General features: G+C 70.8%; 413 protein-coding genes, 15 tRNA genes, 7 pseudogenes and 1 riboswitch (2 of these 436 running past the window's edge). Of the genes and pseudogenes, 299 read left to right on the top strand and 136 right to left on the bottom strand.

The annotated features are described in order from the left end of the window. A protein-coding gene (locus BN1187_RS10685) for an alpha/beta fold hydrolase (protein WP_082034653.1) crosses the window boundary here: on the bottom strand, positions 1-464 show its 5' portion. 175 nt of this gene lie to the left of the window's left edge; 464 of the gene's 639 nt are visible here — the first part of the coding sequence; it begins with the start codon at positions 462-464; the stop codon falls past the left edge of the window. Positions 465-569: 105 nt separating this feature from the next. On the opposite strand from BN1187_RS10685, the gene BN1187_RS10680 reads away from it, so the two are divergent. Then, entirely contained in the window at positions 570-986 is a 417-nt protein-coding gene (locus BN1187_RS10680; protein ID WP_235750655.1) for a GtrA family protein, read from the top strand. 60 nt (positions 987-1046) lie between these two features. On the opposite strand, the gene BN1187_RS10675 is transcribed toward BN1187_RS10680, so the two are convergent. Continuing rightward, positions 1047-1766 (bottom strand): Type 1 glutamine amidotransferase-like domain-containing protein, encoded by a 720-nt coding sequence (locus BN1187_RS10675; RefSeq protein ID WP_040161561.1) that lies wholly within the window; start codon positions 1764-1766, stop codon positions 1047-1049. A gap of 56 nt (positions 1767-1822) precedes the next feature. Between BN1187_RS10675 and BN1187_RS10670 the strand changes: the two genes are divergently transcribed. Further along, a complete protein-coding gene (locus BN1187_RS10670; RefSeq protein ID WP_040161559.1) occupies positions 1823-3022 on the top strand; it encodes a 5-(carboxyamino)imidazole ribonucleotide synthase in 1200 nt (399 codons plus the stop codon). Further along, positions 3015-3533 (top strand): 5-(carboxyamino)imidazole ribonucleotide mutase, encoded by a 519-nt coding sequence (gene purE / locus BN1187_RS10665; RefSeq protein ID WP_040161557.1) that lies wholly within the window; start codon positions 3015-3017, stop codon positions 3531-3533. Before BN1187_RS10670 ends, purE begins: the two co-directional genes overlap by 8 nt. A gap of 16 nt (positions 3534-3549) precedes the next feature. Here purE and BN1187_RS10660 read toward each other — a convergent pair whose 3' ends face one another. Further along, positions 3550-4410 carry a serine hydrolase gene (locus BN1187_RS10660; protein ID WP_040161555.1) on the bottom strand — a complete coding sequence of 287 codons (861 nt, stop codon included), beginning with the start codon at positions 4408-4410 and terminating at the stop codon, positions 3550-3552. A 68-nt stretch (positions 4411-4478) separates the two neighbouring features. Between BN1187_RS10660 and BN1187_RS10655 the strand changes: the two genes are divergently transcribed. Continuing rightward, positions 4479-5501 carry a glycosyltransferase family 2 protein gene (locus BN1187_RS10655; RefSeq protein ID WP_040161553.1) on the top strand — a complete coding sequence of 341 codons (1023 nt, stop codon included), beginning with the start codon at positions 4479-4481 and terminating at the stop codon, positions 5499-5501. Positions 5502-5504: 3 nt separating this feature from the next. On the opposite strand, the gene BN1187_RS10650 is transcribed toward BN1187_RS10655, so the two are convergent. After that, positions 5505-6200, bottom strand: coding sequence for a TIGR03089 family protein (locus BN1187_RS10650; protein WP_040161551.1), 696 nt, complete (start codon positions 6198-6200; stop codon positions 5505-5507). A gap of 42 nt (positions 6201-6242) precedes the next feature. Between BN1187_RS10650 and BN1187_RS10645 the strand changes: the two genes are divergently transcribed. The 5 genes from BN1187_RS10645 (at position 6243) to BN1187_RS10625 (ending at position 13022) form a co-directional block, all read left to right on the top strand. Continuing rightward, positions 6243-7319, top strand: coding sequence for a mannose-1-phosphate guanylyltransferase (locus tag BN1187_RS10645; protein ID WP_040161548.1), 1077 nt, complete (start codon positions 6243-6245; stop codon positions 7317-7319). A 9-nt stretch (positions 7320-7328) separates the two neighbouring features. Continuing rightward, complete coding sequence (locus tag BN1187_RS10640; protein WP_040161545.1) at positions 7329-8165, top strand: hypothetical protein; 837 nt, start codon at positions 7329-7331, stop codon at positions 8163-8165. 93 nt (positions 8166-8258) lie between these two features. Continuing rightward, positions 8259-8519 carry a WhiB family transcriptional regulator gene (locus tag BN1187_RS10635; RefSeq protein ID WP_052462605.1) on the top strand — a complete coding sequence of 87 codons (261 nt, stop codon included), beginning with the start codon at positions 8259-8261 and terminating at the stop codon, positions 8517-8519. A gap of 76 nt (positions 8520-8595) precedes the next feature. Beyond that, positions 8596-11673 carry a glycosyltransferase family A protein gene (locus BN1187_RS14455; protein WP_147675110.1) on the top strand — a complete coding sequence of 1026 codons (3078 nt, stop codon included), beginning with the start codon at positions 8596-8598 and terminating at the stop codon, positions 11671-11673. Continuing rightward, positions 11670-13022, top strand: coding sequence for a DUF5719 family protein (locus tag BN1187_RS10625; RefSeq protein WP_052462604.1), 1353 nt, complete (start codon positions 11670-11672; stop codon positions 13020-13022). Before BN1187_RS14455 ends, BN1187_RS10625 begins: the two co-directional genes overlap by 4 nt. A gap of 32 nt (positions 13023-13054) precedes the next feature. On the opposite strand, the gene BN1187_RS10620 is transcribed toward BN1187_RS10625, so the two are convergent. Then, positions 13055-13498: a metallopeptidase family protein gene (locus tag BN1187_RS10620; protein ID WP_040161539.1), complete on the bottom strand. Its 444-nt coding sequence runs from the start codon at positions 13496-13498 to the stop codon at positions 13055-13057. Positions 13499-13604: 106 nt separating this feature from the next. Here BN1187_RS10620 and BN1187_RS10615 point away from each other — a divergent pair, with 106 nt between their 5' ends. The 4 genes from BN1187_RS10615 (at position 13605) to ahcY (ending at position 16662) form a co-directional block, all read left to right on the top strand. Then, positions 13605-13973, top strand: coding sequence for a DUF3499 domain-containing protein (locus BN1187_RS10615; RefSeq protein ID WP_040161535.1), 369 nt, complete (start codon positions 13605-13607; stop codon positions 13971-13973). Positions 13974-13999: 26 nt separating this feature from the next. Beyond that, the gene (locus BN1187_RS10610; RefSeq protein WP_218184640.1) at positions 14000-14185 is read left to right on the top strand and encodes a Trm112 family protein; all 186 of its coding nucleotides are present in this window, start codon (positions 14000-14002) and stop codon (positions 14183-14185) included. Continuing rightward, positions 14178-15185: an SIS domain-containing protein gene (locus BN1187_RS10605; RefSeq protein WP_040161532.1), complete on the top strand. Its 1008-nt coding sequence runs from the start codon at positions 14178-14180 to the stop codon at positions 15183-15185. Before BN1187_RS10610 ends, BN1187_RS10605 begins: the two co-directional genes overlap by 8 nt. A gap of 61 nt (positions 15186-15246) precedes the next feature. After that, the gene (gene ahcY, locus BN1187_RS10600) at positions 15247-16662 is read left to right on the top strand and encodes an adenosylhomocysteinase (RefSeq protein ID WP_040161529.1); all 1416 of its coding nucleotides are present in this window, start codon (positions 15247-15249) and stop codon (positions 16660-16662) included. A gap of 1 nt (position 16663) precedes the next feature. Here ahcY and BN1187_RS10595 read toward each other — a convergent pair whose 3' ends face one another. From BN1187_RS10595 to BN1187_RS10585, 3 genes are all read right to left on the bottom strand, one after another. Then, positions 16664-17284, bottom strand: a complete 621-nt coding sequence (locus tag BN1187_RS10595; protein ID WP_040161526.1) for a glycoside hydrolase family 15 protein — start codon at positions 17282-17284, stop codon at positions 16664-16666. Positions 17285-17312: 28 nt separating this feature from the next. Then, positions 17313-17810: a SixA phosphatase family protein gene (locus tag BN1187_RS10590; protein ID WP_040161524.1), complete on the bottom strand. Its 498-nt coding sequence runs from the start codon at positions 17808-17810 to the stop codon at positions 17313-17315. Positions 17811-17871: 61 nt separating this feature from the next. Next, complete coding sequence (locus BN1187_RS10585) at positions 17872-18138, bottom strand: DUF3039 domain-containing protein (protein ID WP_235750654.1); 267 nt, start codon at positions 18136-18138, stop codon at positions 17872-17874. A 41-nt stretch (positions 18139-18179) separates the two neighbouring features. On the opposite strand from BN1187_RS10585, the gene BN1187_RS10580 reads away from it, so the two are divergent. From BN1187_RS10580 to BN1187_RS10565, 4 genes are all read left to right on the top strand, one after another. Further along, positions 18180-19547, top strand: a complete 1368-nt coding sequence (locus BN1187_RS10580; RefSeq protein WP_052462603.1) for an MFS transporter — start codon at positions 18180-18182, stop codon at positions 19545-19547. Between the two features lie 121 nt (positions 19548-19668). Next, on the top strand, positions 19669-20217 hold the full coding sequence (locus BN1187_RS10575) for a MarR family winged helix-turn-helix transcriptional regulator (protein WP_072042055.1): 549 nt from the start codon (positions 19669-19671) through the stop codon (positions 20215-20217). A gap of 35 nt (positions 20218-20252) precedes the next feature. Then, positions 20253-22400, top strand: a complete 2148-nt coding sequence (gene malQ, locus BN1187_RS10570; protein ID WP_040161518.1) for a 4-alpha-glucanotransferase — start codon at positions 20253-20255, stop codon at positions 22398-22400. A gap of 22 nt (positions 22401-22422) precedes the next feature. Beyond that, on the top strand, positions 22423-23286 hold the full coding sequence (locus BN1187_RS10565) for an alpha/beta fold hydrolase (RefSeq protein WP_097677329.1): 864 nt from the start codon (positions 22423-22425) through the stop codon (positions 23284-23286). 19 nt (positions 23287-23305) lie between these two features. Here the strand turns inward: BN1187_RS10565 and BN1187_RS10560 are convergent, their stop codons facing one another. Together BN1187_RS10560 and BN1187_RS10555 are read right to left on the bottom strand one after the other, a co-directional pair. Next, on the bottom strand, positions 23306-23878 hold the full coding sequence (locus BN1187_RS10560; protein ID WP_040161516.1) for an isochorismatase family protein: 573 nt from the start codon (positions 23876-23878) through the stop codon (positions 23306-23308). Further along, on the bottom strand, positions 23875-25191 hold the full coding sequence (locus BN1187_RS10555; RefSeq protein WP_040161513.1) for a nicotinate phosphoribosyltransferase: 1317 nt from the start codon (positions 25189-25191) through the stop codon (positions 23875-23877). Before BN1187_RS10555 ends, BN1187_RS10560 begins: the two co-directional genes overlap by 4 nt. Positions 25192-25231: 40 nt before the next feature. Between BN1187_RS10555 and clpS the strand changes: the two genes are divergently transcribed. Together clpS and BN1187_RS10545 are read left to right on the top strand one after the other, a co-directional pair. Next, positions 25232-25537, top strand: coding sequence for an ATP-dependent Clp protease adapter ClpS (gene clpS / locus BN1187_RS10550; RefSeq protein ID WP_040161511.1), 306 nt, complete (start codon positions 25232-25234; stop codon positions 25535-25537). Beyond that, positions 25534-26091, top strand: coding sequence for a DUF2017 domain-containing protein (locus BN1187_RS10545; RefSeq protein WP_040161508.1), 558 nt, complete (start codon positions 25534-25536; stop codon positions 26089-26091). Before clpS ends, BN1187_RS10545 begins: the two co-directional genes overlap by 4 nt. Before the next feature lie 84 nt (positions 26092-26175). Here the strand turns inward: BN1187_RS10545 and glpK are convergent, their stop codons facing one another. Beyond that, the gene (gene glpK / locus BN1187_RS10540; RefSeq protein ID WP_040161505.1) at positions 26176-27696 is read right to left on the bottom strand and encodes a glycerol kinase GlpK; all 1521 of its coding nucleotides are present in this window, start codon (positions 27694-27696) and stop codon (positions 26176-26178) included. A 263-nt stretch (positions 27697-27959) separates the two neighbouring features. Here glpK and BN1187_RS10535 point away from each other — a divergent pair, with 263 nt between their 5' ends. The 13 genes from BN1187_RS10535 (at position 27960) to BN1187_RS10475 (ending at position 40974) form a co-directional block, all read left to right on the top strand. Next, positions 27960-28910 carry a sugar-binding transcriptional regulator gene (locus BN1187_RS10535; RefSeq protein WP_040161502.1) on the top strand — a complete coding sequence of 317 codons (951 nt, stop codon included), beginning with the start codon at positions 27960-27962 and terminating at the stop codon, positions 28908-28910. A 135-nt stretch (positions 28911-29045) separates the two neighbouring features. Then, positions 29046-30620, top strand: coding sequence for an anaerobic glycerol-3-phosphate dehydrogenase subunit GlpA (glpA, locus tag BN1187_RS10530; protein ID WP_040161499.1), 1575 nt, complete (start codon positions 29046-29048; stop codon positions 30618-30620). Then, complete coding sequence (gene glpB / locus BN1187_RS10525) at positions 30617-31867, top strand: glycerol-3-phosphate dehydrogenase subunit GlpB (protein WP_040161496.1); 1251 nt, start codon at positions 30617-30619, stop codon at positions 31865-31867. Before glpA ends, glpB begins: the two co-directional genes overlap by 4 nt. Before the next feature lie 12 nt (positions 31868-31879). Continuing rightward, positions 31880-33139: an anaerobic glycerol-3-phosphate dehydrogenase subunit C gene (locus tag BN1187_RS10520; protein ID WP_052462773.1), complete on the top strand. Its 1260-nt coding sequence runs from the start codon at positions 31880-31882 to the stop codon at positions 33137-33139. A gap of 120 nt (positions 33140-33259) precedes the next feature. Further along, a complete protein-coding gene (locus BN1187_RS10515; protein WP_072042054.1) occupies positions 33260-33490 on the top strand; it encodes a FeoA family protein in 231 nt (76 codons plus the stop codon). Continuing rightward, positions 33487-35451, top strand: coding sequence for a ferrous iron transport protein B (gene feoB, locus BN1187_RS10510; protein WP_040161491.1), 1965 nt, complete (start codon positions 33487-33489; stop codon positions 35449-35451). Before BN1187_RS10515 ends, feoB begins: the two co-directional genes overlap by 4 nt. Beyond that, on the top strand, positions 35448-35738 hold the full coding sequence (locus tag BN1187_RS10505) for a FeoC-like transcriptional regulator (protein WP_052462602.1): 291 nt from the start codon (positions 35448-35450) through the stop codon (positions 35736-35738). The genes feoB and BN1187_RS10505 overlap by 4 nt, the downstream gene beginning before the upstream one ends. A gap of 42 nt (positions 35739-35780) precedes the next feature. Further along, the gene (gene murI / locus BN1187_RS10500; protein ID WP_040161488.1) at positions 35781-36602 is read left to right on the top strand and encodes a glutamate racemase; all 822 of its coding nucleotides are present in this window, start codon (positions 35781-35783) and stop codon (positions 36600-36602) included. 53 nt (positions 36603-36655) lie between these two features. Further along, complete coding sequence (locus tag BN1187_RS10495; RefSeq protein ID WP_052462600.1) at positions 36656-38284, top strand: glycoside hydrolase family 3 protein; 1629 nt, start codon at positions 36656-36658, stop codon at positions 38282-38284. Between the two features lie 10 nt (positions 38285-38294). After that, the gene (gene rph / locus BN1187_RS10490) at positions 38295-39014 is read left to right on the top strand and encodes a ribonuclease PH (protein ID WP_040161485.1); all 720 of its coding nucleotides are present in this window, start codon (positions 38295-38297) and stop codon (positions 39012-39014) included. Next, positions 39011-39640 carry an RdgB/HAM1 family non-canonical purine NTP pyrophosphatase gene (gene rdgB, locus BN1187_RS10485; RefSeq protein WP_040161482.1) on the top strand — a complete coding sequence of 210 codons (630 nt, stop codon included), beginning with the start codon at positions 39011-39013 and terminating at the stop codon, positions 39638-39640. The genes rph and rdgB overlap by 4 nt, the downstream gene beginning before the upstream one ends. Next, complete coding sequence (locus BN1187_RS10480) at positions 39637-40446, top strand: thymidylate synthase (protein WP_040161478.1); 810 nt, start codon at positions 39637-39639, stop codon at positions 40444-40446. Before rdgB ends, BN1187_RS10480 begins: the two co-directional genes overlap by 4 nt. Before the next feature lie 30 nt (positions 40447-40476). Further along, on the top strand, positions 40477-40974 hold the full coding sequence (locus BN1187_RS10475) for a dihydrofolate reductase (protein ID WP_040161475.1): 498 nt from the start codon (positions 40477-40479) through the stop codon (positions 40972-40974). Here the strand turns inward: BN1187_RS10475 and BN1187_RS10470 are convergent. Further along, the gene (locus tag BN1187_RS10470; protein ID WP_040161472.1) at positions 40947-41519 is read right to left on the bottom strand and encodes a CDP-alcohol phosphatidyltransferase family protein; all 573 of its coding nucleotides are present in this window, start codon (positions 41517-41519) and stop codon (positions 40947-40949) included. The two genes, BN1187_RS10475 and BN1187_RS10470, sit on opposite strands and share 28 nt — an antisense overlap. Positions 41520-41563: 44 nt before the next feature. Here BN1187_RS10470 and BN1187_RS10465 point away from each other — a divergent pair, with 44 nt between their 5' ends. Both BN1187_RS10465 and BN1187_RS10460 read left to right on the top strand, forming a co-directional pair. Continuing rightward, positions 41564-42784 (top strand): saccharopine dehydrogenase family protein, encoded by a 1221-nt coding sequence (locus tag BN1187_RS10465; protein WP_040161470.1) that lies wholly within the window; start codon positions 41564-41566, stop codon positions 42782-42784. A gap of 31 nt (positions 42785-42815) precedes the next feature. Further along, a complete protein-coding gene (locus BN1187_RS10460) occupies positions 42816-44201 on the top strand; it encodes a DNA polymerase IV (RefSeq protein ID WP_315969074.1) in 1386 nt (461 codons plus the stop codon). A gap of 188 nt (positions 44202-44389) precedes the next feature. On the opposite strand, the gene hrpB is transcribed toward BN1187_RS10460, so the two are convergent. Further along, complete coding sequence (hrpB, locus tag BN1187_RS10455; RefSeq protein WP_218184639.1) at positions 44390-46933, bottom strand: ATP-dependent helicase HrpB; 2544 nt, start codon at positions 46931-46933, stop codon at positions 44390-44392. Between the two features lie 115 nt (positions 46934-47048). Continuing rightward, positions 47049-47531, bottom strand: coding sequence for an Hsp20/alpha crystallin family protein (locus tag BN1187_RS10450; RefSeq protein WP_052462599.1), 483 nt, complete (start codon positions 47529-47531; stop codon positions 47049-47051). A 131-nt stretch (positions 47532-47662) separates the two neighbouring features. On the opposite strand from BN1187_RS10450, the gene BN1187_RS10445 reads away from it, so the two are divergent. From BN1187_RS10445 to BN1187_RS10435, 3 genes are all read left to right on the top strand, one after another. Further along, complete coding sequence (locus BN1187_RS10445; protein ID WP_040161467.1) at positions 47663-48340, top strand: SDR family oxidoreductase; 678 nt, start codon at positions 47663-47665, stop codon at positions 48338-48340. A 99-nt stretch (positions 48341-48439) separates the two neighbouring features. Then, positions 48440-49000: a protein-L-isoaspartate O-methyltransferase family protein gene (locus BN1187_RS10440; RefSeq protein WP_040161463.1), complete on the top strand. Its 561-nt coding sequence runs from the start codon at positions 48440-48442 to the stop codon at positions 48998-49000. A 55-nt stretch (positions 49001-49055) separates the two neighbouring features. Next, positions 49056-49138: transfer RNA gene (locus tag BN1187_RS10435), tRNA-Leu, on the top strand. On the opposite strand, the gene BN1187_RS10430 is transcribed toward BN1187_RS10435, so the two are convergent. After that, positions 49120-49992 carry a helix-turn-helix transcriptional regulator gene (locus tag BN1187_RS10430; RefSeq protein WP_218184638.1) on the bottom strand — a complete coding sequence of 291 codons (873 nt, stop codon included), beginning with the start codon at positions 49990-49992 and terminating at the stop codon, positions 49120-49122. The genes BN1187_RS10435 and BN1187_RS10430 overlap by 19 nt on opposite strands. An 18-nt stretch (positions 49993-50010) precedes the next feature. Between BN1187_RS10430 and BN1187_RS10425 the strand changes: the two genes are divergently transcribed. The 5 genes from BN1187_RS10425 to BN1187_RS10405 all read left to right on the top strand — a co-directional run bounded on the left by BN1187_RS10425 (position 50011) and on the right by BN1187_RS10405 (position 53498). Beyond that, the gene (locus tag BN1187_RS10425) at positions 50011-50394 is read left to right on the top strand and encodes a VOC family protein (protein ID WP_040161457.1); all 384 of its coding nucleotides are present in this window, start codon (positions 50011-50013) and stop codon (positions 50392-50394) included. Positions 50395-50493: 99 nt separating this feature from the next. Next, positions 50494-51078: a TIGR03086 family metal-binding protein gene (locus BN1187_RS10420; protein ID WP_040161454.1), complete on the top strand. Its 585-nt coding sequence runs from the start codon at positions 50494-50496 to the stop codon at positions 51076-51078. A 103-nt stretch (positions 51079-51181) separates the two neighbouring features. Then, positions 51182-51652, top strand: coding sequence for a hypothetical protein (locus BN1187_RS10415; RefSeq protein ID WP_040161451.1), 471 nt, complete (start codon positions 51182-51184; stop codon positions 51650-51652). Continuing rightward, positions 51649-51984 (top strand): transcriptional regulator, encoded by a 336-nt coding sequence (locus tag BN1187_RS10410; RefSeq protein WP_072042053.1) that lies wholly within the window; start codon positions 51649-51651, stop codon positions 51982-51984. The genes BN1187_RS10415 and BN1187_RS10410 overlap by 4 nt, the downstream gene beginning before the upstream one ends. Positions 51985-52085: 101 nt before the next feature. Then, positions 52086-53498 (top strand): MFS transporter, encoded by a 1413-nt coding sequence (locus tag BN1187_RS10405; protein ID WP_235750653.1) that lies wholly within the window; start codon positions 52086-52088, stop codon positions 53496-53498. 54 nt (positions 53499-53552) lie between these two features. On the opposite strand, the gene prpB is transcribed toward BN1187_RS10405, so the two are convergent. The 6 genes from prpB to BN1187_RS10380 all read right to left on the bottom strand — a co-directional run bounded on the left by prpB (position 53553) and on the right by BN1187_RS10380 (position 59726). Then, positions 53553-54452, bottom strand: coding sequence for a methylisocitrate lyase (prpB, locus tag BN1187_RS10400; RefSeq protein ID WP_040161448.1), 900 nt, complete (start codon positions 54450-54452; stop codon positions 53553-53555). A gap of 11 nt (positions 54453-54463) precedes the next feature. Continuing rightward, positions 54464-55975 carry an MmgE/PrpD family protein gene (locus BN1187_RS10395; protein WP_040161445.1) on the bottom strand — a complete coding sequence of 504 codons (1512 nt, stop codon included), beginning with the start codon at positions 55973-55975 and terminating at the stop codon, positions 54464-54466. A gap of 42 nt (positions 55976-56017) precedes the next feature. Further along, the gene (locus tag BN1187_RS15010; protein ID WP_261795304.1) at positions 56018-56152 is read right to left on the bottom strand and encodes a hypothetical protein; all 135 of its coding nucleotides are present in this window, start codon (positions 56150-56152) and stop codon (positions 56018-56020) included. Positions 56153-56283: 131 nt separating this feature from the next. Then, positions 56284-57630, bottom strand: a complete 1347-nt coding sequence (locus BN1187_RS10390; RefSeq protein ID WP_040161442.1) for a sn-glycerol-1-phosphate dehydrogenase — start codon at positions 57628-57630, stop codon at positions 56284-56286. Then, complete coding sequence (locus BN1187_RS10385; RefSeq protein WP_052462598.1) at positions 57627-59216, bottom strand: FGGY-family carbohydrate kinase; 1590 nt, start codon at positions 59214-59216, stop codon at positions 57627-57629. The genes BN1187_RS10390 and BN1187_RS10385 overlap by 4 nt, the downstream gene beginning before the upstream one ends. A 42-nt stretch (positions 59217-59258) precedes the next feature. Next, positions 59259-59726 carry an OsmC family protein gene (locus BN1187_RS10380; protein ID WP_040161439.1) on the bottom strand — a complete coding sequence of 156 codons (468 nt, stop codon included), beginning with the start codon at positions 59724-59726 and terminating at the stop codon, positions 59259-59261. Between the two features lie 238 nt (positions 59727-59964). On the opposite strand from BN1187_RS10380, the gene BN1187_RS10375 reads away from it, so the two are divergent. After that, the gene (locus tag BN1187_RS10375) at positions 59965-61146 is read left to right on the top strand and encodes a hypothetical protein (protein ID WP_040161436.1); all 1182 of its coding nucleotides are present in this window, start codon (positions 59965-59967) and stop codon (positions 61144-61146) included. A gap of 83 nt (positions 61147-61229) precedes the next feature. On the opposite strand, the gene BN1187_RS10370 is transcribed toward BN1187_RS10375, so the two are convergent. Further along, positions 61230-62027 (bottom strand): DUF4261 domain-containing protein, encoded by a 798-nt coding sequence (locus BN1187_RS10370; RefSeq protein WP_040161433.1) that lies wholly within the window; start codon positions 62025-62027, stop codon positions 61230-61232. Then, a complete protein-coding gene (bcp, locus tag BN1187_RS10365) occupies positions 62027-62503 on the bottom strand; it encodes a thioredoxin-dependent thiol peroxidase (RefSeq protein WP_040161431.1) in 477 nt (158 codons plus the stop codon). Before bcp ends, BN1187_RS10370 begins: the two co-directional genes overlap by 1 nt. Before the next feature lie 67 nt (positions 62504-62570). On the opposite strand from bcp, the gene BN1187_RS10360 reads away from it, so the two are divergent. The 5 genes from BN1187_RS10360 to BN1187_RS10340 all read left to right on the top strand — a co-directional run bounded on the left by BN1187_RS10360 (position 62571) and on the right by BN1187_RS10340 (position 66761). Continuing rightward, on the top strand, positions 62571-62858 hold the full coding sequence (locus BN1187_RS10360) for a DUF3618 domain-containing protein (protein ID WP_040161428.1): 288 nt from the start codon (positions 62571-62573) through the stop codon (positions 62856-62858). A 32-nt stretch (positions 62859-62890) separates the two neighbouring features. Continuing rightward, positions 62891-63187, top strand: coding sequence for a GroES family chaperonin (locus tag BN1187_RS10355; protein ID WP_052462771.1), 297 nt, complete (start codon positions 62891-62893; stop codon positions 63185-63187). Positions 63188-63361: 174 nt separating this feature from the next. Then, positions 63362-64663 carry an ABC transporter substrate-binding protein gene (locus BN1187_RS10350; RefSeq protein ID WP_040161422.1) on the top strand — a complete coding sequence of 434 codons (1302 nt, stop codon included), beginning with the start codon at positions 63362-63364 and terminating at the stop codon, positions 64661-64663. A 65-nt stretch (positions 64664-64728) separates the two neighbouring features. Further along, positions 64729-65823, top strand: coding sequence for a carbohydrate ABC transporter permease (locus BN1187_RS10345; protein ID WP_082034644.1), 1095 nt, complete (start codon positions 64729-64731; stop codon positions 65821-65823). Then, positions 65820-66761, top strand: coding sequence for a carbohydrate ABC transporter permease (locus tag BN1187_RS10340; protein ID WP_235750652.1), 942 nt, complete (start codon positions 65820-65822; stop codon positions 66759-66761). The genes BN1187_RS10345 and BN1187_RS10340 overlap by 4 nt, the downstream gene beginning before the upstream one ends. Before the next feature lie 195 nt (positions 66762-66956). Here the strand turns inward: BN1187_RS10340 and BN1187_RS10335 are convergent. From BN1187_RS10335 to BN1187_RS10325, 3 genes are all read right to left on the bottom strand, one after another. Then, positions 66957-67029 (bottom strand) — tRNA-Lys (locus tag BN1187_RS10335). Between the two features lie 73 nt (positions 67030-67102). Further along, entirely contained in the window at positions 67103-67915 is an 813-nt protein-coding gene (locus BN1187_RS10330; RefSeq protein WP_082034643.1) for a type 1 glutamine amidotransferase, read from the bottom strand. After that, complete coding sequence (locus BN1187_RS10325; RefSeq protein WP_040162974.1) at positions 67912-69075, bottom strand: DUF1727 domain-containing protein; 1164 nt, start codon at positions 69073-69075, stop codon at positions 67912-67914. Before BN1187_RS10325 ends, BN1187_RS10330 begins: the two co-directional genes overlap by 4 nt. Before the next feature lie 263 nt (positions 69076-69338). Here BN1187_RS10325 and BN1187_RS10320 point away from each other — a divergent pair, with 263 nt between their 5' ends. Continuing rightward, positions 69339-69737 (top strand): GntR family transcriptional regulator, encoded by a 399-nt coding sequence (locus BN1187_RS10320; RefSeq protein WP_072042051.1) that lies wholly within the window; start codon positions 69339-69341, stop codon positions 69735-69737. Then, a complete protein-coding gene (locus tag BN1187_RS15130; RefSeq protein ID WP_082034641.1) occupies positions 69700-70347 on the top strand; it encodes an ATP-binding cassette domain-containing protein in 648 nt (215 codons plus the stop codon). The genes BN1187_RS10320 and BN1187_RS15130 overlap by 38 nt, the downstream gene beginning before the upstream one ends. Here the strand turns inward: BN1187_RS15130 and BN1187_RS15005 are convergent. Together BN1187_RS15005 and BN1187_RS10305 are read right to left on the bottom strand one after the other, a co-directional pair. Continuing rightward, positions 70245-70502 (bottom strand): annotated as a pseudogene (locus BN1187_RS15005) (CPBP family glutamic-type intramembrane protease); the annotation flags it as partial. The gene BN1187_RS15130 and the pseudogene BN1187_RS15005 sit on opposite strands and share 103 nt — an antisense overlap. 49 nt (positions 70503-70551) lie before the next feature. Further along, positions 70552-70627: transfer RNA gene (locus BN1187_RS10305), tRNA-His, on the bottom strand. 326 nt (positions 70628-70953) lie between these two features. Between BN1187_RS10305 and efeU the strand changes: the two genes are divergently transcribed. From efeU to efeB, 3 genes are read left to right on the top strand one after another with little or no spacing between them, the layout of a single operon-like run. Beyond that, entirely contained in the window at positions 70954-71928 is a 975-nt protein-coding gene (gene efeU, locus BN1187_RS10300) for an iron uptake transporter permease EfeU (protein WP_072042049.1), read from the top strand. A gap of 13 nt (positions 71929-71941) precedes the next feature. Further along, positions 71942-73153, top strand: coding sequence for an iron uptake system protein EfeO (gene efeO / locus BN1187_RS10295; protein WP_052462596.1), 1212 nt, complete (start codon positions 71942-71944; stop codon positions 73151-73153). Further along, entirely contained in the window at positions 73150-74496 is a 1347-nt protein-coding gene (gene efeB / locus BN1187_RS10290; protein ID WP_082034640.1) for an iron uptake transporter deferrochelatase/peroxidase subunit, read from the top strand. The genes efeO and efeB overlap by 4 nt, the downstream gene beginning before the upstream one ends. Positions 74497-74548: 52 nt before the next feature. Here the strand turns inward: efeB and BN1187_RS10285 are convergent, their stop codons facing one another. Further along, entirely contained in the window at positions 74549-75580 is a 1032-nt protein-coding gene (locus BN1187_RS10285; RefSeq protein WP_040161414.1) for a zinc-binding dehydrogenase, read from the bottom strand. A gap of 162 nt (positions 75581-75742) precedes the next feature. Here BN1187_RS10285 and BN1187_RS10280 point away from each other — a divergent pair, with 162 nt between their 5' ends. Further along, complete coding sequence (locus BN1187_RS10280; protein ID WP_040161411.1) at positions 75743-77455, top strand: dihydroxyacetone kinase family protein; 1713 nt, start codon at positions 75743-75745, stop codon at positions 77453-77455. Positions 77456-77527: 72 nt separating this feature from the next. Here the strand turns inward: BN1187_RS10280 and orn are convergent, their stop codons facing one another. After that, entirely contained in the window at positions 77528-78184 is a 657-nt protein-coding gene (gene orn / locus BN1187_RS10275; RefSeq protein WP_072042100.1) for an oligoribonuclease, read from the bottom strand. A 253-nt stretch (positions 78185-78437) separates the two neighbouring features. On the opposite strand from orn, the gene ppk2 reads away from it, so the two are divergent. Both ppk2 and BN1187_RS10265 read left to right on the top strand, forming a co-directional pair. Continuing rightward, positions 78438-79316 (top strand): polyphosphate kinase 2, encoded by an 879-nt coding sequence (gene ppk2 / locus BN1187_RS10270; RefSeq protein ID WP_218184684.1) that lies wholly within the window; start codon positions 78438-78440, stop codon positions 79314-79316. Positions 79317-79378: 62 nt separating this feature from the next. Continuing rightward, positions 79379-79451: transfer RNA gene (locus BN1187_RS10265), tRNA-Arg, on the top strand. Positions 79452-79558: 107 nt separating this feature from the next. On the opposite strand, the gene BN1187_RS10260 is transcribed toward BN1187_RS10265, so the two are convergent. From BN1187_RS10260 to BN1187_RS10250, 3 genes are all read right to left on the bottom strand, one after another. Next, positions 79559-80590: a nitronate monooxygenase gene (locus BN1187_RS10260; RefSeq protein ID WP_040161409.1), complete on the bottom strand. Its 1032-nt coding sequence runs from the start codon at positions 80588-80590 to the stop codon at positions 79559-79561. A 2-nt stretch (positions 80591-80592) separates the two neighbouring features. After that, complete coding sequence (gene xylB / locus BN1187_RS10255; protein ID WP_040161406.1) at positions 80593-82026, bottom strand: xylulokinase; 1434 nt, start codon at positions 82024-82026, stop codon at positions 80593-80595. A 92-nt stretch (positions 82027-82118) separates the two neighbouring features. Beyond that, a complete protein-coding gene (locus BN1187_RS10250; protein ID WP_040161404.1) occupies positions 82119-82847 on the bottom strand; it encodes a DUF72 domain-containing protein in 729 nt (242 codons plus the stop codon). 68 nt (positions 82848-82915) lie between these two features. Here BN1187_RS10250 and BN1187_RS10245 point away from each other — a divergent pair, with 68 nt between their 5' ends. The 4 genes and pseudogenes from BN1187_RS10245 (at position 82916) to BN1187_RS10230 (ending at position 88901) form a co-directional block, all read left to right on the top strand. Beyond that, the gene (locus BN1187_RS10245) at positions 82916-84361 is read left to right on the top strand and encodes a PrsW family intramembrane metalloprotease (protein WP_052462595.1); all 1446 of its coding nucleotides are present in this window, start codon (positions 82916-82918) and stop codon (positions 84359-84361) included. A gap of 9 nt (positions 84362-84370) precedes the next feature. After that, positions 84371-86128 (top strand): annotated as a pseudogene (locus tag BN1187_RS10240) (dynamin family protein); the annotation flags it as partial. A gap of 490 nt (positions 86129-86618) precedes the next feature. Continuing rightward, positions 86619-88325, top strand: a complete 1707-nt coding sequence (locus BN1187_RS10235; RefSeq protein WP_040161402.1) for a GTPase — start codon at positions 86619-86621, stop codon at positions 88323-88325. Positions 88326-88430: 105 nt separating this feature from the next. Next, on the top strand, positions 88431-88901 hold the full coding sequence (locus BN1187_RS10230; protein WP_052462594.1) for a single-stranded DNA-binding protein: 471 nt from the start codon (positions 88431-88433) through the stop codon (positions 88899-88901). Positions 88902-88992: 91 nt separating this feature from the next. Here the strand turns inward: BN1187_RS10230 and BN1187_RS10225 are convergent, their stop codons facing one another. Both BN1187_RS10225 and ettA read right to left on the bottom strand, forming a co-directional pair. Next, the gene (locus tag BN1187_RS10225) at positions 88993-90630 is read right to left on the bottom strand and encodes an MFS transporter (protein ID WP_040161399.1); all 1638 of its coding nucleotides are present in this window, start codon (positions 90628-90630) and stop codon (positions 88993-88995) included. Between the two features lie 40 nt (positions 90631-90670). Then, entirely contained in the window at positions 90671-92353 is a 1683-nt protein-coding gene (ettA, locus tag BN1187_RS10220; RefSeq protein ID WP_040161397.1) for an energy-dependent translational throttle protein EttA, read from the bottom strand. A 162-nt stretch (positions 92354-92515) separates the two neighbouring features. On the opposite strand from ettA, the gene BN1187_RS10215 reads away from it, so the two are divergent. Further along, positions 92516-93040, top strand: a complete 525-nt coding sequence (locus BN1187_RS10215; RefSeq protein WP_040161395.1) for a DUF308 domain-containing protein — start codon at positions 92516-92518, stop codon at positions 93038-93040. Positions 93041-93103: 63 nt separating this feature from the next. After that, a complete protein-coding gene (locus BN1187_RS10210) occupies positions 93104-94177 on the top strand; it encodes a hypothetical protein (RefSeq protein ID WP_040161392.1) in 1074 nt (357 codons plus the stop codon). Between the two features lie 179 nt (positions 94178-94356). Here the strand turns inward: BN1187_RS10210 and BN1187_RS10205 are convergent, their stop codons facing one another. Beyond that, positions 94357-97332 carry an FAD-binding and (Fe-S)-binding domain-containing protein gene (locus BN1187_RS10205; protein ID WP_082034639.1) on the bottom strand — a complete coding sequence of 992 codons (2976 nt, stop codon included), beginning with the start codon at positions 97330-97332 and terminating at the stop codon, positions 94357-94359. Then, entirely contained in the window at positions 97277-97735 is a 459-nt protein-coding gene (locus BN1187_RS10200) for a MarR family winged helix-turn-helix transcriptional regulator (protein WP_040161387.1), read from the bottom strand. The genes BN1187_RS10205 and BN1187_RS10200 overlap by 56 nt, the downstream gene beginning before the upstream one ends. A gap of 103 nt (positions 97736-97838) precedes the next feature. Here BN1187_RS10200 and BN1187_RS10195 point away from each other — a divergent pair, with 103 nt between their 5' ends. Beyond that, a complete protein-coding gene (locus tag BN1187_RS10195; protein WP_040161384.1) occupies positions 97839-99671 on the top strand; it encodes an AMP-dependent synthetase/ligase in 1833 nt (610 codons plus the stop codon). Beyond that, positions 99668-100537, top strand: a complete 870-nt coding sequence (locus tag BN1187_RS10190; RefSeq protein WP_052462593.1) for an acyl-CoA thioesterase — start codon at positions 99668-99670, stop codon at positions 100535-100537. The genes BN1187_RS10195 and BN1187_RS10190 overlap by 4 nt, the downstream gene beginning before the upstream one ends. A 48-nt stretch (positions 100538-100585) precedes the next feature. Here the strand turns inward: BN1187_RS10190 and BN1187_RS10185 are convergent, their stop codons facing one another. The 4 genes from BN1187_RS10185 to BN1187_RS10170 are packed head-to-tail and all read right to left on the bottom strand — an operon-like array spanning position 100586 to position 106237. Next, complete coding sequence (locus BN1187_RS10185) at positions 100586-101521, bottom strand: PfkB family carbohydrate kinase (RefSeq protein WP_082034638.1); 936 nt, start codon at positions 101519-101521, stop codon at positions 100586-100588. Further along, complete coding sequence (locus BN1187_RS10180) at positions 101514-103010, bottom strand: purine-cytosine permease family protein (RefSeq protein ID WP_052462592.1); 1497 nt, start codon at positions 103008-103010, stop codon at positions 101514-101516. Before BN1187_RS10180 ends, BN1187_RS10185 begins: the two co-directional genes overlap by 8 nt. After that, a complete protein-coding gene (locus BN1187_RS10175; RefSeq protein ID WP_040161377.1) occupies positions 103007-104038 on the bottom strand; it encodes an ADP-ribosylglycohydrolase family protein in 1032 nt (343 codons plus the stop codon). Before BN1187_RS10175 ends, BN1187_RS10180 begins: the two co-directional genes overlap by 4 nt. 27 nt (positions 104039-104065) lie before the next feature. Beyond that, positions 104066-106237, bottom strand: a complete 2172-nt coding sequence (locus BN1187_RS10170; RefSeq protein ID WP_218184637.1) for a S8 family peptidase — start codon at positions 106235-106237, stop codon at positions 104066-104068. Positions 106238-106527: 290 nt separating this feature from the next. Between BN1187_RS10170 and BN1187_RS10165 the strand changes: the two genes are divergently transcribed. Further along, on the top strand, positions 106528-107355 hold the full coding sequence (locus BN1187_RS10165) for a shikimate dehydrogenase family protein (RefSeq protein WP_040161376.1): 828 nt from the start codon (positions 106528-106530) through the stop codon (positions 107353-107355). 69 nt (positions 107356-107424) lie between these two features. Here the strand turns inward: BN1187_RS10165 and gndA are convergent, their stop codons facing one another. Beyond that, positions 107425-108873 (bottom strand): NADP-dependent phosphogluconate dehydrogenase, encoded by a 1449-nt coding sequence (gene gndA / locus BN1187_RS10160; RefSeq protein ID WP_040161374.1) that lies wholly within the window; start codon positions 108871-108873, stop codon positions 107425-107427. Beyond that, positions 108866-109285: a glycoside hydrolase family 2 TIM barrel-domain containing protein gene (locus BN1187_RS10155; protein WP_147675109.1), complete on the bottom strand. Its 420-nt coding sequence runs from the start codon at positions 109283-109285 to the stop codon at positions 108866-108868. The genes gndA and BN1187_RS10155 overlap by 8 nt, the downstream gene beginning before the upstream one ends. Positions 109286-109452: 167 nt before the next feature. Between BN1187_RS10155 and uxaC the strand changes: the two genes are divergently transcribed. Both uxaC and BN1187_RS10145 read left to right on the top strand, forming a co-directional pair. After that, a complete protein-coding gene (uxaC, locus tag BN1187_RS10150; protein WP_390620220.1) occupies positions 109453-110883 on the top strand; it encodes a glucuronate isomerase in 1431 nt (476 codons plus the stop codon). 155 nt (positions 110884-111038) lie between these two features. Then, the gene (locus BN1187_RS10145; protein WP_040161372.1) at positions 111039-112049 is read left to right on the top strand and encodes a LacI family DNA-binding transcriptional regulator; all 1011 of its coding nucleotides are present in this window, start codon (positions 111039-111041) and stop codon (positions 112047-112049) included. A 77-nt stretch (positions 112050-112126) separates the two neighbouring features. Here the strand turns inward: BN1187_RS10145 and BN1187_RS10140 are convergent, their stop codons facing one another. After that, positions 112127-113413, bottom strand: coding sequence for a lactate racemase domain-containing protein (locus tag BN1187_RS10140; RefSeq protein ID WP_040161365.1), 1287 nt, complete (start codon positions 113411-113413; stop codon positions 112127-112129). Positions 113414-113650: 237 nt separating this feature from the next. On the opposite strand from BN1187_RS10140, the gene BN1187_RS10135 reads away from it, so the two are divergent. Then, the gene (locus BN1187_RS10135; RefSeq protein ID WP_040161364.1) at positions 113651-115012 is read left to right on the top strand and encodes a mannitol dehydrogenase family protein; all 1362 of its coding nucleotides are present in this window, start codon (positions 113651-113653) and stop codon (positions 115010-115012) included. A gap of 40 nt (positions 115013-115052) precedes the next feature. Here the strand turns inward: BN1187_RS10135 and BN1187_RS10130 are convergent, their stop codons facing one another. From BN1187_RS10130 to pyrR, 4 genes are read right to left on the bottom strand one after another with little or no spacing between them, the layout of a single operon-like run. Then, positions 115053-115748 (bottom strand): phosphatase PAP2 family protein, encoded by a 696-nt coding sequence (locus BN1187_RS10130; protein ID WP_157754769.1) that lies wholly within the window; start codon positions 115746-115748, stop codon positions 115053-115055. A 17-nt stretch (positions 115749-115765) separates the two neighbouring features. Beyond that, complete coding sequence (locus BN1187_RS10125) at positions 115766-117034, bottom strand: dihydroorotase (protein ID WP_040161363.1); 1269 nt, start codon at positions 117032-117034, stop codon at positions 115766-115768. After that, the gene (locus tag BN1187_RS10120) at positions 117031-117966 is read right to left on the bottom strand and encodes an aspartate carbamoyltransferase catalytic subunit (protein ID WP_040161361.1); all 936 of its coding nucleotides are present in this window, start codon (positions 117964-117966) and stop codon (positions 117031-117033) included. The genes BN1187_RS10125 and BN1187_RS10120 overlap by 4 nt, the downstream gene beginning before the upstream one ends. Then, positions 117966-118523: a bifunctional pyr operon transcriptional regulator/uracil phosphoribosyltransferase PyrR gene (gene pyrR, locus BN1187_RS10115; protein WP_072042046.1), complete on the bottom strand. Its 558-nt coding sequence runs from the start codon at positions 118521-118523 to the stop codon at positions 117966-117968. Before pyrR ends, BN1187_RS10120 begins: the two co-directional genes overlap by 1 nt. A gap of 90 nt (positions 118524-118613) precedes the next feature. On the opposite strand from pyrR, the gene BN1187_RS10110 reads away from it, so the two are divergent. Further along, entirely contained in the window at positions 118614-118919 is a 306-nt protein-coding gene (locus BN1187_RS10110; RefSeq protein ID WP_040161358.1) for a hypothetical protein, read from the top strand. 113 nt (positions 118920-119032) lie between these two features. Here BN1187_RS10110 and BN1187_RS10105 read toward each other — a convergent pair whose 3' ends face one another. Together BN1187_RS10105 and pepN are read right to left on the bottom strand one after the other, a co-directional pair. Next, positions 119033-120169 (bottom strand): Nif3-like dinuclear metal center hexameric protein, encoded by a 1137-nt coding sequence (locus tag BN1187_RS10105; RefSeq protein WP_040161356.1) that lies wholly within the window; start codon positions 120167-120169, stop codon positions 119033-119035. A 57-nt stretch (positions 120170-120226) separates the two neighbouring features. Beyond that, positions 120227-122854 carry an aminopeptidase N gene (gene pepN, locus BN1187_RS10100; RefSeq protein WP_040161350.1) on the bottom strand — a complete coding sequence of 876 codons (2628 nt, stop codon included), beginning with the start codon at positions 122852-122854 and terminating at the stop codon, positions 120227-120229. Between the two features lie 143 nt (positions 122855-122997). Here pepN and BN1187_RS10095 point away from each other — a divergent pair, with 143 nt between their 5' ends. From BN1187_RS10095 to BN1187_RS15125, 8 genes are all read left to right on the top strand, one after another. Further along, on the top strand, positions 122998-123600 hold the full coding sequence (locus tag BN1187_RS10095) for a mycothiol-dependent nitroreductase Rv2466c family protein (RefSeq protein ID WP_040161348.1): 603 nt from the start codon (positions 122998-123000) through the stop codon (positions 123598-123600). 75 nt (positions 123601-123675) lie between these two features. Next, positions 123676-124146 (top strand): ribose-5-phosphate isomerase, encoded by a 471-nt coding sequence (locus BN1187_RS10090; protein ID WP_040161346.1) that lies wholly within the window; start codon positions 123676-123678, stop codon positions 124144-124146. A 106-nt stretch (positions 124147-124252) separates the two neighbouring features. Continuing rightward, a complete protein-coding gene (locus tag BN1187_RS10085) occupies positions 124253-125083 on the top strand; it encodes an Fpg/Nei family DNA glycosylase (RefSeq protein ID WP_040161344.1) in 831 nt (276 codons plus the stop codon). Next, positions 125038-126525: a hypothetical protein gene (locus BN1187_RS10080; RefSeq protein ID WP_147675108.1), complete on the top strand. Its 1488-nt coding sequence runs from the start codon at positions 125038-125040 to the stop codon at positions 126523-126525. Before BN1187_RS10085 ends, BN1187_RS10080 begins: the two co-directional genes overlap by 46 nt. A 29-nt stretch (positions 126526-126554) precedes the next feature. After that, positions 126555-126630: transfer RNA gene (locus BN1187_RS10075), tRNA-Pro, on the top strand. Between the two features lie 70 nt (positions 126631-126700). Next, on the top strand, positions 126701-127285 hold the full coding sequence (locus tag BN1187_RS10070; RefSeq protein WP_040161342.1) for an O-methyltransferase: 585 nt from the start codon (positions 126701-126703) through the stop codon (positions 127283-127285). Between the two features lie 75 nt (positions 127286-127360). Then, positions 127361-129097 carry a DNA-3-methyladenine glycosylase 2 family protein gene (locus tag BN1187_RS10065; protein WP_315969073.1) on the top strand — a complete coding sequence of 579 codons (1737 nt, stop codon included), beginning with the start codon at positions 127361-127363 and terminating at the stop codon, positions 129095-129097. Further along, positions 129094-129600: a methylated-DNA--[protein]-cysteine S-methyltransferase gene (locus BN1187_RS15125; RefSeq protein WP_040161341.1), complete on the top strand. Its 507-nt coding sequence runs from the start codon at positions 129094-129096 to the stop codon at positions 129598-129600. The genes BN1187_RS10065 and BN1187_RS15125 overlap by 4 nt, the downstream gene beginning before the upstream one ends. 125 nt (positions 129601-129725) lie before the next feature. Here the strand turns inward: BN1187_RS15125 and BN1187_RS10055 are convergent, their stop codons facing one another. Continuing rightward, on the bottom strand, positions 129726-130760 hold the full coding sequence (locus tag BN1187_RS10055; RefSeq protein ID WP_040162930.1) for a LacI family DNA-binding transcriptional regulator: 1035 nt from the start codon (positions 130758-130760) through the stop codon (positions 129726-129728). Positions 130761-131072: 312 nt separating this feature from the next. Here BN1187_RS10055 and BN1187_RS10050 point away from each other — a divergent pair, with 312 nt between their 5' ends. Both BN1187_RS10050 and BN1187_RS10045 read left to right on the top strand, forming a co-directional pair. Then, complete coding sequence (locus tag BN1187_RS10050) at positions 131073-132107, top strand: hypothetical protein (protein WP_040161339.1); 1035 nt, start codon at positions 131073-131075, stop codon at positions 132105-132107. Between the two features lie 21 nt (positions 132108-132128). Further along, a complete protein-coding gene (locus BN1187_RS10045; RefSeq protein WP_235750651.1) occupies positions 132129-132515 on the top strand; it encodes a VOC family protein in 387 nt (128 codons plus the stop codon). A 432-nt stretch (positions 132516-132947) separates the two neighbouring features. Here the strand turns inward: BN1187_RS10045 and BN1187_RS10040 are convergent, their stop codons facing one another. After that, positions 132948-135776 carry an FAD-binding and (Fe-S)-binding domain-containing protein gene (locus BN1187_RS10040; RefSeq protein ID WP_040161336.1) on the bottom strand — a complete coding sequence of 943 codons (2829 nt, stop codon included), beginning with the start codon at positions 135774-135776 and terminating at the stop codon, positions 132948-132950. A gap of 713 nt (positions 135777-136489) precedes the next feature. Between BN1187_RS10040 and BN1187_RS10035 the strand changes: the two genes are divergently transcribed. From BN1187_RS10035 to BN1187_RS10005, 7 genes are all read left to right on the top strand, one after another. Further along, positions 136490-137107 (top strand): helix-turn-helix domain-containing protein, encoded by a 618-nt coding sequence (locus BN1187_RS10035; RefSeq protein ID WP_040161334.1) that lies wholly within the window; start codon positions 136490-136492, stop codon positions 137105-137107. Positions 137108-137285: 178 nt separating this feature from the next. Further along, positions 137286-137359 (top strand) — tRNA-Gly (locus BN1187_RS10030). Positions 137360-137395: 36 nt separating this feature from the next. Further along, entirely contained in the window at positions 137396-139015 is a 1620-nt protein-coding gene (gene tig, locus BN1187_RS10025) for a trigger factor (protein WP_040161331.1), read from the top strand. A 176-nt stretch (positions 139016-139191) separates the two neighbouring features. Next, positions 139192-139773: an ATP-dependent Clp protease proteolytic subunit gene (locus BN1187_RS10020; RefSeq protein ID WP_052462765.1), complete on the top strand. Its 582-nt coding sequence runs from the start codon at positions 139192-139194 to the stop codon at positions 139771-139773. 11 nt (positions 139774-139784) lie between these two features. Continuing rightward, positions 139785-140435, top strand: a complete 651-nt coding sequence (locus BN1187_RS10015) for an ATP-dependent Clp protease proteolytic subunit (RefSeq protein ID WP_040161326.1) — start codon at positions 139785-139787, stop codon at positions 140433-140435. A 32-nt stretch (positions 140436-140467) separates the two neighbouring features. Beyond that, on the top strand, positions 140468-141757 hold the full coding sequence (clpX, locus tag BN1187_RS10010) for an ATP-dependent Clp protease ATP-binding subunit ClpX (protein ID WP_040161323.1): 1290 nt from the start codon (positions 140468-140470) through the stop codon (positions 141755-141757). A 273-nt stretch (positions 141758-142030) separates the two neighbouring features. Next, positions 142031-144100 (top strand): cytidylate kinase family protein, encoded by a 2070-nt coding sequence (locus BN1187_RS10005; RefSeq protein ID WP_218184636.1) that lies wholly within the window; start codon positions 142031-142033, stop codon positions 144098-144100. Positions 144101-144181: 81 nt separating this feature from the next. On the opposite strand, the gene valS is transcribed toward BN1187_RS10005, so the two are convergent. From valS to BN1187_RS09990, 3 genes and pseudogenes are all read right to left on the bottom strand, one after another. Further along, positions 144182-146800, bottom strand: coding sequence for a valine--tRNA ligase (gene valS / locus BN1187_RS10000; protein ID WP_040162925.1), 2619 nt, complete (start codon positions 146798-146800; stop codon positions 144182-144184). Positions 146801-146928: 128 nt separating this feature from the next. Continuing rightward, a complete protein-coding gene (locus BN1187_RS09995) occupies positions 146929-147702 on the bottom strand; it encodes a DsbA family protein (protein WP_040161320.1) in 774 nt (257 codons plus the stop codon). 97 nt (positions 147703-147799) lie between these two features. Next, positions 147800-148270 (bottom strand): annotated as a pseudogene (locus BN1187_RS09990) (MauE/DoxX family redox-associated membrane protein); the annotation flags it as partial. A 125-nt stretch (positions 148271-148395) separates the two neighbouring features. Here BN1187_RS09990 and BN1187_RS09985 point away from each other — a divergent pair. The 12 genes and pseudogenes from BN1187_RS09985 to BN1187_RS09930 all read left to right on the top strand — a co-directional run bounded on the left by BN1187_RS09985 (position 148396) and on the right by BN1187_RS09930 (position 160859). Then, the gene (locus tag BN1187_RS09985) at positions 148396-149766 is read left to right on the top strand and encodes a bifunctional folylpolyglutamate synthase/dihydrofolate synthase (RefSeq protein ID WP_040161318.1); all 1371 of its coding nucleotides are present in this window, start codon (positions 148396-148398) and stop codon (positions 149764-149766) included. Next, positions 149766-150101: a DUF4233 domain-containing protein gene (locus BN1187_RS09980; RefSeq protein WP_040161314.1), complete on the top strand. Its 336-nt coding sequence runs from the start codon at positions 149766-149768 to the stop codon at positions 150099-150101. Before BN1187_RS09985 ends, BN1187_RS09980 begins: the two co-directional genes overlap by 1 nt. Before the next feature lie 73 nt (positions 150102-150174). After that, positions 150175-150597, top strand: a complete 423-nt coding sequence (gene ndk, locus BN1187_RS09975) for a nucleoside-diphosphate kinase (protein WP_040161312.1) — start codon at positions 150175-150177, stop codon at positions 150595-150597. Next, positions 150594-151772, top strand: a complete 1179-nt coding sequence (locus BN1187_RS09970) for a CPBP family intramembrane glutamic endopeptidase (protein WP_040161309.1) — start codon at positions 150594-150596, stop codon at positions 151770-151772. Before ndk ends, BN1187_RS09970 begins: the two co-directional genes overlap by 4 nt. Positions 151773-151839: 67 nt before the next feature. Then, a complete protein-coding gene (locus BN1187_RS09965; RefSeq protein WP_040161306.1) occupies positions 151840-154776 on the top strand; it encodes a Na+/H+ antiporter subunit A in 2937 nt (978 codons plus the stop codon). After that, a complete protein-coding gene (locus BN1187_RS09960; RefSeq protein ID WP_040161303.1) occupies positions 154773-155201 on the top strand; it encodes a Na(+)/H(+) antiporter subunit C in 429 nt (142 codons plus the stop codon). The genes BN1187_RS09965 and BN1187_RS09960 overlap by 4 nt, the downstream gene beginning before the upstream one ends. After that, positions 155198-156727: a Na+/H+ antiporter subunit D gene (locus BN1187_RS09955; protein WP_040161301.1), complete on the top strand. Its 1530-nt coding sequence runs from the start codon at positions 155198-155200 to the stop codon at positions 156725-156727. Before BN1187_RS09960 ends, BN1187_RS09955 begins: the two co-directional genes overlap by 4 nt. Beyond that, complete coding sequence (locus BN1187_RS09950; protein WP_052462587.1) at positions 156724-157320, top strand: Na+/H+ antiporter subunit E; 597 nt, start codon at positions 156724-156726, stop codon at positions 157318-157320. The genes BN1187_RS09955 and BN1187_RS09950 overlap by 4 nt, the downstream gene beginning before the upstream one ends. Continuing rightward, complete coding sequence (locus tag BN1187_RS09945; RefSeq protein ID WP_052462586.1) at positions 157317-157655, top strand: MrpF/PhaF family protein; 339 nt, start codon at positions 157317-157319, stop codon at positions 157653-157655. Before BN1187_RS09950 ends, BN1187_RS09945 begins: the two co-directional genes overlap by 4 nt. After that, on the top strand, positions 157655-158155 hold the full coding sequence (gene mnhG / locus BN1187_RS09940; protein WP_072042044.1) for a monovalent cation/H(+) antiporter subunit G: 501 nt from the start codon (positions 157655-157657) through the stop codon (positions 158153-158155). Before BN1187_RS09945 ends, mnhG begins: the two co-directional genes overlap by 1 nt. Positions 158156-158176: 21 nt before the next feature. Next, positions 158177-160118 (top strand): annotated as a pseudogene (locus BN1187_RS09935) (TIGR03960 family B12-binding radical SAM protein). 147 nt (positions 160119-160265) lie between these two features. Next, complete coding sequence (locus BN1187_RS09930; RefSeq protein ID WP_052462585.1) at positions 160266-160859, top strand: hypothetical protein; 594 nt, start codon at positions 160266-160268, stop codon at positions 160857-160859. Between the two features lie 33 nt (positions 160860-160892). On the opposite strand, the gene BN1187_RS09925 is transcribed toward BN1187_RS09930, so the two are convergent. Beyond that, positions 160893-162167, bottom strand: coding sequence for a GNAT family N-acetyltransferase (locus BN1187_RS09925; RefSeq protein ID WP_162182379.1), 1275 nt, complete (start codon positions 162165-162167; stop codon positions 160893-160895). 66 nt (positions 162168-162233) lie between these two features. Between BN1187_RS09925 and BN1187_RS09920 the strand changes: the two genes are divergently transcribed. Next, positions 162234-162953 (top strand): TIGR03936 family radical SAM-associated protein, encoded by a 720-nt coding sequence (locus BN1187_RS09920; RefSeq protein WP_072042043.1) that lies wholly within the window; start codon positions 162234-162236, stop codon positions 162951-162953. A 7-nt stretch (positions 162954-162960) separates the two neighbouring features. On the opposite strand, the gene BN1187_RS09915 is transcribed toward BN1187_RS09920, so the two are convergent. After that, a complete protein-coding gene (locus tag BN1187_RS09915) occupies positions 162961-164442 on the bottom strand; it encodes an alanine/glycine:cation symporter family protein (RefSeq protein ID WP_218184635.1) in 1482 nt (493 codons plus the stop codon). Between the two features lie 497 nt (positions 164443-164939). Between BN1187_RS09915 and BN1187_RS09910 the strand changes: the two genes are divergently transcribed. The 3 genes from BN1187_RS09910 to BN1187_RS09900 are packed head-to-tail and all read left to right on the top strand — an operon-like array spanning position 164940 to position 169975. Continuing rightward, positions 164940-167945 (top strand): Rne/Rng family ribonuclease, encoded by a 3006-nt coding sequence (locus BN1187_RS09910; RefSeq protein WP_082034632.1) that lies wholly within the window; start codon positions 164940-164942, stop codon positions 167943-167945. A 56-nt stretch (positions 167946-168001) separates the two neighbouring features. Further along, positions 168002-168955, top strand: coding sequence for an aminoglycoside phosphotransferase family protein (locus BN1187_RS09905; RefSeq protein ID WP_052462582.1), 954 nt, complete (start codon positions 168002-168004; stop codon positions 168953-168955). Positions 168956-168988: 33 nt separating this feature from the next. Beyond that, complete coding sequence (locus tag BN1187_RS09900) at positions 168989-169975, top strand: aminoglycoside phosphotransferase family protein (protein ID WP_052462581.1); 987 nt, start codon at positions 168989-168991, stop codon at positions 169973-169975. Between the two features lie 57 nt (positions 169976-170032). Here the strand turns inward: BN1187_RS09900 and BN1187_RS09895 are convergent, their stop codons facing one another. The 4 genes from BN1187_RS09895 to BN1187_RS09880 all read right to left on the bottom strand — a co-directional run bounded on the left by BN1187_RS09895 (position 170033) and on the right by BN1187_RS09880 (position 174977). Further along, complete coding sequence (locus BN1187_RS09895; RefSeq protein ID WP_040162901.1) at positions 170033-171289, bottom strand: DUF445 domain-containing protein; 1257 nt, start codon at positions 171287-171289, stop codon at positions 170033-170035. 106 nt (positions 171290-171395) lie between these two features. Continuing rightward, positions 171396-172262 (bottom strand): transglutaminase-like domain-containing protein, encoded by an 867-nt coding sequence (locus tag BN1187_RS09890; protein WP_040161298.1) that lies wholly within the window; start codon positions 172260-172262, stop codon positions 171396-171398. Between the two features lie 43 nt (positions 172263-172305). Next, positions 172306-174342: an NAD(+) synthase gene (locus tag BN1187_RS09885; RefSeq protein WP_040161296.1), complete on the bottom strand. Its 2037-nt coding sequence runs from the start codon at positions 174340-174342 to the stop codon at positions 172306-172308. Between the two features lie 35 nt (positions 174343-174377). Further along, positions 174378-174977: an HAD family hydrolase gene (locus BN1187_RS09880; RefSeq protein ID WP_040161292.1), complete on the bottom strand. Its 600-nt coding sequence runs from the start codon at positions 174975-174977 to the stop codon at positions 174378-174380. A 104-nt stretch (positions 174978-175081) separates the two neighbouring features. On the opposite strand from BN1187_RS09880, the gene BN1187_RS09875 reads away from it, so the two are divergent. From BN1187_RS09875 to BN1187_RS09855, 5 genes are all read left to right on the top strand, one after another. Then, complete coding sequence (locus tag BN1187_RS09875) at positions 175082-175771, top strand: alpha/beta hydrolase family protein (protein ID WP_052462580.1); 690 nt, start codon at positions 175082-175084, stop codon at positions 175769-175771. A gap of 241 nt (positions 175772-176012) precedes the next feature. Then, entirely contained in the window at positions 176013-176321 is a 309-nt protein-coding gene (gene rplU, locus BN1187_RS09870; protein ID WP_040161289.1) for a 50S ribosomal protein L21, read from the top strand. 12 nt (positions 176322-176333) lie between these two features. Then, positions 176334-176594 (top strand): 50S ribosomal protein L27, encoded by a 261-nt coding sequence (gene rpmA, locus BN1187_RS09865; RefSeq protein ID WP_040161287.1) that lies wholly within the window; start codon positions 176334-176336, stop codon positions 176592-176594. Positions 176595-176725: 131 nt separating this feature from the next. Beyond that, positions 176726-177502: a glycoside hydrolase family 3 protein gene (locus tag BN1187_RS09860; protein WP_040161286.1), complete on the top strand. Its 777-nt coding sequence runs from the start codon at positions 176726-176728 to the stop codon at positions 177500-177502. Positions 177503-177509: 7 nt separating this feature from the next. Next, positions 177510-177881 carry an RNA-binding S4 domain-containing protein gene (locus BN1187_RS09855; RefSeq protein ID WP_040161284.1) on the top strand — a complete coding sequence of 124 codons (372 nt, stop codon included), beginning with the start codon at positions 177510-177512 and terminating at the stop codon, positions 177879-177881. A 16-nt stretch (positions 177882-177897) separates the two neighbouring features. Here BN1187_RS09855 and BN1187_RS09850 read toward each other — a convergent pair whose 3' ends face one another. Then, on the bottom strand, positions 177898-179340 hold the full coding sequence (locus BN1187_RS09850) for a purine-cytosine permease family protein (protein ID WP_040161282.1): 1443 nt from the start codon (positions 179338-179340) through the stop codon (positions 177898-177900). Between the two features lie 48 nt (positions 179341-179388). Further along, positions 179389-179480, bottom strand: a riboswitch (TPP riboswitch). 77 nt (positions 179481-179557) lie between these two features. Here BN1187_RS09850 and obgE point away from each other — a divergent pair. From obgE to BN1187_RS09810, 9 genes and pseudogenes are all read left to right on the top strand, one after another. After that, positions 179558-181057, top strand: coding sequence for a GTPase ObgE (gene obgE / locus BN1187_RS09845; protein ID WP_040161279.1), 1500 nt, complete (start codon positions 179558-179560; stop codon positions 181055-181057). Then, a complete protein-coding gene (proB, locus tag BN1187_RS09840) occupies positions 181054-182205 on the top strand; it encodes a glutamate 5-kinase (protein ID WP_072042041.1) in 1152 nt (383 codons plus the stop codon). The genes obgE and proB overlap by 4 nt, the downstream gene beginning before the upstream one ends. 9 nt (positions 182206-182214) lie before the next feature. Further along, entirely contained in the window at positions 182215-183456 is a 1242-nt protein-coding gene (locus BN1187_RS09835) for a glutamate-5-semialdehyde dehydrogenase (RefSeq protein ID WP_040161276.1), read from the top strand. A 28-nt stretch (positions 183457-183484) separates the two neighbouring features. After that, positions 183485-183622, top strand: a complete 138-nt coding sequence (locus BN1187_RS14340; RefSeq protein WP_157754768.1) for a hypothetical protein — start codon at positions 183485-183487, stop codon at positions 183620-183622. A gap of 1 nt (position 183623) precedes the next feature. Beyond that, on the top strand, positions 183624-184307 hold the full coding sequence (nadD, locus tag BN1187_RS09830) for a nicotinate-nucleotide adenylyltransferase (protein ID WP_052462578.1): 684 nt from the start codon (positions 183624-183626) through the stop codon (positions 184305-184307). Further along, a pseudogene (rsfS, locus tag BN1187_RS09825) lies at positions 184294-184653 on the top strand (ribosome silencing factor); the annotation flags it as partial. The gene nadD and the pseudogene rsfS, both read left to right, overlap by 14 nt. Before the next feature lie 234 nt (positions 184654-184887). Beyond that, positions 184888-185568, top strand: coding sequence for a histidine phosphatase family protein (locus BN1187_RS09820; RefSeq protein ID WP_052462577.1), 681 nt, complete (start codon positions 184888-184890; stop codon positions 185566-185568). Beyond that, a complete protein-coding gene (locus BN1187_RS09815) occupies positions 185565-186206 on the top strand; it encodes a histidine phosphatase family protein (protein ID WP_040161274.1) in 642 nt (213 codons plus the stop codon). The genes BN1187_RS09820 and BN1187_RS09815 overlap by 4 nt, the downstream gene beginning before the upstream one ends. Before the next feature lie 78 nt (positions 186207-186284). After that, positions 186285-186360: transfer RNA gene (locus BN1187_RS09810), tRNA-Ala, on the top strand. 128 nt (positions 186361-186488) lie between these two features. Here BN1187_RS09810 and BN1187_RS09805 read toward each other — a convergent pair. Then, positions 186489-187745 (bottom strand): FAD-dependent monooxygenase, encoded by a 1257-nt coding sequence (locus BN1187_RS09805; protein ID WP_097677327.1) that lies wholly within the window; start codon positions 187743-187745, stop codon positions 186489-186491. Between the two features lie 138 nt (positions 187746-187883). On the opposite strand from BN1187_RS09805, the gene BN1187_RS09800 reads away from it, so the two are divergent. Next, positions 187884-188417 (top strand): TetR/AcrR family transcriptional regulator, encoded by a 534-nt coding sequence (locus tag BN1187_RS09800; RefSeq protein WP_162182378.1) that lies wholly within the window; start codon positions 187884-187886, stop codon positions 188415-188417. A 184-nt stretch (positions 188418-188601) separates the two neighbouring features. Here BN1187_RS09800 and BN1187_RS13895 read toward each other — a convergent pair whose 3' ends face one another. Continuing rightward, positions 188602-189312 carry a hypothetical protein gene (locus BN1187_RS13895; RefSeq protein ID WP_175576990.1) on the bottom strand — a complete coding sequence of 237 codons (711 nt, stop codon included), beginning with the start codon at positions 189310-189312 and terminating at the stop codon, positions 188602-188604. Positions 189313-189557: 245 nt separating this feature from the next. On the opposite strand from BN1187_RS13895, the gene BN1187_RS09780 reads away from it, so the two are divergent. Then, positions 189558-190442, top strand: a complete 885-nt coding sequence (locus tag BN1187_RS09780; protein WP_040161270.1) for a MurR/RpiR family transcriptional regulator — start codon at positions 189558-189560, stop codon at positions 190440-190442. Positions 190443-190502: 60 nt separating this feature from the next. On the opposite strand, the gene BN1187_RS09775 is transcribed toward BN1187_RS09780, so the two are convergent. Further along, the gene (locus BN1187_RS09775) at positions 190503-191462 is read right to left on the bottom strand and encodes a YeiH family protein (RefSeq protein ID WP_390620229.1); all 960 of its coding nucleotides are present in this window, start codon (positions 191460-191462) and stop codon (positions 190503-190505) included. Positions 191463-191712: 250 nt separating this feature from the next. Between BN1187_RS09775 and BN1187_RS09770 the strand changes: the two genes are divergently transcribed. Then, entirely contained in the window at positions 191713-192636 is a 924-nt protein-coding gene (locus BN1187_RS09770) for a LysR family transcriptional regulator (protein ID WP_040161265.1), read from the top strand. Between the two features lie 39 nt (positions 192637-192675). Here BN1187_RS09770 and BN1187_RS09765 read toward each other — a convergent pair whose 3' ends face one another. Further along, positions 192676-193227 (bottom strand): YetF domain-containing protein, encoded by a 552-nt coding sequence (locus BN1187_RS09765; protein WP_218184634.1) that lies wholly within the window; start codon positions 193225-193227, stop codon positions 192676-192678. Between the two features lie 129 nt (positions 193228-193356). Between BN1187_RS09765 and cobF the strand changes: the two genes are divergently transcribed. Both cobF and BN1187_RS09755 read left to right on the top strand, forming a co-directional pair. Further along, on the top strand, positions 193357-194172 hold the full coding sequence (gene cobF / locus BN1187_RS09760) for a precorrin-6A synthase (deacetylating) (protein WP_052462575.1): 816 nt from the start codon (positions 193357-193359) through the stop codon (positions 194170-194172). Between the two features lie 204 nt (positions 194173-194376). Next, entirely contained in the window at positions 194377-194961 is a 585-nt protein-coding gene (locus BN1187_RS09755) for a TetR/AcrR family transcriptional regulator (RefSeq protein ID WP_040161259.1), read from the top strand. Between the two features lie 96 nt (positions 194962-195057). Here BN1187_RS09755 and BN1187_RS09750 read toward each other — a convergent pair whose 3' ends face one another. Beyond that, positions 195058-195873: a transglutaminase-like domain-containing protein gene (locus BN1187_RS09750; protein WP_040161255.1), complete on the bottom strand. Its 816-nt coding sequence runs from the start codon at positions 195871-195873 to the stop codon at positions 195058-195060. Positions 195874-195968: 95 nt separating this feature from the next. On the opposite strand from BN1187_RS09750, the gene BN1187_RS09745 reads away from it, so the two are divergent. Both BN1187_RS09745 and BN1187_RS09740 read left to right on the top strand, forming a co-directional pair. Next, complete coding sequence (locus tag BN1187_RS09745) at positions 195969-196904, top strand: hypothetical protein (RefSeq protein ID WP_147675107.1); 936 nt, start codon at positions 195969-195971, stop codon at positions 196902-196904. Positions 196905-196940: 36 nt separating this feature from the next. Beyond that, on the top strand, positions 196941-198251 hold the full coding sequence (locus BN1187_RS09740) for a glycosyltransferase (RefSeq protein ID WP_052462574.1): 1311 nt from the start codon (positions 196941-196943) through the stop codon (positions 198249-198251). Here BN1187_RS09740 and BN1187_RS09735 read toward each other — a convergent pair. Continuing rightward, on the bottom strand, positions 198241-198696 hold the full coding sequence (locus tag BN1187_RS09735; RefSeq protein WP_040161247.1) for a hypothetical protein: 456 nt from the start codon (positions 198694-198696) through the stop codon (positions 198241-198243). The two genes, BN1187_RS09740 and BN1187_RS09735, sit on opposite strands and share 11 nt — an antisense overlap. 397 nt (positions 198697-199093) lie before the next feature. Here BN1187_RS09735 and BN1187_RS09730 point away from each other — a divergent pair, with 397 nt between their 5' ends. Further along, positions 199094-200056: a DUF4192 domain-containing protein gene (locus BN1187_RS09730; protein ID WP_040161245.1), complete on the top strand. Its 963-nt coding sequence runs from the start codon at positions 199094-199096 to the stop codon at positions 200054-200056. Positions 200057-200236: 180 nt separating this feature from the next. Further along, positions 200237-202741 (top strand): leucine--tRNA ligase, encoded by a 2505-nt coding sequence (gene leuS / locus BN1187_RS09725; protein WP_040161244.1) that lies wholly within the window; start codon positions 200237-200239, stop codon positions 202739-202741. An 89-nt stretch (positions 202742-202830) separates the two neighbouring features. On the opposite strand, the gene BN1187_RS09720 is transcribed toward leuS, so the two are convergent. Further along, a complete protein-coding gene (locus tag BN1187_RS09720; protein WP_040161243.1) occupies positions 202831-203745 on the bottom strand; it encodes an endonuclease/exonuclease/phosphatase family protein in 915 nt (304 codons plus the stop codon). Between the two features lie 428 nt (positions 203746-204173). Between BN1187_RS09720 and BN1187_RS09715 the strand changes: the two genes are divergently transcribed. The 8 genes from BN1187_RS09715 to BN1187_RS09680 all read left to right on the top strand — a co-directional run bounded on the left by BN1187_RS09715 (position 204174) and on the right by BN1187_RS09680 (position 213153). Beyond that, the gene (locus tag BN1187_RS09715) at positions 204174-204983 is read left to right on the top strand and encodes a ComEA family DNA-binding protein (protein ID WP_052462573.1); all 810 of its coding nucleotides are present in this window, start codon (positions 204174-204176) and stop codon (positions 204981-204983) included. After that, complete coding sequence (locus tag BN1187_RS09710; RefSeq protein ID WP_072042037.1) at positions 204980-207298, top strand: ComEC/Rec2 family competence protein; 2319 nt, start codon at positions 204980-204982, stop codon at positions 207296-207298. Before BN1187_RS09715 ends, BN1187_RS09710 begins: the two co-directional genes overlap by 4 nt. A 188-nt stretch (positions 207299-207486) precedes the next feature. Beyond that, positions 207487-208275: an electron transfer flavoprotein subunit beta/FixA family protein gene (locus BN1187_RS09705; RefSeq protein WP_040161236.1), complete on the top strand. Its 789-nt coding sequence runs from the start codon at positions 207487-207489 to the stop codon at positions 208273-208275. Then, entirely contained in the window at positions 208272-209330 is a 1059-nt protein-coding gene (locus tag BN1187_RS09700; RefSeq protein ID WP_040161234.1) for an electron transfer flavoprotein subunit alpha/FixB family protein, read from the top strand. Before BN1187_RS09705 ends, BN1187_RS09700 begins: the two co-directional genes overlap by 4 nt. A 304-nt stretch (positions 209331-209634) precedes the next feature. Then, complete coding sequence (gene gdhA / locus BN1187_RS09695) at positions 209635-210972, top strand: NADP-specific glutamate dehydrogenase (RefSeq protein WP_218184683.1); 1338 nt, start codon at positions 209635-209637, stop codon at positions 210970-210972. A gap of 207 nt (positions 210973-211179) precedes the next feature. Further along, positions 211180-211740: a DUF4334 domain-containing protein gene (locus BN1187_RS09690; protein ID WP_040161230.1), complete on the top strand. Its 561-nt coding sequence runs from the start codon at positions 211180-211182 to the stop codon at positions 211738-211740. After that, positions 211737-212519 carry an SDR family NAD(P)-dependent oxidoreductase gene (locus tag BN1187_RS09685; protein WP_082034624.1) on the top strand — a complete coding sequence of 261 codons (783 nt, stop codon included), beginning with the start codon at positions 211737-211739 and terminating at the stop codon, positions 212517-212519. Before BN1187_RS09690 ends, BN1187_RS09685 begins: the two co-directional genes overlap by 4 nt. Before the next feature lie 10 nt (positions 212520-212529). Continuing rightward, on the top strand, positions 212530-213153 hold the full coding sequence (locus tag BN1187_RS09680) for a TetR/AcrR family transcriptional regulator (RefSeq protein ID WP_162182377.1): 624 nt from the start codon (positions 212530-212532) through the stop codon (positions 213151-213153). A gap of 13 nt (positions 213154-213166) precedes the next feature. Here the strand turns inward: BN1187_RS09680 and BN1187_RS09675 are convergent, their stop codons facing one another. Continuing rightward, positions 213167-214639, bottom strand: a complete 1473-nt coding sequence (locus BN1187_RS09675; protein ID WP_052462571.1) for an amino acid permease — start codon at positions 214637-214639, stop codon at positions 213167-213169. Between the two features lie 171 nt (positions 214640-214810). Here BN1187_RS09675 and holA point away from each other — a divergent pair, with 171 nt between their 5' ends. From holA to lepA, 3 genes are all read left to right on the top strand, one after another. Further along, complete coding sequence (gene holA, locus BN1187_RS09670) at positions 214811-215806, top strand: DNA polymerase III subunit delta (RefSeq protein ID WP_235750649.1); 996 nt, start codon at positions 214811-214813, stop codon at positions 215804-215806. A 104-nt stretch (positions 215807-215910) separates the two neighbouring features. Beyond that, entirely contained in the window at positions 215911-216171 is a 261-nt protein-coding gene (gene rpsT / locus BN1187_RS09665; RefSeq protein ID WP_040161226.1) for a 30S ribosomal protein S20, read from the top strand. A gap of 181 nt (positions 216172-216352) precedes the next feature. Next, positions 216353-218185 (top strand): translation elongation factor 4, encoded by a 1833-nt coding sequence (lepA, locus tag BN1187_RS09660; RefSeq protein ID WP_040161224.1) that lies wholly within the window; start codon positions 216353-216355, stop codon positions 218183-218185. Positions 218186-218231: 46 nt separating this feature from the next. On the opposite strand, the gene BN1187_RS09655 is transcribed toward lepA, so the two are convergent. The 4 genes from BN1187_RS09655 to BN1187_RS09640 all read right to left on the bottom strand — a co-directional run bounded on the left by BN1187_RS09655 (position 218232) and on the right by BN1187_RS09640 (position 223726). After that, positions 218232-219380, bottom strand: coding sequence for a glycerate kinase (locus tag BN1187_RS09655; protein ID WP_040161222.1), 1149 nt, complete (start codon positions 219378-219380; stop codon positions 218232-218234). A 125-nt stretch (positions 219381-219505) separates the two neighbouring features. Beyond that, positions 219506-221782 carry a glycoside hydrolase family 3 N-terminal domain-containing protein gene (locus BN1187_RS09650; RefSeq protein ID WP_040161219.1) on the bottom strand — a complete coding sequence of 759 codons (2277 nt, stop codon included), beginning with the start codon at positions 221780-221782 and terminating at the stop codon, positions 219506-219508. Between the two features lie 83 nt (positions 221783-221865). Then, the gene (deoC, locus tag BN1187_RS09645) at positions 221866-222525 is read right to left on the bottom strand and encodes a deoxyribose-phosphate aldolase (protein ID WP_040161216.1); all 660 of its coding nucleotides are present in this window, start codon (positions 222523-222525) and stop codon (positions 221866-221868) included. Positions 222526-222667: 142 nt separating this feature from the next. Further along, the gene (locus BN1187_RS09640) at positions 222668-223726 is read right to left on the bottom strand and encodes a patatin-like phospholipase family protein (RefSeq protein ID WP_040161214.1); all 1059 of its coding nucleotides are present in this window, start codon (positions 223724-223726) and stop codon (positions 222668-222670) included. Between the two features lie 179 nt (positions 223727-223905). On the opposite strand from BN1187_RS09640, the gene BN1187_RS09635 reads away from it, so the two are divergent. Continuing rightward, complete coding sequence (locus BN1187_RS09635; protein WP_052462570.1) at positions 223906-225324, top strand: amino acid permease; 1419 nt, start codon at positions 223906-223908, stop codon at positions 225322-225324. A 29-nt stretch (positions 225325-225353) separates the two neighbouring features. Here the strand turns inward: BN1187_RS09635 and BN1187_RS09630 are convergent, their stop codons facing one another. Next, complete coding sequence (locus BN1187_RS09630) at positions 225354-225887, bottom strand: rhomboid family intramembrane serine protease (RefSeq protein WP_052462760.1); 534 nt, start codon at positions 225885-225887, stop codon at positions 225354-225356. Positions 225888-226064: 177 nt separating this feature from the next. On the opposite strand from BN1187_RS09630, the gene BN1187_RS09625 reads away from it, so the two are divergent. The 5 genes from BN1187_RS09625 (at position 226065) to BN1187_RS09605 (ending at position 230163) form a co-directional block, all read left to right on the top strand. Continuing rightward, a complete protein-coding gene (locus tag BN1187_RS09625; RefSeq protein WP_040161212.1) occupies positions 226065-226868 on the top strand; it encodes an S-methyl-5'-thioadenosine phosphorylase in 804 nt (267 codons plus the stop codon). After that, positions 226868-228091, top strand: coding sequence for a radical SAM family heme chaperone HemW (gene hemW / locus BN1187_RS09620; protein ID WP_040161209.1), 1224 nt, complete (start codon positions 226868-226870; stop codon positions 228089-228091). The genes BN1187_RS09625 and hemW overlap by 1 nt, the downstream gene beginning before the upstream one ends. A gap of 103 nt (positions 228092-228194) precedes the next feature. After that, positions 228195-229055 carry a DUF3097 domain-containing protein gene (locus BN1187_RS09615; RefSeq protein WP_040161206.1) on the top strand — a complete coding sequence of 287 codons (861 nt, stop codon included), beginning with the start codon at positions 228195-228197 and terminating at the stop codon, positions 229053-229055. Continuing rightward, positions 229055-229855, top strand: a complete 801-nt coding sequence (locus BN1187_RS09610; RefSeq protein ID WP_052462569.1) for an inositol monophosphatase family protein — start codon at positions 229055-229057, stop codon at positions 229853-229855. The genes BN1187_RS09615 and BN1187_RS09610 overlap by 1 nt, the downstream gene beginning before the upstream one ends. Then, a complete protein-coding gene (locus tag BN1187_RS09605) occupies positions 229852-230163 on the top strand; it encodes a hypothetical protein (RefSeq protein ID WP_040161203.1) in 312 nt (103 codons plus the stop codon). Before BN1187_RS09610 ends, BN1187_RS09605 begins: the two co-directional genes overlap by 4 nt. A gap of 41 nt (positions 230164-230204) precedes the next feature. Here the strand turns inward: BN1187_RS09605 and BN1187_RS09600 are convergent, their stop codons facing one another. Beyond that, a complete protein-coding gene (locus BN1187_RS09600; protein ID WP_052462568.1) occupies positions 230205-231056 on the bottom strand; it encodes an MBL fold metallo-hydrolase in 852 nt (283 codons plus the stop codon). 37 nt (positions 231057-231093) lie between these two features. On the opposite strand from BN1187_RS09600, the gene BN1187_RS09595 reads away from it, so the two are divergent. The 8 genes from BN1187_RS09595 (at position 231094) to BN1187_RS09560 (ending at position 238597) form a co-directional block, all read left to right on the top strand. Then, the gene (locus BN1187_RS09595; protein ID WP_040161201.1) at positions 231094-231492 is read left to right on the top strand and encodes a phage holin family protein; all 399 of its coding nucleotides are present in this window, start codon (positions 231094-231096) and stop codon (positions 231490-231492) included. Positions 231493-231617: 125 nt separating this feature from the next. Then, positions 231618-232631: a heat-inducible transcriptional repressor HrcA gene (gene hrcA / locus BN1187_RS09590; protein WP_040161197.1), complete on the top strand. Its 1014-nt coding sequence runs from the start codon at positions 231618-231620 to the stop codon at positions 232629-232631. A 4-nt stretch (positions 232632-232635) separates the two neighbouring features. Beyond that, positions 232636-233805 carry a molecular chaperone DnaJ gene (dnaJ, locus tag BN1187_RS09585; RefSeq protein ID WP_040161194.1) on the top strand — a complete coding sequence of 390 codons (1170 nt, stop codon included), beginning with the start codon at positions 232636-232638 and terminating at the stop codon, positions 233803-233805. Position 233806: 1 nt separating this feature from the next. Further along, positions 233807-234544 (top strand): 16S rRNA (uracil(1498)-N(3))-methyltransferase, encoded by a 738-nt coding sequence (locus tag BN1187_RS09580; protein ID WP_040161191.1) that lies wholly within the window; start codon positions 233807-233809, stop codon positions 234542-234544. Next, entirely contained in the window at positions 234541-235779 is a 1239-nt protein-coding gene (gene tgt / locus BN1187_RS09575; RefSeq protein ID WP_040161189.1) for a tRNA guanosine(34) transglycosylase Tgt, read from the top strand. The genes BN1187_RS09580 and tgt overlap by 4 nt, the downstream gene beginning before the upstream one ends. Positions 235780-235836: 57 nt before the next feature. Continuing rightward, positions 235837-236592 carry a PP2C family protein-serine/threonine phosphatase gene (locus tag BN1187_RS09570; protein ID WP_040161187.1) on the top strand — a complete coding sequence of 252 codons (756 nt, stop codon included), beginning with the start codon at positions 235837-235839 and terminating at the stop codon, positions 236590-236592. Then, complete coding sequence (locus tag BN1187_RS09565) at positions 236589-237890, top strand: serine/threonine-protein kinase (RefSeq protein WP_052462567.1); 1302 nt, start codon at positions 236589-236591, stop codon at positions 237888-237890. Before BN1187_RS09570 ends, BN1187_RS09565 begins: the two co-directional genes overlap by 4 nt. Then, positions 237887-238597: an FHA domain-containing protein gene (locus tag BN1187_RS09560; protein ID WP_040162861.1), complete on the top strand. Its 711-nt coding sequence runs from the start codon at positions 237887-237889 to the stop codon at positions 238595-238597. Before BN1187_RS09565 ends, BN1187_RS09560 begins: the two co-directional genes overlap by 4 nt. On the opposite strand, the gene BN1187_RS09555 is transcribed toward BN1187_RS09560, so the two are convergent. Then, complete coding sequence (locus BN1187_RS09555) at positions 238579-239322, bottom strand: queuosine precursor transporter (RefSeq protein ID WP_040161183.1); 744 nt, start codon at positions 239320-239322, stop codon at positions 238579-238581. The two genes, BN1187_RS09560 and BN1187_RS09555, sit on opposite strands and share 19 nt — an antisense overlap. 265 nt (positions 239323-239587) lie before the next feature. Here BN1187_RS09555 and BN1187_RS09550 point away from each other — a divergent pair, with 265 nt between their 5' ends. From BN1187_RS09550 to ybeY, 4 genes are all read left to right on the top strand, one after another. Beyond that, positions 239588-240037, top strand: a complete 450-nt coding sequence (locus tag BN1187_RS09550) for a DUF5709 domain-containing protein (RefSeq protein ID WP_040161180.1) — start codon at positions 239588-239590, stop codon at positions 240035-240037. Continuing rightward, positions 240034-241038, top strand: coding sequence for a prolyl aminopeptidase (pip, locus tag BN1187_RS09545; RefSeq protein WP_390620219.1), 1005 nt, complete (start codon positions 240034-240036; stop codon positions 241036-241038). Before BN1187_RS09550 ends, pip begins: the two co-directional genes overlap by 4 nt. 108 nt (positions 241039-241146) lie before the next feature. Further along, positions 241147-242100 (top strand): PhoH family protein, encoded by a 954-nt coding sequence (locus BN1187_RS09540; protein ID WP_072042035.1) that lies wholly within the window; start codon positions 241147-241149, stop codon positions 242098-242100. Beyond that, positions 242097-242549, top strand: a complete 453-nt coding sequence (gene ybeY, locus BN1187_RS09535) for an rRNA maturation RNase YbeY (RefSeq protein WP_040161175.1) — start codon at positions 242097-242099, stop codon at positions 242547-242549. The genes BN1187_RS09540 and ybeY overlap by 4 nt, the downstream gene beginning before the upstream one ends. 21 nt (positions 242550-242570) lie before the next feature. On the opposite strand, the gene BN1187_RS14335 is transcribed toward ybeY, so the two are convergent. After that, entirely contained in the window at positions 242571-243245 is a 675-nt protein-coding gene (locus tag BN1187_RS14335) for a hypothetical protein (protein WP_157754767.1), read from the bottom strand. Positions 243246-243363: 118 nt separating this feature from the next. On the opposite strand from BN1187_RS14335, the gene BN1187_RS09520 reads away from it, so the two are divergent. The 5 genes from BN1187_RS09520 to BN1187_RS09500 all read left to right on the top strand — a co-directional run bounded on the left by BN1187_RS09520 (position 243364) and on the right by BN1187_RS09500 (position 251550). Then, entirely contained in the window at positions 243364-244740 is a 1377-nt protein-coding gene (locus BN1187_RS09520) for a hemolysin family protein (RefSeq protein WP_052462759.1), read from the top strand. After that, positions 244737-245678 (top strand): GTPase Era, encoded by a 942-nt coding sequence (era, locus tag BN1187_RS09515; protein ID WP_040161166.1) that lies wholly within the window; start codon positions 244737-244739, stop codon positions 245676-245678. The genes BN1187_RS09520 and era overlap by 4 nt, the downstream gene beginning before the upstream one ends. Further along, the gene (locus tag BN1187_RS09510) at positions 245678-246928 is read left to right on the top strand and encodes an FUSC family protein (RefSeq protein ID WP_040161163.1); all 1251 of its coding nucleotides are present in this window, start codon (positions 245678-245680) and stop codon (positions 246926-246928) included. Before era ends, BN1187_RS09510 begins: the two co-directional genes overlap by 1 nt. A 206-nt stretch (positions 246929-247134) precedes the next feature. Further along, positions 247135-248904, top strand: coding sequence for a 2-isopropylmalate synthase (gene leuA, locus BN1187_RS09505; RefSeq protein ID WP_040161159.1), 1770 nt, complete (start codon positions 247135-247137; stop codon positions 248902-248904). A 117-nt stretch (positions 248905-249021) separates the two neighbouring features. Further along, complete coding sequence (locus BN1187_RS09500; protein WP_218184632.1) at positions 249022-251550, top strand: PEP/pyruvate-binding domain-containing protein; 2529 nt, start codon at positions 249022-249024, stop codon at positions 251548-251550. Positions 251551-251594: 44 nt separating this feature from the next. On the opposite strand, the gene BN1187_RS09495 is transcribed toward BN1187_RS09500, so the two are convergent. Further along, entirely contained in the window at positions 251595-252716 is a 1122-nt protein-coding gene (locus BN1187_RS09495) for an FUSC family protein (protein ID WP_052462566.1), read from the bottom strand. A 131-nt stretch (positions 252717-252847) separates the two neighbouring features. Here BN1187_RS09495 and argG point away from each other — a divergent pair, with 131 nt between their 5' ends. Next, positions 252848-254269 carry an argininosuccinate synthase gene (gene argG / locus BN1187_RS09490; protein WP_040161154.1) on the top strand — a complete coding sequence of 474 codons (1422 nt, stop codon included), beginning with the start codon at positions 252848-252850 and terminating at the stop codon, positions 254267-254269. An 11-nt stretch (positions 254270-254280) separates the two neighbouring features. Then, positions 254281-255714, top strand: coding sequence for an MFS transporter (locus tag BN1187_RS09485; RefSeq protein WP_040161152.1), 1434 nt, complete (start codon positions 254281-254283; stop codon positions 255712-255714). A 1-nt stretch (position 255715) separates the two neighbouring features. On the opposite strand, the gene mshB is transcribed toward BN1187_RS09485, so the two are convergent. Then, on the bottom strand, positions 255716-256615 hold the full coding sequence (gene mshB, locus BN1187_RS09480) for an N-acetyl-1-D-myo-inositol-2-amino-2-deoxy-alpha-D-glucopyranoside deacetylase (protein ID WP_040161149.1): 900 nt from the start codon (positions 256613-256615) through the stop codon (positions 255716-255718). A 151-nt stretch (positions 256616-256766) separates the two neighbouring features. Between mshB and BN1187_RS09475 the strand changes: the two genes are divergently transcribed. Further along, positions 256767-258431, top strand: a complete 1665-nt coding sequence (locus BN1187_RS09475) for an MFS transporter (RefSeq protein ID WP_040161146.1) — start codon at positions 256767-256769, stop codon at positions 258429-258431. A 12-nt stretch (positions 258432-258443) separates the two neighbouring features. Here BN1187_RS09475 and BN1187_RS09470 read toward each other — a convergent pair whose 3' ends face one another. Further along, the gene (locus BN1187_RS09470) at positions 258444-259238 is read right to left on the bottom strand and encodes an isoprenyl transferase (protein ID WP_040161143.1); all 795 of its coding nucleotides are present in this window, start codon (positions 259236-259238) and stop codon (positions 258444-258446) included. A gap of 74 nt (positions 259239-259312) precedes the next feature. Between BN1187_RS09470 and larC the strand changes: the two genes are divergently transcribed. From larC to BN1187_RS14670, 6 genes are all read left to right on the top strand, one after another. After that, positions 259313-260779: a nickel pincer cofactor biosynthesis protein LarC gene (gene larC / locus BN1187_RS09465; protein ID WP_040161141.1), complete on the top strand. Its 1467-nt coding sequence runs from the start codon at positions 259313-259315 to the stop codon at positions 260777-260779. 117 nt (positions 260780-260896) lie between these two features. Further along, positions 260897-261757: an ATP-dependent sacrificial sulfur transferase LarE gene (gene larE / locus BN1187_RS09460; protein WP_040161138.1), complete on the top strand. Its 861-nt coding sequence runs from the start codon at positions 260897-260899 to the stop codon at positions 261755-261757. After that, on the top strand, positions 261750-262427 hold the full coding sequence (larB, locus tag BN1187_RS09455) for a nickel pincer cofactor biosynthesis protein LarB (protein ID WP_040161134.1): 678 nt from the start codon (positions 261750-261752) through the stop codon (positions 262425-262427). The genes larE and larB overlap by 8 nt, the downstream gene beginning before the upstream one ends. Positions 262428-262935: 508 nt before the next feature. Beyond that, a complete protein-coding gene (locus BN1187_RS14680; protein ID WP_052462564.1) occupies positions 262936-263451 on the top strand; it encodes a glycoside hydrolase family 3 N-terminal domain-containing protein in 516 nt (171 codons plus the stop codon). 34 nt (positions 263452-263485) lie between these two features. Next, positions 263486-263842: a hypothetical protein gene (locus tag BN1187_RS14675; protein ID WP_218184631.1), complete on the top strand. Its 357-nt coding sequence runs from the start codon at positions 263486-263488 to the stop codon at positions 263840-263842. After that, entirely contained in the window at positions 263815-264174 is a 360-nt protein-coding gene (locus tag BN1187_RS14670; RefSeq protein ID WP_052462562.1) for a glycoside hydrolase family 3 C-terminal domain-containing protein, read from the top strand. Before BN1187_RS14675 ends, BN1187_RS14670 begins: the two co-directional genes overlap by 28 nt. 82 nt (positions 264175-264256) lie before the next feature. On the opposite strand, the gene recO is transcribed toward BN1187_RS14670, so the two are convergent. Both recO and BN1187_RS09430 read right to left on the bottom strand, forming a co-directional pair. Next, positions 264257-264997, bottom strand: coding sequence for a DNA repair protein RecO (recO, locus tag BN1187_RS09435; protein WP_040161131.1), 741 nt, complete (start codon positions 264995-264997; stop codon positions 264257-264259). 52 nt (positions 264998-265049) lie between these two features. Further along, positions 265050-265493 (bottom strand): Fur family transcriptional regulator, encoded by a 444-nt coding sequence (locus BN1187_RS09430; protein ID WP_040161128.1) that lies wholly within the window; start codon positions 265491-265493, stop codon positions 265050-265052. A gap of 74 nt (positions 265494-265567) precedes the next feature. Between BN1187_RS09430 and BN1187_RS09425 the strand changes: the two genes are divergently transcribed. Next, positions 265568-265879 carry an antibiotic biosynthesis monooxygenase family protein gene (locus BN1187_RS09425; RefSeq protein ID WP_040161126.1) on the top strand — a complete coding sequence of 104 codons (312 nt, stop codon included), beginning with the start codon at positions 265568-265570 and terminating at the stop codon, positions 265877-265879. Positions 265880-265927: 48 nt separating this feature from the next. On the opposite strand, the gene BN1187_RS14065 is transcribed toward BN1187_RS09425, so the two are convergent. Further along, positions 265928-266707: a DUF2510 domain-containing protein gene (locus BN1187_RS14065; RefSeq protein ID WP_040161124.1), complete on the bottom strand. Its 780-nt coding sequence runs from the start codon at positions 266705-266707 to the stop codon at positions 265928-265930. A gap of 91 nt (positions 266708-266798) precedes the next feature. Between BN1187_RS14065 and dusB the strand changes: the two genes are divergently transcribed. Continuing rightward, the gene (gene dusB / locus BN1187_RS09415; RefSeq protein ID WP_052462561.1) at positions 266799-267941 is read left to right on the top strand and encodes a tRNA dihydrouridine synthase DusB; all 1143 of its coding nucleotides are present in this window, start codon (positions 266799-266801) and stop codon (positions 267939-267941) included. A gap of 42 nt (positions 267942-267983) precedes the next feature. Here the strand turns inward: dusB and BN1187_RS09410 are convergent, their stop codons facing one another. Next, complete coding sequence (locus tag BN1187_RS09410) at positions 267984-268910, bottom strand: DUF308 domain-containing protein (protein WP_052462560.1); 927 nt, start codon at positions 268908-268910, stop codon at positions 267984-267986. Positions 268911-269059: 149 nt separating this feature from the next. Here BN1187_RS09410 and BN1187_RS09405 point away from each other — a divergent pair, with 149 nt between their 5' ends. Next, positions 269060-270133: an HD domain-containing protein gene (locus tag BN1187_RS09405; RefSeq protein WP_052462757.1), complete on the top strand. Its 1074-nt coding sequence runs from the start codon at positions 269060-269062 to the stop codon at positions 270131-270133. A 71-nt stretch (positions 270134-270204) separates the two neighbouring features. Beyond that, positions 270205-271035 carry a MerR family DNA-binding transcriptional regulator gene (locus BN1187_RS09400; protein WP_052462559.1) on the top strand — a complete coding sequence of 277 codons (831 nt, stop codon included), beginning with the start codon at positions 270205-270207 and terminating at the stop codon, positions 271033-271035. 17 nt (positions 271036-271052) lie between these two features. Here the strand turns inward: BN1187_RS09400 and BN1187_RS09395 are convergent, their stop codons facing one another. Beyond that, on the bottom strand, positions 271053-271775 hold the full coding sequence (locus BN1187_RS09395; protein ID WP_040162841.1) for an ABC transporter permease: 723 nt from the start codon (positions 271773-271775) through the stop codon (positions 271053-271055). Between the two features lie 235 nt (positions 271776-272010). Between BN1187_RS09395 and BN1187_RS09390 the strand changes: the two genes are divergently transcribed. Further along, positions 272011-272991, top strand: a complete 981-nt coding sequence (locus BN1187_RS09390) for a hypothetical protein (protein ID WP_040161118.1) — start codon at positions 272011-272013, stop codon at positions 272989-272991. Positions 272992-273011: 20 nt separating this feature from the next. On the opposite strand, the gene BN1187_RS09385 is transcribed toward BN1187_RS09390, so the two are convergent. Both BN1187_RS09385 and BN1187_RS09380 read right to left on the bottom strand, forming a co-directional pair. Next, positions 273012-274172 (bottom strand): flavin-containing monooxygenase, encoded by a 1161-nt coding sequence (locus tag BN1187_RS09385; RefSeq protein ID WP_040161115.1) that lies wholly within the window; start codon positions 274170-274172, stop codon positions 273012-273014. A 64-nt stretch (positions 274173-274236) separates the two neighbouring features. Continuing rightward, a complete protein-coding gene (locus BN1187_RS09380; RefSeq protein ID WP_052462558.1) occupies positions 274237-275613 on the bottom strand; it encodes an AAA family ATPase in 1377 nt (458 codons plus the stop codon). Between BN1187_RS09380 and dnaG the strand changes: the two genes are divergently transcribed. From dnaG to BN1187_RS14665, 5 genes are all read left to right on the top strand, one after another. Next, positions 275612-277495: a DNA primase gene (gene dnaG / locus BN1187_RS09375; RefSeq protein ID WP_173424976.1), complete on the top strand. Its 1884-nt coding sequence runs from the start codon at positions 275612-275614 to the stop codon at positions 277493-277495. The genes BN1187_RS09380 and dnaG overlap by 2 nt on opposite strands. A gap of 111 nt (positions 277496-277606) precedes the next feature. Further along, entirely contained in the window at positions 277607-278461 is an 855-nt protein-coding gene (locus tag BN1187_RS09370; RefSeq protein WP_040161111.1) for a sigma-70 family RNA polymerase sigma factor, read from the top strand. Then, positions 278458-278982: a hypothetical protein gene (locus BN1187_RS09365; protein WP_040161108.1), complete on the top strand. Its 525-nt coding sequence runs from the start codon at positions 278458-278460 to the stop codon at positions 278980-278982. The genes BN1187_RS09370 and BN1187_RS09365 overlap by 4 nt, the downstream gene beginning before the upstream one ends. A gap of 53 nt (positions 278983-279035) precedes the next feature. Next, a tRNA-Asn gene (locus tag BN1187_RS09360) sits at positions 279036-279111 on the top strand. Positions 279112-279495: 384 nt separating this feature from the next. Then, complete coding sequence (locus tag BN1187_RS14665) at positions 279496-279840, top strand: AEC family transporter (RefSeq protein WP_261795330.1); 345 nt, start codon at positions 279496-279498, stop codon at positions 279838-279840. Positions 279841-279858: 18 nt separating this feature from the next. On the opposite strand, the gene BN1187_RS09350 is transcribed toward BN1187_RS14665, so the two are convergent. Together BN1187_RS09350 and BN1187_RS09345 are read right to left on the bottom strand one after the other, a co-directional pair. Further along, positions 279859-281559: an FAD-binding oxidoreductase gene (locus tag BN1187_RS09350; protein ID WP_040161102.1), complete on the bottom strand. Its 1701-nt coding sequence runs from the start codon at positions 281557-281559 to the stop codon at positions 279859-279861. A gap of 83 nt (positions 281560-281642) precedes the next feature. Continuing rightward, positions 281643-282416 (bottom strand): SDR family NAD(P)-dependent oxidoreductase, encoded by a 774-nt coding sequence (locus tag BN1187_RS09345; protein WP_040162834.1) that lies wholly within the window; start codon positions 282414-282416, stop codon positions 281643-281645. A gap of 91 nt (positions 282417-282507) precedes the next feature. Between BN1187_RS09345 and BN1187_RS09340 the strand changes: the two genes are divergently transcribed. The 5 genes from BN1187_RS09340 to BN1187_RS09320 all read left to right on the top strand — a co-directional run bounded on the left by BN1187_RS09340 (position 282508) and on the right by BN1187_RS09320 (position 287627). After that, complete coding sequence (locus tag BN1187_RS09340) at positions 282508-284793, top strand: SDR family oxidoreductase (RefSeq protein ID WP_040161100.1); 2286 nt, start codon at positions 282508-282510, stop codon at positions 284791-284793. Between the two features lie 221 nt (positions 284794-285014). Beyond that, the gene (locus tag BN1187_RS09335) at positions 285015-285233 is read left to right on the top strand and encodes a type II toxin-antitoxin system Y4mF family antitoxin (RefSeq protein WP_218184630.1); all 219 of its coding nucleotides are present in this window, start codon (positions 285015-285017) and stop codon (positions 285231-285233) included. Beyond that, complete coding sequence (locus tag BN1187_RS09330) at positions 285230-286474, top strand: type II toxin-antitoxin system HipA family toxin (RefSeq protein WP_052462556.1); 1245 nt, start codon at positions 285230-285232, stop codon at positions 286472-286474. The genes BN1187_RS09335 and BN1187_RS09330 overlap by 4 nt, the downstream gene beginning before the upstream one ends. Before the next feature lie 122 nt (positions 286475-286596). After that, positions 286597-286670, top strand: a tRNA-Ile gene (locus BN1187_RS09325). A gap of 273 nt (positions 286671-286943) precedes the next feature. Next, positions 286944-287627 (top strand): hypothetical protein, encoded by a 684-nt coding sequence (locus tag BN1187_RS09320; protein WP_147675105.1) that lies wholly within the window; start codon positions 286944-286946, stop codon positions 287625-287627. Between the two features lie 1022 nt (positions 287628-288649). Here the strand turns inward: BN1187_RS09320 and BN1187_RS09315 are convergent. Beyond that, a complete protein-coding gene (locus BN1187_RS09315) occupies positions 288650-289534 on the bottom strand; it encodes a DUF7916 family protein (protein ID WP_040161095.1) in 885 nt (294 codons plus the stop codon). 132 nt (positions 289535-289666) lie between these two features. On the opposite strand from BN1187_RS09315, the gene BN1187_RS09310 reads away from it, so the two are divergent. From BN1187_RS09310 to BN1187_RS09300, 3 genes are all read left to right on the top strand, one after another. Then, positions 289667-290422, top strand: a complete 756-nt coding sequence (locus BN1187_RS09310; RefSeq protein WP_040161093.1) for a YggS family pyridoxal phosphate-dependent enzyme — start codon at positions 289667-289669, stop codon at positions 290420-290422. Positions 290423-290501: 79 nt separating this feature from the next. Next, positions 290502-290861: a DUF3072 domain-containing protein gene (locus BN1187_RS09305; protein ID WP_082034736.1), complete on the top strand. Its 360-nt coding sequence runs from the start codon at positions 290502-290504 to the stop codon at positions 290859-290861. A 25-nt stretch (positions 290862-290886) separates the two neighbouring features. Further along, complete coding sequence (locus BN1187_RS09300) at positions 290887-291240, top strand: metallopeptidase family protein (RefSeq protein ID WP_040161091.1); 354 nt, start codon at positions 290887-290889, stop codon at positions 291238-291240. Here the strand turns inward: BN1187_RS09300 and BN1187_RS14330 are convergent. Further along, on the bottom strand, positions 291231-292067 hold the full coding sequence (locus BN1187_RS14330; protein WP_052462555.1) for an HAD family hydrolase: 837 nt from the start codon (positions 292065-292067) through the stop codon (positions 291231-291233). The two genes, BN1187_RS09300 and BN1187_RS14330, sit on opposite strands and share 10 nt — an antisense overlap. Further along, a complete protein-coding gene (locus BN1187_RS14325; RefSeq protein WP_052462554.1) occupies positions 292064-292894 on the bottom strand; it encodes a hypothetical protein in 831 nt (276 codons plus the stop codon). Before BN1187_RS14325 ends, BN1187_RS14330 begins: the two co-directional genes overlap by 4 nt. Positions 292895-292966: 72 nt before the next feature. Here BN1187_RS14325 and BN1187_RS09285 point away from each other — a divergent pair. The 4 genes and pseudogenes from BN1187_RS09285 to BN1187_RS09270 form a co-directional block, all read left to right on the top strand. Beyond that, a pseudogene (locus BN1187_RS09285) lies at positions 292967-294121 on the top strand (AAA family ATPase); the annotation flags it as partial. Positions 294122-294545: 424 nt separating this feature from the next. Then, positions 294546-295547 carry a DUF58 domain-containing protein gene (locus BN1187_RS09280; RefSeq protein WP_040162818.1) on the top strand — a complete coding sequence of 334 codons (1002 nt, stop codon included), beginning with the start codon at positions 294546-294548 and terminating at the stop codon, positions 295545-295547. Beyond that, the gene (locus BN1187_RS09275; RefSeq protein WP_040161088.1) at positions 295544-296509 is read left to right on the top strand and encodes a VWA domain-containing protein; all 966 of its coding nucleotides are present in this window, start codon (positions 295544-295546) and stop codon (positions 296507-296509) included. Before BN1187_RS09280 ends, BN1187_RS09275 begins: the two co-directional genes overlap by 4 nt. Further along, positions 296509-297471: a VWA domain-containing protein gene (locus tag BN1187_RS09270; protein WP_040162813.1), complete on the top strand. Its 963-nt coding sequence runs from the start codon at positions 296509-296511 to the stop codon at positions 297469-297471. The genes BN1187_RS09275 and BN1187_RS09270 overlap by 1 nt, the downstream gene beginning before the upstream one ends. 34 nt (positions 297472-297505) lie before the next feature. Here BN1187_RS09270 and BN1187_RS09265 read toward each other — a convergent pair whose 3' ends face one another. The 6 genes from BN1187_RS09265 to BN1187_RS09240 all read right to left on the bottom strand — a co-directional run bounded on the left by BN1187_RS09265 (position 297506) and on the right by BN1187_RS09240 (position 305285). Continuing rightward, positions 297506-298453 carry a GNAT family N-acetyltransferase gene (locus BN1187_RS09265; RefSeq protein WP_052462553.1) on the bottom strand — a complete coding sequence of 316 codons (948 nt, stop codon included), beginning with the start codon at positions 298451-298453 and terminating at the stop codon, positions 297506-297508. 62 nt (positions 298454-298515) lie between these two features. Continuing rightward, positions 298516-301026: an excinuclease ABC subunit UvrA gene (locus BN1187_RS09260; RefSeq protein WP_097677351.1), complete on the bottom strand. Its 2511-nt coding sequence runs from the start codon at positions 301024-301026 to the stop codon at positions 298516-298518. A 26-nt stretch (positions 301027-301052) separates the two neighbouring features. Beyond that, on the bottom strand, positions 301053-301733 hold the full coding sequence (locus tag BN1187_RS09255; RefSeq protein WP_052462552.1) for an exonuclease domain-containing protein: 681 nt from the start codon (positions 301731-301733) through the stop codon (positions 301053-301055). Continuing rightward, positions 301733-303595: a DUF294 nucleotidyltransferase-like domain-containing protein gene (locus BN1187_RS09250; protein ID WP_040161081.1), complete on the bottom strand. Its 1863-nt coding sequence runs from the start codon at positions 303593-303595 to the stop codon at positions 301733-301735. Before BN1187_RS09250 ends, BN1187_RS09255 begins: the two co-directional genes overlap by 1 nt. A gap of 38 nt (positions 303596-303633) precedes the next feature. Then, the gene (locus BN1187_RS09245; RefSeq protein WP_040161079.1) at positions 303634-304083 is read right to left on the bottom strand and encodes a hypothetical protein; all 450 of its coding nucleotides are present in this window, start codon (positions 304081-304083) and stop codon (positions 303634-303636) included. Positions 304084-304127: 44 nt separating this feature from the next. Next, positions 304128-305285 (bottom strand): glucose-1-phosphate adenylyltransferase family protein, encoded by a 1158-nt coding sequence (locus tag BN1187_RS09240; RefSeq protein ID WP_040161077.1) that lies wholly within the window; start codon positions 305283-305285, stop codon positions 304128-304130. A 126-nt stretch (positions 305286-305411) separates the two neighbouring features. Between BN1187_RS09240 and BN1187_RS09235 the strand changes: the two genes are divergently transcribed. The 5 genes from BN1187_RS09235 to BN1187_RS09215 all read left to right on the top strand — a co-directional run bounded on the left by BN1187_RS09235 (position 305412) and on the right by BN1187_RS09215 (position 310861). Beyond that, a complete protein-coding gene (locus BN1187_RS09235; protein WP_040161074.1) occupies positions 305412-307073 on the top strand; it encodes a CTP synthase in 1662 nt (553 codons plus the stop codon). Next, the gene (locus tag BN1187_RS09230) at positions 307073-307771 is read left to right on the top strand and encodes an NUDIX domain-containing protein (protein WP_040161070.1); all 699 of its coding nucleotides are present in this window, start codon (positions 307073-307075) and stop codon (positions 307769-307771) included. The genes BN1187_RS09235 and BN1187_RS09230 overlap by 1 nt, the downstream gene beginning before the upstream one ends. A 77-nt stretch (positions 307772-307848) precedes the next feature. Then, complete coding sequence (locus BN1187_RS09225) at positions 307849-308781, top strand: site-specific tyrosine recombinase XerD (RefSeq protein WP_040161067.1); 933 nt, start codon at positions 307849-307851, stop codon at positions 308779-308781. 638 nt (positions 308782-309419) lie between these two features. Then, a complete protein-coding gene (locus BN1187_RS09220; protein ID WP_147675104.1) occupies positions 309420-309833 on the top strand; it encodes a hypothetical protein in 414 nt (137 codons plus the stop codon). 569 nt (positions 309834-310402) lie between these two features. Then, positions 310403-310861, top strand: coding sequence for a hypothetical protein (locus BN1187_RS09215; RefSeq protein ID WP_052462551.1), 459 nt, complete (start codon positions 310403-310405; stop codon positions 310859-310861). Positions 310862-310895: 34 nt separating this feature from the next. On the opposite strand, the gene BN1187_RS09210 is transcribed toward BN1187_RS09215, so the two are convergent. The 5 genes from BN1187_RS09210 to BN1187_RS09190 all read right to left on the bottom strand — a co-directional run bounded on the left by BN1187_RS09210 (position 310896) and on the right by BN1187_RS09190 (position 316532). Continuing rightward, a complete protein-coding gene (locus tag BN1187_RS09210) occupies positions 310896-311678 on the bottom strand; it encodes an endonuclease domain-containing protein (RefSeq protein WP_040161060.1) in 783 nt (260 codons plus the stop codon). 451 nt (positions 311679-312129) lie between these two features. Further along, positions 312130-313383: an ABC transporter ATP-binding protein gene (locus BN1187_RS09205; RefSeq protein WP_040161057.1), complete on the bottom strand. Its 1254-nt coding sequence runs from the start codon at positions 313381-313383 to the stop codon at positions 312130-312132. Positions 313384-313415: 32 nt separating this feature from the next. Next, positions 313416-314258, bottom strand: a complete 843-nt coding sequence (locus BN1187_RS09200) for a carbohydrate ABC transporter permease (RefSeq protein ID WP_040161054.1) — start codon at positions 314256-314258, stop codon at positions 313416-313418. A 1-nt stretch (position 314259) separates the two neighbouring features. Beyond that, positions 314260-315225: a carbohydrate ABC transporter permease gene (locus BN1187_RS09195; protein WP_040161051.1), complete on the bottom strand. Its 966-nt coding sequence runs from the start codon at positions 315223-315225 to the stop codon at positions 314260-314262. Beyond that, positions 315222-316532, bottom strand: coding sequence for an extracellular solute-binding protein (locus BN1187_RS09190; protein WP_040161048.1), 1311 nt, complete (start codon positions 316530-316532; stop codon positions 315222-315224). Before BN1187_RS09190 ends, BN1187_RS09195 begins: the two co-directional genes overlap by 4 nt. Positions 316533-316845: 313 nt before the next feature. Between BN1187_RS09190 and BN1187_RS09185 the strand changes: the two genes are divergently transcribed. From BN1187_RS09185 to BN1187_RS09145, 9 genes are read left to right on the top strand one after another with little or no spacing between them, the layout of a single operon-like run. Then, positions 316846-317766 carry a ParA family protein gene (locus BN1187_RS09185; protein WP_040161045.1) on the top strand — a complete coding sequence of 307 codons (921 nt, stop codon included), beginning with the start codon at positions 316846-316848 and terminating at the stop codon, positions 317764-317766. Next, positions 317751-318104 carry a hypothetical protein gene (locus tag BN1187_RS09180; RefSeq protein WP_040161042.1) on the top strand — a complete coding sequence of 118 codons (354 nt, stop codon included), beginning with the start codon at positions 317751-317753 and terminating at the stop codon, positions 318102-318104. The genes BN1187_RS09185 and BN1187_RS09180 overlap by 16 nt, the downstream gene beginning before the upstream one ends. A gap of 22 nt (positions 318105-318126) precedes the next feature. Beyond that, positions 318127-319002 (top strand): segregation and condensation protein A, encoded by an 876-nt coding sequence (locus tag BN1187_RS09175; protein WP_235750648.1) that lies wholly within the window; start codon positions 318127-318129, stop codon positions 319000-319002. Beyond that, positions 318999-319817 (top strand): SMC-Scp complex subunit ScpB, encoded by an 819-nt coding sequence (scpB, locus tag BN1187_RS09170; protein WP_072042031.1) that lies wholly within the window; start codon positions 318999-319001, stop codon positions 319815-319817. Before BN1187_RS09175 ends, scpB begins: the two co-directional genes overlap by 4 nt. Next, positions 319814-320557 (top strand): pseudouridine synthase, encoded by a 744-nt coding sequence (locus BN1187_RS09165; RefSeq protein ID WP_040161039.1) that lies wholly within the window; start codon positions 319814-319816, stop codon positions 320555-320557. Before scpB ends, BN1187_RS09165 begins: the two co-directional genes overlap by 4 nt. After that, entirely contained in the window at positions 320557-321969 is a 1413-nt protein-coding gene (locus BN1187_RS09160) for a proteasome accessory factor PafA2 family protein (protein ID WP_052462548.1), read from the top strand. The genes BN1187_RS09165 and BN1187_RS09160 overlap by 1 nt, the downstream gene beginning before the upstream one ends. Positions 321970-322026: 57 nt before the next feature. Further along, entirely contained in the window at positions 322027-323070 is a 1044-nt protein-coding gene (locus BN1187_RS09155) for an FKBP-type peptidyl-prolyl cis-trans isomerase (protein WP_235750647.1), read from the top strand. 30 nt (positions 323071-323100) lie between these two features. Further along, entirely contained in the window at positions 323101-323487 is a 387-nt protein-coding gene (locus BN1187_RS09150) for a DUF6394 family protein (protein ID WP_040161035.1), read from the top strand. Between the two features lie 6 nt (positions 323488-323493). Further along, positions 323494-325239 (top strand): potassium channel family protein, encoded by a 1746-nt coding sequence (locus BN1187_RS09145; RefSeq protein ID WP_040161032.1) that lies wholly within the window; start codon positions 323494-323496, stop codon positions 325237-325239. 3 nt (positions 325240-325242) lie between these two features. On the opposite strand, the gene gluQRS is transcribed toward BN1187_RS09145, so the two are convergent. Beyond that, the gene (gluQRS, locus tag BN1187_RS09140; protein ID WP_218184629.1) at positions 325243-326205 is read right to left on the bottom strand and encodes a tRNA glutamyl-Q(34) synthetase GluQRS; all 963 of its coding nucleotides are present in this window, start codon (positions 326203-326205) and stop codon (positions 325243-325245) included. On the opposite strand from gluQRS, the gene BN1187_RS09135 reads away from it, so the two are divergent. The 9 genes and pseudogenes from BN1187_RS09135 to BN1187_RS09095 all read left to right on the top strand — a co-directional run bounded on the left by BN1187_RS09135 (position 326204) and on the right by BN1187_RS09095 (position 335168). Next, positions 326204-327007 (top strand): transglutaminase-like domain-containing protein, encoded by an 804-nt coding sequence (locus BN1187_RS09135; protein ID WP_040161027.1) that lies wholly within the window; start codon positions 326204-326206, stop codon positions 327005-327007. The two genes, gluQRS and BN1187_RS09135, sit on opposite strands and share 2 nt — an antisense overlap. Before the next feature lie 98 nt (positions 327008-327105). After that, the gene (locus BN1187_RS09130) at positions 327106-328032 is read left to right on the top strand and encodes a helix-turn-helix transcriptional regulator (RefSeq protein ID WP_040161025.1); all 927 of its coding nucleotides are present in this window, start codon (positions 327106-327108) and stop codon (positions 328030-328032) included. Next, positions 328023-328997 (top strand): helix-turn-helix transcriptional regulator, encoded by a 975-nt coding sequence (locus BN1187_RS09125; protein WP_052462547.1) that lies wholly within the window; start codon positions 328023-328025, stop codon positions 328995-328997. The genes BN1187_RS09130 and BN1187_RS09125 overlap by 10 nt, the downstream gene beginning before the upstream one ends. Positions 328998-329088: 91 nt before the next feature. Next, a pseudogene (gene tatA / locus BN1187_RS14885) lies at positions 329089-329283 on the top strand (twin-arginine translocase TatA/TatE family subunit); the annotation flags it as partial. 100 nt (positions 329284-329383) lie between these two features. After that, the gene (tatC, locus tag BN1187_RS09115) at positions 329384-330217 is read left to right on the top strand and encodes a twin-arginine translocase subunit TatC (RefSeq protein ID WP_040161024.1); all 834 of its coding nucleotides are present in this window, start codon (positions 329384-329386) and stop codon (positions 330215-330217) included. Then, positions 330214-331137 carry a diacylglycerol/lipid kinase family protein gene (locus tag BN1187_RS09110; RefSeq protein WP_235750646.1) on the top strand — a complete coding sequence of 308 codons (924 nt, stop codon included), beginning with the start codon at positions 330214-330216 and terminating at the stop codon, positions 331135-331137. Before tatC ends, BN1187_RS09110 begins: the two co-directional genes overlap by 4 nt. A 9-nt stretch (positions 331138-331146) precedes the next feature. Next, on the top strand, positions 331147-334065 hold the full coding sequence (locus BN1187_RS09105) for a DEAD/DEAH box helicase (RefSeq protein ID WP_235750645.1): 2919 nt from the start codon (positions 331147-331149) through the stop codon (positions 334063-334065). Between the two features lie 10 nt (positions 334066-334075). Further along, on the top strand, positions 334076-334402 hold the full coding sequence (locus tag BN1187_RS09100) for a putative quinol monooxygenase (RefSeq protein WP_040161021.1): 327 nt from the start codon (positions 334076-334078) through the stop codon (positions 334400-334402). 124 nt (positions 334403-334526) lie between these two features. Then, on the top strand, positions 334527-335168 hold the full coding sequence (locus BN1187_RS09095) for a HEAT repeat domain-containing protein (RefSeq protein ID WP_040161019.1): 642 nt from the start codon (positions 334527-334529) through the stop codon (positions 335166-335168). Between the two features lie 133 nt (positions 335169-335301). Here the strand turns inward: BN1187_RS09095 and BN1187_RS09090 are convergent, their stop codons facing one another. Continuing rightward, positions 335302-337236 (bottom strand): solute carrier family 23 protein, encoded by a 1935-nt coding sequence (locus BN1187_RS09090; protein ID WP_040161017.1) that lies wholly within the window; start codon positions 337234-337236, stop codon positions 335302-335304. Between the two features lie 48 nt (positions 337237-337284). Further along, complete coding sequence (locus BN1187_RS13865) at positions 337285-338112, bottom strand: DUF559 domain-containing protein (protein WP_157754766.1); 828 nt, start codon at positions 338110-338112, stop codon at positions 337285-337287. Positions 338113-338550: 438 nt separating this feature from the next. Between BN1187_RS13865 and hisF the strand changes: the two genes are divergently transcribed. Together hisF and BN1187_RS09075 are read left to right on the top strand one after the other, a co-directional pair. Continuing rightward, on the top strand, positions 338551-339312 hold the full coding sequence (gene hisF / locus BN1187_RS09080; protein ID WP_040161013.1) for an imidazole glycerol phosphate synthase subunit HisF: 762 nt from the start codon (positions 338551-338553) through the stop codon (positions 339310-339312). A 43-nt stretch (positions 339313-339355) separates the two neighbouring features. Beyond that, complete coding sequence (locus BN1187_RS09075; protein WP_040161011.1) at positions 339356-339754, top strand: HIT family protein; 399 nt, start codon at positions 339356-339358, stop codon at positions 339752-339754. 21 nt (positions 339755-339775) lie between these two features. On the opposite strand, the gene BN1187_RS09070 is transcribed toward BN1187_RS09075, so the two are convergent. Continuing rightward, positions 339776-341659, bottom strand: a complete 1884-nt coding sequence (locus BN1187_RS09070; RefSeq protein WP_052462546.1) for a SpoIID/LytB domain-containing protein — start codon at positions 341657-341659, stop codon at positions 339776-339778. Between the two features lie 521 nt (positions 341660-342180). Between BN1187_RS09070 and BN1187_RS09065 the strand changes: the two genes are divergently transcribed. Genes BN1187_RS09065 through ilvC form a run of 3 tightly spaced genes read left to right on the top strand, consistent with a single transcriptional unit; the run spans position 342181 to position 345604 of the window. Beyond that, entirely contained in the window at positions 342181-344007 is a 1827-nt protein-coding gene (locus BN1187_RS09065; RefSeq protein ID WP_261795329.1) for an acetolactate synthase large subunit, read from the top strand. Further along, complete coding sequence (ilvN, locus tag BN1187_RS09060; protein WP_040161007.1) at positions 344004-344537, top strand: acetolactate synthase small subunit; 534 nt, start codon at positions 344004-344006, stop codon at positions 344535-344537. Before BN1187_RS09065 ends, ilvN begins: the two co-directional genes overlap by 4 nt. A 35-nt stretch (positions 344538-344572) precedes the next feature. Then, a complete protein-coding gene (ilvC, locus tag BN1187_RS09055; protein ID WP_040161005.1) occupies positions 344573-345604 on the top strand; it encodes a ketol-acid reductoisomerase in 1032 nt (343 codons plus the stop codon). 208 nt (positions 345605-345812) lie between these two features. Here the strand turns inward: ilvC and BN1187_RS15120 are convergent, their stop codons facing one another. Together BN1187_RS15120 and BN1187_RS09045 are read right to left on the bottom strand one after the other, a co-directional pair. Continuing rightward, positions 345813-346433: a LysM peptidoglycan-binding domain-containing protein gene (locus tag BN1187_RS15120; protein ID WP_040161003.1), complete on the bottom strand. Its 621-nt coding sequence runs from the start codon at positions 346431-346433 to the stop codon at positions 345813-345815. A gap of 501 nt (positions 346434-346934) precedes the next feature. Further along, complete coding sequence (locus tag BN1187_RS09045; RefSeq protein ID WP_052462545.1) at positions 346935-348014, bottom strand: 3-isopropylmalate dehydrogenase; 1080 nt, start codon at positions 348012-348014, stop codon at positions 346935-346937. A gap of 99 nt (positions 348015-348113) precedes the next feature. Between BN1187_RS09045 and BN1187_RS09040 the strand changes: the two genes are divergently transcribed. After that, complete coding sequence (locus BN1187_RS09040; RefSeq protein ID WP_040162779.1) at positions 348114-349199, top strand: branched-chain amino acid aminotransferase; 1086 nt, start codon at positions 348114-348116, stop codon at positions 349197-349199. A gap of 35 nt (positions 349200-349234) precedes the next feature. Continuing rightward, on the top strand, positions 349235-349852 hold the full coding sequence (locus tag BN1187_RS09035; protein WP_040161001.1) for a hypothetical protein: 618 nt from the start codon (positions 349235-349237) through the stop codon (positions 349850-349852). A gap of 25 nt (positions 349853-349877) precedes the next feature. Here BN1187_RS09035 and BN1187_RS09030 read toward each other — a convergent pair whose 3' ends face one another. Beyond that, positions 349878-350993 carry a hypothetical protein gene (locus BN1187_RS09030; RefSeq protein ID WP_147675103.1) on the bottom strand — a complete coding sequence of 372 codons (1116 nt, stop codon included), beginning with the start codon at positions 350991-350993 and terminating at the stop codon, positions 349878-349880. Positions 350994-351248: 255 nt separating this feature from the next. Then, the gene (gene tpx / locus BN1187_RS09025; RefSeq protein ID WP_040160997.1) at positions 351249-351746 is read right to left on the bottom strand and encodes a thiol peroxidase; all 498 of its coding nucleotides are present in this window, start codon (positions 351744-351746) and stop codon (positions 351249-351251) included. A 178-nt stretch (positions 351747-351924) separates the two neighbouring features. On the opposite strand from tpx, the gene cimA reads away from it, so the two are divergent. The 3 genes from cimA (at position 351925) to BN1187_RS09010 (ending at position 354915) form a co-directional block, all read left to right on the top strand. Continuing rightward, the gene (gene cimA / locus BN1187_RS09020) at positions 351925-353502 is read left to right on the top strand and encodes a citramalate synthase (protein WP_040160995.1); all 1578 of its coding nucleotides are present in this window, start codon (positions 351925-351927) and stop codon (positions 353500-353502) included. Between the two features lie 36 nt (positions 353503-353538). Further along, positions 353539-354207 (top strand): DUF1707 SHOCT-like domain-containing protein, encoded by a 669-nt coding sequence (locus BN1187_RS09015; protein WP_040160993.1) that lies wholly within the window; start codon positions 353539-353541, stop codon positions 354205-354207. A gap of 105 nt (positions 354208-354312) precedes the next feature. After that, positions 354313-354915, top strand: a complete 603-nt coding sequence (locus BN1187_RS09010; protein ID WP_040160991.1) for a DUF1707 SHOCT-like domain-containing protein — start codon at positions 354313-354315, stop codon at positions 354913-354915. Between the two features lie 22 nt (positions 354916-354937). Here BN1187_RS09010 and BN1187_RS09005 read toward each other — a convergent pair whose 3' ends face one another. Then, complete coding sequence (locus BN1187_RS09005) at positions 354938-356215, bottom strand: thymidine phosphorylase (RefSeq protein WP_040160989.1); 1278 nt, start codon at positions 356213-356215, stop codon at positions 354938-354940. Positions 356216-356287: 72 nt separating this feature from the next. Here BN1187_RS09005 and BN1187_RS09000 point away from each other — a divergent pair, with 72 nt between their 5' ends. From BN1187_RS09000 to BN1187_RS08980, 5 genes are all read left to right on the top strand, one after another. Next, on the top strand, positions 356288-357103 hold the full coding sequence (locus BN1187_RS09000; protein WP_040160987.1) for a fumarylacetoacetate hydrolase family protein: 816 nt from the start codon (positions 356288-356290) through the stop codon (positions 357101-357103). Positions 357104-357105: 2 nt separating this feature from the next. Next, a complete protein-coding gene (locus tag BN1187_RS08995) occupies positions 357106-358056 on the top strand; it encodes a CPBP family intramembrane glutamic endopeptidase (RefSeq protein ID WP_052462544.1) in 951 nt (316 codons plus the stop codon). Between the two features lie 120 nt (positions 358057-358176). Next, a tRNA-Gln gene (locus tag BN1187_RS08990) sits at positions 358177-358248 on the top strand. Positions 358249-358314: 66 nt separating this feature from the next. Continuing rightward, positions 358315-358390: transfer RNA gene (locus tag BN1187_RS08985), tRNA-Glu, on the top strand. A 127-nt stretch (positions 358391-358517) separates the two neighbouring features. Next, the gene (locus tag BN1187_RS08980) at positions 358518-358979 is read left to right on the top strand and encodes a lamin tail domain-containing protein (protein ID WP_040160985.1); all 462 of its coding nucleotides are present in this window, start codon (positions 358518-358520) and stop codon (positions 358977-358979) included. Positions 358980-359065: 86 nt separating this feature from the next. On the opposite strand, the gene BN1187_RS08975 is transcribed toward BN1187_RS08980, so the two are convergent. Beyond that, positions 359066-359791 carry an IclR family transcriptional regulator gene (locus tag BN1187_RS08975; RefSeq protein ID WP_040160983.1) on the bottom strand — a complete coding sequence of 242 codons (726 nt, stop codon included), beginning with the start codon at positions 359789-359791 and terminating at the stop codon, positions 359066-359068. 110 nt (positions 359792-359901) lie between these two features. Between BN1187_RS08975 and leuC the strand changes: the two genes are divergently transcribed. The 3 genes from leuC to BN1187_RS08960 all read left to right on the top strand — a co-directional run bounded on the left by leuC (position 359902) and on the right by BN1187_RS08960 (position 362620). Next, positions 359902-361308, top strand: a complete 1407-nt coding sequence (gene leuC / locus BN1187_RS08970) for a 3-isopropylmalate dehydratase large subunit (protein WP_040162776.1) — start codon at positions 359902-359904, stop codon at positions 361306-361308. Positions 361309-361310: 2 nt separating this feature from the next. Next, a complete protein-coding gene (gene leuD, locus BN1187_RS08965) occupies positions 361311-361916 on the top strand; it encodes a 3-isopropylmalate dehydratase small subunit (protein WP_040160982.1) in 606 nt (201 codons plus the stop codon). Between the two features lie 137 nt (positions 361917-362053). Then, on the top strand, positions 362054-362620 hold the full coding sequence (locus BN1187_RS08960) for a MaoC family dehydratase (protein WP_040160980.1): 567 nt from the start codon (positions 362054-362056) through the stop codon (positions 362618-362620). Positions 362621-362674: 54 nt separating this feature from the next. Here BN1187_RS08960 and BN1187_RS08955 read toward each other — a convergent pair whose 3' ends face one another. Further along, positions 362675-362866, bottom strand: a complete 192-nt coding sequence (locus tag BN1187_RS08955; RefSeq protein ID WP_040160978.1) for a hypothetical protein — start codon at positions 362864-362866, stop codon at positions 362675-362677. A 105-nt stretch (positions 362867-362971) separates the two neighbouring features. Between BN1187_RS08955 and BN1187_RS08950 the strand changes: the two genes are divergently transcribed. From BN1187_RS08950 to BN1187_RS08935, 4 genes are all read left to right on the top strand, one after another. Further along, positions 362972-364099 carry a D-alanine--D-alanine ligase family protein gene (locus tag BN1187_RS08950; protein ID WP_040160976.1) on the top strand — a complete coding sequence of 376 codons (1128 nt, stop codon included), beginning with the start codon at positions 362972-362974 and terminating at the stop codon, positions 364097-364099. Further along, positions 364099-365046: a thiamine-phosphate kinase gene (locus BN1187_RS08945; RefSeq protein ID WP_040160974.1), complete on the top strand. Its 948-nt coding sequence runs from the start codon at positions 364099-364101 to the stop codon at positions 365044-365046. Before BN1187_RS08950 ends, BN1187_RS08945 begins: the two co-directional genes overlap by 1 nt. A gap of 70 nt (positions 365047-365116) precedes the next feature. Beyond that, the gene (locus BN1187_RS08940) at positions 365117-367597 is read left to right on the top strand and encodes an FtsK/SpoIIIE family DNA translocase (protein ID WP_173424975.1); all 2481 of its coding nucleotides are present in this window, start codon (positions 365117-365119) and stop codon (positions 367595-367597) included. Positions 367598-367676: 79 nt separating this feature from the next. Beyond that, on the top strand, positions 367677-368945 hold the full coding sequence (locus tag BN1187_RS08935) for an acyltransferase family protein (RefSeq protein WP_040160972.1): 1269 nt from the start codon (positions 367677-367679) through the stop codon (positions 368943-368945). On the opposite strand, the gene BN1187_RS08930 is transcribed toward BN1187_RS08935, so the two are convergent. Next, complete coding sequence (locus tag BN1187_RS08930) at positions 368885-369823, bottom strand: alpha/beta hydrolase (protein ID WP_052462543.1); 939 nt, start codon at positions 369821-369823, stop codon at positions 368885-368887. The genes BN1187_RS08935 and BN1187_RS08930 overlap by 61 nt on opposite strands. Before the next feature lie 28 nt (positions 369824-369851). Then, the gene (locus BN1187_RS08925) at positions 369852-371066 is read right to left on the bottom strand and encodes a pyridoxal phosphate-dependent aminotransferase (protein ID WP_040160970.1); all 1215 of its coding nucleotides are present in this window, start codon (positions 371064-371066) and stop codon (positions 369852-369854) included. Between the two features lie 59 nt (positions 371067-371125). Here BN1187_RS08925 and rimO point away from each other — a divergent pair, with 59 nt between their 5' ends. The 8 genes from rimO to miaB all read left to right on the top strand — a co-directional run bounded on the left by rimO (position 371126) and on the right by miaB (position 377618). Further along, positions 371126-372577: a 30S ribosomal protein S12 methylthiotransferase RimO gene (gene rimO / locus BN1187_RS08920; protein WP_390620227.1), complete on the top strand. Its 1452-nt coding sequence runs from the start codon at positions 371126-371128 to the stop codon at positions 372575-372577. Next, positions 372574-373179: a CDP-diacylglycerol--glycerol-3-phosphate 3-phosphatidyltransferase gene (pgsA, locus tag BN1187_RS08915; RefSeq protein ID WP_040160968.1), complete on the top strand. Its 606-nt coding sequence runs from the start codon at positions 372574-372576 to the stop codon at positions 373177-373179. The genes rimO and pgsA overlap by 4 nt, the downstream gene beginning before the upstream one ends. Continuing rightward, on the top strand, positions 373176-373685 hold the full coding sequence (locus tag BN1187_RS08910; RefSeq protein WP_040160966.1) for a CinA family protein: 510 nt from the start codon (positions 373176-373178) through the stop codon (positions 373683-373685). The genes pgsA and BN1187_RS08910 overlap by 4 nt, the downstream gene beginning before the upstream one ends. 120 nt (positions 373686-373805) lie before the next feature. Then, positions 373806-374087 carry a helix-turn-helix domain-containing protein gene (locus tag BN1187_RS08905; protein WP_315969075.1) on the top strand — a complete coding sequence of 94 codons (282 nt, stop codon included), beginning with the start codon at positions 373806-373808 and terminating at the stop codon, positions 374085-374087. A 4-nt stretch (positions 374088-374091) separates the two neighbouring features. Then, positions 374092-374286 (top strand): DUF3046 domain-containing protein, encoded by a 195-nt coding sequence (locus BN1187_RS08900; RefSeq protein WP_040160962.1) that lies wholly within the window; start codon positions 374092-374094, stop codon positions 374284-374286. A gap of 195 nt (positions 374287-374481) precedes the next feature. After that, positions 374482-375552 carry a recombinase RecA gene (gene recA / locus BN1187_RS08895; protein WP_040160960.1) on the top strand — a complete coding sequence of 357 codons (1071 nt, stop codon included), beginning with the start codon at positions 374482-374484 and terminating at the stop codon, positions 375550-375552. A gap of 3 nt (positions 375553-375555) precedes the next feature. Then, positions 375556-376098, top strand: coding sequence for a regulatory protein RecX (locus BN1187_RS08890; protein ID WP_040160957.1), 543 nt, complete (start codon positions 375556-375558; stop codon positions 376096-376098). Between the two features lie 38 nt (positions 376099-376136). Then, positions 376137-377618 (top strand): tRNA (N6-isopentenyl adenosine(37)-C2)-methylthiotransferase MiaB, encoded by a 1482-nt coding sequence (gene miaB / locus BN1187_RS08885; protein ID WP_052462541.1) that lies wholly within the window; start codon positions 376137-376139, stop codon positions 377616-377618. A gap of 109 nt (positions 377619-377727) precedes the next feature. On the opposite strand, the gene BN1187_RS13860 is transcribed toward miaB, so the two are convergent. Further along, complete coding sequence (locus BN1187_RS13860; RefSeq protein WP_040160955.1) at positions 377728-377919, bottom strand: antitoxin; 192 nt, start codon at positions 377917-377919, stop codon at positions 377728-377730. A 102-nt stretch (positions 377920-378021) separates the two neighbouring features. On the opposite strand from BN1187_RS13860, the gene miaA reads away from it, so the two are divergent. The 5 genes from miaA (at position 378022) to BN1187_RS08860 (ending at position 383779) form a co-directional block, all read left to right on the top strand. Further along, positions 378022-378954: a tRNA (adenosine(37)-N6)-dimethylallyltransferase MiaA gene (gene miaA / locus BN1187_RS08880; RefSeq protein ID WP_040160953.1), complete on the top strand. Its 933-nt coding sequence runs from the start codon at positions 378022-378024 to the stop codon at positions 378952-378954. A 95-nt stretch (positions 378955-379049) separates the two neighbouring features. After that, positions 379050-379883, top strand: coding sequence for a diaminopimelate epimerase (gene dapF / locus BN1187_RS08875; protein ID WP_040160950.1), 834 nt, complete (start codon positions 379050-379052; stop codon positions 379881-379883). A 9-nt stretch (positions 379884-379892) separates the two neighbouring features. Next, positions 379893-381332, top strand: a complete 1440-nt coding sequence (gene hflX / locus BN1187_RS08870) for a GTPase HflX (protein ID WP_040160948.1) — start codon at positions 379893-379895, stop codon at positions 381330-381332. After that, complete coding sequence (locus BN1187_RS08865) at positions 381329-381751, top strand: DUF952 domain-containing protein (protein ID WP_218184628.1); 423 nt, start codon at positions 381329-381331, stop codon at positions 381749-381751. Before hflX ends, BN1187_RS08865 begins: the two co-directional genes overlap by 4 nt. Positions 381752-381832: 81 nt before the next feature. Next, positions 381833-383779 (top strand): ATP-dependent DNA helicase, encoded by a 1947-nt coding sequence (locus tag BN1187_RS08860; RefSeq protein WP_082034731.1) that lies wholly within the window; start codon positions 381833-381835, stop codon positions 383777-383779. 51 nt (positions 383780-383830) lie between these two features. Here BN1187_RS08860 and lexA read toward each other — a convergent pair whose 3' ends face one another. After that, positions 383831-384505, bottom strand: coding sequence for a transcriptional repressor LexA (lexA, locus tag BN1187_RS08855; protein ID WP_407667738.1), 675 nt, complete (start codon positions 384503-384505; stop codon positions 383831-383833). Between the two features lie 472 nt (positions 384506-384977). Between lexA and BN1187_RS08850 the strand changes: the two genes are divergently transcribed. The 6 genes from BN1187_RS08850 to BN1187_RS15230 all read left to right on the top strand — a co-directional run bounded on the left by BN1187_RS08850 (position 384978) and on the right by BN1187_RS15230 (position 392201). Beyond that, positions 384978-385379, top strand: coding sequence for a hypothetical protein (locus BN1187_RS08850; RefSeq protein ID WP_040160944.1), 402 nt, complete (start codon positions 384978-384980; stop codon positions 385377-385379). 313 nt (positions 385380-385692) lie between these two features. Then, complete coding sequence (gene nrdR / locus BN1187_RS08845) at positions 385693-386208, top strand: transcriptional regulator NrdR (RefSeq protein WP_052462540.1); 516 nt, start codon at positions 385693-385695, stop codon at positions 386206-386208. A 48-nt stretch (positions 386209-386256) separates the two neighbouring features. Then, positions 386257-389118, top strand: coding sequence for a vitamin B12-dependent ribonucleotide reductase (locus BN1187_RS08840; protein ID WP_040160942.1), 2862 nt, complete (start codon positions 386257-386259; stop codon positions 389116-389118). A 124-nt stretch (positions 389119-389242) separates the two neighbouring features. Then, the gene (locus BN1187_RS08835; protein WP_040160940.1) at positions 389243-389962 is read left to right on the top strand and encodes a B3/B4 domain-containing protein; all 720 of its coding nucleotides are present in this window, start codon (positions 389243-389245) and stop codon (positions 389960-389962) included. A 116-nt stretch (positions 389963-390078) separates the two neighbouring features. Continuing rightward, a complete protein-coding gene (locus BN1187_RS08830) occupies positions 390079-391449 on the top strand; it encodes an MFS transporter (protein WP_052462539.1) in 1371 nt (456 codons plus the stop codon). Between the two features lie 398 nt (positions 391450-391847). After that, on the top strand, positions 391848-392201 hold the full coding sequence (locus BN1187_RS15230; RefSeq protein ID WP_072042029.1) for an ArsR/SmtB family transcription factor: 354 nt from the start codon (positions 391848-391850) through the stop codon (positions 392199-392201). Positions 392202-392354: 153 nt separating this feature from the next. Here BN1187_RS15230 and BN1187_RS08820 read toward each other — a convergent pair whose 3' ends face one another. Next, complete coding sequence (locus BN1187_RS08820) at positions 392355-393629, bottom strand: acyltransferase family protein (protein ID WP_040160936.1); 1275 nt, start codon at positions 393627-393629, stop codon at positions 392355-392357. A 37-nt stretch (positions 393630-393666) separates the two neighbouring features. Between BN1187_RS08820 and BN1187_RS08815 the strand changes: the two genes are divergently transcribed. From BN1187_RS08815 to BN1187_RS08775, 9 genes are all read left to right on the top strand, one after another. Next, the gene (locus tag BN1187_RS08815) at positions 393667-394596 is read left to right on the top strand and encodes an AEC family transporter (RefSeq protein ID WP_040160934.1); all 930 of its coding nucleotides are present in this window, start codon (positions 393667-393669) and stop codon (positions 394594-394596) included. A 32-nt stretch (positions 394597-394628) separates the two neighbouring features. Further along, positions 394629-395576 (top strand): T3SS (YopN, CesT) and YbjN peptide-binding chaperone 1, encoded by a 948-nt coding sequence (locus BN1187_RS08810; protein WP_052462538.1) that lies wholly within the window; start codon positions 394629-394631, stop codon positions 395574-395576. Next, entirely contained in the window at positions 395573-395971 is a 399-nt protein-coding gene (locus BN1187_RS08805) for a pyridoxamine 5'-phosphate oxidase family protein (RefSeq protein WP_040160932.1), read from the top strand. Before BN1187_RS08810 ends, BN1187_RS08805 begins: the two co-directional genes overlap by 4 nt. A gap of 10 nt (positions 395972-395981) precedes the next feature. Further along, the gene (locus tag BN1187_RS14870) at positions 395982-398243 is read left to right on the top strand and encodes a prolyl oligopeptidase family serine peptidase (protein WP_040160930.1); all 2262 of its coding nucleotides are present in this window, start codon (positions 395982-395984) and stop codon (positions 398241-398243) included. A gap of 22 nt (positions 398244-398265) precedes the next feature. Continuing rightward, positions 398266-399123, top strand: a complete 858-nt coding sequence (locus BN1187_RS08795; protein ID WP_040160928.1) for an aldo/keto reductase — start codon at positions 398266-398268, stop codon at positions 399121-399123. 130 nt (positions 399124-399253) lie between these two features. After that, complete coding sequence (gene hrpA / locus BN1187_RS08790; RefSeq protein WP_040160926.1) at positions 399254-403165, top strand: ATP-dependent RNA helicase HrpA; 3912 nt, start codon at positions 399254-399256, stop codon at positions 403163-403165. Positions 403166-403253: 88 nt separating this feature from the next. Next, a complete protein-coding gene (locus BN1187_RS08785) occupies positions 403254-403994 on the top strand; it encodes a VIT1/CCC1 transporter family protein (protein ID WP_040160924.1) in 741 nt (246 codons plus the stop codon). Between the two features lie 215 nt (positions 403995-404209). Beyond that, positions 404210-405097, top strand: coding sequence for a PAC2 family protein (locus tag BN1187_RS08780; RefSeq protein WP_040160922.1), 888 nt, complete (start codon positions 404210-404212; stop codon positions 405095-405097). A gap of 3 nt (positions 405098-405100) precedes the next feature. Next, positions 405101-405973, top strand: a complete 873-nt coding sequence (locus BN1187_RS08775) for an acyl-CoA thioesterase (protein ID WP_040160920.1) — start codon at positions 405101-405103, stop codon at positions 405971-405973. A 12-nt stretch (positions 405974-405985) separates the two neighbouring features. Here BN1187_RS08775 and BN1187_RS08770 read toward each other — a convergent pair whose 3' ends face one another. Next, complete coding sequence (locus BN1187_RS08770) at positions 405986-406942, bottom strand: sigma-70 family RNA polymerase sigma factor (RefSeq protein ID WP_390620218.1); 957 nt, start codon at positions 406940-406942, stop codon at positions 405986-405988. Between the two features lie 159 nt (positions 406943-407101). Further along, entirely contained in the window at positions 407102-409243 is a 2142-nt protein-coding gene (locus BN1187_RS08765; RefSeq protein WP_040160917.1) for a S9 family peptidase, read from the bottom strand. Positions 409244-409461: 218 nt separating this feature from the next. Between BN1187_RS08765 and BN1187_RS08760 the strand changes: the two genes are divergently transcribed. Together BN1187_RS08760 and BN1187_RS14865 are read left to right on the top strand one after the other, a co-directional pair. Then, on the top strand, positions 409462-410775 hold the full coding sequence (locus BN1187_RS08760; protein WP_052462537.1) for an RNA polymerase sigma factor: 1314 nt from the start codon (positions 409462-409464) through the stop codon (positions 410773-410775). Then, on the top strand, positions 410775-411263 hold the full coding sequence (locus BN1187_RS14865) for a GNAT family N-acetyltransferase (RefSeq protein ID WP_040160915.1): 489 nt from the start codon (positions 410775-410777) through the stop codon (positions 411261-411263). Before BN1187_RS08760 ends, BN1187_RS14865 begins: the two co-directional genes overlap by 1 nt. Before the next feature lie 8 nt (positions 411264-411271). Here the strand turns inward: BN1187_RS14865 and BN1187_RS08750 are convergent, their stop codons facing one another. Then, on the bottom strand, positions 411272-411787 hold the full coding sequence (locus BN1187_RS08750) for an O-acetyl-ADP-ribose deacetylase (RefSeq protein WP_097677350.1): 516 nt from the start codon (positions 411785-411787) through the stop codon (positions 411272-411274). Between the two features lie 85 nt (positions 411788-411872). Beyond that, entirely contained in the window at positions 411873-412064 is a 192-nt protein-coding gene (locus tag BN1187_RS08745) for a DUF7455 domain-containing protein (RefSeq protein ID WP_040160911.1), read from the bottom strand. 251 nt (positions 412065-412315) lie between these two features. On the opposite strand from BN1187_RS08745, the gene BN1187_RS08740 reads away from it, so the two are divergent. The 6 genes from BN1187_RS08740 (at position 412316) to BN1187_RS14645 (ending at position 419230) form a co-directional block, all read left to right on the top strand. After that, the gene (locus BN1187_RS08740) at positions 412316-414406 is read left to right on the top strand and encodes a DNA gyrase/topoisomerase IV subunit B (RefSeq protein ID WP_040160909.1); all 2091 of its coding nucleotides are present in this window, start codon (positions 412316-412318) and stop codon (positions 414404-414406) included. Positions 414407-414485: 79 nt separating this feature from the next. Further along, entirely contained in the window at positions 414486-416072 is a 1587-nt protein-coding gene (locus BN1187_RS14510) for a carbonic anhydrase (protein ID WP_072042028.1), read from the top strand. Positions 416073-416229: 157 nt separating this feature from the next. Next, positions 416230-416928, top strand: coding sequence for a helix-turn-helix transcriptional regulator (locus tag BN1187_RS08730; protein WP_147675102.1), 699 nt, complete (start codon positions 416230-416232; stop codon positions 416926-416928). Positions 416929-417113: 185 nt separating this feature from the next. Then, a complete protein-coding gene (locus BN1187_RS14650) occupies positions 417114-417551 on the top strand; it encodes a hypothetical protein (protein ID WP_218184625.1) in 438 nt (145 codons plus the stop codon). Beyond that, positions 417482-419044: a glycoside hydrolase family 3 protein gene (locus tag BN1187_RS08725; protein WP_235750643.1), complete on the top strand. Its 1563-nt coding sequence runs from the start codon at positions 417482-417484 to the stop codon at positions 419042-419044. Before BN1187_RS14650 ends, BN1187_RS08725 begins: the two co-directional genes overlap by 70 nt. Positions 419045-419047: 3 nt before the next feature. Next, complete coding sequence (locus BN1187_RS14645) at positions 419048-419230, top strand: fibronectin type III-like domain-contianing protein (protein ID WP_218184681.1); 183 nt, start codon at positions 419048-419050, stop codon at positions 419228-419230. Between the two features lie 76 nt (positions 419231-419306). Here the strand turns inward: BN1187_RS14645 and BN1187_RS08720 are convergent, their stop codons facing one another. Together BN1187_RS08720 and BN1187_RS08715 are read right to left on the bottom strand one after the other, a co-directional pair. Further along, positions 419307-421739, bottom strand: coding sequence for a DNA gyrase/topoisomerase IV subunit A (locus BN1187_RS08720; RefSeq protein WP_040160904.1), 2433 nt, complete (start codon positions 421737-421739; stop codon positions 419307-419309). A gap of 124 nt (positions 421740-421863) precedes the next feature. Beyond that, a complete protein-coding gene (locus tag BN1187_RS08715) occupies positions 421864-422907 on the bottom strand; it encodes an App1 family protein (protein WP_040160902.1) in 1044 nt (347 codons plus the stop codon). A 93-nt stretch (positions 422908-423000) separates the two neighbouring features. Here BN1187_RS08715 and BN1187_RS08710 point away from each other — a divergent pair, with 93 nt between their 5' ends. From BN1187_RS08710 to BN1187_RS08700, 3 genes are read left to right on the top strand one after another with little or no spacing between them, the layout of a single operon-like run. Beyond that, positions 423001-423579 carry a DUF5998 family protein gene (locus tag BN1187_RS08710; RefSeq protein ID WP_040160900.1) on the top strand — a complete coding sequence of 193 codons (579 nt, stop codon included), beginning with the start codon at positions 423001-423003 and terminating at the stop codon, positions 423577-423579. Beyond that, positions 423576-424688, top strand: coding sequence for an alkaline phosphatase family protein (locus BN1187_RS08705; protein WP_052462536.1), 1113 nt, complete (start codon positions 423576-423578; stop codon positions 424686-424688). The genes BN1187_RS08710 and BN1187_RS08705 overlap by 4 nt, the downstream gene beginning before the upstream one ends. Next, complete coding sequence (locus tag BN1187_RS08700; RefSeq protein ID WP_040160898.1) at positions 424688-425353, top strand: thymidine kinase; 666 nt, start codon at positions 424688-424690, stop codon at positions 425351-425353. The genes BN1187_RS08705 and BN1187_RS08700 overlap by 1 nt, the downstream gene beginning before the upstream one ends. Positions 425354-425459: 106 nt before the next feature. On the opposite strand, the gene sepH is transcribed toward BN1187_RS08700, so the two are convergent. Further along, a complete protein-coding gene (gene sepH / locus BN1187_RS08695; RefSeq protein ID WP_147675101.1) occupies positions 425460-427190 on the bottom strand; it encodes a septation protein SepH in 1731 nt (576 codons plus the stop codon). A 196-nt stretch (positions 427191-427386) separates the two neighbouring features. On the opposite strand from sepH, the gene BN1187_RS08690 reads away from it, so the two are divergent. Then, the gene (locus BN1187_RS08690) at positions 427387-427683 is read left to right on the top strand and encodes a DUF4193 domain-containing protein (RefSeq protein WP_040160896.1); all 297 of its coding nucleotides are present in this window, start codon (positions 427387-427389) and stop codon (positions 427681-427683) included. 85 nt (positions 427684-427768) lie between these two features. On the opposite strand, the gene BN1187_RS08685 is transcribed toward BN1187_RS08690, so the two are convergent. Then, entirely contained in the window at positions 427769-428059 is a 291-nt protein-coding gene (locus BN1187_RS08685; RefSeq protein ID WP_040160894.1) for a DUF4235 domain-containing protein, read from the bottom strand. An 87-nt stretch (positions 428060-428146) separates the two neighbouring features. Here BN1187_RS08685 and BN1187_RS08680 point away from each other — a divergent pair, with 87 nt between their 5' ends. From BN1187_RS08680 to BN1187_RS08665, 4 genes are read left to right on the top strand one after another with little or no spacing between them, the layout of a single operon-like run. Then, positions 428147-428617, top strand: coding sequence for a DUF3093 domain-containing protein (locus BN1187_RS08680; RefSeq protein WP_072042026.1), 471 nt, complete (start codon positions 428147-428149; stop codon positions 428615-428617). Further along, positions 428614-429099 carry a dUTP diphosphatase gene (gene dut / locus BN1187_RS08675; RefSeq protein WP_040160891.1) on the top strand — a complete coding sequence of 162 codons (486 nt, stop codon included), beginning with the start codon at positions 428614-428616 and terminating at the stop codon, positions 429097-429099. Before BN1187_RS08680 ends, dut begins: the two co-directional genes overlap by 4 nt. 11 nt (positions 429100-429110) lie before the next feature. After that, positions 429111-429806, top strand: coding sequence for a DUF3710 domain-containing protein (locus tag BN1187_RS08670; RefSeq protein WP_052462533.1), 696 nt, complete (start codon positions 429111-429113; stop codon positions 429804-429806). Between the two features lie 19 nt (positions 429807-429825). After that, positions 429826-430179, top strand: coding sequence for a single stranded DNA-binding domain-containing protein (locus tag BN1187_RS08665; protein ID WP_040160890.1), 354 nt, complete (start codon positions 429826-429828; stop codon positions 430177-430179). Between the two features lie 12 nt (positions 430180-430191). On the opposite strand, the gene BN1187_RS08660 is transcribed toward BN1187_RS08665, so the two are convergent. Together BN1187_RS08660 and BN1187_RS08655 are read right to left on the bottom strand one after the other, a co-directional pair. Then, positions 430192-430899, bottom strand: a complete 708-nt coding sequence (locus BN1187_RS08660) for a potassium channel family protein (RefSeq protein WP_052462532.1) — start codon at positions 430897-430899, stop codon at positions 430192-430194. 25 nt (positions 430900-430924) lie between these two features. Next, on the bottom strand, positions 430925-431572 hold the full coding sequence (locus BN1187_RS08655; protein ID WP_082034728.1) for a potassium channel family protein: 648 nt from the start codon (positions 431570-431572) through the stop codon (positions 430925-430927). An 81-nt stretch (positions 431573-431653) separates the two neighbouring features. On the opposite strand from BN1187_RS08655, the gene BN1187_RS08650 reads away from it, so the two are divergent. From BN1187_RS08650 to dxs, 7 genes are all read left to right on the top strand, one after another. Then, on the top strand, positions 431654-433687 hold the full coding sequence (locus BN1187_RS08650; RefSeq protein WP_040160886.1) for an APC family permease: 2034 nt from the start codon (positions 431654-431656) through the stop codon (positions 433685-433687). Further along, entirely contained in the window at positions 433680-434816 is a 1137-nt protein-coding gene (locus tag BN1187_RS08645; RefSeq protein WP_040160883.1) for a class I SAM-dependent RNA methyltransferase, read from the top strand. The genes BN1187_RS08650 and BN1187_RS08645 overlap by 8 nt, the downstream gene beginning before the upstream one ends. 13 nt (positions 434817-434829) lie before the next feature. Beyond that, the gene (locus BN1187_RS08640; RefSeq protein WP_040160881.1) at positions 434830-435012 is read left to right on the top strand and encodes a DUF6767 domain-containing protein; all 183 of its coding nucleotides are present in this window, start codon (positions 434830-434832) and stop codon (positions 435010-435012) included. Positions 435013-435117: 105 nt separating this feature from the next. Then, complete coding sequence (locus BN1187_RS08635; RefSeq protein ID WP_040160879.1) at positions 435118-437937, top strand: aconitate hydratase; 2820 nt, start codon at positions 435118-435120, stop codon at positions 437935-437937. A gap of 18 nt (positions 437938-437955) precedes the next feature. Then, positions 437956-438420 carry a hypothetical protein gene (locus tag BN1187_RS08630; RefSeq protein ID WP_040160877.1) on the top strand — a complete coding sequence of 155 codons (465 nt, stop codon included), beginning with the start codon at positions 437956-437958 and terminating at the stop codon, positions 438418-438420. Between the two features lie 71 nt (positions 438421-438491). Then, a complete protein-coding gene (locus tag BN1187_RS08625; protein WP_052462530.1) occupies positions 438492-438902 on the top strand; it encodes a hypothetical protein in 411 nt (136 codons plus the stop codon). A 47-nt stretch (positions 438903-438949) separates the two neighbouring features. Beyond that, positions 438950-440872 (top strand): 1-deoxy-D-xylulose-5-phosphate synthase, encoded by a 1923-nt coding sequence (gene dxs / locus BN1187_RS08620; protein ID WP_040160875.1) that lies wholly within the window; start codon positions 438950-438952, stop codon positions 440870-440872. A gap of 13 nt (positions 440873-440885) precedes the next feature. Here dxs and BN1187_RS08615 read toward each other — a convergent pair whose 3' ends face one another. Together BN1187_RS08615 and BN1187_RS08610 are read right to left on the bottom strand one after the other, a co-directional pair. Further along, positions 440886-442169: an HRDC domain-containing protein gene (locus tag BN1187_RS08615; RefSeq protein WP_052462529.1), complete on the bottom strand. Its 1284-nt coding sequence runs from the start codon at positions 442167-442169 to the stop codon at positions 440886-440888. Beyond that, on the bottom strand, positions 442166-442744 hold the full coding sequence (locus tag BN1187_RS08610; RefSeq protein WP_040162736.1) for a DUF3000 domain-containing protein: 579 nt from the start codon (positions 442742-442744) through the stop codon (positions 442166-442168). The genes BN1187_RS08615 and BN1187_RS08610 overlap by 4 nt, the downstream gene beginning before the upstream one ends. 247 nt (positions 442745-442991) lie before the next feature. On the opposite strand from BN1187_RS08610, the gene BN1187_RS08605 reads away from it, so the two are divergent. From BN1187_RS08605 to BN1187_RS08590, 4 genes are read left to right on the top strand one after another with little or no spacing between them, the layout of a single operon-like run. Beyond that, positions 442992-444236 (top strand): inorganic phosphate transporter, encoded by a 1245-nt coding sequence (locus tag BN1187_RS08605; protein WP_040160873.1) that lies wholly within the window; start codon positions 442992-442994, stop codon positions 444234-444236. Then, positions 444233-444523, top strand: coding sequence for a hypothetical protein (locus BN1187_RS08600; protein ID WP_040160871.1), 291 nt, complete (start codon positions 444233-444235; stop codon positions 444521-444523). The genes BN1187_RS08605 and BN1187_RS08600 overlap by 4 nt, the downstream gene beginning before the upstream one ends. Position 444524: 1 nt before the next feature. After that, positions 444525-444845: a DUF3349 domain-containing protein gene (locus tag BN1187_RS08595; RefSeq protein ID WP_040160869.1), complete on the top strand. Its 321-nt coding sequence runs from the start codon at positions 444525-444527 to the stop codon at positions 444843-444845. A 26-nt stretch (positions 444846-444871) separates the two neighbouring features. Continuing rightward, positions 444872-445192, top strand: coding sequence for a DUF3349 domain-containing protein (locus BN1187_RS08590; protein ID WP_040160867.1), 321 nt, complete (start codon positions 444872-444874; stop codon positions 445190-445192). 134 nt (positions 445193-445326) lie between these two features. Here BN1187_RS08590 and msrB read toward each other — a convergent pair whose 3' ends face one another. Then, positions 445327-445746 carry a peptide-methionine (R)-S-oxide reductase MsrB gene (gene msrB / locus BN1187_RS08585; RefSeq protein ID WP_040160866.1) on the bottom strand — a complete coding sequence of 140 codons (420 nt, stop codon included), beginning with the start codon at positions 445744-445746 and terminating at the stop codon, positions 445327-445329. Positions 445747-445814: 68 nt separating this feature from the next. Here msrB and BN1187_RS08580 point away from each other — a divergent pair, with 68 nt between their 5' ends. Together BN1187_RS08580 and BN1187_RS08575 are read left to right on the top strand one after the other, a co-directional pair. Beyond that, the gene (locus BN1187_RS08580) at positions 445815-446828 is read left to right on the top strand and encodes a DNA polymerase domain-containing protein (RefSeq protein WP_040160864.1); all 1014 of its coding nucleotides are present in this window, start codon (positions 445815-445817) and stop codon (positions 446826-446828) included. Between the two features lie 69 nt (positions 446829-446897). Next, positions 446898-447869: a PPK2 family polyphosphate kinase gene (locus tag BN1187_RS08575; RefSeq protein ID WP_082034611.1), complete on the top strand. Its 972-nt coding sequence runs from the start codon at positions 446898-446900 to the stop codon at positions 447867-447869. A 66-nt stretch (positions 447870-447935) separates the two neighbouring features. On the opposite strand, the gene BN1187_RS08570 is transcribed toward BN1187_RS08575, so the two are convergent. Further along, positions 447936-448736: a sirohydrochlorin chelatase gene (locus tag BN1187_RS08570; protein ID WP_052462528.1), complete on the bottom strand. Its 801-nt coding sequence runs from the start codon at positions 448734-448736 to the stop codon at positions 447936-447938. A gap of 273 nt (positions 448737-449009) precedes the next feature. On the opposite strand from BN1187_RS08570, the gene BN1187_RS08565 reads away from it, so the two are divergent. Continuing rightward, positions 449010-449459, top strand: a complete 450-nt coding sequence (locus BN1187_RS08565) for a fluoride efflux transporter FluC (protein WP_173424974.1) — start codon at positions 449010-449012, stop codon at positions 449457-449459. Next, positions 449456-449833 (top strand): fluoride efflux transporter FluC, encoded by a 378-nt coding sequence (locus BN1187_RS08560; RefSeq protein ID WP_040160862.1) that lies wholly within the window; start codon positions 449456-449458, stop codon positions 449831-449833. The genes BN1187_RS08565 and BN1187_RS08560 overlap by 4 nt, the downstream gene beginning before the upstream one ends. 94 nt (positions 449834-449927) lie before the next feature. Here the strand turns inward: BN1187_RS08560 and BN1187_RS08555 are convergent. Continuing rightward, positions 449928-449999: transfer RNA gene (locus BN1187_RS08555), tRNA-Val, on the bottom strand. A gap of 147 nt (positions 450000-450146) precedes the next feature. On the opposite strand from BN1187_RS08555, the gene BN1187_RS08550 reads away from it, so the two are divergent. From BN1187_RS08550 to BN1187_RS08540, 3 genes are all read left to right on the top strand, one after another. Then, positions 450147-450219: transfer RNA gene (locus BN1187_RS08550), tRNA-Gly, on the top strand. Between the two features lie 41 nt (positions 450220-450260). Next, positions 450261-450331, top strand: a tRNA-Cys gene (locus BN1187_RS08545). Position 450332: 1 nt separating this feature from the next. Further along, positions 450333-450407 (top strand) — tRNA-Val (locus BN1187_RS08540). A gap of 47 nt (positions 450408-450454) precedes the next feature. Here BN1187_RS08540 and BN1187_RS08535 read toward each other — a convergent pair. After that, the gene (locus BN1187_RS08535; RefSeq protein ID WP_040160860.1) at positions 450455-452131 is read right to left on the bottom strand and encodes an alpha-amylase family protein; all 1677 of its coding nucleotides are present in this window, start codon (positions 452129-452131) and stop codon (positions 450455-450457) included. A 119-nt stretch (positions 452132-452250) separates the two neighbouring features. On the opposite strand from BN1187_RS08535, the gene thrS reads away from it, so the two are divergent. After that, complete coding sequence (thrS, locus tag BN1187_RS08530) at positions 452251-454284, top strand: threonine--tRNA ligase (RefSeq protein WP_040160857.1); 2034 nt, start codon at positions 452251-452253, stop codon at positions 454282-454284. Next, positions 454281-454382, top strand: partial view of an HIT family protein gene (locus BN1187_RS08525; RefSeq protein WP_218184623.1) — the 5' portion only. 459 nt of this gene lie beyond the right edge of the window; 102 of the gene's 561 nt are visible here — the first part of the coding sequence; its start codon is at positions 454281-454283; its stop codon lies off the right edge, out of view. Before thrS ends, BN1187_RS08525 begins: the two co-directional genes overlap by 4 nt.

The raw sequence follows: 454382 nt of genomic DNA, 5'->3' as shown, positions 1-454382 counted from the left end.
CGCGCGGTGACGGTGTCGAGGCCCGCGTCGATGTCGAGCTCCTCGAGGTGGGCGAGCGTGTCCATCGTGCGCTGCTTGTCGATGCCGCGGCTGCGCAGCATCCGGGTGGGCGTGAACCGCAGGGCGAGGCGCTGCGCGCGCAAGGCGGACGCCGACGGCGTCACGATCTGCGTGCCGGTCAGCACCAGGTGCGACACGGCCTCGGGCGAGCGCGTCGCCGCCCGCAGCGCCACCGCCGCGCCGGCCGAGATCCCGCACAGCGCCATGGTCTCGACGCCCTGTTGGTTGAGGATGCCCAGCACGTCGTCGGCCGCGGCGTCCAGGTCGAAGGGCTCGGGGCGTCCGGGACGCGTGCCGCGCAGCCACGGCGCGACAGCGCGGAAGTCACCCGGCATGGCGCTCACCTGGTCCTGCCAGACCTGGGGCATCTGCCCGACACCATGCAGAAAGACGAGAAGGCGCATGAGCAGACGGTACCGGTTCCCGGCACTCGCGCGGCCGAGGCGCCTCGCGGGCAACACCGCGGGCCGAATCCGGTCGCTCTCCCGGCCTGTGGGACCATGGCAGGCGTGACCCAACCGCCGACCGAGCCCCTGCCGCTGCGCACCCAGCTGACGCGGTTCATCATCACGGGCGGACTCTCGGCGGTCGTCGACTACGGGCTGCTCGTGCTGGGCATGGCGCTGGGACTCGGGCACTCGCCCGCCAAGGCGCTGTCGTGGGTCGCGGGCACCGTGACGGCCTACGCGATCAACAGCCGCTGGACGTTCAAGGCGGAGCCGTCCACCAAGCGGCTCGCGGCGGTCGCGGCGCTCTATCTCGCGACGTTCGTGCTGCAGGTCGGCACCTTCAGCCTGATCTACGACCCGCTCGACGCGGCGTGGGGCCGGGCCGCGGCGCAGTTCGTCGGCTTCGTCATCGCCCAGGGCGTCGCCACGACCGTCAACTTCATCGTGCAGCGCACGGTGATCTTCAAGACCGCCTGACGGGCTGGGCTCAGGTCGCCGCGGCGCCCACCGGGGGCCGCCGCGGCGATGGGGGACGGATCAGAGAACCTCGACGCGCTGCGGCTCGGACAGGACGCCCGAGGACGACGGGGAGTCGCTCGGGTCGATGCGGAAGACCCGCTGGGAAGACGTCTCGGCGATGCACTTGACGACCTTGCCGTCGGTGAACTGGATGCCGGCGCCGTCGTCCGCGGCGTAGCCGCCGGGCAGCGTGCCGTCGGCGACCGCCTCGGTGTAGACGGGGACGCGGCCGTCCTCGCCGTCGAGGTGGCAGCAGAAGCTCCCCTCCACGAGACCCAGACCGCCGCGGACCGCCCGGAACTGCTGGCCGAACGAGTCGGTGACGAAGCCCTGGAAGACCGCGTTGCCGCCGGCGGAGACGCCGCCGATCACGAAGTCGTCGCCCGCGGCGTAGCGGCGGCGCAGCGCCTCGTCCACCCCGTGCGCCTTCCACAGCGCCAGCAGGTTCACCGTCGCGCCGTTGCCCACGACCACGAGGTCGGCCTCGGCGAGGCGATCGACGGAGCGGGCCGCGTCCTGCCAGAGGGTCAGCACCATGACGCGGACGCCGAGGGTGCCGTAGGCGACCAGGAACTTGTTGATGTACTGCGGGTCATCGGCGGACGCGGTGGGCGCGAAGCACACCAGCGGGCTCCGCTTTCCGGTCAGTTCGACCATGTATCGGTCGATGTTGGTGGGCGCTCCGAGGGGGGATGCGCCGAATCCGCCGCCGCCGACGGCCACGATGTGCGCTGTCATGGGGCCATCTTGACACGTTTCCCGCGCCGCGGGGCCGCCCCCTAACATGACCTTCCGTGACGTGTGTCCGAACGGTTGGAGTGATCGGCAGCGGGCAGCTGGCCCGCATGATGGCCGAGGCGGCCACCCCGCTGGGGTTGCGCGTCCGGCTGCTCGCGGAGGCGGCCGACGGCTCCGCCGCCCAGGTCGTCCCGCTCACCGAGGTCGGCGACTACACCGACCAGGAGACGGTGACGTCCTTCGCGGCGCAGTGCGACGCGATCACCTTCGACCACGAACACGTCCCCACCGCCATCCTGCGCGCGCTCGAGGACGCCGGCGTCGCCGTGCGCCCCGGCCCGGACGCCCTCGTCCACGCCCAGGACAAGGCCGCCATGCGCGAGCGGCTCACCGCCCTCGGCATCCCCGCGCCCAACTGGCGGGTGACCCGGACGCCGGAGGAGTTCATCGCGTTCGGCGACGAGATCGGCTGGCCCGTCATCGCGAAGACCTCGCGCGGCGGCTACGACGGCAAGGGGGTGTGGAAGGTCGCCGGGCCCGAGCAGGTTGCCGAGCCGTTCGCGGCGCTCGGCCGCGCGCTCGGACCCACCGACCGCGTGGACGCCGGCGTGGAACCCGCGGACGCGCCGGAGGTCGTTATCCTCGCCGAGGAGTTCGTCCCGTTCAGCCGCGAGCTGTCGGTGCTGGTCGTGCGGCGCCAGGGCGGGGAATCGGTGGTCTACCCGATCAGCGAGACCGTTCAGCGCGACGGCATCTGCCACGAGACCACGACGCCGGCGCCCGGTCTGGACCCGGCACAGGCCGCCGACATCCAGGCGTTCGCGACCCGCATCGCCGACGAGCTGGCGGTCGTCGGCGTCCTGGCCGTCGAGCTGATGCAGCGCGCGAGCGGGGAGGTCGTCGTCAACGAGCTCGCCATGCGGCCCCACAACACCGGGCACTGGTCGATCGAGGGCGCCGTCACCAGCCAGTTCGAGAACCACCTGCGCGCCGTCGCGGACCTGCCGCTCGGCTCGACAGCACCCCGCGCGCCCGTCGCCGTGATGAGCAACGTGCTCGGCGGTGCCAACCCCGACCTCGTCGGTTCGCTCCCGGTGGTGCTGGCCGACCCGAGCCTGCGCGTCCACCTGTACGGCAAGGCGGTGAAGCCCGGCCGCAAGGTCGGCCACGTCACCGTCCTCGGCGACGAGGTCGCCGCCACCCAGGACGCCGCGCGCCGGGCGTCCGCCCACCTGGAAGGAACCGACCATGAATGAGCAGCCCCTCGTCGGCATCGTGATGGGGTCCGACTCCGACTGGCCGACCATGTCCGCGGCCGCCGCGGCGCTGGACGAGTTCGGCGTCGCCTACGAGGCGGACGTCGTCAGCGCCCACCGGATGCCGGAGGACATGGTCCGCTACGGCCGCGACGCGCACACCCGCGGGCTGCGCGCGATCATCGCCGGGGCCGGGGGAGCCGCGCACCTGCCGGGCATGCTGGCCGCCCTGACGCCGCTGCCCGTGATCGGCGTCCCCGTCCCGCTGAAGTACCTGGACGGCCTCGACTCGCTGCTCTCGATCGTGCAGATGCCGGCGGGCGTCCCGGTGGCGACCGTGGCGGTCGGAAACGCCCGCAACGCCGGGCTGCTGGCCGTCCGCATGCTGGCCGCCGGCGACGAGGGGCTCACCGCGAAGATGCTCGCCTTCCAGGACGACCTGCGGGCCTCAGCCCAGGCCAAGGGCGAGGTCGTGCGGCGCTACGCCGCCGACGCCAACGAGGCCGGCTGAGCGGGCGTCCGCCTCACTACAGCGTGCCGGAGCCCATCACGCGGAAGACGTCCGCGCCCACGTCGTTCAGGAAGGCCTTGCCCTGCTGGAACGTCGGCACCCGGCTCATCATGGCCAGCAGGTAGTCGCGCCCGTCGCCCTCCACGCGGCCCATCGAGTTGACGGCCCACATGCCGTCGGTGCTCTGGAACTGCACCCAGCCGTTCTTCATCCACACCCGCACGACCGGGTGGGCCGTGGCGCTCGTCTTCGGCGCGCCGACGCCCCAGGTCTGATCCGCTTCCGTCTTGGCCATGAGGTCGAGCAGGTAGAAGCGCTCCTGCTCGGTCAGGGCGGGCGTCCCGTGCACGATCTTGTCGATCAGCAGGCGCTGGTCGGACGGCGTCGTCCACGTCCAACTCCAGAACTCGTTCTTGGGGTCGCGGCGGGTGTGCGTCATCTGCAGCTCGTTGGCCAGGGCCTGGTAGGCGTCCGGGCCGCCCGCGTACGCCCACAGCGCGTCCGCCGAGTCGTTGTCGGACTCGATGATGGCCTTGCTCGCCTGGGTCATCCGGTCGAACGGCAGCGGGCCGCCGTCCTTGCGGGCCTGCCGAAGCGCCATCGCGACGATCATCACCTTGGCCATGGAGGCGCTCTGGCTGGTGTAGTCGCCGCGGAACTCGTAGTCGCGCCCACTGCGCAGGTCGCGCAGCGCGAGGCCGAACTGCTCGGTGTTGCGGCCGTAGGCGTCCATCAGCTGGGCGAGTTGCTCGCGGACGGGGCCGGTGGGGGACGCCGTCGGCGTCTGCACCACCACCGGGGGGCGCGCGCAGCCGGCGAAGACGGCAGCCGCCGATGCGCCGAAGAGGAGGGTGCGCCTCGACACGCCCGAGCCCATGAGCACTCCTTCAGTCGAAAGGGACCGTGCCATCATGACAGACGTCCCCTTCCGAAAGGACACGCGACGTGCCCACCGCCGACACATCAGCCGCGCCCGCGGTGAGCGTCGTGATGCCGGTGCTCAACGAGGAGCGCTACCTCGCGGAGGCCGTCGAACACGTCCTCGCCCAGCGCTACCCCGGCGAGCTCGAGATCGTCATGGCGATCGGACCCAGCAAGGACCTCACGCACGAGGTCGCCGAGCGGCTCGCGACCGAGCACCCCGAGGTCACCGTCGTCGACAACCCGACGGGTAAGACGCCGGCCGGGCTCAACCTCGCCATCGCGGCGGCCCGGCACGACATCATCGTCCGCGTGGACGCCCACGGCGACCTGACCCCGGGCTACATCGCGACCGCCGTCGAGACGATGAACCGCACGGGCGCCGCCAACGTCGGCGGCCTGATGGACGCCCGGGGCCGCACGCCCTTCGAGCGCGCCGTCGCCGCCGCGTACAACTCGCCCTACGGGCTCGGCTCCTCCACGTTCCACCTGGCCCGCTCGCCCGAGGGGCCGGCCGACACGGTTTTCCTCGGCACGTTCCGCCGCGACGCTCTGCGCCGCGTCGGCGGGTTCGACGAGACGCTGTTCCGCGCGCAGGACTGGGACCTCAACCGCCGGCTGCGCGAGGCCGGCGAGACGGTCTGGTTCACCCCGGCGATGAAGGTCACCTACCGGCCGCGCTCGACGGTGAAGGCGCTGGCCACGCAGTTCTTCGCGACGGGGCAGTGGCGCCGCGAGGTCGTGCGGCGCAACCCCGAGACGGCCAGCCTCCGCTATCTCGTGCCGCCGGCGACCGTGGCGGGCCTCGCCGCGGGCACCGTCGCCGGCGTGGCCGGCCTGGCGTCCGGACGCCGCTGGCTCCGCCTCGGCTTCGCGGCACCGGCCGCCTACGCGGCGTTCCTGGCCGTGGCCACCGCGCGGATGCCGAAACTCGACCCGCAGGCGAGGCTGCGCCTGCCCGGGGTGCTCGCGGTCATGCAGCTCACCTGGGGCGCGGGCTTCCTGCGCGGGCTGCCGGCGGGGCTGCGGCGCGACCAGGGGCGCTGAGGGTCAGCGGGCGGCCCGTTCGGCGTCCGCGAGCCTGGCCAGCGTCGCCTCGTCCGCGTCGCCCTCGACGAGCACCAGCGAGCCGTCGCCGCTGAGCGCGGTCCACAGCCCCGAGACGGCCGTCCACGGGTCGTCGGTGTGGAGGAGGACCCGCTCGCCGGAGCCGGGCAGCGCGGCGAGTTCCGCGAACGTCACCTCGCGCTCGGCGTCGGCCCAGGCGATCGCGTCGGGGTCGGCGGGCTGCCCGGTGTGGACGTCCGGCTCGGCCAGCGCCGCGGAGCTGAAGTCGGTGACGCCCTCGGGCAGCGCGGGCAGCCCCAGCCCCCACGGGTGCATGGAGCAGGCCAGGGTGTCCGGCGCGACGGCGGCGAGGTCGGCCGGCCCGATGACCGCGACGTCCGCCGAGGACGCCTCGTCGCGTCCGGTCACCCGGCAGCCGACGCCGCGCTGCCAGCACGCCGGCGGCAGCAGCAGCCCCATCCAGCCGGCCGGCCGCTCCAACAGCACCGGCAGCGCGACCTCACTGTCGGCGTCCACGCCCAGGGCGTCCAACAGGTTGGCGGTCTTGTCCAGCCAGTTCGCCAGGCTGCGGGCGTTGAGCTCGACGCGCTCCCCGGCGGCGGGGTGGTAGTGGGTGAGCAGCGGCGACCCGGGGTCGCGACGGGCCCGCGCGGCGGCGCGTTCGGACAGCGGCGGCATGGGAGTCACCCGTTCATCGTAGGGGGCGGATACCCTGCACCCATGCGCTACGTGGTGATCATGGCGGGAGGCTCGGGCACACGGTTGTGGCCGCTCTCGCGACAGGGCACGCCCAAGCAGCTCCTGCCCATCGTGCACGGAAGGAGCCTGCTGCGGTTGGCCTTCGACCGCGCCACGCGCGTCGTGCCCCCCGAGCAGGTGCTCGTGGTGACCGGGGCGGGGTATCTCGACAAGGTGCGCGCCGAGATCCCCGAGCTCGCGCCCGAGAACTTCCTCGGCGAGCCCGTCGGCCGCGACTCGCTGAACGCCTGCGCCTGGCCGGCGGCCGTCCTGGCGCGCCGCGACCCCGACGCGGTGATCGCCCAGGTGACCGCCGACCACATCATCGAGCCCGTGGACGCCTTCGCCGCCGCGCTCGACCGCGCTTTCGCCCTGGCCGAGGACGACGCCGACGCGCTGGTGACGCTCGGGGTCGTCCCGACGTCGCCGCACACCGGCTACGGCTACCTCAGGCGCGGCGAGGCCGTCGAGGGCAACGAGGACGCCTGCCGCGTCGAGCGCTTCGTCGAGAAGCCCGACCGCGCCACCGCCCAGCAATACCTCGCGTCGGGCGACTACTGGTGGAACTCCGGCATGTTCGTCTGGCGCGCCGACACGCTGCTGGCCCAGCTCGCCGTCCTCGAGCCCGCCACCCACGCCGGCATCGAGATGCTGGCCGCGCACCCCGACCGGCTCGAGGAGGTCTTCGGGTCACTGAAGAAGGTCTCGGTCGACTACGCGGTGATGGAACCGGTCTCCCAGGGCCGGACGTCCGCGCACATCCTCGCGGTCGAGCTGCCCATCGAGTGGCGCGACGTCGGGGGCTTCGCCAGCCTGGCCGAGGTGCTCGGCACCGACGAGGACGGCAACGCGATCGAGGGTCTCGCCGTGACCCTGGACGCGTCCGGCAACCTCGTCCTCAACACGGCCGGCTCGGGCCATGTGGTCGCCGTCGCCGGCGTCACCGGCATGGTGGTCGTCCACACACCCCAGGCGACCCTCGTCACGACGTTCGACCAGGCCGAGAAGGTCAAATCGCTCGTCGGCCTCATCGCCCAGTCCCACCCGACCTTCGCCTAGGAGTCCTCCGTGGTCGAGAACGTCAAGCGCTTCCGCGAGCCCGCGGCCTGGATCGTGCTGGCCATCGTGGTCGCCGGCATGGTGCTCAGCGCCGTCCGGCTGGCCAACGCGCTCACCCGCGAGCATGTCCCCGCGTCCGAGGCCTTCCAGGATGCGGCGAACTCGGGGCTGAACCTCACCGCCTTGGTGCTGCTCGTCGCCGCCGTGTGCGTGTGCCACTACGTGGGGACGCCGTCGCCGAACGCCCGCCGGCTCGCGCTGTGGTCGGCGGTCACCGTCACCGTCGGCGTGGTGCTGACGATCATCGCGACGGGGGCCGGTCTGTCGGCGTCCGCCGGGACGCTCGGCGTGGTCCTTGAGGCGCTCGGCGGCCTGCTGTCGATCGTGCTGAAGGCGCTGGCCGCCGCGGTGCTGTGGATCGTGTACCGGGCGTCCGGGCGCCCTCGCGTGGAGGCGGAGCCCCCGGCGGCGATCGAGGGGGCGGCGGAGCCGGAAGAGGACGAGCAGCGTCCGGCGGCGGTCTGGCGGCCCAGCGAGGCGTCCGGCAGCGTCTGGACGACGGCGGCGCAGGCCGCGTCCGGGACGGCGCCGAGCGCCATGGGCACCGCGCACGCCGGGTGGCACGCGGCCTCGGCGGAACCGGCCGACCCGGCCGAGGCCGAGCCCAGCGGACTCTGGGCACAGGGGAGCGACGAGAATCAGGACGCCGCAGCGCGACAAGAAGATCTGTCGTCCCCGCCGCGCTTGCGCCCGACGGCGGGGCGCCAGGGCGCTGCCGAGGCCATCGGCTGGCGTCGGGCGACACCAGAAGATGGCGACACGCCGACGAATCTTGACAAATCCTGATCCGAAGCGGCCTTCAGCTTGACGAGCCTGGAATGACAGGCATGTAATTCAGTCATCCCATTTTTTGTGCCGGGCGGCGCGGAGGAGGAACTGATGCACGAGCTGCTGGTCGTCGAGTCCATTTCGGACGACGGACCCCTGGGGTGGCAAGAGAGCGCCCTGTGTGCCCAGACCGACCCGGAGGCGTTCTTCCCCGAGAAGGGCGGTTCGACCCGGGAGGCCAAGCGCGTCTGCCACTCCTGTGACGTGCGCGCCGACTGCCTCGAATACGCGCTGGCCCACGACGAGCGCTTCGGCATCTGGGGCGGGCTGAGCGAGCGCGAGCGGCGCAAGCTCAAGAAGCGCGCTGTTTAGCGACAGCTAGTCTCGTACCTTCTGCGGGACGAGTCTGCCCACATGGCCCTCGGCGCGGCGTCTAACCTTGTCCGATGTGAGCCACCCCGTACGTGAGGCAGGCGCCGACCCCTGGGCCTGGGCGCGAGCCGACGAGACCGCCGACGACGCGGCTTCCGGTCAGGACGCCGCCGTCACGGCCGTCGTGGTGACCCACAACGGGGCCCGCTGGCTAGAGGATCTGCTCGCGTCCCTGGCCGAGCAGACCCTGCCGCCGTCCCGCATCGTCGCCGTGGACACCGGCTCCACCGACCGCACCGCGGCTCTGCTCGAGCAGGCGCTCGCCGACGACCTCCTCGACGCCGTCGTCCGCGTCCCCGAGGGCAGCACCGTCGGCGCCGCGGCGCGAGCGGGCCTGGAGCTGCCCGGTGAGCCCGGCGAGTTCGTCTGGCTGCTGCACGACGACGTCGAGGCCGCCCCGGACGCCCTCGAGCGCCTCGTCTCCCGGCTGCGCCACAGGCCGGACGCCGATGCCGCCACGCCCCTCCTGGTGCAGCCGCACCGACGCGGCGCCCCGGCCCACGTCTCCGAGCTCGGCCAGACCGTCACCCGCTCCGGCGTCGTGCGGCCGGTCGTCGGGTCCGGCACGATCGACCAGGGCCAGCTCGACTCCGACGACGTCCTCGGCGCGAACGCCTGCGGCCTGCTGGTGCGGCGCTCCTCCTGGGACGCCCTCGGCGGGCTCAACGCCGACGTCGCGAGCGCCGCTCAGGGCGTCGAGTTCGGATGGCTGGCCGGGCTCGCCGGCGGGGGCGTCGTCACCGAGCCGGCGGCGCGGCTGGTGCACTGGGAGGCGTCCACGCGCGGGATCCGGGCCGGGGCCGCGGGCGACCCGCTCGTCGACCGCCGCCGCTGGGGCATGGCGCTGCACGAGGCCTTCCGCGGCCGCCCAGCCGGGCCGCTGCGCGTCGGGACCGGGAGTTCCGCGCTCGGGCGGGCGGGCGCCCGTCTGCTCGGCAAGGACCCCGCGACCGCGGCTCTCGAGCTCCGCGCGCTGGCCGCCCGCCGCCGCGCCGACGTGGCCGTGCTGCGCCACCGCTACGAACAGCTGGACAGCACGCCGGGGGACGTCGGCGCGCTGCGTCCGACGCGTCGGCAGGAACTGGGCCGCGCGTCCGACGACCTGTTCGGCCGCGTCGCCTCCTGGGGCGCCGGCTTCGCCGACGGGCCGCGCGGCGCGTCTCTCGACACCCTCACCGGCGACGAGTACGCCGGAGGCGGGGCCGAAGACCGGCGCACCCCGCGCTGGGTGGTCGTCACCGGGTTGCTGGTCGTCGCGGCGTTCGTGGCCGCGTGGCGGCTGTACTCGCCCGGCCCGCTGCAGGGTCCGCAGCTCCTCCCCGCGCACGATTCCATGGGGGCGATGCTCGGCGACGTCCTCGACCCGATCGCCGGGGTGGGCACGTCGTCCGGGCCACCGTGGCTGGGGCTGACGTGGCTGGCGTCCTGGCTGACGCTGGGGCACCCGGACGCGCTCGTCTCGCTCGTGCTGCTCGGCTGCGTCCCCCTGGCGTTCCTGCTCGCCCGCCGGACGCTGCGGCGGCTCGTCGCCGACCGCGGTGTCGCGCTGAGCGGGGCGCTCGCCTACGCGCTCGCGCCGATCCTGACGGGTGCCGTCGGCTCGGGGCAGTGGGGCGCGGTGCTGTGGACGCTGCTGTTACCCGTGGCCGCGCACCAGCTGATCGACTGGTGGGACGCGCGGCCGTCCTGGTCGACCGTGGGGGCGTTCGCTCTGACCGCGACGCTGATGACCGCGGTCGAGCCGCTGAGCTGGCCGTTGCTCGCGCTGTCCGTGCTGACGGTCTGTCTCGCGGGCCGGCGGGGCTGGCTGCCGGCGCTGGTCGCCGTGGCCTCTCCCGCGCTCGTGGCGGTCTCGCCGTGGGCGGCCATGGTGGCGGAGCGTCCCGGCCGGCTGTTGACCGGCACCGATCCGGTGTTGGCGCCGCTGCGGGCGCCCGACCCGTGGCAGCTGTTCTTGGCCCGGCCGGCGGTCGAGGGGCTCGCGCCCCTGGCGGTGAGCGCGGTCGCCGTGGGGGCGCTGTGGCTGGCCGCACTGATCGGCGTCGGACGCCGCCCCGCCCGGGCGTCCTGGGGGCTGGCCCTCGCCGGGCTGGGGCTGGCCGCGGCGGTCGTCCTCACCCGGTTCGTCGTCCCCGTGCCGCCGGACGGATTCGCCCGGCCGCAGGGCACGGTCTGGCTCGTGCTCTTCCTCGCGGGGCTCGTCGTCGCCGCCACCACGGGGCTGGACGGCCTGGCCGCGGGCATCAAGCAGCGGTCCTTCGGCGGTGCGCACGTCGCGCTCTACCTGCTGCGGGCGCTCCTGGCCGTGGGCGTCCTGGCGGCGGGCGCCTGGTGGGTCATCGGCGGGTTGGCCCCGCTGTCGCGCGGCGCCGGCGTCCCCGTGGCGCCCTACCTGCAGCGCGAGACGGAATCAGGCCTCAACCGCACCCTGGCCCTGCGCGACGACGGCGGCGACGTGCGATGGTCGCTGCGCGAGGGCGCGGGGCCCCGCCTCGGCCAGCCCGAGCGTGGGGTCGCCCTCGGCGGCCACGGCCCGGCCCGCGAGCTGGCCGGGTCCGTGGCGCAGCGGCTGGCGACGGGGTCGGCGGACGACCAACTGCTCGCCGACCTGCGCGCTCTCGGCGTCGGCCACGTCTGGCTGGAGGGCGGCGACCCCGAGCTGCGGACGGGCATCGCGAACGTCCCCGGGTTGGGCTCCGGCTCCGCGGACGCCACCACCGTGACCTGGACGGTGCCCGGCTCCGGGCGCGCCGTCGTCGTCGTCGGCCAGACCCGCACGCCGGTCGCGCCCGGCGCCCTCCTCGAGGCGGGCCCTGGCGGCCGCACCCTGACCCTCGCCGAGGTGCCGGACGACCGCTGGTGGGCGGCTGTCGGCGGCCGGCGTCTGCCACGGGCCCAGGCCGCGGACGGATCCGTCTCGTTCCAGCTGCCGGCGTCCGGCGGCGTCCTCGAGGTCGGCTTCGACAGCGCGGCGCCCTGGTGGGCGTGGGTGCAGCTCGCCGGCCTGGCGGGGCTGGCCGTCCTCGCGCTGCCCGCGCTCGCGCCCCAGTCGCACCGACCCGCACCGCGCCGGCTCAGGAGGGCCGCTCGATGAACCGGATCGCCGGACCCCTCGCCGCCGTGGCCGCGTTCGTCGTGGCGGCCGCGGTCGGTCTCGCCCGCCCGGCCGACCCCGTCCCGGTGCCGCCGCCGGCGACCGCCGGGCACACGAGCGTCGTGTGCCCGGTCACCACCGGCGCCTCGTCGGTCGCGGTCGCCGGCGCGACCGCCGACCTCCGTCAGAGCGGGCTGAGCGATCCCGGCCACGCCGCCGCCTTGCCGGACGCCGCCGTGCTGCCCGCCTCCGGCGACCCGCTGCGGATCGCGGGCCGGCGCGGCGCGGTCTTCGGGGCCAGCTCCGCCGCCGTCGGCGACCCGTCGGCGCCGGGGCTGGGCGCCATCTCATGCCCGCTGGCCCAGACGCAGGCGTGGTTCGTCGGCGTCCACACCGGCCCGGACGCGCGCGCCCACCTCGTCTTGATGAACCCGGACGCGGTCCCCGCCGAGGTCAACCTCACCGCCTACGGCGCGCGCGGCCAGCTCGCCGCCCCCGGCGCACGCGGTCTGGTCGTCGGCCCGAACAGCCAGCGCGTCGTCGACCTCGGCCCGCTGATGACGTCCTCGACCCCGCTGGCCGTGCACCTGGAGACGTCCTCGGGGCGCGTCGCCGCGACCGTTCAGCAGCAGTTGTTCGCGGGCACCCAGAGCCTCGGTACGGATTGGATCGCGCCGTCCTCGCCGCCCGCCGGAACAGCCGTGGTGCCGGGGGTCCCGGCCGGCGCCGGCTCGCGCGACCTGATCGTCGCCAACCCCGGCGACCGGGTGGCGCGGGTGCGGGTGGACGTCCTCGGTCCCCAGGGCGCCCTCACCCCGGCCGGTGCGGATTCCGTCGACGTGCCCGCGGCGTCCACGGCCGTCGTCTCGCTGACCACGGGGCTGCGCGGCGCCGGCGGCGCGGTGCGCGTCAGCAGCGACCAGCGGATCACCGCGGCGGTCGAGGCCCGCACGCCCGGCGCGGCCGCCAGCGTCGACTGGACCGGAGTCCCCGCCGTCGGAGCCGCCGCGGACGCGCTCGTCCCGCTGGGGACGCCGGCGTCCGTCCGGGGCACGCTCACGCTGGCCAACGGCGGGACGGCGCCCGTCACGTCGCGCGTCGAGGTCACCCAGGGCGGACGCCGCACGCTCGCCCGCGAGGTGACGGTGCGTGGCGGGGGATCGGTGAGCGTGGCGCTGCCCTCCGGTGCGCAGCCCGTCGTCCGGCTCTCCGGCGGACGCGTCGCCGCGGCCGTCGCGCTGAGCGGACGCGTCGGGTCGATCAACGGGGTGGGGACGGTCGCCGCGCTCGGAGCGGGTCAGGCCGCCCGGGAGGTCGCGGTGGTCAACGACCCGCGCGTCGGGAGCTGAGCGGCGGCGGGTGGGCCCGGGCCGCGTCCGGGTCACTCCCAGTCGTCGTCGCGGCCGCCGCTGGGGTCGATCTCGTCGGTGGGGATCGCGGTGATGTTCGCCAGTTGCTCCACGATCGTGCGGTAGACGAGGATGCGGATGCCGCGCCGAGTCGCGGCGCGCCGCTCGATGGGCCGCCGGTAGACCACGACCTGCCCGTTCTTGGTGGGCGTCGCCGTCACCGCGGCGGCCAGCGGCACCCGACTGGGCGCCCACGCGGCGTTGATGGTGGGAACGTCCTCGATGCCGACATCGACACCCACCAGCGCGCGGGGGCACGATTCGGCGATCTGAGCGAGCGCATCGCTGACACAGCGGGTGAAGAAGACCTGCGGCGACTGGCGCGCGCGCAGCGGCACGACCCCGTTGGTGTGCGGGTTGGGCCACGCGGCCGGGCCGCGCCGCCCGCGTCCGTGTCGATCGCGTCGCTTGAGCATGCCCGCCACCCTAGTGCGACCGCGCGGGCGTCGATCGACGGCCCGGTGTCCGACATCGCGGCGTCGGTGCGGCGCGCGGTGGGCGCGGCGAGGTACGGTCGGCGGCGTGAGTTCTCGTCGTTGCTCGAAGACCGGCTGCTCCGGCGCCGCGGTCGCCACCCTGACCTACGTCTACAAGGATTCGACGGCCGTGGTCGGCCCCCTCGCCCTGCGTGACGAGCCCGGCAGCTACGACCTGTGCGCGGTGCACTGCGAGACCCTGATCAGCCCGCGCGGCTGGGAGTTGATCCGGCTGCCGTTGGACGCCGACCCGGCCGATGGCCTCGGCCGGTCCAGCGACGACCTACTGGCCCTGGCCGACGCCGTCCGCGAGGTCGGCCTCGGCTACGAGGAGCCGAGGGTCGAGCCCCGCGCCGTCGGGCGCCGTCGTGGTCACCTGGCCGTCGTGGCGGATCTGCCCGACGACCCTCGGTAGGCTGACCCTGAGTCGAGGAAGGCGCAATGATGAACGACATCGTCCCGAACGTCTTGGAGCTGCTGGTCTGCCCGCGGTGCCACCAGCAACTGACCTGGGCCTACGAGGCCAGCGAGTTGGTGTGCACCGGCCCCGCGTGCGGATTGGCCTATCCCGTCCGCGGCGGCATCCCGATCCTCGTCGAGGACGAGGCGCGCGCCGCCCGTGCCTGAGTTCGACGACGGGCTCCTCGACGACCCCCAGGCGCTCGAGGCCGCAGACGGCGTGATCCGCCCGCTCGCCGAGGCCGGCGCCCGGTTGCGCCGCGAGGCCGCGGCGGCTGCCGCCGTGCTGGCCGGCGTCGAGGACGAGGGACGTCCCCGCGCCGTCGTGGCCGTGGGGCCCGAGGCGCGGCTGCTGCGCGCGGTGCTCGAGCCGTCCTGCCCGGTCCCGTTCGTGGCGTGGCCGAGCCTCGGCCTCCCCGGTTGGGTCGGCCCACTCGACCTGGTCGTCGTGCTCGGCGGGGCCGGACGTGAAGCCGCTGCGGCCGTCCACGAGGCCACCCGCCGCGGCTCGCGACTCATCGTGACGGCTCCGCCGGACTCTCCGGTCGCGCAGGAGGCCGGCCGCTCCGCGACGCTGCTGCCGAGCCAGACGTCCGACCCGCTGTGCGGGGCGATCACCGTGCTGATGGCGCTGCACCGGCTCGGCCTGGGCCCGGTGACCGACCCGTCCGCCATCGCCGACGTCCTCGACGACACCGCCCGCGCGTGCTCCTACGCGCTCGACATCGCGGCCAACCCGGCCAAGTCGCTCGCGCTCGAGCTGGCCGACGCGCTCCCGCTGGTGTGGGGCGGGTCGGTGCTGGCGGCCCGGGCGTCCCGGCGCATCGCCGAGGCGCTGAGGGCGGCCTCGGGGCGCGTGGCGCTCGCGGCCGATTTCTCCGAGCTGAACCCGATCCTGGCCGAGGCACGGCCGCGGGACCCGTTCGACGACCCGTTCGACGGCGCGGCGCGGGACGCGCGCCCGGCGCTGGTGATCGTGGACGATGGGGCGGGCGACCCCGCGGCGGCCGAGCATCGCGAGGTGCTGGAGGCGAACGCGCAGGTCGCGGACGCCCGAGTGTGCGTCCTGGAACACCTGCAGGACTCGTCGATGGAGCGCTACGCGGGCGTCCTGCAGCGGGGACTGTTCGCCGCCGCCTACCTGCAGGTGGGGATGGGCCGGGCCTGAGGCTGTCCGGCGATCACGCGCGGGGGCCCGGTTCCTCGCACCTGACGATAGGGTCGGGCATGTGGATTACCGTGTCGCAGACCTGAACCTCGCCGATTTCGGCCGCAAGCAGATCACCCTCGCCGAGCACGAGATGCCCGGCCTGATGGCGATGCGCGAGCGTTACGCCGACTCTCAGCCGCTCAAGGGCGCCCGCATCGCCGGCTCGCTGCACATGACGGTGCAGACGGCGGTGCTCATCGAGACGCTGACCGCGCTGGGCGCCGAGGTGCGCTGGGCCTCGTGCAACATCTTCTCGACCCAGGACGAGGCGGCCGCCGCCATCGTGGTGGGCAAGGACGGCACCCCCGATGACCCGCGCGGCGTCCCGGTGTTCGCGTGGAAGGGTGAGTCGCTCGAGGAGTACTGGGCCTGCACCGAGCAGATCTTCGACTGGGACGGGCGGCACGCCAACATGATCCTGGACGACGGCGGCGACGCCTCGCTGCTCGTGCACAAGGGCGTCGAGTTCGCCAAGGCCGGCGCGGTGCCCGAGGCCGGCGAGGGCGACAGCCACGAGTTCGCCGTCCTGCTCAACACGCTCCGCAACTCCACGCTCGACTGGGTCGCGATCGCCAACGCCATCCAGGGCGTGACCGAGGAGACCACCACCGGCGTCCACCGCCTCTACGAGATGGCCCGCGCGCAGGCGCTGCTGTTCCCCGCGATCAACGTCAACGACTCGGTCACCAAGAGCAAGTTCGACAACAAGTACGGCATCCGGCACAGCCTCATCGACGGCATCAACCGCGCCTCCGACGTGCTCATCGGCGGCAAGACCGCGCTGGTGTGCGGCTACGGCGATGTCGGCAAGGGGTGCGCGGAGGCACTGGCCGGGCAGGGCGCCCGCGTCATCGTCACCGAGATCGACCCGATCTGCGCGTTGCAGGCCGCGATGGACGGCTACCAGGTCGCCCGCATCGAGGACGTCGTCGGGGACGTCGACATCTTCGTCACCGCCACCGGCTGCGTGAACGTCATCACGTCCGAGCACATGTCCCAGATGAAGGACCTGGCGATCGTGGGCAACATCGGCCACTTCGACAACGAGATCGACATGGCGGGCCTCGAGAGCTGGCCCGGCGTGCGCCGGATGAACCTCAAGCCTCAGGTCGACGTCTGGACGTTCGAGGACGGCCACTCGATCATCGTCCTCAGCGAGGGGCGCCTGCTGAACCTCGGCAACGCCACGGGCCACCCGAGCTTCGTGATGAGCAACAGCTTCACCAACCAGGTGCTCGCGCAGATCGAGCTGTACACGAAGCCCGAGGACTATCCGATCGGCGTCTACACGCTGCCCAAGGAGCTCGACGAGGAGGTCGCCCGCCTGCATCTGGACGCCCTCGGCGTCCGGCTGAGTGAGCTGACGACCGAGCAGGCCGAGTACCTGGGCATCCCGGTGGAGGGTCCGTACAAGGCCGACCTGTACCGCTACTGAGTCAGCGGGACGGCTCGCCATCGAGGGTCAGCATGAACCGGCTCCCGTCGGGGCGGAAGCCCGCCGACTCGAGGTAGGTGCGGTGCTCCGCGGTGGTCGCCTCGGCCACCAGCCGGCGGACGCCGCGGGCGGTGAACACGTCGCGCCCGGGGCCGAACAGCCAGCGCGCCACGCGCGAGTCCCGGTAGGCCGGCGTGACGTAGTCGAGCGTGACCTGGAGCTCGTCGCCGAGCGGCCTGGCCAGGAAGACGCCGGCCGGCAGCCCGTCGCGGGTGAGCAGACGGGCGAAGGGGTAGTGACCCTCGATGTCGAACCGCGGCTGGGAACGGTGGATCTCGGGCAGGTTGGCCGCCAGGAAGTCGCGCAGGAACGGGGCGTCCGGCTCGATCGGGACGGCGTTGATCGTGCTCGCGGCCGGGGCGAGCTCGCGGCGCAGGTGCCAGATGTTCAGCAGGACGGCCGCACCGTTGGCGATCATGACGGGGATCGCGCCGATCAGCGCGCCGTAGATCACGAAGGTGAGCGAGCCGACGAGCGACACCACGCGCAACCGGACGAGCGAGCGCATCGCCAGGGAGATGACGATGAGCGCCGAGGCCAGGTAACCGATCAACTCCACCATGCCCGCATGGTAGAGGCTGCCGGACGGATCAGCCGCGCGGAACCTCCACGGCCCGCAGGACGGCGTCGCCGTAGGCGAGTTCCTCCCAGCTGCCGTCGAAGGTGAGGACGGCGATCGCAGACGTCGGGAACTTCTCCGCCACCCGCCCGCTGAGCGGGGAAGCGGCGACGAGGTTGACGATCAGCTCGCCCATGGCCGGCTGGTGGCCGATCACCAGGGCCGTCCGGGTGGCGCTCGGCAGCTCGCGGATCTCGTCGAGGATCTGCTCGGGCCACGCGGCGTAGAGGGAGTCGCGCATCTTGACGCTGCTCGCACTCGCGCCGCCCATCAGCGCGCACTGCCAGGTCTGCTGGGCCCGCGACGCGGTGGAGCAGAGCAGGACGTCGATGTCGAAGTCCGCGAGGGTCTCGCCGGCGACGACGGCATCGCGGGTTCCTCGGCCCGACAGGGGCCGAGTGGCGTCGGCTTCGTTGGTCTTCCAGGACGACTTGGCGTGGCGCATCAGGAGCAGGGTCTTGCCGGCCATGCCTGGAGTCTAGGCGGACGGCCGCGCCACGGGGGAGTGGTCGGGTGGGCGAGATCGGTCGCTACTCGCCGGAGTCGTCGCCGCCCTGGCCGGGGTTGAGGGAGGACCAGATCTCCTTGCACTCGGGACAGACCGGGTAGCGGTCGGGGTTGCGGCTCGGAACCCACACCTTGCCGCACAGCGCGACGACGGGGGTGCCCATCACCATGGCCTCGGTGAGCTTGTCCTTGGCGACGTAGTGGGAGAACCGCTCGTGATCGCCCTCGTCGGGACGCAGATCGGTGCGTTCGTCGAGGACGGTCTGGGAACCGGGAGCGAGATCAGTCACGCGTTTCATCCTACTGGGGTGTTCATGGTGAGATAACCCCCGTGTCCTCCTCTCTCCGCGGTCTGGTCGTCGGCCTGTTGATGCTGGTGACCGCGATCGCCTTCGAGGCGCAGGCGGTCACGACGGCCATGCCCGCGGCCGCGGCCGACCTGGCCGGCGTCGCGCTGTACGCGTGGGCGTTCACAGCGTTCTCGATCGCACAGATCCTCGCCATCGTGATCGCGGGACGCCTGTGCGACCGCAGCGGTCCGGTGCCCCCGCTGGTCGGCGGTCTCGCCCTGTTCGGCGCCGGGCTGGTGATCGCCGCGCTGGCACCGGCTATGCCCGTGCTGCTCGTCGGACGCTTCGTGCAGGGCCTGGGCGGCGGCTCGGTGAACCTGGCGCTGATGGTGACGGTCGGCAAGGTGTTCGACCCGGCCGATCAGGCGCGGGTCATGACGTGGTTCTCCGCCGCCTGGATGCTGCCGTCTTTCATCGGGCCAGCGGCGGCCGGCTGGCTGACCGAGACGCTGTCGTGGCACGCGGTGTTCTGGGGGATCGTCCCGTTCGTCCTGCTGGGCGCGGCGTTCCTGTTCCCGGCGCTGCGGCGCACCCCGATCCCCCTGCACCGTGAGGAGGACGGCCCGGCCCCGGTCGGTCTGGGGGCGGCCGTCCTCGTGTCCGTCGGCATCACGCTGCTGCAGGTCGCGGGGCAACAGTTGACGTGGTTGTCGGCGGTGCTGGCCGCGGCCGGACTGGGGCTGCTGGTGGTCGGCATGCCGCGGTTGATGCCGGCCGGCTACGGACCGCTGGCGCCCGGGATGGCCGCGGTGATCAATGTCCGGCTGCTCACGGGTGGCGCGTTCATGGCCGGCGAGTCGTTCCTGCCGCTGATGCTGGTGCAGCTGCGCGGGCTGAGCCTCGTGCAGGCCGGCATGGTGGTGACGATCGCGTCCGTGGGCTGGGTGGTCGGCTCGTGGGTGCAGGCGCGACCGTGGCTCCGGCTGCGCCGCGACGAGATCATCACCCTCGGAGCCGCGTGCGTCGCGGCCGGGATGGCGCTGATCGCCGCCGGCAGCTGGTGGCCGTCGCTGTGGCTCGGGGTCGTCGTCGGCGGCGCCACGATCGCCGGCGCCGGCATGGGCCTGCAGACCGCGAGTACGTCGCTCGCCGTGATGCTGCTCTCCGAGCCCGCCCAGCTGGGGCGAAACACGAGCTCCCTGCAGGTGGGCGAGGCGATCGGCATGTCCCTGCTCGGTGCTGTCGCAGGGACGCTGTTCGCCTTCTTCCACGGCCTCGGCCTGGACGTCCCCGCCTTCGGCGCCCCGATGAGCGTGCTCGTGGTGGTGATCGTCGCAGCCGTCGTCGTGAGCCGCCGCGTCGGGCCGGTGCAGAACCACACCGCGCAACAGCTCCTTCCGGACCCGTAACGGATGGTGCGGTGTGCATGGGTGCTCAGCGCGAACATGAACGAACGCACATGTGACCACCGTTCGTGGTGGTAGTGAGTTGACCGCTAGAGTCTCGACATCGAGAAGGAGTCACTCAAGCATGGACGAAGTCGACCGCATCCTCCAGGCCTGGCGCACCGAGGCGCCGCACCTCGATGCGAGCCCGCTGCGCGTCTTCTCCCGGGTCAGCCGGCTCGCCCGCCATCTCGACCTCGCGCGCAAGGAGGCGTTCGCCGGGCACGGACTCGAGGTGTGGGAGTTCGACGTGCTCGCGGCGCTGCGCCGCGAGGGGGCGCCGTACGAGCTGTCGCCCGGCGCGCTCATCCACCAGACACTCTCGACGTCCGGGACCATGACCAATCGCATCGATCGCCTCGCCGCGCGAGGCATGGTCGAGCGGCTGCCCGACCCGCGCGACCGGCGTGGCGTCCGGGTGCGGCTGACCGAGCCCGGGGCCAAGGTGGTGGACGCCGCGCTGGCCGACCTCATCTCGTTCGAACGCGACCTGCTGGGCGCGTTGACGTGCGAGCAGTCCGACGAGATCGCCGTGCTGCTGCGCAAGCTGCTGGCCGGTTTCGAGGCCGCCTGGCGCGGGGATGACCAGCCCGTCGACTCCTCCGGTGGGGGCGGCGTCGAGGCGGTAGGCTGACCGAGCTCCGGCCCTGTTCAGCAGAAAGTCACGCAATGGCGCACCTCAACCCCACGCTCGTCGAACTCGCCGACGCCTTCGGGATCGCGACCTCCTTCACCGATTGGAAGGGCAGGCCGACCGACATCGAGGACGACACGATCGTCGGCATCCTCGCGGGCATGGACGTGGACGCCTCGACGCCGGAGCGGGCGGAGGCGGCCCTCACAGAGTTGCAGCTGCGGTCCTGGCGTCGCCCACTGCCGCCGTGCGTCCCGGTGATCGAGGGCGACGGCACGCACGTGACCGTCCACGTGGACGCCGGGGCGCCCGCGGTGCTCACCGTCCAGCTCGAGGACGGCGGCTGGCGCGACACCTATCAGGTGGACGACTGGGAGCCCGACCGCTGGGTCGACGACCGCCTGGTCGGGCAGGCGACGTTCTGGATCCCGGCGGACCTGCCGACGGGCTACCACCGGTTGCGGCTGGAATCCGACGAGAAGGTGGCGGAGTCGACGCTGATCGTCAGCCCCCGCTTCCTCGGGTTCCCGGCCGGCATGGGATCGCGGCGCGTGTGGGGCTATTCCACGCAGCTGTACAGCGTCCGTTCGCTGGAGAGCTGGGGGATGGGCGACCTGGCCGACCTGGCCGACCTCGCCATCTGGTCGACGACGCAGCAGCAGGCGTCCTACGTGCTGACGAACCCGCTCCACGCGGCCGAGCCGATGCCGCCGATCGAGCCGTCGCCCTACCTGCCGAGCAGCCGTCGCTACGTCAGCCCTCTCTACATCCGGCCCGAGTCGATCGCCGAGTACGCGACGCTGCCGGAGAAGAAGCGCCAGCAGATCCAGGCGATCAAGGACGACCTGATGGCGCGCGTGGGCGAGCTCGACCGCATCGAACGCGATCCGATCTGGACCGCCAAGATGGACGCGCTGCGCATCGTCTACGACGACGGACGCTCCGCCGCCCGACAGATGAGCCGCGACGACTTCGTCGCCCGCGAGGGCCGCAGCCTGCAGCACTTCGCGATCTGGTGCGTCCTGGTGAGCCTGCACGGCATGAACTGGCGCGAGTGGCCCGAAGACCTGCGCGATCCCGAGTCGCCCGCCGTGGCCGCCCTGGCCAAGGAGCACGCGGACGACGTCGCCTTCAACATCTGGCTGCAGTGGGTCGCCGACGGCCAGCTGAGCCTGGCGCAGAACGCGGCCAAGGACGCCGGCATGTGCATCGGCGTCATGAACGACCTGGCGGTCGGGGTGAGTCAGGACTCCGCGGAGGTCTGGATGGACCGCGACGTGTTCGCCGGTGGGGTGAGCGTCGGCGCACCGCCGGACCACTTCAACCAGCTCGGCCAGGACTGGGGCCAGTCGCCTTGGCGACCCGACCGGCTGGAGGAGCTCGCCTACGAGCCGTTCCGGGCGATGGTCGCGGGCATCCTGCGTCACTCCGGCGGCATCCGCATCGACCACATCATGGGGTTGTTCCGCCTGTGGTGGGTGCCGGCTGGCATGCAGCCGACCAAGGGCAGCTATGTCCGTTACGCCCACGAGGCGATGGTCGGCATCGTGATCCTCGAGGCCACGCGAGCCGGCGCGCTGGTGGTGGGGGAGGACCTCGGCACCGTCGAGCCGTGGGTGCGCACCTACCTGCGCGAACGAGGCGTCCTGGGCACCTCCGTCGCCTGGTTCGAGCGCGACTCCGACGGCGTCCTGTTGCCGCCGGAGCGGTACCGCGAGTACTGCCTCGCGTCCGTCACCACGCACGACCTGCCGCCCACCACCGGCTACCTGGAGGGCAACCACCTGCGTCTGCAGGACCGCCTCGGCGTCCTGACCGAGAGTCTCGACCACGAGATGGAGGGCCTGCGCCGCGAGCTGGCCGAGTGGAAAGAGCTGCTGGCCTCCCGAGGCCTGCTGCGCGCCGGCGAGGGTGTCGACGAGGTCGAGCAGATGGTGCTGGCCATGCATCGCTTCCTCACCCGGACGCCGTCGCGCGTGCTCAACGCGGCTCTGACGGACGCCGTCGGCGACCAGCGCACGCAGAACCAGCCGGGCACGATCGACGAGTACCCGAACTGGCGCGTTCCGCTCAGCGGGCCCGACAAGCGGCCGCTGCTGCTCGAAGAGGTGTTCGTGAACCCGCGCGCCGCCAGGCTCGCCGCCGTGATGAACGGACAAGACGTCCCGCCGGCCACGCACTGACGGCGCTGGCGAGCGGACGGGCATGATCTTCGAGGGCTTCGCCCGGGCTCGGGTGGCTGTCGACGACGATGTCACACTGCGCGTCCGCTACGCCGGGGAGGGCCCCGCCGTGGTCCTCTTGCACGGACACCCGCGCACCCACACGACGTGGCACGCCGTCGCCCCCGTCCTCGTCAGGGCCGGGCTCGCGGTCGTCTGCCCGGACCTGCGCGGCTACGGGCAGTCGTCAACTCCCTCTCCCGACCCGGAGCACCACGCCTATTGCGATCGCGCGATGGCCGATGACATCGCGCGTCTGATGTCACAACTGGGTCATGAGCGGTTCGCCGTGGTCGGCCACGATCGTGGCAGCTACGTCGCCTACCGGTGCGCGCTCGACCACCCGGAGCGAGTGGCTCGCCTCGCCGTGCTGGACAGTGTTCCCATCCTCGAGGCCCTTGAGCGGGTCGACGCGCGCTTCGCCCAAGAGTGGTGGCACTGGTTCTTCTTCGCCTCCGATCAGGCCGAGCGCGTCATCACTGCGGACCCACTCGCCTGGTACCGGCCGGACCGGCGGCAGATGGGCGACGAGAACTATCAGGACATGGTCGCCGCGGTCACCAACCCAGCGACTGTCCGGGCGATGCTTGAGGACTACCGGGCCAGCCTGAGCATTGATCGAGCGAACGATGCTGCCGATCGGGCCGCTGGGCGCGTCATCGAGTGCCCGAGCTTGGTCGGATGGTCCAGCCGCGATGACATGGAGAGGCTGTACGGCGACCCCAGCGACATCTGGCGCGCCTGGTGCCGACAGGAACCCCAGCGAGTCGTCATCAATTCTGGACACCACATGGCCGAGGAGAACCCCGCCCAACTCGGCGCTGCACTGCGGAGCTTCCTTCTCTAGCGGGTCTTCGGCGGCGTCATTACGCCAGGTTGTTGCGGCGCACGCGGACGCCGGCGTCGGCGAACTCGGCGTAGACCTTCTTGATGCCGGCCGGGTCGACCGCGGCGGTCAGGTCGACGAGCACCGTCGTGGCGAAGCCCGCGCTCGCGGCGTCCAGCGCGGTGGCGCGGACGCAGTGGTCGGTGGCGATGCCGCACACCTCGACGGAGTCGACGCCGAGGCGGCGCAGGAAGTCGCCGAGCTTGGCGCGCGTCGAGGATTCCTTGCCGCTGAAGCCGGAGTAGCCGTCGTCGTACTGGCCCTTGTCGAACACGCCGTCGAACGTGCGGTAGCGCAGGTTCGGGTGGAAGTCGGCGCCGGGGCTGTCCGCGACGCAGTGCCGCGGCCAGCTCGTCACGAAGTCGGGGTCGTCGCTGAAGTGGGCGCCGGGATCGATGTGCCAGTCGCGGGTGGCGACGACCGCGGCGTAGTCCGGCTGCTGAGCCAGGTACGTGGAGATGTGGCTGGCGGTCGCCTCGCCGCCGTCGACGGCGAGGGCCCCTCCCTCACAGAAATCGTTCTGGACATCGACGATGATGAGCGCGGTGCTCATCGGGCGGCCTCCTCATCGAGGTAGATGGTCGGGATCGCGGGGTCGCCCTTGGACATCTTGCGGGCGGCGCGGGGGAGCTCGTCGCGGGCGGCGAGGTGGCGGTCGCGTGCGACGCTGAGCTCCTCGCGTCCGACGATCTCGCCGTTGGTGACCAGCGGGACCAGCAGGTCGCGGTCGTTGTTGTCGCCGTCGGCCGGGGCCCCGATGCCGACGACCTCCGCCTCCGCGCGGTCGAAGGAGTCGAGGCGGCGCAGCGCGAACTTGCGCCCGCCGACCGTGGCCTTGTTGAGCGACTTCTTGTAGACGGGCTCCATGGGGGAGTCCGCGGAGTCGCCGGTGGCGCGGCTGACGAGCTTGTAGACGAAGCCGCAGGTGGGGTGCCCGGAGCCGGTCACCAGCGACGTCCCGACGCCGTAGCCGTCCACGGGGGCCCCGCGCAGCGCGGCGATCTGCCACTCGTCGAGGTCGGACGTGACGATGATGCGGGTCTTGTCGGCGCCCAGGGAGTCGAGCAGCTTGCGGACGTCGACGGCCAGCTCGGCCAGGTCGCCGGAGTCGAGGCGGACGGCGCCGAGGCGTCCATCGGTCAACTCGACGCCCTTGATGACGGCCTCGCGGATGTCGTAGGTGTCGACCAGCAAGGTCGTGTTGTCGCCCAGGGAGGCGAGCTGGGCGCGGAAGGCCTCTTCTTCGGTGTCGTGGAGCAGCGTGAACGAGTGCGCGGCGGTGCCCGCGGTCGGCACCCCATAGGAGTGCCCCGCCTCGAGGTTGGACGTCGAAGCGAAGCCCGCGATGTAGGCGGCGCGCGCGGCCGCGACGGCGGCCCACTCGTTGGTGCGGCGCGAGCCCATCTCGATGCAGGGGCGGCTGCCTGCCATCAACGTCATGCGGGACGCCGCGGACGCGACCGCGGAGTCGTAGTTGTAGATCGACAACAGCAGCGTTTCGAGGACGCAGGCCTCGGCGAACGTGCCCTCCACCTGCAACAGCGGCGAGTTCGGGAAGTACAGCTCCCCCTCGGGGTAGCCCCAGATGTCGCCGGTGAAGCGGTACGTCGACAGCCACTGCGCGGTGGGGTCGTCCACGACACCGGTGCGGCGCAGGAAGTCGATGGTCGCGTCGTCGAAGGTGAAGTTCTCCAGCGCGTTCAGCATGCGCCCGACGCCGGCGACGACGCCGTAGCGGCGGCCCTCGGGCAGCCGGCGGGGGAACAATTCGAAGACCGACCGCCGGAAGGCCGTCCCTGAACCTATCGCCGCCTTGATCATGGTCAACTCGTAGTGATCGGTCAGCAGCGCCGTCGTGGTGATCATGAGGGTCAGCCTAACCACAGGGTCTGTCACAATGGTGGTTATGGCATTTCCGCAGACACCCGGCGCGCCCGCCGGTTCGACGGCGGTCGCCGAACGTCCGGCCGAGCAGGCGCTGACGCCCTGGGTGACCCTCGTCTGGGACGACCCCGTCAACCTCATGACCTATGTGACCCACGTGTTCGTCACCTACTTCCACTACCCGAAGGGGAAGGCCGAACGCCTCATGATGCAGGTGCACACGCAGGGCAAGGCGGTCGTGAACTCCGGGACGCGCGAGGAGATGGAGCGCGACGTCGCCGCGTTGCAGGGTTACGGCCTGTGGGCCACGCTGGAGCGCTCCGAGTGAAGGCGTTCGAACGGACGCCCGCCGGACTCAGCGCCGAGTTCGAGGAGTTTGAGGTCAGCCTGCTGGCCTCCCTCGTCGACCAGGTGGTCGAGGTGATGGGCGGACGCGAGGCTGTCCGCGACGTCGATCCCCTGGAGAAGCTGTTCAACGGATTCCCCGACGCCGACCGCCCCGAGCTCGACCGCACCGACCCCGTCGTCCAGCGACTCTTCCCGGACGCCTACCCCGACGATCCCGAGGCCGCGGCCGAGTTCCGCCGGTTCACCGATGAGGAGGCCATCCGTGGCCGGGTGGCCGACGCGGACATCGTCCTGGCCGACCTGGACACGATCAACGAGGAGCGGCTCGTCATCCCCGACGACCACGTCGGGCCGTGGATCAAGACGCTGAACGCCGTCCGGCTCGCGATGGCGGCCCGCCTGGGCATCGTCGACGAGCGCTCCCAGCGCAAGCTTTCCCGGCTGCCGTCCCGTGACCCCCGCCGCAACCTGATGCACCTGTACGAGTGGCTCGGCTACGTCCTGGAGACCCTGCTGGAGGCCGTCCACTCCTGACGAAGGCGGCGCGGCACCGCTACCTGCACAGCGGCCGGGCCGGGGCGTGTGCCCCGGCCCGGCCGACAGGTGATCGGTGATCGCTCACTTCACGTCGTCGTCGACCCAATCGAAGGTGCGCTCGATGGCCTTCTTCCACTGGCGGTAGAGGCGCTCGCGCTCGGCCTCGTCCATCGTCGGCTCCCAGCGCTTGTCCTCCTTCCAGTTGTCGATGACGTCCTGCTCGCCCTTCCAGTAGCCGACCGCGATGCCGGCGGCGTAGGCCGCACCGAGCGCGGTGGTCTCGGCGACGACGGGGCGAACGACGGGCACGCCCAGCATGTCGGCCTGGAACTGCATCAGGGTGTCGTTGGCGGTCATGCCGCCGTCCACCTTCAGCTCGGTCAGGTCGACCCCGGAGTCGGCGTTCATGGCGTCCAGCACCTCGCGCGTCTGGTAGGCCGTGGACTCCAGCGCCGCGCGGGCGATGTGGTTGCGGTTGATGTAGCGGGTCAGACCCACCAGGACGCCGCGGGCGTCCGAGCGCCAGTACGGGGCGAACAGGCCGGAGAACGCCGGGACGAAGTAGCACCCGCCGTTGTCCTCCACCTGCTTGGCGAGCTCTTCGACTTCGGGAGCGCTGCTGAACATCTTCATGTTGTCGCGCAGCCACTGCACGAGCGAGCCCGTGACGGCGATCGAACCCTCGAGCGCGTAGACCGGCTTGTTGTCGCCGATCTTGTAGCAGACGGTGGTCAGCAGGCCGTTCTCGCTGGGGACGATCTCCTCGCCCGTGTTGAGCAGCATGAAGTTGCCGGTGCCGTAGGTGTTCTTGGCCATGCCGACCTCGAAGCAGGCCTGGCCGAACGTGGCGGCCTGCTGGTCGCCCAGGATGCCGGCGATCGGGACGCCGGCGATCAGACCCTTCGGGCGGTTCGTGCCGTACACCTCGGAGGAGGAGCGGATCTCGGGCAGCATGCTCATGGGGATCGTCATGTCCTTGGCGATCTCTTCGTCCCAGGACAGGGTCTTCAGGTCCATCAGCATGGTGCGCGAGGCGTTGGTCACGTCGGTGACGTGGACGCCGCCGTCCACGCCGCCCGTCATGTTCCACAGCACCCAGGTGTCGATGGTGCCCATCATGAGCTTGCCGGCCTCCGCCCGCTCGCGGGCCCCGTCCACGTTGTCGAGGATCCACTTGACCTTCGGGCCGCAGAAGTAGGTCGCCAGAGGCAGGCCGACGCGATCCTTGTACTTGTTCTGGTCGCCGCCGCCCAACTCCTCGATGATCTTGCTGGTGCGGGTGTCCTGCCAGACGATCGCGTTGTAGACCGGCTTACCCGTCTCGCGGTCCCACACGACGGTGGTCTCGCGCTGGTTCGTGATGCCGACGGCTGCGATGTCGTGATTGTTCAGGCTGACATGGGCGAGAGCCTCGGCCACGACCGAACGGACGTTCGTCCAGATCTCCTGGGGATCGTGCTCGACCCAGCCGGCCCTCGGGAAGATCTGCTCGTGCTCCTTCTGCCCGGTCGAGACGATCTGGCCACTGTGGTCGAAGATGATCGCTCGGGTGCTCGTCGTGCCCTGGTCGATGGCCATGACGTACTGGTCTTGATGCGGCATGAAAATTCCTCCGTACGGACGTTGGACGGTACCTGCCAGAAAATACCGGGTGCGCGGCGCACGCGCGCCAGGCCCCCGGTGCACCCTCGGACGACTGTTCAGGTCCCGTCCGGCGCGCGCGCTTTCGTTCATCCTGAGGGCGGGCGAACCGCTCGCGTAGGGTTCGACAGGCCGAACCCTGTTCAGAAAGCCACCCCGGCTGCTACGCTACTGCACAAACGACAAGAGCTATCGCACGCATGTGCAAACCCCGGGAGAGGCCGATGAGCGATCGGTACGAGCAGATGTACGACGCGGCCATGCGCTACTACATCCAGGGCGAGACGATGGACACCATCGCCCGCGGCCTGGGTGTGTCCCGCTCGTCGGTCTCGCGCCTGTTGAGCCAGGCGCGCGCCCGCGGACTCGTACGGATCGAGCTCGCCGAACACAGCGGCTCGCGCTCTCCCGTCGCGCTCAAGCTCAGCGAGCACTTCGGCATCGAGGTGCACCTGGTCAACGTGGGGGAGGGCGCCCGGCTGAACGCGCGCTTCGAGAGGGTTTCCCGGCACGCCGCGACCCTGCTGAACTCCGTCGTCGCGGACGACCAGCTCGTCGGCGTCGCCTGGGGCGTGACCATGACGCACATCGCGCGCTACGTCGAGCCGCGTCCGCTCACCGGCGTCACCATCGTCCAGATGAACGGCAGCACCAATCGATTCGACTCGGCCTCGCCGTACGTCGGGGCGATCATGCAGTCCATCGGTGAGAAATACGGGGCGCGGGTCGCCCTGTTCCCCGTGCCAGCCTTCTTCGACTACCCCGACACGAAGAGTGCGATGTGGCGCGAGCGCAGTATCATGCGCGTCCTCGACCTGCAGCGTCGCCTCGACGTGGCGATCTTCGGCGTCGGGTCGCTGCACGGCGGCGTCCCTTCGCACGTCTACACGGCGGGCTACCTGGACTCCGACGAACTCGCCGTCATCGAGCGGCAGGGCGCCGTGGGGGACGTCTGCACGGTGCTGCTGCGCGAGGACGGCTCGTACAACGACATCGCGTTCAACGACCGCGCCACCGGGCTGACCCCGCGCGAGTTGCAGAAGGTGCCGCGACGCATCTGCGTCGTCCCCGACCCCCGCCGGGCTCCCGCGCTGCTCGGCGCGCTGCGCGCCGGCGTGGCCACGGACCTCGTCTGCGACGACATGACCGCCCGAGCCGTGGCCGATCGGCTCTGAACGTCTGTTCACAGGCGCAATATGAGTGTGCGCGTCTTTCGTAGTTGAAGAATGCCTACCCAGATCCGGGTAGAGACTCATAGTCTGAAGCTGCCCGTCGCCGACGATGGGCCGCGAGCCAGAGAGGAAATCGTTGTGAAGAGGCTTCAAGCGGACGTCGTGGTGATCGGTGGCGGGTCCACCGGCGCGGGCGTCGTGCGGGACGCGGCGATGCGCGGCTTCAAAGCAATCTTGGTGGATCGGGCCGACCTCGGGCAGGGGACGACCGGGCGCTTCCACGGACTCCTGCATTCGGGTGGCCGCTACGTGGTCAGCGATCCGGGCTCCGCGACCGAGTGCGCCGAGGAGAACGCGATCATCACCCGCATCCAGCCCGATGCCGTCGAGAAGATCGGGGGGCTGTTCGTGGCCACCCCGGGTGACGATCCCGACTACGCCGACCGGTTCCTCGCCGGCGCCCAGGCCACCCGGGTGCCCGCCCAGGAGATCTCGGTGCAGGAGGCGCTGCGCCGCGAGCCGCGCCTGAACCCCGGCATCTTCCGCGCGATCGAGGTGCAGGACGCCTCGGTCGACGGCTGGCAGCTCGTGTGGGGCGCGGCGCGCTCCGCGATCGAGCACGGCGGCCAGGTGCTGACCTACCACCGCGTCACCGGCATCGAACACGACGGCGACCAGGTGCGTGCGGTGTTCTGCCGCGACGAGAAGGGCGGCGAGGACGTCCAGATCGACTGCCAGTTCGTCCTCAACTGCGCCGGTCCGTGGGCCGGCCAGATCACCCGCATGGCGGGGCTGCCCGAGGTGCCGGTCATCCCGGGCCGCGGCATCATGATCGCGATGAACCACCGGCTCGTGAACACCGTGATCAACCGGCTGATCTACCCGGCTGACGGCGACATCCTGGTCCCCGTCCACACCGTGTCGGTCATCGGCACCACGGACGTCAAGGAGACCGACCCCGATGAGCTGCCGATCCCGCGCGAAGAGGTCCAGCAGATGCTGGACGCCGGCGAGCAGCTGATCCCGGGCTTCCGCAGGGCCCGCGCCGTGCACGCCTGGTCGGGCGCCCGGCCGTTGATCAAGGACGACCGCGTCGCCGCGTCCGACACCCGGCACATGAGCCGCGGCATGGCCGTCATCGATCACCTCCAGACCGACGGCGTCAAGGGGCTGCTCACCATCGGCGGCGGCAAGCTCACCACGTACCGGCTGATGGCCGAGCACATCGTGGACACCATGTGTGAGCAGATGGGTCAGATGCGCCCTTGCACGACGGCGGAGGAGGAGATCCCGCCCGAGGGCACCAAGAACTACGTCATCACGCACCGGCTGGAGGACCGCGAGGAGGACCGCCTCGAGGACCAGATCATCTGCGAGTGCGAGCTGATGAGCCGCGGCATGTTCACCCGCGCGCTCGCCGAGCAGCCCGATGGCACCCTCGACGATCTGCGCCGCCAGCTGCGCCTCGGCATGGGCCCGTGCCAGGGCGGCTTCTGCGCCATGCGCGCCGCGGGCATCGCTCACCAGTCCGGCGCCGTCGACATCGAGCGCGCGACCGGCCTGCTCCGGTTGTTCCTCAAGAACCGCTGGATCGGGCTGTGGCCCATCCTCTACGGCGACCAGGTGCGGCAGACCGCCCTGGACGACTGGATCTTCCAAGGAACGCTCGACGTCGAACATCTTCCCCATGCCACCGAGGAGGTCGTCCGATGAGGGACGCCATTGTCATCGGGTCCGGACTCGCCGGGCTCACCACCGCGTTGCGCCTGGCCCGCGGGGGCATGAGCGTCTCGCTGCTCTCGAAGGGCCCGGGCGGGCTGCAGCTGTCCCAGGGCACCATCGACATTCTGGGCTACGCCCCCGACCGGGTCACCCGGCCGCTGGACGCCCTCGGCGACTTCGCCGCGGGGCACCCGGGGCACCCGTACGGTCTGCTCGGCGCCGACACGGTGCGGGACGCCGCGGGCTTCCTGGCGGAGTTGCTGCCGGACCTCCTCGTCGGCGATCCCGAGGTCAACCTCCAGTTGCCGACCGCGGTCGGCGCCGTCCGCCCGACGGCGCTGGCGCAGGAGAGCATGGCGGCCGGCGACCTGAAGGACGGGGCGTCCTACGTCATCGTCGGGTTGCGCCGCCTCAAGGACTTCCAGGCCGACCTCATCGCCGGCAACCTTGACCGGGCCGAGGTGCCCGCAGGGGGCGCGGTCAGCGCGCGGGCCGTCACCATCGACGTCCCGGTGCGCGACGAGCGCGACACCACGGGCCTCACCTACGCCCGGGCGCTGGACGACCCGAGCGTCCGGGCCACCTTCGCCAAGGCTGTCGCCAAGGAGGTGCGCGCCGGCGAGATCGTCGGGTTGCCCGGCATCCTCGGGCTGGACGATCACGAGGCCTGGCGCGACGTGCAGCAGATCGTCGACCACCCGGTCTTCGAGATCCCGCTGCCGCCGCCCGGCGTCCCCGGCCTGCGTCTGTATCGGACGCTGAGCGCGATCGCCCGCGACGAGGGCGTCCGGTTCATCACCGGCTCGAAGGTCATCGACAAGCGCGTCGAGGGCGATCGGGTCGTCTCGGTGTCGATCGATTCGGCCGGACGCGCCCGTGAGTACGCCGCGCGCCACTTCGTCTTCGCTCCGGGCGGCTTCGAGAGCGGTGCCCTGGCCGTCGACTCGTACGGTGCGATCAGCGAGACCACGTTCGGGCTGCCGCTGACCGAGTCCAGCGCGGAGAAGCTCATCCACGGCGACTACTGGGGCAGCGAGCAACAGCTGTTCGAGGTGGGCGTCCGCGTGGACGAGTCGATGCGGGTGCTGGACGCCGACTCGGCTCCGGTGCACAGCAACTTCTACGCGGCGGGCGGCCTGCTGGCCGGCGCCATGCGTTGGAGTGAGAAGTCAGGCGACGGCATCGCCGCGGCGAGCGCCGTGCGGGCAGCCGACACGATCCTGCGGGAAGGGAACTGAACCATGAACATCATGAACGCTCTCAAGCGCGACACCGCCCCCGACGCGGGGGAGCGGCTCGGCAACCAACTGGCCCGCGCCACCCTCGACCACTGCGTCAAGTGCACGATCTGCGAGACGAGCTGTCCCGTCTCGGCGGTGACACCGTTGTTCTCCGGGCCGAAGTTCGTGGGCCCACAGGGCGAGCGCTTCCGCGACGGCGAATCGGTGGACCACTCCGTCGACTACTGCTCCAGCTGCGGCACCTGCACGCTGGTGTGCCCGCAGGGGGTCAACGTCGCAGAGCTCAACTCGCTGGCCCGGGCCAAGATGAAGCAGGAGCACGGCGTCCCGGTGCGCGACCAGCTCATCAGCCGCACCACGCTGATGGGCACCGCGATGACGCCGGTCGCCCCGGTGGCGAACGCGGTGCTCGGCTTCAAGCCCGCGCGCGTCGTCATGGAGAAGGTCGTCGGCGTCCACCGCGACGCGCCCATGCCGACCGCGCGCACTCAAACGCTGCAGGGCTGGCTCAAGAAGCGGACGCCTCCGACGACGCCGCGCACGCGGGGACCCATCGTCTTCTTCCATGGCTGCGCCGGCGGCTACTTCGAGGTCGAGACGTCCAAGAAGAGCATCGAGGTGCTGGAGCACCTGGGTTACGAGGTCCTCGTCCCGAAGCAGGGCTGCTGCGGCCTGGCCCAGCAGAGCAACGGTCTGTTCGAGTCGGCGAAGAAGTCGGTCCGCACCCTGGTGGACCAGCTGCGGGGTGCCGGCAAGGATCTGACGATCATCAGCTCGTCGGGCTCCTGCACCGGCATGCTCAAGCACGAGGCGCACGAGATCCTCGGCGTCGAGGACGAGGAGCTCAAGGACGTCGCCGCCCACGTCCGCGAGTTCTCCGAGTTCCTGCTCGACCTGTACGACGAGGGCGAGTTCCCGGTCGACGAGCTGCGTCCCCTGAAGATGACGGTGCCCTACCACGCCCCCTGCCAGCTCAAGAGCCAGGGCATGGGGACGCCCGCGGCCGACCTGCTGCGGCTGATCCCGGGGCTGACGGTCGTCGACTCCAACGCCACGTGCTGCGGGATCGCCGGTACGTACGGTCTCAAGAAGGAGAAGTACGAGATCGCCCAGGCCGTCGGCAAGCCGCTCTTCGACATGGTGAAGGCCACGAACAAGGAGCTCGCCGTCTGCGACACAGAAACCTGCCGCTGGCAGATCCAGAAGTCGACCGGCGTGCCGACCGTCCACCCTGCGGAACTGCTTCACCGCGCCTTCGGACTGTCCTGACCGCCCGGACCGAGGCGTCCTGAGCGGCGGCGGCCCTCGCCCCCACTTCGGGGCGGGGGCCGTCTTATTTTTACGACGATTCCGTGCCCGAAATCAGGAAGTTAGGTTAGCCTTTCCTCCATGGAGCGCATCGCTTTGGACCAGGTACCGATGAATCAGTCCATGACCTTGCTGTCGGCGGACGTCGAGGCGCCGGTCGCCCGCCGCCTCAGCGCGCTGGGGCTGCGCCGCGGCGCCGAGGTGAGCGTGGTGCAGCGGCTCTCCGGCGGTGGACGCCTCGTCCTGGTCGCCGGGTCACGCGTCGCGCTCGCGAAGGGCGTCCTCGCCGCCATGACCGTCGCGGCCGCATGAGTCTCGAGCACCGCGCCCCCTCCCGCTCCACGCTCAGCTGCCACGGGGCTGCCGACGCGATCGCCTCCGCGGACGCTCCGGTCGTGGCCCTCGCGGGCACCCCGAACGCCGGCAAGTCCACCCTCTTCAACGCGCTCACGGGCCTGCGCGTCACCACCGGCAACTGGCCCGGCACGACCGTCGAGGTCAGCCGGGGCGTGTGGCGCACCCCGCGCGAGAGCGCGTCCGGCGAGATCGCGCTGATCGACCTGCCGGGCGCCTACAGCCTCGACCCGATGAGCCCCGATGAGGAACTCACCCGCAACCTGCTGGTCTCGGTCCCCCGGGCCGAGGCGCCCGACGTGGTGGTCGTCACCGTGGACGCCGCGCACCTGGCTCGCAGCCTGTACCTCGTCGCCCAGGTCCGGGAGAGCGGCCTGCGCGTCGTCGTCGCGCTCACCATGGTGGACGTCGCCCGCAACCAGGGCCTCGACGTGGACGCCGGCGAGCTCGCGGCGGCACTCGGCTGCCCGGTGGTCGCCATCGACCCGCGCCGGCGCCGCGGAATCGACGAGTTGACCGGCGCCGTCCTCCAGCAGGTGGCGCAACCGCCCGCCAGCCCGCGTGCCCTGCCCGAGACGACCGACGAGCTCGAGCTCGCCGACGATCGCTTCGCCTGGATCGACGCGGCCGTCCAGCGCGCCACCAGCGACTCCGGCCAGGCCCGGGTGAACTGGTCCGACCGCATCGACCGGGTCGTCACCGCGCCCACCCTCGGCCCGCTGGTCTTCCTCGTCGTGATGTGGCTGGTGTTCCAGATCACCACGACGGTGGCCGCGCCGCTGCAGGATGCCCTCGACACGTTCTTCTCCGGTCCCGTCTCCGACGCCGTCAGCGGCGGCCTCACCTCGGTCGGGCTCGGGGAGACGTGGGTCCACGGCCTGCTCGTCGACGGCTTGATCGCCGGCGTCGGCATGGTGCTGACGTTCGCGCCGCTGATGGCGCTGATGTTCGTGCTGCTCGCGCTCTTGGAGGACTCCGGCTACCTGGCCCGCGCCGCCGTCGTCACGGACCGGATGATGCGCAGCATCGGCCTGCCCGGCAAGGCGTTCCTGCCGCTCGTCGTCGGTTTCGGCTGCAACGTGCCGGCGATCAGCGCGACCCGCATCCTCGGCGACGCCCGCCAGCGGCTGCTCACGGTGCTGCTCGTGCCGTTCACGTCCTGCAGCGCGCGGCTGACCGTCTACGTCATGGTCGGCACCGTGTTCTTCGGCCGGGCCGCCGGCACCGTCGTGTTCGCGATGTACCTGGTCTCGATCCTGTTCGTCGTCCTCGTGGGGCTCGTCCTGCGGAAGACGCTGTGGCGCTCGATGGGCACCGAGCCGCTCGTGATCGACCTGCCGCCCTACCAGGTGCCGACGCTGCGGCTGACCGCCGCGGTGGCGTGGTCGCGGCTGGCCGACTTCCTGCGCCGGGCCGGCGGCGTCATCGTCCTCACCGTGATGCTGGTCTGGCTGTTCCAGTCCATCCCCGCGCAGCCGGGCGCGGGCGGCTTCGGCGAGGTGGACGTCGAGCACTCCGCGTACGCCGTCGGCGCGAAGGCGATCACGCCGGTGTTCGAGCCGACCGGCTTCGCGGCCTGGCAGACGACCTCGGCCCTCATCGTCGGCTTCGTCGCCAAGGAGACCGTCATCTCGTCGTGGTCGCAGACCTACGCGGTGGCCGAGCCCGACGGCAGCGGCGGCGGCGAGCTGGGAGCGCGGCTGATCCAGACGTTCCACGAATCGTCCGGCGGGCACCCGCTGCCGGCGGTGCTGGCGCTGCTGGTGTTTCTGCTGGCCTACACACCGTGCGTGGCGACCCTGGCCGCCCAGCGGCGCGAGGTGGGGCTGAAATGGACGCTGTTCGGCGTTGCCGTGCAGTTCACCGTCGCCTACGCGTCGGCGGTGCTGATCTTCCAGGTCGGGAGGCTGTTCTGGTGAGCGGACCGCTGCATCAGGTGTTGGACGCCTTCGAGGCCGGTGTCTCGAGCAAGGCCGAGATCGCCCAGCGCACCGGGCTGAGCGCGGACGTGGTGGACGCCAGCGTCGACCACCTCGTGCGGATGGGTCGCATTGAGGCCCGTGAACTCGCGATGGGCTGCCCGGGCGGCGGCTGTTCGAGCTGCGCGTCCGGGACGGCCGACGGCGCGCCCGGCTGCGGCGCGTCGGGGCCGTCCGCGAAACGCAGCGGACCCGCGCTCGTCACGTTGACCCTGCGTCGCCGCTGAGCGGCGTCCACGGCTCGGTCCGGGGCCGCCGTAGAATCGGCGATCGTGACTTCGATCGACGCGCCCATCGGCATCTTCGACTCCGGCTTCGGCGGGCTCACCGTCGCACGGGCGGTGTGGGACCAGCTACCCGGCGAGGACATCGTCTACCTCGGCGACACCGCCCGGGCCCCCTACGGCCCCAAGACGATCCCCGAGGTGCGCGAGTATTCGCTGGAGTCCCTCGACGTGCTGTACCGCCAGGGCGTGAAGGCCCTGGTCATCGCCTGCAACTCGGCCTCGTCCGCGGTGCTGCGGGACGCCCGCGAGCGCTACGACGTGCCGGTCGTCGAGGTGATCCTCCCGGCCGCGCGCCGGGCCGTCCGGGCGACGAAGAACGGCCGCATCGGCGTCATCTGCACCGTCGCGACCGCCCAGTCGCGAAGCTACGACGACGCGATGGCCGCCGTTCCCGACGTCGAGCTGTTCACCGCGGCGTGTCCGCGTTTCGTGGACTACGTCGAGGCCGGCATCACCGGCGGCCCGGAGCTGCTGGCGGACGCGCAGAACTACCTGCGGCCGCTGCAGGAGGCCGGCATCGACACCCTGATCCTGGGCTGCACGCACTACCCGCTGCTCGCGGGCGTCCTGACCTACGTGCTCGGGGAGGGGGTGACGCTCGTGTCGTCCGCGGACGAGTGCGCGCGGGAGACGTACGTCACCCTCACCGATCTCGGCCTGCTGCGCCACGACGGTCACGAGGGCCAGCACACGTTCCTCACCACGGGCAACCCCGAGAAGTTCGCCGGCATCGGACGCCGCCTCACGCGCGGCTTCGTCGAGGCGGCTCAGCAAGTGGTGGGGGTCGGCACGTCGGCTTCATGACGCTGGGAAGGCAAGAGGGAACCCCTGACGCGGGCCCGGGGCTCCTGTGTAGCGTGAACGCAAAGTACGAGCAGAACCGCATCCTGCAGGAGAACTCGAAGATCCCGATGCTGATCGCCGCGAACACCGAGGCCGGCGGCAACGGTGCCTGCACCGATGGCACCTACGTCGGCTGGGAGATCAAGGTCGCTGCGTCGGGCGACGACGAGAAGTACGCCTACGAGCTGGGCCGCATCTCAGGCGTCGAGGCGTCCGCGATCGGGTGTAACTGGAGCTTCGCCCCGATCGTCGACCTCTACCGCAACTGGCGCAACCCGATCGTGTCGGTGCGCACCTGGTCGGCCGACCCCGACCAGACGATCAAGCTGGCCAAGGCGTACATGAAGGGCATCATGGAGTCCAACATCATGCCCGCCGCGAAGCACTGGCCCGGTGACGGCATCGACGAGCGCGACCAGCACCTCAGCTCCGCGCCGAACTGGTACGACACGAAGCACTGGGACGAGACCTTCGGCAAGGTCTACAAGGCCCTGATCGACGAGGGCCTGCCGTCCATCATGGCCGGCCACATCGGGCTGCCGAGCTACCAGAAGGAGCTCGACCCGGACAGCAACGAGTTCACGCCGGCGACCCTGTCGCACGCCCTGACCACCACGCTGCTGCGCGAGAAGCTCGGCTTCAACGGCGTTGTCGTGACCGACGCGTCCCGCATGGTCGGCATGACGGGCTTCGCCAAGCGCCGCGACATCCTGCCGATGGCCATCAACGCCGGCTGCGACCTCTTCCTGTTCTTCAACGACCCGGACGAGGACTTCAACTGGATGATGGAGGCCTACAACAACGGCGTCCTCGGTGACGAGCGGTTGGAAGAGGCCCTCACCCGCACGCTCGGCCTGAAGGCCCGCATCGGCCTGCACAAGCTGGAGAAGACGAAGATCCTTCCGCCGAAGGACGAGGCGATGGCCAGGATCAAGCTGCCGGAGAACGTGAGGATCTCCGAGGAGCTCTCGGACGCGGCCGTCACCCTGGTCAAGGATCAGGACGAGGGCGTCCTGCCGATCAGCCCCGAGAAGTTCAAGCGCATCGGCATCATCCCGATCTCGGGCCCGAAGAACCCGATGGCGCACGGCAAGGGGCCCAAGGGCGTCGAGGTGTTCGCCGACGTCATGCGCGAACGCGGCTACGACGTGGAGCTGTACGAGTCGCTGACCGACAAGTCCGAGCGGATGACGACCGAGGAGTTCGCCGGGGTCGTCAAGGGAGCCTATGCGGGCAAGGCGCCCATCTCGGCAATCACCGACAAGTACGACATGGTGATCTCGGTCGCGCAGGTCAACGGCCTCATGCAGCCCACCGAGCGCGTGTACTGGCCCGCCTCGAAGGGCACCCTGGTACGTCCACGAGCTTCCGACGGTGTTCGTGTCGCTGGCCTGCCCGTACCACCTGGCCGACGTCCCGCAGGTGAAGACGTTCGTCAACGCCTACGACGGCTACGAGCACACTGTGCGCGCGGTCGTCGACAAGCTGGAGGGCAAGTCGGAGTTCAAGGGCAAGCCGTCCACCGACGTGTTCTGCGGCCTGCCCGACACCCACATGTGACCGACCCGGACGGACGCCGCGGGCCGCACCCTGACAGGGTGCGGCCCGCGGCCGTGTCGGGAAGTGTCGGCGGGCGCCGCTAGGGTTGGCGACATGACTCGTGCTGATGGACGCAACAATGACCAGCTCCGCCCGGTGACCCTGACCCGCGGGTGGCTCGACCACGCCGAGGGCTCGGTATTGGTCGAGTTCGGGCGCACCCGCGTGCTGGTCGCCGCGTCCGTCACGCCCGGCGTGCCGCGCTGGCGCAAGGGGTCGGGGCTCGGCTGGGTGACCAGCGAGTACGAGATGCTGCCGCGCTCCACGAACACGCGCAACGACCGCGAGTCCCGCAAGGGCCGCGTCGGCGGACGCACCCACGAGATCTCCCGGCTCATCGGACGCGCGCTGCGCGCCGTCATCGACTATGAGGAGCTGGGGGAGAACACCATCGTCATCGACTGCGACGTGCTGCAGGCCGACGGCGGCACGCGCACGGCGTCCATCACCGGGGCTTTCGTGGCGCTGGCCGACGCGGTGGAGTGGCTGCGCGAGCGCGATCTGCTGGCCGGCGAGCCGCTGAAGGGCTCGGTCGCGGCCATCTCTGTGGGCGTCATCGACGGCGTCCCGATGCTCGACCTGCCCTACGAGGAAGACTCGCGCGCCGACGTCGACATGAACATCGTCTGCACCGGCGACGGCCGCCTCGTCGAGGTGCAGGGCACCGCCGAGGGCGAGCCGTTCGACCGCGACGTCCTCAATCAGTTGCTCGACCTCGGCACCCAGGGCTGCGCCGAGCTGACGAAGCTGCAGTTCGAGGCGCTGGCCAAGTGACGCGCGTCGACGAGGTGGTTCTGGCCACCCACAACGCCAAGAAGCTCGCCGAGCTGCGACGCATCGTCGAGGCGTCCGGGCTCGAGATGACCGTGCACGGCCTCACCGACGTGGCCGACTACCCCGACCCGGCCGAGACCGAGACCACCTTCGAGGGCAACGCGCTGATCAAGGCGCGCGCCGCCGTCCAGGCGACCGGCATGGCCGCGCTGGCCGACGACTCCGGTCTCGAGGTGGACGCCCTGAACGGCATGCCCGGCGTCCGCACGGCCCGCTGGTCGGGGCCCCAGGCCACCGACGAGTCGAACCGCCGCCTCGTCCTCGCGCAGGTCGACGACGTGCCCGACGAGCGCCGCGGCGCCCGGTTCGTCTGCGCGATGGCGCTCGTGCTGCCCGACGGCACCGAGCACACGCTGCGGGCCGCCATGGAGGGGCACCTCGCGCACGCCGAGAGCGGCACGAACGGCTTCGGCTACGACCCGATCTTCATCGCCGAGGGGCGCGAGGTCACCAACGGCCACCTCAGCCCGCAGGAGAAGGACGCCATCAGCCACCGCGGGAAGGCCGTCCGGGCGATGGTCGACCACCTCCGGTCGCTCAACGACCCGCGGGAGGAGAACCGATGACCAACGACGCCGACGCCCAGTACCTCGGCCTGGTCCGGCGCATCCTGGACGAGGGGGTGGAGAAGTCCGACCGCACAGGGACGGGTACCCGCAGCGTCTTCGGCCACCAAATGCGTTTCGATCTCACCGCGGGCTTCCCGTTGCTCACCACGAAGAAGCTGCACACCCGGTCGATCTTCGGCGAGCTGCTGTGGTTCCTGCGCGGCGACACCAACATCGGCTGGCTGCACGAGAACGGCATCACCATCTGGGACGAATGGGCGGACGCCAACGGCGACCTCGGCCCCATCTACGGCCACCAGTGGCGCTCGTGGCCGACGCCGGACGGCCGGCACGTCGACCAGATCGCCAAGGTCATCGAGACGCTCAAGACCAGGCCCGACTCGCGCCGCCACATCGTCTCGGCGTGGAATGTGGCCGACGTCGACGACATGGCGCTGCCGCCGTGCCACGCGCTGTTCCAGTTCTACGTGGCGGACGGCCGGCTGTCGTGCCAGCTGTACCAGCGCAGCGCGGACGTCTTCCTCGGCGTCCCGTTCAACATCGCCAGCTACGCGCTGCTGACGCACCTCGTGGCGCAGGTGACCGGCCTGCAGGTCGGCGACTTCGTGCACACGTTCGGCGACGCCCACCTCTACCTCAACCACCTCGACCAGGCGCGACTGCAGCTGACCCGCGAGCCGCGCCCGCTGCCGACGCTGCGGCTCAACCCCGACGTGCGCGACATCGACGCGTTCGAGCTGGCCGACATCGAGGTGGTCGGCTACGACCCCCACCCCGGCATCAAGGCCCCGATCGCGGTCTGACGCCGCGTCCCCTGTGACCGAAGGATCCCCATGCCCCTCATCGCAATCGCCATCGTGGCCGCCAACGGCGTCCTCGGGGACGGCGAGACGCAGCCGTTCGAGTTCGCCGAGGACTGGGCGCGCTACAAGGAAGTGACCATGGGGCACCCGATGATCATGGGGCGCACCACCCACGAGGCCATCGGTCGCTGGTTGCCGGGCCGTACGAGCATCGTGCTCACCACCGATCCCGGCCGGGTCACGCTGCCCACCGACGGCCGGGCGGACGGCCGCACCGCCGGGTCGCTGGCCGAGGCGCTGGAGGTGGCGCGATCGCTCGACGACACGGTGTTCATCGCCGGCGGCGGCAGGGTCTACGCCGACGCCTGGGACCTGCTCGACGAGCTCGACCTCACCGAGGTGCACGCCGAAGCCGAAGGAACGGTGACGCTGCCCCGCATCGACCCGGACGTGTGGCAGGAGTACCGCCGCGAGCGCCGCGACGAGTTCGACTTCGTGGGTTACCGGCGGGTCGCCGCCAGCGGCTGAACCTTGCGCGCCGTCACGATGTAGGTGAGGCCCGCCACCACGTGCAGGGCGACGCCCAGCCACAGCAAGGCCTGGCCGAGCGGCAGGACGTTGGGCAGCCAGGTCGAGGCGAGCACGAGCAGCACCAGCGCGACGAACAGAATCGCGGTGCGGATCTTGCCCAGCCAGTTGACGCGCAGCTGGCCGCCAGCGGCCGCGCGGCCGGCGAACACGGCGGTGAGGACGTCCACGCCGGCGATCACGGCGAACGCCCACCAGGACACCAGCCCTTGGATCGCCAGGCACAGCAGCACGGCGACGATGCCGACGCGGTCGGCGATGGGGTCGAGCACCTCGCCGAACCGGCTCACCTGGTGGGTGAGCCGGGCGAGCCAGCCGTCCACCCAGTCGGTGCCCGCCCAGATCGTCAGCAAGATGATCGCCTCGGGTCCGCGGACGGGCTGGAGGATCAGCCAGCACACCGGGACGAGAAGCAGGCACCGCAGCACGGTGAAGGCGTTCGGGATGGTGGCCCAGCCGGCGTCGTATCGCTGCGCGTCGCTCATGCGCCCGACTCTAGCCGGGCGCCCCGGCTCCTAAGATGGGTCCCATGGCCTCCACCGAATCACGCGCCCACGACGTCGTCCTCTTCGGAGCCACCGGCTTCGTCGGCAAGCTCATCGCCCAGCACCTCGCCGAGACCGCCGGTGACGGCGTCCGCATCGCGCTCGCCGGACGCGATCGCGCCAAGCTCCTCGCCGTGCGGGGATCCTTGCCCGGGCAGGCGGCCCAGTGGCCGCTCGTGGAGGCGGACGCGCGCGACGAGGCGTCCCTGGCGGCGCTGGCCGAGTCGACCCGCGTGGTGCTCACCACGGTCGGGCCGTACCTGACGTCGGGCTACGGCCTCGCGAAAGCCTGCGCCGAGGCCGGGACGCACTACGCCGACCTCACCGGCGAGGTGCTGTTCGTCCGCCGCACCGTCGCGGAGCTGCACGAGACGGCGCGGCGCACCGGCGCGCGCATCGTCCACTCGTGCGGGTTCGACTCGATGCCCTCCGACCTGGCGGTCTGGCTCACCGCACGGGCCGCGGCCGACGCCGACGCCGGCTCGCTGACCCGCACCACCACCTATGTGCGCACGCTGCGCGGCGCGGTCTCGGGCGGGACGGTCGCGTCCGGCGTCGGCATCATGGACGCCGTGGACGCCGACCCGGCGCTCGGCCCCGTCGCCGGCGACCCCAACGCGCTGCTGCCCGAAGGCGCGCCCCGGCTCACGTCCGATCGGGTGCTGCTCGAGAAGGATGCCGAGCGCAAGCACTGGTGCGTCCCGTTCTTCATGGGCGGCTTCAACCGGCAGATCGTCAACCGCAGCAACGCGCTCGCCGGCTACGCGTACGGCCGGGCGTTCAGCTACCGGGAGATGCACGACCTGGGCGGTGGGCCCGCCGGGCTCGCCCGGGCCGTGGGGCTGGCCACCGGCTCGTCGATCGGACGCGCCGCGCTCGGCTTCGGCCCCACGCGGGCGGCGCTCGACCGGGTGCTGCCTGGGTCCGGCGACGGCCCGAGCGAGAAGACGATGGCGAACGGGAAGGTGGAGCTGGAGGTGATCGCCGACACGACGACCGGCGACCGGTTCGTCACGACGGCGGCCGTCGACAAGGACCCGGGGTACACCGGCACCGCGATCATGATCGGGCAGGCCGCGCTCGCGCTGGCCCAGGACGAACTGCCCGGCGAGGGAGGCGTCCTCACGCCGGCAACCGCGCTGGGCGGCCTGCTGGTGGAGCGGTTGCGCGCCCACGGGTTCCGGTTCGCGACGGTGCGGCGCTGACCGGGCCGGAGAGCAGACGGGGATCGCACCGATGAGGACCACCGCGTCCGTGCTGCACCTCGACCTGGACGCGTTCTTCGCGTCGGTCGAGCAGCGCGACAAGCCGTCGCTGCGGGGCAAGCCTGTCATCGTCGGCGGTGTCGGCGGCCGCGGGGTGGTGTCGACGGCGTCCTACGAGGCGCGCCCCTTCGGAGTTCACTCGGCGATGCCGATGCACGAGGCGCGACGGCTGTGCCCGCATGCCGCGGTGCTGTCCGGGCGGTTCGGGGCGTACCGGGAGGCGTCCGCGATCGTGATGGGGCTGCTCCGTGAGCTGTCCCCGCTGGTGGAGCCGCTGAGCCTCGACGAGGCCTTCGTCGACCTGGCGACAGACCCCGACCGCGACCTGACGCCGTCCGCGCTGGTGGAGCTGGCGGAGCGGCTGCGCGCAGACGTCCAGGAGCAAACCGGTGGCCTGACGGCGTCCGTGGGGCTGGGGAGCTCGAAGTTCATGGCGAAGGTGGCCACCGAGTTGGGGAAGCCGAACGGCGTCCACCTGGTCGAGCCGGGCACCGAGGTGCCCACGCTGGCGCCGCTGCCCGCGCGGGCGATCCCCGGGGTGGGGCCCGCGACGATGGAGCGGCTGGCGCGGCTCGGCGTCGAGACGGTGGCGGACGTGCAGGCCCTGAGCGAGCGGGAGTTGGTGCGCGAGCTGGGGCGGGCGTCCGGGCTGAACCTGTACGCGCTGGCGTTCGCCCGCGACGACCGGCCGGTGGTCGCCGAGCGGGAGGTGAAGTCGATCTCGGTGGAAGACACTTTCGCCACCGACCTCACCGACCGCGCCGAGTTGGACGCCGCGATCGACCGGGACGCCCGCATCATCGCCGGGCGGCTGGCCAAGCACGGCTGGTTCGCACGGACGATCACGCTGAAGGTCAAGCGGCCCGACTTCACGACCATCCCCCGGTCGCAGACGTTGCACGGCTCGACCGACCGATCCGAGGTGATCGGGCGCATCGCGCGCTCCCTGCTCGGTGGGCTGGAGATCGGGACCGGGTTCCGGCTGCTCGGGGTGGGGGTGTCGGGCTTCAGCGAGGCGGCCCAGGAGGAGTTGTTCGAGCCCGAGGTCGCCGGGGCCGTGGTGCAGACCGCCGTCGCGAACCCGTCGGGCCAGGTGGTGGCGTCGCACGCGGAGGCCGGCTCGGCCGAGGACACCCACGCGGACGCCGACGCGGCGGGTCAGTCCGCCACCGGGACGGGACAGCCCGAGGCGCTGCGCCCGCGGTGGCAGCTGTCGTTCACCCCCGGCGCCGACGTCGAGCACGACGAGTACGGCCGCGGGTGGGTCTGGGGATCCTGTCGTTCACCCCCGGCGCCGACGTCGAGCACGACGAGTACGGCCGCGGGTGGGTCTGGGGATCGGGGCTGGGGCGGGTGACGGTCCGGTTCGAGACCGCAGAGACCCCGCCCGGTCCGGTCCGGACGTTCTCGCTGGACGATCCCGCCCTGCACCTGGTGGAGTGGCCGACGCCGACGGGGTGAGCTCCCGGCGCCGCCGACGCTAGACGAACAGCGATAGGAGGAGTGCCATCAGCAGCCCCAGGACGCTGGCGATCGCCTGCACCCTCAGCGGCCCGACTTGGTCGTGCCGCGGCGCGGGGGTGCGGTCAACGGGTCGTCCGGCCAGGGGTGTTTGGCGTAGCGGCCGCGGTTCTCGGCGCGGACGCCAGGATAGGCGTTCACCCAGAAGGACGCGAGGTCGTCGGTGACGGCCAGCGGGCGTCCGGCCGGGCTGAGCAGGTGCAGCAGCACGGGGACGCGGCCGTCGACGATGCGTGGGGTCTCGGTCAGGCCGAAACACTCCTGCAGCTTCACGGGTAGCACGACGCGCCCGTCCGGGGTGTCGGGATAGGTGAGGCGTAGGCGGGAGCCGGTCGGCACTCCGAGGCGCTCCGGCGCGAGTTCGTCGAGACGGACCGCCTCGGGCCATGGCAGCAGGTTGCGCAGCGCGCGTTCGACGTCGAGCTGGGACGCGGGGGTGCCGGACGCGAGCCGGTCGAGGTCGGGGCCGAGCCAGGCGTCGGCGCGCTCGAGCAGGGCGTCGTCGTCCATGGCGGGCCACGGGTCGCCGAGCTCGCGGTGCAGCAGGGCGAGGCGGCGACGCAGCGTCTCCGCACCCGCGGACCAGTCGAGCAGGCCGAGCCCGTGGTCGCGCAGGGCGTCTCGGACGGCCGCCCGTCCCTGGGCGGCGGTCGGTCTGATCGGCGTGGACGTGAGCTCGATGGCGCCGAGGGCGTCCACGCGGCGGGCCTGGAGGCGTCCGTCCCACCAGGTGTGGTCGGTGCGGGTCTCGCGCAGGGGAGCGGCGGCCGCCTCGGCGAGTTCCCGGCTGAGCGGCGCGGCCGCGCGGATGAGCGCGCCGGAACCGTCGGCAACCTGGTGGCGGGTCGTCTCGGCGACGGCGAGCCACTCCTGGCCGCGCAGGGGTGAGGAGGCCTCCAGCATGGCGCCGGTGCCGGAAGCGAACGTGTAGGACGCCGACTCCGGGCCTCCACGGCGGCGCGCGACGCGTCCGGGGTAGGCGAGCGCGGTGACGAAGCCGACCTCGTGGCCGGCCACGTCGCCGCGGGTGATCGGGACGTCGGACGGCTCGCCGGCCGGCAGGGTCTCGCGGACGGCGCGCTCGAGCCGCGACACCTCGGTGCGCCACGGTCGCAGGTCCTGGCCGCCCTGCCGCAGGGAGGGCAGCCAGCGCTCGAGGTCGCCGTCGGGGACGCGCCGATCGGAGGACAGCATCGCGACGACCTCGGCGGCGGTCCGGGCGCCGACGACGGGGGCGCCGTCGAGGAGGCCCCGGGCCAGCCGCGGGTCGGCGGGAACGCGGGCCAGCGCCCGCCCGCGCGCCGTGGCGCGGCCGTCGGCGTCGACGGCGCCGAGCTCGCGGAGGGTGTCCGTCGCCGTGTCCATCGCGGTGGCCGGGGGCGCGTCGGGCAGCGCCAGCCCGACGCCGCCGGGGGATCCCCAGCAGGCCAGGTCGAGGGCGGCGCCGGTGAGGTCGGCGGTGGCGATCTCGGGGGTGGTGAAGGCGCGCAGCCGCGACCACTCGGCCTCGGCGAAGCACCGGACCGCGACGCCCGGCCCGAGGCGGGCGGCGCGTCCGGCGCGCTGCTGTGCCGAGGAGCGCGCCTCGCTGACCGTGACCAGCCCGGACATCTGACGTCCGGCGTCGAAGCGGGGTTCGCGGGCCAGTCCGGAGTCGACGACGAGCCGGATGCCGGGGACCGTCAGCGACGACTCGGCGACGGCGGTGGACACGATGACGCGGCGTCCGGGACGGTCGGACAGGACGCGGTCCTGCGCGCGGGCGTCCAGGCTGCCGGAAAGGGGTTCGGCATTGATCCCGCGGCTGACCAGGCGGTCCGCGACCTGTCCTGCCTCCCAGGCACCGGGGACGAAGACGAGCGCGTTGCCGGCGTCCTGCTCGGTGAAGGCGCGCTGGGTGGTGGCGGCGACGTGGTCGAGGAAGTCGTGGCCGACGCCGCGCGGCCCGAGCCGGTGGACGCCGGGTGGCGGGGGAGCCCAGCGGATGTCGAGCGGGTGCAAGTCGGCGGCGACGCGCACCACGGGAGCCGGGGCGTCATCGCCGAGGAGCGAGGCCCAGCGGTCGGCGTCCAGGGTGGCGGACATGACGACGAGCGCGAGGTCGTCGCGCAGGTCGACCAGTTCACGCAGCAGCGCGAAGGCGACGTCGGAGTCGAGGTGCCGCTCGTGCACCTCGTCGAGGACGACCGCGGAGATACCGTCAAGGGCCGGGTCGGCGAGCATCCGCCGGATGAGGACGCCGGTGGTCACGAACTCCACCCGGGTGGCGGCGCTGAGCTGGGCGTCCCCGCGAACGGTGTAGCCGACGGCGTCCCCGAGGCGGGTGTGGCTGAGGTGGGCCAGCCGGCGGGCGGCGGCCCGGGCGGCGATGCGGCGGGGCTGGGTGACGATGACGCGTCCGGGGGTCAGGTTCGCGGCCAGCGGCGGCACCAGCGTGGTCTTGCCGGTGCCCGGCGGCGCCTGGACGACCGCGCGGGTGCCCTCGATCGCGCGGGCGAGCTCGTCCAGCGCGGCGGCGACGGGCAGTCCGGCGCCGACGGCGTCCAGGTCGAAGGGCGGTGTCGTCACGGGGTTCAGTCTTGCGCACGCGCCAACGGGACCCGGGTAGGCCACAGGGCGGCTCCCCGGAAGGGAACCGCCCTGCGCGCTATCGATCGGCGGCGTCAGCGCCGCGGCGTCGAGATCAGGCCTGCTGGCCCTCGGTGGAGGAGTTGGACTGCTCGGAGCCGTCCTGGTCGTCGGCGACCTCGCCCGCGACGTTCAGCGAGCGGCTGCTGTGCTGAACCTCGATCTTGCGGGGCTTGGCGGTCTCGGCGACCGGGATCGTCAGGGTCAGGACACCGTCGCTGTAGTCGGCGCTGATCTTGTCGGTGGCCAGGCCGCGGCCCAGGGTCAGCTGGCGGGCGAAGGTGCCGACGGCGCGCTCACGCGTGAGCCAGCTGGCGTCGCTGGCGACGGACGGGGTGCGCTCGGCGCGGATCGTGACGGTGTCGCCGTCCATGTCGATGTCGATGGTCGACGGGTCGACGCCCGGCAGATCGATCTGGGCGACGAAGTTGTCGCCGGTGCGGTAGAGGTCCATCGGCATGCCGACGGACGCCGGGGTGCGGGTGGTCACGTTGTTGAAGAGACGCTCCATCTCGCGGAAGGGATCGTACGTAGCCATGTTTCCTGCCTTTCCTAGAGGACATCCTGCTATGCAGTTGAGCGTACCCGACTCACCTTTTATTCCGAGCGCCAACAGATCCGCCTCCCGAAGGAGGGAATGCTCGTGGCAGGGGGGAGGTTGTACCGTCCATGACGAACATTGTGATCATCGGAGGACATGGCAAGGTCGCCCTGCTCGCGGCGCCGCTGCTCGTCGAGGCGGGGAACCAGGTGACCAGCGTCATCCGCAACCCCGAGCACGCCGACGACGTCGCGGCGACGGGCGCGACCCCGCTCGTCGAGAGCGTCGAGGAACTCGACACCGACGGCCTGACCCGCGTCCTGCAGGGCGCGGACGTGGTGGTCTGGTCGGCGGGGGCCGGCGGCGGCGACGCCACCCGCACCACGGCCGTCGACCGGGACGCGGCGATCCGCTCGATGGAGGCCGCCCAGGCCGCCGGGGTGGGCCGCTACGTGATGGTGTCGTACTACGGCGCCCGTCCCGATCACGGAGTGCCCGCCGACAACGGGTTCTTCGCCTACGCGGAGGCCAAGGCCGAGGCGGACGCGCACCTGCGGGCGTCCGGGCTCGACTGGACCATCGTGGCGCCGAGCGCGCTCACGCTGGAGGAGCCCACCGGGCGCATCGACGCGCAGGTCGGCGAGGGCCCGCAGGGCGACGACCCGGACGCCGGATCGGTCTCGCGCGGCAATGTCGCGCGGGTCATCGCCGCGGTGGTGGACGCCGGAGGTCCCAGCCGCACGACCATCGCCTTCACCGACGGCGAGACTCCGATCGCGGAGGTCATCGAGGCGGCCGCGCGCTGACGTTCTCGAGCCCGCGGAGACGCGCCTACCCGGCCTAGCGAGTTCCCGGACGCCCGGAGGGGCCTTCCCTCCGGGCGCCGGGCTCGCGAGACTGACTGCATGGACGCACGCGTGCGGGCCGCCCTGGACGCCGCCCCTCGAGAGCGCTTCCTGCGCGCCCAGGACCGTCCATTCGCGCACATCGACGCGCCGCTGTCGATCGGGCACGGGGTGACGAATTCCCAGCCGTCGACGGTATTCGCCATGCTGGAGTTACTGGACGTGCGGCCCGGGCAGCGGGTGCTGGACGTCGGCGCCGGCTCGGGCTGGACGACCGCGCTGCTCGCCGAACTCGTCGGTCCGAGCGGCCGGGTCGTCGGGGTGGAGCGCATCCCCGAGCTGATCCCGCCGGCGATCGAGGCGCTGACGCCCTGGCCGCAGGCCAGCGTGCAGCTGGCGGACGACGGCGTCCTCGGCGTCCCGGAGGCGGGCCCCTACGACCGCATCCTGGTCTCCGCGATGGCCGACGACCTCCCGGGGTTCCTGGTGGCGCAGCTGGTGGTCGAGGGCGTGATGGTGATCCCCGTCCGCGACGAGATGCGCCGGGTGGTGCGCCGGGCAGGCGGCGGGACGCAGGTCAGCGAGCACGGGCTGTACTCGTTCGTCCCACTGATCCCGTGAGGACGCCCACCGCGACGGTCGCCGGGGCGCGAAACCCCTAGACTGTGTGCCGCCGGCCGGAGTGGTGGAATTGGCAGACACGCAGGATTTAGGTTCCTGTGCCCCTAGGGCGTGAGGGTTCAAGTCCCTTCTCCGGCACCCCACTGGTTGGCACGCCGACTCGCCGCATACGCCGCAGGAGTGTGTCCGGTGATCTGCCGGAAGTCCCGGATGAAGTGCGCCTGGTCGAACCAGCCGTAGGTGGACGCCAACTCAGCCCACGATCCCGTCCACCCGCGGTCGATAGCGGCGACGGCGTCTGAAACCCGGGCCCGCAGCAGCATCCGCTTGGGTCCGACGCCGAGGAAGCGGTGGAACAGCCGTTGCAGGCTACGCACGCTCGTGTGCGTGCGTCCGGCCAAAGCGTCCAGCCTGGTCACCGCGGGGTCGGCGAGTTCGGTCAGCGCGCGCTGGAATGCGACGAACCCGTCCGGGCTGCGCGGCGACCGGGACAGCAGCCAGGCATCCAGCAGGGGAGCGGCTTCCGTCGCGGCGCCTGGCAGGTCCGCCAATCCGTCCGCCGACTCGAACCAGGACGCCGCCGGCACCGTCGCGTCCCGGACGGCCGCGAGGGAGGCGTCCGTGAAGGCCAGCGTGCCGCCGAGGCGGAACTTCACCCCGACGACGCTGCCGTCGGCGAACAGCGTGACGTCGAAGCGTCCGCGCGTGATGGGACCGGTGACCCAGACGCCTGAGCCGTCGACGCCGGCCCGCTGGACGCCGCCGCGCTCGGCCGTCAGATGCACCGAGGGGTCGTCCAGGGTGGCGACGGCGAACCGGTCGGCGCCGAGGCTCCACCGGCTCGACCAGTACCGCTCCACCCACGGGCTCAGCCGCTCGTCGGGCGCGGCGAAGTCGTAGCGGGCGCGGCTCAGGTACTCCTCGGGGCGCAGCACGTGACCGACCATGTGGGACGGCGGTGTCGCGTTCGTCCAATCGCTGCGGCGGGTCACGACACCAGGATGGCAGCCATGACCGACACCACAAGCACCGCCGTCGCCTCGCTCGCGATGGTCACCCTGGACGCCCCCGACGCTGCCGCGCTGGCCGACTTCTGGTCGAAGGCGCTCGGCTGGCCGATCGCCTACTCCGACGAGAACTACGCCATGCTCACCGGGCCGACGCACGCGCTGGGCGTGGGCACGACCCCGGACTACCAGAAGCCCACCTGGCCGGACGACGGCCGCAAGCAGTTCCACCTCGACCTGGCCGCCGACGATGTCGAGGCCGCCGCCGCGAAGCTGGTCGAGCTCGGCGCGACGCGTCCCGACGAGCAGCCCGGTGAGACCTGGGTGGTGCTGCTCGATCCAGCCGGACACCCCTTCTGCGTGACCGACGCGGCCAACTGGGGCTGAGCCCGCATCGACCCCGGGGCAGGAGAGTTCACCGCCTGTTGGGTGACGCCCCGCGTCCGGCACCCTAGGGTCGTCCCGTCACCGACGACAGGAGCCGACATGCCCGACACCCACGACGCGCGCGGAATGCTCGAGGCCGCGCTCGACACGATGACCGCCCAAGTGGACGCCACGCCCGCCGAGGCCTGGACGCGTCCGTCGCCCTGCGAGGGCTGGGACGGACAAGCCCTCCTGGATCACGTGACCGGGACGCTGCAGGGCATCTCGGCGATGATCTCGGGCGGCGACTATCGCGCCGGACGGAACCGGCGGCCGGCCGAGGACGGGGCGTCCGCGCAGGACGCGATCGACCGCTGGCACGGGCTCGCCGAGGAGGTCCGCCGGCAGGCGGAGACGATGGACGCGCAGGAGCCGATGACCGGACCCCGCGGTGAGGAGCCCGCGTGGTCGGCGCTCAAGGTGCCGACCCACGACCTCACCGTGCACGCCTGGGACCTCGCCGCCACCGCGGGCCGCGAGCTCGAACTCCCCGACGACCTGCTGGCCGACCTCACCGACCTGGTGAAGAACACCCCGCCCGACTTCCTGCGTTCGCCCGGCGTCTTCGGGCCGGAGGTAGAGGCCCCGCACGGTGCCGGCCCCACCGACCGGCTGATGGCCTTCCTCGGACGCCGCCATCCCTGATCTACACGAGCAACCGCGCTTGCTCGGGCGGGTTGGTTGACACGGTGGAAACCAAATCAGATAGTTGAACCACTGTCAACCAACTGTCGAGGCGGAGGCGGGCATGGACCACGGCGCCGATCCGAACGAGGCGAAGCGCGCGCTCGACGAGGTGGCCGACGCTCGGGCGTCCGTCGTCGCGCGGACGCGTCAACCCGCCTGGGTGCTCGCCTTGTTCAGCGCGCTGTTCGGCGCGGGGTGGGCGGCGGCGAACCTGGGTCACGTCGGGGTCGGCCTGGGGCTCATCGCGGTGGCCCTCGCTCTGTACTGGTTCGTCTCCACCAGGGTCGATCGGCGCCGGGGCACCATCTCTGACGCGCGCGCTCTCGGCGCGAATGCCTGGCGGTTCATGATCATCAATGCGCTCATCCTCTTGGGCAGCCAGTTCCAGCCGCCCCCGGCGTGGCAGCCATGGTTCACGATCACGATGGCGGTCATGGTGTCGGTCGCGGGCTTCGTCTACCTGCGCTGGGAGGCTCGCTATCAGGAGCGCCGCATCGCCGCTGGTGACTACGACCGCTACGGCCTGCTGTGAGCTGGCAACCCATCGAGCCGCACTTCGACGAGCTCATCCATGCGCCCACTCGCCTGCGCATCGTCGCCGCGCTCGCCACCGCCACCGACCTGGAGTTCACCGCGCTGGAGGAGAGCGTGGGGATCTCGACGTCCCTGCTCTCCAAGCACCTCAAGACGCTGGAGGACGGCGGCTACGTCGATCTGGAGAAGCGGCCGCAGGTGTTCGGTCGGCCGCGCACCTGGGTACGCCTGACGCCGAGCGGACGCCGCCGCTACCTCGCCCACGTCGAGGCGCTGCGCCAGATGCTCCCCGGCCCGGAGGACATGCCGGAGGTGGAAGCGCCCGGTTGATCGCCGACGGGTGGACGCGTGGGGGGGAGCCGGGTGAGCCCTCGCTTCTCACAATTTGATATCTCTGTCCATTGGATGGGACATCCGCCTAGTCTTCAGCGGTGAGTTCCAAGTTCGAAACCGAAACAGCCGTGACCAAGGACGGCGCCCCTGCCGAGGCTCCGGCCAACACTCGCGGACGCGTCATTGTCGCCTCCATGGTGGGCACCACCATCGAGTTCTTCGACTTCTACGCCTACGCGACGGCCGCGTCCCTGGTGTTCCCGGCGCTCTTCTTCCCGCACGCGACGCCCGCGAACCAACTGCTCAGCTCGTTCGCCGTCTTCGGGGTCGCCTTCATCGCCCGCCCGATCGGGTCCGTCCTGTTCGGCCACTTCGGGGACCGGGTCGGCCGCAAGAAGACGCTCGTCGCCAGCCTGCTCGTCATGGGCATCGCGACGTTCATCATCGGCCTGCTGCCCACGGCGTCCGCCCCCGGCTTCGAGATCCTCGCCCCGGCGATCCTCGTCCTGCTGCGCTTCTTGCAGGGCGTCGGCCTGGGTGGCGAGTGGTCCGGCGCCGCGCTGCTGGCCACCGAGAACGCCCCCGCGGGCAAGCGCGCGCTGTGGGGCACGTTCCCGCAGCTCGGCGCGCCGATCGGCTTCATCCTGTCGAACGTCCTGTTCGTCATCCTGAGCCGCACGCTGTCCGAGGAACAGTTCATGGCCTGGGGCTGGCGCGTGCCGTTCCTGCTCTCGGCGATCCTCGTCGCCGTCGGCCTGTGGGTGCGCCTGCGCCTGATGGAGACCCCGGCGTTCCAGCGCGTCGTCGACGAGGAGCGCGTCGCCGCAGTGCCGCTGGCCCGCGTGTTCCGCACCGCGTGGCGTCCGCTGACCTTGGCCACCATCGCGATGGTCGCGACGTACGTGCTCTTCTACATGATGACCGCGTTCTTCATGGTCTACGGCACCGCCCCGGCCACCGAGGACGCCGCCCGCGCCGCCGCGGCCAAGGCCGGTCGCGCCTTCGACCCGGCCACCTTCGCGCCCGGCCTGGGGTATGACCGCCCCACATTCCTGACCATGCTCATCATCGGCGTGGTGTTCTTCGGCATCTTCACGCTCGTCTCCGGTCCGCTGGCCGACAAGGTCGGACGCCGCCCCTTCCTGATCGCCGTCACCGCCGGCATCGGGGTTTTCGCGCTGATCATCCAGCCGGTGATCCACCTGGGCACCCCCGGCGTCATGACGGTGCTGATCGTGGGCTTCACGCTGATGGGGCTGACCTTCGGGCCGATGGCCGCCTACCTGCCCGAGATGTTCGCCGCCGATGTCCGCTACACCGGCAGCGCCATCAGCTACAACATGGCCTCCGTGATCGGTGCCGGCCCGGCGCCCATCACTCTGGTCGCGCTGTGGCAGAAGAACCAGGGCGACCTCTCGCTGGTGGGCTACTACCTGCTGGCCGCCGCCATCATCACGCTGATCGCCATCGTGATGGCCGGCGAGACCCGTGACGTCGACTACCTCGCCTGATCGCTGGCGTGCTCGACGGCCCGTCCGGAATCTTCCGGGCGGGCCGTTCCTGTCTCAGGCGCGTCCGGTGCTCTCCCACACGCCGGTGTCGAACGCGGCGTAACCGGCGTAGTCGACGAGGTCGTAGAGCTCGTCGCGGGTCTGCATCGCCGGGACGTGATCGCGCAAGTGACCGGACGCCGCCAGATCGCCGAGCGCCCGATCGGCCGCGCCCATCGCCAGCCGCAGCAGCGACACCGGCCAGATCACCAGCGCCACTCCCACGCCCGCCAACTCGTCGACGCTGAACAGCTCCGACTTTCCGAACTCGGTCATGTTGGCGAGCACCGGGACGTCCACCGCCGCGCACACGGCCTCGAACTCGGCCAGGCTCGTCAGCGCCTCGGGAAACAGGGCGTCCGCGCCGGCGTCCACGAGCGCGCGGCAGCGGCGGATCGCGGCGTCCAACCCGTCGACCGCCCGGATGTCCGTGCGGGCCATGATGACGAGGTCCGAATCGCGGCGCGCCCTCGCCGCGGCGGCGATGCGCCCGACCGCGGTGGCCTCGTCGACGACCTGCTTGCCGTCGAGGTGGCCGCAGCGCTTGGGGTTGACCTGGTCCTCGAGGTGCAGTGCGGCCACGCCGGCGTCCTCGAGTTCTTGGACGGTGCGGGCCACGTTCATCGGCTCGCCGAAGCCGGTGTCGGCGTCCACCAGCACCGGCAGGTCGGTGACCCGGCTCACCTGGCGGGCCCGCGTCGCGACCTCGGTGAGCGTGGTGAGGCCGACGTCGGGCAGCCCCAACTCGTTCGCCATCACCGCACCGGAGAGGTAGACCCCCTCGAAACCGTGCCGCTCGATGAGTCGCCCGGCCAGGGGAGTGAACGCGCCCGGGAACCGCTGGACGGCGCCCGAGGCGAACCCCTCGCGAAGGCGTTTGCGCTTGTCGGACGGAGTGAGCGTCGAGTACAGCATGGGTGCTCCTGTCAGAAGATGCCGGACGTGCGCGGGGCGGCGTCGGGGTCGGGGCCGACGATCGTCAGCCCGGCGACCTCGTCGGCGTCCAGATCGGGGAGCCGCCCGGCCAGGCCCAACACGCGGTCGCACTCCGCGGCGCCCAGCACGGGCCCGGCAAGCGTGCGGAACTTGTCCTCGTACTGCGCGCGAGCGAAGGGCCGGGCGCCGGCGGGATGGGCGTCCGCCACGGCGATCTCGTCGGACAGGACGCGGCCGTCCCGCAACTCCACCTCGATGCGGCCGCCGTAGGCCGCAGAGGAGCCCTCGTGGTAGCGCCGCGTCCACTCCGGATCCTCCACCGTGGCGATCGAGCGCCACAGCGCCACGGTGTCGGGCCGGTGAGCGCGCTCGGGCGAGTAGGAGTCCACGTGGTGCCACGCCCCGTCCTGCAGCGCGACCGCGAGGATGTAGGGCAGCGAGTGGTCGAGGGTCTCCCGCGAGGCGTCCGGGTCGAACTTCTGCGGGTCGTTCGCGCCGGTGCCGATCACCTTGTGGGTGTGGTGGGACGTGTGCAGCGTGATGCGGGCAACGCTCTTCGGGTCGGACGCCTCCGGGTGTTCGGCGCGCAGGCGCCGGGCCAGATCGATCCAGGCCTGCGCCTGGTATTCGGCCGAGTGCTCCTTGGTGTAACTGAGCAGGATCGCGCGGCGCGGCTCGCCGGGCTCGGGCAGCTCGATCTCGTAGGACGCCTCCGGCCCGTCCAGCAGCTGTGCGATCACGCCGTCGGCGCCCTCGTAGATCGGGGACGGGCTGCCCTCGCCGCGAAGGCACCGGTCGACGGCCTCGATCGCCGCCTTGGTGGCGAACCCGGGCGCGTTGGCCTTCCACGACGAGATGGCGCCCTTGCGCGACTGGCGCGTGGCGGTGGTCGTGTGCAGCGCCTGCCCGATCGCCTGATAGATCACCTCGGCGGGCAGGCCCAGCATCGTGCCGATGCCTGCGGCCGTCGCGGGGGCGAGGTGCGCGACGTGGTCGATCGCGTGCGCGTGGAGGCTGATCGCCTGCACCAACCGGATCTGCACCTCGTAGGCGGTGACGATGCCGGCGACCAGATCGGCTCCGGGGCGGCGCAGGTGCTGCGCGACGGCGACAAGCGGCGGGATGTTGTCGCCGGGGTGCGAGTACTCGGCCGCCAGATACGTGTCGTGGAAGTCGAGCTCGCGGACGGCCGTCCCGTTCGCGTAGGCCGCCCACTCCGGCGCCACGCGGTGGTCCGCGCGGCGCCCGAACAACGCAGCCCCGCGCCCACCGGACGTCGGCGGGTGGGCCAGCGCGGCGTCCAGTGCCGCCCGCACCGGGCGGCGGCCCAGGGAGGCCGCGGCGACCGCGAAGTCATCGATCACCCGGTTGACGACCATGTCGGAGACGTCGGCCTCGACCGGGACGCGCTCCGCGGCCATCGTGGCGAGAGCCCACGCCAGCTGGCGCTCGCGGGAGAGGACCTCGCCGGGCTGTTCAGGACGGACCGTGAGCTTCTGCATGCGCCCAGTCTCCCAAAAAAGCGTGCCCGGCGAGGCCACCCGTCAAGACGCGGCCGGCTGCGCCGAGGCTGCGGCGGCCCGTGTCTCGGGTCGCGCCTCGGCCGGCCTCGGGACCCGCTGGGAGCCGAGCAGGGCGCGGCGCAGCGCAGGGGAGTTGAGGTTGGTGACAACAGCCATGACGGCCTCCTCTCACAAGGCGGCCGACCCCGGTTGGGCTGACCGTCACTGACGGCTGGCCGCTGCTTGGTCTCCAGTCTCCTCAGCCACGTTTCGAGATCGTTGTGCCCGTGTTACGAGCATGTTGTGGTTCATGACCACAGCCCGCCGGGCGCGAACATCTCCGTGACGATCTCGTCGAACCAGCCCAATTCGCGCGCGACGTCGAGCACCGTGTAGCGCGACCGGTAGTACATCGCTCGCGGGAAGGTCTGCCGGACGTCGTCGGCCGTCAGGCCGATGTCTTCCGGACGCGTCGGCGCCCCTGCCTCGCCGAGCATGCGCTGCAGCTCGCGGGCGGGCATCAGCTGCTGGTCGAGCCGCGGCCGGATGTCTGACCACGCGTCGCGTAGCCGGCCCAGGCGAACGCGCAGGCCTGCCGCGTCGACGTACTTCTCCTTGGTCTCGTTGAGGCCCTTTTGAATCAGCGGCCCGGTCATCGTGGCGTTGATGTCGGCCGCCACCTGCTCCCAGGACGGCCACCGGTCGACCACGGCGTCCAGGTCGACCCGGGACAGGTCGCGACGCAGGAACGCCTCGTAGAACGCGGTCATCGCCAGCGTGCCGATCGCGACCTTGAAGCCGTGGCTGAGCGGCGGATCCTGGTCGGCGCCGAGGTGGTCGAGCTCCCACAGGTGGCTGAAGTAGTGCTCGGCGCCGGACGCCGGCCGGGTGCCCTGGGCGACCTGCATCGCCAGCCCCGAGAGCACCAGCCCGCTGCACAGCCCCTCGAACGCGTCGGGCACGCCCGCAGCGAGTTCGGCCGGGCGCGACAGAGCCTCGCGGACGCCGGACTGCACCAGCTCCCACGCCAGCGGGTCGATGGGGTCGACGCCCGCGGCGTCCGCCAAGATCCAGTCGGCTCCGGCCGGGATCTTCGCCGACAGGTCGCCGTACCCGGAAGCCGCCATCGCCGTCGGCGCGCCCGCGGCGACCTCGACGTCGAAGACCACCACCTTCGGTGCCGGACAGGGCATGGTGATCTTGATTCCGTCGCGGGTCATCGGTGCGCCGAAGCCGCTGTAGCCGTCCATGGACGCGGCCGTCCCGACGACCGCGTAGGGCTGGTCGAGCTCGCCGGAGGCCAGCTTCACGATGTCGTTGAGCGTTCCCGATCCGATCGCGACGCCCAGGGAACCGGTTTCGCGCAGCCGGTCGCGCACCTCTTCGGCGCGCTCGTAAGCGGCGTACAGCGTCGGCTTCGCCGGGTAGATCAACGGCTCGACGAGGTCGGCGCCGGCCTCGCGCGACGAGCGCTCGACCGCGGCGCCCGCGGCGTCCCAAGTGTTGCCGTCGGCCACGAGCATCGCCGGCTTTCCCTGCCGCAGGAGGCCGTCGGCGATGACGCGCCCGCTGTCGGGCAGGAGCCCCCGGCCGACCTCGACCACGTCGGTGTCCTTGGCCTTGGCGACGGCCCGGTCGATCTGTTCGTTGCTCATGACTGGTGCTCCTTCGGGGGCTGGGCGGCGGAACGTCCCTGGCGGGACAGGTGGTCGGAGACGGCGTGCTGGATGCCGCGGACAGCCGGGTGGATGGCGGCGTACTGCTCCGTCCAGAACGTGTACTCCTCGTGACGCTGGGGGTCGGGAGAGACCACGGCCTTCTGGTGCACCATCGCGGCCGCGGCGTCGGGGATGCTCGCGAACCGCCCGGACGCGACCGCGCCCAGGATCGCCGAGCCCAGCGTCGGGCCGTCCTGCACCTGCGTGATCGTGATGTCCATGCCGGTGACATCGGCGTGCATCTGCATCCACGCCGGGCTCGACAGCGCGCCCCCGCAGGCCACGAGCTGCTTCGTCTCGTAGCCCAGCCCGCGGAGCGTGCGCAGGTTGAGCTCGAGCCCGTGGCAGGTGGCCTCCTGCACCGCGTGGTAGAGGTGCGCGCGGGTGTGGTGGAGGCTCAGGCCGGTGATCGTGCCCCGGGCCTTCGCGTCGACGTACGGGCTGCGGTTCCCCTGGAAGTACTCGGTCACCAGGACGCCGTCCGAGCCGGGCGGGATGTCGCGGGATTCCTCGTTCAGCACGTCGTACGCGGACGCCCCGCCCGCGGCCTCGGCGTCGACCAGGTCGCGGGCGTAGGTCTCGAGGAACCAACGAACCACCGAGCCGGTGGACGACTGCGACGCCTCGACCGTGTACTGGCCAGGCAGCACCGCGTCGGTGTGGGAGCCCACGAGGCCCGGGCCGAACAGCGGGTCGGCCGCCTGGGCGAGCAGGCAGTTACTCGACCCGGTGATGAGCGCCATCTTGCCGGGCTCGAGCACGTTCATGCCGATCATGCCGGCCTCGGCGTCGATGGTGCCCTGGGCGACCGGGGTGCCCTCGGCCAGGCCCAGCTCCTCAGCGGCCTCGGCGGTGAGGGTGCCGAGGCGCTCGCCGAGCGGGTTCACGGTCTCAGGCACCTTGGTCAGCAGGTCGTCGAGGCCGAGCTGGGCGTAGAAGTCGGTGGGCCAGCCGCCGTGATCGTTGTTGTGGTGCATCTTCAGAGAGGCGCTGGTGATGTTGGTCGCTGCTTCGCCGGTGAGCTTGAGACCGATCCAGTCGGGGGCGTCCAGCACCCAGCGCGCCTTCGCCCAGACGTCGGGCTCGTTCTCTTTGACCCACAGCGCCTTGTAGATGAACCACTCCGCGGAGACGGCGTCCTCTCCGCCGCCGTTGTACAGCCGCGCCCAGTGGTCGATCTCGCCAGCCCGGGCCGCCTGCTCCGCAGCGCGGACGTCGGCCCACATGATGCCCGGACGCAACGGCTTCGCGTCGGCGTCCACCGCCACGAGCGACGCCGAGTGCGCGTCGTAGCCGATGCCCACGATGTCGGACGGGGCGACCCCCGAGCTCGCCAGCACGTCGTGCACCGAGCTCCTCAGGGCTGACCACCACTCGTCGGCGTCCTGCTCCATCCAGCCCTGGCGCGGGTAGGACGACCGCACCGTGGAATCGCGGAACGCGATCGGCGTCCCCGCCTCGTCGAACAGCCCGACGCGGGCGCCTCCGGTGCCGAGGTCGATGCCCATGAAGACGTCGCTCATCAATCTCACTCCCTTGTCGATCGATTCGCCTTTCACCCTAGATCAGGGCTCCGACAATTCCTGCGGATCGAGCAGACGGTGACGAACGGCCGCCCCCGGGACGACCGTCCGCTCGACCGTGCATCCGGCGGCGATCGCGCGGTCGATGACGGCGCGCAGCCGTTCGAGCCCGTCGGCGTCCAGCCCGGCGAGGTCGAGTTGGATCTCCTCGGCGATCTCGGGGTAGCGGTTGGTGTCCTTGTCGGACAGGCCGTGCGCGAACAGGCGCATCCGGAAGTCGGGGCCGAGACGGCGTCCGATGGCGAAGTCGGCGGACATGCCCGCGCAGCCGATCAGCGCGAGCTTCAACAGCTCGCCGGGGGAGACCTCGCCCTCGCCCGTGCCGATCGGGATCTCGACCCCGCGTTGGGTGCGGCCGACCAGCGTGCGCTCGCCGACGCGGTCCGCCCAGACGCTGCCGGGTCCGAAGTTCGTCGGGAGCGGGAAGGAATCGTCGGGTTGCGTGCTCATGGATCTCTCCTCGAATCGTGCGTCGTCGACGCGATCGAGTATCCCGCGAGGCGCGCTCCGAAGGTCTCGCATACTGTCGACAGGTGAGAAGTCGTCGCGATCCGCTTTAGTGTGGCCGCCAGCCCGTGACCGCGACCGGTCGGGGGTGAGCGAAAGAAGCGCCTGCGACGAGCGCGGGCGGATCCGGTCCTGCACGGCCGGGTGTTGATCTTCGTGAGCACAGCCCCAAGGACCAACCATGAACCCTGTCTACGCGATCGTCATCGTCACCGCGTTCATCGCGCTCGGTGAACTCGTCTCCATCTGGTCGAAGGCCCGCGTCCCGAGCCTGCTCGTCGCGATGCTCGGCATCTTCGTCGTGGCGAAGGCCGGCCTTGTGCCCCAGGGCGTCATCGACGACTCCCTGTTGCTGCAGGTCTACACCATCACCACCGGACCCCTGCTGTTCCACATGGGCACCCTGCTGCCGCTGAGGCAACTCCTACAGCAGTGGCGGTCGGTCATCATCACGTTCGCGGCCATGCTGGTGGCCGTCCTGGCGATCGTGGCGGTCGTGACGCCGCTGTTCGGTTTCGCGACCTCGGTCGCGGGAGCCGGACCGCTCGCCGGCGGCATCGTCGCCACCGGCCTGACCACCCAGGGCCTCGTCCGGGCCGGTCTCACGGGCTCGGTGCTCGTCGTGCCCTCGATGGTCCTGATGCTGCAGTCGCTTCCGACCATGCCCCTGACGAACTTCCTGCTGCGCCGGCACGCCCAGCACCTGATCGACTCCGGCGAGCTCCTGAAGCACTACGGCCAGAAGGACGACGACGCGACGGACGCCGAGGAGCACCGGTCGCACCGCACGCTGGTCACCATGCCGGAGTCGCTGGTCGACAACCACCTGTTCATGTTGTTCGTCGTGTGCGTCGGCGGTGCGCTGGCGACGTTCGTGGCGGGGCTGACGCAGGTGCCGTCGTCCATCGTCGCGCTGGTGTTCGGCGTCATCGCCGCCGCCCTGGGCCTGGCACCCCAACGCGCGCTCGAGAAGGCCAACTCGTTCGGGATCGCGATGGCCGCGATCATCGCGTTGGTCATGGCGCCGCTGGTCAAGGCGAGCCTGGCCGACGTCCTCGCCGCCATCGTCCCGACCCTGGTGATCCTGGTCATCGGCGTCATCGGCATCCTCATCGGAGGGATCATCGCGACCAAGCTGCTGAAGCTGCGCGTCGAGCTCGGCATGGCCGTCAGCCTGACGGCCACCTACGGGTTCCCCGCCGACTACCTGCTCACCCACGAGGTCGCCCGGTCCGTCGGGCGCACCACACAGGAGCGCGAGGCTCTGGTGGACGCGATGCTCGCCCCGATGCTGGTCGGCGGATTCGCCTCGGTGAGTGTCGGCTCCGTGGTGATCGCCAGCATCATGGTCGGCCTGCTCTGACCCGAGCGCTCGTCCCCGAACGCTCATCGTCGCGCGCCTGCCGTCCTCCCGGCGCGGGCGGCAGCGCCATCGGGAGGCCGAGCTCAGCAGACGATGCGCAACGCGCCGTTCGGGTGCATCTGGGAACCGCTGGCCTCGACGGGCAGTTGCTGATCGGCGCTGTACCCGACGGACTGGCCGGGCAGCAGGACGGCGCCGGTCGTCACGATGTAGGCGGCCAGCGACACCAGCCGCTCGAAGACCTCCTCGGGCTCCAGGGGCGAGCCCTGCACGGTGAGGTCGGCGTGGCCGAACGTGTCCAGGCCCAGCGTCCACGCGGTGACGGTGCCGTCGTCGTTGCGTCCCATCCACACCGACGTCCAGACGTCGACGGGCGCCTCGCCGCCCTCGAGGGCGTCGACGACCAGCCCGGAGTAGCGCTCCGCGGGGAACGTGATGCCGGCGTTGCCGTAGTGGAGCGCGGTCGCCCCGGGCTGCTCCATGACGATCGACGCGACCACCGAGAACAGGCTGGCCTGCATCAGCGCCTGTGCGCGATCGACCGGCCGTCCGTCCGGCGGGGTCGCGGCGATGATGACGTGGGCGCGATGCCGCGCGACGGGATCCGTGTCGTCCCACCACAGCGGGTGGCACGCGCGCAGCACCTCCTGGGCCGGGACGGGGGCGCCGACGGGCGTGACGAGGATCACCACGTCGTCGGTGCGGACGACGACGACCTGGATGGGACGGCCTAACCTGTCGGTCTGCGCCTCCACGGTCACGCCGGTCTCGAACTCGTCGAGGAGGGCGGCGGCGAGCGCGTCCGCCGTGGGCGCCTGGTCGGCGAACAGCCCGAACCCCAGGACGGGGGACTGCGGCGCCGGGTGGGTGAAGGCCGCCATCAGATGCTGAGGTCGCGGCGCAGCCGGGCCACGTGGCCGGTCGCCTTGACGTTGTACTGCGCCAGTTGGATCGTGCCGTGCCCGTCGGCGTCCACGTCGACGAGGAAGGTCGAGCGGATGACGCCCTCGATCTCCTTGCCGTAGAGCTTGCGCATGCCGAAGGCGCCGTAGGCGTTGAGCACGGTCTTGTCGGCGTCCGAGAGCAGCGTGACGGTCACGTGCTCCTGGTCGCGGAACTTCGCCAGCTTGGCCGGGGCGTCCGGGGAGATGCCGATGACGTCGTAGCCGGCCGTGGCCAGCTCGTCACGCTCGGCGGTGAAGTCGACCGCCTGGGTGGTGCACCCCGGGGTCAGCGCGGCGGGGTAGAAATAGACGATGACGCGGCGTCCTGCGTAGTCGGACAGCGAGACGGGCTTGCCGTCGGCGTCGGGCAGCGTGAAATCCGGGGCAGTGTCGCCCACCTTCAGGGTCGTCATGTGCCATACCCTAGTGCTCTGGTCTAGGGTGATGACGCAGTCACCGCACCCGATGGAAGGACGCACCGTGGCACCGTCGCAGAACACGGCTCAGATCGAGGCCGAACTCGCCGAAGCTCGCCGTCGCCTCGCGAGCAACGTCGAGGGCTTGATCTCGCAGGTTCACCCGCAGGCCATGAAGACGCGCGCCATCAACGACGCGAAAGACTTCGCGGCCGAGGAGGTCAACTCCGCGTCCGAGCACATCCGTGACGCCAACGGCGACATCGACTGGGAGCGCGTCGGCTACCTGGCCGTCGCGGTCGTGGGCACCATCGCCTTCGCCGTCGTCTTCAAGTCGATCTTCCGTCGCTAGTGACGGCGCCGGATCCGGGCCTGCCGATCCGGATGCTGCACGACCGCATCCTGGTCACCACCGAGGGTGAGGACGGCGAGCGCAAGTCGGGCGGCGGCATCCTGATCCCCGCCACCGTGCAGATGGGACGCCGCCTGGCCTGGGCGCGCGTGGTCGCCGTCGGCTCCAGCGTGCGGGCCCTCAAGGTGGACGACCGCGTCCTGTTCGACCCCGACGAGCGCGCGGAGGTCGAGCTGCAGAGCAAGGTGTACCTTCTGCTGCGCGAGCGCGACGTGCACGCGGTCGCCGCCGAGCGCATCACGGACGGCCACGCCGGGCTCTACCTCTGACCCGCTCGTGCGCTGCCGGGCGGCTCCCACCGCCCGGTGCCGTCAGACGGGCGAAGTGGTCGACACCCTGAAAAAAAGCTCCCCCGACTTCCCACCCTGGAGCGAACTTGGCCCTACTATTTTGCGCAGCCGGAGGCGCGAACTGATGCGCCACCCACAACGAAGTGAGGTCTCATGTCCAATCCACGTCCGATTCGGGCCATCGTCGCGCTTGGGTCGCTGACGGCTCTGCTCGCGACCGCCGCCTGCTCCGGCTCTCAGCCGGCAGCGCCCGCGTCCGGTGGTCAGCAGACCGCGTCGTCCGCGAACTGGGATGAGAAGGGCCCCATCACCTACGCCCAGGGCAAGGACACCTCGGGCAACGTCAAGGGCGAGATCGACGAGTGGAACAAGGCTCACCCGAACGAGAAGGTGACCTTCGTCGAGCTCTCCGATTCCGCCGATCAGCAGCGCGCCGACATGGTCAAGCGCGCGCAGGCCAAGTCCGGCGAGTTCAGCGTGATGAGCGTCGACATCGTCTGGACCGCCGAGTTCGCCGCCAACGGCTGGCTCGAGCAGCTCCCCGCCGACAAGGCGCCGATGGACGGCATGCTGAAGTCCGCCGTCGACGGCGCCACCTACTTCAACAAGTTGTACGCCTACCCGAGCACCTCCGACGGCGCGCTGCTGTACTACCGCAAGGACCTTTTGGACGCGGCGGGCATCAAGGAGCCCCCGAAGACCTGGGACGAGATGAAACAGATCTGCGACAAGGTGCTCCCGGGCCAGAAGGGCATGTCCTGCTACGCCGGTCAGCACCAGAAGTACGAGGGTCTGACCTGCAACATCGCCGAGGCCGTCAACTCCGCGGGGGGCGAGTTCATCACCGCCGACGGCAAGCCCGCCGTGAACACCGAGGCCGCCATCAAGGGCGTCGATTGGATGGCGGGCTGGATCAAGGACGGCACGATCCCGAAGGAGGCCGTGACCTGGAAGGAGGAGGAGTCCCGCACCGCGTTCGAGGGCGGCAGGATCCTCTTCCTGCGCAACTGGCCCTACGTCTACAACAAGGCGGTCCAGTCGAAGCTCAAGGGCAAGTTCGAGGTCGCGCCGCTGCCCGGCCTGTCCGGCCCGGGCGTCTCGACGCTGGGCGGTCACAACTTCGGCATCTCGACGTTCACCAAGAACAAGGGCACCGCGCTCGAGTTCGTCAAGTGGATGAACAGCCCCGAGAACCAGAAGCGCCGCCTACAGAAGGCCTCGAACGCCCCGACGGTCGAGGCGCTGTACAGCGACGCCGAGCTGACGAAGCAGTTCCCGTACCTGCCGACGCTGTACGAGTCGATCAAGATCGCCAAGCCGCGGCCGAAGGCCGTCCGCTACAGCGACGTGACGCTGGCGATCCAGGACTCCACGTATGCCGCGCTGCAGGGCCAGAAGGACCCGAAGCAGGCCTTCGACGAGCTGCAGACCAAGCTGGAGAGCCTCACCAAGTGACCGTCTGACGGGTGACCGGCGCGGAGGACGACCCCCGCGCCGGGCATTCCCTGTAGGAGGAGAACATGGCAACTGCTGTGGAGACGGCCGGCGCTGATGCGCCCGCCCCTCGCTCGGGCCGCAGGCCCAAGAAGAACGTGCTCAGCGACGGTCAGGGTGGACTTGCCGGACTGCTGATCTCACCGACCATGCTGGTCATCCTGCTCGTCGTCGGCATCCCCATCCTCTTGTCGGTGCGCGAGTCGCTGTTCCGGCGCAACGACGGCATCGATCCCGTGACCGGCATGATCGCCCAGGGCGAGTCGTTCGTGGGGTTGCAGAACTTCACCGACATCTTCGCCAACCCCCAGGCGGTGCCCGCCGCGTGGGGTTCGGTCGACCGCCTGATCAACGCCTTCCTCAACACCACGTTCTTCACGGTCGTGTGTGTGGTGTTGGAGACGGCGATCGGCGTGGCGATGGCGATCGTGATGAACAAAGCCTTCAAGGGACGCGGCCTGGTGCGCGCCTCCATCCTGGTGCCGTGGGCGATCCCGACCATGGTGTCCGCGAAGATGTGGGGCCTGATGTTCGACGCGGACGGAATCGTCAACAAGCTCGCCGGGCACCAGACGCTGTGGCTGGCGGACAACAACGCGTCCCAGTGGGCGATCGTCATCGCGGACGTGTGGAAGACGGCGCCGTTCATCGGGTTGCTGACGCTGGCCGGCCTGCAGACCATCCCGGACGAGGTCTACGAGGCCGCCCGGGTGGACGGCGCGAGCGCCTGGCAACAGTTCCTGCGTATCACGCTGCCGATGGTCAAGCCCGCGCTCGTGGTGGCGGTGCTGTTCCGCACGCTCGACACCATGCGCATGTTCGATCTGCCGTGGGGCATGATCGGGCCCGGCAAGTACTACGTCGAGACGCTGTCGATGTTCGCGTACTTCGAGAACGACGCGGGCCGGTACGGGCAGGCGGCCGCTTACTCGATCGTCCTGTTCCTCTACATCGTTCTGGTCGCCTTCCTGTTCGTGAAGCTGCTCGGAGCCGAGGTCGTCGACGACCCCGAGACCCGGGCCATTCAGGATCGCCGCCGGGCGCAGCGCAAGCTCGCCAAGCAGCAGCGCCTGAGCTCGCGTGCCGGGAGCACCGTCACCACCGGGAGTGCATCCTCATGAGCACCGTTCACAGCACCGCGCCGCAGCAACCGGCCGAGCGGACGCGCCTGAGCGACGAGGAACTGGCCACCCTCAGCAAGCCGTCACACGATTGGAAGTGGTGGCTGGGCATGATCGGCAGCATCGTCGGGATGGGCTTCATCATCCTGTACTGCATCCTGCCGTTCTACTGGATGATCGTCTCCTCGCTGCGCCTGCCCGAGGACGGCCGCAGCACCGACCTGGTGCCGAACCCGCCGTCGCTGCAGAACTACGTGGCCGTATTCGACCCGAGCAACAACTTCGTGCAGGCGCTCATCAACTCGATCGTCATCTCCGGGGTGACGACGCTGTTGACGCTGCTGCTCGGCATCATGGCGGCCTACGCGCTGGCCCGGCTGCGGTTCCGCCTCAAGGGGCTGGTGCTGAGCATCATCATCGGCTGCTCGATGTTTCCGGGCATCACGCTGCTGATCCCGTTGTTCAAGATGTTCACCGGCGCCTACGCGTGGTTCCCGTTCAACTGGATGAACACCTACCAGGCGATCATCATCCCGTCGCTGTCGTTCGGCCTGCCGCTGTGCGTGTGGAACCTCACCGCGTTCTTCCGCCAGATGCCCGTCGAACTGGAGCAGGCCGCGATGGTGGACGGCTGCACGCCGTCGCAGGCGTTCGTGAAGATCATCCTGCCGCTGGCCGCGCCCGGCGTCTTCACCACAGCGATCATCACGTTCATCGCCGTGTGGAACGAGTTCATGATCGCCTACACCTTCGGCACGCGTCCGGAGATGTTCACCGCCGTCAACGCGCTGAGCCGGTTCACCGGCCAGTACGGCTTCGACACCCCCTGGGGGACGATCATGGCGGCCGGCGTCATCCTGACGGTGCCGCTGCTGATCATGGTGCTGCTGTTCCAGCGGCGCATCGTGGCCGGCCTCACCGCCGGCGGCGTGAAGTAGCCGCACCCGCACAGCGCCAGGGGCGTCCGGAGCGATCCGGGCGCCCCTGGCGCGTTCCGAGTGGGAGGGCACTCACGCGGCACCGGCACCGATCTCGATCGTGGGCGAGGCGGGACCCTTCGCGAGGGCAAGGGGGGACCGCCGAGGTTGCCTGGGCAGCAAAAAGGGCTTCCGATCTCTCGGAAGCCCTCGCTGTGCGCCGCCAGGGACTCGAACCCCGAACCCGCTAGTTAAGAGCCAGCTGCTCTGCCAGTTGAGCTAGCGGCGCGTACAGATCAATATTAGGGCACTCACCCCAGCACGCAAAATCGAAGGGGGCGTCGTGGCATCGCGCGCCCAGGTTACCGGTGGCGCCGCACGAAGTCCGCCCGCTCGCGGCGCAGCCCATCATGCTCGTCCTGCACCTGGGGCAGCGGCGCCAGCTCGACGTCCAGGGCCAGGGACAGCACGTGGTCGGCCAGCTCGGGATTGCGGGCCAGGACGGGCCCGTGCGGGTAGGTGCCGATGACCTTGCCCTGCACCGCGCCCTCGGTGCCGTCGCCCGCGTTGCCGATGCCGGACTCGACGCGGGCGAGCGGCGTCGCCTCGGGACCGAGTGTCGTCCAGCCGCCGTGGTTCTCGAAGCCGCTGATCAGCGACGTCGTGCCGTCCGGCTTCGTCCAGCGGGTCAGGATCTCGCCGACGGCGCGCTCGGGCCCGCGGACGGTGGTGACGTCCAGCAGGCCGAGGCCCTCGCGCACCGCGTCGTTCTCGCCGATGGTGAAGGTCTTGCCGCAGATCTGGTAGCCGGCGCACACGGCGAAGAGGACGGCGCCGCCGGCCAGCCCCTCGAACAGCCCGCCGTCGGCCTTCAGCAGGCGGACCGCGGTGGTCTGCGCGTTGTCCTCGCCGCCCCCCAGCAGGTAGACCGAGCCGTCGCTGGGCACCGGCTCGCCAGGCTCGACCAGCACGACCTCGGCCGGGATGCCGCGCCACTCCAGGCGCTTGCGCAGCACCTTCGCGTTGCCCTGGTCGCCGTAGATGCCGAGCAACGACTGGTAGATCAACACGATCTTGACCGGCTTGTCGGTGGCCGGGTTGGACGGCAGGGCCGCGTCCTCGGGGCGGTCGGCGTCCGCGGGGGTCGGCACCGCGGGGGACTCGTCGGGGCTCATCGCAGCCCTCCCATCTTGAGCAACTTCTGGAACGGGGTATAGGTGGCGATCAGGTCCACGGGCTGGGGGCCGTCCGCGACGCGGTGGAGGGCCTGGCCCAGGTCGAGGATGATCTCGTGGTCGACCTCGGCGTACGACAGCCGCACGGCCAGGTCGTAGGCGCGCGGGCCGGTGCAGATGACGTGGCGTCCGGCCAGCTGCTCGAACTCGACGTCCCACAGCCACGAGACGTCCTTGCCGTCGGCGGCTACCGAGTCGATGGCCAGCACGACGGGGTCGGACACGAGCAGGGGGAGCGACTCGCTCCACCCCGCCGGGTTCTTCGACAGCACCAGCCGGACGGTCGCGCCCTCGATGGTCGCCGTGGAGAACCGGCCCGCCGGCGCCGACACGGTGCGGAAGCCCGTCAGGGCGGTGTCGGCGTCGATGCCCCACTCGGCGGCCGCACCGAGTGCGCAGGCCGCGTTGGCGATGTTGAACTTGCCCGGCACCTTGAGCTGGGGGTCGACGAGGCGTCCGTCGGGGAGCCGGATCTGGTCGCCGATCACGGCGTAGGACGCCTGCGGCTCGGTCAGCTCGCAGTCGGGGCAGTCCCACGCGCCGGTGGGGTGCTCGGCGGAGCGTTCTGTGCGGTCGAGCATGCCGCCGCAGTTGGGGCACAGCGCGGCGTCGGCGCTCCAGGTGGACGCGGTGTCGACCCAGACCACCTTGGGGGCCTTCTGCGCCGCCCACGTCACCAGCGGATCGTCGGAGTTCGCGACCACCACGGGGCCGTCCTCGCCGGCGGCCTCCAGCGCCTCGCGCCACGACCGGCCGAGGAACTTGATCTCGTGGTTGCGGTCGAGCTGGTCGCGGGAGAAGTTCAGCAGCACCAGGACCTCGGGGCGTCCCTTGGCGATGAGGTCTTTCACGACGCGTTCGTCGGTCTCAAGGACGGCGATGTCCGCGCGCGGGGCGGTCGACAGCGCCGAGGCGATGCCGTAGTGCAGGTTCGCGCCGTCGGCGTTGGTGACCAGGCGGCGGGCATCGCCGCCCAGCGCCTCGCGGACCGCCGCGGCCAGCAGGTGCGTGGTGGTCGTCTTGCCGTTGGTGCCGGTGACCGAGGCGATGCGGCGTCCGCGCACCAGCTGCCCGAAGGCGTCGGGGGCCAGCTTGGTCATCACCTGGCCCCGGATGGAGGCGCCGGATCCGCGGCCCAGGCGCCGGGACGCCCACGCGGCGACGTCCCCGATCCAGGTGGCGGCCCGCAGACGGACGCGCTCGGTGGAGGCGAGGTCGGCCGGGGCGGCTCGTCGGCTCAGTTCGCTGTCAGTCACGAGGGTCATTCTGCCCCGTCGCGCCGACAATCCTGATCTCGCACGCCGTCGCGGCGTCCTGGCGCCAGGCTCTTGCGCCGCCGCCGCCGGGGGAGCATCATGGTTCCATGGTTAGTTACTCCACTAATGAACCCATCGGCCAGGCCGATGGGGCCGTGGAGTTGCCGCTGTTCGTCCGGGTCGCCCAGGCGATCGAGAACGACATCGTCGACGGCCTCCTCGACGAGGGGGCCCAGGCACCTTCCACCAACGAGATCGCCGCCTTCCACCGGATCAACCCGGCGACCGCGCTCAAGGGTGTCAATCAGCTCGTCGCTGACGGCGTCCTGATCAAGCGGCGCGGTATCGGCATGTTCGTCGCGCCTGGGGCCCGCGACGCCCTGGTTGGACGCCGCCGCGCCGACTTCCCCGCCAAGTTCCTCGCTCCCGCCCTCGCCGAGGCCCGCCGCCTCGGGCTCACCGACGACGATGTCGTTGCACTGGTTAAGGAGTCCCGCCATGACTGATGCCCTCACCACGTCTCGGCTCGGCGTTCGGTTCGGGTCCGTGCAGGCTCTGCACGACGTGACCGCGTCCGTGCCCGACGGAGCCATCGTCGGATTGCTGGGCCGCAACGGGGCCGGCAAGACGACCCTGTTGCGGTGCTCGCCGGTCGCGAACCGAACATCACCGGCTCCGCGTCCGTCATGGGCGTGCCGGTGGGACGCCTCGGCCGCAGCCCAGGGCTGGTCCACCTGGCCACCCAGCGCGTGCGGCACGCTGGGGATCAGAGCCTGGCGAGCCTGGCCCGCGCGTTCGGCCGCGCGAACCCGAACTTCGACCGCGATCGGGCCCACGACCTGCTGGCGGCCTTCGACGTCCGGCCCGGCACCCCAGGCCGGGCTCGACGCCCCCTCCCGCGACAGGCTCGCGCGCCTGATCGTGGAGGAGCAGGCCGGACCCCATCCCACGTGGGTGGCGTTAGGGTCGGACAGCCCGACAGCGGCCAGCAGGCTCGCGGCCGTGTTGTTGACCGCGTGCAGCACGATGGCGGCTTCGAGCCCGCCTGTGCGCCACACCAGGAGCCCCGCGGCCAACGCGAAGAAGGCCACGTCCACCTGGCCCGCGGGGTTGTAGCCGTGCCCCAGGACGAACAACGGGATCGGGAGGAGGACGCCCCACAGCGGGTGACGCAGCCTGGCGCCGAAGAGCTGCATCGGCAAGCCTCGGAACGCTTCATCGACAACCGCGGGGGCTGATTGGCTGAGACGCGAAAGAAGGGCGAGGTTCATACCGGACCAGAGCGGTGCCTCTGGTCGAGGGTGTGAACCTCGCCCTTCTTGGGGTGAGTAACGGGACTTGAACCCGCGACCCCCTGGACCACAACCAGGTGCTCTACCAGCTGAGCTATACCCACCATGCGCAACCGAACGTGATCCGTTCGGGCAGCGAGGATCAGCATAGCTTCCCAGCGCTGGTTTCTCGAAATCGGCCGACGACCCGGGGCTCTGACGGCGATCGCGCCCGTCCGCGGTTGCTCTCGAAGGCCCGTCAGACCGCTGAACAACCGCGTCCGGGCCGTGGGCCGGTGGGGCGAGGACGCCCTGACGAGTTCTGCCGGCGGGGTCATGTTGAGCACCGCACATAAGTTAGGTTAGCCTTACCTAAACGTCAGGGCGCCGTCGGTGTCCATCGGACGAAGCGGCCGGCGGGTCCCGGCCACGGCACTCGGAGTGAGAGAATATGTTGCTCGCGAACTTCTTGATCGCCCTGCGTGAGGGCGTCGAGGCCGCGCTCATCGTCGGAATCCTGGTGGGCTTCCTCGTGAAGATGAACCGCCGCGACGCCCTGCCGGCGTTGTGGCTCGGGGTCGTGATCGCGGTCGTGCTGCCCTTCGGCGCCGGAGCGGCCATGATCTGGGGCCCCTACTCTCTGACGTTCGAGGCCCAGGAGACCATCGGCGGCACGCTCTCGATCATCGCGGCGGGCTTCGTCACCTGGATGATCTTCTGGATGGGCAGGAACTCGCGCCAGGTCAGCCTCGAGGTGGGCTCGTCCGCGGCCCAGGCCCTGGAAAAGGGCTCCTCGTGGGCGCTGGTCTGGTTGGCGATCCTGTCGGTCGGCCGCGAAGGCGTCGAGACGGCCGTCTTCGTGTGGGGTGTCGTACGCAGCTCCGCGCACACGGCGGTGTGGGAACCCGTACTCGGCGTCGCTGCAGGGCTGGTCGTCGCCACCGTGATCGGCTGGCTGATCTACCGCGGCTCGCGCGCGATCAACCTGCGCGCGTTCTTCGCCGTCACGGGCTTCTTGCTCATCTTCGTGGCCGCCGGCATCGTGCTGTATGGGTTGGGCGACCTGCAAGAGGCGGGCGTCCTTCCCGGGTGGGGCGTCACGGTCTACGACGCGTCCGGGCTCATCGTCGATCACGCGGGCTCGCTGTGGTTCGTGCTCCTCAACGCGTTCTTCGGCGTCCAGTATCTGCTGGCGCCGACCCATCTTCAGCTCGCCGGCTACCTGCTGTACCTGATCCCCGTGCTCGTGCTGTTCACCCGCCAGCTCAGTACGAGTGGACGCCGCCGTGCGGCGGTGCGCCCCACACCGGGACCGGCCACGAGCGGTCACGGGGGCGTCGAGGCGGCCGCAGGGGAGCCGCCAGCGCCCCAGAACACGCGGTCGGCAGCGCCGACCGACCACACCCACTCAACCAGCACACAGTGAAGGGGAACACTCCATGAAGAAGACAACGCTAGCCACCGCGATGACCTTGATGGCCGCGGGGATGGTGTCGGGCTGCGTGGCCAACAACCCCGCTCCGCCCGCCGCCGGCACCGGGTCACCGAGCGCCGGCGGGCCGCTCGCTGTCACGATCAGCGACGACGGCTGCGACGTGGCGACCGCCGCCGTGCCCTCGGGCCGGGTCACGTTCTCGCTCGTCAACCAGGGCACGGTCAAGAACGAGTTCGAGATCCTGGCGGACGACCGGCTTCGCATCGTGGGCGAGCGGGAGAACCTCGGCCCCGGCACCACCACCGAGTACGCGGTGGTGCTCGAGCCGGGGACGTATTTCACCGCCTGCAAGAAGAACATGGTCGGCCCGCTCGTCGGGGCGAAGCAGTTCACCGTGAGCGATTCGGGGCGGGCGGTCGAGGTCTCCCAGGACGAGCGGCAGCTCCGGGATCAGGCCGTCACTGCCTACAAGGCCTACGTGCGCGATCAGGTCGGCCAGCTCACCGCGGCGACGGCCGCGTTCGTCACCGCCTACAAGGCAGGCGACACCGCCAAGGCCAAGCAGCTCTACCCGACCGCGCGCCAGCACTACGAGCGCATCGAGCCCACGGCCGAAGCGTTCGGTATCAAGGAGGCGGGCGACCTCGACGTCGCGCTCGACCAGCGCGAGGTCGACTACCAAGCCGCGGGAACCACGTCGCGGGAGTGGAGCGGCTGGCACGTGCTCGAGAAAGACCTGTGGCGTCCCTCCGGTTACCAAGGGCTGTCGCAGGCTGAGGGGGTGAAAGTCGCCGACAAGCTCAGCGCCGACACCAAGACTCTGTACGGCCTGGTGTACTCCGACGACTTCACGGTGAACCTGGACGACATCTCCAACGGGGCCATCGGGCTGCTGGAGGAGGTCGCCACCTCGAAGATCACCGGCGAGGAAGAGGCCTTCTCGCACACCGATCTATGGGACTTCCAGGCCAACGTCGAGGGCGCGAAGGTGGCCTTCGGCAATGTCGAGAAGCTCGCCGAGAAGAAAGATCCGGAGCTCACCCAACAGCTCAAAACGCGGTTCGCCGCCATGCAGGCCGAGCTGGACACGTTCAAGCACGGCGAGGGCTTCGTGTTCTACGACAAGGTGAGCGACGCCCAGCGCAAGACACTCTCCAACCAGGTCAACGCACTGCGGCGTCCGCTGGCCAAGCTGACGGGGGCGATCCTGGCGTGAACCCCCACCAGACGGATCACTCCGGGGGAGGGGATACGCACCAGGTCCGCACCTCCGACGAGCAGGACGCGGCTTCTCGGCAGCGTCGGGGGATCTCCCGGCGCGGTGTGCTGGCCGGCAGCGGTATCGCAGCCCTGGGGCTGGGCGCCGGTGCGGTCGGCGGGTACTCCCTCGGCGGAAACCGGGCGACGACCGCGGCCGACGTGATGGCGCTGTCCTACCCGTTCCGGGGCGAACATCAGCAGGGCATCCTCACCCCGCAGCAACAGCAGATGCACACAGCGGCCTTCGATCTGGTCACCGATTCCCGAGATGACCTCATCGCGCTGCTGACCGAGTGGACGACCGCGGCGGAGAACCTCACCCAAGGGGCCCTGGTGGGGCAGCCGCGGGCCAATCGCGAGGTGCCGCCCGACGACACCGGGGAGACGACGGACATGGGGCCGGCCGGGCTGTCGATCACGTTCGGCTTCGGCGCGTCCCTGTTCGAGACGCCCAGCGGTAAGGACCGGTACGGGCTGGCGTCGAAACGGCCGGCCAATCTGCTGCACGCGGTGCCGCGGATGGCGGGGGAGAAGCTCGACCCCAGCACCTGCAACGGCGACCTGATCGTCCAGGCCTGCGCGGAGGACCCCATGGTGGCGATGCACGCCATTCACAACCTGACGCGCATCGCCTTCGGACGGGCATCGGTGCGGTGGGGCCAACTCGGCTATGGGCGGACGTCGTCGACGTCGAAGGGGCAGAAGACCGCGCGCAACCTGTTCGGCTTCAAGGATGGGACGGCTTCCCTCAAGGGGGAGGACAGTCAGCAACTGCTGACCGATAACCTCTGGATCCAGCCGGGCGATCCGGCCGGGAAGTACTTCGCCGGGGGCGCCTACATGGGCGTGCGCAAGATCTCCATGTTCATGGAGGTCTGGGACGAGCTCAGCCTCGCCGAGCAAGAGCGCATCGTCGGCCGCGACAAGCTGGAAGGCGCACCGCTGTCCGGGCAGAGGGAACATGATGCGCCCGATTTCGCGGCGAAGGACGGCGACGGCCGGCTCGCGATCGACGCCGGGTCGCACCTGGCGGTGGTCCACCCCTCGCACAACGGCGGGGCCCGCATGCTGAGGCGCGGTTACAACTTCATGGAGGGCAACGACCCCTTGGGGCGGCTGCGCGGTGGGTTGTTCTTCATCGCGTTCGGCCGGGACCCGCACCGGAACTTCATCTCGATCCTGAGCAAGATGGTGGGAGACGCGATGACGGAGTATCTGCAGCACACCGGGTCGGGACTCTTCATCTGCCCGCCCGGGCTCAAGCCCGGTGAGGGATTCGTGGGGGAGGCGATCTTCTAGCGGTACCACTGTTGGGCCGTCCCGGCCCGGGTGTGCTGAACGCGCCCGCGGCTCAGGGCGTCACGGCGATCTTGACGCCCAGCTTGTCCTCGACGGCCTGGTACGCATCCGCGATGTCGTCCAGGCTGAACGTGTGGGTGACGATCGCGTCGCCGTCGATCACGCCCGACTCGAGCACCTTCACCGCGCGGACGACGTCGGCCCGGCGGGCGTTCGAGCCGCCGGTCACCGTCAGCTCCTTGTAGTGGATGAGGTTGACCTCGACGTCGGCGCTCGTCCCCTTCGAGAAGCCCGCGAAGTAGTTCACCCGACCGCCGGGACGCGCCAGCTCGAGCGCGGTCGTCGCGAGCTCGTTGGCGCCGATGCAGACCACCACGGCGTCCGCGCCGCGTCCGCCGGTGGCCTCGGCGACGGCCGCGGCCACGTCGTCCGGGCTGACGACGTGGGTGGCGCCCAGGCGCTCGGCGACCTCGCGGCGTCCGGCGGAGCGGTTGGTGACCACGATGTTGCGAGCCCCGCTCATCTTGGCCAGCTGCAGTTGCAGCAACCCGATCGGCCCGGCGCCCAGGATGACGACGGTGTCGCCTGGCTCCACCCGGTACTGGGCGTGCGCGTTCAGGCAGCACGACAGGGGCTCGGCGAGCGCGAGGTGGGTCGGCGGGAGCTCCTTGGTCGCCTGGACGACGTTGCCGTTCGCGACCACGTCCGCGGGGACGAGCACGTACTCCGCGAAGCCGCCGTTGATCGCGTAGCCGAACAGGCGCAGGTGGTCGCACAAGTGCTCGCGGCCGTCCAGGCACTGGGGGCAGTGGTTGCAGGCGACGACGATCGCGACGGTGGCCTGCCTGCCGACCTCGTAGCCCTCGACGCCCTCGCCGATCTGCTCGATGCGGCCCGCGATCTCGTGGCCCATCACGGTGCCGGGCACGACCCCCGCCGACTTGGCCCCCGACCGGATGCGCAGATCGGTGCCGCACAGGGTGGCGGCCTCGACCTTGATCACGATCTCCCCGGGCCCGGCCGAGGGGGTCTCGATGTCCTGGAGCTCGATGGAGCCGGGACCGGTGAAGACTGCGGCGCGCATAGTTTCTCCTGACAAGGTGAACAGCCGTCCAAACCCTCCCGGACGGCGGTGTGCGTAGGCCACCATTGAAGCAGGGCCCGGCCGATCCGACGACCGGTCCGGCGGCCCCGACCATCCATCAACGAGATCTTCGACGAAGAAGATGATTCGAGGGAACCAAGCATGGCTCGACTGACGAACGATCCGGCCGACTACGCCGAGGAGGCACTGGAGGGGTTCGCCCTCGCCAACAAGCGCTACGTGAAGCCCGTCTACGGCGGCGTCGTCCGCTCAACCAAGACCGAGCAGGGCAAGGTCGCGCTGATCGTCGGGGGCGGCTCCGGTCACTACCCGGCCTTCGCCGGCTGGGTCGGCCCCGGCTTCGCGGACGGCGCCGTGGCCGGCAACATCTTCGCGTCCCCGTCCGGCGCGCAGGCCTACAGCGTGTGCAAGGCGGCCGACCGCGGCGCCGGCATCCTCATCGGCTTCGGCAACTACGCCGGCGACGTCCTGCACTTCGGCCAGGCCGTGGAGCGCCTCGGCGCCGAGGGCATCGACGCCCGCACCCTGCTCGTCACCGACGACATCGCGTCCGCCTCGCCGGCGGAACACCTGAAGCGCCGCGGCATCGCGGGCGACCTGCCCACCTTCAAGGTCACCGGCGCCGCCTGCGAGGCGGGCAAGAGCATCGACGAGGTCGTCGCGATCTTCGACCGCGTCAACGAACGCACCCGCTCCTTCGGCGTCGCCTTCGACGGTTGCACGCTGCCCGGCGCGGACGACGCGCTGTTCCACGTCGAGCCCGGAACCATGGGCATCGGCCTGGGGATCCACGGCGAACCCGGCATCGACTCCCGCCCGCTCGGCACCGCCGACGAGATCGCCGACCTGCTCGTGGACGGGCTGCTCGCCGATCGCCCCGACGACTCCGGTGAGCGCGTCGTGGCCATCGTCAACGGGCTGGGTTCGTGCGCCTACGAGGACCTCTTCATGGTCTACCGGCGGGTGGCCAGGCGCCTGGCCGACGCCGGCGTCGAGGTCGTCGAGGGCGAGGTGGGCGAGTTCGTGACGTCGCTCGACATGGCGGGGCTGTCGTTGACCTTGCTGTGGCTGGACGACGTCATCGAGCCGCTGTGGTTCGCGGCCTGCGACACGCCCGCCTACCGCAAGGGATCGGTCGCCGAGGTCGAGGCCGACGACGCCGAGCTCAGTACCGAGCGGCCGCAGATCGACGTCGGCACGCCGGGCTCGGCCGAGTCGCAGCAGGTGGCGCAGAAGCTCAGCGCTCTGCTCGGCGACATCGCCACGATGCTCAAGGAGAACGAGAAGAAGCTCGGCGACCTGGACGCGGTGGCCGGCGACGGCGATCACGGCAGCGGCATGGTGAAGGGTTCAGCGGCGGCCGCGGAGACCGCTCAACGGCTGGTCGGCGAGGGCGCGGGCGCGCAGACCCTGCTGGTCGGCGCGGGCGACTCGTGGTCGGAGCGCGCGGGCGGCACGTCCGGCGCGCTGTGGGGCGCGATGCTCACCGCGATCGGCAACACGCTGGGGGACGCCGACCCGGTCGACCAGGCCACGCAGGCCGCGGCCCTGCGCGCCGCCCTGGACGCCTGCGTGCGGCTCGGCGGGGCGCACGTCGGCGACAAGACGCTCGTGGACGCGCTGAGCCCGATGGTCGACACGTTCGAGGGCGCCGCGGACGGCGACGCCGGCGCCGCCTGGATCTCCGCGGCGCAGCGGGCGCAGGAGGGCGCCGACTCCACCACGGCGCTCGTCGCGAAGCTGGGCCGGGCGCGTCCGCTGGGCAAGAAGAGCGTCGGCACGCCCGACCCGGGCGCGGTGTCTTTGGCGATGATCGCCGCGTTGGTGGCCGAGCGGGTCTCCGCGCGGGGCTGAGCGCTCTCCAGGGCAGACGCAGCGGCGCCCGGCGGACCGGAGCGGTCTGCCGGGCGCCGTCGCGCGCCTTGATCAGTGCGTGTCGGAAGCCTCGGTGGCGGGGGCGGGCGTCGCGTCCTGGCCGATGCCGGTGATGGACGCCTCGTGCTTCGCGGCGATCGCCTTCAGCTCGGCCGGAGAGTGGCCCGGCGCGGGCGTGATGAACGCGTCGCGGTAGTAGCGCAGCTCCTCGATCGACTCCTGGATGTCGGCGAGCGCGCGGTGGTTGCCGTGCTTGGCCGGGGCGTTGAAGTAGACACGCGGCTGCCAGCGGCGGGCGAGCTCCTTCAAGGTGGAGACGTCCACGTTGCGGTAGTGGACGTGACCCTCGAGCCGCGGCATGTCGCGGGCGAGGAAGGCCCGGTCGGTGCCGATCGAGTTGCCCGCCAGCGGGCACTGCCGCGCGGTGGGGACGTACTCGGTGATGTAGGCCAGCACGGCGTCCTCGGCCTCGGCCATCGACAGGCCCTCGGGCAGTTCGTCGAGCAGGCCCGACTTGGTGTGCATGGTGCGGACGAAGTCGCCCATGGTGGCCAGCGCCTCGTCGCTCGGCTTGATGATGACGTCCAGGCCCTCGCCCAGCACGTTCAGTTCGCCGTCCGTCACGAGCGCCGCCACCTCGATGAGCGCATCGCTCGCCAGGTCGAGGCCGGTCATCTCGCAGTCGATCCACACCAGTCGGTCATTCACGGCGTCCACTCTATCGGCGTCCTGGGTGGCGCCGGGTCCGGCGCGGGCGCCCCAGGGCAGCGCAGGCGTCCGCGCGGACCACCTGGATGTTCGCCCAGCCGCAACCGTAAAGCCATGTTCGGGATGGGGTTTCCCGTCGCGTTCCCATTAGAGTGGGCCAGGTCCGTTGCCCCCCGTTCTCGAAGGAGTTGCCGTGCGTGAACCCAGCGAACTGACCGAGTTGTTCGACGAAGCTCCGGGTCAACGGGAGAACCTGCGCGAGTTCATCGACAAGCTGATCAACGAGGGCTACAGCGTCGCCGATGCCACCGGGCCCGACCCCGATCTGATCGATCCGGGCGGTCGCGCCGTGGAGACGTGGCGGCAGGACTACCCCTACGACGAGCGCATGAAGCGCGAGGAGTACGAAGAGGAGAAGTACCGCCTCCAGGTCGAGTTGCTGAAGCTGCAGTACTGGGGCCAGGACAACGGCCAGCGCCACATGATCGTCTTCGAGGGCCGCGACGCCGCGGGCAAGGGCGGCACCATCAAGCGCTTCACCGAGCACCTGAACCCGCGCGCCGCGCGCGTCGTCGCGCTGACGAAGCCGACCGAGACCGAGCTGGGCCAGTGGTACTTCCAGCGCTACATCCAGCAGTTCCCGACGGCGGGCGAGATCGTGCTGTTCGATCGGTCCTGGTACAACCGGGCCGGCGTCGAGCGGGTCATGGGGTTCTGCACCGACGAGCAGTACAACCTGTTCATGAAGCAGGTGCCTGACTTCGAGCGCATGATCATCGAATCGGGCACGCACCTGACCAAGTTCTGGTTCTCGGTGACGCAGCGTGAGCAGCGCACCCGCTTCGCGATCCGCCAGATCGACCCGGTGCGGCGGTGGAAGCTCTCGCCCATGGACCTCGAATCCCTCGACCGGTGGGAGGCCTACACCGCGGCCAAGGAGGCCATGTTCGCCGGCACCGACACCGACATCGCGCCGTGGACGACCATCCGCAGCAACGACAAGAAGCGTGCCCGCATCAACGCGATGCGCGCCTTCCTCAACCAGTTCGACTACGAGGGGCGCGATAACTCGATCGTCTACGATCCCGATCCGCTGATCGTGCGCCGGGGCCGCGAGGCCGTCGGCGACTGACCGTCGCGCGGCCCCGTCCGGATAGGGGAGCGCGGGGATGGTCCACTACAGTGGTCGCCACGGCCCCCGTAGCTCAGGGGATAGAGCAGCAGCCTTCTAATCTGTCGTGCGGAGGTTCGAATCCTCCCGGGGGCGCCGGGCGGGTCGGCATCGGGACCCTGTGGTCCCGCTGGCGGGAGCCGTCGGACAGTTCCGCGAACTCCTTGCGACGGTTGTCCCGTCCAGACGGGCGTCGCCTTCGCCTACGACGAGCCGCTGAGTAGGCGGACGATCTCCGCCGCGCCGCCTGCGTGCGCCTGCCGCCAGGAGGTGCCCGCCCACAGGTGCGTCCATTGCGGGTCCCCCGCGGCGGACGACGCCTTCTTCAGCGGGCCCGTCAGTTGGTTCACCGCCGGGTAGGCGGCAGGGGCGTCGGCTGCGAACTCGTCGGCGAAGCGGTTGCGAAGGCCGCGGGCCGGGCGTCCGGAGAACGCGCGCGTGATCACCGTCTCGGTGAAGGCCGGGTTCCGCAGCGCCGCGCGATGCGTCGCGGACGTGCCCGCCTCGTCAGCGAGCAGGAACGCCGTGCCGGCTTGGACGGCCGACGTGCCCCGGCGCAACGCCGCGCCGACGGCGTCCGGGGACGACACCCCGCCAGCGGCCACGAGCGGCAGCGGCGTCCGCGCGGCCACGTGGTCGAGGAGGTCGAGCGTGTCGGTCGCGGGCGGATCGTCGGAGGCGCGGAACGTCCCCCGGTGGCCACCGGCCTGGTGCCCCTGCAGGACGAGGGCGTCCACGCCGCGCGCCGCCGCGCTCTCTGCGTCGTCGGCCGAGACGACGGTGGCCCACACGGCCGTCCCGACCCCGTGCAGCCGGTCGACGATGGCGACCGGGGGGAGGCCGAAGGTGAACGAGACGACGGGGACCGGGTCGTCGGCCAGGACGTCGAGCTTGGCGGCCCAGTCGTCATCGCTGGGCACGGGCGTTCCGAGTCCGCTTCCGAAACGGGCCGCCACCGGGGCCAGCCGCCTCGCATAGACCGCGACCTCGTCGGCGAGCGCCCGGTCGTCCGGGCCGGGCGGCTCGGGCACGAAGACGTTCACGCCGAACGGTCGCTCGGTCAGCCGCCGGGTCTGGCTGATCTGCTCGGCCAGACCGTCAGGCGTCCGGTATCCGGCGGCCAGGAAGCCGAACCCGCCGGCGTCCGCGACCGCGGCGACGAGCTCGGGCGTGGACGGGCCGCCGGCCATGGGGGCGGCGACGATGGGGACACGGAGGTCGCCGAGGCTGAACACGGTCAGCCCCGCGCCGAGACGCGGTCGACGGCCTCGTTGAACCGCTCCCGCAGCCACGAATGGTCGTCGTCACGGCGGTGCGCCTCGGCGGGGACGTCCCACGCGGGTGGGGCGTCCTTCCCCGAGAGGACCCAGGCGGCCTGCCGCGCGGCGCCGAGCGCGACGTATTGGCCGGGCTCGGGAACCAGCACCTCGACGCCGAGGATCGCGGGCGCGAGCCTCCGCACCGCCTCGGAGCGGGCCGCGCCGCCGGTGAGGGTGACCCGCTCGACGTCGACGCCCTGGGCGCGGATGGCGTCGATCGCGTACCCCATCAGGCAGAGCAGGCCCTCGACGGCGGCCCGGGCCAGGTTGGTCGGGGTGAGGTTCGCCGACGTCATGCCGAGCAGCGTGCCGCTCGCGTCGGGGAGGTTGGGCGTCCGCTCGCCGTCGAGGAACGGGACGTAGGTCAATCCGCCGGCGCCCGGATCGGCGTCCAGCGCGAGCGCGGACAGTTCGTCGTGGGAGCAGCGCAGCGCCGCCGCCATCGTGTCGAGGATGCGGGAGCCGTTGATGGTGCAGACCAGCGGGAGGTGCGCGCCGGTGGCGTCCGCGAACCCGGCGACCAGGCCGGACGCGTCGTGCGGCGCCGTGCCGGAAACGGACGCGACCACCCCGGACGTCCCGAGCGACAGCAGCGTTGCGCCCGGCTGCAGGCCCAGGCCGAGCGCCGCGCCCGCGTTGTCGCCGCAGCCGGGCGACAGGACCGCGTCCCGCAGCCCCAGTTCGGACGACCGGCCCGCCTCCTCGTGCGGGCCGAGCACGCGCGGCAGGACGATCGCCGCGGCGGCGTCCTGGTCGATGCGCAGCGCCGCGGCCAGCACGTCGCGTCGGTACTCGCCCGAGGCGGCCACGAAGTAGCCGGTGCCGGAGGCGTCCGAGCGGTCGGTGGTCAGGTCGGCGAGATCGGCACCGCCCTTGAGCTTCCAGGTCAGCCAGTCGTGCGGGAGCGCCACCGCGGCGACGCGGGCGGCGTTGTCGGGCTCGGAATCCGCCAGCCAGCGCAGCTTCGTCACCGTGAAGGACGCCACCGGCACCAGCCCGATCTCGTCGGCCCACCAGGACGCCCCGAACTCCTCGGTGAGGTCGCTCGCGGCCTGGCCGGAGCGGGTGTCGTTCCACAGGAGGGCCGGGCGGATCACCTGCCCCTCGGCGTCGAGCGCCACCATGCCGTGCTGCTGGCCGCCGATCCCCACCGCTGCGACATCGGCCAGCCCGCCGGCCGCCTCCGCCGCTTGCTGCAGGGCGGCCCACCACGCGGCCGGATCCGCCTCGGTGCCGTCGGGGTGCGGCGCGCTGCCCTGACGCACGATCTCTCCGGTACGCGGGTCGACGATCAGGACCTTGCACGACTGTGTGCTCGAGTCGACGCCGGCGACGAACTGCGGGGCTGCCATGGGAAACCTCCTGGGTCGTTGGCTACAGCCTGCCACTGCCGTCCGACATTTTTCATCCGCGTCGGGCAGCCACGCTCAGCCTGGCCCCACGCTCAGCCCTGGCCGAGGAGGTGCCGCAGGCCGCGGGCGTTGCGCACCGCGTTGCCCCCGCCGTCGTTGTTGAAGTAGACGTACACGTCGCTTCCTGCTCCCTCCCACTCCCGGATCCGGTCGGCCCACCAGCGCAGGTCGTCGTCGGAGTACGAGCCGGCGTAGAGCGAGCCGTGGTCGGGGCCGTGCAGCCGCACATAGACGAAGGACGCCGTCGCCCGCAGAACGCACGGCAGCCCTGCCCCGCTCATCACGACGTAGGCCGCGTCGTGCCGCGCCAGCAGCGCGAAGACGTCCTCGCACAGCCACGAGTCGTGCCGGAACTCGACGGCGACCGGGATGCCGTCGAGCTGGGCGAGGAAGTAGTCGAGGCGGGCGTCGTCGCGGGCCAGGTTCGGCGGCAGCTGCACCAGCAGGACGCCGCGCTTGCCGTCGAGCGTGGTCCAGGCGGTGCGGATGCGTTCGCACCACTGCTCGGGCTGGTAGAGCTTGCGGGCGTGCGTGAGGCCGCGGGGCGCCTTCACGGTCAGCTGGAACCCGTCGGGCAGCCGCCGCTGCCAGGACGCGAACGAGACATCGCGCGGCCAGCGGTAGAAGCTCGCGTTGAGCTCGACGGTGTCGAACTCGGCGACGTAGCAGGCCAGGCGAGCGGCCGGCTTCGTCCCGGGTGGGTAGAGGACGCCGTCCCAGTGGTCGTAGCTCCAACCCGAGGTGCCGATGCGCGTCGCCATGGGCGCCATCCTTCACCCCGACACGGCCGGAACGGAAAGTGTCCGGGGTCGCCGCTACCCTGGGAGCCATGTCCGACCCGATCGCCGCCACCCCGGCCGCTGTCACCCCGGTCGCCGTCACGCGGCGCCGGCGCAACGGCCTCCCGGTGCCGCGCGAGGCGTCCGGTCCGCTGCCCAGGCGCGTCCTGACGAGCCCGTGGACGTGGGTGCTGATCGCGATGACCGCGCTCTACGCGGCGTGCCTGTGGTTCCAGTACGACATGATCAGCCGACCGACGCCTGTGCAGGGCGGCGAGGTTCCGGGCATCAACTGGTCCGCGTTCCGGGAGGCGGCCGGCCTGGCCGCCCCGACTCTCGCGTTCTGGGTCGTGCTGTACGTCCTGCTCGACCGGTTCCGGCCGCAGCGCCCGATCCTGTGGTGGCTCGCGCTCGGCTGGGGCGGTGCGGTGTCGACGGCGGCGTCCATCGTGATCAACACGTGGGCCGCCGAGCAGCTCAAGATCACCGGCAACGGCGACCCGACGCAGGGGGCGCGGGCGGCGGTGTTCGTGGCGCCGTTCGTGGAGGAGGCGACGAAGGCGTCCATCCTGTTCCTGGTGGCGATCGCCGTGCGCTACCGGCTCGTCAGCACGATCTCGGCGGTGGTGCTGGGCGGGCTGTCCGGCGCCGGCTTCGCCTTCACGGAGAACATCATCTATTACGGCCGAGCGATCGTGTACAGCTCGGTCGAGATCGGCGTCGGCGACCCGGAGCAGGCGATCAACCAGCTCGTCCTCATGCGTGGCGTCCTGCTGGCGTTCGGGCACCCGTTGTTCACCTCCATGACCGCGATCGGCGTCGTCGTGGCGCTGCGCTCCCGCAGCCTCCTCGTCCGGGTGCTGGCGCCGGTGACCGGCTATCTGACGGCCGCGCTGCTGCACATGTACTTCAACTTCTTCGCCAGCGTCTCCTCGTCCGGCTTCCCGCCCGTCACGATGATGCTGATGACCTACCCGCTCGTCCTGGCGTTCGTCCTGTGGGTGGTCCGGCAGTTGCTCGCCGAGGGGCGGCGCATCGACGCGCGCCTGGGCGACTACGTCCGCCTGGGCTGGCTGCCGCAGGCGGACGCCGAGGTGTTCGGGCGGCATCGCAGCCGCTGGTGGGCGGCTCTCGTCGGGCTGAGCCACGGCTGGCGGACGTTCGTGGCGACCCTCCGGCTGCAGCGGGCGATGACCGAGCTGGCCTACCTTCGCGACGCCCAGGTGCGCGGCACCGTCGATGCGACGGGCGACCTGCGGGCGCGCGAACTCATCGATCGGGTGCGCCAGCTGCGGCCCGACGCCATCTCCGACCCGCGCGGCATGAAGCTGCATCTGCCGAAGATCCAGTGGCCGTGGCGACGACGGCGGCGCGTCCAGCAAGGGTGGGCGCCTCCGAGGGACATGCAGCCCGTCGGGTCTGGGTACGCCCCGCCGTCGGCGGTAGGCTCCCCCCAGTACTCACCCGTCGATCCGCGATGGGGCCCACCGAGCTAGGAGTCCTGAATGGGCGGGAGCCTCGTCGACTCGTTGACCGACCTGCGCGACGCGCTGAGCCGTGCGCGTCTGCCGCTGTCGATGCCCGGCGCGCCGGAGGCGGACCGGCAGGCGAAGGAGATGGTCGCGCAACTCAACGACTACGTGCTTCCGCGGCTCGAGTCCTTGGACGCGCCCCTGCTGGCCGTCGTCGGCGGCTCCACCGGCGCGGGGAAATCGACGCTGGTGAACTCGCTGATCGGACGCGAGGTGTCGCGCCCCGGCGTGATCCGGCCCACGACCCGCTCGCCCGTCCTGGTGCACCACCCCGACGACCTGTCGTACTTCCAGTCCGACCGCATCCTGCCCGGACTGGCCCGCAGCTTCCAGCAGGTCAACGACACCTCGACGCTGCAGCTCGTCGCCGAGCCGAGCCTGCCGCCCGGCCTGGCGCTCCTGGACGCCCCTGACATCGACTCGGTCGTCCAGGAGAACCGTGCGCTGGCCGCGCAGCTGCTCGCCGCGGCAGACCTGTGGCTGTTCGTGACGTCCGCCGCCCGCTACGCCGACGCTGTGCCGTGGGAGTACCTGCTGAACGCCGCCGGACGCTCGGCCGCGGTCGCGGTCGTGCTCGACCGGGTCCCGCCGGCCGCGATGCACGACGTCCCGGCCCACCTCGGGCGGCTGATGATGGAGCGCGGGCTGGGGGAGTCCCCCCTGTTCGCGGTTCCCGAGACCGCCACCGACGAGGCCGGGATGCTGCCCGACGCCGCCGTCTCGCCGATCCGGGACTGGCTGGCCACCATCGCCGCCGACACGCGCAGCCGGCAGGCCGTCGTCCTGCAGACGCTGGACGGCGCGATCGGCTCCCTCATCTCGCGCGCGCCGGCGGTCGCCGAGGCGCTCGATCAGCAGGGAGCCGCCGCCGACCAGCTGTGGGCCGACGCAGAGAAGTCGTACCAGGAGGCGGCGCGCACGGTCGGCGTCCAGACCGCTGACGGGTCGATGCTGCGCGGCGAGGTGTTGGCGCGCTGGCAGGACTTCGTCGGCACGGGCGAGTTCATGCGCAGCATCGAGCGGCGCGTGGGTTGGCTGCGCGACAAGGTCGTGGGCATGTTCCGCGGCGAGCCGCCCGAGGCGCAGGAGGGCCAGACGGCCGTCCAGACGGGGCTCGAGACGATGATCGTGCAAGAGGGAGAGGCCGCCGCCGAGCGCACCGAGTCGGCCTGGCTGGGCCACCCGGCGGGACGTCAGGTGCTGACGTCCACCCCCGAGGATCTCTCCCGCGCCTCCGAGCGTTTCCCCGACGCCGTGGCGCGCGCGATCCGCGACTGGCAGGGCGACGTGCTGGAGCTGGTGAGCGCGGAGGGGGCCGACAAACGCGTCGGCGCCCGCTTCCTCGCCGTGGGCGTCAACGGCGTCGGCCTCGCTCTGATGATCGTGGTGTTCGCCTCAACGAGTGGTCTGACCGGTGCCGAGTTCGGCATCGCCGGCGGCACCGCCGTGCTCGCGCAGCGCTTCTTGGAGGCGTTCTTCGGCGACAGCGCGGTGCGCCGCATGGCCCGCACCGCCAAAGAGGCCCTCGACGATCGGGTGCAGGGGCTGATGGGCGGCGAGCTCGACCGCTATCAGGTCGCGCTCGACCGCGTGGGCCTGGTTCCCGGCCAGGCGGACACCGTCCGCGAGGCCGCCGCGACCCTGCGCTCCATGCGGGCGAGCGGCGACTACACCATCGAGTCGCAGCGCCGCCGCGAACTGGCAGCCACGCAGCCCGTTCTCGAGCGTGACGGGTCCCCCGAGCGGGAGCCGTTGTACCTGCCGGGACAGCGGCGCCCGGGCGAGGAACCGGCCCAGCTCGAGGCGTCGGGCCAGGAGGAGCAGGCGGGTGAGTTCGTCGCCGCGGGCAGGGACGTTCGGCGCGACGTTTTCGGCTTCCCCGTCGAGCCGGACCGGCCGAAGCACGACGAGCCGGACGCCGACGAGGACGAGCCCGGCGTGCGGCGCTGGCAGTCCGCCCCGGACGACGGCGTCCGGGTTGAACCGGTCGAGCACGGCGTCCGCGACGATGCGCAGGAGCCCGGGCTCAGCGACCATGAGGCGGACGAGGCCGGTCTCAGCGACCACGATGCGGAGGTCCTGGCCGAGTTCGGGCTGCTGGACGATCCTGCGCCGTCCCGCCAGGCGCCGCGGTGGGGCGACCGCCCTGAGCCGGAGACGGTGCAGGGCGAGGTGCTGGATCCGCCGGATCCGACGCAGGGCCGGCGGGTGAGGTCGGACGATGAGTGAGACGAATCTGGCGGGCCGCCTCGATGCGCTGGACGAGGCCGCGAAGCTGAGCCGCGGACGCTCGCCGGAGGGCCCGGTCCAAGACGCGAGCGACATCGTCAGGCGGGCGGGGGAGCGCCTCGCGCTGTCCGGCGACCACACGGTGATCGCGCTCGCGGGAGCGACGGGTTCCGGCAAGTCGAGCAGCTTCAACGCGCTGTCGGGCACCACCCTCGCCACCGCAGGCGTCACCCGTCCCACCACGGCGGACGCCATGGCCGCCGTCTGGGGCACCGAGCTGCCGACGAAACTGCTCGACTGGCTCGAGGTCCCGCGCCGCCACCTCATCGCGTCCGGGCAGGGGCCGTACTCGAACCTGGTGCTCGTCGACCTGCCCGACCACGACTCGACCGAGCTGCGGCACCGCATGACCGTCGACCGCATGGTGAAGCTCGTCGACATGCTGATCTGGATCGTCGATCCGCAGAAGTACGCGGACGGAGCCCTGCACGACGGCTACCTCAAGCCGCTGGCCGACCATGCCGAGGTGATGGTCGTCGTGCTGAATCAGGCCGACCGGCTCACGCCCGAGCAGTTGCGCAACACGATGGTCGACCTTCGGCGCCTGCTGGACTCCGAAGGCCTGAAGAAGACGCCCCTGATGGCGATGTCGGCGCTGACCGGGCAGGGCGTCCGGGAGTTGCGCGAGCTGATCGAGCGCACGGTGCGGGAGAAGACGGCCACGGCCAAGCGGTTCTCCGCGGACGTGTCCACAGGAGCCGAGGCGCTTGCCCGCACGTTGGGCGACGAACGGGTCCCCGAGGTCAGCGCCCGCACCAGGCGAGAGCTGAACGAGAGCACGGCCAAGGCCGCGGGCGTCCCGATCGTGGTCGACGGCGTCCGTAACGCGTGGCGTTACCGCGGCACCCTGGCGACGGGCTGGCCGGTGCTGAAGTGGCTTCAGCGTTTCCGCCCCGATCCGCTGAAGCGGCTGGGATTGCCGTCGCGGGGCGCCAGGCGCGAGCAGGCGCAACTCGAGGCGTCCACGGCGCGGACGTCGCTGCCCAAGGCGACGCCGGTGCAGAAGGCGCAGCTGGACGGCGCGCTGCGCGGGCTCGTCGAGGCGACGACCGGGGGACTGCCGCGCGGCTGGGCGGAAGCGGTCCGCTCGGCGGCACGCAGCAACGACAAAACGCTCCCTGACGAGCTGGACTCGTCGATCGCGACCGCCGACCTGCACATGGGCCGCGGCGGTGGCTGGTGGCCGCTGGTGAACGTCGTGCAGTGGATCTTGTTCCTTGCCGCGGTGGTGGGCCTGCTCTGGCTGTTCCTCCCGTTGATCCTGACGTTCTTGCAGTTCCCGCCGATCCCCACGGTCTACTGGTGGAACATCCCCGCCCCGACGCTGCTGTTGGGCATCGGCGTGGCGGGCGGCATCCTCGTGGCGCTGCTGAGTCATTCCCCGCCGATCCCCACGGTCTACTGGTGGAACATCCCCGCCCCGACGCTGCTGTTGGGCATCGGCGTGGCGGGCGGCATCCTCGTGGCGCTGCTGAGTCGGCTGTTCATCGAGATCGGGGCTCGGTCGAAGGCCAACCGGGCCGGCAGCGTGCTCACCGAGCGCATCGCGGCGGTCACCCAGTCTCAGGTCGTGCAGCCCGTCGAGGTCGAGCTCGAGCGGCTGAAGGCGGCCCGGACGGCGGTGGCACGGGCGCGTTGACGGTCTCCTTCCGTGCGGATGACCATCCACAGCGGACGGATGTGCTGACGCCCGGGGCGAGGCCGATCCCATCGTGGGGGTGACCCTACGAGAAGGAGAAGCACCATGCCCATGGAAACGATCGTCACCCTGGCCGGCAACGTCGGCACCGATGTCTGGTACACCCGTCCGGAGTCCGGGGTCGCCCGCGCCTCGTTCCGCGTCGGCGTGACGCCGCGGGTCCGCGTCGGCGACAAGTGGGAGGACACCCCGGCGACGACCTGGCTGCGCGTGACCTGCTGGCGCGCGCTGGCCGACAACGCGAAGGCCAGCCTGCGCAAGGGAGACCCGGTGTTTCTCTCGGGACGCATGCGCAGCGAAACGTGGACGGACGCGGACGGCGTCGTCAAGGAGGGGCTGGTCGTCGAGGCGACGCATCTCGGGCACGACCTCGGCCGCGGCACGAGCCGCTTCGCCCGGTCGTCGGCGATGGAGGAGGCTCCGATGATGGAGTCGCCCTACGAGGCGTCCGAGGCAGCCGACGCTGAGGCCCGCGAGGAACTCGCCGCGGAGGGTGCCGCTGCGCCGGCCGCGTGACGGGCGCCCGCCCCGGGTGAGCGGAGGGCGGCGCGAGCGGCACGCCGCCTGCGTCGCCCCAGCGTGCGTCGCCCCCCGCGTGCCGTCTCGGTCAGCGGCTGCTGGTGAGCGCCTTGTCGTAGCGGCTCTCAAGGTCGCCCTCGAGCTCTTCGAGCGAGCGTCCGGACGTCTCGGGCATCACCTTGAACAAGGCGATCGCGACGACGACGTTCAACACGCCGTAGGCGGCGTACGTCGGCCCGCCGCCGAGGGTCGCCAACAGGGTCGGGAACGTCACCGTGATCAGCGCGTTGGTCATCCAGCCGCAGAACACCGCGGCACCGGCGGCCGCTCCACGCACCCGGGACGGGAACATCTCGCCCATCATGGTCCAGACCACGGGTCCGTTGGCCGCCTGGACCACCAGCATGAAGAAGCCCATGACCACCAGAATCAGCGTCGGGGCGTAGGCGGGAGGCAGCGTGCCCGAGGCGAGGTGCGGCTGGATGAGCCAGGTGAACAGCCCGCCGAGGGCGAACATGCACGCGGCGACCAGCACGATGCACGTGATCAGGACTTGTCGGCGGCGGAACCGGTGGATGAGCCACAGGCCGCCGGCGGCCCCGATCACCGACATGATCCCGTTGGAGACCTGGGCGGTGATCGCGGCCGAGGCGCCGAGCCCCGCGTACTCGAGCACCTTGGGCGCGTAGTACATGACGGTGTTGACGCCCGTGGTCTGGTTGCAGACCGAAAGCAGCACACCGGCCCCGAAGAGCCGGCGCATCCACGGCGTCCGCAGCACATCGCGCAGGGACGCCCGCGGCTGCGCCTCGGCCAGCCGCTGGACCGCGAGCATCTCGCCCAACTCGTCCCCGGTGGCGGGGTCGTCGCGGTCGCGCAGCCGCAGCAGCGACCGGACGGCCTCGACGTAGCGGTGATTGGCCATCGACCAGCGGGGAGATTCGGGCATGCGCCGCATGGCGACCCACAGCGCGATCGCCGGGATGCTGCAGAGCACCAGCATCACTCGCCACGCCGAACCGTTACCGCCGCTGATGACCAGGTGGTCGACCAGCGACTGCCAGGTCGCGGGGTCGAGAGGTCCGCCGCGGGAGGCCTGCAAGCCCGCCACGTCGTCCCAGGGATGCGGCCCGGGCGGCACCGTGCCGGAGGGATCAGAGGCGACCGTCAGCTGCGGACCGCCGTAGGCGTGGTTCACGCCGGCGTTGGCGAGGAAGGCGAGGAGTTGCCCGGACACGATCATCAGTTGATCGGCGGCCACGATCGTGCCGCGGATGCGCTGCGGCGCGGTCTCCGACAGATAGACCGGGACCGTGGCCGACGCGCCGCCGACCGCGAACCCGAGGATGAACCGGAACGGGTACATGACCTCGACGATCGGGGCCAGGGCCGACCCGACGGAGCCGACCAGGAAGATGACCGCCAGCACCAGGATCGTGTGGCGTCGGCCGTTGCGATCGGCGAGGCGTCCGGTCACCAGCGCCCCGATGGCCGCCCCGATGAGCAGGGCGCCGCCGATGAAGCCCTCCTGCCACGGGTCGACCCCCAGGCCCCGGGCCGTAGGAGGCATCGCCATGTAGGGCAGCGCGCCCGAGATGACGCCGGTGTCGTAGCCGAACAGAACGGAGCCGAGGGTGGCGGCGCCCGCCACCGCGATGGCGGATCGCCGCTTGCCGGACGGCTGCTCCGTCCGCGCGAGCTCGCGCAGCTGATCTTCGGCGATCATTGGGGCGCCCGTCTGCGGCGCTCGCTCGGTCACGGTGGGCTCAGCCGCGCGTCAGCCGACGGTGCTTGCTCGCGTGCGGACGGGCCGCGTCGACGCCGAGGCGCTCGACCTTGTTCGCCTCGTAGTCGGCGAAGTTGCCCTCGAACCAGAACCAGTTGGCCTCGTTCTCGTCGTCGCCCTCCCAGGCGAGGATGTGCGTCGCGACGCGGTCGAGGAACCAGCGGTCGTGGGAGATGACCACGGCGCAGCCGGGGAACTCGAGGAGCGCGTCCTCCAGCGACTGCAGGGTCTCGACGTCGAGGTCGTTGGTCGGCTCGTCCAACAGCAACACGTTGCCTCCCTGCTTGAGGGTCAGTGCCAGGTTGAGGCGGTTGCGCTCACCGCCGGAGAGCACCCCGGCGAGCTTCTGCTGGTCGGGTCCCTTGAAGCCGAACGACGCGACGTAGGCACGCGACGGCATCTCGAAGCTGCCGACCTTGATGTAGTCGAGGCCGTCCGACACGACCTCCCACACGTTCTTCTGCGGGTCGATGCCGGCGCGGTTCTGGTCGACGTAGCTGAAGGAGACGGTCTGCCCGACGCGCAGGTCGCCGGCGTCCGGCTGTTCCTCGCCCACGACCATCTTGAACAGGGTGGTCTTGCCGACGCCGTTGGGGCCGATGATGCCGACGATGCCGGCGCGCGGCAGCGAGAACGACAGGTCCTTGATGAGCACGCGATCGCCGAACCCCTTGGTGAGGTGGTCGGCGCTCAGCACCTCCGCGCCCAGGCGCGGGCCCGGTGGGATGTTGATCTCGGCGAGGTCGATCGAGCGGTTGCGTTCGGCCTCGGCGGCCAGCTCTTCGTAGCGGGCGAGGCGGGCGCGGTTCTTCGCCTGGCGGGCCTTCGGGTTGGCGCGCACCCACTCGAGCTCGCGCTCCAGGATCTTGGCGCGCTTGGCGTCCTTCTTGCCTTCGATCTGCAGGCGGCCGCGCTTGGTCTCCAGGTAGGTGGAGTAGTTGCCCTCGTACGGGTGCAGGCGGCCGCGGTCGATCTCGCAGATCCACTCCGCGACGTTGTCGAGGAAGTAGCGGTCGTGCGTGACGGCGAGCACGGCTCCCGGGTAGGTCTTCAGGTGACCCTCCAGCCAGTTGACGCTCTCGGCGTCCAGGTGGTTGGTGGGCTCGTCCAGCAGCAGGAGGTCGGGCTGCTGCAAGAGCAGCTTGCACAGCGCGACGCGGCGCCGCTCGCCCCCGGACAGGACATCGACGGGGGTGTCCCCGGGCGGGCACTGCAGCGCGTCCATCGCCTGCTCGAGTTGGCTCTCGAGTTCCCACGCCTCGCGACGGTCGAGCTCGGTCTGCAGGTTGCCCATCTCCTCCATCAGCGCATCGAAGTCGGCGTCCGGGTCGCCCATCTCGACGCCGATCTCGTTGAAGCGGTCGAGCATGCCCTTGGTCTCGCTGACCGCCTCTTCGATGTTCTCCATGACCGTCTTGTCCTCGGTCAGCGGGGGCTCCTGCAGCAGGATGCCGACGGTGGCGCCCTTCTTGAGCATCGCCTCGCCGTTGTTCGGCTTCTCCAGCCCGGCCATGATCTTGAGCATGGTGGACTTTCCGGCACCGTTCGGTCCGACGACGCCGATCTTGGCGCCCTCGTAGAACGACAGGGTGACGTTGTCGAGGATGAGCTTGTCACCGAGCGTCTTGCGGACGTTGTGCATCGTGTAGATGAACTCAGGCATGGACCAACCTTGCTGGGTGGTAGGGATCGTGTCAGGGCCGTCCCTCAGTATAGGGCTGCGCTCCGGGGGCCCAGCTATGATGACCACCGCCCTCCCGCGGCCGCCGCGCCTGCCCGGTCCGCGCGGCGGGGGAGGGCCCATCCATCGCGTCAGGAGGTGCCCATGAGCTCGCGTCCCAACCGGGGAGGTCCCGCTGACGTGGTCGTGGGGATGCTGTTGGCCGTCGCCGGCGTCCTGGTGCTGTCCGCCTGCATCGTGGCTATGCCGCCCACGCTGTATGCGACCGGTGCGCTCGCCCTGATCGGCGGCGCGGTCGGCGTGGTCGTGTCCTTCCTCGGGAGACTGCGCGCCGGGTTCTACTCCGAGTTCGTGGCCAGCACCACGCTGTTCGTGCTCGGCCTCATCACGCTGCGATACTCGTGGCTGGGCGCGAACCTGTTGATCGTGGTGGCCGCGTTCGTCTTCCTCGTCAACGGCGTGGCGCGGCTCGCGTCCGCCAGCGAGGACGCCGGACTGCGCGGGCCGCTCGTGCTCGCCGGGCTCGTCTCGCTGTTCGTCGGCGGACTCGTGCTGGCGGAGGTGGTCGCACCGACGATCGTCCAGTTCTCGGTGCTCGTCGGAGCCTGTCTGCTCATCGACGGTCTGGTCTCGGTCGCGGTCGGCTGGGGACCACGGCGTGGTCGCTGACCCTCGCATCCATCAGAATCAACATCCGAAAGCCCAGTATCCACCTCGGAAGGATCACACCCCATGCGCAAGATCATCGCCGCCCCCGCGGTGGCCGCCGCTCTCCTCGTCGTCGGCTGCACCCAGACCGGAGCGAACACCCCTGGCGGTAACCCGGCCCCCGCAGACCCGAAGGAGGCGCTGGCTCAGGCCGCCACGAACACGGGGCAGGGCAAGGACCTGACCTCGACCTTCCGGTTCGACACGACGCAGGAAGACCTCACCAAGGCGATGGACGCGATGAACAGCACGGCTTCGGCGTCGCCGTCCAGCTCCTCGAACAAGCAGATGCAGACCACGCTCGCCAAGGTGCTGCCCAAGCTGACGATGAAGGTGTCGATGCACTCCCGCGGCGCCGAGCTCAACCACGAGAAGGACCCGGCCAACCTCGACGGGGCGTTCCAGCTGGCGGTGGACGGCAAGGCCGTCGATCTGACCTGGCTCGAGAAGCGCGCCTTCGCGAAGGCCGACGTGGACGGCATCGGCCAGGCCACCGGTCTGTTCACGGGCGACCAGGTTCGCATGGCGGCCAATGACCAGGCGTCCTCCAAGCCGTGGATCACTCCGCTGATCGACGGCAAGTGGGTCGAGCTCGACTCCGAGTCTGTGCAGAAGGCGCTGCAGCAGGCGCAGGCCAGCGCGTCCCCGCAGGCGACCCCGACCACCGATCCCGCAAAGGTGCAGGCCGCCTTCATGGACAACTCCGAGGTCACCAAGGTCGACGACGACACCTACAAGGTCGTCACGGACGCCAAGAAGCTCCTCCCCGCGCTCGCCGCGGTCGACCCCAACGACAAGTTCACCGACGAGCAGGCCCAGGACGCCGTCAAGAAGATCAAGGACGGCGCCAACCTCGACACCACCGTCGACCTGGCCGACGGCAAGATCAGCCGTGTCGTCGTCGACCTCGACGATGTCGCCCGCACCTGGCCCGTCACCGACGGCGACGCCAGCGCCACGAAGCTCGCCGCCACCGACTTCCACCTCGACGGCGTCCTTGAGTTCAACGAGGACAACCCCAACCTGACCGCTCCGCAGCCCGAGGCCACGATCCCGGCCTCCGACCTGCAGCAGCTGGGTGGCGGCACCGGCCGCTGAACCCGATGATGGCTGCCTGACAAGGCGCGACGCGGGCCCGGATCGCATGATCCGGGCCCGTTTCGCTCGTCATCGAGGCGTCCGCGAAGGTCTGCGTCTGCCCGGGGAGCGCCGGTCGTCGAGGAGGCTCCGGGTGCGGCGACGGATCTTAGAGCCACGGCCGCACGGAGGCGCGGGAGTCAGCTCACCGGCTGATGGGCTGCCAGCAGTTCGGCCAGGCTCAGCGCCTGGCGTCCGCGCAGGTCGTTGACCTGGGTGCGGCAGGAGAACCCGTCCGCGAGGACGATCGCGGCGGGCCCCGCGGCGTCGATGGCCTTGCCGAGGTCCTGTTCGAAGACCGCCACGCTGACGTCGTGGTGGCCGTTCTCCATGCCGAAGTTCCCGGCCAGCCCGCAGCAGCCGCCGACACGGACGATCGTCGCGCCGGTCGCCTTCAGCAGCTTCTCGTCAGCCGCCCAGCCGATGACGGACGCCTGGTGGCAGTGCGGCTGGGCGACGACCGTGTGCCCGGACAGGTCGGGCAGCGCGAAATCCGGGGTGCGGGCGAGCAGCTCGGCGAGCGTGAACGTGTTGCGCGCGACCTCGGCCACCCGGGGGTCGTCGCGGAGCAGCTCGAGAGCGTCCGAGCGCCACACCGACAGGCAGCTGGGCTCGGTGCCGACGATCGGGACGCCCTGCGCGACGAACGGGTGCAGCACGTCGGTGGCGGCGCGCAGCTCGCGCCGGGCGCCGTCCAGCTGGCCGGTCGAGATCCACGTGAGCCCGCAGCAGGCCTTGCGCTCGAGCAGGCGGGGCGTGAACCCGGCCTCGATCAGCACGGCCGCGGTGGCGGCGACGGTGTCGCCCTCGAAGGCGTCCGAGAACGAGTCGACCCACAGCACCACGGGACGCCCCTGCGGCCGTTCCGGCGCGCCGGTCGGGGTCAGGCTCGATCGCCCGAGCGCCCGGCGTCCGCGCCGGCTGAGCGCCAGCGGGCGTCCGGCCTCGAGCGCGACACGGACCTTGCGCCGGTTCGAGCCGACCGCGAACCGCGGCATCGATGTCCGCTTCGGGTCGATGCCCGCGATGCGCTTCACCAACCCCTGCAGCCCCGGCGCCTGCAGCACGGCGTTGGCCAGTCGCGGCAGCACGGCCGGGACGCGCTGGACGAGGCGTCCCCACAGCGGGAGCAGGCCCAGGGCGTAGTGGTTCATCGGGCGTAGCCGCCCCTTGTACGACTCGTGGAGCACCCGCGACTTGTAGGCGGCCATGTCGACGCCGGCGGGGCAGTCGCGTGCGCAGCCCTTGCAGGACAGGCACAGGTCGAGCGCCTCGTGCACCTCCGCCGACCGCCAGCCGGCGCTGACGAGGGTGCCGTTGATCATCTCCTGCAGCACGTGGGCGCGCCCGCGGGTGGAATCCTTCTCGCTGCGGGTCGCCTGGAACGAGGGGCACATGACGCCGCCGGCCCGGCTCGCGGTCACGCACTTGCCGACGCCCGTGCAGCGGTGGACGTCCTCGACGAACGCCTCGTCGGTCAACCACAGCGGCGAGCGGCGCACCTGTGGGGCGCGCAGGTCGGCGGTGAACGGCGCCGGGTCGACCAGGACGCCCGGGTTGAGCAGGTTGCGGGGGTCGAAGATGGCCTTGACCTGGCCGAACAGCGCGATCGCCTCGGGGGAGTACATGACGGGCAGCAGCTCGGAGCGCGCCCGCCCGTCGCCGTGCTCGCCCGACATCGAGCCGCCGTAGGACGCCGCGAGCCGCGCGGCGTCCTCGATGAAGGAGCGGTACGCGGCGGTGCCGCCCTCGTCCGTCAGCGGGAAGTCGATGCGGCAGTGGACGCAGCCGTCCCCGAAGTGTCCATACGGCAGGCCGTGCAGGTGGTGCTTGTCCAGCAGCGCGTCGAAGTCGCGGAGGTAGTGGCCGAGGTTCTCCGGCAGGACGGCGGAATCCTCCCAGCCGCCGTACGCGGGCCGGTCCAGGCTGACGCCGGCGAGGCCGGCGCCATCCGCGCGGATCTTCCACAGCGTGGCCGCGACGACCGGGTCGGTGACGACCTCGCCGTCCTGGCACCCGGACGCGGCCAGCAGCCCGGCCGCTCGCTCAGCCAGGTCGTCCGCGTCGGTGTCGGTGAGCTCGACGAAGATCCAGGCGTCCCCGTCCGGCAGCCGGGGGACGGCGTCCGCGCCCTGGGCACGCGAGACGACGTCGACGATGCGCCGGTCCATGCCCTCGACGGCGGTCGGCTTGAACGGCAGGATCGACGGCATCGCGTCGGCAGCTTGCGGCATCGTGGGGTAGCCGAGCGCCACGAGGGTCTTGTGCGGGTCGTCCGCGACCAGCCGCACCGTGGCCTGGGTGATGACGCCGAGGGCGCCTTCGGTACCCGCGAAGAACCGCGCGACGTCGAAGCCGCGCTCGGGCAGCAGCCACTCGAGGCTGAGCCCCGAGACCTGCCGGGAGAACCGACCGAACTCGGTGCGGATCAGCCCGAGGTTCGCGGCCACGAGCTCGTGCAGGGCGCGCAAGGTGGGGGAGTCGGACGCGGTGAGGTCTTCACGGGAATCGAGTCGCAGCCGCTCCCCGGTGCCGGTGATGACGTCCAGCGCGACGACGTTGTCGGACGAGCGGCCGTACCCCAGCGCGCGCGGTCCGCAGGCGTTGTTGCCGATCATCCCGCCGACGGTGCAGCGGTTCGCGGTGGACGGGTCGGGCCCGAACCGCAGGCCGTGCGGAAGCGCGGCGGCGGTGAGCACGGTCTGGACGACCCCGGGGTCGATCACGGCGACACGCTGCTCAGGGTCGAGGTGGTGGATGCGGGTGAGATGGCGGGCCGTGTCGATCACGAGCCCCGGCCCGACAGCATTGCCCGCGCAGGAGGTGCCCGCGCCGCGGGGCGTCAGGGGGATGCCGGACGCGAGCGCGGCGTCCACGAGCCCGGCGAGCGCGGCCTGGTCGCTCGGGTGCGCCACCGCGAGGGGGGCGACGCGGTACAGGGAAGCGTCGGTGGAGTAGAGGGCCCGCGTCAGCGTCGAACCGTCGGCCTGCGGAAACGCCGAGGCCAGCAGGCGTTCGTTGAGGCGCTCGAGGTCGGTGGCGGCGTGGACGGTCACACCGTCAGTCTGCCACCGCGGCGACCGCAGCCATGGCCCTTCCGAGAGCTTCGAGGTCATCCGGATCGACGGCGTCGATGAACGAGCGGCGCACGGAGTCGACGTGCACGGGCGCGGCCTCTTCGAGCAGCGCGAACCCGCTGTCGGTGAGCTGCGCCAGCACGCCGCGCCGGTCGTCGGCGCAGTTCTGGCGCTCGATGTAGCCCTTCTTCTCCATGCGGGCGACGGTGTGCGTCAGCCGCGAACGCGACTGCCGGGCCGCCTGGGCAAGCTCGGACATGCGCATGCGTCGATCCTCGGATTCGGAGAGGGCGACGAGGATCTCGTACTCGCCGAGGTCGAGGCCGTAGGGTCGCAGGGCCTCGTCGAGGTGCCGATCGATCGCCGCACTGCCCGTCAGGAAGCTACGCCAGATCTTCTGCTGGCGATGGTCGAGCCATCGGACGTCGGCGAGTGTGGTCATGCGCTCTATTGTAGCATGAAGTTGACCGTTCAACTGTCGATAACTCCGGTAACCTCACCCCACGGGAAGGGCGAAGCCCCTTCGTCGACACGGGAGGAGTCCGATGACCGAACGCGAAGAGATTCTCGCACGCTGCGCACCGTCGCTGGGGGCGATGCTCGAGCGCCGTGCCGAGGAGACTCCCGACCTGGAGGCCTTCCGATATCGGGCCGCCGACGACGCCTGGGCCAGCCTGACGTGGGCCCAGACGAAGGCGCAGGCCGAGACGCTCGCCGCGGGGCTGCTGTCGTTGGGGCTGGGGTATGAGGAGCGCGTCTCGATCGCCTCGTCTACGCGGATGCGGTGGATCCTGATGGACCTGGCGGTCAGCATGGCCGCCGGCGCCACCACGACGATCTACCCCAACACCAAGGGCGAGGAGTTCGCCCACATCGTCTCGCACTCCGACTCGCGGTTCTTCGTCGCGGAGAACGCCCAACAGTTGGCGAAGCTGCAGTCGCACGACGAACTGCGCGGCCTCGTCGAGCACGTCATCATGATGGAGGACGACCCCGAGGCGTCCGACCCGCGGCTGATCACCTGGGAGACGCTGGTCGCGCGCGGCACCAAGTACCTGGAGCAGCACCCCGACTGCGTGCGGGACGCCACGGCGTCCACCGGCCCGGACACGCTCGCCACCCTCATCTACACCTCCGGCACCACGGGAACGCCGAAGGGCGTCGAGCTCACCCACCAGTGCTGGACCTACGAGGCCGTCGCCGTCGAATCCACCGGCATCATCGAGCCCACTGACAGCCACCTGCTGTGGCTGCCGCTCTCGCACGTCTTCGGCAAGTGCCTCGTCGCGGTGCAGTTGCAGATCGGCTTCGCCGCCTTCGTGGACGGTCGCACCGACCGCATCATGGCGGGGCTCGACGAGACCCACCCGACGGTGATGTGCGGCGCCCCCCGCATCTACGAGAAGGTCCGCAACGCCGTGGTGACCTCGGCGCCGTCCGGCGGGGTGAAGGGCCGCATCGCGCGCTGGGCGTTCTCGGTGGGCGCGCAGACGCGTCCGTATCGGCTGAAGGGCACGCCGGTGCCGCGCGGGCTGGCCGCCCGGTACGCCGTCGCCGACCGACTGGTGTTCTCCCAGCTGAAGGAGCGGATGGGCGGGAAGCTGCGGTACTTCATCTCCGGCAGCGCCAAGCTGAGCCGTCAGGTGCAGGAGTGGTTCTACTCGGCCGGCATCACGATCGTCGAGGGCTACGGCCTCACCGAGACCAGCGCCGTGACGTTCCTCAACCTGCCCGACCGCCCGCGGTTCGGCACGGTCGGCCCCGTGATGCCCGGCTCGGAGGTGAGGATCGCCGACGACGGCGAGATCCTCGTCCGCGGACCCGGCATCATGCGGGGCTACCACAAGGCGCCCGAGCTGACCGCCGAGGTGCTGACGGACGGTTGGTTCGCCACCGGAGACATCGGCACGCTCGACGAGTACGGCTACCTCACCATCACCGACCGCAAGAAGGACCTGCTCAAGACGTCCGGCGGGAAGTACGTCGCGCCGCAGAAGGTGGAGAACGCGATCGCGGCGAACGTCCCGTACGTGTCCCAGGTCGTCGCGGTGGGGGACGGCCGCAAATACATCTCGGCGATCGTCACCCTCGATCCGGAGGCCCTCGACAAGTGGGCCAAGCGGCACAAGAAGGAAGATCTCAGCTACGAGCAACTGACGCAGTTGCCCGAGGTCCGCCGCTCCATCGACCGGTTCATGAAGCGGGCCAACAGCAAGCTGGAGCGGTGGGAGACGGTGAAGCGGTACGCCATCCTCGACCACGAGTTCAGCGTGTCGGCCGGCATCATGACGCCGAACATGAAGGTACGGCGGGCGCACATCGCCGAGCGGTACGCCGACGTCGTCGAGTCGCTCTACGACGCGGAGTTGCCGGCGTGAGCACGTTCCAGCTTGAGGTCCCGCTGCGGTGGCTCGACCTGGACGCGCAAGGCCACGTCAACAACGGCAAGGTCGTCGACCTGCTCCAGGAGGCACGCGTCGACTTCACGTTGGCCGGCCCGCTGGCGCACCTGCTCGGCGACGGCATCGTGGTGGTCAGTCACACGGTGGAGTACCTGGGCTCGATCCTGTTCAGCCGGCGTCCGCTGCGGGTCGACCTGCGGGTCGTGGAGGTGCGCGCGGCGCAGTTCACGATCGGCTACGACGTGTTCGACGGCGACCGGTTGGTCGTCCGGGCACGGACGGTGTGCTGCGTGTACGACTTCGAGGTCGGACGCCCCACCCGCCTCGGGACGGCCGAGCGAGACTACCTGCGCTCGATCCAGGAGGACACCGACGACGGGCTGCGCGACATCGGCTCCTGGACGATCGGACACGCCGCGCACGTCTGTCCCGTACGGCTGCGCTGGTCGGACCTGGACTCCTACGGGCATGTCAACAACGTCCGCTTCTACGACTTCGTCGGCGAGGCGCGGGTGAAGCTGATGGCGGAGCTGCTCGACGGGGAGTCCATCAGGAGTTCGACCGCCGAGCCGGAGCACAGCTGGCTCGTCGCCCGGCAGGACCTGCGCTACCAGAGCCAGATCGAGTTCCGCACCGAGCCCATCGTCGTCCGGACGGCGATCGCCCGCGCGGGCCGGACGTCCGTGACGCTCGTCCAGCAGATCGCGGACCCGGATGACGGGACCGTGTTCAGTACCTCGACGACCGTCCTGGTGCACGGGTACGCCGACCTGCGCCCCGCGCCGCTGCCGGACGAACTGCGCGCCGCCGCCGAGCGGTGGCCGGCGGTGGCCACAGGCTGAGGACGTTCGCCCGGCGTGGGGTATCGCCGCGTCGGCGGTCGCCGCGCGTCAGCGGGCGGCCAGCCAGCGGTCGAGTTCGGCGGTCGTCGGGGCGGTTGCCGGTCCACGCCTGGTCACGGAGTAGGACGCGGCGGCGTTCGCCCTCGTCAGCACCGCCTCAGGGTCGTCGCCGCGCGCCAGCCCGGCGAGCAGCACGCCGGTGTGGGTGTCGCCCGCGCCGGTGGTGTCGACCGCGGTGACCGCGGGTGCGTCCAGCGCGAGCGTCTCGTCCCCGAGTTCACCGCCCGCGGCGAGACAGCCGGCGTCCCCGATCCGCAGGACGACCAGGGCCGCGCGCGGCAGGCGCTCGCGCAGCCCGGCCAGCAGCGCACGGTCGTCGGCCACGGGCCCGACCAGCAGTGCGGCTTCCCGGCGGTTGAGCGTCAGCACGGTCAGCCGCGACAGGACGAGGTCGAGCCGTCGGGGCGGGATCTCCGCGACGAGCGGACCCGGATCGAGCAGGACGCGGGCGTCCAGGCCGGCCAGCCAGTCCTCGAGCACGGGACCGCTGCCGGGGTAGCACAGGTCGTAGCCGGAGACCGCGACGAGGTCGCCCGGCAGCACGCGGGCGGCGGCGAGGTCAGCGGGGGAGAGCCGCGCCTCCACCCCGGGCACGGTGACGAAGGTCCGCTCGGCGTCGGGCTCCACCAAGGCGAGGCACCAGCCGGTGTCGCCGTCGGTGCGCGGCGGCGTCGTGACCGCGATGGCCTCGGCCGTGAGCGCCGCCCGCACCAGGTCGCCGTACGGGCCCGTGCCGTGCGGGGCGGCGTAGCGGCAGCGTGCTCCCGAGCGTGCCGCCGCGGCGGCGAGGTTGAACCCGCCGCCGACCTGGATGCGGCCGCCGCTCGCGAGGACGTCGCCTCCGCGGGGCGGCAGGGCGGGGACGTCCGCGGCGAGATCGACGAGGATGCTGCCCAGGCTGACGATGCCGGCGGGTTCAGGCACCGTCGCCCTTTGCGTCGCGGTGGCGGGCGGCCGGGGACGTGGCCGGCGACCGACCTTCGGTCAGGGCGCGCAGCACCGCGAACAGCAGCGCGCCCGTGACTCCCGCGACGAGCCAGGCGAGCGAGTTCTGGCCGAGCCACGTCCCCGAAAGCGGGCCGGCGAACCAGGTGGTGTCGCCGACCTCGGCGTGGGCGAAGCACAGCCCGAGCGCGATCGCGCCGATCCAGGAGATCACCGCGCCGGGCCGCACGCCGCCGCGGTACCAGTACTCGCTGCCGGGGCGGGTGTCGAGGAGCGCCCGCGGGTCATCACGGCGACGCCGGCCCATGTCGACCAGCACGATGCCGGCCCAGGCCGTCAGCGGCACGGCGAGCAGGGTCAGGAACGTGGTGAAGGGGCCGTAGAAGTCCTGCGCGACCACCGTGATGTAGAGCCCACCGAGCGTGATCAGGGTGGCGTCGACGACCACCGCCGTGGGACGCCGCACCCGGATCCCGCCCGTCAGGAGGTTGAGCCCGGAGGAGTACATCGACAGGTCGGCAGCCGCGATCAGCCCGAACACCGCCGCGATCAGGTACGGGACGTACATCCACGGGGGCAGCGAGGCGCCGATCGCGGCCACCGGGTCGTTCGCGGACGCGAGCTCCGGGTCCCCGGCGGCCATCAGCGCACCGGTCGAGGCGATGACGATGAGCGGCAGCCCGGCGCCGAGCACGGTGGCGGCGACGATGCGGCCCGACGGCACGGAACGCGGCAGGTAGCGAGCGTAGTCGGCGCCGGCAGCGACCCAGCCGATGCCGGTGCCGGCGGCGATGAAGCCGACCCCGGCCATCACCGCCTCCGGCGGTCCGGGCGGCAGCTGCGCGACCGCGGCCCAGTCGACCGTGACGACCAGGAAGCCCACGACCACGAGCGTGAGCGCGCCGAAGATCCAGGTGAGCCACTTCTGCAGCCACATGATCGTCGCGTGCCCGAACAGGCCGATGAACGCGGCCACCAGCACGACCGCGACCACGCACACGGCTGTCAGCGCGGGACCGGCGGTGACCCCGAGCTGGGCCAGCACCGCCACCAGCGCGAAGGCGGCGGTGGTGCACATCACGGTCTCCCAGCCCACGAACCCGAGCCACGACACGAGCGTCGGGCCCCAGTTGCCGCGGACGCCGAACACGGCCCGGGACAGCGTCAGTCCCGGGGCGCCGCTGCGCATGCCCGCGGTGCTGAGCACCCCCACCAGGAGGAACGAGCCCAGGGAGCCGACGGCGGCGACGCCCACGGCCTGGGCGACGTTGAGGCCCGTGAACGTGACCAGTGACGCGCCGAGCGTGATGCCGAGGACGCCCATGTTGGCGCCGAACCACATCCAGAACAGGCCGAGCGCGCCGCCGTGGCGCTCATCGTCGGGCACAGGCTCGATGCCGCGGGTCTCGATCACCCCCACCCGTCGCGCGACGGCGCCCCCCGCTGCCTGCGGCCCTGCCCCGCTCATCGGACGCCGCTGCCCGATCCGGTTCTCAGCTCCAAAAGCCCGTCGACGAGGTCGGGCAGCCCCAGGCCGGGGTTGGCGGCGTCCAGTTCGGCACGGATGTGCGGCGGGACGGACGTCACGGGGTTGTGCGCGCCCACGACAGCCCCCGCCATCGCTGCGATCGTGTCGCAGTCTCCGCCGAGGCTGGCCGCGTACCGGCAGGCGCCCCACGGGTCGGCCGGGAACAGCGACGCGATCGCCAGCGCCGCAGGCACCGCCTCCTGGGTGGCCACCCCCGCGCCGACCAGGCGGTAGATCAGGCCCAGCGCGTCCTCGGGGCGGCGTCCGGACACGAGGTCGAGAGCCCAGGCGACACGCGTGGCGACGTCGGCGCCTGCCACGTAATGGCCGCGCTGCGCGCCGAGCCTGGCCGCGGCCGTGGCGATCGCGAGCGACTCGGTCAGGCGCGCGCCCCCGACGCCCGAGCTCACCGCGGCGGCGATCGCTGACGCCCCCGCGATGGCCAACTGCGTGTTGTGCGTGACGGCGCTGACCTGGGCGACGGCGTCGACGAGCCCGTCCAGCGGCTCGGCCGAGAAGGCCACGCCGACCGGGGCGATGCGCATCGCCGCCCCGTTGGTGTCACCCCAGCGCCCGGTCCGATCGGGCGGGACGCCCTGCCGGGCCAGGTCGAGCGCGCGCCGCGTCGAAGGTCCGAGCAGATCGAGCGACCCGCGCTCGCGCATCCGTGCCTCCCACGCGAGCAGGTCGGCGGCCAGCGCGTGCGGGTCGACGCGGCCGCGTCCGGCCACCAGCAGTCGGCCGACGATGAGGGCCTGGTCGGTGTCGTCGGTGACCGTGCCCGCCGGCGTCCCGCGGCTGATGTCGTTGTCGTCGGGCCCGGGATGGAACCCGTCGAGCACGCCGTAGCGTTGGGCGATCACCTCCTGCGGCAGGTACTGCGTGGGCATGCCCAGCGCGTCCCCGACGGCGAGGCACAGCAGCGCCCCGAGCGCGCGGTCCCGTTGCGCCGGACTGGCGGCGGTCACGACAGGCTCCCTTCCCGAGACATCGCGTCAGCTCTTGAAGTAGCCGAAGACGTCGGCGACGAGGTGAATCGTGCCCTTCGAGCTGTTCTTCGCCCGCACCGCCCCGTACTCGCCCAGTTCGGCCATGACCGCGTTGGGAACGGTGCTCCCCGCGACGAAGTTGAGGTTCGACGTGCCGGGCTCATTGCGGCCGTGCGGGTACCCCGTCAGGTTGCCGGCCGACGTCGGGCTCGTCACGGTGACGTTCAGCGCGGCCGCCGTGACGCCGGTGGAGGGCACTCCGGCGCGGCCACCGACCGGCAGGTAGCGGCTCGTCGCGGCGGCGACGGGGTCGTTGGGCCGGCTGTCGTAGAGGCGGGCCGGGTTCAGCGCGACGAAGGTACCGGGCAGCGTGGGCGTCCCCTGCAGGTAGTACCCGGCGATGTCGACGATCGCGTGGGTGCTGCCCGCGGAGCTGTTGAGCAGGCTGATGCGCCCGTCGGATCCCACCTTGACGACCGCCTGATTCGCGCGGGTCTCCCCGGAGCCGAAGTTGACGTTGGACGACGAGGGGGCCGGGGTGCCGCTGGGGTACGCGGTGAGGTGGCCCGCGCGAGTGGGCTGGGTCACGGTCAGGTTGACGACGACGGCGCCGACAGCAGACGGGACGCCGCTCCGCCCCGTGATCTGCACGGCGCGGGACTCGTTCGGCGCAAGCTTCGTGCCGGTGCGGCTGTCGAAAGCGCGCGCGGGCACCAGCGACTGATAGGTGCCCGCCGCGGTGGGCGTCCCGGCGACGTAGTAGCCGGCGACGTCGGCGATGAGGTGGCTGCTTCCGCCGGCGTTGTTGCGCAGCGTGACCTGGCCGTTCGTGCCGAGCCGCACCGTCACCAGGTTCGCGACGGTCTGGCCCGGCACGAAGTTCAGGTTGGACGCCGTCGGCGCCGCGATGCCAGCGGGATGCACCACCACGTTGCCAGCGGTGCGCGGCTGCGTGACCGTCACGTTCAGCACGACGGCGGAGGCATTCATCGGGACGCCGCCCCGCCCCCGCACGGCGATGGTGCGCGAGCTGTTGGCCGCCACCGGATTGCCGGTGCGCGTATCGAGGATGCGGTTGGGGCCGACGGGCCAGTACGAGCCGGACGCGGCCTCGGCGGTGAACCCGGCCGTGTAGAGCAGCCGGTTGGGAGACCTGGCGCCGGGGGATTTCACCCGTCCGGTCGTGGCGGCGCCGAGGAGGGCGCTCGTCACCTGCGCCGGGGTGGCGGTGCGGTGGCGTTCCAGATACTGCGCTACGGCGCCCGCGACGTGCGGGGTGGCCATCGACGTGCCGCTCATGGTGGCCGAGCCGGTGTTGCTGTCGTAGGCGGCGGAGAGGATCTGGTCGCCCGGGGCGAAGGTGTCCAGGCACGTGCCGTAGTTGGAGTAGGGGGCCCGGGTGTCGGACGCGGTGGTGGCGCCGACGGTGATGGCGGCGGGCAGCCGCCCCGGGGACTCCTGGCACGCGTCCTGGCCCGAGTTGCCGGCCGCCACGACCACGGTGACGCCGTCGTTGATCAGGGCCCGCGTGGCCCGGTCGAGCTCGGGGATCACCGCGGGAGCGCCGAGACTCAGATTCGCGACGGCGGGCTGGCCGGGACGGTGGTGCTTGACCACCCAGTCCATGCCGGAGACGAAGCCCGACACGGTGCCGGAATTCTGGCAGTCCAGCACCCGGACGGGCACGATCGTCGCCGACTTCGCGACGCCGTAGGTGCGGCCGGCGACGGTGCCCGAGGTGTGGGTGCCGTGGCCGTGGCAGTCGGCGATGGTGGTGCCGATGTCCTGGACGACCACGCCCGGGGCGACCCGGCCACCGAACTCGGTGTGGTTGGCGTTGATGCCGCTGTCGATGATGTAGGCGGTGATGCCGTGGCCGGAGGGGCCGTAGGTGAACGTACGGTTCAGCGGCAGCGCCCTCTGATCGACGCGATCGAGGCCCCACGGTGCGCTCGACTGGGTCTCGGCGCTGCCGGTGACGACCCGGTCGGGGGTGACGCGCACCACGTCGGGGCGCGCGGCGAGGCGCTGCGCCTCGGTCTTCGTGGCGCGCACGATGGCCCCGTCGAAGACCTCGGTGAGCGGGGCGATCACCTGCGCTCCGACGGCGCTGGCGCCCGCGACGGTGCGGGCCGGGGACGTGCCGTCCTTGAACGTCACGATGTAGGTCTCGCCCACCGTGGCGGCGCTGGCGCCACGGATGAGGTCGGGAGCTGCGGTGCTCGGCGACGGGGGGGAGTCGGGCGTGGCCGGGGCGGCCGTTGCGGGCAGGGCGCTCAGGGGTAGGAGAAGGATCGAGACTGCGGCCGCGAGGCGCAGCAATGCGGGGCGGGTGGGGCATGGGTTCCTCGTTTCGTCCAGGACCAGACGCGATGAACGTAGCAGGAACGGCGGACAAAGTTCCGTGGTCGCGAGCCCTCGCCACCTCGGGCTACGGTGGCTCGACGTTCCATCAGCCAGGAGATCCCATGACCCACCGCTGCGCTGTCCTCGGCTCCCCGATCGCGCACTCGCTGTCGCCGGTGCTGCACCGCACCGCCTACGAACTGCTCGGGCTCACCGACTGGACGTTCGACCGGTTCGAGATGCTGCCCGACGACCTGCCGGGCTTCATCGCCGACTGCGGGCCCGAGTGGGTCGGCCTTGCCTGTACGGCGCCGCTGAAGGAACGCCTCGTGACGCTGGGGGAGCCGTCGGAGCGGGCGCGCCAGCTGGCGTCCGGCAACACCTATCTCTTCGGCCGTGGGGGCGCCAGGCCGCAGGTGCACAACACCGACGTCACCGGCATGGTCGCCGCGTGCGGCTGGCGTGGCATCACGTCGGCCACCTCGGCGATCCTGCTGGGGGCCGGCGCGACCGCCCGGTCCTCGCTCCTGGCCCTGGCGATGCTCGGCGTGCGTGAGATCACCGTCCTGGCCCGGGACGCCGGCCGCGCCCTGGGCAGCCTCGCCGGTCCTGCCGCCCGGTTCGGCCAGACCCTGGAGGTGCTGCCGTGGGGGACGACGCCGGGACGCCAGGTCGACCTCGTCGTCAACACCGTGCCCACCGACCTCGAGCCGTCGTGGGCGTCCGGCCTGGTCGCGCTGGCGAGAGGGGCGTTCGACGCGGTCTACAGCCACGGACCGTCGCCATTGCGGTCCGCCGCGGACGCCGCGGGTCGCCCGTCGCTGGACGGGCTCGACCTGCTGGTGGGCCAGGGGATCGAGCAGCTCAAGCTGATGACCGGACGCGACTGCCCGCCCGAACCGCTCGTCGAGGCCTGCCGTCGCGAGTACGCCCGCCGCCGGACCACCTGACCCGGACGCGACGACGCCGCGCCGGAGAACCGGCGCGGCATCGACGGTGTGCGAAGCCGGAGGGCTCGATCAGGCCTCGATCTCGACCTCGGAGCGGTCGCCCGACCACAGCGTGTGGAACACGCCCGGCTTGTCGACGCGCTTGTAGGTGTGCGAGCCGAAGAAGTCGCGCAGACCCTGGGTCAGGGCGGCGTTCAGACGCGGAGCGCGCACCATGTCGTAGTAGGACAGCGCCGAGGAGAAGCCCGGGATCGGGACGCCGGCCTCGGTGGCGCGGGCCACGACGCGGCGCCAGGAATCCTGGCACGCGGCGAGCTCGGCCTTGATGGACGGGGCCTCGAGCAGCGTGACGAGGTTGTTCGCCGCGTACTCGTTGCTGATGCGGTCGAGCAGCTTGGCGCGGATGATGCAGCCGGCGCGCCAGATGCGCGCGCACGCGGCGACGTCGATGTCCCAGCCGTACTCCTGGCCGGCGACGCGGATCTCGTCGAGGCCCTGGGCGTACGCGACGACCTTGGCGCACCACAGCGCGCGCCGGATGTCGTCGATGAACTGCTCGCGGTCGTCCACCTTGATGCCGTTGGGGCCCTCCAGGGCGGCCTGGGCGTGCTCGCGCAGCTCGGGGGAGCTGGAGACGGCGCGGGAGAAGACGGACTCGGCGATCGAAGCGGCGGGGACGCCCAGGTTCAGGGCCTCCTGCACGGTCCAGGTGCCGGTGCCCTTCATGCCGGCGGCGTCGAGGATGACGTCGACCAGCGGCTTCCCGGTCTCGGCGTCCTTCTGACGGAGCACCTCGGAGGTGATCTCGATCAGGAAGGAGTCGAGGTCGCCCTCGTTCCAGTTGGCGAAGATGTCGGCGGCCTCGTCCGGCGTGACGCCGATGCCCTTGAGCAGCTCGTACGCCTCGCCGATGAACTGCATGTCGGCGTACTCGATGCCGTTGTGCACCATCTTCACGAAGTGGCCGGCGCCGTCGGTGCCGATCCACGTGCAGCAGGGCTCGCCCTCGTACTGCGCGGAGATCTTCTCGAGGATCGGGCCGATGTGCTCGTAGCTCTCCTTCGGGCCGCCGGGCATCATCGAGGGGCCTTCGAGCGCGCCGGTCTCGCCGCCGGAGATGCCGCACCCGATGAAGTTCAGGTTCATGTCGCGGAGCTTGGCCTCGCGGCGGCGGGTGTCCTGGAAGAAGGAGTTGCCGCCGTCGACCAGGATGTCACCCTCCTCCAGCAGCGGGGTGAGCTGATCGATGGTCGCGTCCGTGGCGGGGCCCGCCTTGACCATCATGACGATGCGGCGCGGCTTCTTCAGCGAAGCCACGAACTCCTCGACGGTCTCGCTCGGCACGAAGTCGCCCTCGCTGCCGTGCTCGTCCATCACGTCCTTGGTCTTGGCGAACGTGCGGTTGAAGATGGCGGTGGTGAAGCCCTTGTGCGCCATGTTCCGGGCCAGGTTCGACCCCATGACGGCCATCCCCACGACGCCGATATCAGCGGTGCCGACCTTGCTGTCGTCAGTCATTCTTCCTCTTTCGTCGATGATGCGGGTGGAACGGGTCCATAGCTCGGTCTGTCGCCCAGGCCGAACGCAGGTAGTGGGGCGCCGCCTCCGGCTGGCGGTCGCGGGTGAGGACGCCGCGCGGGGCGCGTCCCACCCGGGGGAACTGCCTCATGCTCGTCGCGAAGTCGGCGAAGCCCGACATCGGGCGTCCCACGATCTGTTCGAACTCGTCGAAGACCGCGTGGTGCGCCTCAAGGTACTCCTGCTCGTACTCTTGCGACCAGATGGGCGGGGGCAGCGGGTGCGTGCCGGGGTCGCCCTCCGCCACGAGGACGGGCGTGCCCTCGCACGCCCGGTGGCTGTGCCCCTCGCGGGACGAGACCGCGGCCGAGCCGGGGTCGCCCCGCACGTCGTCGTCCTGAGGCCGAAGCATCCTCACCCCTCCACTCGCGGTCAGTTCCCCATTCGATCAAAGAACGGGCGCCGGGGTCGAGTGGTTGCCGCGATTCGCCGGCCGGTGTGACCGTCCCGTCACGCGCGAGGCGATTTCGTTGCATCTGCCGACAACCCCTGGCAGCCCATCGCGGCCCGGGGGTAAGAATGACGGGCATGACAGTGCCGTTGACTCTTAATCCTGACCGCCTCTTTCCCGCGGAGCAGTCGACGCGTGCGATCACGCGCAAGCTGTACCAGCAGGTGAAGGATCTCCCGATCATCTCTCCCCATGGCCATGTGCCGCCGGCCTGGATCGCCGACGACATCCCGTTCTCCGACCCGGCCAGCCTGCTGCTCACCCCGGATCACTACGTGAACCGCGTGATGCACGGCCAGGGCGTCGACCTCGCCGACCTCGGGGTGCCCGTCGGCAGCGAGTTCAGCGCCGACCAGGCCCGCAACGCGTGGCGCATCTTCTGCAAGAACTGGAAGCTCTACCGCGGTACCCCGATGAAGTACTGGATGGAGATGGAGCTCGTCGAGATCTTCGGCGTCGACGTCACCCCGTCCGAGGAAACCGCCGACCAGATCTACGACACGATCCAGTCCGCGATCGAGAAGCCCGAGTTCAAGCCGCGCGCGCTGATGGACCGCTTCGACATCAAGTTCATGGCGACCACGGACGACCCGTGCGACGACCTCGCCTTCCACGAGAAGCTCGCCAACGACGCGTCGTTCAAGCGCCAGGTGCGTCCGACGTTCCGCCCCGACAAGTACCTCGAGCCCGCCAAGGAGGCCTGGAACGGCCTCATGGACAAGCTCGCGGAGGTCAGCGGTGAGAACACCGACACCTTCGACGGCTGGATCAAGGCCATGGAGAACCGCCGCGCCTACTTCAAGGACCACGGCGCCATCTCCAGCGACCACAGCCACGCCGACCTCGGCACCGAGCCGCTCGACAAGGCCGAGGCCGACCGCCTCTACGAGCGCGCCCGCCAGGGCAAGATCACGGCGGAGGAGGGCAAGGCGCTGCGCCAGACCTTCATCTTCGAGCAGGCGCGGATGGCGTCCGAGGATGGCCTGGTCATGACCATGCACCCGGCCGTCTATCGCGACTACGACGAGGCGACCGCCGAAAGGTTCGGCGCCGACGTCGGCAGCGATGCCCCCACCGCGGTGGACGTGGTGCACGGGCTGCACGCGGTTCTCAACGCGTTCGGCAAGAACCCGAACTACCGCCTGGTGATCTTCACCATGGACGAGACGGTCTACAGCCGCGAACTCGGCCCGCTGGCCGGCTTCTACCCGTCGCTGTACGTCGGCGTCCCGTGGTGGTTCATCGACGCCCCGGACGCGATCAAGCGGTTCCGTCGGGCCGTCACCGAGTACGGCACCTTCTACAAGACGTCCGGCTTCATCGACGACACCCGCGCGTTCCTGTCGATCCCGGCCCGCCACGACATGTCGCGTCGTCTCGACTGCGTGCATCTGTCGGAGCTGGTCGCCGAACACCGCCTCACGATGGAAGAGGCCGAGGAGCTCGCGCACGAGCTCGTCGTCGACATCCCGACGCACGTGTTCAGCATCCCCGCCTGATCGGCTGCCTCCCCGGCGAACGAATCGCCTGAGGGCGCCGGCGCGAGACTTTTCGCGCCGCCGCCCTTGCGCGTATGAGGCGCGGAGGAACGCGGCCATAACGCGCCCACCTTTCCCCCGTTGCAACAGGTTGCCACCTCGTTTAGGGTTCGGGAGTGGGCAGGGAAGCGGACGAGAACCGGGGCGACGCGACGATCTACGACGTCGCGAAGGTCGCTGGTGTGAGCCCTTCGACGGTGTCGCGGGCGTTCTCCCGGCCTGGCCGCGTCTCGGCGCAGACGGCCGAGAGGATCCGCAAGGTCGCCGAGCAGCTCGGCTACCGCAGCCGCCAGGTCCAGTCCCAGGCGCGTCAGAAGACGAAGATGATCGGCTTGGCCGTCGCCGACATCACCAACCCGTTCAACTTCCGGGTCATCCGGGGCTCCCAGGCGGCCGCCGCCGAGGCCGGTTTCATGGTGTCGCTCACCGACTCCCAGGAGTCGCCGGCGCTGGAGCGCGAGATGCTGCGCCGCGCCATGCCGGTGCTGGACGGCCTCGTGATCGCCAGTTCGCGCCTGTCGGACACCGAGCTCCGCACGATGGCCAAGACGATGCCCCTCGTGGTGCTGAACCGGCGGGTCTCCGGCCTGCACTGCATCGTGCCGGATATGCCCCAGGGCATCCGCGCGGCCGTGCAGCACCTGCTCGCGCACGGCCACCGCAACATCACCTACCTGGCCGGGCCGGAGGCGTCCTGGGCGGACGGGGTGCGCTGGCGGGCCGTGCGCGACTCGGCCCGTGAGTTCGGCTTGGTCGAGAACAGGGTGGGACCGTTCGCGCCGACGCTGCACGGTGGGCACGCGGCCGCCGAGGTCATCGCCGGGCGACGTCTCAAGGCGGTCATCTGCTACAACGACGTGATGGCCATCGGCCTGATGAAGGGGCTGGCCGAGCGGGGGGTGACGGTTCCGCGCGACGTCAGCATCATCGGTTTCGACAACAACTTCGCCTCCGGGCTCGTCGAACCCGGCCTGACGACGATCGCCGCCCCGCTCACGATGCTCGGCGACTCGGCCGTCCGCTTCATCGTCTCCTCGCTGGGCCACAACGGCGCCCCGGAGCAGCCGCCGCTCACGGTCCCGGTGCGGCTCATCGTCCGGCACAGCACAGGGCCCGCCGCCTCCTGATCCCCGCTCCGGACGAGCCCGCCCGACCTCACGCGACGGCCGCGGCGCGCCGCGGCCGTCCGGACGCCGGGAGAGGGTCAGGCCTTCTCGGAGGCCAGGCGGTAGAGGATCTCGCCCGCGTTGGGCTGGACGGTGACCTCGGGGTCGGCCTCCCACTGCTCGATGTCGATCGTGTCGGGGTCGAGGTAGCCCATGTTCACCTGGGCGCAGACCTCCGGCGGGATCTGGGTGGCGAGCGTCACCTTGATGCGGTTGTTCTCGACGCCCGTCTCCGGGTCATAGGTGCCGGCGCCGCGCACGTGCGTGGAGTGTGCGAGCACGCCCTTGGGCACATCCTTGAACCGGTCCCACTGCTTCGTGAAGTACTCGATGCAGTGGTAGCCGATGTCGTAGATCTCCTTGTGGACCTCGGACACCTCGGTGACGTGCGGCGCGTAGATGACGACCTCGCCGCCGTCCGCCATCGCCGGCTGGGTCTTGTAGCAGCCCTTGGCGGCCGTCCAGATGTCGTCGTAACGCGTCGGCATCATCGCGAGGACCTTCTTGAAGGGCTCGTCGACGTAGACGACGTGGGTCTCGGAGGCGACCTTGGCGGCCTCGGCCCAGGAGTCCTCGGTGGTGCCGAAGGCGGCGAACTCGAGTTCACCGGAGCCGGACTGGACGACCATGCAGATCGCGAGCCGGCTACTGGGGATGAGCTCGGAGCCCGCGTTGATGATCGCGCGTACGGGCGTGATGCCGGGCTTGCCGATCATGTCTTCGACGCCGATGAGCGCTCCCACCCAGTGCGACAGGTCGATCGCCTCGTGGGTGGCGCAGCCCGGGATGAAGTACTTGTTGCCGCCGGAGATGCCGACGACCTCGTGCGGGAAGACCGGTCCGAGGACCAGGTTGATGTCCGCCTCGACGACGCGGCGGTTGATCTCGACGGGGACTTCCTCCTCCATCGAGCCCTCGGAGAGCTCCTTGATCTGCTCGGCCGTGAGCGTGCCGACGTTGACGATCATGGACGGGTCGTCCCACTCGTGGTTCACGATCGTCATGCCGGGATAGGCCGCCTCGAGGCCGCCGGGCTCGACGCCGAACCAGCGCTCGATCTCGTCCGGCTCCATGTACGAGTGGGTCCCCAGCGCGATCACGCACTCCAGCGACGCGACGCGGTCGATCAGGTGCTTGTGCACCGTGCGGACGATCAGGGGGAGCGGGCAGCTGCGGGTTCCGTCCGGGACGATCAGGACGACCTTCTTGCCGTCGAAGTCGATCGGGTCGAGGTTCTTCGCGACGAAGGCGTCCAGGTGCTCCTCCGACACGGTCTGGTGCGGGCCGCCCACGGTGTCGACGGGCGGATGAATCAGTTCAGTCACGGCGGGGTCCCATCTGGTCACGGCATCGTGCGTTGGCCACAGCATAAGAGGTCGCTCTCGCGTTGCGCCCCGTGCGGACGCGAATTGCCTCGCCCGCGGACGCCGAGCCGCCGACCACGGCTGCGGTGTCAAGAGTCAGCAACCCCTGGCGCCGGGCGGGGACCCATGGCCTAGGCTCGCGGATACGTCAACTCCTTCCCGACTCATCGAAGAGATGTCGCAGAAAGGTGATCACACGTGACTCGTCGACTCAATCGAAGCCAGGACGGCCGCCCGGCGGCTCCGGTGAAGATCGTCCACATCGGCCTCGGTAACTTCTTCCGCGCCCACGAGGCCTGGTACACCGAGACGGCCCCCGACGCCGACCAGTGGGGCATCGCTGCGTTCTCCGGTCGCACCACCGGCGTCTCCGACCTGATGAAGGAGCAGGACGGCCTCTACACCCTCGTCGTGCAGCAGCCCGAGGGCAACAAGTACGAGGTCATCTCGTCCATCTCCGACACCCACCCGGGCCAGGACGTCGCCAAGCTGATGGAGTACTTCGCCGACCCGCAGGTCGCCATTATCAGCTCGACCGTCACCGAGGGCGGCTACGTCCGTAACGCGGAGGGCGGCCTCGACACCGACGACGCCGGCGTCAAGGCCGACATCGAGGTCATCAAGGCCGGCAAGCTCGCCGACGTGAAGACGGCCCCCGGCAAGTTCGTCGCCGGGCTCGTGGCCCGCCGCGACGCGGACGCCGGCGCCATCACGTTCCTGCCGTGCGACAACGTCCCCGACAACGGCGCGATGGCGGAGCGCGTCATCCGTGACCTCGCGCAGATCGTCGACCCCTCGCTGTCCGGCTGGATCGACGAGCACGTCGGTTTCGCCACCACGATGGTCGACCGCATCACCCCGAAGGCGTCCGACGAGGTGCTCCAGGCCGTCGCCGAGGAGACCGGCGTGGAGGATCCGGCCGCCGTGGCGACCGAGCCGTTCGTCGAGTGGGTCATCTCCGGCGACTTCAGGGCGGGACGTCCGCAGTGGGAGGCGAGCGGCGCCCAGTTCGTCGACGACATCACCCCGCACGAGCTCCGCAAGCTGTGGCTGCTCAACGGCTCGCACTCGCTGATGGCCTACGCGGCCACGGTCAAGGCCAAGGAGACCGTCTACGAGGCGATCAGCGACCCCGAGATCCGCGGCTGGGTCGACCAGTGGTGGGACGTCGCGCAGAAGCAGCTGCCGCTGCCGGACGAGGAGGTCACCGCTTACCGCAAGGCGCTCGTCGAGCGCTTCGAGAACCCGCGCATGAAGGACCAGCTGGCCCGCATCGCGGCCGACGGCTCGCAGAAGCTGCCGATCCGCATCGTCCCCGCGCTGAACGCCGAGCGCGCCGCCGGCAACGAGCCGATCGGCGCCGAGCGGGCGATCGCGGCCTGGACGCTGCACCTGCGCGGTAAGGGCGCGCCGATCAACGACGTCCGCGCCGACCAGGTCAAGCCGCTGGGCGAAGGCACGCTGGAGGAGTCGGTCGTCAAGGTGTGCGACTTCCTCGGCATCGCCGATCCGGGCGCCCGCTCCTCGATCCTGTCCCTGGCCCAGGAGCTGGACGCCTGAGGCAGGCCGCTTTCGTCGGTCCCGGATCGCCTGGCTTCGGTCAGGGGGTCCGGGACCGATGCTTCTCCACGGACCGGTAGACCAGCCTGCTCGCCCATACCAGGGCCACGAACAGCACGACGGCCCAGAAGACGTCCACGACGGAGTGTTGCTTGAGGAACACCGTGGACGAGGCGATCAGCACCAGCAGCACCCACGATCCGGCGCGCAGCCAGGTCCGGCCGCGTAGCTGGGGGCTGCGCTGGATGCAGTGGTTGACCACCAACGACGTGTAGACGTGCAGGCTGGGGCAGACGTTGGTGGGAGTGTCGAAGCCCTGCAGTGCTTTGACGATGTCGGTGAAGACGTTGTCGCGGGGATAAGGGTTCGGACGCAGCAGCTGGGTGTTCGGCCAGAACGTGTAGATGACCATGCAGACCGTCATGCCGGTGATGAGCAGCGTCGCCGCCCGCGGGAACTCGGTGCGGCCCTTCGGCCGGGCCAGAATCCACCACACGAAGCCCAGGAGGTAGGGGAACCAGGCCGCGTAGGCGAGGATGAACTCCTCGCGGAACGGGATGAGGTCGTCCAGCGGGTTGTAGGCCACCCACTCGCCGCCGGGCGGGCGGGCCTCCAGCGCCATGAACCAGATCAGGAACACCGGCACGTACAGCGCGGCGAGGGCGTACTTGTGGCGGTCCACCCAGCGCATCACCGGGTGGCGGGCTGCTGAGGTGTGGCTGCCCGCCCCGGTCATCGGCTCGACCATCGGCGTCAGCGCTGGTAGGTGCGGCGTCCCGCCCACACCGTCGCGACGACCGGATCGGGCAGCTCGCGTCCGCCATAGGGGTTGTTGCGCGCCTTGGACGCCGACGCCGCGGCGTCCACCACGGCTCGGGCGTCCGGGTCGACGAGGACGAGGTTGGCCGGCTCGCCGACCGCGATCGGGCGGCCCTGGTGCCGGAGGCGTCCGATCTCGGCCGGGGTGGCCGACATGCGCTTCACCAGCGTCGGCCAGTCCATGCGGCCGGAGTTCACCATGACCTCCATGACCACGGCGAGCGACTGCTCGAGGCCGATCATCCCCGGCAGGGCGACGTCGAAGGGGTGGTCCTTGTCCTGCTGGGCGTGTGGCGCGTGGTCCGTCGCTACGGCGTCGATCGTGCCGTCCGCGAGCGCCTCGCGGACCGCGTCGACGTGCTCGCGGGTGCGCAGCGGAGGGTTCACCTTATAGGTGGTGTCGTACCCGGCGACCTCCTCGGTCTGCAGCAGCAGGTGGTGCGGGGTGACCTCGGCAGTCACCTGGACGCCGCGCTTCTTCGCCCAGCGCAGGACGTCGACGCTCTCGGCGGTCGACACGTGGCAGGCGTGGTAACGCGCGCCGCAGTACTCGGCGAGCATGACGTCGCGGGCGATGATCGCCGACTCGGCCACGCTCGGCCAGCCCGGCAGCCCGAGGACGCCCTGGATCTGTGACTCGTGGCAGCAGGCGCCTGGACCGGCCAGGCGCGGGTCCTGCGCGTGCTGGGCGAGGACCGCGTCATAGGGCTTCAGGTAGGTCAGTGCGCGCCGCATCAGCAGCGGATCGTGGACGCAACGGCCGTCGTCGGAGAACACGGTGACGCCGGCGTGCTCGGCCATCAGGCCCAGCTCCGCGAGCTCCTCGCCGGCCAGCCCCCGGCTGACGGCGCCGACCGGGACGACCTCGCAGTCGCCGTCGCGGCGCCCCAGATGGGCGACGTAGGCGGCGGACTCCGCGGTGTCGGTGACGGGGTCGGTGTTCGCCATCGCGAACACCGCCGTGTAGCCGCCCCGGGCCGCCGCGCGCGTGCCGGTGGCGACCGTCTCGGCGTCCTCGCGGCCGGGCTCGCGCAGGTGGGTGTGCAGGTCGACCAGGCCGGGCAGGGCGAGCAACCCCTCGGCGTCGAGGCGCTCGGCGTCGCCGCCGAGGTCGGCCGGGTCGACGAAGACACCCTCGCGAACGCCCAGGTCGCCGGTGGTCCCGTCGGCCAGCCTCGCGCCGGTGATCAGCAGGTCGCTCATCGGTTTCCTTCCCCTCCGCCGAGGAGGTGATACAGCACGCTCATCCGGACGGCGACGCCGGCCGATACCTGGTCCAGCACGCGGGACGCGGTCGCGTCGGCCGCCTCGCTGGAGATCTCGACGCCCCGGTTCATGGGGCCGGGGTGCAGGATCGCCGTGGTCGGGCGCAACCGGTGCAGCCGCTCGGCGGTGAGCCCGTAGTTCTCCGCGTACTCCCGCGCGGTGGGGAAGAACCCGCCCGACATCCGCTCGCGCTGCACACGCAGCATCATGACGGCGTCGGCGTCCGCCAGCGCGGCGTCGAAGTCTTGGGTGACCCTGACCCCCCAGGTCTCCACGTCCGTCGGCAGCAGCGTCGGGGGAGCGACGAGGGTCACCTGGGCGTCCAGCGTGCGCTGCAGCAGGACGTTGCTGCGCACCACCCGGCTGTGCAGCAGGTCGCCGACGATGACGAGGCGCTTGCCGGCGAATTCGCCGTCGGCGGTCTCGCGGAAGTGGCGGCGCAGGGTGAACGCGTCGAGCAGCGCCTGGGTGGGGTGCTCGTGCTGGCCGTCACCGGCGTTGATGACGCTCGCCGTGACCCAGCCGGCCGCCTGTCGCGGCGCTCCGGAGCTGGGGTGGCGGATGACGAAGCAGTCGACGCCCATGGCGTCCAGGGTCAGCATGGTGTCGCGCATCGACTCGCCCTTGCTCACCGAGGAGCCCTTGGCGGACACGTTGATGGTGTCGGCGCTCATCCACTTCCCGGCGATCTCGAAGGAGGTGCGGGTGCGGGTGGAGTCCTCGAAGAACATGTTGACGATGGTCTTGCCGCGCAGCGTCGGCAGCTTCTTCACGGGCCGGCTCTGCACGTCGTGCATCTCCTCGGCCACGTCCAGGATGGCGGTCGCCTCGGCCGAACTGAGGTCGGCGGTGCTCAGGAGGTGTCGCATCAGCCCTCCTCGCCGGTGGCGATCAGCACGCCGTCCTCGCCGTCGACCTCGCTGAGGTGGACGTCGACCCGCTCGGCCCGTGAGGTGGGCAGGTCTTTGCCGACGTGGTCGGCCTGGATCGGGAGCTCGCGATGCCCCCGGTCGACGAGGACGGCCAGCCGGACGGCTTGCGGGCGGCCCAGGTCTTTGATCGCCTCGAGCGCGGCGGCGATCGTCCGGCCGGAGTTGAGGACGTCGTCGACCAGGACGACGACGCGGTCGTCCACGGAGTCGCGCGGGACGCGGGTGCGGCCGACCGGGCGCACGGGCTGGCGGCGGAGGTCGTCGCGGTACATGGTGACGTCGAGCTCACCGACGGGGACCTCGACGCCCTCGGCCTCGCCGATCAGGCGAGCGAAGCGGTGCGCGAGCGGGGCGCCGCGCGTCGGGATGCCGAGCAGCGTCAGGCCCTCGGCCCCTGCGTTCGCCTCGATGATCTGGTGCGCCATCCGGGTCAGCGCCCGGGAGATGGCGGAGGCGTCCCACACCGTCCTCGCGCCGCCATGGAACTGTGTCACCGGTGCTCCTCGGGTCGTCCTGCCTACCGATGCCACACCGGGAGGCCATCGAGCGTTCAATCTAGCGCACGGATTCGCTACGGTTCTCCCATGTCACCGTTGAGCGCGATCCTGATCCCCCTGCAGACCCTGCCCGGTTATCCGGAGGCCCCCGCCCACGGTGCCCTGGACATCCTCTGGTTCGTCCTGCTCATCCCCGTCGTGGTGGCGGTGATCATCCTCGCGTTGACGATGGGCCGCACCTGGATGGGCAAGGACGACGCCGAGGAGCTCCCGATGGACGCCCTCCAGGGCCGGAAGGCCCGCGAGAATGCCGGCCTCGTCGAGAAGGACGCCCCGGCCATGCTCGAGAGCCGGCGCGACGAGCCGGTCGAGGTGCGCAACCCCGCCCACTGACCGTCGGCGCGTCACCCGTGACCGCGCGGGGACGCGCCCGTGGATCGGTTCCGCCGCCTCGAGCGGCGTGCGGCCCACGCGCCCGACGCCTCGGCGCCGGGCGCGTCGTCGTGTCAGCCCCCGAAGCGCTCGACCCAGGGGTCGGTGTTAAGGGTCGAGACCGTTGTGGTGAGGGCGGCGCCCGCCTCGGATGCCCGGCGCGTCAGCATCTGCTCGGCGTGCGGCAGCCACGTCCACTCGGCCGCCCAGTGCGGGACGTCGACGAGCGCCGGGGCGCCGGGGCGAGCGAGGAAGTCCTGTGCGGGGTGGTGGCGCAGGTCGGACGTGACGTACAGGTCGGCGTCCGTAAGGAGGACGTCGTCGAGCAGCGAGTCACCGGCGCCGCCGAGCACCGCCACCGTGGCGATCGTCCTGTCGGGGTCCCCGCCCAGCCGCGCCCCCGTCGCCGTCGGCGGCAGGCCTGCGGCCAGCCGGCGGGCGACCTCGCGGGCGGGCAGCGGCTCGGGGAGGCGTCCGACGCGGCCGAGGCCGGCGTCCGAGGGCTCGGCGGCCAGCTCCAGCAGGTCGAACGCGGGCTCCTCGTAGGGGTGGGACGCCCGCAGCGCGCGCAGAACGCCGGCGCGGCGGCCGCGCGGCAGGACGAGCTCGACCCTCACCTCGGGGGTGCGCTCCAGCTCCCCGACGTCGCCCAGGAAGGGCTCGGCCCCCGGCAACGGCCGGAACTGCCCCGTGCCCGGCGAGGTGAACGCGCAGCGGTCGTAGTCGCCGATCGCGCCCGCGCCGGCGTCGGCCAAGGCGTCGATCACCGCCTCGACGTGCTCCGGCGGCACGAAGGTGACGACCTTGTCGAGGGCCGGACCGGGCTGCGGCTGCAGCGGGCGCCGGTCGATCAGCCCGAGGACGTCGGCCAGCGCGTCCGAGACCCCGGACGCGGCCGAGTCGGCGTTCGTGTGCGCCGCCAGCTGCGCGATACCGCCCTCGATGAGGTCGAACAACACCCGGCCCTTGGGCTCGTCTCGGCGCACCGCGTGGAGGCCGCGCAGCAGCAACGGATGGTGGGTGAGCAACAGCTGGGCGCCTGTCCGGCGAGCCTCGGCGACGACGTCCGCGGTCGGGTCGATCGCCAGTAGCACCGAGCCGACCTCGGCGTCCGGGTCGCCGCAGCCCAGCCCGATGCGGTCCCAGTCCTCGGCGAGCGAGGGCGGGTAGGCCTCGGTGATCCAGCCGACGATGTCCTTGACTCTCAGCATTCCCCGGACTCTACCGACCCGGCGCTCCGCCTCGGGCGGCCGGCCGCTCGCCTGGGATCAGCGCCGCGCGGCGTCCGCCTGCTGGCAGCGCAGCGCCCTCCGGGCGTCGTCGCAGCGCTCGGCGAACAGGCGTCCGACGAAGTCGTTCAGCGGATGCTCGGCGAGCCAGCCGTCCAACCGGTCGAGGAAGGCGTGGTCGGCCACGGTGCGCGGAAACAGCATCGAGACGACGTGCTGGCGGATGGCCGAGCTCTTGTCGCCCCAGCCGTCGCGGCCGTCCGACATCGCGGCGATGACGTCGAGGTACTTCTCGGCATACGGCGCCAGCAGGTCGTCCTGGCCCCTCTGCACGAACTGGCCGCAGATCTGGACGTGCGTCTCGTTGGGGGTGTCCTCGGCGACGGCGCGGCGCCAGGACAACTCCTTGCTCTCGGCGCTCTTCAGCGCGGACCGCGCGCCGGCCGCCTTCTCGGCGCCGGTGGCGGTGGCGTCGCGTCGGGCCTCGGCATCGATGTCCGCGCCTTCGATCGCGCCCACCCGTGCCAGGTCGGTCAGGACGCGCCAGCGGAGGTCGGCGTCCATGGCCAGACCCGGGGGCACCTCCTCGCCGGCGAGCCAGGCCTTGAGGACGGCTGCGCCGACCTCGTCGCGGATCGAGCTCGACACGGCGCGGGCCAGGGCGAGCTGGTGGTCGGATCCGGGCTCGGCCTGTTTCAGCAGCCGCGCCACGCCCCCGGAGAACCGGTCGGCCAGCGCGACGCTGCGGTCGCGGGCGGAGTACTGGTCGATGGCCGTGCGAGCCTGCGCGAGGACGGCGCTGACGGCGGTCAGGTCGGTCTCGATCCCGACGCCGCGCAGCACGAGATCGACGTAGTCGGACGGAGCGAACTCGGCGTCGCGGCACATGTCCCAGGCGGCGCCCCAGCACAGCGAGCGGGCCAGCGGGGACTCGAGCTTCTCGATATTGCCCACGAGCGTGGCGAGCGAGCGATCGTCCAGGCGGATCTTCGCGTAGGTGAGGTCGTCGTCGTTGAGCAGCAGCAGGTCGGGACGCTGCTTGCCGACGAGCTCGTCGACGTCGGTGTGCGCGGTCAGGCCGTCGCCGCCCGCGTCGGGGGTCGACGTGAGGTCGAGTTCGACACGATCGGTGCGCTCGAGGCGTCCGTCGACGAGGTTGTACAGGCCCACGCCGATGCGGTGCTGCCGCAGGGTCGGGTGCTCGGCCGTCGCCGTCTGCCGCAGCGAGACGCGGGTGAAGCGGCCCTCGTCGTCCGTGTCGAACTCGGCGGCCACCGTGTTCACGCCGGTGGTCTGCAGCCACTGCTGGGTGTAGAAGGACAGGTCGCGCCCCGAGGCCTCCTCGAGCTTGACGAGCAGGTCGTCCAGGTGGGTGTTTCCCCACGCGTGCTCGGCGAAGTAGGCCCGGACCCCGGCGAGGAAGGCGTCCTCACCGACGAAGGCGACGAGCTGGCGCAGCGCGGAGGCGCCCTTGGCGTAGGTGATGCCGTCGAAGTTCAGCTCGACGGCCTCCAGGTCGACCATGTCGGCGGCGATCGGGTGGGTCGAGGGCAGCTGATCCTGCCGGTAGGCCCACGTCTTGCGCTGGTTGCCGAAGGAGGACCACGGGTCGACGCCGGTTCCGTAGCGCGCCGCGATCTGTTGTTGGGCGTAGTGGGAGGCCCATTCAGCGAAGGACTCGTTGAGCCACAGGTCGTCCCACCACCACATGGTCACCAGGTCGCCGAACCACATGTGGGCCATCTCGTGCAGGATCGTGTTGTCGCGCGACTCGTAGTTCGCCGCCGTCATGCGGGACCGGAAGATGTACTCGTCGCGGAACGTGACGCAGCCCGCGTTCTCCATGGCGCCGAAATTGAACTCGGGGACGAAGACCTGCGCGTAGTCGTCGAAGGCGTAGGGGCGTCCGAAGGCCTCCTCGAACACCTCGAAGCCACGCTTGGTCGTGGTGAAGATGCGCTCGGCGTCCAGGTGCTCCGCCAGGGACTGGCGCACCGAGATCGACAGCGGGCGGTCGCCCTGCGGCGTCGGGTACACGTCATGGACGGTGTGGAACTCTCCGACGCAGATCGCGGTGATGTAGGGGGAGATGCGCGGGGTCGGCGCGAATTCCCAGCGCGCGAAGCCGTCGCCGAGCGGCGTGGGCTCGACCGCGGCCGAGTTCGACAGCACCTGGCCGGACGCCGGCGCGATCACCGTGAACGCGAAGGTCGCCTTCTGGTCGGGCTGATCGAAGCACGCGAACATGCGGCGGGCGTCCGCGGACTCGAACTGGGTGTAGAGGTAGACGCGGTCGTCCACGGGGTCGACGAAGCGGTGCAACCCCTCGCCGGTGCGGGAGTAGCGGCACAGCGCCGTGACGACGAGCTCGTGATCGCCGTCGGTGGCGTAGAACTCGAGGTGTTCGCCGTCGAACGCCTCGGGCAGCAGTTCGTGACCGTCCAGGCTCGCCGAGTAGACCTTGTCAGCGATCAGGTTGATGTCGGTGTCGTAGTCGTCGGCGTGGAAGCGCACGCGGGTGGTGGACACGAAGTGCGTCTCCGGCGCCTCGAGGGGCGTGCCGTCGGGCGCCCGCCCGGACAGGTCGACGAGCACGTCGTACGACTGCGTGGTGAGGTGCTCGGAGCGGCGTGCCGCCTCGTCGCGGGTGATGTTGGCCGAAAACATGGTTGTCCTAACCGGTGGTGCCTGTCGGTATCGGGGGAACACTATCCTTTGCGACACTGGCCACAAGGGGAGCGCCGACGCAGGCTTTTCACAGCGGGGGTGCGCGCTGTTGACGCCGGTCGCGGCCACGTAGGCTGGTCGCCATGACAACCAAGGTTGATTTCTGGTTCGACCCGACGTGCCCCTGGGCCTGGATGGCGTCCCGCTGGATGCTCGAGGTCGAGAAGGTCCGCGACGTGAAGACCGTGTTCCACGTCATGAGCCTGGCGGTGCTCAACGAGGGGCGTGACCTGCCCGAGAGCTACCGCGCCGCGATGGATGCGGCGTGGCTCCCCGCGCGCGTCGCTTTGAAGGTCGAGCAGGAGCACGGATCGGACAAGCTCGCCGAGTTCTACACCGCCGTCGGGACGCGCTTCCACCCGGGCGGCGAGCCGAAGGAGATCGCCACCGTCGAGCAGGCGCTGGTCGAGGCCGGTCTGCCCGCCGAGTTGGCCCAGGCCGGCCTGACCGACGAGAACGACGACGCGCTGCGGGCGTCCCACCACGAGGGCATGGACCCGGTGGGCGACGACGTCGGCACGCCGGTGATCCACATCAACGGCAAGGCGCTGTTCGGCCCGGTGATCTCGCCGGCGCCGAAGGGCGAGGAGGCCGGTCAGCTGTTCGACGGCGTCGAGAAGGTCACCGCCTACTCCGGGTTCTTCGAACTCAAGCGCTCCCGCGACGTCGGCCCCATCTTCGACTGAGCGGCGGCGGACGCCGTTCTTGACCGGAGTCGGTCAGGCCCTCGTGGTCGGTGGGAGAGAGTGCAATAGTGAACCATGCGCGTTCACATTGCTACCGATCACGCCGCCTTCGACCTGAAGCAGTACCTGGTCAAGGAACTCGGCGACCTGGGTTACGAGGTCATCGACCACGGTGCGTCCACCTATGACGCCCAGGACGACTATCCCGTCTACATCATCCCGTGCGCCGAGGCCGTCGTCGCGGATGCCGGCTCGCTCGGCATCGTGCTCGGCGGCTCCGGCAACGGCGAGCAGATCGCCGCGAACAAGGTGCCGGGCGTCCGGTGTGCGCTCGCCTACAACCCCGAGCTGGCCCGGCTGGGCCGCGAGCACAACAACGCCAACCTCGTCGCGCTCGGCGGCCGGATGCAGCCGCTCGATGTGGGGTTCGAGATCGTCCGGACGTTCCTTGAGACGCCCTTCTCCGAAGACCCGCGTCACGTGCGCCGCATCGCCATGTTGACGCAGTACGAGGACGACCACGTGGCGCCGAAGGCCGCTCAGTAGGCACGGTCTGCAGCAGGCGGGGGCGCCTGCACCGGGCGGCCGGCTCGTGGGGCCGCGGGCGTCCCGGAGTAGACTCGCGGGCTCACGTCCGAGTCGAGAGGTCGCCATGCCCGAGGGCCACGTCATTCATCGCCAAGCCGCCGAGATCTCGCGCCTCTTCGCGGGACGGCACGTGCGGGTGACCAGCCCCCAGGGCCGCTTCGCGGACGCCGCCGAACTCCTGACCGGCACCGTGCTGGTGGGTGCGGACGCCGTCGGCAAGCACCTCTTCATCGACTTCGCCGGCGATCGGGTCGTCTGGGTGCACCTGGGTCTCATCGGCAAGTGGCGGTTCGGGCCGGACGACGTGCCCGCCAGCCCCGAGACGCTGCGGCTGCGCATTGCTGTGGACGGCCACGCCGCCGACCTGCGCGGGCCCGCCTGGTGCCGGCTCGTCACCGGCGCCGAGCGCGACGAGGCCATCGCCTCCAGCGGCCCCGACCCGCTGCGCCCGGACGCGGACCCTGAGCGTGCCTGGGCGAAGGTGCACCGCTCGAAGCGGGCCATCGGAGCGCTGCTCATGGATCAGGCCATCTTCGCCGGGGTAGGGAACATCTACCGAGCCGAGGTGTTGTTCCGGCACCGGATCGACCCCGCGCTGCCGGGAGTCCAGCTCGATCGGGCGACCTTCGACTCGATGTGGGCCGACCTGGTGACGCTGATGGCGCTGGGGGTGCGCGACGGCCGCATCGACACGGTCGAGGACGAGGACACCCCCGAGGCGACCGGACGCCCGCCGCGCGTTGACCGGCACGGCGGCGAGGTCTACGTGTACCGACGGGCCGGCGACCCCTGCCTGCGGTGCGGCACGCCTGTGGCCCGCGCCACCCTGCAGGGGCGCAACCTGTACTGGTGCCCGAGCTGCCAGCCCGAGGGATCGCGGGGACGCCCGCGGTGACGGACCCGGCCCTGCGCGTGACGCCCGACGCGTCCCGTCGTCGGCTGCTCATCGACGAGCCGCAGGGGACGCGGTGGTGCACGCTGATGATCGGCTTGCCCGGCGAGGAGGTGCCCGGGTTCGAGCCGGGCGAGGGCGAGTTGTTGCTGTCCCGGTCGGACGCCGTCGAGACCCGGGTGCGGCTGTTCGACGACCTCGACTCGTGGACGCTGTCGGTGAGCGCCGACAACCGCGGCGACCGGCCGGTCGAGCTCCCCGACCTGGGGCTGGCCGTGGTGCCGGCGGACGGGGTGTCGGGCTGGGCGTGGACCACGGATCTGGACGGGTTCATCGCGCTGGCGCCCCCACAGGGCGAGGGGCCCGTGGTGGTGCTGCGGCTTCGCCAAGGCTTCCTGCGGGCCGCGAAGGACGTCCCGGCGTTCGCGTCACAGCCGCAACCGGGCACGGCGTTCCACCTGGCGCCGCCGCACGGGACGCTCGGCGCCTTCCGGCGGCACCAGGCGTCCCTGACGATCGAGCGGCGCGCGACGCTCGCCGGGCTCGGCGCGCTGCTGCCGGCCTGGCTGCCGGAGGTGATCGTGGACGCCGGCGACGAGGTCGAGTTCCGGACGCCCGACGAAGGCGTGGTCGGCGGGCCGCACATGCGGGTCACGCACGTGGACGCCGTGGCCGTCGTCGGCGGCGACCGGCCCGGCCACGGCGCCGTCAGCCTGCACGGCGTGCAAGGCGTGCGCCGGGTGTCGATCGCGTCCGCACCTCGGCTGGAGGAGCTGGTGCCCCCGCTGGTCGAGGTGACGAAGTCGCGGCGTCCGTCGTCGCGCTCATCCGGCGCGGGGCTGCTCGTGGCGGAGGCGATGGGACGCGGGCTGTGCGCCGACCCCGAGTCGGCGCTGGATTGGCTCGAGCGCGAGGATTGGCTCGACCGCCGCGACCTCGAATCGGTCGCCATCGCGGCCGTGTTGGCCGGGGCGACCCGCGACGAGTCACTGCTGGCGGACGCCTGGGGGACCCTGGACGAATGCGCGGTCGCGCCCGGCTTCGGAATGGTCGCGATGAAGCTGCTGCTCACGAGCTTCGGCGTCAGCGGCGGCGCGCCCGCACGTGTGCAGGACGTGTTGACCCGGCGCTCGGACAGCGACCTGGCGAACCTCGAACTCGCGCTGGTGGCGCGGCAGTTCGGCGAGCGGTCGGCGTCCCTGCTGGACGGGCTGATCAACTCCCTGGGCGACCTGCTGCCCGGGCAGAGCCTGGGCGTCTCGGCGCAGGAGGCCGCGCGGCGCATCGGGCTGCTGCGGCTGTCTCCCGAGAGCTGGGCAGGGAGCATCCGGGCGGCGCGCTGCGCGGAGAAGGCGCAGCGGTTGCTGCTGGCCGACGAGGCCCAGCGTGATCACGTGGACGCCGCGGCGCTGGGCTGGCTGTTGCTGGGGGAGTTGGGCATCTAGGCGCCCGACGCCGTAAGCTGGCGCCTCACCGGGGCGTAGCGTAGTGGCTAGCGCGCCTGCTTTGGGAGCAGGAGACCGCAGGTTCGAGTCCTGTCGCCCCGACCAACCGGCGTCCGGGGGATCTCAGAGGCAGTGACGGCCGGCATGCGAGAATGCCGCCGTCAAGGGAGGTGCCATGGAGGCCACCACGCTGAAGTTCTTGGATGAGTTGCTGCGCTCGGGACGCGCGCACGACGAGGACGAGCCCGATCATGACCGCCAGTACCGCAACGTCGAGCGCGCCGGCGCCGAACTCCTGCACCTTCTGGTGTCGGGACGCCCGCCGGGGCCGATCCTGGAGATCGGCACCTCCAACGGATACTCCGGCATCTGGCTCGCGGACGCCGCGGGCGAGGGCGGCGAGGTCGTCAGCGTCGACGACGACAAGGGACGCTCGGCCGAAGCGGCAAAGAACCTGGCCGAGGTCGGGCTGGCGGATCGCGTCCGCCTGGTCGTCGCGGACGCGGGGGCGTTCCTGAGGGACCAGCCCGATGGGGCGTGGGATCTCATCTTCCTCGACGCCGACCGCTCGGCGTACGCGGCGTACTGGCCCGACCTTCGCCGCGTCCTGGCTGGCGACGGGTTGATCGCGGTGGACAACTGCACCTCCCACGCCGAGCAGGTGGCCGAGTTCCGCGCCGTCGTGGACGCGGACCGCGACGTCGAGAGCGTGCTGACGCCGGTGGGCGCGGGGGTGCTGCTGATCGCCCACCGTCGCTAGGTGGTCGCGTCCCCTGCGGGTGTCATGTCGGATTTCTGCTAGAACAGCCGCGCCGTGCGGGGCAGGATGGTGAGTATGGCCCAGGCGATGTACCTCGATCACGACCGGTGCGTGGCCGTCGTACGCAGCAAGGACCCGCGCTACGACGGCTGGTTCGTCACAGGCGTGCTGTCCACGGGCATCTACTGCCGGCCGAGCTGCCCGGCGATCACGCCCAAGGTGCGCAACATGCGGTTCTTTCCGAGCGCCGCGGCCGCGCAGGGCGCGGGGTTGCGTGCATGCAAGCGTTGCCTACCGGACGCCACCCCCGGTTCGCCGGACTGGCATGTGCGCGGCGATGTCGCGGCGCGGGCGGTCCGGCTCGTCGCTGACGGCGTCGTGGACCGCGACGGGGTCGACGGCCTGGCCACGCGGCTCGGCTATTCGACGCGTCAGGTCGAGCGGCTGCTCGTCGCAGAGCTCGGCGCCGGTCCTCTCGCGCTGGCGCGTGCGCAGCGCGCACAGACCGCGCGCCTGCTGATCGAGGGGACCTCGCTGTCGATGGCCGACGTCGCGCACGCGGCCGGGTTCGCCAGCATCCGCTCGTTCAACGACACCGTCCAGGAGGTCTACGCCACCACCCCCACCGGGCTCAGGGCGTCCGCGAGGAGGAAGAGCCGGGGTGTGGCGCTCACCGCCGAGGGGCAACCCGGGATGACCCTGCCAAGGGACGCCGCGTCTCGCGAAGGCGGACGGACGGCCGATGCCCCACCGGGCGATCTCACGTTGCACCTGCGCCTCCCATTCCGTGCCCCGCTGCACGCGCCCAGTCTGTTCGGGCACCTCGTCGCCACGGCGGCCCCCGGGGTGGAGGCGTGGCTCCCGGGGGAACAGGTCTTCGCCCGGACGCTGCGCCTGCCACGGGGACCGGGCGAGGTGCGGCTGCGCGCCCCCGGGCCGGGCGACCGGCACGTCGGGCTCACGCTGCGCCTGGCCGACCTCGGCGACCTGGCCACCGCGATCGGACGCTGCCGTCGCCTCCTCGACTTGGACGCCGACCCCGACGCTGTCGACGCTCACCTCGCGACCGATCCGGCCCTGGCGTGCCTGGTCGCCGCGACCAGGGGCGTCCGGCTGCCCGGTTCGCCGGACGCCGCCGAGCTTGCGCTGCGGGTGGTCTTGGCCCAGCAGGTGTCCGGCGCGGCGGCGTCCACGCACGTCGGACGGCTGATCCGCGCGCTGGGGGAGTTGGTGCCCGGGTCGGCCGATGACGTCGGTGCCGGCGAACAGGGCACGGAGTCGACCGCGGACCCCGGGCTCGGGTCGCGCGCACGCGCCGGAGACGACGTGCCGGGGCCCGCTCTGCCCCGCGAGGGGGAAAGCGTCCGCCAGCCGACGTATCTGTTCCCAACACCCGCTGCGGTGGCCGACGCCCCGGACGAGGCGCTGCCGGGGATCCCCGCAAGCCGGCGACGCACCCTGCGCGGTCTCGCCCGCGCGCTCGCCGAGGGCGAACTCGACCTCGGTCCGGGCGCAGACCGCGAGCGCGCCCGCGAGAATCTGCTCGCCCTGCCCGGCGTCGGGCCCTGGACCGCCGAGATGATACTGCTCCGCGGGCTCGGCGAGCCGGACGCGTGGCCCGGCGGCGACCTCGGCATCCGGCGCGCGGCGGCGTCCCAGGGCTTGCCGGCCGAGCCGCGACACCTGACCGCCTGGGCCGAGAGGCACCGTCCGTGGCGCTCGTACCTGACCGCGCTGCTGTGGGCGAGCGACCCGACCTCGCTCTACGCGCGACTACCCCGACCACACTCACGACCTCAGGAGACGCCATGACCGGAGACCTCACGCACCTTGTGCACGACACGACCGTCGGGCCGCTCATCCTCGTCGGTGACGACACGCGCCTCCGGGCGGTGTGGTTCGGCGAGCCGCACTCCGGCCAGGACGTCGGCGAGGAACGTTGCCGCGAGGACGCGCCGGGCGTCCTTCAGGAAGCCGCCCGCCAGCTCGAGGAGTACCTCCGCGGCGAACGTCAAACCTTCGATCTCCCGCTCGCGCTCGAGGGCACCGAGTTCCAGCGGCAGGTGTGGGAACGGCTGCGTGCGATCCCTTACGGGCAGACGCGCAGCTACGGCGAGATCGCCGCCGAGATCGGCAAGCCGCGCGCTGCCCAGGCGGTCGGGGCCGCCAACGGGCACAACCCGCTCAGCATCGTCGTCCCCTGCCATCGCGTGATCGGCAGCGACGGCGCCATCACCGGGTACGCCGGCGGGATCGAACGCAAGCAGGCGTTGCTGGACATGGAGCGTCGCGTCGCCGGCGACGCACTGTTCTGAGCGCCGCGCGGCGAGTCCGCGCGCCGAGGCCAGGGATACGACGCGCTTACTCCTTCACCTTCCTTCGTTGTCGGTGCGACGTCGTCGCGGGTGGGAGGGGTTGGTTCCGTGCCCGGAGGCAGGGATCAAGGGGTGAACAGGGAGCCGAGTTCGCGCACGACCAGTTCGGGCTCGAGCAGGCGGGCGCCGGCTTCGGATGTGGGGGAGGGACCCTGGCGGGACAGGTGAGCGGTGAACCGCGCGGTCAGAGCCTCGGCGGCGTCCTCGACGCACTGGTCGACGCTCGACAGGCCGCTGGCCGACGCGATCGGGGTGTTGTCGAAGCCGACGATGGGCGCCCGGGGGAAAAGCGTGATGCCGCGACGACGGAAGGCCTCGAGCGCGCCGAGGGCGAGGGAGTCGGACGCGCACACCGCGGCGTCCGCGCCCCGGGACAGGAGCCTCTCCGCCGCCTCGAAGCCGGCCTGGAAGCGGTCGACGCTCTCGGTCCGTAGCTCGAGCGCCTCACCCGGCAGGCCTGCAGCGCGCAGGCCGTCCTCCCAGCCGCGGCGGCGGTCGTTGCCCACGTCGCTGCTGTCGGTCCAACCCAGAAAGGCGATGCGACGATGCCCGGCACGCAACAGGTGCTCCGTCGCCTTGCGGGTGCCGGCCGCGCCGTCCACGTCCACCCAGATGTGGGACGCCTCGTCCGTCCTGCCCCACGGACGGCCGAAGGCGCAGACGGCGAGGCCATCATCAGCGAGCCGGGTGGGCCGGTCATCGTCGACATGGGAGTCGGTCAGGATGCATCCGTCGATGCGTCCCCGCTCATGCATATCGCGCAGCACCTCGACCTCGTCGTCGAAGCTGTCCGCCGTGACCAGCAGCAGGTGGTAGCCACGGCCGCGCAGGGCGTCCACGAGGTGATGCAGGAAGCGGTCCATGACGGCGCCGTTGATGCCGTCCAACGTGGGATAGATGCGCATCGCCAGGGTCATGGAGCGCCTTTTGCGGAGCGACTGCGCGGCGACATTGGGACGGTAGCCGGACGCTGTGATGGCGGCCTGCACGCGTTCGCGGGTCTCGGGTTTGACCAGGTGCGGGGCGTTGAGAACGTTCGAGACCGTCTGGCGGGAGACCCCGAGTTCCCGGGCGAGGCTGACGAGCGTCGGTCGCTTCATCCGGTCCACCTCCCTGTGGTTTCTGACGGCGCCCCTGATCGGGCTGGTGGCGCCATCACGCTCGCCCGGCGCCATCAAGGTTCGGTCGGCGGCAATGCCGTCCGTGCGACGCCGTTTGAACGATCAAGTTCGCGGATAGCGTCGTCCCGCCGCGCGATTTCGTCAAGTGTCTCCTCCGGAATCGCTGGAGGCGCTCGCCCCGAGGGCCGGTCGTGGCCATCGTTCGTCACAAAGGTCACCGTCAGTCGCCCCGGACCCGCCGATCGAGGCGGAGCCGGGCCCCTAGGGAACAGTGAACGGTGAATTTGTGACGTGATCGGGGAGGACATTCCCATAGTGGAGGGAGTGAAAGCACTCGATCCGGAACTTCTCCAGGCAGGGCTGGTCGACGCGCGCGGCGCGACGGCTGCGCAGCGACAAGCGGTCTCCCGACTGGCCCGCAAGGGCCGGCTTCGGCGCATCCTCCCGGGCATCTGGGCGCCGAGCCGCGCGGAAATGCCCGCCGAGGCGATTCCGGAGAACGACGCCGAAGCCGGAAACAGCGACCGCATGGTCCTGCTGACGGATGTGGTGGAGCTCCGCGTTCGGGCGCTGATGCTGGCCTCACCGGACGCGGTCGTGACGGGCCGGGCCGCGGCTCGCCTGACGTGGTGGCCCGATCTGGAAGCACCCGTCGTGACCGCCGTTCGGCGTCAGTCGCGCCCGGCCGCCGGGTTCCGGTTCCAGCGGCGCCGTCTCGGGGCCGATCGCGTCGTCACCATCGGACGACTGCGGGTGACGGATGCTGCGCAGACCGTGCTCGACCTCGTCGACGACCTCGGCGGCCGCGTGATCGACGAGGCGCTCCGCCGACGAGTGGTGACGCTGGCACAACTCTGGACAGCCCTCGACGAGACGCCCCACCGACGCGGCAATCGGAGGCGCAGGTGGCTGCTCCACGACTCCCGGGATCAACCCTGGTCAGAGGCTGAACGCGCCCTTCACCACGTGTTGCGCGGCCTGTCGCTTCCGTGTGCCTGGAGCACCAACCATCGCGTGGTGTCGACTGCGGGGACCGCGTACCTGGACGCCGCCCTGCCCGACCTCCTGCTCGCCATCGAGGTTGACGGGTTCGAGTTCCACACCACCCGGGACGCCTTCCTCCACGACCGCGACCGCGACATGGAGCTCGCCATCGAGGGCTGGCAGGTGGTCCGCGTAGCCGCGGGGACCCTTCTCTCGAAGCCCGCGCACACCGGGCGCCAGCTCCTGCAGATCGTCGCCGCTCGCTTGTCGCTGATGAGACGAGGCGGGAAACCCCGCCCCAGCGGCGCGGGGGCCTATCGCCCGCCGGAGGTGGTGAATTAGCGTGAGGCAATGACGATCTCCGTGAAGCTCGATCTGGTTGTGCTCGACTGCCCGGACGCCATGGAACTTGGCACGTTCTATTCCCGCCTCCTCGGCTGGCCGATGGAGGACGGAGCAGACCGGGACTGGGTGACTTTGGTCCCGCCCGGCGGCGGGGTCGGCCCGGACAACCCCGAGGGACGCCCGACGCTGGCTTTCCAGCGGATCGACGACTATGTCGAGCCGACGTGGCCCGGCGGTTCTCATCCCCAGCAGTTCCACCTCGACTTCAGCGTCGGCGACATCGACGCCGCCGAACCGCATGCCCTGGAGGTCGGGGCCATCGTGCATGAGCATCAGCCCTCCCAGGACGGTGGATTCCGCGTCTACCTCGATCCGGCGGGGCATCCGTTCTGCCTCATTCGCTGAGAAGTCGGGGCACTTTCGAGAGCGAGGTCGGCGCTTCCGGTGCGGTGGCCGGTCACCGCGGATGGGCGCCGAGTTCCCGCCCCGAGTGACGCGGTGGCCGGGTGCGATCGGCCGGAGTGACGCGGGTTCGGGTGTGGCTGACCCCAGCGTGACGCGGAGGACGGCCTCGGGTGCGCCGTGCTGAGGGCGTGGTCGATCTGCCGGACTGATTGCGTGGCCGGGTTGCGTCGGAGTGACGCGGTGTTGGGGGGTGGGCCGCCGGACTGACGGCGTGGTCGGGGTGGGCCGGCCATACGCGCTCTTCGGGTGGGGATGCTCCCGGGGGCGACGACGCGCTGGGGTTCTTCACGCGGTCAGTGCGGTTGTGGCCGGGGTTACCCCCCGGCCAGGCGGTCCGTGCGCGGCGAAGGGACGCCCTGGGCGTCAGCCGTGTCATCGGAGCCGCGACGCCAGCTCCACGAGGACGTGGACGTACTCCTTACCGACGGCACGGGTCATCCCGATCTCGCAGGTGCGGTTCAGCGACAGGTGGAGATCGGCCGCCAGCGCCCGGACGTCCGCCGCCTCATCTCGGGTCGCTGTGGCGGTGAGTTCCTCGTGCAGCAGCCCGCGGTCGCCGGCGAATCCGCAGCAGCGCCAGCGCTCGGGGACGCGCACCTCGTCGGCGACCAACCCGGCCAACGTGATCAACGCTCCGTTGATGCTCAGCTGAGTCGACGAGCACGTCGGGTGGACGACCGCACGCCCGGCCTTCCTGACCGGGGGCAGCGACGGTGCGACCTCTTCGGCCACCCATGCGACGGCGTCCACCACGCGGATCCCCTCGATGCCCGCATTCTGCAGGGCCACCTGGATCCCCTCGGTGCAGGACGCGTTGTCGCACACCAACGGCAGCGCGCCGCCCCGGGTGTGTTCGACGACCCACGAGGCCAGCTTGTCGCGCATCACGTCGTAGCCACGCGTCAGCCCCTTCGACTTCCACGGCGTGCCGCAGCACAACTCCTGCACTCCCGCGGGCGTGGTCAGGGTCTTGCCCGCGGCCTCGGCCAGCGCTCGGACGGCGGCCTCGACACCCGTGCCACACGCGTTCCCCGGTCCGAACATCGTCCCCACACACGCGGGAAGAAAGACCGCGTCCGGGGCGTCGGCGGGCCGCGGCTTGCGCGTCGCCCCGCCCGCGGGAAGCTCCGCGGACAGCGTCGGCACCACGTCGGCCCCCGCGACCGCTCGCGCGACCCCGAGAGCCCCGCGTACCAGCGGCGTCGGCAAGGCGCCGGCCAACGTCAGCCCCCCGGACGCCGCCGTCGTCACCGCGTCCCAGTGCAGAGCGGCCCCCTCCCACGCGCGATCGAGAACCCGAGGCTGTCCCTCACGCCGCAACTGGCGGACGAGGTCGCCGGTGTTGATCTGTACGGGGCACGCGGTGACGCACATCCCGTCCACCGCGCAGGTCTCGATCACGTCGTAGCGTTCCTGTTCCGTGAGCGCCTCGACCAACTGGTCCGCCCCGGACGCCTCCGCCGCCGCCAGCGCCCGCTGCACGACGATCCGTTGTCGCGGGGTCGTGGTCAGGTGCTGGCTCGGACACACCGGCTCGCAGTAGCCGCACTCGACGCAGTCGTCCAGCACGGGTCGGACGGGGTCGGTCCTCTTGATGTTCTCCAGGTGCAGCCGCGGGTTCTCGGTGAGCACCGCACCCGGGTTGAGGACGCCGCGCGGGTCGCAGGCGTGCTTGATGTCCCACATGGCCCGGTAGAGCTCATCCCCGTACTGCCGCCGGACGAACGGCGCCATGATGCGCCCGGTGCCGTGCTCGGCCTTCAGCGTCCCGGCGCGTCCGAGCACGAGGTCGACCATGTCCTCGGTGAACGCGTCATAGCGGCGCAGCGACTCGGGGCCGGAGAAGTCCTCGGTGACGAGGAAGTGGATGTTCCCGTCCTTCGCGTGGCCGAAGATCACCGCGTCGGCGTAGTGGTGCCGGTCGAACAGCCCCTGAAGTTCGGCGCACACCTCGGCGAGGGAGGCGACGGGCACAGCGACGTCCTCCAGGAGCGCCGCGGTGCCCGTGGGACGATTGCGGGCCACCTTCGTGTAGAGCCCCTTGCGCATGACCCACATCTGCTCTCGCCGCGCGGGGTTGCGCGTGAGCTCGGGCGCGTCCGCCAACCCGCGCAACCCGCCGAACGCGTCCTGCCCGGCCGCGATGCCGCGGGCGATGGCGTCCTCGTCGACGCCCTGGTACTCGACCAGCAGGGACGCGTGCCCGTCCGGCTGGAAGCCCTCGGGCAGGACCGCCCGTGCGTCGGAACCCATCGCCCGCATGGACGCGGCGTCGAGCAGTTCGACGACCGCCGCGCCGGACGAGACCAGGTCGCCGAGCGCGGCGGTGGCGGTGTCCAGGGACTCGAACAGCAGCAGGCCGGTCGCGGTCTGCGCCGGGACCGGGACCGTGCGGAAGACCGCCTCGGCGACGAATCCCAGGGTGCCCTCCGATCCGACCATCAGGTGCTCGAGGATCTTGACGGGCGAGTCGTGGTCGAGGAAGGAGTTGAGGCCGTAGCCCATCGTGTTCTTGATGGCGTAGCGGCGCTCGAGGTCGGTGCGGACCGCGTCCCGCCGCATCTCGTCGCGCAGGCGCTCGAGCACCGCGACGAGGGCGGGCTCGCGGCGACGCAGATCATCCTCGACGGTGGGGGAGGCGGTGTCGACGACCGTCCCGCTGGGCAGCACCAGCGTCAGGGACTCGAGCGTCCGGTAGGCGTTCGCAATGGTCCCGCACGTCATGCCGGAGGAATTGTTGGCGATCATGCCGCCGACGGTGCAGGCGACCTCGGACGCCGGATCGGGCCCCAGCTTGGTGCCATACCGCGCGAGCGCGGCATTCGCCTGCCGGATCGTCACGCCGGGTTGGACGCGCAGGCGCGCGCCGTCGTCGAGCACCTCGAAGTCGCGGAAGTGGCGTCGCACATCCACGCACAGACCCTCGGCGAGGGCCTGCCCCGACAGGCTGCTGCCGCCCGATCGCAGGGTGAGCGGCCAGCCGAGCTGGGCGCACACCCCCATGGCGACCCCGACGTCGGACGCCGACCTGGCCCGAAGCACGGCGTCGGGGGTCCGCAGATAGTGGGACGCGTCGACCGCCAGCGCCACCCGGTCGAGCGCGCGGGTGCTGACGGCGTCGTCGCCGAGCGCGGCCCGCAGGACGGCCGCGGCCGACTCGTTGCCCGGACCCAGCAGCGACCGGGAGGTGGTGACTGACATGACGACTCCGTCCCTCGGGGTGGCCCGGCCGGGTGCTGCGCGTCGAACGCGCACTGAGCAGGCAGACTACGCCTGCGGACCGGCCACCTCGACGACCAGACGTGTCGTGGCTCCCACGATCGTTGCGGCACCGCTCGGCGCGATCGATCTCCTGTGCGTGACGACGGTCGAGCCCAAGCCCCTGCGGCAGGAGGCTGGGGGCCGATCCCCCGTCGCGGGCGGTGGCGACGCTGAGCCGACCCGAGCCGCTGATACCCGTTGAACAATCGTGCGGGGAGCCATCACACTCCCGCACATTCGTGGTGCAGAAGGAGGGGGGAGACCTCCCCGGGGCTGGCAAACCCGGCCGAATCCCCATCCCATAAGGGGATTCACATTTGACGCCCAGAGTGGAGGAAGGTTTCGGAAGTTCCCAGAAGATCGCTTGGCTGCTGTGGGAACTTCATGGTAAGTTTTCGTTGTGCACGAGGCGCGCCCAGCGCGCCAGAGGCTACCGTCCGACGATCATCCCCCGGTTGTCGAGACGCAGAGGGGGGCGCGGAAACTGGTCCCTTCCGGCGCCCCCCTCGCCCTTCTTCCACCTCGCCCGATGTCCTGCGGCGATGCGCTGCGATCCGCCAGAATGCTCTGACAATGCCCGTACGCTCCATTGCAGATTCCCGCCGTGGGACGGGCCGCGGAGGGGCGATTTTGAGGAAGGTCAGGACCACCGGGTGCCCACCAACGAGGTCGACAAGCAACGAGCGCGCGCCTTGGTGCGCACCGAGATGGCGCGGCAGGGGCTGACCTTCGCAGCGCTTGCGTCAGCGGCCGAGATCGACCCCGGCACGCTGGGCAAGTTCCTCGACGGGACGCGCTGGCCGCACATTCCGACGCGGGCCAAGATCGAATCCGCGCTGGGTCTCGACCCCGGGACGCTGTCGTCGGGAGCCGCCGGCGGGGGTGCCGCCGTCCCAACAGAGGCGGGTTCGGCCCCGTCGCCTGATCGTTCCGAGCCCGAGCTGAGCTCCACGATCGAGCAGTTGCGTTCGCTGTCGCCCGAGGTTCGGCAGACATGGCTGCGGCAGGTTGCCACCGAGCTCGACGTCAGCCTGGCCGGCCAGTCCCCGACGCTGGGCACCCTGGACCTGGAACTCCTGCTCGGTGAGTCGGAGGAGCTGATCGTCGAGTTCACCAACCGTCTGCTGGGCGAGCACCTTCGGGTCAGGATCGTTCCCGAGGACCCCGACGAGGCGCCCATCCTCGGCCGGATGCTCGAGGTGTTCGTCGACGAGGCGCGGCGGGCGTCCCAGGCGCTGCTGCCGGTGCGGATCGCGGCGAACGGGGCCTGATTGGCGCGCTGTCGGCGGCGCCGGCTGGTGAGGAGGATCGGGTCCCCGAAGCGGGAGCGGGGCGATGAATCCCTCGAACGGGCCGTCTCGCAAGCGTTGGAGATCGCCGAACCGGGCCGTCGTGCGGGTCCGACGTGTGTCGAACGCCGGTGTGGGCTAACCTGGATCGGCGCCCTTCGCGGATGTAGCTCAATGGTAGAGCCCCAGTCTTCCAAACTGGCTACGCGGGTTCGATTCCCGTCATCCGCTCCACGACGTCAATCGCAAGCAACCAACAGGAGTCACTTCGTGCCCAGCACCGTCGAGCAGCTCAGCCCGTCGCGGATCAAGCTCACCATCGAGATCCCGTTCGAGGACCTGCAGCCGCACCTGAACAAGGCCTACCGCGAGATCGCCAGTCAGGTGAACATCCCCGGTTTCCGCAAGGGAAAGGTGCCGGCCCAGATCATCGACCAGCGCTTCGGCCGCGGCATGGTGCTGCAGGAGGCGATCAATGAGGCGCTGCCGTCCGCGTACGAGGCCGCGCTGGCCGAGTCCGGCGCCGTCCCGCTCGGCCAGCCCGAGGTGGACGTGACGAAGCTCGAGGACGGTGAGCTCGTCGAGTTCACCGCCGAGGTGGACGTCCGTCCCGACTTCGACCTGCCCGACTTCTCGACGCTGTCCGTCGAGGTCGAGCCGCTGCAGCCGACCGAGACCGAGGTCGACGAGCGCATCGAGATCATGCGTCAGCGCTTCGCCACGCGCGAAGACGTCGACCGTGCGGCCGCCGACGGCGACGTCGTCACCCTCGATATCACCGCGACGAAGGACGGCGAGGCCATCGAGGACGCCGAGGCGTCCGGCGTGACCTACAAGCTGGGTTCCGGCGGCATGCTGGAGGGCCTGGACGAGGCCGTCACGGGCAAGTCGGCGGGGGAGTCCGCTGACTTCAGCTCCACGCTCGTGGGCGGCCCGGCGAAGGATTCCGAGGCCGACATCCACGTCGAGATCACCAAGGTCCAGTCCGAGACGCTGCCCGAGGTGGACGACGAGTTCGCCCAGATGATCTCCGAGTTCGACACCGTCGAGGAGATGCGCTCCGACCTCGCCACCCGCGTCGACCAGATGGCTCAGGTGGAGCAGGTCAACCAGGCCCGCGACAAGGTGCTGGAGCAGCTCGTCGAGAAGGCGGACTTCGAACTCCCCGAGGGGCTCGTGGCGGCCGAGGTCGAGAACCGCACCCAGCAGATCAACAGCCAGCTCGAGCAGGCCGGTTACACCCTCGAGCGCTACCTCGACGAGACCGAGGAAGAGGCTGACACCCCCGAGGAGTTCTGGGCGGAGATCGAGAAGCGCACCCGTGAGGCGCTCAAGGCGCAGATCATCCTCGACAAGCTCGCGGACGACAACGAGATCGGCGTCGACCAGCAGGAGCTGACCGAGATGCTCTTCCGCCGGGCGGCGCAGAACCAGACGACGCCCGAGGCCGAGGCGCAGCACATGATGGAGCACAACCACGCTCCGGAGTGGATGCAGGAGATCCGCCGCAGCAAGGCTCTGCAGTCGATCGTGACCGCTGCCACCGTGACCGACACCGAGGGCAACGCCGTCGACGTGGCGATCCCGGGCGAGGAGACGAACGAGGACGACGACGAGTCGCCCGAGTCGCCCGATTCCCCTGAGTCCGCCGAGTCGCCGGACTCCCCTGAGTCCGCCGAGTCGGCCGACGACGACGCGACGAAGGACGAGGCGGAGCCCGACGCGCCGAAGAAGGCCGCCAAGTCCGCCAAGGCGGGGAAGCCGGCGAAGGCCAAGAAGCCCGCGAAGGCCGAGAAGTCGGCCCAGGCGGAGGAAGCCGCCGACGGCTCTGCCGATTCCGCCGCGGATGACGGCACCGCGGGCACCGACGACGAGGCCTCGGCCGAGTAGAGGATCCGTTCATCGAAAGCCCCCGCGACCGGCCGGTCGCGGGGGCTTTTGCCATCAGCGAACACCGCCCCGGTCTGCTCGGAAATGTCCGTCGTGCCGGGTAGGTTCGCGGTGTGAACGAAATCCAACCTACCCGCGTCCCGACGGGCGGTATCAACGCGGCCGCCGGCTCGCCCATGGCCACGAGCATGGGCGATTCCGTCTACCAGTCGCTGCTGGCGAACCGCATCATTTTCCTCGGCTCCGAGGTGAAGGATGAGAACGCCAACGCGATCTGCGCGCAGATGCTGCTGCTGAACGCGGAGGATCCCGACAAAGACATCTACCTCTACATCAACAGCCCGGGCGGTTCGGTCACGGCAGGCATGGCGATCTTCGACACCATGCAGTGGATCAGCAACGACGTCGCGACGGTGGCGATGGGTCTGGCGGCGTCCATGGGGCAGTTCCTGCTCAGCGCGGGAGCCCAGGGCAAGCGCTACGCGTTGCCGCACGCCAAGATCATGATGCACCAGCCGTCCGGCGGCCTGGGCGGCACGGCGTCCGACATCAAGATCCTCGCCGAGCAGATCATCCAGACCAAGAAAGAGATGGCCGCGCTCATCGCCGAGCACACCGGCAAGCCGCTGGAGCAGATCGAGGCCGATTCCGACCGCGACCGGTGGTTCACCGCGCAGGAGGCGCTGGAGTACGGCTTCATCGACCATGTCTACGAGCGGGCGTCCGAGATTCAGTCCCACGACGCCCCGAACCAGTGAGGAATCCCTTGATGACGACGAACAACATGCCGGGAGGCCTCGCTCCGCAGGGTCCGGGCATGGAGTACTACATCCCGCAGTGGGAGGAGCGCACCAGCTACGGCGTCCGGCGCGTCGACCCCTACACGAAGCTGTTCGAGGATCGCATCATCTTCCTCGGCACCCCGATCACCGACGACATCGCCAACGCGGTGATGGCGCAGCTGCTGTGCTTGCAGTCGATGGATCCCGACCGGCAGATCGCGATGTACATCAACAGCCCCGGTGGCTCGTTCACCGCGCTGACGGCGATCTACGACACCATGCAGTACATCAAGCCCGATGTGCAGACCATCTGCCTGGGCCAGGCGGCCTCGGCGGCCGCCGTGCTGCTGGCCGCGGGCTCGAAGGGAAAGCGCCTGGCGCTCCCGAACAGCCGCATCCTGATCCACCAGCCGGCCACCGAGGGCGGCTACGGGCAGAGCTCCGACCTGGAGATCCAGGCGCGGGAGATCCTCCGTATCCGCTCCCTGATGGAGAACATGCTGGCCCACGACACCAACCAGAGTGTCGAGCAGATCAGCAAGGACATCGAGCGTGACAAGTACCTGACGGCCGAGGAGGCCAAGGAGTACGGCATCATCGACGACGTGCTGACCTCCCTCAAGGACGTCGCGAACTAGCCGTTCGCCACCATCGAGACAAGGACGACGACATGGCGCGCATCGGGGAGACCTCCGACCTCCTCAAGTGCTCTTTCTGCGGGAAGAGCCAAAAGCAGGTCAAGAAGCTGATCGCGGGGCCCGGGGTGTACATCTGTGACGAGTGCATCGACCTGTGCAACGAGATCATCGAGGAGGAGTTCTCCGAGGGCCATGACGTCGGCCTTCTCGAGGAGCTGCCGAAGCCGCGGGAGATCTGCGAGTTCCTCGACAGCTACGTCATCGGGCAGGCGACCGCCAAGAAGGCGCTCGCCGTGGCCGTCTACAACCACTACAAGCGGGTCCAGGCCCAGGCCGCGTCGCCGTCGCGCCGCAGCGCTGACGACGAGCTGGTCGAACTCGGGAAGTCGAACATCCTGCTGATCGGGCCGACCGGCTGCGGGAAGACCTACCTGGCCCAGACGCTCGCGCGCATGCTGAACGTGCCGTTCGCGATGGCGGACGCCACGGCGCTCACCGAGGCGGGCTACGTCGGCGAGGACGTCGAAAACATCCTGCTCAAACTGATCCAGGCTGCCGATTACGACGTGAAAAAGGCCGAAACCGGCATCATTTACATCGACGAGATCGACAAGGTCGCCCGCAAGTCGGAGAATCCGTCGATCACCCGCGACGTCTCGGGCGAGGGCGTCCAGCAGGCGCTGCTGAAGATCTTGGAGGGGACGACGGCGTCCGTGCCACCGCAGGGTGGCCGCAAGCACCCGCACCAGGAGTTCATCCAGATCGACACGACGAACATCTTGTTCATCGTGGGCGGCGCCTTCGCGGGGCTCGACGACATCATCAATGCGCGCATCGGCAAGCGCCCGCTGGGCTTCAACAACGACCTGGCCGTGCGGCAGCGCGGCACCACCAATCCGTTCGCCGAAGTGCGCCCCGAAGACCTGCACAAGTTCGGCCTGATCCCCGAGTTCATCGGCCGCCTGCCGATGATTTCGGCGGTCAACCCACTGGACGCTGAGGCGCTCGTCCGCATCCTGGTGGAGCCGAAGAACGCGCTGATCAAGCAGTTCCGCAAGCTGTTCGAGCTGGACGGCGTCGATCTCGAGTTCACCGACGACGCGATCGAGGCGATCGCCGAGCTGGCGCTGGAGCGGGGCATCGGGGCCCGCGGCCTGCGCTCGATCCTCGAGGAGATCCTGCTCAACGTCATGTTCCACGTGCCGAGCGCCGATGACGTCGCGCAGGTGCGCATCGACGCCGCCGTCGTCCGCGACGGGGAGGAGCCGGAACTTCTGCCGCGCGCCCAGCTCACCCGCAGCAAGCGCAGCAAATCGGCCTGACGGTCCTCATCCCCGGGTCTCCTCCCCCCGGGCGACCCTGGATTCAGCCGTGCCCCGCGACCCCACCCGGGTCGCGGGGCGCCATCATTTCTCGCCGCTCGTCAAGGGGTCTTCGGCAACCGCGCCAACAAAAAAGAAATTGTCATTCTTCCGCTGACGGCCGGGGAACTCGCGGCCAAGGTGCAGAGGGTCAGAACCTAAAGGGCCCTATGACCGGGGCGCACGCGATGCAGCGTGGCGGGCTGCATCGCGGCCAGAGAAAGGGACATTTCAATGACGAATGAAGCCATGGCGAAGCCGGCTGGGGGTGACGAGGCCACGCAGAAGCTGAGCAACGGCCGCGTTCTCTCCTATGCCTTCGGCGACGTCGCCAACAACCTGTCATTCCAGATGACGTCGATGTTCCTCATGATCTATATGACGGACATCGCCGGCATCGGCGCGGGTGTCGCGGGCGGCATCTACGGTGTGACCAAGGTCTGGGCCGGTGTGACCGACCTCCTCGCCGGCAGCACCGTCGACCGCTTCGACACCAAGTGGGGACGCCTGCGTCCCTGGATCCTGTTCGGCAGCTTCCCGCTGGCCATCGTCCTGGTCCTGCTGTTCAGCGTCCCGGCCGGCCTGTCGCCCACCATGACCATCGTGTGGGTGCTGCTCTTCGACGCGGCGTTCCAGCTGTGCTACTCGTTCGTGAACATCCCCTACGGCTCGCTGTCGGCTGCGATGACGCGGGACACCGTGGACCGTTCCCGTCTCTCCGGTGCCCGCGCCATCGGCGGCGCGATCACCGGCGTCGCCCTGTCCGCCGTGCTGGCCCCGAAGTTCAACAACACCGAGGCCGGCGGCATCCGGATGCAGTTCACGATCACCACGATCGTTCTGGCCGTCCTGGCCATCTGCATGTACTACCTGTGCTTCCGCGGCACGCGCGAGGTCGTCCCGCGTGCCCCGGGTCAGGTCAAGTTGTCGGACACGCTGAAGATGGTCGGCAAGAACCGCCCGCTGCTCACCCTGTGTCTCGGCGCCCTGTTCCTTCTGTCGGCCATGTTCGTGATGAACGCGGTCGGCATGTACTACGCCCGCTACGTGCTCGGCAACGCCGGCCTGTTCACGTTCCTGATGCTCGCCCAGACCGTCGGCACCGTCCTCTCGGCCTCCCTGGTGCCGATGATCACCGTCCGCCTGGGCAAGCGCATCGGGTACATGGCCATGGGCTGCCTGGCCATCGTCGGCTACCTGATCATGGGCCTCGTCCCGAGCGGCCCGAGCGCGCTGTTCATGACGATCGTCGGCTTCTTCGTGTTCGGCGCGGGCTCCGGCGGCACCAACGCGCTGATGTTCTCCATGCAGGCCGACACCGTCGACTACGGCGAGTGGAAGACCGGCACCCGCTCCGAGGGTGGCAGCTACTCCATCCTCTCCTTCGTGCGTAAGTGCGGCCGGGGCATCGGTGGCGCCCTCGGCGGCGCGGTCGTGACGGCCTTCGGCTACCAGGCCGGCGTTGCTCAGCAGTCCCCGGAGGTGCTGCAGGGCATCCGCGTGGCGATCGGCTTCGTGCCGGCCGCGCTCGGTGCCGTCGCCGTTCTGGTCATCTTCTTCTACCCGCTGAGCAACGATCAGCACCGCGACATCATCGCCGACCTCCGGGCCCGTCGCACCGCGGGCGCGACCGAGGGTTCGGACGTCCCCGCGGGCGCCGCTGCGGCCGAGGGTGGCGTGGACACTTCTCTGCACCCCGTCGTGACGATCAACGCCGAGTACGGCACCAACGCCGACCGCGTCGCCCAGCTCGTCGGCGAGCAGCTGCATGTTCCGGTGACCGGCCAGGAGTTCAGCTCGGAGGAACTGGAGACCGCGGACGTGGGCGGTAAGCATGCCGCGGCGTCCGAGCCCGGCGGCTTCGATCGTTTCCTGCTGTCGTTCCGCAACACCGGCATGAACGACACCGACTATGCGACCGGGGCCGACGCCGAGGCCGACCATCGGTTGGTGCAGGACAACATCGCCAACATCCAGTCGATGGTCCGCAGCGACGGCGGCGTCATCATCGGACACGACGCCACCGCGGTGCTGGCGAAGGCTCCGGGAGTCGTCCACGTCCGGCTGCACGCGCCCGTCGAGTACCGGGTGCGCAACGCGATGGAGACGCTCGGACTCAGCGAGGATGTCGCCTCAGCGCGGCGGGCTCGTGAGGATCGGATGCGCAACCAGATGTCCACCCGGATGATGCGCTACGACCCGACCGACCCGGCGTACTACGACCTGGTCCTCAACGCGGCTCAGATGTCGCCGGGGGCCATGGCCGACCTGATCGTGGCCGCCTACCACGGCAAGAACGGCTAGTCGCCAGGCCAACGCAGGACGCGAGGCCCCGCCCGGAGATCCCGGGCGGGGCCTCGTGCGTGAGCGCGGTGCGTTGCGGCGTCAGTTCGCGGGGGCGAGTTCCAGCTCGACGCGCACCGTGTCGTCGCCGTCGGTCCACGCGACGTCGCCGGTGAGGCGTCCGACCGCCCGAAGGTCGTCCTCGAGCGAGCGGAGGCGGGCGATCTGGTCGGCCGGGCCGGTGATGGTGGCATGGGTGGCCTCGGTCTTCATCGAGACCTTCGCCTGCGACTTCGCGCCGCGGATGCCGATCAGCACGGCGGCGAGATCGTCGAGGAGGGCGGCGTCGCCGCCCTCGGGCAGCTCATCGACCGTGGGCCATGCGGCGTGGTGCACGGTGCCCGACTGCCACCACGACCAGACCTCCTCCGTGACGAACGGGAGGAACGGCGCGAACAGCCGCAGCTGCACGTGCAGCGCGATCGCCAGCGCCTGACGCGCGGACGCCGCGGCCTCCTCGCCGGCCGAACCGTAAGCGCGCTCCTTGACGAGCTCGAGGTAGTCGTCGCAGAACGACCAGAAGAACCGCTCGGTCGCCTCGAGGGCGCTGGTGTAGTCGTACGCCTCGAAGGCGTCCGTCGCCGCGCGGACCACGTCGCGAAGCCCGGCCAGCACGGCCTGGTCAGCGGGATGCGTCACGGCCGCCGCGTCCAGGACGATCGGGTGCGCCTCGACGGCGTCCTGGCCGGGCCGGGCGGCCGTGGCCAGGTTCAGCACGAACTTGGACGCGTTGAGCACCTTGGTGGCGAGGCGCCGGCCGACCTTCATCTGGGTCTCGTCGAAAGGGGAGTCCATGCCGGGTCGGGCCATGGCCGCCCGCCAGCGCACCGCGTCCGCGCCGAAGCGGTCGAGGATGTCGGTCGGGACGACGACGTTGCCCTTCGACTTGCTCATCTTCTTGCGGTCGGGGTCGACCACGAAGCCGGAGATCGTCGCCCGCGCCCACGGCAGGGAGTCGTTCTCGAGGTGCGCGCGCACCACCCGGCTGAACAACCAGGTGCGGATGATGTCGTGGGCCTGCGGGGCGAGGTCCATGGGGAACGTCAGGTTCCACAGTTCCTCGTCGCGCTCCCAGCCACAGGCGATGTGCGGGGTCATCGACGACGTCGCCCACGTGTCCATGACGTCGGGGTCGCCGATGAAGCCGCCGGGCACGCCGCGCTGGGACTCGTCGAAGCCGGGCGGGCACTGCGACGCCGGGTCGACCGGAAGGGACGCCTCGTCCGCGGTGATCGGGTCGGTGTACACGGGCTCGCCGTCGGCGTCCAGGCGGTACCACAGCGGGAACGGGACGCCGAAGAAGCGCTGCCGGCTGATCAGCCAGTCGCCGTTGAGGCCGTTCACCCAGTTCGAGTAGCGATGCCGCATGTGCTCGGGCACCCAGGCGAGCTCCTCGCCGCGCTTCAGCAGTTCCGCGCGCAGCTGCTCGTCGCGTCCGCCGTTGGAGATGTACCACTGGCGGGTCGAGACGATCTCGAGCGGCTTGTCGCCCTTCTCGTAGAAGTTCGCCTTGCGCTGGGTGGGCGTGGGTTCGCCGTCAAGGTCGCCCGCGTCGCGCAGCAGCTCGACCATGATCTCCCGAGCGCTGAACGTGGTCTTGCCGGCGAGCTGCTCGAAGGGCTCCTTCTCGACGATCCACTCGGGGGTCTCGCGGGTGATGCGGCCGTCCCGAGCGATGATGGTGCGGGTCGGCAGCCGCAACTCGCGCCACCAGGTGACGTCGGTCAGGTCGCCGAACGTGCAGCACATCGCGATGCCGGCGCCCTTGTCGGGCTCGGCAGCCGGGTGCGCGAGGACGGGCACCTCGACGCCGAACACCGGGGTGGTCACGGTGGTCCCGAAGAGGTGCTGGTAGCGCTCATCGTCGGGGTGGGCGATCAGGGCGCAGCACGCCGCGAGCAGCTCCGGCCGCGTCGTCTCGATCTGCACGGGGCCGTCCGCGCCGTGGAAGTTCAGCTTGTGGTAGAAGCCGGGGTAGTCGCGCGCCTCCAGTTCCGCCTGGGCCACGGCGGTCTGGAACGTCACGTCCCACATCGTCGGCGCCTCGGACAGGTAGGCCTCGCCGCGGGCCAGATTGCGCAGGAAGCCGCGCTGGGCGACGGTCTGCGACTCGGCCGAGATCGTGGAATAGAGGGTGCTCCAGTCGACGGACAGGCCGATGCGGCGCCACAGGTCCTCGAAGACCTTCTCGTCCACCTCGGTGAGCTCCAGGCAGAGCTCGATGAAGTTGCGGCGGCTGATCGGGACCTGGCGCTTGGGGTCCGGCTTGGCGGGCGGGGTGAAGTCGGGGTCGTACGGGATGGACGGGTCGCACCGCACCCCGTAATAGTTCTGGACGCGGCGCTCGGTGGGCAGGCCGTTGTCGTCCCAGCCCATCGGGTAGAAGACGTGCTTGCCGTTCATGCGCTGGTAGCGCGCGACGAGGTCGGTGTGCGTGTAGCTGAACACGTGGCCCACGTGCAGCGAGCCCGAGACCGTGGGCGGCGGGGTGTCGATCGAGAACACCTGCTCGCGCGCCTCCGGACGCACGAAGGCATACGTCTTCTCGTCGCGCCAGCGCTCCAGCCAGCGCTGTTCGAGGCCCTCGAGCACGGGCCGGTCCGGTACCACCGGGATGATCGGGGCGGACGCAGACACGGAGTTCGAGGCCGGGGCAGTCATGGTCACCGATTTTAGTCGTCCGACCGGCGGGACGTCATATCGTCCGGGCGTCCGTGCCCTGGGGGCCGGAAACGAAGCGGTCGCCGGGCGACGAACGCGCCGCCCGGCGACCGGAGTCGATCCGCCCGTCAGCCCTGGAGGACCATCTGCCGGAACTGCTCCGGGGTGGTCGATTGCGGATTGAGCTGGCTGAGGACCTTGTCGCCGACCTTGATGGTGGGCGTCGCGGTGACCTGGGCGTCGTAGGCCATGCGGTTCACGCCGTCCAGGAAGTCCTGGGGCGCCTTGGTGTCGTAGCAGGCCTGGAAGTCGGACAGCCGCTGCCCGGTGATGCCGAGCTGCGTCGGGATGGTCTGGCGCAGCAGGTCGTCGGTGTAGCCGACGCTGCCCGGGACCTCTTCGGCGGACTGGTTGGAGAAGACCGTCGAGTTGAAGCGCGGGTACACGCCCTGGGAGTCGGAGCACGTCGCGGCGATGGCGGCGCGGGTGGACGCGGTGTTGCGCAGGTTGCCGTCCATGAACGTCATCGTGTGGTTGATGACTTGCACCTCGCCGGCCTGGCCCATCTCGTCCAGCGTCGGGCCGAGGCGGGTCTCGAAGACGTGGCAGATCGGGCACTGGTAGTCGAGGTAGACGTGCACGACGGGCGCGTTCGCCTTCGCCTTGCCCGGGTACATGATGATGCCGTCCCGGTTGGCCGTGGCGTTCGGCGCGACCGCCGCGGCCGCGTTCTGGTTCCGCGTGTTCATGGACGAGATGGCCATCCACGCGAACACCACGATCAGCACGAGCGCGATGACGGCCGCGGAGATCCCGATCAGGCGCCGGTTGCGGCGCTGGCGGTCCTGCGCCTCCTGCAGCGCGCGCAACTGCTCACGCTTGTTGGCCGCGTTACTGGGCATGGGTAGCACTCCTTTGGAGATCAGCGTCGACGGGCGCCTCGTCGGCGCCCCGATCAGTGGTGAAGTCGTCGAGGGTGTAGCGGTGGAACAGCGCCGCGTCGAGAGAGAACGGCGTACGCGGCCGGACAGCCAGCCACAGTCCGCACAGGGCGAGGCCAACGTCGCGGGCGATGTCGAGCGGGTACTGGGCGATGGCCCGCTCCCGTTCGACGGGCCCGCCGCCGCCGAAGCACCCGCAGTCGATGCTCAGGCCCATCGCCCACGCGCGGGCGATCCCGATGATGAACGCCACCATCAGCAGGGCGCCGGCCAGTCCGGCCCAGCGGGTCAGAAGTCCCGTGACGAGTAGGAGGCCGAGGGCGACCTCCCCGAACGGGAGGAGATAGCCCACCGGCGTTGTGAGGTCGTAGGGGAGGATCTGGAACCCGCGCACGGCGTTGACGGACTCGCCGAGGTTGCCGAGCTTGAGCCCCCCGGAGACGAGAAGGACGATGCCGAGGATCAGGCGGGCTGCCAGCCCCGCCCAGTCCTGCCAGGACCTGTGAACGCGTGTCGTCACTGTTGCCACGCCCGCGAGTATACGGTGGCGCCCCCGCGCGTCCCGGGGAGCCGTGCGCCGCGGGTTGCCGGGCGGGGCTCTCGTCGCGGCGTCCGCACCGGTCGGAGCCGTCCAGGTCGGTAGGCTTCCGCATCATGAGTGACTCCGCACACGACCGCATCGTCGCCGAGCTCCAGGCTCGCTGGCCCGAACATCGCGTCGGTCCGAGCACGGCCCGCGTCGAGGCGCTGTGCGATCTGATGGGCGACCCCCAACGGGCGTATCCGGTGATCCAGGTGGCCGGGACGAACGGCAAGGGCACCACCGCGATCATGATCGAGAAGATCCTGCTGGCGATGGGGCTGCGTGTCGGCCGCTACTGCAGCCCGCACCTCATGGACCTGACCGAACGCATCTGCATCGACGGCGAGCCGATCGCGAAGGAGCGCTTCGACGCGCTGCTGGGGGAGGTGCAGCCACTGATTGCCATGGTGGACGCCCAGGAGATCGACGGCATCCCTATGACGTTCTTCGAGGTGATGACCGGGCTTGCGTACTGGGCGTTCGCCGAGGCGCCGGTCGACGTCGCGGTCGTCGAGGTCGGCCTGGGCGGACGCTGGGACGCCACCAACGTGGCGGACGCGTCCGTGGCTGTGATCTGCCCGATCGATCTGGACCACACCCACATCCTGGGCTCCACGCGCGCCGAGATCGCGACAGAGAAGGCCGGGATCATCAAGGAGGGGTCGGTCGCGGTCGTCGCTGCCCAAGCGCCCGAGGTCGCCGAGGTCATCGTGGAGCGCTGCGCGGAGGTCGGCGCGCGCATCGTGGCCGAGGGGGAGGGCTTCGCCCTGCTCGACCGGCAGCCCGGCGTCGGCGGCCAGATCGTCCGGCTGGAGGGCGCGGGCGGACCCGTCGGCGACTTGATCCTGCCGGTCTTCGGCGCGCACATGGCGCACAACGCCGCGCTCGCGCTCGGCGCGGTGGAGGCGTTCCTCGGCGGTAAGCCGGTGCCCGCCGACGCGCTGGCCGAGGGCCTGGAGGCCGTCACGGCGCCGGCGCGACTGGAGGTCGTCCGGCAGGGCCCGACGATCGTGCTCGACTCGTGCCACAACCCGCACGGGGCGCGGGCCACGATGGACGCGTTGGCCGAGTCGTTCACCTTCACGCCGCTCATCGGGGTGGTGGCGATGATGGCTGACAAGGACGTCGAGGGAGTCCTGGAGATCTTCGCCGAGCAGATGCAGACGATCGTGTGCACCCAGGTGGCCTCGACGGACCGCGGGATGCCCGTCGACGAACTGGCCGACATCGCGGCCGGGATCGTGGGCGAGGACCGCGTCGTCAGCGCTCCCTCCATCGCGGACGCCATCGAGCGTGCCGTCGCCCTCGCGGACGCCGACGGGGCAGGGGCAGGCATCCTGATCGCGGGGTCGGTGGTGGCGGCCGGCGAGGCGCGGGGGCTCCTCGTGCACGAGCACGGCGGGGAGGCCGGCGCTGACGACCTCGCCGAGGAGGACCGCTGATGCTGCGCGCCGGCAACCCGATGACCCGGGTGCTCATGACGATCCTGATCTTCGAGGCCGTCGTGTTCCTGCTCGCCATCGCCGGCATGGTGCAGGTGGCGGACCAGGGGCCGGGCATGGCTGTCGGCCTGGGCGTCGGCTCGGCGGTGCTGGCGCTCGCCGCGGCCTTCACGTTGCGGCGCCCTGTCGGATTCGTTCTGGGCTGGCTCGCGCAGGCCGTCGCGGTCGGGCTCGGTTTCGCGACGCCCTGGATGTTCGCGATGGGGTCGATCTTCGCCCTGCTGTGGCTGGTGACGTTCGTGCTGGGACGTCGGCTGGAGCCCGAGGACGCCTAGCCTCCGGGCGGAGCGTCCTCGCCCGCCAGGGGCGACGGCGAAAGTTGTCCGATCGCCCGGATAGTCTGCCCTCATGACCGACGTCCAGCAGACCCTCGTCCTCATCAAGCCCGACGCCGTGAGCCGCGGCCTCGTGGGCGCCGTCCTGAGCCGGTACGAGACGAAGGGGCTCGCCATCGAGCAGCTCCAGCTGCGGCGCATCGACGCCGCTTTCGCCGACCGGCACTACGCCGAGCACGTCGATCAGCCGTGGTACCCGGGGCTGCGCGACTTCATCACCTCGGGTCCGTTGGTCGCGGTGGTGCTGTCGGGGGAGCGGGCTATCGAGGCCGTGCGCGTCCTGAACGGCGCGACGGACGGCGTCAAGGCGTCTCCGGGGTCGATCCGCGGCGATTTCGCGTCCTCGAACCAGCGCAACATCGTCCACGCGTCCGACACCGTCGAATCCGCCGAGCGTGAGATCGGCCTCTGGTTCCCCGAAGGAGTCTCCGAATGAGCGAGCGTCCCGACCACCTGCGCGCCGGCGCGGACGAGCCACGCTGGGACGGTGCGGCACCGCAGGAGCCCGGACGTCTTCCCGCGCCCGGCCGCGGAGGGTCGCTGGCGGGGGAGCAGCGCGGCGGGCCGGTCCCGCCCGGCGTCCCGCTTCCCCCGGGCGTGCTGCCCGGCGGTCCGGTTCCGCCGGTGGGCCAGCCCGGGTGGCTCTCGGGCGTCCCGCAACCGGGGCGGCCGTTCGTGCGCGATCCGGGGCTTCCGATCCGGGAGGCGGCCTATCACCAGTTCTTCCGGACCCCGAAGTGGCGCTGGTGGAAGCCCATCGTCGCCGCGCTGGCTGTGGGATTGGCGTGGTTCCTCGTGCAGATCGTGATCCAGGTCCCGGCGGTCTTCGCCGACGTGGCGCGCGACCGGGCGCTGGCCGAAGCGCTCGGCCGCGGCGAGATGCGCATCGGCCCCTGGATGTTCCTGGCCAACAATGTCGGGATCGCCTCGGCCATCCCGATCACGATGCTGCTCGGATGGGGCATCTTGGGCCAGCGCCCGCGCTGGCTGAGCTCGATCCAGGGCGGCTTCCGCTGGCGCTGGCTGGGGCGTGCGCTGCTGATCATCCTGCCCCTCTGGATCATCGCGGTGGGCATCGAGTACGCGGTCCAGCCGCCCCAGGATCTGGAGCTGAAGTGGTACACGGGTCTGATGATCGCGGGCATCGTGCTGACGACGCCGCTCCAAGCCGCAGGCGAGGAGTACCTCATCCGTGGCTTCCTTGCCCGGGCGATCGGGTCGTACTTCCGCAACGAGGTGGTGGGTTGGACGATCGCGGCGATCGTCGGCGCCGCGGTCTTCATGAGCCTGCACATGGCCGCCGACCCCTGGCTGAACCTGTACTACTTCTGCTTCGGGCTGGCCGCATCCTGGATGACCTGGCGTACCGGAGGACTCGAGGCGGCCGTCGCCATGCACGTGGTCAACAACGTCCTGTCCGAAGCGACGATGCCGTTCTCAGACTTCAGCACGATGATGGATCGCTCGGTCGGTACGGGTGACCCGAGCATCTTGATCAACGTCGCCCTGATGGCCGTCGTCGCCGCGACCATGGGGTGGTGGGCCAAGCGCAATGGGCTGCCCCGCCGCACCGCTCCGGGTCTTTCGGACACCCCCGCCCTGCCGAGGTGACTCCTGTAAACTGACGCCGTTTCCTCCCCACCGCGCCCGCCTCCTCAGCCAAGGAAGCCCTTCCCTCATGCTCCTGACGCTCATCGGCCTTCACCTCGCCCTCGCGGTGGTGTCCCCGCTGGTGAGCCGGGTCCTGGGGCGCAACGCGTTCTTCGTGATGGCGCTGCTCCCCGCAGCATCGTTCGTGTGGGCGGTGGTTCAGGCTCCCGCGATCCTGGGCGGCGGGGCCTATCGGGAGAGCCTCCCGTGGATCCCGCAACTCGGCGTCTCTCTCACGATGCGCGTGGGGCTCGTTCAGTGGGTGCTGACCCTCATCGTCACGGGGATCGGCGCGCTCATCCTGATCTACTGCCGCTGGTACTTCGAGAAGGGGTCGACGCGCTGCCTGGGCCTGCTGACCGCCTTCGCCGGCGCGATGCTGGGGCTCGTCACCACCGACGACCTCATCGTGCTGTACGTCTTCTGGGAACTCACGACGGTCTTCTCGTACCTGCTCATCGGGTACGACTCGTCGCGCCGGGCCAACAGAAGCGCCGCGCTGACGGCGCTCATCGTGACCACGACCGGCGGGCTCGCGATGCTGGTCGGCATCGTCTCGCTCGGGTTCCAGGCCGGCACGTTCAGCATCGAGGGCGTCCTGGCCTCGCCGCCCGTGGGCACGGCCGCGACGGTGGCGGCGCTCCTCATGCTCGTCGGCGCCATCAGCAAGTCGGCGCTGGCACCGTTCCATTTCTGGCTCCCGGGCGCGATGGCGGCGCCGACCCCGGTGTCGGCCTACCTGCACGCGGCGGCGATGGTGAAGGCCGGCATCTACCTCGTGGCCGTGCTCGCGCCGACGTTCTCGACGGTGCCGCTGTGGCGTCCCGCTGTGACGATCCTGGGCGCGACGACCATGATCCTCGGCGGTTGGCGGTCGCTGCGTCAGACCGACCTGAAGCTGCTGTTGGCCTACGGCACCGTCAGCCAGCTCGGCTTCATCACCCTCCTGACGGGACTCGGCACCCAGGCCGCCGCGCTGGCCGGCCTCGCGATGACCATCACCCACGCGCTGTTCAAGTCGTCGCTGTTCCTCACCGTGGGCGTCATCGACCACTCCACCGGCACGCGCGACCTGCGTCAGCTGTCGGGGCTCGGACGTCAGCTTCCGGGGCTGGCGACGACCGCGGCGCTGGCGGCGGCGTCCATGGCGGGCGTCCCGCCGCTGCTGGGGTTCATCTCCAAGGAGGCGGCGCTCGAGTCCGTGGTCTACCTCGCCACGACGGGCGATGGCACGGGCATCCTGCCCGCGCCCGCCGTGCTCGTCGTGCTGGCCCTCGTGCTGGGCTCCGCGTTCACCATGGCCTACTCTCTGCGGTTCTGGTGGGGTGCCTTCGCCGTCAAGCCGGGCTCGCCGGCCAGCGAGCTGCACCACGCGCCGGCGCCCGGTTTCATGAGCGCGCCGATGGTGCTGGGCGCGCTGTGCCTCGTCGGGGGATTCCTCGGCCCGCAGCTCACCGCCGTCCTCAAGCCGTACGCGGACGCCGTCCCGACAGGAGAGCCCGGGCACGGGCTCGCGCTCTGGCACGGCATCACGGCGCCGCTGCTGCTGTCGGTGGTCGCTCTCACCGCTGGCCTGGTCATGTTCTGGAAGCGGTCGTCGATCGGGCGCATCCAGGCGACGTTCCCCAAGGTCAAGGGCGCCGACGAGTTCTACAAGAGCACCATGCGCTCGATCGACTGGCTGGCGGTCGAGATCACCGCGCGGGTTCAGCGGGGCTCTCTGGCGTCCTACCTCAGCACCGCGCTGTCGGTGCTCGTCATCGCTGTCGGCGGCACGCTGCTCCTGACGACGCAGTGGCCCCAGGTGCGGCTGTACGACACCATCGCGCAGCCGCTCGTCGGCATCGTGATGATCGCCGCCGCGATAGCGCTGATCTCGTCGCGTGGACGTGTCCGAGCCGTCCTCACCCTCGGCATCACGGGCTACGGCACCGCGCTGCTGTTCTTCCTGCACGGCGCCCCCGACCTTGCCCTCACCCAGGTGCTCGTCGAATCCGTGACCCTGCTGGTGTTCCTGCTGGTGCTGCGCTCGCTGCCGAAGTACTTCACGAACCGTCCGCTCCAGTCGTCGCGGTGGTGGCGCATGCTGCTCGCCGTCGCGGTGGGCGCCACCATCACGGGCGTCACCCTGGTGAGCGCCGGCGCGCGCACGGCGACCCCGATCTCGGCCGGCCTCGAGACGGCCGCCTACGAGTTCGGTTACGGCACCAACATCGTCAACGTCATCCTCGTGGACACCCGAGCGTGGGACACCCTGGGCGAGATCTCGGTGCTGATCATCGCCGCCACCGGCGTGGCCAGCCTCATCTTCCTGCGGACCCGGCGGCACCGGGTCCGCCGCGAGGCTGCCGTCTCGGCGGGGGCGTCGCCGACGAACCAGCCGGGCACCTGGCTGCGCGGCAGTCAGTGGCTGAACGCCGCGTCGCGTTCGCTCATCTTCGAGGTGGTGACCCGCCTGCTGTTCGGCGTCATGATGGTCATCTCCGTCTACGTCCTCATCGCGGGGCACAACCTGCCCGGCGGCGGGTTCGCGGGCGGCCTGATCGCGGGGCTCGCGCTCTTCATCCGCTACCTGGCGGCCGGCACCAAGGAGCTCGACGATGCGGCCCCCGTGGACGCCGGTCTCGTCCTCGGCATCGGCTTCGCAGTCGCCGGACTGAGCGCGCTGCTCCCGGCCGCGTTCGGCGGGCGCATCTTCCAGAGCTTCGACATCACGCTGCACGTGCCCTGGCTCGAGGCCGTGGCCACACCGTGGGGCCCGGTCAACCTGCTCGGGGACATCCACCTGGTGAGCTCCACCATCTTCGACGTCGGCGTGTACCTGGTCGTCGTCGGCGTCCTGCTCGACCTCGTGCGCAGCCTCGGCTCCGGCATCGACACCCACGAGGCCGAGCACATCGCGCCGCTGCCGCGCCCCGAGTCGACGCGCGCCATCGCGGCCTCGGCCCGAAGGAGGCGGCGATGATCCCGAACCTGACCCTGGCGATCGTCGCGGGCGTCCTCATCGCCTGCGGCGTCTACCTCATCACGGAGCGGTCCCTGAGCCGCATCCTGGTGGGCGTGGCCGTCATGAGCAACGGGATCAACCTGCTGTTCCTCGTGGCGGCCGGCCCGGCCGGGATGCCGGCGATCATCGGGATGTTCCCGGCCGACCAGATGAGCGACCCGTTGCCACAGGCGATGGTGCTGACCGCCATCGTCATCACCATGGCGGTGTCGGCGTTCGTCATCACGATGGCCTACCGCAGCTTCCAACTCAACGGACACGATGAGGTGTCCGACGACGTCGAGGACGCCCGCATTCGCGCGCTCGCCGAGCGTGACGACGTCTCGGCCAGCTTCGAGGAGATCCGCTTCAGTGACACCGGCGACGACGTGGTGAGCGAATGAACAACCTCCTGCCGCTGCCGATCCTGCTCCCCATGCTGGGGGCCGCCCTCAACCTGATCCTGTCCCACCGGCCGCGCGCCCAGCGCGTCGTGTCGATCGTGTCCCTGCTCGGCGTCGTCATCGTCGCCGGCACGCTCATGTGGCAGTCGTACCACCGGGGCGTCCAGACGCTGTGGGTCGGTGCCTGGCCGCGGGGCATGGGCATCGCGCTCGTCGCGGACGGCGTCTCGTCGCTGATGCTGACGGTGGCCGCCCTCGTCACGCTCGGCGTGTTGATCTACTCCACGGGGCAGGACGCCGAGGAGGTCCGGCGGGCCACGCCCGTCTCGATTTTCCACCCGACGTTCCTCCTGCTCTGCGCGGGGGTGTCGAACGCCTTCCTGGCCGGCGATCTGTTCAACCTTTTCGTCGGATTCGAGATCTTGCTGTTCGCCTCCTACGTGCTGCTGACGATGGGCGGGACGGGCTCCCGCATCCGCGCGGGGTCGATCTACGTGGTCGTCAACCTGCTCTCGTCGAACCTGTTCCTCGTCGGCATCGCGAACATCTACGCGGCGACGGGCACCGTGAACCTGGCCCAGCTTTCGCAGCGGCTGCCGCTGCTGCCCGACAACGTCCAGGCCGGCCTGCAGTTCCTGTTGCTGATCGTCTTCTCCCTCAAGGCGGCGGTCTTCCCGCTCCAGGCGTGGTTGCCCGACTCGTACCCGACGGCGCCGGCTCCGGTGACGGCCGTGTTCGCCGGCCTGCTGACGAAGGTCGGCGTCTACGCGATCATGCGAACCCAGACGGTGCTGTTCCCGGGCCGCCCGCTGACCGACCTGCTGCTGTGGGTCGCGCTGGCCACGATGATCGTGGGCATCCTCGGCGCCATCGCCCAGTCCGAGATCAAGCGACTCCTGTCGTTCACGCTCGTCAGCCACATCGGCTACATGATCTTCGGCGTCGCGTTGGCGACGATCAGCGGCATGGCGGCGGCGATCTTCTACACGGTGCACCACATCACGATCCAGGCGACGCTCTTCCTCGTCGCCGGGCTGATCAGGCGCGTGGGCGGCAGTACCTCGCTGGAGCGCATCCAGGGGCTGGCGAAGGTCAGCCCGCTGCTCGGCGCGCTGTTCCTCGTGCCGGCCATGAACCTCGCCGGCATCCCACCCTTCTCCGGCTTCATCGGCAAGCTCGGCCTGCTCACGGCCGGCGCCGAGACCGGGACGCCGCTGGCGTGGGCCGTCGTCGCCGGCTCCGTCGTCACCAGCCTGCTGACGCTGTACGCCGTCGCGAAGGTCTGGAACCGCGGCTTTTGGGGCGAGCCCCAGATCGTCGAGGTGGAGGACGACGACGAGCCTGACGAGCACGAGGGCAAGCTGCTGCCTCCGGTCATGGTCGGCGCCGCGATCGGGCTCATCTGTCTCAGCCTTGCCTTCACTGTGTTCGCCGGCCCCCTGTACGCCTATTGCACGCTCGCGGCCGAGCACATGTTCGGCCCCCAATACGTCCAAGCCGTCCTGAACGGGGTGCCGACGCCATGACCGCACGCCGAGCGACGCGCTCGCAGAACAAGCGCAAACTCAGGTTCCGCCGACAGCCCCGCAACGTCCTGGTGCTGACCGCCGTGTTCCTGGTCCTCGTCGGGCAGATCAACCTCTTCTCGGTGCTGGGCGGCCTCGCCCTCGCCGTCCTCGTGACACGGCTGTTCCCGCTTCCGCCCGTGCACTACCGGGGCACCTTCCGGATCGGCTGGTTCATCTACGGCGGGCTGCGCCTGATCTACGACCTCGCGGTCTCGTCCTTCCGGCTGGCCGCCTGGTCGTTCCGGCGGCAACAGCCGCGCGCGGCCGTGATCAAGGTCGACCTGAAGACCGACTCCGACCTCTACCAGGTCGCCACGGCCGAGCTGACCTCGGTCGTCCCGGGCAGCATCGTCGTCGACGCCCGCCGTTCGACGCGGACGCTGTACGTCCACGTGTTCGACGCGACGGCCCCCAACGCCCGAGAGAACGCCTATCGCGAGGCGCTGGACACCGAGCGCCGGGTCGCGCGTGCCTTCGCGTCCGACAAGGAGATCGAGCGCGCTTACGGGCCCGACGGTCTCGGCCTGAGCAGAAAGGGGGAGCGGCGATGATCGCCCTCGTCACCCAGGTGCTGATCGGGGTCGCGATGGCCATGTTGCTGGCGGCGGCCGTGCTCGCGCTCTACCGGCTCGGCATCGGACCCACGAACCTCGACCGGGTGGTGGCCACCGACGTCGTGGTGGCGGTGCTCATCGCCGCCATCGCGGGACACTCGGTGGTCACGGCGACCACGACAGGTCTGCCGATCCTGCTGGTGCTGTCGCTGGTGGCGTTCACGGGTTCCGTCGGCGTCGCGCGCCTGACGAGCAGCACCCGCGAGCGCGATCGCCGCTTCCAGGAGATCGAGAGCCACGCCCACGACGACCAGAACGCGGAGGGGGTGTGATGGACGAGATCCTCGGTCTCATCGAGGCGCTCCTGCTCGCCTTCGGCGCGTTCTTCTGCTTCGCCGCCGCGCTCGGGCTCGTCCGGTTCCCCGACGTGATGGCGCGGCTGCACGCCGCCACGAAGCCGCAAGTGTTCGGGCTCGTCCTGATCCTGGGAGCCCAGGCGCTCGCGCTGCGCACCTGGCACACGACGTTCGTCTGCCTGCTGATCATCGCCCTGCAGATCCTGACCAACCCGGTCGCCGGCAACACGGTCGCCCGCACGGCGTACCGCACCAACCAGTGGGACTCCGAGCACGCGGTCTCCGACTCGCTGGCCCGCGACCTGTCTGGCGCCGGCTTCGTCAACGTCGCCGAGAACGTGCCGCTGCGGGACGCCGACCACCCCGACGGCGGGGAGCAGTTCGGCGAGCAGGAGCCCGAGGGCGGGTCCAGGAGGGCGCGCCGCGAGGGTCGGGGTGGCGCAGCACGTGACCGCGGCGACCGTGACGCGCGCTGAGCCGGTTACCCTGGTGGCGCTATGACTGATGTGACGACCTCGCCCGAGTCCCTCTTCGCCCGGCTCGAGCCGCTGCTCGCCCGGGTGAGCAAGCCGATCCAGTACGTCGGTGGAGAGGTGAACTCCGTCGCGAAGAGCTGGGATTCCGCCGACGTGCGCTGGTGCCTCATGTACCCGGACGCGTACGAGGTCGGCCAGCCGAATCAGGGCATCGCGATCCTCTACGAGATCCTCAACGAGCGCGATTGGATCCTCGCCGAGCGCACCTACTCGGTGTGGCCCGACCTGGCCGCGCTCCTGCGCGAGCACGGGCTTCCGCAGTTCACGCTCGATAACCATCGCCCGGTCGGCGCCTTCGACGTGCTGGGGATCAGCTTCTCCACCGAGCTCGGCTACACGAACATGCTTGCTGCGCTCGACCTGGCGCAGATCCCGCTCCACGCCGCGGACCGCAGGGAGGACGACCCGATCGTCGTCGCCGGCGGGCACGCCGCGTTCAACCCCGAGCCGATCGCCGACTTCATCGACGCCGCGATCCTGGGTGACGGCGAGGAGGCGTCCCTGCAGGTGTCCGAGATGATCCGCGACTGGAAGGCGGAGGGACGGCCCGAGGGCCGGGACGGGTTGCTGCTGCGGCTGGCGACCTCGGGCGTCGCCTACGTGCCGCGCTTCTACGACGTCACGTATCTGCCTGACGGGCGCATCCAGAAGGTGACGCCGAACCGTCCGGGCGTCCCGTTCAGCGTCGCCAAGCACACGCTCATGGACCTCGACGAGTGGCCCTACCCGAAGGCGCCGCTCGTGCCGTTGGCCGAGACCGTGCACGAGCGCTACTCGGTGGAGATCTTCCGCGGCTGCACCCGGGGCTGCCGGTTCTGCCAGGCGGGCATGATCACCCGTCCGGTGCGCGAGCGGAGCATCGAGACGATCGGGGCGATGGTCGACGGCGGCCTGCGCTCGACGGGCCTGGAGGAGGTCGGGCTGCTGTCGCTGTCGAGCGCCGACCACTCCGAGATCGGGGACGTCACCAAGGAACTGGCCGATCGCTACGAGGGCAGCAACGTGTCGCTGTCGCTGCCCAGCACCCGCGTGGACGCCTTCAACATCGACCTCGCCAACGAACTGTCCCGCAACGGTCGCCGCTCGGGCCTGACGTTCGCGCCCGAGGGGGGCAGCGAGCGCATGCGGAAGGTGATCAACAAGATGGTCACCGAGGACGACCTCATCCAGACGGTGGCCACCGCCTTCGGCAACGGCTGGCGCAACGTGAAGCTGTACTTCATGTGCGGTCTGCCGACCGAGACGGACGAGGACGTCCTCGCGATCGCCGACATGGCGGCCCGGGTCATCGAGACCGGGCGCCAGGCGGCGGGGTCGAAAGACATCCGCTGCACCGTCTCGATCGGCGGGGTTGCCGAAGCCGCACACCCCGTTCCAGTGGGCCGGGCAGGCGTCCGCCGAGACCATCGACCACCGGCTGCAGCTGCTGCGCGAGAAGATCCGCGCCGACCGCCGCTACGGCAAGGCCATCGGCATGCGCTACCACGACGGCAAGCCCGGTGTCATCGAGGGGCTGCTGAGCCGTGGGGACCGCCGCGTCGGCCGGGTCATCGAGGCCGTCTACCGCGACGGCGGCATGTTCGACGGCTGGAGCGAGCACTTCAGCTACGACCGCTGGGTCGCCTGCTGCGCGTCCGCCTTGGCCGGCACCGGCGTCGACCTCGACTGGTACACGACCCGGGAGCGCGACTACACCGAGGTGCTGCCGTGGGATCACCTGGACTCCGGGCTCGACCGCGACTGGCTGTGGGAGGACTGGCAGGACGCGCTCGACGAGTCGCCCGTCGAGGATTGCCGCTGGACGCCGTGCTACGACTGCGGCGTGTGCCCGCAGATGGACACCGAGATCCAGATCGGCCCGACGGGGCGCCACCTGCTGCCGCTGACGCCGGTGAGCCGCTGACGCCGACGACGGCGCATTTCGCGAACTCTTTGGGGATTCGCGCGAATTCTTCGCGCGTTTGACGGCCGGCGCCCCACGGCGGGCACATACTACGTGGTGTAGGACTGAAGCATTGCCTGCGCTTCAGCAGACAAGGAGGTCTGACATATGTCCAGTTCGATGCGTTCGGCTGAGTCCCGCGACGTGGCCCGCGACGGGATCGTCTACCAGGAGGACGTCATCGCGTCGCCCCTGGTGCGCAAGCTCTTGGCGGTCGCCAGGATCATCATCGGCTTCTTCTTCCTCTGGCCGTTCCTCGACAAGCTGTTCGGCCTCGGCTACGGCACCCCGGTCGGCAAGGGATGGCTGGCCGGCACCGCACCGGCGCAGGGCTTCATCGACCGCATCGAGAATCCGCTGGGCGCCATCCTCAAGCCCATCTTCTCCAACCCGTTCGGGGACGTGCTGTTCATGTTCGCCCTGTTCGGCATCGGCGTCGCGATGATCATGGGCGCGGGGCTGCGCATCGCGGGCATCGGCGGCACGATCCTGGTCGCCCTGATGTGGCTCTCCGAGCTGCCCTTCGTCCAGACGCACATGGCGAACGGCCAGCTGGTGAGGGGCGCGACCAACCCGATCCTCGACGACCACTGGCTCGAGGCGCTCATCCTGTTGCTGTGCGCGGCGGGGTTGGCCGGCGACACGTGGGGCGTCGGGAAGCTGTGGGCCCGCATCACCCACGGGAACAAGTTCCTGCGCTGAGCCCGGGTCCTGATCGATCGGGCGGCCGCGGCCTCAGAAGCCGGAGACGCAGTAGGGCAGGTCGCGGGTGGCGAAGAGCGCGGAAAGCGCGGCCACCCCGTCGGCCGGGCCGGTGAGGCGTCCGGCGGACGCGAGGACGCGGCCGTCCACGGATCCCGCGTACAGCGGGCCGAGGGCGTTGAAGTCGATGTGGACGTCCGCCTCGGACGTCTCCTCGACGCTGACCTCGCCGCCGGCGACCCGGACGTGCCAGGCGCCGTTGGCGAGCCCCAGCGGATCCTCCGTGGCGAACGTCGCGTCGCCGTCGCGGTCGAACCCCCGGGCGCGCAGGGCGCCGGGGACGTCCAGGAGGCGGAGCCAGGTGAAGTCGGACGTCCGTTCGGTCGTGAGCAACCGGGGGTCCCCGAGTGCCCAGGGCAGCGGGCTGTCCGGGCGGAGGTTGCCGTAGCGAACCTTGTGCACGAGGTCGATGCTGCCGACGAAGTTCCACAGCTCGAGCTCGGCGGCCGGACTCGTGCCCAGCAACTCCAGGACCTCCAGTGCCTCGTTCGCGCCGCTGAGGTTCTCGTTCGGCAGGCGGTACGACACGTGCCCGGTGGGCGTGCCGTCGCCGGCGAACGCGACCGCGACGCGCACGGAGGGGTCGGGTTCCTCCTCGTCGTAGTTCCACACGCCGACGAGCTTCTCGGGGTAGGTCTCCAGGCGCCCATGGGACCCCCGGGTGGACGCGTGCACCGCGTCGAACACCTGCCGGATCAGCGGCGGCGCGGCGTCGTTGGCGACGACCTCGATCTGGTCGTGGCTGCGGGCGTCCTCGACGAGAGAGAACCTGCTGTCGGTGACGAGCTCGACGCGGGTGCGCCGGGACGCGATGCCGTAGCCGAATCGCCCGTAGATGGCGCCCTCGCTGGCCGTGAGGCTGGCCATCAGCGACCCGCGCTCGCGCGCCTCGCTCATGTCGGCGTGCATGAGCCGCCGCAGCAGGCCGCGCCGCCGGTGCGACGTTCGGACGGTGACGTCGGTGACGAGGTTGGCGGGCGCCAGGTGGCCGCCGCCGGTGTTGATCGTGGTGTCGAAGCTGGCGAACGTCGCCACCGGCGTGCCGTCGGGCAGCCCGGTGGGGCGCGGCCGGGGGTGCGCCGAACGGTGCCGGACGTGGTTGCCCGTCTGGGCGCGCCACCAGTGCTCAAGCGATGCCTCCGACATGGCCGGCTGGCCGAACCCGAGGGTGGTCGCCTGCCCCCAGGCGCGGGAGGGATCGCTCAACTCGCCGTCGGCGACATTGGTGCGGATGTCGTAATCAGTCACGACGACTACCATACGGGCGCCCCCGGCCACCGGTGGGACGCGCCTCGACCGGTAGCATGGGCCGACGTGGCAGAGACCAAGCGTCGGCAACCCGAACAACAGGCGCCGCCCGTGCAGAAGCTGTGGGTGCGTTACGCCAAGCGCGGCCGGGCTCGCTTCACCAGCCACCGCGACTTCTCCCGTGCGTTCGAGCGGGCGCTGCGCCGGGCAGGCGTGCCGATGGCCTACAGCTCCGGTTTCAACCCGCACCCGCGCATCAGCTATGCCAACGCGTCCCCGACCGGCGCCGCGACCGAGGCGGAGTACCTCGAGATCGGGCTCGCGCAGCCCCGCGACCCGGACGCCGTACGCGACGCCCTCGACTCCGCGCTGCCGCAGGGGCTGGACGTGCTCCAGGTCGTGGTCGCCACGGCCGGGTCGCTGGCCGACGGGCTGGACGTCTCCGAGTGGCGCATGAGCATCGGCGGCCCGGACGCGGGCGTCACGGAGTCCGCCGTCCGCGCGCTGCTCGACCGGGACGCGCTCGAGGTCGAGCGGATGACGAAGTCGGGCCTGCGTACTTTCGACGCGCGGGCCGCGATCATCGCGCTGTGGGTCGTCGACGAGCACACCCTCGGCCTCGTCAGCCGGCACGGCGTCCCGCTCGTCCGCCCGGACGACGTGCTGCAGGCGCTGGGGCGCGTCGAGCCGCGCTTCGAACTCTCCCAACCCGCGCTGTTGACCCGCCTCGATCAAGGCCGCTGGAACGGCGATCGCATCGTCGGACCGTTCGACGAGCAGGCCTGATCAACGCTCAGCGCGCCTCGGGCGTGCCGCTGCCGAGCCGGGCGCGGTTCCTCTCGGCGATGACGTGCCACAGCGGTGCGTTGTCGATGCCCGCGGCGTCCGGGTCGAAGACGGGATCGAGCCCCGCGCGTCGTTGACGCTCGTAGTCGCGATAGATCCGCGCCACCAGGGGGCTGAGCAAGACCAGCGCGATGAGGTTCACCCAGGTGTAGAGCCCGACGCCGACGTCGGCCAGCGCCCAGGCGAAGTCGGCGCTGCGGAACGAACCCAGCACGATGGAGAGCGCCAGCACGGCCTGGGCCGCCTTCGTGACCGGCCGTTCCCAGCGGCTGTCGCGCAGCAGGTAGGCGACGTTGGTGTCGGCGTAGAAACCGAAGGACAACAGCGTCGTGAAGGCGAAGAAGAACATGGCGAGCGCGATGAAGGCGGAGCCGAACCCGCCGAAGACCGTGTCGATTGCGGCCTGGGTGTAGGCGGGTCCCGCCTCCACGCCCGGCACGTACTCGACGACCGTCCTGCCGGCCTCGTCGACCACGTTGTAGCTGTTGGTGACGAGGATCATCAGGCCCGTCATGGTGCACACGAAGAGGGTGTCCACGTACACCGAGAACCCCTGCGCCAGCCCCTGCTTGACGGGGTGGCTGACTTCGGCGGCGGCGGACGCCTGCGCGCCCGACCCGGTTCCCGCCTCGGACGAGTAGATGGCCCGGCGGACGCCCCACGTGATCGCGGCGCCGAGCATGCCGCCGAAGATCGCGTCGGTGCCGAAGGCACTGGCGAAGATCTGGCCGAACATCGCGGGCACCCGGTCGGCGTGCGCGAAGAGCACGATGATGCCGAAGATGATGTAGGCCGCCGCCATGAACGGCACGACGAACGCCGAGACGGTGCCGATGCGGCGCATGCCCCCGAACACGACCGCGCAGAACAGAACCGCGACGATGACTCCGGTGACGCGCGTGTCGATCGCGAACGCGCTCTCGGCCGCCGCAGCGATGTTGAACGCCTGGATCGACGGCCCGGTGACCGCGGTGGCGAAGACGGTCGCGACCGCGTACACCACGGCGAGCCACTTCCACCGCAGGCCCTTCTCGATGTAGTAGGCGGGGCCGCCGCGGTACTCGCCGTTGACCTCCTGCTTGAAGAGTTGTGCCAGGGACGACTCCGCCACAGCGACGGCCGAGCCGATGAAGGCCGTCACCCACATCCAGAACATCGCGCCGGGCCCGCCGGCGTGGATCGCGGTGGCGACGCCGGCGATGTTGCCCATGCCGACCCGCCCACCGAGCGCCATCGCGAACGCCTGGAACGAGCTGATCCCCTGGCTGGAGTCGCCCCCGCGGAACAGGTAGCGGAGCATGTCGGGCAAGCGGCGGATCTGCGGTGCCACCAGCCACACGGTGTACAGCGCGCCCACCCCCAGCACGAGGTAGATCATGGGGGAGCTCCACAGCGCGTTCACCAGCCAGTTCACGACGTCTTCAATCACGGGGGTCCCTTTCTACGGTGATCGGGCCGAGCGGTGATGGGGTCGAACGTGGGAAACGTCGAACGTGGGAAACACCGTAGGGCTGCACGCCGGCATTGTCGGCTCCCCATCACCCGGTCGTCACCAAACCGACACCTGGCGGGCCCTCCGGTCAGGCCGTCGAACGGCCCATCCGTGGCGATCGGCCAACGCGGACGCCGCGGCGCACAGCCCGGCTGACCTTCGGCCGTGTTCGGTCCCCGGCACGCCCCGCGCGGGCTGCGTTGCTGCTCGATGGCGACGGCATGTGGAATACTGGCCGAAGGTGTGGGCTTAGAAACCCCCACCGAACAGCAACCCGGGGTGTGAGGTAGGACGTCACGCCGGCCGGACCGCGACGAGAACCTTCGACCGCGGCGGCCGTCCGTGTGCCCGTCGCACCGAAGTCTTTGCCGTCCGGAGCAGCGCTCCGCCGACGGCCTCAGGACGGCGGCTCGCGCCGCCGTGAAGGAGAGCACATGCTCGATACGGACGTACCCGAAAACAATGATTCCACCGCGTCGGAACCCACGCGGCCCCGCCGTCGCCGTGCCGCCTCGCGGCCCGCGGGCCCGCCCGCGCCCGTGGAGGCCCGGCCCGCTGAGTTGAGCGCCCCGGCCACGCCCCGGGCGATCGAGGCCACCGAGCCCGATGCCGTCGAGGCCCAGATCATCGAGGATCCGGTCGCCGAGGCGCAGCCGTCCGACGACGCTCCCGCCGAGGAGCCGACCGTCGACGCCGGCGACCAGGCCGGGGGAGAGCCCGAGGAACGCGAGCTCGCCGACGAGAAGGCGGACGACCCAGCGGCTGATGACCGGGCGATTGAGGAGACGGCTGCTCACAACGCCGCGCAGACGACCGACGAGACCGGCGAGGACGCCCCCGCCGACAGCCGGGACGATCAGGCGATCCAGGGCGCCCCGACCGAGAACGGCGAGCGCGAGCGTCCCCGGCGCCGCAAGCGCGCCAGCCGTCCGGCCGGACCGCCCCCCGAGGCGACCGAGGCGACCGAGGCAGATGCCGACTCGGGCGAGGACGCCGACGACGATCCGATCGCGGCGAGCCTGAAGGCGCTGCGCGGGGGCCACGAGGGCGCCGGCCGGCGCAACGAGCGCCCCACCGGCGCGCTCGCCAACCCCTTCGGCGGTAGCGGCACCGTCGAAGACGCACTCGACGGGCTGGCCGCGGTGATCGCGCGTCCGGCCGCGCAGAAAGAGGAGCCCTCCGACGACGAGGACGACACCGACGCCGACGAGGCGTCCGAGGACCGGCAGGACGAGGGGGACGAGAAGGACCGGGCCACCGGCTCCGACCAGTCCGACGATGAGGACGAGGACCAGGGTCCGCGCCGGCGTCGCCGTCGCCGCGGAGGTCGCCGCCGTCGCCGCGGCGGTCAGCGCGACTCCGACAACGAGTCCGACGGCGACGACGACTCCGACGAGTCGGACGACGAGGCGGACGATTCCGCTCAGGACGACGCCGACGACAAGGGCGCGAAGCACGGCGACAAGGACGACGCCGACGACCATGAGGCCGACGACAAGGACGCCGGTGACGACGAGGCGTCCTCGAGCGGGTCGTCGCGCCGGCGCCGTCGTCGCCGCCGCCGCGGTGAGGACACCGGGTCCACCGACGACGAGGGCGTGGACGTCGTCGTCAAGGTGCGCGAGCCGCGCCGATCGAAGTCGCCGAACGACGAGATCACCAGCATCGAGGGCTCGACCCGCATGGAGGCGAAGAAGCAGCGCCGGCGTGAGGGCCGCGCCGCCGGACGCCGCCGTGCGCCGATCCTGTCGGAGGCGGAGTTCCTCGCGCGCCGCGAGTCTGTCGACCGCATGATGCTGATCCGCCAAGCCGACGACTACAGCCAGATCGCGGTGCTCGAGGACGGCGTCCTCGTCGAGCACTACGTCGACCGCGACTCGTCGGCGTCCATGATCGGCAACATCTACCTCGGCCGCGTCCAGAACGTGCTGCCCAGCATGGAGGCCGCGTTCATCGACATCGGCCGGGGCCGCAACGCCGTGCTGTACGCCGGCGAGGTCGACTGGGACTCCTTCGGCGTCACCGGCGCCGACCGCAAGGTCGAGAAGGTGCTCAAGTCGGGCCAGACGATCCTCGTGCAGGTGACGAAGGATCCGGTCGGCGCGAAGGGCGCCCGGCTCACCTCGCACATCTCCATCCCCGGGCGCTACGTCGTCTACAGCCCGGGCGGCCAGCTGTCCGGCATCTCCCGCAAGCTGTCCGATCAGGAGCGCCATCGGCTCAAGGGCATCCTCGACGAGCTGATCGGCGAGGACGCCAGCGTGATCGTCCGCACGGCGGCCGAGGGGGCGTCCGAGGAAGAACTCGTCCGCGACGTCAACCGGCTGAAGGCGCAATGGGAAGTCATCGAGAAGCGCGTCAAGGAGGGCAAGGCGCCGCAGCAGCTCTACGCCGAGCCCGACCTCACCGTCCGCATCGTGCGCGATCTGTTCACCGAGGACTTCAGCAAGCTCGTCGTCGACGGCAACGGCGGCCCGGACGACGTGCACGACACGATCCAGGGCTACGTGACGCACGTCGCGCCGCACCTGGAGGAGCGGCTCACGCACTGGAACCGCGACCAGGACGGCGACCTCTTCGACAAGTTCCGCGTCAACGAGCAGGTGAACAAGGCGCTCGAGCGCAAGGTGCACCTACCCTCGGGCGGCTCGCTGATCATCGATCGCACCGAGGCCATGACCGTCATCGACGTCAACACCGGCAAGTTCACCGGCACCCAGGGCAACCTGGAGGCCACGGTGACGTCGAACAACCTCGAGGCGGCCGAGGAGGTCGTCCGGCAGCTCAGGCTGCGCGACATCGGCGGCATCATCGTCATCGACTTCATCGACATGGTGCTGCCCGCCAACCGGGAACTGCTGCTGCGTCGCCTGGTCGAGTGCCTGGGCCGCGACCGCACGCGCCACCAGGTCGCCGAGGTGACCTCGCTCGGGCTGGTGCAGATGACCCGCAAGAAGATCGGCACCGGCCTCGCGGAGGCGTTCACCGTCCCCTGCGAGACCTGCAACGGGCGCGGGTACCACATCCACGACGCCCCGGTCGCCAGCCAGGCCCCGGCCGACGGCGGCGACCGCGACCACCACGGACGCCGCGGGCGCAACCAGCGCGGTGGACGCTCGCGCAACGACGACAACGGCGGCGGCTCGAACCGCCGCGGCCCGCAGGGCAACAGCGGCGAACACGGCGAGAAGAGCGCGGACAACGGCTCCACCAAGGGTGAACCCACCAAGCGCGGCGCCAACTCGCGCAGCGACAGGCGCTCGACGGCCGGCGGTTCCGACCAGAAGTCCTTCGTCTCGGAGAGTTCCGAGCAGTCGGGGGCCGACCGGAAGGACGCCGTCGAGACCGGCCAGGGCCAGGACGCCTCGTCGGCCCCGAGTGCGTCCACGCCGCCGGTGCCGCGTCGCCGCCGCAAGTCCGCGGACGGCGAGCAGGGCTGACCGGATCCGGCCCCGGTCGCCCGTCGGCCGGGTAACGTGACCGTGGAGGTGACCGCATGACCCACCTGTCCGCGGGGACCCGAGGGTGGCTGCGCGCCCAGGGCGAGCGGGGTGAAGCGTGGGCGGCCGGGCTCGACCAGCTCGCCGCCGATTGCGCCGACCGCTGGCGTCTCGACCTCGGCTACCCGATCGAGGAGGCGCGATCCTCCCTCGTGCTGCGGGCCGTGCGCGACGGCAAGCCCTTCGTGCTGAAGATCGCCCCGCCCGGCCCCGCCGTCGAGCTCGAGGAGCGCATCCTCTCTGCGGCCAACGGCCGCGGCTACGTCCGATTGCTGGAGTCCGACGTGCCGGCGGGCGTCCTGCTGCTGGAGGGGCTGGGGGCCAGTCTGGCGTCCCGGCTGCGCTCGCGGACGTCCGGAGAACACGACGGCGCCGTCGTCACGTATCTGCCAGCGCTGCAACAGGCCTGGCAGGTGCCCGCGACCCTCGTGCCCGCCCCCGACAGGCACTCGCACCCGGCGGGGCGGCTCGCCCAGCGCATCGCCACGCTCGCCCGCACGCCGAGCGCCGCGGAGTACGAGTCTGTGATCGCCCGCGCCTTGCGCTACGCCGAGCAGCGCTGGGAGGCCGATGTCGCCCGCGCTCAGGTGCTCGTCCATGGCGACCCGCAACCGCGGCACGTGTGCGCGGCGCCGCCGGGACGCGTCCCGGACACCGGGGGCGAGGTCCTCGTCGATCCAGCCGGGCTGCGCTGCGAGCGCGAGTACGACCTGGGCTCGGCGTTGATGGGTGCGAACCGCGCCATCCTGACCGCGGAGGACGCCGTCCTGCTCGTCCGCGGCTGGTGCGCGACGCTGGCCGAGCAGTCGGGCACCGACGCGGAGGCGATCTGGCAGTGGGCGTTCATCCGGCGGGTCGCCGCAGGGCTGGAGTTGCAGGCGTCCGGTACGGCCGCCGATGAGGCGCGGCTGTCGCTGCAGGCCGCGTCCTGGCTCATCACCAGACGGTAGACTCCGGGTACCGCTTCGAAAGGGGCTCCGGCCATGTCCGACGTCATGCCGCCGCTGCGTTCGCACCTGATGACCCTGGAACCGCGGTGGCGCGAGTGGGTCGACACGCTGCCGGCCCTGCGCGATCGGGCGGCCGATACCTGGGACCTCGAGGTGGGACCCTTCCTGTCGCAGTCCGTCGGATCGGCGGTGCTGTCGGTGACACGCCGGGGTCGGCCCGCGGCGCTCAAGCTCTTCACCCCCGACGAACACTTCACCCGTCAGGTCGGCACCATGGAGGCGGCCCGGGGCCGCGGCTACGCCCACGTGTACGAGTCCGACGTCGATCACGGCGCGGTGCTGATGGAGCTGCTCGGCCGCTCCGCCGACGAGGAGTGGCGGGTCAACTACGGCAACGTCCCCGCGGAGCTCCTGCTGGACTCGCTGGCCATCGAGCCGATGCTGCACGCGCGCACCCAGACCCTCATCGAGGCCTGGACGCTGCCGCTGGACGTGGCCCCCGAGGTCGACGAGAAGACGCACCGGGCGGCGCAGCTGGCCGAGCAGATCGAGTACTGGTACCGCGACACGTCGATCGAGCTCGACGCGGTCGTCAAGCGCGCCCTGCTGTTCGCCGAGCAGCGGCTTCAGGCGCGTAACCCCGACCGTCAGGTGGTCTGCCACGGGGACCCGCACTCGGGCAACCTGCTGGCCGTCACCTCGCCGCGCCCGGGCGCCCCGGCCGGCTACGTGTGGGTCGACCCGGACGGCTTCCGCTGCGAGCCCGACTTCGACCTCGGGGTCGCCGTCCGCGAGTCCAACCGGCTGGTGCTGAGCAGCGAGGACCCGGTCGTGATGCTGCGCGCCTGGTGCGCCCAACTCGCCGGCGAGACGGGCACCGACGCCGAAGCGATCTGGCAGTGGGGCTTCCTCGAGCGCGTCGCCAACGGGCTGTACCTGTGCCACCGCGGCATGCCCGAGCAGGGTGAGCAGTTCCTCAAGGCGGCGGACTGGCTGATCAGCCGCCGCTCCTTCGGCTGAGCCGCCCCGGCGCTCCGGCTACGGCGCGCACATCCCGGGGCGGACGCGTCCCGGGCGCTAAGCGAGCAGCTGACTGAGCGTATGGATGATGAGCCCGGCCAGCGCGCCCACGATCGTGCCGTTGATGCGGATGAATTGCAGGTCGCGTCCGACGTGCAGCTCGATCTTGCGGGACGCCTCCTGGCCGTCCCAGCGCTGGATGGTGTGGCTGATCACGGCGGACAGTTCGTGCCCGTACGAGCGGACGAGGAACGCCGAGACGTCGCCGAGGGCGGCGTCGACGCGCTGCTGGTCGTGCTCGCTCGTCGCGACCCGGGCGCCCAGCCGTTCCAGGGCACCCTGGGTGCGCGTCCACAGCGCCGAGCCGTCGTCGTCCATCGCCGCCTCGACGCCTGAGCGCAGGCTGCGCCAGATGCCGACGACCGCGTCCGCGGTCTCGGGTTGGGTGAGCACCTTCGCCTTGAAGTCTTCGACGCGGTGGCGGACGGTCGTGTCCTGCTGCAGGTCTTTCGCCACGCGCAGCAGCAGGTCGTTCAGGGCCTTGCGGGCCGCGTGATCGGGGTCGTTGCGCACGGCGATGAGCCACTCGACCGCCTGCTTGTAGGCGTAGTTCGCGACGCGTCCGTTGACGAACTCCGGCGCCCACGTGGGGGCGCGGTCGCCGATCAGGTCGGTGAAGCGCTTGGGGTTCGCGAGCAGCCAGCGCCCGAGCTCGTTGATGGTGAGGTTGACCAGGCCGCGGTGCCGGTCCTCGCGGACGACCCTGTCGAGCATGCTGCCCAGGTGACCCGCGATGGGCTGAGCGGACAGCCGCGGCAGGATCGACTCCTCGGCGAACACGCGGACGTCCTCGTCGCCGACGCGCTGCAGCGCGGCACGCCCCAACCGGACGCCCTCGGCGACGACCCGGTGGGCGTGGGCCGGCTCCTGGAGCCACTCGCCCAGCCGACGGGCGATCTGCGCCTCCCCGACGCGCTCGCGGACGACGTCCTCGGTGAGGAAGTTCTCCGCGAAGAAGTCCTGAAGGCTGTGAGCCAAGTCGTCCTTCTTGCGGGGGATGATCGCGGTGTGGGGGATCGGGATGCCCAGCGGGTGCCGGAACAGCGCGGTGACCGCGAACCAGTCCGCCAGCCCGCCGACCATCGCGGCCTCCGCGGCGGTGTTCACGTACCCCCACACGCCGCCGTGGTCGAGCCGCAGCGTGAGCAGGTAGATGATCGCCGCCACGATGAGCAGCGACAGCGACACCACCTTCATGCGCCGCAGCCGCCTGCGACGCTCCTCGTCGGCGGGGCTGGTCAGGGAGAAGTCCACCACACCCCTAGATTTCCACGCGCGAGCAAGCGCTGTCAGTCACGGAGCGGGGGCCACGCCACCCTCGCTGCGGCTCCGCCCGACGAACGGGGCCGGTCGGTCCCGCTCAGTCGTCGGGGAACTGCGGGTCGTACCCGGTGCGCAGCCCCACCGGGTTGCCGTCGGCGTCCACCTCGTGGGTCGTGACCAGCATCCGCTTCAGCCACGGCGAGCCGAAGTACGTCGCCAGCGCGCAGTCGGCGGCGTCGCGTCCGCGGCAGATGGGGACGTGGCCCTTGCGCCGGGCGTTGTGCCGCGGGTCGAACGTCCACCAGCGGTCGCCCAGGTAGACCTCAGCGAAGGCGTGGAAGTCCATCTCGGTGGGTAGGGGAGGGACGTCCATGTCGGGGAGGTAGCCCGAGACGTAGCGGGCCGGGATGTTCAGCGCGCGGCAGAGCGCGACGAATGTGTGGGCGAGGTCGCGGCAGATGCCGTAGCCGTTGGTGAAGGCGTCCACCGCGGTGTAGCTCGACGTCGTCGAGCCGGTGCGGTACTCGACGCGCTCGTGGACGAAGTCGCTGATCGCCTGGACCCGCCGGTAGCCCGGCTCGAGGCCGCCGAACAGGCGCCAGGCGTCCCCGCTGAGGAGGTCGGACTGGCAGTAGCGGCTCGGCAGCAGGAACGGCAGCGCCTCGTCGGGAAGGTCCGTCACCGGGCATTGCGGGGCGTCCGGGTCGGCGTCGTCGAGGGCGTCCGGCACCCGGACGACGGCCTTCCACGCGTACACGCTCTCGCCCGCAGGCAGGACGAACCGCTTGCCCACGTTTCCGTACAGGTCGGTGTAGTCGCACAGCTCGATGTCCGGCGTGGTGCGCCAACCGGCCTGGACGACGTCGAGACCCCGCAGGTCGGGCTCGATCATGATCATCGTCGGCGTGGGCACCGAGGCGACGTGGCGGAAGCTGGCGCCGAGCGCGAGCAGGCGTGTATCCATCGTGGTCCTTCGAACGTGGTGGTGCAGGGGAGGGGACGCGGCGTCAGGGAACGTTGCGCGCGATCTCGTCGAGCCAGATCTTCGCGTTGGTGTCCGACGGCATCCGCCAGTCGCCGCGCGGCGAGAGCGACCCGCCCCGGACGACCTTCGGCCCGTTCGGCAGCGCCGACCGCTTGAACTGGGCGAAGCCGAAGAAGCGCTGGCAGAAGACCTCCAGCCACCTCTTGATCTCGGGCAGATCGTAGGTCACGCGCTCGCTCTCGGGGAACCCGGCCGGCCAACCGGCCTGCGAGGTCTCGCCCCACGCGTGCAGAGCGTAGAACGCGATCTTCGACGGCGTCATGCCGTGCCGCAGGATGTGGAAGAGGGTGAAGTCCTGCAGGTTGTAGGGCCCGATCTTCTCCTGGGTCGACTGGGGTTTCTCGCCCTGGGTGACCGGGACGAGCTCGGGGCTGATCTCGGTGTGGAGGATCGAGTTCAGCACCTCGCTCACCTCGTCGCTGAACTGTCCCGACGAGACGACCCAGCGGATCAGGTGTTGCATCAGCGTCTTCGGGACGCCGCCGTTGACGTTGTAGTGGCTCATCTGGTCGCCGACGCCGTAGGTGCACCAGCCGAGGGCCAGCTCCGACAGGTCTCCGGTGCCGAGCACGATGCCGCCACGCTGGTTGGCGATGCGGAACAGATAGTCGGTGCGCATGCCGGCCTGCACGTTCTCGAAGGTCACGTCGTAGACCGGCTCTCCGGACGCGAACGGGTGGCCCATCTGCTCGAGCATCGCCGTGCACGCCGGGCGGATGTCGAGGGTCTCGAACGTGACGCCCAGCGCCTCCGACAGCCGCGTCGCGTTGTTCTTCGTGTCATCGGACGTGGCGAAGCCCGGCATCGTGAACGCGAGGATGTCGCTGCGCGGGCGTCCCATCCGATCCATCGCGCGGGCGGCGACGATGAGCGCGTGCGTGGAGTCGAGGCCGCCCGAGACCCCGATGACGATCTTCGGCTGGCCGATGGAGCGCAGCCGCTGCTCCAGCCCCGACACCTGGATGTTGTAGGCCTCGTAGCAGTCCTGCGCGAGCCGCTGCGGGTCGGCCGGCACGAACGGGAACCGTGCCATCGGACGCCGCAGGCCCAGGTCGCCGGTGGGGCGTCCGAGCTCGAACGCGATGGTGCGGAACTCGCCGGTCCGCTCGGCGTGCGCGCGCCGGTTGTCGTCGAACGTGCCCTGGCGCAGCCGCTCCTGGTGCAGGGTCGCCACGTCCAGGTCGGCCACCGACCGCCGGGGCCCCTGGGGGAACCGTTCGGAGGACGCCAACGGCGTCCCGTTCTCATAGATCATCGTCTGGCCGTCCCAGGCCAGGTCGGTGGACGACTCGCCCTCGCCGGCGGCGGAGTACACGTACCCCGCGAGGTAGCGCGACGAGTTGGCCTGGCACAGCAGGTGCCGCTCGACCGACTTGGCCACGGTGATCGGCGAGCCGGAGAGATTCGCGATGACGGTGGCCCCGGCCAGCGCGGCCTCGGCGGCCGGCGGGATCGGCACCCACATGTCCTCGCAGATCTCGACGTTGAGCACGAAGTTCGGCACGTCGGACGCCGCGAACAGCAGGTCGGCCCCGAACGGGGCGTCCTGGCCGGCGACCGAGATCTCGCCCGTGACGTCGTCGCCCGGGGCGATCTGGCGCCGCTCGTAGAACTCGCGGTACGTCGGGAGGTACGACTTCGGGACGACCCCGAGGACGCGGCCGCGGTGCAGCACCACCGCGCAGTTGTAGACGCGGTGCAGGCTCCGCAGCGGGGCGCCCACGACGAGGACGGGGGACAGGTCGGCCGACGCCGCGGCGAGCTCGGCGAGGGCGTCCTCGGTCGCGTCCAGCACCGTGTCCTGCAGCAGCAGGTCTTCGATCGAGTAGCCGGTGAGGCTCAGCTCGGGGAACACGGCGAGCGCGACGCCCTCCTCGGCGCACGCGCGGGCCTGCTCGACGATGGCCGCTGCGTTCGCGGTCGGGTCGACCATCGTGATCGGCAACGTGCAGGCCGCCGCCCGGATGAGGCCGTGGTCGTACAGGTTGTAGAAGTCCATGGGAGCTCCCGGGCGTCGCGGCTGCGTGGGTGGGGTCAGCGTAGTAGCCCGAGGGCCCGCAGGTCGCGGCGCAGCGCGTCCGCCGAGGTGAAGTGCAGCGTGCGCAGCCCGACGGACTCGGCGGCGTCCAGATTGCGCACCGTGTCGTCGATCATCACGGTCTCCTCGGCCGCGACGCCGAACCGCCGCAGCGCGAGTTCGAAGATCGCCGGGTCCGGCTTGGCGAGGCCGACGCGCGCCGAGACGACCAGGTCGCGCAGTTCGCCCAGCACCGGTGCGGCCGCCTCGGCGACGTGGAAGTTCTCGTCGGCCCAGTTGGAGAGCCCGAACGTCGGCACCCCGGCGGCGATGAGTTCGCGGACGATCGCGGACGTCCCCGGCATCTCCCCGGCGACCGTGACGGGGAAGTGTTCGACGTACGCGCGGTAGACGGGCGCGAGGTCGGGGTACCGCGCGTCGAAGTCCGCCATCGCGTCGGCGAGGGTTTGGCCCTGGTCGGTGTTGTGGTTGATCTCGGCGAACGCCTCGGACGTGGCCAGCGCGTTGGCCCGCTCCTCGCCGACGAACGCGGACAGCCGGGTGGGGTCCCAGTCGACGATGACCAGGGCGACATCGAAGATGACGTTGGCGATCACGAACGGCGCTCCTCCGGAGGCGATGGGTCGCTCTCACCCTAGCGGGGCGGGCGGGTGGCCCGGTCGGCTTTTCCGGCGGCCGGGTGCCGTGCCAGGGTGGCGGCATGGAGGCCCTCGATATCGACACCCCGAACGGTCCCGGCCGGCTGCTCATCGACGCGCCGGACGCCCCGCGCGCGGCGGTGCTGCTGGGGCACGGCGCCGGTGGCGGCGCGGACGCCTTCGACCTCGTCGCCCTCGCCGAGCGGCTGCCCGGACGCGGCATCGCCGTGGGCCGCTACGAGCAGCCGTGGCGGGTCGCCGGGCGCAAGGTCGCGGGACCGCCGCGGACGCTCGATCGCGGCTGGCTGCCGGCCGCCGAGGCGTTCGGCGAGCGGTTCGCGGGCCTGCCGTGGTTCGCCGGCGGCCGCAGCGCTGGCGCCCGGGTGGCCTGCCGGTGCTTCGGTCCGGGGACGGCGGGGGTCGTGGCACTGTCGTTCCCGCTGTTCCCGCCCGGCAAGGACGACCGCACCCGCGTCGCCGAGCTCGCCGGCGTCCGCGGGCCGGTGCTGATCGTGCAGGGCGACCGGGACCCGTTCGGGTCGGACGCCGTCGTGCGCGCCACGTGCGCGGAGGTGGAGCAGGCAGGGGAGCGGACCGTCGTCGGCGTCCCCGGCGCGCACTCGTTCACCTCGCGCAGCAAGGCGGCCCGGGAGGCGGCCGGCGCCCTCGCCGAGTCGTTCGCGGACGCGGTGGGTTCCTTCGTGGACGCCGTCGTCGCCCCGCCGCGGGACCGGGCCGCAGGTCTGGCCTGACGGCCGGGCACCGGGGCGGTCCGCAGGCCGAGGCGTCCGGGGTGGCGCGGTAGACTGTGCCTCTGACGCCGCGCCGTTCGGCAGCGGTTTGACCGTTTCCGGACGGGACGCGTATTCTTGTTCTTCGGTGCCTGACGGGCTGGCCATGTCGTCGCCCCGGCATCATCCCAAGCGGTTGGGCCCCTTTCGTTGGTGGCCGGGCCACCCAAGATTTCGAACGATTGAAGAGAGTAGGTCAGGCGTGTACGCGATCGTGCGCAGTGGCGGCCGCCAGCACAAGGTTGCCGTGGGTGACGTCCTCGAGGTTGACAAGCTGAACGCCGAGGTCGGTTCCACGGTGAACCTGACCCCGCTGCTGTTGGTCGACGGCGAGGCTGTGACCTCCGAGGTGGACGAGCTGGGCAAGGTTTCGGTGACGGCTGAGGTTCTCGCCGAGACCAAGGGCCCGAAGATCCGCATCATGAAGTACAAGAACAAGACCGGGTACAAGAAGCGCATGGGTCACCGCCAGCGCTACACCCAGGTCAAGGTCACGGGCATCGAGAACTGAGGGAGCTGAACCATGGCACACAAGAAGGGCGCATCTTCGTCGCGTAACGGTCGCGACTCCAACGCGCAGCGCCTCGGCGTGAAGCGCTTCGGCGGTGAGGCTGTGAACGCCGGCGAGATCATCGTCCGCCAGCGTGGCACCCACTTCCACCCGGGCAACAACGTCGGCCGGGGCGGCGACGACACGCTGTTCGCGCTGAAGCCCGGCACGGTCGCCTTCGGGACGCGCCGCGGCCGCAAGGTCGTCGACATCGCGCTCGACGAGCAGGCCTGACACTCGCTTAGAGCCGCGAGGGCGGTCCCGGACGTCCGGGGCCGCCCCCGTCGCGTTCGCCGGGTGATTCTCGGACGAGGGGTGTGGCACACCCTAAGATCGGACGAATAACCGATCAGGAAGCGAACGCCGTGAACCAGCCTCGACTCGAAGTCCGCTCCAAGCAGCTCATCACCGTGGACGGGCTGCAGTTCAAGGACCTCAACGCCAACGGTGAGCTCGATCCCTACGAAGACTGGCGGCTCAGCCCCGCCGAGCGGGCCGCCGACCTCGTGTCGAAGATGGACGTGGACGAGAAGGTCGGCATGATGCTGATCAACACCCGCTTCACCGGCTACGAGGTGCCCGAGGGCGAGGCGGTGTCGCACGAGGGAGCCCTCGACGAGCGCGTCATCGAGGCCGGCACCAGCATCTTCGCCACCCGCAAGGTGTTCGGCAGCACCGAGACCCTCGAGCGGCTGCATCTGCGGCACTTCATCCTGCGCGACAACCAGCCGCCCGCGAAGATCGCCACCTGGATCAACGCGATGAACGAAGTCGCCGAGTCGACCCGGCTGGGCATCCCGGTGATCGCCACGTCCAACTCCCGCAACGAGAACGGCGAGATGGTCTTCGGCATGAACGACGCCGTCGGCGTCTTCTCGACCTTTCCGGCCACCATGGGCATCGCGGCGGCCATCCTGGGCGACCAGGCCCGCGGCGGGGACGCGTCGCTGGCGTCCGACTTCGCCGAAGCCGTCCGCGCCGAGTGGGTGGCCTGCGGCCTGCGCAAGGGCTACGGCCGCTGCGTCTCGCCCAACGATGTCCCGGGCTACGACAAGGAGCAGTACATGCCCGAGGGAATGACGTACGCCTACACCGACGCCGACGGGAACGTGTACCGCCTCGGCCACGGGCTGACGTACTGAGGGCGCGATGGCGAGGCTGGATTCGTGGCTGTGGTCGGTGCGGCTGTACAAGACGCGATCGGCGGCGACGGCGGGCGTGCGGGGCGGTCACGTCCGGGTGAACGGGATCCCCGCCAAGCCTGCCCAGGACGTCCACACCGGCGACGAGATCCGGGTGCGGCGTGACCAGGACGAACGCATCGTCGAGGTCATCGATCCCACCCTCGTGAAGCGGGTTGGCGCCTCGATCGCGCAGCAGGCCTACCTCGATCACACGCCCGAGAAGCCGGCGCCGATCCCCGAGATGGTGGGCAAGGTGGCCGTCCGCGACCGGGGTGCGGGGCGTCCGACGAAGAAGGAGCGGCGGGCGATGGAGGCCTTCCGGGGACGCCGCGCCTGACCGTTCCCCGGGGCGGTCACCGGCTCCGGTGCTCCCGGGCCGCGACCGGCAGGTAGGCGACGAAGGACAGCACCAGCGCGACGAGGACGCCGACGTTGGCGGACGCCCAAGGACCGTCGATCCCGCCGAGCGCTCCCATGAAGTAGCCCTGCCACGACAGCGCGGGGACCGCGCTCACCACCAGGCCGAAGCCGATGGCCGACGTGACCGCCATCACCAGGACCGCCGGCCAGCGCACCGAACCGACGCCGGCGCCCGAGGCGTCCGCCAGGTCGACGCGGTAGCCGTGCCGCCAGCGCAGCAGCAGGTCGGCGCCGAACACCCCGGTCCACGCGGCGAGGGGGACGCCGAGGGTGATCAGGAAACCCTGGAACGGGCCGAGGAAGTCGGGGCTGAACCAGACGACGTAGATCGTGCCGAACACCATCAGGACCCCGTCGATGAGGGCGGCCATCCAGCGCTGCACGGGCAGGCCGAGGGCGAGCAGCGCCAGGCCCGAGGAGTAGAGGTCCATGATCGCGCCCGAGACGAAGCCGGTCATCGCGACCAGCCAGAACGGCACGACCAGCCAGGCGGGCAGCACCGAGGCGAGGCCGCCGATGGGGTCGCGGACCACCAGGTCCGACAGCGCCGGATCGGAGCCGCAGATCAGCAGGCCGTAGCCGATGAGCACCGCGACCGGCAGCGAGCCGCCCAGCGTCGTCCAGCCGACGATCGCGCGCTTCGATTCGCCGCCGGGCAGGTAGCGGGAGTAGTCGGCGGCCGCGCTCGTCCAGCCCACGCCGAAGCCCGACAGCACCATGACGCCGGCGCCGATGACGCCGGCGGCCGACCCGGACGGGTGCGCGGCCAGCGCCGCCGGGTCGATGCGGTGCACGGTCGCGGCGATGTAGATCGCCGTCAGCACGATCATCGCCCAGCCCAGCCACTTCTGCGCGCGCATGACTGCATCGAAGCCGAGGACGCCCACCACCACGACGGTCGCGACCGTCAGGGCGAAGACGATCAGCTGCGTCGCGCCGCCGGCGGCCACCCCGAGTTGGGCCGCGATGGTGCCGGTGGCGATGACGCTGACCGAGACGAGCACGATCTCCCAGCCGAGCAGCAACAGGTAGCTGACCAGCCCCGGCAGCACGTTCCCATGCACGCCGAACACCGCCCGCGACAGCGCCATCGTGGGGGCAGAGCCGCGCTGGCCGGCCAGCGAGATGACGCCGGCGAGCACGAAGCTCGCGACGACCCCGACGATGGACGCGGCCATCGCCTGCGCGAGGCTGATCCCGAAGTCGAGGATGTAGGAGCCCCAGGCGACCGACAGCACCGACACGTTGGAGCTGAACCAAGGCCAGAACAGCTCGCGGGCGCGGCCGCGGCGGTCCTGCTCGGCGATGACGTCCAGGCCGTGCCGCTCGACGGCGCGGGGGGTGGCGGCGGAGTCCGCCCGGGTGGTGGCGCTCATGCCCGGGCCTCCGCCCGGTGCGTGTGAACGGGCTGCAGGGCGCGGTCGTGACGATTCATGGGACATCCCTTCGCTAGTACGAACTAGAGCAGGTTCACGGGTGTGATCTCAGCGCCGGCGGCGCACCCCGTGTCCGCGGGCGATTGTGACACGTGGACGCCCTCCCCGTGCGAGCGTCCCGACTCGGCCGGACGTCGGCCCGGTAGACTCTGCTCCCATGGCCATCCCCTCGTTCGTCGATCAGGCGACCCTCTACGTCGCCGGCGGCAACGGCGGTCACGGGTGCGCGTCCGTCCACCGGGAGAAGTTCAAGCCGCTGGGCGGACCCGACGGCGGCAACGGCGGCCACGGCGGCTCGGTGATCCTCCGCGTCGACCCGCACCTGACGACGCTGGTCGACTACCACCGGCAGAGCCGGCGGCGCGCCACCAACGGTCAGCCCGGCATGGGCGACAACCGCGCCGGGGCGAACGGCGCCGACGTGGTTCTCGCGGTCCCCGACGGCACGGTCGTCCACGATGCCGAGACCGGCGAGACGCTCGCCGATCTCGTCGGGGCCGGCACGGAGGTCGTCGTCGCAGCGGGCGGACGCGGCGGGCTCGGCAACGCGGCCCTCGCCTCGGCGAGCCGCAAGGCGCCCGGCTTCGCGCTGCTCGGCGAGGAGGGCGAGGAGCGCCGCATCTCGCTGGAGCTCAAGGTGCTCGCGGACGTCGGCCTCGTCGGGTTCCCGAGCGCCGGCAAGTCGTCCCTGATCGCCGCCATCAGCCGGGCCCGACCGGCGATCGCCGACTACCCGTTCACCACGTTGGTGCCCAACCTGGGCGTCGTCGTGGCGGGCGAGGTCACGTACACCGTCGCGGACGTCCCCGGGCTCATCGAGGGGGCCTCCGAGGGCCGCGGGCTCGGCCACGACTTCCTGCGCCACATCGAGCGCTGCCAGGCCATCGTCCACGTCATCGACTGCGCCACCTACGAGCCCGGACGCGACCCGCTGACCGACCTGACGATCATCGAGGGCGAGCTGGCCGCCCACGGCGGTCTGGAGGACCGGCCGCGCCTCGTCGCCCTGAACAAGATCGACGTGCCGGACGGCCGCGACCTCGCCGAGCTCGTCACGCCCGACTTGAAGGAGCGCGGCTTCCGGGTGTTCCCGATCTCGACGATGAGCGGCGAGGGCCTGCAGGCGCTCACGTTCGCGATGGCCGAGCTCGTGGCCGCGCGCCGCAGGCAGACTCCGGCGCAGCCCGCGCCCGAACGCATCGTGCTCCGGCCGGCCCCGGCCGTGTCCGGACCCGAGTTCAGCATCCGCAAGATGGGCGACGGTGAGGGCGGCTTCGTGTGGCGCGTCCGCGGCGACAAACCCGAGCGCTGGGTCAAGCAGACGGACTTCTCCAACCCCGAGGCCGTCGGCTACCTCGCCGACCGGTTCACCCGGCTCGGCATCGAGGAGGAGCTGCTGACGCAGGGCGCCCGTCCCGGGGACGCGGTCGCGATCGGCGCCGGGGACGACCCGGTGGTCTTCGACTTCGCCCCGCAGATCGAAAGCGGCGCCGAGATCCTGGCCCGCCGCGGCGACGACGAGCGGCTGCACGAGGAGCGTCCGTCGGTGCTGCGCCGCCGCGAGGAGGACGCGGAGTACCACGCCCGCAAGGCCGCCGAGAACGCCGTCCGCACCGCCACCTCCGGGATCGACCCCGACGACCAGGACGACGCGTGAGCCAGGGCGCCCGCCGACCCCGCGTGGGCGGGGCCGGCCGCGTGGTCGTGAAGGTGGGGTCGTCCTCGCTGACCGGGCCGTCCGGGGCGCTCGACGAGGCGCATCTGGTCGCCCTGGTGGACGCCATCGCGTCGGTCCGCGGGGACGGACGCGACGTCGTCCTGGTCTCCTCGGGCGCCATCGCCGCGGGGTTGGCCCCGCTCGGCATGCGCCGGCGCCCGCGCGACCTGGCGAGCCAGCAGGCGGCGGCGTCCGTGGGGCAGGGGATCCTGCTGGAGCGGTACTCCGCGCTGTTCCACGAGCGGGGGCTGCGCGTCGGCCAGGTGCTGCTCACCGTCGACGACGTGTCCCGGCAGGCCAACTACGCCAACGCGCTGCGCACGTTCAACCGGCTGCTGGCCTGGGGGATCGTCCCGGTCGTCAACGAGAACGACACGGTGGCGACCCAGGAGATCCGGTTCGGCGACAACGACCGGCTCGCCGCGCTGGTGGCGCACGTCGTCCGCGCGGACGCCCTCGTGCTGCTCAGCGACGTCGACGCCCTCTACACCGCCCACCCCGACTCTCCGGGCGCCCGCCGGCTCGGCGTCGTCGACGACCTGGACGGCCTCGAGGTGGACACCTCCCGGCGCGGCTCCGCGGTGGGCACCGGCGGCATGACCACCAAGCTCGAGGCCGCGCGGATCGCGTCCCAGTCGGGCATCGACGTCGTGCTCACGTCGGCCGACAACGTTGCCCCCGCGCTGGCGGGGCAGGACGTGGGGACCTACTTCCCGGCGTCGGGGAAGCGGCGCTCGCGCAAGCTGCTGTGGCTGGCCTACGCGTCCCGCACCGTCGGCGACGTCCTGTTGGACGCCGGCGCGGTCCACGCCGTCCGGCACCGGAACGCGTCGCTGCTGGCCGCGGGGGTGACGGGCGTGCGCGGGGACTTCCACGCCGGCGACCCGGTCGCGCTGGTCGACGAGGAGGGTGCCGTCATCGCCCGCGGCTTGGTCAACTTCGACGCCGGTGAGCTCGCCCGGATGGTCGGCCGGTCGACGCCGGAGCTGGTGCGCGACTTCGGCCCCGAGTACGAGCGAGAGGTCGTCCACCGCGACTCGATGGTGGTGCGCGGCCCGCACCGGCACACCGAGAAGGCGGCTCGTTAGGATGACGAAATGACCGTGCTCGACCAAGCCCGCGCGGCGCGCGCCGCCGCACGCACGCTCGCCACCGCCTCCCGCGCCGCGAAGGACGCCGCGCTGCTGGGGATGGCCGACGCGCTGTTCGCCGCGCAGCCCGACGTCCTGGCCGCGAACGCCGAGGACGTCCAGCGCGCCGAGCAGGCCGGCACCGCCTCCGCGATGATCGACCGGCTGCGTCTCACGCCCGACCGCGTCGAGGGCATGGCCGAGGGGCTGCGGCAGCTGGCCGACCTGCCCGACCCGGTCGGGGACGTCGTCCGGGGCTGGACGAACGCCAACGGCGTCCAGGTGCGCCAGGTGCGCGTCCCGTTCGGCGTCGTCGGGATCATCTACGAGGCCCGGCCCAACGTCACCGCGGACGCCGCCGGCATCTGCCTGAAGTCGGGCAACGCGGCGCTGCTGCGCGGCTCGAGCTCGGCCCTGCACTCCAACCGGGCGATCGTCGCCGCGCTCGCCGAGGGGGTCGCGTCGGCCGGGCTGCCTCGGGACGCCGTCCAGCTCGTCGAGGGCGGCCACGAGGTCACCGCCGACCTGATGGCGGCCCGTGGGCTCGTCGACGTCCTGATCCCGCGCGGGGGAGCCGGGCTCATCAAGGCCGTCGTCGTAGGCGCCACGGTGCCCGTCATCGAGACCGGCACCGGCAACTGCCACCTCTTCGTGGACGCCTCCGCCGACCAGGAGATGGCGCTGAACATCCTGCTCAACGCGAAGACCCAGCGCGTCAGCGTCTGCAACGCCTGCGAGACCCTGCTGGTGCACGAGGAGATCGCCGCCGCGTTCCTGCCGCGCGCCATGGCGGCGCTGGACGCGGCCGGCGTCACCGTGCACGGCACCCCCGAGGTCTGCGCGGCCGACGACCGCGTCGTTCCCGCCGAGCCCGACGAGTTCGACGCCGAGTACCTCTCGCTCGACCTGGCCTGCCGGGTCGTGGCGTCCCTGGACGAGGCGCTGGAGCACATCGCCGAGCACACCAGCGGGCATTCGGAGACCATCGTGACGTCCGACCTGGCCTCCGCGCAGCGGTTCACCGCCGAGGTGGACGCGGCGGCCGTCCTCGTCAACGCGTCCAGCCGGTTCGTGGACGGCGGCGAGTTCGGCTTCGGCGCCGAGATCGGCATCTCCACCCAGAAGCTGCACGCACGCGGCCCGATGGGGCTCCTCGAGATGACCTCGACGAAGTACGTCGTCACCGGGTCGGGTCAGGTTCGTTCCTGACAAGGCCCCGAGCCGTTATGCTCCGGTCATGCTTTTTCTGCTCGAAACCCAGGTCGAACTGTCGCACACGCAGTGGAACGTCCTCGTCGGCGTGGCCGCGTTCCTGATTCTCGCCACGCTGATGGGCCTCGTCCACGGCCTCGGCGCGAGTCGTCCGCACAGCTGACGTGACGTCAGGTACCGGCCTGGCCAGCAGTCCGCACAAGCCGTGGCGCCTCGGCGTCATGGGTGGCACGTTCGATCCGATCCACCACGGCCACCTGGTGGCCGCCAGCGAGGTGCAGGCGCGCTTCGGGCTGGACGAGGTGGTCTTCGTCCCCACCGGTGTCCCCTGGCAGAAGACCGACCGCCGGGTTTCTCCGGCGGAGGACCGCTACCTCATGACGGTCATCGCGACCGCCTCGAACCCGCGTTTCTCGGTCAGCCGCGTCGACATCGACCGCGAGGGAGACACCTACACCGTCGACACGCTGCGCGACCTGCAGGCTGAGCGCGGCGCCAACACCGACCTGTTCTTCATCACCGGCGCGGACGCCCTGCGCTCGATCCTGACGTGGCACGGCGCGGACGAGCTGTTCGGGCTGGCGCACTTCGTCGGGGTGTCGCGGCCCGGCGTCCAACTGGGGGAGCGCGACGTGGCGCACCTCCCGGCCGACAAGGTCACGCTGCTCGAGGTGCCGGCGCTGGCGATCTCGTCGACGGAGTGCCGCCAGCGCGTCGGCGACATGATGCCGATCTGGTACCTCGTGCCGGACGGCATCGTCCAGTACATCCAAAAGCGCGGCTTGTATCGTGAGAACGCCCCCGCCCAGACCATCCCCGTCCCAGAGGAGACCCATGCCGGCGACTGACCGCGCGCTCGAACTCACCCGCATCGCCGCCCAGGCGGCCGCCGACAAGCTCGGCACGAACATCGTGGCGTTCGACGTCTCGGAGCGGCTGGCCATCACCGACGTCTTCCTCATCATCTCGGCGAAGAACGAGCGCCAGGTCGGGGCCGTCGTCGACGGCATCGAGGAGCGGCTGCTGCGCGACGACGTCAAGCCGGTGCGACGCGAGGGCGACCGGGAGGCCCGCTGGGTGCTGCTCGATTACCTCGACATCGTCGTGCACGTGCAGCACGTCGAGGAGCGCGCCCTGTACTCGCTGGAGCGCCTGTGGCGCGACTGCCCCGAGATCGAGCTGGATCTCGACGAGGCGCCGGCGCAGGCGTCCGACGCGGACGAGGAGGATCCCTTCGGCATCGTCGAGGGCGGCCTGGGCACCGACGAGCTCGACGAGGCCGGGCTGGACGATCCGCGAGCACTCGACGAGGACGCGCTGGACGACGACGAGCCGGCGTCACGCGAGCTTCGCGGGTAGGTCCTGGGGCATCCGGACGCGGGCGATCGCGTAACCCGGCGTTCAGGCGCGTTGGGTACGGTCGGTGCCATGAGTGACACCCGCCTGATCCTCGTTCGCCACGGTGAGACCGACTTCAACGCCCAGGGCAGGTTCCAGGGGAGCTCGGACATCCCGCTGAACGAGCGCGGGCTCGCTCAGGCCGCCGCCGTCGCGCCGTGGATCGCCAGGCTCGGCGCCGACCACATCGTCTCTTCCCCGCTCGGACGCGCCCGGCAGACGGCGCAGGCGATCGCCGAGCCGCTGGAGCTGTCCGTCGCCACGGACGAGCGGCTCGTCGAGATCCACTGCGGGGAGTGGGAGGGCGAGCTGTTCGCCGACATCATCGCCGCGAACCCCTGGTACGTCGAGTTCGAAGAGGCCGGACGCGACTTCCGCCGCTCTGATACGGGCGAGACCCAGAGCGAGGTGGGCCTGCGGGTCGGCCGGGCGCTGCGCGAGCTCGCCGAGCGACACGCCGGCCAGACCACCGTCGTCACGGCGCACGGCACCGCGATCAGGATGGGGATCCTCGACGTGTTGGGACTCGACCTCGCCCCGGGTCGCATCTTCGGCGACCTGCTCAACTGCTCCTGGTCGATCCTGGAGCCCGGCGAGCACCGCTGGCGACTGGTCACCTACAACGCCGTCGTCCCCGGCGCGGCCGAGGCCGGGACGCGGGAGCTGGAGGACGAACTCACCCGTTCGGCCGCCGGTACCCTGGACGCGTGAGCCCCACCCGCCTCGTCCTCGTCCGCCATGGCCAGACGGAGTGGAACCTGACGGGACGCTTCCAGGGCCAGGCCGACATCGAGCTCAACGAGACCGGACGCGGGCAGGCCCGCGCGATGGCGCCGTTCGTGGCCGCCCTGGAGCCGGCGGCGCTGTACTCGTCCGATCTCAAGCGCGCGCTGGTGACCGCCGAGACGATCGCCGATGCCACCGGACTGGACGTGCGCCCCGACGCCCAGTTGCAGGAGATCAACGTGGGCACGTGGGCCGGGCGGTACTCGAAGGACGTCCGCGCGGAGCTGCCCTGGTTCGAGGAGAAACTCCGTACCGGGCAGGACTTCCGCCGCTCCGACACGGGGGAGACCGGCGCCGAGCTCGGCGACCGCGTCGGCGCCGCGCTGGCGGACATCGCCGGCCGGCACCCCGAGCAGACGGTCGTCATCGTGGGGCACGGCATGGCGCTGCGCTACGGGCTGGCCCGCCTGCTGGGGTGGGACGAGCAGGTGCTGCTCGGACTGACGGGGCTGTGGAACTGTTCGTGGACGGTGCTGGAGCTCCGCGACCGGTGGAAGCTGCTGAGCTACAACAACGTCCCGACCGATTTCAGCGGCGTCCTGCCCAGCCTGAACGCGCCGTAGGCGTCCGGGGGGCCGCTCGATTTCGTGTTGGGGGCGGCCATGGGTTAGTATCTCTGTCTGTCCGCAAGGGATAATCGCGGGGCTATGGCGCAGTTGGTAGCGCGCTTCCATGGCATGGAAGAGGTCAGGGGTTCGAATCCCCTTAGCTCCACCAACGGGAACGAATCGGGTCAGCGGTCGAACGTGAGTCGAGAGACCCTTCAGATTCCAGGGCCCCACGGCTCGGCATCTTCTCCTTACGTCAGTGTGTTTGGTTACCCCGGTATGTCGTCGGGACGGTTGTCAGGCCGCTCGAGCGATCTCAAGCAGGTCGTCGCCCCGTTTTCGCACGGCCGGGACGTGGCTGGCGATCCTGCCGAACAGCGGGTTGCTGATCAGCCGACGAAGCACCCCGAGGGTGCGGCGTCGGGTCCGGGCCTCCTTGGGGTCAGCGGGGGTGAAGTTGAGGCGGTTGCGGACGCCCAGCCCTTGGAACGTGTCGACGTAGGGCCGGATGGTGTCCTCCCACTTCTGCAGCGCCCGCTCGATATCGTCGGGATTCTCGGCCAGCAGTGTGCCGAGGAGGTCGGCGCCGCCGACGGCGGTGGTAGCGCCCATGCCCGAGTAGAGGCAGGGGCACCAGGCCGAGTCGCCGACGAGGACGACGCGGCCCTCATGCCAGCGGTCCATCTTGACCTGTTCGACGGAGTCGTAGAGGAACTCGTCGGTGTGGTCCAGCGTGTCGAGGGCGAAATCGAGGATCTCGCCGGCCGGTTCGGGACCGTAGACTTCGCGGAGTCGGTTCCGGACGCCGACCTGCCGGGCCTTCGTCCGCTCAGCGATGGGGTCGTCGGTGCGGTAGGAGAAGAGCGCGGTCGGGGCGTGGTCGTCGAACGGGAAGGCCCAGAACGACCGTCCGGGCTCGGCGATGATCGCCCCCTCGTTGGTCTGCATTCCTGGGAGCGCGTCCGGAAGTTCGAAGGCGCAGATCATGTAGCCGAGGCGGTGAATGAACTCCTCCTCGGGCCCGAAGACGAGCGCGCGGACGGAGGAGTGAATGCCGTCGGCCCCGACGACGAGGGCGAACCGCTCGGTGATGGACTGGCCGGTCGTGGCGTCCGCCAGAGTCACGACGACGCCGTCCGGGCTCTGGACGATCGCGGTAGGACTGGTCGAGTAACGGATCTCGATGTCGGTGGGGAGTGCGGCGAAGGCCGCATTCTCAATGTCGCTGCGAAGCAGCATCCAGGACGAGACACCGATGTGAGAGGCGGAGAACCCGATGCCCTGGGCGCGATTGCCCGCACGGTCCATCTCGTAAGTGACGCTGCCGGCCCCCAGCCGATCGTGCATCGCGTCGAGGTAGCCGAGGCGCTTCGCGGCTGACTGTCCGAGCCCGAAGAAGCCCATGAAGTAGCCGCCGCGGCGACGCTGCGGCGCCCGCTCTACGATCACGGGAGTCCAGCCGGCCTGGTGCAGTGAGATCGCGGTCGACAGACCGCTGATCCCCAGTCCAACGACCAATGCCTTTGGCCCGGGCGTGATGTTCGTCGTGGCCATGGATCATCCTTCCGATCCGATAAATGGAGCAATTCGCTCCGGTGATATGTTGAGAATAACGCTCCGGTTGATGCGGGGCAAGCGACGAACGATCGAAGGGCGAGGATGCGAGCGGACGCGGAGGCGAAGCGGCAGGACGTGCTGGACGCAGCATGGCGGGTCATGGCGGCGAAAGGTTCGGACGTGTCGACGCGGACGATCACCGAGGCGGCGGGGGTCGGGGCGGGAACCCTGTACCGGCACTTTCCGACCCGCGATGACCTCGTCGTGGGTGTTGTTCACGAGGTCGAGCGCCGCGTCCGCGCGGTTATCGATGCCCATGAGGACGGGTGGACCCGCGACGCAGTCGCGACGTGGCAGGACCTCGTCCACGACCTCGCGGACTTAGGGATCGGCGCGATTGCGTTCCAACTCGCTCCGCTCGCAGAGCGGCATCCGGGGCTCGCCCGAGGAAACGAAAGCCGGGCGGACGACTTGTTCGGAAGCGCGCTGAGGCGGGCGAAGTCCGCGGGCGTCGTCGCCGAGGACGTCGACGTGATCTGTTTCTTCCTCGGCCTGGCGACCGTCACCCGGCCGTTGCCAGAACACGCCCGCGTGTCGCGGCCACATCAGCAGGACTGGCTCGTGGACGTCTACCTTCGTGGGTTGCGGCCCTCCGCCGACGGTGACTGACCAGGCCCATCGCCGGGATCGGGCGCCGTGGGTGCGGACGCGCTTGGCTGCGGTCCGGTCGGTTCGGCGGCGCCGCCCGCCACGGCGGGCTCGAAGGTGCCCTTGTCGGCGAGTACTGGCCGGGTGTTGGTCAGCGTCGGCAAGAGGGCGATCTTCTGCCAGATCTTGCGGGACATGCCGGTCGTCAGCTCCTCGAGGCCCTCGATGGTCTGAAGCACGGTTTGATCGGTGCTGTGCTCGGCGAACAGGGCAGCGGTTTTGCTGACGAGCGACAGCATCTCCGAGCAGTTGTCGAGGTAGGTGGCGAGGTCGCCGGCGTCCATGCCGATGTCCACGGTGGCGCTGGTGGAGCGGAAGCCGGGCGGAACCGCTCGGGGTCCTTGGTGAGCTGGTGCATGTCGATGACGTGGGCCAAGGAGCGCAGCCGGTACAGCGCGGCCAGGTCGTGCTCGCGCTGCGCCCGGTGCGGGAGTTGCCACAGGAAGTACACCGCGATGCCGGCGAAGACGAGGTCGTTGACCATCGACTCGATGAGCGGCGCCCACTCCCACCAGGTCTCCGGCTGACGCGCGTTCGCGCTCTGCACCAGCAGGGCGCCGAGCCCCACGACCACGACGGACAGGAGCGCAACGATCAGGATCCGCGAGCCGTAGCGGGAGGTCCGGAACGAGCGCGGCTGCGGCTGAATCAACAGGTCGTCGACGGCCTCGCCGATGGAGCGGCACACCTTCGGCAGGTTGCGGCCGGGAAAGCGGGCCTCGATGCGCCCGGTCAGCCGGTCGACGGTCGCCTTCACTGCGTAGGGGTCCAGATGCTGGTAACGAGAGCGAGTGGCGCGGCCGCCGGGCGCCTGGCCCACCGGCGCGGATGCGGCGGGCACCGGGTCGTGGGTCATGCGCGCCATGGTAGGGGCGGATTGGGCGAGCCGGCTGCAGCAGGCCCCTCGTCACCGGTACGGCGCGCGAGAGCTGTCCACGCTTGCCTGGCCGGCATCCCGGGGACGATTCCTGCGTGTACCGGCGCGCGACACCCGTCCGTTCTGGGTAGTCTGACGCCCGGGAACCACGGGTGGCCGGCACTGCAGCCGGACCGGCGCATGCCCACCAGCTTGCGCTTCGAGGGTGCCTGACAGGAGAGGCCGTGGGCCCGAAGGACGCTGTGTCGTCGCCCGACGTGCTCAGTCGCATCGGCGCGCTGCTGGAGCAACTGCCCGCCTCTCAGCGGGCGGTGTGCCGCGTGCTGCAGGAGGATCCCGGCCAGGCGGCGGGGCTGACCGTCACCGAGCTCGCCGAGCGCGCCGGGACGAGCACGGCCACCGTCATCCGGACGGTCCGGGAACTCGGCTTCCAGGGGTACGCCTCGCTGCGGCTCGCGCTCGCCGTGCAGGGGGCGAGCGGTGAGCGGGCCGCCCAGGTCGCCGACATCGCCGAGGAGGATTCCCTGGGCACGGTGCTGGCGAAGCTGGCCCGGTTCGAGTCCGAGCAGATGCACGCGACGGCCGAGCTGGTCGACCAGCAGGCGCTCGAGGCGGTCGTCGACGCCGTGACGGGGGCGCGCCGCATCGACGTGTACGGCATCGGCGCGTCCGGCCTCGTCGCGCACGACCTGGAGAGCAAGCTGCTGCGCATCGGTCTCAACGCGCGCGCCCTGACCGAGCGGGACAGCGCCCTGGCCAGCGCCTCCCTGCTGACCGCCGAGGACGTCGCCATCGGGTTCTCCCACGCCGGCGAGAACCCCGGTACCTGCGAGCCCCTCGCCCTGGCGCGGCGGCTCGGCGCGGCGACCGTCGGCGTCACCGGCCGGACGCGCTCGGCGATCACGTCGGTGGCGACGCACGTCATCGCCACGGCGGGGCGCGAGTTCGGGCTCCGCTCGGCGGCGATCGCGAGCCGCGCCGGGCAGCTGCTCATCGTGGACGCCCTGTTCGTCGGCGTCGCTTCCCGGGTGCCGGACGCCGCCGAGGCCCTGCGCCGGACGTACGCCGCGGTGGCGAAGGCGAACGCTCCCGGCGGCGATCCGGGCTAGCCGGCGCAGCCGGAGGGCGCGTCAGGGGACGCTGACGCGCACCGATGCCGGGTGCTTGCCTCAGCCGGCCAGCATGACCCCGGCGAACGCGGTCGAGGCGACCAGCACCGTGGAGAGCGCGGCCAGGACGACCGGCCGCGCTCCGACCTGCACCAGCTGGCGCACGCGCACGCCGGTGCCCAGCGCGAACATCGCGGCGGCGAGCAGCAGCGTCTGCAGGATGCCCCCCGCCTGCAGCACCCACGGCGGAAGCGGCACGAACGAGCGCAGCAGCACCATCGCCAGGAAGCCGATGATGAACGGCGGCACCAGGGGCGGCAGCTTCGTCCCCGCCGAGGGCTCACGGCGCCGGCGCTCGCGCACACCGAGGATCGCCACCACCGGCGCGAGCAGCAGGACGCGGGACAGCTTCACCACGACGGCGAGCGTCAACGCGGTGCCGCCACCGAGGATCCCGCCGGCCGCGACGACCTGGGCGATCTCGTGGATGCTGCCTCCCGCCCAGAGCCCCGAGCGGTGGGCCCCGAGGTGGAGCAGGTTCGCCAGCAGGGGCACCAGCGGGATCATCAGCGTGCCGAACAGCACCACGAGGGCGACGGCCATGACGGTGTCCTCCTCGTGCTCGCCGTCGGGCTCCGTCACCCCTGCCGCGCCGGCGACGGCCGCTGCGCCGCAGATCGAGAAGCCGCAGGCGACTAGGATGACCAGCTGAGGAGGCAGCCGCAGGGCGCGCCCGATGAGGACGGTGCCGAGGATGCCGACGGTGACGATCGTCACGATGACGGCCAGCATCGGGACGCCAAGCCGGGCGATGTCTCCGATGATCAGCTGCAGCCCGAGGAAAACGATGCCGGCGCGCAGCAGCACCTTGGACGAGACGGCGGTGCCCGGCGCGAGCCGCTCCGGGAGCCGGATGGTGTTGGCCGCGATGACACCGAGCACGATCGCGATGATCAGGGCGCTGACCCCGCTGACTCGGCCGAGGAAGTAGGAGACGCCCGCCACGGCCAGGCAGAGCAGGAGGCCCGATACCGGCGACGGCTTGCGGGTGGGCCCGTCCGTTCCCGTCGCGGGTTGGGAGGGCCCTGTGCGGTCGGCGTCGGGACAGTCGGCGGGGTCGGCGGGGGCGGGGTTGGGAGGGCCCTGTGCGGTCGGCGTCGGGACAGTCGGCGGGGTCGGCGGGGGCGGTCTCGGGCATGGCATTGAGGGTTCCAGGGGGAGGGGTCCCCGCGGTAGCCGGGATCGCACCATGAGGCCATATCATTTCGATGTGGCTGCTCCGCTCCCGAACCTTCAGGCGCTCGCGCTGTTCGTTGCGATCGTCGACGAAGGTGGCCTCGCCGCGGGCGCGAGGAAGGTGGGCGTCTTCCAGCCCAACGCGTCCCGGACGATCGCCCATCTTGAGGCCGAGACCGGGTTGGCGCTGCTCGACCGTCACCCGCGGGGATCGCGGCCCACATCGTCGGGACGGCTGTTCGCCGCCCACGCGCGGGAGCTGCTGGCGGCCGCCGATCGGTTCACCGACTGGCTCGAGCACAGCCAGCACCCCGACGTCGTCGAGCTGCGCGTCGGCGCCAGCCTGACCCTCGCCGAGAACCTCCTGCCCGCCTGGCTCGCCGAACTGCGGCGGCGCTCACCGGGGGTCCGGGCCGACCTGCGCGTCGAGAACTCAGCCCAGGTGTTGGACGACGTGCGGTCGGGACGCCTGCAGCTCGGCTTCGTCGAGACCCCGCACGTGCCGGCGTGGGTCAACGCCGAGGTCGTCGCCGAGGACGAACTGGCGGTCGTGATCGCGCCGTCCCACCCGTGGGCCGAGCGCCGCACCCCGGTTGCGCTGGCCGAACTCGCCGCGACGCCGCTGGTCGTCCGCGAGGACGGGTCGGGGACGCGGGAGGCGTTCGAGGAGCTGGCCGACGGCGTCGCCCTCGCTGAGCCCGCGCAGGTGCTCGCCAGCAATGCGGCCGTGCGGCTCGCCGTCGTGGCCGGGGCTGGCCCGGCGGTGCTGAGCGTCCTGGCGATCCGGGCGCAGCTCGCCTCTGGGGAGTTGCTGCGGGTGCCCTTCGCCGGGGCGCGGCTGCGGCGTCCGCTCTCGGCGGTGTGGACCGGACCGCGCCGGTTGAGCGGCCCGGCCGCCGAACTGGTGGCGGTCGCTCGGGACGCCGGACGGGCCGCCGCGCCCGCCCAGGCCCGCTGAGCCGCCGACCGACCGGGTCGGCGATCCCTGACGCGCGGGTCAGCGCACCGCGTCCGCGGGGATGAGGTCGCGGCCGACGATGTCGTCCAGCAGCGCGGCGTCGATGCGGTCGCCGCGGCGGATGATCGTCAGGCCGCCGCGGTTCTCGAGGATGACCGCCACGGCGTCCTCGAGGTGGACCACCCCGGCGCGCCGGAGCTTGCCGTGCAGCTGCTGTTCGGTCAGCCCGCGATGCCGTAGCTGCTCGGGCAGGCACGACCCGTTCACCATGACGACCCGCGCGCGGGCGCCGGCGAACTGCGGCATGCGGCGCAGGGACGCGAGGCGTCCCAGGGTGAGCTCCAGCACGAGCAGCGTGACCACCGCGACGACGCCGCCGCCCAGCGTGGGGAAGTCACCCAGCATCGAGCGAGCGGTGAGCGCGCCCAGCAGCGTCGTCACCGCGAAGCTCAGCACCGAGGTGCTCGCCAGCAGGCGTGGGCCGGCGACGCGCAGGACCGTCACGAAGAGCACGTACAGCACGACGGTCGCGAGCAAGACGCTCAGCGCGCCGACCGGCGTGATGCCGAGGTGGGACCAGATGTCGCTCATGGGCGTCATTGTGCTCCCGCCGGTGGGCCGGTCGGCCGCACCGACAAGCCGGGACGGTCAGGCCCGCCCGGAGTTCGCGGCCCGGGGCGCTAGCCTGACCGAGACGTCCCGTCCGCCTCAGGAGAGCCGATGCCCGCAGCCGTCCCCGCCCGTCCCGCCGCGCGTACGCTCCCGGAGGGAACCTCCGCGAGCCGAGAGCTGGTGTTGATCGGCATCGGTGCGGGCGACCCCGACTGGATCACCCTCGCCGGCGTCCGCGCGCTCGAGCAGCTGGACGTCCTCTTCGTCGTCCTCAAGGAAGGGGAACTGGACGACCTCGTCGAGGCCCGCCGCGTCCTGGTCGAGCGCCACCGCAGCGAACCGCTGCCCGTCGTCGAGCTGCAGGACCCGCCGCGCCCGTGGCGGAAGGCGCCTGACTATGACGCGGCGGTCGCCACCTGGCGCGCGCAACGCCTCGAGCAGTGGACCGCCGCGGTCTCCGAGCACCTCGGCGCCGGGCAGACCGGCGGCTTCCTCGTCTGGGGCGATCCGTCGCTCTACGAGAGCACGCTGGCGATCGTCCAGAAACTCGCCGCCGCTGCCCCCGACCTGATCGACGTGCGGGTGATCCCGGGCGTCAGCTGCGTCCACGCCCTCACCGCCGCCCACCGGGTGCCGCTGAACCGGCAGGGCCGCGCGGTGCAGATCCTGCCCGCGCGGCTGATCGCCGGCGGCGTCCCCGCGGATGTCGACGATGTCGTCGTCATGTTGGACGGCCGCGAGACCTTCGCGTCCATCGACCCCACCGGGCTGGACATCTACTGGGGCGCCTACCTCGGCACGCCGGACGAACTGCTGATCAGCGGTCCGTTGGCCGACGTGGCCAACGAGATCGCCGAGGTCCGGCGCGCTGCTCTGGAGCGGAAGGGCTGGGTGTTCGACACCTACCTTCTCCGGCGGCGCTGATCGGCGCCCCCGATCAGGGCACCTGTCACCATTTTTGGGGACAACGATTTCGGAAACTTTGCGACGGATGTACTGCGTTTGCCCAGGATTCACTCCTAGGATGACCAACAACAGCGACAAGAGTCGCAATCCCTCGGGGGAGGGACGCACGGGACCAAGCCGGCGATGCCGGGCTGTGCGAGTTATATCAATGAGGGGGAATCAATGCCCAAGATCACTGCTCCCACGGTGAAGGAACACCGCGAGGCAGTTCTGACCAAGCTGGTCGACGCGGCCGAAGAGATCCTGCGTGGGGACGGCAAGACGCCGCTCACCGCAGGGGCTGTGACGTCGCAGGCCGGTATCGCCCGCAACAGCATCTACCGCTACGTCGACTCCGTCGACGATCTGCGCGGCCTGGTCCTGCAGCGGTACATGCCGCGCTGGCAGTCGGCCGTCGACGCCGAACTCGAAGGCGTCGAGGATCCGCGCGAACGCGTGCTCGTCTGGGTGCGCGCCAACCTGCGGCAGGCCTCCATCAACGGCCACGGCTGGATGATGCAGGTCGCGCAGAGCCAGCGTCCGTTCCGGGCCGGCGCCACCGAGGCCGGCAAGGACGGCCAGGACTTCCTGGGCGATCGGCTCAACGACCTGATCCGCGACATGCCGATCCAGGCGGAGTTGATCCGCGCCGTCGTCGAGGCGGGGTTCCGCGCCCTCGACGCGGGCTCGTCCTTCGAGGACGTCAGCCACTGGGCGGAGGTGGCCGTCGGGGCGCTCCTGCCCGAGACGGCCAGCAAGGTGGCCTGAATCCTCGTCTGACGGCGCAGGATGGCGTCCCCAACTCGTGTGAGGAGGGGGCGCCGTCGCGTTCCCGGGCTCCGGAAGCGCCGGTCGGCGGGACCGTCAGGACGCCACCTCGTCGGCGAACACCGTCATCCGCTTGAGCCAGGGCGCGCCGAACGTGGTCGCCATCGCCACGTCGGCGGCGTCGCGGCCCCGGGAGATGAGGACGCGGCCCTTGCGGCGCGCGTTGTTGCGCGGGTCGAAGGTGAACCAGCGGCCGTCCAGGTAGACCTCGAGCCAGGCGGCGAAGTCCATGGGCGCGGGGTCCGGCGGTACGTCCATGTCGGGCAGGTACCCGAAGACATAGCGCGTCGGGATGTTCAGCGCGCGCATCAGCGTGACGCCGAGGTGGGTGAAGTCGCGGCAGACGCCGTAGCCGCTGACGTAGACGTCCAGCGCCGTGGACGTCGCCTCGCTGCTGCCGTACTGGAAGGTGAGGTGCCCGTTCACGTAGTCGCAGATGTCCTGGACGCGGTCGTAGTTCGCGGGCTTGTTGCCGAACAGCTTCCAGGCGTGGCGCCGCATGACGTCCGAGGGGCAGTAGCGGCTGGGCAGGGTGTAGACGAGGTATTCGCCCGGGATGTCCTCGGGAGCGCATTGCATCGCCCCCGAGTCGGCCTCGTCCAGCTCGTCGGGAACTTCGACGAGCGCGTCGTACTTCGACAGGGACTCGCCGTTGGGCAGCATCACGCGGACGCCGCGGTTGGCGTACAGGTCGGTGAACTGCTCGACGTCCATGCCGGCATCGTTCAGCCACGACTCCTGCAGGAGGTTGACCCGCGGCGTGTCGAGCACCTGGACGTTGTACACGGCCGGGGTCGGGACCGACGCGACGTGGACGAACTCGCAGCCGACCCGGATCTTCCTGGAAGTCATGGGTGTTGGTCTACCGGACGCGGGCGGCCTGCGGCAATCCATCTCAGCGAGCCGCTAGGGTTGCGGGCGACATCGCCTTCCACCCAGGGGTGCCCGTGCATAGCTTCCTGAACTATCAGAACGTCGGTTTGGGCGTCCTGATCGTCGCGGTGGCATCGCTGCTGTTCGCGACCGGCGCCACCATCCAGCATCTCGCCGCGGCCACCGTCGTCGATCCGGACGCCGAGAACAAGTCGATGAACCTCAAGCAGCTCTGGCGACTCATCACGACCCCGCGGTGGCTCGGCGGCCTCGCGCTCATCACGATCGGTGCGCTCGCGCACATCACGGCGCTGATGATGGCCCCGGTGACGGTGGTGCAGCCGGTCGGCATCCTGGCCGTGCCGTGGTCGGTGCTGATGGCCGCCAAGATCCACCGCCACAAGGTCACGGGGACGATGTGGTTCGCGGTTCTGCTGACCGTCGTCGGGGTGGTCGGCTTCACGGTCATCTCCGGGACGAACGCGGCGCTCGACACGCGGGTCGAGCCGCCCATCGTCATCCTGGGCTGCGTCGTCATCTACGCCATCGGCGCGTTCTTCGGGATGCTCGGCTGGCGCGGTAAGAACGGCATGTTGCGGTCGATGATGTGGGCCACCGGCGGCTCCTTCTTCTACGGGCTGTCGTCGGCGCTGATCAAGTCGGTGTCGGTGATGATGCGGGACGCGCAGTTCCAGACGTCGCCGCTGTTCTGGGTGATCGTGCCGTTCCTCGTCGGCTGCTACCTGATCGGCGGCGCGATGATCCAGCAGGGGTATGCCACGGGCCCGGCGGAGACGGTCGTGGCGTCCATGACCGTGACCGACCCGATCGTCGGGGTGTCGTTCGGACTGATCATCCTCGGGGAGGGCGTGCTGATCAGCCTGCTCGAGGCGTCCGGCATGGTCGTCGCCGCGGCCATCGCGGTCTACGGCGTCTTCCTGCTGAGCAAGCACCACCCGGACGCGGTCGAGCGCCGCGAGGCGCAGCAGTCCGCCGTGGGCAGCGGCTGACGCATGGGTTCGGGGCGAGGACGCTACGGGGAACGGGTGACGACGCCCGCCCCGGGGCAGTTGCGCGTGGCCGTGCTCACCGACGACTTCTACCCTGACTCGGGCGGGGTGTGCCGTTCGATCGAGTTGCAGGTCGCCGAGCTGGTGCGCCGGGGCCACCATGTGACCTTGATCTCGCCGCACGTGAACTTCACGCCGCCTCCGCACGTGGACTATCTGACGGTGCCGACCTGGCGACTCCCGCACACGCCGAGCCATCTATGCTCGCTGCGCTGGTCGACGCGGCTGGCCCGCCGGTTGAGCCGGCGGTTCTCCTTCGACGTGGTGCACAGCCAGAACGAGCGCGGATCGATGTTGCTGGCCGCCAAGCTCGCCCGCGTGCAGGGCATCCCGCACGTGCACACCTTCCACTCCAATTACGCGGGGACGCATGCGGCGGTCCCCCTGGGGGCGGCGCTCGTCTCGGTCGCCTTCCTGCCGCTGGTGGTGCGTCTGCTCGCCGGTGCGTCGGGCCGAGCCCCGGTGGCGGTGCGGCGCCCCCCGGTCGATCCGGGGGAGTCGTCGCGCTTCGCGGCGGGGGACTGGATGGCGCTGGCGCGTCTGGCGTCCTGCATCGACGCGTTCACCTCGCCGGCGCCGTACGTCATCGACACGATCGCGGCGGCCGCCGGGACGCCGACGGGTGCGCGCGGGCGCGTCGTACCGAGCGGCGTCTCGGGGCAGTTCGTGGCCGCCGAGCGGCGGCGGGGGAGTGACGGCCCGGTGCGGTTCCTGAGCTGCGGACGCCTTTCCGCGGAGAAACGCGTCGACCAGATCGTGCGGGCCTTCAACGCGCTCGACCGCGACGACGTCGAACTCGTGGTCGCCGGCGGTGGCCCGGACGAGGGGCAGCTGCGCGCGCTCGCCAAACAGGGCCGTCCCACCCAGGTGACCTTCACGGGACACATCGGCGACGTCGGCGAGGTCGCGCAGACCGTCGCGGACGCGGACGTGTTCGTGCTCGCGTCCTACCGGTTCGACACCCAGGGGATGGTGCTCGCCGAGGCGGCCGCCGCCGGGACGCCCATCCTGTACTGCGACGACCGGCTGCGCGTCGGGGTCGGACCGGACAATGCCCTTCTGGTCGGGCCGGATGTCGCCGACCTGGCCGCCGGGATGCGGGCGCTGGCCGACGACCGGGAACGCATCGCCGCGATGGCGGCGGCGTCGGCGACGCTGGCGCCCGGGCTCACGACGGCGGCCATGGGGGAGCGGTACGAGCGGGTCTACCGGGACGCCGCCGCCCGCGTGGCTTCGGAGACCGACGGCGCCGCGCGGCCCGACGGGACGGGCGCCGTCAGGCCTTGATCGGCAGGGCGGAGATCTGCCGCCCCCCGGAGGTGGTCAGGATCAGCGTCGCCGACCCGCGCTCCATCGGAATATAGACCCAGCCCGTCTTGGTGCTGCCGGCCACCAGGGTGCCCGTGCCCATCTCGGGTTGGCGGGGGCTGGCGCCCGGCCGGAGCACCTCGGTGCCGTTGTTCTGGAACGCCACGAAGCCGTACGTGACCAGCCCGCGGTCGGCGTAGACGGCGACGTCGAGCAGCACGCCGCCGTCGACCCACTCCTGGTTGAGGATCTCCCAGCGGCCGCCCGCGTCGGGGTTCGACGGCATGGCGAAGGGCATGCCCGGTCCGGACGCGCTGGGCGCCGGGGCGCCGCTGCTCGGATTGGAGCCGGGGATGATGTCTTGAGGGCGGTTCAGGAACGTGGCGGCGATGATGATGCCAGCGACCACGGCAGCCGCGATCACCCAGAGGATCCACGTGCGGCTCTGGCGGGGCGCGGCGTAAGTGGAGATGTCGTTGGGACGCCGAGCTCCTGCTCCGGGCTGCTGCCCGCTCTGCTCGGGGGAGGGCCTGCCTCCGGCGGGGGCCAGGCCGGGGAGGGAGCCTGGCCGGGCTGGTTCGGCGTCTGTCCCGCGCCGGGTGCGTTCGCACCGGGCTCGCTCGGCGGACTCCAGCCGCCCGCGCCCGAGCTTCCCGGCGGCGGCCCGGGCCAGCCCTCGTTCTGCCACGTCATGGTTCCCCAGGCTACCGGCCGGAGTGGTCCGCGGAGGCGCACCGCAGACGCCTGTGGAGAACGGGTCCCTTTCTGCAGACGCCTGTGGACGCCGACGCGTGGGAGCCGTCGGTCTCCCTCGTGGGGGCATGACCACCACGCCGCCGCCCGTCGCCGTCCGCATCGCCTCGACCGAGGACCTCCTCGGCATCGTCCCCTCGCTTTTGGGCTTCCACCCGGGCGAATCCCTCGTCCTCATCCTCGTCTGCGCCGGCCGCCTCGAGGTCACCGCGCGGGGCGACCTCGCCGAGCTGACGGACTACGCCCGGCTCGAGGACTCGTTCGGGCTCGTCCTCGACCGCTTCCCCGGGGCGGAGGTGTTCGCGATCGCCTACACGCCCGATCCCGTCGCGGGCTGGCGGGTGCTGGACGACGTCGGCCGCCTCACCTTGTCGTGGGCCCGCCGGGTGCACGTGGACGGCCAGCGCTGGTACGAGGCGCCGGGCGGCCCGGGGCAGCCGTACGACCCGTCGGCCACGGCGTCCGCCGCTGCGGCCACGTTCGCGGGCATCACCGTGCGCGGCAGCCGTCCCGAACGGCTCGCGGCGCTCGAGGGCACGTACCGTGAGGAGGACCGAATTCGGGCCGCCACGCGGGTGTTGGCCGAGGCGGTCACCCCCGCCGAGCTGGCTGCGCGCGCCGACGCGGTCGCGCGCGAGTTCCTGACCCGACCGGAGACGGAGGGCGCGGCGCTGTCGCTGGCCGACCGCGTCCTGCTGGCAGCCGACGTCGTCGATGGGGACGCCCGCGAGGCGCGGATCCTTGGGCTGAGCCGCGACACGTCCGTGCGCATGGTCGCGCTGTGGTCGCAGGTCGTCCAGGGGGCGCCGCAGGCGCTGGCAGGAGGGGCGTGGACGATGCTCGCCGTCTCGGCGTGGGTCCAGGGGGACGGCGCCCTGGCCAGGCTGTGCCTGGAGCAACTGCTGCGCCTGGACGAGTTCGACCCCTGGGCGGAGTTCGTCGGCCTCGCCTGCGATCAGGCCGTCAACCCCGAGTGCTGGGATCGCATCCGCGCTGACTACCTCCTCGTCTCCGGACGGGTGCCGATCTGAGCCGCCCGAGACGTGTCCGGCAGGGGCGCCGCGGTGAGCTAGACTCGCCGACGTGGATCGTCACCCGCGTCGGCAGAAGCGACTTCTTCGCCAGCCGCGAGCCTGAGATCAGGTGTCGCGGCGCCCCTTGATGCCTCCAGGCTGACAGGGGCTTTTTCATGCCGTTGCCCGTTGTGATCCATGACAACCGAGTACAGGAGATGTTCGACAGTGGAGACCGTCCGACCCACGTATGACGCCGCGGCAGCGCAGGAGCGCTGGCAGAAGTTCTGGGAGGAGAACCAGACCTTCACCGCTCGCGATGACGATTCCGCGGAGCGGCGCTACGTGCTCGACATGTTCCCCTACCCGTCCGGTGACCTGCACATGGGCCACGCCGAGGCGTTCGTCATGGGCGACGTCGTGGCGCGCTACCAGATGATGCGCGGCTACGACGTGATGCATCCGATCGGCTGGGACTCGTTCGGGCTGCCCGCCGAGAACGCGGCCATTCAACGCAACGCCCACCCGGCCGAGTGGACGTACAAGAACATCGAGACCCAGAAGAACTCGTTCAAGCGTTACGGACTGAGCTTCGACTGGACGCGCGAACTGCACACGTCCGACCCGGAGTACTACCGCTGGACGCAGTGGCTGTTCCTGCAGTTCTTCTCCCGCGGGCTGGCCTATCGCAAGGCGTCCTTCGTCAACTGGTGCCCCAACGACCAGACGGTGCTGGCCAACGAGCAGGTCGTCCAGGGCGCCTGCGAGCGCTGCGGCGCGGCGGTCACCAAGCGCCGCCTGACCCAGTGGTACTTCAAGATCACCGACTACGCCCAGCGGCTGCTGGACGACATGGAGGCGCTGGAGGGCAAGTGGCCCGACCGCGTCCTGGCGATGCAGCGCAACTGGATCGGCCGCTCTCAGGGTGCGTACGTCGACTTCGAGGTCGAGGGACGCGACGAGCCCCTGACGGTCTTCACCACGCGCCCCGACACGCTGTTCGGCGCGACGTTCTTCGTCGTGGCCCCGGACGCCCCGATCGCGGAGGAGCTGGTCACCGACGAGCACCGCGCCGAGTTCGAGGCCTACCTGGACAAGACCAAGGCCGCCTCCGAGATCGAGCGTCAGTCGACCGAGCGCGAGAAGACCGGCGTCTTCACCGGACGCCACGCGATCAACCCGGTCAACGGGGAGAAGCTGCCGATCTGGGCGGCCGACTACGTGCTGGCCGACTACGGCACCGGCGCGGTCATGGCCGTGCCCGCGCACGATCAGCGCGACCTGGAGTTCGCGCAGAAGTTCGGCATTCCGGTGCGTGTGGTCATCGAGACCGGCGAGGCCGACCCGAACGAGACGGGCATTGCGACCGCCGGCGACGGCGCGTACGTGAACTCCGGCGAGCTGGATGGGCTGACCGACAAGGCGTCCGGCATCGCCACGATGGCCGAGAAACTGGAGGCCGAGGGACGCGGCCGGGCCGCGATCACCTTCCGGCTGCGCGACTGGCTGCTGAGCCGTCAGCGCTTCTGGGGCTGCCCGATCCCGATCATCCACTGCCCTTCGTGCGGCGAGGTGCCGGTGCCCGAGGACCAGCTGCCCGTGAAACTACCCGACCTGCGCGGCGCCGACCTGGCCCCCAAGGGCACCAGCCCGCTGGCGTCCGAGGCCGCCAAGCAGTGGCGCGAGGTCGCCTGCCCGCGCTGCGGCGGGGCCGCCGAGCGGGACACCGACACGATGGACACCTTCGTCGACTCGTCCTGGTACTACTTCCGCTACTGCTCGCCGAACGACGTGACGGCCCCGTTCGACGTGGCGGCGACGAAGCGCTGGGCTCCCGTCGACCAGTACGTCGGCGGCGTCGAGCACGCGATCCTGCACCTGCTGTACAGCCGGTTCTTCACCAAGGTGCTCCACGACGCCGGCCTGATCGAGTTCACCGAGCCGTTCACGCGGCTGCTGAACCAGGGCCAGGTCATCAACGAGGGCAAGGCCATGTCGAAGTCGCTGGGCAACGGCGTCGACCTGGGCGCGCAGATCGACCAGTACGGAGTCGACGCGATCCGCACCACGATCGTGTTCGCCGGGCCGCCGGAGGACGACATCGACTGGGCCGACGTGTCGCCCGGCTCGACGGCGAAGTTCCTGCAGCGGGCCTACCGGCTGGCCGCCGACGTGACGTCGGAGCCGGGCGCGGATCCGGCGTCCGGTGACGTCGCCCTGCGCCGCACCACGCACCGGGCCATCGCCGACATCACTGAGGCGCTGGAGTCGCAGCGGTTCAACGTCGTGGTCGCGCGCATCATGGAGCTGGTCAACGGCACCCGCAAGGCCATCGACAGTGGCTGCGGGGCGGGCGATCCGGCCGTCCGCGAGGCGGTCGAGTTCGTGACCCAGTCGCTGTCGACGGTCGCGCCGTACCTGGGCGAGGAGATGTGGGAGGTGCTGGGCCACGAGCCGTCGGTGGCCCGCTCGTCGTGGCCCGTGGCCGAGGACGCGCTGTTGGTTCAGGAGGCGGTCACCCTGGTCGTGCAGGTGCAGGGCAAGGTGCGCGCCAAGCTGGAGGTCCCGGCGTCCCTCACCGAGGAGCAGGCGACCGAGGCCGCGCTGGCCGACGAGGGCGTCCAGCGGGCGTTGGCGGGCCGCGAGGTCGCGAAGGTCATCGTGCGCCTGCCGAAAATGGTGAGCATCGTCCCGGTCACGTAGCGCCGAGGATTGAGAGGGCCGGACGCGTGCGTCCGGCCCTCTCGTCTGTGCGGGTCAGGCCCGTGCAGGCGGGGCTCCGTCTGTGCGGGTCAGGCGATGGAGAGGTCCGCGATCAGCCCGAGGTGGTCGGTGCCGGCCACCTTGAACGTGCGGACGCTTTGAACCGTCACCTTGTCGTTGACGAGGACGTGGTCGATGGTGATCACCGGCGGCATGGGTCCGAAGCCCTGAGCGGGGAACGTCGGCTGCCAGCCCATGCCGGCCTCGGCGGCCCCGTCCTTCAGGCCGGCGGCGTCCAGCTGGCGCAGGGTGATGTGCTCGGCGACCGCGTTGAGATCGCCCATCGCCACGACGGGCTGATTCATGGAGGGGCGAACCATGTCGCGCAGCAGCTCGGCATCGTGCAGCCAGGTCCAGTTGCCCGGGCCGACCATGTTCTCGGGGTGAGCTGCGGCGATGACGACGTCGCGGCCCTTCGCCTGCGACAGGCGCACCAGGTACTGGTTCGGCTGCCCGACCGGCTCGCCGACCGGGGTCAGCGGGCGCTTGGCCCGCACGATCGTGCCCATCGGCGCCCACCAGTCGGGTCCGTCGAAGCCCTCGGAATAGGGGTATTCCTTCACCAACCGGGACGACTTCAGCCGGTCGTCGGCGCTGGCCGTGTACTCGAGCAGAATGACCACGTCGGGGTTCGCCTCGGCGACCTTCTGGTTCAACTGGTCGAGGTCCGCCTGCCCCCACAGCAGGTTCAACGACAGAACCCGCAGCGGCGTTCCTGTCGCGGCGGGCGCCTGCCGCGGCCAGTACGGCTGGGTCCAGAGAACCTGGACGACCAGGGCGGCCGCGGCGACGATCGCGAGGAGCGGGCGCCACCACCCGCGTGCGCACACCAGGAAGATCACCAGCGTGATCGCCCACAACACGATGCCGTAGGGGATGAACGAAGCCAACATCGCGACGGCGGCCCGGGTGGTCTGCAGCCGCGGAAACACGTACAACGCCATCAACGTCCCTGCCAGGAGCGCACAGCCGACCCCGACAAGAAGAAACAAGTGGCGCCCAGCGTCTCGAATCGTCACCTCACTAGTGAACCAGGGCGGACAAGGTCGTTATCCACAGGGCACGAGAAGGTGACGGATTCGGGTCGCGGATTCCCATCGTGGCAGGCATGACGACGATGCGGTGGTTGCGGTCCGACGAGGCGCTGAGCGACGTTGTCCGCGCGAGGTTGGCGGAGATGGCACCTCCCGGCGGCACTCCGGCGATCGCGGCTCACACTCCCGGCTCGTCGGAACACCGAGGAACAACCGGTCTGCCACGGCGGGCGATCGGGCAGGCTCCGCCCTCATGGAGTGACGGCGTCGATGCCGCAGCGGAATCGGCGGTCCGGCCGGGAACCGCCGATCGCGCCGTCGAAGACCGATTCGCCGAGGTGCTCGGCCTGGAACGCGCCGACGAGGGCGTGGCACGCGCGGGGCTGACGTCGGATCCCTCGGCCGGCGACGGCGGGCGAGAGGCCGGGCCCGCCGCCGGTTGGCGCGGCGTGCTGCGGCGCGGCGTCGAACTGGGGCGTGAACACCTCGCGGTGATCGCCATCATCGTGCTCGCCGGCTGCCTGTGGACGGGCTACTCGATGGTGCAGGCGCGCAGCGAGCCGGTCGCCGCGCCCGCCGTCCAGGAGCCTGCAGGACCGCCGTCCGGGCCAGCCAGCAGCCCGCCGTCCGGCCCGCCGGGCGCGGGTGTGTCGGCGACGCCGGCGCCGCGGCTGCGGGTGCACGTGCGGGGACAGGTGAAGCGTCCCGGGGTGGTGAGCGTTCCTGAAGGGGCTCGGGTGCTGGACGCCGTCAACGCGGCGGGCGGTCTGACCGCCGGCGCGCGTCCTGGAGACCTGAACCTGGCCGCGGTCGTGCCGGATGGCGCCCAGATCGTCATCGGCGACCCCTCCAAACCCGGTGGGCGCGTCGTGGCCGGGCTCACGGGGGAGACCGGTGGGGTCGCGGCGGCGCCAGCAGCGGGTGCCGCGTCCGGGACGGCCGGCACGGCGACCACGAAGGTCAACCTGAACACCGCAACCGCCGAGCAGTTGGACACCCTGCCGGGGGTGGGCCCGGTGATGGTGCAGAAGATCCTGTCCTGGCGGCAGGAGCACCAGCGGTTCAGCCGGGTCGAGGAGTTGCAGGAGATCGACGGCGTCGGGCCCAAGACCTTCGAGCGGTTGAAAGACCAGGTCACGCTCGGGTGAGCGTGCAGGAGCGCGAGCGCGTTGACCGCCGGCCAATCGCGCTGGCGGTTGCCGCCTGGGCTGCCGGATGGCTGGCGACCTCCGGGTCGGCGGCGTTGGCCGGCGGCGGGGCGGTGGCGGCCGTCGTCATCGGTGGAGCGGGGTTGCTCCGGCGCCGCCGTCTGTGGACGGCGGTGGCGCTGACCGCGGCGGCGGTGTTGCTGATCGGCTGGCTGCAGGTCTGGCAGCGCGAGCACGATCCCGTGCGGGCGCTCGGCGAGTCGGGCGCCGTCGCCGTGGCCGACCTGCGGCTGCAGGGAGGTGCCCGGTACCACGAGGCCGCCGGCACGAAGCCGGCGTGGTGGTCGAGCCGGGCGGTCGTCCTGCACATCGACGCGCGGGGTCGTGCCTGGACGTCGGGTGCCCCCGTCGATGTGAGTGCGACCGGCGACGCGGCGCAGGAATGGCGGCGGCTGCCGTTGGGGTCGACCGTCCGTGCCACGGTGCGGCTCGGCGCGCCAGAACCCGAAGAGCCGCTGGTCGCGACGATGCGCAGCCGCGCGTCCCCGCGGGTGATCGCGCCGCCCGGCGGCGTCGATCTGGTCGTCGAGCGCATCAGGTCCGGACTGCGGGCCTCCTGCGCCGGACTCAGCGCGGAGCCGCGTGCCCTCGTGCCGGCGCTCGTGGTGGGGGACACGTCGGCGATGACCGACGACCTCGTCGCCCGGTTCAAAGTGACCGGCCTGACGCACCTGACCGCGGTCTCGGGCGCCAACCTGACGCTGCTGCTGGTCTTCCTGCGGGCGCTCGCCGTCGGGGTCGGCTTCCGGGGCCGGTGGCTGACCGGGGTGCTCGTCGCGGGGGTGGCCGGGTTCGTGGTGCTGTGCCTGTCGGAACCGTCCGTGGTGCGAGCCGCGGCCATGGGGCTCGTCGGGCTGGCCGCGCTCGGCCGGGGCGGACTGGGACGCCAAGGGCTCCGGTATCTGTCCGTCGCGGTGCTCGGGTTGGTGCTGCTCGACCCCTGGATGTCTCGGTCCATCGGCTTCGCGCTGTCGGTGCTGGCCTCCGGTGGGCTGCTGTGGTGGGCCGGGTCGTGGACGCGGGTGCTCACCCGGTGGATGCCGCGCTGGTGCGCCGAGGCGCTGGCCGTGCCGATGGCCGCGCAGCTCGCGACCCAGCCGGTCGTCACGGCGATCTCGGGCCAGGTATCCGTGGCGGGGCTCATCGCGAACGCTGTCGCGGGACCGCTGGTCGGGCCCGCCACCGTGTTCGGGTTCATCGCCGCGGGATTGTCCGTCGTCTGGCTGCCGGCCGCGGCGGCGTGCTCGCGGCTGGCGGGCTGGTGTGCCCAGGGGTTGTGCTGGATCGCCCGGCTCGGCGAGGTCCTCCCCGGGGCGACGACGTCCTGGCCCGCGACCCCGCCCGCGATCGCGCTCGTCGCCGTGACGTCGCTCGCGGCCGCCGTGGCGATGCCCCTGGTGCTGGCCCGTCGGAGTCTCACGCTGGCCCTGGTCGCGCTGCTCGTCATCACGCTCACCCGGACGCCGTCGCCGCCGGGGTGGCCCCCGCGCACCTGGGCGGTGGTGGCCTGCGATGTGGGGCAGGGCGACGCCATCGTCCTCAACGCGGGCGGAGGCTCCGCGGCGGTCGTCGACACCGGCCCGGAGCCGGCGAAGCTTGCCGCCTGCCTGTCGTCCCTCGGCGTGCACCGGGTGCCGCTCGTTCTCGTGACCCACCTCCACGCCGATCACGTCACCGGGCTCTCGGCGTTGCGGGGACGCGGGGTCGAGGCTCTTGTCACGTCGGTGGTCCGGTCCCCGCCGTCGGGGGAGGCGATCGTCGAGCGGCTCGGGGTTCCCCGGCACTTCGCGCGGCCCGGCCAGGTGTGGACGTCCGGGGCGGTCCGTGTGGAGGTGCTGGCCGCGCCCGACCGGGCCCCGGACTCGACGCGCGCCGAGGAAGGGGAGTCGTCCGCGGAGAACGACGAGGCGCTCGTATTGCGCGCGCACGTGGGCGGGCTGACGGTGCTCATGGCCGGTGATCGGGAAGACGCGGGCCAGGAGCGGCTCCTCGGCCTCGGCGGCGCTGCAGACGCCGACGTGCTGGTCGTCCCGCACCACGGCAGCTCGCGGCAGTCGCCCGGCTTCCTCGCGCTCACCTCGCCTCAGGTCGCGCTGGTGAGCGTAGGGGCGAAGAACGACTACGGGCACCCCACCGCGAAGACCCTGCGCCTGGTCGCCGGCCTGGGCGCACGGATCGTCCGCACCGACGAGCAGGGTGCCATCGCGGTGGCCCGACGGGAGGAGGGACAGCTATGGGTGACGACCCAGCGATGATCGGCTGCGCGTCTACGCCGAGCTCGGCGGAACCGATCGGGTCGCTGCGTCCAGGTGACGTACGAGGGGAGGCTGCTGCACATCTGGGACCGGGCGACGTGAACCGCGCCATTCCGCCCCGACGCGCTCTCGGAAGGGGAAGAATGGCTGTCCGCGCCCGCGTGGGCGGTGGCGAGAGAGGACAGCAGATGAGCGTGGTCGTCGCGTACGCCTGGGCCGAGCTTCCGCAGGACGCGACCGTGCGTTCCGACGGGACGGTCGACTGGACGGCGGCGAAGCCCGCGCTGACTCCTGGTGACGCCGCCGCGATCGCGCGTGGGCGGGAGGCGGCGGACGCGCTGGGCACCGAGTGCATCGGGTTGTGCGCCGGGGGACCCTCGGCCGGCACGCCGAGCGCCACCAAGGCCGCGCTCGCCCGGGGGGTCGATCGCGCGGTCGTTGTCGCCGATGCCGCCCTGACCTTCGCGGGCGCGACCCGTCTCGGGATGGTGCTCGCTGCCGCGATCGACCGGCTCGGCGATGTCGACCTGGTCTTGACCGGCGAGGGGCCGGGGGTGTCCGACGCCGCAACGGCCGCCGCGGTGCTGGCTGGACGACTGGGCTGGCCCCTGCTGTCCGGCGTCACGTCCGTCACCGCGGACGCCTCGGGGACGACGGTGGAGCGCATCGGTGACCGGCGCGCCCAGCGACTCCGGGTCGCGGGTCCCGCCGTGCTGGCCGTCTCCGACCAAGCCGGGCAGCCGGCCCCGCCGGGCATGGCCGACGTCCTGGCGGCCGCCACCAAGCCGGTCGGACGCCTTGAGCTTTCTGCGCTGCGCGTCCCCGAGGTCGCGCCCGGCACCGTGACGGCCACCGCCAAGGCCGAGCCTGCCGCCCGGCGCGGCCAGGTGATCGACGGGGCCGACGCCGCGGAGGCCGCGTCCCGGCTCCTGGTCGCACTGCGGGGCGAGGGCCTCCTCGGGGAGGCGGACCGATGAGCACGTACCTGCTGATCAGCCGCCACCGCGGCACGGCCGAGTTGCTGCGCGCCGCGTCCGCGATCGGCGAGCCGATCACCACGGTCGTCGTCGGCGACCGCGCGCTCGCCGACGAGGTCGCCGCCGGCGGTGTGACGGGCGTCCGCCGGGTCCCGCGGGCGGATGACACGCCCGTGGAGGCCTACGCCGCGGGCGTCGCCTCCCTGGTGGCCCGGGCGGAACCGGGCGCCGTCCTGGCGTCGGACGATGCGGGCGGCCGCGCGCTCTTGGGCGCCGTGGCCGCCGCGCTGGTCGCGCCGGTCCTGGCCGAGGTCACCGCCGTGGCGCGCACCGCCCACGGGATCTCGGTCACCCGCGCCGTGGCCGGAGGCATCGCGACGGAGACGCGCACGTTCGCCGGCCCGATCGCGCTGGCGCTGGACGTGTCTCGGCGCAGGGCATCGGAGCGGGCAACCCCGCGCGGCGCACCGGACGCGGCTGGCGCCCTCGGGTCCGACGCCCCCCGGTCCGGCGCCTCTCAGCCCGGCCGGGTCGGCGGCGCCCCCGACGGAAACGACGCTGCGGCAACCACGCCTGAACCAGCCGCCACCGTCGAAGAGGTGGCCGTGACACCGCTGAGCGTCACGGTGCTGGACGACAGGCCGGCCGAGCGCGACGGCGACCTCGCCACGGCGTCCCGCATCGTCGCCGTGGGCCGCGGCCTTCGCGCGAAGGACGACCTGGGACTGATCGCCGATCTCGCCGACGCCCTCGACGCCGAGATCGCGTGCTCGCAGCCGCTCAGCGACTGGCTGGGCTGGCTCCCCTCCGACCGGCTCGTCGGCGTCACCGGGCGCCACGTCGCTCCCGACCTCTACGTGGTGCTGGGCATCTCGGGGCAGCCGCAGCACACCGAGGGCACCCGCGGCGCCAGCACCGTCGTGGCGGTGAACTCCGACCCCGACTGCCCCTACGTCCGCGAGGCCGACTACGCGGTTGTGGGCGACCTCTACGCCATCGTCCCGGAACTCATCGCAGCGCTCGAGACGGCGGGCGGGAGGGCGCGGGCACGCTGAGGCTCGGCGCCCGCGCGACCCGGACCAGCTCCGATCGGCTCAGATCAGCTCCGATCGGGCTCGGTTCGGCTCAGCTCAGTTCACTCAGCCCAGGTCAGGTCACCGGTCAGCCAGATCGGCTCAGTTCCGATCAACTCGTTCTGCTCGATGAGGGGTGACGCGGCGCGCGTCCTGCCTCGTCGGGACGGAGACGGAATCGACAGTTGTCCGCATGGTGACTGTTTTTGGATGCTCGCCGGGGGCGAACCAGGCCGCCCCTAGGCTGACGATGAATTTTCGCGTGGAAGGTATCCAAATGACCGAGTTGACCCAAGATTTGCAGGCGGCGTTCGACACTGTCGTGCGCCGTAACCCGGGAGAGAGCGAGTTCCACCAGGCGGTGTATGAGGTGCTCGAGAGCCTCGGCCCGGTGGTCGAGCGGCACCCGGAATACGTCGACGCCAGCATCATCCCGCGGCTGTGCGAGCCCAACCGCCAGATCATCTTCAAGGTGAACTGGGAGGACGACAACTGCCGGATCCACACCAACCGCGGGTTCCGCGTCCAGTTCAACAGCTCGCTCGGCCCGTACAAGGGCGGCCTGCGGTTCCACCCGAGCGTCTACCTGGGCATCATCAAGTTCCTGGGCTTCGAGCAGATCTTCAAGAACGCGCTCACCGGCATGCCGATCGGCGGCGGCAAGGGCGGCTCCGACTTCGATCCGAAGGGCAAGTCGGACAACGAGATCATGCGGTTCTGCCAGTCGTTCATGACCGAGCTGAGCCAGCACATCGGCGCCGACACGGATGTCCCCGCCGGCGACATCGGCGTCGGGGGCCGCGAGATCGGCTACCTGTTCGGCCAGTACAAGAAGCTGACCGGCCGCTACGAGTCCGGCGTCATCACCGGCAAGGGCATCCTCTTCGGCGGCTCGCGAGCCCGCACCGAGGCGACCGGCTACGGCACCGTGTTCTTCGCCGAGGAGATGATGAAGCTGAACGGGCAGGGCTTCGACGGCAAGAAGGTCGTCGTCTCCGGCTCGGGCAATGTCGCGTTGTACGCCGTCGAGAAAGCGAACCAGCTCGGCGCCACCGTCGTCGCGGTGTCCGACTCGTCCGGCTACGTGGTGGACGAGGACGGCATCGACTTCGAGCTCCTGCAGGACGTCAAGGAGAAGCGTCGCGCCCGCATCAGCGCCTACGCCGACGAGCGGCCGAACGCCCACGTCGTCACGGGCGGCTCGATCTGGGACGTCCCCTGCGACATCGCGCTGCCGTGCGCCACGCAGAACGAGCTGGACGAGAACGCCGCCAAGACGCTCATCCAGAACGGCTGCAAGCTGGTCGCCGAGGGTGCCAACATGCCGTGCACCCCCCAGGCCACCCGCGCGCTCCGCAGCGCAGGCGTCCTGTTCGCGCCGGGCAAGGCGGCCAACGCCGGCGGCGTCGCGACGTCCGCGCTGGAGATGCAGCAGAACGCGTCCCGCGATTCCTGGAGCTTCGAGCACACCGAGGAGCGCCTGCAGCAGATCATGGTCGGCATCCACGAGCGCTGCGCCGAGACGGCCGACGAGTACGGCCACCCCGGCGACTACGTGCTGGGCGCCAACATCGCGGGCTTCACCCGCGTCGCGGACGCCATGCTCGCCCTGGGCGTCATCTGAGCGATCCCTGACAGACGCCCCCGGAACCGTGAGGTTCCGGGGGCGTTTCTCATGGTGCTTGGTCAAGCCTCGGCGACCGACCGGGCTTGAGACGGGTGCCGTGGTGAACCGGGCGTGGAGAACATCGCAGCGCTATCGGCCAACGACACGGAGGTGTACGTTTTCGTTTCGAAACGAGCAAGTTTCGTTGATCGAGGAAGGTTCGCGATGGAACAGCAACGGTCCGACAGCCCCGCCACGCTGACGCGTCTCGTCCAGGGGTCGACCTCCGAGGAAGCGCTGGCATTGTACGACGGGCTTCCGGCGGTGACCATCGATCAGATGATCGGACAATGGAAGGGCGCCGGGCTCCCGACCGGGCACCCGCTCGACGGCCTCCTTGAGGCCATGCGCTGGCACGGCAAACGGTTCCGCGGCGTGGAGGAGGTCGATCCGCTGGTCATGGACGGCGCGAAGGGCACGTTCGCGCTCAACCCGCGGTTCGTTCCGATGGGTCTGGCCACCCGTTTCCCTTCAGCGCTGCGGTCTGGGCCTGTGCAGCGCGGTGCGCTCGCCGTCATGCCGCTGCTGAAGACCTCGCGGCCTTCCGCCCGCCTGCGGATGGTCGAGTATCGCGGGGTGGTGACGGCGACGATGATGTACGACGCGTTGCCGGTCAGCGACCACTTCCGCCTCGTCGACGAGAACACCGTGGTCGGCGCGATGGACATGCGCGGGTGGGATCGTCCGTTCCTGTTCGTGCTTCACCGCGAGGGGGTGTCCGAATGAGCACATCTCCCGCGCGACCGATTCGCACAGCCGTGGTCACAGGGGCCGCCAGCGGCATCGGCGCCGAGCAGGTGGCCAGGCTGCGCGCGCGGGGTGTGCGCGTCGTGGCAGCCGACCTCAATCCGCAGATCGACGCCATCTACGCCGCAGACAGCGACGTGATCCCCGTCGCCTCCGACCTGGCGCGCGACAACGAAGCTGGCACGTTGGTCGAGCTCGCCGAGCGGGAACTTGGGTCGATCGATCACCTGTTCCACTCGGTCGGCATCATGCCGGGCGGCCTGATCGCGGACACGCCGGCCGCCCAATCGCTGCGCGTGATGGACGTCAACTACGGCTCCATGGTGAGGGTGGTCGAGGCTGTCCTCCCGGGCATGCGAGCGCGCGGTCACGGGCAGGTCGTCATCATGGGTTCGTTGACGGGATACGTGCCCACCGCGAGGTTCGCGTCGTACTCGGCGAGCAAGGCCGCGACGAACTCCTTCGTCGAAACCCTGGCCCACGAGGAGCGGGCGGCCGGGATCCAGGTCCTGCTCGTCGCTCCGGGCGCGGTCAAGACCCCGTTGCTGACGCAAGTCGCGGGGGGCCCGCCCGCGATCGCACGCCTGGCCAACAAGAGGGTCAGCCCCATGATGACCAACACAGGCGCCGTCCTCGACGCCGTCGAGAAGGGTCTTGCGCGGGGGAAGACCGTGGTCCGTCCGGGCGGGGTGCTCCCCGCGCTCGTGCGTCGACTCTCCCCGGAATTGATGTGGCGGCTGTCAGCGGTCCTGGGTTGACCACGTGGGAGTGACTGATGCGCGCCCGGGCAGGCTGGGCCCGAAGCGTCGGCAAGAGATCCTCGAGACGGTCGCCTCCCTCGTCATCGGCGAGGGTTACGACGCTGTCACGATGGATCAGATCGCTGCGGCGACGAAGTCCAGCAAGGCCACCTTGTATCGGCAATGGAAGGACAAGCCCACGCTGGTCGTGGCGGGCCTCACCGAGAGGGGCGGTCTGGATATCGGCGAGGTCGATACCGGCAGTTTTCGGACGGACCTGGAGCGCGTCGTCGAGATGGTCGCGGACCGGGCGGATCAGAACATCGCCATCACTTTGGCGCTTCTCGACGCGTCCCGCCGCGACCCGGCCCTCCGGTCGGTGCTCGATGAGGTCGTCCTCGGTCTCCTGCACTCATTGGACGCCATCGCTGCGCGTGCCATTCGAAGGGGCGAGGCGATCAACCGCGTCGCGGTGCGCTACCTGCCCGACCTGTTCGTCGGTGCGTTGTTCACCCCAAGCATCCTCGGCCGCGAATCCGCCGTTGGCGAGCGCGAACTCATGGGGTTTCTCCGCGACATCGTTCTCCCTGTGACATCTCTCGAGGCGCCGGGCTCGGCTGATCCGCTGGTCGACCACGGCCGGGCTCATTGACCGCACGTGGGGGTCAGTGGACGGGCTCCTCGCCACGCTCACGGGCGGCCAGCTCGCGATCCAGCACCGACGGCGGGAAGCTCGTGATGCGGCGCCGGACGAGCGCGTAGCCGACGAGCAGGATCACCACGTAGGGGATGCCGGTCGGCAGGGCCACCGCCAGCCCGGGGATGAACGCGAGCGCGACGTACGCCGCGGCGATGCACGCCAGCGCGATCACCGCCGTCACGACTCCGCCGAACAGCCGGGCCGGCGCCGGCGGCAGGCCCAGGGCGGCGCGGCGCCGGCGGAACGCGAGGAAGCTGCAGATCGTCAGCGTCCACGTCGTCAGCAGGCCGAAGACCAGCACCCCGAACAGGGTCTGGAACGCCTGGTCGGGCGACACGATCGCCAGCACGGACGCGATCACCATGCCCAGACCGGCCGCCGCGACGGCCGCCCGCGGCGCGCCGTGCGACGAGGTCCGCCCGAGGGCCGCGGGCGCCAGCCCGTCGCGCGACAGCGAGTGCAGCATGCGCGCGGACGCGTACAGGCAGCCGTTCGCCGACGACAGCGCCGCGGTGATCAGCACGAAGTTCATGATGTTGGCGGCCTGCGGCACGTTCACCTGGTCGAGGACGCGGACGAACGGGCTCTCCAGCACGGTGCCCTCGCTGGCGGCGGTCACCGTCCACGGCTGCAGCGTGACGACGATGGCGACCGCCACCACGTAGAACATCACGAGCCGCAGGATCATGGCCCGCGCCGCCCGAGGGACGTCGCGGCGGGGGGTCTCGCTCTCGGCCGCGGCCACGGCGACGTTCTCGATACCCCCGAAACTGAAGATGCCCATCACCGCCGCGATCAGGATGCCGCCGACGCCGAACGGGGCGAACCCGCCGTGTGCGGTGAGGTTGCCGAGCCCGACGGCCGGGCGTCCCGGTGCCCCGAAGAAGATGAGCACCACACCGAGCACGATGAAGATCACCACCATGGCGACCTTGATGACGCTGAACCAGTACTCGCTGGTGCCGTAGGCCTTCACGGTGGCGAGGTTGATCGTGATGATGAGGGCGGACGCGAGGACCGTCCCGACCCCGATGGGGACCTGCGGCCACCAGTAGCTGATGTAGCCGCCCGTCGCGACGACCTCCGCGCCCACGGCGATGCACATGACGATCGCCACGTTCCACCGCATCAGCCACCCGCCCAAGGGGCCGAGGTAGGCGTGCGCGACGGCTCCGAAACCGCCGGCCACCGGGTGCGTGACGGTCATCTCGGCGAGGCACCAGACGACCACCAACGCGAGGAGGCCGGTCAAGGTGTAGGAGACGATGACGCCTGGCCCGGCGGCCGCGATCATCGAGCTGGAGCCGAGGAACAGGCCCGTTCCCAGCGCTCCGGACAGCCCGATCATGGCGATCTGAGCGCTGGTCAGGCCCCGGACGAGGCCTCCTTCGGCGGTGCCGGTCGCGGCCTCGATCGGGCCCTCTCCCTGGTTCGACATGCGGCGGATCGTAGTGAAACCGAGACCTGCGCCACCGCTCGGCCCATCAGCCGGACCTTGGGGGCCACCCCGGCGCGCGAGGGGAGGGCGACGTGTCGTGCGACCGAGACGGCGTGGCGCTCGCACCGGCGCGCGAGGGGAATGTCGGCGGCGGCTGGCATGCTGTGGGGCGTGGAGAACCAGCCAGTGTTCGGACGCGTCGTCCTGATCAGCGGGCCCGAGGGGCTGTTGGCGGAGCGGGCCGTCGCGCGGTTCGTCGAGCAGGCGCGCACGGAGCGCCCGGACGCCTCGGTGACGAAGGTCGAGGCGTCCACCCTCGACGCCGGCGCGCTGACCGAGGTCACCGGCGGCTCGCTGTTCGCGGAGGCGTCCGTCGTGGTGGTCGAGAACCTGGCCGACCTGCCCCCAGACCTCGTCGACCACGTCCTCGCGCTCGTCGCGACCCCTGTGGACGATCTCGCGCTCGCCCTGGTGCACAGCGGTGGCAACAAGGGCAAGGGCCTGCTCGACAAGCTGAAGAAGGCGCGCGTGCAGGTCGTCGACTGCCCGGCGATCAAGCCGTGGGAGCTGCCGCAGTTCGCCGTGGCTGAGGCGCGACGGGCCGGCGGTCGGCTCGAGCCGTCCACGGCGGCGACGCTCGTGGGGGCGCTCGGCAACGACGCGCGCGGGGTGGCCGCGGCCGTGCGGCAGTTGCTCGCCGACGCCGACGACGCGACCATCACCGACGCGGCGGTGCGCCGCTACTTCGCCGGCCGCGCCGACGTGACCAGCTTCAACGTCGCGGACGCCGTGATGGCCGGGCGCCGCAACGAGGCGCTCGGGCAGTTGCGCTGGGCGCTGGAGAACGGCGTGGCCGCAGTGCTCCTGACGAGCGCGATGGCGTCTGGGCTGCGCAACATGGGCAAGTACCTCGACGCGCGCGACGCCCGCATCCGCGACGCCGACGTGGCCCGGCAGATCGGCGTCCCGCCGTTCAAGGTGCGTGACCTGTCGAAGTGGTCGCGCGACTGGACGCCCCGAGGCGTCGCGCTGGCGCTGCAGTGCGTGGCGCGGGTGGACGCGGAGGTGAAGGGCGCCTCCGGCGACCCGGAATACTCGCTGGAGGCGATGGTGCTGGAGGTGTCGTCCCACCACGGCCGGCGTCCCGACGGCTCCTTCGGCGGCTGAGGGACGCCCGATGATTTGGGAGCAGCCGAGCGGCGCTGCTAAAGTGACCTATTGCGCCTGCCGTGGCGCAACCCACCTTTTCCGATCAACACGAAGGTTTGTCCGTGGCGAACATCAAATCCCAGAAGAAGCGGATTCTCACCAACGAGAAGGCGCGCCTGCGCAACAAGGCTGTGAAGTCCGCTCTGCGCACCAACGTGCGTAAGTTCCGGGAAGCTGCCGAGGCGGGGGATACCGAGAAGGCGCAGGAGCTGTCGCGCGTCGCGTGCCGCGCGCTCGACAAGGCTGCGTCCAAGGGCGTCATCCACAAGAACCAGGCTGCGAACCGAAAGTCGGCCATCGCCGCCAAGGCCGCCGCGCTCTGATCCAGCTTCTCGACGTCGTCTCGTCCGCTCGGGTGAGGCGGCGTCGTGTCATGCCCGGACGTCTCCGCCCGGCGCTCGTCCCGTCGGCGGCCGCCGTCTGGGGGACCGGGGACGGCCCACGTGGTGCGTGAGACGATGGGAACTCCAGGCGTCCACCGCCGACTGATCGTTGGAAGAGAGCATGCGCGCAACCAAGCCCGGTAGCACCGACCCTGACCTGATCAGGAACTTCTGCATCATCGCCCACATCGACCACGGGAAGTCCACCCTGGCCGACCGCATGCTGCAGCTCACCGGCGTGGTCGACGACCGAGCGATGCGGGCCCAGTACCTCGACCGCATGGACATCGAGCGCGAGCGCGGCATCACGATCAAGAGCCAGGCCGTCCGCATGCCGTGGACGGTGGACGGCACCGAGCACGTCCTCAACATGATCGACACCCCCGGGCACGTCGACTTCACCTACGAGGTGTCCCGGTCGCTGGAGGCGTGTGAGGGCGCGATCCTGCTCGTGGACGCCGCCCAGGGCATCGAGGCTCAGACGCTGGCGAACCTCTACCTGGCGATGGGCGCCGACCTACGCATCATCCCGGTGTTGAACAAGATCGACCTGCCCAGCGCGCAGCCGGAGAAGTACGCCACCGAGATCGCCGGCCTCATCGGCTGCGAGCCCGAGGACGTCTTCCGCGTCTCGGCGAAGACCGGCGAGGGCGTCGAGGCCCTCCTGGACGCCGTCGTCCAGGACATCCCCGCCCCGGTCGGCCGCGCGGACGCCCCGGCGCGCGCCCTGATCTTCGATTCCGTCTACGACACCTACCGGGGGGTCGTCACCTACGTCCGCGTGGTCGACGGCGAGCTGTCGCACCGGGAGCGCATCCTGATGATGTCGACGAAGGCCACCCACGAGGTGCTCGAGGTCGGCGTCATCAGCCCCGAGCCCATCAAGACGGACGCGCTGGGAGTGGGCGAGGTCGGCTACCTGATCACCGGCGTGAAGGACGTGCGCCAGAGCCGCGTCGGCGACACGGTCTCGTCGGCGTCCCGGCCGGCGACCGACGCGCTCGGGGGCTACAAGCACCCGAACCCGATGGTCTACGCCGGCATCTACCCCATCGACGGCGCCGACTTCCCCGAGCTGCGCGAGGCCCTGGAGAAGCTGCAGCTCAACGACGCGGCGCTGACCTACGAGCCGGAGACGTCCGGGGCGCTGGGCTTCGGCTTCCGCGTCGGCTTCCTCGGCCTGCTGCACATGGAGATCGTCCGGGAGCGGCTCGAGCGCGAGTTCAACCTGTCGCTGATCTCGACCGCCCCGAACGTCGTCTACCGGGTCACGATGGAGGACGGCACCGAGCACACCGTGACGAACCCGAGCGAGTTCCCCGAGGGCAAGGTCGCCGAGATCCACGAGCCCGTCGTGAAGGCGACGATCCTGACTCCGACCGACTTCATCGGCCCCGTGATGGAGCTGTGCCAGAGCCGCCGCGGCACCCAGACCGGCATGGACTACCTCTCGGAGGACCGCGTCGAGATCCGCTACACGCTGCCGCTCGCCGAGATCGTGTTCGACTTCTTCGACGCGCTGAAGTCCCGGACGAAGGGGTTCGCGTCGCTCGACTACGAGGAGGGCGGCGAACAGACCGCCGACCTCGTGAAGGTCGACATCCTGCTGCACCACGAGCCCGTGGACGCCTTCAGCGCGATCGTCCACCGCGACGCGGCGTACAACTACGGCGTCGCGATGGCGAAGAAGCTCAAGGAGCTCATCCCGCGCCAGCAGTTCGAGGTGCCGATCCAGGCCGCGATCGGCGCGCGCGTCATCGCCCGCGAGTCCGTCCGCGCGATCCGCAAAGACGTCCTCGCCAAGTGCTACGGCGGCGACATCAGCCGTAAGCGCAAGCTGCTGGAGAAGCAGAAGGAGGGCAAGAAGCGCATGAAGATGGTCGGACGCGTCGAGGTTCCCCAGGAGGCGTTCGTCGCCGCGCTGTCCACCGCCGAGAGCCGCGAGACGAAGTAGCCGGACGCCCGAGCGGTGTCCCGGTCTCGCGCCGGACGCCGGCGGGTCAGCGCCCCACAGGGGCGCCGCCGAGGCGCAGCAGGCGTCCGATCTGCTCGCCGGCGCGGCGCAGGTTGGCCGGGCCCGCGGCCAGCGCATCCGCCAGTTCGCAGGGCCCGGGCACGATCGGCACGATCGCGTCGAAGACGTCGCCCAGCAGGGCGCCGGCGTCGTCCCCGACGCTGCCGGCCACCGCGACGACCGGAACGCCGCGCTCCTTCGCCACCCGCGCGACCCCGGCCGGGGTCTTGCCGTAGCGGGTCTGGCTGTCCAGGGCGCCCTCACCGGTGATCACGAGGTCGGCGCCGGCGACCGCGTCCACCAGCGCGGTGTGTTCGATGACGATGTCGATGCCGCGCTGCAGGTCCGCGCCGAGGAACGCCAGGAGGCCGCCGCCGAGCCCGCCCGCCGCCCCGGCGCCCGGGACGTCCTCGATGTCGACGCCGAGGTCGGCGCGGATCACCCGGGCGAGCGTGCCGAGCGCGGCGTCCAGCTGCTCGATCATCTGCGGGTCCGCGCCCTTCTGCCTGCCGAAGACGCGGGACGCCCCGCGCGGGCCCGTCAGCGGGTTGTCGACGTCGCAGGCCACGACGATCTCGACCGCGCGCAGCCGCTCCGGCAGGCCGGACAGGTCGATGTGCGCCAGTTCGGCCAGGGCGGCGCCGCCGGGGGAGAGGTCGGCGCCGGAGGCGTCCACCAGCCGGCCGCCGAGCGCCTGCACCATGCCGGCGCCGCCGTCGTTGGTGGCGCTGCCGCCGATGCCGACGATGATGCGCCGCGTCCCGGTGTGCAGCGCCGCGGTGATGAGCTGGCCGGTGCCGTACGTGCTGGCCCCCAGCGGGTCGCGCTCGCCGGGCTCGAGCAGCTCGAGCCCGCTGGCGGCCGCCATCTCCAGGACCGCGACGTCCCCGCCGCCCAGCACCCCGAAGGACGCCTCGACCGGCCGGCCCAGCGGGTCGCTGACCGGCACGGTCATGCGGCGCCCGCCCGTGGCGTCCACCAGCGACTGGACGGTTCCCTCGCCGCCGTCGGCCATCGGGACCAGGACGTACTCGGCGTCCGGCCACACCGCGGCGAGCCCGTCGCGGAGGTTCTCCGCGACCTGGCGGGCCGTCAGGGACTCCTTGAACGAGTCCGGGGCGATCACGACCTTCATACCGGCACGCTCCTCTCCGGGCGTCGGGCGTTGTGGGAACGGCTTCGGGAGGCCGGGCGGGGCGACGGGTGTGCGGGGTGTTCGACGGGCCCGACGGGGCGCCCGTGCCGAGGTCACAGCGCCCCTCAGGCGTCCGTCACCTCCAGGGTGATCGGGGCGTCCAGGCGCGAGGTGCCGCCGACCAGCACCTCGACGACCGTGGCGTCCTGCACCCAGTCGCGCTCGACGGCCGACCAGTACCGCAGCTGATCGGGCCCGAGGGCGAACATCACGGTGCGGGTCTGCCCGGCGCCGATGGTCACCCGCTGGAACCCCTTCAGCTCCCGGATCGGCCGGGTCGTCGTTCCGTGGCGCTGGTGGATGTAAAGCTGCACCACCTCGTCGGCGTCGCGATCGGAAGCGTTGGTCACGTCCACCGACACCGTCGCCGTCTCGCCGACCGCGATGCGCGCGCGGTCGAGCGTCGGCGTCCCGTACTCGAAGGTCGCGTAGCTCAGCCCGTGCCCGAACGGGTACAGCGGCGTGGACTCCTCGTCCCAGTACCGCCGGCCCTGGCTCTGCGGCTCGAAGGTGACGTTGTGGTCGAGCACCATCGGCACCTGGCCGACGTGCCGCGGCCAGGTCATCGGCAGGCGTCCGGCTGGGGAGACGTCGCCGACCAGGGCGGCCGCCACGGCCTCGCCACCGCGGGTGCCGGGGTACCAGACCTGCAGGATGGCGGGCACATGCTCGTCGGCCCAGCGCAGGTCGAGCGGACGTCCCGACATCACCAGCAGCACCACGGGCGTGCCGGTCGCGACGATGCGCTGCAGTTGCTCCAGTTGGCGTCCGGGGAGGTCGAGCGTGCTGACGGACGCCTTCTCACCGATCTGGTTCTGCCGCTGCCCGACCACGACCACGGCGACGTCGCTGTCGGCGGCCAGCCGGACGGCCTCCTCGATCGCCGCGTCCTCGTCGTAGCCCTCGGGCGTGTTCTGCGAAGACAGATCCATGTCGTCGAACATCGACGGGAACACCCGCGCCGGCACGGACGCCCCGTCGGCGTGCTCCACCCGCACCGCCCCGCCGAGGCGGCTTCGCAGGCCCTTCAGGATCGTGACGGTCTCGTCGGTGTCGTGGTCGAACACCCACGGACCGAGGGTGTCCCGCTTGCTCGCCGCGAGCTGCCCGATGACGGCGACCGACTCCAGCGTGGCCGGGTCCAGCGGCAGGACGCCGTCGTTCTTCAGCAGCACCAGCGACTTCTCCGCGGCCCGGCGGGCGACCGCGCGGTGTTCGGGGGCGTCGAGGACGGCCGCTGCGTCCTCGTCGGCGAAGGGCTGCTCGAACAGCCCCAGCCGGAACTTCACCGCCAGCACCCGGCGCACCGCGGCGTCGATGGCCTCTTCCCTGACCCGGCCGGCCGCGACGGCCTCCGGAAGGTGCGCGTAGGCCGGGTCTTCCATGCACATCTCCAGGTCGAGACCGGCGTTGATGGCGGCGGCGCCCGCCTCGGCCAGGTCGCGGGCGAAGTGCTGGGTGACCATCGAGCGGACGGCGTTGGCGTCCGACACGACGAACCCCTTGAAGCCGAACGCGTCGCGCAGCACCTCCGTGAGCAGCCACCGGTTACCCGAGGCGGGGACGCCGTTGAGGTCCATGTAGGCGCTCATGATGTTCGCCGCGCCCGCCTCGATCGCCGCCCGGAACGGCGGCAGGTAGACGTTCCACAGCGCCCGGTCGGACAGGTCGACGTCGTCGTAGTCGCGCCCGCCCAGCGGGGCGCCGTAGCCGGCGAAGTGCTTGGGGCCGGCCAGAACGCTCTCGGGACCGAGGTCGCCCTGGAACCCGCGGACCTGGGCGGCCGCCATCGCCGCCCCCAGCGTCGGGTTCTCCCCGGCGCCCTCGACCATGCGGCCCCACCGCGGGTCGCGGGCGATGTCGACCATCGGCGCGAACGTCCAGTGGATGCCGGCGGCGCGGGCCTCGCGGGCCGCGACGCGCTGGCCGTCCTCGGCGGTCTGGGGGTCCCAGGACGCCGCGACGGCGATCGGCGCCGGCATGATCGTCCGCATCCCGTGGATGACGTCGAACCCGAAGAACACCGGGATGCCGTGTCGGTTGCCGGCGATCGCGCGGCGCTGCAGCCGGTTGGCGGTGGCGGCGTCCTTGACGAACAGCAGCGCCCCCGCGCCGCCGGCGTCCAGCACCCCCTCGACCATCCGGGCCTGCTCGGCCAGCTCGCGCTGCTCCGGCGGCAGCCCGGACAGGTCCTCCAGCGTCCCGGCGACAGCCCCCATCGAGCCGAAGTAGAAGTACTGGGTGAGCTGGGCCGCCTTCTCCTCCAGCGTGAGGCGGGACAGCAGGTCGTCGACGCGCTCGTCGATGCTGAGGCCAGGGTTGCGGTAGGGCAGGTCGCTCATCGTGGGCTCCTTCGCCGACGCGGGACGTGGGTGCGGTCACCCTACCGAACGCGCGCCCCGCCGCGCCCGGAAGGCTGGTCGGGTCAGGCCTCGTCGAGGCCGTCGAGGACGGCCCGGGAGCTGGACAGGCCCAGCCTGGTCGCGCCGGCCTCGATCATCGCCAGGGCGGTCTTGGCGTCGCGGATGCCGCCGGACGCCTTCACGCCCAGCCGTCCGCCGACGGTCTGTGCCATCAGCCGCACGGCCTCGACGCTCGCGCCGCCGGCGGGGTGGAAGCCCGTGGACGTCTTGACGAAGTCGGCGCCCGCACGCTCCGCGGCCTGACAGGCGGCAACGATCTCGTCGTCCGTCAAGGCGGCCGACTCGATGATCACCTTGAGCACGACGGGTTTCGGCGCGGCCTCGCGGACGGCCCTGATGTCCGCCTCCAGGTCGTCCCAGGCGCCGGTCTTGGCGAACGCCAGGTTGATGACCATGTCGACTTCGTCGGCGCCGCGCTCGACCGACTCGGCGGCGTCCGCGGCCTTGGCGACGCTGGCGACGGCGCCGGACGGGAACCCGCACACCGTGGCGACCTTGACCCCGCCGGACGGCCGCACGGGCAGCTGCGAGGGGGAGATGCACACCGAGTAGGTGCCGAGCTCGGCGGCCTCGGCGAGCAGGGCGTCCACCTGATCGGGGGTCGCCTCCGGCTTGAGCAGGGTGTGGTCGATCATCTGGGCGACGTCGCGCTTGCTGAGCATGGATCCTTCTTTCTGGGCCGATCGCTGAGCGCCCGCCCGTCGAGCGAGCACCCTCGCGCCCACGCTAGGCCATGGCCGGGCCCTGGTCACGGCAGACGGCGGGCTCGATCGCGTCACGGCCCGCCCGACGCGTTGGGCCGGGTCACAGCCCCGCGGCGTCCAACACCTCGGCGGTCTTGGTGCGACCGAGTTCGATCATCTTGGCGCCCTCGTGGAAGTCGAGGGTGCCGACCTCGTCGCGCGGGATGTCGACCGTGGCCGTCACCGGGTTCGCGGCGGCACGGTAGCGGGCGATGATGCGCTGCATCGACGAGATCGACAGGTCGATGACCTCCATGGTGCTCAACCCGCTCGGCAGCGGGCTCGCCTGGACATCCGCGGACTTCGTCACCGGGCCGTCGTCGCGCGGCCGGACGGTCTGGGCTGTCGGCTCGCCCTCCTCGCGCAGGTCCTCGGGCAACTCGTCCGGCAGGGCCGTCCGCTCGCTGCCCGGCCGCAGCCGCTCCCAGCCACGCTCGAGCCGCTGGAAGAACTCGCTGTCGGCCAGCGAACCGGTCAGCTTCTCCACGTTGCGGTGCGCCGTGGACGCCACCCGTTCGACCATCGGCCCGCGGTCGGCCTCGATGCGGTCGACCAGGATCTCATGCGGCGACCTGCCCGGCGCGGCGTTGAGGTTGACGGCGATGGTCGCGTCCGAGGGCAGCGCGAGCGTCGGTTCGACGGGCAGCGGGTTGAGCAGGCCGCCGTCCGCCAGCAGGCGCTCACCGATCAGCACCGGGGTGAAGAACGTCGGCATCGAGATGGACGCCCGCACCGCCAGGTACAGCGACCCCGACTGGAACCACACCTCGCGGTTGGTCACGAGGTCGGCCGCGACCGCGGTGAAGGGCAAGGGGAGGTCCTCGATCGCCCGCGGGCCGGTGATCTTCTCGATCTCGGCGAGCACGCGACGGCCCTTGAGCAGCCCGGGGCCCGTGAACGTCAGGTCGTAGAGGCGGCGCACGTCGGGGCGCGTGAGCGCTGTCACCCACTCGGCCAGTTCGTCGAGCTTGCCGGCGGCGGCCACTCCGCCGACCAGGGCACCGATGGACGCTCCCGCGATGCCGACGACCTCGTGGCCGCGGCTCTCGATCTCCTGGATGGCGCCGATGTGCGCCCAGCCGCGGGCTCCGCCCGAGCCGAGCACGAGCGCGAGGCGCATGGTGTTCTCCGATCGTGGGGGGACGACTCCCCCATTCTAGGCCGCTGGGTGGTCAGGCGAGCCTGACCACCCGTCCGGCTGGCTACACTCAGCCGCGCTCGGACGCCGCGGCCGCTGCCGCGTGTCAGGGACGTCACGCGAAGCCGTCCCGAGGCGGAGGGCCGAGCGGAAAGGTGAGCATGACCAACCAGGTCGACCACGCGTCCGGCGCCCCCTCCGGCGGGCTGCATCGGGTGCTGAAGAACCGGCACATCCAGATGATCGCGCTGGGTGGTGCCATCGGGACCGGGTTGTTCTACGGGTCGAGCGAGTCGATCCAGCTGGCCGGCCCGGCGGTGCTGCTGGCCTACGCCGTCGGCGGGGCGATCATCTACCTGGTGATGCGGGCGTTGGGGGAGATGTCGGTCGACCATCCCACCTCGGGCGCGTTCAGCGACTACGCCTACCGCTACTGGAGCCGGCGCGCCGGGTTCGTCTCGGGCTGGAACTACTGGTTCAACTACATCGCGGTGTCGATGGTCGAACTCGCGGTGGTCGGGACGTTCGTCCACTACTGGTTGCCCGGGATCCCGGCGTGGGTGACGGCCGCGTTCTTCCTGGTCGCGATCACCGCGATCAACCTCATCGGAGTGCGCTCGTTCGGCGAGTTCGAGTTCTGGTTCGCGCTGATCAAGGTCGCGGCGGTCATCGGCATGATCGTCCTGGGCCTGATCGTGCTCGTCTGGGGCATCACCGGCGCGGACGGCGTCCGTCCCTCGGTCACGCACCTGTGGAACCACGGAGGCTTCGTCCCGCTCGGGTTGCTGCAGAACGTGGACGGCCAGTGGGTCGGCCTGCTGATGGCCCTGGTCGTCGTCATGTTCTCGTTCGGCGGCGTCGAGTTGATCGGCATCACCGCGGGCGAGGCGGACGATCCGGAGCGCTCGATCCCGAAGGCGATCAACCAGGTGATCTGGCGCATCCTGATCTTCTACATCGGCGCGCTCGCGGTGATCATGTCCGTCGTCCCGTGGACCGCCATCGACGGTGAGATGAGCCCGTTCGTGAAGATCTTCGACTCGGTCGGCATCAAGGTCGCGGCCGACCTGCTCAACTTCGTCTGCCTCACCGCGGTGATCTCCGTGTACAACTCGGGCCTGTACTCCAACGGGCGCATGCTGTACTCCCTGGCCAGGCAGGGCAACGCGCCGCGCTACCTGCGCCAGGTGGCGACCAACGGCGTCCCGGTGGCCGGGGTGTTGACGTCGTCGGCGGTAACGGTGGTCGCGGTCGTGGTGGTGTTCCTGTGGCCGGAATTCGCGTTCCAGTACCTGATGTCGATCGCGCTGTTCGCCGGCATCGTCAACTGGACGATGGTGATGATCACCCAGCGCAGGTTCCGCCGCCGGATCGGCCCCGAACGCGCGGCGGCGCTGCGGTTCAGGCTGCCCGGGGCGTCGTGGGTGGGCATCGCGGTGATCGCGTTCCTGGCCGGGGTCGTGGTGCTGATGCTGTTCTCGCCCGGCTACCGGGTCGCGGTCGTGGTGGGGCCGCTGTGGGTGGTGACGCTGCTGCTCGCCTACGAGATCAAGCGGCGGCTCGAGCGTCCGCAGGCCTGAGCCGGACGGACCGCGGGCGGGCCTCGGGGTCAGGAGCGGCGGTTCAGCTGCGGGACCGTGCGCCGGTCCGGGGAGCGGTGGAGCAGCCAGGCCGCCGCGATGCCACCGAGCGCCCCGCCCAGGTGCGCCTGCCACGAGACCCCCACGCTGAACGGCAGGACGCCCCACAGGACGCCCCCGTAGAGCACGAAGACGCCGACGGCGATGGCGATCTGGCCGAGGTTGTGGGAGATGAACCCGCGCACCAGCAGGTACGTCAGGTAGCCGAAGATCACGCCGGACGCCCCGGCGGTCACCGAGCCGGGCGGGCTGATCAGCCACACGAGCAGCCCCGAACCGATCACGGACGCCAGGGTCGCGACCACCCAGTGCCGCAGCCCGCCGAGCAGGATGATCACGCCCAGCACCAGGAACGGGATCGAGTTGCTGATCAGGTGCGCCCAGCCGAAGTGCAGCAGGGGCGCGGTGAAGATCTGGGGCAGCTCCGAGATCACCCGCGGCTGAATGCCGAGCCCGTCGAGGCGGTGTCCGGTCAGCACGTCCACGATCTCGAGCACCCACATGAGCGCGAGCCACCCGCCGACGAACAGCGAGGCGCCGCTCAGGGTCGTCAGCGGACGGCGAGCCGGTGGGCGACGAGGGACGTGCTGGGTGGTCACGCCGCCAGTCTGCCAAACCGGGTCAACAGTGCCCCGACCTCCGACCGCATTCTGTCGGGGACGCCCACTACAGTGACGGCCATGCAGGCGGACATCGGCATCATCGGGGGCTCAGGCTTCTACTCGTTCTTCGACGACCCCCGGCGGGTCGAGGTCGACACCCCTTTCGGGCCGCCCTCGGCCGCGATCAGCGTCGGTGAGGTGCAGGGACGCCGCGTGGCGTTCCTCCCGCGGCACGGCGACCAGCACCAGTTCGTGCCGCACAAGGTGAACTACCGGGCCAACCTCTGGGCGCTCCGCTCGCTCGGGGTGCGGCAGGTGTTGGCCCCGTGCGCGGTCGGTTCGCTGCAGGAGCACCTGAGGCCGGGCACGCTCGTCGTCCCCGACCAGGTCATCGATCGCACGTATCGCGCCGGGCACACCGTGTGGGAGGAGCCGGGCCCCGTGGTGCACGTCTCCTTCGCCGACCCGTACTGCCCGCGCGGGCGGGCCTCCGTGGCGCGCGCCGGCGAGGCGGCGGGTCAGGCGCTCACCGACGGCGGCACCCTCGTCGTCATCAACGGCCCGCGGTTCAGTTCGCGCGCGGAGTCGCGCTGGCACGCCGCGGCCGGCGGGTCGGTCGTCGGCATGACGGGCATGCCGGAGGCGTCCGTGGCGCGCGAGCTGGCGATGTGCTTCACCACGATCTGCCTGGTCACCGACATGGACGCTGGCGTCGAGGGCGACTCGGGCGTCAGCCACGCCGAGGTGCTGGAGGCATTCGGTCGCAACATCGAGAAGCTGAAGGGGCTCCTGTACCGGGTGATCCCCGAGCTGCCCGCCGACGACGCCTGCGCGTGCCAGCACGCCCTCGACGGCATGGATCTGCCGCGCGAGCTGCCCTGATGAGTCCCGGGTCGCTGCCTGAGGGCGAGCCGGTTCCCGAGGACGGCGCCCTGCCGCCGTCCGCGCGCGCGGAGCTGTCGAGCCGCGGGCTGAGCGCGTACGTGCACGTCCCGTTCTGCGTGACGCGCTGCGGTTACTGCGACTTCAACACCTACACGGCCGCTGAGCTGGGGGCGGCGCCCGGCGACTCCCAGGAGTCCTACCTGCGCGCCCTGGACGCCGAGGTCGCCCTGGCCCGTCGCGTCCTGGGCGACGGGGCTCCGCCGCTGCAGACGATTTTCTTCGGCGGCGGGACGCCCACCGTGCTCGCGCCTGAGAAGTTGGGCGCGGTGGTGGCAGGGCTGCGCGACGCCTTCGGCCTGGCCGATGACGCCGAGGTGACCACCGAGGCGAACCCCGACTCGGTGACGCCTGAGGCGCTGCGCACGCTCGTCGAGGCGGGCGTCAACCGCATCTCGTTCGGCATGCAGAGTTCCCAGGAGCATGTGCTGTCCGTCCTCGACCGCACCCACACGCCGGGCCGCGCCCTCGAGGCCGTCCGGTGGGCGCGCGAGGCCGGCTTCGCGTCGGTCAGCCTCGACCTGATCTACGGCACGCCGGGGGAGAGCCTGGACGACTGGCGCGCCTCCCTGGACGCCGCCCTCGGCGCCGAGCCCGACCACGTCTCGGCGTACTCGCTGATCGTCGAGGACGGCACGCCACTCGCCCGCCGGGTGCGGCGCGGCGAGTTGCCGATGCCCGACGAGGACGACCTCGCCGACAAGTACGTCCTGGCCGACGACGCCCTGTCCGGCGCCGGCTACCGCTGGTACGAGGTGAGCAACTGGGCCAAGCCCGGCCACGAGTGCCGGCACAACCTCGCCTACTGGGTGGGGGACTCGTGGTGGGGGTTCGGGCCGGGCGCGCATTCGCACGTCGGCGGCGTCCGGTTCTGGAACGTCAAGCACCCCCGCCGCTACGCCCAGCTCCTGGCCCACGGGCGCACGCCCGCCGCCGGACGCGAGGTCCTCACCCCCGGCGAACGCCGCGAGGAGCGCGTCCTGCTCGAGCTGCGCCTTGACCGCGGCCTGCCGCTCGACGTCCTGACCGTCACCGAGCGGCGGCGGGTGCCCGAGGTCGTCGCCCGCGGGCTGGGCACGCTCAGCGCCGGAGACGAACGCCTCGTCCTGACCCGCCGGGGCCGGCTGCTGGCGGACGCCGTGATCCGCGACCTGCTCGACTGAGGACCCGCCGGGTGGACGCGCAGGCCGGGGAGGCCCCGGGGGGAAACACCGCAGGGCCGGGCGTCCGCGTCTCGGCGGGGACGCCGGGGTAGGGTCGAGCGCTGTGAATCGCTACGGGAACGACGTCCTCGCCAAGGGCTGGCAGCAAGCCGGCAAGCCCACGGCCACGCCTGTCCCGGTGGAGCGGGACATGGTGCTCGAGGAGCCGACGTCGGGCTTCGTCGGCGCCGTCGTCGCGTGGGAGAAGGGCATGGTCGTGCTGGAGGACAGGCGCGGCAAGCGCCGCAGCTTTCCGTTCGGCCCCGGATTCTGGCTCGACGGCAAGCCCGTCGAACTGCGCCCGCCCGCCCCGAAGGCCGGCCGGTTCGACGCTCAGCAGCGCTACAACCGGACGCACACCGCGTCCGGGTCGCGCGTCGGTCCGGCCGAGAAGGCGAAGGTCGCGCTGCCCAGCCGCATCTACGTCGAGGGACGTCATGACGCCGAGCTCGTCGAGAAGGTCTGGGGCTCCGACCTGCGGCATGTGGGCGTCGTCGTCGAGTACCTCGGCGGCATCGACGACCTCCCCGCGATCGTCGAACAGTTCGCACCCGAGCGCGGCCGCCGGCTCGGCGTCCTCGTCGACCATCTGGTGCCCGGCACCAAGGAACACCGCATCGTGCAGCAGGTCAGCGGCGACTATGTATTCGTCACCGGCCACGAGTTCATCGACATCTGGGAAGCGGTCAAGCCGCAGCGGCTCGGCCTGGCCCAGTGGCCGCGCATCCCGAAGGGCCAGGACTGGAAGAAGGGCATCTGCGCCGCCCTCGGCTGGCCGCACCAGACGCAGGCGGACGTGGCCCGGGCCTGGCAGCGCATCCTGCAACGGGTGGAAAGTTGGAAGGACCTCGACCCGGGGTTGTTGACGGAGGTGGAGAAGTTGATCGACTTCGTGACCGAGGACCACCTCGACAAGGAGAGCTGATGAAGACGCAGACCGTGACCGACGCGATCCAAGAGGTCGCGGCGCGCGAGATCCTGCCGCGCTTCCGCACCCTGCACGGTGATGAGATCGTCGAGAAGCACCCGGGTGACCTGGTGACCGTCGCCGACCGCAGGGCCGAGGTCGAACTCACCGCCATCCTGCGCGACTACCACCCCGACGCCCTGGTCGTGGGCGAGGAGTCCGTCTTCGACGATCCCGGCATCCTCGAGGGGCTGCCCGAGGCCGAGCACGCCTGGGTGATCGATCCCGTGGACGGCACCAACAACTTCGCCCGCGGCTCCGCCGACTTCGGCGTCATGGTGGTCGAATGCGCCCACGGGCTGCCCGTCCGGTCGTGGATCTGGCAGCCCGTGCACGAGCGCATGTTCGTCGCCGAGCGCGGCAACGGGGTCACCTTGAACGGACGGCCCCTGCGCCCGATGGGCGGCCCGCAGCGGCCGCTGCGTGCCGCCGCCGGCCCGCGCAGCCTGCAGCACCACAGTGAGCGGCTCACCGTCCGTCCGACCGTCGGCTCCTGCGCGATCGACTATCCCGACGTGCTGACGGGGAAGATCGACGCCGTCGTCTACCGCTCGCAGAACCCCTGGGACCACCTGCCCGCCTCGCTGATGATCCGCGAGCTGGGCGGACGTGCGGCGCTCAACACCGGCGAGGACTACCGGGCGGGCGTCGCGTCGCCGCTGCTGATCTCCGCGTGCACCCCGGACGCCTGGGACATCGTCAACGACACCCTCGTCACGCCCGACTGGCTCGCCACGCACCCCACCCTGAACCAGTGAGCTCCTACCGCGTCGAGATCGAGATCCTCGGCCTCAAGCCGGGCCATCGCCCGCCCGAGGTGATGGACGCCGCCGTCGCCGCCATCGGCCTGGCCAACACAGTCGAATCCCGCGACCTCGACATCGCCGCCGGCACCCCGCGCATCCTGATCCGCTTCGCGGTCTCGCCGGCCAGCCGCGACGAGGAGGACGAGGACGCCCGCGGCGCGGCCTTCGACGGCTGCCGCGGCGTCGAGGAGGTCGCCACGATCGGACGCTCCTGGCTGCTGCGTCGTGACGGCGGACGCTGGACGCCGGTGCGCTTCTGAGCCGCCGCCGGGCCGGGCACTCCGCCTGAGGCCGCCGCGGCTCAGAGCAGCTTCAGCGAGCGTCGCGGCTTCTTGCCCTGCGCGGCCAGCTCGGCGTAGACCAGCGGCAGCCACGCGCGGATGGCCTCCTCGGGGAAGTTCCACTCGCCCCGCTCGTAGGCCTCGTCTTCCGGGACCCCGCGCTGCACCAGGTGCTCGACCTGCGCGTAGGTGCCGGCCAGTTCGCCGCGCTGGATGAACGCGAAGTCCCGGTCCACGGGCTCCCCGTGCCCCGGCACGAGCACCGTGTCGGCGCGCAGCGTCCCCAGGACGCCGTCCAGCGCCCGCGGCCACTGCTTCAGGCTGGAGTCGGGGCCCACCTGCGGGGGCCCGGACTGCTCCAGCAGGTCCCCGGTGAAGATCACGGACGCGTCCGGCACCAGGACGACGACGTCGCCTGAGGTGTGCCCGACGCCGAAATGCACCAGCTCGACATGGCGCCCGCCGAGGTCGACGGTGGCCGCGAGGGAGAACGTCCGCGCGGGCATCATCAGCTCGTCCTCGCTGAAGCCGAGCCGCTCGAGCTCGGCCGCGAGCTCGGGATTCGCCCGCGTCGACTCGCCCAGCGACTCGTGGCCGTAGGTCGCCACGTCGCGGAACGCCGACAGCCCGTAGAGGTGGTCGTAGTGGTGGTGGGTGACCACGGCGCCGACGATGGGCTTGTCGGTGACGCGCTCGGCCGCCGCACGGATCTCCCAGCCCTGGTTGGGCGACGAGCCCGTGTCGACGACGAGCGCGCCGGTCTGCCCGACGATCAGGCCGATGGTGACGCCGGCCGGCTCGGCCACGGCGCGGAAGATGTCCTCCGCGAGCGGCTCGAACGGGGTGAGGGAGAAGTCGACGGGCTCAGACATGGCGCCCACCTTAGGCGACGGATGGCACCCTGGAGACATGAGACTTCTCCTGCGCCTCATCGCCACGGCCATCGCCGTGGGCATCGCCGCCTGGCTCGTGCCGGGCATCACCGTCACCGGACCGACCGCCACCGCCACCGCCCTCACGCTGGCGGGTGTCGCCCTCATCCTCGGCCTCGTCAACGCGCTCGTGAAGCCGCTGGCGACCGTCCTGTCCACGTGCCTGATCGTGGCGACCTTCGGTCTCTTCCTGTTCGTGCTCAATGCACTGATGTTGATGCTGACGTCATGGATCGCGGGGCAACTCGGCATCGGGTTCCATGTCGACGGCTTCTGGCCGGCCCTGATCGGCTCGGTCATCATCAGCGTGGTGAGCTGGCTCGTCAGCGGCGTGTTCGGCGTCAACCGGCCCGATCCGCAGGTCCGCCAGTACTGATCCCTCACCCTGAGCGCCGCGCCCCGTCGTCCGCCTCGCGCCGCGGGGTGGGCGACCGCGTTCGGCATCCGGAGTAAGCTGGCACTCTGTTCGGGAGAGTGCCAGTCGCGGAAGGGGGACGAGAGGTGGACGACAGGAAGCTCGCGATCTTGCGGGCGATCGTGACCGACTACGTCTCCAGCCAGGAGGCCGTCGGTTCCCGGGCCCTCGTCGAGCGGCACAACCTCAAGGTGTCGCCGGCCACCGTCCGCAACGACATGGCCGCGCTCGAGGAGGAGGGCTACATCACGCAGCCCCACACCTCGGCCGGCCGCATCCCCACCGACAAGGGCTACCGCTTGTTCGTCGACCGGCTGGCCTCCATCAAGCCGCTGTCCGCGGCCGAGAAGCGGGCGATCTCGGCGTTCATGGCGGGCGCCGTCGACATCGACGACGTGGTGCTGCGCACCGTCCGCCTGCTCGCGCAGATCACCCGGCAGGTGGCCATGGTGCAGTACCCGACGCTGTCCAGCGCGGTGCTGCGGCACGTCGAGGTCGTCCGGCTGTCCGCCGAACGCGGCCTGCTCATCAGCGTGAACTCCCTGGGCCGTGTCGACCAGCGCCACGTCGACCTGGGGGAGGCGTCCGAGGAGCGGGTCGAAGAGGTGCGACAGCGGCTGAACGGCCTGGTCGTCGGGGCCACCTCGTCCCAGGCGGTCGAACGGCTGGCCACCGCTCTGGAGGAGTTCCCCCCGGAGACGCGCCCGCTGGCGTCCACGCTGATCGCCACCCTGCTCGAATTGCTGAGCGCCGACCCGTCCACCCGCGTGGTGGTGGGCGGCGTGCCCAACCTGACCCGCTTCGGCGAGTCCTTCGAGACCAGCGTCAAGCCGGTGCTCGAGGCGCTCGAGGAGCAGGTGGTGCTGCTGCGGCTGCTGGGCGACATCAGCACGGCGGACGACGTCGTGGTGCGGATCGGCCAGGAGAACCCGTACGAGCCGCTGCAGACGACGTCGGTGGTGGGCAGCACCTACGGACCCGACCACAGCGTGTGGGCGACGATGGGCATCGTCGGCCCCACCCGCATGGATTACCCATCAACCATCGCATCGGTGCGCGCCGTCGCCAGGTACGTCGGCCGCATCTTGGCAGAAGGATGACGCGTTGAGCGATTACTACGAGACCCTGGGCGTCTCCCGGGACTCCTCGCCCGAGGAGATCAAGAAGGCCTACCGCAAGCTGGCCATGAAGTTCCACCCGGACGTGAACGACTCCCCGGACGCGGCCGAGAAGTTCAAGGCCATCGGCGAGGCGTACGAGGTGCTGCGCGACCCGCAGAAGAAGTCGGTCTACGACCGCGGCGGCGACCCGATGGGCGGCATGGGGGGAATGGGCGGCTTCGGCTTCCCGGGCGGCGCCGGTGGCGCGGCCGGCTTCGACATGGGCGACCTGCTCGGCGCCATGTTCGGCCAGCAGTCGTCCCGCGGCCCGCGCCCGCGCGTGCGCCGCGGCCAGGACGCCCTCGTGCGGGTCAGCCTGTCGCTCGCCGACGCGGCGTTCGGCGTCACCAAGCCGGTGCGCGTCGACACCGCCGTCACCTGTCCGACCTGCCACGGCAATGGCTCGGCCGACGGCGCGGCGCCGCAGCAGTGCACCACCTGCCACGGTCAAGGCGACGTCACCACCGTGCAGCGCTCGTTCCTCGGCGACATCCGCACCGTCCAGCCGTGCCCCAACTGCCACGGCTACGGCACCGTCATCACCAACCCGTGCGGCGAGTGCTCCGGCGAGGGCCGGGTGCGCAGCAACCGCACCATCAACGTCAAGATCCCGGCCGGCGTCTCCACCGGAAACCGGGTTCACCTCGACAGCCAGGGCGAGGTCGGGCCCGGCGGCGGCCCCGCCGGCGACCTGTACGTCGAGATCGCCGTGCAGACCCACCCCGACTTCAAGCGTGACGGTGACAATCTCGAGTTGGTCGTCCGCGTCCCGATGACGGCGGCGGCGCTCGGCACCGACCTCACCGTGAAGACCCTCGAGTCCGAGCGCGAGGACTGCGACCCGGGCGATGAGACGGTCGAGCTCACCGTCCCCGCGGGCGTCCAGTCGGGCACCCGGCTGGTCGTCGAAGGACGCGGCGTGCCGAAGCTGCGAGGCGCCGGGCGCGGCGACCTGGGGGTTACGCTGCTGGTGCAGACGCCGAAGAACCTGGATCACGAGCAGCGCGAGCTCATGCGTCGTCTCGCGGAGCTGCGCGGCGAGACCCGGCCCGAGGCGCACATCGACCGGCCCCGAAAAGGGGTCTTCGACCGATTGAAGGACGCGCTGAGCTGACATGACCGACGCCCTGTTCCTGGCCGAGCTGGATTCGCCGCAGGTCGGCGACGAGGTGACCGTCTCCGGCGACGAGGGTCGCCACGCGGTCTCCGTGCGACGCATCCGCGTCGGGGAGACGGTGCTCGTCGCGGACGGCGCGGGCACGGCCGTCCGCGGGCCGGTGACGTCGACCGAGCGGTCCGCCATGACCTTGACCGTGGACGAGGTGCTGCACACGCCGCAGTCCCCGCTGCGGCTCGCGGTGGCGCAGGGGCTCGCCAAGGGCGACCGCGCCGAGCTGGCCGTCGAAACCATGACCGAGCTGGGCGTGGACGAGATCGTCCCCTGGCCGGCCGCCCGCTCCATCGTCAAGTGGGACCCCGAGCGCGCCCAGCGCGGCCTGACCCGCTGGCGCGCCGCCGCGCGGGAGGCGACCAAGCAGTCGCGGCGCTACCGCGTCCCGACGGTGGGGTTCCCGTCCGACACGGGCGCGCTGGTGCAGCGCATCCCGCAGACCGCCCTGACCCTCGTCCTGCACGAGGACGCCGAGGTCGGGCTCGCCGACGTCGAGCTGCCGGCCAGCGGGGAGATCTTGATGATCGTCGGCCCCGAGGGCGGCATCGCGCCCGAGGAACTGGACGCGTTCACGAAAGCCGGCGGCGTCCCCGTCTCGATCTCCGACGGGGTGCTGCGGACGTCCACCGCGGGCGTCGCGGCGCTCGCGCAGGTGCGCGCGCTGCTGGCCGCGCGCCGATGAGCGGGGCTGATCCCGGAGCCTTCTCGTTCGAACCGGGCACGGTGCTGTCCAACGGACGCGGCCGCACCGGCGTCATCCATACCCCGCACGGCGACATCCGGACGCCGGCGTTCGTCGTCGTGGGCACCAAGGCGACCGTGAAGTCGGTGGTGCCCGAGGCCGTGGCCCAGCTCGGCGCCCAAGCGGTGCTGGCCAACGCGTACCACCTGTTCCTGCAGCCGGGCTCCGACCTGATCGACGAGGCGGGCGGCGTCGGCAGGTTCATGAACTGGCCCGGCCCGACGTTCACCGATTCGGGCGGCTTCCAGGTGATGAGCCTGGGCGCCGGATTCAAGAAGGTGCTGGCGATGGACACCGCGGGCGTCGCGAACGACGACGTCATCGCCGAGGGCAAGGAGCGCCTTGCCAAGGTCGACGAGGACGGCGTCACGTTCAAGAGCCACCTCAACGGCGACCGGCACCGGTTCACCCCGGAGGTGAGCATGGCCGTGCAGCACCAGCTGGGCGCCGACGTCATGTTCGCGTTCGACGAGCTCACCACGCTGATGAACACCCGCGGCTACCAGGAGGCCTCCGTCGCCCGCACCCACCGCTGGGCGCACCGGTGCCTGGTCGCCCACGCCGAGCTAACCATGCAACGCGCGGACAAGCCCTACCAAGCGCTGTTCGGCGTCGTGCAGGGCGCCCAGTACGAAGATCTGCGCCGGCAGGCAGCGGCAGGCCTCGCCTCTCTTGAGGTGGACGGGCGCGGCTTCGACGGCTACGGCATCGGCGGGGCGCTCGAGAAGGAGAACCTGGGCACGATCGTCGGGTGGTGCGCCGACGAGCTGCCGTTCGACAGGCCGCGCCACCTGCTGGGAATCTCCGAGCCAGAGGACTTCTTCGCCGCCGTGGAAGCCGGCGCCGACACGTTCGACTGCGTCAACCCGTCCCGCGTCGCCCGCAACGGCGCGATCTACACCGCCGACGGCCGCTACAACGTCAACACCGCGCGCAACCGCCGCTCCTTCGCCCCGCTGGAGGACGGCTGCGACTGCTACACCTGCGCGCACTACACGCGGGCCTACCTGTTCCACCTGTTCAAGGCCAAGGAGATGCTCAGCGCGACGCTGGCGACGATCCACAACGAGCGCTTCACGGTTCGGTTGGTCGACGACATCCGCGCCGCCATGGAACGCGGCGAGCTGGCCGCCTTCCGGGACGAGTTCCTGGGGCGGTTCCACGCACGCCGGTGAGGCGCGCTCCGGCTTGCTAAGGTGCAGCGACGCCGCCATGAACGAGAGAAGACAACGATGAGGGTGGGAACGGGCGCACGAACCGACGTCGGCCGCGTCCGGAACCACAACGAGGACGACTTCGTGGTGGGGCAGCGCCTCTGGCTGGTCGCCGACGGCATGGGCGGACACGCCGCGGGGGACGTCGCGAGTTCGCTCGTCGTCCAAGCGTTCCGCCCCCTGGCCGAGTGCGACGAACTGCGCGTGGCCGACGTCGTCGAGGCCGTCCGCGCCGCCAACCGGTCCGTCATCGACTACGGCGCGCAGCACGCCGACGCGCGGGGTCTGGGCAGCACCGTGACCGGCGTGGCCGTTGTCGCGGACGACCAGGGGCGGGACTTCGTCGTGTTCAACGTCGGCGACTCCCGGGTCTACCGCTTCGTCGAGGGCACGCTCGAGCGGGTGAGCGTCGACCATTCCGAGGTGGAGGAGCTCGTGCAGGCCGGGGTGATCACCGCCGAGGAAGCCCGCGTCCACCCCAGCCGCAACATCGTCACGCGCAGCCTCGGGTCCCAGCTCGAGCCGGACGTCGACCTCTTCCGCTGCGCGGCGCTGCCCGCGCAGCGCTTCGTCGTCTGTTCCGACGGGTTGAACACCGAGGTCCCCGACGACCTGATCGCCGCGATCCTGGACGAGAACCCCGGCCCCGAGCAGGCCGCCGATGCCCTGGTCGCCGCCGCCCTGGAGCACGGCGGTCACGACAACGTCACGGTGATCGTCGTGGACGCGGTGCGGGACGAGCCGGCCTCGCGAGGTGAGGGCGAGACCGCATGAGTGCGCCCGGCCCGGGCGAGGCCCCCGCGATCGACGGGCTGCGGTTCGTCCGACCGCTCGGCTCCGGCGGGCAGGCCGGGGTCTTCCTCGCCGAGCAGGACGTCCCGCGGCGGATGGTCGCGGTGAAGCTGCTCACCGGGCCGGTCGGGGACGGTCGCGCCGAGCGGTTCCTCGCCGAGGCCGACGTCTTGGCTCGGCTGGAGCACCCGCACGTCGTCCCCGTGTACTCCGCCGGGCGGGCCGCTGACGGCCGGCCCTACCTGGTGATGCGCTACTGCCCGCCCCCGACCCTCGCCGACCTGGGCGGCCTCGCGACCGCGGACGTGCTGCGCGTCGGCGTCCAGCTGGCCGGGGCGGTCGCCACCGTGCACGCAGCCGGGCTGCTGCACCTCGACGTCAAGCCCGCCAATGTCCTGATCTCCCGCGACGGCGTTCCCGTGCTCGCCGACTTCGGGCTGGCCGGGCCGCCGCTCGGGGAGGCCGCCGGGGCGTCCGTGCCGTGGGCCGCCCCGGAACTGCTCTTCGGGACCGCCGCGCCGGGCGAGCGGACCGACGTGTATGGCCTGGCCGCGACCCTGTGGACGCTGCTGTCCGGGCGCCCGCCGTTCGAGGTCCCCGGCGGCGACAACGCCCTGACCGCGACCATGCTGCGGGTGCGCGACGACGCCCCGGCGCCCCTCGGCCCCGACGTGGACGCCGCGCTCGAGGACGTCCTGCGCGCTGCGCTCGCGAAGGACCCCGCGGACCGGCCCTCCGCGCTGGACCTCGCCGCCGCCCTGCAGGAGATCGAGGAGGAGCTGGGGCTGCCCCGCACCGAACTCGTCGTGTTCGCCGGCCGCCCGCGCGCCAGCGACGAAGCCGGCGAGCGTCCGGCGGCGGATCCCCAGAGCGGCGCCGTCGCCTCCGCGGAGGGGGCCGGGGAAGGGTCCCGGGCGTCCCGGCCTTCCGGCAGCGCAGCGGGGGGTCCCCGGCGGCGTCGGCTCCCGCTCGGCGTTGCCGTCGGCATCGCCCTGGCGCTGATTCCGGTTGGGTTGGTGTTGTCGGTGTGGCTGAAGCCCGCGGCGTCCACGATCGCGGTGTCGGGGCGGCGCGCCGGCGACGTGGTCGCCTTCACCTGGACCGATTCCGCTGGGCAGCCCGCGGGTGGCTACCGCGCCGAGGTCAACGAGCGCGCGCTCGACCTCGACCGCCCGCCCGTCACCGTGCGCGGCTCGGGAAAGGTCTGCGTCAGCGTCCAGCGGCTCGACGGCGACAAGCGGCCGCAGGGGACGGCGTCGGCCACCACGTGCGTCCCATGACCGGGTCGTCGCTGCGCGTGGAGTTCGTCGGCGAGGTCTACGAGCTCGACCCGGACGCCACGTTCACCATCGGGCGCGAGGCCGACCTCGTCATCGACGACGCGAACCCGTTCCTGCACCGACACTTCCTCACGCTGCGCCACGAGAACGGGCTGTGGTGGCTGGTCAACGCCGGCGCCACGCTGACGGCCACGATCAGCGACCCGGACGGCGCCATGCAGGCCTGGCTGGCGCCCGGCGCCGCGCTGCCGATCGTCTTCGCGACCACCACCGTCTGGTTCACCGCGGGCGCCACGACCTACGACTTCACGATCGTGGCCCCCGACGCCGCGTTCGCCCCGGTGCCCGCGCCGCTCGCGCAGCCGGACGGGTCGCTGACGCTGGGCCGCGTCACGCTCACGCCCGACCAGAAGCTACTGCTGGTCGCGCTGGCCGAGAGCGTCCTGCGACGGGGCGACCGCGGCGCCGGGACGATCCCGCCGACGGCCGCCGCGGCGTCCCGGCTCGGGTGGCCGGTCACGAAGTTCAATCGCAAGCTCGACAACGTCTGCGCCAAGCTGTCCACCCTCGGCGTCCGGGGGTTGCACGGAGGTCCGTCCGCGCTGGCCAGCGGGCGGCGCGCCCGCCTCGTGGAGTACGCCGTCGCGTCCAGGCTCGTCACCCCGGACGACCTGGCGCTACTGCCCGGTCAGCCGGCCGGTGCGTAGTCCGGTTCGCGGCGCTTGACGGCGGCGATGACGCGGTAGGTCATCGGCAGGAAGACCACCTCGACCGTCACCTTGTAGACCCAGCCGACGATCGTGTAGTTCACCAGCGAGTCCCACGGGATCGACCCTCCGCCGAGGAAGGCGCCCAGCGGCCCGAACGCGATGAGGCAGAACACCAGGGTGTCGGCGAGCTCGCCGACCACCGTCGAGGTCACCAGCCGCACCCACAGCCGGTTCTCGTTGGCCCGCGCCTTCAGCCGCACCAGCACGTACGCGTTCAGGAACTGTCCGGCCAGATAGCCCAGCAGGCTCGCCACGACGATGCGGGGGACGAACCCGAGGACCGCCGTCCAGGCGTCCTGGTTCGGCCAGTCGGACGCCGGGGGTGCGGCGTCCACGGCGACGAACGTCGCCGACATCAGCGCGGCCAGCACGAAGCCGGTGAAGATCGCCCGGCGGGCCTTGCGCATGCCGTAGACCTCGGCGAGGACGTCACCCAGCACGTAGGTCAGCGGGAACAAGAACGCGCCGCCGTCGGTGATGATCGGCAGCACCGGGTAGCCCAGCACCTCGACGCGCGGGCCGAACTGGATGAGCTTGGTCGCGCCGATGTTCGAGATCAGCAGCAGGCCGCAGAACGCGGCCAGGATGAGGTCGTAGTTGCCCCGGCCGCCGCTGGCGTAGCTCGCGGGCGTGGACGTCGCGCCGGTCTCCGTTCGTGTCACGGGCACGCATCGTAGCCATCGGGGCGGGAGCGGCCGCCATCAGCGATCCCGATTCAGGAGACTCGTGTTCATGCTCCCGGCCAAATCATGTGGCCCGCCGACATCACCGGAGCGTTTGGACACGGTGGAGCCTCCGGTGTTCCCACCCTGCCTCCCGACTCGTTCACCACCCTTTCGGCGGCCCGGGTGGGGCGTTCCGGACCCGGTCGGTGGACGTTCGCCGCGTCCGGCTGCCGGAGTTGCGCGGACGTGGCAGCATGACGGCATGGCGGACATCGACGATCTCGACAACATCGACGCAGAAGGCGCTGGCGACGACAACCTTGACCAACTGCAGCCCGAGGACACCCTGGTCAGCCGGGGTGTCGACGACGTGCTCGACGAGGGCTACGTGGCCCCCGACAACTGGTCGCCGGGCCAGGGCTTCGGGAACACCCCCAACGAGATGCGCCGCGGCGAGACGATCGAGCAGCGCACGGAGCAGGAGCAGCCCGAGGTCGTCAAGGAGCACGTCCCGTGGAACCCGGCCGGCGAGGACCGCCAGGTCGGCGACAAGCGCGCCGGGCGCCTCGTGGACGTCAACGGCGGTCAGGGCGTCGACAACGAGAGCGAGAGCATCGGCCGGGACGTCGGCATCGACGGTGGCGCGGCGTCCGCGGAGGAAGCCGCGATGCACATCATCGACTGGGACGACAAGGAAGACCCGGACGCGTGAGCCTGCCGACCCCTCCGGCACCGCAGGAGGTCCCCGAGGCTGAGCTGCGCCCGCTGTACCCCCACATCGAGCCTTATCGCACCGGCATGCTGGACGTCGGCGACGGCCACCGCCTGTACTGGGAGGAGTGCGGCAACCCCGACGGCAAGCCCGCCGTGTTCGTCCACGGTGGCCCCGGCGGCGGCTGCGGCGCCAACGCCCGCCGGTTCTTCGACCCCGCGCGCTACCGCATCGTCCTGATCGATCAGCGCAGCTGCGGACGCAGCCTCCCGCACGCCTCGGAGCCCGCTTGCGACCTGAGCACCAACACCACCTGGGACCTCGTCGCCGATCTCGAACGCCTGCGCGCCGACCGCGGAATCGAGAAGTGGCTCGTGTTCGGCGGATCGTGGGGGAGCGCGCTGTCGCTGGCCTACGCCGAGAAGCACCCCGAGGCCGTCAGCGAGCTGGTGCTGCGCGGCATCTTCACCCTGCGCCGCAGCGAGCTCGATTGGTACTACAACGGCGGCGCCGGCAATGTCGCGCCGGCGTGGCGGGAGCGGTTCCTCGAGCCGCTGGGTGGGTCCTCGTTCGACGGCGACGCCATCGCGGCGTATCACGAGCTGCTGAGCAACCCCGACCCGGACGTCCACGGCCCCGCCGGCGTCGCCTGGACGACCTGGGAGGGCGCGACCTGCACCCTGCGCTACAGCCCCGAGATCGTGGAGTCGTACTCCGACCCCGCGTTCGCGATCGCTTTCGCCCGCATCGAGAACCACTACTTCGTCAACGGGGGATGGTTCCGCGAGGGCCAGCTCATCGCCGACGTGGACGCCATCCGCGCCATTCCGGCGGTGATCGTGCAGGGGTGCTACGACCTCGCCTGTCCCGCCGTGACCGCCCACGACCTGCACCGTGCCTGGCCCGAGGCCGAGTACCGGCTGATGTTCGCCGGGCATTCCGCCTTCGAGCCGCAGATCACGCACGCGCTGATCGAGGCCACGGACGCCTTCGCCGGCTAGGGGCGGCGGAAGCAATCGGCGTCCCGGCGCGTTAGATTGGACGGACTTCTTCGAGGAGGAAACACCCTGACTACCACCAACACCGGCCCCGCGACCCGCCGCCTTGTCATGCCCGCGTCGATCCCGATGGTCTCGGTCCTGGGTCCCCGGGACGAGTTCCTCGCGATCATGGAGCGTGAGCTCGACGCCGAGGTTCACGTGCGAGGCAACGAGGTCACGTTCACCGGGAGCGCCGACGAGGTCGCCCGCGCGGCGGATGTGCTCACCGAACTCATCACCATCGTCCGGACCGGCCAGGGGCTCACGGCCGACGCCGTCGAGCGCGTGATCGGCATGACCGGCACGCCGGGCCAGCCGCATCCGGCCGAGGTGCTCACCCAGAACATTCTGTCGACGCGCGGCAAGACGATCCGGCCGAAGACGCTGAACCAGAAGCGCTACGTCGACGCGATCGACGAGCACACCGTGGTGTTCGGCATCGGCCCCGCCGGCACGGGCAAGACGTACCTCGCGATGGCGAAGGCCGTCCAGGCGCTGCAGGCCAAGGAGATCAACCGCATCATCCTGACGCGCCCGGCGATTGAGGCCGGCGAGCGGCTGGGCTTCCTGCCGGGCACGCTCAACGACAAGATCGACCCCTACCTGCGGCCGCTGTACGACGCGCTGCACGACATGGTCGACCCCGAGTCCGTCCCGAAGCTGCTCACCGCGGGCACCATCGAGGTCGCGCCGCTGGCCTACATGCGCGGGCGAACGCTCAACGACGCGTTCATCATCCTCGACGAGGCGCAGAACACGTCCATGGAGCAGATGAAGATGTTCCTCACCCGGCTCGGCTTCGGCTCGAAGATCGTCGTCACCGGCGACGTCACCCAGGTCGACCTCCCCGGCGGCATGAAGTCCGGCCTGCGCGAGGTGCAGGGCATCCTCGACGGCGTCGACGACATCGCGTTCTGCCAGCTCACGAACCGCGACGTCGTCCGGCACCGCCTGGTCGGCCGCATCGTGGACGCCTACGACCGCTACGAGTCCCGTCAACCCCAGCAGCGAGGACGCTCATGATCGACCTGAACAACGAGTCCGGCGAAGAAGTCGACGAGGAGCGCCTCGTCCGCCTCGGCCGATTCGTCCTGGACGAGTTGCGCATCCACCCCCAGTCGGACCTGTCGATCCTGCTGGTCGACGAGGGCACGATGACCGACTATCACGTCCGGTTCATGGACCTGCCCGGCCCGACCGACGTGCTGTCGTTCCCCATGGATGAGCTCCGCCCGCCGACCGACGACGAGGAGCCCCCGGAAGGGCTGCTCGGCGACGTCGTGCTCTGCCCGACGGTGACCGCCGCGCAGGCCGCGGAGAACAACCGGACCCCCGAGGGCGAGGCCGACTACCTGCTGGTGCACGGCATCCTGCACCTGCTCGGCTACGACCACGCCGAGGAGGACGAGAAGGCGGTCATGTTCGGCCTGAACGACCGCCTCTTCGCCGCCTGGAACGCCCGCAACCGCTGACGCCGGGAACGAACGCCGCCCTCAGCGGACGGTGAGCCCGGCGAGAACGCGGGTCAGCACGGCGTCGTCGCGCGCGATGGACTCGGCCATGTGCGTCACGCGGTACAGGCGCCCGCCCTTGACGAAGGCGTAGGTCACCGAGGAAAGCTCGCCCTCGCCGCAGGCGATGCCCTGGGCGCGGACGCCCGCGATCGTGCGCGGGTTCGCGGGCATCCCGGCCGGGCACTCGCTCTGCAGCGCGGTGTCGAGGTCCTTCTTCGCGTCCGCGGCGCTCTTCCCGGCGGTCTTGGACGCCTCGACCCGCACGAACTGCATCGCGCCGTCGGCGCCCTTGCGGATCTGCGCGCGCCACTGCTCGCCGTCGTCGGACTGGCTGGTGTCGAGACGCCAGCCCTGGGGGACGTCCAGAGTGAACGCGGGCTTCGTCACCGCCGAGTTGGGCCGCTTCGTCGTGGTGGGCGCCGCCGAGGTCGGTGAGACCGTCGCGGGGGCCGAGGACGTGGGCACCGGCGTCGTGGTTGCGGTCGGGGTCTGGGTGGCCGTGGGGGCGGCGCTGAGCGTCGGGGTGACCGGCTGCGACGGCGACGTCACGGCGGGCGTCTCGGTCGCGGAGGGGGAGACGGTCGCCGTCGTCGACTGGCAGGCGGCGAGAAGGGGGAGGGCCAGGAGGGCCGAGGCGGCCTTGGGGAGTTGCATGCCTCCAGGTTAAGCGACGTGGCGTCCCGCGCGGGGGACGCCCGCCGCGGCATGTCCGCTCCGAGCGGTAGGGTGGGCGGCGATTATCACCGCTTCACGAAAGTCCCGGATGCTCCCCCTGACCCAAGACAACTGGATCCAGCTCGGCGTCGCCCTGCTGTGCGTGATCCTGGCCGGCCTGCTCACCGCGGTGGACGCGGCGGTGGCCTCGTTCAGCAAGTCGAGGGCCGAGAACCTGGTGAAGGAGGGCGCCAAGGGCGCCCCCAAGCTGCTCCAGATCACCCAAGACCCCGCGCCCGCCACGAACGCGCTGATGTTCGTCCGTGTCCTGCTCGAGGTCTCCGCGATCGTGCTCGTCACCGCCGTGGTGTTCCAGCACCTCGGCCTGACGCCGCTCGGCGTCACGGTCGCGATCGCGTCGATGCTGCTCGTTTCGTTCATCGCGCTGGGCGTCGCGCCGCGCACCGTCGGCCGCCAGCAGGCGGACACGGTGGCGCTGCGGGCCGCCGGCCCTCTCACGCTCCTCACCACGGTCTTCGGGCCGATCTCGAAGCTGATGATCCTCATCGGCAACGCGCTCACCCCGGGCAAGGGGTTCAGCGACGGGCCGTTCACGTCCGAGGCCGAGCTCCGCGAGATGGTCGACATCGCCGAGGCGTCCGACCTGATCGAGGCCGGCGAGCGCAAGATGATCCACTCGGTGTTCGAGCTCGGCGACACGATCGTCAAGGAAGTCATGGTGCCCCGCACCGAGATGGTCTACATCGAGGCGGGAAAGTCGTTGCGGCAAGGGCTGTCGCTGGCGCTGCGCTCGGGGTTCAGCCGCATCCCCGTGATCGGCGAGGACGTCGACGACGTGCTCGGCATCCTCTACCTCAAGGACGTCATCCGCCGCAGCTACGACAACCCGCGCTCCCAGTCGGACGAGAACGTCGAGTCGCTGATGCGCAAGCCCACGTTCTGCCCCGACTCCAAGCCGGTGGACGCCCTGCTGCGCGAGATGCAGCTCACCCGTAGCCACGTCGTCATCGTCATCGACGAGTTCGGCGGCACCGCGGGCCTGGCCACCATCGAGGACATCCTCGAGGAGATCGTGGGCGAGATCGTCGACGAGTACGACGTCGAGATCGCCCCGGTCACCGAGCTGGCCGACGGCCGCTTCCGTGTCTCGTCGCGCCTCTCGCTGGACGACCTCGGCGAGCTGTTCGGCCTGGACGTCGACGACGAGGACGTCGAGACCGTGCTGGGCCTCATGGCCAAGGAGCTCAACAAGATCCCCATCCCCGGCTCCATCGTGGAGTGGGAGGGCATCGAGCTCGTCGCCGAGCGCGCGTCCGGGCGCCGGCATTCGATCCAGACCGTCCTGGCCGGGCGCATCCCCGAGGAGGGCGCCGACCCGGCCGACGCGGGCGTGGACGCCACCGTCGAGCTGGCCGCCGAATCGGCGGCGCGCGCGCAGGCGTCCCGAACGAGTGGGGGAGCCACCCGAGCATGACCGTCAGCTCTGCCGTCCCCGAGGGCTTCCGCTCGGGCTTCGCCTGCTTCGTCGGACGTCCCAACGCCGGCAAGTCGACCCTGACGAACGCGATCGTCGGGGAGAAGATCGCGATCACCTCGTCGAAGCCGCAGACGACCCGGCACGTCATCCGCGGCATCCTGTCCCGCCCGGACGCCCAGCTCGTCCTCGTCGACACGCCCGGGCTGCACCGGCCGCGCACCCTGCTCGGCGAGCGGCTGAACGACCTCGTCCACGAGACCTGGGCCGAGGTGGACGTCATCGGCGTCTGCCTGCCCGCCAGCCAGCGCATCGGCCCGGGCGACACCTATCTCGTCCGCGAGATCGCCGCGCTGCCGAAGCGTCCGAAGCTCGTCGCGCTGGCGACGAAGTCCGACCTCGTCGCCCCCCAGCGCATGGCCGAGCACCTGCTGCGCATCCAGGCGCTGGAGGAGGAGCTCGGCATCCGCTGGGAGTCGATCATCCCGGTCTCCGCGGTGACCGACGACCAGGTGGACGTGGTGACGTCCGAGATCGTGAAGCTGCTGCCCGAGGGCCCGCCGCTGTATCCCGAGGAGACCATTACCGACGAGTCGGACGAGACCCGCATCGCCGAGCTGATCCGCGAGGCCGCTCTGGAGGGCGTCCGCGACGAGCTGCCGCATTCCATCGCGGTGACGATCGACGAGATGGTGCTGCGCGAGGGACGCCCCGAGGACAAGCCGCTCATGGACATCTTCGCCTCGATCGTCGTCGAGCGGGACTCCCAGAAGGGCATCATCATCGGCCACCGCGGCGAGCGGCTGCGTCAGGTCGGCCAGGACGCCCGGCTGCAGATCAACGAGTTGCTCGGCATGCCGACCTACCTGGCCCTGAAGGTGAAGGTCATGAAGGATTGGCAGCGCGACGCCAAGCAGCTGAACCGGCTGGGGTTCTGATGGCCCAGGCCGCCGCCTCCTGGAGGGGACGGGTCGAGACGCTGCTCACCCGGATGCACCTGCGCCGCCAGGCCGCGTTCCTGCGGGCGCGGCTGCGCCAAGGCGTCCGGCGGGCCCGCGGCTCGTTCATCCCGATCGTGCAGGCGGCGCTCGGCGCCGCGGCGTCCTGGTTCATCGCTCACGATCTGTTCGGCCAGCCCGCGCCGGTGTTCGCGCCCATCGCGACCTGGGTGTGCCTGGGCTTCAGCGAGAACCGCGAGCCGCGCAAGGTGGCCGAGCTCGGCGTCGGCGCCACGCTCGGGGTCGCCATCGGTGAGCTGTTCATCATGGGCCTGGGCGCCGGCTGGTGGCAGCTGGCGCTGGTGCTGTTCGTCGGCGGCCTGGTGGGACGCCTGCTCGACCGGGGCGTCCTGTTCACCATGCAGGTGGGCGTCAACAGCATGGTCGTGGTGGGCATGTCGGTGATCCAGGTGGTCGGCAGCAACCCCGGGATGCGCTGGCTGGACGCGTTGTCGGGGGCGCTGGTCGCGTTCATCATCACCGTCCTGCTGCCGCGGCACCCCCTGCGCCGTCCCCTGCGGTATGCGTCCTCGGCGATGGACGAGGTGGCCAAGACGATCGACCTCATGGCCGGCGCGTTGGGTGCCGGGGACGTCGAGCGGCTCAACGATCTGCAGGGCCAGCTCAGCGCCGTCCATCGCATCAGCGGCGACTGGGAGGCCGCGCTGCGGACGGCGCGCGAGGTCGTCCGGCTCAACCCGATGCTGCGCAAGGAACGGCTCGACCTGGCCGAGCTCGACCGGCTGTTCCAGCTGTCCCGGCGGACGGTGGCGACCCTGGACATCCTCGCGCGGCAGTCGTTGGGCTTCACCGAGCAGGTGGGGTCGATGCCGACGCTCGTCTCCGAGCTGCTGGTCGACGCCGCGAGAGGGGCCGACCTGCTGGCCGACGCCGTTCGGGAGTGGAGGCCGCCGGAGGAGGCCCGCGAGATCCTGCGGGCCACGACGCGCCGCGCCAAGCCGGCGGTGGTGGGCGACGAGGATTGGCGCCCGTCCTCGCTGATGTCGCTGGTGCGCGCCCTGCTGGTCGACCTGCTGCAGCTCACGGGGCTGTCGAAGCAGGAGGCCCGTGCCGAGCTCCCCGACACCGGCGGCATCCCGTTCGCCGTCGACATCGAGGAGCGAAGCGTCGATGACGCGTCGCCGCTGTGGGTGGCCGAACAGGTGCGCCGCCAGGCCGAGGACAACTGAGCCGTCCACGTTGTGACCGTCGGCGGCTGCGGCGGGGGAGGACGTGTGTACAGTGACGCGCATGGCTTGGGCGAACCTGCTTCTTGGTCGCCGCAGCGAGGCCTAGACGCTCCGCCACCCGGCGTTGAGCGGCTCGATCAGGCTTCCTCGCTGCGGAGTTCCGTCGTGCCTGGCATCTCCATCCATTCTGTTGAGGAAGAACGATCATGACCACCACCGTCAGCCAATTCGGAACGCGCGCCCAGCAGGGGACGCCGGTTCAGCAGCCCAGCCCCATGCCGTACCACCGCTATGTGCCCTTCGAGCCCATCTCGCTGCCCGACCGCACCTGGCCCGACCAGAAGATCACCCACGCGCCGCGCTGGTCGTCCACCGACCTGCGCGACGGCAACCAAGCCCTCATCGACCCGATGACGCCGGCCCGCAAGCTGCGGATGTTCGAGCTGCTGGTGTCGATGGGGTACAAGGAGATCGAGATCGGGTTCCCGTCCGCCTCGCAGACCGACTTCCAGTTCGTCCGCAAGCTGATCGAGGAAGACCGCATCCCCGACGACGTGCAGGTGTCCGTGCTGACCCAGGCCCGTGAGGACCTGATCGCCCGCACCGCCGAGTCGCTGGTCGGCGCCAAGCGGGCCAACATCCACATGTATAACGCGACGGCCGAGCTGTTCCGCCGGGTCGTGTTCGGCGTGGACGAGGCCCAGTGCATCGCGATGGCCACGCGCGGCACCGAGATGGTGATGAAGTACGCCGAGCAGTACCTGGGCGACGTCGAGTTCGGCTACCAGTACAGCCCGGAGATCTTCACCCAGACCCCGACCGACTTCGCGATCGAGATCTGCAACGCGGTGATGGACGTCTGGCAGCCGGCCGAGGGCCGCGAGATCATCCTGAACCTGCCGGCCACCGTCGAGCGGTCGACGCCGAACACCTATGCCGACCAGATCGAGTACTTCGGCCGCCACATCAACAACCGCGAGAACGTCGTGATCTCGCTGCACCCGCACAACGACCGGGGCACCGCGGTCGCCGCGACCGAGCTGGCCATGATGGCCGGGGCCGACCGCGTCGAGGGCTGCCTGTTCGGGCACGGCGAGCGCACCGGCAACGTCGACCTGGTGACCTTGGGGCTGAACCTGTTCAGCCAGGGCATCGACCCGAAGATCGACTTCTCCCGCATCGACGAGATCCGCCGCACCGTCGAGTACTGCACCGGCCTGCCCGTCCCGGCGCGCCAGCCCTACGCCGGCGACCTGGTCTACACCGCCTTCTCGGGCTCGCATCAGGACGCGATCAAGAAGGGGCTCGAGGCGCTGGACAAGCAGGCCGCGGCCGAGGGCAAGGACGTCCACGAGATCGAGTGGGAGGCCCCGTACCTGCCGATCGATCCGTTCGACGTCGGCCGCACCTACGAGGCCGTCATCCGCGTGAACAGCCAGTCCGGCAAGGGCGGCATGGCGTACCTGATGAAGTCCGAGCACAAGCTGGACCTGCCGCGACGCCTGCAGATCGAGTTCAGCCGCGTCGTGCAGGAGTACTCCGACACCGAGGGCGGCGAGGTCACGGCCGACCAGATCTGGGCGATCTTCGAGAAGGAGTACCTCTCCCGCAAGGAGCCGCTGCAGCTGGTCAAGTACAGCTCGCAGTCGTCCGACGCGGGCTACACGGTCGACTCGAAGGTCGTGTACGAGGGACGCGAGCGCGAGGCGTCCGGCGAGGGCAATGGCCCGCTGGCCGCGTTCGTCGACGCGCTCTCGTCGCTGGGCATCCAGATCCGGGTGCTGGACTACGCGGAGCATGCGATGAGCGAGGGCGTGGACACGCTGGCCGTCGCCTACGTCGAGTGTGAGATCGGCACCGAGGACGACTCGCAGGTGCTGTGGGGCGTCGCCCGGCACGAGTCGATCATCGAGGCGTCCATGCGCGCGGTGGTCAATGCCGTCAACCGCTCCCGCGCCCGCGCCGACCAGGACTGATCGCCGCCGACCGGCCGAACACGTCAGCCCCGGTGCCGCCCGTCGCGGCGTCGGGGCTGTCGTTTCCCCCCGCCGATTCGGGCGCCGGCGCAGGCGTCCGGGAGCACAATGGTCGCCGTGAGCATCACTGTGGAGCTGTCCGCCCTGCGCCGCGGCGACCGTGCCGTCGCCGGCGGAAAGGGAGCCAACCTGGGCGAGCTGGTGGCCGGAGGGTTCGACGTCCCGCCCGGCTTCGTCGTCACGACGGACGCCTACCACCGCTTCGTCACCGAGGCCGGCATCGCCGACCAGATCGTCCGCGCCGCCACCGACTGGGAGCCCGCCGAGGCGGAACGGCTCGCCTCCCGGCTGATCGAGGACGCTCCGCTGCCCGCTGAACTCGAGGACGCCATCGCCGCCGCCTACCGTGCGCTGGGGGACGCCGTCCCCGTCGCGGTCCGCTCGTCCGCCACGGCCGAGGATCTCGGCGCGGCCAGCTTCGCGGGCCAGCAAGAGTCGTTCCTCAACGTCCGCGGCGAGGAGGCGCTGGTCGACGCGGTGCGCCGCTGCTGGGCCTCGGTGTGGGGTGAGCGGGCGATCGAGTACCGCCGGCACGCCGGCGTCGCGGCGTCGGACGTCGCGATGGCGGTCGTCGTGCAGCAGATGGTCGACGCGGATGCTTCCGGGGTGATGTTCACCGCCAACCCCGACAACGGGCGCCTCGAGCAGGTCGTCATCAACGCCGCGTTCGGGCTGGGGGAGTCGGTGGTCGGCGGTTCGGTCACCCCCGACACGCTGGTCGTCGAGCCCGCCGCGGGGCGCGTCGTCGGGCGCAGCACCGCCACCAAGTCCGTCTGGACGCGCCCGCTGGCGTCCGGGACCGTGGAGGAACCCCTCGCGGAGGACCGGCGGGGCGCGGCCGTGTTGAGTGACGACGAGGCGCTCGAGCTGGCCGGGCTGGGCGTCCGGGTGCAGGAGCACGCCGGCGCCCCGCAGGACATCGAATGGGCCCGGGCCGCGGGGCGGTTCTGGCTCGTGCAGAGCCGCCCGATCACGTCGCTGCCGCCGCGGGTCGGGGACGTCCCCACGCAGTGGCCGATCGACGACCCCAGCGGGCTGTACGCGCGGGCGAGCATCATCGAGCAGCTGCCCGACCCCCTCTCGCCGCTGTTCGCCGACCTGGCGCCGTCGTCCGTCATCGGCGCCCTGGAGTCGCTGTTCAGCACGCTCGGCGGCGGCGAGAAGTACGAGGGCGGCGGCTTCCCGATCATCAACGGCTACCCGTACTACTACTACCCGCGCCGGCTGCTCCTGAAGCTGCTGCGCAGGACGCCCGTGATGCTCGGGATGCTGGCGGGCCGCCGTAAGCGGTTCGACCCCGCGCAGAACTGGCGGGAGAAGGCACTGCCGGAGTATCGCTTCATCTCGTCGGCGTGGGCGGGGCGCGACCTGGCGGCGGTGCCGACGGCGGAGCTGATCGACGGGCTGCGCGACCTGTTGGACGCCGGCTGCCGCTACTACACGGCGGTGCAGACGGTGATGCCGTTCGTGTCGATGAACGACGTCCTGTTCGAGAACGCCTACACCAGGTTGGCGCGGCGGCCCGGGGACCCGGAGGCGACGACGTTCCTGGTGGGGTTCGATTCCGAGCCGATCCGCGCCGACAAGGCGCTGCACGACCTGGCGACATGGGTGCGGGCCCAGCCGGCGCTGGCGAACGCCCTGCGGGCGGGCGGGTCGCTGGACGGAGTCCCCGGGGAGGTGCGTGAGGCCTGGCGACGGCGCCTGGACGCCTACCTCGCCGAGTTCGGGCACGCGACGGCGAACCTCGATTTCATGGCGCCCGTCCCGGCGGACGACCCGGTCCCGGTGCTGGACGGCGTCCGGTTCTACCTCGACTCGGACGCCGACCCTGCCGCCCGGCAGCGGCGCCTGGCCACGGCCCGCGAGGACGCGACCCGCGCCCTGCTCGCGCGCCTCGATCCGGCGCGCCGGGCGCTGCTGGGACGCCTCGTCCGCGCCGCCCAGCGCGACGCCCCGGTCCGCGAGGACGCCCTGGCCGCGCAAGGGCTCGCGTGGCCGGTCATGCGCCGCATCTGCCGCGAGCTCGGTCGGCGCTTGGTCGCGGGCCGGGTGATCGAGGCGGCGGACGACGTGTACTGGCTGCACGCCGACGAGCTGACCTCCACCGACGACCTGCGCGACCGCGTCGAGCAGCGCAAGGCAACGTGGCGCGGTCAGCGCCGGGCGACGCCTTCCCAGCTGCTGCCGGAGCAAGCCTGGCGCAGGTGGCTCGGCCGCTTCATGCCCGCCCGCCAGGACGCCGCGGCGGACGGCCCGATCCGCGGGACGGCGTCCAGCGGCGGACGCGTCACCGCGACGGCCCGGGTCGTCGGTGGCCCGGCGGACTTCGGCGCGCTCAACCCCGGCGAGGTGCTGGTCGCGGCGATCACGACCCCGGCGTACACGCCCTTGTTCGCCCGGGCCAGCGCGGTCGTCACCGACGTCGGGGGGCCGCTGTCGCACAGCTCGATCGTGGCCCGCGAGTACGGCATCCCGGCGGTGCTGGGCACCGCGGTCGCCACGAGCCGGATCCATTCCGGCGACACGGTCACGGTGGACGGCGAACGCGGGGTGGTGACGATCGACGGCGCCGCGGCCGGCTGAGCGGGGCGTGGGGGTTCGGCCCGCGTCCGCGAAGTCTGGCCGGTCTAGCTCTCGACCGGTTGCCGAACGGGGGCGTCCGGGGTGTCGACGTCCGCGACGGCCGCTCGCGCCTCGACGGCACGCCGGTGCCGCGCCCAGAAGTAGGTGACGGCCACCACGCACACGCCGACGACCACGCCGATCGCGGTCTCCAGGACGCGGGCCTGCAGCATCGGCACGACCGGCTGCGGGTTCGCCATCTGGATCATCAGCAGGGCGAGCGGCGTGATGAACACCAGGGCGAGCGCGTAGTTGCGCAGCACGTACAGCTCGGCGAGGAACTGCATGATCACCACCCACACGGCCAGCTGCCAGGCCTGGCTGGGGAACGACAGCAGGAACGCGGTGGTGACGATGCCCAGCGCCGAGCCGACGACGCGGTGCAGGCCGCGCTCGACCTGCGCCACCCGGCGGGGAGGCGAGAGCGGCACCACGGCCGCGATCTGCGCCCAGTAGGGGAACGGCAGCCCGGACGCCAGGCCGAGGACGCCCGCGATGGTCGCGGAGACGAAATAGCGGGCGAACTCCCCGGCGAGCTGGGCGCGCGTGTACGCGAGGTGCGCGCCCGAGGCGTCCATCCCGGGGTGCCGCTCGCCGAGGTAGTGACCGAGCAGGCCCATCAGCACGCACCAGCCGGCCGAGGCCCCGGCGACGGCCACCGCGACCCAGACCGGCGCGGCCGGGGGAGCGGCCGCGACCGCGGAGATGGCGAACAGGGGGAACAGCGCGCCGCCCGGTTTGATGCCGAGCGCGGTGATGCAGGTCGCGGACGCCCCGGCCACCAGCGCGCCGGCGAACAGCGCCGTCCAGCTCTCGACGGCCGGAGAGACGTGCTCGCCCCGCTGGGCCAGGAACGCGCCGATGCCGACGGTGCAGGTGAGCATGATCGCGACGAGACCCTGGCGGCGGAACCGCAGCGCGGTGGGCTCGTACCGGGAGTAGATGCCGGTGAACGCGCCGAAGCCGGCGTACATCGTCCACTGGGTGTGACCGGTCAGCAGCAGCACGGCGAGCGGGACGGCGAGGCCGATGGCGATGCGGAAGGCGGGAATGTGGTCGACGCGGGACGGCGCCAGGCGCGTCAGCCGGCGCACGAGGGTCACGGCATGCTGAGGGGGAAGGGTCACGTGTCCCCAACTTACCCGCGGCGGCGTCCTTCTCCCGAAACAGGTTGCCGGATTGCCAGCGTGCACCGGATCGCGCCTGGCCCGCTGAGATCGAGTGGGGCCGCGGCGTCCGGCTCACTAGAGTGGCCCCCATGCCCAAGGTGTTGATGAAGCTCCCCGTCGGGGAGAAGGTCGGTCTGGCCTTCTCCGGTGGTCTCGATACGTCCGTCGCCGTGGCGTGGATGCGTGAGCACGGGGCGATCCCGTGCACGTACACCGCCGACATCGGCCAGTACGACGAGCCCGACATCGACTCCGTCCCGGGCCGCGCCGAACAGTACGGCGCCGAGATCTCGCGGCTGGTCGACTGCACCGCCGAGCTCGTCAACGAGGGCCTGGTGGCGCTGGCGTGCGGCGCGTTCCACATCCGCTCCGCGGGGCGCACCTACTTCAACACCACCCCGCTCGGCCGCGCCGTGACCGGCACCATGCTGGTGCGCGCCATGCGGTCCGACGGCGTCAACGTCTGGGGCGACGGGTCCACCTACAAGGGCAACGACATCGAGAGGTTCTACCGCTACGGCCTGCTCGCCAACCCCGACCTGCGCATCTACAAGCCCTGGCTCGACGCGGACTTCGTCGAGGAGCTCGGCGGACGTCACGAGATGAGCGTCTGGCTGTCGGAGCGCAACCTGCCCTACCGCGACTCGGTCGAGAAGGCGTACTCGACGGACGCGAACATCTGGGGCGCCACGCACGAGGCCAAGGAGTTGGAGTACCTCGGCGTCGGCATGGACATCGTCGAGCCCATCATGGGGGTCGCGCACTACCGCGAGGACGTCGAGATCGCCACCGAAGAGGTCTCGGTCACGTTCGAGCAGGGCGTCCCGGTGCGCATCAACGAGGAGCTCTTCGACACCCCCGTCGAGCTGGTCCGGACGGCCAACGCGATCGGCGGGCGCCACGGCCTGGGCATGAGCGACGAGATCGAGAACCGCATCATCGAGGCGAAGAGCCGCGGCATCTACGAAGCGCCGGGCATGGCGCTGCTGCACATCGCCTACGAGCGGCTCGTCAACGCGATCCACAACGAGGACACCATCGCCGCCTACCACAACGAGGGCCGCAAGCTGGGCCGGCTGCTGTACGAGGGCCGCTGGCTCGACCCGCAGTCGCTGATGGTGCGCGAGTCGCTGCAGCGCTGGGTTGGCTCGGCCGTCACCGGCACGGTCACGCTGCGGCTGCGTCGCGGCGAGGACTACACCATCCTCGACACTGAGGGTCCGGCGCTGAGCTACCACCCCGAGAAGCTGTCGATGGAGCGGGTCGGGGACGCCGCGTTCGGCCCCGTCGACCGCATCGGCCAGCTCACCATGCGCAACCTGGACATCGCCGACACCCGCACCCGGCTCGAGTCGTACAGCCAGATCGGCCTCGTCGGCGGGGCCGTGTCGGAGCTGGTCGGCGAGCTGGAGCCCGGCGAGGGTCGCGCGATCACCGAGGGCGCCCGCGCCACCGACGAGGACATCGAGGCCGCGCAGAACTTCTCGGGCATGGAGTCCGGCACCGACTAGCATTCCCCCATGTGACCGACGAACCCCGATCCCGCGAAGACCCTGCGCCGCACCATCCCCGCAGGATGCTCGCGGTGCTGCTGACGCCGCTGTTCATGGCGCTGGTGGCGATGTCGGTGATCAACGTGGGGCTGCCCGCGATCCAGGAGTCGTTCGGCACGACGTCCACGGGCGTGCAGTGGACGATCTCCGGCTACACGCTGGCGTTCGCGCTGCTCCTGGTCCCCGCCGGGCGCATCGGGGACGCCTCCGGGCGCCGACGCATGCTCATCATCGGCGTCGCCGTCTTCACGGTGGGCTCGTTGCTCAGCGCGGTCGCCCCGACCATCGACGTGCTGAACCTCGCCCGCGTCCTGCAGGGCGTCGGGTCGGGCTTGCTGAACCCGCAGAGCGTCGGGATCATCCAGCAGAACTTCGTGGGGCAGGCGCGGGCGAAAGCGTTCGCGCTGTTCGGCACCACCGTCGCTCTGGCCACCGCGATCGGCCCGGTCATCGGCGGCCTGCTCATCCAGGTCTTCGGTCCCGAGACGGGCTGGCGGTTGATGTTCGGCATGAACGTGCCGCTGGGCGTGTTGACCGTCGTGCTGGCGTTCCTCTGGCTTCCGGACGACCGGGCGCGCTCGGGGACGAGGATCGACCTCGATCCGGTCGGCGTCGTCCTGCTGTCGGTGGGGCTGGTGTCGATGATGCTGCCGTTCCTGGAACGCGGACGATCGCCACTCCTGTGGCTGCAGCTGCCGCTCGGCCTGGCGATCGTCGCGGTCTGGGTCTGGTGGGAGCGCCGCTACAAGCAGCGGGACCGGTCGCCGATGGTCGACATCGACATCTTCCGCAGCGAAGCGTTCCGCAACGGCATCATCATCGTCGGGGTCTACTTCGTCGGATCGACGAGCATCTGGATCGTCGTCCCGCTTTTCCTACAGACCCACCTCGGGCACACGCCGTTCGAGGCGGCGCTCGTGGGGCTGCCGGCGTCCCTGGCCGCGGCGGTCACGTCCCAGGTGGCCGGACGCTACGTCCTGCGGCTGGGACGCCGCCTCGTCATCGCGGGCTTCGCGACGGCCATCGCCGCGCTGGTCGGCACCGCCGCCCTCGCGCCCGCCGTCGAGCAGCACGCCCTGTCGTTCTGGTGGTTCGCCCTGCCGCTGACGCTGGTGGGCGCCAGCCAGGGCATGACGATCTCGCCGAACCAGACGCTGACGCTGAAGGCGGTCGACCCGCGCTACGGGGGCGTCGCCGGCGGCATCCTGCAGCTGGGCCAGCGCATCGGCGCGGCGATCGGCACCGCGCTGATCCCGGGCGTGCTGTTCTCGCTGACCGAGGGCGGCTTCGACTGGCTCGAGGCGTTCGTGATCGTCCTGGGCATCATCGCCGCGCTGGCGCTGGGGGCCCTGATCTTCTCCGCCCGAGACCGGGCGCGCGAACGCGCCGAGCAAGCGGGCTGAGTCAGCCGAGGTCGAGCCCGGCGAACAGGTCGTCGGCCGGGGCGTCCGACGGCGGGAACGGGATCCCCGCCACATAGAGGTACGCCTCGCCGGAGCCTTCCAGCTCACGCATGATCTGGAAGAACTGCCAGAAGTCCGCGTCCTCGCTGACCTGGCTGCGGTAGCTGAGCAGGGCCTGGGTGGCCTTGCTGAGGTTCTCGCCGTAGGGGACGACCGCCGCGATCGTGACGTCCTGGGGGCCGAGCCGCTTGACGTCCTCCTCGCTGAGGTCGCCGAAGACGTTCAGCCCGCGGTCGCGCGCCACGTAGTAGGCCTGCTCCCACAGCTTGGCGTTGTTGGTGCTCCACAGCACGCGCGGCACCTGCCACGGGTCGCCGAGGTCGGGGCGGTGCGCCGGGGCGCCCGCCAACGCCACCGCGTACATCGTGACGCGGTGCGCCTGGATGTGGTCGGGGTGGCCGTAGTTGCCGTTGGGGTCGTACGTGGACACCACGTGCGGGCGCCGGTCGCGGATCACCTCGACCAGGTGGTTCGCCGCCTCGAGCAGGTCGGCGTCCCAGAACGCGCCCTCGGGACGCTCCTGCTCGGGGACGACGTTGCCCTGCTCGTCGCGGGTCATGCCGGAATCGTGGTAGGCGCCGGCGCCGCCCAGCCACACGTGGTCGGTCACGCCGAGCACCGTCATGGCCTGCTCGAGCTCGCCGATGCGGTGCTGGCCGAGCTCGCTGGGGGAGAAGTTCTGCCACTCGGGGACGAGGATCTCGCCCATCTCGCCGAGGGTGCACGTCACGAGGGTGACCTGGGCGCCCTCGTCGACGTAGCGGGCCATGGTGCCGGCCGACTGGCTGGACTCGTCGTCGGGGTGGGCGTGCACGATCAACAGACGCTTGGTGTCAGTCACGATGCGCCAGCCTACAAGGCGACCGGACGCCCAAGCGCGGTCGGCCCGGTGCCGCCGACCGGCCGGCCGCGCCGTCGCACCGGGGACTGCGCCGGGATCTATAGTCTCTTCGGCGCTCGGGCGGACCGGGCGTCGGTCAGGAGCGTTGATCATGGCGAGTGTTCCAGCCCCCGAGACCGGCGGCGGTCGCGAGACCGCCCCCGCAGTCACGGCTCCGCACCGCTGGAGGGCGCTGGGCGCCCTCGCCGCAGGGCTGGCCATGATCGTCCTGGACGGCACGATCGTCGGCGTCGCGCTGCCGACGATCATCCGCGACCTGCGCCTCGGGTTGAACCAGGCGCAGTGGGTCAACGCGCTGTACTCGATGATCTTCGCGGCGCTGCTGCTGGCGTCCGGCCGCATCAGCGACCGCATCGGACGCCGCCGCCAGTTCATCGCCGGCGTCGCCGTGTTCGCGCTGGGCAGCCTGCTCGCCGGGCTGGCGTCCGGGGCGGGGCTGTTGATCGCGGCGCGGGCCGTCCAGGGCGTCGGCGGAGCCATGGTGCTGCCCACGACGATCTCGACGGTCAACGCGACCTTCCGGGGACGGGACCGGGCCGCGGCGTTCGGCGTCTGGGGAGCGGTGATGTCCGGATCGGCGGCGATCGGGCCGCTGCTGGGCGGCGTGCTGACGACCTGGGCGTCCTGGCCGTGGATCTTCTTCGTGAACGTCCCGGTCGCCGTGCTCGTCATCGCCGCCGCGCTCGCCTGGGTGCCGGAGTCGCGCGGCCGCGACGACCGTGCTGGCTACGACGTGCTGGGCCTGCTGCTCAGCGCGGCCGGGATGGGCCTGATCGTCTTCGGCCTGATCGAGGGCTCGCAACTGGGCTGGTGGACGCCGCGGGAGGACCTGGTGGCGGGCCCGTTCGTCTGGACGGCCACGGCGCCGGTCTCGGCCGCGCCGGTCGCGCTGATCCTGGGGGCGGTGCTGTTCGCGCTGTTCCTGGGGTGGGAGGCGCGGACGGCCCGGCGCGGCAGGGCGGTGATCCTCGACCTCGCGCTGTTCTCGGTGCCGACGTTCTCGTGGGGCGTCGTCGCGGCCGCGATGGTGGCGGTGGGGGAGTTCGGGCTGGTCTTCGTGATGCCGCTGTATCTCGTCTTCGTCACCGGCCTGGACCCGATGGGCGCGGGCCTCGTGCTCGCCGCGATGGCGATCGGCGCGTTCCTCTCGGGAGCGGCCGCCCGGCACGTCGCCGCGCGGTTCGGGGCGCCCCGCACGGTGGTCCTCGGCCTGGCGCTCGAGGTCGTCGGCACCGCGTTCACGGCGTTGGTTCTCGGACCGGGGACGTCCCCGACCCTGGTCGCCGCGACGATGGCGGTCTACGGCTTCGGCCTGGGCTTGGCGTCCGCGCAACTGACCTCGACCGTGATGGTGGGGGTGCCGGTCGAGCAGTCGGGGTCGGCGTCGGCGACGCAGAGCACGGTGCGGCAGGTGGGTTCGGCGCTGGGCACCGCGTTGGCCGGGACGGCGCTGGCCGTCGGGTTGGCCGCACGGGTGCCCGCGCGGGTCGCCGCCGTGTCCGGTCTCGACCCCGAGGCGGCCCGCGAGGTCGTCGGCGGGACGATCGGCTCGGCCGGCGGGCTCATCCCGGCGCTCCGCGCGCAGGGCGCGGCCGGTCCGTTCGGCGTCCGGACGCCCGAGGTGGTGGACGCCCTGGCCCGCGGCTTCTCCGATGCCGCCAGCGGGTCGCTGTGGGTGGCGACGGCGTTCCTGGCGCTGGGACTGCTCGCGTCCTTCCGGGTGGCCGCGGCGGCGAAGGCGCTGCCCGGCGACTGAGCCCCCTTCGCGTTAGCGCTCGTCCTCCGCGACGGGGTTCGGGACGGCGCCGCCGTAGCGGCGGTCGCGTCCGGCGTAGATCTCGATGGCCCGCCACAGGTCGCGGCGGTCGAAATCCGGCCAGAGCCGGTCGAGGAAGACGAACTCGGCGTAGGCGGACTGCCACAGCAGGAAGTTCGACGTGCGTTGCTCGCCGGAGCTGCGCAGGAACAGGTCGACGTCGGGGATGTCCGGCTCGTCCAGGTGCCGGCGCAAGGACGCCTCGGTGATGCGGTCGGGGTCGAGCCGGCCCTGCTGGGCCAACCGGGCGATCTCGCGGACGGCGTCCACGATCTCGGCGCGGCCGCCGTAGTTGACGCAGAACTGCAGGGTGAGGGTGTCGTTGTCCTTGCTCATCTCCTCGGCGGTCGTGAGCTCGTTGATCACGCTCTTCCACAGCCGCGGCGTCCGGCCGGCCCAGCGGATGCGGACGCCGAGGTCGTTCAGTTCGTCGCGGCGGCGGTGGATGACGTCGCGGTTGAAGCCCATGAGGTAGCGCACCTCGTCGGGGCTGCGGCGCCAGTTCTCGGTGCTGAACGCGTACGCCGACAGGTACTTCACGCCGACCTCGATCGCGCCGTGGATGACGTCGAGCAGGGACGCCTCCCCGCGCGCGTGACCCTCGGTGCGCGGTAGCCCGCGCTGCTTGGCCCAGCGGCCGTTGCCGTCCATCACGATCGCGACGTGCTGCGGGAGGAACTTCGCCGGGATCTGCGGCGGGCGCGCACCGCTGGGGTGCGGGGTCGGGGGCACTGGGCGCTTCGGCATGCCCGGAAGCCTAGTGGGCGCCGTGTGCCGGGACGGCGGCCCGCGGCGGGCGGCGGGGTTGAAACAATGGGCGCATGCACGCGTGGTTCGACATCTCCGCCGGGGTCGCCGGCGACATGCTCCTCGGCTCCCTGCTGGACGCCGGCGCCGACGCCGCGGCCGTCCAGCGGGCGATCGACGCCGTCGCTCCGGGGTCGGTCCGGCTCGACCGGGAGGACGCCGTCCGCGGCGGCCAGCGCGGCACGAAGGCGCGGGTGCGCGTCCTGGTCGACGATCCGCCGCATCGCAGCTGGGCGAGCATCCGGGCGAGGTTGGCCGACGCAGACCTGAGCGAGGAGACGCGGGCGCGCGCGCTCGCCGCGTTCGGGCGCCTTGCGGCCGCCGAGGGCCGCGTGCACGGCGTCGATCCGGGCACGGTGCATTTCCACGAGGTGGGCGCGCTGGACTCCATGGCCGACGTCGTCGGGACGTGTGAGGCGCTGCGCACCCTCGGCGTCACGAGCGTGTCCGCGTCCCCGGTGCGGCTGGGCTCCGGACGCGTCCGTGCCGCCCACGGCGACATTCCGGTCCCGGTGCCGGCCGTCGCCGAGCTGGCGCTGGGGTGGCAGGTCTGCGCCACCCCTGAGCAGGACGCCCCGGGGCACCACCACCACGAGCACGGGCATGACCACGGCGACCGCGATCACACCCATGACCACGGCGGCCACGAGCACGCGCATGACCACGGCGACCACGATCACGCGCACGACCACGAGGGCCACGTGCACGCCTCGCAGCACGACACCCCGGCGCAGGTCACCACGGAGGGCAGCGTGGGAGAGCTGGCGACGCCGACGGGGCTCGCGCTGATCCGCGCGCTCGCGGGGCGCTGCGAGCCCATGCCCGCCCTGACGCTCGAGCGCGTCGGCATCGGCGCGGGCAGCAAGGACTTCGCAGGTTGGCCCAACGTCGTCCGGGTCATGATCGGCTCGCCGGTGGACGGGTCGGCCGCGCCGGGCTCGCAGGTCGCCGACGGGGGCCCTGCCGTCGAGGCGAGCCGCGAGGAGCCCGCCACCGAGGTGGCCGAGCTGCAGGCCAACGTCGACGACCTCGACCCGCGCCTGTGGCCGTCCGTGCTGGACGACTGCCTCGCCGCGGGGGCGCTGGACGCCTGGCTCGCCCCCATCCACATGAAGAGGGGCCGCCCCGCCTTCACCCTGCACGCGCTCGCCCCGCGCTCGGCGGCGGACGCCGTCGCGGACGTCATGCTGACCCGCACGTCCACGCTGGGCGTCCGCGAGGTGCTCACGCGACGCCGCGTGCTCGATCGCGGGTTCCTCACGCTGGAGCTCGACGGCGTCCCGCTGACGGTCAAGGTCGGGTCCCGCGGGGGGATCATCGTCCACGCGGCGGCGGAGTTCTCCTCGCTGGTGTCGGTGGCCGAGGCGGGGGGACGCCCGCTGAGCGACGTCACCCAGCGCGCGACCGGCGCGATCGTGGCCGCGGGGCTCGTCGCCGGGAACCCGGTCCCGGCCGAGGCGGCCCAGGAACGACGCGCCTGATCCGGCCGCCGTCCACGGCCAGCGCCGCGTCCTCATCGGCGACGCCCGCGCGGTCCAGGACGCCCGTGGTGCGCGGGGAGCTCCGGGTTAGACTCGCGCCCAGACCCAAGGAGCACTGTGACCACGGACGTGACCTTTACAGACCTCACCGGAACCGAGCTCGACGACGCGCGCGCGATCGAGCGCGCCCTGCGCGGGTGCGGACGCCTCGGGGTCGCGTTCTCGGGGGGCGTCGACTCCGCGGTGTTGCTGGCGGTGGCCGTCCGGGCGCTCGGCCCGGAGCAGGTGGTGGCCCTGCTGGCGGTGTCCCCGTCGCTGGCCCGCGACGAGCTCGCGATCGCCCGCGCGGTGGCCGCGCAGGCCGGCGCCCGGCTGATCGAGTTCGAGACGTTCGAGGGCGAGCGCGCCGACTACCGGGCCAACGGGGCCGACCGCTGCTACCACTGCAAGACGGAGTTGTTCGAGCGCATCGACGACCACATCGTCGCCGAGCAGGGCCTGGACGCGGTCGCCTACGGCGAGAACGCCGACGACGCCGTCGCTCCCGACCGGCCCGGAGCCCGCGCCGCCACCGAGCACGCGGTGCTCCGCCCGCTCGCCGAGGCCGGCGTCACGAAGGACCGCGTCCGCGCCCTCGCCCGCGCGCTGGGGCTGTCGGTCGCCGACAAGCCGGCGGCGCCCTGCCTGGCCTCCCGCATCCCGCACGGCCAGGCGGTCACCCCCGAGAAGCTGCGAGAGATCGACGAGGCCGAGCACGCCCTGCGCGTCCTCGGGTTCAGCGACGCGCGCGTCCGGCACCACGGCGACATCGCCCGGGTCGAGGTGCCGCTGGCCGAGCTGTCCCGCTTCGCCGACGACGGCGTCCGGCAGCAGGCGCTCAGGGCCATCAAGGCAGCGGGTTTCGGGCATGTCACCGTCGACCTCGCGGGCCTGCAGTCGGGGCTGTTCACCCTGCAGGTGGTCGGCAAGCGTGGCTGACGAGATCGCCGACCTCGACTTCGACCGGGCCCACCGCCGGGGCTATCCCGAGGCCGTCTTCTGCGAGGGCAAGTCGCCCGAGCAGGTGCGCGTCATCGCCGAGCGCGTCCGCGACCACGCGTGGGACGGGCCCGGTGCGCGCCCCGTCACGCTGTTCACCCGTGCGGACGCCGACCGTGCCGCCGCCGTCCTGGGCGTCCTGCCGGACGCCTTCCACGACCCGGACGCCCACCTGCTGGCCTGGCCCGCCGAGCCGCCGGAGCCGTCCGGCGAGCTGGTGGTCGTCGCGTGCGCCGGGACGTCCGACCTGCCTGTCGCGCGAGAGGCGCTCCACACGGCGCGCTATCTCGGACGCCGCGCCGAGCTCGTCGTGGACGTCGGCATCGCCGGGCTGCACCGCACGCTGAGCCGGCTCGACATCCTACGCGCCGCCGGCGCCGTGGTCGTCGTCGCCGGCATGGACGGCGCGCTGCCCGGCCTGATCGCCGGACTCGTGGCGGCGCCCGTCGTGGCGGTCCCGACCTCGGTCGGCTACGGTGCTGCGTTCGGCGGGCTGGCGCCGCTGCTGACGATGCTCAACGCCTGCGCCCCGGGCGTCGGCGTGGTCAACATCGACAACGGCTACGGCGGGGGTCACCTCGCCGCGCAGATCACGGCGCCGCGCGGCTGAGCCGAGGGGCTGCACATGCGTCCGTCGGGACGCAGATCCGTTCATGCGGGCCCGGCTATCTGTGCGGGCCGCTAGCGTGCGGACAACCGTTCACCTCCCGTGCACCGCTGCCCGAGGTGTCGGAACCCCTCCCTCCACCCGCGAGGACCACTCATGAACCATTACGCATCGAGGCGACCCCTCTTGCAGGTCGCCGGGCTCGGCGCCGTGTGCCGGACCCTCGCGCTATCGGCGGCCTCGCCCGCCGCGGCGACCGGCCCGATCCAGCCCGCCGCCGCACCGTCGCAGGCGGGGCCGCAGGCCGCTCCGGACCACCGTGGCGGTCATCACCGCGGCAAGCGCGTCAAGCAGGCGACCATCGACGCCCGCGCGAAGGACACCATCCGGCAGGGCCGGTACCGGTTCAAGGACCTCAACGACAACGGCGCGGCGCTCGGGAAGCAGGCGCAGCGCACCGGCAAGGCGACCGACGGCGACATGTCTGAACGCGAACATCATCGGCACGCTGGTGAAGACCCTGCAGGGCCCGGTCGACAAGAGCGGGGTCTCGCTGACGCCGAAGAGCGACGTCGCGCTGACCGTCAAGCATTTCCCGGGCGGCGGCCCGCAGGAACTCGGCCTCGACCCGCACTACTCGTTCGGCAAGACCCAGGTCTACCCGGGCGGCAACTTCGGAGGCCACCTCAAGCCGTTCGAGGCGGCCATCGCCGCGAGCGTGAGCTCGATCATGCCGTACTACGGCGTCCCGGTGAACGTGACCTACAAGGGGGTCAGCTACGAGCAGACCGGCAAGGCGTTCAGCAAGCAGATCGTCACCGACCTGCTGCGCGGCGAGCTCGGCTTCCGCGGCTACGTGAACTCCGACACCGGCATCATCAACGATCGCGCCTGGGGGGAGAAGAAGACCGTCCCCGAGCGGGTCGCCGCGGCGGTCAAGGGCGGCTCCGACACGCTGTCGGGCTTCCACGACGTGGCCACGATCACGTCGCTGACGTCGTCCGGTCACCCAGGCGCGCATCGATGAGTCGGCCAAGCGGCTGCTGACCCCGATGTTCCAGATGGGGCTGTTCGAGAACCCGTACGTCAGCGGCGCCAAGGCCGAGCGGGTGGTGGGCAGCGCGAAGTCCGCCGCGGTCGGCATGGACGCGCAGCGGGCGTCCCAGGTGCTGCTGCAGAACCGCACCGACAAGGCCGGGCGCGCGACCCTGCCGATGAAGGCCGGCGCGACCGTGTACGTGCTGGGCAACATCAAGGCCGAGTCCGTCGCGCAGTACGGCTACAAGGTGATCGACGGGAACGCGAGCCCGCGGCCGTCCGCCAAGGGCGCCGACTACGTCCTCGTGAACATGTCGGCGACGACGAACCCTGAGGCCACCACTTCACCGGCATGGCCAAGTCGAAGAGCTGGAAGGTGATGCCGTCCCTCGACGTCGTGCAGAAGGCGATGGCCGAGGTGGGCGAGCCGAAGAAGGTCGTGCTGTCGGTCTACTTCCGCCAGCCCTACGTCCTGGACGACGCGTCCGGGCTGAAGAACGCCGGCGCGATCGTGGCGAACTTCGGGGCGTCCGACACCGCGATGCTGGACGTCCTGTCCGGCAGGTACGCCCCGACCGGACGCCTGCCCTTCGCCCTGCCGAAGACGCGCGCGGCCGTCGAGGAGCAGTACCCCGACCTTCCCGGCTACGCCGAGACCAAGGACGGCGCACTGTACGAGTACGGCTTCGGGCTGAGGTACGGCAAACGCTGACGTCGATCCCTTCACGGCGTCCCGGCCCTGTGCCGGGGCGCCGTGGTGCGTCCGGGCGCCGGTCGACGGTCCAGCGGGGTCGTCAGTGGTCGACGTAGGACAGCGTGCGCAGGCCCCGTTCCAGGTGCCAGGACACGAACGCCGCCACCAGGCCGGACGTCTGCCGGCGCACCTGGGGACCCACGTCCTTGGTCGCCGGCCAGTCGCCGCTGATCAGGGCGGACAGGTACGCCAGCGCGCCGGGGGCCAGCAACCCCGAGCCGGGTGGGCGGCAGCGGCGGCACACGACGCCGCCCGACGAGGGCGAGAACGACTCGTGCGGCCCCGGCGTCCCGCAGACGGCGCAGTCATCCAAGGTCGGCGCGAACCCCGCCGTCGCGATGGCGCGCAGCAGGTAGGAGTTCATGATCGTGTCGGCGGCGCGCGGGCCGTCCGAGGTGCCGGACGTCAGCGCGTGCAGCGCCCCGACGAGCAGACGGAACTGCTGCAGCGACGGCTGGTGCTCCTCGGAGACCAGCCGGTCTGCGGTCTCCAGCATGACCTCGCCGGTGGTGTAGCGCCCGTAGTCGGCGCTGAGCGGCTCGGAGTAGGGGTGCAGCGTGGCGACCTCGGTGATGACATCGAGCGAGCGCCCTGTGGCGAACTGGACGTCGACGTGGCTGAACGGCTCCAGCCGGGCCCCGAACTTCGACGAGGTCCGCCGGACGCCGCGGGCGACGGCCCGCACTTTGCCGTGATGCCGAGAGAGCACGGTGATGATGCGGTCGGCTTCGCCCAGCTTGTGGGTGCGCAGCACGACGGCTTCGTCACGGTAGGTCGGCATGGCGTCCATTCTCCCACCGCGGGTCGACGCGGCGGCGGTGCCGCGCCCCGGCTCAGCGCTGGGCGTCCCCCGGCGCCCGGCCCCCGGCCGCCACATCGGTCCCGGCGTGGTCGGCGCACAGCCCGAACAACTCCACCTCGTGGTCGACGGCGGTGAAGCCGTGCTCAGCGGCGACGCGCGCCACCGTCTCCTCGAAGTTGGGGAACTCGACCTCGACGGTGTGCCCGCACGCGCGGCAGATGAGGTGGTGGTGATGGTGGCCGGCGCAGTGGCGGTAGGCCGATTGGCCGTCGGGGGTGCGGACGACGTCGAGCTCGCCGTCGTCCGCCATCGCCTGCAGGTTGCGGTACACGGTGGCCAGGCCCACGCTCTCGCCCTGGTGGCGCAGCAGGTCGTGGACCTCCTGGGCTGTGTGGAACTCGTCGAGACCGACCATCAGCGCGGAGACCGCGCTGCGCTGGCGGGTGGCCCGCCGCGGCCCCGGTGTCGACGTCATGGACCGATGTATACCCCCGCGCGTGGAGGCGGGGCAAGGAGCGAACCACCGGGCCCGGCGCCTAGACTGCCGGCGTGCTGGTGATCAACCGTTTCCGCATCCCACCCGCGGTGGCCGCAGATTTCCTGGCGCGCGCCGAGGTCGCCTCGCAATTCTTTCGCGGCCGTCCGGGCTGCCTGAGTGTCGACGTCGTCCAGAACCTCGACGAACCGGAGCTGTGGGCCCTGGTCTCACGCTGGGAGGACGTCGGCTCCTACCGTCGCGCGTTCAACGGGTACGACGCGAAGCTGGCGCTGGTCCCGCTGCTGAACGACGCTGTGGACGAGCCGAGCGCCTACGACGTCTCGGAGCGTGTCGGAGTCAACGTTCCCCGGGACCGCGACTGACGTCCCTCAGTTCGCCGGGAACACCACGCTGGGCGCGGCCGACGCCGCTCAGCGCACTTTGAGCGAGTGCCAGATCGCCTTCACGTCCGACGTGGACTGGGGGTCGTTGATCGTCGAGACGGTCATCACGGCGCTGAGCCGACCGTCGGGACGCTCCAGCACCACGATCTCGACGTTGTCGCCGGGGAACTCGAAGCCGGGCACGAGCAGTTGCCCGGTGAGGCGTCGGCCCTGGCGTCCGCCGATGGTCACCGGCTCGTCGGTCTGGAGGTGAGCCTGCGGGTTCAGGTCCTCGTAGTTCGTCTGCAGGTTCCAATCCCACAGCTGCTGGGCGGCCTCACGCGGCGACACGTCGGTGGATACGTCGACCGTTCCGGCGAGCGCCATGGCCATCCATTCGGGGGAGACCGCGTGTCCCCGGCCACCGCCGCAGGTGGCCCAGTCGGCGGGACGCATGATGTCCCAGGTCGCCGGCACCGTGATCTGGACGACGCCGTCATCGATCGTCGACCTGGATCTGGCGCTCGGGCAGGCGACGCCGCCGTCGGGCACCGCGGGGGATTCGGTCGGGGTGGTCGTGTTCTGCGACCCGGGGGCGGGGACGAATCCGGTCAGCACGCCGCCGCCCACCATCATCAGGACGACCAGGACGGCGGCGATCAGCCACAGCCACCACCCGTGCCGCTTGGCCGGGGGCGCGTCGGCCGCTGTGTCGTCGGAGGAGAATTGAGGGTGCGGGGCGGTCTGCGCGGTCCAGCCGGCGCCGTCCCAGTAGCGCAGCCGACCCGGAGTCCCGTCGGGGTCGTCGTACCACCCAGGCTGTGCCATCCCACGTCCCTTTCCGCGTGAACGGGGCCAGTCTAAGGCGGCGTCCCGGTACGCCGGTGACGTAGGGTGGGACGCCGAAAAGGAGGCTTGGATGTCGTTGAGGTTGAGCGCCCCGTCGCGCCCGGACGCGGTGGTGAGCGAGGCGCCCGTGGTGCTGGCCCCGATGGCGGGCATCACGAACCCGGCGTACCGGCAGCTGTGCCTCGAGCAGGGCGCGGGCCTCTACGTCTGCGAGATGATCACCTCGCGCGGCATCGTCGAGCGCATCCCGAAGACCTTCGACATGCTGCGGTTCGCCCCCAACGAGACCACCCGCTCGGTGCAGCTCTACGGCGTGGACGCCGACGTGATGGCGAAGGCCGCCACGATCCTGTGCGAGGAGTTCGGCGTCCACCACATCGACCTCAACTTCGGTTGCCCGGTGCCGAAGGTCACGCGGCGCGGTGGCGGCGGGGTGCTGCCCTGGAAGCGCGATCGCCTCGCGGCCATCCTCGCGGCGACGGTGAAGGCGGCCGACGCGTACGGCGTCCCGGTCACGATGAAGACGCGCATGGGCATCGACGACGACCACCTCACCTACCTCGACGCCGGACGCATCGCGCAGGACGCGGGCGTGGCCGCGATCGCGCTGCACGGCCGCACCGTCAAGCAGGCCTACTCGGGCCTCGCGCACTGGGACGCGGTCGCCAAGCTCGTCGACGCCGTCGACATTCCGGTGTTGGGCAACGGCGACATCTGGGAGGCGTCCGACGCGCTGCGGATGGTCGAGCAGACCGGCTGCGCCGGCGTCGTCATCGGACGCGGCTGCCTGGGCCGCCCCTGGCTCTTCCGCGACCTCGCGGACGCCTTCGCGGGCCGCGCCACGACGCATCTGCCGACGCTCGGCGAGGTGGCGGCGATGGTGCGGCGGCACGCGGTGCTGCTGGCCGAGCTGCAGGGGGAGCGTTGGGGGCTCACCGACCTGCGCAAGCACATGGCCTGGTACTTCAAGGGGTTTCCGGTCGGCGGCGACATCCGGCGCAACCTGGGGCTCGTCTCCAGCCTGGCCGACCTGGACGCGCAGCTGGAGCGCCTCGACCCGGACGTCCCGTTCCCCGTCGAGGCTCTGGGCGAGCCGCGCGGACGCCAGGGGACCCCGCGCGAGCGGGTCATCTGTCCGCAGGGCTGGCTGGACACACGGGAACTCGGCGACGAAGACCTTTCCGCCGCCGAGTCCGATGTCTCGGGCGGCTGACCGGCGTCCTCGGTGAAGCGGCCGGTCAGCCCCCGTCGCTGATCAGCGGATCGCCTCGATCGCGGGCAGCATGCCCATCGTCATCAAGATGATGCCGATGATCGGGGCGGCGACGCCGAGCACGATCGTCCAGATGCCGAAGGCGCGCCCGCGCCGCTGCGCGGCGGCGATGATGCCCATGATCCAGCCGACGATGCCGACCACGGAGCTGGCGCCAAGCGTGGTCACCCACGGGGACGCCTGCACCGCGATCTGCTGGATCTGCGGGTTGTTCGGGTCGGGCTGCCGGCCCTGCGCGATCGCGGGATCGATGAGCACCATCTGGCCGGCGACCTGTCCCATGCGGAACGAGGCGAAGGCGAACACGATCGTGCAGATCGCGACGATGAGCAGCGCGATCTTGCCCAGCGTCGAGGGCCGCTCGGCGGGCTGCTGCGGTTGGCTGTAGTACGGATCGTTGGAGCCGTACCCCTGTGCGGGGTAGTCCTGCTGGGGGTAGCCATGCTGGGAGTAGCCCTGGTTGTAGCCCTGCTCGTACCCCTGGTTCGCGTAGCCCTGCTGGTTGTAGCCCTGGTCATACCCCTGGTTGGCATAGCCCTGCTGGTTGTAGCCCTGCTCGTAACCCTGGTTCGCGTAGCCCTGCTGCTCGTAGCCCTGGGCTGGGTACTGCGCGTTGCCGTACTGCTGGTTCTGCCCGTACTGGCCCTGGTTGTACTGTCCCTGCCCGTATTGGCCCTGGTCGTACTGGTTCTGCCCGTACTGTCCCTGCCCGTACTGTCCCTGGTCGTACTGGCCCTGCGGGTACTGCCCGCCCTGGTCGGCCTGCTGCGGCTGGTATTGGTAGGTGCCGTACTCGTGCTGCGACGGGTCGTCGTAGTTGGGGCGGGAGCCGTCGCCTGCGCCCTGGTTCGAGGCCGCGGTCGAGCCGCCGGTGCGGTCGGCGTCGTCGGAGGGGTATCGGTCGGTCATCGGAATGTTCCTCGGGTCGGCGGAAACGGTGGTCTCGTTCATCGTTGCACGGACGCTGGCGGCTACCCGGGAGGACGGCCACGAATTGTTGCCATGATGGGAGCATGACTGACGATCTCGGGGCCCGCGCGAAGGCCTGGGCGCTGACGATGCACGGGCACGCGACGTCCGGCGTCGTCCGCGCCCACGCCGACTCGCGGGCGTCCATCGGCCTGGACGCCCCGCTGGGACGCCTCGCGCGCGAGGAGCGGGAGCGGCTGTTGCTGCGTCCCGGGGCGACCCTGGCCGAGGGAGCGGGACACCGCGCCCGCCCAGAGGAGCCCGACGTTGAGCGCACCTGCTTCGAGCGCGACCGCGACCGCATCGTCCACTCGCCGGCGTTCCGACGGCTGGCGGGCAAGACCCAGGTCGTCGTGTACCCGACCGATCATCAGCGCACCCGGCTGACCCACGCGCTGGAGGTGGCGCAGGTGGCGACGTCCATCGCGCGCGGGGTGGGCGTCAACGTGGCCCTCGCCGACGCGATCGCGCTCGGCCACGACTGCGGGCACGGGCCGGGCGGGCACGCGTCCGAGGAGGCCTTCGACGCGTTCATCCCCGAGGGCTACGACCACGGGCCGTGGGGCGCCGACGTCGTGCTGACCCCGCTGAACCTGTGCGCTGAGACGCTCGACGGCATCCGTAGCCACAGCTGGTCGAGGCCGGCGCCGCTGACGGTGGAGGGCGAGATCGCCTCGTGGGCCGACCGCATCGCCTACTGCGCGCACGACCTTGAGGACGCGGTGCACGCCGGCATTGTGACGCTCGACGAGGTGCCCGAGACGGTGTCCGAGGTCGCGGGGGCGACCCGGCGCGAGCAGTTGGCGACGTTCGTGCGGGCGGTGATCACGACGGTGGCCGAGACCGGCGAGATCGGCATGGATCCGGCGACCGCCAGCGCTCTGGCGGAGTTGCGTCGGTTCAACTATGAGCGCATCTACACCCGCCCGGAGTCGGTGGCGCAGTCGAACGCGGTCATCGAGGTGCTGCGGCAGCTCGTCGAGTTCTACGTCGCGCATCCTGAGCGGCTGCCCGGCTTCGCCGGCGAGACGGACGACGCCTTGGCGCGGCTGGCGGTCGCCTACGTCGGCGGGATGACCGACCGGTTCGCGTTCGACACCGCCGAGGAACTGCTCGGCTGGGACCCCGCGCGGCTGCCCCGCGGCATCGGACGCGGCGCCTGATCGCGCCGCCTTGACCCTCCTGCAAAGGGATGCCCCACCGTGGAATCACCGCCCACGACGAAAGGGATTCCATGTACACCATCGGCCAGTTCGCGCAGCTCACCGGCCTCACGGTCAAGGCGCTGCGGCACTACGGCGCGACGGGGCTGCTCGCGCCCGACCACGTCGACGAGTTCTCCGGGTATCGGTTCTACGCGCCGGGGCAGGTGCGCGACGCGGCGACGCTCTCGCTGCTGCGGACCATGGAGGTGCCGCTCCCGCTCGTTCGAGTGGCGCTCGCGTCGCCGGACCGGCTCGCCGAGATCGTGGACGCCTTCGAGGAAGACCGTCGCGCCCGGCGCGCGCTCGAGGACCGCATCGCAGCCGAGGTTCGCGGCGTCCTTGACGGCTACGACCGGCGCACCGAGGTGGTCTACCGCGATGTCCCCGAGCAGCCCTGGGTGGGGCTGCGCAGCGTCGTCGACATCGCCGAGCCCGACGACGAAGGGGTGGAAGCGTTCAACGAGTCGTTCAACGCGTTCTTTCGGGAGGCCTACGAGAGCGGGCTCGCGCCGCTCGGTCACTGGTGGCTGGAGTTCCAGCAGGCGGAGTCCGAGACCGAGTACGTCACGCTGTCGGGAATCCCTGTCGCGACGCTCCCGGACGCCCCGCTGACCCGGCTTCCCGAGGGCGCGAGCTACGCCCAAGGCGTCGACCCGGCGCGACGCTTGGCGGCAGCGGAGGTTCAGCTGGCCGGGGAGGGCGGCCCCGACATGACCGCGCTGACGAGCGCTCCGCACCCCGCGGTGCTCGCGCTCATCGAGGCGGGGATCGGGGACGACGGGCCGCTGCGCCAGGTGTACACGCCGACGAACGAGGGGATGCGGCTGGAGGTCGTCGGCGTCGCGCCGGACGGCCGCTGACGCGTCGCGCCCTGCGATCAGGCGTGCAGGGACTCGCGCAGGTCGTCCGGGAGGAGCTTGCCGCGCTGCATGAACTGCCTCGCGGCGACGACGGTGATGACCTGGCCGGCCATGATGCCGAACAGCACCAGCAGCTGGGACGCACCGGCCTGGATGGGGGAACCGCCACCCAGCAGGACGCCGATGAACGCGCCCGGAAGCGTCACGAGACCGACGGTGCGGGTCTGGTCGATGTTGGGCAGCAGCGCCTCGCCGAGGACCGGCTGCAGCATGGTGCTCACGGCCAGGCGACGCTCGAAGCCGAGGGACAGCGCGGCCTCGTAGACCGGGATGTTGTCGCGGAGTTCGGCGAAGCAGCGGCGCCCGGCGAGGGTGTGGGCGTTCATCATGTTGCCGGTGATGATGCCGCCGAGAGCCACGAGGGTGAGACCGTTCAGCGGAGCCGCGCCGGTGAGGAAGATGACCAGCATCACCGGGACGATGCCGGCGAGCATGGCCAGAGCGGTCCAGGGCCAGGCGCGGCGGGCGTCCACGCGGCCGGTGGTGGTGAAGACCGCGACCGCGAACATGACGAGGTTGATCGCGAGGCCGCCCCAGATGGTCTGCACGGCGGCGGTGATGACGAGCGAGATCGCCGCCAGCTGCACGATGGCGCGGACGGCGGCGATTCCCTGGGTGCGGGCGAGCCCGAGGCGTCCGACGTGCGAGGCCGCCATGGCCAGCACCACGAGCAGCACCAGGGCCACGGCCAGACCCCATCCGACAACAACCGTCATCGTCCCAACTTCCGCCAAGGCTTACCGAACACTGCGATCTCGGGCGAGATCGCATTCGTCCAGGCTAGGTCCCGTCCCGCATCCCTAGCCAACAATGCAGACGCCAGTTCCACCGGTAACGGTCCTGACGCGCGGGTCACGACTCGTGCCGCGCACTCCAGGGCCGTCCGGCGGACGGGGACGGCTAGGCTCGCGATCCATGACGGATCCCGCGGGCCTGGACGCCGCCGCCGACGAACTCTATGCGATCGATCCCGCCGGCTTCGTGGCGCGGCGCACCGAGCTGGTGAAGCTGGCGCGCGCGGCGAAGGATCGCCCGCTGGCGCAGGCGATCGGGTCGCTGCGGCGTCCGACGCTGGGGGCGTGGTATCTCAACCTGGCCGTCCGCGACCGGCTCACCAGCCTGGTGGCGTTGCTGAAGCTGGCCGACCAGCTCGCCGACGCTCAAGACCAGCGCGACGCCGCACGGCTGAAGCAGCTCACCGCGGAGCGTCCCAGCCTGGAGCGGCGCGTGCTGCGCGACCTGACGGCTCACCTCGCCACCCGCGGCATCAGCACGACACCGGCGGCGCTCGAGGAGGTCCGCACGACGTTGCGGGCCGCCCTCAGCGACCGGGACGCCGCGCAGCAGGTCGCCGCCGGGCGCCTGACCAAGCCCCTTCAGTACGGGACGTTCACCGACGACGACCTGTCGAGCGCGCTCGCCGCGATGCTGGGCGGCGCGGCGACGCCGGGTGCCGCCAGCGGGGACGCCTCGGGCGACGTTGAGGCGCCGGTCGAGCCCGAGGAAGACCGGGACCAGGACAGTCCCGGCGAGCACGTCTCGGACGAAGGTGCGGAAACGGACTCAGCGACCGTGGCCGAGGAGGACGACGAGGAGGAGCGCGAACTCCGCGAGGCCCGGGCGGCGTTCGAGTCCGCGCAGCGGGCACTGGCCCAGGCGTCCGCCAAACGCGACCTCACCACGGCGCGGCGCGACGTGGTCAGGACTGAGGCCGCGCTGAGGTCGGCGCAGACGAAGCAGAAGCGCGCCGAGGCGCGCGTGCGGGAGCTGACCGCCCAGCTCGAGGCCGCGCAGGCGGACGCCTCGGCAGCGGCCGCGGACGCGGCGTCCGCAGGGGAGGTCCTCGCCGACGCGCAGGAGCGGGTGAGCGCGGCCGAGGAACTCCTGAGGGACTGACCCGCGCCAGGCGTTCGTCGCTACGAGCGGGCGGGACGGGCTGCCAGGAGCGCCTCGATACGGCGGACGGCGTCGCGTCCGGCGCGGTTGGCGCCGATGGTGGACGCGCTGGGCCCATAGCCGATCAGGTGGACGCGAGGATCGTCGGCGACCTGGCTCCCGTCCAGGCGGATGCCGCCGCCGCCGGGCCCGCGCAGGTGCAAGGGAGCGAGGTGGTCGAGGTCGGCGCGGAAGCCGGTCGCCCAGATCAGCGCGTCCAGCTCGGTGAACGAGCCGTCCGCCTCCACGACGCCAGCGGGCTCGATCCGAACGAACATCGGGCGACGGTCGAGGGCCCCGCGAGCATCCGCGGCGCGGAGGGCGGGCGTCCAGATCAACCCGGTCTGGGAGACGACGGACAGCGGCGGCAGGCCCCGCTCGGTGCGTTCGGCGACCGCGGCGACGACCTCGCGGCCGGCCTGCTCATCGAACGGACCCTCGCGGAACCACGGCTCGCGCCGCGTGTACCAGAACGTCTCGGCGAGCGCGCTCAGCTCGGCGAGGAACCCCGTCGCGCTGATGCCGCCGCCCACGACGCCGACGCGCTGCCCACGGAACTCCTCGGCCCGGCAGTAGTCGACGGTGCGCAGTTGGCGTCCGGCGAAGGTGGAGGCGCCGGGAACGTACGGGACGAACGGGTGCCGCCAGGTGCCGGTGGCGTTGATGAGGGCACGGGCCGCGATCGGAGCAAGCGGGACGCCGGCCGGGTCGCTCGCCTCGATGAGCAGCCGACCGTCGTCGTCGCTCACCGAGCGGACGCGGACCGGGCGCTCGACCGGCAGCCCGAACCGCTCCTCGAACGCCGCGAAGTACGCCGGCACCGCCTGCCGCGACGGAGTCGCGGCCGCGATCTCGGGCTGCTCCATGCCGGGCAGGTCCGCGATGTTGTTGACGGTCGCCATCGTCAGGCTCGGCCACCGGTGCCGCCACGCGCCGCCGGGCGCGGGCTCGCCGTCCACCATGACGAACGAGCGCTCCCCGGCCCCCGCGACAGCCCACCTCTCGGACGCCCCGGCCGCCACCGCGGCGGCCGAGCGCTCGTCCGCGGGCCGGAAGCCGCGCCGCAGCAGGTGGTAGCCCGCGGACAGCCCAGCCTGGCCCGCGCCGATGACGGCGACGTCGGTGGAGCGTGAGGAACTCATGCCGCCTCAACGACGAGCGGCGCCGCGCTGTTCCGCGACTCCCACATGGGCGTCCGGCGCTGGGTCAGCGTTCCTCCTCGTAGAACCCCGAGTCGGTGCGGTGCTGCAACTCGGCCCGGTCGGCCTGGAGCGCCTCGAAGGCGGCGACCAAATGGGCGTCCGCGGGCTCCTCGCCGGCTTCGGCGGCGTACAGCACCGCGCGCCGCACAAGCTCCTTGAAGAAGGACGCCGTCCGCTCGTCGCTGCGCCGGGCGAGGTCGTCCAGCGTGGCGGCTCCGAACCCGACCGCGCGCCCGTAGAGCTCGAGCAACCGGCGGCGGGCAGCCTCGTCGGGCAGAGGGATCTCCACCGAGAGGTCGACGCGTCCGGGACGCTGGGCCAGCGCCTCCTCCAGCACGTCGACGCGGTTGGTCGTCAGCAGGAACGCGACGTCGGCGTCCGCGGCGAGGCCGTCGATTGCGTCCAGCACCTCGAACAGCAGCGGGTTGCCGCCGGGCGTCAGGTCGCGCTGCATCGCGACGAGGTCGCAGTCCTCGAGCACCAAGATGGCGGGCTGCAGGTGCCGGGCGATCGCCGTGGCCTGGCCGACCATCTGCAGCGTGGCGCCCGACAGCAGCATGGCGGTGTGCCCGGGTGTGACGCTGAGCAGGTGCCGCACCGTGTGGGTCTTGCCGGTGCCGGGCGGCCCGTACAGCAGGACGCCGCGCTTGAGGTGCTGGCCGTGCGCGCGCAGCGTGGCGGCGTGCTCGGCGATGCCGACGACGTGCCCGCTGACCCGATCGAGGACGCCGGGTGGCAGGATCACGTCCTCGGCGCCGACGTGCGGACGCGGCAGGAACCGATAGCCGTCGCCCTCGCCCTCGAAGCCGGACAACTCGAGGCTGATGATGTTGCCGCGCAGCAGCGAATCCCGCGTGGAGCTGGTGGTCGCCTCCTCGAGCAGGGCGTTCGCGACGTCGGCGTCGGCGCAGAGCACCTCGATGACGCCGGTGCCGTTGCCATGCATCCGGCTGCGGCGGCGCTGCAACACCGCGACCGGCTGGCCCTGGTAGCTGAACAGCCGGATGCCCAGGCTCAGCGCCCGGCGGGTCTCGGTGGCATTGATGGGGACGTTCGTCCAGTCGACCTGGCCCAGCGGCACGCGCGCCCAGTCGGCGCCGATCATGTCCGCCAGCGACATGTGGTGGCGCTGGTCGCCGCCACCCAGACCCAGCAGGCCGGCGTCCGGACCGGCCATGCGCTCGAGCGCGACGTCGTAGTCGGCGTAGCGGTAGGCGACGATCTCCTTGGCGACGACCGCCGCCTGAGTGGCCGGGACGCCGAGGTGCTCGGTGAGCGCGTCGACCAACAGGGGGACGTCTTGCGCCTGAGTGCGGGCGGCCAGCTCGGCGATCGTGCGGAACGACGTCAGGAAGTCCCTCAGCTGGGGATCGATGTCCATGAAGGGGACACTACCGGCCGCGGCTACACTGCGCCCTGTGGCGGGCTTGATCAACGAGGAGGACCTGGCGGCCGTCCGGGAACGCGCCCGGATCGAGGACATCGTCGGGTCGTTCGTGGCGCTGCGCAACGGCGGGGGCGGCTCGCTGGTGGGGTTGTGCCCGTTCCACGACGAGAAGACGCCGAGCTTCCGCGTCACGCCGGCCAAGGGCTTCTACTACTGCTTCGGCTGCGGCGAGGGCGGCGACGTCATCTCGTTCGTCCAGAAGAGCAACAACATGGGCTTCGCCGAAGCCGTCGAGTGGCTGGCCGACCGCACCGGCGTCCAACTGCGCTACACCGAGGGCGGCCCGCGCGTCGAGCCCGGGCTGCGGATGCGCATCCTCGAGGCGAACCAGGCCGCCGCCGACTTCTTCGCCCGGCAACTCCTCACCCCGGACGCCCTCAAGGCCCGGCAGTTCCTGGACGGCCGCGGCTTCAGCCAGGCCCACGCGCAGGAGTTCGGGCTGGGCTTCGCGCCCCGCGGCGGGCACGACCTGCGTGACTACCTGCTCGCCAAGAACTTCAGCCGCGACGACCTCGTGAAGGCCGGACTGGTCCGGGAGAACGGCTGGGACTTCTTCCAGGCCCGGCTGGTCTGGCCGATCCGTGACGCAGGACGCTCCACGCTCGGCTTCGGCGCGCGGCGGCTCTTCGACGACGACCGCATGCCGGCCAAGTACCTGAACACCCCCGAGACCGTCGTCTACAAGAAGAGCCACGTGCTCTACGGGCTCGACCTGGCGCGCAAGAGCATCGGCAAGAAGAACCAGGTGGTCGTCGTCGAGGGCTACACCGACGTCATGGCGGCGCACATCGCCGGCGTCGACACCGCGGTGGCGTCCTGCGGCACCGCCTTCGGCGAGGAGCACGGGCGGCTTGTCCAGCGCCTGATGACCGCCGACGCGATGAGCGGCGAGGTGATCTTCACCTTCGACGGGGACGCCGCCGGTCAGAACGCCGCGCTGAAGGTGTTCAACTCCGACGCGAACTTCATCGCCCAGACGTACGTGGCCGTCGAGCCCAACGGGCTGGATCCGTGCGACCTGCGCATCCAGCAGGGGGACGCCGCCGTGCGCGAGCTCGTGGCCCGCCGGGTGCCGCTGTACCGGTTCGTCATGAAGAACGTGCTCAGCAAACACGACCTCGACCGCGCCGACGGGCGCCTCGCCGCGATCCGCGCCGCCGCGCCGCTGGTCGGCAGCGTGCGGGACGCGTCCCTGGTCAGCGGCTACATCCGGGAGCTGGCCGGCATGGTCGGGATGAACCCCGACGAGGTGCGCGCCGAGGTGACCCGCGCCAACAACCGGGCCACGCCCAAGGACCCGGCCGGGCACACCGAACAGGAGCCCTCGCCCGGCCAGGAGCAGCTGGCGGTGCTGCCCGACCCGCGCGACCGGCGGCTGGCCGTCGAGCGCGGGACGCTGAAGCTGCTCATCCAGCAACCGCAGTGCTTCGACGCCGACTGGAACGGCATCAGCGCCGACGACTTCACCCACCCGGCCTACCGGCGTGCCTTCGAGATCGCGACCGGCATCGACCGGGCCACCCCGGACTGGCTGCAGGCGATCCTCGGCACGGTCACCGAGCCGGTGGGGCAGCAGCTGTTCATCTCGCTGTCGGTGGAGGGTCTCCTGCGGCGCCCGTCGGCGCACTACGCGCGCGAGTACTCCGCGCGGCTACGGCTGCTCACGCTGGAGCGGACGATCGCGAACCACAAGTCGAAGCTGCAGCGCACGAACCCCCTCGAACACCAGGTGGAGTACAACAAGATGTTCGCCCAGCTGCTGGAGTTGGAGTCGCGTCGCCGCGTCCTGCAGGCCGAGGCCGTCGGGCCCGAGTAGCCGGACGCGCGCGGCGCAACGGCGACACGGCCGCCGGTGTTGACCGGGTGTTGCCCGCGCCGGGCCTGTGCAGAGCGCTCGTCGGCGCGCCGCCGACACCATCGTGAGGGCATGCCCCTGACACTCGATTTCACCGTTCCCGTCCCGGACGCGCGCGCCGAGCAGCGTCTCACCCGCGCCATCGAAGCCGGCGTCCTGGCCGCCGAACTGCGCACGTCCGCGACTGCAGAGCCGCCACCGGGCGTGTCCGTCACCGTCGCGGAACTGGATGCGCTCGTCCGGGAGGGGGAGCGTGCCTGGGAGCAGATGGTGTCGGCGAACCTGAGGCTGGTCATGCTCGTCCTGCGCTCCTTCGACCGTCGCGACGACGCCGAGCGCGAGGAGCTGTTCCAGGAGGGGACGCTCGCCCTCATGGAGGCGTTGCGCCGCTACGACCACCGCCGCGGGGCACGGTTCGCGACGTTCGCGCTGCCCTGGATCCGCACGAGGATCGCCGACAGCGCCGCCACCCGCTGCGGCGCGCTGCCGATGCCGACCGGACGCGCCCGGGCTCGCATCCGGGTCCACAGCGCCGCGGCCGCCATGGCGGTCAGCCTGGGGCGTCCGCCGAGCGCCGCCGAGGTCGCCCAGGAGGTGGGGCGTCCGGTCGACTGGGTGCGCGGGCTGCTGGGCTACCGGGCGCCCGTGTCGCTCGACGCCCTGCCCGACCTCGACCAGTCGCTGCCGCCCGCCGAACAACTCCCCGACGAACTCGGCCTGCACCGCGTGCTGCGGCGGTTGCCCGACGACGAGCGCACGGTGGTGGAGTGCCTCTACGGCTTCGGACGCCTGCAGCTGTCCTGCCAACAGACCGCGGACGCCCTGGCGATCAGCACGTCCACGGTGCGGCGCCGGGAGCGGTCCGCGCTCGACCGGCTGCGCCGCAGTGCGGAACTCGCGGAGCTGTCGGGGACAATGGTCGGGTGAGCATCTTCGATCGTGGCCGCCTGCCCAAGCCGATTCGCGACGATCTGGACGCCTACCTCCGCGACTCCGGGGTGGCCGACCGCCGCGTCCTCGCCTGGGGCAAGGGCGACGACCGGTACGCCGCCGGGCTGTTCGACCGGCTCGTCATCGGGGTGCCGGGGCAGTGGAGCGCGGTGCGCTGGCACGAGATCGAGAAGGGCGGCTGGGACGCCGACACGCGCACCTTGCGGTGGACGACGACGGCCGAGCCGCGCCGCCGCGAGACCATCGCGCTGGGCGAGCCCGGCCAACTGCCGGAGCTGTTCCGCGAGCGGGTCGAGCAGACGATCGTCTTCGCCCAGACCGTGACGCTGGGCGGCGCCAAGTCCGCCGTGATCGCCGCCCGACGCCCGCTCGGCCAGGACGCCGACGGCGTCGTGTGGGCCATCACCCCCGGCCGCGGCGTCAACCTCGGCGATCCGGCCACCGCCGCGCAGGCGCAGGCCGAGCTCGACCGCGTCCGCGCCGAGTGGATGAGCTGACCGGTTTGGAGCATCTGTCGAAGATTTGGTAGTGTCTCTTCTTGCGCGAGCGATCCCCTGTAGCTCAATCGGCAGAGCATCTGACTGTTAATCAGAGGGTTATAGGTTCAAGTCCTATCGGGGGAGCCACACGAAATCCCGGACGGGCCAGGAGTGATCTCCTGGCCCGTTTTCAGTGTCCGGACGCCCTCGCACACGGTGAGAGACTGCGCGTCGTGGCCATCCTCCCCGTGATCGTTCCGTTCTTCGCGCTCGTGCTGATCGGCTACCTCGCCGCGCGGACGCGGTTCTTGCCGGTCGAGTCGGTCCCGGGGTTGAACACCTACGTGCTGTACTTCTTTCGCTGTCGGCGATGCTGTTCCAGTTCGGCGCGCGGACGCCCGTGGCGCGGCTGCTCGGCCCCACCGCGATGGGGGGTGTGGCTGGTCTCCGGGCTGCTGATCCTGGGCGTCGGTGCGCTGACCGCCCGCCGGGCCCGTCGCTCCTGGCTGGACGCCTCGTTCGGCGGCCTCGCTGTTCACGATCGGTGCCGTGCTCGCGCGCGAGGCCTTGTCGGCGGCGGATCACCGGGACGGGCGCCGCGTCCTGCCCGGCGACGTGGCGTGGCTGACCGGCCTGAAGCTGATCGCGCACCCGGTGCTCGTCTGGCTGCTCGGACGCGGCGCGATCTTGGCCGGCCTGCCGCTGGCCGAGGCGTCCCTGGCGGTGCTGGTGCTGGTCGCGGCGTTGCCGTCCGCGGCGAACGCGTCCATGCTGGCGGAGCGCTTCGGTGCCGACAACGGCCGGATCGCCGCGGTGATCCTGGTCTCGACGGTGCTCGGGTTCTTCACCTTCACCGTGGTCGCGCAGCTCGTCTGAGCCGCGCGACCCGCGTCCTCAGCGCTTTTCGACGTCGATGACCTTGCCGGGGTTGAGGTTCCCGGCGGGGTCCGCTTCGCGGAACAGGCCCTTCATCAGGTCGACGCCCGCGGGGGAGAGATCCTGGGCCATCCACGGCTTGTGCTCGGTGCCGACGCCGTGGTGGTGCGACAGGGTCGATCCGGCGTCCATGAACGCCTGCTGGATCGACGACTTCACCTCGTCGTAGTCCGCCAGCGCCTTGTCCTCGTCGCCGAGGGTGAACGCGAACGTGAAGTACAGGCAGGCGCCCGAGTGGTACGAGTGCGACATGTGGCACATGACGAAGCCCTGGCGTCCGATGCGGTCGAACGCCTCCTGGGCCTCCTCGCGGACGCGCCGGTGCACCTCGGCCAGCTTGGACCAGGGCGCGGCGGTCTCGGAGACGTCACCGACGGTGCCGCGGTCGAGCAGGAAGTCGCGCAGGTACGGGGTGTCGAACTTCTTCTGGTCGTACAGGGCACCCGGGCCGGAGCCGAGCACGATGCCCCCGTGGCGTCCGACCAGTTCCTTGACCGCCTTCTTGTCCTCGGCGATCCGCTTCGGGGAGCCCTCGTAGCAGACGTAGGAGAGGCACATCGCGTCGGTGTCCCAGCCGCGCAGCCGCAGGAAGTCCCACAGCTTCTCCTGGCCGAACGCGGACACCTTCTTGATCGCGCTCGTCGGCGCCTTCTGGGTGGCCAGGGAGAACCCGGTCTCGGCGGCGTCCGAGATGCGCGCGAACGTCGGATGCACCTCGGACCGGGCGATGTCGTGCATGCAGCGCAGCGCGACGTCCCAGGTCGGGAACATGTAGGCGATCACCTCGCGGTGCTCCGGCAGCGGGCTCACCTGGATCGTGACGTCGGTGATGATGCCCAGGCGGCCCTCCGATCCGAGGATCATCTCCCGCACCGAGGGGCCGGACGACGTGCTGGGCAGGTCGCGGAGGGTGACCATGCCGTCGGGACGCGCCATGCGCAGCCCGCGGACCATGTCGGCGATGTCGCCGTACTTGTCCGACTGCATGCCGGAGGAGCGCGTGGCCGCCCAGCCACCGAGGGTGGAGTAGGTGAACGAGTCGGGGACGTGGCCCATCGTGAGTCCGCGGGCCTCGAGGGCGGCGTCCAGGTCGGGACCGAGGATGCCGGCCTGGACGCGGGCCAGTCCCGAGTGCTCGTCGACGTCCAGCAGCTTGTTCATGCGGCCCATGTCGACGGTGACGACCGTGCGCTGCTCGTCATCCTCGGCGTTCAGGGACCCGGAGATCGATGTGCCCCCACCGAACGGGATGACCACCCAGTCGCGCTCGACGGCGGCGGCCAGCAGGGCCTGCACCTCTTCGTCCGAGCCCGGGTACGCGATGACGTCGGGCACGCGGGTGAAGTCGCCGGCGCGCGTCCGGATGAGGTCGCGGACGCTGCGTCCGGCCCAATGGATGATGCGGATCTCGTCGTCGGTCACCGCGTTGTCGTCGCCGACGATGCCGCGCACCGCGGCCAGATCGTCGTCGCTGATCCGCGGCTGCGGGACGTCCAGCTCGGCGAAGTCGGGGTGTGGGACGACCGGCGCGGTGTCCAGGTCGAGGCCGATGTGCTCCCGCACGAACGGTGCGAACGCGGGTTTGTTCGCGTAGTTGAACGAGGGGATCCCCTCGATACCCCAGCCCCACCACTTCTGATGCTTGACGTCAGGCGCCATGGCCCATTCCCCTTCTGCGTTGCGCTGCCGAGCGCGTGTCGTTGGCTCTGAGCGTGGTTGTGGCGATCCGTGCGGAGCGCGGGTCACTCGTTTCTTCGTGCGGAACTCAGCTTGCCCGAGATCGCCCGCACGATGCGCCGCGGCGCGTGCCGAAGGAACGCGGTGGCGACTCGGTACCGGACGTCCGGCACCGAGATCACCTTGCCGCGCTCGAGGTCGCGCAGACAACCGCGAACGACGTCGTCGTCCTTGAGCCACAGGAAACCCGGGATCGAGGAGCCCTTGATGCCCGCGCGGGAGTGGAACTCGGTGCGCACCCAGCCCGGGCACAGGGCGCACACCCGGACGCCGGTGCCGGCCAGTTCGACGGCGAGCGACTCCGTCAGCACCCGGACGTAGGCCTTGATCGCCGAGTAGTGGCCCTGGGTGATGGAGCCCGCGACCGAACTGAGGTTGACGATGGTGCCGCTCCCGCGGGAACTCATGGCGCGTCCGGCGGCGCCCTGCAAGAGGACGACCGTTCGCATCATCACCTCGCCGGAGACGTCGTGCCGCTCCATCGACTCGGCCAGCAGCGGGCTGCCCACGGAGAACCCCGCGTTGTTGATCAGGATCTCGACCGGACGCGCGCTTTCTTCGAGGCGATCGGCGACGCGCTGGGCCTGGTCGCGCTGCGACAGGTCGGCGGCCAACTCCTCGACAGCGACGCCGTGGCGGGCGCGCAGCTCCTCGGCGACCCGGGCGAGCCGGGCCTCGTCCCGGGCGACCAGCACCAGGTCGTCACCGCGGGCGGCGAAGGCTCGGGCGAAGGCAAATCCGATGCCCGAGGTACCCCCGGTGATGAGAGCTGTCGCCATGGCGGGGACCATACACTACGGTGACGGCTAGCCTTCATCGGGTCCGAAGGCCTGCCGGCCCCGCCCCTTTCTCAGCATTTTCGGAGGTCCGTTGTCCACGCCCAGCACAGCCCAGCGTCGTCGCATCCTGCTCACGGGAGCCACCGGTTTCGTCGGCCAAGCGGTGTTGCTGGCTCTGCTGGAGCTCACCGACGACGTCGACCCGATCGCCGTCGTTCGGCCCGGCCGGGGAAGCTCCGCGAGGGAGCGGCTGGACGCCCTGCTCGCGAAGCCGTCCTTCGCCGGGTTCGTCTCGGCGCGCGGTGAGGAGGGGGCGCGCGAGGAGTTCTTCCGCCGCGTCGGCGTGATCGAGGGCGACCTGACCGGCCTCGAGCGCAACCAGGACGCCATCGCGTACCTCCGTGAGGTCGGGGAGCTGCACGCGGCCATCCACTGTGCCTCGGCGGTGTCGTTCGATCTGCCCATCGACGAGGCGTTCGACACCAACGTCGGCGGTGCGGTCGGGCTCTACGGAGTGCTGGACGCCGCCGGCCTCGACCCGCACGTCGTGCACGTCTCCACCGCCTACGTCGGCGGGTCCGCGCGCGGGCTGCGTACCGAGGGGCCGCTGCCGCACACCGTCGACTGGGAGGCCGAGCGCGCCTGGGCGGACGAGGTGCGCCGCGAGGCCGAGGTCGAGTCGCGCAAGTCCGAGGCGTTGGCCGGCCACCTGCGGGTGGCGCGCATCATGCATGGCAAGGAGGGCCCGCACGCGATCGCGGCCGCCGCTGAGGAGGCGCGCCTGGTCGCGATCAAGCAAGAACTCGTCGACGCCGGACGCCTCCGGGCCCAGACCCTCGGCTGGACCGACGTCTACACCTTCACCAAGGCCATGGCCGAGCGGGTCGCCGAGACGCAGTGGGCCGGACGCGGAAAGCGGCTGTCGGTGGTGCGGCCGTCCATCATCGAGAGCTCGCACCAGTGGCCGTTCCCCGGCTGGATCGACGGCTACAAGGTCGCCGACCCGCTGATCATGGCGTACGCCCGCGGCATGCTGAAGCAGTTCCCGGCGCTGCCCGATTCGTTGCTCGACGTCGTCCCGGTGGACATGATCGTCGGCGTCGTCGTCGCGCTGGCGCTGGGGGAGTACCGGCGCAGCGGGGCCGACGCGTACTACCAGGTGGTCTCCGGCACGACGAACCCGCTGCCGTTCCACGCGATGGTGGACGCGGTGCGTTCCTACTTCACCAATCACCCGCAGAAGGACGCCCGCGGCCGCGACATCGAGGTGCCGCTGTGGACCTATAGCCGCGGCCCGCTCGTGGAATCCGTGATCGGGGCGCAGGAGAAGGCCCTGCGGATCGGCGAGGTCGCGGCGTCCCTGGTGCCGCGGGGCACGCAGGCGCGTCGCTGGTCGGGGACGCTGCACAAGCAGCGCGCCGGGCTGACGACGCTGCGCAAGTATGTCGACCTGTACAAGAACTACACGCGCTCCGAACTGGTCTTCGACGACCGGCACACCCGGCAGTTGCTGGACGACCTGTCGGAGGTCCAGCCGGACGGCCAGCGCGTCATGCGCGACGGGCTGATCGGGTTCGATATCGCCGCCGTCGACTGGTGGCGTTACCTCACCGAACATCACATGCCCGCCATCGTCACCCTGACCAGGGACTACTCGGCGTCGCGCGACGCGCGCCGTCGGTCGGAGTCCGACAAGGCGGACGCCCCGATCGCGCCCGCCGAGGGCGTCATCGCCGTGTTCGACCTGGACGGCACGGTCGCCTCGGCGACCGTGGTCATGCAGCACATCGCGTTGCAGCCGGCGCTGCGCGGCGCCACGGGGACGGCGGGGGAGTTGGCGTCCATGCTGTGGAACGCGCCGAGCTACGTGGCCGCGGAGCGGCGCGACCGCAGCGAGTTCCTGCGCCGGTTCGCGCGGCGTTTTCAGGGCCTGAAGCTGGCCGACCTGGAGCGCGCCGTGCAGGGCGAGTACGCCGAGAAGCTGCGCGCGTCCGTGCGGAAGGACGCCCTCGCCCGCATCGAGGAGCATCGCGCGGCCGGGCACCGCACCGTCCTGGTGACCGGCGTGCCCGCGCCGCTCGTCGCGCCGCTCGGGGAACTGTTCGACGAGATCGCAGCGACCCAGTTGGACGTTCGGGACGGCGTCCTGACGGGGTATCTGACCGCGCCGCCCGTGGTGGACGAGGCCCGGGCGGGCTGGCTGCTGCGGTACGCCAACGCCAACGGTGCGGACCTGGCGTCCTCCTACGGATACGGCGACTCGCAGTCGGACGTCACCTGGCTGAGCCTGCTGGGACACCCGTTCGCGGTCGACCCCGACCTCGGCCTGAACGCCGAGGCGAAGCGGAACCGCTGGCCGGTCCTCGATTGGCACTGAGCGACCGGCACGATCGTTCCGTCGCGGGCTCGCCGGGACGCTAGCGGCACCGTGAAGCCCGCGGAACCGGCACGGTCGTGCCGGATCGAGACATCGTGGGGCGGAGGCGACCCTTCAAGGGCGCGAAGCGGCACGATCCTGCCGAATTGTGTTGACGTTGGGCAGGATCGGTGCCTATGCTCGCCGGAACGGCACGTTCGTGCCGGTGAGTGGGGTGGGGCGTGGCTGACCTGGCAGGGATGGTGACCCAGCGACGCCGCGCGCTCGGCCTCACCCAGGCGGACGCCGCCGCGGTCTCTGGGGTCTCGGAGCGGTTCGTCCGCGAGGTGGAGTCGGGCAAGCAAACGCTGCGCCTCGACAAGCTCGAGCAGTTGCTGGATGCCCTCGGCGTCGAGCTTGTCGTCCGGGTGCGCGGTGCTTCGCAGGCGGAGCCGTCGTGAGTCAATCCCGCCGTCACGACAGGCTGCCGGACGCGGTCGCCGGCCGCGGCCACGCCGACGCGCGGGCGGTGGAGCGCGCGGTCGTGCACAAGGACGGCGTGCCCGCCGCGACGCTGACCCGCGGTGACGGCGGGACGACCTTCGCTTACCTGCCCGACTACGCCGGACCCGACGTCGCGCACACGCTGCCGAAGGGGCGGCCCCCGGTGTTCAGTCCGGCCGGCTCGGTGCCGGCGTTCTTCGCGGGGCTCCTGCCCGAGGGGCGGCGCCTGCAGGCCCTGCGCCGCAGCGTCAAGACGTCCGCGGACGACGAGCTGTCGCTGCTGCTGGCCGTCGGCGCGAACACGGTCGGGGACGTCCAGGTCGTTCCCGAAGGGGTCGCGCCGGTCGAGCCCGAGCCTCACGTCGAGCTGGCCGAGCCGCGCTACCCGGGCCGGTACGCCGACCTGTTCGCGCCGGGGGCGCCGGTCGACCGCGTCGCGCTGCCGGGTGCGCAGGAAAAGCTGTCCGCCGGCATGCTCACCCTGCCGGCGACGCTGGCCTCGCGCGAGGCGATCCTGAAAGTCAGCCCGCCTGACTACCCGGGCGTCGTCGCGAACGAACACTACTTTCTGGCCCAGGCGTCCGGGCTGAAGCTGCCGGTCGTCCGGAGCGAGATCGTCCCCGACGCAGCGGGTGAGCCGGGGTTGCTGATCGGGCGTTTCGATCGTCCCGCCAGCGGACGCCCGTCCCGACTCGCGGTCGAGGACGCCACCCAGCTTCTCGGGGTGCACCCGGGCGACAAGTACCGCGTCACGGCCGAACAGCTGGTCGAAGCGGTGGCGGACGCCTGCGCCGCCCGCGTGGTCGCGCTGCGTTCGGTGCTCCTGCAACTGATCTGGGCGTGGCTGACCGGCAACGGCGACCTGCACGCGAAGAACGTGTCGGTGCTGGCCGAGCCGTCGGGGGAGTGGCGGGTCGCGCCGCTCTACGACGTCCCGAGCACGCTGCCGTTCGGCGACCACACTGCCGCGCTGAGCATGGGCGGACGCACCGAGGGCTTCGTCCGGCGCCATTTCGTCGACTTCGGGGTCGACGTCGGCCTGCCTCGGATCGCCGCGGAGCGGGCTGTCGACCAGGCTCTCGCCGCGTCCGCCGGGGTGATTGACGACGTGGCCGGTGGTGTCCTGGGGCTGAACGCCAACCTGACCAGGACAGTCGTCCGCCAACTCACCCGGCGTCGGCGCGACGCGGAGGGGTGAGGGGCGGCTCACCCTGCGCTGCGCGGCGCCGAGGTGACCCAGGAAGCGCTACAGCCCTTCTCACCCCGCTACTTGGCCACCACGGTGTTGAGGGCTGGGCAGCCGGTAAGATGCACACTCCTGGGGCGATAGCTCAGCCGGTCAGAGCAGGGGACTCATAATCCCTGGGTCGCGGGTTCGAGCCCCGCTCGCCCCACCTTGTCGGAGCCGTTTGGCGGCTGTTTCGAGGGCCCGAGGGCTCAACGTTTGCTCAAACGACCCTCGCGCCGCGGCGGGACGCCGGTCCTAGGTCAGCGGGACCGCGACCCCAGGTTGTGGTCGGTGGGGCGCTGCATATGGCTTCCGCCGAGCGGCCCGTCCGCGTCTGTCTCCACAGGGTCGAAGCGACCGAACGTGGTTGTCCACAGGTGCCCCAATCGTCTAGTAATAGGTAGTGTGTTCGATTATTCTTGGAGGCATGAAGGAACTCGTGCTGGCCGATCAGGCCGCCGCCGCAGAGGCGCTGCTGCACGCCGAACGTGCTGAGCGCGCGGCTGCGGTGGCCAAGGCCCTCGCGATCCTGGCGCTGTGCGATCACGCGCGAGTCGACGAGACGGCACTGGTGACGGGGGCGGAGCAGGCGATCGTGATCGGGGCCGACGGCACACCGACGGTGGCGGAGTTCGTCGCGGGTGAGATCGCCGCCCTGATCGGGGTGAGCGTCGGCGCCGCGATGGGCAAGATGGCCACCCTGTTGAACCTGCGCCACCGCCACCCGACGCTGTTCCGCCTCGCCGTCGACGGCACGATCGGGCTGTGGGAGGCCGGCCGCGTGGCCGACGATGCCGCGCTGGCCAAGCTGGACGCCGAAGCGTGTGCTCGGCTCGATGGGCACTGCCAGGTCGCCCTGGCGCACCAGTCCTGGCAGCGGGTGCGCCGGCAGATTCCTGGCTGGATCATCGCCGCCGATCCGCAGGCCGCGGCGGAGCGTGTCGCGAAAGCTGCAGCCGACCGGTTCGTGTTCGTCGATCAGATCAAAGACGGGCACTGTGACCTGTGGGGCGGCTCGACGCGCGCGACGGGCTCGACCTGGATCAGGCTCTCGATCATCTTGAGGGTTACCTTCCTGACCACGGGCTCGTGCGAACTCGACGTGCGACGGCGCTCGGGGTGATGGCTCGCCACGTTCTCGGCCAGCAAACCCTGCCTCTCGGACGCCTCACCGGGCGTGCCAACGACGAGCACCGCGGCGACGATCGAGGTGCTTCCAGCATCCAGGGGGACGCTGCCGCGGCCCACGAAGCGCCCACGGATTGCGGCCGGGGGCGGCGCATCGGTCGGTCGGCCGAACTGATCGTCCGGCTGGACGCCGGCGAGCTGGATGAGCCCGCCCACGGAGTGGCGGCGGTCAAGCGGTGGGGCACGGTGCTCCTGCCTCAGCTGCAGGCCCTGCTGCGGGACGCCCATGTGATCGTGCGGCCGGTCCTTGACGTGACCGCGTCCGACGGCGTGGACGGCTACGTGCCACCCGCTGCGATGCGGCTGGCGGTTCAAGAGCGGAATCCGGTCGACGCATTCCCCTTCGGCGTCACGCCGTCGCGGCGCTGCGACCTGGATCACACCATGGCGTACGACTTCTCCGCTCCGGTCGGGGCACGTCAGGACGCGGCCGGGGAACCTGGCTCCCTTGTCTCGCTACGCGCACCGCTTGAAGACCCATGGAGGCTGGCGCATGAGTCAGCCCCGGCCGGGCGTTGTGGTGTGGGAATCCCCGCTCGGCTATCGCTACCTGAGCACCCCGGACGGAAGCGTTCTCATCGGTCGTCCGCCGCCGCGCGAGCAGGGATGGCCGCGGCGGCTATCCGACGAGGACGACGAACCGCTTGCCTCCGCCATGGGGCCTGGCCACGCCCCAGCATGAATCCGAACCGCCCGGCCCCGAGCACCCACGGGTGCCGGAGACCTTCAGTTCGCCGCGCCTGTCTTGCCGGGAGGACGTGACTCACGGACGCCGATGACCCCGCCCTGAACGGGGTCATCGGCGTGCCCGCATCGCTGGGACGGGCGCGGCTGCGGGTGCGCATCGCTGGGACGCGTCGACAGCGTCGCTCGGAACCTGGCGAACCTTGCTGGTGGCAAGCTGTCCAGCCGCTGTGCGGCGTCCATGGAGGGAAGCGGCACGAAGCGGGCTCCGGGTCAGCGCCGGATCGACCAGCCCATCCGCCGGTACGTGTGCCGGACGCCGCGGATCGCGACGGAGTAGTGAAAGACGTTCTCTGGTGCCGAAATGCCGCTGTAGCCACCGTCGCCGAGGTGATGGACGTCAGCGCCCGCCTGCTTGCACGCCAGCGCGATCGCCCGGATCGTCGCGGGATCGGCGCCCTCCTGGCTTGTGCCGATGGCGGTCAGCGCGAGCGCGCCGAGATCGTGGGCGGTGTCGATGAGGTGATGGATGTGCTCGGCCGTGATTCCCGGGACGGTGCCCGGGGCGGGCAGCAGCACCATGTCGGCCCCCGCCTCGACGAAGCCGCGGACGTCCTCGACGCCGACGATGCGCGAGCCGCTCTCGGCGAGCATGCCCGAACCGTGCATGCGGCCGCCGACCACCATGGCGGCGTCGCCGACGGCGTCCGAGACCTCCCTGACCGACGCGGCGATGGACGCGTTGTCGACGCCCGTCTTGGGGTTAGCCGTCACGACGATGAACTGGACGCCCAGAGCAACGGCCCGGCTGGCGTTGGCAGCGGTGGCGAGACGGCCCGCGGGGACCCCGAACGGCTCCAAGTTGATCCCGACGACGCGTCCGGTGAGCTCCTTGAGCGTCCGGATGACGTCGTCGGGCGCGCACTCGGGGAGCCCCGCGATCGACGGGGTGTCGACGTCGAAGAGGTTGCAGATGAGCAGGTCGGCGCCGAACCCGGCCACGAGTTCGGCGTTGGTGACGTCTTCGAGGAGCGGCTGGTAGGCCCCGATGGTCTCGGCGGCCATGACGCGTCCCTCGGACTCGCGGACGGAGTCCACCAGGTCGCGGCGATCGAGGGTCGTCAGTACGGACGAGGGCAGGTCGAGCAGGCGGGTCATAGCACTCCTCACAAGGGGTGGAGAACACGCTAGCAGGGGCGCCCGCGCGGACGCTGGTCTCGTCGCAGGGTGCTAGCGTCCCTAGCAAGCCTGAGCGCCCGGACCGCCCCGTCGCGCCGAGAGGAGACCCCGATGACAGTGCCGGCTCGCTACGAGACCGCAAGGACGGAGGACGACTTCGTCCGCAACCTCGCCGCCGTGCGCGACCGCATCGCGGCGGCCGCGCGCAGGGTCGACCGCGACGTCGCTGAGGTGCGGCTGCTGCCGGTGAGCAAGACGGTCCCCGAGGACCGGCTCCGGCTGGCGGTGTCCGCGGGCATGACGCGCTTGGGCGAGAACAAGGTGCAGGAGGCCGCTCGCAAGGCCGAGAACCTCGCCGACCTCGGCGTCGAATGGGCCGTGATCGGGCACCTGCAGACCAACAAGGCCAAAGACGTCGCGGCGTTCGCCAGCGAGTTCCAAGCCCTCGACTCGGTGCGCATCGCGGAGGCGCTCGACCGACGGCTGCAGGACGCGGGACGCGGCCTCGACGTGTTCGTGCAGGTGAACACCTCGGACGAACAGAGCAAGTACGGGTTGGCGCCCGCGGACGTGCCGGCGTTCGTCAAGGAGCTGCCGGCCTTCAGCAGCCTGCGGGTGAAGGGCCTCATGACGCTGGCCGAGTTCACCCCGGACGCGGACCGCGTCCGCGCCTGCTTCCGCCGTCTGCGGACGCTGCGCGATCACCTGCGCGAGGATGCCCCGGACGGGCTCAGCTTCGACGAACTCTCGATGGGCATGTCCGGTGACTACGAGCTGGCGATCACCGAGGGCGCCACGGTCGTGCGGGTCGGGCAGGCGATCTTCGGCTCGCGCCCGACGACGGACGCCCACTACTGGCCGCGCTGACTGCCCGATTGAGGACGAACGGTTCCGTGACTCACGAGGGTGTCGAGAACTGTCGGTGCCACTCTCTACAGTGGCCGACATGACGCAGCAGAACCTTCCAGATGAGAACAACGCCCCGATCTCGGGCGCGGACGACGTGATCGGCGCTGGTACGCCCGGTAACGCCGGCGGACCCGTGAAAGACCCGGAAGACTGGGTCACCGGCGACCAGCCCATGACCGACGCCCAGCGTGGCTACCTCGACAACCTGGCCAAGCAGGCGGGCGAGCAGTTGCCGGCCGACCTCACCAAGGCGCAGGCCAGCGAGCACATCGACCGGCTGCAGCAGGCCACCGGCGTGAACCAGAACACCGGGCAAGGCGGTCAGGGGCCCCAGCAGGGCCAGAACACCCAGCAGGGCCAGAACACGCAGCAGGGCAACCCCGGCCAAGCCAACTGAGCGCGGCGGGGTCGAGGGCGGCGGCATGGCGATCCACGTGGGGGCCGACGATTTCGACGCACTCGTGGAACAGGCGATCGACCAGGTCCCCGATGCGTTGTTCAACCTGCTCGAGAACTGCGTGATCCTCGTGGAGGACGACGCGCCGGCCGACATGCCGCGGCTGCTCGGCCTCTACGAGGGCATCCCGCTGACCTCGCGCGACTCGAACTACGCGGGCGTCCTGCCCGATCGCATCCGCATCTTCCGGCGGCCGATCCTCTCGATCTGCCACACCACCGAGCAGGTCGTGGAGCAGGTGTACATCACCGTCGTGCACGAGATCGCGCACTTCTTCGGCATCGGCGACGAGCGGCTGCACGAGTTGGGCTACGCCTGAGGGGTCCGTCCGGTGGGGTCGGCGCCGAGCAGGGCGAGGATCTGGCGTCCCACGCCGGAGTCCGCGTTGCTGCCGATGGTCTCGAACTCGCGGTGCAGGCTGGGGTGCGCCTCCGCCATGACGTAGCCGCGACCGGCCCAGCGAAGCATCGCCAGGTCGTTGGGCATGTCGCCGAACGCGATCGCGTCCGCGGGGTCGACGCCGAGCCGCTCGGCGACGAGGGTGAGCATCGCCGCTTTCGTGACGCCCGGACCGCTGAGCTCCAGCATCCCGAACCTGTCGTGGGTGAGTGAGTGCGTCACGGTCGCCCGCCCTGCGGCGATGGGCAGGGCGGCGGCCAGCATCGCGTCCGAGGTGAGCGTCGGATGGAACACGAGCAGCTTGACGACCGGGGAGACCCGCTCGAGCAGCGCCGGCAGCGTCGCGACGAGGACGGTCGGCGGCGCGTCCCCTTCATGGAGGTCGAGCGCGGCGGGCTCGCAGCCGAACAGGTCTCCCCGCTCGAGGGCGAACGAGCACCCCTGCAGCGCGCCGCGCAGGTCGTTCACCAGGGACAGGAGGTCGTCGGCGGGGAGGCCGCGCTGGGCGACCACCTCGCGCCGGGCGGGATCGTAGATGATCGCGCCGTTGCTGCAGATCACCAAGGGATCGGCGTCCGCGATCGCCTCAAGCACGCCGAGCCAGCGGGACGGACGCCCGGTGGCGACGACGAAGCGGATGCCGGCGTCCTTCGCCGCGAGGACGGCCTCACGGTTGAGCTCGCTGATCGTCCCGTCCGGGCTGAGGAAAGTGCCGTCCAGGTCGCTGGCGATCAACCGCAGCGTCACAGTTTGCTCGGCGGGGTCGGCGAGGTGCCCGGGCTCGGCGAACCGGACGCCGGGGACGGCGAGCCCGACTGCGGGGATGGCGATCCCGACTGGGGCGACGGCGAACCCGACGCGGTGGACGGGGAGCCCGAACCGGACGCGGAGGTCGGCACCGGCGGTGGCGGGCTCTGCGGCGGGGAGCCCTGGAAGATCAGGATCGCGATGAGCACCGCCAGGCACATCAGCAGCAGCATCAGCAGCCACGACGCCAGCACCGACATCCAACCCGCACGGTCGTCGCGTCCGGGCCACGGCAGCGGCCACAGCCGCCAGGCGCCGGGGCGACCCTGCTCGATCCAGTAGTGCTGGTAGTCGGGCCCGGACGCCCGCCCGACGTTCGGCAACCACGACAGGTCGATCTCCGCGAGCAGCCGCCTGCCCTCCTCCAGCGCCGCAGGGCTGCCGTCGTAGGCGAGCGCCACCCACGGCGCGAGCGGGGCGTCCTCGGGGCCGACGGGATCGTCGTCCTCGGGACGGAAGCGGCGTCCCAGCCGGCCCTCGTCCTGGCCGTGCCCGCCGCGGGCCAGCACCGTGTCGATGTGGAGCTTGTTCACGGCCCCTGCGAGGCGGTCGCGCGCCGCGGCGTCCCCGGCGGCGCCCTCGGACAGCAGCAGCACCATGGCCGGCGTGTTCTGGTCGTCATGGGCCTGGTAGACCACACCGGACGCTGCGGCGGTCAGCCGGGCGTCCAACCAGAAGTCGCCGACCTTCGGCGGGTCCGCCGGGACCAGCGGGGTCGCCTGCGCCGCCGTCGGCTCGTCGACCGGTTCGCTGGGCTGATCCGTCATGGGTTTCCAATCCGTCGTGGGCACGACCATTCTGCCCGACGGGGCGCCGAGGCCCTGACAGGGCGAGCGGGTATGGTACTTAGCGCCCGCCAACACCAGCCACCGGCCCGAGCTTGTCAGGAGACGTGCGTGACGACCTCCAGTGCTTCCGACGGATCCGAGATCCGCACCACCGAGAACCCGACGACGGGCTCGGCCGGGTCCGGAACGGGGGCGGGTGACACCAAGGCGTCCGCGCAGATCATCGGCGAGGCGATCGCGGAGGTGCAGCGCGTCATCGTCGGTCAGGAGCACATGGTCGAGCAGCTGATGGTCAGCCTGCTCGCGAAGGGGCACACGCTGCTCGAGGGCGTCCCGGGCACCGCCAAGACGCTGGCCGTTCGCACGTTCGCGAACGTGGTGGGCGGCGACTTCGCCCGCATCCAGTTCACGCCCGACCTGGTGCCGTCCGACATTGTCGGCACCCGCATCTACTCCGCGCAGCAGGAGAAGTTCGACATCTCCCTCGGCCCGGTGTTCGCGAACTTCGTCCTCGCCGACGAGATCAACCGCGCGCCCGCCAAGGTGCAGTCGGCGATGCTCGAGCTCATGGCCGAGAAGCAGGTCTCCATCGGCGGCAAGAGCTACCCGGTGCCGAAGCCGTTCATCGTCATCGCGACCCAGAACCCCATCGAGTCCGAGGGCGTCTACCCGCTGCCCGAGGCCCAGCGCGACCGTTTCCTGCTCAAGGTCGACGTCCCGTACCCGCGCGGCAACGAAGAGTTCGAGATCCTGCGCCGCATGAGCGTGCAGCCGCCGGAGGCCAAGCGCGTCCTCAACCCCGATCTGGTGCTCGCGCTGCAGGATCAGGCGTCCAACGTCTTCGTGCACAACCTCGTCGCCGAGTACGTCGTCCGGCTCGTCCTGGCCACCCGAACCCCCGCCGAGTTCGCCATGCCCGACCTGGTCCCGGTGATCCAGATCGGGGCGTCCTCGCGCGCGACCCTGGGGCTGGTCGCCGCCGCGCGGGCCGTTGCGCTGATCCACGGACGCGACTACGTGCTGCCCACCGACGTCCAGGCCGTGGCCAAGGACGTCATGGCGCACCGCCTCGTCCTGGGCTTCGACGCGGTCGCCGACAACATCTCCCCGGTGCAGGTGGTCGAGCGGATCCTCGCCATGGTGCCCGCCCCGACCCCGGTGTGGAACTCCGAGCAGCGCGCCCAGGCCCACACCCAGCACAGCTACTCCCCGCAGCCCTCCCGCCTGGCCGCCCTGCTCGGGGACCGGGTAGGCGTCCTGCCGGGGCGCGGCGGTGGCGCCTCCCGCCCGGCCGCCACCGCCGCGCCCCGGCAGGACGCCTACCCGGTCCCCGAGCAGGGCGGCCAGGCGGACTTCCCGCCGCCGGCCGAGGACGCCCAGCCGTACCCGTCCCAGGGCCAGCAGGGCTACGTGCCCCAGCAGGGCGGTTACCCGCAGCAGGGGCAGCAGCCCTACGGCCAGCAGGGCGGCTACCCGCAGCCCTACCCGAACCAGCCGCAGTACCCCGACCAGGGCTACCCGCAGGACGGGCAGGGCTACCCCGATCAAGGTCCGCGCCGCTGAGCGCGGGAGGTAGCCAGTGACCAACCAGGTGTCGTTCACGCCGCCGGAGGACGCCGATCTCGGCGCCCTGTCGTCGGTGCTGCGCGAGCCCACGCAGGCGACGATCCCGCTGAGCAAGCTCGCCCCCGAGGCGGCGCTGCGACGGCTCGAGCTGACGATCGTCCGGCGCATGGAGGGTTTCCTGCACGGCGACCACCGCGGCCTGCTGCCGGGTCCAGGCTCGGAGACCAACGATGCCCGGGTCTACGAGCCCGGCCAGGACGACGTCCGCAAGATGGATTGGGCGGTCACTGCCCGTACGCGGGTGCCGCACGTCCGTGACACCATGGCCGACCGCGAGCTCGAGGTCTGGGCGTTGCTCGACGTCACCCCGTCCATGAACTGGGGCACCGAGGGCGTCACCAAGCGCGACCTCGGCATCGCGGCGATCGCAACCATCGGCTTCCTGAGCCAGCGCATGGGTGATCGATTCGGCGGTCTGATCATGCGGCCCGACAAGATCGCCCGCATCCCCGCGCGCTCCGGGCGCACCGCGCTGTACGGCCTGTTGCGCCGCATGCTGGGCGAGCCGATCGTCCCCGACCAGAGCACCGGGCCGTTCGACCTGGCAGCCGGCATCGAGGCGCTGAACCGCATGCAGCGCCGCCGCGGCCTGCGTGTCATCGTCTCCGACTTCCTGTCCCCGGGCGACACCGAGCTCAGCCCCGACGTCGAGCCCGACTGGGAGCGTCCGCTGCGGCGGCTGGCCGTCCGCAACCAGGTAATCTGCATCGAGGTGCTCGACCGGCGCGAGGTGGACTTCCCGGACGTCGGCGACATCCTGATCCGTGACCCCGAGACCGACCTCCAGCGCTACGTCAACACCTCGGACGCCGGTGCCCGGGCCCGTTTCAATGCGGCGTCCCAGGCGCAGCGCGAACGGGTGCGGGTGGCGATCCGCCGCTCCGGCGCAGGCCACATCCAGCTGCGCACCGACCGCGACTGGGTGTTCGACATCGCCCGCTTCGTCCTGAACTACCGGCGCACCGCCGCCATGCTCCATCAGCCGCCACAGGGGGTGACCAAGTGACCGAGTTCTTCACCCAGCACTTCCTCAACCCCGAGCGGCTGTGGTGGTGGCTGCTGATCCCTGCCTTCGTCGCGTTGTACCTGTGGGCGTCGCGGCGCAAGAACCGGTCGGGCATGCGCTTCACGAACACCGCCGTGCTGAACGCGGTGGTGCCCGCGCAGTCGCAGTGGCGGCGGCACCTCGCGGTCGCGATGTCGCTGCTCAGCCTGGTGACGATCGTCGCCGCGTGGGCGCGTCCCAACGGCGTGGAGAAGGTGCCGCGGGAGCGCGCCACGGTGGTGCTCGTCATCGACGTCTCGCGCTCGATGGCGGCCAAGGACGTCAAGCCGACCAGGCTGGACGCGGCGAAGGCGCTGTCGAAGCAGTTCGTCCAGGAGATCCCGCCGCAGTACAACCTGGCCCTGGTGAGCATGTCCGGTAACCCGTCCGTGCGGCTCCCACCGACCACCGACCGTGTCATGGCGTCGCGTGCCATCGACTCCCTCGACTACCAGGACTCGACGGCGATGGGCGGTGCGATCTACGCCGCGTTGGACGCCATCAAGATGGCCCCGCGCGGGGACGACGGCTCGGTCGCGCCGGGCGCGATCGTCATGCTGTCGGATGGCTTCAACACCGCCGGACGCGCCCCGGCGCAGGCATCCGCGGACGCCGCGAAGGACAAGGTGCCGGTCTACACGATCGCGTACGGCACCGAGAACGGGTCGGTGGATCTGGACGGGAAGCGCGAGCGCGTCCCCCCTGACCGCGAGCAGATGCAGGCCATCGCGCGCGTCACGCACGGCCAGGCCTGGACCGCGGAGAACACCGGCCAGCTCGATCAGGTGTACCGCAACATCGCGTCCGAGGTCGGCTACGAGGAAGTCAAGAAGGAGGTCACCGCGACCTGGGCCGGCTACGGGCTGGCGTTCGCGGTGGTTGCGGCCCTGGCCGCCGTGTCCCTGGGAGCGAGGTGGCCCTGATGATCCCAAGCCCGATGTTCCTGCATCCCGAGCGGCTCTGGTTCCTGCTGATCGTCCCGGCCCTCGCGCTGCTGTACGTGTTCTTGATCCGACGCCAGCAGCGGCACACCCGGCAGTACGGCATCGACAACCTGCAGCGGGTGCTGCCCAAGCAGTCGGCGTGGAAACGGCACATCGCCGTCGGCGCGGCGCTGCTTTCGCTGGTGTCGCTCAACCTGGCGTTCGCGCAGCCGAAGGACGAGGTCGACGTGCCGCGGGAGCGGGCGACGATCGTGCTGACGATCGACGTGTCGCGCTCTATGGAGGCCACCGACGTCGCGCCGAACCGCCTGGTCGCGGCCAAGAGCGCGGCCGGCGGGTTCGTCGACATGCTGCCGCCCGGCTTCAACGTGTCCCTGGTGTCGTTCGCCGGGACGTCCGCCATCATCGTCCCGCCGACCACCGACCGCGGCATGCTCAAGCGGGCCATCGACAACCTGCAGCTGGCGCCGTCCACCGCGATCGGCGAGGGCATCTACAGCTCGCTGGACGCCCTGGCGCTGGTGCCGCCCGACCCCAAGCACCCCGACGAGCCGACGCCCGGCGCGATCGTCCTGCTGAGCGACGGCTACACCAACATCGGACGCCCCTCCGCCCAGGCCGCCAAGGACGCCAGGAAGGTCAACGCCCCCATCTACACCATCGCCTACGGCACCCCGAACGGCTACGTCGTCAGCGGCGGACGCCGGGAGGTCGTCCCCGTCGACCCGCGCGAACTCGCGACGGTCGCGCGGGAGTCCGGCGGTGAGGCGTTCACCGCCGGGTCGGACGCCGAACTGCGCCAGGTCTACGAGGGCATCGCCCGCTCCGTCGGCTACGAGAAGGTCGACAAAGAGGTCACCGAGCAATATGCCGGCGTGGCCTTGGCTCTGGCGGCGCTGGCGTCGCTGGCGGTGGTCTCGCTGGCCGCGCGCTGGCCGTAGGGCGGGCATCCGGACGGGGCGTCCTCGGATCGGGTCAGGGTGTCGGCCACACGTAGTCGACGCGGGACTCGGTGACGCGGAACCCCACCGACTCGAACGCGCGCCGCATCGGGACGTTCCCCACGTCGGTGTCGCCGATGACGGTCTCGCAGCCCTGCTTCAGGAGCGCCTGGGTGGCCAGCGACGTCAACCGGCCGGCGGTGCCGCGTCCGCGCTGATCCTCCGGGACCCCGACGAACGCGAGGCAACCGCGTCCGTCCGGCCAGACGGCGAACTGCACCAGCCCCACGACGTGGCCATCGCTGTCGAGGGCCAGGTGCAGCGAATCGGGGCCCTCGGCCGAGACCATGAACTCGAGTTCGGCCCGGGCGACGTCCGCGTCGGACATCGTCCGCAACTGGTGGCGCTGGTGGGCGTCCAGGGAGCCCATGACGATGCGCCGCATCAGCTCCAACAGCCACGGGTCGTCCGGGGCCACCTTCTGCAGGGTGAGCGTCGTCGGCAGCCGCAGCGGGTGCTGGTCGACCGTCACCTCGTAGCGCAGCCGGTCGGCCAGGTGGTGGAACCCGGCGTCGCGGATGGCCGAGTCGAGCCGGACGACTTCGGGGTGGTCGCGTGGGTCGTCGGACACTGGGCACGACAAGGCGACCTCCACCGGCTCCGGCTGCCCGCGCAACTCGTCCGCCGCCGCGCGGAGCAAGGCGACGGCGGCGTCCGGGTCGTCGGGCGGCAGGTCGATCAGGTCGAGGACCCAGCAGACGTCGCCCGCGCCTTGGCCCGCGACGAGGCCGCGCTGGGTGCCGTCCTCGTCGAGCGCCTGCCACGTCCACGCGGGGCGGCGGCGTCCGGAGTCGTAGGCCTCGCGTTGCCGATCGGCGTCGAAGAGTCGGTACTGGTTGGGAGTGTCGAGCGTGCGGGTTGCGCGGGAGAGCATCGCCACGGCCTCGTCGCCGTCGGCGGGATGCACGATCCGGTGTGCCATTCCCGCACCCTAGCTGAGCGGCCCTCGAGCGGTCAGCAGGCGCGGCGGGCGTCCTGAGCGTCTCAGCGGCCGAGGGTCCGGGCGATGAAGGGGCCGGTCACGCTGGCCGCGTCGCCGGCGACCTGCTCGGGGGTTCCCGTGGCGACGATCCGTCCGCCGGCCTCGCCGCCACCCGGCCCCAGGTCGATGACCCAGTCGGCGTTGGCGATCATGTCGAGATCGTGCTCGATGACGATGACGGTCGCGCCGTGGTCGACGAGGCGTCCCAGGACAGCCAGCAGGGTGCGCACGTCGAGCGGGTGCAGGCCGACGCTCGGTTCGTCGAAGACGAACAGGGCGTCGTCCTGACGGCGGTCCACGTGGCTGGCCAGCTTGAGGCGCTGCGCCTCGCCGCCGGACAACGCCGGGGTGTCCTCGCCGAGGGTGAGGTAGCCCAGGCCGAGGTCGACGAGCGTCTGCAGCTTCTTGCGCACAGGCGCGAGGTCGCCCACGAGGTCGAGCGCCTCGGCCACCGTCGCGGCGAGCACGTCAGGCAACGAGACGGCGCGGTCGCCCTCCGGCACCGGGCGTCGCACGTCGTCGGCTTGCGGCGAGTAGCGGCGTCCCTCGCAGTCGGGGCAGTCGATGTCGACGTCGGGCAGGAACTGCACGTCGAGCTCGACCCGCCCGGTCCCTTCGCAGCGCGGGCAGCGCAGCGAGCCGGTGTTGTAGGAGAAGTCGCCGGTCTTGAGGCCGCGCTCGCGGGCGTCGTCGGTGCGGGCGAACGCGCGGCGCAGGTCGTCCAGGACGCCGCTGTAGGTGCCCACCGTCGAGCGGATGTTCACCCCGATCGGGGACGCGTCGATCTGGTGCAGCCGGCGCACGCCGGGGGCGTCCAGGCTCGTCACGTGGGCGGGCAGCGGGCGCCCGTCGATCAGCGCCTGCACCCCGGGCACCAGCGATTCCAGCACCATCGTCGTCTTGCCCGACCCCGAGACGCCCGTGACGGCGGTCAGCCGGCCCAGCGGCACGGCGACGTCGAGGGCGTGCACGGTGTGCAGCGGCGCGGTGCTCATCGCCAGGACGCCCCGCTCGGTCATCCTGGACGCCTCCACGCGCTCCCGCACGACGACGTCGGCCTCGCCGGTGAGGAACGGACCCAGCCTGGACGCCTCGTCTGCCTCGACGTCGGCCACGCTGCCCTGGGCGATCACCTCGCCGCCGTCGCGTCCGGAACCCGGACCGATCTCGACGAGGTGGTCCGCCTCGCGGAGGACCTGCACGTCGTGGTCGACGACGAGCACCGAGTTCCCGTCGTCGAGCAGGTCGCCGACGAGGGCGAGCAGACCGTCGATGTTGGACGGGTGCAGCCCGATGCTCGGCTCGTCCAGCACGTAAAGGACGCCGGTGGTGCGGTTCCGGACGGCGCGGGCGAGCTGGACGCGCTGTCGCTCCCCGGTGGACAGCGTCGAGCCGGCCCGATCCAGGCTGAGGTAGCCCAGGCCGAGGCGCTCGAGCCGGTCGGCCATCCCGAGCAGGGTGTCGACGAGGCTGTGGGCCATCGAGCGCATGTCCGTGGGCAGCTGGTCGATGATCGAGGGCGCCCACGCGACCAGCTCGGCGAGGCTCTTCGCGCTGGCGTCGGCGAGGTTCAGCCCGTCGATCTCGGGGGAGCGCGCCTCGGGTGACAGCCGCGTCCCGTCGCAGTCGGGGCAGACCCCCTCGCGCAGGAAGCGGCTCACCCGCGCGAGCCGCTTCTCGTCCTTGGCGCGCCGCAGCTCCTCGGTGACGGTGAGCCGGGCGTTGCGGAACGTGAAGTCGAGGTCGTGGACGCCCTTCTTCGACGTGATCGTGATGTGCTTCTTCTCGGCCGGCCCCGCCAGGACGATGTCCCGTTCGCGGTCGGTCAGGTCGCGCCAGGGCACGTCGGTGCGGACGCCGAACTCGCGGGCGATGTCGGGCTGCACGTTGAACCCGAACATGTTCCACGGCACGACGGCACCGTCGTCCAGCGACTTGGACTCGTCCGGCACCAGCGAGGCGTCGTCGACGGTGCGGACGACGCCGGTGCCCTCGCAGGTCGGGCAGGCCCCTGCGGAGTTGAACGCCAGCGCCTCGGCGCCGGGCGCGGCGACCTGCGCGCCGCATTCACCGCAGAAGAACGGCACCTCGGCCGCGACGTCGATCGTCGGCGGGACGCGGTGCCCGTTCGGGCAGATGTGCGATGCCAGCCGGGAGAACATCAGCCGCAGCACGTTGAGCAGTTCGGTGGACGTCCCGAACGTCGATCGGACGCCGGGCACCCCCGGACGTTGCCGCAGCGCCAGCGCCGCGGGCACGTGGACGACGGCGTCGACGGTCGCGCGCGGGGCCTGCGCCATCCGCCGGCGCGTGTAGGTCGACAGCGCCTCAATGTAGCGGCGCGACCCTTCGGCGTAGAGCACGCCCATCGCCAGCGACGACTTCCCGGAACCGGAGACCCCGGCGATGCCGACGAGGCGTTGCAGGGGGATGTCGACGTCGACGTCCTTGAGGTTGTGGACGCGCGCGCCCCGGACCTCGATGTGGCTGGGCTGGCGGTGATCGTGGCTCACGGACGCCAACGGTAGCCCGCGGCGTCCTAGTCGGTGCGCAGCGACCTCAGGGTGGGGTCGCCGGTCATCTCGGCGACCTGCGCGAGGTAGAGCTCGGCGCCGGCGATGGCGTCGGTGAGCGCCTCGTGCGCCGTGTAGACGGGGAGGTGGTACCGGGCGCGCGCGTTCCACAGGCGCAGGGCGTCGCGCGGCGGCTCGGCGTCGAAGCCCATGCTGAGCTTGGTGAACATGATCCGCATGGTGTCGATGACGGGCGTCACGAAGGGGGCGCCGTAGAGCTGCTCGCACGCCCGGGACAGGAAGCCCACCTCGATGTCGGCGTAGTGCGCGATCAGCACCCGGCCGGCCAGCGCGGACAGCAGCGCCTCGGCGGCCTCCTCCAGCGGGACGCCCTGCGCAACCATGTCGTCGGTGAGCCCGTGGACGACCGCGCTCTGCCCGACCTCGGCGGCGCCGCGCACCAGCATGCTGCCGGCGCCGGCGAAGGTGAGGGTCGGGCCATCCACCCGGACGAATCCGACGCTGAGCAGGGTGTCGCGCGCCGGGTCGAGCCCTGTGGTCTCGAAGTCGACGCTCAGGCAGGGGAGTTCGGAGGCGGGCGTGGCGGCGTCCGGGAGCGGCGTCGCGTAGTAGTCGCCGAGCGCACCGCGGGCCTTGCGCCGCGCCTTCTCGCGGCGCCGCGCGGTGGCGTCCCCGAAACCGAGCATCACGACATCAGGTGGGTCTGGTGGGTGCGTGCCAGCGCGCCCTGCATGCGCCGGATGATCTGGAACGCGTCGCGCAGCGAGCGCCGGTCGAACGCGGTGAGCTCCAAAGGCAGGATGTGGTTGTCGGGTGCCTCGCCGCGGCGCAGCTGGTCGGCCTGATGCCGGATGCGGACGTGGTTGATGAACTCGAAGGCGTCCACGAGGTTCTCGGCGTTCTCGCTCGAGAGCGCCCCCGCGGACGCCGCCGCACGCAGCCGCGCGACCGTGTTGATCTGGGCCAGACCCCGGGACAACGACAGCAGCCGGGCGATCTGGACGACGGCGACGACGCCGCCGGCCTTCACGTCCAGCGTGTTGCGGTGCTCGCCGTGGTCGGACAGCACGAAGTCGCGGAAGAACCCGATCGGCGGCTTCCAGTCGTTGGCTTGTTTGGCGAGATGGCCGAGGAAGCGGGTCGCGCCGGCCGTCCTGGACACCACAGCCGAGTGCAGCCGGCTGAACAGCGCGTTGTCGCCGTAGAGCGGGCGCATGTCGAAGAAGGTCTGCGCGTGCAGGAGGGCGTCCGGGTCGGGCTCGTTGATCCAGCCGGCGAAGTACCGGCTCCACTGGGTGATCGGCACCCGCCACCGCGGGTTGGAGGCCATCATGTCGCCGGGACAACGCGGGTAGCCGCACGCCTCGAGACCGGCGACGACCTGCTCGGTGAGGCGGGCGAAGTAGTCGGCGTGCGCCTCGTCGTAGTCGTCGGCCAGGATGAGCGCCGAGTCCTGGTCGGAGCCCAACCCCTGCTCGAGTCGTCCCTGGGAGCCGAGGGCGACCCAGCAGTAACGCACAGGCGGGGCGCCGAACTCGGCCTCGGCGAAGTTCAGCAGCCGGCGGGTCAGCGCGTCCCCGACGGCGGAGACGACGCGGCCGATGTCCTCGGCGGTGGCGTCCTGGTCGACGAGCGACGTGACGACGGCGGGCAGCCGGGCGGCCGTCCGCTTCAGTCCGTCGAGCGTCGTCTGGTTGGCGATGTCGCCGACGAGGTAGACGGGGTTGGTCTGCTCCAGGCGCATGAGGTCGCCTGCCGAGACCATGCCCACGACACGCTCGCCGTCCACGACCGGCATGTGGTGGAAGCCGTGGGCGATGATCTCCATCAGCACCTCCATCGCCAGGGCGTCCGCTTCGACGGTGTGGGGGTGCGGGGTCATGATGTCGGTGATCGGTCCGGCGGGATCGCGGTCGGCGGCCAGCACCTTCGAACGCAGGTCGCGGTCGGTGACGATGCCGAGCAGGCGGTCGTCGTCCATGACGAGGATCGCGGAGACCCGCGCGTCGCTCATGATCCCCGCCACCTCCCGGATGGACGCCCCCGGCGCGGCCGTCACCGGCGCCCGCCGGACGATCTCGCTGACCCGGGTCTTCATCAGGGTGGCGCCGGCGTCGTCCATGTGGATCGACTCGACGGCCGAGCGCAGCCTGCCGGCCTGCTGTTGCATGAAGAACCGGGCGAAGGCCGGCTGCTCGTGCAGGAGCTCACGAAACGTCTCGCCGGGCATCAACAGGCAGAGGGAATCCTCGGTGGCGGTCATCGTGAACGAGGACGCCTGCCCCGACATCACGCTCGACATGCCGAAGCAGGTGCCGAGGTCGGAGCGCTCGACCAGCGACCCGTGCGCGTCGATGATGTCGACCGCGCCCGAGCGCAGCACGAACATCGTGTCGTTGGCCTGGCCGACGTGCACCAGCGTGGTGCCGCGGCGGTAGTAGCGGGCGCTGAGCCGCTGCGGGAGTTCGTTGAGCACAGGGCGTGGCAGCTCGCTGAACGGGGCGTGCCCCGCGAGGAAGTCGCGCACCTCGGCCAGTTCGACGTCCATGACCGAATCGAACCCTGCCGCGCGCGCCCTGTCCAGCCTCAGCGGGCGGACGTGTCCCCGCCCGTCGTCGTCTCGCCGGCGATCGTGTCGTCGGAGAACTGCAGGAGCTCGAGCAGCAGCGCGTCCACCTGGTCGGAGATCGCCCTCAGCTGGCGGCTGCGCTGGCGTCCGGTGTAGGCGCGCAGAACGAGCGTGCGCTTGGTCTCGAGGGCTGCGAGGCGGGGCTTCCAGCCCTGGGCGCGGTCGAAGGCCGGGTCGCCGGGGGTGAGCTTGGCGAGCTCGTCGTTGAGGACGTCGATCTTGGCCGCGAGGCGTCCCTCGGCGGTGCGCTTGCGGGCGGCGGAGGTGAGTCCCGCCAGGAGCTCGCGGGCCTGCGCGGACTTCTGCGGGTCGTTGAGCAGATTGACCACCGCGGTGACGACGGTGGCGCCGTAGACGCTGACGAGGGCGGTTGCGCCCTTCGCCAGAGCGGCGGGGATCTTCGGCACGGCTCTCTCCTTCGTCGGGGCTCCAGCCTAGCGAGCGCGCGGGATCAGCCCGGCAGCGCCAGGCCGCGGTCGAAGGGGACGCGGTCCGCGATGAGGCCGTCGGGGCCGATGAGGGTGATGCGGTCGTCGGAGCCGCGGACCCCCGCCCGGTCGAGGTGCGCCCCCTCGTCCACGATGCAGTTGGTGAGCTCGACCCCGGCCCCAACCCGGACGCCGTCCAGCAGCACGCAGTTGGTGACCGAGGCGCCGTCCTCGATCACGGAGCCGGTGCCGACCACCGAGTGCTCCACGGTGCCGTGGACGCGGGAGCCGGACGAGATGAGCGACCGGTGGACCGCCGCCGACCCCTCGATGCACGCGGGCAACTGCTGCGGCTGGGCGGAGTAGATGGGCCAGTCGGGGTCGTCCAACACGGCGCCATTGCCGTCGATGATCTGCATGTGCGCCGCCCAGTATGACTGCAGGGTGCCCATGTCCATCCAGTAGCCGGCCAGGCGATGCTCGACGACCCGGTGCTGGGCGATGACGTGCGGGACGAGGTCCTTGCCGTAGTCGGTGAGTTCACCGAACTCCTCGGCCACGGCGTCCAGCGACTCCAGCAGCGTCCGCGCCGAGTAGAGGAAGATCTCCGCCGACACGAGATCGCCGTCGGGCTCGTCCGGTTTGTATGCGAAGCCCGTCACCGCGCCGCGGTCGTCGACGTCGACCACGCCGAAGCGGGACGCGTTCTCGTCCGTGGTCGTGGTGACGATCGTCAGGTCGGCGTTCTTGTTGACGTGCGTGTCGATCACGTCGAGGAAGTTGCAGGTGTAGAGGTGGTCGGCGCTCAGCACGAGGACGAGGTCCACGTCCGCCTCGGCGATCCGGGCGCGCTGCCGGTACAGGGTGTCGGAGTTGCCGTGCGCGAAACCCTCGCCCGGCCCGCCCTCGAAGGGAGCGATGAGTCGCAGTCCGCCGTGGTTGCGGTCCAGATCCCAGGGGCGTCCCTGGGCGAGGTGTTGGTTGAGGGAGTGCGGGAGATACTGCTCGACGATCCAGACGTCCGAGATGTGGCTGTGCGCGAGGTTCGACAGCGAGACGTCGATGAGCCGGTAGGTGCCGGCGACCGGGAGTGCGGGCTTGACCCGGCGCTGCGTCAGGGCACCGAGCCGGGTGCCTTTGCCGCCCGCGAGGATGATGGCCAGGGTCTTGGGGATGCGCATGCTCACTCCAGACGAAGGTGAGGGTTGGGGCGGGAGGCGCCGGGTTCTCGTTCACTGTAGCCAGCGCTCGCCCGGCAGCGCTGTTGTGTACGGAGTCGAGCGCGGAACGTTATAGGCTGAAACCCCGTGAGAGAGCCGTCGCAAACCAAGCATGTTTTCGTCACCGGAGGCGTCGCCTCCTCGCTGGGCAAGGGGCTGACGGCCTCGAGCCTCGGTAGCCTCCTCGTCGCGCGCGGCCTGCGCGTCACCATGCAGAAGCTGGATCCCTACCTGAACGTCGATCCGGGGACGATGAACCCGTTCCAGCACGGCGAGGTCTTCGTCACCGAGGACGGCGCCGAGACCGACCTGGACATCGGCCACTACGAGCGCTTCCTCGACGTCAACCTGACCGCGGACGCCAACGTCACCACCGGCAAGGTCTACTCCACCGTTATCGCGAAGGAGCGCCGCGGCGACTTCCTCGGCGACACCGTGCAGGTGATTCCGCACATCACGAACCAGATCAAGGACGACATGCTGTCGATGGCGGCGCCGCGCGTCGACGTCGTGATCCATGAGATCGGCGGCACGGTCGGCGACATCGAATCGCTGCCGTTCCTCGAGGCAGCGCGCCAGGTACGGCGCGAGGTCGGGCGGGAGAACGTGTTCTTCCTGCACGTCTCGCTGGTGCCCTACATCGGGCCGTCCGGCGAGCTGAAGACGAAGCCGACCCAGCACTCGGTGGCCGCGCTCCGCCAGGTCGGCATCCAGCCCGACGCCATCGTGTGCCGCTGCATCCGTGACGTTCCCGACGGGATCAAGCGCAAGATCGCGCTGATGTGCGACGTGGACGAGGAGGCCGTCATCTCCTGCCCGGACGCGCCGTCCATCTACGACATCCCGAAGGTGCTGTTCTCTCAGGGCCTGGACGCCTACGTCGTCCGTCGGCTGTCGGTGAAGTTCCGCGACGTCAACTGGCGGCGCTGGGACGATCTGCTCGAGCGGGTCCACAAGCCGCACGACGAGGTGACGATCGCCCTTGTCGGCAAGTACATCGACCTGCCGGACGCCTACCTGAGCGTCTCGGAGGCGCTGCGGGCGGGAGGGTTCGCGAACCGGGCCCGGGTGAACGTCCGCTGGGTGGCGTCCGACGGCTGCGAGTCGCCGCAGGGGGCGCACGAACACCTGCACGATGTCGACGGCATCGTCGTGCCGGGCGGCTTCGGCATCCGCGGCGTCGAGGGCAAGCTGGGCGCGCTGAGGTACGCGCGGGAGAACCAGATCCCCACGTTGGGGCTGTGCCTCGGCCTGCAGTGCATGGTGATGGAGGTCGCCCGCAACCTGTGCGACCTGCCGGACGCGGCGTCCACGGAGTTCGACCCGGACACCCACGCGCCGGTGATCGCGACGATGGCCGAGCAGGTGGACATCGTCGGCGGCGAGGGAGACCTGGGCGGCACGATGCGGCTGGGCTCGTACCCGGCGAGGCTGAGCGAGGGGTCCATCGTCGCCGAGGCGTACGGGACGACCGACGTCGCCGAGCGGCACCGGCACCGCTACGAGGTGAACAACGCCTACCGCGACCGGCTGGAGACCGCGGGGCTGCACGTGTCCGGGACGTCGCCCGACGGGAAGCTGGTCGAGTTCGTGGAGCTCGACCGCGCGCAGCACCCGTACTACGTTGCCACCCAGGCGCACCCGGAACTGAAGTCACGTCCGACGAAGCCGCACCCGCTGTTCACGGGGCTGGTGAAGGCCGCGCTGCAGCACCGGGAGAACCAGCTTCTGCCGACCGAGGAGGTCTGATGCTCGACCTGCCCATCGTTTCCGCCGACGAGATCGACGACGAGGCGGTCAGCTGGCCGATCGTCGAGCACCGCGTCCTCGGCGAGGGCCGTATCCAGACGTTCGTGAGCGACACCGTACGCACGCCCGACGGCGGCGAGATGGTGCGCGACTACCTGCGCCACACCGGCGCCGTCGGCGTCATCGCGCTGGACGAGCAGGAGCGCGTCGTCGTCGTGCGACAGGTGCGGCATCCCGTCGGCTTCCGGCTCGTCGAGCCGCCAGCCGGTTTGCTGGACGAGGATGGCGAGGACGTCCTCGTCGCCGCGAAGCGCGAGCTCGCCGAGGAGGCGATGGTCGAGGCGTCCGACTGGCGGGTGCTCGTCGACTACATGACCAGCCCCGGGTGCCTGCAGGAGACGCTGCGGGTGTACCTGGCCCGCGGGCTGACGTCGTCCGAGCGGCCCGAGGGATTCGTCGTGGAGAACGAGGAGGCGGACATGGACGTCGTCCTGGTCTCGCTCGAAGACCTTGTCAACGCGATCTACGCCGGACGCGTGCAGAACCCCACGATGGTCGTCGGGGCCTTGTCCGCCTACACCGCGCTGCGCACCGGACGCGTCGAGCAACTCCGCAGCGCTGACTCTCCGTGGCCCGCCCGGGACGTCAAACGCCGCCGAGACGATGAACTGGACGCCTTCGAGCACGGCGTCTCCTGAGCCGTCCCGCGCAGCCATGGCCTCTTTCGACCCGACCTTGTCGAGGGGTGCTCACCGAGTCACCGGGATGAGTCGGCATGGGTGATGTCTCGGACGCCGTCGTCGGCTTTCTCGACCACCTGGAGGTCGAGGCCGGGGCGTCCCCTCACACCATCGGCGGGTACCGTCGCGACCTGGCACGCTACGCCGGCTTCCTCGCCGACCAGGGGATTGGTCAGGTCGAGGAGGTGCGGCCCGAGCATGTGTCGGGGTTCGTGCGGTTTCTCGGCGAGCCGGCGGGCGACCGGGCCGCGCTGGCGGCGTCCAGCATCGCGAGGGCGACGGTGGCCGTGCGCAGCTTCCACACCTTCGTCGCCATCGACCGTCAGACCGGGACCAACCCCGCCGCGGCCGTGGCGCCACCGAAGCAGGCGGCGCGGCTCCCGAAGGCGCTGCCCCTCGACCAGGTGCAGGCGCTGCTCGACGCCCCCGATCGCGACACGCCGGCCGGACTCCGAGACGCCGCGCTGCTGGAGTTGTTGTACGGGACGGGTGCGCGCATCAGCGAACTCACCGCGCTCGACGTCGACGACATCTCCGCACAATTGGACGACCCGGAGCTGGGACTTCGTCTCTTCGGAAAGGGGCGCAAGGAGCGCATCGTCCCGTTGGGTTCATTCGCCCGCAAGGCGGTCGGAGATTACCTCGTCCGGGCACGTCCCGTGCTGATCGGAAAGGCTTCCCGGCCCGGCCCCGCGCTGCTGCTGAACGCTCGGGGTGGGCGGCTGTCCCGGCAGTCGGCGTTCAACGCGGTCCACGGTGCGGCCGAGAAAGCCAACCTCGATCTCGACATCGGACCGCACACGCTTCGACACTCTTTCGCGACCCATTTGCTGGACGGCGGAGCGGATGTCCGTGTGGTGCAGGAATTACTCGGTCACGCGTCAGTGACCACGACCCAGATCTACACGAAGATCACTGCGGAACATCTGCGCGAGGTGTTTCTCACCGCTCATCCACGAGCGCGATAATTTCGTGGTCGACCCACGCGAACTTCACAACCGTTCCCGAGGTGAAGACCGACGGTAACGCCGTAGATGAAGTCTGCTTTTCCTTGTTTGCGGATTCCCGCTGCCCGGCATACAGGCGCTGTTCCGGCTGGACCGTTCCCACGTGCTCGAGGGATGGCCGTCATCGACGAACGCATCACATCACAACAATGCATTCATAACTATTTCTGTCGAGGTCACTCATAGCGACGCAGGGATCCGAAGGAGAACTGAACGAGTGTGTTGTGGATAACTCCGAATTGCCTGAACGAGTCCTCTGTCGCGTGTCAGAATCGACCCCATCTCAACGAGGGGGTCAGCCATGCTCAGACGTTTCGCACCCGCCGCGGGCGCCGTGGCCTTGGTGCTGCTCGCCGAGAATCGACCCCATCTCAACGAGGGGGTCAGCCATGCTCAGACGTTTCGCACCCGCCGCGGGCGCCGTGGCCTTGGTGCTGCTCGCCGGATGCCAACCCGCCCCCGCGGTGACCCCAACCGAGCAGACAGCCGTCGCCACTGGCCCCGCCCCCTCGCCGTCCTTCGAGTGCACCCCGGAGTTTGCCGGCAACCCTGGTGTGGACAGCTCACCCAGGCCCTGCAGCGCCGCCCAGCACGACGCGATGAAGAAGAAGGACGCCCTGTACGCCGAAGCCGAGGCCGTCTACCGCCGCTTCCACGCCGCCGATGAGGCGTTGGCGAGAGGCGACCGGAACGCGGAGGTTCGTGTCCGTCAATTGGCGGTGCCCGAAGTAGCGGACGCCACGATCGCTCATTACAGGGAGACTGCGCTCGACGGGCTGGGCGTTCGCGCTGGAAGTTTCAAAATTGCTTGGATTCAGCGGGTTCCTACGTCCTCGAACGAGAGTGATATTGCGCTCGGCAGTTGCACGGATGCGACCTCTACAATCACGACCCAGGACGGAAAAGACGTCGGGCATGGGAGAATTTTGGTGAAGCGCGTGGATTTCCGACGAGAAAACGGATCGTTGCGAGTCTTCCGTGCGGGATTCAAAGAGGTTTCGTCATGCCAGTAGACCTGCGAGGGCGACTGAGCCCGATCGTAGCCGTCAGCCTAGCGATTCTCGCGATGGGGACCGGAGAGGTCCATGCGACTGGTCGCGACTCCCGATCCATCATGATCGCCATCGACAACACAGATTCGGCATTCTGGGGTGACGTGCGCAGGAAGTCGACACGAGTTCATCGTGAGATTCGGGTACGGCGCTCCTCTTCCATCCGAAAGTCAGAATCCATTGGTCGGTCCGCAAGATCTCGGACGTCTAATGATCAGAGAAGTAGTGGGAGTAAACGGCTCGTGGTGCCTCCTAACAAACGGAAAAACGGGCACGGCCGATCCAATGAATCCGGTTTAGGTTTCTCACACGCAACTCCTTACGTACCACGAGGCGGAGTGTTTCTGCCGGAGTGCTATGGGCCGCAGAATCAGTACCTGTGTGCACCGCCGACGCAGGCGCCCACGACAACCAGCCCTCGCCGGACGGCGAAGAGGCTGCCCCCGCAACGCAAGACCTCAACGCCGGGTTCGGCGATAGTCGCAGCGCCCGCACCGGTGGTGTGGACGTACGAAGAAGTCCAAACCCGGGTGCAGCAGGTCGACGTGGATCTCTACCTTCCCGATCCGGAAATCAAGGTCGCTCCCGACCCCTCGGTGAACGAATGGAACATGGCGGTGGTTGGCTATCCGCTGTGGTTATGGGTACCTACGGCTGATTCGGTAGAGTCGTCGGCCACGAATGACGGCTTGACGTTTGACATGACGGCGACTCGAAAGTCCGTGACGTTCGACATGGGTGACGGTTCGACGGTCACGTGCGAAGAGATGACGCCGTTCGACGACTCTGTGGAACCTGGGACGCCGTCCCCGACCTGCGGTTACGTCTATCAGAAGCCGTCTTTGCCGAACGAGAACTACACAGTAAGGGCGACCACCGAGTGGACGGTGCGTTGGTCCTCGATGGGCTTCTCTGGTGATCTTCCTGGCACGACAACGTCGACCACCACAATTCCGGTCGGAGAACTGCAGTCCGTGCTCAGGCGCTGAAGATCGCATGGAGTAATTCATCTCGGCGATTGGCCTAGCGCCGGTTCGTCAGAAACTTCTCCCGCTCAGCCACGATGTCGAGCATTCGGCGGCCAACGTCTAAAGGGGAGTGCACGATAAATGCTGCTCCGAAGCGGACCACGTGCCATCCCTGGGACGCCAAGTCGCTGTCGCGGTCACGGTCGTACTCGAAGGCGGTACGAGTTCCGTGGAACTCGTACCCGTCGACTTCGAAACCGAGTCTCAGCTTTGGCAGCGCGAGGTCCAACGCGACACGTCGGCCATCACGCAGGCTCAGCCAGAAATTCGTTGCGTACGGGTGGGGGAGCGCCAAACCCCGATAGATCTGATGCAAGCTGCGCTCAGCCTCGGACCAGGGCTCATCACGCGAATCTTTAAGGAGTCGGCGTCGCTGCACATTTCCGGCACGGCCCGGGGTGAGTTCGAGCGCCTCGGCCATCTGCGCTAGTGACGCAGCTCGGCGGCGGAGAGCTTCGTCGATCGGGCGGCCGCCCAGTTCAAGGACGAGGTCCAGGGCTGTCAACGCCGGGCATGTCGCACGGTAGGCACTCGTCTCGACAACGAGCTCCGCCGGAATCGACTGCCTGAACCACCGGTACCCCGGAGTATCGACTCGACGCTTGGAACAAGCAATGTGCAAGTCCGTGGTCTCGAGTTCCGGCCACCACAGGAGATGCGCTGCGGCGCGACCTAGGAGCACGGCGTCCGGATCGAGGCAATGCACCGCGGCGGCGCGAAGGCGCACGTCATCCGCGATTGCGCGTGGTGCATAGATCCCCGGGAGCACCCGGGACATGTGGCCAGCCTTAACCATGCGCAATACGCGTTTGCGCTCAGTCGCGGTTTGCGGGCGACAGAGCGGGTTGGTGGTCAACCCCGTGTCAAGCGTTCGCATGCCTTCACTATGGGAACGGTCTGTCAGGCGGTGGCGGCGGGATCGCGATTGCGGCGCAGCGTGACTCTTGACCCCCGGCCCGGACGGCTGGGTCGTCCGTGCGTGGCGGAGCACCGGAGCATAACGGGATTATCCTGCCACTAGATGAAAGGCCTCTGGAGGAAGTGGGGTGAATCCCCTTGTCACAGACGTATGCGTCGAATGGTCCGCCAGCTAGTGGCAGGATAATCCCGTTATGCCCGATAGAGGTCGCCGACATTACTCGTGACGTTGCCTGACAACTGGTGTCGCGAGCTCGAGACGCACAACGGCCGGGCCCACCAGGACCCGGCCGGAGCGGTGAACGGGAAGCCTAGGCTTCGGTCTTCTCGCTGTTCGCGCGATCGATCTCCCTCTGGCGCTCCTCGGCTGCCTCCTCGGTGAGTTTCTGGCCGGCCTCGGGATCCCGGGTGAGGTTGTCGCCGGTATCGGGGTCGAAGACGTGCAGCAAGCGTGTATCCAGCCAGAACTTGCCCTCTTGTCCACCGCGCACGCGGGACGCGGAGTTCGTCGCCAACACCAAGGTCGCGGGGATCTCGTCTTGGTCGAGGTCGTGGGCGAGCTCGTCGAGAACGGGCTTCAGCTTCGGGTCGTGCTCGTACGTGATGTAGGCGTACTGCTCGTTGCCCAGCCACTCGACATGGGTCGGGGTCGCGGTGAACACGGTCCCGTGCTCGCGCACCTTCTCGTCGACGAACTCCTCGTCCTCGAAGAAATCGGGACGCAGGCCGAGGATGACCATCTCCTTCTGCTGCGCCGCCTTCAGCACCCGGTCGGGAACGGTCAGCTCGCCGATCGGCGTCTGCAGCTTCCCGTTGTCAACGCGCGCGGGGACGAAGTTCATCGACGGCGAGCCGATGAAGCCAGCCACGAAGATGTTGACCGGCTGCTCGTAGAGCTCCCGCGGGGACGCACACTGCTGCAGCAGCCCCTTCTTCAGCACGGCGACGCGATCGCCCAGCGTCATCGCCTCGGTCTGGTCGTGGGTGACATAGATGGACGTCGTCCCGAGCCGTCGCTGCAACTGGGCGATCTGCGTGCGCATCTGGCCGCGCAGCTTCGCGTCCAAGTTCGACAGCGGCTCGTCGAACAGGAACGCGTCGGCGTGCCGGACGATCGCCCTTCCCATCGCCACGCGCTGGCGCTGACCGCCGGACAGGTTCGCCGGCTTGCGGTCGAGGTGGTCGTTGAGTTCGAGCATCTCGGCGGCTTCCTTCACCCGCCGGTTGATCTCGTCGTCATTGAGCTCGCTCTTCTTCAGCCGCAGCGGGAACGCGATGTTCTCCCCGACGGTGAGGTGCGGGTAGAGCGCGTAGTTCTGGAACACCATCGACAGGTTGCGGTCCCGCGGCGGCACGTCGTTGACCCGCTTACCGTCGATCTCGAGATCCCCGGCGGTGATGTCCTCCAGGCCGACGATCATCCGCAGCAAGGTCGACTTGCCACAACCGGACGGCCCGACGAGGATCATGAACTCCCCGTCGGCGATGTCGAGGCTGACGCCTTTGACCGCGGTGAACCCGTCGTCGTACGTCTTGACGATGTCTTTCAAAGTGATGGCTGCCATGTGAGTTGTCCTTCGCGCGTTGGTTAGGGGCGTCAGCCCTTGACCGCACCCTGGGTGAGGCCGGAGACGATCTGGCGCTGGAACAGCACCACGATGATGATGATCGGGATGGTGACGACGATCGCCGCGGCGGAGATCGCGCCCGTCGGATCCTCGAACTGGGACGCGCCGGTGAAGAACGCCAGCGCGGCGGGCACCGGACGGGCCGCCTCGGTCGAGGTCAGGGAGATGCCGTAGACGAAGTCGTTCCAGGCGATGAAGAACGCGATGATCGCGGTCGTGAACACGCCCGGCGCGGCCAGCGGCACGATGACCTTGCGGAACGCCTGCCAGTTCGTCGCCCCATCCACCTGGGCCGCCTGCTCGAGCTCCCACGGAATCTGCTGGAAGTACGCCGCGAGCGTGTAGATCGAGATCGGCAGCGTCAGCGACAGGTAGGGGATGATCAGCCCGGGCCACGTGTCGTAGAGCCCGATCTGGCGCCACAGGTTGAACAGCGGCGTGACGATCGAGATCACCGGGAACATCGACACACCCAGCGCCGTGTTCAGGATCAGCCGCTTCCCGGGAAAGTCGAGCCGCGCGATCGCGTAGGCGCAGAACGTGGCCAAAATGACCGCGATCAGGGTCGAGATCAGCGAGATGCCGATCGAGTTGCGCAGCGCAGGCAAGAACAACTCGCCGGCGCTGCCCGCGAAGATCGTCTGGTAGTTCTCGGTGCTGAACTGCGTCGGCAGAAGCTTGCCGCTGAACAGGTCACCGGGCGCCTTGAACGACGTCATCAGGATCGAGAACAGCGGCCACAGCGTGTACAGCAGCACCAGGACGGCGATGAGCCCCCACGCGATCTTCTGCTTCGTCGAGAGTGTCTTCATGTCACTTCGCCTTTCCCTGGCCGGCCAGGTCGACCTTGAAGCCCTTGATCGCGACCGCCGCGATGATGGCGACGCAGACGAACAAGATCACGGAGACCGCCGATCCGAGCCCGAGCTCGAGGCGTCCGATCGACGTGCGGTAGGCCAGCAGCGACAGCGTCTCGGTGCCGTAAGCGCCGTTCGTCATGATGAAGATGTTGTCGAAGATGCGGAACGCGTCCAGCGCCCGGAAGAGGACGGCCACCATGATCGCCGCCTTCATGTTGGGCAAGATCACCTTCGTGAGTTGCTCCCACCAGGTGGCGCCGTCGACCTTGGCGGCCTCCGTGTAATCCGAGGGCACCTGGGCCAGGCCCGACAGGAGGAGCAGCGAGATGAACGGCGTGGTCTTCCACACCTCCGACAGGATGATCACGATCAACGCCGGCACGGCCGAGCCGAACCAGTCGAAGTCGGGACCGATGCCCGGAACCCAGCTGAACCAGTGGTTCACGTAGCCCGAGTTGATGTCGAACATGTAGAACCAGGCGAACGCCGACACCACGGTGATCGTGCCGTAGGGGATCAGGATGGCCGTCCGCAACAGACCCTTCAGCCCCCGGATCGCCGAGTTCATCACCAGCGCCAGCAAGAAGCCCAGCACCAGCTCGATCGCCACCGTGACCACGGTGATGAGGAGGGTGACGCCCAGGTCGCGCCAGAACACCGGGTCGGTGAGGATGACCCCGTAGTTGCTCAGCCCGACGAACGCCCGGCCTTCCGGGTCCGTGAGCCGGTAGTTGAACAGCGAGTCGTAGAGGGCCTGGATGATGGGGTAGACCGTCACCGCCAGCATCAGGATGAACGCCGGTCCGGCCAGCATCCATCCCAGCCTGCGCTCGTCGCGGGCCCGTTGGGTGAGGTGATGGGAGCCTCGACCGTCGCCCTCGTTGCGTGCCGTCTTGACGGCAGTGCTCGCGGTGCTCACAGCAGAGCCTCCCCTCGCAGGACGCGCAGGATGAAGTCGGCGGTCGCGGCGGCGGTGCCGTCGTTCACGCCGTCCAGCGGGGTGTAGTTCTGCTGGATGGCCGTCGAGACCTCGTTGTAGTACGGCGTCTGCGGGCGGGGCTTGGCGGCGTCCAGGGACTCACGGATGAGCGGCGCCATCGGGAACGCCTCGCGCACCTTCGGGTCGTCGAACGCCTTCTTGGACGACGCCGGGTTGCCATTCGTCTCGAAGTAGTACGCCTGGTTCTCCGGCGTGGTGATGCAGGAGATCGCGTCGTAGGCGAGATCGGGGTGGGGGGAGTGCGCGCCGACGCCGAGCATGATGCCGCCCAGCGGCGGCGCGGACTCCTTGTCGGCGTCCGTCCGCGGGTAGCGCGCCCAGCCCATGTCGTCCAGGACGGCCTTGTCGACCGTTCCGCCCTCGACGGAGGACTTCAGCGACGGGTAGACGAACGGGTAGTTGACCATCCAGGAGCCCTTGTCGCCCTCCCAGTTCTGCAGCGTGACGTTCTCGTCCTGGGTCGTGATGCCCGGGCCGCCGAGGCCCTCCTTGCCGATCGTGGACGTGATCTGCGCCGCCTTCTGGCCGGCGGGGCCGGCGAGCCCCAGGTCGAGGTGACGGACGTCCGCGGTGGGGTTGCGGATGATGTGGTCGCCGCCCGACTCGATCATCGCGTTCAGCCACACCGTCGCGGACTCGCCGCGGATGCCCTGGACGCCGATGTGGGTCTGGGTCTTACGGTTCGCGTCGATCAGCTGGTCCCAGGTCACGGGCTTGGTCATGTCGAGCCCGGCCTTCTCGGCCACCGACTTGCGGTACCACAGCAGCTGGGTGTTCGCCCAGAACGGGACCGCCACGACCTTGCCGTCCCACTGTGCGCCGATCTTGGCGCCCTCCACGACATCGTCGGACGTGGCCTGCTTCTGCAGGTTGGCGGGCACGGGCGCGAGGAAGCCCGGGTTGGCCAGCTCGGGGACGAAGGGCGGGTCGAGGCTCATGATGTCCATGGACGTATCGCCCGCGGCGAGGCGGCGGGCGAGCTGCTCGCGCTGCGAGGACGCGTCGCGCGGCAGGGCCGACGTCTCGATCGTGTATCGCCCGTTGGACGCCGCGGAGCACCGCTTGGCCAGCTCGACCTGGCCGCCGTCGTCAGGGTTGTAGTACCAGGTCAGTCTGGGCGGTCCGCCTTGGTCGCCGGAGCATCCCGCGAGGACCAGCGGCGCGACCACGGCGATCGCCGCGAGTCCCGCCGCGGTTCGGCGCCCGCGCCGCGAGGATTTGCGCATGGCCAGCCTTTCCACATCGTTGGGTCGCGCCATCGCGAACGGCGGAGCGTCCTTGCCCGACAGGCGGCGATGGCGTGCTCTGACCGCCACTCTTTCGGTTTTGAGGTGAATGTCAAGCATGTCGCATACCCGGCACGCCGCGAATGCGCTTGCCGCTGCATACTTTCGGGCGGGTTCGGCGCGGCAGGACGAGGCCTGACGGAGGAACGCCGGCGGTCGGCCGCGCTGGCGACTCTCGTCCCTAAAGCTCGTGGTGAGTCAACTTGTCGTCTTTGCCGGCGCTAGGCTGGCGTCTTCGAACCGTTCATCCCTCATGCAACGGGCGAGGAAGGACATCGTGAGCGACAACCCGGCTCTCTTCGAATCCGACCAGTCGACGGGCGAGACCGAGGAACTGGGCCCCACCGGACGGCCGTTCCCGGACCTGCCCGACCCCACACCGCCGGCGGACGGCCCCAAGCGCGCCCTCATCATCGCGATGTGCAACCAGAAGGGCGGCGTCGGCAAGACCACGACCACGATCAACCTGGGCGCGGCGCTCGCGGAGACCGGACGCCGGGTGCTGCTGGTCGACTTCGACCCGCAGGGCTCTCTCTCGGTCGGCCTGGGCGTCAACCCGCACACGCTGGAGCAGTCGATCTACAACCTCCTGCTGACCCGCGACGTGGACGCCCATGACGTCATCATCGAGACCGACGTCGACAACGTCGACCTGCTCCCCGCGAACATCGACCTCTCCGCCGCCGAGGTGCAGCTGGTCTCCGAGGTCGCGCGCGAGCAGACGCTGCGCCGCGTCCTGAGCAAGGTTCGCTCGGAGTACGACCTCATCCTCATCGACTGCGCCCCGTCGCTCGGCCTGCTGACCGTCAACGCGCTCACCGCGTCCGACCGGGTGATCATGCCGCTGGAGTGCGAGTTCTTCGCCCTGCGCGGCATCGCGCTGCTCACCGACACCATCGAGAAGGTGCAGGACCGGCTCAACCCCGACCTGGAGATCCTCGGCATCCTCGGCACGATGTACGACTCGCGGACGATCCACAGCCGGGAGGTGCTCGAACGCGTCGTCGAGGCCTTCGGCGACGACGTCTTCCACACGGTGATCAAGCGCACGATCAAGTTCCCCGAGACCACCGTCGCCGGCGAGCCGATCACGACGTACGCGTCGAGCTCGCCGGGCGCCACCGCCTACAGGAACCTCGCCAAGGAGGTGCTCGCCCGGTGCCCCGACGCGTAGGCCTGCCCGGGGCGTCCGAGCTGTTCCGCCCGACCTCCGAGCACGCCCGGCCCACGAGCCCGGCGCCGGCGGCGTCCGAAGGGGAGCGGGCGGCGTCGCGACCGGAGGAGAAGCGTCCGGCCGTGTCGGGACGGGTGAAGCACGACGAGAAGATCACCGTCTACGTCAGTGCCGAGGAACTCTTGGCTTTGGAGCAGTTGCGGCTCACGCTGCGCGGCCAGCACGGCCTGACCGCCGACCGGGGCCGCATCGTCCGCGCGGCGATCGCGGAGGCGCTGGCCGACGTCGACGAGCGCGGCGCCGACTCGGCTCTCGTCCGTCGCCTCGCCCAGCGCTGAGGTGGCCGCGACACAGCGCCCCGTGACCGAGGACGACGGGACGGAGCCCGGCTTCCGGGTGCGGCTGACCAATTTCGAGGGGCCGTTCGACCTGCTGCTGCAGTTGATCGGGCGGCACAAGATGGACGTCACCGAGGTGGCGCTGTCGCAGGTCACGGGCGAGTTCATCGAGTACATCCGCCTCGGCGAGGCCGGCGAGGTGCCCTGGGACCTGGAGCAGACCACGTCGTTCATCGTCGTGGCGGCCACCCTGCTCGACCTCAAGGCCGCACGGCTGCTGCCCAGCGGCGAGGTCGAGGATCCCGAGGACCTCGCCGTCCTCGAGGCCCGCGACCTGCTGTTCGCCCGGCTGCTGCAGTACCGGGCGTTCAAGGAGATCTCCGGGCTGTTCGCGTCCCGGCTCGACCTGGAGGCCCGCCGCTTCGCCCGGCCCGGCGGCCTGGAGGAGGAGTTCGCCCGGCTGTTGCCGGAGGTCGAACTGCGCGTCGGCCTCGACGAGTTCGCCTGGCTGGCCGCGCGCGCGATGGCGCCGCGGGAGCAGCCGGAGATCAGCCTGGCGCACCTGCACGCCCCGGCGGTCAGCGTCCGGGAGCAGGGCGACGTGATCGTCCGGCGGCTGCGGGCCGCGGGCGCGACGACGTTCCGCGTCCTGGTCGCCGACGCCGAGGAACGCATCGTCGTGGTCGCGCGCTTCCTCGCTCTGCTGGAGCTGGCCCGGCAGCAGGTCGTCGCCTTCGACCAGCTCACCCCACTGGGCGAGCTGACGATCCGCTGGACCGGTGCCACGGACGCCGAGGTGGCGATCACCGACGAGTTCGACGGGACGCCGGTGCCCCCGGCCGAACCCTCGGAACCGGGCCGGCGCACCGGCGAACGAGCTGACGAGGAGGACGCATGAGCGACCAGCAGGACCCGGCGGAGACCCGGGAGGTGGATCCGGACGCGATCACCGGAGCGCTGGAGGCGCTGCTGCTGATGGCGACGGAGCCGATGTCGACGGCCGAGCTCGCTCAGGCGCTCGACGTCCCCAAGCCGGTCGTCTGGGACGCCCTCGACCGGCTGCGCGACTTCTACGACGAGACCCACCGCGGCTTCGAGTTGCGCGAGGTCGGCCAGGGCTGGCGCTACTACACCCGCCCGGAGCACCACGACGTCATCGCGGCCTGGCTGCTCGAGGGGCAGCACGCGCGGCTGTCCCAGGCGGCGTTGGAGACCCTCGCGGTCGTCGCGTACCTGCAGCCGATTTCGCGGAGCCGCGTCGGTGCGATCCGCGGCGTCAACGTGGACGGCGTCATGCGGACGCTGGTGGCCCGCGAACTCGTCGAGGAGTCCGCCCGCGACGAGGAGACCGGCGCGATGCTCTTCCGCACCACTGACTACTTCCTGGAGCGGATGGGGATGACGGGCCTCGACGAGCTGCCGCCCCTGGCGCCCCACCTGCCGGAGGCGTCCCTGCTCGAAGCGGAGTTGTCCGGCCTGGCGTCCTCGGACGAGTCCGCCATACTGGACGCCACCGAACAGCGCGAACCGAGGAAGGGCGACGCCATGACCGACAACCTGATTCCCGAAGATCCCACGACCACCCCGACCGGAGACTCCGTGTCGCCGGAGGAGGCCGCGAAGGCCGCCGAGATCCCCGAGCCCGAGGAGCTCGAGCGCCTCGAGACGCCCGACTCCACCGACGTCGGCACCAACGAGGCGCCGGAGGCGTGAGGGACGAACCAGCTGACGGTATCCGCCTCCAGAAGGTCCTGGCCCAGGCGGGCATCGCCTCCCGGCGCAACGCCGAGGCGATGATCGACGAGGGCCGGGTCGAGGTGAACGGCGAGCCCGTCGCCGCACAGGGACGCCGCGTCGACCCCGAGCGCGACGTCATCCGGGTGGACGGACGCCGCATCCCGCCGCCGCGCCGGCACGCCTATGTCGTGCTGAACAAGCCGCGCGGCGTCGTGTCCACCATGGACGACCCCGAGGGCCGCAGCACGATCGCCGACCTGCTCGGTCACCGGTCGCGGGAGCGGCTCTACCACGTCGGACGCCTCGACACCGACACCGAGGGCATGCTGCTGCTGACGAACGACGGCGACTTCGCCCAGCGCATGACGCACCCGCGCTACGAACTGAGCAAGACGTATGTCGCCGAGGTCGAGGGCATCCTGGACGCCAAGACCGCGGCGCGGCTGCGCAAGGGCGTCACCCTGGAGGACGGCTTCATCAAGCCCGACCGGCTCAAGATCGGCGCGGTCGGCGGCAACCGCACGATGGTGACGGTCGTGCTGCACTCGGGGCGCAACCGCATCGTGCGCCGCATGTTCGACGCCGTCGGGCACCCGGTGCGCCGCCTGACGCGCATCCAGATCGGGCCGGTGCGGATGGGGCAACTCCGACCGGGCGACCTGCGCGACCTGACCCGCGACGAGCTCGGCGCGCTGCTGGACGCCGTCAAGCTCTAGTGCCGCGCATCTACGGCCTCGAGACCGAGTACGGCCTCGTCGGGCTGGCCCGCGCCGAGCACGGCGTCCGACGGCTCACCGCGGACGACGCGGCCCAGCGGCTGTTCGCGCTCGTCGCGCGGGAGAACCGCTCGACGAACGTCTTCCTGCGAAACGGGGGACGGCTGTACCTCGACGTCGGCTCCCACCCCGAGTACGCCACCGCGGAGTGCGCCAGCCCCGCCGACCTCGTCGTCGCCGAGCGCGCCGGCGACGCGATCGTCGCACGGTTGGCCGAGCGGGCCGCCGAGGCCGAGGCCGCCGAGGGCCGCGACGTGTCGTTCGCCTTGTTCAAGAACAACGTCGACGCCCACGGCAACACGTTCGGCAGCCACGAGAACTACCTGGTCGGCCGCGGCACCGACCCCGAGGTGTTGTCCCGCTGGCTGATCGGCTTCCTGGTGTCGCGCCAGCTCATCGCCGGGGCGGGACGCTGGCGCCGCGGGACGTTCACCCTCTCCCAGCGCTGCGACGTCCTCGGCGACGTCGTGTCGAACCAGACGACGCGGTCGCGTCCGCTCATCAACACCCGGGACGAGCCGCACGCCGACCCGGCCGTCCACCGGCGTCTGCACGTGATCAGCGGCGACTCCAACCTGTCCGAGGCGGCGAGCGCGCTGAAGGTCGGCGCGACGGAACTGGTGCTAAGGCTGGCCGAGTCCGGACGCCCCGCGCCGCCCGGCCCGGCCGACCCGCTCTCCGCGCTGCGCGCCTGGGGCCACGACCCCGACGCGGCCGTCGAGCTGGTCGACGGGACCTCGGCGTCCTGCCGGGACGTCCAGGAGCGCTACTGCGCCTTCGCCAGGGACGTCGCCGAGGACGCCGAGTGGACGCCGTGGCGCGACACCCTGGACGCCTTGGCCCGCGGCGAGGCGCCTCCGGCGGCGGAGTGGGCGGTGAAGCGGCGGCTGATCGAGACGTACCGCGACCGGCACGGGCTCGCGGACGCCGACCCCCGCCTGGACGCCCTCGACCTGCGCTGGCATGAGCTCGGTCGCGGCCCCGGCGGCCGTCCGCTCGGGCTCGCGCGGCTGCTCGAGGAGCGCGGCGCGCTGCCGCGGCTCAGCACCCCGGACGCCGTCGCCGACGCCGCACGGTCCCCGGCGTCGCCGACACGGGCGGTCGTCCGCGCGCGGCTGCTGGCCGCGGCGCAGGCGGCCGAGCGGAGCTACGCTGCCGACTGGGCGTCCTTCACCGTGCACGACCTCCCCGCCGCGCCGGGGGACCGCCGTCCCGCCGACGTCACGCTGCGCCTCGACGACCCGTTCGCCACCCGGGACGCCGCCGCCGACGACCTCGCCGGGCGAATGCGGTCCGAGCCGCGCGCCCGGCTGACCCGGGGGTTCGTCCCGCCGGGACCGTCGACCGCCTGACCCGGCCGGCCGCGGACCTGCGGAAACGGCCGGCGGCCAGCAGGTACCCTCGGGGTCGTGCTTACCCGGTCCCGTGTCTCCCTGTTCGCCGTCTCCGGAGCTCTCGCGCTGACGCTCGCCGCATGCGGCGGCCCGGCGGCCAGCCCCTCACCCAGCCCGTCCGACCCTGCGGCCAGCGCCGCGCCGAGTTCCACGGCCGCGCAGAGCGCCACTCCGACGCCGACCCCGACCCCGACGTCCACGATCAAGCCGCAGGCGAGCCTGGACGCCATCACGGTCACCGGCAACCCGGGCTCCGCGCCGACCGTGAAGGTGAAGGCGCCCTACGCCGTCGACCAGACCCGTAGCAAGGTGCTGAAGGCGGGCAACGGCCCGACGGTCCCGGCGAACGGCACGGTCGACGTCCAGTACTTCGGCGTCAACGGGCGCACCGGGCAGCACTTCAACAGCACCTGGCGTGACAACAAGGGCCAGCCCACGACGTTCCCGCTCGACAAGGTCGTCGCGGGCTTCAAGAAGGGCCTCGAGGGCAAGAAGGTCGGCGATCGCGTCCTCATCGCCATGCCGGGTGCTGACGGTTACGACGAGGCCGGCGGCCAGCCCCAGATCGGCATCAAGGTCGGTGACACGCTGATCTTCGTGGTCGACATCGTCGGCACGCAGCTGACCGGTCCGGTCGGTGCCGCCGTCCCTCCCAAGGCCGGGCTGCCGACCGTCGCCGACAAGGACGGCAAGCCGGTGATCACCGTGCCCAAGACGGCCGCTCCGACCAGCAGCGTCGCCCAGCCGCTCATCAACGGCAGCATCAACCGCAAGCTCGCCGCCGACGACTCCATCTCGGTGCACTACCGCTCGGCGTCCTGGAAGACGGGCAAGCAGCTCGAGGACCACTACGCCCAGCCCGATACCGGCCAGCTCGCCGCCACGATCCCGTGCTGGAAGAACGGCCTCGTCGGCAAGAACGTCGGCTCGCGCGTGCTGCTGGTCTGCACCCCGAAGGACAGCTTCCCCGAGGGCAGCAACAACCCGCAGATCGACAAGGGCGATTCGGTCGTCTACGTCGTCGACATCCTGTACGCGAGCAAGTCGCCGCTTCAGTAACAGGCGTCCCGGCGGGTCTAGAGTCGCCGCATGAATTTCGAGAAGGTCGTCTTCGGGTTCTTCGTGCTGCTCGCAGCCACGCTGAACTTCGGCTACGTCACCGGCGATATCGCCGAGCCGCTGCACCACAACGCCGTCGAGCTGTACGCGGCCGTCGTGGTGAACATCATCGCGACGGTGCTCAAGCTCGGCGACCGCACGCAGATGGGCGCCATCCACCTGGCGACGAGCCTGGTGGCGTGCATCCAGCTGATCGCCGCGACGATCACGTGGATCTACGCGACGCAGGTGGCCGCGAGCGGGCTGACGCCGTACCTCATGAGCAGCGTCGTCTCTCTCGCGCTGGGCGCCATCGTGGCGAACATCGTCTCGGTGGTGCTCATGGTCATCGAGACCGCCAGCTACCGGCGGCGCTGACCGGCCATGCTCGGGTTTCCCGGCAACGGCGACATGCCGCTGCGTCCGCGCATCCCGGCGCGCACGCTGCTGCGGCGCGTCCGCGTCGACCCGCCGCAGGGGGCGGCGTCCACCGACGCGATCTTCATCCTCATGCGGCGGATGCGCGGCCCGCTGGTCTTCCTGATCGCGATCTTCGCGATCGACGTGCTGGGGCTGACGATCATCCCGGGCGTGGACGCCGACGGCAACCCGGTCCATATGACGTACTTCGACGCCTTCTACTTCATGAGCTACACCGCGTCGACGATCGGTTTCGGCGAGTTGCCGAACACGTTCACCGTCGCCCAGCGCATGTGGGTCACCTTCACGATCTACACATCCGTGATTGGCTGGGCCTACGCCATCGGCGCCTTCCTCGGCCTGATGCAGGATCGAACATTCAGCACCGCGGTGACGTTGCAGCGCTTCGCCCGCAAGGTGCGCGGCCTCCGCGAGCCGTTCCTCATCGTCGCCGGCTACGGCCAGATGGGGCAGGCGGTGGCCGCCGCCCTCGACACGCAGGGCCGGCGCATCGTGGTGATCGACAGCGACCGCGACCGGCTCGGCTCGCTGTCCGGGGGACGACTGAACGTCGACGTCCCCGGCATCCAAGGTGATGCCCGCGACCCCGAGACCCTCGGCATCGCCGGGCTCGGGCACCCGTTCTGCGAGGGAGTCCTGGCCATGACCAACGACGATCAGGTCAACCTGTCGATCGTCATGTCGGTGCAGCTGCTGCGTCCCGAGGTGCCGGTCATCGCCCGTTCCAACGACCGGTCCACGGTGGGCGCGATGCGCGATTTCAAGGCCGAGGCGGTCATCAACCCCTACGACCGGTTCGGCTCGTACCTGATCTTGCGGCTGCAGCGGCCGGCCACCTACCGGTTCGTGATGTGGATGATGTCGAACTACGACACCGCCCTGCCGCCGCTCACCGCCGGGGAGCGGGACGGCCGCTGGGTCGTCGTGGGCGACGACGCCTTCGGCGAGGAGATCTCCGGGGACCTGAGCGACGCGGGCCTGGACGTCACGATGAGCTCGGTCCGGGACGGCATGCCGGACGTGGCCGACGCCGTGGGGTTCGTGGCCGGGTCGGCTGACGACGCCACCAACCTGTCGCTGGCGGCGCACGCGCGACTGCAGAACCCCCGGATCTTCTTGTCGGTGCGGCAGAAATCCGCGCGCACCCAGCCGCTGCTGAAGGCGTTCGACCCCGAGTCGGTGTTCGTGCCGGCGCAACTCACCGTGCGGGAGGCGCTGGCGCGCGTCATCACCCCCGACTTCTGGGAGTTCATCGAGTGGGCATCGGAGCGGGACAACGCCTTCTCCGAGACGCTGCTGGAGCACGTCGTGGGCCGCTGCGGGGAGGGCTCTCCGGAGAGCAAGCGCATCCGCCTCGACCGGACGACGACCCCGGGGGTCCACTGGTGGTTCGACCACGGCTACGAGCTGCGTCTCGGCGACCTGTTGCGCGACCCGGACGACCGCAGCCTGTACCTGCCGGTCGTCTGCCTGGGGCTGCGGCGGACGGGGGGATTCCACTTCGTGCCGGACGAGGACGAACTGCTCGCCCCCGGTGACGAGTTGCTGTTGGCCGGGCGGTTCGAGGGTTTCACCACCGTCATGCACACGCTGTTCGACGAGTCTCGGATCGAGTACGTCTCCACCGGGCGCCAGGTGCCCAGCTCGTGGCTGTGGCGCAAGCTCAGCTCGCGCGTCTCGGAGGTGTGAGCCTCAGCCTCCGTAGACCCACGGGCCGCGGGGGAGGGCGTCCGGGTCGAAGCGGTCGAGCAAGGTCTCGGGCGTGACGTGCTCGCCCGGCTCGCACAGGCCGAGCGAGTGGCCGAGCGTGGCCAGCACGGCGCCCGCGGGGCGCCCCCGGGCGGCCAGGTCGGCGAGGCTGACCGCGCCGTCGCGCTTGGCGAGGCGACGTCCTTCGGCGTTGACGACCAGGGGCACGTGCGCGTACTCCGGCACCCGGCCGCCAAGCCGCTCGGTCAGCCAGCCCTGCCGCGGCGAGCTCGACAGCAGGTCGTCGCCGCGCACCACCTGGTCGACGCCCTGGGCGACGTCGTCGACCACGACGGCGAGGTTGTAGGCGTAGGCGCCGTCGTTGCGGCGCACCACGAAGTCGTCCACGGGGCCGCTGACGGTGCCCGCCCAGCGGTCGTGGACGCTCATCCACGCCCCGTGCGCGTTCACCCGCAGCGCGGGCGGGCGGGTCCGGCGCCGTTCGGCGCGCTCGGCTTCGGTCAGGGCTCGGCACGTGCCGGGGTAGGGGCGGTAGCCGTCCTCGTGCGGCGCCGAGGCCGCCTCGGCGATCTCGCGCCGGGTGCAGAAGCACTCGTAGGTCTCGAGCCTGGCGATCGCTGCGGCGTACCGGTCGAGGCGCTCCGACTGGCGGACGATCTCGCCGTCCCAGCCGAGCCCGATCGCGGCGAGGTCGGCGAGCTGGCGGGCCTCCACGTCCGGCGCGGCGGCGACGCGGGCGGCGTCCAGGTCTTCGACGCGCACCAGGAATCGGCGCCCGGTGTGCCGGGCCAGAAGCCACGCGACCAGGGCCGTGCGCAGGTTGCCCACGTGCAGGTCGCTGGTCGGGCTGGGCGCGAACCGCCCGGCGCCCGCGGCGTCCGTCATCTGTGCCCCTCTCGTGGACCGCTCCTCGCCGGCTCGGCCGGCCTGGAAGAATCGCCTCATGCGCCGTCACGTCGAATCCAGCCTGTCCGTCACCGTCCTGCAGAGCGCCGACGTGGTTTTGAGCCTAGCCCTCGCGGGGAACCTCCCGCGGGAGTCGGAGTCCCTGACGGTCACGCTGGACGGCGCCCCGCTGCAGGTCACCGAGATCGTCGCCGAGGACGGCCTCACCAGGCTGCATCTGATCGAGGGCATCCCGGCCGGCCGGCTCGAGGTGCGCTACGACGCCGTCGTCGACGGGCGGGCCGAGCCCGTCCCCGTGACGCCGCTCGACCGCATCGTGTACACCCGCCCGTCGCGCTACGCCGATTCCGACACGATGGCGCCCGTCGCGCAGGCACAGTTCGCGGGGCTCGCGGGCAAGGATCTTCTGGACGCCGTGAGCTCGTGGGTCGGCTCGCAGCTCAGCTACGTGTCCGGGTCGAGCCGCCCAACCGACGGCGCCGTGCAGACCTACCTGATGCGCGAGGGCGTCTGCCGCGACTACGCCCACCTGTGCGTCGCGTTGCTGCGCGCGCTGAACGTCCCGGCGCGGCTGGCGTCGGTGTACGCACCGGGCCTGAACCCGATGGACTTCCACGCCGTCGCCGAGGCCGTCGTCGACGACCGGTGGTGTTCCGTGGACGCGACGGCGCTGGCGCCCCGCTCGACGATGGTGCGCATCGCGACCGGCCGCGACGCCGCCGACACCTCGTTCATGACCACCCTCTCCGGTGTCGCCAACCTGGAGACCATGCAGGTGGGCGCGGTCGTCGAGGACGGTCTGCCCGGCGACGACGTGACGGAGTTGGCGCAACTGCGCTGACGCCGACCCCCTGCGGCGCGTGCGTGTCGCCAACCCGGACGCGGGGTTCGGCCTGCCGCGGTTGTTAGTCTCGGGGTGAGCACCCGAGAAAGCGAGACATGTCCGCACGCAAGTCGGAGCGCATCCTGAACCTGACGATCTGCCTGCTGATGGCGCGTCGGTTCGTCGAGCGCGAGCAGATCCGCGAGGCCGTCGAGGGCTACGCCGGCCTGTCGGACGCCGCCTTCGAGCGCACCTTCGAGCGCGACAAGGACGAGTTGCGCGCCCTCGGCGTCCCGATCGAGACGGGCAGCAACTCGGCGTTCTTCCCCGACGAGGTGGGCTACCGCATCCGCCGCCGCGACTTCGAACTGCCCGAGATCGACTTCACCGCGGCGGAACTCGCCGCCCTCGGCGTCGCCTCGACCGTCTGGGACGACGCCCGCCGCGGCGACCAGGCCGCGCAGGCGCTGGCCAAGTTCCGCGCCGCCGGCCTCGACCCGGACGCCGGCCGTGCCGCCGGGTTCGCGCCGTCCGTCGGCGCCCGCGAGCCGGCCTTCGAGACGTTGTGGTCGGCCGTTCTCGCGCCGCACCCCGTCGCGTTCCGCTACAAGGGCCGCGACCGGGTCGTCGAGCCGTGGCGGCTCACCTCGCGGCACGGCTCCTGGTATCTGATCGGGCTCGACCGCAGCCGCGGCGAGGGCCGCTCGTTCAAGGTCTCCCGCATCGAGGACGCCCCGCGCCCCGCCGACGGGACCGTCACCCCGCCCGACCCGGCGGTCGTCCAGCAGCACCTCGAGTCGCTGGCGGCGCGCCGGGACGCGCGCGCGACGATCGCCGTGCGCGAGGGCGCCGTCCCCGAGCTGATCCGCTCCGGGGAGCGCGTCCAGGCCGAGGTCGGTGAGGGCTTCGCCGCCTGGAGCGTCCCCGTCTCCGCCGACCCGGGCGAGATCGCCCAGTGGGCCTCCGACGTCGTCGTCCTCGACCCGCCCGAGCTGGCCGCCGCCGTCCGCGCGCACCTGGAGGCGGTGGCCGCATGGGCATGACCTCCGGCAGCCAGGTGCCGCGCCTGCTGGCGCTGGTTCCCTACCTGCAGCAGCACCCGGACGCAGACCTCCGCGAAACCGCCGCACGCTTCGGCGTCACCGAGCGCCAGCTCGTCGCCGACCTGAAGGTGCTGTGGTTCTGCGGCCTGCCCGGCGGGATGCCCGGCGACCTCATCGAGGTCGATATGGACGCCCTTGACCAGGGCCGCATCCGGCTGACGAACGCGGAGTTCCTCGACCGGCCGCTGCGGCTCAGCGTCGAGGAGGCCATGACGCTGATCGTGGCGCTGCGCGCGCTGGAGGAGGCGTCCGACCCGGGGCAGGCCGAGGCCGTCCGCTCGGCGCGCGCCAAGCTCGAGGGCGTCTTCGGCGCCGGCGACCGGGTCGATGTCCGGGTGGCGGCGGGGGAGAGCGACGTCCGTGCCGAGCTCGCGCGCGCGATCGCGGACGGCCGCGCGGTGCGGCTCGGTTATCACGGGGCGTCCCGGGGCATGGCCACGCGCCCCGTCGTCGATCCGGCACGGGTCTCGACGCGCGACGGCTACGGCTACCTGTCCGCGTGGGCGCACGAGCGGGAGGCCTGGCGCACCTACCGGCTCGACCGCATCGTCGCCGTCGAGGTGCTGGACGAGCCGGCCGTCGACCATGGGCCCGTCCCCGCCGAGGCGTCCGGGTGGCTGGACGAACGTCCCGACGCCGCCCAGGTCACGCTCGAGCTGGCGCCCGCCGGGCACTGGATCGTCGAGTACCACCCGATGGTCTCCGTCGAGCGGCTCGACGACGACGTGCTGCGCGCCACCCTGCTGGTGGCCGACCCGGCCTGGTTCCGGAGGTTGCTGCTGCGCCTGGGCCCCGCGGTGCGCTCGGTCGAGCCGCCCGAGGCGGCGGCGTCCGCGGTGGCGGCGGCGCGCGAGGCGCTGGAGTCGGGGGACGCGGCGGCGTCCAGACCTCGGCCGCGGGACTGATCGTTCACAGGCACGCCTCAGGGTGGTCGCCTTTCATGCTGGTCGTGGGCCTACACTGGGCCGCGATCGACCGCGAACAAGGAGCAAGCTGATGCCGTTCAACATGCAGGGCTGGGAGTGGGTCATCCTCGTAGTCGTCGCACTTTTGATCTTCGGAGGCAGCCGCCTGGCCGGGGCCGGCCGGAACGCCGGACGCGCGATCCGCGAGTTCAAGGAGGAGACGCGCTCGATCAAGGCTGACGAGGAGAAGGCGAAGGCCGAGAGGGCCGCCGGCGCGACCGCCGCAGGCGAGATCCACGCCGACCGGGCCGCCACCGATCGCGTCGTCGACGCCGAGATCGTCGAGCCGCACACCGACCCGAAGCCCGACACCCGGGCCTGAGGTCGTGGCGCGTCTCAGCTTCGGCTGGCTCAAGCCTCCCAAGGTGCCGGCCGACGGGGTGATGTCGCTCGCCGACCATCTGCGGGAGCTGCGCTACCGCCTCATCCTGTCGATGGTCGTCATCGTGCTTGGGATGGTCGGCTGCGCGTTCTTCTACAACCAGCTCGTCAGCCTGCTGATGCAGCCCTGGGGCATGGCCGTCCAACTGCTGAAGGGCGTCAAGCCCGACCTCGACGTCCAGGTCATCATGAACGGCGTCACGTCACCGTTGTTCCTGGCGCTGAAGATGATCGCCGTCGCCGGACTGGTCGTGACCTGCCCCGTCTGGCTCTACCAGGTGTGGGCCTACATCGCGCCCGCCCTGCTGGCCAAAGAGAAGCGGTACGCCCTCTACTTCCTGCTCGCAGCGATCCCGCTGTTCCTGTTCGGCGTCGCGGTGGGCTACATCGTGCTGCCTCAGGGCATCACCGTGATGCTGGCGTTCACGCCCGACAACATCGCCGGCCTGACCAACCTGCTCGAGGTCGGCGACTTCCTCAACCTGATGCTGCAGTTGATGCTGGTGTTCGGGCTCGGCTTCCTGATGCCCGTCGTGGTCGTGGCGCTCAACCTGATGGGCGTCGTCAGTGCCGCCGCCCTGAAGAAGGCCCGCTCCTACGTCATGTTCGGCTGCTTCGTGTTCGGCGCCGCGGCCACCCCGGGGGGCGACCCGTTCTCGATGCTGGCGCTGGCCATCCCGATGACCCTGCTGTTCCTGATCGCCGAGGGCATCTGCTACGCGCACGACCGCCGTGTCCGCAAGAAGCTCGCCGCCGAAGGGCTCCTCGTCGAGTCGTGAACGAACGCACGCAGCGCACGATGACGCTGCTGGTGAACCCGAGCGCGGGCCATGGTCGTGCACGCCGGCGCCTGCCCTCCGTGGCGCGCGCGTTGACCGACGCCCTCCCGGAGGTGCACCTCGACGTCGTCACAACCACGAGCTTCGAGCAGGCGCGCGCGCTGGCGTCCTCCACCGTCCGCTTCGCCCACCGGGGCGACAGCCTCGTGGTGATGGGCGGCGACGGGATGGCGTCCGTCGGGCACAACGCGTGCGGGGGCACCGACGTCCCCCTCGGCGTCATCCCCGCCGGCACCGGCAACGACTTCTGTCGCGGCGTCGGGCTGCCCGGAACGATCCGCGGCGCGGTCGCGACCATCGCCGGTGGCCACACGGGCCGCATCGACCTGATGCGCGTCAACGGGAACCTCACCGCCCACGCCTCGTCGCGGCTCGTCGGCTCGGTCGTCTCGACGGGCTTCGACGAGTTGGTCAACGCCCGCGCCAACCGGTTGCCGATCTCGCTGGGCGCCCCCTCGTACGCGTACGCCGTGATGGCCGAGCTCGTCCGGTTCCGGCCGCTGCGCTACCGCATCGAACTGGACGGCCGGCGCCGCACCCTGGACGCCATGCTCATCGCCGTGGGCAACGCGGGCATCTTCGGCGGCGGCATCAAGATCATCCCGGACGCCGACGTCCGCGACGGCCTGCTGGACGTCACCGTCATCCACCCGGTGTCGCGCCGCGTCCTGATCAAGCTGCTGCCGCGCCTGTTCACGGGGACGTTCGTCAGCCATCCGTGCGTCGAGCAGCTGCGCGCGCACACCGTGATCGTGGACGGCGACGGCCTGCAGGCGATGGCCGACGGGGAGGACCTCGGAACCCCACCGCTCACCTGCCACGCCGAGCCGGGTGCGCTGCGGCTGTTCCTGCCCAGGTAGTTTGGGGTCGTGGACGACCTTCGAAACGCAGCCCGGCACGATGGGGACGTCCCCGACGAGGCTCTGAACGACGACCCGGGCGCCCGGGTCGGCGAGGACGGGGAACCGGACGCGATCGCCGGCGATCCCGGGGACGGGACGGGCGGTGATCAGTCGGCGGCACCCGAGGAGGTCGACCCCGAGCCCGGTCCGGTCTTCGCCGCCTTCGCCACCGGCTACGACTTCGCCCTCGACCCCTATCAGGTCGCGGCCTGCGCGCACATCGAGGCGGGCTCCGGCGTCCTGGTGGCGGCGCCGACCGGCGCCGGCAAGACGGTCGCCGGCGAGTTCGCGATCTTCCTGGCGCTGCAGCAGGGCCGCAAGGCGTTCTACACCACCCCCATCAAGGCGCTGAGCAACCAGAAGTACCACGACCTCGTCGAACGCCACGGCCCCGACAACGTGGGCCTGCTGACGGGCGACACGTCCCTCAACTCCGAGGCGCCCATCGTGGTGATGACGACCGAGGTGCTGCGGAACATGATCTACGCCCGCTCGCGCACGTTGAACAACCTCGGGTTCGTCGTCATGGACGAGGTGCATTACCTCGCCGACCGCTTCCGAGGCGCGGTCTGGGAGGAGGTCATCATCGGGCTGGCCGACTCGGTGCAGCTCGTGGCGCTGTCGGCGACCGTGTCCAACGCCGAGGAGTTCGGCGACTGGCTCGCCGAGGTGCGGGGCCGGATGGCGATCGTCGTCTCCGAGCGACGTCCCGTGCCGCTGTACCAGCACGTCATGGCCGGACGCCGCCTCTACGACCTGTTCGTCGACGAGGCTCCCACCGCGCTGCCGCAGCCGGGGGCGTCCTCGGACGTGAACCCGGAACTCACCAAGCTCGCCAAGGAGGAGTCGCGCTTCGTCCGCGACGACTCCCGCCGCCAGCGCGGCCGGCGTCAGCGCGACCGCATCGACCGCAACGCGAAGGCGTCCGGCCAGCGGCACCCGAACCTGATCCCGCGGCGCGACGGCGCCGTGGAGAAGCTCGAGCAGTACGGGCTGCTCCCCGCCATCTACTTCATCTTCAGCCGCCAGGGCTGCGACCAGGCCGTCGGCCAGCTCATGCACTCGGGGCTGCGGCTCACCACCGCGCACGAGCGGGCTCAGCTGGAGGAGATCGCCAACCGGCACTGCGGTGCCCTCAGCCGCAGCGACCTGGACGCGCTCGACTACCCGCAGTTCCTCGAGGCGCTGCGCCGCGGGGTCGCCGCCCACCACGCGGGGTTGTTGCCGGCGTTCAAGGAGTGCGTCGAGGAGGCGTTCGTCCGCGGGCTCGTCAAGGTCGTCTTCGCCACCGAGACGCTCGCGCTGGGTATCAACATGCCGGCGCGCAGCGTCGTGCTGGAAAAGCTCGTGAAGTACAACGGCGAGGCCCTCGTCGACATCACTCCGGGGGAGTACACCCAGCTCACCGGACGCGCGGGCCGCCGTGGCATCGACGTGGAGGGGCACGCGGTCGTGCTCTGGCAGCGGAACATGGATCCGCGGCAGGTCGCGGGGCTGGCGTCCCGGCGCACGTACCCGCTGAAGTCGTCCTTCTCGCCGACGTACAACATGTCGGTCAACCTGGTCGGGGCGGTCGGACGCGAGCGCGCCCGCACGCTGTTGGAACAGTCGTTCGCGCAGTATCAGTCCGACCGGTCCGTGGTCGGGCTCGCCCGGGGCATCGCCCGCAACGAGGATCGCATCGCCCGGCTGTGGGACAAGGCGGCCTGCGAACGGGGTGACTTCCGCGAGTACGCGGGGCTGCGCGCCGAGATCTCCCGCCTGGAGGCCGAGGCGGCGCGCAGCCGCCGTGCCGACCGGCACGCCGAGACACTGTCGGTTCTGCTGGAGCTGAGCAGCGGCGACATCCTGCGGGTGCCGTCAGGGCGGCACGAGGGGTGGGCCGTGGTGATCGATCCCGGAACGGCGCGCAACGACCGCGAGGGTCCGCGTCCGCTGGTGATGACCGAGGAGCGGCAGGTCAAGCGGCTGTCGCTGACCGACTTCCCGTCGCCGCCGCCGGTCGTCGGGCGCATGCGGGTGCCCAAGCACTTCAACGCCAAGGAACCGGCGTCGCGACGCAACCTGTTCGCGGCGTTCCGGTCGAGGCTGGAAAGCGTCGACCTGACGCCGGAGCGGTACCGGCCCGGCGCGATGGACGCCGAGGTCGCCGAGCAGATCGACGGGCTGCGGCACCAGATGCGGGCGCATCCCTGCCACTCCTGCCCCGCCCGCGAGGAGCACGCCCGGTTCGCCGAGCAGGCCCAGCGTCTCGAGCGGGATAGCGCCGGGCTGCGCCGGCAGTCGCAGAAGCGGACGAACACGATCGCGGTGCGGTTCGACCGCATCTGTTCGGTGCTGCGGTCACTCGGCTACCTCGGCGAGGACGGCGAGACGGTCACCGATGCGGGCCGCATGCTCGCCCGCATCTACTGCGAGCTCGACCTGGTCGCCGCCGAGTGCGTCCGTGCGGGCATCTTCGACGAGCTGAGCGCGCCCGAGTTCGCCGCGGTGATCTCGACGCTGATCTACGAGGCGCGCGGGCGCGACCAGGGGCGTCCGGCGCGCATGCCGAACCGGTCGACCGAGATCGCGCAGTCGATGGTGCTGCGCATCTGGCGCGAGGTGGGGCTTCTTGAGCGCGACCAGCGGCTCGACAGGCACCGCGACCCCGACCTCGGGTTCGCGCAGCCGGTGTTCGCGTGGGCGTCGGGACGCCCGCTGGCCCAGGTGCTGGGGGAGTCCGAGCTCACCGCCGGCGACTTCGTCCGCTGGACGCGGCAGGTGATCGACCTGGCGGGACAGATCGCGACCGCCGCCGGGCCGGGGCGCGTGCGCACGGTCGCGCGGGAGGCCGTCGACATGATGCGCCGCGGCGTCGTCGACGCCGGCTGGGAAGAGGACTGATACTGGCCTCATGATTGCCATCACCGTCAAGTGGGACGTGTTGCCCCAGTACGTCGACTCCTTCCTCGATCTGACCCGCGAGTTCACCGAGGCCTGCCGCGCCGAGCCCGGCTGCTTGTGGTTCGAGTGGTCGAAGAGCGTCGACAACCCCAACGAGTTCGTCCTGATCGAGGCCTACAAGGACGCGGAGGCGGGCCGCGAGCACGTCGAGAGCGACCACTTCAAGAAGGCCATGGCGACGCAGGGGCGCTACGCCGCGACGCGTCCCAAGGTCGTCAGCGTCGAGGCCGAGCAGGACGGCTGGAACGAGCTCGGTGAAATCGAGATGGACGACTGACGACGTCCCCAACTTTTTGTAACGCACGTCGCTAACATGGTGGCCGTCCCCGATTCTGGGGATGGTCACCGTCCTCGTGAAGCCTGGTCACGGGCGGTGGCTCCCACCGGCCGGAAGGGCTTCGATGAACGCGATCCCGCAGCTGGCGACGCCGATGCTGCGGCTGGCGCTGTCGTCCGGCTCGGTGGACAGACGCGTGCGCGCCGCTCGGCTCATCGCCGCGCGCCGGGACGTCCGCGCGGTCGGGCGGCTGGGCGCCTGCCTGCGGGATCCCGATGAGCGCGTGCGGGCCGCCGCCGCTGAGGCCCTGGGCGCTATCGGCGGGACCACCTCCGCGCGTGTGGTGCGGGCCGCCGTCGCGCCGCGGCCCGGATACGCCGACCTGGAGCCGGCACTAGCGGTGTCCGCCCTCGCCGACATGGGGATGAGCGCGGTCGAGGACGTCATCGGCGGCCTCTACGACAGTGAGCCTCGGGTACGGGCGGTGTGCGCCCGCGTGGTGGCCCGGCTGTCGCTGCTGCGCGCGCGTCCGGACGTGCGGCGCCGGCTGGCGTGCGAGCAGGTCCCGGCGGCGGCCGCCGCGTTGCTGGACGCCGTCGCCGCCTTGGGCGTCCCGGCCGACGAGCCGCTCACCGCGCGCTTCCTCGGCACCGGGTGGCCCACCGCCGTGCAGGACGCCGCCCTCGTCGCGCGTGCGGCCCTGGCGGGCGTCAGCGGGGAGCCGGTTCGCACGGTGGGCGTGTGGGAGGCGACCCCCGTCGGGTGATCGGCGCCGCGGATCTCCGGACACCGGCGAGGCAGGCGGGTGGTACACGCAGGGCCGCGCCCGCCACGATGGCCCGGCGGAGATCGTCCTGCGTGGTAGGCCTGGGGCTTCCGCCCCTGCGAGCGTCCCGGTGTCAGCCCAGCTGTTCGAACTTGCGCGCCCAGGCGGTGCGGATGGGGTTCGCGTCCGCGACGAGGGCGTCGAAGCGGCGGTCGGCGATGTTCGCGACCTCGCCGACGGCCTTGTGTTGCTCCCGCGCGGGGGACGCCGCGACCCGCAGCCAACCGTCGTCCACCAGCTGGCCGAGGGTGGTCTGGTTGTTCAACGACGTCACCAGCGGCAGGCCGAACTTCTCGCGGTACGCCTGCGAGACCCCGGCGAGAGCGGCACGGTCGGCGTCGTCCATGCGATCGAGGGCGAGCGAACCGGTTTCGGTGAGCGCGCGGATGTCCTCGGGTGAGTTCGATGCCTCCTCGGTCAGGAGGAGCTCCGCGATGTCGCGATACCGGCCGATCAGCGAACGCTGCTGTTCGGGCGTCCCGCTCATCACGGCGTCCTGGAACGCGGCCCGTAGATCAGCGGTGGACTCGAACGGGCGCGCCTGCCACGCCCGCTCGACGGGCCAGGTGTCGCCCACGTAGAGGCCCCGGAAGGTCTCGACGAACGTCGACTCGTCCATGCCGTTCACATCGTCGAGGGTGACCGACTTCGTCCCGGCGAGCGCGACGTCCGGGCTCATGCGGCGTCCGACGTGGTGGAACAGCAGGTTGAGGATGATCGCGGTGATCGCGCCCAGCGTGACGCCCGATCCGAAGAGGATCCGGGCCCAGGAAGGCACGGCGGTGGCGATGTCGGGCTGGAGCGTCACGAGCAGCGCGAGCGCGATGGACGTGGAGACGATCACCACGTTCGCGTTGTCGTGCATGTCGACCTTGCCGAGGGTCTGGATCCCGACGACCGCCACATTGGCGAACATGGCCAGCGACGCGCCGCCCAGCACAGGACCGGGGATCGCCGCGACGACGGCGCCCGCCTTCGGGAGCAGGCCCAGCACGATCATGAAGAGTCCGGCCACCGCCACGACCCAGCGGCTCTTCACGCGCGTCAGGCGGACCAGGCCGACGTTCTGGGCGAAGCAGGTGTAGGGGAACGAGTTGAAGATGCCGCCGAGCATGGTGGACAGCCCGTCGGCTCGCAGCGCCGCCGCGACGTGGCGGGGATGGATGCGCTTGCCGACCACCTCGCCGGTCGCGAACACGTCGCCGGTGGTCTCGACGGCGGTGATGGCCATGACGACGAGCATCGAGATGATGGACGCGACGCCGAAGCGGGGGAGTCCGAAGAAGAAGGGCGTTGTCAGCCCGAACCAGGCGGTCCCACCGACGGCGTGGAACGAGGCGTCCCCGAGCGCGAGGGCAACCCCGGTCCCCACGACGAGACCGATCAGCACGGCGATGGTGGCGACGAATCCGCCGAAGAATCGCTGGATGAGCACGATGAGGGCGAGCGTCCCGAGCGCGTAGGCGAGGTTGCGGGTCAGCTCGGGGCCCGCGGCCGGATTGCCGTCGGCGCCGCGCGTGATGTCGCCGGCCGAGACGCCGAGCAGCGTGGTGCCCATGATCGTGAGGAGCGTGCCGGTGACCACGGGCGGGAAGAACGCGAGCAGGCGGCTGAAGTAGGGGGCCGCGAGGAACGTGGCGAGGCCAGCGACGATGATCGCGCCGTACACCTCGAGCAGCCCTTGGGTGCCGCCGCCGTTCGCCAACGCGATCGCAATGATGGGGCTGACGGCGGTGAAGGTGACACCTTGCACCAGTGGTAGCCGGACTCCGACCTTCCAGAAGCCCACCGACTGGATGATCGTCGCGATGCCGCACGTGAACAGGTCGGCGTTGATGAGGTGGATCAGTTCCTGCGTCGACAGCCCGATGGCGCCGCCGATCACGATCGGGACGATCACCGCGCCCGCATAGAATGCCAACACGTGCTGGATGCCCAGCACCACGAGTTTGGGAGCCGGCGGAACGGTATCGACGTCGCTCACCCGGGCGGCGAGATCGTTGGACATGCTGAACCCTTGGAAGCCTGAGGTGGAACCCGACGTTTTCGGGCCGGCTCAGGGTACCGCCTGTCCCCGCCGCGGGAGTGCGCCTGAGACACGACGTCGGTGGCGGATGATCGACTCGATCCTCGTTCGGACCTCGACGGGGGCGTTGAAGAGCTGACGCGCCGAGAACCGGACGACGTGCCAGCCCTCGGCGGCGAGAGCTGTGTCGCGGTCGCGATCACGCTCGAACGAGGCGGGCGACGTGTGGAACGCACGGCCGTCGGCTTCGACGCCGAGGTGCAGTGAGGCGATGGCGACGTCGAGGAACGCCACGCCTGCCGCACTGGTGACACGGTGGTTGGTGCGGAACCGGCACCGGGGCCGAACGTCACGCATCAGGCTGTGCAGGGCGCGTTCAGCCTCTGACCACGGTTCGTCGCGCGAGTCGCGGAGGAGCCAGGCTCTGCGGTTGTTGTGGCGCCGGCCGGGACTCTCCCGCAGCGCCTGCCACAGCTGGGCCAAGGTGGCCGCGCGTCGGCGAAGCGCTTCGTCGATAGCGTGGCCGCCCAGCTCGGGGATGAGGTCGAGGACCGTGCGTGCCGGGCTGGTCATGCGGAGCCCTCGCCACTCGATGACGTGACCGGGAATCACCTTCTGCCGATGAAAGCGGTAGCCAACGGCTCGAGCTACGTCGGCGTGACGACTGGCTGTGACGACGGAGACGGGAAGTTCCGGCCACCAGCTCAGCGCGGCGGCTATCCGCCCGGTGAGGACCGCATTCGGAGCAGCGGTGAGTAGCGCCGCCGCACGCATCGCCGGATCTGTCGCGTGGGTCGCGGGAACCCAGATTCCGGGAAGGGCACGCACCAACAGCCCGGACCGCGCTGCCCGCGCCACCCGCTGCCGCTCCTTCGCCGGGCGCCCTCGCGTGTCGATCACGCCGGTCGGACCCGCGAGCTCGTGAATGTTCTCGAGACTTGTTGCTCGGATACTCATTGCCACCGCCTCCCTTTTCCTTCACTAGGGGAGTTCGACGCGCGATCGCGTCAGCACATCGGCCCTGGAGCGCGCACATCTGTCACCGACGCGGCGCTCGCCGGTCCCTCAGCGCCGATTCGCCCCGCCGACGCGATGGCGTGCTGCGCTGGTGACGCGCAGGGTCGGTCAGCAACGCCGTCGCCGATTGCCGCGCTCGAAGAGCGACCGAGGCGTGGAGCGAATCGGGCCTGCGGGGGCCCGAGCGGGGAGCGGGACGGCGCCCACTGAGAGCCCGGCGCTCCGGCGGCCGGGACAGGCGTGAGGAGCGAGGCGGGAAGCGGCCATACGATGTGGGATATGTCCGTCGCCATCCGTGTCATTCCCTGCCTCGACGTTCACGACGGCCGTGTCGTGAAGGGGGTGAACTTCCTGAACCTCCGCGACGCGGGCGATCCGGTCGACCTCGCCCATGCTTACGGAGCGGAGGGCGCCGACGAACTGACCTTTCTCGACATCTCCGCCTCGTCCGAGGGCCGCGCGACCACGCACGACGTGGTGCGACGCACGGCCGAAACGGTGTTCATCCCCCTGTGCGTCGGAGGCGGCGTTCGTAGCGTCGAGGATGTCGATGCGCTCCTGCGCACGGGCGCCGACAAGGTGGGCATCAACACGGGCGCGATCCGCAACCCGCACGCCATCGATCAGATCGCCGGCCGCTTCGGCAACCAGGTCTTGGTGCTCTCACTCGACGCCCGCCGCGAGCCCGGCCTCCCCTCCGGCTACGGCGTCACGACGCACGGCGGGCGCCAGTCCGCGGGGCTGGACGCCATCGAATGGGTCCGGGAAGCGGTCGACCGCGGGGCCGGCGAGATCCTCCTCAACTCCATGGACGCCGACGGCACGACCGCCGGCTTCGATCTCGCGATGATCGAGGATGTGCGTCGGGTCGTCGACGTCCCGGTCATCGCCTCGGGCGGCGCCGGCACGGCCGAACACTTCGTCCAGGCGGCTCGCGCGGGCGCCGACGCGGTGCTCGCCGCGTCGGTCTTCCACTACGGGCGACTGCGCATCCGCGACGTCAAGGACGCCCTGAGCGCCGCTGGCTTCCCCGTTCGCTGACACCGGCCACGGGGAACGAGCGCGGGCTGCAAGACTGGGCCACATGAGCGATTGCCTGTTCTGCAAGATCGTCCAGGGCGAGATCCCGAGCCACGAGGTGTACTCCGACGACGCGGCCTACGCGTTCCTCGACGTCAGCCCCGTGAAGCCCGGCCACACCCTCGTCGTTCCCCGCACCCACGTCGCGGACGCCCTCGAGGACCCCGAGGTACTCGCCTCCATCGCCCCCGCCATCTCGGCCACGGCTCGCGTTCTCCGCGACCGGCTGGGCGCCGACGGCTTCAACCTGCTGTCCAACGTCGGCGAGGTCGCCGGGCAGTCGGTGCAGCACCTGCACGTGCACGTCATCCCGCGCACCGCGGACGCGCCAGGCATGGCCAATCTCTTGACGAAGGACGACTCGCTCGCCATCGACGACATCGTCGCCCGCCTGCGTCCGTGAGCGGGGAAACGCCCCTGGTGACTACGAGATCTTGCAGGAGCCCGCGACCGTGCACGTGATGGTGCCGCGCTGGAAGCGAGTGATGGTCCCGGTCGAGGTGGCCGTGGTGCTCGCGGTCGGCAGCCCCAGCCGCGACTTCTCGTAGCCGATCGACCCGTACGCGGTCAGCGCCGGACGCTCGATCGCGTGTGCGCCGGTGCTGGCGTGGAAATAGATCGCGCCCTTCTGGAACCAGCTGTAGGACGCCCCCGGCACGTATGCCGCCGGCGTGGTGTCCTTCAGCGGCAGCCCCAGCCGCGCCGCGCGCGGGACATAGGTGTGGTGGAGCGGGCCGTGCACCTCGTGCGCGCCGGACGCCGCGCTGTAGTACAGGCCGCCGTTGGTGAACAGCGTCTTGCTCGACTTCGCGACGGGACCAGCGACCAGGTCGGTGGTGGGGGCACCGAGCACGGAGTCGATCCCGCCCAGCGAGCGCCACATCCCGAGCACGGGGGACGACACGATGTGCGCCCCGCCGGACGAGCTCCAGCCCAGGTCGCCCTTCTCGAACCGCACCTCGGCGAAGCCCCGTGAGGTCCGCTCGGTGGTGGTGGGCGCGCCCAGCGAGCCCGTGGCAAGCCCGGTGGCGGCCCAGCGCTGGTAGGTGGCGGACCCCGGCTTCAGACCGCCCGTGACGTTGAAAAGGTGCGAACGCAGCCCGAACTTGAAGCGCAGGGCGGTGCCGGCGACATCCTGATACCCCTTCGTGCCGCTGAACCGGATCGTGTTCACACGGCCTCCCCAGCGGCCCTTACCGTCGCGGGAGAGAACCTGCGCGTTCCGCAGCGTGCCGATCGCCGGGTACGCCTTCTCGATCTGCGCGCGGGTCAACGCGGCGGTCCACGAGCGATTGCTCACCCGGCCGTCGTAGGGGTCGGGCTTGGCCACGAGATAGGCGGCTCCGCCGGCCGCGGTGTGGCCGCCGTTCGAGGACGAGAACATCGTGAGTGCCAGGCTCGACCCGTACTGCAACACGCGGTTGGACGTCGCACCGATCGCCGCGGTCGTGGAGGCCGCCTCGACCGTCGAGCGCCCGCTCTGGGCATTCGCACGGACGCCCAGCCCGGAGTACACCTGGCAGTTCGTCGTGTCGCACGTGTCGTACGCGGCGTTCGCGCCGGCCAACGTCCGCGCCCGTGCCGCGAAAGTGCGTGCGGCGACGGCCTGCGCGCCGAGGGCCTGCGCGTGCCAGCCCGACGGCATCTCGGCCGGGACGACGGCGCGGAGGTACTGCTCCATGGGCAGCGTGTTCACGGTGACCGCCTTGCTCGTGGCACGGACGGTGATCTTGCCGCGGTAATCGCGCACGGTTCCATTGGGCAGCAGCAACGACACGAATCCCGCGCTCGGGTTCTCGAAGTGCCAGGTCTTGCCCGCGGTCAGCGACACCGGGAACGGCTTCCACGCCCCGGCGGCGTCACGGTACTCGGCGACGCGGGCTCCGCCGACGATCCTGGCGCGCCAGCGCGAGTAACCGGCGCCGACAGGCAGGGCCTGGGCCTTGCCGGCGTCGTCGATCAGCCGCAGCCCCGAGGCCGGCAGCACGGACGCGTCGCCGTCGTTGTCGGCACTGATGAGCACGCGCATCACGTTGCCCGAGGGCAGCGACACCAGCGTGGTGCCGGGGTAGTAGAAGGAGAGGATCTGCGCCGAGGTCAGGCCCGACCGGGCGGCGCCTTGCGCGCCGTACTGTGACATCCCGATGCCGTGGCCGTAGCCGGCTCCGGTGACGGTGATCGTGTCGGCGTACACGGGCTGGGCGGGGTCGGCGTGCGCGCCCGAGACAGGACCGAGCGTGGTGACGAGGAGGGCAGCGGACGCCACGGCGGCGCCGCGGCGGAGCAGGGGGGAGAACGCGTGGGACATGCGGGAACCTTCGCTGGTAAACACGGACGAGGACGTCGGACGAGCAGTGTGGGAAGGGCGCGGCGCGTCGCGGCGGTCGGGCGGCCTCCTCCTGTGGCGGGTGCCGCTACTGGAGAGGAGGCCGGGTTTCGGCGCGACGCGCAGATGGTTCACGCGGGGGAGCTGTGAGCCGGGAAGAGGCGCAGAAACATGATGCGACAGGTGTCTCGAAAAGGTCAAGGGGGGTGATGGCCGTTGTCGGCGGCCTGTTCGCCGCCGGGTTCGACCCGGGGCGGGTCGGTGCGGTCGCCCGGATCGGTGCAGTTTCACCTCAAGGGGTAGGCGCGAACGAGAGCCCTCCGCTACGCCGCGGTCACGGTCGCCAGCGCGAAGCCGCCAGCCCCGTGGCGTTCCACATGCCGGGCATGCTGTCCGAACTTCGGCGGCGGTCGCCCGGAAGGGTTATGCTCGGACACGTGCACATGAGCGCTCTCGTAGTTGTCTAGCGTGTCGGCCCACTGACGGACGACACGCTCCCTCGCCTGCCATCGGCAGCGGGGGTTTTTCTTTGTAGCCGATCATTCTGCGCACCACCATCACCCGCGAACAGAAGGGAAGAGGAGATGGCCGACGATCAAACGCCCACCGTCCTGACCGGAGCCGAGGCTCTCGTCGAATCGCTCGAGCGGGTCGGGGTCGAGGTGGTATTCGGCATCCCCGGTGGAGCGATCCTGCCCGCCTACGACCCGCTGGGTCAGAGCGAACTGGTGCGGCACATCCTGGTCCGGCACGAGCAGGGGGCGGCCCACGCGGCCGAGGGCTACGCGATGGTGACCGGACGCGTCGGCGTCTGCATGGCGACGTCCGGCCCGGGTGCGACCAACCTCGTCACCGGCATCGCGGACGCTTTCCTCGACTCCGTCCCCATGGTCGCGATCACCGGACAGGTTGCGTCGGCGGCCATCGGCACCGACGCCTTCCAGGAGGCCGACATCCGGGGCATCACGTTCCCCGTGACCAAGCACAGCTTCCTGATCACCCGCACCGAGGACATCCCCGCGGCGATCAAGGCCGCGTTCCACATCGCCGGCACCGGACGCCCCGGGCCCGTCCTGGTCGACATCGCCAAGGACGCCCTGGCCAACACGGCGCCGTTCGAGTGGCCCGCGCAGGTCGAGCTGCCGGGGTACCGGCCGGTCGTGCATCCGCACGTGAAGCAGGTCCGTGAGGCCGCCAAACTCATCAAGGAAGCGAAGCGGCCGGTGTTCTACGTCGGCGGCGGGGTCGTCAAGGCCGAGGGTTACGAGGCGCTGGCCGAGCTCGCGCACCTGACGAAGATCCCGGTGGTGACCACGCTGATGGCGCGCGGCGCGTTCCCCGACAGCGACGACCTGCACATGGGCATGCCGGGCATGCACGGGTCGGTGTCGGCGGTGGGCGCCCTCCAGCGGGCCGACCTCCTGATCACGCTGGGCGCCCGCTTCGACGACCGCGTGACGGGCAAGCTCGATACGTTCGCGCCGGACGCGAAGGTCATCCACGCCGACATCGATCCCGCCGAGATCGGCAAGAACCGCCTGGCGGACGTCCCGATCGTGGGCGACGTCAAGGAGGTGATGGAACTCCTCGCGAGCGAGCTCCGCGGCGTCGACCTCCCGGACTTCACCGCCTGGCGCTCCTATCTGGGCAACCTCAAGGAGCGCTACAGCCTCGAGATCGCGCCGACCAAGGACGGCATCCTGAGCCCCGAGTTCGTCATCGAGCGCCTCGGTCAGAGCGCCCCGGACGCCTACTTCGTCAGCGGTGTCGGCCAGCACCAGATGTGGGCCGCACACCTGCTGCCCATGGAGAAGGGCGGGCACTGGCTCAACTCCGGCGGGGCGGGCACGATGGGCTACTGCGTGCCTGCGGCGATGGGCGCCAAGGTGGGGCGTCCGGACGCCGTGGTGTGGGGCATCGACGGCGACGGCTGTTTCCAGATGACCAACCAGGAACTCGTCACCTGCGCGCTGAACAACATCCCGATCAAGATCGCGGTGATCAACAACCAGAGCCTCGGCATGGTGCGCCAGTGGCAGACGCTGTTCTACGGCGAGCGGTACAGCAACACGAACCTCGAGTCGCTGCGCGTCCCGGACTTCCCGAAGCTCGCCGAGGCGATGGGCGCCGTCGGCCTGCGCGCGGAGACGCCCGAGGAGGTCGACGAGGTCATCAAGCAGGCGAACGAGATCAACGACCGTCCGGTGGTGGTCGAGTTCGTGGTGCACAAAGACGCGATGGTGTGGCCGATGGTGGCCGCCGGTACCAGCAACGACGACATCAAGATTGCTCGGGACATGGCTCCCGACTGGGAGGATGAGATCCTGTGAAAACGCACACGCTGAGCGTCCTCGTCGAGAACAAGCCCGGCGTTCTGGCCCGCATCTCGGGGCTGGTGGCGCGACGGGGCTACAACATCGACTCGCTGGCCGTCGGCCCGACCGAGCGTCCCGAGCTGTCCCGCATGACGCTGCAGGTGCGGGTGGAGAGCCCGCAGGTGCTGGAGCAGATCACCAAGCAGCTCAACAAGCTCGTCGAGGTGCTCAAGATCATCGAGCTCGAGGACGCCGCCGTGCGCCGCGAGCTGGTGCTCATCAAGCTGAAGGCCGATCCGGCCACGCGCAGCCAGATCATCGAGATCGTCCAGCTGTTCCGCGGCAAGACGGTGGACGTCCACAACGACTCGCTCGTCATCGAGGCCACCGGCAGCCCCGACAAGCTGGCCGCGCTGCTCGAGATGCTGCGTCCGTACGGCGTCCGCGAGCTCGTTCAGTCGGGACTCGTCGCCCTCGGACGCGGGAGCAAGTCGCTCACGGAGCGTTCGTCCAAGACCGATCGGGGACGTTCGGCCACGCGCTGAACCCCTCGCGAAAACGACAAGGAAGAAGGAAAACCATGGCAGCAGAGATGTTCTACGACGCCGACGCGGACCTGTCCGTCATCCAGGGGCGCGCCGTCGCCATCATCGGCTACGGCTCGCAGGGGCATGCGCACGCGCTGAACCTGCGCGACTCGGGCGTCGACGTCCGGGTCGGCCTGCGCGAGGGCTCGTCGTCCGTCGCCAAGGCCGAGGCCGAAGGCCTGCGGGTCACGTCGGTCGCGCAGGCGAGCCAGGAGGCCGACCTGATCATGATCCTGGCGCCCGATCAGGTGCAGCGCACCCTGTACGCCGAGGAGATCGAGCCGCACCTCGAGCCCGGCGACGCGCTGTTCTTCGCGCATGGCTTCAACATCCGCTTCGGCTACATCAAGGCGCCCGAGGGCGTCGACGTCTGCATGGTCGCCCCGAAGGGGCCGGGTCACCTGGTCCGTCGCGAGTACGTGGACGGCCGCGGCGTTCCGGTCCTCGTCGCGGTGGAGGAGGACGCCTCCGGGAATGCGCTGCAGCTCGCGCTCAGCTACGCGAAGGCGCTCGGCGGCCTGCGCGCCGGCGGCATCAAGACCACGTTCACCGAGGAGACCGAGACCGACCTGTTCGGCGAGCAGTCCGTGCTGTGTGGGGGCATGAGCCGCCTGGTGCAGATGGGCTTCGAGACGCTGACCGAGGCCGGCTACCAGCCGGAGATCGCGTACTTCGAGTGCCTGCACGAGCTCAAGCTGATCGTGGACCTGATGTACGAGGGCGGCATCTCCAAGCAGCGCTGGAGCATCTCGGACACCGCGGAGTTCGGCGACTATGTGTCGGGCCCGCGCGTCATCGACGAGCACGTCAAGGAGAACATGAAGGGCGTCCTCGACGACATCCAGAGCGGCGCGTTCGCCCAGCGCTTCATCGACGATCAGGACGCCGGCGCGCCGGAGTTCAAGAAGCTGCGCTCCGAGGGTGAGTCGCACCCCATCGAGAAGACCGGACACGAGCTGCGCAAGCTGATGAGCTGGGTGAAGCCGGCCGACTCCGACTACGTCGAGGGCTCCGTCTCCCGCTGATCGACCGTCCCGCGCAGGTCGCGGTGAGGATTGACGATGTGGCGCCCCACCCGGGAGGCGGGGCGCCACATCGCTCAGCCAGGAGAATGCGCGCGGGCGTGTCCGCGCGGGATTGACGTGCGCGGCAGCGTCCGGGCACAGCGGAAGGGCCCCGCACACGCGGGGCCCTTCCGGTTCAGCCGTGGCTCGTCGAGCCGATCCGGATGGATCAGCGAACGACGAGGTGCTGGCCGACGTGGATGACGTTCGGGTTCTTCACGACGCCCTTGTTCAGGGAGAAGACGCGCTGCCAGCTGGTGCCGTTGGCGCGGGCGATCTTCGTCAGGGTGTCGCCGCGCTTGACGGTCACGAAGCGCTTGCCCTGGTAGGTGGTGGGCTTCGCCACGGTGGTGGCGCGCTTGGGGGTCGAGACGGCCTTCTTCTTGGAGACGGTCGCCTTCTTCGGGGCTGCGGCCTTCTTCGGGGCGGCGTACGTGGCGCCGCCGTTGGAACGGGTCAGGCCGGCCTTCTTGGAGCAGACGGGCCACGCGTTCGGGCCCTGGCTGGCGAGCGTGCGCTGCGCGATCGCGATCTGCTGGGCCTTGCTGGCCTTGTTGGCGGTGGCCGCGTACTGCGTGCCGCCGTAGGCGCGCCACGTGGACGCGGAGAACTGCAGGCCACCGTAGTAGCCGTTGCCGGTGGCGATGCTCCAGTTGCCGCCGGACTCACAAGCGGCGACGCGGTCCCAGACGGAAGCGGCCTGCGCAGGCTGAGCGGCGGCCAGGGCGCCGGCTCCGGCGAGCGCGCCAGCAGCGGTCAAGGACGCGACACGGGTGACAGTCTTGTTCATGTGAGAACCAGGGTTCCTTCCATGCGAGCGCTCCCGAAGACTACGGGTCTCGTCTGCCCAGGACTTTCCTAGCGAGGGTTCGGCTTTGAGATCGAAGCGCACCGAACGCAGGTACTTCTGGCGAAGGCGGGTGCCTCCAGGAATCGGGGGGATCGCTCACCGTGGTGAACGCGACAGGACGAGTCTAAGTAATTCCTGAGTGAAGGACAAACCTATTTCTCAGGATGTTGCCCAAGGACGCCGCGTTCGCCGCGCCGGGTATCCGTCTGACTAGGCAAAGGGCCCGCGGATAAGTTAACAAAGCCTGAGATAACTGAATGCAACCGGTGTGTCACGGCGCAGCTACTGGTGCGCCGCCGAGCGCTCAGCGGGGACGTGTGCGGTCCGGCGAAACGTTGACGCCCGCCGCAGCCCGGGGGAGCGCACGCGGGAGCATGCGCGGCACGAGGGGCCCGCGATGGTCGACGGGGGCGTGCGCCTGCGTGAGCCCGTGCGTGCGGTTCAGGCGAGCCGGGCGGCGATCGCGTCGCCGATCTCCGCGGTGCTGCGCGGGGTCCCGGTGCGCTCGCCAAGGTCGGCGTCCACGGCCTCCTGGACGCGCGCGGCGTCCTCGGAGCGGCCGAGGTGGTCGAGCATCAACGCGATGGAGGAGATGGCCGCGGTGGGGTCGGCGATGCCCTGCCCGGCGATGTCCGGCGCCGAGCCGTGCACGGGCTCGAACATGGACGGATGTGTGCCCTCGCCGTTGATGCTGCCGGACGGCGCCAGGCCGATCCCGCCGGTGATGGCGCCCGCCAGGTCGGTGATGATGTCGCCGAACAGGTTGTCGGTGACGATCACGTCGAAGCGCTGCGGATCCTGGACGAACGCGATCATCGTGGCGTCGATGTGTAGGTAGTCGGTCTCGACCTGCCCGAATTCCTCGCCGACCTCGCGGACGATCCGGTTCCACAGGCCACCCGCGTTCGTGAGCACGTTGTGCTTGTGCACGAGCGTCAGCTTCTTGCGGCGGCGGGTGGCGCGCTCGAAGGCGTCCCGCACGATCCGCTCGACGCCGTGGGCGGTGTTGACCGACACCTCGGTGGCGATCTCCTGCGGCGTCCCCGGGTGCAGGACGCCGCCGTTGCCGCAGTAGAGGCCCTCGGTGCCCTCGCGGACGACGACGAAGTCAATGGGTCCGCGCTCGGTGACGGCGGGGGACAGGGGGGTGGTCGCCTGCGGGTAGAGGCGCGACGGGCGCAGGTTGACGTACTGGTCGAAGGCGAAGCGCAGCTTGAGCAGCAGGCCGCGTTCGAGCAGGCCGCTCGGGATGGCCTTGGAGCCGGGGGCGGCGCCCACCGCGCCGAGGACGATGGCGTCCATGCCGTCGATCTCGGCGAGCACGGAATCGGGCAGCACCTCGCCAGTGCGCTGCCAGCGCTCGGCGCCCAGGTCGTAGCGGGCGTAGTCGAAGGCGTCCGGGCCGGCGACGGCGTCCAGCACCTTGAGCGCCTCCGCGACGACCTCCGGTCCGATCCCGTCCCCGGGGATCACGGCGATGGTCGGCTTGGTTTGCGCAGCGTTCGTCACGGTCGTCAGCATAGCGAGACAGAACCATCCAGCATGTGGATGTCCGGGGTTCGGCGCCGGGGTGGGCGAACGGTCCCGTGCATGCCGGGCGCCGGTCGGTATCCTGACTCCATGTCCTTGACCTTCTCTCTCCAGCGCAACGCGAACCCGCGAACGGACGCCGACGTGGCGGCCATTCACGCCGCGCCCGGCTTCGGGCAGTACTTCACCGACCACATGGCCCTGGCCACGTGGTCGGTCGAGGGCGGCTGGCGCGACGACGCGATCGTGCCGTACGGGCCGCTGCAGCTCGACCCGGCGGCGGCGGTGCTGCACTACGCGCAGGAGGTCTTCGAGGGGCTCAAGGCGTACCGGCACGCCGACGGATCGATCTGGCTGTTCCGCCCCGAGATGAACGCGGCCCGGTTCGCCGCCTCGGCGGAGCGGCTGTGCCTGCCGGTGCTGCCCGAGGAGGATTTCTTGACCTCCATCGCCGACCTCGTCAAGGCGGACGCCCGCTGGGTGCCCTCGGGTGAGACCGAGAAGAGCCTGTATCTGCGGCCGTTCATGTTCGCGTCCGAGAGCTTTCTCGGCGTCCGTCCCGCCCGCACGGTCACGTACTGCCTGATCGCGTCGCCGGTGGGCGCGTACTTCCCCCAGGGCGTCGCCCCGGTCGACATCTGGGTGACCGACGAGTACAGCCGCGCCGGCATCGGGGGTACGGGCGCCGCGAAGTGCGGCGGCAACTACGCGTCCAGCCTGATCGCGCAGGAAGAGGGCTACGAACATGGCTGCTCGCAGGTGCTCTTCATCGAGGCGTCCGCGAAGGACCGCGTCGAGGAGCTCGGCGGCATGAACGTGTTCCTCATCACCAAGGACGGCCGCCTGCGCACGCCGGCGCTGATGGGGTCGATCCTGGCCGGCGTGACCCGCGACTCGATCCTGCGGATGGGCGAGCGGCTCGGTCTGCGTCCCGACGAGGGCCGCATCACCCCCGACGAGCTGACCGAGGGCATCACCTCCGGGGAGGTCGTCGAGGCGTTCTGCTGTGGCACGGCGGCGGTGATCAGCCCGATCAGCGGCTTCAAGTCGCGCCAGGGGGAAGTCCGGCTCGCCGACGGCGCGCATGACCAGACATTGGCGATCCGTAATGCGATTCTGGACGTCCAGTACGGGCGCGCGGAGGACACCTTCGGCTGGATGCATCGCGTCGCCTGACCAAGCAGGAACCCGAAGGCAAGGGAGAGCAAATCGTGGCGAACGGAACAGGACGAGGGCGCGGGAACACCTGGGTCGGTGCGCTGGCCGGCATCTTGGTGGGCCTCCTCGCCGTCGTGATCGGCTTCTTCGCGCTGCGGACGGGGCCGACCACGGCCACGCCGTCCCCCTCGCCGACGGCCTCGACGCCGCCGGTGGCGGCCAGTCACACCCCGTCGATGCCCACGTCAACCCCCACCAGCGTGTCGCCCTCGCCGACGCCGACCCGCACCGCGACGCCCACGCCGACCCCGTCCGAGACGCCCTCGCCGTCCCCGTCCGAGACGCCCTCGCCGTCCCCGAGCAGCGCGTCGCCGAGCTCGACCTATGCGCCCGGCCTGGTCACGCAGCTGCGGTCCGGCAGCTACATCGCGGTCATCCGGTCGCTGCCCAAGCAGACGAACAGCGCCGAGGAGGCCGTCGCCTACGCGAAGGCGCAGTCGCGCGGCGGGCAGACGCTGGTGGCGATCGACTCCGACAAGGTCGGCGGGCTGCGCGACGGGTTCTACGCCATCGCCGTGCCGAACCTGACCGACTACCAGCAGGTGAAGGCGGCCTGCGCCGCGATGGGGCTGCCCAACGGCGATCGCTGCTTCCCGCGGACGATCCCCTGACCGACGGCGCCCTCCTGGAGGTGCGTCAGCCGCCGAGCAGCTGGAGAACCAGGAACACCGCGCCGACCAACAACGTCGCCAGCAGGCCGACGATGAAACCGCGGGTAGTGTCGGGGCCGAGCAGCGACTTCCCACGCTTCTCGCCCGGGTCGATTTCGGAGGCTTCGCTGCGCCGCGCCGGGGCGCTCGCCGGCTCCTGGGACCGGCGTGCGGCGCGGGGTTCACGCGGCGGCGGGACGACCGACTCGGCCGGGCCGCGGTCCGTCACCAGGGGCAGCACCTGCGTGGCGCCGGCGCCCTCGGAATCGCCGAGATCGGCGCGCTCGTCCTGCTCGGACGCCTCCCGCGACCAGTCCGGCGCGTCCGAGGTCGACTCCACGCGGCCGCGGGTCGCGGACGGCAGCACCTGCGTCGCCGCCTCGCACTGAGCTGCGTCCGGACGTTCGGCGGCCTCGGGCCGGGCGGTGTCCTGCCGCTCGCCGGCCGCCCGCACGGAGGCCTGTGCCTGCGACGCGTCGGGCTCGACGGGGCGCGCCTCGACGTCTGCGGAGGCGGGGATGATCTCGGTGGGCGCGGCCGAGTCCGGGTCGGCCCGGCGGTGCCGCTCGTCGAGGAAGCCGGCGTCGTCCGGCCCCGGGTCCGTGGTGATCGAGGGGGCCAGCGGGGCGGTGGCGAACCGGGCGACGCGGCTGTCGGGTTCGTCGATCAGCGCTTCATGCAGCGCGCGGGGCAGCCCCGGCGTCGCCACCGGCGGGACGAGGAACGTCATGGAAGCGGTGTCGTCGCGCATATCGAAGCGCCCCCAGGTCTCGCCGCGCACGACGACGGCGGTCTGGGAGACCGTCGTGCGATCCGACAGCGTGCAGATGACCGCATGGTAGGGGCGCGCCGGGTCGGTGCGCCAGACCAGCGAGACGCGGCTGCGCTGGACGAGGAGGGTGCCGAAGTCGAGCTTCTTGCCCGGGACGCCGACGGGCACCAGGTAGCGGACGGGCTCGTCCGGCAGCAGGACCGGCCGGAAGCGCTCGGCTCCGCCGCGCAGCACGTGGCGGGTCAGATCGACGAACCTCTTCTCGCCCGGCACCAGCTCCAGGACCGCTACCGCGCCTTCGCTGATGCGGTCAGCCAAGTCGTCCGGCATCCAGACCTCCTCGCGATTCATCGTCCACCCGGGTTACCGCCGGGCTATGCATGCTTCTCCATCTTGCCGGATCCCGTCGCCCGGACGGCGGCGACGCCACGGGGAGGCGCGATTCCTGCCCGATCGGCGGACGAGTGAACAACGGCGGGGGCGGGAGGCGCGATTCCTGCCCGATCGGCGGACGAGTGAACAACGGCGGGGACGACACTCGGTCGCCCCCGCCGGTCGATGCCCTGCCCTGGGGGCAGGCCGTGGTCACTTCAGCGCGGCGATCGCGGAGTCGTAGTCGGGTTCCTGGGTGATCTCGGGCACCAGCTCGGTGTAGATGACGGTGCCGTCGGTGTCGGCCACGACCACCGAGCGCGCGTTCAGCCCGGCCATCGGGCTGTCGACAAGGCGGGTGCCGTAGTCGTCGGAGAAGGAGGACCGGAACGACGAGGCGGTCGTCACGTTCTCGATGCCTTCGGCGCCGCAGAAGCGGTCGAGGGCGAACGGGAGGTCGGCCGAGACGCAGACCACGGCGGTGTTGTCGAGGCCGGCGGCGAGTTCGTTGAACCGGCGCACGCTGGTCGCGCACACGCCGGTGTCGACGCTCGGGAAGATGTTCAGCACGACGCGCTTGCCGGCGAAGTCGGAGCTGGTGACGTCGGAGAGATCGGTGCCCGCGAGGGTGAACTCGGGGGCCTTGTCGCCGACCTTGGGGAGGTCGCCGGAGGTGTGGACCTGGGAGCCCTTGAGAAGAGTTTCAGCCATGGGTCGTTTCTAGCACGTTCGGACCGCCGAATCGACGGGCCCGGATGGCGGCGGCGCCCGGCGCGACGGGAGCGTTCTCTCGCAGGATGAGACTTTCTCGCGCGACGGGTGAGACGACGCAGAGTGGGCGAAGCGCTCCGCGCGGCCCCGGCGATGAAGGACGATTCTCTTGACCACGATGACCGTTGCCCCCGACGTGTTCCACGTCTACGACACGACCCTGCGTGACGGGGCCCAGCAGGAGGGCCTGCGGCCGACCGTCTCGGACAAGCTGCGCATCGCCCGGGCGCTGGACGACTTCGGGGTCACGTTCATCGAGGGCGGCTGGCCCGGCGCCAACCCCAACGACACCGCGTTCTTCGCGGCGGCCGCCCAGGGCGACCTCGCCCTCCACAACGCCCAGCTCGTCGCCTTCGGATCGACGCGCAAGGCCGGCGGGAAGGCGTCCAGCGACCCGTTGACCCGGGCCCTGGTGGACGCGCAGACGCCCGTCGTCACGCTGGTGGCCAAGAGCCACGACCAGCACGTCGAGCGCGCGCTGCGCACCACGCTGGCCGAGAACCTCGAGATGGTGCGCGACACGGTCACGTTCCTCACCCGCGAGGGGCGGCGCGTCTTCGTCGATTGCGAGCACTTCTTCGACGGCTACCGCGCCAACCCCACCTACGCGCTCGGCGTGGTCCGGACGGCGGCGGACGCCGGGGCCGAGGTCGTCGTCCTGTGCGACACCAACGGCGGGATGCTGCCCGCCTGGATGGGGGAGGTCGTCGGCGCGGCCGGCGAGGTCGGCGTCGATCTCGGCATCCATTGCCACAACGACACCGGCTGTGCGGTCGCCAACACGCTCGCCGCGGTCGACGCCGGCGCGATGCACGTGCAGGGCACGATCAACGGCCACGGCGAGCGCACCGGCAACGCCGACCTGATCACGGTGGTCGCGAACCTGCAGCTCAAGTACGGCTGGTCGATCCTGCCGCCGCAGGAACTCGCCCGCGCGACAGCCGTGGCCAACGGCGTCGCGGGCATCACCCACGTGCCGCTGAACGGACGCCAGCCGTACGTCGGGCAGTCGGCGTTCGCGCACAAGGCCGGCCTGCACGCGTCCGCCATCCGGGTCGACGAAAACCTCTACCAGCACATCGACCCGCAGCTGGTCGGCAACGACATGCGCATGCTGGTCTCCGACATGGCCGGCCGGGCGAACATCCAGATCAAGGGCGCGACCCTCGGCTACGACCTCGAGGACCGCGAACTCGCCGCCCGCATCACCGACACGGTCAAGGCGCGCGAGATGGAGGGGTACTCGTACGAGTCGGCCGATGCGTCCTTCGAACTGCTGCTGCGCGACGAGCTCGGCCAACTGGACGACGACTTCGAGGTCGAGCGCTGGCGCGTGTGGACGGGCGGTGAGGCGGGCGGCCGCAACGAGGAGTCCGAGGCCATCGTCACGCTGACCAATCGCGACGGGACGTCGGGAACCTTCGCCGGCGAGGGCGAGGGCCCGCTGAACGCCCTCGACCAGGCCCTACGGACAGCCGTGGCGACCTCCCACCCGGAGGTGGCGGGCTACGAACTGGTCGATTACCGCGTCCGCATCCTCGAGCAGGAGCACGGCACCGATGCCATCGTCCGGGCCCACATCGACGTCACCGATGGCGAACGCCGGTGGACGACGGTCGGCGTCGGCACGAACGTCATCGAGGCGTCCTGGGAGGCGCTCGCGGACGCCTACCGGTGGGGTCTGCTGGCAGGGTGATCTAGGCTCGAGTCCCACCGCCCCGAGGAGGAGCCGATGAGCACGCCTGACGGTCCGCACATCCGCATCGGGCACGCCGAGCGCGACCAGGCTGTCTCGGTGCTGCAGGAGGCCGCCGCCCAAGGCCGACTCACGATGGACGAGCTGGATGGCCGCGTCGAGGAGGCGCTGTCGGCGAAGACCCGCGGCGACCTGCACGCCGTGCTCGCCGACCTCGTCCCGCGCGGCCCGCTGGACGAGATGCTGGTGCCGCAGACGCGGCGTCCGAGCCTGGGGCCGGGGTACTCGTGGGAGGACCCGCTCGTCCTCACCGCGCGGTGGGAGAACGAGAAGCGCCTGGGCCGCTGGGACGTCCCGCCGTTCCTCGAGGTGAACGCGGTCGCGGCCGACGTGAAGCTCAACTTCTGCCACGCGACGCCGGTCTCGCTGGTCATCGACATCGTCGTCCAGGGCGGGGCGGGGGACTGCGTGCTCGTCGTGCCTGGCGGCTGGGGGGTCGACCTGGACCGCTACGTCAAGGGCATGGGCTCGGTCAAGAACGAGGTGACCACCCGCGCCCAGCAGGGGAATCCGCAGATCATGGTGCGCGGGCACGGTTCCCTCGGCTCCCTCAAGGCCCGCTACCCGACCGGCTGGGACGAGCGACAACAGCGCCGCTATCTGGAGCGGTCGCAGCCGCCGGGCGCGACACCCCCGCGTCCCTGACGCGCCGGTCCGAGGAGGACCCGCCGGGGCGCCGTCCCGAGACGCGATCCCCGGCGCATCTGTTTCCGGAAGCGGACGCGGACCAGGGGTCGGTAGACTCCGTCCATGCCCAGCGATCACCCCCACAAGCGCCTGCGCATCGGTGACGTCGACCGCGACCGCGTCCTCAATGTCCTGCACGAGGCGCACGGCGCCGGACGCCTCACCTTCGACGAACTGAACGAGCGTCAGGATCGGGCGCTGGCGGCGCGCTATGCCGACGAGTTCGCCGCCCTGATCGACGACCTGCCGGAGGGGCAGGAACTCGTGGCGACGTCGCCCGCGATGCCCGTGGCGGCCGGGCGGGGCTCGGCATCGCAGCCGGTTCCCTACAACGAGTCGCTCCCCGCGATCACGTTCATGAGCGGCAAGGAGGTCGTCGTCGCGCCGGGCACCTCGACGTTCAAGAACTTCGCCCTCTGGGGCGGTGACACCATCGACCTGTCCCACGCGATGGGTCCCGGGGTGGTCGTCACCCTGGACCTGACCGCGATCATGGCCGGCCACACCATCCTGGTTCCCGAGGGCGTCCTCGTCAGGGACGAGTCCGTGGCCGTCATGGCCGGCAACGACGTGAAGAGGGAGGCGCGCGGGGACGGCTCCAACGGCACCCTCATCCTGCGCGGGTTCCTGTTCTGGGGCGGTAGCTACGTGAAGCTGGCCACCTAGCCGCGCACGCGGAGAGCGCGCGTCAGCCGACGCGGTCCAGCACGACGGATCCTCGCTCGGCCCTGTGGGACGCGATCTCGACCGCCCCGGCCAGGGCCTCCTTGGCCCGCTCGAAGCGCTCGGGGGTGTCGGTGTGCAGCGTGAACAGCGGCTGGCCCGCGCTGACCCGCTCGCCGACGCCGGCGCTCCACGTGACGCCCGCGGCCGCCTGCACCGGATCCTCTTTGCGGCCCCGACCCGCGCCGAGCCGCCAGGACGCCACCCCGACGGCCATGGCGTCCATGCCGGAGATCCAGCCGTCCGACTCTGCGGCGACGGTCTCGGTGTGCTTCGCCTGCGGCAGCGGGGCGTCCGGGTCGCCGTCCTGGGCGGCGATCATCGCGCGCCAGACGTCCATGGCCCTGCCGGACGCCAGCGCCTTCTCCGGGTCTGCCTCCACCCCGGCGGCCGCGAGCATCTCGTGGGCGAGGGCGAGGGTGAGCTCGACCACGTCCGCCGGCCCGCCGCCGGCGAGCACCTCGACCGACTCGGCGACCTCGCAAGCGTTGCCCGCGGAGCGTCCCAGTGGGGCGTTCATGTCCGTGATCAGGGCGGACGTCTTCACGCCGGCGTCGGTGCCCAGCGCCACCATCGTCTCGGCGAGCTGCCGCGACCGTTCGCGCGTCTTCATGAACGCCCCCGAGCCGGTCTTCACGTCCAGCACCAGCGCGGACGTCCCCTCGGCGATCTTCTTGCTCATGATCGAGGACGCGATGAGCGGGATCGCCTCGACCGTGCCGGTCACGTCGCGCAGCGCGTAGAGCTTCTTGTCCGCGGGCGCCAGGCCGCTGCCGGCGGCGCAGATGACGGCGCCAACGTCCTCGAGTTGGCGGAGCATCTCCTCGTTCGACAGCGCCGCGCGCCAGCCGGGGATGGCCTCCAGCTTGTCGAGCGTCCCGCCGGTGTGGCCGAGCCCGCGTCCGGACAGCTGCGGCACAGCGACGCCGCAGGCCGCCACAAGGGGGGCCAGGGGCAGCGTGATCTTGTCCCCGACGCCGCCGGTGGAGTGCTTGTCGGCGGTGGGCCGGGTGAGCGGGGAGAAGTCCATGCGGTCGCCGGTCTCGATCATCGCCGTCGTCCAGGTGGGCAGCTCGCGGTCGTCGAGACCGTTGAAGAAGATCGCCATCGCCATCGCGGCCATCTGCTCGTCCCCGACGACGCCGTCGGTGTACGCCCCGATCAGCCAGCGGATCTCCTCATCCGAGAGCGTTCCGCCGTCCCGCTTGGTCCGGATCAGGTCCACCGCGTCGAAGCTGCTCATGGCGCCGAGTATGGCAGAGGGGGGAGCGGTGCGGTCGCGCCCGGTCCCCGGTGTGCCGGTAGCGTGGAGCCCATGCGTATTGCTCGGTTCGTGGCCGGCGACAATCCGGCCTTCGGTGCGGTGGAACTCGCCGCCGACAACGGTGATCATCCTGACACCATCAATGTCCTCAACGGTGACCCGCTCGTCGGTCCGGTGAACTACACGGGGGAGCGGCTGCACCTGGACGACGTCCGCCTCGTCGCGCCCGTCATCCCGCGCAGCAAGATCGTCGCGATCGGGCGCAACTACGTCGCCCACGCCGAGGAGTTCGGCAACGAGGTGCCCGGCGAACCGATGACGTTCCTGAAGCCCAACACGTCCGTCATCGGGGACGGCGAGCCGATCATCCTGCCCACGGCGTCGAACGCCGTCGACCACGAGGGCGAGCTCGCCGTCGTCATCGGCCGTATCTGCAAGGACGTCCCGGTCGAGCGTGCCGCCGAGGTCATCTTCGGCTACACCTGCGCCAACGACGTCAGCGCTCGCGACCTGCAGGAGCGCGACAAGCAGTGGGGACGCGCCAAGGGCTTCGACACGTTCTGCCCGCTGGGCCCGTGGATCGTCACCCACCTCTCCCTGGAGGAGGCCGCCGATCTCGAACTCGTCGTCACCGTCAATCGCGGCGGTCAGGTGCTCGAGCGGCAGCGCTCCACGACGTCGCTGCTGGTGCACGGCGTCGCGGAGCTGGTGGCGTTCGTCTCGAGCTTCACCACCCTGCTGCCCGGAGACGTCATCCTGACCGGCACCCCGGCCGGCGTCGGACGCATCGAGCCTGGCGACCGCGTGAACGTCGAGATCGAGCAGATCGGCCGCCTGTCGAACCCGGTCGTGGCTCAGGACGCCTGAGCGTGGCATCCGCCCTGGAGACGTTCGCGACGGAGCAGGTGCCGGACGGAGCCGAGTACACCGGGGTCCTGCGCACCCCGCAGGCGTCCCCGGTGATGTCGGTGATCGGCGTGGCGCTCGGCGTCGTGACCTACGTGCTGGCCGCCGGCGTCGTGACGCCCGCGCTCGCGTGGCTCTACTGGCGGGCCACCGGGGCGCCGGGCACGTTCGAGGAGACGTATCGTCAGCTCACCACGTACCAGGTGCCGTTCGGCATGTCGGCGGTGCAACTGGGCATCGCGACGCTGATTCCCATCTCGCTGGCGCTGGTGCTGTTCGTGCACCGGGTGCGACCGGGCTACCTGTTGTCGGTGCGCCCGGGGATGCGCTGGGGGCTGCTCGGACGGATGCTTGCGGTGGCGCTGGTGGTGTTCGCGGTGGTGCTGGTCGTGCAGACGTCCTTGTCGACCCAGGGTTTTCACCCGAGCCCGCAGCCCGGACTGGCCTGGTTCATGCTCGCCTGCCTGCTCACCTCGCCGCTGCAGGCGGCCGCGGAGGAGTTGTTCTTCCGCGGCTACCTGATGCAGTCGCTCGGCGCGCTGGTGCCGAACCACTGGTTCGGCATCGGGGCGTCGGCGCTGATCTTCGCGCTGTTCCACGGCGTTCAGAACCCCTGGCTGTTCCTGGACCGGTTCGCGTTCGGGGTGCTGGCGGGCTACCTGGCCGTCCGGACCGGCGGCCTGGAGGCGGGCATCGCCGCGCACGTTGTCAACAACATCCTGGCCTTCCTGCTCGCCGGGCTGACGATCGGGATCGCGCAGGTGAAGGGCCTGCAGAGCATCGGCCCGCTGGACGCCGCCGGCGACCTCGTTCTGTTCGGCCTGTTCACGCTCGCGGCGCTGCTCCTCGCCCGACGGCTGCGCGTGCAGACCCGCACCGTACGGCCGGGGACGCCCGCACGAACGCGGCGCTGAGGACGCCGCGTGGCGCGCCGAGGGCCGCTCAGTTTGAGCCGGGCGGCGTCCGTCGGGTAGAGTCTTACCTCGCTGGCCGGTGGTCAGCGGCACGTGTGGCCGGTCTCCGGCGCACATCCAAGGGGTATGGGGTAATTGGCAGCCCGCCGGTTTCTGGTACCGTTAGTCTAGGTTCGAGTCCTAGTACCCCTGCTGAGTCGATTCGCTAGGCACGAGGGTGTTTGGTAATCTTCTCAAGCACCGTTTCGGTGCAGCTAGGGCCCCGTTGTGTAGCGGCCTAGCACGCCGCCCTCTCAAGGCGGTAGCGCGGGTTCGAATCCCGTCGGGGCTACCAGCGAACGCGGTCCGGTCGACGAAAGTCGCCGGGCCGATCTTTCGTTAAGGCACCCCGGGGGGCTTCTTCGCGCGCCACGCCCGCCCGTCGCTTGCGCCGTGACGAATCCGTTACCTATCGTTGTTATATGCGCATAAATGTGTTTGTCAGCGCCGTCCTCGCAACGGCGCTCGCCGCGGGCGGCGCCATCGTCCCCGCGGCGTCCGCCCAGGCCGCCGCCCCCACGGTCAAGGTCTCCACGATCTACTTCGACTCGCCCGGCAGCGATCGCGGCGGGAACGCCAGCCTCAACGCCGAGTACGTCACCCTCACCAACACCACCGCCCGGCCGCAGACCCTCACCGGCTGGACGCTCAAGGACAAGGTCGGTCACACATTCCGGTTCGGCACCTTCACGCTCGCGGCCAGGGCGAAGGTGGTCGTCCGCACAGGGCGGGGCACGGCGTCCCAGTCCACGCAGTACTTCAACAGCTCCTGGTACATCTGGAACAACGACAAGGACACCGCGACCCTGCGCGACGGGAGAGGCAAGGTCGTGCACACCGTCAGCTACGTGGCCAGGAAGGGGCAGGCCAGCAAGAACTTCTGACACCCGCCCGGGGCGCAAGGACCCGAACGCAGACGACCGCCGCCCGGACTTCTCGGGCGGCGGTCGTCGTTGCGCAGCGCGGGCCGTCAGCCCTCGGTGCCGCTGCGGCGCAGGACCTCGGAGAGGCGGTCGGCCGCGGCCATCACCGCGGGGGCGTGCAGGCGTCCGGGCTGGCGCGAGAGGCGCTCGATCGGTCCGGAGACCGACACCGCCGCGATGACCTTGCCGGAGGGGGAGCGCACCGGCGCCGAGACGGACGCGACGCCCGCCTCGCGCTCGGCGACGGACTGGGCCCAGCCGCGGCGGCGGACGGTGGCCAGGGCCACGGCGGAGAACGAGGACGCCGACAGGCCGCGTTGGAGGCGCTCGGGGTCTTCCCAGGCGAGCAGCACCTGCGCCGCCGATCCCGCCCCCATCGTGAGCTGCGAGCCGACCGGGATGGTGTCGCGCAGGCCCGAGGGGCGCTCGGCCGCGGCGGCGCAGACGCGCTGGTCGCCCTGGCGCCGAAACAGTTGCGCGGACTCGCCGGTGATATCGCGCAGCCGGTTGAGGACGGGGCCGGCGGTCGCGAGCAGGCGATCCTCGCCGGCGGCGGCGGCCAACTCGGTGAGGCGCGGGCCGAGCACGAACCGGCCCTGCAGGTCGCGGCTGACCAGCCGGTGGTGCTCCAAGGCCACCGCGAGCCGGTGCGCCGTAGGACGGGCGAGGCCGGTCGAGCTGACCAGCCCGGCCAGGGTGGTGGGGCCCTGTTCGAGGGCGCTGAGTACGAGGGCTGCCTTGTCGAGAACGCCCACTCCACTTGAACTGTCCATACTTTGATATTGCCGTCTCGGATCGTGACATGCAAGCCCATAATGGGCCCTGATCGTCGCCGCCACGGTATCCCGTTTCGCGCGGCACCGTCCCAGAAGGAGGAATGACGATGGGCCAGACCCTCAGCGACAAGGTATGGCGCGACCATGTGGTCCGCAGTGTTGAAGGTGCACCCGACCTTCTCTACATCGACCTTCACCTTGTGCACGAGGTCACCAGCCCCCAGGCCTTCGACGGGCTCCGCCTCGCGGGGCGCCCCGTGCGCCGTCCCGACCTGACGCTCGCCACCGAAGATCACAACACGCCCACCGAGAACATCGGTCTCCCGATCGCCGACCCGGTGAGCCGGCTCCAGGTCAACACCCTGCGCAAGAACGCGCAGGAGTTCGGCGTCCCGATCCACAGCCTCGGCGACCCCGACCAGGGCATCGTGCACATCATCGGCCCGCAGCTCGGCCTGACCCAGCCCGGCATGACGATCGTGTGCGGCGACTCCCACACCGCCACCCACGGAGCGTTCGGCGCGCTGGCGTTCGGCATCGGCACGTCCGAGGTCGAGCACGTGCTGGCAACCCAGACGCTGCAGCAGGCCAAGCTCAAGCGGATGGCCGTCAACGTCACCGGCGAACTCGGCGAGGACGTCACCCCCAAGGACGTCGTCCTCGCGCTCATCGCCAAGGTCGGCACGGGCGGCGGCCAGGGCTACATCGTGGAGTACCGCGGCGACACCATCGAGAACATGTCGATGGAGGGCCGCATGACCATCTGCAACATGTCGATCGAGTGGGGAGCCAAGGCCGGCATGGTGGCTCCCGACCAGACGACGTTCGACTACATCCAGGGACGCCCGAACGCGCCGCAGGGCGCCGACTGGGACGCCGCGGTCGCCTACTGGAAGACCCTCTACAGCGACCCCGACGCGGTCTTCGACGCCGAGGTCGACCTGGACGCCTCCGCACTCACCCCGTTCGTCACCTGGGGCACCAACCCCGGCCAGGGCGTCGGGCTGGGCGACGAGGTGCCGAGCCCCGACGACTTCTCCGACGAGGCCGACCGGACCGCCGCCCGGCGCGCGCTGGAGTACATGGATCTGGCGGCCGGGACGCCGCTGCGCGAGGTCGCCGTCGACACGGTCTTCCTCGGGTCCTGCACCAACGGCCGCATCGAGGACCTGCGGCTCGCGGCGTCCGTGCTGAAGGGCCACAAGGTCGCCGACGGCGTCCGCATGATGGTGGTCCCGGGGTCGGCGCGGGTGCGTCGTCAGGCCATGGACGAGGGCCTCGACACGGTGTTCACCGAGGCCGGCGCCGACTGGCGCGAGGCCGGCTGCTCGATGTGCCTGGGCATGAACCCCGACCAGCTCAAGCCGGGGGAGCGCTCGGCCTCCACCTCCAACCGCAACTTCGAGGGACGCCAGGGCAAGGGTGGCCGCACCCACCTCGTCTCGCCCGCCGTCGCCGCGGCCACCGCCGTGCGCGGCACCCTCAGCTCGCCCTCCGACCTCGAGGAGAAGTGACCATGGAGAAGTTCACCCAGCACACCGGCGTCGCCGTGCCGCTGCGCCGCAGCAACGTCGACACAGACCAGATCATCCCGGCCGTCTACCTCAAGCGCGTCACCCGTACCGGCTTCGAGGACGGCTTGTTCGCCGCCTGGCGCAAGGACCCGGAATTCATCCTCAACCAGGACGCCTACCGCAACGGTTCGGTGCTTATCGCCGGCCCCGACTTCGGCACCGGCAGCTCGCGCGAGCACGCCGTGTGGGCGCTGCAGAACTACGGCTTCAAGGTCGTGATCGGCAGCCGCTTCGGCGACATCTTCCGGGGCAACGCCGGCAAGGCCGGTTTGCTCATCGCGACCGTCGACCAAGCCGTCGTCGACGAGCTGTGGTCCCTGATCGAGGCGAACGCCGGCACCGAGCTGACCGTCGACCTCGAGGAGCGCACCATCACCGCCGGTGACCGGTCGTGGCCCTTCTCCCTGGACGACTACACCGCCCACCGCCTGCTCAACGGCCTGGACGACATCGGCCTGACGCTGCAGCACGAGGACGAGATCGCCGCCTACGAGGCGACCCGGCCGTCGTTCAAGCCCACGACGCTCCCCGTGCGGGTGGCCAGCTGAGCCACCCCGTGCCACGCTGAGACCGGTGCCCCACGGCGCCGGGTCTTCGCTTCCGGCCTGCCGGGGAGCCGAGGCGGAGGCTACGCAGGGGACCCGCGCAGCAGTGCCTGTGCGGGGCGACGGGTTGAAGGAGGACCATGAGCGACGACCGCGTCGTGCCGGGCTGGGACGGCCGCTACTTCGAGGACTTCGCCGTGGGGGACGTCTACCGCCATCCGCTCGGACGCACCGTCCTCTCGACCGACAACAGCTGGCTGACGCTGCTGACCCAGAACACGAACCCGGTGCACTTCGACGCGCACTACGCCGGGCAGACCGCGTGGGGACGCCCCCTCGTCGACTCCACCTTCACGCTCGCGCTGGTCACGGGCCAGAGCGTCAGCGACATCTCCCAGCACGTGATGGCCAACCTCGGCTGGGACCGGGTGCGGCTGCCCAACCCCGTCTTCGAGGGCGACACCATCTACTCGCAGACCGAGGTGCTGAGCGTCCGGGAGTCGGCGTCGCACCCGGACGTCGGCATCGTCGTCGTGCGGACGATCGGCTACAACGCTGAGGGCGTCATCGTGATCACGTTCGAGCGGACGATCATGGTCTACCGCCGCGGTCACGGTCCCGCGACCGCGGGGGTCGAGCCGGTCTGGGACGAGCGGTCGCGCCGCGCCGCCGGGATCGACGAGCCGCCGGACGGACGGGACGGGTAGCTCCTCGGACGCGCGCGCTTGGGCGTCCGAGTCGGTGGACCGGGCGCGGTTCGCTCAGGGGATCCGGACGCCGTCGGCGTCGATGACCACCCGCTGGCCGGCGTGCAGGTCGCGAACGGTCACGTCCGCACGGCCGATCTGAAGCGGGCGGCCGGCGTCGTCCACCGCGTGCCAGCCGCCGTCCGTTGGACGCCCCACCGTCGCGTAGCGCACAGGGCCGGCGGCGTCCTCGACGGGTTCAGGCATGGGCCGATCGTAGCCCGCGCCGTGCCGCGTGCCGGACGCGGCCCGGCAGTAGGGTGTCGGCAGCAGTCGCCCGCGAGGTGCGGGCTCGCAGCGAACGGAGTACCCATGCCCTCAGCCGGACGCGTCCGCGTCGCGATAATCTTCGGCGGCGTCAGCTCCGAGCACGACGTGTCCTGCCTGACAGCCGGCGGCGTCATGCGCGCCATCGACGAGGACGCCTTCGAGGTCGTCGGGATCGGCATCACGCCCACCGGGCGCTGGGTGCAGGTCACCACCGACGAGATGAAGGCCTTCGACATCGTCGACGGCACGCTGCCGCGGCTCGGCGAGGAGCGCGACGAGGCGGTCCTGCTGCGGCACGGCGGCGAGGGCACCGGTCGCGTCGCCACCCTGGACGGCGACAGCCTCGTCAACGTGCGCGACTTCGACGTCGCGTTCGCCCTTCTGCACGGCCCGTTCGGCGAGGACGGCACGATCCAAGGCCTGTTCGAGATGTTCGGCGTGCGCTATGTCGGCTCCGGCGTCGCGGCGAGCGCGAACAGCATGGACAAGGACCTGATGAAGCGCCAGCTCGCCGGCGCGGGGCTGCCGGTGTGCCCGTGGATCACGGTCACCCAGGCACGCTGGCAGCGCGACCAGGCCGGGTGCCGGGAGGCCGCCGACGAGCTGAGCTACCCCGTCTACGTCAAGCCCGCCCGCGGCGGCTCCAGCATGGGCATCTCGCGCGCCGAGACCCCCGAGGACCTGGTCGCCGCGGTCGAGGAGGCGCTGCGCTTCGACCCGAAGGTGATCGTCGAGGAGGGCTTCGTCGGCGCACGCGAGGTCGAGCTCGCCGTGCTGGGCTCCCGCGATGGCGCGCCGCCCCGTGTGTCGGTCGCGGGCGAGATCGCCATGCACACCGCGAGCGGCTTCTACGACTTCGTGGCCAAGTACACGCCGAAGGACGAGGTCGTCACCCTCCACGTTCCCGCCGAGGTGGACGCCGACCTGCTGGCCCGCCTGCAGAAGATCGCCGGGGCCACGTTCACGGCGATGGGCGCGGAGGGCCTGGCCCGGGTCGACCTGTTCGTCCTGCCTGACGGGTCGCTCTTCGTCAACGAGCTCAACACGATGCCCGGCTTCACCCGCACCTCGATGTACCCGAGTCTGTGGGCGCAGAGCGGCATCCCGTACGCGGACCTGATCGCCGAGCTGATCTTGCTCGCGGTCTCGCGGCCGCTCGGGCTGCGCTGATGGCCGAGTCGGTCTCGTCGCTGGGGGAGTTCGGCCTCATCTCGACGATCGTGTCCGGGCTGACCATGCCGGCGACCGTGTCGGTCGGTCCCGGCGACGACTGCGCGGTGTTCTCGCCCCGCGGCGACGTCGCCGTCTCCACCGACGCGATGATCGAGGAGGTCCACTTCCGCCGGAACTGGTCGTCCGCGCACGACGTCGGGCGCAAGGCAGTGGCGTCCGCGATGGCCGACGTCGAGGCCATGGGTGCCACACCGCTCGGCCTGGTCGTCAGCCTGTCCGTCCCCGCCGACCTGGAGGCCGCGTGGGTGACCGACGCGAGCCGGGGCGTGAAGGAGGAGGCCGCGCTGTGCGGTGCGGTGCTGCTCGGCGGCGACGTCACCCGCGGCGACAAGATCGGCATCGTCTGCACCGTCTTCGGAGACCAGAAAGGACGCCCGCCCGTCCTGCGCAGCGGGGCACGTCCTGGGGACGTGGTCGCCTACATCGGCCGGCTGGGCATGGCCGCCGCGGGGCTGGCGGTCCTGAGCCGCGGCTTCCGGTCGCCGGGCGCCGTCGTGCGTGCGCACCGCGTCCCCGAGCCGCCCTACGGCCAGGGCGCGGTGGCCGCCGTCGCTGGGGCGTCCGCCATGATCGACTGCTCCGACGGTCTCGTCGCAGACCTGGGCCACGTCGCCCGGGCGTCCGGGGTCACCATCGACCTCGACACCGCGGACCTCGAGGTCTCCGAGCCGCAGCGCACGGTCGCGGCGGCGATCGGCGGGGGAGACCCGATGGGCTACATCCTCGGCGGCGGGGACGACCACGCGCTGCTGGCCACCTTCGCGGCGGCGGACGTGCCGGAGGGCTGGACGGTGATCGGGCGCGTCAGCGAGCCCGACGGCGAGCCGCAAGTCCTCGTGGACGGCGAGCCCTGGTCCGGCGACGGGGGCTGGCGGCACTTCTGACCCGCACGGCCTGGTCGACCCCGGCGTGGGTTTTCCGGCAGCGGGTCCCGTCTGGGCTAGTCTGGCGGGCATGGCGACCCGTGCGTCTTCCCCCGCCCGGAGCCGAGCCTCGACGTCCCGCAGCAGCGGATCGTCCCGGTCCTCGTCTTCGCGCGCGACGGGAAGGAACAAGAAGACTTCGTCCCGCTCCCAGCAGTCGCGGGGCGTCTTTGTCGCGCTCGTGGACGGCCTGGGCCGCGCGATCGGCGCGCTGTGGGGTGCGCTCGCCGCGGGTACCGGCGGGGCGGTGCGCAGCATCGGCGCCCGTCGCGACGTCCCGCCGGAGGATCGCCGCGACGGCGCCGGCCTGACGCTGGTGATCGTCGGCCTCCTGGTGATGCTGGCCTTCTGGTTCGCGCTGCCTGGGCCCGTGGGGGAGTTCCTGCGGCTCGTGGTGTCGACGGTGTTCGGCGCCGCGAGCTACGCGATCCCCCTGTTCGCCCTGGGGATGGCCTGGCGGACGTTGCGCGACCCGGACGCGAACGGCCCCGCCGGGCGTCAACTCGTCGGCTGGTCGGCGTTCATGCTGGGCATCCTCGGCCTGGTGAACATCTCCCGCGGGATGCCGGGTCCGCAGGACCCCGCGCTGCGCGAGGCCGGCGGCATGCTCGGCTACATCTCGTCCAGTTTCCTCACCGATCTGGCGACCGTCTGGGTCGCCGCCCCCGCGCTCGCCCTGCTCGCGTTGTTCAGCGTTTTGGTGATCGCCGGCATCCCGCTGCAGCAGGTGCCGGTGCTGCTCGGCCGCGTCCGCACCGCGATCACGCCGCCGCCGCGCAAGGAGTTGGAGTACGGCGTCGACCAGGCCTACGACAGCCCGCTGGTGATCGAGTCGCAGGTCGACGACGAGCCCGCCGACGAGGAACCGGACCAGTTCTACGACCACGATGCGTCCGAGCGCGAGCACGGCGCGAAGGGATCGAAAGAGCCCGTCACCGCCGGCAAGGCCCCGGCCGACGTCCAGGTGGAGCAACCCAAGGACCTGCAGCCGCCCGAGCACAGCCGCGAGCCGCTTCGCGCGGAACAGCTGACGCTGTCCGGCGACGTCCAGTACGTCCTGCCCGACGCGGGGATGCTGAAGGCCGGCACCGCGCCCAAGGCGCGCTCGGAGGCGTCCGACGCGGTGGTGGGACGCCTCGGCGAGGTGTTCGCCCAGTTCGACATCGACGCCACCGTCACGGGCTACACCCGGGGCCCGACGGTCACCCGCTACGAGGTGGAGCTCGGCAACGCCGTCAAGGTCGAGAAGGTCACGGCGCTGGGCAAGAACATCGCCTACGCCGTGGCGTCCGCCGACGTCCGCATCCTCAGCCCGATCCCCGGCAAGTCCGCGATCGGCATCGAGATCCCGAACACCGACAAGGAGATCGTCTCCCTCGGCGACGTGCTGCGCAGCAACCGGGCCCGCAACGACCACCACCCCCTGACGGTCGGTCTGGGCAAGGACGTCGAGGGCGGCTACGTCGTGGCGAACATGGCCAAGATGCCGCACCTGCTCGTCGCGGGAGCCACCGGATCGGGCAAGTCGTCGTTCGTGAACTCCCTGATCACCTCGGTGATGATGCGATCCACGCCCGACGAGGTGCGCATGATGCTGGTCGACCCCAAGCGCGTCGAGCTGACCCACTACGAGGGCATCCCGCACCTGGTCACCCCGATCATCACGAACCCGAGGAAGGCGGCCGAGGCGCTCCAGTGGGTGTGCCGCGAGATGGACCAGCGCTACGACGACCTGGCCACCTTCGGCTTCCGGCACATCGACGACTTCAACAAGGCGGTGCGCGCCGGCCAGGTGCAGCTGCCACCCGGTTCCGAGCGCGTCCTGGCGCCGTACCCCTACCTGCTGGTGATCGTGGACGAGCTCGCCGACCTGATGATGGTCGCGCCGCGCGACGTCGAGGACTCGATCGTCCGCATCACCCAGCTGGCCCGCGCGGCAGGCATCCACCTGGTGCTGGCGACGCAACGGCCGTCCACCGACGTCGTCACCGGCCTGATCAAGGCCAACGTCCCGTCCCGGCTGGCGTTCGCGACGTCGTCCATGACCGACAGCCGCGTCATCCTCGACCAGCCCGGCGCCGAGAAGCTCGTCGGCCAGGGCGACGGGTTGTTCCTGCCGATGGGGCAGAGCAAGCCCATGCGCGTCCAGGGCTCGTGGGTGACCGAGCAGGAGATCCGCCAGGTCGTCAAGCACGTCAGCGAGCAGATGTCGCCGCAGTTCCGCGAGGACGTCACGGCGCCGCAGGAAACCACCAAGGTCGCCGAGGACATCGGCGACGACCTCGAGCTCGTGCTCGAGGCGGCGCAGCTGGTCGTCAACCTTCAGCTTGGCTCGACGTCGATGCTGCAGCGCAAGCTGCGGGTCGGTTTCGCCAAGGCCGGACGCCTCATGGACATCCTCGAGACCCGCGCGATCGTGGGGCCCTCCGAGGGCTCGAAGCCGCGCGAGGTGCTGGTGAAACCGGACGACCTGGACGAGGTGCTAGCCAACCTCCAGGCGGGTGAAAGCTGATTCACAGGGTGCCTGGGTTAGAATGTGACTGATTTCAATCAGTCCCGACTCAGACGACCCTGACGGAGACCGCCCTATCGTGAGCCCCACAGCGACCCAGACCCTGGCCGAGCGCACCATTCCCGCGACCCCGCCGACCGGTCTGGGCGGCGGCTCGCGCATCGGCTGGCTCGACCTGGCCCGCGGCGTCGTCGTCGTGATGGTCGTGCTGTTCCACGTCATCCAGTACCAGTACCTGCCGCTCACCGATGGGATCGACAGCCGGGCCCCCGGCCTGTGGGAGAACGTCAACGCGGTGCTCGGCGCGATCCGGATGCCAGCCCTGCTGGTGCTGTCCGGGTGGCTGGCGGCCAAGACCGTCTCGTTGGGCCTCGGCAAGCGAAAGACCTGGCGGCGCATCGGCGCGAACGCCTACCTCTACGTGCTCTGGCTCGCCGTCTACGCCGGGGTCACGGTGACGCTCGGAGCCCAAGACGTCGCGCAGGCGGTCCGCCCCGAGGCGTTCTTCGGCGAGCTTCTGATTCCGTACAGCACCCTGTGGTTCCTGGCCGCGCTCGTCTGGTACACGCTGGTCCTCGCGGCCGTGCACCGGTTGCCCCGCTTCGTCGTCCTCGCCGGCGCGCTCGGCGTCTCCGCCGTCGCGGGGGTCACCCTCAGCACGGATCAGGGCCTGTGGGTCCGGATCCCGGAGCTGTTCGTCTACTTCGTGATCGGCGCCTACGCCCACCGCCTCTGGCCGCGTGTGGGACGCCGCCCCGGGCTGGCCGTGCTGGGCGGCGCCTCCGTGGTGTTCGCGAGCCTGCTGGGCCAGTTGGCGCTCGCGGTCGAGATGGCCGCGGAGCCCCAGGTGTGGGACACCCGGGGCGGCGACCTGGTCGGTTTCGTCATCGGCGTCGTGGGCGCCCTCGGCGGCGTGCTGACGGTGTTCGGGCTCGCGTCCTTCATGGAAGGCCTGGGCGGGGTCTCGGCGAAGACGTTCACCTGGGTCGGACGCCACACGCTCTCGGTCTACGTGGTGCACTACCCGATCCTCGTGCTGCTCACCGTGGCCGAGTCCGGGCCGCTGTACGACCTGCCCCGGCACGTGCTCGAGACCCACGTCGGGCTGTGGCTCTACCCGCTCGTCGCCACCGTCGTGATCGTTGCGGCATCGCTGACCTTCGAGTCGGTGGCGCGCGCGCTCGGGATGCACTGGCTTTTCCAGCTGCCCGGGACGCGCAGGCCGGCGAAGGCGTCCGGACGAGCGAGCGTGGAGCCGATCGGGCAGCCCGGCGCGGCGAGCGGGGCTCAGCGGGCGACGCGGTCGAGGAACTCGACCAGCCGCGCCCGCAGCGTGGCGTCCGTGTAGAACCGCCGGTCGGCGTGGCCGATGGGGATGAGCTCCAACTGCGTGTCGACGCCGGCCTTCTCGAGAGCCTCCTGCAGACGCTGGGACTGCGCGAGCGGGACGATGCAGTCCCGCGTCCCGTGCAGGAGCAGCGTCGGGGGCGACGAGGCGCTCACGTAGGTGATCGGGCTGGCCGCAAGCGCCACCGGGCGGCCCTGCGGCGTCGACGGGTCGACGCCCAGCAGCCGCGCCTCGTAGGTCTTCCGCGACGGCCGCACGCCGCAGCGGGCGCGCCGGCGGTCCTGGATGATGTCGGCCAGATCGGAAACCCCGAAGTAGCTCACCACCGCCGCCACCGAGCTGTCACCCGGGACGCCGACGCTGCCCTCCAACTCCGGCACCGCCCGGGCGTAGCCCGCCATTTCGGCGAGGTGGCCGCCGGCGGAATCGCCCATCGCGACGAAGCGCTTCGGGTCGAGGTCGAGCCGGACGGCGTTCGCCCGCAGGTAGCGGATGGCCGCCTTCACATCGTGCAGCTGGGCGGGAAAGAGGGCGCGGTCGAGGAACCGGTAGTCGACGCTGGCCACGGCGAACCCCCGCCCCAGCAGGGTGCGCCGCAGGTCGCCGTAGCCCCCCGGGGCGTCCACGGGCATGCGGCGGCTCCCGAAGGCCCAGGCCCCGCCGTGGACGAAGATCACCGTCGGGTGCGGGCCGGGCCCCTCGGGCAGGTAGACGTCGAGCGCCTGCGCCGGGTCGCCGGTGCCGCCGTAGTCGAGGCCGAGGTACGTGGGCGCCTCCGGCACGTCCGCCCGGACGCATCCGGACGCCGCGACCACCACCGCGGCCGCGACGGCCATGGCGCGGAGGGCGCGCGCGACGGCGCGGACGGCTGACAGCACGGCTGCGGCGTCCAGGATCGGACCGTCCTCAGCGCTTCGTCGCCAGATACGACGCGATGCGCGTGATGGCCTCGGTCAGCATCTCGGTGTTGGGCAGCGTCACGAGCCGGAAGTGGTCGGGCGCGATCCAGTTGAACCCGCGTCCGTGGGTGACCAGCAGCTTCTTCGCGCGGAGCAGGTCGATGACGAACGCCTCGTCGTCCTCAATCGGGTAGACCTCGGGGTCGAGCCGAGGGAACACGTAGAGGGCGCCGTGCGGCTCGACGCAGCTCACGCCGGGGATCTCGTTGAGCATCCGCCAGGCCAGCTTGCTCTGGTCGTAGAACCGGCCGCCCGGGACGATGTACTCGTTGACGCTCTGGTAGCCGCCCAGGGCGGTCTGGATGGCGTACTGTGCCGGCACGTTCGCGCACATGCGCATGTTCGCCAGCAGGGTGAGGCCCTCGAGGAAGTCCGAGGCGACGTGCTTGGGCCCGCTGATCGCGACCCAGCCCGCGCGGTAACCGCACACCCGGTAAGCCTTGGACAGCCCGGAGAACGTGAGGCACAGGACGTCGTCCCCGGCCAGGCGCGCGGCGTGGTGGTGGACCCGGCCGTCGAAGATGATCTTCTCGTAGATCTCGTCCGACATGAGCACCAGATCGTGGCGCCGGGCGATGTCGACCATGCCGGCGACGATCGCCTCGTCGTAGACCGCGCCGGTGGGGTTGTTCGGGTTGATCATGACGAGGGCCCGGGTGCGTTCGGTGATCCTCGCCTCGATGTCGGCGAGGTCGGGGTTCCACTCGTTGTTCTCGTCGCACACGTAGTGCACAGGGGTGCCGCCCGCCAGCGAGACGGCGCCGGTCCACAGGGGGTAGTCGGGCGCGGGGATCAGCACCTCGTCGCCGTCGTTGATCATCGCCTCCGTGACCAGGGTGATGAGTTCGGAGACGCCGTTGCCGATGTAGACGTCCTCGACGTCGATGTTCTTCAGGCCGCACGACTGGTAGTACTGCGCCACGGCGGTGCGCGCCGAGTAGATGCCGCGGCTGTCTGAGTAGCCCTGGGCCTCCGGCAGGTGGTGGATCATGCTGGCCACGATGGCCTCGGGAGCCTCGAAGCCGAACGGGGCGGTGTTGCCGATGTTCAGCTTGAGGATCTTTTGACCCTCGGCCTCCAGCCGCTGGGCTTCGACCAGGATCGGTCCCCGGACGTCGTAGCGCACGTCGCGGAGTTTGTCGGATTGCTTGATCTCACGCACGCCGCGATTGTTCCACACGCGTGGGAGCGCGCCGCGGAGCGGGCGCCGTGCTGAGCTAGATTGAATCGGTGACTGACCTGACCACCGTGCACGTCGTTTCGCTGGGCTGCGCCCGCAACGAGGTCGACTCCGAAGAACTCGCCGGGCGTCTCGAGGCGGGCGGCTTCCGTCTGGTCGGCGAGCCGGACGACGCCGAGGCGATCGTCGTGAACACCTGCGGCTTCATCGAGTCGGCGAAGAAGGACTCGATCGACACCCTGCTGGCGGCCGCCGACCTCAAGGACGGCGGCGTCACCCAGCGCGTCGTGGCCGTGGGCTGCATGGCCGAGAGGTATGGCGCCGAACTCGCCGAGGCGCTGCCCGAGGCGGACGCCGTGCTCGGCTTCGACGACTACACCACCATCGACGCCAAGCTGCGTTCGATCATGGCCGGCGAGCACCTGGACGCCCACACACCCTCCGACCGGCGCCGCCTGCTGCCGCTGGCCCCGGCGTCGCGTCCGGCGGCCGCCCAGGGCGTCGTCGTGCCGGGGCTCGCCCAAGCACCCGACCTCCCCGCGGGCGTAGCGCCGGCGTCCGGGCCGCGCGCCGTGCGGCGTCGGCTGGGTGGCGGCCCGTCCGCCCCGGTGAAGATCGCCTCGGGCTGCGACCGGCGGTGCGCGTTCTGCGCCATCCCGGCGTTCCGCGGCTCGTTCCTGTCGCGGCCCGCCGACGAGATCGTCGAGGAGGCACGCTGGCTCGTCACCCAGGGCGTCAAGGAGGTGTTCCTGGTCTCGGAGAACACGTCGTCCTACGGCAAGGATCTCCAGGATCCCGCGGCGCTGCCGCGGCTGCTGCGCGCGCTCAACGACGTGGACGGGCTGGAGTGGATCCGGGTGTCGTACCTGCAGCCCGCCGAGATCAAGCCGGGCACCATCGAGGCGATGACGTCGCTGGAGCGCGTCGTGCCCTACTTCGACCTGTCTTTCCAGCACGCCAGCGGGCCCGTGCTCCGCCGGATGCGCCGGTACGGCGATGCGGAGTCGTTCCTGGGCCTGCTGGAGTCGATCCGGGACAAGGCGCCGCTCGCGGGCGTCCGCAGCAACGTCATCGTGGGCTTCCCAGGAGAGACCGAGGAGGACGTCGCCGTGCTGAGCGACTTCGTGCAGCGGGCGCGACTGGACGCCCTGGGCGTTTTCGCCTATTCCGACGAGGAGGGCACCGAGGGCGTCGGGCTGCCGGACCATGTGGCCGACGACGTCATCGCCGAGCGCTACGAGCGGCTCAACGACCTGGCCACCGAGTTGGTGGAGCAGCGCGCCGAGGAGCGGATCGGCGAGCGCGTCCGGGTGCTGGTCGAGGCGGTCGAGGACGGCCGTGCGATCGGCCGCGCCGCGCATCAGGGTCCCGAGGTCGACGGCGCCACGATCATTCCGGACGACCGTGGCGTCCTCGCCGTGGGCGACATGGTCTGGGGTAGGGTCACCATGACCGAGGGCGTTGACCTCATCGCAGAGGAGGAGGGCGCATGACCACCGCCGATCCCGCGCGCAAACCGAGCAATTGGAACGTGCCGAACGTCCTGACCGCGCTCCGCCTGGTGATGGTGCCCCTGTTCGCCTGGCTGCTGCTGGCGTACCCGGCCGACCCGGCGATGCGCTGGTGGGCGAACGCGGTGTTCATCCTGGCGATCCTGACGGACGCCGCCGACGGGCGCATCGCTCGCAAGTACAACCTCGTCACGAACTTCGGCAAGCTGTGGGATCCGATCGCCGACAAGGCGCTCACCGGCATGGCGTTCATCGGGCTGAGCATCCTCGCCGAGCTGCCGTGGTGGATCACGATCCTGATCCTCGTGCGGGAGTGGGGCATCACCGTCCTGCGCTGGGCCATCATCAAGTACGGGGTCATGGCCGCCAACCGCGGCGGCAAGCTCAAGACCGTGGTCCAGTCGGTGGCGCTCGCCATGTTCATCCCCGGCCTGCAGTTCATGCCGATGTGGTGGGTCGTCATCGCGTGGATCCTCATGATCGCCGCCTTCGTCCTCACCATCCTGACCGGTCTGGACTACCTGCGGGAGGCCAGCCGGCTGCGTAACTCGTATCTCGCGGAGCACCCCAAGGAGGAATCGTGACGGAGTCGAAGCAGTCCCCGGACACGGCCACGCGCCTGGTGAAGACGCTGACGAGCCGCGACCTGAAGCTGTGCACCGCGGAGTCGCTGACCGGCGGGCTCCTCGGGGCGACGATCACCAGCGTGCCGGGCGCGTCGGCGGTCTACCTGGGTGGGTTCATCGCGTACGACAGCACGATGAAGTCGACGATGCTGGACGTGGACGAGAACGACATCGAAGCGCACACCGTCGTCAGCGGCGAGGTGGCCGCCGGGATGGCGCTCGGGGCCCAGGAGCTCACGGGGGCCGACTGGTCGGTGGCGGTGACCGGCGTGGCCGGCCCGACGCCGCAGGACGGCCACGAGCCCGGTGAGGTGTTCATCAGCGTCATCGGGCCGCGGACGGCGTCCATGCCGCCCTTCGCGCTGAGCGAGCGCTACGAGCTGGCGGGCGACCGGGACGCGGTGCGCACCCAGACGGTCGAGACCGCGCTGCAGATGCTGCTGCGCGCCATCTCGCCGGTCTGAGGACGCCGACCCGAGCGGGAACACCCAGAGGCTTTTCGGTGTTGTGTTCCCGAATGGCGCGGTCAAGAAACCGCTGCCCCGACCATGAGTAGAGTCCAATCCATGAATCCCGAGGTGCAGGTGAAGCAGATCCTGATGCGCGAACTGCTGGGGCAGACGTTGCGCGAGCTTCGCATGTCCGCGGCGATGACGCTGCGCGAGGTCAGCGCGGCCGCCCGGGTGAGCCTGGGATACCTGTCGGAAGTCGAGCGCGGGCAGAAGGAAGCGTCGAGCGAGCTGCTCAACGCGATCTGCGGCGCCCTCGATGTGTCGCTGGGCGACGTGCTGCGCCTTGTCAGCGACAAGGTGGACGCGTTGGAGAAGGTCACCCGCCTGCCCGTGGGCGCCGCGGCCGCCGCCTGATTCCGTGCGGGAGGTCGAACTGTGGCGCCGGCTCACGGCGCATCTCGGTGACGGGTACGCACGCTCCTGGGCGGAGATGACGCAACTCGAGGCGCTCGGCAGCCGCACGGTGCTGGAGGCGCTGGAGGCGGGTGTGCCCGCCAAGGATGTCTGGCGGGCCGCCTGGGAGGCGTTGGAACTCCCGGCCCGCGAGCGCTGACACCCAACCGCGACGACACGCGGGCGTGTCGTGTTCTGTTCGAACACGTGTTCGGTAGTCTTGTCTGCGTCGCGATCTAAGGGACGCGGTCATCCACAGGCGCCAGGGCGCTGAAAAAATGTCGGAGCCGATTCCTATCGTGGTGGTTGGCGGTGCGGAGCATCGCGAAGACGATCCTGAAGGAAGGACACGGACATGGCGGTAGCCGATCGCACCAAGGCGCTCGAGGCGGCGCTCGCACAGATCGAGAAGTCGCACGGCAAGGGTTCGGTGATGCGCCTCGGCGAGCGCACCGCGCAGCCCATGGAGGTCATCCCCACCGGCTCGGTCGCGCTCGATATCGCGCTCGGCATCGGCGGTCTGCCGCGGGGGCGCGTCGTCGAGATCTACGGCCCCGAGTCCAGCGGTAAGACCACCGTGGCACTCCACGCGATCGCCAACGCGCAGGCCGAGGGCGGCATCTGCGCGTTCATCGACGCCGAGCATGCGCTCGACCCGGAGTACGCGGCCAAGCTGGGCGTCGACACGGACGCGCTGCTGGTCAGCCAGCCCGACAACGGCGAGCAGGCTCTCGAGATCGCCGACATGCTGGTGCGCTCCGGCGCGCTGAGCCTCATCGTCATCGACTCGGTGGCCGCGCTGACGCCGCGCGCCGAGATCGAGGGCGAGATGGGCGACAGCCACGTCGGCCTCCAGGCCCGGCTGATGAGCCAGGCGCTGCGGAAGATGACTGGCGCCCTGTCCAGCGCCAACACCACGGCGATCTTCATCAACCAGTTGCGCGAGAAGATCGGCGTCATGTTCGGGTCGCCCGAGACCACCACCGGTGGCAAGGCTCTGAAGTTCTACGCGTCGGTCCGGCTCGACGTGCGCCGCATCGAGACGCTGAAGGACGGCAGCGACATGGTCGGCAACCGCACTCGGGTCAAGGTCGTGAAGAACAAGGTCGCCCCGCCGTTCAAGCAGGCGGAGTTCGACATCTTGTACGGCCAGGGCATCAGCCGCGAGGGCAGCATCATCGACCTCGGCGTGGAAGCCGGCGTCATCCGCAAGGCCGGCGCCTGGTTCACCTACGAGAGCGACCAGCTCGGCCAGGGCAAGGAGAACGCTCGCACCTACCTGAAGAACAACCCCGAGGTCGCCAACGAGATCGAGCGACGCATCCGCACCGCACGCGGGCTCGACGCGGAGCCGGACACGCAGGGGAAGGCCGAGGGGGGCGTGCCTGAGGGCATCGATCCCGAGACCGGCGAGGTGGTGTTCTGATCGATGGCGGCACGTCAGCGGCGCGGCCGTGAGGAGCCGGCCGACCTGGTCGGCGATCAGCCGCCTGCCGATCCCGTCGCGGTCGCCCGCGAGATCGTGTTGCGCCAGCTCGACGTTCGGGCCCGCACCCGCGATGAGCTGGAGCGCGCCCTCGCCAAGAAGGGCGTCCCGCACGAGGCGGGGCGCCAGGTGTTGGATCGGTTCACCGAACTCGGTCTGGTCGACGACGCTGCCTTCGCGGAGCAATGGGTGGAAGGCCAACAGCGGCGCATGAAGTCGCGGCGCGTCCTGCGGCAGGAACTGCGGCACAAAGGTGTCGACGGCGACATCGTCGACGAGGCGTTGTCCGAGGTGGGCGAGGCTGACGACTACGCGGCCGCCCTCGCGTACGGTCGGCGCAAGGCAGCCGGGCTGGCCAAACTCGAGCCGGCGGTTCGCTACCGGCGGCTCATGGGAGCGCTCGCGCGGCGCGGCTTCTCCTCGGCGGTGTCGCACCGCGTCTACCGCGAGGTGACGGGGGACCAGCCCGACGACGAACTCGGGTGATTCGAGGCGCCGGGCGCCCGGTACGATGGTTGACCGTTATGACTGCCACCGCCTCCTCGCCGGCCTCCGGTCGCACCTACCAGGTGATCACCTACGGCTGCCAGATGAACGTCCACGACTCCGAGCGCCTGTCGGGGCTGCTGGAGGATGCCGGCTACAGCCGCGCTGCCGAGGACGCTGAGGCCGACGTCGTCGTGTTCAACACGTGCGCGGTGCGCGAGAACGCCGACAACCGGCTCTACGGCAACCTCGGGCACTTGCGCCCGGTCAAGCAGGGCCACCCGGGCATGCAGATCGCCGTGGGCGGCTGCATGGCGCAGAAGGATCGCGACGTGATCCTCAACCGTGCCCCCTGGGTGGACGTCGTCTTCGGCACGCACAACATCGGCTCGCTGCCCGTGCTGCTCGAACGAGCGCGGGTCGAGCAGGAATCGCAGGTCGAGATCGAGGAGGCGCTCACGCGCTTCCCGTCAACGCTGCCGACCCGGCGCGACTCGCCGTACTCGGCGTGGGTGTCGATCAGCGTCGGCTGCAACAACACGTGCACGTTCTGCATCGTGCCCGCGCTGCGCGGCAAAGAGCAGGACCGCCGCCCCGGCGACATCCTCGCCGAGATCGAACTGCTGGTCTCCCAGGGCGTGCAGGAGATCACCCTGCTGGGGCAGAACGTGAACAGCTACGGGGTTCAGTTCGGCGATCGGCTTGCCTTCGGCAAGCTGCTGCGGGCGTGCGGAGACATCGACGGGCTCGAGCGGGTGCGGTTCACCTCTCCGCACCCGGCCGCCTTCACCGACGATGTCATCGAGGCGATGGCTGAGACGCCCAACGTCATGCCGAGCCTGCACATGCCGCTGCAGTCGGGTTCCGACCGCATCCTGCGGGCGATGCGCCGCTCGTATCGCAGCGAGAAGTTCCTCGGCATCATCGACCGCGTCCGCGCTGCGATGCCCGACGCGGCGATCACCACCGACATCATCGTGGGCTTCCCCGGCGAGACCGAGGAGGACTTCGAGGCGACCCTGGACGTCGTCCGCCGGTCGCGGTTCTCAGCTGCCTTCACGTTCCAGTACTCCATCCGGCCCGGCACCCCGGCAGCGACGATGCCCGATCAGGTGCCCAAAGAGGTCGTGCAGCGCCGCTACGAGCGCCTGCTCGACCTCGTCGGCGAACTGTCCTGGGAGGAGAACCAGCGGCTGGTCGGCACGAGCGTCGAAGTGATGTTCGCCGACGGTGAGGGGCGCAAAGACGTCGCCACGAACCGCGTCTCGGGACGGGCCCGGGACAATCGTCTCGTGCACGTCGGCGTCCCCGAGGGCGCCGAGGCGCCGCGGCCGGGCGACATCGCCGACGTGAGGGTCACCTACGCCGCGCCGCACCACCTGAACGCCGACGGTGGTTGGACGAACCTGCGCCGCACCCGCGGCGGTGACGCGTGGGCCGCCGCCACCGGGTCGGGCGGCGTGGCGACGACCAGGCGTCCCGCCGTCTCCCTGGGCCTTCCCATCCGCCGCGCAGGCTGACGGACGGCCAGCTGACGCAGCGGAGCCATTCGGCCGGTCGCCCTCGGCCGCAGAGACGACGAGGGCCGACCCCGACTGGGATCGGCCCTCGCTCGCGTTGAGTGCGAGGTCACTGAGGGGGCATCTGGTTGCCGGCCTCGTCGCCCACCTGCGCGTCAGCGGCGGCGCGGCCCTTCTCGACCTGATCGGCGTACTTTCCGCCGGTGGCCTGGTTGACGCGGTCAGCGCCCTGCTGGAGGGCGGCGTCGGTCTCGGCCTCGTGACCCTGCGACATGTCCTTGGCCTTGTCGAAGATTCCCATGATGGGCTCCTTTCTTCGGGGTGTGGCGACCGGAGTTCCCGGACTCACAAGGTCTTGTATAGCGGTGCTCGAGGCTCAGGCCAACCGAAAGGATGGGGCAAGATGGCGGCTGTGACCGAAGCGATACTGGCCCTCAACGGGCCGACCGCCAGCGGGAAGTCGTCCCTGGCCGTGGCGGTCGCGCAGGAACTGATCGCGTGCGGACGGCCCGCGGAGATCGTCAACGTCGACTCGATGCTCGTCTACCGGGGCATGGACATCGGCACCGCGAAGCCGAGCGTGGCCGAGCGCGGGGGCGTCCCGCACCACCTCATCGACATCCTCGACGTGACGCAGACCGCGTCCGTGGCCGATCTTCAGGCACTCGCCCGCGCCGCGATCGCCGAGGCTCAGGGTCGGGGCGCGATCCCGCTCGTCGTCGGAGGTTCGGCGCTGTACCTGAGGGCAGTGCTGGACGACTTCCAGTTCCCCGGAACGGACCCGCAGGTTCGGGCCCGCTGGGAGGCCGAGCTCGAGCGGGTGGGCGCCGAAGCGCTGCACGCCCGGCTACGGGAGGCGTCGCCTGAGGCGGCCGCCGAGATCCTGCCGGGGAACGGCCGCCGGATCGTCCGCGCGCTGGAGGTCATCGAGCTGACCGGGTCGTTCGTCCCGACCCTGCCCGCGTGGACGTACCTGCTTCCCGGCGTCGTCCAGTGGGGCCTCGACCTGCCCCGCGAGGTCATGGACGAACGCATCGACGCCCGCGTGGACGCGATGTGGGAGGCCGGTTTGGTCGACGAGGTGCGCGGCCTCGTTCCGCGCGGGCTCCGCGAGGGGCGGACGGCGTCGCGCGCGCTGGGCTACCGCCAGGTACTCCAGTTCCTGGACGGCGAGCTCACCGAGGAGGAGGCGAAACAGGCCACCAAGCGTGGGACGCGCAGGTTCGCGCGCAAGCAGCTGGGTTGGTTCCGCCGCGACCCGCGCATCCAGTGGCGTCTGGCCAACGGGCCCGGTCTCGTCGCGGAGATCGTCGCCGACGCGCTGGCCCGCAGCTGACGGTCGGCACCGGCCAACGGCGCCACCCGGCTGCGCGCGGCCCCGGCTGGGTGTCCACAGTCAGAGTGTCAGTGGCCTGTGGAAGACTGGTACGCATGGTCGAATTCGCCAAGGGACACGGCACGCTGAACGACTTCGTGCTGCTCGTCGATCCCGACGACGAGCGCGGGCTCAGCGACGCCCAGGTGCGGTTCCTGTGCGACCGGCGCGCCGGAATCGGCGGCGACGGGGTGCTCCGCGCCGTCCGCGCCCGCCACATCGACGGCTGGGACGGGGACCCGGACGCGTGGTTCATGGACTACCGCAACGCCGACGGTTCGGTGGCCGAGATGTGCGGCAACGGCGCCCGCGTGTTCCTGCTTTACCTGCGCGAAGAGGGGCTGATCCCCGCGGACGCCGACGTGGTCGACTTCGGTACCCGCGCCGGACTCCGGCGGGGGTCGTTCCTGCCGGACGGCCGCGTCCGGTTGTGGATGGGCCGCCCGACGGTCTCGTCGACGACGGACACCACGGTGACCGTGGGCGGGTCCTCCTGGCCGGCGTGGTCCGTCGACGTGGGGAACCCGCACGCCGTCACGTTCCTGACCGACGCCGACGATCTGGCCGCACTCGACCTCGCCACGATGCCGGACTGGGCGCCGGCGGAGCGGTTCCCCGGCGGCACCAACCTGGAGTTCGTCGAGGTGCTCGCGGACGACGCCGTGCGCATGCGCGTCTTCGAGCGTGGCGTGGGCGAGACACTGTCCTGTGGCACCGGGACCGTGGCGGTGGCGGCGGCGATGGCCACGGTGCAGGGACGCACGGAGGCGTCCTATGAGGTGCAGGTGCCGGGTGGCAGCGTCCGGGTCGACCTGACCGACGGCCAGGCCTGGCTGACCGGCCCCGCCGTGGTGGTGGCCCGCGGCGAGCTGTCCGAGCGAGACGAGTGAAGAGAGTAGATGACCCAGACCAGCGACGATTTCCCCACGTTCGACGACGCAGACGACCCGGAGTGGCGCCCCGCCGACGAGAACTACGACGGTGACCAGCTCGACCTGGCCGAACGGCTGTCCCTGCGGCGTGTGCCGGGGCTGTCGACGCAGCTCACCGACATCACCGAGGTCGAGTACCGCGAGCTCCAGCTGGAACGCGTGGTGCTCGTCGGCGTGTGGACGAGCGGCACTCAACAGGACGCCGACAACTCGATGGCCGAGCTGAGCCAACTCGCCGAGACCGCCGGCTCCGAGGTGCTGGACGCCCTCGTGCAGCGGCGCACGCATCCAGACCCGGCCACGTTCATCGGCCGCGGCAAGGTCGACGAGCTGCGCGAGGTGGTCATCGCCACGGGCGCGGACACCGTCATCGCCGACGGCGAACTGGACGCCGCCCAGCTGCGCAACCTGGAGGACCGGCTGCAGGTCAAGGTGATCGATCGCACCGCGCTGATCCTCGACATCTTCGCCCAGCATGCCCGCAGCGTCGAGGGCAAGGCCCAGGTCGAGCTGGCCCAGCTGCAGTACCTTCGCCAGCGCCTGCGAGGCTGGGGCGGCAACTTGTCCCGGCAAGCCGGTGGGCGGGCGGCCGGCGGCGCCGGCATCGGCGGTCGCGGCCCCGGCGAGACCAAGATCGAGACCGACCGGCGCCGCATCCGCACCCGCATCAGCATGCTGCGCAAGAGGCTGCGTGAGCTCGACGCCGTCCGCGAGACGAAGCGGCAGGAACGCCGACGGCATCGGATCCCGTCCGTGGCCATCGTCGGCTACACCAACGCCGGCAAATCGTCCCTGCTGAACCGGCTCACGGGCGCGGGCGTGCTGGTCGAGGACGCGCTCTTCGCCACCCTCGACCCCACGACGCGGCGCTCGCAGACGTCCGACGGACGCGTTTTCACGCTCACCGACACCGTCGGCTTCGTCCGGCACCTGCCGCACGACCTTGTCGAAGCGTTCCGCTCGACGCTGGAGGAGTCGCTGGAGGCCGACCTTCTCGTGCACGTCGTGGACGCCTCCGACGCCGACCCGGTGGGTCAGATCAACGCCGTGCGGGCCGTGCTGCAGGAGATCGGCGCGCAGGACATCCCCGAGCAGCTGGTCTTCAACAAGACCGACCTCGCCGATCCCGACACGCTCACCACCCTCCGCACAGTCGACCCGCGCGCGATCTTCACGTCCGCGCGCACGGGGGCGGGGGTCGACGAGCTGCGCCGACGCGTCGAGGAGCGGCTGCCGCACCCCGAGGTACAGGTCCGCGCGCTCATCCCCTACGAGCGGGGCGACCTCGTCAACAAGATCCACCAGGCCGGCGAGTTCATCACGATGGAGCACACCGCCGAGGGCACGCAGGTGGTGGCGCGCGTCCACGCCGATCTGGCGGGCGAACTGGAGGAGTACGCGCTGTGAGTGACAACGCCGCCGACGTGACCGGCGAGGGCGCCGAGGGCATGTTCCCCCTCTGGCATCTCGCGCTGATGCCCGACTGGGAAGCGGCCCGGGCGACGGGGGAGTACCGCGTCAGCACCCGCGGGCGCACGCTCGAACAGGAGGGCTTCATCCACTGTTCGTACCCGCACCAGCTCGGCGTGGTGGCGCGCGACTGCTACGCCGACGCTCCGGAGCCGCTGGTGATCCTGGAGATCGACCGGGACGTCCTCGCCGAGGCCGGCACCCTCGTCCGCACCGAGGAGGCGTTCCCCGGCGGGCCGCGGTACCCGCACCTGTTCGGCCCGCTCCCGGTCGCGGCGGTCACGTTGACCCGGCCGGTCGAGTTCGACGAGGGCGGCACGCTGGTCATCGGTAACCCGGCCGTCGAGGAACGTTAGCCGGTGACCTCCCGCACCACCGACATCCTGGACGCGGCGGTCGACGCGATCGGCGGCTCGACCCGCCAAGGGCAGCGCGCGATGGCCGAGGCCATCGCGAACGCTTGCGAAACGGGACACCACCTCCTCGTCCAGGCGGGAACAGGCACCGGGAAGTCGCTCGGCTACCTGGCGCCGGTTCTCGATCACCTGTCCGAGAACCCGCGTAGCCGGGTGGTCATCGCCACGGCGACCCTCGCGCTGCAGGCCCAGTTGGCCAACGCCGACATCCCCGCCGCGACGAAGGCGGCGGCGTCCGTCACGGGACGCCAGGTGCGGCACGCCGTCATCAAGGGCCGCTCCAACTACATCTGCCTGCTCAAGACGCGGGAGGGCACGGGCCTCGATCAGGGCTCCCTGCTCGGCGGCGACGAGGTGGCCGCCCAGTTGCGCGGCGGGACGGCCGACGCCGCGTCGGTGGTCGGGGCCGAGGTCGTCGCGCTGCGCGAGTGGGGCGAGGAACAAGCCGCGAGTGAGGGGCTGGCCGACCGTGACGACGCCCCGACGCACACGCCGGCCGCGTGGGCGCAGGTGTCGGTGCCGGTCCGGGAGTGTGTGGGCGCGTCCAACTGCCCGTTCGGCAGCGAGTGCTTCGTCGAACGGTCCCGGGAGCGAGGCCGGGACGCCCAGCTCATCGTCACCAACCACGCGCTGCTCGCCATCGACGCCCTGCACGGACACACCGCGCTGCCGGAGCACGACCGGCTCGTCATCGACGAGGCCCATGAGCTGGTGAACCGCGTCACCGGCGCCGCCTCGCACGAGCTCAGCCCGCAACAGATCGAGCGGGTCGCGCGCCGCTGCCTGCCCTGGCTCGACGACGACCTCGGCATGGAGTTCCTGGACTGCGCCGACACGCTGCGCACCGCGCTGGCGGGCGCGCCGCTGGACCGCCTGGAGGATCCGGACAGCGAACTCGGCGTGGCGCTGGGCGTCGTCCGGTCGGTCGGCCGGCGCGTGGTCTCGGCGGTGGGCGGCGGCGAGGACGACCCGGAGCGCAAGCAGGCGGCCGCCGCGGCTCAGGAGATCGTCGACGTCTCCGAGCAGATGGCCGCGCTCGATCCGACCGACGTGGTCTGGGTGAGCGAGCGGGAGCGGTTCGGCCGTTGGCTGGTGGCCGCACCGTTGGACGTCGCGCTGCTCATGCGCGACAAGGTGCTCGCGGAGACCCCGACGGTGCTGACCTCAGCGACGCTCAAGCTCGGCGGCGAGTTCGAGTCGGTGGCCAGGACGGTGGGGCTGTGGCCCGGAGAACGCGTCCTCGACGCCCCCGTGACCGCCGACGACGTCGATCCGCACACGTGGCGCGCCCTCGACGTCGGGTCCCCGTTCCACTACGACCGCCAGGGCATCCTCTACATCGCCGATCGGCTGTCGCCGCCCGGGCGCGACGGCATCGGTCCCGACGCGCTCAGCGAGGTCGCTGAGCTGGTCTGGGCGGCGGGCGGGCGGACGCTGGGCCTGTTCGCGTCCCACCGCAACGCCGAGGCCGCCGCTCGGCACTGCCGCGAGGAGTTGCCGGACCGGACGATCCTGTGCCAGGGCGACGCCCAGCTGAGCGAGCTGACCCGGCGCTTCATCGAGGAGCCCGAGACGAGCCTGTTCGGCACGCTGTCGCTGTGGCAGGGCGTCGATGTCCCGGGGGATACCTGCCAGCTCGTCATCATCGACAAGATCCCGTTCCCGCGGCCCGACGAACCGCTGCTGCAGGCCCGGCAGCGCGCCGTGGCCGAGAGGGGCGGCAACGGGTTCATGCAGGTTGCAGCCGCGCACGCCGCCTTGCTGCTGGCCCAGGGGTCTGGACGGCTGATCCGCCGAGTGAGCGATCGCGGCGTCGTCGCCGTCCTGGACCCCCGGTTGCGTACCGCCCGCTACGGCGGCTACCTGCGCTCGTCGATGCCCGGCTTCTGGACGACGACCGATCGCGAGGTCGCGGTGATGGCGTTACGTCGCCTCGCCGATGCTGCGGGAGCCGCGGAGGCGTCCTGAGCCCGCCCGACCGCGCTGGGCCACAGCCGGGACACGCCCGGCGGGGAAGGGTCAGACCCGACGTAGGACGGCGGTGACCTTGCCCAGGATCGTGGCGTTGTTGCCGTCGATCGGCTCGTAAGCCTCGTTGTGCGGAAGCAGCCACACCTGGTTGTCGGTGCGCTTGAACGTCTTGACGGTGGCCTCGTCCTCCAGCAACGCCGCGACGATGTCGCCGTTGTTCGCAGTGGGCTGCTGCCGGACGACGACGTAGTCGCCGTCGCAGATCGCGGCGTCCACCATCGAGTCGCCGCGCACCTCCAGCAAGAACAACGTGCCTTCGCCGACCAGTTCGCGGGGGAGCGGGAAGACGTCCTCGATGCGCTGCTCAGCCAGGATGGGACCGCCGGCGGCGATGCGGCCGACGACGGGGACGTTGACGGCGGGCGAGACCTGTTCGAAGTCTTCCGTCTCGGCGATCACCGGCTCGTTGGCCACGAGGCCCGGCCGGGTGGGCGCGTCGTCCTGCGAGGCGGGCTGCTCGGACCCGGACGCCTCGTCGGGCAGGCTCACCATCAACGCCCGGGGGCGCTTGGGGTCGCGGTGCAGGAAGCCCTTGGCCTCAAGTGCCTTGAGCTGGTGGCTGACGCTGGACGGCGACGCCAGCCCGACCGCTTCGCCCACTTCGCGGATCGTGGGCGGGTAGCCGCGCGCGTCGATCGACTCCTTGATCATCGTCAGGATCATGCGCTGGCGCAGGGTGAGGCCCGACGCGTCCGCCGGCCCATCGGGGAGGGAACTCACTTTGCCGAGCTTGCGGGCGACCTTGCCCAGCTCAGCGATGTCGGAGTCGCTCGGACGCCCTCGTCGGTCTTGGCGGGGGAACGCCTGGCGTCCTGCGCCCCCGCGGGTGCTCGGCTTCTTCTCGGTGCCCATGCCCACAAGCTAGAGAATCGAACACGATGATTCAAACATCTGTTCGAGCGTGTCGCGGATCGGCTCACGGGCTTGCCGGAGGCGGTTCCGGCCCTCGTACGTGCTGGGCAGGCGGCTGAGCGCGGCGAGCGTGCGCCGCCCTCGTACGAAAAATGTCAGAGCCGCCTGGTGAACTTCAAGCAGTGGTCGAGAGTTCTCGAACACTCGAACGAATGATGGTTGTATCCGATCAGCCGTTCGATAATACTCGTCGAACAGGTGTTCGACCCAGCAAGGAGATGTCATGACCGCTCTGCTCATTGATCAGGTGCCCGCTTCGGCCGCGAAGCCGCGCCTGCGGGCCGTCCGTGGCGCGAACGTCCGTCCAGCTTCCGCCCCCCAGGCGCGGCGCCCCGTCGCCGAGGTCTGGCGGCACGTGCCTGCGAACCCGGCGGCGTGCGCCGACGTCGTTCCGGCGGTGCCCGTCGCTAAGCCGGTGGCCCAGCCCGCCGCAGTCCTGCACCGCTACGAGTGGACGCGGCGAGGGTTGGCGGTGCTCCTGGCGGCGGTGGGGCTGTTGCTGGCGATCCTCCTGGGCACGGTGGTGGGGGTCTTCCTGTCCATCAGCAACGAGCCCGTCCCGGCGACCGCGCCGGCGCTCACGATGGCCGTGTCCTCCGACGCGGGGTCGCACGTCGAGTCGTAGGCTGGCGCGGCCGGCGCAGGGCCGAGGGGCCGTGTGGGCGAGCCCTCCACGGGTGTTGCATGGCGAGGTTGCTCGCGCGGGTCCGCGACCCGGTGTCGCTAAGTGAATATTCACTTGCGCCGACGCGGTGCATCGCCGCGGAGCCGGCTTGCGTGGGGGCACGTGGGTGTCTAGCCTCTACATGTAGTAGTTACAGGGATGTGTTTAGTCCACAGGTTGTGGTCGTCCTGCACAGCTCGTCCACATGTCATCCACAAGCCCGTCCACAGCGTCACAGCGCTGTGCGGGCGTGCGTCGCGAGGGAGGTCGGCCGATGCATTGTCCGTACTGTCGGCACCACGACTCCCGCGTGCTGGACTCCCGGGTTGCCGAGGACGGCAGCAGCATCCGGCGTCGCCGGGAATGCCGCTCCTGTGCCCGGCGTTTCACCACCTTGGAGCAGATGCAGCTGGTCGTCCTCAAGCGCAGCGGCGTGGTCGAACCCTTCTCCCGCGAGAAGGTCGTCAGCGGCGTCCGTAAGGCCTGCAAGGGGCGTCCGGTCACCGAGGCCCAATTGGCCCGTCTGGGTCAGCAGGTCGAGGAGTCGCTGCGTGCCAGTGGGCAGGCCGAAGTGCCAACCGCCGACGTGGGTGTCGCTATCCTCGGGCCGCTCAAAGAGCTCGACCCGGTCGCGTACTTGCGCTTCGCGTCGGTCTACCGCAACTACGAGTCCGTCGATGACTTCGAGGACGAGATCCAGCGTCTCCGCGCGTTGCACCAGGAGGCGGTCGATCACGCCGGCTCCAAGCGGCGTGCGGCCGAACCCAACCCCGCCGAACAGCTCTTCTGAGCTGACGGCACACCCGCCCCACCATCACTACCGAGAGGGAACTTTCACATGACGGAGACGAAGCAGTCGCGCCGCGGCACCGGCGGCGGCAAGCCGCAGGGCTTGTCGATCGAGCGAGTTTTCTCGACCGAGGGTGTCCACCCGTATGACGAGGTGACGTGGGAGAAGCGCGACGTCGTCCAGACGAACTGGAAGACCGGCGAGACCGTCTTCGAGCAGAAGGGCGTGGAGTTCCCCGACTTCTGGAGCCTCAACGCGTCCACGATCGTCACCACCAAGTACTTCCGCGGCGCGCTGGGCACCGAGCGGCGCGAGGCGAGCCTCAAGGCGCTGATCGACCGCGTGGTGACCACCTACCGCGAGGCGGGCCTGGCCAACGGCTACTTCGCCACCCCGGCCGACGCCGACGTGTTCGCCGAGGAGCTGATCTGGCTGCTGCTGCACCAGTACTTCTCCTTCAACTCTCCGGTGTGGTTCAACGTGGGCACCACCAGCCCGCAGCAAGTCAGCGCCTGCTTCATCCTGAGCGTCGACGACTCGATGGAGTCGATCCTGAACTGGTATCGCGAAGAGGGCTTCATCTTCAAGGGCGGCTCCGGCGCCGGCCTCAACCTGTCCCGCATCCGCTCCAGCAAGGAGCTGCTGTCCTCCGGCGGCACCGCCTCGGGTCCCGTCTCCTTCATGCGCGGCGCCGACGCTTCCGCTGGCACGATCAAGTCCGGCGGCGCCACTCGGCGTGCGGCCAAGATGGTCGTCCTCGACGTCGACCACCCCGACATCGAGGAGTTCGTCGACACCAAGGCGCGCGAGGAGGACAAGATCCGCGCGCTGCGCGACGCCGGCTTCGACATGGACCTGGGCGGCAAGGACATCGTCAGCGTCCAGTACCAGAACGCCAACAACTCCGTCCGCGTCTCGGACGAGTTCATGAAGGCCGTCGAGGACGGCACCGAGTTCGGGCTGCGCGCCCGCATGAGCGGCGACGTCATCGAGACCGTCGACGCGCGGTCGCTGTTCGACAAGATCGCCAAGGCCGCCTGGGAGTGCGCCGACCCGGGGTTGCAGTACGACGACACGATCAACGCGTGGCACACCAACCCCGAGACCGGCCGCATCACCGCGTCCAACCCGTGCTCGGAGTACATGAGCCTCGACAACAGCTCCTGCAACCTGGCGAGCCTCAACCTGCTGAAGTTCCTGCGCGAGGACGACACGTTCGACGCCGAGCTCTTCGGCAAGGCCGTCGAGCTGATCATCACCGCGATGGACATCTCGATCTGCTTCGCCGACTTCCCGACCGAGTCGATCGGCGACACGACGCGCAACTTCCGCCAGCTGGGCATCGGCTACGCCAACCTCGGCGCTCTGCTGATGGCGATGGGCCGCGGCTACGACTCCGAGGGCGGCCGCAACCTCGCGGCGGCGATCACCTCGCTCATGACCGCGACGTCCTACCGTCGCTCCGCCGAGCTCGCGGCGGTCGTCGGCCCCTACGCCGGCTACGCGCGCAACGCGTCCGCGCACCAGAAGGTGATGCGCAAGCACCAGGTGGCCAACGACGCGATCCGCAGCTTCGACGCCAACGACCAGCGCGTCAACGACCGCGCCACCGCCGAGTGGGAGCAGGTCGTCAAGCTCGGTGCCGAGAACGGCTTCCGCAATGCGCAGGCGTCCGTGCTCGCCCCCACCGGCACGATCGGCTTCATGATGGACTGCGACACCACCGGCGTCGAGCCCGACTTCTCCCTGGTGAAGTTCAAGAAGCTCGTCGGCGGCGGCTCGATGCAGATCGTCAACCAGACGATCCCGCGGGCGCTGAAGAAGCTCGGTTACGCCGAGGACGCCATCGAGGCCATCGTCGCCTACATCGCCGAGCACGGGCACGTCATCGACGCGCCGGGGCTGGCCAAGGAGCACTACGAGGTCTTCGACACCGCCATGGGTCAGCGCGCGATCGCGCCCATGGGCCACGTGCGGATGATGGCCGCGGTGCAGCCGTTCCTGTCCGGCGCGATCAGCAAGACGGTGAACCTGCCGGAGACGGCCACGGTCGAAGAGATCGCCGACGTCTACATGCAGGGCTGGAAGCTCGGCCTCAAGGCGCTCGCCGTCTACCGCGACAACTGCAAGGTCGGCCAGCCGCTGTCCGACGGCAAGAAGAAGGAGGCCGTCGCCGAGAAGGCCGAGCCGGAGGTGCGCATCGAGTACCGGCCGCGCCGCCAGCGCCTGCCGAAGTCCCGCGTGGGCCGCACGACGTCGTTCACCGTGGGGGGCGCCGAGGGCTACATGACCTCGAGCCAGTACAACGACGGACGCCTCGGCGAGCTGTTCCTCAAGCTCGGCAAGCAGGGCTCCACCCTGGCGGGCGTGATGGACGCCTTCTCGATCGCGATCTCGATCGCGCTGCAGTACGGCGTCCCGCTGGAGACCTACGTGCAGAAGTTCACCAACCTGAAGTTCGAGCCGGCCGGCATGACCGACGACCCGGACCTGCGGATGGCGCAGTCGATCATCGACTACGTGTTCAAGCGCTTGGCCCTCGACTACCTGTCGTTCGACGAGCGCGCCGAGCTCGGCATCTACACCGCCGCCGAGCGCGCCCGCTACGTCGCGACCGGGTCCTACCTCTCGGAGGAGGACGAGGCCGAGATGATCGAGTCGGAGTCGCTGAAGAACGACGACGCCGACAACCTGCGCTTCGACGAGTCGGGCCCCAACCAGCCCGCGCTCCTCGAGGCCCGGCCGGTCAGCGAGACCCTGGACGCGCCGCACACCACGTCGGAGCTGATGGAGAAGGTCACCGGCATGTCCGTGGACGCGCCCCTGTGCTTCACCTGCGGCACGAAGATGCGGCCGTCCGGTAGCTGCTACGTCTGCGAGGGTTGCGGCTCGACCAGCGGCTGCAGCTAAACCGCCCTGCGACGAGGGGCGCTCCGGTATCGCCGGGGCGCCCCTGCTCGCGCGCGGTCGCTGATCGGTGAGAGGGTGCCCTCTGCGGAGTCACGTGCCCGACGATGACGAACGGAGAGCGACGATGAGAGAGACCCCGACCGCCGAGGAGTTCCTGGCGTCCTGCGCGGTGGATCCCGCGGTGTTCGCGCTGCGGCCCGATTACCGTGCCTTGCTGGTGGTGGCCGAGGGGATCGATCCGTCCGCGCCGTCCTCGGTGGCGGACGACCTCATCGCGCGCGCCGAGGAGCACGCCCGCACGTTGCTGGCCGGTGCCCCCGTCGACGAACTCCCGCACATCGCCGCCTGGCGCGAGGCCTACCGCGCCTTCGGCGCCAAGCCGCAGCGCACCCGCAACAGCCTGGAGGCGCTCACCCGTCGCGCCGACAAGGGGCTGCCGCGCATCAATTCCCTCACCGACGCGTACAACGCGATCTGTGTGCTGCACCAGATCCCGCTCGGCGGCGAGGACCTCGACGCGTACGCGGGGCCCGCGCGCCTCGCCCGCGCCGCCGGCGACGAGCCCTTCGAGACGTTCGCTGACGGGGCGCCGGTCGTGGAGCACCCCGAGCCGGGCGAGGTGATCTGGCATGACGACGCCGGTGTCACCTGCCGGCGCTGGAACTGGCGGCAGGGCCCCCGCACGGCCCTGACGCCCACGACCACCCGCGCCCTGTTCATCCTGGACGCCCTGGCGCCCGTCTCCGACGCCGAGCTCCTGTCCGCCGCGGACGACCTCGTCGAGGCGCTGAGCGGCCTGGGCGGCGACGTCCGAACGGTCCGCCGACTGCTCGCCGCCAACTGAGCGGGAGCCGCAGCGCCCAGAGAATTGAGGACGCGTCGTTGGCCGCCGGCGCCACTGGTTGGGTGTAGGAATCTCCTCGGCATCGTCGCCATTCCCGAGCCGAGGAGCAGTCCACCATGAGCGTCACCAGCCAACCCAACCCGCCGGGGTCGCCCGGCATCATCCGCGAGGAGACCAGCCTGCGCAACGCGGTGTGGAACACCGTCAAGGGATCGGCCGGAAACCTCGTCGAGTGGTATGACGTCTACACCTACACGGTCTTCGTCACGTACTTCGAATCCCAGTTCTTCGACCCCGCGGACGCCAACTCCACGCTGATGGCCTACGCCGTCTTCGCGATCACGTTCGTCATGCGCCCGCTGGGCTCGTGGTTCTTCGGCCGCTGGGCCGACCGTCACGGACGCCGTTCGGCGCTCACGCTCTCGGTCACCGTGATGGCGCTCGCCTCGCTCGTGGTGGCGATCCTCCCGACCCGGGACTCCATCGGCGTGTGGGCGGCCGTCCTGCTGACCCTGTGCCGCCTGGTGCAGGGCTTCGCCACCGGCGGGGAGTACGGCACCAGCGCGACCTACATGTCCGAGGCCGCCACCCGGGGGCACCGAGGCTTCCTCTCTTCGTTCCAGTACGTGACGCTCGTCGGTGGTCAGGTGGTGGCCCAGCTGGTTCTCCTGATCATGACGAGCACCATGAGCAAGGCCGACATCACCGCCTACGGCTGGCGCATCGCCTTCGCCATCGGCGGCGTCGCCGCGGTCGTCGTGTTCTGGCTGCGGCGCACCATGGACGAGTCGCTGACCGCCGAGCACCTGGACGAGATCCGCAACGGCCAGGACCGCTCCTCGGGCACCCTCCGCGAGCTGCTGGTGAACTACTGGCGTCCGCTGCTGCTGGTGTTCCTGATCACGATGGGCGGCACCGTCGCGTTCTACACCTACTCGGTCAACGCGCCCGCCATCGTGAAGAGCACGTTCAGGGACAGCCCGATGACCGGCACGCTGGTGAACCTGACCGCGCTGATCATCCTCTGCGCCCTGCAGCCCCTCGGCGGCCTGATCAGCGACAAGATCGGGCGCAAGCCGCTGCTGGTCTGGTTCGGCGTCGGCGGCGTCCTCTACACGTGGGTGATGATCGGGTATCTGCCGAGGGCGACGTCGCCGTGGGCGGCGCTCGGCCTGCTGGTGGTCGGGTTCATCATCCTGACCGGCTACACGTCGATCAACGCCCTGGTGAAGGCCGAGCAGTTCCCGGCCCACATCCGCGCCCTGGGCGTCGGGCTCGGCTATGGCCTGGCGAACTCCATCTTCGGCGGCACCGCCCCGATGATCTACCAGGCCGCGAAGCTCGCCAACAACGTGTCCGGCTTCATCGTCTACGTGACCGCGACGATCTTCGTCTCGCTGATCGTGTACGTGTTCTTCCTGCGGAACAAGGCGCAAACGCACCTCGACCGCGAGCAGGGTCACGCGTTCGGCGGCGTCGTCGACTGAGCCGACGGGAGGGCCGGTGGCCGCTGCCGCTCCGGCCCGCCCGTGCCAGCACCGGGACGAGCGCCGCACCGGGAGCCATTCGCGGCGTCCGGGAATGCAAGTCCCCGCTGAACGGATTCATAAGTGAAAAGCTAAATATTCACTTTACGCAGGCGGGCGACCCAATTGGGTGAATAGGACGTGTCCTCCCAATGGGGGACGATGACACTGTCATTGAACGTCTGATCCACGAATTGGTCGGTCGTCGATCCCCTCTCCGGGTGACAAAACTGCCCCCATGAGTCGAGAAAGACGTGCCTGACTAGGCTATTGAAGACACCGTGTCCCTCCGAGCGGGGCGTCGGTTGCTGGCAAGCCGATTTTCCCCATAAGCCACCGGGACATTAGGCTATGCGTTCATGACGGGTGTAGAGGGACCAGTTGACGCCCTAACAAATGAAGATGGAATGCCGGCCAACAGCGAATGGGAACAAGTCGGGGGACTATTCCGTTCGCTGGGATCACCGATTCGGGTCGGAATCGTAGTGCTGCTCACCGAGCGAGACCACAGTGTCAACGAGTTGGTCGACGCTCTGCACGTCTCTCAGCCGCTGGTTTCTCAGCACCTTCGGGTGCTGCGCTCCGGCGGTGTCGTGACGGGTGAGAGGCACGGCAGGGAAATGATCTACTCCCTGACGGATCCCGGGGTCTCCGACCTCGTGCGACGTGCTGCCCGTCACGCCGGCGCACATTCGTCAGCGCGCCAGCGCTGAGGAGAGTGACGCACGTCGCAAGTAATCCCTCCGGTGGACGCCTGTCCGCCACGTCCTGGGTCATGTGGAGGTGACGCCAGGGCACTTCGAAGTTGGGCGCTTCGGCCGAGAGTCGGCCGGAGCGCCCAACTGCTGTCCGGGGCCGCGCCCGCGTCACACCAGGGCGTCGGCGCTGCTGTCTGCGGCGCGGGCCATGAGCCAGCTGCCGAGCCACACCAGGCAGACCCCGACGGTCGACAGCGGCGCGGCGGGGTGGAGGACGGTCCCGTTCAGCCAGGTCATGGCCGTGCCCACGACCAGGACGACGTAGGCGGTGACCGCGCGCAACAGCCGCTGGTGGGCGCCGAGTGGCGGGATGACCCTGTACTCAAGGCGTCCGATGAGGGGCACCAGCGCCGCCACGATGAGGAGCGCCAGCCCCGCGACCGTCAGTTGGTTGAGCAGCACCACGGCCGCGGGCGGCCAGGCCATGCTCACCAGCACCGCGGCAAGCCCCGCGATGACGATGCAGGGGATGTGCCACAGATAGATCGACATCATCAGCGCGTTCGTGATCCCGAGCAGGCGCTCGAAGCGCGGGCTGATGTGGGCCCAGACGCCCGACCGATCCAGCAGCGCCATCACGCCCGTCTGTGCCAGCCCGAGAAAGCCCATGGCGAGCGTCGGCGGCTGGACGTTGGCGATCGGGATGTCCGCCAACCCGACGGACGACCCGGGGTAACCGAACCCGAAGATCAGCACCAGGATCCCGGCGACGCCGGCGCCGACCGCGGCCCACGGCGTCCACGAGGGGCCGCGGCGCAGCCAGCCACGTTGGAAGGCGATGCCGAACTGGTGCACCAGGGGCCACACGATGAGCACGTTCAGGTAGCGCAGGTCGGTGTTCCCGATGCCGAACGACCAGGCGTCCACCACCGCCGCGAGCGCGGCCAGGGCGATCATCACCCGCGTGCCGAAGCGGTCGTTCAGGGTGACCATCCCGGGCGCGATGCCCACGATCACGAGATAGACGGTCAGGAACCACAGCAACTGCATGAAGGCCCGGCTGAGCGTGACGGCCGGTTCGAGGAAGCCCAGCCAGGCGGCGGCGGTCGCGACGACCGCCCAGACGGTCACGAAGACGAGCAGCGGCCCGACCAGACGCCGGCCGCGGTTGGCGAGGTAGTGGCCGTAGCCACTGCGCTCGCGGCGCATGCGGTCGATGGTCAGCGCGTGCCCGAACCCGCCGGCGATGAAGAACACGGGGATGCACATGAGCACCCAACTCAGCACCCACATCCAGTGCGGCGGCGCCCACGGGGTGACGGTCGGGCGGCCGTCGGCGAGACCGATGCGGTACAGCAGGGCGTGGAAGACCACCACCATCACGATCGAGGCCGCCCGGGCGATGTCGATGACGTGATTACGCTGCTTGGCTTGGCTGATCATGGCAGGCACATGCTACGCGCGAGACTAGGGTTCAGCCGTGGAACAGTCACTGAGCGCGTTCGCGTCGATCTGGATCGTCATCGCCGTGGGCTGGCTCGCGGGCCACATCAGGCTGATCAAGGCCGATCAGCAGAGGTTCATGTCGATGCTCGCCTTCAACATCGGCTCTCCCGCGCTCATGTTCAGCATGGTCAGCAAGGGCTCGCTCGAGCACGTCTTCTCCCGGACGCTGCTGGTCTCCGTGATCGCGATCGCGTCGGCAGGTCTGCTCTACCTGGTCATCGCCCGGACGGTGCTCCGCCAGGACAAGCAGGGCGATGTCGTGGGCGCGCTGTGCGCCTGCTACACCAACGCCGGCAACCTGGGGCTGCCGGTGGCGATCCACCTGCTGGGCGACGGCGCCTGGATGGCGCCGATCATGCTGGTGCAGGTGGGCCTCATGCAGCCTGTGGCCCTGGCTTTGCTCGACCTCAGCATGGCCCGTCGCGCCGGACGCCGGATGTCGCCCCTGCGCTACCTCTCGCTGCCGTTCCGCAACCCCATCACCGTCGGCATCCTCGCCGGGCTGGCGGTGAACCTCCTCCACGTCCCGGTTCCGCCGGTGCTCGCCACCCCCGTCGCCATGGTCGGCGGCATGGCCGTGCCGCTGATGCTCATCGCCTTCGGGGTCTCGCTGCGGCTGGAACCCCTGCCGGGCAAGGGCCCGCATGTGGTGGAGCTGTGGATCATCGAGGCCATCAAGATCATCGTGATGCCGGCGGTCGCGATCGCGGCGGGCGTCGCGTTCGGCCTGCCGCGCGACCAGCTCTACGCGGTGGCGGTCATCGCCGCGCTGCCGACGGCGCAGAACGTCTACGTCATCTCGCAGCGCTACCGGGTGCGGGAGCGGCTCGCGCGCGACGCGGTCTTCTGGTCAACGCTGCTGACGACCCCGACGATCGTGGCCCTCTCGGCGGTGCTGGGGTGATGTCCGCGCGCTCGCGTGGCTAAGTTGGACGAATGAACGACGACGACGCGTGGATCTCGGATGTCGCCGACTTCGACCTGGAGCGCAGCACGGACGCCGCGTGGGCCGGGTTCGCGGAACGGCTCGCGGAGGTGCTGTCCGTCATGGACGAGGGTGCGAGCCTGAGCATCGGCTCCCTGGGGGGCGACGATGTGCACCCCCCGTTCGTCACCTTCACGTGCGGGGAGCAGGGTCGGCTGCGTGCACGCGCCGCGGGACGCGACAGCCTCGCGCCCGCGCGGACGCTGGACGACGGCCAGCTGGCGACCATGGCCGCGCTCGGCTGGACGGCGACGGGGCCGCCCGGCACCGACCTGGCGTGCGAGGGGAGCCAGGAGGAGCCGTTACCCCTCGCCGCGGACGCCGTCGCCGCCCTGCGCACGGTCTACGGCGTCGAGCACCCCGCCTTCCTGGCGCCCGACCAACTCGCCGAGATCCTGACGCCGGCGACCCGCGAGTCCCCGACAGGACCCATCGAGGACGCCGCCCCGGCCGATCCGCCCGTGGTGTACCAGCCCCGTGACCGCGACGAACTGGACGCCCTGCTGGCCGCCACCCTGCAGCGGGACCTCGGCCACCCGCCGCTGCGCGACTCGGAAGGGGACCTCGCCTTCCGGGCCGGTTCGACGATGGTCTTCGTCCGCCCTTCGCCGGACGCCGAGGAGGTGATCGTCTTCGCGCCCGTCGTCCACGACGTGGAGGGGCGCTCACGGGCGATGGAGGTCATCAGCGACATCAACACCGAGGCCCGCTACGTCCGGTTCCTCCTGATCCGCGACCGGGTGTACGTGAGCCTGTCTCTGTTCGCCCAGCCCTTCGTCCCGGCACACTTGGCCAAGGCCGTCGGCATGATCTCGGTGATCGGCGACCGGATCGATGAGGAACTTGCGGCCAAACTGCGCGGCCGCACGACGTTCAGCGACGAGGATGATGACCTATGACCGGATACTTCGAGCCCATCGAGTCCACCGAGTGCCTGCGCCTTCTCCACACCGTCGACGTCGGCCGCATCGGCTGGGTGGCCGAGGCGGGGATGGAGCTGTTCCCCGTGAACCTCGCCGCCGACGACGGCAGCCTCTTCCTCAAGGTGTCGAAGGATTCGAAGCTCGCCGAACTGGCCCGGGGCAAGCCCGTGGTCGTGGAGGCCGACGACATCGACCCGCAGACGGCCACCGGCTGGAGCGTCGTGGCGCGCGGCCGGGCGACCAGGCACGAGCGGGCGCTCCCGCCGACGCTGCCCCGGCCCTGGGCGCCGGGGGAGCGGGAATTGCTGATCCGCGTGGACGTCACCGCTGTGAGCGGACGGGCGATCTCGGCGGACGAACCCCGCCCCTAAACTCGGGCGCATGATCGAGTATCCGACGACGCGCCGCGACGAGGTCGTGGAGGACCACTTCGGCCACGAGGTCGCCGACCCCTACCGCTGGCTCGAGGACGCCGACGCGGCGGAGACGGCCGCCTGGGTGAAGCAGCAGCAGGAGTTCACCGAGTCCGAGCTCGCGCGGCTGCCGGAGCGGGCGTGGTTCGCCGAGGAGCTGGCGCGCATCGTCGGACGCTGCCGTGCCGGCGTGCCGCGGGCGCGCGGGGGCCGCTACTTCGTCAGCCGCAACGACGGCGAGCAGGCCCAGGACGTCTGGTTCGTCGCCGACACCCTCGCCGACCTGATCTCCGGCGGCACCGTCGTCCTCGACCCCAACACCTGGAGCGCCGACGGCGCCGACTCGCTCGGCTTCTTCACCGTCAGCGACGACGGACGCCACCTCGCCTACGGCGTCAGCGAGGGCGGCTCCGACTGGCGCAAGATCCGGCTGCTCGACCTCGAGACCGGGCGGCGGGTCGACGAGCCCGACGTCGTCGGCCGCTTCACGCTCGCCACCTGGCTGCCGGACAACGCGTCGTACCTTTATGCGACCTACGACGAGGCGTCCGACGCCCGGGGCACCGCGACGCGCGGGCTGGGCGCGGCGAAGCTGATGCGGCACCGGCTGGGCTCGACCGGGGACGACGTCGTGCTCACATTCCCCGACGACCCCCACCTCATGACATCGGTCGAGGTGACCCACGACGGCCGCTGGCTGATCGCGTCCATCGTCTCGGGCACCGAGAACCGCAACCGCGTCTGGGTGTATCCGCTCGGCACCGACGGCGGCGAGACGACGATCGGCGAGCCGCTGCGGCTCATCGACGAAGCGGTCGCCGAGTGGTCCTTCGTGCGCGCCGACGGAGACCGGCTGTTGTTCACCACCGACCTGGACGCCCCGCGTGGCCGCCTCGTCGCCCTCGACCTGGCCGCCGCCCGGACGGGCGCCCCTGTGCTCACCGAGGTGGCGCCCGAGACCGCCGACACCCTGATCGGGGCGGCGTCCTCGCCCGACGTGCTCTACCTCGCCTACCTGTCCGACGCCCTGACCCGGGTGCGGCAACGGGGGCTGGACGGTCGCGACCTGGGCGACCTCGAGCTGCCCGCCGGCTCGCTCACCACGCTGGACGCCTCCCCGAAGCGCCCGGACGTCTTCTGCGGGCTCAGCACGATCGACGCCCCGACGCGCGCCTTCGAGATCGCCGGCGGACGCGCCATCCCGCTCGCCCTGACCGGGGACGAGGGCGCTCGCCTCGCCCCGCCGTTCTCGATCGAGCGCCGCCGCGCCACCAGCAAGGACGGCACGCGGGTGCCCTACTTCGTGATCCGTGCCGTCCCCGAGGCGTCCGATGCCCCGGACGCCCTCGACGTCGAGGAGGTCGAGGGGCCGGAGAGCGAGGCGGTCCGCGAGGAGACCCCGTTGGACTCCGGCGAGCCCGAGGGGCCGCCCGTGCTCACCGCGGTCGCGCCCGACGGCGCCCCCGAGGCCGAGGCGCTCGCGGGCACGGTGACCGGCGCGGTGCAGGAGGGGCCGCGCCCGACGCTGCTCTACGGCTACGGCGGCTTCAAGATCCCGGTGCTGCCCGACTACCGGCCGGGCTGGCCGGCGTGGCTCAAGGCCGGCGGCGTCCTGGTGCTGGCGAACCTGCGCGGCGGCGGCGAATTCGGCACCGACTGGTACGACGACGGACGCCTCGCCAACAAGCAGCACGTGTTCGACGACGCGATCGCCGTGGCCGAAGACCTCATCGAGACCGGCGTCACGACCCCGGGCCACCTCGCGGTTCACGGACGCTCCAACGGCGGCCTGCTAGCGGGCGCGCTGCTCACCCAGCGGCCGGACCTGATCTCCGCCGCGCTGCCGAGCGTCGGCGTCCTCGATCTGTTGCGGTTCCACCTGTTCACGATCGGCTCGGCGTGGATCTCCGATTACGGCGATCCCGGCACCAAGGAGGGTTTCGAGGCGGCCTACATGTATTCGCCGCTGCACAACGTCGACCCGGGGCTGAGGTACCCGGCGACGCTGATCTCCACCGCCGACCACGACGACCGGGTGGTGCCCGCCCACAGCTTCAAGTTCGCCGCCGCGCTGCAGGCCGCCCAGGCCGGGGACGCGCCGATCCTGCTGCGCGTCGACTCCGCCGCGGGGCACGGCGCGGGTAAGCCGCTCGACCAGATCGCCGCCGAGTGGGCCGACGTGCTCGCCTTCGCCGCCCATCACACCCACCTGCAGGTGCCGCCGCGCTGACGTCCGGTGGGACAATGGAGGCATGACTACTGATGCTTCGAAGGTTCCCACCATCACGTTGAACAACGGCGCGACGATCCCGCAGGTCGGTTTCGGCGTCTTCCAGGTGCCGGTGGACGAGACGCAGAAGGCGGTCGAGCAGGCGCTCGAGGCCGGCTATCGGCACATCGACACCGCCACCGGCTACGAGAACGAGGACGGCGTCGGTCGCGCGATCGCGCAGAGCGGCATCCCGCGCGACCAGCTCTTCATCACGACCAAGCTGCCGAACCAGTTCCAGGGCCGCGACAAGGTGCGTCCCGCGTTCATGGACTCGCTGAACAAGCTGGGCGTCGACCAGCTCGACCTGTACCTGATGCACTGGCCGTGCCCGGGCAAGGGACTCACCCTGGAGACCTACGAGGTCTTCGAGGACCTCGCCCGCGAGGGGCTGACCCGCGCCATCGGCGTCAGCAACTTCCTGCCGCACCACCTCGAGAAGCTGCTCGCCAACACCGAGATCGTCCCCGCGGTCAACCAGATCGAGATCCACCCCAGCTACCAGCAGCGCGAGGCGGCCGAGGCGACCCGCAAGGCCGGCATCGCGGTCGAGGCGTACTCGCCCCTGGGGCAGGCCCAAGACCTCGAATCCGACGAGGTGACGAAGATCGCCGAGGCGCACGGCGTCTCCACCGGTCAGGTGGTGCTGCGTTGGCACCTGCAGAACGGCATCATCGTGATCCCGAAGAGCGTCAAGCCCGAGCGCATGGCGTCCAACATCGACCTGTTCGGCTTCGAGCTCTCCGACGAGGAGGTGGCGCAGATCGACGGCCTCGAGGCCGGCAACCGCATCGGCCAGGACCCGAACACGTTCGACAAGGACCAGCACGCCGCCAAGTAGGCGTTTCTCCCCGACGCGGCGTTTCCGGCAACGCGGGGGCGCCGCGTTTGCGCGTCCCGACGCGAGGCGACGAGCGCTGCCGCGCGACCTCCACGGTGAGGTTGGCGCGGTCTCGTAGCATGGAGCGGCTATGACTTCGACGCCTGAGCTCACCTTCGATCCCGCGCTGCCCATCAGCGCGGCCGTCGACGACATCCGCGACGCCATCGAGCAGCACCAGGTGATCGTGGTCGCGGGCGAGACCGGTTCGGGCAAGACGACGCAGCTGCCGAAGATCGCCCTGCTGGCCGGCCGGCGGAGCATCGGGCACACCCAGCCGCGCCGCATCGCGGCCCGCACGGTCGCCGAGCGCATCGCGTCCGAGATGGGCGTCGAGATCGGCGACACCGTCGGCTACCAGGTGCGCTTCACGCGCAAGGCGACGAGCCAGACCGCGGTGAAGCTGATGACCGACGGCATCCTGCTCGCCGAGATCGCCCACGACCGCGACCTGCGCCGCTACGACACGATCATCATCGACGAGGCGCACGAGCGCTCCCTCAACATCGACTTCCTGCTCGGCTACCTCAAGCAGCTGCTGCCGCGGCGTCCCGACCTCCGCGTGATCGTCACGTCCGCGACCATCGACACCGCGCGGTTCTCGGCGCACTTCGACGACGCGCCGATCATCGAGGTATCGGGGCGGACCTACCCGGTCGAGGTGCGCTACGAGCCCCTCGTCGACCCCGAGAACGAGCGCGAGCGCGACATGATCGACGGCATCCGCGACGCCGTCCAGCAGTGCTACCGCATGGCCGGCGGCGACATCTTGGTGTTCCTGTCCGGCGAGCGGGAGATCCGGGACGCCGCGGACGCCATCGAGGCGCTCAAGCTCCGCGGCACCGAGGTCGTCCCCCTGTACGCGCGGCTGTCGGCGGCCGAGCAGCACCGGGTGTTCACCCCGCACGCCGGCACCCGGATCGTCCTGGCCACGAACGTCGCCGAGACGTCGCTGACCGTCCCGGGCATCCGCTACGTCGTCGACCCGGGGTTCGCCCGTATCAGCCGCTACTCGGCGCGCACCAAGGTGCAGCGGTTGCCGATCGAGCCGGTCTCGCAGGCGTCGGCCAACCAGCGCGCGGGCCGGTGCGGCCGCGTCGCGCCCGGCGTCTGCATCCGGCTGTACTCCCGGGAGGACTACGAGTCCCGGCCCGAGTTCACCGAGCCGGAGATCCTGCGCACGAACCTGGCCAGCGTCATCCTTCAGATGGCGCAGGCGCGGCTGGGCCCGATCCAGAGCTTTCCGTTCGTCGAGCCGCCCGACTCGTCCCAGGTGCGCGACGGCCTGCGGCTGCTGGACGAGCTGGGCGCGCTGAAGGCGGGCCACGCCGACGACGTGCGTCTCACCCGCACCGGACGCCTGCTGGCCCAGCTCCCCGTGGATCCCCGCCTCGGCCGCATGCTCGTCGAGGCCGGACGCCGCGGCTGCCTGAAGCAGGTCACCGCGATCGTCGCCGGGCTGACGGTGCCGGACGTCCGTGAGCGCCCGCTGGAGCACCAGCAGGAGGCCGACACCCTGCACCGCCGCTTCTGGACGCCCGCGGACGCCGAGGACGGCACCCCGCGCGACCCGTCCGACGTCGCCGCGTTGCTGCGGCTGTGGCAGTACCTGCGCCGGCAGCGCCGCGAGCTGTCCGGCAACGCGTTCCGCCGGCTGTGCCGCGACGAGTACCTGAACTTCCTGCGCATCCGCGAGTGGCAGGACCTCACCAACCAGCTGCGCGAGATCACCCGGGAGCTGCACGTCGCCGACCAGCGCAGCGCCCAGGAACGGGACGCCGACCCGGGGGCCCAACCCGGCGGCCGGACGCCCGCGCGCGGCCAGGCTGCCGACGGCGTCCGCGGCCGCGAGTCCCGCGGACGCGACCACGGCCGCGACCGGGCGGGCGACGTTCTCGACGCCATCCACATCAGTGTCCTGGCCGGCCTGCTCAGCCACGTCGGACTCATCGACCTGCGCTCGGTCAGCCGCACCGGCCCGCAGGCGCGCAAGGGTCGGCGTCCGCTGGCCGAGTACCTGGGCGCGCGTGGCGCCCGGTTCGCCATCCAGCCCGGCTCGGCCGCGGCGAAGGCGGAGCCGCCGCTCGTGATGGCGGTCGAGCTCGTCGAGACGTCGCGGCTGTGGGCGCGGATGGTCGCCCCCGTCAAGGCGGAATGGATCGAGGACGTCGGCGCCCACCTGGTCAAGCGGAGCTACTCAGAGCCGCGCTGGTCGGCGTCCGGCGGACAGTGCGTCGCGACGGAGAAGGTGCTGCTGCTGGGCGTCCCCATCGTGTCTGACCGCACCGTCAGCTACGGCCGCATCGACCCCGCGGTCGCGCGGCAGATGTTCATCAGGCACGCGCTCGTGCAGGGGGAGTGGCGCACCCGGCACCACTTCTTCGCGCGCAACGAGCGCGTCCGCCAGCAGGCCGAGGAGCTCGAGGAGCGGACCCGGCGCCGCGACCTCGTCGTCGACGACCAGGCCATCTACGACTTCTACGACGCGAAGGTTCCTGAGTCGATCACCACGGTCGCGCACTTCGACCGCTGGTGGCGCGACAAGCGCCGCGAGGAGGACGGCTACCTCGACCTCACCCTCGACGACGTCATGGACGACGACGCCGCGGACGTTCACGCCGACGACTTCCCGGAGGTCTGGACGGTCGGCGGCAACGATCTGCCCGTCTCGTACTCCTTCGACCCGGGCGCGTCCGCCGACGGGGTCACCGTCGACCTGGACGTCTCGGTGCTCAACCAGGTGGACGTCACCCCGTTCACCTGGAACGTCCCCGGCCTGCGCGGCGAGCTCGCCACCGAAATGATCCGGCACCTGCCGAAGGCGCAGCGGCGCAACTTCGTCCCAGCACCCGATTGGGGCGGCCGCGCGCTGGCCCGGCTGGACGCCGACGGGGCGGCCCGCCGGCGACCCTTCCCCGAGGCTCTGGCCGGCGCGCTCACCGCGCTGTCGGGCCAGCCGGTCGCGGCGTCCGACTTCGACCTGGCGTCGCTTCCCGAGCACCTGCGGGTGCGCTACGTCGTCACCGACGACACCTTGCCGCGGGGGAGACAGGAACTCGGCTCCGGCAAGGACTTCGATCAGCTGCGCAAGGAGTTCGCGCCCGCCCTGAACAAGCGGTTGAACACCGCGGCGCCGGGCATCACCCACCCGGGCGCCACGTCGTGGGAGTTCGGGACGCTGCCGACGACCGTCGAGCTCGGCGGGGACGGCTCCCTGCTCGGCTACCCGGCGCTCGTCGACCAGGTCGCGACCGTCGGCGTCCGCGTCGCCAACACGGCGGCGAAGGCGCGGCGCTGGCAGGCGGCCGGGCTGCGGCGGCTCGTCGTGCTGGACAGTCCCGATCCGACCCGTTCGGTCTTCGCGCACATGGCGAACGCGACGAAGCTCGCCCTCGCGGCCAGCCCCTACCCGTCGCTGGCCGACCTGATGGCCGACGCCCGGCTCAAGGCCACGGGCGACCTGATCAGCTCGAAGGGCATCGATCCCGACGCCGTCCGGGACGCGGCCGCGTTCCGCGCGGTGGTGGACGCCGTCCGGCCCGACGCCGCCGACACGATGCAGCGCGTCGTCTCCCTGACGGGGCGCATCCTCGCCCGGTACCAGGAGGCGGAGCGGGCGCTCGCCCAGCGGCCCGACGACGACGCCACGCGCGACATCCGCGCCCAGCTCGACAACCTGGTCTTCCCGGGCTTCGTCTCCGCCACGCCGGAGCCGCACCTCGCCGGGGTCGAGCGCTACGTGCACGCCGTCGAGATCCGGTTGGCGGGCCTGGCCGCCAACCCCGCCCGGGACCGGCAGAACCTCGACATCATCGCCGACCTCGAGGACGCCTACGCCGACGCGATCGAGCGCTACGACGTGGGGGAGTTGCCGCCCGAGGCGCAGGAGGTCGGCTGGCAACTCGAGGAGCTGCGGGTCAGCCTGTTCGCCCAGTCGCTGGGCACCGCCCGGCCGGTCTCCGCCAAGCGCGTCCGGGCGGCCATCGCGAAGCTGTCCGGCTGAACCGACGGCCTGATTGCCGCTCTGACAAGGAACTAAGCCAAGCCTCACCTTGCTGGCACGTCGGGAGAGGAAAGCGGAGAATGGTGCAGTGAACAGTGTCCCCGCCACGTCCGATTCCGAGTCCACCCGCCCCGAACCCCACGCCGACACCAACCTCGCGCACAAGCTGAACTGGCTGCGCGCGGGCGTCCTCGGCGCCAACGACGGCATCGTGTCCGTCGCCGCGACCCTGGTCGGCGTCGCCGGCGCCACCTCCGCCATCGGCCCGATCGCCGCCGCGGGCACCGCCGCCGTGGTTGGCGGCGCCATCTCGATGGCGCTCGGCGAGTACGTCTCGGTGTCGTCGTCGTCCGATGCGCAGACCGCCCTCATCGCAAAGGAGAGGCGCGAGCTGGAGGAGGATCCCGAAGGCGAGTTCCAGGAGCTGGTCGGCCTCTACGAGGAGCAGGGGCTGTGCCGCGAAACCGCGACGATGGTGGCCACCGAGCTCACCGAGAAGGACGCGTTGGGCGCCCACCTCAACATGGAGCTCAACCTCGACGAGGACGAGGTGGTCAGCCCCTGGCAGGCCGCCGGGTCGAGCTTCCTGTCCTTCGTCATCGGGGCGCTCCTGCCGTTCCTGACGATGGTGCTGTCGCCGGCCGACATCCGTGTGCCGGCGACGTTCGTGGTCACGATCGTCGCGCTCGCGCTGACCGGCGCGACGGGGGCGTATCTCGGTCAGGCCCGCATCGGACGAGCGACGATCCGCGTCGTCCTGGGCGGCATCGCCGCGCTCGCGATCACGTTCCTGGTCGGCCGGCTCCTCGGGACGTCCGGGACCTTCTGACGGGCGGCGTCGTTCCCGGTCGCGGTGCGAAAGTACCGATCCGGTGCGACTTTCGTACCGTCTCGACGTCCCCGCGTGGGTGACAGCGGTGCGGCATGCCTAGATTGGGACCCGGCAACATGCCCGATGGAGGGGACGGACCAGGCACCGTCCCCTCCATTCATCGGCCGAAGTCCCCGGTCGGCGTCCGCGGGCAGAGCAGTAGAGTGAGCCGCATGCTGGATCCCCGAGAGCTCTACACCGTCCACGCCGATCAGGTGGAGGCGCTGGCAGGGCGGGATCTCGTGATGATCCATCTGCTGACCGGCTATATCGACGCCGGCGGCGTCACGAGAAACCTCGCCGAGCACCTGCTGCTGCAGAGCCCTCACCAGCCGGTCGCCGAGTTCGACGTCGACCAGCTGCACGACTACCGCTCACGTAGGCCCGCCATGACGTTCGACGTGAACCGTTGGGCGGACGCCGAGATGCCCGAGCTGACGCTCGACCGCGTCACCGACGAGCGCGGCGTCGACTACCTGCTGCTCAGCGGCCCCGAACCCGACACGCAATGGAAGCGGGCGGCGACCGCGATCCTCGACCTGGCGGCGGCGCTGGGCGTCACCCGCCTCGTCACCGCGACGGGCGCGCCGTTCGGCGTCCCCCACACGCGTCCCGTTTTGGTGACCGAGCACTCGACCGCCCCCGACTTCGTCGACGAGAACCCGGTGCTGTTCGACCGCGTCCAGGTGCCCGGCAGCTTCGCGGCGCTGCTGGAGTTGAGCGCCGGACGCCGGGGCATGCTCGCCCGCGGCTTCGTCACCCACGTCCCGCACTATCTGGCGCAGGGCTCCTATCCGCCGGCCGCTGTGGCCGGGCTGACGCGCCTGATGGACGCGACCGGGCTCGCCCTGCCCCAGGAGCCGCTGATCGGCACCGTGCAGCCGACGCTGGATGCCCTGTCGACCGAGATGGGACAGGACGAGGACCTGCCCGCCCTGGTTTCCGCCCTGGAACTGAAGTACGACGAGTTGGAGCGCCGCGACCGCGGCGTCCCGTCGGCCGAGGAGATCGGCCAAGCCGTCGAGCAGTTCCTCGCTCAGCAGTCCGACGACGAGGAGTAGCCCATGCCGCACACCCTGCCCGAGCTGGTCGATCTGCTCGACCTGGAACAGATCTCCGCCGACCGGTTCCGTGGCCAGCACCCCAACACCACGATGCAGCGCACCTTCGGCGGCCAGGTGCTCGCCCAGGCGCTGTCCGCCATGTACGACACGGTGGACGACGGACGCATCTGCCACTCGTTGTCCGGCTACTTCGTCCGGCCCGGCTCGACGCACGCGCCGCTGGAGTACCAGGTGCAACGCGTGCGCGATGGTGGGTCGTTCTCGACGCGGCGCGTCGTGTGCAGCCAGAACGGTCAGGACCTGTGCATGACATCGGCGTCCTTCAAGGCGCCAGAGGACGGCCTCGAGCACGCGGTGCAGGCCTTCGAGCCGCCGGCCCCGCCCGAGATGTGCCCCTCCCTGATGGACGTCCTCGCCGTGCGCTCGTCTCGCGTGGTGGAGGAGTGGGAGCGGGAGTGGGCCGCGCTCGACGTGCGCTACGCCGACAGCTCGCTGACCAACCCGACCGAGCAGGGTGCGTCGCCGCGGCTCCTGGTGTGGGTGAAGACGGCCGGACGCCTCGGCGACGAGCCACGTGCCCACCAGCAGATGCTGGCCTACGCCAGCGACCTCACCATCCTGTCGGTGAGCACGCTCACCCACCCGGTCAACTTCTTGTCCCCGAAGATGCAGGCGGCCACGATCAACCATTCGATGTGGTTCCACCGCCCGATCCGGGCCGACGAGTGGGTGCTCTACGAGCAGTCGTCGCCGAGCGCGTCCAACGGGCTCGGCCTGTCGCAGGGCCGGCTGTACGCCGGCAACATCCTGGGTGCCTCCTGCGCGCAAGAGGGGCTCATCCGGGTGCGACCGGACGAGCCCCTCCAGGACTGATCAGACGACGAATCAGGCGGCCAGCGCGCCGTTCTCCTTGAGCTGCGCGATGGCGTGCCGCTCGATCTGGCGGACACGCTCGGCCGTGATGCCCCACACCTGCGCGATGTCGGCCAGCTTGGCCTGCCGGCCGTCCATGAGCCCGTAGCGGCGGCGCACCACGTCGGCGGACCGGTCGTCCAGGGTGGCCAGCATGGCGTCGAGCCGGGCGCGGTCCTCGGCGTCCAGCACCATCTCGTCGGGGCCGGGGGTCTGGTCGCGCACGATCAGGTCGCCGAGGGCGGTGTCGCCGTCCTCCTCGACCGGAGCGTCCAGGCTGACGTGCTCCCGGGCCAAGCGGATCAGATCGACGACCTTCGCCTCCTCGATGCCGAGTTCGTCGGCGATCTCGTCGATCTCCGGCTCGCGGCCGAGGCGGCGCTCCAGGTTGCGGCGGGCGGACGAGACCTGGTTGATCTGCTCGGCGACGTGCACGGGGAGCCGGACGATACGACCCTGCTGGGCGATGCCGCGGGAGATCGACTGCCGCACCCACCACGTGGCGTAGGTGGAGAACTTGAAGCCCTTCGCGTAGTCGAACTTCTCGACGGCGCGGATCAGGCCCGTGTTGCCCTCCTGCACCAGGTCGAGCAGCGGCATCTGCTGGCGCCCGTACTTGCGCGCCACCGACACGACCAGCCGGAGGTTCGCGGTGACGAACCGATGCATGGCGGCGTCCCCCCGGCGGACCAGCTCCTCGAGCTCCTCGCGGGTGGCCTTGACGCGACGGCGGCCGCCGCGCTCGGCGTCGGTGGTGGTGTTGTCGAGGATCGATTGGGCGTACAGGCCCGCTTCGATCTCGCGAGCGAGGAAGACCTCCTGCTCGGCTGTCAGCAGCGGAGTCTTGGCGATCCCGTCGAGGTAGAGGCCGACGGCGTCCTTACCCTCGATGCCCTCGCTGGAACGGGCCCGGCGTGCAGTCGCGATCATAGAAATCCTTTCGTCGTCGGTAAGTACAACGCGCCCGACGGTGATTTTGTTCGGGCTCCGCCCCTAAAACACCCTGAGAAGCGCCCTGAGTCGCCATATTCCTCCTGTGGACCCACCCGAAGGTACGACCACGGGCCGGCGATCGGGTCAACCCGGCCGCTAGCCGGCGGCCGGACCGGTGAGCTGGTCGATCAGCCAGGCCAGTTCGAAGGCGCGCTGGCGCCAGGCCTCGTAGCGCCCGGAGACCCCACCGTGGCCCGCGACCATCTCGGTGCGCAACATGATGGGACGCTGCGGGTCGTCCGGAACCGTGTCGCGCAGGCGGGCCACCCACTTGGCCGGCTCGGTGACCTCGACGCGGGTGTCGTTCAGCGATGTCGTGGCCAGGATCGCCGGGTAGGGGACCGACGCGATGTTCTCGTACGGGCTGTACGACTTCATGTAGGCGTAGACCTCGGGGTCGTGCAGCGGGTCGCCCCATTCCTCCCACTCGACGACGGTGAGCGGCAACTCCGGGTCGAGGATCGTGGTCAGGGCGTCGACGAACGGGACCGCGGCGTGCACCGCGCGGAACAGGTCGGGGGCCAGGTTGATCGCCGCGCCCATCAGCAGCCCGCCGGCCGAGCCGCCCTCGGCCGCCAGCCGGTCTGGGCCCGTGTAGCCGGCCTCGACCAGATGCCGCCCCACCGCTACGAAGTCGCTGAAGGAGTTCTTCTTGGCCAGCATCTTGCCATCGTCGTACCAGGGCCGGCCCAGCTCACCGCCACCGCGGACGTGCGCGATGGCGAAGACGAAACCTCGGTCCAGCAGGGACAGCCGGCTGATCGCGAACGTCGGTTCCGTCGAATACTCGTAGCTGCCGTATCCGTACAGCAGGCAGGGCGCCGTCCCGTCGCGGGCGACGTCCGCGCGCCGCACGATGCTCACCGGCACGTGGACGCCGTCCGGCGCCGTCGCCCACGAGCGCTCCGTGACGTAGGCGGCGGGGTCGTAGGGGCCGTGCTGGGGATGGTCGAGGACGGGCGTCCGTTTGAGAACGGCGCGCTCGCCGGAGCCGAGGCGGTACTCGATGACCTCCGGCGGCGTGACGAGCGACTCGTAGTGCAGGCGGATGCGGTCGGCGTCCAGGTCGGCCTCGTCGGCGGCGTCCACCGTGTGGACGGCCTCATCGAACGCGAGCCGCTGCGGCGCGGACAGCGCCCCATCGGAGCCGCGGCGCAGGAGCGACACCGCGGTCATGCCGTCCGTGCGATGGCTCAGCACCAGCCCCGCGTCGTAGAAGGTGACGCCGGTCAGGCGCACGGCGGGGTCCTCGGGCAGGACGGTGGTCCAGTCGCCGGGGCCGGTGGAGTCCAGGGGGGCGCGGCTCAGCATGAACTGTTCGGCGCCGTCGTTGTGCAGGATGTAGAGCTCGTCGCGGCCGACCTCGACGCTGTAGTCGACGCCCTGCCGGCGCGGGGCGACGCAGCGCGGTTCGGCGGTCGGGTCGGCGGCCGGGACGAGGCTGGTCTCGGTCGTGAGCTTGCTGCCGGATTCGATGAGGATCCACTCGTAGCCGCGGGCGGCGTCCACGTTGAGCCAGAACCGCTCGTCGTCCTCGCGCACCACCAGCGCGTCCTCGGTGGCGGGCGAGCCGACCCGGTGGCGCCACACCTCGAAGGGCCGCCAGGTCTCGTCGACCCGGTGGTAGAACACCCAGTCGTCCCCGGCCCAGGCGCCGCCGGGACCGACGTCGGCCAGCGGCTCCCCGAGCGTCTCGCCGGTCGCGAGATCGACGACCGACAGCGCGTACCGCTCGTCGCCGGCGGTGTCGACGGAGTAGGCGAGGTATCGCCCGCTGGGGGAGACGTCCGCCAGACCGAGGGTGCAGAAGGAGTGTCCCTCGGCGAGGGCGTTGACATCGAGGATGACCTGCTCGTCCGGCACGGCACCGCCGGTGTCGGGCAGCGCATCGCGCCCGGTCGCGGGGACGCGGCACATCGTCTGGTAGTCCAGGCCCTCCGTCGTGCGCGTGTAGTACCAGTACTGGCTTCCGTCGGTGTGCGTGACGAAGGACGGGACGCTCAGGTCTGTCTGGAGCGTGCGTGCGGAAATGTCGTCGAACAGCGACTGCCGGAGCCCGGCCAGGTGCGCGGTGCGCGCCTCGGTGTACGCGTTCTCCTCGCGCAGGTACTGCAGCAGCCGTTGATCGCCCTTGTCGGCCATCCAGTGATACGGATCCTCCACCTCATCACCGTGATGACGACGCACGTAAGGTGTCGACGGAGCGTTCGGCGCGATCGGCTGCGGCTGTTCGGGCATGATGGCAACCTTACTGGGGTCGCGTTCCGGCCCCAGGGACGCGGGAGCAGTCCCGGTTGGCGCGGCCGGACCGCCGCGAAGGGTATGGCAGCCCGACGGCGGGCGGAAGATGCCGAGAGGTTTGGGTTGCGGCTCAGGCCGTGCCACAATGGCGGGAGCGCAAGGCATTGACAAGACCGTGTTTTTGCGCGCCCAAAATCCGGTGAGAGAGGACCACAGTGACTCCACGCGCGAAGGCGACCGAGAAGCCGTCCACTGCCGACAACGCTGCCGAGGGCCAGCCCCGGCGCACGCGTTCCACGGCGAAGAAGACGGCCACAACGGGTTCCGCCGCGAAGCCGGCCACCCGCTCGCGGTCCGCCAAAAACGCCGCGGCCGACGACGTCACCATCGCGACAGCCGTGACGTCGCCCTCGACCGTCGAGAACGTGAAGTTCCAGCGGGAGGGCGAGGACGTCGTCCTCACCGTCGGCGGCAAGAAGCGCACCCTCGACGACGTCGACGAGACGGAGTTCGAGCCCAAGGCCGCTGCCCAGGAGGAGAAGAAGCTCACCGAGGACGAGGGCTTCGTCGTCTCCGACACCGACGACACCGACGAGCCCGAGCAGCAGGTCATGGCCGCCGGTGCGACGGCCGATCCGGTGAAGGACTACCTCAAGCAGATCGGCAAGGTCGCCCTGCTCAACGCCGAGCAGGAGGTGTCGCTGGCCAAGCGCATCGAGGCCGGGCTCTTCGCCGACGAGTCCCTTACCGGCGGCAGCGTCAAGAAGGCCGACGAGGAAGACTACGAGTGGATCGCCGAGGACGGTCGCCGCGCGAAGAACCATCTGCTCGAGGCGAACCTGCGGTTGGTCGTCTCGCTCGCCAAGCGCTACACCGGACGCGGCATGCTCTTCCTCGACCTGATCCAGGAGGGCAACCTCGGCCTCATCCGCGCCGTCGAGAAGTTCGACTACACCAAGGGCTACAAGTTCTCCACGTACGCGACCTGGTGGATCAAGCAGGCCATCACCCGCGCCATGGCCGACCAGGCCCGCACCATCCGCATCCCCGTGCACATGGTCGAGGTCATCAACAAGCTCGCCCGCGTCCAGCGCCAGATGCTTCAGGATCTCGGTCGCGAACCCACGCCGGAGGAGCTGGCCGTCGAGCTCGACATGACGCCGGAGAAGGTTGTCGAGGTGCAGAAGTACGGCCGCGAGCCCATCTCGCTGCATACCCCGCTCGGCGAGGACGGCGACTCCGAGTTCGGCGACCTCATCGAGGACTCCGAGGCGGTCGTGCCCGCCGAGGCGGTCAACTTCACGTTGCTGCAGGAGCAGCTGCACGACGTCCTGGACACGCTCAGCGAGCGCGAGGCCGGCGTGGTCTCGATGCGCTTCGGCCTGACCGACGGGCAGCCGAAGACGTTGGACGAGATCGGCAAGGTCTACGGAGTGACGCGCGAGCGCATCCGTCAGATCGAGTCCAAGACGATGAGCAAGCTGCGCCACCCGAGCCGCTCGCAGGTGCTGCGCGACTACCTCGACTGATGGCGCCGCGCATCCGGCAGGCCACCGGGCTCGACCTGGAGGCCATGGCGCGCATGAAGAATGCCGCCTGGCGCGAGTCCTACCCGGGGCTCGTGCCGGACGACATCCTCGCGTCCCTGGACGACCGGGTCGACGGCACCGTGGCGCTGTGGCGTGAGCAACTGCTGAACGGCGTCTACCTGTGGGTGGTGACGGACGGCGACGACGTGGTCGGGCTGTCGCAGGCGCTGCCCGGCGAAGACGACGACATCGACATCCCGCTCGAACTCACGATGATGTACCTCCTCGACCGGGTCAAGGGCACCGACCTGTCGCGCGCGCTGCTGTGGACCACCATCGGCGACGCGGACGCCTACCTGTGGGTGCTGGCGGACAACACCCGGGCGCAGGCGTTCTACGCCAAGCACGGGTTCGTCGCGGACGGGGCACGTCGCGTCTCGGCACGCTCGCGGGCCGAGCAGATCCGGATGGCGCGCCGCTCGGAGTGACGTTGGGCTCAGGAGCCCAAGGCCTGCTCGAACGCGGCCAGCGCCTCGTCCGAGAACAGGACGAACGAGACGGTCGCCACGCCGGGCGCGCCGCTGGCGCGGATCGCGTCCACGGCCACCCGGGCGACATCGTGGACGTCCCAGCCGTAGACCCCGGCGCTGATCGCGGGGAAGGCGACGGAGGCCGCGCCGAGCCCGGCGGCGACGTCCAGTGACCGGGTGAAGCACGAGGCCAGCAGGGCGGGATCGGTCTGGCCGCGGTGCCGGTTCGGCCCGACCGTGTGGATCACCCAACGGCACGGAAGACGGAACGCCTCGGTGGCGACCGCCTGGCCGACGTCCAGGCCGTCCGGCAATGCCGAGCGTCGCAGGGCGCGGCAGGCGGCCAGCAGCTCGGGGCCGGCCGCGCGATGGATGGCGCCGTCGACGCCTCCGCCGCCGAGCAACGAGCGGTTCGCCGCGTTGACGATGGCGTCCACGCGCTCGGTGGTGATGTCGCCCCGGTGGGCTTCGATCGCGGTCATGGCGGTCATCCTGCCTCGTCGGAGGTAGAACGAGCGAGGGCCCCGGGACGGTGTCCCGGGGCCCTCGTCACGTCTGGTCGGCGAGTCAGCTGAGCTTGTTGGTCTCGTCGTGGATGTTGAGAGCGACCTGCTTGAGCTTGTCCTCATGCGCACGCGCGTGGTGGGCGCAGAAGAGGAGCTCGCCTCCGGACGGAAGCGTCACGCGGAGATAGGCTTGGGCGCCGCAACGGTCACAACGATCAGCAGCCGTCAGGGTGTCGATCACAGATGTGCTCATGGGAGCTTCCTCTCTGCAGGCGTTCCGGTCGGATCGTTCGGCACCTGCATGGTTCTCAACATCAGGTGTGCAGCCATTGTTCCCGCCTACGGGGCCGACCCTACCTGCTGGGGGACCCCGTCCGCGTAGCGCGCGCCAGACTCAGGGACGATTCGGGGGCCGGCCTCCTTCGGGGGGTGTGCCCGCGCGGCCTCGGGCCCGCCGGAGAGCCGCGCGCCGAAGTGTCGGTGCGGGTGGCTACCCTCTGTTCGGTGAGCACGACGCCGACGAAACCGAAAAAAGACAGCCGCGATTACGAGGCCCGCCACCTGCTGGTGCTGGAGGGGCTCGAGGCCGTCCGCAAGCGACCCGCCATGTACATCGGCTCCACCGACACCCGCGGGCTGATGCACTGCCTGTGGGAGATCATCGACAACGCCGTCGACGAGGCGCTGGCCGGCTTCGGCGAGAACATCGAGATCGTGCTGCAGGCCGACGGGGGCATCGTCGTCCGCGACGAGGCGCGTGGCATCCCGGTCGACACCGAGCCGCGCACCGGCCTGTCCGGCGTCGAGGTGGTCTTCACCAAGCTCCACGCCGGCGGCAAGTTCGGGGCGGGCTCCTACAACGCGACCGGCGGCCTGCACGGGGTGGGCGCGTCGGTCGTCAACGCGCTGAGCTCGCGGCTGGACGTCCAGGTCGACCGCGACGGCTTCACCTGGGAGATGTCGTTCCGCCGGGGCGTCCCGGGGACGTTCGACGGTGACGGCCCTGAGGCGCCCTTCACGCCGGGCGGGGGGCTGCGCAAGGGCCGCAAGACCGCCAAGGGCAAGACCGGCACCCGCATCCGGTACTGGCCCGATCGGCAGATCTTCCTCGCGGACGCGAAGCTGTCGCTGACGCACCTGTTGGCGCGCGCCCGCCAGACGGCGTTCCTCGTGCCGGGGCTGCAACTGCAGATCCGCGACGAGCGCACCGACGACCACGCCGAAGAGAGCTTCCGCTACGACGGCGGCATCAGCGAGTTCTGCGAGTACCTGGCCGCCGACGACCCCGTCACCGAGGTGGTGCGGCTCGACGGCCACGACGAGTTCACCGAGACCGTCCCGATGCTCGACGACAACGGCGCGATGACGCCCACCGACGTGACGCGCCCCCTCGACGTGAGCATCGCGTTGCGCTGGGGCTCCGGCTACGACACCACGGTCCAGTCGTTCGTGAACATCATCGCCACCCCGAAGGGCGGCACCCACGTGCAGGGGTTCGAGCGCGGCCTGGTGCGCGCCTTCGGCCGCTCATTGGAGGGCACCCGGCTGCTGAAATCGGGTGAGGAGGTCACGAAGGAGGACATCCTCGAGGGGCTGACCGCGGTGGTGACGGTGAAGCTGCCCGAGCCCCAGTTCGAGGGCCAGACGAAGGAGGTGCTGGGCACCCCGCCGGTGACGCGGCTGGTGGCGCGCATCGTCGACAACGAGCTCACCTCGTTCCTGACGACCACCAAGGCGGCCCAGCGGACGCAGGCGCGCGCCGTCATGGAGAAGGTGGTGGGGGCGTCCCGCACCCGCGTGGCCGCCCGGGCGCACAAGGAGAACCAGCGTCGCAAGAACGCGCTCGAATCGTCCACGCTGCCGGCCAAGCTGTCCGACTGCCGCAGCACCGACGTCGACCGAACCGAGTTGTTCATCGTCGAGGGCGACTCGGCGCTGGGCACGGCCAAGCTCGCTCGCAACTCCGAGTTCCAGGCGCTGCTGCCGATCCGCGGCAAGATCCTCAACGTCCAGAAGGCGTCCGTGGGGGACATGCTCAAGAACGTCGAGTGCGCCTCGATCATCCAGGTGGTCGGCGCCGGGTCGGGCCGCACGTTCGACCTCGACGCGGCGCGCTACTCCAAGGTGATCTTCATGGCGGACGCGGACTCCGACGGCGCTCACATCCGCTGCCTGTTGGCCACGCTGTTCTTCAAGTACATGCGGCCGATGCTCGAGGCGGGTCGGGTCTACACGGCCGTCCCGCCGCTGCATCGGTTCGAGCTGACCAACCCGCGCAAGGGGCAAGAGAAGTACCTTTATACGTACTCAGACGCCGAGTACCACCGCAAGTACGCCGAGCTGACGAAGAAGAACACCCACTTCAAGGAGCCCCAGCGCTACAAGGGTCTCGGCGAGATGGACGCCGACCAGCTCAAGGAGACCACGATGGATCCGCGGCACCGCACGCTGCGTCGCATCACGGTCGAGGAGGGCGAGGCCATGGAGCAGGCAACGCGCACCTTCGAGAAGCTGATGGGCAACGAGGTGGCGCCGCGCAAGGAGTTCATCGTCGAGGGGGCCTACGCCCTCGACGCGGAGCGCATCGACGCCTGAGTGTGGCCCTGGCCGGTCTTCCTCCGCGGCGCCGCCAGGGAGTTGAAGGGCCGTGGAGCGAGGTTCGAGGATGAAGGCTATGAACAAACTGTTGTGGTTGCGCGAGGAGACCCGTCCGACGGAGCGCCGGACACCGCTGGTGCCCGACGACGTGGCGAAGCTGGCTGACGAGGGCGTGCGCGTCGTCGTGGAGCGCTCGCAGCGCCGCGTCTTCAGCGACGACGACTACGCCGCCGCGGGGTGCGAGCTCGCCGCGCCGGGCTCGTGGAAGGACGCCCCCGGCGACGCCGTCGTCCTGGGCATCAAGGAGTTGCCCGACGCGCCCGCCGACCTGACGCACCGGCACATCTTCTTCGCCCACGCCTACAAGGGTCAGGAGGGGGCAGACGACCTGCTGCGCCGCTTCGTCCGCGGGAGCGGGCAGCTGCTGGACCTGGAGTATCTGACCGACGACGACGGGAGGCGGTTGGCCGCGTTCGGCTATTGGGCCGGGTACGTGGGTGCAGCCCTGGGCGTCCTCGAGCTGGCCGGCAAGCTGCCGGCGCCACTCCAGGCGACCAGTCGCGAGAGCCTCGACACGGCGCTGCGGGCGGCAGGGCAGGAGCTGGCCGAGCGTGACGTGACGGCCCTGGTGATCGGCGCGCGGGGCCGCAGCGGGCGCGGAGCGCTGGAGGCGCTCGGGGTGGCCGGCGTGCGGGCCACGCCGTGGGACCTCGAGGAGACCGCGACCCTAGACCGGGAGGCGCTGCTCGGGCACGACCTGCTGGTCAACTGCGTGCTCGCGACGACGCCCATCCCGCCGTTCGTGCGCGCCGAGGACGTGGCCGACCCCCGGCGCCGGCTCTCGGTCATCGCCGACGTGACCTGCGACGTCCACTCGGACATCAACGTGCTGCCGATCAACCGCGACATCACCACGTGGTCGCAGCCCGTCCGTGACGTCGGCGCGGCCGAGAAGCCCCTGCGCGTCATCGCGATCGACAACCTGCCCTCGCTGCTGCCGCTGCAGGCCAGCGAGAGCTTCTCGGCCGAGCTCTCCGCGGTGCTGGCGGGCCTGTGGGAGGACGCCCCCGAGTGGCGCCGTGATGCGGACCTGTTCAAGACGGCCGCCGCGTCGCTCGAGAGGGCGGGGGCGGAGGCGTCCGGCGTCGGGCAGGCCTCCGATGAGCCGGGCGCCGGGTTCGAGGACCTGCTGGCCTTCAACAACGAGCGGTACGCCATCTCTGCGCCGCACGGCTTCGACGGCGTCGCGCACGCGGGCGTGCTGATGGTGACGTGCATGGACTCCCGACTGGAGCCGCTGGAGATGATCGGCCTGCGCATCGGCGAGGCGAAGATCCTGCGCACGCCCGGCGGGCACGTGACGCCGGACGCCTTGTCCGGGTGCGTGCTCGGCGTCCACCTGCTGAACGTGGACCGCATCCTCGTGGTCGAGCACACCCGGTGCGCCGCGGCGGCCAACGATGACGCGGGCGTGCGTCGGGCGATCTGGGAGAAGTCCGGCGTCGACACCGGCGACTTCGCGTTCGGCGCCGACCCGAACCAGGAGGAGCGGCTGACCGCCGACGTGAAGCTGCTGCGCGAGCATCCGCTCATCGCCGGACGGGCCCGGGTCGGCGGTTTCATCCTCGACGTCGACACCGGCAAGCTGCGCGCGGTCGTGTGACGGCCGGGCCCACCCGGCCGCCGTTAGGGGCCGTCGACCGGGTGGGCGTCCGTAGGGCCCGGGTGCCGTCGAGGAGGCGCTCGTCCTCCTCGTCCCCCCGTGGCACGTGGTCGGAATCGAAGCGTAATCTCGGTCAACAGACGGGGTCAATGATTCGTTGAAGGACGCATCTGTCGAGGGGGTGGCGCACATGGCCGACGACGGGGAGCGACGGGCCACGCTGGACGCCTTGGCCCAACTGCTGGAGCCGCTCAACCGGACGCTGACCGACCCGTCCGAGATCGTGCTGCACGACCTGCGTCTGCTCCCGGACTCCATCGTGGCGATCGCCGGCTCGCTGACGGGACGGCAGGTCGGCGGCCGCGCCCCGGAGTTCTTGCTGGAGCAGGTGCGCGCCGGCCGCTTCGAGCCTCGCGTCGGGTACTGGACCACCGTCGGCGACGTCGAGGTGCGTTCGACCCTCGTGTTCGTGCGGGACGCCTCGGGTGAGCCGTTCGCCGCTGTCAGCATCGACTACGACGTCTCGCTGTGGCTGTCGGTTCGGGCGATCGCCGAGGCCATGATCGCCGCCCGTGACGGGCGTTTCGACGGCGGCGCGGACCCGCGTGGCGACGACATCCCGGGCATCGGCGAACTGGCCGCCCGGCTGATCGAGCAGGCGATCGGGGCGGCGGGCGTCCCCGTCGACCTCATGCAGAAGCGCCACAAGCTGGCCGTTGTCCGCGAGTTGCGCACCCGCAGCTTCTTCACCCTGCGCGACGGTATCGAGACCGCGGCGGAGGCGCTGGGCGTCACGCGGTTCACGATCTACAACTACCTCAACGAGCTCGACGGGGCCCCAGACCGCGACCGCTGATTTCAACACCGTGTTGCAAGACGGCTGCGCGGGGCAGCCGTGGGAACCTCAGCGGCGTCTTCCGGGTCGCCGGACGAATGCTGTCGTCCCCCTGTCGTCCGACGGCTGTCTCATTAGACTCGACACACTTTCCGCCACACGAGTGGAGTTCCTCGATGACCCAGGTATCCGAGTCTCGACCCTGGATGGACGCGACGCTGAGCCCTCGCGAGCGTGCCGAGAAGCTCGTCGAGGCCATGACGCTGGAGCAGAAGATCGCCCAGCTGCACGGCGCGATGGAGACGATCGACATCTACGGCGCCGCGTCCACAGCGTCGACGGCGGAAGAGATGGAGCAACTGGCCGCGCAGATCCGCGTGGAGCGGCACGTCGCCGCGATCGACGAGCTCGGCATCCCTCGGTTCCGCATCACGAACGGCCCCGTCGGCGTGGGCATGGGCGACGGCACCCCCCAGCCCGCCCGCCACCAGCCTGCCCATGACGATCGTGCTCGCCACCGGTTTCGACCCGCAGCTGGCGAGCGAGTACGGCGACATCATCGGCGACGAGACCGATGCCCTGGGCCAGCACGTGCTCGAGGGTCCGGGCGTCTGCCTGCACCGCACCGAGATCGCCGGCCGTAACTTCGAGTTACTTCTCGGAAGACCCCTACCTGTCGGGCGTCATGGGCGTCGAGGTGACCAAGTCGATCCAGGCCCACAACATCATCGCGATGGCGAAGCACTACGTCGTGAACGACCAGGAATACGAGCGGTTCCGCACCTCGGTCGTCGTCGACGAGGACGTCCTGCGCGAGCTCTACCTGCTGCCGTTCGAGATGCTCGTCAAGGACGCCGACATCGCCGCCGTGATGAGCGCCTACAACCGCGTCGACGGTGTCTACGCGACCGAGAACCACGACACGCTGACCAAGGTGCTCCGCGAGGACTGGGGCTTCGACGGCTACGTGCAGTCGGACTTCTGGTCGTGTCGCTCCGCGGCGGCTTCGCTCAACGCCGGCATGGACCACGAGATGCCGGACGCCAAGTGGCTGAACGAGGAGAACGTCAAGAACGCCCTCAACGACACCAGCCTCGAGATCCAGACCGTCGATCGCGCGCTGGTGCGCCGCTTCACGCAGATGTTCCGCTTCGGCCACTTCGAGCGCCCCTACGCCCCGCGGGAGATCGACGCCAAGGGCAACGGCGCCAGGTCCCGCACGATCGGTGAGCAGATCGCGGTCCTGCTGAAGAACGACGGCGGACGCCTCCCGCTCGACCCGGCCACGGCCGGCTCGGTGCTCATCGTCGGGCAGGCCGAGTTCGTCGACGACGCCTGTCAGGGCGGCGGCGGTTCGTCCAAGGTCGACCCGCTCTACACCGTCTCGCCGGTCGAGGGTACCCAGGACGTCCTGCGCGACCTCGGCTCGGACGCCACGGTCTCGAAGGTCACCGTCGCGCACGACCTGGCCAACCTGGACGAGGCCGTCTCCGCGGCCAAGGAGGCCGACACCGTCATCATCATGGCGGGCGTGGTCGCGACCGAGGGCGCCGACCGTCCCAGCGCCAACATGGACAACGACCAGAACAAGCTCGTCGAGGCGATCCTGGACGCCGCGCCGGACGCGGTGGTCGTCCTGAAGGACAGCTCGCCGATCCTGATGCCCTGGCTCGACAAGGCCTCGGCGGTGCTGGAGGCGTGGAACCAGGGCGCCGAGGACGGTCACGTCGTCGCCGACCTGGTGTTCGGCGTCGTCAACCCGTCCGGCAAGATGCCCACCACCTACCCGCGCCGGGCCGAGGACACGCTGTACGCCGGCGATCCGACCCGCTACCCGGGCACGGACGAGGGGGCCGGCTACCCGGTGATCCGGTACAGCGAGGGACGCCGCGTCGGCTACCGCTGGTTCCAGTCCGAGGGCATCGAACCGCAGTTCGCGTTCGGGTTCGGGTTGTCGTACACCACGTTCGACATCGCGGACGCGGCCCTGTCGTCCGACCGCAACGACGGGACGCAGCCCTTCGACGTGACGGCGACGGTGACGAACACCGGCGACCGGGCCGGCGCGGAGGTCGTCCAGGTCTACCTGGGCGTGCCGACCGAGGGCCAGCCACCGAAGCGGCTGGTCGGCTTCTAGAAGATCACGCTCGAGCCGGGCGAGTCGAAGAAGGTCACGATCACGGTCGACCCCAACGCGACGAACCATCCGCTGTCGGCGTGGTCGTACGCCGAGCGCGGCTTCGCCGTGCCGACGGGCGAATTCGCGGTCTTCGCGGGCAACTCCAGCGACGCTCCGCAGATCGGGACGCTCACCGTGCGGTGAGATCCTCGGGGGACCTCCGGGCCCGCGTCGCGTCGGCGGCGCGGGCCCTGTCGCGTCCGGGGACGCCAGGGTCCGGTCAGTGCCGGCGAGTGCCCACCGCGGCGATCGGCATGGGCGGCGCGACCCCGGAGCCGTCGCGCCGGTCGGAGGCCGCCGGCAGCTCGACGGGCGCGCCGCTCTCGGCGGCGGCCACCGCGGGGACGGGACCGGCCCACGCGTTGATGAGGGCGTCCTCGCCCCGCAGGAACCGGTGGCACCGGACGCCGCCGGTGCCGCGTCCCTTGCCGGGATATTCGGCGAACGGCGTCACCTTGACCGACCCTGCCTGCGTGCCCGGCAGCGCGGACGACGACCCGGAGACCGTCGCGACGACGGCGTCCGGGTCGTCGACGACGCCGAACCAGAGCGCGTGGGCGCCCTCGGCCAGCCGGATGCCGGCGACGCCGCCACCCGAGCGGCCCTGTGGGCGCACGGAGGAGACCGGGAAATGCAGCAGTTGGGCGTCGGTGGTGATGAACGTGAGCTCGCCCTCGTCGCCGGCCAGTTCGAGCGCGCCGACGACCTCGTCGCCGGCGTCGAGCCGGATGACCTCCCAGGCGTCCCGGTTGAGCAGTTCGGGGTTGACCCGCTTGACGACGCCGTTCCGGGTGCCCAGCGCCCAGCCGAAGGTGCTGTCGGCGAGCGTGGTGAGGGCGAGGACACGCTCGTCCTTGTCGAGGGCGACGAGCTCGGCGATGGGGGAGCCGCCCTGGAGCGTGGGCGCGTCCGCGGTGAGCGCGATGCTCGGCAGTTCGATCGCCTGGGCGCGCACCACGCGCCCCGCCGACGTCAGGACGCCGTACTCGCCGCGCGCGGTCGTGCGGATCGCGGAACTGATGAGGTCGTGCTGGGCCCGGCGCCCGGAGGCCGGCATCGCCTCGTCGGTGTCGGCGCGGGCCACCAGCCCCGTCGAACTCAGCATCACCCAGCACGGGTCGTCGGCGATCTCCAGCGGGGCGGTGGACGCGCTCACCGAGGCGCCCGAACCGGCCAGCAGGATGGTGCGCCGCGGCGTCCCGTGCTCGCGGGCCACCTCGTCGAGCTCGCGCGCGACCAGGGTGCGCAGCTCGGCGTCGTTCTCGATGATGTTGGCCAGTTCGGCCATGGTGCGCTCGAGCTCCTCGCGCCGCTTCTCCAGCTCGATCTGGCTGAATTTGGTGAGACGGCGCAGCTGCAGGTCGAGGATGTAGTTGGCCTGCGTCTCGGACAGGTCGAAGACCTCGATGAGCTTGGCCCGGGCGGACGCCACGTCGTCCGAACCGCGGATGATCGCGATGACGTCGTCGATGTCGGCGATCGCGATGAGCAGTCCCTGGACGAGGTGCAGGTCGGCGGACGCCTTCTCGTAGCGAAAGCGTGTGCGTCGCAGGGTCACGTCGAGGCGGTGGTCGGTGTAGACGCGCAGCGCGTCCAGCAGGGACAGCGTCTGCGGCTGGCCGTCGACCAGCGCCACCATGTTGATGCCGAAGTTGTCCTCGAGTTTCGTGTGCTTGTAGAGCTGCTCGAGCAGCGCGTCCGGGTTGATGCCGTTCTTGACCTCGATGACGAGCCGTAGCCCCTTGGTCAGGTCGGTGAGGTCCTTGACGTCGGCGATGCCGGAGATCTTCTTCGACTGCACGAGCGTCTTGATCTGCTCGATGATGCGCTCGGGACCGACCATGTAGGGCAGCTCGGTGACGACGATGCCCTTGCGGCGCGGGCTGACCTGCTCGACGCGGGCCGTCGCGCGGATCTTGAAGCTGCCGCGGCCGTGGTGGTAGCCGTCGCGGACGCCGTCCAGCCCGATGATCTTGCCCCCGCTGGGGAGGTCGGGTCCGGGGAGGAACCGCATGAGGTCGTCGACCGAGGCGTCCGGGTGCTTGAGGAGGTGCTTGATCGCCTGCACGCACTCCACCAGATTGTGCGGCGGGATGTTGGTGGCCATGCCGACCGCGATGCCGGTCGAGCCGTTGACCAGGAGGTTCGGGAAGGCGGCGGGCAGCACGACCGGCTCGTCGAGCTTGCCGTCGTAGTTGGGCCGGAAGTCGACGGTGTCCTCGTCCAGCCCGCGGGTCATCGCGAGCGCGGCGGGCGCCATGCGGCACTCGGTGTAGCGCATGGCGGCGGGGCCGGCGTCCAGGGAGCCGAAGTTGCCGTGCCCGTCGATCACCGGCAGCCGGACCGCCCACGGCTGTCCCATGCGGACCAACGCGTCGTAGATGGCGGTGTCGCCGTGGGGGTGCAGCTTGCCCATCACGTCGCCGACGACGCGGGCGCACTTCACGTGGGGGCGGTCGGGGCGCAGGCCCATGTCGTCCATCGAGTACAGGATGCGCCGCTGCACGGGCTTGAGGCCGTCGCGGGCGTCGGGGAGCGCGCGGGAGTAGATGACGGAGTACGCGTACTCGAGGAAGCTTGTCTCCATCTCCTCCGAGACGTCGATGTTGACGATGTTCTCGACGGGCTCGTCGTCGACGGGCGTCTTGGCCATGGCCGTTGCTCACTCCTCACTGGTCACACGCTGGGAAACCCCCGACATTGTTCCCTGTCAGCGGCGCTTGGGCCCGCATTTGGGCGCCGGGTTTCGCCGGACGCGGACACCGCCGCGCCCGGATTCAGCGGGTCAGCAGGCCGCGCTGGCGCAGCTGCGCGAGCAGCCCGCGGCCGTCGGGGGCGCTGATGGTCTCGACGTCGGCGCGCTCGTGGGGATCGTCCGGAGCGATGGGTTCGGTGGTGCCGTGGGCGAGGAACTGCTCGGTCGGGTTGAGTTGGCGGATGGCGATGAGCCGCGCGCGCGGGGCGTCGTTGCGGGCGAAGTCGCCGTAGATCTCCGGATCGTGCTGGCCGTCGTCGCCGACCAGCAGCCACGTGATGTTGGGCAGGTCGAGGCACAGCTGCAGCAGCGACTCGCGCTTGTGGGCTTGGCCCGAGCGGAACCAGCCGGTGTTCGTCGGGCCCCAGTCGGTCAGCAGCATCGGGCCGTCGGGGAAGTTGTGCCGCTTGAGGAAGCGGCGCAGGAACGGCTGGGTGTTCCACGCGCCGGTGGACAGGAAGATGATCGGCGCGTCCGGGTGGGCCGCGAGCAGCTCGCGGTACAGCGCCGCCATGCCCGGCACGGCCTGGCGCGCGGACTCGGTGACGATGAAGGAGTTCCACGCGGCCACCATCGGGCGCGGAAGCAGCGTCGTGAGCACCGTGTCGTCGATGTCGCTGATGATGCCGAACGTCTCGTCGTTCTTGACGACCAGCACGTCCGCCTGTTCCCCCTCGTCCACGCCCTCGGGCAGGATCGTCGCCTGCTGCCAGCCGGGGGACTGGCCGTGGCCGCGCAGCCGGTGGTCGACGTAGCCGCCCCGGTCGGTGGTGCCCTCGACGACGGCGTCGCCGAACCGGATCGAGTAGCGCTGGTGCACGCAGGCGGCCGTCAGGAAGTTGCGCCAGCCGCGGCGGTGCAGGAACTGCTCGGCCGCCTTGCCGATCTGGGAGTCTCGGAACTGCGGCGCCAGCACGATGCGGGCCAGGACGCGGGCGCCGTCCTCGCTGCCGTAGCCGGAGTACGTGATGACGCGCTCGCGCCAGCCCCTGCCGCGGAAGAACTTCTCGAGGCGTCGGTCGAGCCACAGCTCGATGCGGGCGGCGACGAAGGGCCGGTTACTCATGCGCCCGAACTTAGCGGTTCGGCGCTCAACCGCGCGAACGCCGTGGACCCCGGCTGCTTTTGCCGTGCCCGGCAGAAGTGGGAGGATGGCCCAATGACAACAGGCGGGCTGACCCGGGATCTCCACGACGCGATCGTCGCGTCCGGCTACTTCCCCCAGTTCATCGAGGCCACGCTCGCCCAGGCCATCGGGGACGAGCGCGTCGTGAACTCCGTCGTCCATCACGAGGCCACGTTCAACCACGACGCGATCCACCGCCACGTGACCGTGCTGGTGCTCACGCCGACGCGTTTCCTGGTCAGCCACACCGACGACGGGGATCAGCCCGGGCCCACCCAGGCGCTGTCCACGATCGAGTCCGTCGCCCTGTCCCAGATCCGCTCGGTGTCGCTGACCCATGTCGTCACGAACCCCGAGCGGTACGGCACGGGCGGCATGCAGCCCACCGAGGTGTGGCTGTCCATCGGCTGGGGGGTGATGCGTCGGCTCGAGATCGAGCCCGCCACCTGTGGTGACCCGGACTGCGACGCCGACCACGGGTACACCGCATCGGACGCGTCCGACGACCTCACCGTCCGCGTCAGCTCCGCCGCGGACGGCACCGGGCCGCTGCACCGCCTCATCGACTTCGGCACGGCGTTGCAGCGGGCCACGGGCACGGGAGCGGCGTGAGCGAACCGCTGCTTCCGCGCTACGGGAGCTCCACACTGGCCGAGCTCGTCCCGAGTATCGCGTCGGGCTGGGGGCTCGGCTGGGAGGACACGTTGGGCCTCCCGGCGTCCGACCGTTGGGTCGTCATGATGGTGGACGGCCTCGGCGAGAGCCTCCTCGCCGAGCGCGCCGAACACGCGCCCTACCTGGCGTCGCTGCTGTCCCGGCGAAAGCTGACCTGCGGCGTCCCCAGCACCACGGCGACGAGCCTCACCAGCCTCGGGTCGGCGCTGACCCCGGGCCAGCACGGCATCGCCGGCTACACGTTCCGCCACCCGTTCGCGCCGGAGAGGCTCCTCAACGCCCTGGCCTGGGAGAGCGGGTTGTCCGGGCTCGACGTCCAGCCGCGGCTCACCGCCTTAGAGCGCCTGGCCAAGACCGGCGTCGCGGTCTCGATGGTCGCGCCCGCGCGGTTCGCAGGCACCGGCCTGACCGACGCCAGCATGCGTGGCGCGCGGTTCGCCCCCGTGCCCGACGAGAGGGACGAGGACCAGCGCGTCCGCAGCGGGGTGGCAGCCGCGACGGAGGGGGAGCGCGCCCTCGTCTATTTCTACGAGCGCGAGCTCGATCACGTCGGCCACGGGCGGGGCTGGCGGTCGGACGCCTGGACGGACACGCTCGCCCGGGTGGACGCCCTCGCCGCCCGCCTGCGCGCGGAGTTGCCCGGCGACGTCCGGCTGGTGGTGACCGGAGATCACGGCATGGTCGACGTCGCTCCCGCCGACCAGGTGCTCGTCGATGACGAGCCCGAGCTGCTGGCCGGCGTCGACCTGCTGGGCGGCGAGGGCCGGCTGCGTCAGCTCTACACGCGGGAGCCCGGGGCGGTCGCGCGGCGCTGGGCGGACCGGTTCGGCGAGGACGCGTGGGTGCGCACCCGCGACGAGGCGATCGCCGAGGGCTGGTTCGGCGAGGTGGCGGCCCGGCTGGCCCCCCGGTTCGGCGACGTCCTGGTGGCGATGGCCGGCGGCGGCGCGGTGATGACGCGGCAACAGCCCCAGGAGTTCAGCCTGATCGGCATGCACGGCTCCCTGACCCCCGCCGAGGTGCGGGTCGCGCTCCTGGTGGATTGATGGCGTCGCTTCGCTACTTCACGGGGCCGATGAACTGCGGCAAGTCGACGCTGGCCCTGCAGATCGACTTCACCGAGACCAGCGCCGGGCGTCGCGGCCACCGGTTCACGCGTCAGGACCGCTCGGGGGAGGCGCGCATCTCGTCGCGGCTGGGGATGGTCGAGCCCGCGGTCGAGGTGGACGACGCGTTCGACTTCTTCGCCTTCGTCACCCAGGACATCATGGCCGGCCGCCGCGTGGACTTCCTCGTGTGCGACGAGGCGCAGTTCTACACGCCCGCCCAGGTCGACCTGCTCGCCCGCGTCGTGGACGACCTCGAGGTGGACGTCTACTGCTTCGGCATCCTCACCGATTTTCGCACCGAGCTCTTCCCGGGCTCGCGCCGGCTCATGGAGCTGAGCGACACGATCGAGCTGCTGCAGGCGCGCCCGCGGTGCTGGTGCGGGCGCGTCGCCACGCACAACGCGCGGGTGGTGAACGGCGTGATGGTCACCGAGGGCGACCAGGTGGCTGTGGGGGACATCGACGGCGAGCGCCCCGCGGAGGTGCGCTACGAGGTGCTGTGCCGCCAGCACCACCGCCGCAGGCAGACCGCGAACGTGAGCGGCGTCGCGCTACCCGGCGACCCGCTGCCGTTCGGGGACGCCGGGGACGGCCCCCGCTAGGGGTGATCCCGTCGGGGCCGGTGCCAGGCGCCTCGGCGCGACGGCGGCGTCCTCCATGTCGCCGCCGAGCGCGAGGGCCCGCGATCGGTCCCGAGGGGGCTGGGGCTCAATCCTGCTTGCGGGGCGAGCCGAACATGATCTCGTCCCAGCTGGGCACCGAGGCCCGCTTGCCCTTGCGCGGACGCGACGAGGGAACCGGCCCCGTCTCATCATCGACCAGCGACGGCTGGGTGGCCCGGCGGCGACGTGGCCGCACGGTCACCGTCTTCTCCGCGTCGGGGTCGTCCTGGTCCTCGGACGTGGGGTCGACGTGGTCATCGGACGCCGCCGGCTCCGGCGACGCGTGGTCGTCGCCCGCGAGTGGCGCGCCCTCCAGGTCGTCGGGCTGGGACTCATCCGGGGCGTCGGACGCCGGGCCGAACAGGTGGTCGTCCGCCTCGACGGGGTCGGCGTCCTCGGGTGCCGGCTCCGCGACGACGGGCTCGGCGGGCGCCGCCTCCGGATCGGACTCCGCGGCAGCCTCGGCGGCCGGGTGCTCGATCGGGAGGGTCTCCACGTCCTCGTCCGCGCGCACATGCGCGGCGGCGGGCTCCGGATCCGCCGGGTCCGGCGCGGTGGGCTCGGCGAGCGCCGCTTCCTCGCCCCCGGTGATCTCGGCGTCCGGTCGCCGGTCGGCCGGCAGCGTCACCACCTCCGGGGTTGGGGCGGACTCGGGCGTGTGCGAGTGGTCGACCTCGGCCTCATCCTCGGCCGTCTCGACCCGGTGCGGCACGCCTGGGGCCGGCGGGACCGGGAGGCCCTCGTCGCGCGCGGGCCGTCCGGTGTCCTGGGGGAAGTCCAGGGTCTCGGCGTCCGTCTCGTGGTGGGACGAGCCGTCGGCTCGGTCGTCCGACCCGCCGGCTCGCCCGTCGCGCGCGTCCTGGACCCCGGCCTCGTCGAGGCGCGGCAGCACGACGGTGGGGTCCTCGTTCGGGTCGGCGTCGAGCACGGGCCCGTCCTCGCCACGCGAGTGCACCAGCCCGGAGTAGATGCGCACCGAGTCTTCGTCGAAGCTGGACAGCATGTCGTAGAGCACGTCGAGGTCGGCCCGGCTGCTGGGCACGATGTCGTAGACGCCGTCCACCTCGGCGAGCTCGCCCTCGGCGAAGGCGTCGTCGATGTCGGTGCCGCTCGCCGCGTAGGGCGGCGCCGGGCGCGGGGACTCGATCTCGTCCTCCTCGGCCCGGTCGTCGACGCTGGGGACGGACTGGATGGCCCGGACGATCGCCAGGTCGTCGTCCCCGGCGGGCGGGTCGGCGGCGATGATGCTCGGCGGCTCGTCGCCCATCATCCAGCGGCCGTCCTCGTTCGCCGCGACGGAGAAGCGCCCGTTGAGGTCGTAGACGAACAGCGCGGTGCGTTCGGTGGAGCCGGTGGCCAGCAGGCCGCGGACCTGCCAACGGCGTCCCTCGATCTTCCAGGCGTCCCAGGCGACGTCATCGTCGTCGATGCCGCGGGCGGTCAGGGTCTCGTGCACGGCCTGGCGCAGGGCGCGGTTGGACGTCGTCTCGCCCCGCCGCCGCACCGGGTGCGACAGCGCGAGGCCGGCGATGTGCTCGCGCTCGGCGATCACCGGGGCGGCGAAGGCGTCGATGTTCTGGGCGGGAACGCCGGCCGCGCGCGCCACATCGTCGACCGATTCCCCGGCCCTGATACGGGCCTGGATGTCGCGTGGTCGCAGTGCACTGTCCATGTGATTCTCCAGTTGTCCCTTCGGCGAGCCCGCACGACCATGGCAGGGGAGGGGAATACCCGCTCGCTCCTGGGCGTTGCCGCGGGTGGACGCCGATTCGAGCATCACCAGCGGCGAAGAGCGGGGCGGGCCCCGGCCGTTTCAGCGGACTTGTGTCGCTGTCGAAAGTAACCTACCGCGTCACGGCTGGAATCCCGGTTGCCAAGCCCTGGAGCCGGAAGGATCTCGGGGGCTGTCCCCTGCTTCGCGCGTGTGGTATTCATGGCGCGGGTTTGAGCACGTGAACATGACGAAAGGAACCATGGCCACCGACTACGACGCCCCTCGCAAGACCGACGAGGAGAGCGAAGACAGCATTGAGGAACTGAAGAACCGTCGTAACGACAAGAATTCAGGCAAGGTCGACGAAGACGAGGTGGAGGCCGCCGAGGCCTTCGAGCTGCCCGGCGCGGATCTCTCGCACGAGGAACTGACCGTGCGTGTCCTGCCGCGGCAGCAGAATGAGTTCACCTGCGCGTCCTGCTTCCTCGTGAAGCACCGCAGCCAGATCGCCAAGGAGAAGAACGGCCAGTTCTACTGCGTCGATTGCGCCGGGTGACTCAGCCCGAGGAACGCGACAGCGCCGCCGCCCACAGCCGGGCGGCGGCGCCGCTGCTTAAGTCAGTGTGCGGAGAGCTCGGGACTCACATCGTGACGTTGACGCGGCGCGGGGACGGCGTCTCGCCGGTGAACTTCTCCCACCGACGGGCGGCGAACCGGTTCACAAGGAGCTGGGAGACCCCGATGCCCAAACCGCTCGCGATCGCCCACAGCACGGCGTCGCGGGCCGGGGTGGCGGGGTCGTTCGGATCGGGCGCCTCGTCGCCGGTGACGGTCTGCCACGTCGTGTCGAGCACCTTGTGGGCCACGAACATGGTCGCGGCGGTGAGCAGCCCGGAGTAGGCGTTCCACATGAGGTTGCGGGTCAGGGACATGCACGTGCTCCTTCGATGGTGAGGGCGGACGCTCCGGCCCCGGGGCCACATTGTAGTCAGGCCTGTTCGCCGCGCTACCGTAGCCGCGTGCTGTATCGCGAGAGGCTGTCCGTCCCGGTGTCGTACTGGTTCATCGCGGCGGCCTTCGGCCTGACGACGGTGTCGGCCGTCGGCTTCTACCTCGGCCCCGAGGTTGCGGTCGCCGCCACGCTGCTGTGCGCCGCGCTGATCGCGGCGGCGCTGCTGCTGATCGGACGGGATCTCGTCATCGTCGACGAGCGAGGGCTGACGGTGGGCCGCTCGCTGCTGGAGTGGGAGTACCTCGGCGAACCGCAGGCGCTCGATCGCCTCGCGTCGCAGGACCGGCAGGGGCCCCTCGCGGACGCCCGGGCGTTCGTGGTGGCGCGGCCCTACATTCCGGAGGCGGTGGAGGTACCGGTGAGGGACGCCGCCGACCCGCACCCCTACTGGCTCGTCTCGACGCGGCGCCCGCAGCAGCTGCTGGCCGCGCTGACCCGCGGACGCGCCCGCCACGGCGCCGGGAGCGACCTGCGATGAGCATCGAGGAGCCCCGCGTCCTGCTGCGCCGACTCGACCCCGACCTGCCTGCCCCGCGCTACGCGCGCGACGGGGACGCGGGCGCCGACCTGGCCACGACCGCCGACGTGACGATCGATCCGGGCGAGCGCGTGCTCGTGGGCACCGGCATCGCCATCGCGCTCCCCGAGGGGTGGGCGGCTTTCGTCCATCCGCGGTCGGGGCTCGCCGCGCGGTCGGGCATCACGATCGTGAATGCCCCGGGCACCGTCGACGCGGGCTACCGCGGCGAGATCAAGGTCTGTCTGCTCAACACCGACCGCCACGCGCCGGTGATACTCCGCCGGGGCGACCTCGTGGCCCAGCTAGTCTTCCAACGCGTAGGACGCGCCCGGTTCGACGAGGTGACGGAACTACCCTCGAGCCAGCGCGGTGAGGGCGGACACGGTTCCACCGGGGGAGTCAGCGGCTGGTCGCACGAGGCGTCCGCGCCGACGAAGTGAAGGGATGAGCAGTGATCTTTGGGCGTAAGAACCGCAAGAAGGACGAGAACCCGACGGTGGTCGACCCCGATGAGAACGACGAGACCTTCCAGGACGCCGACGACGACCTCGAAGGCGGGGACGACGCCGAGGAGATCGACCACCGCGCCGACGGTCCCTTCGACTACACCGAGGTCGACCTCGAAGCGGACGAGGTGGAGCGCATCCCCTTCGGTCCGCTCATCGTGACGCCCTTTCCCGGCATGAACCTCCAGCTGCACGGCGACGAGGAGTCCCAGTCGATCTACGCGGCGCTGGCGTTGTACGAGAACTCTGGGCTGGAGCTGGCTCTGTTCGCCGCGCCGCGCACGGGCGGCCTCGCCGACGAATTGCGCGAGGACACCGTCGAAGAGTCAGAGCAGGCGGGCGGTTCCGCCGAGGTGGCCGACGGGCCGTTCGGCCCCGAGGTGCGCCGTGTCCTGCCGATGGAGGGCCCCGAGGGCGAGCAGATGTTCCACGTCTCCCGCATCTGGATGGTCGAAGGTCCCCGCTGGCTGCTGCGCGGTACGCTCATGGGGCAGGCCGGCATGACGGAGGGCGAGGAAGCCCCCGCCGACACGTTCGTCGAGTTCTTCCGCAACATCATCGTCCGTCGCGACGACGCGCCGCGGGTCCCGGGCGAGCTGATCACGCTGGCGCTGCCGGAATCGGCCGGCGAGGGCTCCTGACCCGGGGAAAGGACGAGGCGTGGCGACGATCAAGGACTGGTTCAGCAGGCTGGGACGCTCCACCGACGAATTGGCCTCCGACGAGCGCCGCCGTGAGGCCGAATTTGTGGGCGCCAACACGGTCGCCCAGTGCAGCGACCGCGAGAAGGTGCGGCTGCGCGGCACGATCCAGGTGCTCACCGTGCACCCGATCCACGCCACGCCGTGGTTGGAGGCGGAGATGTCCGACGGGACGGGCACCGTCTCGCTGATCTTCATGGGACGCCGGGAGATTCCCGGCATCGACGCCGGCCGCGACCTCGTGGTGGAGGGCCGCATCTCCGACGACGAGGGTCAGCGCCGCATCTACAACCCCTGGTACCAGCTGCTCTGAGGCGCTGCCGTCTTAGGCGGTGTCGAGGGTCTCGTCGTGGTCGCCGACGGGCGAGCGCTGCTCGCTCGGCGCGAGGAACTGCGCCAGCTCCATCTCGTGCTCGGGGTTGCCGATGAACAGCAGTTCGTCGCCGCCCTCCAGCGCGCCGTCGCGCTCGGGGGCGCGGGCCTCCGCGTCCCGGATGACCGCCACGAGGACGAAGTCGCCGGGCAGGTTCAGGTCGCCGATGCGGCGTCCGACGCACGGGCTGTCGAACGGGAGCGTCATCTCCACCAGGTTCGTCATGCCGCCGCGGAAGCTGAACAGCCGCACGAGGTCGCCCACCGTGACGGCCTCCTCGACGAGGGCGCACATCAGGCGCGGCGTCGAGACGGCGACGTCGACGCCCCACACCTCGTCGAACATCCACTCGTTGCTGGGGTGGTTGACGCGGGCGACGGTTCGGGGCACCGCGAACTCGGTCTTGGCGACGAGGGAGTGGACGAGGTTCGCCTTGTCGTCGCCCGTGGCGGCGATGGCGACGTCCACCTTGTCGAGCTGCGCCTCCTCCAGGGAGGCGAGCTCGCAGGCGTCCGCGAGCAGCCACTCGGCGCCCGGGACCGACTCGGTCTTGATGGCGGCGGGATCCCGGTCGATCAGGAGGATCCGGTGGCCGTTGGCCAGCAGCTCGCGGGCGATGGACCGCCCGACGTTACCCGCTCCGGCGATGGCGACGCGCATGTGGTGCCTTTCAGTGACGGTGAGCTCAGTGCTGGACGGGCGGCGCGCCCAGGATGGATTCCACGGTCGAGACGTCGTCGTTGGCGCAGGCCACGTAGACGAGGTCGCCGTCCTGGAACAGCGTCGAGTCCTGCGGGATCATGCCTTGGCCGAACCGGGTCAGGAACGGGATGGGGGCGCGCGCAGCCCGCGACATGGCGCCGATCGAACTGCCGACCCAGGCGCTGTGCGCGAACACCTGGATGAGGCGGACGCTGCCCGACGGGTCGCGCCACTGCGGCTCGGAACCCTCCGGCAACAGTCGGCGCAGCACCTGATCGGCCGCCCAGCGCACCGTCGCGACCGACGGGATGCCCAGCCGCTCGTACACCTCGGCGCGGCCCTGATCGTAGATGCGTGCCACGACGTTGTGGACGCCGTACGTCTCGCGGACGACCCGCGCCGCGAGGATGTTGGAGTTGTCGCCGCTGGAGACCGCGGCGAAGCCGTCCGCCTCCTTGATGCCGGCCGTGACCAGCACCTTGCGGTCGAACCCCACGCCCTTGACGGTCTTGCCGCGGAAGGTCGGGCCGAGCCGGCGGAAGGAGTCGCCGTTCATGTCGATGACGGCGACGCTGTGGCCGCGGCGCTCGAGGGCGCGGGCCAGGGACGACCCGACGCGGCCACAACCCATGATGACGATGTGCAACCCACTGCCCTTCTCGCAGATGATCGACGCCGAAGCACGGCTCCGGCGTGACTAGAGTGTACCGCCGTGAACCTTGCTGATAGCCTCAAGCGTTTGCTCGTCGGGCGCAAGCTCGCCAGCGCGCAACTGGGGGAGACGCTGCTGCCGAAGCGCATCGCGCTTCCGGTCTTCGCGTCGGACGCGCTGAGTTCGGTGGCCTACGCGCCAGACGAAATCCTCCTCACGCTGAGCCTGGCCGGCCTCGCCGGCTTCGCGTTCTCGTGGCCCATCGCCATCGCCGTCGGTGTCGTGATGGCGGTCGTCGTCCTGTCGTACCGGCAGACGGTGCACGCCTACCCGTCGGGAGGCGGGGATTACGAGGTGGCGACGGTCAACGTCGGCGCCGACGCCGGCCTGGTCGTCGCCAGCGCGCTGCTCGTCGACTACGTGCTGACGGTCGCCGTGTCGGTCTCGTCGGGGGTGCAGAACGCGAAGGCGATGATCCCGCTGATCAGCGGGCACGAGGGCCCGATCGCCGCGGTCGTGATCGTGTTGCTGATGGCGATGAACCTGCGCGGCGTCCGGGAGTCCGGCACCGCGTTCGCGATCCCCACGTACGGCTTCATGGTCGCCGTCCTCGGCATGGTGGCCTGGGGGCTGATCCGCATCTTCGTCCTGGGCGACGAGCTCCGGGCGCCGACGGCCGACCTGGGCGTCGTCGGCGACGATTTCTACTCGACGATGACCGGGTTCGCCCTGGTGGCGCTGCTGGCGCGGGCGTTCTCGTCCGGTTGTGCGGCGCTGACCGGCGTCGAGGCGATCAGCAACGGCGTCCCGGCGTTCAAGGAGCCGAAGAGCCGCAACGCCGCCACCACGCTCGCGCTGCTGGGCGCCGTCGCGCTGAGCATGCTGGGCGGCATCATCGTCCTGGCCAACCTCACCGGCGCCAAGATGATCGACGAGCGGGGCGGCTCGTACTTCACGAAGAACGGCGTCCCCGTCCAGGGCAGCCATGACACGACCATGGGCCAACTCGCCTCGACCGTGTTCGACAGCTTCCCCCCGGGGTTCTACTTCGTCATCACGATGACGATGATCATCCTGATCCTGGCGGCCAACACCGCGTTCAACGGCTTCCCCGTGCTGGGCTCGATCCTCGCGCGCGACGGCTACCTGCCCCGCGCGCTGTACACCCGCGGCGACCGGCTCGCCTTCAGCAACGGCATCATGCTTCTGGCCGGCGCGGCCGCGGTGCTCGTCCTCATCTTCAACGCCAGCGTCACCGCGCTGATCCAGCTGTACGTGGTCGGGGTGTTCGTGTCGTTCACCGTCAGCCAGTTCGGCATGATGCGCCACTGGACGCGCCACCTGCGCACCGAGCGGGACCCGAAGGTGCGCGCGACGATGACCCGCTCGCGCATCATCAACGGCATCGGCCTCACCTGCACCGGGACGGTGCTGATCATCGTCCTCGCCTCGAAGCTGCTCTACGGCGCGTACCTGGCGATCCTGGCGATGGCGGCGCTGTACGTCGTGATGAAGGCGATCCGCCGCCATTACGACAACGTGGCCCGCGAGGTCGCCTTCGATCCGGCCGAGGCGCGCACGCTGCCCAGCCGGGTGCGGTCGGTGATCCTCGTCAACGACATCGACAAGCCGACGATGCGCGCGGTGAACTTCGCCCGCGCCGCGCGGCCCAACACGATCGAGGCCGTCACGGTCGGCATCGACCCGGACGCCGTTCGCCGGATGCGCGCCGAGTGGGAGGAACAGGACCTCGGCGTACCGCTGAAGGTGATCGCGTCGCCCTACCGCGAGGTGGCCGCGCCGTTCCTCAACTACATCCGCGGCATCCGCTCCGGCAACCCGCGCGATGTCGTGTGCGTCTACCTGCCGGAGTACATCGTCGGGCACTGGTGGGAGCGCATGCTCCACAACCAGACCGGGCTGTTCCTCAAGGCGAGGCTCAACCTCATGCCCGGCGTGATGGTGACGGCCGTGCCCTACCTGCTCGCCTCGGGCAAGCACGCCATCGCCCGGGCGAAGCGCAACCCGCCCGCCGGGTGGCGCCGACCCTCGGGACGCGGCTCGGTCCTCCGCGGCACCCACATCGATGAGTGAGGTGACGGCGCGGCCGGGCGACGTCCTGGGGCCGGTGGTCGTCGGCCCCGTCGCGCACGGCGGTCACTGGGTGGCGCGGCTGGACGGCTACGTCTGGTTCGTCCGGCACGCGTTGGAGGGGGAGACCGTCACGCTGCGCGTCCGCGAGGTGGGCAAGCGGTTCGGACGCGCGGACGTCGCGGAGGTTCTTCGGGCCTCGGACGACCGCGTTCCCGCGCCCTGCCCGATCGCCGGCGAGTGCGGCGGCTGCGACTTCCAGCACGTCGCGGTCGGAGCCCAGCGGGAACTGAAGGAGCAGGTCGTGGCCGAGCAGCTCCGCCGCCTCGCGGGCGTGGACGCGCACGTCCCGGTGGAGGCCGCCGACCCGGACGCCCTGGGTTGGCGCCGCCGGATGCGCTACCACCGCGCCGGCGATGCGTGGGGGCTGCGGGCAGCACGTTCGGACACGGTCGTGCCGCTGCCCCCGGGCGGCTGCCGCATCGCGGCGCCCGAGTTGGCCGTGCCACCGTCCGGCGCGCCGCAGGGCGACCAGGTCATCGGGGCGCTGTCGCAGGAGGGCGTCCACTGGGGAGACCTGCGGGACGCGACGGTGCTCCCCGAGCGCGCCGCGCACCGCCGGTGGGACGTCGCGGCGAACGGGTTCTGGCAGGTGCACCCGCAGGCGGCGGACGTCCTCGTGGAGGCCGTGCTCGAGGGGCTGTCCCCGCGTCGGGGCGAAACGGCGGCCGACCTCTATTGCGGGGTCGGGCTGTTCAGCGGGGCCCTCGTCGACGCGGGCGTGGACGTCGTCGGCATCGAGGGCAGCTTGGACGCCGTCGCTCTCGCGCGCCGCAACGTCCCCGAGGCTCGCTTCGTGGCCGGGGCGGTCGAGCGGTCGCTGCGCAAGCTGCCGTCGGATCTCGACCTCGTCGTCCTCGACCCGCCGCGCACCGGGGCGGGGCGGGCGGTCATCCGCGCAGTCCTGGAGCGCGGCCCGCGCGCCATCGCCTATGTCGCCTGCGATCCCGCGGCCCTGGCGCGCGACCTCGCCACGGCGCTGGCGGACGGCTGGCGGGTCCAGGGTCTGCGCGCGTTCGATCTCTTTCCGATGACTCATCACGTCGAGTCGGTAGCGATCCTCGTCAGGTGAGAGAATGGCCCCGATGAGGAAGAGTCTGGTGGAAGCGAAGTGCCCGATCCGGCCGGGGGAGAAGTGCTCCCTGTGCCAGATGGGGGTCAGCGGGCCGCACGACTGCGGGCTGGTCTATCTGGTCATGCACGACGACGAGTTGCGCGAGCTGTACGCAGAGCAGCGGCGTGCGGCGCAACCGTCGCGGACGGACTGACCTGGACAGACCCGCACTCGGGCACGAAGATTCACTGGACGGCATCCCCATGAGTGCTATCTTGATGTCGAGATAGTTCAATACGCACAACCGTCAGGAGAGCGCATGAGCGTCAACAGTTTCGGTGCGAAGTCGACATTGGATGTGTCGGGTACCACCTATGAGATCTACCGACTGGACGCGGTCGAGGGTTCCGACACCCTCCCGTACAGCCTGAAGGTGCTGCTGGAGAACCTGCTTCGCACCGAGGACGGCGCGAACATCACTGCGGATCAGATCAAGGGGCTGGGTGCCTGGAAGGCCGACGCCGATCCGAGTGACGAGATTCAGTTCACCCCCGCGCGCGTGGTGATGCAGGACTTCACCGGCGTGCCCTGCATCGTCGACCTCGCCACGATGCGTGAGGCCATCGGCGACCTGGGCGGCAATCCCGACGAGGTGAACCCGCTGTCGCCGGCCGAACTGGTCATCGACCACTCCGTCATCGTCGACTTCTTCGGCAGCGACGACGCCATGCAGAAGAACATGGAGGTCGAGTACGAGCGCAACGGCGAGCGGTACCAGTTCCTCCGCTGGGGCCAGGGGGCGTTCGAGGACTTCAAGGTCGTCCCGCCGGGCACCGGCATCGTCCACCAGGTCAACATCGAGAACCTGGCCCGCGTGATCTTCCCGCGTGAGGTGGACGGCGTCCTGCAGGCCTACCCCGATACCTGCGTCGGCACCGACTCCCACACCACCATGGTCAACGGCCTCGGCGTCGTCGGCTGGGGCGTCGGCGGCATCGAGGCGGAGGCGGCCATGCTGGGCCAGCCCGTCTCGATGCTCGTCCCGCGCGTCGTGGGCTTCAAGCTGTCGGGCAAGCTGCCCGAGGGCGTCACCGCCACCGACGTGGTGCTGACCATCACCGAGATGCTGCGCGAGCACAAGGTCGTCGGCAAGTTCGTCGAGTTCTACGGCCCGGGCGTCTCCGAGGTGCCGCTGGCCAACCGCGCCACCATCGGCAACATGAGCCCGGAGTACGGCTCCACCATCGCGGTCTTCCCGATCGACGAGAAGACCACCGACTACCTGCGGCTGACCGGCCGCTCCGAGGAGCAGGTGGCGCTCGTCGAGGCCTACGCCAAGGAGCAGGGCCTGTGGCACGACCCCGACCACGAGCCGCGCTACTCCGAGTACATGGAGCTCGACCTGTCCACGGTGGTGCCGAGCATCGCCGGCCCGAAGCGCCCGCAGGACCGCATCTTGCTGAGCGAGTCCAAGGACGCCTTCCGCGAGGTGCTGCCCACCTACGTCTCCGACTCCGACGGCGACCTGCAGGGCTACGATCGCGAGGTCGCCGACACGATGGTCGCGTCCGACCCCACCAGCCCGGACGCCAAGAGCGACGATTCGCCGGCACCCGGCTCGGACAAGTCCGGCGGTGACACCGCCGGTCGTCCGTCGCACAAGGTCGACGTCACGCTGTCGGATGGCACCGAGTTCGACCTCGACCACGGCGCCGTCGCTGTCGCGGCGATCACGTCGTGCACCAACACGTCCAACCCGTCGGTCATGATCGGCGCCGGCCTGGTGGCCAAGAACGCCGTCGAGAAGGGCATCAAGCCCAAGCCGTGGGTGAAGACCTCCCTGGCCCCGGGCTCCAAGGTGGTGACCGACTACTACAACAAGTCCGGCCTGCAGGAGTACCTGGACGAGCTCGGCTTCAACACCGTCGGCTACGGCTGCACCACCTGCATCGGCAACACCGGCCCGCTGATCCCGGAGATCTCCCGGGCGGTCAACGACAACGACCTGGCCGTCACGGCCGTCCTGTCGGGCAACCGCAACTTCGAGGGCCGCATCAGCCCCGACGTGAAGATGAACTACCTGGCCTCCCCGCCGCTGGTGGTGGTCTACGCACTGGCCGGCACGATGGACATCGACCTCGACTCCGAGCCCATCGGCCAGGACGCCGACGGCAACGACGTCTTCATGAAGGACGTCTGGCCGAGCAGCGAGCAGATCGAGGAGATCGTCGGTAGCTCGATCAGCTCCGACATGTTTGAGTCGCGCTACGCCGACGTCTTCGCCGGCGACGACCGGTGGCGTTCGCTGCCGACCCCCGAGGGCAACATCTTCGAGTGGGACGACAACTCCACCTACGTCCGCAAGCCCCCGTACTTCGAGGGCATGCCCGACGAGCCGGAGCCCGTCTCCGACGTCAAGGACGCCCGCGTGCTGCTCAAGCTCGGCGACTCGGTCACGACCGACCACATCAGCCCGGCCGGCAGCATCAAGGCCGACACCCCGGCGGGTCAGTACCTGACCGAGCACGGCGTCGACCGCAAGGACTTCAACAGCTACGGGTCGCGCCGCGGCAACCACGAGGTCATGATCCGCGGCACGTTCGCGAACATCCGGCTGCGCAACCAGGTCGCCCCGGGCACCGAGGGTGGCTACACCCGCGACTTCACCCAGGACGACGCCCCCGTGAGCTTCGTCTACGACGCGGCGCAGAACTACGCCAAGGCCGGGACGCCGCTGGTCATCCTGGCCGGCAAGGAGTACGGCTCCGGGTCGTCGCGTGACTGGGCGGCCAAGGGCACGTCGCTGCTGGGCGTCAAGGTCGTCATCGCCGAGAGCTTCGAGCGCATCCACCGCTCGAACCTGATCGGCATGGGCGTCCTGCCGCTGCAGTTCCCCGAGGGCGAGAGCGCCGATTCGCTGGGCCTGACCGGCGAAGAGGTGTTCGCCGTCGAGGGCGTCACCGAGCTCAACGAGGGCCGCACGCCGAAGACCGTCAAGGTCACCGCGACCAAGGACGGGAGCGAGCCGATCGTGTTCGACGCGGTCGTCCGCATCGACACGCCCGGTGAGGCCGACTACTTCCGCAACGGCGGCATCCTGCAGTACGTGCTGCGCTCGCTGCTGAAGAAGCAGAAGTAGCAGGTAGCCTCGTCGCCGATGAGTGACGAGTTCAGTACCCGGATCCGGGAGTCCCCTGCGGGGGGCTCCCGGATCGGCTTTTCCTATCTCGGTGCGGTCGTGACGGTGGTCGTGGCCGGTCTCGTCTTCGCGGTGCTCAACTCCGTGTTCGACCCGCTCGGGGACGGCGCGGGCGACCCGAATGCGCTCGCCTGGACGATCGTGGGGGTCATGGCCGGGGCCGTCGCCGGCAGCGCGCTGTCCGGATGGGTGCTGCGGCTCGGCTGGGAATGGGCGCTCGTGATGGACGCGGTGGTGCTGTCCGCGCCGCTGTGGACGGCCTGGCTGCCCGGCGCCTGGCTCTGGGCGCCGCTGGTGGTGCTGCCGCTGGTCGCCGCGTTGGCGACGCTGTCGGGGCCGCGCAGGCGCCCGTGGCGTCCGTGGGTGATCGGGCTGGCCTGTGCCGCGGTGATCGCCGCGGCCGTCGTGGTCACGTTCGGCTGACCGGACGGTGCGTGCTTGCTGGGGGGCGCCCCGCGTCCTAGAATCGAACAGACGTTCGAGAAGGGGCAAGCATGACGACCACCACGAGACGTTTCGAAGCCGACGCGCAGCCGACCACCATCTACGTGCCGCCGGGCTGGCCGGCCGAGGTGCGGCCGCCGGGCGCCCCCGACTGGGAGGCCACGGCGACGGCGTTCCTGCTGGACTGCTGCCCGGCCGACTACCGCCAGTACCCGGTGCTGCGGCGGCACCCGGTGGTGCTGGCGCAGTTCGCGGCTCAGTGCGTCGAGGCCCAGGTGGGCGCTTGCGCGGCCGGGCTGTCCGAGGTGCGGGTGAAGCTCGGTGACCTGATCGCGGCGGAGGTTCTGGAGGCCGCGACGCTGGCCTGGCACGAGCAGGATGCGGTGCTGCGCCGGCGGCGCCGCGAGGTCGCGCTGGTGGAGGAGGCGCTGCGCGGGCGGCACTTCGTTCGCAAGCTGTGAGTCAGGTCGGGCAGGCTGTCGACGGCCGAATGGCTAGAATCGTCCGCATGTCTTTGTTGGAGAGGGTCAAGGGGCCCCGCGATCTGCGCGGGCTGAGTTCGCGCGAGCTCGGTCAGCTGGCCGACGAGATCCGGACCTTCCTGATCAGCTCGGTCAGCCGCACGGGCGGGCATCTGGGGCCCAACTTGGGCGTGGTCGAGTTGACGATCGCGCTGCACCGGGTGTTCGACTCGCCGCACGATCCGATCATCTTCGACACCGGGCACCAAAGCTACGTCCACAAGATCCTCACCGGCCGCCAGGACGACTTCGTCAACCTCCGCCAAAAGGACGGCCTGTCGGGCTATCCGTCCCGGGCCGAGTCGGAGCATGACTGGGTGGAGAACAGTCACGCGTCCACCGCGCTGTCGTGGGCGTCCGGCCTGGCCAAGGCTTTCGAGCTGCGTGGGGAGGACCGCACGGTGGTCGCGGTCGTGGGCGATGGCGCCCTCACCGGCGGCATGGCCTGGGAGGCGCTCAACAACATCTCGGTGGAGCACGGGCTGAAGCTCATCATCGTCGTCAACGACAACGGGCGCTCCTACACCCCGACGGCGGGCGGCCTGGCACTGCACCTGCAGGAGTTGCGCACCGACTGGCGCTACGAGAAGACCCTCGACATGATCAAGCGGGGCGTGAAGTCGGCGCCGGTGCTGGGCGGCCCCATCTACGATCTGATGCACGGCTTCAAGCGCGGCGTGAAGGACGTCATCGTCCCGACAGACCTGTTCGCCGATCTCGGCATCAAGTACCTCGGGCCGATCCCCGGCCACGACATCGGCCAGTTGGAGCGCGCGTTCGACGCCGCCAAGCACTTCGACGGCCCGGTGATCGTCCACACCATCACGGAAAAGGGCAAGGGCTTCGACGCCGCCGAGCGCAACGACGAGGACCGCTTCCACGCCGTCGGCCGCATCGACGGCGTGACGGGTCAGCCCATGGGCGTGAGCCCGCGGCGCACGTGGACGCAGGCTTTCTCCGACTTCATGGTGGAGCTCGGGGACGAGAATCCCGCGCTCGTCGCCATCACCGCGGCGATGCTGTATCCGACCGGCCTGCACGCGTTCGCCGAGGCGCACCCCGACCGGGTCTTCGACGTCGGCATCGCCGAACAGCACGCCACCACCTTCGCCGCCGGCCTGGCCCGGGGCGGGTTGCACCCGGTCTTCGCCGTTTACGCGACGTTCCTCAACCGCGCCTTCGACCAACTTCTCATGGACGTGGCCCTGCACCGGCTCGGCGTGACGTTCGTCCTCGACCGCGCCGGCGTCACCGGCCCGGACGGACCCAGCCACAACGGCATGTGGGACCATTCGCTGGCCGCGATCGTTCCCGGGCTGCGCCTGGCGGCCCCGCGTGACGAGGAGCGCCTCGCGGACGCCTTGCGTGAGGCGGTGGCGGTCGACGACGCGCCGACGGTCATCAGGTTCAGCAAGGAGTCGCTGCCCGAGCCGCTGCCCGCCGTCGGCAGGCACGGCTCCGTCGACATCCTCACCGACGCGATCGACCCGACGGTCCTGCTCGTCGGCTACGGGCAGTTCGCTGCCCTCGCCGTCCAGGTCGCCGACCGGGTCGCCGCGCAGGGCATCCCGGTGCGGGTCGCGGACCCGCTGTGGGCGCTGCCGATCAGCGACGATCTCGTTTCGCTGTGCGCCGAGCACGACGTCGTCGTCACGCTGGAGGACTGCGGCGTCGCGGGCGGCGTGGGCGCCCAGCTCACGCGGACGCTCGAGCAGCGCGGAGTTGCCTGTCGGGTCCACCAGGTCGGCATCCCTCAGGAGTTCCTCGACCAGGGGTCCCGCAAGGAGATCCTCGCCGACCTCGGCCTCACCGCGCAGGCATTGGCGCGCGCGGTGGTCGAGCTCTCCGTCCGTGGCGAGGACGCCGCCGCGCAGACCGAACGCTCCGGCACGAAGGATGTCCAGGCCTGAACCAGATCGATGCTCAGCCCAGGCCGCGGGCGATGGTCTCGGTGACCAACTCGCGCTGCCAGGGCCGCGCGTCGCGTTCGGCGAGGTAGGCATCCACCGCGGCGCGGGAGTGGTCCGCCGGCGGCTCCCAGCAGATCCGTCGCAGAGTGTCGGGGGAGAGCAGGTTCTCCGTCGGGAGCGCTAGCTTCTCAGCGAGGGCGACGATCTGCGGGCGGATGCGGTTCCAGCGCGCGTGCGCCTCGGGGTTCCGGTTGGCCCACGTGCGCGGCGGGGGCGGCCCGTCGGGGACGCGGTGGGAGACCGGCAGGTCGTCGCCGCTCAGGGCGGCGGCCCGGTCGATCGCGCCGACCCAGGCCGCGTGATAGCGGCCGGCGATGCGCCAGTTGAAGCCGCGCACCGAACGCAGTTCGCGGGCGTCGAGTGTGCGTTTGGCGGGGGTGATGCGCCGCGCGACCTCCACGATGGCGGCGTCGCCCAGGACGCGTCCGGGCGCCCGGTCGAGGCTCGCGGCGATCTGATCGCGGGTCTGCCACAGCTCGCGGACGGTGGCCAGCGCCACCCGGCTGCGGATGTCGTGGATACCGGAGGTGCGGCGCCAGGGGTCTTCGCGCCGGACGGGCGCGTCGGAGGCGTGCGCGGCCAGCCAGGCGAACTCCTGGCGCGCCCATTCGTCCTTGCCGGCGGCCCGGAGCTGTTCGGCCGCCCAGGCGCGCAGGTCGCCGAGCAGTTCGACGTCCAGGGCCGCGTAGTTGAGCCAGTCCGTCGGCAGGGGCCGTTGCGACCAGTCGGCGGCGGAGTGCTCCTTCGCGAGCGTCTTGCCCAGCCCCGTCTCGGTGAGCACGCTGAGGGAGACGCGGGGAAGGCCGAGGAGGCGTCCGGCCAGCTCGGTGTCGAACAGGCGATCGGGAACCAGGCCGACCTCGGCGAGGCACCCCAGGTCTTGGGTGGCGGCGTGGATGATCCACTCGGCGTCGGCGACAGCGTCGCGCAGGTCCCGCAGGTCGGCGCGTTCGCGTCCGTCCTCGAGCGCGACCGGGTCGAGGAGGACGGTGCCCGTCCCGTTGCGGCGCAGCTGGATCAGGTAGGCCTTGGCGGAATACCGGAAGCTTTGCGCCCGCTCGGTGTCGACGGCCAGCGGGCCGGTGCCGGCGGCCAGGGCGTCCACCGCGGCACGGTAGGCGGCCGGCGTGTCGACGACCGGCGGGACGCCGTCGGCGGGCGCCGCGACGAGCACGGGCTCGGGCGCCGCGTCCTCGCCGGACCCGGTGCTCGGCGTGGCGTCGTCGGGACCGTTCATCGGCGTCCGGGCACGTTGCGGTGAGGCATGGGGATCACGCCCTCGGGGAGGAACGGCAGCCCCGCGACCATGCACAACAGGTCCTGCCAGGCCTGCGCGTGCCGGGTGAGGTCGGCGGCGTCGTCCACGATCGGCGTCCAGGACGCCCGGATCTCCACCTCCGCGCGCTGCGGCTCGTCCTCCATCGACCCGAACGACTGCGACCAGACCGCCGTGACCGTCCCGGAGGGGCTCGTGTAGGCGGCGCGGTGCCGCTCGAGGGCGTCCAACAGCCAGGTCCAGCCCACCTCGGCCAGCAGGGGATCGGTGACCATCTCGGCGTCCACCTCGGCCCGCGCGTACGTCACGCAGCGGAAGGTGCCGTCCCAGGCGGGGTTGCCGGCGGGGTCGTGCAGCAGCACCAGGCGGCCGTTGCCGAGTTCCTCCTCGCCCACCTCGATGTCGGCGGCGATCGCCGCGGTGTGGGGCGCGATCCGCTGCGGCGCAGGGATCTCCTCGATCACCAGCTCGGGGCGCCACGCCGTCGACAGCATCGCTGCCACGGCGTCATCGAAGAGCCTCGAAGTCGGGTTCATGCGGGCGGTCACCTGAACAGCCTAACCAGACCGCCCGCGCCGGCGAGCAGGCGCGCCGAGCACGACGTTGCGCGGGGCAGCGGACCGAACCGCGCCACGGCGAGGGCGGGGTCGCCGTGACGGCGCGTATGCCCCCGGCGGCCCCCGGGTGATGGTCCGCGCGTCACCGAATGTTCACGTTGGTGAGCGGTAGGCGTTCACCTGGACGGGTAGGCAGATGTCTTTTGCAAGGGGGATGATTCTCGCCGTGACACTCGAATTGTTACTTCTCGCTCTGGTGATCCTCACCGCGATCACCTTCGACTTCACCAACGGATTCCATGACACGGCGAACGCGATGGCGACGTCCATCGCGACGGGCGCGCTGAAGCCCAAGACCGCCGTCACCCTCTCAGCGGCGCTCAACCTGATCGGCGCTTTCCTGTCCGTGGAGGTGGCGCTCACCGTCACCAATGCGGTGGTCCACATTCAGGACAGCAGCGGCGCGCCCAAGCCCGAATTTCTCGCCAACCACGGCCACGTTCTGCTGTTGATCGTCTTTTGTGGGCTCATCGGCGGCGTCGTCTGGAACCTGCTGACGTGGCTGCTGGGCCTTCCGTCCAGCTCCTCGCACGCCCTGTTCGGCGGCCTGATCGGGGCCACGATCGCCGGCCTGGGTTTCAGCGGCGTCAACTGGGCCGGCGACGGCAGCAAGCTCGACGGCGTCCTCGGCAAGGTCATCCTGCCGGCGTTCGCCTCCCCGTTCGTCGCCGCCATCGTCGCGACGATCGGCACCTGGCTCATCTATCGCATCACCGCCGGGGTCGCCGAACGGTACAAGGAGTCGGGTTTCCGCTGGGGCCAGATCGGCACCGCGTCGCTGGTCTCGCTCGCGCACGGCACGAACGACGCCCAGAAGACGATGGGCGTCATCACCCTCGCCCTCATCGCCTACGGCGTCTGGACCGACACGACTCAGGTGCCGACGTGGGTGAAGATCGCCTGCGCCCTGGCCATCGCGCTCGGCACCTACACCGGCGGCTGGCGCATCATCCGCACCCTGGGCAAGGGCCTGGTCGAGATCGAGAGCCCGCAGGGGATGGCCGCTGAGGCGTCCAGCGCCGCGGTGATCCTCACCTCGAGCCACCTGGGCTTCGCGCTGTCCACCACGCACGTGGCGACCGGTTCCATCCTCGGCACCGGCCTGGGCAAGCGCGGCGCCGAGGTGCGGTGGGGCGTCGCCCTGCGCATGGTCGCGGCCTGGCTCATCACCCTGCCCGCCGCGGCGATCGTCGGCGGCGTGATGTACCTCATCGCCAACACGCTCGGCGGCTACCTCGGCGCGATCGTCGTCTTCGCGATCCTGGTGGGCCTGATGAGCTTCTTCGTGATGCGGTCGCGTCGCAAGCCCGTCCACTCCGGGAACGTGAACGCCGACTGGGACGCCGACAGCAACGCCCCGGCCGCCGCTGCCCCGGCGGCCGGCTCTGAGATGAAGGAGACCCTGTCATGATGCAGCTGTTCCTCACCGCGATCGGCCAGGTGCTGCTCATCGGCGTCCTGATCGGCGCGGGTCTGCCGGCGATCTTCGCGTTCGGCATCCGCTTCCTCGCCTACGGCGCCGGCGGCGACGCCGAGGTCTCGCACGAGAAGCCCCACCCGCTCGGCACCGTTCTGGGCTACCTGTGCATCGCGATCGTGCTCGCGGTCATCCTTCTCGGCATCGCCATCATCGTGTCGTCGGGCTTCGGGTACCACGTCTCGTTCGAACACATCATTCCGACGTTCAAGAAGGGCTGACATGACGGAGCCACGCGAAAACCTGTTGAAGCGCATGCTGAGCTGGTTGCGGGCCGGCTACCCCCAGGGGATCCCGCAGCAGGACTACATCGCCCTGTTCGGCATCCTGCACCGGGACCTCACCGACCACGAGGTCGACGCGATCGCCAAGGCGCTACGGGACGGCCCCGCCGGCCTGGACGGGGAGATCAGTTCCGAAGAGATCTCCCGGATGATCCAGCAGACCGTCCACCAGCGCGCTGACGAGGAGGACGTTCGTCGCGTCGCCGGCCGTCTCGCCGAGGGGGGCTGGCCTCTGGCGCCGATCGGCGAGGGTGTCTAGGCTCACCCGAAACGATCGGAGAACTCATGTTTGCACCCCTGGAACGCCTCGTCGCGTGGTTCAAGGCCGGATACCCCGCGGGGATCCCCGAAGAGGACGTCCTGCCGGTCATGGCGCTGCTGCGCCGGCGGCTGAGTGACCAGGAAGTGCAGCAGGTCGGTGAGGAGCTCGAGCGCAAGGGACTGCTGCCCATGCGACCGCTCGACGTGGGGGCGGCCTACCTCAAGCGGACCGACCAGGTCCCCAGCCCGGAGGAACTCGCCCGGGTGGGACAACGCCTCGACGAGGCCGGGTGGCCGCTCCACGACGCGCGGTGGCCGGATGACGGTCCGCCGATCGTCGGCTGACGCGGAACGCCCCTGGCGCCCTCGTCACGACTGCCCGCGACTCCCAGGAGTCGCGGGCAGTCTGTGCTTCACAGTTCCGAGTCCGGCGGTTCGGCGGGGCAGCCCTCGCTCACTTCTTCTCGCGCGCGCCCGGCTCAGCTCGCTTGGTGCACCAGCGCGATGGAGTTGATGCAGTATCGCTGGTCGGTGGGCGTGGGGTAGCCCTCACCCTCGAAGACGTGGCCCAGGTGAGAGTCGCACGTCGCGCAGCGCACCTCGATGCGCGTGGGACCTGGCAGCGAGTCGTCGCGCAGGTAGCGGATCTTGTCGTTGTCGGTGGGCGCGTAGAACGACGGCCAGCCGCAGTGCGAGGAGAACTTCTCCTCGCTCGTGAACAGCACCTCGCCACACGCCTTGCAGGCGTAGGTGCCGGGCGTCGTGGTGTCGGTGTACTCACCGACGAAGGGCGGCTCCGTGCCGGCGTCGCGGAGCACGTGGTACTCCGCCGGGTTCAGTTGGGCACGCCACTCGTCAGGGGTCTTGATCACCTTGGGGACGAAAGTTCGTTCGCTCATGTCTCCTCCTCCGGATGCCCAGCCTACCCGCGGTGACGCGGGCCACCCGTGCCCGTAGGCTTCCCCCCATGGCGACACCCGCGACCACGCTCGACGTCGACGGCCGCGAAGTGCGGCTCTCCTCGCCCGACAAGGTGTACTTCCCGGCGCTCGGGCTGACGAAGCGCGATCTCGCCGACTATGTGCTGTCGGTCGGCCCCGGCGTCCTGGCCGGGGTGCGCGACCGGCCCACCACGATGGAGCGCTGGCCCGGGGGTGTCGACGGCGACGAATCCTTCTACCAGAAGCGCCTCCCGAAGGCCGTGCCCGAGTGGGTGGGCCGGTCAACGATCACGTTCCCTTCGGGCCGCAAGGCGGAGACCGTCTGCCCTCAGGACCTGGCCACCGTGCTGTGGATGCTCAACCTCGGCACGCTCCGCTTCCACCCCTGGCCGGTACGCGGCGGGGCGACCGACCTGGTGGACGAGCTGCGCCTCGACCTCGACCCTCAGCCGGGCACCGGCTTCGCAGACGCGGTGGAGGCGGCGCTGGCGCTGCGCGAGATCCTCGCGGAGCTCGGCCTGACCGGGTTCTGCAAGACGAGCGGCGGCCGGGGCGTCCACGTTTTCGCCCGGGTGGAGCCCACCCACTTCATCGACGCGCGACACGCCGCCATCGCGATCGGCCGCGAGCTCGCGCGCCGCCTTCCCGACCTGGTGACCGTGAACTGGTGGAAGGAGGAGCGCGGCGAGCGCATCTTCGTGGATTTCAACCAGATGGCCCGCGACCGGCTGATGACGTCGGCGTATTCGATCCGCCCGGTGGAGAAGGCGCTGGTCTCGACGCCGCTGACCTGGGACGAGCTCCCGGACGCCGACCCCGAGGACTTCACCGTGCCGAGCGTGCCGAAGCGGTTCGCCGAGGTGGGCGACCCGTGGGCGGGGCTCGCCGACGCTGAGCCTGCATCGCTGGCGCCGGCGCTCGCCTGGTACGACCGAGACGCCGAGTCCGGCGAGGGGGAGATGCCCTACCCACCTGACTACCCGAAGATGCCCGGCGAGCCGCCCCGCGTCCAGCCGAGCCGGGCGAAGCGCGACGGGTAGGCCGTCCCATCCCGCCGCCCGGCGGCGCGTCGAGCGGCGCGCGGGCCCGGCGTCCGTCACACTGCCGCAATGGCGAAGAAGAGCAAGAAGAAGGCCAAGGACGCCGAGCGGGTCGCGGCGAAGGCCGTCAAGCCGGGCAAGGCCGCTAAGGATGCGGGGACCGCGACGAAGGGCAAGGGCTCCGAAGGGCCGACCGCCCCGCGCCTCTCGGAGATCCTTCGCGCGCCGCTGGCCCCGTTCGACGTCCGCGACCTCGACACCGACGCCGCCCCGGGCTTTCCAGGCTCCGGCAAGGCGGACGCCCCGGCGTTCAAGGAGGCGCTGGAGCCGGTGCTGTCCGACCTGCAGGAGCGGCTCTACGCGGCCGGACGCGCAGATCCGACGACCGCGCCGCGCGTCCTGCTGATCCTGCAGGGCATGGACACCTCCGGCAAGGGCGGCGTGATCCGACACACGGTCGGCATGGTCGACCCGCAGGGCATTCAACTGACGTCGTTCAAGTCGCCCACCAAGGAGGAGCTGCGCCATCCGTTCCTGTGGCGCATCCGCAACGCGCTGCCCGATCCCGGCATGCTCGGTGTCTTCGACCGTTCGCAGTACGAGGACGTCTTGATCGTCCGCGTCAACGAGCTGGTCCCGCGGGCGACCTGGTCGCGCCGCTACGCGACGATCAACAATTTCGAGAAGTCTCTGGCGGACCAGGGCTACGTCATCATCAAGTGCTTCCTGCATGTCTCGGCGGACGAGCAGAAAGAGCGGCTCGCAAAGCGGCTGGACAACCCCGACAAGCACTGGAAGTACAACCCCGGCGACCTCGACACGCGCGCGAACTGGGAGGCGTACGCCGACGCCTACAACGACATGCTCGCCAAGTGCAATCCCGAGCACGCGCCCTGGTACATCATCCCGGCGGACAAGAAGTGGTACCGCAACTGGGCAGTCGCCGAGCTGCTGCGGGAGAAGCTCGCCGATCTCGGCCTGGGCTGGCCGGAGGCGGACTTCGACGTGGCGGCGGAGAAGGCGCGGCTCGCCGAGCTCTGAGAACCGGCCGGCCGCGACGCGGCCGGGCGTCCGTGGCGGGACGCCCGGCCGCGCGGGTCGGGTGGATCAGGCGCTGAACGCGTCGAGGAAGAACTCGGTCTCCTCGAGGCGGGCGTCCTCGTGGGCGTAGTCGAGCAGGTCCATCGCCGCGAAGGCGTAGCGCGCCAGCACCAGGTCGGTGACTTCGCGGGACGCGCCCATCGGTTCGGAGACCGCGACGACGCCGCTGCGCAGGGCCAGTTCGGCCTGCACGTTGAACAGGTGCCCGGACGCCAGGAAGAACGATCCGACGGCCAGGTGGCGCCGGCCCTGCGCGCGCAGCCCCTGGACGGCCTGGGCGACGGACGGCCCGGTGCCGTCGGCGACGGCGGTGAGACAGGGGAGCCGATGGTGGGTCGACCACTGCCGCGCGCGACGGGCCAGCAGCGCGGAGCCGCGCACGTCGCCCGTACTGGCGGAGCTGAGGATCAGCCCATCGAGTTCGAGGGCACGGGCGCGGTGCAGCGCCAGGCGCAGGCGCTCGTCCAGGATGTTCAGCAGGCTGAGCTCGGGCCCGATCGGGCGGGACGCGACGAACGCGGCGTCCGGGTACGCGGCGCGCATGTGCGCCACCATCGTCGACACCTCGGGGTCGGCCTCGATGGCGTGGGTCAACTCGAGCGGGACGAACACGATCTCGCGGACGCCGTCGGAGAGGAGCTGCTCGACGACCTGGCGCACGCTGGGGGCCGAATGACCGAGGAAGGCGCCCGCAACGTGGATGGCGGGACGCAGCTTGGTGAGACCCTGGCACAGTGCATGGGTGACCTGCACGACGTGCGGGTCACTGCTGCCGTGCGAAACCATCACGAGCGCGGGTGCTGTCATGGGCCATGCCTTCCCTGATCGCATTTGCTGGAAGACGGCCCCGTTGCCGCGGTGTTAAGTGAATCTTCGTCGTTACGGACCCGTGATGCAACTATTGGTTTCATCTGGTGAGATGCGCGTCCAAAGAGTGGGCGCCTCGTCCTCGCAACACCCTAGGCCCCATCCGGCCCGCGGGGAGGTATCCGCCGCCTTGCTTGACGCGTGTCGGGGCGAGAAGGGAGGGCCGGTCTCCGGCACGGTCGGGTGCAAGGATAAGCCCTCGGAAGGAGCCCGATGACCGACCCCACCCGAGCCATCGACGCCGAATCGGCCCGGCGTCCGCTGCACCTGCGTCCGTCGGCCGTCGCGATCGTCTTCGTGGGCGGCACTCTCGGTACCGCCGTCCGCGAGGCGCTGAGCCTGGCGCTCCCGGACAGGGGGTCGGTGCCCTGGACGATCCTCGGCATCAACGTCGCAGGGGCCTTCGCCCTTGGGCTGTTGCTGGAGTCGCTGTCCCTGGGCGGGCCCGATCGGGGCGGACGCCGTTTCGTCCGCCTCATCGCCGGGACCGGCTTCCTCGGCGGCTTCACCACCTACAGCGCGCTCGCGGTGGGGATGGCGAAGCTGGCCACCGACGGATTGACCGGTATCGCGGTCGGCTACGGTCTCGGCACGGTGGTTGCGGGCCTTGTCGCGGCGGCGGCGGGCGTCGCGATCGCTCGCGCGGTGCGGGGTCGGCGATGACGTGGCCGTTGTTCTGCCTGATCGCGCTGGCCGGGGGTCTGGGGGCGGTCTGCCGGCTGGTGCTGGACGGTGTGGTCCGGTCGGTGTCGTCCGACCTCCCGTGGGGGACCGCGGTGATCAACCTGGCCGGTTCGTTCCTGCTGGGGCTCGTCACCGGTCTCGTGGGCTCGCACGTGCTGCCGGACGCTTGGCAGCACGTCGCGGGAACGGGGTTCCTCGGCGGGTTCACCACGTTCTCGACCGCCTGCGTGGACGCCGTGCGGCTCCTCGCGGATCGGCGCCGTCGCGCCGCGGTGGGCTACGCGCTCGGCGTCCTCGCCGGCGGGGCGGCGGTGGCCGGGATCGGTCTGGGGCTCGGGACGGCCGCGGCGTGACCGCTCGCCGATCACGCGAACGCAGGCCTCGCGCGAGGGAACAAGGGACGCAGCGGCGCGCAGAGGCGGGCCGGACTGAGCGGGAAGGATGCGGTGGGCGTAACTGGGTTCGAACCAGTGACCTCTTCGGTGTGAACGAAGCGCGCTACCACTGCGCCATACGCCCGCGAGGGACCACACTAGCAAACGGGCACGGGGTTGAGCCAAATCGGCCGCCGGCGCCTCGGACGGCAGGCTCAGTTTGTGTTTGGCGGACGGACTTGGCTATGGTGTTCCACGCACCTCAACGGGGTCACCCCGGTGAGAGAGGCATGCGGACGTGGCTCAGCTGGTAGAGCATCACCTTGCCAAGGTGAGGGTCGCGGGTTCGAATCCCGTCGTCCGCTCGGAGTAGGTCTCGGTGCCACTCAGCGAGGCTGCTTCATCTGGTGGAGTGGCCGAGAGGCGAGGCAACGGACTGCAAATCCGTGTACGCAGGTTCAAATCCTGTCTCCACCTCGGGCGGCTGGCGCAGCGGTAGCGCGCTTCCCTGACACGGAAGAGGTCACTGGTTCGATCCCAGTGTCGCCCACCACGAGGAACCCCCGGCTGATATGGCCGGGGGTTCTTTCGCGTCCGCTATCAGGGCAGCAGCGGCTCGCCGCGCTGCAGCCGCAGCCAGCGGTGGTCGTAGGCGTCCAGGGGCAGGGTCGCGTGACCGCGCCCGTCCAAGGGGATCCGGCCGTCGGAGAACAGGTCGACCAGCACCGTGTCGGCGAAGTCCCGGCCGAGATCCAGCTCGAGTTCGCAGCCCTCGGCGGCGAAGTTGTGGATCGCGTACACCGCGGTCTCCGGCAGCGCGCACGAGTGGACGAGCACGTTCGTCAGCGGCTGCTCGATCACCTCGAACTCGCCCCAGCCCAGCTCGGGGCAGCTGCGGTACCGGCTGATGAGCGTCGCCATGAAGTGCCACAGCGAGTCCCGATCGCGGCGCTGGTCGGCCACGTTCACGTGCCGGGCGTCCAGGGGCCCCTCGACGGTGGGCTGGATGAGCCGGCCGGGCGCGACGTCGGAGAAGCCGCCGTTCTTGCCGTCCGTCCACTGCATCGGGACGCGGACGGCCATGCGGCCGTCCTGGCTCGTGTCCTCGCCCAGGCCGATCTCCTCGCCGTAATAGATGGTCGGCGTCCCCGGGAGGGAGAACAGCAGGCTGTAGGCCATCTTGAGCCGGCGCGGGTCGTTGCCCAGCATCGTCGGGAGGCGCAGGGTGAGGCCGCGATCGTAGATCTGCACGTCGGGATCGGGCCCGAAAGCGTCGAACACCTCCTGACGTTGGGCGTCGGTCAGCTTGTCGAGGGTCAGCTCGTCGTGGTTGCGCAGGAACGTCGCCCACTGGCAGGTGGGGTGGATCGCCGGGCGGGTCTGGAGAGCCTTCGCGAGCGGGCGGGCATCCTGCCGGGCGAGCGACAGGTAGGTGTTCTGCATCGTGATGAAGTCGAACATCATCGTGAGTTCGTCGCCGGCGTCCCCGCCGAAGTACCGGCGCTGGTCGGCGTGCGGGACGTTCACCTCGCCGAGGAGGATCGCGTCGCCCCGGCGGCGGTTCAGGAACCCGCGGAACTCCTTCAGAAGATCGTGCGGGTCGGCGGGCACCGACGGGTTCTTCGACGCGGTATCGACGTCCTCGAAGACGAACGGCACCGCGTCCACCCGGAAGCCATCCAGTCCCAGTTGGAGCCAGAAGTCCATCACCCGCAGTAATTCCTCGCGAACCACCTGGTTGCCCCAGTTCAAGTCCGGCTGGTGGGAGTAGAAGTGGTGCAGGTAGTACTCGCCGGTGCGGTCGTCGTAGGCCCAGATGCTGTCCTCCTTGTCGGGGAAGACGACCTCGTCGGAGGTGTCCGGCGGGGTGTCGGAGCGCCACACGTAGTAGTCGCGGTACGGGCTGTTCTTGCTGCGTCGCGCCGACTTGAACCACGGATGCTGATCGGACGTGTGGTTGATGACCAGGTCGGCGATCACGCGCAGACCCCGGTCGTGGGCCATCCGGATGACCTCGACGACGCGGCCGTGGTCGCCCAGGCGCCCGTCGACGCCGTAGAAGTCGGTGATGTCGTAGCCGTCGTCTCTGTCGGGGGTGGGGTAGAAGGGCATCAGCCACAGGCAGGTCACGCCCAACTCGGCCAGGTAGTCGATGCGCCGGGCCAGGCCCGCCAGGTCGCCCACCCCGTCATTGTTGTGGTCGAGGTAGGTCTCGATGTCGAGGCAGTACAGCACCGCGTTCTTCCACCAGCGGTCGGCGGTGTCGGTGATGCGCATGTCGGTTCTCCTTGAGCTCCCGCAGGACGCCCTCAGCGTGTCACGCCCGCCGTCCACGCCGACACCCGCTCGGGTTTACGGCAGAATGGGCGAGTCGTCTGATCGAAAGGAACACTGCGTTGTCTGTCTCCATCACCCTGGTGCGCCCCGATTCGCGCGAGCAGAAGGTGGTCGAGACCGGCACTACCGGGCTCGACCTGTTCGGCGACGACCGCAGCATCGTCGCGATGCGCGTCGACGGGGAGATCAAGGACTTGGCGACCGAGATCCCCGAGGGCGCCGACGTCGAGCCGATCACGATCGGCGAGCCCGACGGGCTCTACATCCTGCGGCACTCGGCCGCGCACGTCGCCGCGCAGGCGCTGCAGGGCCGCTTCCCGGAGGCGAAGCTCGGCATCGGGCCGCCCATCACGGACGGCTTCTACTACGACTTCCAGACCGAGCCGCTCACGCCCGAGGACCTGAAGGGCCTCGAAAAGGACATGGCCCGCATCGTCAAGGAGCGGCAGCGGTTCGTCCGGCGTGCCGTCGCCGACGACGACGCGCGCGAGGAGTTGGCGTCCGAGCCGTTCAAGCTCGAGTTGATCGGGCTGAAGGGCAACTCCGGCGACACGGAGGGGGCGTCCGTCGAGGTGGGCCACGGCGAGCTGACGATCTACGACAACGTCCGTCGCGACGGCTCGGTGGCCTGGAAAGACCTGTGCCGCGGCCCGCACGTCCCGCACACCGGCTACCTCGGCAACGGCTTCTCGCTGACGCGCACCTCGGCCGCCTACTGGCGCGGCGACCAGCGCAACCCGCAGCTGCAGCGCCTCTACGGCACCGCGTGGGCGTCCAAGGACGACCTGCAGGCCTACAAGACCCGGCTGGAGGAGGCCGCCAAGCGCGACCACCGCAAGCTCGGCGCCGAGCTCGACCTGTTCAGCTTCCACGACATCGTCGGACCCGGGCTGCCGCTGTTCCACCCGCGCGGCGGCGTCATCAAGCGCGAGATGGAGGACTACGTCCGTCGACGCCACATCGAAGAGGGCTTCTCGTACGTCGGGACGCCGCACATCGCCAAGGAAGACCTCTTCTACACGTCGGGCCACCTGCCCTACTACGCCGACGGCATGTTCCCGCCGCTGCTCGAGGACGACGTCCGCGACGAGCACGGCATGGTGCTCAAGAAGGGCCAGGCGTACCGCCTCAAGGCGATGAACTGCCCGATGCACAACCTCATCTTCGCCTCGCGCGGGCGCTCCTACCGCGAGCTGCCGATCCGGCTGTTCGAGTTCGGCACGGTGTATCGCGACGAGAAGTCCGGCGTCGTGCAGGGCCTCACCCGCGTCCGCTCGATCACCCAGGACGACTCGCACAGCTACGTCACCAAGGAGCAGGCTCCCGACGAGGTGCGGCACCTGCTGCGGTTCATCCTGTCGCTGCTGACCGACTTCGGCCTGACCGAGGTGGCGCTCGAGGTGTCGACGCGCGACACCGACGGCAAGAAGAAGGACAAGTTCATCGGCTCCGACGAGCAGTGGGAGGAGGCGACGGCCATCCTGCAGGCCATCGCCGACGAGTCCGGCCTGCCGGTCGTCCCCGACCCGGGTGGTGCCGCGTACTACGGCCCGAAGATCTCGATCCAGGCCAAGGATGCCATCGGCCGCACCTGGCAGATGTCGACGATCCAGTACGACTTCAACCAGCCGGAGCGGTTCGGCCTGGAGTACGCCGCCGCCGACGGCACCCGGCAGCAGCCGGTGATGATCCACTCGGCCAAGTTCGGGTCCATCGAGCGGTTCATGGGCGTGCTCATCGAGCACTACGCGGGGGCGTTCCCCGTGTGGCTGAGCCCGGTGCAGGTGCTGGGTGTGCCGGTCGCCGACACGTTCGGGCCGTACCTGGACGGCGTCGCCGAGAAGCTGCGCGCCCAGGGCATCCGCGTCGAGGTGGACCACTCCGACGACCGGTTCGCCAAGAAGATCCGCAACGCGTTCAAGGAGAAGGTGCCCTTCACGCTCATCGTGGGCGGGGAGGACGCCGAGGCCGGGGCCGTGTCGTTCCGGTACCGGGACGGCTCCCAGCGCAACGGCGTCCCGGTCGACGAGGCGATCGCCGACATCGTCGACTGGGCGCGCAGCCGGCGTAACGACAGCCCGAAGGCGGAGTGATGAGCGAGCACGAGATCGAGTTCGACCAGCAGTTGGCCGGCGTCCCGGACGCCCTCCAGCGACTGTGGACGCCGCACCGCATGGTCTACATCGGCGGC

Origin of the sequence: Nigerium massiliense (assembly GCF_000826085.1) — a bacterium.
GTDB lineage: Bacteria > Actinomycetota > Actinomycetes > Propionibacteriales > Propionibacteriaceae > Propioniciclava > Propioniciclava massiliense.
Note: the sequence above shows the minus strand (reverse complement) of the source record. Positions and strands in the feature narration are given on the sequence as shown.

Excerpts from the sequence above, each read along its gene's own strand:
- BN1187_RS10250 (WP_040161404.1), bottom strand. The coding sequence starts at position 82,847 with ATGGCGACGCGCATCGGCACCTCGGGTTGGAGCTACGACCACTGGGAC.
- BN1187_RS08840 (WP_040160942.1), top strand. The coding sequence starts at position 386,257 with ATGACGGAGACGAAGCAGTCGCGCCGCGGCACCGGCGGCGGCAAGCCG.
- BN1187_RS09210 (WP_040161060.1), bottom strand. The coding sequence starts at position 311,678 with ATGTCCCGGGTGCTCCCGGGGATCTATGCACCACGCGCAATCGCGGAT.
- BN1187_RS09510 (WP_040161163.1), top strand. The coding sequence starts at position 245,678 with ATGGCCCAGGCCGCCGCCTCCTGGAGGGGACGGGTCGAGACGCTGCTC.
- leuC (WP_040162776.1), top strand. The coding sequence starts at position 359,902 with ATGGGCCAGACCCTCAGCGACAAGGTATGGCGCGACCATGTGGTCCGC.
- BN1187_RS14870 (WP_040160930.1), top strand. The coding sequence starts at position 395,982 with ATGATCGAGTATCCGACGACGCGCCGCGACGAGGTCGTGGAGGACCAC.
- BN1187_RS09565 (WP_052462567.1), top strand. The coding sequence starts at position 236,589 with ATGAGTGCGCCCGGCCCGGGCGAGGCCCCCGCGATCGACGGGCTGCGG.
- obgE (WP_040161279.1), top strand. The coding sequence starts at position 179,558 with ATGGCCATCCCCTCGTTCGTCGATCAGGCGACCCTCTACGTCGCCGGC.
- BN1187_RS10130 (WP_157754769.1), bottom strand. The coding sequence starts at position 115,748 with ATGACCGGGGCGGGCAGCCACACCTCAGCAGCCCGCCACCCGGTGATG.
- BN1187_RS10620 (WP_040161539.1), bottom strand. The coding sequence starts at position 13,498 with ATGCTCAAGCGACGCGATCGACACGGACGCGGGCGGCGCGGCCCGGCC.
- rph (WP_040161485.1), top strand. The coding sequence starts at position 38,295 with ATGACTCGTGCTGATGGACGCAACAATGACCAGCTCCGCCCGGTGACC.
- BN1187_RS10180 (WP_052462592.1), bottom strand. The coding sequence starts at position 103,010 with ATGAGCGGGGCAGGGCCGCAGGCAGCGGGGGGCGCCGTCGCGCGACGG.
- dxs (WP_040160875.1), top strand. The coding sequence starts at position 438,950 with ATGTCTTTGTTGGAGAGGGTCAAGGGGCCCCGCGATCTGCGCGGGCTG.
- BN1187_RS10475 (WP_040161475.1), top strand. The coding sequence starts at position 40,477 with ATGCCCCTCATCGCAATCGCCATCGTGGCCGCCAACGGCGTCCTCGGG.
- BN1187_RS08565 (WP_173424974.1), top strand. The coding sequence starts at position 449,010 with ATGACCGACCCCACCCGAGCCATCGACGCCGAATCGGCCCGGCGTCCG.
- BN1187_RS08805 (WP_040160932.1), top strand. The coding sequence starts at position 395,573 with ATGACCGGATACTTCGAGCCCATCGAGTCCACCGAGTGCCTGCGCCTT.
- BN1187_RS10325 (WP_040162974.1), bottom strand. The coding sequence starts at position 69,075 with ATGACCAAGCTGGCCCCCGACGCCTTCGGGCAGCTGGTGCGCGGACGC.
- BN1187_RS10200 (WP_040161387.1), bottom strand. The coding sequence starts at position 97,735 with ATGACCACACTCGCCGACGTCCGATGGCTCGACCATCGCCAGCAGAAG.
- dut (WP_040160891.1), top strand. The coding sequence starts at position 428,614 with ATGAGCATCGAGGAGCCCCGCGTCCTGCTGCGCCGACTCGACCCCGAC.
- valS (WP_040162925.1), bottom strand. The coding sequence starts at position 146,800 with ATGACTGCCCCGGCCTCGAACTCCGTGTCTGCGTCCGCCCCGATCATC.
- BN1187_RS08835 (WP_040160940.1), top strand. The coding sequence starts at position 389,243 with ATGAGAGAGACCCCGACCGCCGAGGAGTTCCTGGCGTCCTGCGCGGTG.
- BN1187_RS08810 (WP_052462538.1), top strand. The coding sequence starts at position 394,629 with ATGAACGACGACGACGCGTGGATCTCGGATGTCGCCGACTTCGACCTG.
- BN1187_RS10450 (WP_052462599.1), bottom strand. The coding sequence starts at position 47,531 with ATGGCTACGTACGATCCCTTCCGCGAGATGGAGCGTCTCTTCAACAAC.
- BN1187_RS10415 (WP_040161451.1), top strand. The coding sequence starts at position 51,182 with ATGGACCACGGCGCCGATCCGAACGAGGCGAAGCGCGCGCTCGACGAG.
- BN1187_RS09075 (WP_040161011.1), top strand. The coding sequence starts at position 339,356 with ATGAGCGATTGCCTGTTCTGCAAGATCGTCCAGGGCGAGATCCCGAGC.
- BN1187_RS08780 (WP_040160922.1), top strand. The coding sequence starts at position 404,210 with ATGCTGGATCCCCGAGAGCTCTACACCGTCCACGCCGATCAGGTGGAG.
- BN1187_RS08750 (WP_097677350.1), bottom strand. The coding sequence starts at position 411,787 with ATGACCGCGATCGAAGCCCACCGGGGCGACATCACCACCGAGCGCGTG.
- BN1187_RS09960 (WP_040161303.1), top strand. The coding sequence starts at position 154,773 with ATGATCCCGAACCTGACCCTGGCGATCGTCGCGGGCGTCCTCATCGCC.
- BN1187_RS08625 (WP_052462530.1), top strand. The coding sequence starts at position 438,492 with ATGACGACCACCACGAGACGTTTCGAAGCCGACGCGCAGCCGACCACC.
- BN1187_RS08690 (WP_040160896.1), top strand. The coding sequence starts at position 427,387 with ATGGCCACCGACTACGACGCCCCTCGCAAGACCGACGAGGAGAGCGAA.
- BN1187_RS09550 (WP_040161180.1), top strand. The coding sequence starts at position 239,588 with ATGGCGGACATCGACGATCTCGACAACATCGACGCAGAAGGCGCTGGC.
- mnhG (WP_072042044.1), top strand. The coding sequence starts at position 157,655 with ATGGACGAGATCCTCGGTCTCATCGAGGCGCTCCTGCTCGCCTTCGGC.
- BN1187_RS08850 (WP_040160944.1), top strand. The coding sequence starts at position 384,978 with ATGACCGCTCTGCTCATTGATCAGGTGCCCGCTTCGGCCGCGAAGCCG.
- BN1187_RS09310 (WP_040161093.1), top strand. The coding sequence starts at position 289,667 with ATGACAGTGCCGGCTCGCTACGAGACCGCAAGGACGGAGGACGACTTC.
- BN1187_RS09690 (WP_040161230.1), top strand. The coding sequence starts at position 211,180 with ATGGAACAGCAACGGTCCGACAGCCCCGCCACGCTGACGCGTCTCGTC.
- BN1187_RS09350 (WP_040161102.1), bottom strand. The coding sequence starts at position 281,559 with ATGGCGCCTGACGTCAAGCATCAGAAGTGGTGGGGCTGGGGTATCGAG.
- BN1187_RS10245 (WP_052462595.1), top strand. The coding sequence starts at position 82,916 with ATGTCCGACCCGATCGCCGCCACCCCGGCCGCTGTCACCCCGGTCGCC.
- BN1187_RS14340 (WP_157754768.1), top strand. The coding sequence starts at position 183,485 with ATGCTTTTTCTGCTCGAAACCCAGGTCGAACTGTCGCACACGCAGTGG.
- larC (WP_040161141.1), top strand. The coding sequence starts at position 259,313 with ATGCACGCGTGGTTCGACATCTCCGCCGGGGTCGCCGGCGACATGCTC.
- gndA (WP_040161374.1), bottom strand. The coding sequence starts at position 108,873 with ATGACTGACGACAGCAAGGTCGGCACCGCTGATATCGGCGTCGTGGGG.
- BN1187_RS10095 (WP_040161348.1), top strand. The coding sequence starts at position 122,998 with ATGACAACCAAGGTTGATTTCTGGTTCGACCCGACGTGCCCCTGGGCC.
- BN1187_RS09250 (WP_040161081.1), bottom strand. The coding sequence starts at position 303,595 with ATGGACGTCGAACTGGCCGAGGTGCGCGACTTCCTCGCGGGGCACGCC.
- glpK (WP_040161505.1), bottom strand. The coding sequence starts at position 27,696 with ATGCCGCATCAAGACCAGTACGTCATGGCCATCGACCAGGGCACGACG.
- era (WP_040161166.1), top strand. The coding sequence starts at position 244,737 with ATGACCGTCAGCTCTGCCGTCCCCGAGGGCTTCCGCTCGGGCTTCGCC.
- BN1187_RS09635 (WP_052462570.1), top strand. The coding sequence starts at position 223,906 with ATGACCAACCAGGTCGACCACGCGTCCGGCGCCCCCTCCGGCGGGCTG.
- BN1187_RS10165 (WP_040161376.1), top strand. The coding sequence starts at position 106,528 with ATGACCCACCGCTGCGCTGTCCTCGGCTCCCCGATCGCGCACTCGCTG.
- BN1187_RS08940 (WP_173424975.1), top strand. The coding sequence starts at position 365,117 with ATGGCGACCCGTGCGTCTTCCCCCGCCCGGAGCCGAGCCTCGACGTCC.
- BN1187_RS08710 (WP_040160900.1), top strand. The coding sequence starts at position 423,001 with ATGACAACAGGCGGGCTGACCCGGGATCTCCACGACGCGATCGTCGCG.
- BN1187_RS09220 (WP_147675104.1), top strand. The coding sequence starts at position 309,420 with ATGAAGAAGAAGGACGCCCTGTACGCCGAAGCCGAGGCCGTCTACCGC.
- BN1187_RS08595 (WP_040160869.1), top strand. The coding sequence starts at position 444,525 with ATGACGGAGCCACGCGAAAACCTGTTGAAGCGCATGCTGAGCTGGTTG.
- BN1187_RS08685 (WP_040160894.1), bottom strand. The coding sequence starts at position 428,059 with ATGTCCCTGACCCGCAACCTCATGTGGAACGCCTACTCCGGGCTGCTC.
- BN1187_RS10480 (WP_040161478.1), top strand. The coding sequence starts at position 39,637 with ATGACCAACGACGCCGACGCCCAGTACCTCGGCCTGGTCCGGCGCATC.
- BN1187_RS10020 (WP_052462765.1), top strand. The coding sequence starts at position 139,192 with ATGGCCACGAGCATGGGCGATTCCGTCTACCAGTCGCTGCTGGCGAAC.
- BN1187_RS09090 (WP_040161017.1), bottom strand. The coding sequence starts at position 337,236 with ATGTCCAACGATCTCGCCGCCCGGGTGAGCGACGTCGATACCGTTCCG.
- BN1187_RS10515 (WP_072042054.1), top strand. The coding sequence starts at position 33,260 with ATGGAGCGCATCGCTTTGGACCAGGTACCGATGAATCAGTCCATGACC.
- BN1187_RS10090 (WP_040161346.1), top strand. The coding sequence starts at position 123,676 with ATGCGCGTTCACATTGCTACCGATCACGCCGCCTTCGACCTGAAGCAG.
- BN1187_RS08950 (WP_040160976.1), top strand. The coding sequence starts at position 362,972 with ATGCCCTCAGCCGGACGCGTCCGCGTCGCGATAATCTTCGGCGGCGTC.
- BN1187_RS10470 (WP_040161472.1), bottom strand. The coding sequence starts at position 41,519 with ATGAGCGACGCGCAGCGATACGACGCCGGCTGGGCCACCATCCCGAAC.
- BN1187_RS08980 (WP_040160985.1), top strand. The coding sequence starts at position 358,518 with ATGCGCATAAATGTGTTTGTCAGCGCCGTCCTCGCAACGGCGCTCGCC.
- BN1187_RS13895 (WP_175576990.1), bottom strand. The coding sequence starts at position 189,312 with ATGACCCACGACCCGGTGCCCGCCGCATCCGCGCCGGTGGGCCAGGCG.
- BN1187_RS09400 (WP_052462559.1), top strand. The coding sequence starts at position 270,205 with ATGTACACCATCGGCCAGTTCGCGCAGCTCACCGGCCTCACGGTCAAG.
- BN1187_RS10465 (WP_040161470.1), top strand. The coding sequence starts at position 41,564 with ATGGCCTCCACCGAATCACGCGCCCACGACGTCGTCCTCTTCGGAGCC.
- BN1187_RS08560 (WP_040160862.1), top strand. The coding sequence starts at position 449,456 with ATGACGTGGCCGTTGTTCTGCCTGATCGCGCTGGCCGGGGGTCTGGGG.
- ilvC (WP_040161005.1), top strand. The coding sequence starts at position 344,573 with ATGGCAGCAGAGATGTTCTACGACGCCGACGCGGACCTGTCCGTCATC.
- uxaC (WP_390620220.1), top strand. The coding sequence starts at position 109,453 with ATGACGGGCATGACAGTGCCGTTGACTCTTAATCCTGACCGCCTCTTT.
- BN1187_RS08765 (WP_040160917.1), bottom strand. The coding sequence starts at position 409,243 with ATGCCCGAACAGCCGCAGCCGATCGCGCCGAACGCTCCGTCGACACCT.
- prpB (WP_040161448.1), bottom strand. The coding sequence starts at position 54,452 with ATGCTGTACTCGACGCTCACTCCGTCCGACAAGCGCAAACGCCTTCGC.
- BN1187_RS08700 (WP_040160898.1), top strand. The coding sequence starts at position 424,688 with ATGGCGTCGCTTCGCTACTTCACGGGGCCGATGAACTGCGGCAAGTCG.
- scpB (WP_072042031.1), top strand. The coding sequence starts at position 318,999 with ATGAGCGACCAGCAGGACCCGGCGGAGACCCGGGAGGTGGATCCGGAC.
- BN1187_RS08745 (WP_040160911.1), bottom strand. The coding sequence starts at position 412,064 with ATGAGCACATCTGTGATCGACACCCTGACGGCTGCTGATCGTTGTGAC.
- BN1187_RS10520 (WP_052462773.1), top strand. The coding sequence starts at position 31,880 with ATGAACGCTCTCAAGCGCGACACCGCCCCCGACGCGGGGGAGCGGCTC.
- cimA (WP_040160995.1), top strand. The coding sequence starts at position 351,925 with ATGACCGTTGCCCCCGACGTGTTCCACGTCTACGACACGACCCTGCGT.
- BN1187_RS14335 (WP_157754767.1), bottom strand. The coding sequence starts at position 243,245 with ATGCAACTCCCCAAGGCCGCCTCGGCCCTCCTGGCCCTCCCCCTTCTC.
- BN1187_RS09650 (WP_040161219.1), bottom strand. The coding sequence starts at position 221,782 with ATGAGCGACCTGCCCTACCGCAACCCTGGCCTCAGCATCGACGAGCGC.
- BN1187_RS10235 (WP_040161402.1), top strand. The coding sequence starts at position 86,619 with ATGAGTGAGACGAATCTGGCGGGCCGCCTCGATGCGCTGGACGAGGCC.
- bcp (WP_040161431.1), bottom strand. The coding sequence starts at position 62,503 with ATGACGACCCTGAAGGTGGGCGACACTGCCCCGGATTTCACGCTGCCC.
- BN1187_RS10105 (WP_040161356.1), bottom strand. The coding sequence starts at position 120,169 with ATGCTGAGAGTCAAGGACATCGTCGGCTGGATCACCGAGGCCTACCCG.
- BN1187_RS10340 (WP_235750652.1), top strand. The coding sequence starts at position 65,820 with ATGAGCACCGTTCACAGCACCGCGCCGCAGCAACCGGCCGAGCGGACG.
- BN1187_RS09950 (WP_052462587.1), top strand. The coding sequence starts at position 156,724 with ATGACCGCACGCCGAGCGACGCGCTCGCAGAACAAGCGCAAACTCAGG.
- BN1187_RS08945 (WP_040160974.1), top strand. The coding sequence starts at position 364,099 with ATGGCCGAGTCGGTCTCGTCGCTGGGGGAGTTCGGCCTCATCTCGACG.
- BN1187_RS09040 (WP_040162779.1), top strand. The coding sequence starts at position 348,114 with ATGTCCTTGACCTTCTCTCTCCAGCGCAACGCGAACCCGCGAACGGAC.
- BN1187_RS09765 (WP_218184634.1), bottom strand. The coding sequence starts at position 193,227 with ATGAGCGACATCTGGTCCCACCTCGGCATCACGCCGGTCGGCGCGCTG.
- BN1187_RS09345 (WP_040162834.1), bottom strand. The coding sequence starts at position 282,416 with ATGGCGACAGCTCTCATCACCGGGGGTACCTCGGGCATCGGATTTGCC.
- BN1187_RS10440 (WP_040161463.1), top strand. The coding sequence starts at position 48,440 with ATGGACGCACGCGTGCGGGCCGCCCTGGACGCCGCCCCTCGAGAGCGC.
- BN1187_RS09980 (WP_040161314.1), top strand. The coding sequence starts at position 149,766 with ATGCTGCGCGCCGGCAACCCGATGACCCGGGTGCTCATGACGATCCTG.
- nrdR (WP_052462540.1), top strand. The coding sequence starts at position 385,693 with ATGCATTGTCCGTACTGTCGGCACCACGACTCCCGCGTGCTGGACTCC.
- recO (WP_040161131.1), bottom strand. The coding sequence starts at position 264,997 with ATGCCGACCTACCGTGACGAAGCCGTCGTGCTGCGCACCCACAAGCTG.
- BN1187_RS10320 (WP_072042051.1), top strand. The coding sequence starts at position 69,339 with ATGGTTAGTTACTCCACTAATGAACCCATCGGCCAGGCCGATGGGGCC.
- recA (WP_040160960.1), top strand. The coding sequence starts at position 374,482 with ATGGCGGTAGCCGATCGCACCAAGGCGCTCGAGGCGGCGCTCGCACAG.
- BN1187_RS09010 (WP_040160991.1), top strand. The coding sequence starts at position 354,313 with ATGCCCAGCGATCACCCCCACAAGCGCCTGCGCATCGGTGACGTCGAC.
- BN1187_RS09405 (WP_052462757.1), top strand. The coding sequence starts at position 269,060 with ATGCACGGGCACGCGACGTCCGGCGTCGTCCGCGCCCACGCCGACTCG.
- BN1187_RS08955 (WP_040160978.1), bottom strand. The coding sequence starts at position 362,866 with ATGCCTGAACCCGTCGAGGACGCCGCCGGCCCTGTGCGCTACGCGACG.
- argG (WP_040161154.1), top strand. The coding sequence starts at position 252,848 with ATGCCCAAGGTGTTGATGAAGCTCCCCGTCGGGGAGAAGGTCGGTCTG.
- BN1187_RS14325 (WP_052462554.1), bottom strand. The coding sequence starts at position 292,894 with ATGACGGATCAGCCCAGCGAACCGGTCGACGAGCCGACGGCGGCGCAG.
- BN1187_RS10345 (WP_082034644.1), top strand. The coding sequence starts at position 64,729 with ATGGCAACTGCTGTGGAGACGGCCGGCGCTGATGCGCCCGCCCCTCGC.
- BN1187_RS08660 (WP_052462532.1), bottom strand. The coding sequence starts at position 430,899 with ATGCGCGTCGCCATCGCCGGAGCGGGTAACGTCGGGCGGTCCATCGCC.
- BN1187_RS09205 (WP_040161057.1), bottom strand. The coding sequence starts at position 313,383 with ATGGCAGCCATCACTTTGAAAGACATCGTCAAGACGTACGACGACGGG.
- BN1187_RS10420 (WP_040161454.1), top strand. The coding sequence starts at position 50,494 with ATGCCCGACACCCACGACGCGCGCGGAATGCTCGAGGCCGCGCTCGAC.
- leuD (WP_040160982.1), top strand. The coding sequence starts at position 361,311 with ATGGAGAAGTTCACCCAGCACACCGGCGTCGCCGTGCCGCTGCGCCGC.
- BN1187_RS09000 (WP_040160987.1), top strand. The coding sequence starts at position 356,288 with ATGCGTATTGCTCGGTTCGTGGCCGGCGACAATCCGGCCTTCGGTGCG.
- BN1187_RS09835 (WP_040161276.1), top strand. The coding sequence starts at position 182,215 with ATGACCGTGCTCGACCAAGCCCGCGCGGCGCGCGCCGCCGCACGCACG.
- BN1187_RS08575 (WP_082034611.1), top strand. The coding sequence starts at position 446,898 with ATGGCGAAGAAGAGCAAGAAGAAGGCCAAGGACGCCGAGCGGGTCGCG.
- BN1187_RS09070 (WP_052462546.1), bottom strand. The coding sequence starts at position 341,659 with ATGTCCCACGCGTTCTCCCCCCTGCTCCGCCGCGGCGCCGCCGTGGCG.
- BN1187_RS10225 (WP_040161399.1), bottom strand. The coding sequence starts at position 90,630 with ATGATCGCCGAAGATCAGCTGCGCGAGCTCGCGCGGACGGAGCAGCCG.
- hisF (WP_040161013.1), top strand. The coding sequence starts at position 338,551 with ATGTCCGTCGCCATCCGTGTCATTCCCTGCCTCGACGTTCACGACGGC.
- BN1187_RS09270 (WP_040162813.1), top strand. The coding sequence starts at position 296,509 with ATGATCCCAAGCCCGATGTTCCTGCATCCCGAGCGGCTCTGGTTCCTG.
- BN1187_RS09230 (WP_040161070.1), top strand. The coding sequence starts at position 307,073 with ATGCTCGACCTGCCCATCGTTTCCGCCGACGAGATCGACGACGAGGCG.
- BN1187_RS09130 (WP_040161025.1), top strand. The coding sequence starts at position 327,106 with ATGTCCGCACGCAAGTCGGAGCGCATCCTGAACCTGACGATCTGCCTG.
- BN1187_RS08715 (WP_040160902.1), bottom strand. The coding sequence starts at position 422,907 with ATGAGTAACCGGCCCTTCGTCGCCGCCCGCATCGAGCTGTGGCTCGAC.
- BN1187_RS09390 (WP_040161118.1), top strand. The coding sequence starts at position 272,011 with ATGACGGATCCCGCGGGCCTGGACGCCGCCGCCGACGAACTCTATGCG.
- BN1187_RS13860 (WP_040160955.1), bottom strand. The coding sequence starts at position 377,919 with ATGGGAATCTTCGACAAGGCCAAGGACATGTCGCAGGGTCACGAGGCC.
- BN1187_RS09380 (WP_052462558.1), bottom strand. The coding sequence starts at position 275,613 with ATGGACATCGATCCCCAGCTGAGGGACTTCCTGACGTCGTTCCGCACG.
- BN1187_RS09255 (WP_052462552.1), bottom strand. The coding sequence starts at position 301,733 with ATGCTCGGTTTCGGGGACGCCACCGCGCGGCGCCGCGAGAAGGCGCGG.
- BN1187_RS08960 (WP_040160980.1), top strand. The coding sequence starts at position 362,054 with ATGAGCGACGACCGCGTCGTGCCGGGCTGGGACGGCCGCTACTTCGAG.
- BN1187_RS10125 (WP_040161363.1), bottom strand. The coding sequence starts at position 117,034 with ATGAGCGACCTGCTGATCACCGGCGCGAGGCTGGCCGACGGGACCACC.
- BN1187_RS10085 (WP_040161344.1), top strand. The coding sequence starts at position 124,253 with ATGCCCGAGGGCCACGTCATTCATCGCCAAGCCGCCGAGATCTCGCGC.
- leuA (WP_040161159.1), top strand. The coding sequence starts at position 247,135 with ATGACCACCACCGTCAGCCAATTCGGAACGCGCGCCCAGCAGGGGACG.
- BN1187_RS09720 (WP_040161243.1), bottom strand. The coding sequence starts at position 203,745 with ATGGCGTTGTACGTGTTTCCGCGGCTGCAGACCACCCGGGCCGCCGTC.
- BN1187_RS09595 (WP_040161201.1), top strand. The coding sequence starts at position 231,094 with ATGAGACTTCTCCTGCGCCTCATCGCCACGGCCATCGCCGTGGGCATC.
- BN1187_RS08720 (WP_040160904.1), bottom strand. The coding sequence starts at position 421,739 with ATGGCCAAGACGCCCGTCGACGACGAGCCCGTCGAGAACATCGTCAAC.
- BN1187_RS10355 (WP_052462771.1), top strand. The coding sequence starts at position 62,891 with ATGCTGCACGACCGCATCCTGGTCACCACCGAGGGTGAGGACGGCGAG.
- BN1187_RS09385 (WP_040161115.1), bottom strand. The coding sequence starts at position 274,172 with ATGAGTTCCTCACGCTCCACCGACGTCGCCGTCATCGGCGCGGGCCAG.
- BN1187_RS10205 (WP_082034639.1), bottom strand. The coding sequence starts at position 97,332 with ATGACCTCGAAGCTCTCGGAAGGGCCATGGCTGCGGTCGCCGCGGTGG.
- BN1187_RS10460 (WP_315969074.1), top strand. The coding sequence starts at position 42,816 with ATGAGGACCACCGCGTCCGTGCTGCACCTCGACCTGGACGCGTTCTTC.
- BN1187_RS10210 (WP_040161392.1), top strand. The coding sequence starts at position 93,104 with ATGCGCAAGATCATCGCCGCCCCCGCGGTGGCCGCCGCTCTCCTCGTC.
- BN1187_RS10560 (WP_040161516.1), bottom strand. The coding sequence starts at position 23,878 with ATGAGCACCGCGCTCATCATCGTCGATGTCCAGAACGATTTCTGTGAG.
- BN1187_RS09700 (WP_040161234.1), top strand. The coding sequence starts at position 208,272 with ATGAGCACGTACCTGCTGATCAGCCGCCACCGCGGCACGGCCGAGTTG.
- BN1187_RS10040 (WP_040161336.1), bottom strand. The coding sequence starts at position 135,776 with ATGTCAGTCACCACCTCCCGGTCGCTGCTGGGTCCGGGCAACGAGTCG.
- BN1187_RS09560 (WP_040162861.1), top strand. The coding sequence starts at position 237,887 with ATGACCGGGTCGTCGCTGCGCGTGGAGTTCGTCGGCGAGGTCTACGAG.
- BN1187_RS09005 (WP_040160989.1), bottom strand. The coding sequence starts at position 356,215 with ATGAGCAGCTTCGACGCGGTGGACCTGATCCGGACCAAGCGGGACGGC.
- BN1187_RS08725 (WP_235750643.1), top strand. The coding sequence starts at position 417,482 with ATGCCCTGGGCCAGCACGTGCTCGAGGGTCCGGGCGTCTGCCTGCACC.
- BN1187_RS10590 (WP_040161524.1), bottom strand. The coding sequence starts at position 17,810 with ATGGCCGGCAAGACCCTGCTCCTGATGCGCCACGCCAAGTCGTCCTGG.
- xylB (WP_040161406.1), bottom strand. The coding sequence starts at position 82,026 with ATGGCAGCCCCGCAGTTCGTCGCCGGCGTCGACTCGAGCACACAGTCG.
- BN1187_RS10350 (WP_040161422.1), top strand. The coding sequence starts at position 63,362 with ATGTCCAATCCACGTCCGATTCGGGCCATCGTCGCGCTTGGGTCGCTG.
- BN1187_RS09470 (WP_040161143.1), bottom strand. The coding sequence starts at position 259,238 with ATGCCGAAGCGCCCAGTGCCCCCGACCCCGCACCCCAGCGGTGCGCGC.
- BN1187_RS10535 (WP_040161502.1), top strand. The coding sequence starts at position 27,960 with ATGAGCGATCGGTACGAGCAGATGTACGACGCGGCCATGCGCTACTAC.
- BN1187_RS09030 (WP_147675103.1), bottom strand. The coding sequence starts at position 350,993 with ATGCCGGACGACTTGGCTGACCGCATCAGCGAAGGCGCGGTAGCGGTC.
- BN1187_RS08535 (WP_040160860.1), bottom strand. The coding sequence starts at position 452,131 with ATGCGCATCACCGACACCGCCGACCGCTGGTGGAAGAACGCGGTGCTG.
- hrpA (WP_040160926.1), top strand. The coding sequence starts at position 399,254 with ATGACTTCGACGCCTGAGCTCACCTTCGATCCCGCGCTGCCCATCAGC.
- BN1187_RS09015 (WP_040160993.1), top strand. The coding sequence starts at position 353,539 with ATGAGCACGCCTGACGGTCCGCACATCCGCATCGGGCACGCCGAGCGC.
- efeO (WP_052462596.1), top strand. The coding sequence starts at position 71,942 with ATGAAGAAGACAACGCTAGCCACCGCGATGACCTTGATGGCCGCGGGG.
- BN1187_RS10675 (WP_040161561.1), bottom strand. The coding sequence starts at position 1,766 with ATGACAGCGCACATCGTGGCCGTCGGCGGCGGCGGATTCGGCGCATCC.
- BN1187_RS09805 (WP_097677327.1), bottom strand. The coding sequence starts at position 187,745 with ATGGCCACGACGAACATCACGCCCGGGCCAAAGGCATTGGTCGTTGGA.
- BN1187_RS14510 (WP_072042028.1), top strand. The coding sequence starts at position 414,486 with ATGAACAAACTGTTGTGGTTGCGCGAGGAGACCCGTCCGACGGAGCGC.
- BN1187_RS10445 (WP_040161467.1), top strand. The coding sequence starts at position 47,663 with ATGACGAACATTGTGATCATCGGAGGACATGGCAAGGTCGCCCTGCTC.
- BN1187_RS09705 (WP_040161236.1), top strand. The coding sequence starts at position 207,487 with ATGAGCGTGGTCGTCGCGTACGCCTGGGCCGAGCTTCCGCAGGACGCG.
- BN1187_RS14065 (WP_040161124.1), bottom strand. The coding sequence starts at position 266,707 with ATGGCACAGCCTGGGTGGTACGACGACCCCGACGGGACTCCGGGTCGG.
- BN1187_RS09125 (WP_052462547.1), top strand. The coding sequence starts at position 328,023 with ATGGGCATGACCTCCGGCAGCCAGGTGCCGCGCCTGCTGGCGCTGGTT.
- BN1187_RS10610 (WP_218184640.1), top strand. The coding sequence starts at position 14,000 with ATGATGAACGACATCGTCCCGAACGTCTTGGAGCTGCTGGTCTGCCCG.
- BN1187_RS10650 (WP_040161551.1), bottom strand. The coding sequence starts at position 6,200 with ATGCCGCCGCTGTCCGAACGCGCCGCCGCGCGGGCCCGTCGCGACCCC.
- rpmA (WP_040161287.1), top strand. The coding sequence starts at position 176,334 with ATGGCACACAAGAAGGGCGCATCTTCGTCGCGTAACGGTCGCGACTCC.
- BN1187_RS10230 (WP_052462594.1), top strand. The coding sequence starts at position 88,431 with ATGCCCATGGAAACGATCGTCACCCTGGCCGGCAACGTCGGCACCGAT.
- BN1187_RS09685 (WP_082034624.1), top strand. The coding sequence starts at position 211,737 with ATGAGCACATCTCCCGCGCGACCGATTCGCACAGCCGTGGTCACAGGG.
- BN1187_RS08640 (WP_040160881.1), top strand. The coding sequence starts at position 434,830 with ATGAGGAAGAGTCTGGTGGAAGCGAAGTGCCCGATCCGGCCGGGGGAG.
- BN1187_RS10195 (WP_040161384.1), top strand. The coding sequence starts at position 97,839 with ATGACCGAACGCGAAGAGATTCTCGCACGCTGCGCACCGTCGCTGGGG.
- BN1187_RS10370 (WP_040161433.1), bottom strand. The coding sequence starts at position 62,027 with ATGGCGGCCTTCACCCACCCGGCGCCGCAGTCCCCCGTCCTGGGGTTC.
- BN1187_RS10645 (WP_040161548.1), top strand. The coding sequence starts at position 6,243 with ATGCGCTACGTGGTGATCATGGCGGGAGGCTCGGGCACACGGTTGTGG.
- feoB (WP_040161491.1), top strand. The coding sequence starts at position 33,487 with ATGAGTCTCGAGCACCGCGCCCCCTCCCGCTCCACGCTCAGCTGCCAC.
- BN1187_RS10625 (WP_052462604.1), top strand. The coding sequence starts at position 11,670 with ATGAACCGGATCGCCGGACCCCTCGCCGCCGTGGCCGCGTTCGTCGTG.
- BN1187_RS09945 (WP_052462586.1), top strand. The coding sequence starts at position 157,317 with ATGATCGCCCTCGTCACCCAGGTGCTGATCGGGGTCGCGATGGCCATG.
- BN1187_RS09145 (WP_040161032.1), top strand. The coding sequence starts at position 323,494 with ATGCTCGGGTTTCCCGGCAACGGCGACATGCCGCTGCGTCCGCGCATC.
- ettA (WP_040161397.1), bottom strand. The coding sequence starts at position 92,353 with ATGCCTGAGTTCATCTACACGATGCACAACGTCCGCAAGACGCTCGGT.
- BN1187_RS09370 (WP_040161111.1), top strand. The coding sequence starts at position 277,607 with ATGCCCCTGACACTCGATTTCACCGTTCCCGTCCCGGACGCGCGCGCC.
- BN1187_RS09135 (WP_040161027.1), top strand. The coding sequence starts at position 326,204 with ATGCGCCGTCACGTCGAATCCAGCCTGTCCGTCACCGTCCTGCAGAGC.
- BN1187_RS09930 (WP_052462585.1), top strand. The coding sequence starts at position 160,266 with ATGTCCAGTTCGATGCGTTCGGCTGAGTCCCGCGACGTGGCCCGCGAC.
- BN1187_RS09965 (WP_040161306.1), top strand. The coding sequence starts at position 151,840 with ATGCTCCTGACGCTCATCGGCCTTCACCTCGCCCTCGCGGTGGTGTCC.
- BN1187_RS09905 (WP_052462582.1), top strand. The coding sequence starts at position 168,002 with ATGACCCACCTGTCCGCGGGGACCCGAGGGTGGCTGCGCGCCCAGGGC.
- BN1187_RS10280 (WP_040161411.1), top strand. The coding sequence starts at position 75,743 with ATGGCTCGACTGACGAACGATCCGGCCGACTACGCCGAGGAGGCACTG.
- BN1187_RS10555 (WP_040161513.1), bottom strand. The coding sequence starts at position 25,191 with ATGATCACCACGACGGCGCTGCTGACCGATCACTACGAGTTGACCATG.
- BN1187_RS09995 (WP_040161320.1), bottom strand. The coding sequence starts at position 147,702 with ATGCCCAGTAACGCGGCCAACAAGCGTGAGCAGTTGCGCGCGCTGCAG.
- BN1187_RS08975 (WP_040160983.1), bottom strand. The coding sequence starts at position 359,791 with ATGGACAGTTCAAGTGGAGTGGGCGTTCTCGACAAGGCAGCCCTCGTA.
- BN1187_RS09100 (WP_040161021.1), top strand. The coding sequence starts at position 334,076 with ATGATTGCCATCACCGTCAAGTGGGACGTGTTGCCCCAGTACGTCGAC.
- BN1187_RS08775 (WP_040160920.1), top strand. The coding sequence starts at position 405,101 with ATGCCGCACACCCTGCCCGAGCTGGTCGATCTGCTCGACCTGGAACAG.
- BN1187_RS09750 (WP_040161255.1), bottom strand. The coding sequence starts at position 195,873 with ATGACTTCCAGGAAGATCCGGGTCGGCTGCGAGTTCGTCCACGTCGCG.
- malQ (WP_040161518.1), top strand. The coding sequence starts at position 20,253 with ATGGCGCACCTCAACCCCACGCTCGTCGAACTCGCCGACGCCTTCGGG.
- tgt (WP_040161189.1), top strand. The coding sequence starts at position 234,541 with ATGAGCGGGGCTGATCCCGGAGCCTTCTCGTTCGAACCGGGCACGGTG.
- BN1187_RS09475 (WP_040161146.1), top strand. The coding sequence starts at position 256,767 with ATGGCGAGTGTTCCAGCCCCCGAGACCGGCGGCGGTCGCGAGACCGCC.
- BN1187_RS09410 (WP_052462560.1), bottom strand. The coding sequence starts at position 268,910 with ATGACCGACCGATACCCCTCCGACGACGCCGACCGCACCGGCGGCTCG.
- purE (WP_040161557.1), top strand. The coding sequence starts at position 3,015 with ATGAATGAGCAGCCCCTCGTCGGCATCGTGATGGGGTCCGACTCCGAC.
- BN1187_RS08655 (WP_082034728.1), bottom strand. The coding sequence starts at position 431,572 with ATGGGTTGTGGCCGCGTCGGGTCGTCCCTGGCCCGCGCCCTCGAGCGC.
- pepN (WP_040161350.1), bottom strand. The coding sequence starts at position 122,854 with ATGTTTTCGGCCAACATCACCCGCGACGAGGCGGCACGCCGCTCCGAG.
- clpS (WP_040161511.1), top strand. The coding sequence starts at position 25,232 with ATGGCATTTCCGCAGACACCCGGCGCGCCCGCCGGTTCGACGGCGGTC.
- BN1187_RS15120 (WP_040161003.1), bottom strand. The coding sequence starts at position 346,433 with ATGAACAAGACTGTCACCCGTGTCGCGTCCTTGACCGCTGCTGGCGCG.
- leuS (WP_040161244.1), top strand. The coding sequence starts at position 200,237 with ATGACAACCGAGTACAGGAGATGTTCGACAGTGGAGACCGTCCGACCC.
- sepH (WP_147675101.1), bottom strand. The coding sequence starts at position 427,190 with ATGCTCGAATCGGCGTCCACCCGCGGCAACGCCCAGGAGCGAGCGGGT.
- miaB (WP_052462541.1), top strand. The coding sequence starts at position 376,137 with ATGACTGCCACCGCCTCCTCGCCGGCCTCCGGTCGCACCTACCAGGTG.
- BN1187_RS08615 (WP_052462529.1), bottom strand. The coding sequence starts at position 442,169 with ATGAACGGTCCCGACGACGCCACGCCGAGCACCGGGTCCGGCGAGGAC.
- BN1187_RS09305 (WP_082034736.1), top strand. The coding sequence starts at position 290,502 with ATGACGCAGCAGAACCTTCCAGATGAGAACAACGCCCCGATCTCGGGC.
- BN1187_RS09890 (WP_040161298.1), bottom strand. The coding sequence starts at position 172,262 with ATGGATACACGCCTGCTCGCGCTCGGCGCCAGCTTCCGCCACGTCGCC.
- BN1187_RS09240 (WP_040161077.1), bottom strand. The coding sequence starts at position 305,285 with ATGCGCATCCCCAAGACCCTGGCCATCATCCTCGCGGGCGGCAAAGGC.
- clpX (WP_040161323.1), top strand. The coding sequence starts at position 140,468 with ATGGCGCGCATCGGGGAGACCTCCGACCTCCTCAAGTGCTCTTTCTGC.
- BN1187_RS10375 (WP_040161436.1), top strand. The coding sequence starts at position 59,965 with ATGAACCCTGTCTACGCGATCGTCATCGTCACCGCGTTCATCGCGCTC.
- BN1187_RS10565 (WP_097677329.1), top strand. The coding sequence starts at position 22,423 with ATGATCTTCGAGGGCTTCGCCCGGGCTCGGGTGGCTGTCGACGACGAT.
- BN1187_RS08600 (WP_040160871.1), top strand. The coding sequence starts at position 444,233 with ATGATGCAGCTGTTCCTCACCGCGATCGGCCAGGTGCTGCTCATCGGC.
- BN1187_RS09630 (WP_052462760.1), bottom strand. The coding sequence starts at position 225,887 with ATGTGGGTGCTCGAGATCGTGGACGTGCTGACCGGACACCGCCTCGAC.
- BN1187_RS09675 (WP_052462571.1), bottom strand. The coding sequence starts at position 214,639 with ATGTCGAACCAGGGAGAGGGCCCGATCGAGGCCGCGACCGGCACCGCC.
- BN1187_RS09185 (WP_040161045.1), top strand. The coding sequence starts at position 316,846 with ATGCAACGGGCGAGGAAGGACATCGTGAGCGACAACCCGGCTCTCTTC.
- BN1187_RS09315 (WP_040161095.1), bottom strand. The coding sequence starts at position 289,534 with ATGACCCGCCTGCTCGACCTGCCCTCGTCCGTACTGACGACCCTCGAT.
- BN1187_RS10385 (WP_052462598.1), bottom strand. The coding sequence starts at position 59,216 with ATGAGCGACGTCTTCATGGGCATCGACCTCGGCACCGGAGGCGCCCGC.
- BN1187_RS10425 (WP_040161457.1), top strand. The coding sequence starts at position 50,011 with ATGACCGACACCACAAGCACCGCCGTCGCCTCGCTCGCGATGGTCACC.
- BN1187_RS09850 (WP_040161282.1), bottom strand. The coding sequence starts at position 179,340 with ATGAGCGCCACCACCCGGGCGGACTCCGCCGCCACCCCCCGCGCCGTC.
- BN1187_RS10380 (WP_040161439.1), bottom strand. The coding sequence starts at position 59,726 with ATGAGCACGCAACCCGACGATTCCTTCCCGCTCCCGACGAACTTCGGA.
- BN1187_RS10395 (WP_040161445.1), bottom strand. The coding sequence starts at position 55,975 with ATGCAGAAGCTCACGGTCCGTCCTGAACAGCCCGGCGAGGTCCTCTCC.
- BN1187_RS09625 (WP_040161212.1), top strand. The coding sequence starts at position 226,065 with ATGCAGGCGGACATCGGCATCATCGGGGGCTCAGGCTTCTACTCGTTC.
- BN1187_RS14675 (WP_218184631.1), top strand. The coding sequence starts at position 263,486 with ATGGGGCTGTTCGAGAACCCGTACGTCAGCGGCGCCAAGGCCGAGCGG.
- BN1187_RS09610 (WP_052462569.1), top strand. The coding sequence starts at position 229,055 with ATGAAGACGCAGACCGTGACCGACGCGATCCAAGAGGTCGCGGCGCGC.
- BN1187_RS09885 (WP_040161296.1), bottom strand. The coding sequence starts at position 174,342 with ATGGACTTCTACAACCTGTACGACCACGGCCTCATCCGGGCGGCGGCC.
- BN1187_RS08590 (WP_040160867.1), top strand. The coding sequence starts at position 444,872 with ATGTTTGCACCCCTGGAACGCCTCGTCGCGTGGTTCAAGGCCGGATAC.
- BN1187_RS10330 (WP_082034643.1), bottom strand. The coding sequence starts at position 67,915 with ATGAGCCCCGACGAGTCCCCCGCGGTGCCGACCCCCGCGGACGCCGAC.
- BN1187_RS15130 (WP_082034641.1), top strand. The coding sequence starts at position 69,700 with ATGTCGTTGCACTGGTTAAGGAGTCCCGCCATGACTGATGCCCTCACC.
- BN1187_RS09910 (WP_082034632.1), top strand. The coding sequence starts at position 164,940 with ATGCTCGATACGGACGTACCCGAAAACAATGATTCCACCGCGTCGGAA.
- BN1187_RS09655 (WP_040161222.1), bottom strand. The coding sequence starts at position 219,380 with ATGAAGGTCGTGATCGCCCCGGACTCGTTCAAGGAGTCCCTGACGGCC.
- tpx (WP_040160997.1), bottom strand. The coding sequence starts at position 351,746 with ATGGCTGAAACTCTTCTCAAGGGCTCCCAGGTCCACACCTCCGGCGAC.
- BN1187_RS08580 (WP_040160864.1), top strand. The coding sequence starts at position 445,815 with ATGGCGACACCCGCGACCACGCTCGACGTCGACGGCCGCGAAGTGCGG.
- BN1187_RS10120 (WP_040161361.1), bottom strand. The coding sequence starts at position 117,966 with ATGCGACACCTCCTGAGCACCGCCGACCTCAGTTCGGCCGAGGCGACC.
- BN1187_RS10215 (WP_040161395.1), top strand. The coding sequence starts at position 92,516 with ATGAGCTCGCGTCCCAACCGGGGAGGTCCCGCTGACGTGGTCGTGGGG.
- BN1187_RS10575 (WP_072042055.1), top strand. The coding sequence starts at position 19,669 with ATGGACGAAGTCGACCGCATCCTCCAGGCCTGGCGCACCGAGGCGCCG.
- BN1187_RS08890 (WP_040160957.1), top strand. The coding sequence starts at position 375,556 with ATGGCGGCACGTCAGCGGCGCGGCCGTGAGGAGCCGGCCGACCTGGTC.
- lexA (WP_407667738.1), bottom strand. The coding sequence starts at position 384,505 with ATGATCCTGACGATGATCAAGGAGTCGATCGACGCGCGCGGCTACCCG.
- BN1187_RS14865 (WP_040160915.1), top strand. The coding sequence starts at position 410,775 with ATGGCGCCGCGCATCCGGCAGGCCACCGGGCTCGACCTGGAGGCCATG.
- lepA (WP_040161224.1), top strand. The coding sequence starts at position 216,353 with ATGCGCGCAACCAAGCCCGGTAGCACCGACCCTGACCTGATCAGGAAC.
- BN1187_RS09265 (WP_052462553.1), bottom strand. The coding sequence starts at position 298,453 with ATGGCACACCGGATCGTGCATCCCGCCGACGGCGACGAGGCCGTGGCG.
- BN1187_RS15010 (WP_261795304.1), bottom strand. The coding sequence starts at position 56,152 with ATGGCTGTTGTCACCAACCTCAACTCCCCTGCGCTGCGCCGCGCCCTG.
- BN1187_RS08830 (WP_052462539.1), top strand. The coding sequence starts at position 390,079 with ATGAGCGTCACCAGCCAACCCAACCCGCCGGGGTCGCCCGGCATCATC.
- dnaG (WP_173424976.1), top strand. The coding sequence starts at position 275,612 with ATGAAGGGGACACTACCGGCCGCGGCTACACTGCGCCCTGTGGCGGGC.
- BN1187_RS09300 (WP_040161091.1), top strand. The coding sequence starts at position 290,887 with ATGGCGATCCACGTGGGGGCCGACGATTTCGACGCACTCGTGGAACAG.
- BN1187_RS10005 (WP_218184636.1), top strand. The coding sequence starts at position 142,031 with ATGACGAATGAAGCCATGGCGAAGCCGGCTGGGGGTGACGAGGCCACG.
- ybeY (WP_040161175.1), top strand. The coding sequence starts at position 242,097 with ATGATCGACCTGAACAACGAGTCCGGCGAAGAAGTCGACGAGGAGCGC.
- BN1187_RS09640 (WP_040161214.1), bottom strand. The coding sequence starts at position 223,726 with ATGCGCCTCGCGCTCGTGCTCGGCTCGGGCGGAGCCCGCGGCTGGGCG.
- BN1187_RS10110 (WP_040161358.1), top strand. The coding sequence starts at position 118,614 with ATGTCACCGTTGAGCGCGATCCTGATCCCCCTGCAGACCCTGCCCGGT.
- BN1187_RS08635 (WP_040160879.1), top strand. The coding sequence starts at position 435,118 with ATGAGCGTCAACAGTTTCGGTGCGAAGTCGACATTGGATGTGTCGGGT.
- BN1187_RS09095 (WP_040161019.1), top strand. The coding sequence starts at position 334,527 with ATGAACGCGATCCCGCAGCTGGCGACGCCGATGCTGCGGCTGGCGCTG.
- BN1187_RS09580 (WP_040161191.1), top strand. The coding sequence starts at position 233,807 with ATGACCGACGCCCTGTTCCTGGCCGAGCTGGATTCGCCGCAGGTCGGC.
- BN1187_RS09190 (WP_040161048.1), bottom strand. The coding sequence starts at position 316,532 with ATGCGCAAATCCTCGCGGCGCGGGCGCCGAACCGCGGCGGGACTCGCG.
- BN1187_RS14650 (WP_218184625.1), top strand. The coding sequence starts at position 417,114 with ATGGACGCGACGCTGAGCCCTCGCGAGCGTGCCGAGAAGCTCGTCGAG.
- BN1187_RS09820 (WP_052462577.1), top strand. The coding sequence starts at position 184,888 with ATGAGTGACACCCGCCTGATCCTCGTTCGCCACGGTGAGACCGACTTC.
- BN1187_RS10595 (WP_040161526.1), bottom strand. The coding sequence starts at position 17,284 with ATGGTGGAGTTGATCGGTTACCTGGCCTCGGCGCTCATCGTCATCTCC.
- gluQRS (WP_218184629.1), bottom strand. The coding sequence starts at position 326,205 with ATGAGGCGATTCTTCCAGGCCGGCCGAGCCGGCGAGGAGCGGTCCACG.
- dapF (WP_040160950.1), top strand. The coding sequence starts at position 379,050 with ATGGTCGAATTCGCCAAGGGACACGGCACGCTGAACGACTTCGTGCTG.
- ndk (WP_040161312.1), top strand. The coding sequence starts at position 150,175 with ATGACCGACGTCCAGCAGACCCTCGTCCTCATCAAGCCCGACGCCGTG.
- dusB (WP_052462561.1), top strand. The coding sequence starts at position 266,799 with ATGTCGTTGAGGTTGAGCGCCCCGTCGCGCCCGGACGCGGTGGTGAGC.
- BN1187_RS09970 (WP_040161309.1), top strand. The coding sequence starts at position 150,594 with ATGAGCGAGCGTCCCGACCACCTGCGCGCCGGCGCGGACGAGCCACGC.
- BN1187_RS15230 (WP_072042029.1), top strand. The coding sequence starts at position 391,848 with ATGACGGGTGTAGAGGGACCAGTTGACGCCCTAACAAATGAAGATGGA.
- BN1187_RS08820 (WP_040160936.1), bottom strand. The coding sequence starts at position 393,629 with ATGATCAGCCAAGCCAAGCAGCGTAATCACGTCATCGACATCGCCCGG.
- BN1187_RS10065 (WP_315969073.1), top strand. The coding sequence starts at position 127,361 with ATGGCCCAGGCGATGTACCTCGATCACGACCGGTGCGTGGCCGTCGTA.
- BN1187_RS08570 (WP_052462528.1), bottom strand. The coding sequence starts at position 448,736 with ATGACAGCACCCGCGCTCGTGATGGTTTCGCACGGCAGCAGTGACCCG.
- BN1187_RS09875 (WP_052462580.1), top strand. The coding sequence starts at position 175,082 with ATGGAGGCCCTCGATATCGACACCCCGAACGGTCCCGGCCGGCTGCTC.
- BN1187_RS09570 (WP_040161187.1), top strand. The coding sequence starts at position 235,837 with ATGAGGGTGGGAACGGGCGCACGAACCGACGTCGGCCGCGTCCGGAAC.
- BN1187_RS08770 (WP_390620218.1), bottom strand. The coding sequence starts at position 406,942 with ATGATCGCGACTGCACGCCGGGCCCGTTCCAGCGAGGGCATCGAGGGT.
- BN1187_RS09900 (WP_052462581.1), top strand. The coding sequence starts at position 168,989 with ATGTCCGACGTCATGCCGCCGCTGCGTTCGCACCTGATGACCCTGGAA.
- BN1187_RS08630 (WP_040160877.1), top strand. The coding sequence starts at position 437,956 with ATGAGTGACGAGTTCAGTACCCGGATCCGGGAGTCCCCTGCGGGGGGC.
- BN1187_RS15125 (WP_040161341.1), top strand. The coding sequence starts at position 129,094 with ATGACCGGAGACCTCACGCACCTTGTGCACGACACGACCGTCGGGCCG.
- glpB (WP_040161496.1), top strand. The coding sequence starts at position 30,617 with ATGAGGGACGCCATTGTCATCGGGTCCGGACTCGCCGGGCTCACCACC.
- BN1187_RS09045 (WP_052462545.1), bottom strand. The coding sequence starts at position 348,014 with ATGCTGACGACCGTGACGAACGCTGCGCAAACCAAGCCGACCATCGCC.
- BN1187_RS14670 (WP_052462562.1), top strand. The coding sequence starts at position 263,815 with ATGGCCAAGTCGAAGAGCTGGAAGGTGATGCCGTCCCTCGACGTCGTG.
- BN1187_RS10015 (WP_040161326.1), top strand. The coding sequence starts at position 139,785 with ATGACGACGAACAACATGCCGGGAGGCCTCGCTCCGCAGGGTCCGGGC.
- BN1187_RS10285 (WP_040161414.1), bottom strand. The coding sequence starts at position 75,580 with ATGCGCGCCGCAGTCTTCACCGGTCCCGGCTCCATCGAGCTCCAGGAC.
- BN1187_RS09855 (WP_040161284.1), top strand. The coding sequence starts at position 177,510 with ATGGCGAGGCTGGATTCGTGGCTGTGGTCGGTGCGGCTGTACAAGACG.
- efeU (WP_072042049.1), top strand. The coding sequence starts at position 70,954 with ATGTTGCTCGCGAACTTCTTGATCGCCCTGCGTGAGGGCGTCGAGGCC.
- pgsA (WP_040160968.1), top strand. The coding sequence starts at position 372,574 with ATGACCACCGCCGATCCCGCGCGCAAACCGAGCAATTGGAACGTGCCG.
- BN1187_RS09600 (WP_052462568.1), bottom strand. The coding sequence starts at position 231,056 with ATGTCTGAGCCCGTCGACTTCTCCCTCACCCCGTTCGAGCCGCTCGCG.
- BN1187_RS09755 (WP_040161259.1), top strand. The coding sequence starts at position 194,377 with ATGCCCAAGATCACTGCTCCCACGGTGAAGGAACACCGCGAGGCAGTT.
- cobF (WP_052462575.1), top strand. The coding sequence starts at position 193,357 with ATGCCCGCAGCCGTCCCCGCCCGTCCCGCCGCGCGTACGCTCCCGGAG.
- BN1187_RS09540 (WP_072042035.1), top strand. The coding sequence starts at position 241,147 with ATGCCCGCGTCGATCCCGATGGTCTCGGTCCTGGGTCCCCGGGACGAG.
- BN1187_RS10155 (WP_147675109.1), bottom strand. The coding sequence starts at position 109,285 with ATGCTTCGGCCTCAGGACGACGACGTGCGGGGCGACCCCGGCTCGGCC.
- BN1187_RS10390 (WP_040161442.1), bottom strand. The coding sequence starts at position 57,630 with ATGAGCAACGAACAGATCGACCGGGCCGTCGCCAAGGCCAAGGACACC.
- hflX (WP_040160948.1), top strand. The coding sequence starts at position 379,893 with ATGACCCAGACCAGCGACGATTTCCCCACGTTCGACGACGCAGACGAC.
- BN1187_RS08610 (WP_040162736.1), bottom strand. The coding sequence starts at position 442,744 with ATGAACCCGACTTCGAGGCTCTTCGATGACGCCGTGGCAGCGATGCTG.
- BN1187_RS08860 (WP_082034731.1), top strand. The coding sequence starts at position 381,833 with ATGGCCGAGGCCATCGCGAACGCTTGCGAAACGGGACACCACCTCCTC.
- miaA (WP_040160953.1), top strand. The coding sequence starts at position 378,022 with ATGGCGGCTGTGACCGAAGCGATACTGGCCCTCAACGGGCCGACCGCC.
- BN1187_RS10055 (WP_040162930.1), bottom strand. The coding sequence starts at position 130,760 with ATGAAGCGACCGACGCTCGTCAGCCTCGCCCGGGAACTCGGGGTCTCC.
- msrB (WP_040160866.1), bottom strand. The coding sequence starts at position 445,746 with ATGAGCGAACGAACTTTCGTCCCCAAGGTGATCAAGACCCCTGACGAG.
- BN1187_RS09225 (WP_040161067.1), top strand. The coding sequence starts at position 307,849 with ATGGGTGATGTCTCGGACGCCGTCGTCGGCTTTCTCGACCACCTGGAG.
- BN1187_RS09150 (WP_040161035.1), top strand. The coding sequence starts at position 323,101 with ATGAATTTCGAGAAGGTCGTCTTCGGGTTCTTCGTGCTGCTCGCAGCC.
- BN1187_RS10070 (WP_040161342.1), top strand. The coding sequence starts at position 126,701 with ATGGAGGCCACCACGCTGAAGTTCTTGGATGAGTTGCTGCGCTCGGGA.
- BN1187_RS08795 (WP_040160928.1), top strand. The coding sequence starts at position 398,266 with ATGACTACTGATGCTTCGAAGGTTCCCACCATCACGTTGAACAACGGC.
- deoC (WP_040161216.1), bottom strand. The coding sequence starts at position 222,525 with ATGCTCAGCAAGCGCGACGTCGCCCAGATGATCGACCACACCCTGCTC.
- BN1187_RS09430 (WP_040161128.1), bottom strand. The coding sequence starts at position 265,493 with ATGACGTCGACACCGGGGCCGCGGCGGGCCACCCGCCAGCGCAGCGCG.
- BN1187_RS08645 (WP_040160883.1), top strand. The coding sequence starts at position 433,680 with ATGAGTGAGGTGACGGCGCGGCCGGGCGACGTCCTGGGGCCGGTGGTC.
- BN1187_RS10660 (WP_040161555.1), bottom strand. The coding sequence starts at position 4,410 with ATGGGCTCGGGCGTGTCGAGGCGCACCCTCCTCTTCGGCGCATCGGCG.
- BN1187_RS09985 (WP_040161318.1), top strand. The coding sequence starts at position 148,396 with ATGAGTGACTCCGCACACGACCGCATCGTCGCCGAGCTCCAGGCTCGC.
- hemW (WP_040161209.1), top strand. The coding sequence starts at position 226,868 with ATGAGTCCCGGGTCGCTGCCTGAGGGCGAGCCGGTTCCCGAGGACGGC.
- BN1187_RS09730 (WP_040161245.1), top strand. The coding sequence starts at position 199,094 with ATGACCACCACGCCGCCGCCCGTCGCCGTCCGCATCGCCTCGACCGAG.
- BN1187_RS10635 (WP_052462605.1), top strand. The coding sequence starts at position 8,259 with ATGCACGAGCTGCTGGTCGTCGAGTCCATTTCGGACGACGGACCCCTG.
- BN1187_RS09200 (WP_040161054.1), bottom strand. The coding sequence starts at position 314,258 with ATGAAGACACTCTCGACGAAGCAGAAGATCGCGTGGGGGCTCATCGCC.
- BN1187_RS09955 (WP_040161301.1), top strand. The coding sequence starts at position 155,198 with ATGAACAACCTCCTGCCGCTGCCGATCCTGCTCCCCATGCTGGGGGCC.